The organism is Pseudomonas sp. HD6515 (assembly GCF_024971855.1).
Taxonomy (GTDB): domain Bacteria; phylum Pseudomonadota; class Gammaproteobacteria; order Pseudomonadales; family Pseudomonadaceae; genus Aquipseudomonas; species Aquipseudomonas alloputida.
Map to the genome: position 1 here is coordinate 182,672 of NZ_CP079827.1, position 455,216 is coordinate 637,887.

Below are 455,216 nucleotides of genomic sequence, written 5' to 3' on the forward strand. Positions count from 1 at the left end.
AACTTCGATGGGGTTGTGCTGAACGCCATCCGCGAGACCCAGACCCGCCTGGCGCAATACAGCGCCTTGCTCGATCGGCGCGATGCGCTGGCCGAGGCGGAGAAATCGGCCAAGGAAGCGGCGGACCAGACGCACCGGTATTACCAGGCGGGGCGTGAGTCGTTCCTGGCGGATTTGCAGGCGACGCGGACCTATACCGATATGCGTGCGCAGTTGGCTGCGGCCAATAGCCAAGTGGCGCTAGGGCAAATTGGCGTGTTCCTGGCGTTGGGTGGGGGTTGGAAGGGTACCGCCAAGCCCTGATGCGATCCTTGAGGGCTGTTCCTCTATGCCCTCCACTTCATCGGATTTGTAGCAAGATTTTTCATGAAATCCGCCCAGCACCCTTGAGTGAAGCAAAGTGGAAGTGAACAATGTTCTCTTTCGCATTTCCTTCGAGACTGGCCATGAAAACCCGTTCCCGCCTGCTTGCCTGGCTGCCGGCTGCATTGCTCGGCCCGGTGCTGGCGCTGTGCAGCTCCTTGGCGCTGGCCGAGTCCCCCGCCGAAGCTGCCAAAGCCCATAACTTGCTGGACTACATTGGTGCCGACTACCCGCCGACCGTGCAGGACGGCAAGGTGATCGACGAGGGCGAATACCGCGAGCAACAGGAGTTCAGCGCGGTATTGGCTGACCTGGTCAAAGGCCTGCCCGCAAATACTGAACAAGCGGCTTTGGAACAGGGCGTCCAGGCGCTGCGCCAGGCCATCGACCAGCGTCAGGAAGGTACCGCGGTCGCTAAACAGGCCCGGCAGCTGGGTGCGCGACTGGCGGTGGCTTACGAGGTCAGCCAGGCTCCGGTGATTACCCCGGACCCCGCCCGCGGCGCTGCGCTGTACGCACAGAACTGCTCGATCTGCCACGGCGACACCGGCGCCGGCGATGGCCCGGCTGGCGTGGGCCTGGAGCCTGCACCCGCCAACCTGCGTGATGCCTCACGCCTGGACCAGTTGAGCCTGTTCGACCTCTACAACACGCTGGCCCTGGGTATCGACGGCACCGAAATGCCGTCGTTTGCCGACCAGCTGGACGACCGCCAGCGCTGGGACGTGGCCGCGTACATCGCCAGCTTCACCGCCAAGCCGGAAGCGGGCAAGGGTGACAAGACCTGGAACCTCGCCGACCTGGCTCGCCAGACGCCGGCCGAAGTCGCCGCCAACGAAGGCACTGCGGCCGTCGAGGCATTCCGTGCCCAGCGTGCCCAACCGCCGCAGGTAAAGCGCGGCCCGGCGCAATTGCTCGAATACACGGCCAGCACACTGGACAAGAGCCTGGCGGCCTACCGCGCAGGCGACCACGATCAGGCTTATGACCTGTCGGTGGCGGCCTACCTGGAGGGTTTCGAGCTGGTGGAAAGCTCGCTGGACAACATCGACACCCAGGCGCGCAAGGACACCGAAAAAACGTTGATGGCCTACCGCCAGTCCTTGCAGGACGGCTTGCCCGTGGCCCAGGCCGAACAGCGTCTGGCCGACGCCAAAACCAAGCTCGAGCAGGCGGCCAAGCTGCTGGGCAGCGATGGCCTGAGCTGGACGCTGAGCTATATCTCCGGTTTGCTGATCCTGCTGCGTGAAGGCCTCGAGGCGATTCTGGTGCTGGCGGCGATCCTGGCCTTCCTGCGCAATACCGGGCAGCAGTCGGCAGTGCGTAGCGTCAACACTGGTTGGGGCCTGGCGCTGGTTGCCGGCTTCGCCACCTGGGCGCTGGCGGCCTATGTGATCGATGTGGGGGGCGCTCAGCGCGAGCTCCTGGAAGGCTGCACAGCACTGTTCGCTGCTGTGATGGTGCTATGGCTGGGTGTGTGGATGCATGACCGCCGCCACGCCGCCGCCTGGAAGGACTACATCAAGAGCAGCCTGGTCAGCGGTGGCGGGCGCTTCGGCTTTGCTGTGCTGGCATTCTTCTCGGTATACCGCGAATTGTTCGAAGTGATCCTGTTCTACGAGACCCTGTGGCTGCAGGCAGGTCCTGCCGGGCATCAGGCGGTGCTGGCGGGTGGCGCGACGGCATTGTTGCTGCTGGTGGGCCTGGCCTGGGTGATTCTGCGGGGTTCGGCCAAGTTGCCGCTATCGCTGTTCTTCAGCATCAACGCCGCACTGCTGTGCGCGCTGTCGGTAGTATTCGCCGGGCATGGCGTGAAGGCGCTGCAAGAGGCCGGTGTGCTGGGCACACGGCCAGTGGCGTTCTTTGAGTTCGACTGGCTGGGGATTCATGCCGATGCCTACTCGCTGTCGGCGCAAGCGGTGGCCTTGCTGGCCATCGTGTTCCTTTACGGCCGCTCGTGGCTGGCGGAAAAGCGCAGTACTGCGGCCAACTGACTGGAGCCTGCGCGGTCCTGCAGGGACCGCGCAAGGTCTCAGATCTTGCGCAAGCCTGATGCTCAGGCCGGCTGTGGCGCCTTGAGAATGTTCTGTAGCAGTTGGACACTTTCAACGGCGTCATGACCCAGGCTGGTCAGGTAGCCGCCATCCGGTTGATCGGTCAGCCCCTTCTCATGCAGGCGTTGCGCAGCCGCGATCAGGGCAGGGGATGCGGTGCTGGTTATCTTGATGCCTTCCTGGCTGCTGTCGTGTTTGAACAGCGCGAGTACTTCCATTTCGTCGATCAAATCGGGGGTAAAAGGCATGGCGACTCCTGACTTCCAGACAAGGATTGCGGCACTTTCTACGGTGCCTGATCTTCGAGTGTAGCCGGGTTATTCGTCGTCGCCTTGATCCATCTCAGGCGGCAGCTCCGGCAGTGCCCGCAGAGCGTTCTCATACCACTCGCCGTTGAACGCACGGTCCTCTACCAGCATGTTGTCGATTTCGAAGGCCAGCACATGGGCCATCAGGTTCAGAATGTCTTCACGCTCATAGCCGACCAGCGTCAGCTTGTTGAAAGTGGCCTTTGCTGCAGGCGGCTCGCCGCTCTCGATCTGGTTTTCGATGGCTTGGGTCAGCGTTTCCTCGGCGAAGGCTTCGTCGTCGTCATTGCCGATGTCGGTGGGCTCGCTCATGGCGGTACTCCTAGGATGGGATGCAACAGTGTGCCATGCCTATGGCGGCAATGCCCGGGCATTGACGCGGTGCATGACGCTGGTCAGCGGCAGGCGTTCAGTCTATAAAAGCCAGGCCAACCCCTTACGGCCTGGAGGCTGTTACCTCATGCTCAAGCTTCATGGATTCTCGGTCAGCAACTACTACAACATGGTAAAGCTGGCCCTGCTCGAAAAAGGCCTGCCTTTCGAGGAAGTCACCTTCTATGGCGGCCAGGCGCCACAGGCGCTGGAAGTGAGCCCGCGGGGCAAGGTGCCGGTGCTTGAAACCGAACATGGCTTCCTCAGCGAAACCAGTGTGATCCTCGACTATATCGAGCAGACCCAGGGCGGCAAGGCGCTGCTGCCAGCTGACCCGTTCGGCCAAGCCAAGGTGCGGGAGCTGCTCAAGGAAATCGAGTTGTACATCGAGCTGCCTGCGCGTACCTGTTATGCCGAGTCGTTCTTTGGCATGTCGGTCGACTCGCTGATCAAAGAGAAAGCGCGTGCGGACCTGCTGGCCGGGTTTGCCACGCTCAAGCGCAACGGGCGCTTTGCCCCCTATGTTGCGGGCGAGCAACTGACGCTGGCAGACCTGATGTTCTGCTTCTCGGTCGACCTGGCCAACGCGGTGGGCAAGAAGGTGCTGAGCATCGACTTCCTGGCGGACTTCCCGCAGGCCAAGGCGTTGCTGCAACTGATGGGGGAAAACCCGCACATGGCGCGGATCTTGGCGGACAAGGAAGCGTCGATGCCAGCCTTCATGGAGATGATCCGCAGCGGCAAGCGCTGAGATTTGTGTTGGGTCATTCGCGGGTAAACCCGCCCCTACAGGTAAAGCACAACCGTTGTAGGAGCGGGTTTACCCGCGAACGAGGGCGAAGCCCTCGCCCCGGGAGTTAGCGAGACGCCAACAGGGCCTTGCCACGAACCACGGCAGCACGCACCTGCGCCGGCGCCGTACCACCAATGTGGTCACGCGCATTCACCGAGCCTTCCAGCGTCAGCACGGCAAACACGTCCTGCTCGATCTGATCGCTGAACTGGCGCAGTTCGTCCAGGCTCATCTCGGCCAGGTCCTTGCCAGTGTCCACACCATACTTCACCGCGTGGCCAACGATCTCGTGACAGTCACGGAATGGCAGGCCACGGCGAACCAGGTAGTCGGCCAGGTCGGTCGCGGTGGAGAAGCCACGCAGGGCCGCTTCACGCATGATGGCGTGCTTGGGCTTGATCGCCGGGATCATGTCAGCAAAGGCCCGCAGCGAGTCGCGCAGGGTATCGGCGGCGTCGAACAGCGGTTCCTTGTCTTCCTGGTTGTCCTTGTTGTAGGCCAGTGGTTGGCCTTTCATCAGGGTCAGCAGGCCGGTCAGGGCGCCGAACACGCGGCCGCTCTTGCCGCGTACCAGCTCTGGCACGTCCGGGTTCTTTTTCTGCGGCATGATCGAGCTGCCGGTGCAGAAGCGGTCCGGAAGGTCGATGAACTGGAACTGCGCGCTGGTCCACAGCACCAGCTCTTCGGAGAAGCGCGAAAGGTGCATCATCGCCACGCTGGCAGCGGCGCAGAATTCGATGGCGAAATCACGGTCCGACACGCCATCCAGCGAGTTGCCGGCTACGGCTTCAAAGCCCAGCAGCTTGCAGGTCAGTTCACGGTCGATCGGGTAGGTGGTGCCGGCCAGCGCGGCGCTGCCCAGTGGCATGCGGTTGGTGCGCTTGCGGCAGTCGACCAGGCGCTCATAGTCGCGGCTGAGCATTTCGAACCACGCCAGCAGGTGGTGGCCAAAGGTGACCGGCTGCGCCGTCTGCAGGTGGGTGAAACCAGGCATGATGGTTTCGGCTTCACGCTCTGCCTGCTCCAGCAGGCCCTGCTGCAGGCGGGTGATTTCGCCCAGGATCAGGTCGATTTCGTCGCGCAGCCAAAGGCGGATGTCGGTGGCCACCTGGTCGTTGCGGCTACGGCCGGTGTGCAGCTTCTTGCCGGTGATGCCGATGCGGTCGGTCAAGCGTGCTTCGATGTTCATGTGCACGTCTTCAAGGTCGACACGCCAGTCGAAGTTGCCGGCTTCAATCTCGCCCTGGATGGTTTTCAGGCCATCGATGATGGTGTCGCGCTCGGCATCACTGAGCACGCCGACCTGCGCCAGCATGGTGGCATGGGCAATCGAACCCATGATGTCGTGACGGTACAGGCGCTTGTCGAAATCTACCGAGGCGGTGAAACGGGCGACGAAGGCGTCGACGGGCTCACTGAAGCGGCCGCCCCAGGACTGATTGGTCTTGTCGGTGCTCATGGATTCACTCATTGCAGGCGTGAACGAAAAAGTGGCGTCGATGATAGCAGGGTTGGGCTGGCTGCCGCAGGGCGCCGGTCGAGAGAAATGCCCGGAAAATCGCATAGAAGGATTTCAAGGAATGAACGGCAGTGTTCCACGGACCGTCTACAGTTGGACAAAGGACTGGCAGTGAATCTGCCGGGCCGAGTGAATCTTTGGCCATCGCACCGGTCTAGAGCGTGACCGCAGTGTCGCTCGAACCACACCTGTCTACGCTATACCTGTGCGAGACTCATTCAGGAATCCAGCGCAATTATGAATGTCCTGATCGTTGATGACGAACCCCAAGGCCGTGAACGCCTCAGCCGGCTGCTCGGCGAACTGGAGGGTTACACTGTGCTGGAGCCCAGCGCCACCAACGGCGATGAGGCCTTGGCGCTGATTGAAAGCCTCAAGCCCGATGTGGTCCTGCTGGACATCGGCATGCCAGGCCTGGATGGCCTGCAGGTTGCCGCTCGCCTGTGCGAACGCGAGGCGCCGCCGGCGGTGGTGTTTTGCTCCGGGGATGATGAATACGGTGCAGAGGCATTCAAGGACAGTACCCTCAGCCATGTGACCAAGCCCTTCCAGGCCCAGGCCTTGCGCGATGCCTTGCGCAAGGCCGAAAAACCCAACCGCGCCCAATTGGCGGCGCTTACCCGGCCGGCCAATGAAGGCGGCGGCCCTCGCAGCCATATAAGTGCCCGCACGCGTAAAGGCATCGAACTGATCCCTTTATCCCAGGTGATCTATTTCATTGCCGACCACAAGTATGTGACCTTGCGTCACGAAACCGGGGAGGTGCTGCTTGACGAGCCACTCAAAGCCCTGGAAGACGAATTCGGCGAACGCTTCGTGCGCATCCATCGCAATGCGTTGGTCGCCCGCGAGCGCATCGAACGCTTGCAGCGCACCCCGCTGGGGCACTTTCAGCTGTATCTGAAAGGCCTGGACGGCGATGCCTTGACCGTCAGCCGTCGCCATGTGGCCGGTGTGCGCAAGATGATGCAGACCCTCTGAGGCCCTTGGACTCGGGCCGCTCCTGCACCTGACTGCGTGTGGCCTGTTGATCCGTATCTGCAAGCGATACCGGCGATGCTGTTATGATCGGCGGTATTTCTCTGGATCGGGGCGTTTCATGTCCACTCGCGAAATCCGCATTGCCACCCGTAAAAGTGCTTTGGCCCTGTGGCAGGCCGAATACGTCAAGGCCCGCCTCGAGCAGGCCCACACCGGTCTGCAGGTGACCTTGGTGCCCATGGTCAGCCGCGGTGACAAGTTGCTCGACGCGCCGCTGGCAAAAATCGGCGGCAAGGGGCTGTTCGTCAAGGAACTGGAAACCGCGCTGTTGGACAACGAAGCCGACATCGCCGTGCACTCGATGAAAGACGTGCCCATGGACTTCCCCGAGGGCCTGGGCCTGTACTGCATCTGCGAGCGTGAAGACCCGCGTGATGCCTTCGTTTCCAATACCTTTGACAGCCTCGAAGCGCTGCCCGCCGGCAGTATCGTCGGTACCTCAAGCCTGCGCCGTCAGGCCCAGTTACTGGCGCGCCGCCCAGACCTGCAAATCCGTTTTCTGCGCGGCAACGTCAACACCCGCCTGGCGAAGCTGGATGCCGGCGAGTACGACGCCATCATTCTCGCCGCGGCGGGCCTGATCCGTCTGGGCTTCGAGGACCGCATCACCTCCACCATCAGCGTCGATGACAGCCTGCCGGCAGGTGGTCAGGGCGCGGTGGGCATCGAGTGCCGCAGTGCCGACGTTGAGATCCATGCACTGCTGGCGCCACTGCACCATGTCGACACCGCTGACCGGGTGATCGCCGAGCGCGCCCTGAACAAACGCCTGAATGGTGGCTGCCAAGTCCCGATCGCCTGCTACGCGGTCCTTGAAGGTGACCAGCTGTGGCTGCGTGGCCTGGTCGGCCAGCCTAGCGGCGGGACCTTGCTGGTGGCCGATGCCCGTGCACCCCGTGCCGCTGCCGAGGCCCTGGGCGTACAGGTGGCCGAAGACCTGCTGGGGCAGGGCGCCGAGGCCATTCTGAAGGAAGTCTACGGCGAGGCCGGTCACCCGTGAGCCAATGGCGCCTGTTGCTGACCCGGCCTGCCGAGGACTGCGCGGCGCTGGCGCAAAGCCTGGCGGCAGCGGGCGTGGGTAGCAGTTGCCTGCCACTGCTGGAAATTGAACCTATTACCGTGCAAGCCCCACAGCGACTGTCGCTGGAGGGCTTGCATGACTTCCAGGCGATCATTGTGGTCAGCAAGCCGGCCGCCCGGCTGTTGCTCGAGCATCTGGCCGAGACCAGCATCCAGCCTCCGCAGCGAGGCTGGTTCACCGTAGGTGAGGCAACCGCTGGGGTGCTGCAGGGTGCAGGGCTGGAGGTAAGCTTTCCGCCGCGTGGCGATGACAGCGAAGCCTTGCTGGCATTGCCGGCCCTGCGCCAGGCACTTACCGAGCCGGCACCGCGTGTCTTGATCGTTCGCGGCGTCGGAGGTCGCGAACTGCTGGCAGAGCGTCTTGCAGAGCAAGGTGCTAGTGTCGAATATCTGGAACTGTATCGTCGCTGCCTGCCGGCCTACCCGGCGGGTACGCTGATGCGCCGCATTGAAGCGGAACGCCTCAATGGCCTGGTGGTCAGCAGTGGGCAGGGTTTTGAACATTTGCAGCAGATGGCCGGTGCCGATTGGCTGCGGCTGGCCCAGTTGCCGCTGTTCGTGCCCAGCCCGCGGGTCGCCGAGCAGGCCAAGGCCGCCGGGGCCCAACAGGTTGTGGATTGCCGTGGCGCCAGTGCCACGGCCTTGCTGGCAGCCGTGCAGCGTAGCGCTGCACCTGCCTCTTAAGGCGCTAAGCTGAATGCGGTGCGCCCCCATGCAAAGGATGGATACGTGAGCGAGACTGTCTTGTCCAATAACGATCAACCGTCGGCACAGGCGCCTGCGGAACCCGTTACCACCCCACCTGCCAAGCGCTCCGGCAGTGGCCTGGCAGCGTTGGCCTTGCTGCTGGGTGCGGCCGGGGTGGCGGTAGGTGGCTGGGGTGTCTGGCAGGTGCGTCAACTGCAGGGCAGTGAGTTCAACCAGGGCCAGCACATCGAGGCGCTGACCCAGCGCGCCGAGGCGTTGCAGCAACGTGAACAGCAGATCAGTGCGCAACTCGCCAGTCTGCCAGCCGCCAGCGAGCTGGAAGACCGCCGGCGTTTGGTAGCCCAACTGCAGGGCGACCAGCAGCGGCTCAGTCAGCGCCTGGAAACCGTGCTGGGAGAAAGCCGCAAAGAGTGGCGCCTGGCCGAAGCCGAGCACCTCCTGCGCTTGGCTACCCTGCGCCTTTCCGCGTTGCAGGACATCACCAGTGCCAAAGCCCTGGTCGAAGGCGCCGACGAGATCCTGCGCGAGCAGAGCGACCCGGGTGCCTTCGCCGCCCGCGAGCAACTGGCACGCAGCCTGGCCACGCTCAACAGCACTCAGCAACCGGACCGTACTGGCCTGTTCTTGAAACTGGCTGCGCAGCGTGAGCTGGTACAGCAGTTGAGCGCCCAGTCCCCCGAGTTTGACAGTAACGCCGATGCGCTTGGCGCCCTGACCGCCGACGGTGATGGTGCCAGCAGGCTGTCGCAGTGGTGGGCAGAAATATCCAAGTACTTCCAGATCGACTTCAACGCTGATGAAAACGTGCGTCCGTTGCTGGCCGGGCAGCAACTGAACCAGCTGCGCCTGGCCCTGAGCCTGACTATCGAGCAGGCCCAGTGGGCGGCGCTCAATGGTGAGGCCAAGGTTTACACGCAGGCGCTGGACGACGCCCGCAGCGTACTGCTGGCCAACTTCAATGCAGACAACCCGCAAAGCAAGGCCATGCTCGACAGCCTCAATGCGTTGGCCGATCAGCCGGTGTCGGTGGTTACCCCTGACCTTAGTGAAAGCCTGGCGGCAGTGCAGGCCTATATTCAGCGCCGTCACCTGCCGGCCGAGGCTGAAGGGGGCAAGCCATGAAGCGTGTCTACCTGTTGGCCGTGCTTGCGATCGTGGTTGCTGCGGCACTGGGCATCGCGGTCGCCAAGCACAGCGGCTATGTACTGATTTCCTATGGTGGCTTCCGTTATCAGTCGGGGCTGTGGGCTGCCTTGGCGGGTATTTTGGCGGTCGTCCTGCTGCTGTGGTTGCTGCGCTATCTGGTCGGCCTGGTGCTGACTTCCAGTGGTGTGGTCAACCCGTGGTCACGGCGTAACCGCAGCCGACGTATCCGCCTGGCGATCGAACAGGGCCAGCTCGATCTTGCCGAGGGCCGCTGGGCCAGTGCCCAACGGCACTTGCACCGTGCCGCCGAGGCTGAGCGCCAGCCGTTGCTGTACTACCTCGGTGCCGCGCGTGCCGCCAACGAGCAAGGCCGCACCGAAGACAGCGACAACCTGCTGGAGCGTGCCCTGGAGCGCCAGCCGCAAGCCGAGCTGGCCATTGCCCTGACCCATGCCCAGTTGCAAATGGACCGTGGCGAAAACGATGGAGCCCTGGAAACCCTGCTGGCCATGCAGGAACGCCACCCGCACAACGGCCAGGTGCTGCGCTTGCTGCAACGCCTTTACGTGGAGCGCGGCGACTGGTCTGCACTGATCCGCCTGATGCCCGACCTGCGCAAGGGCAAGGTGCTGCCGGCCGCAGAGCTGGCTGCTCTGGAACAACGCGCCTGGGGCCAGAACCTGAGCCTGGCGACCACCCGTGGCGAAGATGCGCACAGTGCACGCCAATCCTTGGAGCGTGCCTGGCAGCAGTTGACCGCAGCCCAGCGCCAGGAGCCGCAACTGGTGCTGGCGTACGCCGAGCAATTGCGCCAGGTAGGTGCCCAGAACGAGGCCGAACAGGTGCTGCGCACAGCCCTCAAGCGCGACTACGAAAGCCATCTGGCCCGCCTTTACGGGCTGGTGCGTGGTGATGACCCGGTACGTCAGTTGCAAACCGCTGAAGGTTGGCTCAAGGCTCACCCGCAAGACGCCAGCCTGCTGCTGACCCTGGGCCGTCTGAGCCTGCAAAACCGCTTGTGGGGCAAGGCGCGTGACTACCTTGAAAGCAGCCTGCGCATGGAGCGCAACCCCGAGGCCTGTGCAGAGCTGGCTCGCCTGCTCGCGGGGCTGGGCGAGACGGAGCGCAGCAACCAGCTGTTCCAGGAGGGCCTTGGCCTGCTGGACGAGCGCCTGCTGGCGCTGCCTTTGCCAGAAGGCGTGCGCGCCTGACCTACCCCAAGGCCCGCGCAAAGGTGCGGGCTTTGGGGGCAGGTAATTTATCTTTCGCTGTCAGTTTGATCTGAAGTCTATTTCTTCAGTCGCCTCCTACGGCATATCTGGAAATTTCCTACGCGATTCAGTGACTTGTCGTTGCTGTCGTGCCTTGAAACAAAGCGTGTCTTTCCTCTACCGTTTCAAGCCACTACTTTTTCCCCGGGACCTTCACCGCCCATGCTGCCGGCCCGTTTGCGCACCTTTTTTCTTCCTGCCTGCCTGGTTGCACTGGCGGTACTGGTTGCGTCTTTCCGTCTGGAAAACACAGTGGGGCTGATGCCGTGCCCGTTGTGCCTCAGCCAACGGTTGCTGCTTGGCGTGTACGCGCTGCTGTGCTTCGCAGCCGTGCTGCAGGCGCCGGGCACGCGGGGCATCCTTCGTTATGCTCGCCTGGTGCTGGGCTGCTCGTTGGCCGGCGCATTGCTGGCAGCACGGCATGTCTGGTTGCAGGGGGCTGAGGGGGTCAATGAGGTATGCCCGGTGCCGATCGGGCGAGTGTTCGAGCAATCCTGGGGTGAGGCGGCACGGCAACTGTTGCTGGGTGGCCCGGATTGTCGTTCGCTTGCCTGGAGCTTTCTCGATCTGACACTGCCGGAATGGAGCCTGTTAGCCTTCCTGCTGCTGGCGGTGGTGCCCTTGAGTTGCCTGCTGGCGTATCGTTTCCGCACCCTGGCAAGAACATGACCTGGCGCAAGGTTGTGCCATTAGCGCGACCAATGGTGATGTAACAGGGTATTAAACACTTGTATGAACTTTGTGTGCTGCGTACCTTGAAGGGCAGCACGCGCGGGAATAATCTCCCAGCACGCATACCGGAAAAACAACTGCTCGATGCCGTCCTGCTGATGTCACCTTTGTGCTGCGCGGTCGTGGTGCGAGGTGCAGCGGCATCTACCCAGAAGGGAAGAGATCGCCATGCTCGATAGTTGTCAGAACGCCCAGGAACGCTGGGGTGGGGTTCACAAGCTGATCGACCGTTGGCTGGAGGAGCGCCAGGAACTGGTGCAGGCTTTTCGCGCCCTGCGCGATGTGAGGCCAGCCTTCGCCGACAAGGACACCAACGGGGACTTTTGCGCCCTTCTGGTCGACTACGTTTCGGCGTGGCACTTCGAAGTCTGCGAGCAACTGGTCAGCGAGGCCAAGGCGTTCGGAGACAAGAAGGCGCTGAAGCTGGCCGAAGAGATCAACCCACGGATCAACGACAGTACTCAGATCGCACTGGCCTTCAATGACCATTGCACCAAGGGGGAGTGCAAGGACACCGAACGCTTTGCCGAGAAGCTGGCCAAATTGGGCGGGTTGTTGCATGAGCGCTTCGAGCTTGAAGACTGCCTGATCGAAGTGCTGCACAACGCACACAAAGAAGAGGGTGCAGTGCAGGCCTGAGGTTGGCGTCAGTCGCCAACCGCCAGCAGTTCGATCTCGAATACCAAGGGGGTGTAGGGTGCAATCAGGTCTCCCGCCCCCTCGGCGCCATAGGCTTGCGCTGAAGGAATTACCAAGCGCCACTTGGCGCCAGTGTGCATGTTCGGCAAGGCGACCTGCCAGCCTTCGATAACCGAATCCAGGTTGAACCATTGGGGGGTCTGGTTCTGGTCGAAGACTGAGCCATCCGGCAATCTGCCCACATAGCGCACCTGCACTTTGCCGCCCGCTTTCGGCTGCACACCTGTGCCTGGTTGCAATTCGCTGTACAGCACACCTTCCGTTAGTTCGTGCACCCCATAACGCCCACGTTCATTAGCCATGAAACGCGTTTCGGCGGCCTGCAGCTTTTGCACAGCGGCGTCGCCTTCCTGGGCCTCATGCTGCTGCAGCACCGCCTGCATGCGTGCCTTGTCGAGTTTCAGGGGTTGCCCCTGATAGGACTGCTTCAGGCCTTCGACCAGTGCATCCAGCTGCAAGCCCGGCATCTCCTGGCGCAGGCGCTCACCCAGGCTGGCACCCAGGCTGTAGGCCAAATCGTGGTCGTCGTTGGCGGCCAAGGCGAGGGGTGCCATCAGGCATAAACCCAAAACAAGATATCGAGGCAACGCCTGACTCCCAAATACCAGCAATGATTAATTCAGCAACTACACTTTCACGCAGCTGCAAGATAACAACTTTGCCCAGGCATGCAACGCGGCGTAAACATTACGGTCAACATGCCCTAGCGGCGGTAGCAGCAGAAGCATAGTATGAGCCGCAATCTCGTCAGCCAGGAGGTAAACCATGTCGGCCAAAAAGAAGCCAGTAAGTACGCCGTTACACCTGCTCCAGCAACTTTCGGGCAGCTTGCTCGAACACTTGGAAGAGGCCTGCTCGCAAGCGCTGGCTGATGCGGAAAAACTGCTGGCGAAGTTGGAAAAGCAGCGTGGCAAGGCGCAGGAAAAACTGCACAACGGTCGCCTGAAACTGCAAGACGCGGCCAAAGCAGGTAAAGCCAAGGCGCAAAGCAAGGCGCAAAAAGCCATCGGTGAACTTGAAGAACTGCTCGAGTCTCTCAAGGAACGTCAAACCCAGACGCGCTCTTACATTCAGCAACTCAAACGCGATGCTCAGGACAGCCTCAAGCTGGCTCAGGGTGTAGGCAAGGTACGCGAAGCTGCAGCCAAGGCCCTTGATCTGCGTGCGGCTAAACCCACCAAGCCCGCTACTGCCAAGCCTGCGGCCAAACCAGCTGCCAAGGCGACCACTGCCGCCAAGCCTGCGGCCAAGGCGACCACTGCCGCCAAGCCTGCGGCCAAACCAGCCGCCAGGGCGACCGCTGCCGCCAAGCCTGCGGCCAAACCAGCTGCCAAGGCGACCGCTGCCGCCAAGCCTGCGGCCAAACCGGCTGCCAAGGCGACCGCTGCCGCCAAACCTGCGGCCAAACCGGCTGCCAAGGCCACCGCTGCTGCCAAACCTGCGGCCAAACCGGCTGCCAAGGCGACCGCTGCCGCCAAGCCTGCAGCCAAACCGGCTACCAAGGCGACCGCTGCTGCCAAGCCTGCAGCCAAACCGGCTACCAAGGCGACCGCTGCCGCCAAACCTGCGGCCAAGCGAGCTGCCAAAGCCCCTGCTGCCAAGCCGGCCGCAAAACCAGCTGCCGCCAAGGCACCTGCACGCACGGCCGCCAAACCCGCCGCCAAGCCTGCTGAAGCCAAGCCTGCTACACCACCGGCGGCCACAACCAACTCGGTGAGCCCGGCTGCTGCTGCACCGTCGGCACCTGTGAGTACTCCGGCTCAGGCACCTTCGGCGTCCTGAAGCGTAGCCGCTGCGACGCGCAACTGAACTAGCGCGTCATGATGCAGAGCCTGGTCCGGTGCCAGCCGGGCCAGCCAGTCGTCCGCGGGCTCATGGGAGCCCACGGGCCACTGTTGTGAGCGTTCCTGCAAGCGCTCCAGCAAGGCTTTTTCAGCCCGCAACTCCAACCCCTTCACCTGCTCACGTAATGCCGCCAGTTGTGTATCACCCGATGCTGTGGCTCGCCATTGCTGGCGCAGGCTGCGTAGCGGAGTGACCACGTCACGCTGCCAGGGCTCGGCAAGTTCTTGCAGTGCTTGCGCGCGTTCGCCCAGTACGGCCACACCACGTGCTTGCAGCCAGGTCGCGCACAGCAGCAGGCAGACATCGCCACCCAGTGCCTGCAATTCAAGGCAGGCGGCTTCCACGCCGGGCCTGGCATACAGGGTCAGTGCGTAATTCCACAGGTCGGTGTGCATGGTTCCACTCGCGCTATGGGCCGAGGAAGCTGGTAGACTCCGCGACCATCATGATCAGACTATCCAACCTCACTTTACAGCGTGGTCCGCAGCGCTTGCTAGAAGGCGCCGAGATGACCCTGCACGCCGGTCACAAGGCCGGCCTGATCGGCGCCAACGGCGCCGGAAAATCCAGCCTGTTCGCCTTGCTGCGCGGTGAGCTGTCGCCCGATGCCGGTGACTGCCAACTGCCCGGCGACTGGCGCATCGCCCACATGCGCCAAGAGGTCGACACCCTCGACCGCCTGGCTGTGGACTATGTGCTTGACGGCGACGTGCGCCTGCGCAAGGTCCAGGCCGAACTGGCCGCGGCCGAGCACGCCCACGACGGCACCGCCCTGGCGCGCCTGCACAGTGAGCTGGAAAGCGCCGACGGCTATACCGCCGATGCCCGTGCGCGCAAGTTGCTGGCTGGGCTGGGCTTCACCAACGAACAGATGGACCGCCGTGTCGGCGATTTCTCTGGTGGCTGGCGGATGCGCCTGAACCTGGCCCAGGCACTGATGTGCCCGTCCGACCTGTTGCTGCTCGACGAGCCCACCAACCACCTCGACCTCGACGCGATCCTGTGGCTGGAAGACTGGCTCAAGGGCTACCCCGGCACGTTGTTGCTGATCTCCCACGACCGTGACTTCCTCGATGCCGTGGTAGACCATGTGCTGCACGTCGAGCAACGCAAGCTCAACTTGTACAAAGGCGGCTACACCGCCTTTGAGCGCACCCGTGCCGAGCGCTTGGCGCAGCAGCAGCAGGCCTACGAGAAGCAGCAGGCGCAGCGCGCGCACATGGAGAAGTACATTGCCCGCTTCAAGGCGCAAGCCACCAAGGCCCGCCAGGCGCAAAGCCGAATCAAGGCCCTGGAGCGCATGGAAGAGCTGTCGGCGGCGCATGTCGATTCACCGTTCGACTTTGTCTTCCGTGAATCGCAGAAAATTTCCAGCCCGTTGCTGAGCCTTTCCGAAGGTCGCCTGGGTTATGGCGACAAGGCCATCCTCGACAAGGTCAAACTGCAGCTCACCCCAGGCGCTCGTATTGGTCTGCTCGGGCCCAACGGCGCCGGCAAGTCGACCCTGATCAAGAACCTTGCAGGTGAACTGGAGCCGTTGTCGGGCCGTCTGGTTCGTGGCGAGAACCTGGCTGTAGGCTACTTTGCCCAGCACCAGTTGGACTCGCTGGACGACAAGGCCAGCCCGCTGCTGCACCTGCAGCGCATCGCCCCTGCCGAGCGTGAGCAGACGCTGCGCGACTTCCTCGGCGGCTTCGATTTCCATGGTGCCCGCTGCGACGAGCCGGTGGTTAACTTCTCCGGTGGCGAAAAGGCTCGTCTGGCACTCGCGCTGATTGCCTGGGAGCGGCCAAACCTGCTGCTGCTTGACGAACCGACCAACCACCTGGACCTGGAAATGCGTCTGGCACTGACCATGGCCTTGCAGGAGTTTGCCGGTGCAGTGGTGGTGGTGTCCCACGACCGTCATTTGCTCAAGAGCACCACGGACGACTTCCTGCTGGTGGCCGACGGTAAGGTCGACACCTTCGACGGTGACCTGGAGGACTACAGCCGCTGGCTGGTCGAGTACCGCCAGCGCAGTGCGCCGGCCAGTACTGCACCGGCCAACCCGGACAAGACCGACAAGAAAGCCCAGCGCCAGGCTGCCGCAGCCTTGCGTCAGCAGTTGGCACCGCACAAGAAGGCTGCCGACAAGCTGGAAACCGAGCTCAACCAGGTGCACACGCAATTGGCCGAGATCGAGACCGCGCTGGGTGATGGTGGCCTTTACGAGGCGGCGCGCAAGGACGAGTTGCGCGACCTGCTGGCGCGCCAGACCAAGCTCAAGCAACGCGAAGGCGAGCTGGAAGAGGCCTGGATGGAAGCGCTGGAAACCCTTGAAAGCATGCAGGCCGAACTCGAGGCGTTGTCCTGATGGAGGAACTGCGTTCGCTGCTGCCAGGGCAATGGATGGACACCTTCTGGCTGGGTTTGCAGATCCTCTTGATCCTGGCCGCGGCGTTCGTCCTGCAGCGCATCATTGCTCGCGGGCTGAGCCGCCTGGGCCAGCGTTACCCGTTACCGCCGGAGCTGCTGGTGCCCGTGCGCGGTGGCCTGCGCTGGCTGATCATGGGCAGCGCGCTGCTGTTCGTGCTGGAGCGCATGGGCGTTTCGGCAACCGTGTTGTGGACAGCACTTTCCGGCTTCGTAGCGGTAGCGGCGGTGGCCTTCTTCGCCATGTGGAGCGTGCTGTCCAACCTGTTGTGCGCGGTGTTGATTTTCACGGTCGGGCCGTTTCGCATCGGCGATGTGGTCGAGCTGGTCGACACCCTCGACAAGCCAGGCGTGAAAGGCCGGGTGATTGCTATCAACCTGCTGTTCACCACCCTGCTGGAAGTGCCCGAAGCGGGCGGGGCGCTGGTGCAGGTGCCCAATAGTCAGTTCTTCCAGAAGTCGGTGCGGCGCTGGCGCGGTGCCGAGGTACAGGCCCTGCACAAAGAAACAGCTGCCGAAGCGGACTGAGCCTGCACTGGCCCCACAAATCCATCAGAAATCACTGGTTATTTTTTCGCCAAAACCTTAGCTTAACGTTTTGCAACAAATGTTCGAGCGAGGTGTGTGATGTCGATGGAAGTATGGTTAGGCTTTTTTGCCGCCTGCTGGGTGATCAGCCTTTCACCCGGTGCCGGGGCGATTGCCTCGATGTCCAGCGGCCTGCAATACGGCTTCTGGCGTGGTTACTGGAACGCCCTGGGCCTGCAGCTGGGCCTGATCATGCAGATCGCCATCATCGCCGCCGGCGTCGGTGCCGTCCTGGCCGCCTCGGCCACGGCGTTCCAGGTCATCAAGTGGTTTGGCGTCGCCTACCTTGTGTACCTGGCCTACAAGCAGTGGCGTGCCCTGCCGATGGACATGAGCGATGAATCAGGCGTGCGCCCGATCGGCAAGCCGTTGAGCCTGGTGTTCCGTGGTTTCCTGGTCAACATCAGCAACCCCAAGGCGCTGGTGTTCATGCTGGCGGTGCTGCCGCAGTTTCTCAATCCCCATGCGCCGCTGCTGCCGCAATATGTGGCGATCACCGTGACCATGGTCACGGTCGACCTGCTGGTGATGGCGGGGTACACCGGGTTGGCTTCGCATGTGTTGCGCATGTTGCGCACACCCAAACAGCAGAAGCGTTTGAACCGCACCTTTGCCGGGTTGTTCATTGGTGCAGCCACCTTCCTTGCGACCTTGCGCCGCGCGCCGGTCTGACAGGCCGCATACAGGCCATTCGCGGGCAAGCCCGCGATTGGCCCATCACTCTTTCTCCTTGCCCACCAAACCCTTCAGCAGATCTATCGGCAGCGGAAAGACGATGGTCGAGCTCTTGTCCCCGGCAATCGTCCCCAGCGTCTGCATATAGCGCAACTGCATCGCCCCCGGCTCCTTGCTCAGCATTTGTGCGGCTTGCATCAGTTTCTCCGACGCCTGCAGTTCACCCTCGGCATGAATCACCTTGGCCCGACGTTCGCGCTCGGCCTCGGCCTGGCGGGCGATGGCGCGTACCATCGACTCGTTCAGGTCAACGTGCTTGATCTCGACGTTGGCCACCTTGATGCCCCAGGCATCCGTCTGCGCATCCAGCACCTGGCGGATGTCCAGGTTCAGTTGCTCGCGTTCTGCCAGCAGCTCATCCAGCTCGTGTTTGCCCAGCACCGCACGCAGGGTCGTCTGGGCCAGCTGGCTGGTTGCCACCAGAAAATCCTCAACCTGAATGATCGCTTTCTGCGGGTCGAGTACGCGAAAGTACAACACTGCGTTGACCTTGACCGAAACGTTGTCGCGGGTGATCACATCCTGCGGCGGCACATCCAGTACCACTGTGCGCAGGTCGACCCGCACCATTTGCTGGATCACCGGGATCAACAGGATCAGCCCCGGCCCTTTGACCTGCCAGAAGCGCCCCAGCTGGAACACCACGCCGCGCTCGTATTCGCGCAGGATGCGAAATGCCGACAGCACCAGCATGGCCAGCACAATCAGCACAGCGCCGAAACCGACTTGCATGAACATGGTCATTCTCCTTGCGTCGCTGGGGCGGCGGCGCTCACTTCCAGCATCACGCCATGGCGCGCGGTCACCCGTACGTTCTGGCCAGTTTGCAGCGGCGTTGCGCACTGCACTTGCCATTGCTCGCCCTGAGCCAGCACAACACCACAGAAGGGGTCGCTTGCCATCACCTGGGTGACGGTGACCAGGCTGCCGACCAGGCCGGCGTCGCCGCTGACCAGTGCCCGTCGGCGGGCCTTGAGGGCCATGCCCAGCACGCCACCGATCAGGAGTGCCGAGAGCAGCGCCAAGGTGCCGATCAAGGCCAGCGGGATGCCGAAACCGGGGGCGTCGGTGTCGATCAGGATCAACGCGCCGACCACAAAGGCAACGATGCCGCCGAAGCCGACCACGCCGAAACTGGGCAAGAAGGCTTCGGCGATCATGAAGGTGATGCCAAGCAGGATCAGCGCCACCCCGGCAAAACTCACCGGCAATAGCTGCAGCGCATACAGCGCCAGCAGCAGGCAGATACCACCGACCACACCGCCCACCGCAGAGCCGGGGTTCATGAATTCGAACAACAGGCCGTAAACGCCGATCATGATCAGAACCAGCGCTACGCTGGGGTTGGTGATTACCGCCAGAACCCGTGTGCGCCAGTCCGGCAGGTGCTCGACCACGCTGGCGCCTGCGGTCTGCAACTGGCGTGGCTGGCCGGCCACCTGGAGCGTTTTGCCGTCGAGCTCGCGCAGCAGGTCAGGCAGGTCATCGGCCACCTGATCGATCACGTTCAGCCGCAAGGCCTCGTTGGCGGACAGGCTGACCGCCTCGCGCACGGCCTTCTCCGCCCAGTCGGCGTTGCGGCCGCGCATCTGCGCCAGGCCACGGATGTAGGCGGCGGCGTCGTTGACCTGTTTGCGTGCGAGGGTTTCATCGTCGCCGCCTTTGGCTTTGTCGTCACTGGGCGTGCCAGGCGCGCCGCCGATCCGCACCGGCGTGGCGGCGCCCAGGTTGGTCCCGGGCGCCATCGCTGCAATATGGCTGGCGTAGAGAATATAGGTGCCGGCGCTGGCGGCGCGGGCGCCGCTGGGGGCAACGTAGCTGGCGACGGGTACGGAGCTGGCGAGAATCGCCTTGATCATCTGGCGCATGGCACTGTCCAGCCCGCCCGGGGTATCCATGCGGATAACCACCAGTTGCGCGCCTTGCGCCTGGGCCTGGCCGAGGCTGCGCACCAGGTAGTCGGCGCTGGCCGGGCCGATGGCGTCGTCAATGCCCAGCACCCACACCGCGCCGGGCGCTGCCTGGCCACCTGGCGTGATGCCAAGCAACAACAGCAGCAACAGCCAGCGCCAGCAGCGGGCGATCACCTGTCGTCACCTCATTTGCGCGTATTACACAAGTTTAGCCCCGACCACCCGTACCCGGCCTAAAATTGAGAATTGGGGGGCGAAACCGGAGGTGCATCATGCGTATGGCAAAGACCCTGCAGGCCCGCCTGGACAAGGCCAACTGCGACTACGACATCATTCCCCACCCACATTCGGCCACCAGCCTGGAGTCGGCCCGAACGGCCGGCGTGCCCGCCGAGCGGGTCGCCAAGTCGGTGATGCTCGATGACCGTCATGGCAACTACATCATGGCCGTGCTACCGGCCAACCGGCACCTGGACATGACCAAGGTGCGTATGTCCGGGGCCTGGCATCTGACCCGTGAAAGTGGTCTGCCGAGCCTGTTCAATGACTGCGAACGCGGTGCCGTGCCGGCCCTTGGCGATGCTTACCAGATAAAAATGCTGCTCGACCCGAGTCTTACCCGCCAAGGCGATGTCTACCTGGAGGCGGGTGACCACGATCACCTGATTCACATGAGCATGGAGCAGTACATGAAACTGGTGCCGCACGCCGAAGTGCGCGAGCTGTGCTGATGTTTTCAAACCAATGCCAGGCGGGCGTCGTGGACGGCTTGCCTGGCGCTAAGGAGGAACCATGGAAGCGCCGATCCATCCCTTTGCCGAACTGTTCAAGCAGTTGGGCTTGCCCGACGATCCCAAGAGTATCGATCAGTTCATCACCAGCCATTCCCCGCTGAAGAACGAAATAAAGCTGGTGGATGCGCCGTTCTGGACCGACTCACAGCGTGCATTTCTCCAGGACATCATCATTGAAGATTCCGATTGGGCCGTGCCCTTCGATCAACTCAACGAAGCCTTGCGCCGCCCCCGAAAATAAAGCGCCGAGCGGCACCTGACGAGTGATCGGCCGTTGCTATGCTCAGGAAAACAATAAGGGGATAGCGCGATGAAAGATCCCTACGCACCAGGTTTCTGGTGTTCCGTGACGATCCTGGGCACCCTGACGGCCAGTTACTTCTATGGCATCAGGCAGACGCAACAGATGAACCAGGCCGTGCATTTCCTGTATGCCGCTGCCGCAGTCACTGTAGCGGTTGCACTGGTGGCGCTGACATGGATCGCCTGGCAGCAGTTGCGCCTGAACAAGCGCGAAGTGGTGCAGGGGCGAACGTTGCTGACCATCTGGAACACCAAGGTTGCGCTACGCCGCGTCGAGACGGTTTTCGACCGTTATTTCTGGGGCAGCTACTGGCATTCGGGGCGTACCTTCGAAGAGGTCATGGGCGAGCTCAGGGGCACTCCGCTGGAGCAGAGCCTGGATGCGCTGAAGCGCCAGTGCCGGGTGCTCGACCGCGAAATCCATGACCGCCATCACCACTGGCTGGCCAATGCTCGCGACCTGTCCAGCGTGGCACAGGCGATGGCCCGTGAACGCTACCAGCTGGACCTCGGCGAGCCCACGCACAGCGGCCACGGCAATACGGCAGTGCTCAACCGTGACCTGGAAGTGCTGGTGTACACCTGGTCGGCGCGCTTGCGTAGCTTCGACCATCAGCTGGACGAACTGGAGCGCGCCTACCATTGAGGCGCTTCATTCGCCGCGGATGTACTGCTCCATTTGCTTGATCAGGCTCGCCTGTTCGTCAATGGTTTCCTTGACCAGGTCGCCGATCGACAGAAGGCCGAGCAACCTGCCGTTGTCGACCACCGGCAGGTGACGCAGGTGCCGATCGGTCATCAGGTTCATGCAGAAATCGAGCTTTTGCTTGGGATCCACAGTGACTACCGGTGCGCTCATGATTTCGCGTACCGGCGTAGCGGCGGAAGAGCGGCCCTTGAGGACCAGTTTGCGCGCGTAGTCCCGCTCACTGACGATGCCCACTACCTGGCCACCCTCGACCACGGGCAGCGCACCGATGTTTTTCTCCGCCAGCAGTTTCAGGGCGTCGAGCACCGAGTCATCCGGGCCGATGGTGTACACGGTCTGGTGCTGGGACTTGGTCTTGAGGATTTGTTCGACGGTCTTCATACGGGCCTCTGCGGGTGAAAAAAGCACTGTCTCGGTGTAACTAAAGCATCCGGTACGGCGCTCTGCACGGCAATGCAGGAAACGGCATGGAGGCGATTGAAAAACGTCATGGCTGTTCGGTTGTAGCGGCCTTTTCGCGGCTAAAGCCGCGAAAAGGCCGGTACTGCCGATCAAAGCTTCGGCATCTGCCCGATCCGCGCCACCATTTCGCTCACCACCTGCAAGTCCAGCATGAACTGCTCCACGGTCTTGAACTCGTTGTCGTTGTGCCCGGTGTACTTCACGTCCGGCATGGCCAGGCCGAACTGGACGCCGTTGGGCAGGTCGTGGACCGAAGTCGCACCGGCGGACGTGCCGAACTCATGCTTCATCCCCAGGTTCTCGGTGGCCACAGCGAGCAGGGCCTTTACCCATTCGCCTTCAGGGTTGCGGTACATCGGCTCGTCCAGGCTGAAGTCGAACGCCACCGAGGTGTTGCTTTGCCGGGTCCATTTGCCCAGTTTGTCGGCCAGTTCGTCCTTGATCGTGGCGATCGGCTTCCCCTTGGGAATGCGCAGATTCACCGCCAGTTTCAAGCCTTTGTCATCCACCCCGACAAAAGTCAGCGAGGTGGTCAGCGGGCCCATGAACGGGTCCTTGAAGGCCACGCCTAGCGTGTTGCCCAGGTAGTCCAGGCCCCAGTTTTCGGCGGCGTAGCGGGCCGCGTCGGTAAAGTGGTTGTGCTTGAGCGACACCTGCTGGCCGAGGCCATTGATGAAGTCGAGCATACGCGCCACCGGGTTGATGCCGGATTCCGGCTCCGAAGAGTGTGCGGAAACACCGGTCACGGTGAGCAAGACTTGCTTGCCGTCGGCCTTGGCGTCGATGCTGAAGTCGCTTCCATGCTGCTTCACATATCTGGCGCCGGCTTGCTGCAGGTGCTTGGCCAGCTGTGCCGGGTTGTCAGAAATCAGGGTCGCAACCGAAGTTGTCGGGATCTGGTTGGTGGCCAGGCCGCCGGTCAGGTTGACGATCTCGGCACCCTTGCCGCTGGCCGGGCGCTTGGTGAAGCTGGCCATGACCGTGCCGTAGCCTTTCTCGGCAATCACTACGGGGTAGCCGCCGTCGAGGGCCAGGTTGTAATCGGGCGTAGGGTTGCGCTCAAAGTAGTAGGGGATGGCATCACCGCTGGTTTCTTCGGTGGTGTCGATCAGCAGCTTGAACTGCCGGGCGAGCGGCAGGTTTTCGTCCTTGGCCACTTTCAGCGCGTACATCGCCACCACGATGCCGTTCTTGTCGTCTTCGGTGCCGCGGCCGTACATGCGGTCACCCACCAGGGTGACCTTGAACGGGTCCAGGCGCGTACCGTCGGCCAGCTTCCAGTTGTCCGGGTTGACCGGCACGACGTCAGCGTGGGCATGGATACCGATCACTTCCTTCCCGCTGCCCAGCGAGATCTCGTACACCCGGTTGTCGATGTTGCGGAAGGCCAGGCCGAAGCGCTCGGCCAAGGCCTTGATCTTGTCGGCGATCTTGAGGAATTCAGGGTTTTCGTACTGCGGTGTACCCTCGACATTGAAGGTGGGGATGGCTACCAGTTCACGCAGGGTTTCGGTAGCGGCTTTGCCATACTTGATGCGGGTATACAGGCCGAGCAGGCGGTTGATCTCGTCTTGTTGCTCGGCGGCCAATGGCTTGTTGGCCAGGTAGGCGTCGACGGTTGCCTCGAGGTTGTCGGCCTTGCCCTGGTCGCTGCCTTTGAGCTTGCCGAGAAAATGCCTGAAGTCGCTTGGGTCGCTGCCGTCGAAGGCTTTGATGATGGCTGCGGACTGCTGCTGGGTGAGGTTGGCTTGGGCAGGCTGGGTGAACAGGCCAATGCCGGCCAGCAGCAGGGTGGTGGCGGTGAGTTTTTTCAACTGCATGGTTGTGCGCATTCCTTTGCCAATCATTGTTATGGGTTACCCGTTCGGAGAACGGGAAGACGCCCACGCTAACATCAATGACCCGTGGCACGGGAGTACCAGAAAGGTGACATGGCGCACAAACGAAAAAGCCCCGGGCTCAGGCCCAGGGCTTTCTTGATATGGCGCACTCGGCGGGATTCGAACCCACGACCCCTGCCTTCGGAGGGCAGTACTCTATCCAGCTGAGCTACGAGTGCAACGCGCACGCATGATACCCATCTGTATCGTTGACGTCCATCGCCTTGATCTGTAGCTGTTTTTACCGTGTTGGCTGTGCAGATCCCCGGGGCCGGATACACGACAATACCGATCAAACTGTCGGCCAGGGTGGAACCGGCCGTAACTGGACCCGCGTCAATGCCGTCGACTACGCTGCCGATGGCGACAGCATCATCGTTTCAGCCCACCATCAGGGTGTGTTGAACATTGGCTTTGACAAGCAGTAAAACGATTTTTGGCGTCGCCCCGAGTCCGGTCGCCGCATCGTCTACCCTTCAGCGGCCATTCTGCGGGCGATTTCAGATGGGCTGTTCAACCATTCGTTCTTTTTTTCGAACAGCCTATTGTCCAACACCCCAGCAGCCGCTTAGCATTCGTTTGAGATTTCAAACGCTCGATGCCCTGCCTTGGGCGCTTTTCAACAATCAACAATTCGGGAAGCCGACATGCAGCTCAAAGACGCTCAGTTGTTCCGCCAGCAAGCCTATATCAATGGTGAGTGGCTGGATGCGGACAACGGCCAGACCATCAAGGTGACCAACCCGGCCACCGGCGAAGTCATCGGTACCGTGCCGAAGATGGGCACCGCGGAAACTCGCCGTGCCATCGAAGCCGCCGACAAGGCCCTGCCGGCCTGGCGTGCCCTGACTGCGAAAGAGCGCTCGGCCAAGCTGCGTCGCTGGTTCGAACTGATGATCGAGAACCAGGACGACCTGGCTCGCTTGATGACCACCGAACAGGGCAAGCCGCTGGCCGAAGCCAAGGGCGAAATCGCCTACGCGGCCTCGTTCATCGAGTGGTTCGCCGAAGAAGCCAAGCGCATCTACGGTGACACCATCCCAGGCCACCAGCCAGACAAGCGCCTGATTGTCATCAAGCAGCCAATCGGCGTTACCGCGGCCATCACCCCGTGGAACTTCCCGGCCGCCATGATCACCCGTAAAGCCGGCCCGGCCCTGGCCGCTGGCTGCACCATGGTCCTCAAGCCGGCTTCGCAAACCCCATACTCCGCTCTGGCCCTGGTCGAGCTGGCCCACCGTGCCGGCATCCCGGCTGGCGTGCTGAGTGTGGTGACCGGCAGCGCCGGCGAAGTTGGCGGCGAACTGACCGGCAACTCCCTGGTACGCAAGCTGTCCTTCACCGGCTCGACCGAAATCGGTCGCCAGCTGATGGAAGAATGCGCCAAGGACATCAAGAAGGTTTCCCTGGAGCTGGGTGGCAACGCCCCGTTCATCGTGTTCGACGACGCCGACCTGGACAAGGCGGTCGAGGGCGCGATCATCTCCAAGTACCGTAACAACGGCCAGACCTGCGTCTGCGCCAACCGTATCTACGTGCAGGACGGCGTCTACGACGCGTTCGCCCAGAAGCTGGCCGCTGCAGTTGCCAAGCTGAAGATCGGTAACGGCCTGGAAGAAGGCACCACCACTGGCCCGCTGATCGATGGCAAGGCTGTCGCCAAGGTCCAGGAGCATATCGAGGACGCCGTCAGCAAAGGCGCCAAAGTGCTGTCCGGTGGCAAGCTGATCGAAGGCAACTTCTTCGAGCCGACCATCCTGGTTGACGTACCGAAGACCGCTGCTGTCGCCAAGGAAGAGACGTTCGGCCCACTGGCGCCGCTGTTCCGCTTCAAAGACGAAGCCGAAGTCATCGCCATGTCCAACGACACCGAGTTCGGCTTGGCCTCGTACTTCTACGCCCGTGACATGAGCCGTGTGTTCCGTGTCGCCGAAGCCCTGGAGTACGGCATGGTGGGTATCAACACCGGCCTGATCTCCAACGAAGTGGCGCCGTTCGGTGGTATCAAGGCTTCGGGCCTGGGCCGCGAAGGTTCCAAGTACGGTATCGAGGACTACCTCGAAATCAAATACCTGTGCATCAGCGTCTGATAGCACGGTAAAGGCTTTACCTCTGCCAGCGGGGCGCGAGAGCGACGTCTCGCTGGCCTTTTTTACATTGCAGTACCTGGTGGCCAGGGCGTTCACGACAGTCGATCAACGAATACTGTTCGCGAGCACTCCCAGCCGCCCCCGAATAAAAGCGCCATTCCTGTCGGCGCAATGAGGGCATTATGAGCAAAACCAACGAATCCTTGATGCAACGTCGTGTAGCTGCCGTCCCACGTGGCGTCGGCCAGATCCACCCGATCTTCGTCGACACCGCGAAGAACTCGACCGTGATCGACGTTGAAGGCCGCGAACTGATCGACTTCGCCGGCGGCATCGCAGTACTGAACACCGGCCACCTGCACCCGAAAGTGGTTGCAGCCGTGCAAGAGCAGCTGACCAAGGTCAGCCACACCTGCTTCCAGGTGCTGGCTTACGAGCCCTACGTAGAGCTGTGCGAAAAGATCAACAAGCTGGTCCCAGGCGACTTCGACAAGAAGACCCTGCTGGTCACCACCGGCTCCGAAGCCGTTGAAAACGCCGTCAAGATCGCCCGTGCTGCCACTGGCCGCGCTGGCGTCATCGCCTTCACCGGCGGTTATCACGGCCGTACCATGATGACCCTGGGCCTGACCGGCAAGGTCGTGCCGTACTCCGCTGGCATGGGCCTGATGCCAGGCGGCATCTTCCGCGCCCTGTTCCCGAGCGAACTGCACGGTATCAGCGTTGACGACGCCATCGCCTCGGTCGAGCGCATCTTCAAGAACGACGCCGAGCCGCGCGACATCGCCGCGATCATCCTCGAGCCAGTACAAGGCGAAGGCGGCTTCCTGCCAGCGCCGAAAGAGCTGATGAAACGCCTGCGCGCCCTGTGCGACCAGCACGGCATCCTGCTGATCGCCGACGAAGTACAAACTGGCGCTGGCCGTACCGGCACCTTCTTCGCCATGGAACAGATGGGCGTTGCGCCTGACCTGACCACCTTCGCCAAATCCATCGCTGGCGGCTTCCCGCTGGCCGGTGTGTGCGGCAAGGCCGAATACATGGACGCCATCGCGCCTGGCGGCCTGGGCGGTACCTACGCGGGTTCGCCGATCGCTTGCGCCGCAGCCCTGGCCGTGATCGAAGTGTTCGAAGAAGAAAAACTGCTGGACCGCAGCAAGGCTGTGGGTGAGCGCCTGACCGCCGGCCTGCGCGAAATCCAGAAGAAGTACCCGATCATCGGCGACGTCCGTGGTCTGGGCTCGATGATTGCCGTCGAAGTCTTCGAGAAAGGCACTCACACCCCGAACGCTGCTGCTGTTGGCCAGGTTGTCGCCAAGGCTCGTGAAAAGGGTCTGATCCTGCTGTCTTGCGGCACCTACGGCAACGTCCTGCGTATTCTGGTTCCGCTGACCGCCGAAGACGCGCTGCTGGACAAAGGCCTGGCCATCATCGAAGAGTGCTTCGCTGAAATCGCCTGATGTGACGCGCTTCAGAAAAAACCCGCCTCGGCGGGTTTTTTTATGCCCAGATAAGCCATGTGGCGCTATGGTTATCGGAGGATTGGCTTTGGAAGCTGCGACGGACTGTGTGTCAGGGTATTCAGGAGTAGTTGGTGATGAGCGCTGCAGCCCCCACCCCACCAAGCGTACTGATTGTCGAAGGCGATCCTTGGGTACGGGACATGCTCAGCGAGATGCTGCTCAGCGTGCGCTGTGATGCCCGCCTGCAGGTATGCGCTGACGGCGCGCAGGCGCTCAGTGCCCTGTCCAGCAAGCCGGACCTGATCATCGCTGCCCGCGAGCTGGCCGGTGTCGACGGCCTCGACCTGCTGCGCAAGGTGCGCGCCAAAGGGCCAGGGGTGCCGTTCATTCTCATGAGTAACCGCAATGACAGCGCCAGTGTGCGCGAAGCGCTGCCCCTGCACCCCACGGCTTACCTGAGCAAGCCACTGAACCTGGATAACCTGCGCAAGCGCCTGCAAGAGTTGCTGCTGGCCGTTGGCGAGGAGATTGCCTGCCCGGTACCGGCGTTGCAGGCGGGAGCCAGCCTGCCAGCCTACCTTGAGCAGCGCCGCGCTACCGCCGATGGCGGGCCGCTCCTGGCCGATGTGCAGGTAGCGATCAATCGAGCGCTAAACCCCCAGGGCCTGAACCTCAGGGTGCTCGAAGAGGAGGTGCGTAACGACCCGCAGGTGACGGCGGTGCTGATCGCTGCCGCCAATAGTGCGGCTTTGCACCGTGAAGCCCCGGTGCAGACGTTGCTGCAGGCCCTGAACAAGCTTGGCAGTACCCAAAGCATGAACCTGATCCTGGGCATGACCCTCAAGCGCAGCGCACGCCTCAGCGACCCACTGTTGGCAGAGCACGCCGCCCGTTACTGGGACCTGTCACTGCACACTGCCGAATATGGCCGCACCTTGGCGCGCATGCTCGAGCTGGACGAGGGCCGTTGTTATTGCGCGGGCTTGCTGCATTGCCTGGGCGACCTGGCGGTGTTGCGCTGCCTGCAAGAGTGGCGGTTGGCCGGGGGAGACCTGGACGAGCGCAATGTGCAGCAATCGCTGGAAGAGTTTGGTGCGGCGTTCGGCTCGGCGCTGCGTACTCGCTGGCGTTTGCCGCTGGCACTGCGCGAGTTGATCGCTGCGATCTACCAGTTGGGCGGTGGCGTTTACTCGCGGGAGATCCTGGCCATGAACCTGGCTGGGCAGTTGTCGCGGCTGCCGGCTGGGCAGGGGCTGGAGAAGGTGGCCAGCGGCAAGACGGCGCGCCTGCTCAAGCTTGGCCTGCCGGAGCTGAGGCGGTTGCGCAAAGAGGAGAACCCGGAAGTAAAACCGCAGGAAGAACCGCCGGTGGCTGGGGCCGAGGTTTCCAGCTGAGATTCGGGGGCCGCATTGCGGCCCTTCGCGGGCTTGCCCGCTCCCACAGGTGTGGCGCCGGGCCCGCGAATACCGGCCAAAGCCGGTGCCCTTGCCGCCTGATCAGCCGCGGACTATCTGGTTCTTGCCCTGCCGCTTGGCCTGGTACATTGCCGCATCGGCCCGCGCATACAGGCTGTCCAGCGCCACATCCTCATCGGTCAGCTCGGTCAGCCCCTGGCTCACCGTCACCCCGTACGTCTGCTGGCCATGGCTGAAGCTCAAGTGCTGAATCTGCCGTTGCAAGCGCTCGGCAATCTGCTCCGCGACCTGGGCGTTGCAGCCCGGAAACACCGCCGCAAATTCTTCGCCGCCAATGCGTCCGAACAGGTCGCCCCGGCGTAGCACGGCCTTGCCGCTGTCGGCGATGTGTTGTAGCACCTGGTCGCCTTCCTGGTGGCCATAGCTGTCATTGATGCGTTTGAAGTCGTCGATATCCAACAGCAGGAAAGCCAGCGGTGTACCATCCTCGCGTGCACTGTCGAAGGCTTGCTGAGCACATTCGAAAAAGTGCCTGCGGTTACTGCTCTGGGTCAGCACGTCGGTGGTGGCCAGGCGCTGCAGTTCGCCTTCAAGCTGCTTCTTCTCGGTGATGTCTTCGGCGATACCGACAATGATTACCCGGTCGCCATCGTGCTGCTGGTTGATGTAGCACTTGTCGCTCAGCCAGCGCAGTTGCCCATCGGCATTGAGGATGCGGTACTCGCGGTCTTCCACCGCCCCCTTGAGCAGTACCTGGGCCAGGCTACGTTCGGCGAACTCGAGGTCGTCGGGGTAGATGCTGTCACGCCATTCGTTGTAGTCAGCCAGCACCAGGCTGACCGGGCGGCCGAAGATGCGCTCGTAGGCTGGGCTCACGTACAGCACCTGGCGGGTTTCCCAGTCGAAGGCCCAAAGCACTGCGTTGACGCTGTCGAGCAACGAGCTGAACAGCTGATCACGCTCACTCAGGCGGGCAACCTCACCTTGGGCGTGGAGCAACGCCAGTAAAGTCTGGGCAGCTTCGGGAGGAGGGGTGCCGGGGAAAATCGTTGGAATGTTCTTGGCCATGTGCACGGAGCAGGTCTCAACGTGAAAGCGTGCGGCCAACATCCGGCCCGCCACGCAGGCGATATTCCGGATTCGAGTGGAGAGGCGGGGGCGAAGTTCCGAACGGCACGCCCCGTTGCGGGGCGTGCCGATCAACGGCGGTCAGGCGCCGGTCGGGCGCAGCGAGTAAGTCTTGAGTTGTGCTGCGAAGTCGCGCAGTGCCTGGATGCCGCTGGTTTCGGCCTCGTGTACCCAGTCTTTCATGGCAGCCAGCATGTCGTGGCCGTTGGCACTGGTGCGCGCCCAGATCTGCTGCAGGGCCAGGCGTTTTTCGTAGATGGTTTTCAGTGCCTGGCTGTGCGCGAGCATGGACTCGATGCGCACGTGGTGGCGGTCTTCCAGCAGGCTGGTTTCGCGCGAGAGCAGCCGTTTGGCACGGCGGAAGCGGTAACGCACCGAGGCGTCGACACGGGCCAGTTCCTGTTTCACCAGCGGGCCGATCACCAGCTTGCGGTACTGGGCCATGATCTGGAAGCGGTTGTTGAGGATGGCCATGGCGGTGTCCATGTCCAGGCTGGCCTTGCCGGCCACCCGGTGGGCGATGGGCGCCACGCGCTGCACCTTGGCCAGACGCAGCAGGCAGAACAAGCGGATCCACGCCCAGCCCATGTCGAACTCCCAGCGTTTGACCGAGAGCTTGGCCGAGTTGGGGTAGGTGTGGTGGTTATTGTGCAGTTCTTCACCGCCGATGATGATGCCCCAGGGCACCAGGTTGGTGGCGGCGTCGCGGCATTCGAAGTTGCGATAGCCCAGGGCATGGCCTAGGCCGTTGACCACACCGGCGGCCCAGAACGGAATCCACATCATCTGCACCGCCCAGATGGTGATGCCCAGGGTGCCGAACAGCAGCAGATCGATCACCGCCATCAGTGCGATGCCGCCCAGTTTGTAACGCGAGTACAGGTTGCGCTCAATCCAGTCATCCGGGCAGTTCTTGCCATAGATGCGCAGGGTTTCGGGGTTGCGTGCCTCTTCACGGTACAGCTCGGCACCTTTGCGCAGCACCGTGCCCAGGCCCTTGTACACCGGGCTGTGCGGGTCGTCGGGGGTTTCGCACTTGGCGTGGTGCTTGCGGTGGACGGCGGTCCACTCACGGGTGTTCTGCGCCGTGGTCAGCCACAGCCAGAAGCGGAAGAAGTGCTTGAGCGCGCCGTTGAGCTCCAGGGCCCGGTGCGCGGAGTAGCGATGCAGGTAGACCGTGACGCTGACAATGGTCACGTGGGTCATCAACAGAGTGATGCCGACCAGTTGCCAGGCCGACAGGTCGAGCAGGCCGTTATACCACATAGGTGCAAATACCCTCGAAATGCAGGGGGAAGGGCTGATTATCCCTTGGCGGGGAAATAAAACCAGTCAACCGTTGAGATAGGAGGTCACGACATGTTTCAGCCTTTATAATGCCCGCTCCTTTTTGATGGCCTTTCCCACCCGACATGTCTGTTTCCGTTCGCGACGCCTTGCGCATGGCTGCGCTGTATGTGGTGCTCTCGATCCTCTGGCTTGCGCTGGCAGAGGTGATGCTGCACAGCATGACTGACGACCCCTTGGCATTGACTGTGGGGCGGCAGATCAACGTGGTGGTCTGGGTGCTGCTCAGTGCCGTGCTGATCTACGTGTCGCGTGTGCGCCTGCTCAATTTCATCGGCCATGGCGCGCGTTTGCGTTGCGAAGACCGTGAACGGCTGCGCATGGCTGCCGCGGTGTTCGACAGTACCCTCGAGGGTGTGCTGGTGACCGACCGCCAAGGCCTGATCGTGCACGTCAATCGTGCCTTCATGCGCATCACCGGCTACCAGCAGGATGAGGTCATCGGCCATCGCCCGAGCAAGTTCAAGTCGGGCCGCCATGGCCTGGCCTTCTACCAGGAAATTTTTGCCACCCTGGCCGAGAAGGGCGAGTGGAGTGGTGAAATCTGGAACCGGCGCAAAAGCGGGGAAATCTACCCGCAGTGGCAGACCATTTGCGCCATTCGTGATGACGAAGGTGAGCTCAGCCATTACGTGGCGGTGTTCAGTGACATCAGCGCCATCAAGCATTCGGAACAAGAGCTTGCCTACCTCGCCCACCACGACCCGCTGACCGGCCTGCCCAACCGCCTGCTGTTTACCGACCGGGTGGAGCAGGCATTGGCGGCGGCGCAGGCCAACAAGCGCGGTTGCGCCCTGTTGCTGCTGGACCTGGATCATTTCCAGAGCATAAACGACGGCCTGGGCCATACCATTGGCGACCAGTTGCTGAAGCTGGTAGGTGAGCGTCTGGGAGAGGTGTTGGGTAACGGCATGACCCTGGCGCGTCTGGGCGGCGACGAGTTCGGCGTGCTGGCCGAAAACTGCCAGCAGGTTGGCCAGGCGGGCAAGCTGGCGCAATGCATCATCGAGCGCATGCGTGAGCCGTTTCAGTTCGAGGGCAATCGTCTGTTCATCAGCGCCAGCGTCGGAATCAGCCTGTTCCCCAGCGATGCCTTGAGTGCCGAGCAGTTGCTGCGCAATGCCGACTCGGCGTTGTACAAGGCCAAAAGCAACGGTCGGGCCTGTTATGCGCTGTACACCGAAGAGCTGACCGCCCACGCCCAGCATCGGGTCGAGACCGCCGCCGAATTGCGTCGGGCCCTGGAGCAGGATGAACTGCGGGTGTACTTTCAGCCGGTACACGACTTGGCGACGGGCCGGCAGGTCGGGGTCGAGGCGTTGGTGCGCTGGCAGCACCCCGGGCGCGGCCTGGTACCGCCGAGTGAGTTCATCCCGATTGCCGAACGCACCGGCCTGATTGCCGAGATCGATACCTGGGTGCTGCAACAGGCCTGTCGGCAAATGGTGCAGTGGCAGGCTGAAGGCCGGCAGCTGGCATTTGTTGGGGTGAACATCTCCAGTCGCCTGTTTGGCCAGCATGAGCTGTATCGGCAGGTAGCCGAAGTGCTGCACGACACCGGCCTGGCCCCGGCCTTGCTGGAGCTGGAAGTGACCGAAAGCGCGGTGATGGAAGACCCTGAGGTGGCGCTGGAGCAACTGCACCGCTTGCGCGAACTGGGGGTGACCCTGGCCATCGACGACTTTGGCACGGGGTATTCGTCACTGCTGCGGCTCAAGCGTTTGCCGGTGCAGAAGCTGAAAATCGACCAAGGGTTTGTGGCTGGGTTGCCAGTGGATGAAGACGACATCGCCATTGTGCGGGTGATCATCGCCTTGGCCCGTAGCATGGGTATGCAGGTGCATGCCGAGGGCATCGAGCAGGCGGAACAGGCCAGCTTCCTGTTGCAGGAGGAGTGCCAGTTGGGGCAAGGGTACTGGTTCGGGCGGCCAGTGCCGGCTGCGGATCTTCGCTGGGATTGAGAGCGGGCTGCAAAGCAGCCCTCAGATTTCAACGCTTGTTCAAACCCTTCGCCAGGCGGTCCCCGCCCAGCTGGATCAACGCCACTAACGCTACCAGCATGGCGATCACGGTCAGCATGATCTGGCTGTCGAAACGCTGGTAGCCATACCGATAGGCGATATCCCCCAGCCCGCCGGCACCAATCGCCCCGGCCATCGCCGACGAGTTGATCAAGGTCACCAAGGTAATGGTGAAGCCCCCGACGATCCCCGGCAGCGCCTCGGGCAACAGTACATGCCAGACGATGTGCCAGCGCCGGCAGCCCATGGCCTGTGCGGCTTCCACCAGACCATGGTCGACCTCACGCAGGCTGACCTCGGCAATCCGCGCAAAGAACGGTGTGGCGGCAATGGTCAGCGGCACCACTGCCGCCCACACACCATAAGTGGTACCCACCACCAGGCGGGTGAAAGGAATCAGCGCAACCATCAGGATCAGAAACGGAATCGAGCGGAACAGGTTGACGAAGGCGCCCAGCACCCGGTTCAGCAGCCGCGCCTCGAAGATCCCACCCTTGTCGCTGGTGACCAGCAGCACCGCCATGGGTACACCCACCAGCAGGGCGATCAGTGACGAAACCCCAACCATCAGCAGCGTATCAAGCAAGCCTTCCAGCAGGCGATCAAACCACATGGCCCAATACCTCCACGTCCTCGGCCCAACGGCGGGCACGTTCCAGCAATTGATGGGTGTCGTGCGGCGAGTGTTGCACCGAGAGGATGAGTTGCCCCAAGGCATGTTCGCCGATGGTTTCCACGCCGCCCTGCAGCAGACGCACACGCCCGCCCAGGTCGTTGAACAGGGCAGACAGCTCTGGCTCGCCAAGCACCGTCAGTTTCAGCACTACGGCGCTGTTGCCGCTCGCCGGGTGGGCCTGGAGGCTGGCTTGCAGTGCGGCGGGTAGCTTGGCCTGCAAAGGGGCGAGCAGGGTGCGGGTAACCTCGTGACGAGGTGAACCAAACACCCGCCAGACCTCGCCCTGCTCGACCACTGCGCCGCGTTCCAGCACCACAACCCGGTGGCAGATGTCGCGAATCACCGCCATTTCGTGGGTGATCAGCACGATGGTCAGCCCCAGGCGCTGGTTGATATCGCGCAGCAGCTCCAGGATCGAGGCGGTGGTTTCCGGGTCCAGCGCCGAGGTGGCCTCGTCGCACAGCAGGATCTCGGGGGTGTGCACCAGTGCCCGGGCAATGCCCACGCGCTGTTTCTGCCCGCCGGACAGTTGCGCCGGGTACACGTGATGTTTTTCCTGCAGGCCGACCAGTTCCAGCAACTCGCGCACCTTGCGCTGGCGTTCGGCTTTTGCCACGCCGGCGACTTTCAACGGCAACTCGACGTTCTGCCACACGGTCTTGGCCGACATCAGGTTGAAGTGCTGGAAGATCATGCCGATGCGCCGGCGCAGGGCCACAAGCTGGTCCTCATTGAAAGGCGCGATATCCACCTGGTCGATCAATACGCGGCCCTGGCTGGGTTGCTCCAGGCGGTTGATGGTGCGCAGCAGTGATGACTTACCGGCGCCGCTGCGGCCGATGATGCCGAAGATCTCGCCATGGCGGATGTTCAAGTCAATGCCTTGCAAGGCCGGTTGCGCCTGGCCCGGGTAGGTCTTGCCCAGGCCGATGAAGCGCACGTGGGCTTCATTGACCTCGGGGCGCAGGGCCTGTTCCCTCGCCATAGGCGGCAGTGCTTGGGGTGTAGGCGCCCTGAGCGCGCTGGCCTGGCTCATGTCAGCCTTCCCAGCCGGCTTGGTAGAGCTTGCCGTGAGCTTTGTTCAACGCAGCGCGCACTACTGGCGAATGCTGGTAGATGTCGACGAACTGGGCCAGGCGTGGGTCGTCCTTGCTTTGCGGGCGAATGACGAACTGGATCACGTATTCCTTGTTTTCCAGCCCATCGAACAGCAACGCCGAGGTGGCATCGAAGGTGTTGGCCAGGCGGATGTAGGCCGGGTAACCCTGCACCAGGTCGGCGTCGTCGTAGGCGCGTACCAGTTGCACCGCCTCGACCTGAAGGATCTTCAGCTTTTTAGGGTTGGCGACGATGTCATCCTCGGTGGCCTTGTAGCCCACGCCGGGCTTCAGGGTGATCAACCCGGCCTTGGCCAGCAGCAGCAGGCCACGGCCGCTGTTGATCGGGTCGTTGGCGATGGCCACGCTGGCGCCTTCAGGCAGCTCGGCAAAGCTTTTGTACTTTTTCGAGTACAGGCCAACGTTGTTGATGATGCCCGGGGCGTAAGGCACTAGGTTGAAGCCTGCAGCAGCCTTGGCGTTTTCCAGGAACGGGATGTGCTGGAAGTAGTTCACGTCGATGTCGCCGCTGTTGAGGCTGACATTGGGCGCAATCCAGTCGCTGAACTCGATCAGCTTCACTTCCAGGCCTTGCTTGTGGGCTTCTTCCACCGCGGCTTCCAGCGGAATGGCAAAGGCCGAGGTGGTACCGATCTTCAACGGCTCGGCAGCAAGGGCACCGGCGCACAGGCCGAGGGTGATGGCAATGGCCGCGACGGGCCGGAACAGTTTCTCAAGCATGGTGCAGGGCTCCAGTCGGGGCAGGGGTAAAGCGGTAAGCCGAGCCAGGATGGTCGGCGGGTAAGTGCGGGTGGTCGGCCTGGAACAGTTTTTCGCGCAGGGTGCCTTCGGTGTAGGCCGTCTTGTAGCGGCCACGCAGCTGAAGTTGCGGGATGACCAGCTCGACGAAGTCCTCGAAGCTCTCCGGGGTGACGGTGCGGGTCAGGTTGAAACCGTCCAGGCCGGTTTCATCGATCCACGCGATCAACTGCTCGGCCACCTGTTCAGGCGCGCCGACCAGGGTTACGTAGCGACCGCCCAGGGCGTGCTGTTGCAATAGGCGCCGGCGGGTCCAGGCGTTGTCTTGCAACTGGCGCGTGGCTGACTGGATGGCGTTGCCCTGGTTGAAAGCAATGGGTTCGTCCAATTCATAGGCGGCGAAGTCGATGCCAGTGGACGCGGCGAAGTGCGCGACGCCCGCTTCGGCGCTGGCGTGGCGCAGGTACTCGGCGTGTTTGGCCTGGGCCAGTTGCTCGGTGGCCGCAACGATCACCGTGATGCCCATGAACACTTTGACTGCCTGCGGGTCGCGGCCGGCGGCCTGGGCGGCCGCGCGAACCTTGTCGACCTGGGCACGGGTGGCTGCCTTGTCTTGGCCACTGATGAACACGCATTCGGCATGGTTGCCGGCGAAGGCCAAGCCACGCGCAGAGCTGCCAGCCTGGAACAGCACCGGGGTGCGCTGCGGTGAGGGCTCGCACAGGTGGTAGCCTTCGACCTTGTAGAACTCGCCTTGGTGCTGAACCTTGCGCACCTTGTCGGGCGTGGCATAGACGCGATGCTCGCGGTCGGCGACCACTGCGTCATCGGCCCAACTGCCTTCCAGCAGCTTGTACAACACCTGCAGGTATTCATCGGCCTGATCGTAGCGGCGATCATGCGCCGGTTGCTGCGCCAGGCCCATGGCCCGGGCAGCGCTGTCGAGGTAGCCGGTGACAATGTTCCAGCCCACCCGGCCATTGCTCAGGTGGTCGAGTGTGGAAAGTCGCCGGGCGAACAGGTACGGCGCCTCGTAGGTGAGGTTGGCGGTAAGGCCAAAACCCAGGTGACGAGTGACTGCAGCCATGGCGGAGACCAGCAGCAGCGGGTCGTTGACAGGCAGCTGGATCGACTCCTTGAGGGTGACGTCCAGAGACTTGCCGTAGATGTCGTAGGTGCCGACGATGTCGGCAATGAAAAGCCCGTCGAACAGACCCCGCTCCAGCAGGCGTGCCAGGTTGGTCCAGTAGTCCAGGGTCTTGTACTGGGTTGAAGTGTCCCGTGGGTGGGTCCACAGACCGTGGTTGATGTGCCCGATGCAGTTCATGTTGAAGGCATTGAGCAGAATCTGCTTGGCCATCAGATGGTCCCCCGGCGTGGCGGGTTGGCATCGTTGAGGTAGTAGTTGCCGATGGCGTGGTACTTCCAGCGCACCGGATCGTGCAGGGTGTGCACGCGAGCGTTGCGCCAGTGGCGGTCGAGGTTGTGTTCGGCCAATGTTGCCTGGCTGCCGCCCAGTTCGAACAGGGTGGTACCGGCGGAGAGGGAAATTTCGGTGCTGATGGCGCGTGCTTCGGCCACGGCAATGGAGGCGGCGGCAACATTGTCGGCAGTGCTGTCGTCGCGTGCGCGGTCGAGGTATTCGCCTGCGCGCTCCAGCAGGGCTTCGGCCGCGTGCAAGCGGATCGCCAGATGGCCGAAACTTTTCAGCGTCAGCGGGTCATCCGTGGCCTTGTCCAGGCCGGAGTCGACCCACGGACGGCTGCGGGTGCGCACGAAGTGCAGGGCGTCTTCATAGGCGGCGCGGGCAATGCCGGTGTCGATGGCGGCATGGAGGATCTGCGCCAGCGGGCCAACCGGGGTGGGGCGCTCGAAGGCGCTCTGGAACGGCACCACGTCCGCTGCGCTGACGTACACGTTATCGAACACCACCGAACCGCTGCCGGTGGTGCGCTGGCCGAAGCCGCTCCAGTCGTCGATCACCTGCAGCCCCTGGCTGTCGGCCGGGACGAAGGCCAACTGTTGTATGCCTTGTTCATCCACGACCGAGGTTGGAATGCGTTGGGCATAGATGGCGCCTGTGGAATAGAACTTGCGCCCGTTGATGCGGAAACCGTCGCCGTCACGGCTCAGGCGGGTGGTGCGCTCGTGGGCGGTCTTGGTGCCCAGCTCGGCCAGGGCATTGCCGAAACGGCGGCCGGCCAGTACCTCGGTGTACAGGCGCTGTTGCTGTTCGGGGCTGCCGTTTACCCGCAGCACTTCCAGACCGTAGAAATGATTCTGCGGAATCTGCCCGAGCGAACCGTCGGCCTGCGCGATACGGGCGATGACCTTGGCCAGGGTGACGTTGGATACGCCGGCACCGCCGAAGGCTTTGGGCACGCTGATGGCCCACAGGCCGGAGCGGGTGAACAGCTCGAGTTCGGCCAGCGGCAGGCGGCGCTCGCGGTCGCGCAAGGCGCTGTCGCGGCGCAGTTGCTGGGCGATGTCTTCGGCGACGGCCAGGGCTTGGGCGTCGTTGGTGATGATAGCGATTGTCATGGAGTTCTCCGGGGGCCGCTTTGTGGCCCTTCGCGGGCTTACCCGCTCCCACAGGTTGGACTGCCCCCCAAAAGTTGGACAGTTTTAAGCTGCAGCCTGAGCCCTGTACTCCACAGGGCTCAGGCCATTGAGCCTCAGCTTGATGCGATCATGGTTGTAGTAGTGAATGTACTCATCCAGACCCGCTCTCAGCTCATCAATGCTCTCGAAACGCTTCAGGTAGAAAAACTCAGACTTGAGCGTGCCGAAGAAGCTTTCCATGGCCGCGTTGTCCAGGCAATTGCCTTTTCGAGACATGCTCTGCTTTACCCCACATTCGCTTAGCTTACGGCGGTATTGCGCCTGCTGGTAATGCCATCCCTGATCCGAATGCAGCACGAGCTTCGGTTTCTCTCCCAGGCAATCGAGCGCTTTGCCAAGCATGTTCCCAACCAGGCTATAGCACGGGCGGCTGGCCATTTCGTAGGCCACGATTTCGCCGTTGTACAAATCCATCACGGGCGACAGATAGAGCTTCTGTTGAGCTACTTTGAACTCGGTTACGTCAGTCACCCACTTTTGGTTTGGGCGTTGAGCGATAAAATTTCGCTCCAGTACATTCGCTGCCACTTTACCGACGGTACCTCGATAGGAGCGATATTTCTTGGGGCGCACTACTGATTTCAATCCCTGCTCAGCCATCAGCCGTTCAATGACCTTCTTGTTCACCCGCTTTTCCTTCCTGATTACGAGTGCGATACGGCGATAACCATAAAGCCCTTTCTGCTCGTGGTAGACGCGATGCACCAATGCCTTGAGCTCAGCATGCCGATCTGGCTTCTGCTGAGCTTTGAGCTGGTAGTAGAAGGTGCTGCGCGCCAGCTCGACCAGTTGAAGGAGGTCAGGCAAAGGAAACCTGCGCTTGAGTTTGGAAACGATCAGGACTTTTTCCCGCGTGTTCGTTCCTTTTCCTCGCGCAGAGCCTTGAGCTCCTTTAGGACAGCATTCTCCATGCGCAGGTACTCAAGTTCAGCCATCAGCTGATCTCGAGACTTCTGATCATCATTGGTATCGGTGGGTTTGGCAGGCTTGATCTTCTTCGACACGTCGATTGGCTTTCTTGGCTTGATGGCAGTAGAGGGTGCAGGACTGCCACTGTAGTACTGCCGCTGCCAAATGCCTATCTGAGAAGACTGCCCAAGACCAAAGTGGGCAGCGGTCTGGCGCAGCGAAAGCCGATGCTCGTGCATATAGCTAAGCACCTGCTGTTTGAAATCACTGGTATAGCGCCGCCCATGCGAGCCTGGACCAATGCCATTATTGGCCTGATAACTGGCCACCCAGCGTCGAAGCAGGCTGAAATCGATACCTAAGTGTTGAGCCACCTTTCGGAAACCGTTGCTGCCATCCAGGTAGGCTGTGATCGCTGTGAGCTTGAATTGCTCGGTGTACTTACCCATAGATCCCCCAAGGGTTGGATTGGTGTCCAACTTCTTGGGGGCAGTCCAGGTGAAGTGATGCCCGTTCAGGCGGTGGCAATCCTGTGGGAGCGGGCAAGCCCGCGAAGGGCTGCGCAGCAGCCCCAAAGGCAGCAAATCAGATCCAGGAATGCCGTGCAGGCAGGGTGCCGTTAAGGTGGTAAGCGCCCACCGCGTGGTACTTCCAGCGCACCGGGTCGTGCAGGGTGTGCACCCGAGCGTTTCGCCAGTGGCGGTCGAGGTTGAACTCGGCAAGGGTGGCGCGGCTGCCGGCCAGCTCGAACAGCTTTTCGCTGGCCTGCAGGGCAATTTCGGTAGTCAGCACCTTGGCCTCGGCCACCGCAATCGAGGCACGTGCCGCACTGGCTGCGTCGATAGGCGCAGCATTGACCTCGTCGAGTACCCGAGCGGCTTTGCGCAGCAGCGCTTCGGCGGCGTGCAGCTCGAGTTTCAGGCGGCCGAAGTCGGCAATTACATAAGGGTCGTCACTGGCACGGTCGACGTTGGCTTCAATCCACGGCCGGGACTTTTCGCGCACGAACGTGATCGCATCATCGATAGCTGCTTCGGCGATGCCGGCGTCGATCGCCGCCTGGATCAGCTGCGAAGCGGCGCCCTGAATGTTGGGGATATCGCGCTGGCGCCAGTTGTCGATTACCAGTTCCGCGTCCACCGGCACCTGGTCCAGCAGCACGGTACCGCTGGCGGTGGTGCGCTGGCCGAACCCGGACCAGTCATCGACAATGCGCAACCCCGGGCTGCCCCGGCGCACGAATGCCAGGCGCTGGCGGCCTTCGTCGTCGAGGGCTTTTACCGCCACCCAATGGGCGAACAAGGCACCGGTGGAGTAGAACTTCTCGCCACTTATGCGGTAGCTGTCGCCGGCGCGCGTGATTCGGGCCTTGAGGGTGAGGGTATCCCTGGTGCCACGCTCAGGCCCGGCATTGCCGATGCGCCAGCCGTCGAGCACGCTGCGGAAGATCAGCGCTTGCTGCGCCTCGCTGGCCGTCAGGCGCAGCAGTTGCAGCATGCCGAACTGGTTCTGCGGGATCTGCCCCAGGGCGGGGTCGGCGGCGCTGATCAGGCGGAACACTTCGGCGACGGTTGCGAACGATACGTCGGGGCCACCGTAGGCCTTGGGTACGCTGATGCTGCCCAGACCGCTGCGGGTAAACAGCTCGATTTCGGCCCAGGGCAGTTTGCGTTGCTGGTCGCGCCGGGCAGCTTGCTCACGGGCGACCTCGGCCAGTTCGCGGGCCGCTTGCAGGGCTTCGGCGTCGTTGCGCAGTACCTTGGCCGGCAGCAGCGGGGGCGAGCTGTCCAGATCGCTATGGAATTGGGTGTTGGCTTGGCTGGGCATCAGTGCCGCTCCTTGGCTGCACTCAATGCCCTGGCGTTACGCACTGGGGTGATTGTGATCCTGACCATTCCTGACCTCACAAAATAGTTATGTCGCTACAGCTGATCGCGACAGATGTGTGCTGGTCCGGTGGTCCGGTTTATATACCCTAATGATTTATAAAAATTTTATGAACTAACTTTTTGGAATATTTATAGAAGGGGGGGATTTGTTAAGGGCGTGCTGGCCTCTTCGCGGGTAAACCCGCTCCTACACATGCCTCAAGATCTGTGCATTCACTGTAGGAGCGGGTTTACCCGCGAAAGGGCCGGAACAGGTTTACTCGGAGGCCGCAGTCCCGAGGAACTTGCGCAAGAACTGCCGGGTACGTTCTTCCTTCGGCGCCGCGAACAGCGCCTTGGCCTCGCCCTGCTCCACGATCACGCCCTTGTCGAAGAAGATCACCCGGTTCGCCACGTCCCGGGCAAAGCTCATCTCGTGGGTGACGATGATCATGGTGCGCTTTTCCTCGGCCAGGCCGCGGATGGTCGCCAACACTTCACCGACCAGCTCCGGGTCCAGCGCCGAGGTCGGTTCGTCGAACAGGATTACCTCTGGTTCCATGGCCAGGGCACGGGCGATGGCCACGCGTTGCTGCTGGCCGCCGGACAGGCGCCGTGGGTAGGCGTCTTCCTTGCCCGCCAGGCCGACTTTGGCCAGCAGGCGCCGGCCAAGCTCGATGGCCTGTTCGCGAGGCGTCTTCTTGACGATCACCGGCCCCTCGATCACGTTCTCCAGGGCAGTGCGATGGGGGAACAGGTTGAAGTTCTGGAACACGAACCCGGCTTGCTGGCGCAAACGGCGAATCGCACCCTGCTGCCCGCCCAAAGGGCGGTTGGCATCGATGCTGATGGCGCCGATCTGGATCTGCCCGGCATCGGGGGTTTCCAGCAGGTTAAGGCAGCGCAGGAAGGTGGTTTTGCCCGAGCCACTGGGGCCGATGATGGCCACCACTTCACCGGGCTGCACGGTCAGGTCGATACCGTTGAGCACGGTCTGGCCCTTGAACCGCTTGGTCAGGCCTTTGACTTCAATCATGCTCAATGCTCCTGGTCATGCTGGTTGACCCGCGCTTCCATGCGGTTCTGGAAGTGCGCAAGGATGCTGCACAGCACCCAGTAGATGACCGCGACCGCCACGTACATGGTGAACACTTCGAACGTGCGCGCGGTAATCAGCTGGGCTTGGCGGAACAGCTCGGGCACCTGGATGGTTGCCGCCAGGGCGGTGTCCTTTACCAGCGAGATGAAGCTGTTGCCCAGCGGTGGCAACGCGGTGCGCAATGCCTGTGGCAGGATCGCCCGGCGCATGGCTTGCACGCGGGTCATGCCGATGCTGGCGGCTGCTTCCCACTGGCCCCGGTCGATCGAGGAAATGGCTGCGCGCAGGATCTCGCAGATGTAGGCCGCCATGTTCAGCGACAAGCCGATCAGCGAAGCGGGGATTGGGTCGAGCTCGATGCCGATTTGCGGCATGCCGAAATAGATGACGAACAGCTGCACCAGCAGCGGCGTGCCGCGGAAGAACGACACGTAGACCCGCGCCAGCCAGTTCAGCGGCAGAATCTTCGACAGCCGCATCAGCGCCAGGGCAAAGCCCAGCACCAGACCGAAGAACATGCCGCCGACACTGAGCAGCACCGTATAACCCGCGCCCTTCAGCAGGAAGGGCGCGGAATCGACAACGAGTTGCAGGCTTTCAGCGATCATTTGGTGACATCGGCACCGAAGTACTTCTCGGACAGCTTGGCCAGCGTGCCGTCAGCTTTTAGCTTGTCGATGGCCTTGTTGATAGCTGCCAACAGTTCCGGCTCACCTTTGCGCAGGGCCACGCCGCTTTCCAGGCGCGAGAAGGCATCGCCAGCAAGTTGGGTGTCCTTGGCTTTTTGCGCGTATTCCAGCGCCGCCAGGCGGTCGATCAGGATGGCGTCGATACGGCCGTTGCGCAGGTCAGCGAACTTGCTTGGGTCGTCTTCATAGGTGCGCACATCGGCTTGCGGCACGTCCTTTTTCACCCACTGTTCGTAGTTGGTGCCAAGGCCTACGCCGACCTTTTTGCCGGCCAGGTCCTGTGCGCCCTTGATGTTCAGCTGCTCGGCTTTCTTCTTCAGGATCAGTGCCTGGATGCCGGAGACAGTGTAGGGCTCGGAGAAGTCGTACTTTTTCTTGCGCTCCTCGGAAATGGTCACCTGATTGACCACTACATCCAGGCGTTTGGATTCCAGCGCGGCGAGGATACCGTCCCACTTGGTCGGCTGGATCTTGGCCTTGACCCCCAGCTCCTTGGCGAGCAGCTCAGACAGCTCCACTTCGAAGCCGGTCAGTTTGCCGTTTTCGTCCTGGAAGCTGAATGGCGGGTAGGTGCCCTCGAGGCCGACGTTGATGACGCCTTTTTCCTGAATGGTCTTCAATTGCTCGCCGGCGAAAGCCTGGCTGAGCAGGCCGGCACCCAGCAGGAGGGCCAGGCTGGCGTTGAGTAGCGGTTTGGCGAATTTCGACATGTCAGAGCCCCGCGCTTGTTGTCTAGGTAGTGAGGTGGCGACTATAGGGTTGGCTGATTAGGCCGGGAAATACTAAAAAATAACTTTAATATTCCTTTTTTGATTTGCGCCAGGTGCTGGCTGCTTTGAGGGTAGGCGACGATACCCACTCCGTCATCGCGGCTTATGCCTGACTTAGTGCAGGATGGAATAAAGCGTTGTTTTTTCCAAGCCTCAGATTTGCCGTAAAGTGGATTGCAGCAGGCAGGTTCGGCCTTTTCGCGGGCCTGGCAACAAAATCAGATGGCCTATACGGCAGGAGAACACCGTGAGCGAACAACCTTCATCCGCGCATTGGCAGTTGCAGAGCATTGTCACTGGCCTGCGCGGGGCCCGTGAGCAATGGCGCACCCGTAATGGCCGCAGTATTGGCGAGCAGGGCGGGCGCGAGCTGCCGTCGCGTGAAGCGATGCGACAGATTCTGGAGCAACTGTGCGGGGCGCTGTTCCCCATGCGCCTGGGGCCAGTCGACCTGCGCGAAGAAAGTGAAGACTTCTACGTCGGCCATACCCTGGATGCCGCGCTGACCGCCTTGCTGGCCCAGGCTCGTCTTGAACTTCGTTACGCGGCACGGCAAAGCAAGGCTGAGCTGGCGGGCGTCGACGCCCGTGCGCTGAGCCTGATCCAGGGCTTTGCAGCTGCGCTACCGGAACTGCGCGTTCTGCTCGACACCGATGTGCTGGCCGCCTACCACGGCGACCCGGCAGCGCGCAGCGTCGATGAAGTGCTGCTGTGCTACCCGGGCATCCTGGCGATCATCCATCACCGGCTGGCACACCACCTGTACAAGGCTGGGCTGCCGCTGCTGGCGCGGATCAGTTCGGAGCTGGCGCATTCGGCCACCGGTATCGACATTCACCCGGGGGCGCAGATCGGCCCGAGCTTCTTCATCGATCATGGTACGGGTGTGGTCATTGGTGAAACCGCGATCATCGGCGAGCGCGTGCGCATCTACCAGGCGGTGACCCTGGGCGCCAAGCGTTTCCCCAGCGATGAGTCGGGTACGCTGCATAAAGGCCTGCCACGCCACCCGATCGTCGAGGACGATGTGGTGATCTATGCCGGGGCCACGGTGCTGGGGCGTATTACCATCGGTAAGGGTTCGACCATTGGCGGTAATGTGTGGCTGACGCGCAGTGTGCCGGCTGAAAGCAACATTACTCAGGCCAACCTGCAGCTGGATTGCCAGGACAAGAACTGATCCCCCATTGCGATTGCCTTGCTGGCCTCTTCGCGGGCAAGCCCGCGCCTACCACGGACGTACCAGATGTAGGTGCGGGTTTACCCGCAAGAGGCCGGAACAGGACGACACCAATCGGCGCCCCAATTCGCATTGAAATCCGATCCATGTTTAACTTGAACGCTTGTTCAATGAAAAACGCTGGTCCGCTGCCGGTGTTCAACAGGAGGATTCCTTTGCTGAACCCGTTCATTCCGAACCTCACGTCATTCGACGAGGTGCACGCCCTATGAGTGCACCGAACCCTTCCGCTGCCAACGGCAAAATCCGCATGAACCCCCCGGTGTTCTACTTTGCGGCGAGTTTCATCCTCATCTTTGGCCTGGTAGTCATCTCCAACCCGCAAGCCGCAGGTGACTGGTTGCTGGCGGCGCAGAACTGGGCGGCCAACACGGTCGGCTGGTACTACATGCTGGCGATGACGCTGTACCTGGTCTTCGTGGTGGTCACCGCCTTGTCTGGCTACGGCAAGATCAAACTCGGTGCCGACCACGACGAACCCGAGTTCAGCTACCTGTCGTGGGCCGGCATGCTGTTCGCCGCCGGCATCAGCATCACGCTGTTCTTCTTCTGTGTCTCCGAACCGCTGACCCACATGCTGCAACCGCCCCAAGGCGAAGCCGGCACGGTCGAGGCCGGGCGCCAGGCGATGCAGATCCTGTTCCTGCACTGGGGCCTGCATGGCTGGGGGGTGTTCGCCTTCGTCGGCATGGCATTGGCCTATTTCGCCTACCGGCATAACCTGCCGCTGGCCCTGCGTTCGGCGCTGTACCCGCTGATTGGCAAGCGCATCAACGGCCCGATCGGTTATGCGGTGGATGGCTTCGGCATCATCGCCACGGTGTTCGGCCTGGGCGCCGACATGGGCTTTGGGGTGCTGCATCTGAACGCCGGTCTGGACTACCTGTTCGGCATCAGCCACAGCCAGTGGGTGCAGGTGATCCTCATCACCCTGATGATGGGCGCGGCTGTGGCCGTAGCCGTGGCCGGGGTGGAGAAGGGGGTGCGGGTGATGAGCGACATCAACCTGTTCCTGGCCTGTGCGCTGCTGCTGTTCGTGCTGTTCGCCGGGCCTACCCAGCACCTGTTCAACACGCTGATCCAGAACCTGGGCGACTACCTGGGTGCGTTGCCGCGCAAGAGCTTCGACGTGTATGCCTATGGTGAAAACCGCGGCTGGCTGGGCGGCTGGACCGTGTTCTACTGGGCCTGGTGGATTGCCTGGGCGCCGTTCGTGGGCCTGTTCATCGCCCGCATCTCCCGTGGCCGTACCATCCGCGAGTTCGTCTTTGGCGTGCTGCTGATTCCGCTGGGCTTCACCCTGGCGTGGATGTCGATCTTCGGCAATAGCGCCCTGGACCAGGTGATCAACCACGGCATGACCGCACTGGGCCAGTCGGCGCTGGACAACCCGTCGATGAGCCTGTACCTGCTGCTGGAAACCTACCCCTGGAGCAAGGCAGTCATCGCCACCACGGTGTTCATCAGCTTCGTGTTCTTCGTCACCTCGGCCGACTCGGGCACCGTGGTGCTGTCGACCTTGTCGGCCAAGGGCGGTGACGCTGATGAAGATGGGCCGAACTGGCTGCGTATCTTTTGGGGGGCGATGACTGCACTGATCACCAGTGCGCTGTTGTTCGCTGGCAGCATTGATTCGCTGAAGTCGGCAGTGGTGCTGACGTCGCTGCCGTTCTCGCTCATTCTGCTGTGCATGATGTGGGGGCTGCACAAGGCGTTCTACCTGGAGTCGCAGCGGCAGATCGCGCAGATGCACTCGCTGGCCCCGTTCGCCCAGTCACGTCGCGGCCGTGGCGGCTGGCGCCAGCGCCTGAGCCAGGCGGTGCACTTCCCGTCACGTGATGAGGTGTACCGTTTCATGGATGATGTGGTGCGCCCGGCGATTGCCGATGTGCGTGAAGTGTTCGAGCAGAAAGGCCTGGTACTGATTACCCAGGACGACCCTAGCCATGACAACGTCAGCCTGAAGATTGGCCATGGCGAGGAACAGCCGTTCATTTACCAAGTGCAGATGCGTGGCTATTTCACACCATCGTTCGCCTTGGGGGGGCTGGGTACGCAGGAGTTGAAGAACCGCCGCTATTACCGGGCGGAGGTGCACCTGAGCGAAGGCAGCCAGAACTATGACCTGGTGGGCTACAGCAAGGAGCAGATCATCAACGACATCCTCGACCAGTACGAGCGGCACATGCAGTACCTGCACCTGGTGCGCTGACCAAGCTCTCCTGTCCTGGGCTCTTCGCAGGCAAGCCCGCGAAGAGCCCAGGACAGGCAACCGCTAGTAGGGTGCATCCCCAAGGATGGTCGCCCGGTGCATCACCCGCCGGTTCGGCCGGTAATCATCCACCGCAAAATGCTGGGTCACGCGGTTGTCCCAGAACGCGACGTCATTCTCCTGCCAACGCCAGCGAATGCTGAACTCCGGTCGCGTCGCATGGGCGAACAGCAGCCTCAGCAGCGCATCGCTTTCCAGTTCGCTCAGTTCATTGATGCGTGTAGTGAACCCTTCATTGACGAACAACGCCTTGCGCCCGCTCACCGGATGCGTGCGCACCACCGGGTGCGACAGCGGTGGGTTGTTGCGCCGGGTGGCCTCCCAGCGCGCCAGGTCTTGCGGCGTGGTGCCAAAGCGCTCCAGCGGGAACGACTTGGTGAAGTCGTGGGTAGCGGTCAGCCCGTCCAGCATTGCACGCAGCGGCGCCGACAAAGCCTCGAAGGCCGCAATGCCGCTGGCCCAAAGGGTATCGCCACCGTAAGCAGGCAATTGCTTGGCGCTGAGTACCGCGCCCAGTGCCGGGGTCGGCAAAAAGGTCACGTCGGTGTGCCACACGGCGTTGTCGCGCACATCGGTAACCGCCGTGTCGAGCACCAGCACCTGCGGGGTGTCCGGCACGTTGGGGTAAATCGGGTGGATGTGCAGGTCGCCGAAGCGGGCGGCAAAGCGCGCCTGCTGTTCCGGGTTGATCGGCTGGTCACGGAGGAACAGCACCTGGTGCTGGAGCAGTGCCTGTTCGATGGCATCGCGCTCTTCTGCGCTGATATCGCGGCTGATGTCCACGCCGCTGATCTGGGCGCCGAGTGCTGGGCTTAGGGGAGTGATGGTCAGGCTCATGTCGGTCTCTTCAATCGGGCGCCAGTGTGCTGGCGTGGACAATGGAATTCAGTGAATCTGCCCATGCCAGGGCACCAGCTTGCGTTGCAGGGCACGCAGGCTCATTTCCAGAGCGAAGGCGATCAGGGCGATCAGCAGGATGCCCAGCACCACCACGTCGGTGACCAGAAACTGCGCCGCCGATTGCACCATGAAGCCCAGGCCGCTGGTGGCGGCGATCAGTTCAGCGGCCACCAGGGTCGACCAGCCGACCCCCAGGCCAATGCGGATGCCGGTAAGGATGTCAGGCAATGCACTGGGCAAAATGACGTGGCGGATCAGTTGGGCCTTGGTTGCGCCCAGCGACTGCGCCGCGCGCAGCTTGGCCGGATCTACCGTGCGCACACCGGTGGCTGTGGCAATGGCAATGGGGGCGAAGATTGCCAGGTAGATCAGCAGCACTTTCGACAACTCGCCGATACCGCACCAGATGACGATCAGCGGCAGGTAGGCCAGCGGCGGGATGGGCCGGTAGAACTCGATCAGCGGGTCGAGAATGCCGCGGGCTACGCGGTTGTAGCCGATAGCGATGCCGACTGGTATTGCGGTCAGGGTCGCAGCCACCAGCGCCAGGCCGATGCGGCCCAGGCTTGCGCCCAGGTGCTGCCACAGGCTGGCATCCATGTAGCCTTGGGTCAGCAAGGTCCATGCCTTGGCCAGGATGTCACCGGGCGAGGGCAGGAACAGGGGCTCTACCCAACCGGCAGCCGTCACCAGCCACCAGACCAGTAGCAGGCTGGCCAAGGTCAGGGTGCTGATCCAGCGGGTGGACAGTGGGCGGCGTAGCATGGCGGCTGGCCGGGTTTGGGTGTTGTGTTTGCCGGCGACCGGCAGGTCCAGGCTGCTCATGCGCGCTCCTGCAGGCTTTGGCGTTGGGAAAACACCCGCGCCAGCACATGCTCGCGGGTTTCGATGAAGGCTGGATCGGACTTGATGGCCCGGGCCGATTCGCCAGCGGCATAGCGCTGGCCGAAGTTCAGCTGCAGGCGTTCCACTACGCGTCCCGGGTTGGGCGCCAGCAGTACCAGTTCGCTGGCGAGGAACACCGCTTCTTCGATGTCGTGGGTAATCAGGAACACCGGCTTGGCGGTGCGTTGCCAAACTTGCAATAGCAGCTCTTGCATCTGCTCCCGGGTGAAGGCATCGAGGGCACCGAACGGTTCATCCATCAGCAGTACCCGAGGGTCAGCCGCCAGCGCCCGGGCAAGGCCCACGCGCTGCTTCTGGCCACCGGACAATTGCCAGATACGCCGTTCGCCGAAGCCATCGAGGTCGACCAGGGTGAGCATTTCGCGGGCCTTGGCCTCACGCTGGGCGCGGGGTACGCCGGCCAGTTCAAGGCCGAAGGCGACGTTGCCCAGCACGTTCTGCCATGGCAGCAGGGCATCGTCCTGGAACACCACGCCGCGTTCTGCACCGGGGCCCTGCACCGGCACACCATCGAGGGTGATGTGACCGCCACTGGGGGCGACGAAGCCGGCGATCAGGTTGAGCAGTGAGGTCTTGCCACTGCCGGAAGGCCCCAGGGCCACCAGCAGTTGGCGTGGTCCCAGGCTCAGGTTGATGTCGGCCAGCACCGGGGTGCTGGCGCCTGGGTACTGTGCGCTGATGCGCTCCAGCTCGAGCAAGGCCATGACGGGCTCCGGATCAGTTTGGAAGGAACTTGGCGCTGACGTACGGCGAGTAGTCCGGCAGCACTGCTTCGACTTTGCCTTGCTGCTTGAGGAAGTTGGCGGTGTCCGTCAGCGCTTGGGTGGTCGGCGCGCCCAGGGCGTTGGCCTGGTCAGCGGCCAGCGGGTAGACGTTGCCCTCCAGCAGCACCGGGATGTCGCTGGCCTTGGCACCGGACAGCTTCACCAGCTTGTCTACGTTGCCCTTGTCGGCCAGCCAGGCTTTCGGGTCCTTGCGGTAGTCGGCGTAGGCATCGAGGGTGACTTTGGCAAAGGCCTTGACCACATCAGGGTGTTTCTCGGCGAAGTCCTTGCGCACGATCCAGGCATCGAAGGTAGGCGCGCCTTTCTGTGCCAGCTCACCGGAGGTGATCAGGACCTTGCCGTTTTCCTTGGCCACGCCCAGGGCCGGGTCCCACACGTAGGTCGCATCGATGTCGCCGCGCTTCCAGGCGGCAATGATGGCTGGCGGCGCCAGGTTGAGAATCTGTACCTTGGAAGGGTCGATATTCCAGCTTTTCAGTGCGGCAAGCAGGCTGTAATGCCCGGTGGACACGAACGGGACGGCGACCTTCTTGCCGATCAGGTCTTGCGGCGACTTGATGCTGTCACGGGCCACCAACGCTTCACCCGCGCCAATCTGGGTGGCGATGAGGAAGGTTTCAACCGGCAGCTTGCGGGTGGCGGCAGCGGCCAGCGGGCTGGAGCCCAGGTAGCCGATCTGCACGTCGCCGCTGGCCACGGCAGTGATCACGTCTGCGCCGTTATCAAATTTGCGCCAGTCGATGCTGGCCTTGCTGGCTTTTTCGTAGTCGCCATCGACCTGTGCCACTTTGGCCGGGTCGACAGTGGTCTGGTAGGCCACTGTCAGGTCGGCTGCCTGGGCCAACCAGCTGGTGCTGGCGAGGGTCAGGGCGGCGAACAGGCGCAGCGGAGCGTGCGGGATCATGGTTGAACCTCTCGTCAGGCAAGTCGGGTTGGATGACGAGAAGGCTAAATGATCTAAGAAAATTAAAATAAATAACTTTTTTGCATTAGCTTAGGAGCCAAACGCTTTAAAGCCAGGCGTTTCGCAGGCGAACAAGGGGTGAGTGCGCCATGACCCGTGGCGAAATCAGAGAGGCGTGCGAGGCGTTCTAGGCCCGATAGAACGATTTGGCATTAGGTTATGAGCAAACGTTTGCAAATAACCAAAGGTTATTAAACGAGTCGTAGCTACAACGAATTGCAGTAAAGGTTCCTAATATATTCCTTAAAAGTCTTACAAATTCATAAAACAGTCATTTTGGATTTATAGGATTGTCATTATCCTGTAGCGCAGGTGGCGTCTTAGACCAAAGTCGCGAAACGTTTAGAAACGATTGACTTAATAGTCACGCTTTGGGACTAAATCGCCCATCCCGGTGAGCGGGGCATCAGACCCCTCCGCCAGAGATACACAAAAATTAGAACGTAGAGGAGCAAAACATGTACAAGTCCAGCCTGGCTCTGGCCGTGGCACTGGGGGTTCTCGCCCAACAAGCAGGCGCTGCCGGTTTCGTTGAGGACAGCAAACTGTCGCTCAGCTCGCGCACCATGTACTACAACGGCGACAACCGTGAAGATCACGCAAAACCGGGTGCGGAGCGCCCGGATCAGCGTGAGTCGGGCCAGGGCTTCAAGCTCGACTACATCTCGGGCTTTACCCAAGGCACCGTAGGCTTTGGTGTTGATGCCCAAGCGCTGTGGGGTATTCACCTGGATGGTGGCGAGGGTTACCACAAGTCCGGCTTCTTCCCGGATGACGGCAAAGGTTCTGCAGCCCAGTGGGCTCGTTTCGGTGCCAATGCCAAGGCGCGCTTCTCCAAGACCGAAGCGCATTTCGGTAGCGCGCTCGCACCGAACCTGCCGATCCTGGTTTCCAACGATGGTCGTCTGCTGCCACAAACCTTCGAGGGTGGCACCATCCAGTCGAAGGAAATCGACAACCTGACCATCAACGCGGGTCAGCTGACCCACGCCATGGGCCGTGCTTCGAGCAACCGTACCGGTCTGTCTGTCGCCGGTTCCAATGCCGAGAGCAACAAGTTCCGCTATGGTGGCCTGGACTACAAGCTCACTCCAGACCTGACCCTGCAGTACTACTACTCGAACCTGGAAGACTTCTACAAGCAGCACTTCCTGGGCGCGACCCACGTGTTCAAGATCGCTGACGACCAGTCGTTCAAGACCGACCTGCGCTACTTCGACAGCAGCAGCGACGGCAAGAATGGCAACGACAGCGCTTACAACTTCAACAACAACGGTGGCTACGCCAAAAACACCGGCGAGATCGACAACAAGACCTGGTCCGCCATGTTCACCTATACCTTGGGTGGCCACGCGCTGATGCTCGGTCACCAGCAAGTGGGTGACGACGGTGGCTTCGTATGGTTGAACCAGGGCAGCCTGAGCAACGACAGCGGCACCTCGGAAGGTGCTGGCGGCTCCAGCTTCTACCTGTTCACCGACAGCATGATCAACCAGTTCGCCCGTGCTGGTGAAAACACCACCTTCGGTCAGTACTCCTATGACTTCGCGGCGCTGGGTGTGCCAGGCCTGAAGGCATCGGTTGCTTACCTGCGTGGTGACGATATCCGCAACAAGTCGGGCAGCGGTACCTACAATGAATGGGAACGCGATGCGCGCATCGACTACACCCTCCAGGAAGGTGCCCTAAAAGGCTTGGGCTTCAGCCTGCGCCAAGGCGTGTACCGTGGTGCCGGCGAGAGCAGTGCCGACCAGGATCAGGCTCGCTTCATCGTGAACTACACTTACAGCTTCCTGTAAGTCGTAGCCACAAAGAAAGCCTCGCCTAGTGCGAGGCTTTTTTGTGCCTGCTAATTCGTATGCGTTATGGTTATAAATAAATCGTTATTTATTCTTTTTATTTTTAACTGAATGCAGGCACATTGAGCCCATACGGTACAGAACCCAGCCCAGGAGCCGCAGCCCATGAGCCTCAAACTCGGCGATATCGCCCCCGATTTCGAACAGGATTCCAGCGAAGGCAAGATCCGCTTCCACGAGTGGCTGGGCAACAGCTGGGGGGTGTTGTTCTCCCACCCGGCCGACTTCACCCCGGTGTGCACCACCGAGTTGGGCCTGACCGCCAAGCTGAAGGACGAGTTTGCCAAGCGCGGGGTCAAGGCCATCGCCCTGTCGGTGGACCCGGTCGACTCGCATCACAAGTGGATCGATGACATCAACGAAACACAGAATACCGTGGTCAACTTCCCGATCATTGCTGACGCTGACCGCAAAGTGTCCGACCTTTACGACCTGATCCACCCGAACGCCAGCGACACCCTGACCGTGCGCTCGCTGTTCATCATCGACCCGAATAAAAAGGTGCGCCTGACCATTACCTACCCGGCCAGTACCGGGCGCAACTTCAACGAAATTCTGCGGGTGATCGACTCGCTGCAGCTGACCGACAACCACAAGGTCGCCACACCGGGTAACTGGCAGGACGGCGATGAAGTGGTGATCGTGCCTTCGCTCAAAGACGAGGAGGAGATCAAGCAGCGCTTCCCCAAAGGTTACCGGGCGGTCAAACCCTATCTGCGCCTGACCCCTCAACCCAATCGTTAATGGATTCCTCGTTGCATTGCTCTTAGCCAAGCAGGGATTTTCGGGCCGTTTCGACGGCCCTTTTTTATGCCTGTAAAAAACTGTGGGAGCGGGCGCGCCCGCGAGGAGGGCTTTATGGGTAAAGACAATAATGGAATAAACAAATGAAAAAATATGATTTCTAGATATATGTAGCAGCTGTTAATGTCTCCTCCAACAGAACACAAGGAAGCGCAGCAATGCTGGTCGTCTCAATCGGTGGTAGCCCAAGTCTCCGTTCACGCTCCGGCGTGCTGCTCGAGCGTTCGCGCCAGTGGCTGCAGGATCGCGGCGTTGAAGTGGTGACATTCCAAGTGCGTGACTTTCCCGCCGAAGACCTGCTGCATGCCCGTTTCGACAGCCCGCATGTGCAACACTTTCAGCAGCTGGTGGCCCAGGCTGATGGCCTGATCGTCTCCACCCCGGTGTACAAGGCTTCGTTTTCCGGTGCCCTGAAAACCTTGCTTGACCTGCTGCCCGAGCGCGCCCTGGCCCACAAGATCGTGTTGCCCATCGCCACTGGCGGCAGCATCGCCCACATGCTGGCGGTGGATTACGCATTGAAGCCGGTGCTGTCGGCACTCAAGGCACAAGAGACCCTGCAAGGGATCTTTGCCGACGACAGCCAGGTGGCTTACGCAGAAGGTACAAAGCCCGCGCAGTTGGTACAGGCGCTGGAAGAACGCCTGCACGACTCGCTGGAAACCTTCCACGTCGCCCTGGCCCGTCGGCCGCGCCCCGTGGCCCCTGGCGTACTGAACGAACGTCTGATCAGCGCTCGCTGGAGCATCTGAACGGCATTACCCGCTTCACCACCTTACTCGCCCGTTAACGAGGCAAGCAGGTGCAACCCGAACCCCATTCGCACAGGAGAGCGCCATGCGCACAGTCTTCTTGCGTCGTGGTCTGGTCGCCCTGTTTGCGGCGGCTGTGTCCTTCGGCGCCATTACCCAAGCCCAGGCCGAGAGCCTGCGTATCGGTTACCAGAAATACGGCACCTTGGTGCTGCTCAAGGCCAAGGGCACGCTGGAGAAGCGCCTGGCCGAGCAGGGAGTACAGGTGCAATGGACCGAATTCCCCGGCGGCCCGCAGCTGCTTGAAGGGCTGAACGTCGGCTCCATCGATTTCGGCGTAACCGGCGAGACGCCTCCTGTGTTCGCTCAGGCCGCTGGCGCCGACCTGCTCTACGTGGCCTACGAGCCGCCAGCGCCGCACAGCGAAGCGATCCTGGTGCCCAAGGGCTCGCCGATCCAGTCGGTGAAGGACCTCAAGGGTAAAAAGGTCGTCCTCAACAAAGGCTCCAACGTGCACTACCTGCTGGTCCGCGCCCTGGAAGACGCCGGCCTCAAGTACAGCGACATCCAGCCTGTCTACCTGCCGCCAGCCGACGCCCGCGCCGCCTTCGAGCGCGGCAGCGTGGATGCCTGGGTGATCTGGGACCCTTACCAGGCCGCCGCCGAGCAGCAGCTGCAAGCGCGCACCCTGCGTGACGGCAAGGGCCTGGTCGACAACCACCAGTTCTACCTCGCCACCCGCAACTATGCGACACAGCACCCAGCGGTGATCAACACCGTGATCGAGGAAGTGCGCGCCGTGGGTGAATGGTCCCAGGCCAACCCGCAAGAGGTGACCGACCAGGTTGCCCCGCTGCTCGGCCTGCCTGCCGGCATCACCCTGACCTCTGTCAAACGCCAAGGCTACGGCGCTGCGCCGCTGACCCCGGACGTGGTGGCCGCGCAGCAGAAGATCGCCGACACGTTCCAGGCGCTGAAGCTTATTCCCAAGCCGCTGAGCATCAAGGACGTGATCTGGACACCCCCTGCCAAAGTCGCTAGCGCGCCTTGATTGACTGCCAGTGCCGGGGCGCCGCTCCGGCTAGAGCCACCCTTGAGGAGACGACTCCAATGAGCCTTAACATTTTCTGGTTCCTCCCAACCCACGGTGACGGCAAGTACCTGGGCACTTCCGAAGGCGCACGTGCGGTCGACCACGGTTACCTGCAGCAGATCGCGCAGGCCGCCGACCGCCTTGGTTTTGGTGGGGTGCTGATCCCGACCGGGCGTTCCTGCGAGGACTCCTGGCTGGTGGCCGCGTCGCTGATCCCCGTGACCCAGCGCCTGAAGTTCCTTGTAGCCCTGCGTCCGGGCATCATTTCACCGACCGTGGCAGCACGCCAGGCGGCCACCCTCGATCGCTTGTCCAATGGCCGTGCGCTATTCAACCTGGTGACCGGTGGTGATCCGGACGAGCTGGCGGGTGATGGCCTGCACCTGAACCACCAGGAGCGCTACGAAGCTTCGGTCGAGTTCACCCGTATCTGGCGCAAGGTGCTGGAAGGCGAAAACGTCGATTACGACGGTAAGCACATCCAGGTAAAGGGCGCCAAGCTGCTCTACCCGCCGATTCAGCAACCACGCCCACCGCTGTATTTCGGCGGCTCCTCCGAGGCCGCTCAGGACCTGGCGGCCGAACAGGTCGAGCTGTACCTGACCTGGGGCGAGCCACCGGCAGCCGTTGCCGAGAAGATCGCACAGGTGCGCGAAAAAGCGGCTGCTCAAGGGCGCGAAGTACGCTTCGGTATCCGCCTGCACGTGATCGTGCGGGAAACCAACGAAGAGGCTTGGGCCGCTGCCGAGCGCCTGATCTCGCACCTGGACGATGACACCATCTCCCGCGCCCAGGCCTCGCTGGCGCGTTTCGATTCGGTGGGCCAGCAACGCATGGCTGCCCTGCACGGCGGCAACCGCGACAACCTGGAGGTCAGCCCCAACCTGTGGGCAGGTGTTGGCCTGGTACGTGGCGGGGCGGGCACCGCACTGGTGGGCGATGGCCCCACCGTGGCAGCACGGGTTAAGGAATATGCCGACTTGGGTATCGATACCTTCATCTTCTCGGGTTATCCACACCTGGAAGAGTCTTACCGCGTGGCGGAGCTGCTGTTCCCGCACCTTGATGTGCAGCGCCCAGAGCAGCCGAAAACCGGTGGTTATGTAAGCCCGTTCGGCGAAATGGTGGCCAACGACATCCTGCCCAAATCTGTGTCGCAGAGCTGAGGGCCTGGCCATGAGTCGTGCAACTTCTTCGAACCTGACCCAGCGCCTGGCGCCGTGGGCGCTGCCGGTGCTGCTGTTGGCCATATGGCAACTGGCCGTCAGCGCTGGCTGGCTGTCGACGCGTATCCTGCCGGCACCTAGCGCAGTGGTAAGCGCGGGCGTCGAACTGGTGCGCAGCGGCGAAATCTGGACCCACCTGGCCATCAGCGGCTGGCGTGCAGGCCTGGGCTTTGTCATCGGCGGCAGCATCGGCCTGGTACTGGGCTTCATCACCGGCTTGTCGAATTGGGGTGAACGCCTGCTCGACAGCTCGGTACAGATGATCCGCAACGTGCCGCACCTTGCGCTCATACCGCTGGTGATTCTGTGGTTCGGTATCGACGAGTCGGCAAAGATCTTTCTGGTCGCGCTGGGCACGTTGTTCCCGATCTACCTGAACACCTACCACGGCATTCGCAACGTTGACCCAGCGTTGGTGGAAATGGCGCGCAGTTACGGCTTGTCCGGCTTCGGCCTGTTCCGCCAGGTGATCCTGCCGGGGGCGCTGCCTTCGATCCTGGTGGGTGTGCGTTTCGCCCTGGGCTTCATGTGGCTGACGCTGATTGTTGCCGAAACCATTTCGGCCAACGCTGGCATCGGTTACCTGGCAATGAATGCTCGCGAATTTCTTCAAACCGACGTGGTAGTGCTGGCCATCGTCCTGTATGCCGTACTCGGCAAGCTTGCCGACCTTGCGGCCCGGGGCCTGGAGCGCGTGTGGTTGCGCTGGCACCCGGCCTATCAAGTTGCCAGGAAGGAGGGCGCATGACCGTGCTCAAGGAACAGCCGCCACGCCTGCTGCGTGGCACCCCGCTGGCCTCCAAGGGCCTGCGCAAGACTTTTGGTCAACGCGAAGTTCTGAAGGGTATCGACCTGCACATTCCGGCCGGCCAGTTCGTGGCCATCGTCGGCCGCAGCGGCTGCGGCAAGAGCACTTTGCTGCGGCTGCTGGCCGGGCTGGACCAGCCCACCGCCGGGCAACTACTGGCTGGTGCCGCGCCGCTGGAAGAGGCCCGTGAAGAAACCCGCCTGATGTTCCAGGACGCGCGGCTGCTGCCGTGGAAAAAGGTGATCGACAACGTTGGCCTTGGGCTGTCTGGTGACTGGCGACAGCGTGCACTGGAGGCCTTGGATGCGGTTGGCCTGGCCGACCGCGCCAACGAATGGCCGGCAGCGCTCTCGGGAGGCCAGAAGCAGCGCGTGGCTTTGGCCCGAGCCTTGATTCACCAGCCCCGCCTGCTGCTGCTGGACGAGCCACTGGGGGCGCTGGATGCATTGACCCGCATCGAGATGCAGCAACTGATCGAACGCCTGTGGCGTCAGCACGGCTTCACTGTGCTGCTGGTGACCCACGACGTCAGCGAGGCGGTTGCCGTGGCTGACCGGGTGATCCTGATTGAGGACGGCGAGGTCGGGCTCGACCTCACTGTTGACCTGGCACGGCCCCGGGCGCGTGGTTCGCACCGTCTGGCCGCGCTGGAAAGCGAAGTGCTCAACCGTGTTCTGTCCACCCCGGGCACTGCGCCCGAGCCGGATCCTGTAGCCCCTCTGCCCACGCAACTGCGCTGGGCGCACTGAATCCCAAAAGCCAAAAGGAAGCAAACCATGACTATCAAAGCCATCAATGTTCGCAACCAGTTCAAAGGTACTGTGAAAGAAATCCTCGAAGGCCCGGTACTGTCGGAAATCGACGTGCAGACGGCTTCGGGTATCGTCACTTCGGTGATTACCACCCGTTCCGTGCGTGAGCTGGAGTTGCAGGTGGGCAGTGAAGTGATTGCCTTTGTGAAGTCGACTGAAGTGTCTATCGCCAAGCTGTGATGCGGCGGGTCGATATTGGGGCTGCTTTGCAGCCCTTCGCGGGTGAACCCGCTCCTACGTCGACCGCGCACCAGCAAACCTCAGGGTTAACGCGGGGAGTGTAGGAGCGGGTTCACCCGCGAAGGGCGCGCAACGCGGCCCCATGATTCAGCGGGAACGCTTGGCCAGAAACGGCGGCAGGTACAACCCCAGATACGCTTCGAACACCCGCTTGCCTTCCTCGGCCATGCGCAGGGTGATCGCCTCGTGCAACTGCACCGACCGCGCATACACCCGGTCGCTCAATTCCATGGCCAAGGCAAACACGTCCACATCCAGTGGCATCACCGGCAGGTGAAAATGCTGGTCGAACAACGTGTGCATCAAGTCGCCCAGTTCCATGTCGTGCTGCCGGTCGGCCTGCACCACCTCGCTCAGGCCATGCTGCGCCAGGATCAACTGCCGCGCTGCTGCATCCTCGTTATAGATATCAAGCATGCGTTGTTCGATCAGCCGTGACAGTTCGTGCCAGGTGCTGAGCGCGCTGCTGTCGATCGGTGCGCTCAGGGCTTCGCGAAACGCCCGGTGCACATCTGCAGTAAGTGCCTCCAGCAAGGCCGGCACGCTGGCGAAAAAGTGATACACCGACGAAGGCGGAATCTGCGCCCGCTCGGCCACGCTGTAGATAGACAGTGCTGCCACCCCTTGCTCGGCCAACAGCTCACGCGCAGCCGCCAGGATCGCCTCGATCCTGGCCTGGCTGCTGGCGCGCGGTTTGCGCGGGGTGGTGGTGCGGTTCATCAGCTGCTGATTGCCAGGATGCTGGCCTGGTAGGCGCCGACGAACAGGTCGAAATCACCGACTTCGTCTCGCTCCAGCTCGGACTGCCTGGCGAGCGACTCTCGGGCCAGCGTCTCGAATGCTTGCTGCTTTTCGTTGCTCAGCGGTTGCTCGCGGAAAGTCTTGGCGTGCACACGGCTCTGGCGCAGCGAGAACTGGACGAAACTCTCGTCATGCTCGGTCATGCGTGCCAGCACCTGGGCCGACGGGGTCAGCGAGGTGTCGTCGACCTTGGCCTGCTGCGCATCCAGGGCCTTGGCGTGCTCATCAGAACCTTGCGCCTGGTCGAGCAGATTGGCCAATTTGCGGATACGCTCGATCAGCTCGCTGGCCCAGTCTTTCAGGCTGATCGGCTGGCCATTGCGGTGCAACTCCAGGCCCGGACGACGACCTTCCTTGACCACGGTCAGGAAGTTGCTGGTGCACTGGCCGCACTCACCGTTGTCCAGTTGCGGGCTGTCTTCCAAGGCGCAGAACAGCAGGAATGCGTCGAGGAAGCGCGCCTCGGTCAGGTCGATACCGACCGGCAGGAACGGGTTGATGTCCAGGCAACGTACTTCCACATACTGCACGCCCCGCGAGGTCAGGGCCTGGATCGGCCGCTCGCCGGTGTAGGTGACGCGCTTGGGGCGGATGTTCGAGTAGTACTCGTTTTCGATCTGCAGAATGTTGGTGTTCAGCTGAACCCACTCGCCATCCACATGCGTGCCGATTTCAACGTAAGGCGGGTAGGGCGTGCCAACGGCCTTGCGCAGGCTGTCGGTGTAGCTGGCCAGGTTGTTGTAGCAGGGCGTCAGGCCGGCCTGGGCGTTGCTCTGGTAACCCAGGTCGCTCATGCGCAGGCTGGTGGCATAAGGCAGGAACAGGGTTTCGGCATCCAGCTCTTCGAGCTGGTGCGGGCGGCCACGCAGGAAGCCTTTGTCCAGGGCCGGCGAGGCGCCGAACAGGTACATCAGCAGCCAGCTGTAGCGGCGGAAGTTACGAATCAGCGCGATGTAGGCCGACGACTGGTAGTCGCGGTCATTTTCCGTACTGCCTTCGGCTTCGCGCAGCAGTGGCCAAAGCGCTTCGGGCAGCGAGAAGTTGTAATGAATACCGGCGATGCACTGCATGGTGCGGCCGTAACGCAGGGCCAGGCCCTTGCGGTAGACGTGTTTGAGCTTGCCGATATTCGAGCTGCCGTACTCGGCGATCGGGATGTCCTCCTCGGCCGGCAGCGTGCACGGCATCGACGGGCTCCACAGGTATTCGTCGCCCAGCTTGCTGTAGACGAAACGGTGGGTCTCTTCGAGGCTTTCGAGCACCTTGGCCGGATCGGCCAGGGCCGGGGTGATGAACTCCAGCAGCGACTCGGAATAGTCGGTGGTGATCTGCTCGTTGGTCAGCGCCGATCCCAGTGCTTCCGGGTGCGGGGTCTGGGCCAGGCGACCTTCATCGGTCACGCGCAGGCATTCGCGCTCAATACCGTGCAGGCACTGCTTGAGCAGGGGGAGATTGGCGCCGAGCAGGCTCAGGCGGCGGTTGAGGAGTTCGCTCAAGATGTATTCCTTCACGCGTCAGTCGCCCCAATATGGGGGTAGAGATAACGGTCTACAAGGGTAGGAAGAAAGGAACTGGCGTTGTCGCCTGGTTTACGCGGTTCCAGCAGTGCCAGCGCACTGCTGAAAATACCGCAGATACTGCTTGGTGAGCTAGAGAACCGCGAAGGTTCCTTGCGCTTTGGCCACCAGCTTGTCGCCCTGAACTACGTCGGCGTCGACCACCAGGGTGCGCCGCCCGGCGTGCAGCACGCGGGCGGTGCACAGCACTTCGCCGTCGCTGACGGCACGCATGTAGTTGATCTTGCACTCGATGGTGACGCTTTGCTGGTCAAAGCCATGGCTGGCCGAGCAGGCCAGGCCCATGGCGATATCCACCAGGCTGAAGATCGCCCCGCCGTGCAGCTTCTGGCCACGGTTGCGCAACTGGGGCTCCAGCGCCAGGGCTACCTCGGCAACACCTGTGTCCAGGTGTTGCAGGCGGCAGCCCAGCAGTTGGCTGAAGGCGCTTTCGACGTATTCGCGTGGTACGTCCATTACTTCTTCTTCAATTGCTTGGCGTTGGCGAACAGCGAGGCCATGGCGTTGTTGGCCGGCGCAGCCGTGGCGGTTTCACGCTGGCGCGGTGCCTGCTGCTGGCGGCTGCCACCATTGCCGCGGTTACCACCGCGGTTGCCTTCGACCTTCTCGCCCGGGGTGTCGCTCATGCGCATGGACAGGCCGACGCGTTTGCGCGGGATGTCCACTTCCATGACCTTGACCTTGACCACATCGCCGGCCTTGACCGCTTCACGCGGGTCTTTGACGAACTTCTCCGACAGCGCCGAGATATGCACCAGGCCATCCTGGTGCACGCCGATGTCGACGAAGGCACCGAAGTTGGTAACGTTTGTCACCACGCCTTCGAGGATCATGCCCGGTTCCAGGTCCTTGAGGTCTTCGACGCCGTCCTGGAAGGTGGCGGTCTTGAACTCCGGACGCGGGTCGCGGCCGGGCTTGTCCAGCTCTTGCAGGATGTCGGTGACAGTTGGCAGGCCGAAGGTTTCGTCGGTGAACTTTTTCGGGTCCAGGCGCTTGAGGAAGCTGCTGTCACCAATCAGCGAGCGGATGTCGCGGTCGGTATCGGCAGCAATGCGCTGCACCAGCGGGTAAGCCTCAGGGTGCACCGCAGAGGCGTCCAGTGGGTTGTCGCCGTTCATCACACGCAGGAAGCCGGCGGCCTGCTCGAAGGTTTTCTCACCCAGGCGGCTGACCTTTTTCAGCGCTGCACGGGTGGCAAACGGACCATTGGCATCGCGGTGGGCGACGATGTTCTGTGCCAGCGTGGCATTGAGGCCGGAGATGCGCGTCAGCAGCGCCACCGAAGCGGTGTTCACGTCCACGCCCACGGCGTTCACACAGTCCTCGACCACCGCGTCCAGGCCACGTGCCAGTTTCAGCTGGGACACGTCGTGCTGGTACTGGCCGACACCGATGGATTTCGGATCGATCTTCACCAGTTCGGCAAGCGGATCCTGCAGGCGACGGGCGATCGACACGGCGCCGCGGATCGACACGTCCAGGTCCGGGAACTCGCGGGCGGCCAGTTCCGATGCCGAGTACACCGAAGCACCGGCTTCGGAGACCATGATCTTGGTGATTTTGAGGGCTGGATATTTCTTGACCAGCTCGGCCACCAGCTTGTCGCTTTCGCGGCTGGCGGTGCCGTTGCCGATGGCGATCAGCTCCACCGAGTGTTTGGCGCACAGTGCGGCCATGATGGAAATGGTGCGGTCCCAGTCGTTCTTCGGCGCGTGCGGGTAGACCGTGGTGTGGTCCAGCAGTTTGCCGGTTGCGTCGACCACGGCGATCTTGCAGCCGGTGCGCAGGCCTGGGTCGAAGCCCAGGGTGGCGCGCGGACCGGCCGGGGCGGCCAGCAGCAGATCGTGCAGGTTGTGGGCGAACACGTTGATCGCCTCGCCTTCGGCATTGTCACGCAGCTCGCCGAACAGGTCGGTCTCCAGGTGGGTGTACAGCTTGACCTTCCAGGTCCAGCGCACCACTTCTCCCAGCCACTTGTCGGCGGGTCGGCTGCGGTTTTCGATGCCGACGTGGTTGCCGATCATCAGTTCGCATGGGTGCAGGGTGCCGGGCAGTTCTTCGCCGACCTTCAGCGAGACGCTCAACACGCCTTCGTTGCGCCCGCGGAAGATCGCCAGGGCACGGTGCGATGGCGCAGTACGCAGCAGCTCGTCATGAGCGAAGTAGTCGCGGAACTTGGCGCCTTCCTCTTCCTTGCCAGCCACGACGCGGGCGCTGAGCACGGCTTCCTGCTTGAGATAGCTGCGCAGCTTGTCGAGCAGGGCGGCGTCTTCGGCAAAGCGCTCCATCAGGATGTATTTGGCGCCTTCCAGCGCGGCCTTGACGTCGGCTACGCCCTTTTCGACGTTGACGAAGCGTGCGGCTTCGCTTTCCGGGGCCAGGGTCGGGTCGTTGAACAGGCCATCGGCCAGTTCGCCGAGGCCGGCTTCCAGGGCGATCTGGCCCTTGGTGCGGCGTTTCTGCTTGTAGGGCAGGTAAAGGTCTTCGAGGCGGGTCTTGGTGTCGGCCAGCTTGATCTCGCGGGCCAGTTCCGGGGTCAGCTTGCCCTGTTCCTCGATGCTGGAAAGGATGCTGGCGCGGCGCTCGTCGAGTTCGCGCAGGTAGCGCAGGCGCTCTTCCAGGTGGCGCAACTGAGTGTCGTCAAGGCTACCGGTCACTTCCTTGCGGTAGCGGGCGATGAAGGGCACGGTCGAGCCTTCGTCCAACAGGCTCACGGCCGCCTCGACCTGCTGCGGGCGTACGCCCAGTTCCTCGGCGATACGGCTGTTGATGCTGTCCATGTAAACCACCTGACATTTGTGAATACGGGGGTCGCCTGTGGGCTTTTTGCCCGGCGGCGCTGGATGAAAGCCGCGCATTATACCCATCGCAAACGGCTTGCGGTGATGGCGCCCGGCCAGCCGGAACTGGCGCCGGGGGAAAAATCTGCTAACAATGCTCACGCAACGTGCAGCAATGGCTACGCCATAATGCGCGGCGATATCAGAGGAGTTATTCATGACCGGCACGCCAAACACCGCTGAAGGTGACAAGATTCTCATCGTCGACGACGATCCGGGGCTTAGCAGCCTGCTGGAACGTTTCTTCACCAGCAAGGGCTACCGTGCCCGTGCAGTGCCCAACACCGAGCAGATGGATCGCCTGCTGCAGCGCGAGGTGTTCAACCTGGTGGTGCTCGACCTGATGCTGCCAGGCGAGGATGGTCTGTCCGCCTGCAAGCGCCTGCGCCAGCAGAACAACCAGATCCCGATCATCATGCTGACCGCCAAGGGCGACGAGCTCAGCCGCATCAAGGGCCTGGAGCTGGGCGCCGACGACTACCTGGGCAAACCGTTCAACCCGGACGAACTGATGGCCCGGGTCAAGGCGGTGCTGCGTCGCCAGGCGCCGAGCGTGCCGGGAGCGCCGGGCAGCGAAGACGAGTCGGTCACCTTCGGCGACTATGAACTGTCGCTGGCCACCCGCGAGCTCAAGCGCGGCAACGAAGTGCACATGCTCACCACCGGCGAGTTCGCCGTGCTCAAGGCCCTGGTGATGCACGCCCGTGAGCCGTTGACCCGCGACAAGCTGATGAACCTGGCGCGCGGCCGCGAATGGGATGCGCTGGAGCGCTCCATCGATGTGCAGATCTCACGCCTGCGTCGCATGATCGAGCCGGACCCGTCCAAGCCGCGTTACATCCAGACCGTCTGGGGCGTCGGCTACGTGTTCGTACCGGACGGAAACGCCGGAAAATGATGCCTGAACGTCGATGAAAACACCGCTCTGGTTTCCGCAAAGTTTCTTCGCCCGCACCCTGTGGCTGGTGTTGATCGTCGTTCTGTTCTCCAAGGCGCTGACCCTGGTCTACCTGCTGATGAACGAGGACGTGCTGGTCGACCGTCAGTACAGCCATGGTGTAGCGCTGACCTTGCGCGCCTATTGGGCCGCCGACGAAGAAAACCGCGACAAGATCGCCGAGGCGGCAGGCCTTATCCGGGTGACCGGCTCGGGTGTGCCCGAAGGCGAGCAGCATTGGCCCTACAGTGAAATCTACCAACGGCAGATGCAGGCCGAGCTGGGTGACGACACCGAAGTGCGGCTGCGCATTCATGCACCGCCCGCGTTGTGGGTCAATGCGCCAAGCCTGGGGCCGGGTTGGCTGAAAGTGCCGCTGTACCCGCACCCATTGCGTGGGCAGAAGATCTGGAACGTGCTGGGCTGGTTCCTGGCCATTGGCTTGTTGTCCACAGCATCGGCGTGGATTTTTGTGCGTCAGCTCAACCAGCCGCTCAAACGCTTGGTGTTCGCCGCCCGCCAGCTTGGCCAGGGGCGCAGTGTGCGCCTGCCGATCAGCGATACCCCCAGCGAGATGACCGAGGTGTACAAGGCGTTCAACCAGATGGCCGAGGATGTCGAGCAGGCCGGGCGCGAGCGCGAGTTGATGCTGGCCGGGGTTTCCCACGACTTGCGCACGCCACTGACGCGCCTGCGTCTGTCGCTGTCCTTGCTGAACAGCGACAACGAGCTGAGCGATGACATGGTTCGCGATATCGAGGACATGGACGCGATTCTCGATCAGTTCCTGGCCTTCATCCGCGATGGCCGTGACGAGCCGGTGGAAGAGGTCGACCTTGCTGACTTGGTGCGTGAGGTGGTGGCTCCGTACAACCAGCCGGAAGAGCGTGTGCGCCTGTGCCTGGAGCCGATTCCACCGTTCCCGCTGCGCCGGGTTTCGCTCAAGCGCATGCTGGGCAACCTGATCGGCAACGCCCTGCACCATGCTGGCAAGGGGGTCGAGGTGGCTGCCTATGTGTCAGGCGATGAGAGTGCGCCGTATGTGGTGCTCAGTGTGCTGGACCGGGGCACCGGTATTGACGAGTCGGAGCTGGAAACCATTTTCAACCCGTTCATTCGCGGTGACCGGGCGCGGGGCGGCAAGGGCACCGGGTTGGGGCTGGCGATCGTGAAGCGGATTGCTGCGCAACATGGCGGGAACGTGGAGTTGCGTAACCGGTCTGGCGGCGGGATCGAGGCGCGGGTCAGGTTGCCGCTGGGGCTGCTGCTGCCGCGTAATGCTGTGTGAGGCTCACTGGCCTCTTCGCGGTTAAAGCCGCTCCTACAGGGACTCTGCAATACCTGTGGCAGCGGCTTAGCCGCGAAGAGGCGGGCACAGGCTTGAATCAGCCTTTGCCCTTGGTCCGGGTCTGATTGGGCCCGCCATTCTTCTCCAGGTGCTCGATGATCATCCCGGCGACGTTCTTGCCGGTGGTGACTTCAATGCCCTCCAGCCCTGGCGACGAGTTTACCTCCATCACCAACGGCCCGTGGTTGGAACGCAGGATATCCACACCCGCCACGCTCAACCCCATCACCTTGGCCGCCCGGATGGCGGTGATGCGCTCTTCTGGGGTGATTTTTATCAGGCTGGCGACGCCACCCCGGTGCAGGTTGGAGCGGAACTCGCCCGGTTTGGCCTGACGCTTCATCGAGGCAATTACTTTGTCGCCTACCACGAAGCATCGGATATCTGCGCCACCGGCCTCCTTGATGTACTCCTGAACCATGATGTTTTGCTTGAGGCCCATGAACGCTTCGATTACCGACTCGGCCGCCTGGGGGGTTTCGCACAGCACCACGCCAATGCCCTGGGTGCCTTCCAGTACCTTGATCACCAGCGGGGCACCGTTGACCATCTGGATCAAGTCGGGGATGTCATCCGGCGAGTGGGCGAAACCGGTGATCGGCAAGCCGATGCCGCGCCGCGACAACAGCTGCAACGAGCGCAGCTTGTCGCGCGAGCGGGCAATGGCTACCGACTCGTTGAGCGGGTAGACGCCCATCATTTCGAACTGGCGCAGCACCGCGCAGCCATAGAACGTAACCGAAGCACCTATGCGCGGGATCACGGCATCGAAGCCTTCCAGCGGCTTGCCGCGGTAGTGGATCTGCGGCTTGTGGCTGGCAATGTTCATGTATGCCCGCAGGGTATCGATCACCACCATTTCGTGGCCACGCTGGGTACCGGCTTCGACCAGGCGGCGGGTGGAATACAGACGCGGATTGCGCGACAGCACAGCGATCTTCATGCAGCACCTGTGACAGGGGAAAGGGTGGCCGGGAAGGCCGGTTTGTCTTGTACGTATTTCAGGCCTGGGTTCACTACCAGCTGGCCGTGTATCAGGGCCTTGGAGCCAAGCAACAGGCGGTAGCGCATGTTCTTGCGGCAGGCCAGGGTGAACTCCACCTCCCACACACCATCACCCAGCGCCAGTGACGTGCGGATGACGTAGCGGGTCTGGGCGTGGCCGTTGGAGCTCTTGATGGTCTTCATCGTCACCAACGGTGCCTCGCAGCGGCGGTGGCGCAACTGCACCACCGAGCCCAGGTGCGCAGTGAAGCGAACCCAGGGCTGGCCGTCGCGCTCGAAGGGTTCCACTTCGGTGGCATGCAGGCTCGACGTGCTGGCACCGGTGTCGATCTTGGCGCGCAGCCCGGCCACGCCGAGGTCAGGCAGGGCGACCCACTCGCGCAGGCCGATCACAGTCAAATGGTCAAATGTCTTCACGAAGCGCACCCTGCGAATGAGGTGGAGAACTTTAAGCACGGCGGGGACTTTTTGCATCCGTATGTGAAGGTAGTACAGTTCGATGAAAGACAGAATCCGAGGTAACGGGATGGCACAAAAAGCCGAAGACGACGACAAGGTTCGCCTGGACAAATGGTTGTGGGCGGCGCGTTTCTACAAGACGCGAGCGCTGGCCAAGGCGGCGATCGAGAGTGGCAAGGTGCATTGCCGGGGCGAGCGTTGCAAGCCGGGCAAAGAGCCGCGAGTGGGCGACGCGTTCGTGCTGCGTACCGGCTTCGATGAGCGCACGGTGGTGGTGAAGGCGCTGTCGGTGGTGCGTCGTGGTGCCCCAGAGGCGCAGGCGTTGTACGAGGAAACCGAAGAAAGTGTGCGTCGCCGTGAACAGGCGGCTGAGATGCGTAAGGCCGGGGCCATGGGCGTGACCACCGATGGCCGGCCGACCAAGAAGCAGCGGCGGCAGATTCACCAGCTGCATGGAAGGTACGATTGAATGGGGCTGCTGCGCAGCCCCAGGAATCTAGCGCAACACCGCCATTCGTCCGACCAGCGGTAACGTGGACAGCAGCTTGAACAACGGCGCTGTCCAGCGCATCAACGCCTCGCTGCCTTTGGCCGCCAGGGGCGTGTAGTAGCTCCAGCCCAACGCCAGTACGGCCATCAGCAAGCCGCCGATGTAGTCGTCCTGCCCCCAGTGGGCACCGGCCACCAGGCGCGGCAGCATGAACAGCGCTGCGAGCCCCCAGACCACTAGGTATTGCACAAGGCGGCGGCTGAACACGCTCATGAACAGCGCCCAGATCAGCAGCACCGAGGCGTGATCACCCGGGAAACTTTTGCTTGAGCGGTCCTTGAGTTCCCAGGCCGCCTCCAGGTTCGGGTAATAGTCACTCAGGTGCACGACGTCGTCGAAGATCATCGATGGGCTCTTGTGTTGCCACCCGGCTGCATCCACCCACTTGGAAAACAGCGCGCGAATCACCACTAAGAGGAGTAGCGTGACCAGAAAGCCGAAAAATGCCTGGCGAACCTGAGCGGCCTTGAACACCCAGTCACCACGAATGAGCACAGCGAGCAGGATCAGGCCGACGACGATGTCGAACGGGCGTAGGCTGCCGATGGTCCAGATGTAGCGCCAGGTGGTGCTATCGGCCAGCGGCGCGTTCAGGCTGCGGAACAGCCACTCGTCGAAAGTCAGGCACAGGATCTGGCCAAAAGGCCATAACCAGAAACACAGTAGAGCGATGGGAAGCAGCGTACAGGCTGCCAATGGTCCCCAGGACCACCTTGCTTGGAACAGTGGTCGATTGTCCATAAAATACCTCTATTGCAAACAGGAATCGGAGCGCCTTGTGAGCGCTCTGTCACGGGTTCTCGCCGATTCTCGACAACCCTTGTAACCATTTTGTCATCATTTTTTAGATAGCCGAAACCTATGAGCGATTTGCCTGATACAGATTTCACCCAACGTTTCCTCTTCGACGAGCGCGATGTGCGCGGCGAGTGGGTGTCTCTCGATGACAGCTACGCCGCAGTGTTGGCGCGTCACGAGTACCCTCAGCCGGTCAAGGTGCTGCTCGGTGAGTTGATGGCCGCCACCGCCTTGCTGGTGGGTGCGATGAAGTTCGATGGCTTGCTGATTCTGCAGGCGCGTTCGGCTGGGCCGATTCCGCTGCTGATGGTGGAATGCTCCAGCGACCGCGAGATCCGCGGCATGGCCCGCTACGAAGCGGACCAGATTTCGGCTGATGCCACCCTGTCGCAGCTGATGCCCGACGGCCACCTGACCCTGACCATCGACCCGGTCAAGGGCCAGCGCTATCAGGGGACCGTCGACCTCGATGGCGCCAACCTGTCGGAATGTTTCACCAGCTACTTCGTCCAGTCGCAGCAGCTCAATACCCGTTTCTGGCTCAATGCCGCAGGCGGCAAGGCCCGTGGGCTGTTGCTGCAGCAACTGCCGCGTGATCGCCAGCCGGATGATGAAGAGCGCGAAGACAGCTGGCAGCACGTGGTGGCCCTGGCCAAGACGCTCAAGCCTGAAGAGTGGACAGAGGGCAACGAAACCCTGCTGCACCGCCTGTACCACGAAGACGCCGTGCGCCTGTTCGATATCCAGCCACTGCGCTTCAATTGCAGCTGTTCGCGGGAACGCTCCGGCAATGCGCTGGTCAGTCTGGGCGAACACGACGCCAAGGCGCTGGTGGACGAATGTGGCGGGACGGTAGAGATCGATTGCCAGTTCTGCAACGAGCGCTACTTCTTCGATGCCAGCGATGTGGCGCAACTGTTTGCGGGTGGCGGTACTGACGTGGCCTCAGAAACTCGTCACTGAAACGTTAAATCACAGGATAATCTCCTGTCGAATTGCGCAAAAGCGCAGTTCTGACAGGAGGGGCCTACTTTTTTTGGGCGTTTCTGGCATAATCCGGCCACTTTTTTCGCTGTAGTAGTTTTTTCAAGACAACTACAAAACGTTTGGAGCACTCGGCCTCGGGCCGGATGGGGTATCTCATGACGCAAGCCAACAACACCGTGTACACCGACCTGAGCGTCGATGAGCTGGTAAAAGAAGCGCTGCAACGCGGTGAAGGCGTACTAGCCGATACTGGCGCACTGGTCGTGGAGACTGGTCACCGTACTGGCCGCTCGCCGGCTGACCGTTTCATCGTCGAAGAACCTTCCACCCAGGACGCCATTTCCTGGGGCCCGATCAACCGCAAGTTCCCGGCTGACAAGTTCGATGCCCTGTGGGCTCGCGTCGAGGCGTTCAACAACGCCCAGGATCACTTCGTTTCCTATGTTCACGTAGGGGCCGCAGCCGAGCACTACCTGCCGGTGAAGATGACCACCCAGACTGCCTGGCAGAACCTGTTCGGTCGTTGCCTGTTCATCAACCCGGAGCAGTTCAACCCGGCTGGCCGCGACCAGTGGCAGATCCTCAACGTCGCCAACTTCGTGTGCGAGCCTGAGCGTGACGGCACCAACTCCGACGGTTGCGTGATCATCAACTTCGCCCAGAAGAAAGTGCTGATCGCTGGCATGCGCTACGCCGGCGAAATGAAGAAAGCCATGTTCTCGGTGCAGAACTTCCTGCTGCCGGCTGCCGACGTACTGCCAATGCACTGCGCAGCCAACATCGGCGAAGAAGGCGATGTGACCTTGTTCTTCGGCCTGTCCGGTACTGGCAAGACCACCCTTTCGGCTGACGAAAGCCGTTACCTGATCGGTGACGACGAGCACGGTTGGGGCGAAGGCGTTGTCTTCAACATGGAAGGCGGCTGCTACGCCAAGTGCATCGACTTGTCCGAAAAGAACGAGCCGGTCATCTGGAAAGCCATCAAGCACGGCGCAGTACTGGAAAACGTCGTTCTCGACGCCAACAAGCACGCCGATTACACCGACGTCAGCCTGACTCAGAACAGCCGTGCGGCCTACCCGCTGGAGCACGTTGCCAAGCGTTCGGAAGCGAACCTGGGCGGCGAGCCTAACGCAGTGATCTTCCTCACCTGCGACCTGACAGGTGTTCTGCCTCCGGTTTCGATCCTGAACAACGAGCAGGCGGCCTACCACTTCCTGTCCGGCTACACCGCGCTGGTCGGTTCCACTGAAATGGGCTCGGGCGGCGGCATCAAGTCGACCTTCTCCACCTGCTTCGGCGCACCGTTCTTCCCGCGTCCGGCTGGCGAGTACGCTGAGCTGCTGATCAAGCGTATCAATGGTTTCAACTCCAAGGTCTACCTGGTCAACACCGGCTGGACTGGTGGTGGCTACGGCGTTGGCAAGCGCTTCAGCATCCCCACCACCCGTGCCGTGATCGCTGCCATCCAGAGCGGCGCATTGGTCGGTGCCGAAACCGAGCACCTGGACATCATCAACCTGGACGTGCCGAAGGCCGTTCCGGGCGTTGAAACCGAACTGCTCAACCCGCGCACCAACTGGGCTGACAAAGCGGCCTACGACGAGGCTGCCAAAGGTCTGGCCAAGCTGTTCATCGAAAACTTCAAGAAGTTCGAAGTTTCCGACGCCATCAAAGCCGCTGGCCCGCAGCTGTAAGCCGAGCCCAGCCGCAACGAGAAAGCCGCCCCCAGGGGCGGCTTTTTTGTGGATGCGGGATTACCCGCGAAAAGGCTGGACGTGCTGGCCAATTTCCACCCGTGGTTCACCGTCGCAGCCGCCATCGTATTCGCGGGTAAACCCGCTCCTACACACTGATCGGTGGTGGGCGCAGGCCGTCGTGTAGGAGCGGGTTTACCCGCGAAAGGGCCGGGCCTGCTGGCCAATTTCCACCCGTGGTTCACCGTCGCGGCCGCCATCGTATTCGCGGGTAAACCCGCTCCTACACACTGATCGGTGGTGAGCGCAGGCCGTTGTAGGAGCGGGCTTGCCCGCGAAGGGGCCCGCATAGGCAGCGAAAGTCTGTTTTTTCTGTTTCACTGTCGGCATCCATAGCGAAGACAAGAGCCAGCCAGATGACCGAAGCCCCTCAGCGCACTGCCTTCTCCCACTTCCACCCGATCCTCACCCGCCCCCAGGACAACGACCTGAACGGCCACATCGCCGGTGCAACGGTGCACGGTTTTTTTGAAACCGCGATCCAGGCGTTTCTCGTCGAGCAGGCCGAACTGGACCTGCGGCACGGTGAACTGGCCGCCTTCGTGGTCAGTTCGGCTGCGGATTTCTACGCGCTACCGGGCTTCCCGGATTTGTTGGAGGTGGGGTTGGGAGTGACGCGACTGGCGGGCAGCACGGTAGAGTACCGGCTGGCGCTGTATCGCCCGGGCGAACCGGAGGCGTGCGCAGCAGGCACGGTAGTGCAGGTGTTCATCGAGCGCGACAGTGGCCGGCCTGTGGCGTTGCCAGAGGCGCTGCAGGTGATTCTGTCCGGCCTCGTGCTGGAGCGGCAGGCATAAAAAAGCCCCGCTGGCAGGGGCGGGGCTTTTGTTGCCGGGGGCAGGGCCCTCAGGCGTTAGTCGCGCCAGTGGCGCTTGTGCTTGCGGTGGCCATAGTGGTGACCACGGTCCCAGTGACGACGGTCGTCGTCGTAGCCGCGACGATAGCGGCGGCCATCGCGGTAATCGTCTTCGTCGGCCTCTTTGCCCAGGTAGTTACCCAGCGCACCACCGGCACCACCGCCGGCTGCCGCGCCAATGTAGCTACCCGTGGTGCCGCCCACGGAGCGACCGACCACGTTACCACCTGCAGCGCCCAGCGCGCCGCCGATAGCGGCCTCACCACGCTGGCGTTTGTCTGCGCCCAGGGCGCCACCTGCCGCACCGCCCAGACCGGCACCAATGGCGCCGCCGGTGCTGCCACCGATGGAGTTGCCCACGACAGAGCCCAGTACCCCACCCAATGCGCCGCCAATGCCGGCCTCGGTGGTGCCGCCTGCCATGGCAACGCCGCTGAGCAAGCTGAAAGACAACAACAGAATCGAGGAGTACTTCTTCATCAAGAGAGCCTCATAGGGATGACGAGGCGAATTTGAGGCTAAGAGACGTGGCTGGCAACGGAAATCCGACGAGTAACACGAGTTGTACACAATTCTCTAACTTGCTGTATTTACTATGAAACTTTATCGTTTTTAGGCTGTCTGAGACCTTTATGACAAAGCCCTGAGCCGCCACGGAACAGGGCTTTTTTCATTTTTACAGGATACGCCCGTCCTCGCGCGCACGCTCCAGCTTGATGGCAATGAACTTCGATGTTGGCGTATGGCTACCAACACCAATGCTCTCCAGTGGCACCAGCGGGTTCACCTCCGGGTAATACGCCGCCGCCTGCCCGGCAGGTATGTCGAAGGCCAGCAGGGTAAAGCCTTGCACCCGGCGCACATGTTCATCCCCCCACAGCGAAACGATGTCGACCTTCTGCCCCGGCTGGAAGCCCAGGCGGATGATGTCGGCTTCGTTGGCGAACAGCACCTCGCGTTGGCCGCGCACACCGCGGTAGCGGTCGTCCAGGCCGTAGATAGTGGTGTTGTACTGATCGTGCGAGCGCATCGATTGCATGATCAAGTCTGGCAACTGGCCGCTGGCCCGTACGCGTTCGTCAAGCAGCGTGTCGGGCAGCAGGTTGGCCTTGAAGTTGGCGCGGCCGGTGCTGGTCGCCCATTCGCGGCTGGCCGCGCTGTTGCCCAGATAGAAGCCACCCGGATTACGCAGGCGCTGGTTAAAGCCGCTGAAACCGGCAATGGTGTCGCCGATCAGATCGCGAATGCGGTCGTAGTCAGCCACCAGCCAGTGCCAGTCCACCGGTTGCTTGCCCAGCGTGGCGGCGGCGATGCCAGCGATCACTGCAGGTTCCGAGCGCATTTGCGTCGACAGCGGCTTCAGCTGGCCGTTGGAAGCGTGGACCATGCTGAACGAGTCTTCCACCGTGACTGCCTGCGGCCCGTCGGCCTGCAGGTCGATGTCGGTGCGGCCCAGGCACGGCAGGATCAGTGCCTGCTTGCCATGGACCAGGTGGCTACGGTTGAGCTTGGTGCTGATGTGCACGGTCAGCTCGCAGTTGCGCAGCGCCTGGGCGGTACGCTCAGTGTCGGGTGTGGCTTGGGCGAAGTTGCCGCCCAAGCCGATGAAAACCTTGGCCCGGCCATCGAGCATCGCGTGAATGGCTTCGACGGTGTTATGGCCATTGCGCCGCGGCACGGGGAAGCCATAGCGCTTTTCGATGGCATCCAGCAGCGCCTCTGGCGGGCGCTCGTTGATGCCCATGGTGCGGTCACCCTGCACGTTGCTGTGGCCACGCACCGGGCACAGGCCGGCGCCGGGCACGCCGATGTTGCCACGCAGCATCTGCAGGTTGACGATTTCCTGAATGGTCGGCACCGAATGACGGTGTTGGGTGATGCCCATCGCCCAGCACATGATCACCCGCTTGCCGCGGCAGTACATGCGCGCGGCCAGTTCTATATCCGCCAAGGTCAGGCCGGATTGTGCCTGGATGTGCGACCACGGCGTGGCGTCCACCACGGCCAGGTACTCATCGACGCCATGGCCATGTTCGGCGATGAAGGCGTGGTCGAACACGGCCGGTTCGCCGTTGGCCTGGGCTTCGCGTTCCCATTGCAGGGCGAACTTGGCCATGCCACGCAGCATCGCCATGTCGCCACCCAGGGCCGGGCGGAAGAAGGCGGTGTTGGTCGGACGGTCACTGTTGGTCAGCATTTCCAGTGGGTTCTGGGGGTGCTGGAAGCGCTCCAGACCACGCTCCTTGAGCGGGTTGATGCACACCACCTGGGCGCCACGTTTTACCGCATCGCGCAGTGGGTCGAGCATGCGCGGGTGATTGGTGCCGGGGTTCTGGCCCCAGACAAAAATAGAGTCGGCGTGCTCGAAGTCGTCGAAGGTGACTGTACCCTTGCCGACCCCGACGCTTTGCCCCAATGCCACGCCGCTGGCCTCATGGCACATGTTCGAGCAGTCAGGGAAGTTGTTGGTGCCGTAGGCGCGCACGAACAGTTGGTACAGGTACGCCGCTTCGTTGCTGGCACGTCCCGAGGTATAGAATTCGGCCTGGTCAGGGTTGGCCAGCTTGTTCAGTTCGCGGGCGATCAGGGCGAAGGCGGCATCCCAGCTGATCGGCAGGTAACGGTCGCTGGGTGCGTCGTAGACCATCGGTTCGGTCAGGCGCCCTTGGTACTCCAACCAGTAGTCGCTCTGCTGCAGCAGCGAGGTGACGCTGTAACGGGCGAAGAAGGCTGCATCGACACGGCGCTTGGTAGCTTCCCAGTTCACCGCCTTGGCGCCGTTCTCGCAGAACTTGACCATGCCGCTTTCCGGCGAATCCCCCCAGGCGCAGCCGGGGCAGTCGAAACCGCCGTTCTGGTTGGTCTTGAGCAGGGCGCGAATGTTCTTCAGCGCGTTATCGCTGCCGACCCATGCCTTGGCCACGCTACGCAGTGCGCCCCAACCGCCGGCGGGGCCGTGGTAGGGCTTGTAGCGAGGAGGGGAGGCTGGGGCGTTGTCCGGAAGATGTTGGTACGAGGTCACGACTGTTACGACTCCGCCGCTGGGCTGTAGACCCGCGGTGCGCTGTGCTTGGGCAAATGGATAAGGTTGAGGTTGTGCTTGCGTGCCCATTGCAGGGCAAGGCCGGTGGGCGCTGACAGGCTGACCAGGGTCTGGATGCCGGCACGCAGTACTTTCTGGATCAGCTCCAGGCTGCAGCGGCTGGTGACGATGGCCAAGCCACCCTGGCTGTCGATGCGTTGCCGCAGCAGGGCACCAATCAGTTTGTCGAGGGCGTTGTGCCGGCCGATGTCTTCGCGGCCGAGCAGCAGTTCGCCTTGGCGGTCCATGAACAGTGCTGCATGTACGGCGCCGCAATGCTGGCCCAGTGGCTGGAAGGCGTCGATGCGCTCGCGCAGGCCGACCAGCCACTGGGCCGGGGGCAGGGGCGCACCCGGCAACACGGCCAGATCCGGCAGCGCCTGCTCCAGGGCCTCGACCCCACACAGGCCGCAACCGCTGGTGCCGGCCAGTTGGCGGCGCTGGTTTTTCAGGTTCCAGAACGCCCGGCTGGAGATTTCCAGGTCGGCGTACATTGCCGAGCCGCTGCCGGAAAGCTTGAGGTCGTAGATTTCTGCGGTGCCTTCGACAATGCCGCTGCCGACGCTGAAACCGACCGCGAAGTCTTCCAGATCGGTAGGACTGACCAGCATCACCGCCTGGTTGAGGCCGTTATAGACAATGGCCAGGGCCACTTCCTCGGCCAGCGGGGTGCTGTCGCGTTTGGCGTCGCTGAGCAGGACGTAATCGTAGGTGTTGCTGGCGGCGGGCATGGACAAGGGCGATGAGGCCGCGCAGACCGGAGGCTTGCTGTTCATCGGGGCGCTGAATACCGGCGGCTTTCTGATAGCACAAGCCTAGGCGTGCGGGCCGGCGGCGTCTAATCGCTAGGGTCTATGCCTTGATAGACCGCGTCGATTGGTCGCGCAGGGCGGGAGTGGTAAAGCTGGCCTAGACTCCTGTGTCCAAGGTTTCGTCAACAAGGAGAGCGCAATGAGCCTGTTCAGTTTCGTGAAGGAAGCCGGCGAGAAGTTGATCGACCTGCTGACCCCTGGCAACGCCAATGCCGAAGAGCAGCTTAAGAAACACGTGGAAGCTGTCGGCCTGGGCAACCCCAACATCACGGCCACTGTAGAAGGAGACAAGATCATCCTCAAGGGTGAAGTGGCCAGCCAGGAAGAGAAGGAGAAGATCATCCTGGCGGCGGGCAACATCAGCGGCGTGGCCAGTGTCGAGGACCAGATCACCGTGACCGGGCCGGTAGTCCAGGCGGCAAGGTTCGTCACTGTGAAATCGGGCGACACACTTTCAGCCATTGCCGTGGTCGTGTATGGCAGTGCCAACCAGTACAACAAGATTTTCGAGGCCAACAAGCCGATGCTCAAGCACCCGGACAAGATCTATCCGGGGCAGGTGCTGCGTATTCCTGACTGATCGCTGAAGTCTGTGCCGGCCTCTTCGCGGGCATGCTCGCTCCCACAGGTTGAGCGCCCTCTCACGGCTGGCGCAGTATCTGTAGGAGCGGGTTCACCCGCGAAGAGGGCCTCATAGGCCTACCAGTAACTCCCGGTAATCCTCGACCGCCGCAAACTCTTCAGTATCCCGCGGCCCTGCTTTGCTATCTGGCTGGCGCACCGCCAGCAAGTGCCCCACACCAAACCGCCGTGCACTGCGCAGAATCGCCAGCGTGTCATCAATGAACAGGCTGCGTTCTGGTTCGAAGCCGATATCCGCCTGCAGGGCATCCCAGAACTGCGGGCTTTCCTTCGGGTAGCCATAGTCGTGCGAGCTGATCAGCCGCTCGAAGTACGGTGCCAGCTCCACCCGTTCCAGCTTCAGCGACAGCGAGTCACGGTGGGCATTGGTGATCATCACGACACGCTTGCCGGCCTGGCGAATCGCCGCCAGGAAGGTATCGGCATCCGGGCGCAGGGCAATCAGGTCGGCAATTTCCCGCTTCAGCTCGCGAATGGGCAGGCGTAGCTCGCGGCTCCAGAAGTCCAGGCAGTACCAGTTCAATGTGCCGGCATTGCGTTCGAACAGCGGTTGCAGCTCCATTTCGGCCATGGCCCGGCTAACACCGTGCAGCTCGGCATAGCGCTGGGGCAGGTGGTCCAGCCAGAAGCGGTTGTCGTAATGCAGGTCGAGCAGGGTGCCATCCATGTCCAGCAGGACGGTATCGATGGCAGACCAGGGAAGAACAGGCATGGGAAACTCTCGATCAGTCGGCAAGCCACGGTATAGTAACCCGTTCACGCCAAGGAGCCGCCCCATGCGCCAGAAACCCACCGTACTCAGCCGCGAAATTGTCGCCAGTAGCCGCCTGTTCCGCGTCGAAGCCGTACAGCTGCGCTTCAGCAATGGCGCCGAGCGCACCTATGAGCGCCTGGTGGGCCGGGGTAACGGCTACGGCGCGGTGATGATCGTGGCCATGCTCGATGCCGAGCACGCCGTGCTGGTGGAGGAATACTGCGGTGGCACCGATGAATACGAGCTGTCGTTGCCCAAGGGCCTGATCGAGCCGGGCGAAGACGTGCTGGCGGCAGCCGACCGGGAGCTCAAGGAAGAAGCCGGTTTTGGCGCACGCCAGCTGGAGCACCTGACGGAACTGTCGCTGTCGCCGGGCTACATGAGCCAGAAGATTCAGGTGGTGCTGGCCAGCGACCTGTACGAAGAGCGCCTGGAAGGCGACGAGCCCGAGCCGATGCGGGTCGACAAGGTCAACCTGCGTGAGTTGTCGGCCTTGGCCATGCATCCGCAGTTCACCGAGGGTCGCGCCCTGGCGGCGCTGTACCTGGCCCGTGACCTGCTGATTCAGCGGGGGCTGCTGGAGCTATGAACGACCTGCAACTGATGCACGAAGTGGTCAAGCTGGCGCTGACGGCAGGCGAGGCGATCCTGCCATTCTGGCGCGCCGATGTCGCGGTAACCAACAAGGCCGACGATTCGCCGGTTACCGCCGCCGACCTGGCCGCGCACCGGGTAATTGCCGATGGTCTGCTGGCGCTGGCGCCGCAGATTCCGGTGCTGTCCGAAGAGGACTGCAATATTGCGCTGGCCGAGCGGCAAAGCTGGAGCCGCTGGTGGCTGGTCGATCCGCTGGATGGCACCAAGGAATTCATTGCCGGCAGTGAAGAGTTCACGGTCAACATCGCCCTGATCGAGAACGGCGAGGTGGTGTTTGGCGTGGTGTCGATGCCCACCAATGGGCGCTGCTATTTTGGTGGGCGCGGCATGGGGGCCTGGCGTGCAGATGCCGGTGAGGCAGCCCAGCTGATCCAAGTACGCAACGCACCCGCGCAGGGCGAGCGTTTTACCGTGGTGGCCAGCCGTCGGCATTCCAGCCCGGAGCAGGAAGCGCTGTTGGCCGGCCTTGGGGCTGCGGTGGGCGAGCTGGAGCTGGCCAATATCGGCAGCTCGTTGAAGTTCTGCCTGCTGGCCGAGGGCAGCGCCGATTGTTATCCGCGCCTGGCGCCGACTTCGCAGTGGGACACTGCTGCGGCGCAGGGTGTGGTGGAGGGGGCCGGTGGTGAAGTGATCGGGCTGGATGGCTTGCCGTTCCGGTATCCGCCACGCGAGTCGCTGCTCAATCCGCATTTCCTGGCATTGCCTGCCAATGCTGCATGGCGCCAGGCCTTCCTGAACCTCATCTAACTGCCTGGCACGATCCTGTGGGAGCGGCCTTGCGTCGCGAAAGGGCCGCAAAGCGGCCCCGGCAATTCTGGCGGCGAAGCTGAAATCCTGGGGCCGCTTTGCGGCCCTTTCGCGACGCAAGGCCGCTCCCACAAAGGCCGCGTTAGTCGTACTAGCGGTGCAGAACGTACTGGCCGCTGAATTTCACTGCAGGCTCGTCACTTCCGGCATTGCTCACGGTGGTTTCCAACGTCAACCGCGCCCGCCCACGGCGCTGGTACAGGGTCAGGAACCGCTCCCAGGTTTTCTCGTCTGGCGCGGCACAACGCGCCACTGCCGTGCCGGTCACTGGCAACGGGTAGCTGATCTGCCCTTCCTGGATGACGATATGCCCGTCATCGATCCCCAGTTCACGCAGGCGCAGGTGCAGCCAGCCCCAACCCACCAGCACTGCTGCGCAGTACAGGCTGCCGCCGAACATGGTGCTTTTGTGGTTGACGTTGGCCGCCAGCGGCAGTTGCAGGCGCAGGGTGTGCTGCTGCCAATCGATCACTTCCAGGCCCATCTCGCGGGTCAGGGGGATGTCGCTGTGCAGTACGGACTGCAGGTACTGGCTATTGGTGCTCATTAACGGTTGTCCTCTTGATCGTCATGCCCGCCGCTGCCGCCGTCGAAGTTCAAGCCATGCTTGCGCAGCTTGTCATGCAGGGTTTTGCGGGGGATACCCAGTGCTTCGGCCAGGCTCCGCATGGAGCCGTGTGGCTGGGCCAGTTCGGCGGCGATCAGCGAACGTTCGAACTGCTCGACCTGTTCGCTGAGGTTGCCGCTGAGCATGGGCGCTGCCGGCGCTGCTGCCGAGGGTGCCTGGCCATCGAGTGCCAGTTCCAGGCCAAGGGCGAAACGCTCGGCGGCGTTCTGTAGCTCGCGGACGTTGCCTGGCCAGTCATGACGCAGCAGCAGGGCGCGTTGCGCGGGTTGCAGCGCATGCGGCGACAGGCCATGACGTTGGCTGGCAGCATCGGCGAAATGCTGGAACAACACCAATATGTCGTCGCCGCGTTCACGCAGTGGCGGAATACGCAGCGGCGCCACGTTCAGGCGGTAATACAGGTCCGCGCGGAAACGCCCTTGGTCGGCAGCCTGACGCAGGTCTTCCTTGGTGGCGGCTATGATGCGGATGTCCAGCGGGATCAACTGGTTGCCGCCCAGGCGTTCGACCACCCGCTCCTGCAGCATGCGCAGTAGCTTCACCTGTACATCCAGGCTCATGCTCTCGATTTCGTCGAGGAACAGCGTGCCGCCGTTGGCAAATTCGAACTTGCCGATACGGCGTTTCTGCGCGCCGGTGAACGCACCGGGCTCGTGGCCGAACAGTTCGCTTTCGACCACCGACTCGGCCAGCGCGCCGGCGTTGATCGCCACGAACGGCCCTTCGCTGCGGCTGGACAGGTCGTGCAGCGCGCGGGCCACCACCTCTTTGCCAGCGCCCGTCTCACCCAGAATCAACACGTCGGCGCGGGTGCCGGCCAAGGCGCCGATCTGCTCGCGCAGGCGCAGCATGGCCGGTGAATGGCCGACCAGGCGGGTTGCCAGTTGCTGGCGGTCGCTCAGTGCCAGGCGCAGGCTACGGTTGTCCAGCACCAGTCGGCGCAAGGCCAGGGCGCGGCGTACGCTGTCGAGCAGGGCGTCTGTGGCAAAGGGTTTTTCCAGGAAGTCATAAGCCCCGGCACGCATCGCCTGCACCGCCAGCGGCACATCGCCATGGCCGGTTATCAGCAGCACCGGCAGTTCGCTGTCGCGGCCGTGCAGTTGTTCCAGCAACTGCAGGCCATCGATGCCCGGCATGCGGATGTCGCTGACCACCACGCCTGGCCAGTCGGCCTCGATACGTTCGGCCAGGCCTTGGGCTTCGGGCAGGGCGACTACCTTGAGCCCGGCCAGGTCCAGGGTCTGGCTCAAGGCTTGGCGCAGGTGGGGGTCATCGTCGACCAGGATGACCTGGGCTCGGCTGTCGATCAGTGTCTCGGTGGTCATGCCGAGGGGTCCTCCGAATTGGGCAAAGTAGCGCCAGATGCGGCCACACGCAGCTGGAGGGTCAGCATTGCACCACCTTCCGGGTGGTTGGCCAGCAGCAGTTCACCGCCCAGGGCGCGCATCAGGCTTTCACAGATGGCCAGCCCCAGGCCCAAGCCCTGGGTACGGGTCTTGGTGGTGAAAAACGGCTCCTTGGCGTGCTCCAGGGCCTGGCGGCTGAAGCCGGGTCCGTTGTCACGGATGTACAGGTAGACGCAGTCATCACGCTGCTCGGCACTTAGCCACAGGCGGCGCGGGTTGGCTTTTTCGGTCAGGGCGTCGAGGGCATTGGCCAGCAGGTTGCCTAGCACCTGGCGCAGGCGCGTTTCGCCGGCCTGTACCCACAAGGTGGCTTCCGGCAGGTCGCGGATCAGCTCTACGGCCATCGCCCGGCGGCGCTTGGCTAGCAGCGCCAGGGCATCGTCCAGGGCCGGCTGCAGGGCCACGCTCTCCGGGGCATGGCGGTCACGACGGGCGAAGGCACGCAGGTGGGCAATGATTGAGGCCATGCGCCCGGTCAGCTCGCCGATCAGCTTGAGGTTGCCGCGGGCGTCTTCGGTACGTTGGTGGTCGAGCAGGATCTCGGCGTTTTCTGCGTAGCTGCGGATGGCGGCCAGGGGCTGGTTCAACTCATGGCTGATACTGGCCGACATGGTGCCGAGCACCGACAGCTTGCCGGCCTGCACCAGTTCGTCCTGTGCGCGCACTGCCTCTTGCTGAGCGTTTTCGCGCTCCAGCACGGCATTTTTCAGGCGGGTATTCAGGCCTTCAAGGTCGGCGGTGCGTTCGGCCACGCGCTTTTCCAGTTCCTGGCGGCCACGGGCTTCGAAGTCGATGCGGTCGATGTAATGGCGCCGCCGTTGCATCACCAGGCCTGCCAGCAACATCAGTACCAGCAGCGTGCCGGCACCGATGGCCATTACCGTCTGCACCGAGCGATCAACCAGCGTGCGCGGGGCAAGGATGCTGACTTGCCAGCCAGTTTCCTTGATGTCGCGGGTCTGGGTGATCCAGGCCTGCGGGTTGAGAACCAGCGGCTGTGGGGCTTGGGTCGGATAGGGCTGGATGGCGATGATGGCCTGGCGCTCGGCGTCGGTCAGCGTGCGGGTAGCACGGAAGCGCCAGTCGGGCCGTGAAGTCAGGATGACCACGCCATTGTGATCGGTCAGCAGCAGCTGCTCGGGCGTACGGCCCCACAGGGTTTCGGTGTGGTCGAGATCGACCTTGACCACCAGCACCCCGACGATCCGCTCGCGGTCCCGCACGGCCGCGGCAAAGAAGTAGCCGCGCTTGGCCGAGGTGGTGCCCTGGCCGAAGAAGCGGCCCAGGTGGCCAGCCATGGCTTCGTTGAAGTAGGGGCGGAAGGCGAAGTTTCGGCCGACGAAGCTGTCGTGCTTGTCCCAATTCGAGGCGGCCAAGGTGTTGCCGCTGACGTCCATCAGGTACATCACCTCGGCACCGGTCTGCTGCACGATGTCCTTGAGCAGGCGGTTGGCGTTGGTCACCGCTTCCAGGCGGAAAGGGTCGGCCAGCACGCCACGCAGCGCCGGCAAGTCGCCGAGAATTTGCGGCAAGGTCTCGTAGCGGTGCAGGGTGCCGAGCAGGTTGGCCACATACAGGTCGAGGGTCTGGCGGTTCTGCGAGGCCAGTTCTTCCTGGTAATAGCGTTCGGCCAAGTGATGCAGGGGCCACAGTAATGGGGCCAAGATCAGCGCCAGCAGGGCCAGGCTGCGCCAGCGGGGACGGCGTGGGGGCGTGGGCTTTGCAATCATCAGGTAAATGCGCCAGAAAAGTCTGACGCAATTATGCGCTAGTTAAGGCAGCAGTTCCGCCTCTGCCAATGGCAGGCCTACCTTGTCCTTGTCCGACAACAGCGGAGGCTGCTGCAGCCCCCAGTCGATGGCCAGTTGCGGGTCGTCCCAGCGGATGCAGCGGTCGGCGCCCGGGTTGTAGTAGTCGGTGGTCTTGTAGAGGAACTCGGCCGATTCACTCATCACCGCAAAACCGTGGGCGAAGCCAGGCGGAATCCACAGCTGGCGATGGTTGTCGGCTGACAGGTGCACCGCGACCCATTTGCCGAATGTTGGCGAGCTTTTGCGCACGTCCACGGCGATATCGCGGATCTCCCCGTGCACCACGCGCACCAGCTTGCCCTGGGTGTTTGCCACCTGGTAGTGCAGCCCACGCAGCACGCCCTTGATGGAGCGCGAGTGGTTGTCCTGAACGAACTCCACGTTCACGCCGGTTTGCTGTGAGAACTCACGGGCGTTGAATGCCTCGAAGAAAAAACCACGGCTGTCAGCGAACACCTTCGGCTCGATGATCAGTACTTCAGGGATTGCTGTAGGGATGATGTTCATAGCGGCTCGCTGGCCCGTCGTTCAAGTATTGACCCTAGTCGGCCTTGCCGGAAATTTCCGCGCGTAGCTGTAACAGGATGCATAAGGTGTGGCTATGGTAGACAGCAGGCCGCTCCTTTCACCAGACCAGCGCTGACTGGTATCGATTGTTATCGATTTAAATTCGCCGAATGGCGCGGCATTCTTCGATTATCAGGCTTCAAATATCGATATATATCGGTTATAAATTGGCAAACGCCCCAGCACACCCGGCTCAGGGCCATCACAGAGGTCACCCATGAAAACCCTCAATTCCACGCCCCGTGCCGATGGTTTCCACATGCCCGCCGAGTGGGCCCCGCAGACTCAGGTGTGGATGGTCTGGCCGGAGCGCCCGGACAACTGGCGCCTGGGCGGCAAGCCGGCGCAGGCTGCCCACGTAACCCTGGCCAAAGCCATTGCCCGTTTCGAACCTGTGACCGTCGCGGCCTCCGCCGGCCAGTACGAAAACGCCCGGCGCCAACTCGACCAGCCGAACATTCGTGTGGTTGAAATCAGCAACGACGATGCCTGGGTGCGTGATACCGGCCCGACCTTTGTCATCGACGGCCATGGCGAAGTGCGCGGTGTCGATTGGGGCTTCAATGCCTGGGGCGGCTTCGACGGCGGCCTGTACGCACCCTGGAACCGCGACGAGGAACTGGCCGCCAAGGTGCTGGAAATGGAGCGCTGCCAGCGCTACCAGACCGAAGGTTTTGTGCTTGAAGGTGGTTCGATCCACGTAGACGGTGAAGGCACCGTGATCACCACTGAGGAATGCCTGCTCAACCGCAACCGCAACCCGCACCTGAGCCGCGAGCAGATCGAAGCGGTGCTGCGCGATCACTTGGCGGTCGACACCGTGGTATGGCTGCCTGATGGCTTGTACAACGACGAGACCGACGGTCACGTCGACAACTTCTGCTGTTACGTGCGCCCGGGCGAAGTGTTACTGGCCTGGACCGATGATTCCAACGACCCCAACTATGCGCGCTGCCACGCGGCCATGGATGTGCTGAAGAACACCCGCGACGCCAAGGGCCGCGAGTTCATCGTGCACAAGATGCCGATCCCGGGCCCGCTGTTCGCCACCGCCGAAGAGTGCGCCGGTGTCGACCAGGTCGCCGGCAGCCAGGAGCGTGACCCGTCGGTGCGCCTGGCGGGTTCGTACGTGAACTTCCTGATTGTTAACGGTGGCATCATTGCCCCAAGCTTCGACGACCCGGCAGATGCCGAAGCCAGAGCGATCCTGGCAAGGATCTTCCCCGACCATGATGTGGTGATGATCCCGGGCCGCGAGCTGCTCTTGGGGGGCGGCAACATCCACTGCCTGACCCAACAGCAGCCGGCGCCGGTCAAGCGCTGAGCGCGTGATGAATAAAGAGGCCCGTCATGTGACGGGCCTCTTTTTTGCGCGGGCGACGCCCGGAGGCCCGAGCTGGCATACGTTTTGTATTGTTTTTCAAGCAGATAGCGAGATGGCACGGCCAGGCCGCGCCTCTGATCTGTAACAATACCTACGTAAATTAGCCGCTCACGGGCCAGGGAGTACGTGTGGACATGAACGCAGCAAGTGAGTCGGCTTTGCGCCCATCGGCAGTTGATCGCCAATCGCTCAGGCTTTTGGCGAAGCGGTTGAAACACCATGGAAGCATCAGGGTCAGGACGACCGACTCGACCGACCCACGACGTCTGCTTGCCGGGCGATACCCCCAAGGGTTGATCAGCGAAGCAGAGATGCAGGCGCTGATGGCGGTGTGGCACTGATTGATTGCACCTGTACCTGCCTCTTCGCAGGCATGCTCGCGAAGAGGCAGGTACAGGCAACTAAGATCAGAAACTGTAGCTACCCGTCACCACAAGGCTACGCGGATCGCCCACCTGGATCTGCGCCGCACTGGTCGCCGAGCTGTAGTAGGTCTTGTCAGCAATGTTGCTCAATGCCGCCCGCACATCCCAGTCATGGGTCCGATACCCCGCCAGTGCATCCCAACGGCCATACCCTGGCAATACCGTGGTGTTCTGGTTGTCCGCATAACGTTCGCCCACCAGTGTCAGCCCGGTTTCGGCGTACCACCCCAGTTCTGGCTTCCAGGTCACGAACAGGCTGCCATTGCGCTTGGCCACGTCATTGATGCGGTTGCCTTCCTGGCCGTTATTGTCCTTGACGATGATCGCATCCTGCAGGCCAATGCCGCCGCGTACATACCAGTTGCCGACGATGTTGCCGGTGGCAGTCAGCTCGATGCCGCGCGAACGCTGCATGCCGCTGAGCAAGATGATGTTCGGGTCGTTCGGGTCGCGGGTGCGGCGGTTGTAAAGTTCCAGCTCGTAGATGGCCAGGGTGGTGGTCAGGCGCTGGTCGAGCCAGTCACTTTTCACCCCGATTTCCTTCTGCCGGGTCTGCTCCGGACGGGTGTCGTTGGTATTGCCCGGCGCCCCCGGGGTGATGCCGATCAAGCCTCCGCCCACCGGCGAGAAAGTCTTGCTCCACGAGGCGTAGAACGAATGGTCGCGCCATGGCGTGTAGACCACGCCCAGGCGTGGGCTGGTGCTGTTGCTGTCCTGCGGTTCGCGCAAGCCATCCTTGTTGGTGGTTTCCACTTCGAACTGGTCAAAGCGTACGCCGCCGAGAACCTGCCACTGATCGTTCAGGCGAATCTGGTCCTGCAGATAAACCCCGCGGCTGTCGACCACGGTGTGGTTGTTGCTCGATACCGCCAACGTACCATTGTGCGGCTGGCTGGGTTTGCCCAGGCCTGGCAGGTTCTGGCTGCCGGCGCTGTATAGCAGCGGGTCGCGCCGCTGGTTGCCGAACTCCAGGCCCAGCAGCAGCTTGTGTTCAAGGCCCAAGGTGTCGAAGTCGCCCTCGGCCTCCAGGTTATTGAACAGGTTGCGGGTGTTCAGGTCCTGCTGCCAGCGTTGGCGGGTCAAGGTATTGGTGCCGGCGTTGTAGCCCGTGACATAGGTATTGTCGAACTCGCTGTCGAGTTTGAACAGGCCCAGGGTGTGGCGCAGCTGCCAGGTTTCGTTCAACTGGTAGTTCAGGCGCGAGCGCAGCGATTGGGCGCGGTCGTCAATGTAGTCGCGATGGTCGCCGTAGGTGGCGCTGCGGCTGACGTCTGCCGGGCGGCCGTTGACACTCGGGATGCCCCGGTCTGGTGTGCGGTTGTAGCGGCTGTATTCGTACTGCACCAGCCAGTTCAGGTCGGGGGTGATCTGCCAGCTGATCGACGGGGCGAACAGTTGGCGGCTGCCGTCGACACCCTCGCGAAAGCTGTTGTTGTCCTGGTTGCCCATGTTCAGGCGTAGGCTGACCGTGTCGCTGGGGTCGGCGCTGAGGTCGGCATACAGGCTGCGCAGGTCTTCGCTGCCGGCCTGCGCTTCGATGGTCGAGCGGCGACCCGGCTCTGGTGCCTTGCTGACCCTGTTGACGATGCCGCCCTGGCTGCCACGGCCATACAGCACCGCCGCAGGCCCCTTCAGCACTTCGACCCGCTCGATGTTGTGCAGGTCGCGGATGTATTGGCTGTCGTCGCGGATACCGTCCAGATAAAAGTCGTTGCTGGCCTCGAAGCCGCGGATGCGTACGCTGTCAAAACGGGTGTCGGCGCCGCTGCTGACGTTGGGAATACCCTCCAGCGCCTTGCCCAGCGTGTTGCTGCCGTAATCCAGCACATTGGCGGTTTTCACCGTATCGATGGCCTGCGGCACATAACGCACGGGCGTCGAGGTGCGGGTTGCAGTGCTTACCTCCTTGACCCGCGGGTTGTCCTTCTCGCGCTCGCTGTCGGCGGTTACCGACGACTCCGGCAGTGTGGTGGTGGCGGCGCTGGCCAGGCTAGCGCTGAACAGCAGCGACAGGCCGAGCGTCAGGGGTGAAAGGCGGCAGGGTACAAGCATGGGCACATCCGGGCGAGCAGTTGAAAATAAAGTGCGGATGGTAATGCTTGTTATTTGCTCTTGCTCGGGTATTTGTAAAGGGTTGTCTTTACATATGTATCTGTTTGTAACTACCTCTACGGCCACGCTTTGCCTGCTTTCAGGAAATTGTTCGCCCGATCAAAAGGCAATTTCCTACACAAGATAAATTGCCCGCTGATAGCGCAAACCTGCATGGAAATGCACCAGACAGGTCGGTGATTTTGGTTATATCAACCTGCATTTCACGACTTTTTGACATTTGTAATCGCACACGGCTAGGATTCGGCCAACGCCTGCTGGCCATGGTATTGGCCAAGCTGCTGCCAAGGGCCGCCGTAAACTTACCGGTCGGCCCGCCCGGCTGGATCCGCATAGCGTCGAACCTACGAAGGGGCGTTGGTTCCTGGCGTCATATTGCAGAGCGTTTTTGATTAAGAAATAAGGAAAACAACATGTTGAAAACCAGGATCAGCCTGGTCGCCCTGGCGATGATCGCCGCGACCCAGGCTCAGGCCAATGACCAGGCTGACAGCAAGGGCTTCATCGAGGACAGTCACGCCAACGTCCTTCTGCGCAACGCCTACATCAACCGTGACAAGAAGCATGGCACCGACGACCAGATCGAATGGGGCCAGGCGTTCATCGCCAACTTCTCCTCCGGTTTCACCCAGGGTACCGTTGGCGTCGGTGTTGACGCATTCGGCCTGTACGCCGTGCGCCTGGATGGCGGCAAAGGCCACAACGGTGGTGGCGGCGTCGACTTCTTCAAACCGCACGAAACCACCAATGCCGAAGGCAACGCCAGCTCGCCGCACAACCTGGCGCGTGGTGGTGCTGCTGTGAAGTTCCGCATTTCCAACACCGTGCTGAAGTACGGTGACCAGATGCCAGCACTGCCAGTGCTGCAGTACGACGATGCACGCCTGCTGCCAGAAAGCTTCACCGGCACCCTGATCACCTCCAAAGAGATTCAGGGCCTGGAACTGAACGCCGGCCGCTTCACCCAGGAAGCGCGCAAGAGCGCCGAGCGCCGTGATGGTGGTGGCCTGAAGTCGATCAACGTCTTAGGTGGCAGCTACAAGTTCACCGACAACTTCACCGCTTCGCTGTACACCGCCGACAACGAAGATGTGATGAAGAAGCACTACCTGGGCTTGAACTACGTCTTCCCGATCGCCAGCGACCAGTCCCTGACCCTGGACTTCAACGGCTACAAGTCGGACATCAACAACAAGCATGTCAAGGCTGCCGAGCTGACCGGTGACTCCAACACAATTTGGAGCCTGGCGGCCACTTACGCCTATGGCCCGCACTCGTTCACAATTGCCCACCAGCGCAGCACCGGTAGCACTGGCTATAACTACGGCGGGTATCAGAACGCAGGCCGTCAGGGTGACGGTGGTTCCACCATCTACCTGGCCAACTCGTACTGGTCCGACTTCAACGCCGAAGACGAGCGCTCCTGGCAGCTTGGCTACGGCCTGGACTTCGGTGCCTATGGCATTCCGGGCCTGACCTACAAGCTGGCCTACGTGGTGGGTGACAACATCAACACCCGTAACGTCGCCAACCCGCAAGGCTTCGGCGAAGGTAAAGAGCGCGAGATCTTCAACCAGATCCGTTACGTGGTGCAGGACGGCCCGGCCAAGGACCTGTCGATCAAACTGCGTAGCTCGTTCTTGCGTACCAACAACGCCGTGCAGCAGAACGGTTACAACGACGACGGCAACGAAGTCCGCGTATTCGTCGAGTACCCGATCAGCATCTTCTGATTCTGATCTGATGTATCGAACAGCCCCGGCCTATGCCGGGGCTGTCTCTTTTCGGCGAACGGTTACTGGTTGAGCCGGCGCTGGGCTTACGGTCTCCGGCGCAAAACTGTCGCTACGCGCCATCCGCCACATCCGCGCATAAAACTCGCTTTCGATCGAGCCACTGAGTAATTCGCCCGGCTTGAGGAATGTGTGCAAGTCCGAAAACAACCCGATTTCGCTGGGGCTGATGCGCCGTGCCAGGTGCTTGGGCTTGAGCTCCGAAGGGTGCTCCAGGCCTGCGGCAGCCAACATCTCGGCCAGCGCGTGCAGTGTGTTGCGGTGGAAGCTGGCTACCCGCTCGGCCTTGTCTGGCACCACCAGGGCGCGCTGGCGCAGAGGGTCTTGGGTCGCCACGCCGGTCGGGCACTTGTTGGTGTGGCAGCTCTGCGACTGAATACAACCAATGGCAAACATGAAACCGCGTGCCGAATTGACCCAGTCAGCGCCGATGGCCAATACGCTGGCAATGTCGAAGGCGCTGACGATCTTGCCCGCCGCACCAATGCGGATGCTGGAGCGTAGGTTCAGGCCGACCAACGTGTTGTGCACGAACATCAGGCCTTCGCGCATTGGCACGCCCATGTTGTCGCTGAACTCGCGAGGTGCCGCGCCGGTGCCACCTTCCTTGCCATCGACAACGATGAAGTCAGGGGTGATGCCGGTGGCGAGCATGGCCTTGGCAATGCCCATGAATTCCCAAGGGTGGCCCAGGCAGAACTTGAAGCCCACGGGTTTGCCGCCCGAAAGCTCGCGCAGGCCGGCTACGAACTGCAGCAGCTCGACCGGTGTGCGGAAGGCGCTGTGCGCCGCCGGCGAGATGCAGTCCTCGCCTACACGTACGCCACGGGTCTCGGCAATTTCGGGGCTGACCTTGTGCCCCGGTAAAATGCCGCCGTGGCCAGGCTTGGCGCCCTGGCTGAGCTTGATCTCAATCATCTTCACCTGTGCCGAGCGGGCTTGTTCGGCGAAGCGCTGTGGGTCGAAACGACCGTCCTCGGTGCGGCAGCCGAAGTAGCCGCTGCCGATTTCCCAGATCAGGTCGCCGCCGTGTTCACGGTGGTATGGGCTGATACTGCCCTCGCCAGTGTCATGGGCAAACCGGCCCATGCGCGCGCCGCGGTTGAGCGCAGCGATGGCGTTGGCGCTGAGGGCGCCGAAACTCATCGCCGAGATGTTGAAGATCGAGGCCGAGTAGGGCACTCGGCATTGCGGCCCGCCGATGGCAATGCGGAACGACGCAGGGTCTGGCGTGGCCACCGGTAGCATGGAATGGCTGATGAATTCGAAACCAGGTTTGTAGGCGTCGTTGAGTGTGCCGAACGCTTTCTCGGCGCTTTCGTTCTTGGCGCGGGCGTAGACCAGCGAGCGTTGCGAGCGGGAGAACGGCAGCTTGTCGTCGTCACCTTCGATCAGGTACTGGCGGATTTCCGGGCGGATGGTTTCGATCAGGTAACGGATATTGCCCAGGATCGGGTAGTTGCGTCGCACCGCATGGTGGCTTTGACGCAGGTCATTCAGGCCGACCAGGCTGAGCAGCGCGGTGATCAGCGTTACCGGCCACAGCCAGGCATGTTGGGCCAGCAGGGGCAGGCTGGCGAAAGTGAAGACAAGGCAGAGTACGAGGCAGGCGTAGCGGCTGGGAAGAGAGTGTTTCATGGGTCCATCGCAGGCAGGATGACCGGGCATAGGATAGGCAAACGCAGGGGACGGAAAACCTGGGTAATCGGTAAAAGACTGTTACCTGATTGCGAATTCCCAGGTCTGCGCAGCCCTATTTTGTGGGAGCGGCCTTGTGTCGCGATGGGCTGCGTAGCAGCCCCAGATATTGGTGTCACGGCACTAATCGTCGGGGCTGCTGCGCAGCCCATCGCGACACAAGGCCGCTTCCACAGAAGATCGCGTTAGCCTGGCAGCAGTATGCTGACCCGCAACCCACCGCTCTCACGGTTCGACAGCATCAGCTCACCCCCATGGCTGGTGGCGATCCGCTGGGCAATGCTCAACCCCAACCCATATCCGCCGGACGCCTGGTTACGCGACCCGTCACCGCGCACGAAGGGGTCGGTAATGGTCGCCAGCAGGCCCGGGGCAATCCCTGGCCCGCAGTCGTCGATATGGATCAATACACCTGTGGTGGCCCGTTCCAACGTGACTGAAATCTTCTTGGCGTAGCGCAACGCGTTGACCAACAAGTTTTGCAGGCAGCGCTGCAACAGCAAGGCATCTACCCGCAAGCTGCCCGCCTTGCCGTGCACCGGAAGTGGTTCTACGGCAGTGGCCAGGTCCGCACACTGGCGCGCAACCAATCGGTCCAGGTCCACCTGCTGCAGATTCCGCTGCTCCCCCGCACGCAGGTAGTCCAGAACCTGACCAATCATATCGTCCATCTGCGTGATGTTCTGCCGCAGGCGCTGGCGGTGTTCGTCATCGGGTAATCGCTCCAGACGCAGGCGCATGCGGGTCAGTGGGGTGCGCAGGTCATGAGACACGGCGGCCAGGAAGTAGGCCTTGTCGTTGACCATGGCAATCAGCCGCTGCTGCATCGCGTTGAATGCCTGCGCCGCCTGGCGCACTTCCTCTGGGCCATCCAGTGCCAGGGGAGGCTGCTCGAGGTTGCTGCCCAGGCCGCGTGCGGCATCGGCCAGGCGCCGCAACGGGCGCAGGCACAGGCGCACGGCAACCAGGCACACCAGCAACACCGCGACGATGCGCAGCGCATACACCCGCAGCAGGTAATCGCTGATCAGCACCCAGGCCGACTCGCCGCTCCAGCCCTGCAGTTCCTGGCCCGCAACGGTCAGCCAGTGGCCATCGGGTAACGGCACCGCGAACTGGATATGCGCCTGGGCTGTGCGCAGGCCGAACAGGCTGCGCCAGACGATCGGCTGGCCCAACTCGTCGGTGAGTTGCACGTGCATCAGGCGTACGTCCTGGGCATGCCCCAGCTCGTACTTCAGGGCCTGCTGCAACAACAGCTCGACCCGCCTGTGCCCGCGGCGCTCGTCATGCTCTTGCGCAGGCGGGCTTTCGACGCAGTGAAGCTGGTAGTGGGCTGGCGCCTGCAGCGTACCGCCGTGGCAGTCGGCCTGGGCAATCAGGGGGGCGCTGCGTGCAGCAACCAGTCGTACGGGCACCTCTAGCGCCTGAGCGAAACGCACGTCGAACCAGATGCTGCTCGACATCAACTGGATCACCAGCGTGCCACTGACCATGATCAGCAGCAGTTGACCAAACAAGGTGCGGGGCCATAGCCGGTGAAACCAGCGCATGTCAGACACCAGCCGCGAGGGGGGCGAGACTCAGCAGGTAGCCTTCGTTACGGATGGTCAGGATTTGCGCGGTCCCCGCCGGCGCCCGGCGCAGCTGCTGGCGCAGGCGGCTGACACACATGTCCACGGAACGGTCGTCGGGCAGGTGGTCGCGGCCGAACGCGCTGCGGGTCAGTTGGTCACGGGAGACCACTCGGTTGTTGGCTTCCAGCAGTTCGCGCAGCACGCGGTAGTCGGAGCGCGGCAGGGTCAGGGTCTCGCCATCCGGGCGGGTGAGCAGGCGCTTGACGTGTTCCAGGCGAAAGCCTGCGAACAGCTGGGCGTCCACCACGGGTTCTTCGGCAGAGGTGCCCAGGCGTTGCGGACGACGCAGTACGGCTTTGATCCGGGCGATCAGTTCGCGTGGTTCGAAGGGCTTGGCCAGATAGTCGTCGGCGCCTACTTCCAGGCCGATGATGCGGTCCAGCGTGCTGCCCTTGGCTGACAGCATGATCACTGCCAACCCAGGTGTGGCCTGCAACTGCCTGCACAGGCTAAGGCCGTCCTCACCCGGCAGCATCAGGTCGAGCACCACCAGCTCCACTTTGTGCCGGGCCAGCTGGTCACGCATCTGTTGACCGTCGGCTGCCGCCAGCACGCTGTAGCCGGCATCGGTCAGGTAATCACAAAGAAGTTCGCGGATCTCGTCGTCATCATCGACAACCAGCAGGGTCGTGCTCATGCAGAAAAACACCTGTTAGGTGAGGGCCGGCGGCGCTCGTTACGTTCAATTACATCCCCGTACATGTCGGGTCTGGAGCCCGGAGGGCTGATCCCTAGAATCCTAACAAAAAATCATCTGCAAATACGAAGCCTTCCCAAATGAATCTCCAAAGCATCACGCCAGTGTTCACCCCCTTCAGTCAAAGCGGCAATTGCCTCAAGCCGCTGGCCTTCTGCGTCGCCGTCGCCATCAGCGGTGGTGCAGTGGCTGCCGACGGCAAACCCCTTGAACTCGACGCCACACAGATCGAAGACAGCGCAGTACTGCCTGCCGACGATGCCGGCCAGTTGGGCTACACGGTCGAGAGCACCCGCAGCTCCACTGGCCTGGCACTGACGCCACGGCAGACACCGCAATCGGTTACCACCATCACCCGCCAGCAGATGGATGACCGCGACATCCATACCATCGAGCAGGCATTGGAAACCGCCCCAGGCGTAACGGCCAACAAGTCCGAGGTGGGTGGGCGCACCGACTACCGCGCGCGTGGTTACTCGATCAGCAACTGGAAGGTCGATGGCCTGCAGACCCAGGGCGGCTCCGATTTCAGTGGCAGCGGCAATGCGCTGAACATGGACCTGTACGAACGCATCGACATCGTGCGCGGCGCCAACGGCCTGCTGGGCGGCACCGGCGACCCCTCGGCCACCGTCAACCTGATCCGCAAGGCACCGACCAAAACCTTCGGCGGCAGCGCTTATGCCACTTATGGCAGCTGGGACAAGCGTCGTCTGGGGGCGGACTTGAACCTGCCGCTGTCCGAAGATGGCCGCCTGCGTTCGCGCTTCGTGATGACCCAGCAGGATGCCAACTCCTTCCGCGACAACCAGTCCGAACGTTCCCGCGCCGCGTTGGCCAATTTCGAGTTCGACCTGGACGACGCCACTACCTTGGGCGCCGGTTACCAGTATGAATACAACAAGGTCGTGGGTGGCGGCTGGGGCGCGAACATCCCGATCTGGTACCGCGACGGCAGCAAGACCGACTTGCCGCGCAGCACCAACGTGGTGCCCAGCTGGAGCTTTGGCGAGTACACCACCCGCACTGCGTTCGGCTCGCTGGAGCACCGCTTCGACAACGACTGGACCCTGGACCTGAAAGCCGCCCAAGCCACCACCGAAGCCCTGAACCATCGCGGCCTTGCCAAGGTGAACTCAGCTGGGCGCGGCAGCTACGGTGGCTATTGGGACCAGGACGGCAGCGGCGCCGTGCTGAATGGTTTGCACAGCTCCAGCGACACCACCCAGCAGTCGGCGCAGATCGACCTGTCCGGCCCGTTCCAGCTGTTTGGCCGCACCCACCAGGCCATGGTCGGCTACAACGACAGCCGCACCGTCGGCTGGTCGCCTCAGTACACCTGCACCATGGTCGGCGACGGCATGACCAGCGCGCCTGCACTGGGTTGCCAGTTCCGCGCCAACAACGGCTTCCCGGTCACCGACTGGCACAATGGCGTGGATGACGACTACGACCTCATCGCCTCGCGCACCGGCCTTCACAGCAAGACCACCACTCGCCTGCAGGGCATGTACGCCGCCACCCGCCTGAGCATCACCGACCCGCTATCGGTAATCGTGGGCGTGCGCACCAGCAACTATTCCTCGGTCACCCGCAGCGTGGCTGGCGAGCGCAGCAGCCAGGAAGAAAACGGCATCGTCACCCCTTACCTGGGCGCGGTGTATGACCTCAATGACAACTACTCGGTATACGCCAGCTACACCGACATCTTCACCCCGCAAACCTCTGAAACCAGCAGTGGCAGCAAGGTCGAGCCGATTCGTGGGCAAAGCTACGAGACCGGTATCAAGGGTGAGTGGTTCGATGGCCGCCTGAACGCCTCGGCGGCCTACTTCCGCACCAAGCAGGAAAACAAGGCCGTGCTGGACGGCGACCTGACCACCCCGACCGGCGGCAGCGCCTACAAGGCCGGCTCCGGGCAGGAAACCGACGGTATCGACCTGGAAGTCGCAGGCGCCCTGACCCCCAACTGGAACGTCTACGCCGGCTACACCTATCTGCACTTCCGCCGCGTCGACAGCGACGGCCGCAGCGACCCGTCGCACCTGTTCAAGGCCTCCACCACCTACCGCCTGAGCGGCCCGCTCGACCGCCTGACCCTGGGCGCCGGCGTGACTGCGCAGACCAACATCCGCGCCATCTCCAGCCCGGCTGGCCAGCCTACGAACGGTGTGAGCAATGGTGCCACTGACGTGAACTGGTCCGGTTATGCCATCTGGAATGCCATGGCCAAGTATCAGCTCACCGACAACACCAGTGTCAGCCTCAACGCCAACAACATGTTCGACAAGCACTACTACAGCCAGTACGGGTTCTATGCCGGGGCGATCTACGGCGACCCGCGTAACCTGTCGTTGACGGTAAGCACCGCGTTCTGATCAAGCCCTTCCACAAGGCCTGGCGCTGTACCTGTAGGAGCGGGTTCACCCGCGAACACCGGCGAAGCCGGTGCCTGCACGCGCATCGCCAGCTTCGCGGGCAAGCCCGGTCCCATAGAGCCAGCGCTGGGTTCAAGGCCTGCGCAGGGCCGCCAAGCGGCCCTTTCTTACCTGGGCTTTACCGCTTGCCCTGGATCAACCGGCTTCTCCAGCTGGCCCTCGAAGCTATCCCAATCCTCGCCAAACAGCTCCACCGGATGCATGGTCCGGTCTGCGCCATTGCCACAGGCTAGCGCCTTGGCAGGGCAGTACAGGTCGCAACCCCAGCAGATACGCTCGGGGTGGCGAGGGTTTGTGGGGAATCTCTTGGCCATGCTCAACCTCCCTCAGGGCTGCCTGATCTGAAGGTAAACCTCTCGACCAGCCCTTCGTTTGACGGGCATCAATCCATTGGCGATCGCCAGGTCACCGTACATCGCGCATCCAGATATCTGGTTGACAGATATCTGGATCAGAGATATTTTCCACCCTATGTTGGTGCGCCGGGACAACACAATGCGGGTCATAACGAAAGCGGCGGTAACCAAGGCGATTGAAGCCCACGGCCAGTGGAAAGCGCCCCTAAGCTTGTGGCTGACGACCTTCGACAGGGCGACGCTGCGGTTTGAATCTTTTGAACAGTTGAGGCAGACGTGGGTCACTGTGTCTGGCTGGAGTGTTGATCGCATCCCCCACTCAGAACTTAGGCCCGCCAGCCGCAAAGGGCCGCTTGATATCTACGTGTTCGATATCAAGAAAAACGAATGCCGCCTGATCGCGTGGCTCAATGCGCGAACGGGCACTCTCTACATCAAGGCCATTCTGTCGCACGCCGAGTACGACAAATGGTGCAGAAGCGATATCAGGTAGCAACCTGGGCCGCGCGATATTTCAATTCGACAGGTGACAACATGAAGCGGGATAAAATTGAAGCCAATGGACTAGATGCCTTCATCGCTAATATTTCACCCATGCTCGATGGCCTGAACACTCAGATGGCAACCATGGCCCAGCTTCTAGCCGCCTGCCATGACCCCATCAAGGACGATGCCGAGCTTGAGGCACGCATGGCATTGATCGACGAGCTCTACTCCCATGCGGACAGCGAAGGCCACGCTGCGGCACGCTTTGCCGAGATGGTAGCGGACCGCGTCTACGAGTATGAGAGTGAGTCTGTATTGGTGCCGTTCGCGAGCCAGGCCGAAGCGTTGGCCTTTCTGCTGTCGGACAGGGGCGTGAAGCAGAAGGACCTGTCGGCGATAGCGACCCAGAGCGCGGTATCCGAGATTCTGAACAACAAGCGGAAGATGACGGTTGCCCAGATAAAGGGCTTTGCTGAGTTTTTCAGCGTACCGGTTGAGTTCTTCATGCATGGGGTGGTTTGACAGGCTCGATAGCCGTCTCCGACCACAACCCAGGCTCGACCAGCGCACTGCATGCCATGGCTCGGAACCCGTGGCCGCAGATGTCCGCCTTGGTGTCGTAGCCATCGTCCTGAGTGCGGCAACCCCCGCGAACACCAAGTCGAATTTGCCAGTGATCGCGTAGATCTGCCCAAGCAAGGCCACTGCATGCGGCGGGGTACAACATGAATGTAGCCGGCCCCAAATGAGGTCGAACTGATTTCAGCGGGCGAGAGAAACACGATATTTCAGGGTAGACCGCGAAATATTTCTAATTCCGCCAACTGCAAGCCACTGCGCTAGATTCGCTCCTCTTGGCATCCATGCCGTCCCCAATACTGCATCTCGCCGTGGCTGCGACGCATCCAGTATGGCCAGGACCCAGAGCGGCCGATCAAGTCGTTGACCGAGTCGGTCGGGGCGGGTGCGATTGAGCTCATCATCAACGGCAGCCCTGCATTCCGATGCGTGTATGTGGCCAAATTTGCAGACATGGTCGTCGTGTTGCATTCGTTCGTAAAAACGACCAACAGGCCCGACCGGCACGCGATGCAGGTCGCCGAAGAGCGTGAAGCAAGAACTGAGAAAAATGGGATACAGGGTTTAGCTGCCAGGCGTTTGAGTGATCACGATCTGGGGCGGTGAACCGGCATCGTTCGAGGGCAGGGTCAGGCTGGTGCGAAAGCCGAGCTTGTCCAGCATGTCCATCATGGCGTCCAAGGTGAATTTCTCGATCTTGCCATTTGCAAGCTCGGATAGGCGTTGTACTAGGGCCGAAGTAAATTTGCGCACTGAGAGATCGCCCAGCGGTTTCTTCAGCTTTGTTGGAGTGGCCAGCAGCACACCCCTGCTGTACTCGTAATCATCACGGGTTTTCTTAGCCAGTTTCTTGAACTGGGAACTTTCGTGAAACGCCCCGCATAGGTGCTTGAGGCTTTCCCTATCGGTGTCGCTCCGCTCTGCGGACGGCAATGAAGAGCAGCAAGGGCCCGGGCAACTTACGCAACCTGTTCATGTACGCGCCCAATGGTAAGAAGGACGGCATTCAGCTGATCCCGATCAGCGAGGTGGCGGCGAAGGATGACTTTGGCGCGATCAAGAACATCAGCCGTGACGACCAGCTGGCCATGCTCCGGATTCCTCCGCAGTTGATGGGGGTGGTGCCACAGAACGCTGGGGGATTCGGCTCGGTGAGGGATGCTACTGAGGTATGGGCTCTAAACGAGCTAGAGCCCGAGCAGGCCCGGCTCCTGCAGATCAACGAGTGGCTTGGCGATGAGGTAGTCCGGTTCCACCCTTATGTGCCAATGGGCGCATAAGGGCGGGGCGGGCTCACTTACCTCGCATCGTCTTTATGAGCTTACCGATTTCCTGAACTAGCACAGCGATGGCCCCGTAATCTTCAGGGGTCTCCTTCTCTGTGCTTTCCTTCCCGATTCGTACGAAGTTCGTGACAAATCGCGCGATTGTGATGAACAGGATGATCGCTAGAGCGGATGAGAACGATGCCGGGATAAGCGGCGCTAGCATAGTGAAATACAGCTTCTCATTGCTGGCATTGTCAGGTTTGACAGGTGGTTCAACTGATTGACTCGAAGCCGTTTTGGACGGTTTTACATCCTTGGCAGGAGCTTTCAATGCGGGTTGAGCTGCTACGGCGACAACCTGCTGGGGAGACTTGGTCATGAATTCCTGATGTTTGTCGTACGCCCCTAGGAAGTGGCACCCGACATACATAGCAAATCCCAAGCACCCAATAGCTGACGCGGACATCACAAAAAGTGCACCAAATGCGAACCAACGGCTCCATGCCATTCGCTTGATAGATTCGTTTGTAAGTCCCGCATCAGGAGAAGACGCCTGACTTGGAGAGGCATGTCGAGGCCCCCCCAAGTCGCTCGCGCCAAATCCTGCGCTTTCGTCAGTCCCGTCGCTCATCGAACAAGGCCAAGATTCTGCAACCGATATGACATCGCAGCGTTGGACACGCCGAAAGCTTCCGCCAACTGCTGAACGGTGGGCGAACCGATGAACATCTCACGGACCTTTTGCTCTGGCATGATCAGCTCAGCCGCAAAAGTGTTGGCCGCTCGCTCTACCGGGTCGGAGTTGCCAAACGTGGAGTCACGTAGGCGATTCTTGCCTTCGTGCACGTGGCGAAGCAACACATGCCCCAGTTCATGCGCGACCGTGAATCGGTTTCGGTAACTGATCTCGTCGCCGTTGTAGTCGCAAAAATACGCCCAGCCTTCGCTGGTGTTCTCCAAGGATGCCTGGCCGCTGGCAGTGCCGAGCGAAAAAGAGTTCTGCCGGCGTACCCGAATAGGCACGTTCTCCACTGCGCCAGTTGCGTCGTCCTTTTTAAACACGACAAGTGCCTGGGCAATCACCTCAGGCTTGACAGGGAGATTGCCATCCCAGGCGAGCTGCAGTGCCTGCTTCGCAAATTCAACCGCTTTCTGCGTAGAAACAATCATTTAGCCCTCCTGTATCTGCTATCTCATCCGAGCCGTGGCCATTGCGGACGGCGCGAGATTATAGCGGTTATGACAACTATTACTACACCGTTATCACAACGTTTTACATCATTCAACCAAAATGGTCGCTGTACGTTCATACAGTATACGTGTTTTTGATTGTGTTGGCATTAGGTGAGCGCAGTGTAGTCGCTGACTACTGATGCGCGAGCCTCCTGCAGCTAAAGCTGACCCCGGCGCGCGCCCTGATCGTGTCCCGGGAAGTGGTGTAACTCATCATGGTTCTGGCCGCTGAGTTCGCCGTTTAGTTGATCACGGCCGACAGCTTGGCCTGTGGATTATCGCTGACTGCCTCAAAGGCCTCCAACTGCATGTAACGCCGTTGCAGGCACCACTCGTCGTTCTGCTCCAGCAGCATCGCGCCTACCAGCCGTGTGATTGCAGGATCGTTGGGAAAGATGCCTACGACGTCGGTGCGGCGTTTGATCTCCGCGTTAAGCCGCTCCAGTGGATTGGTGCTGTGTAATTGCTGTCGGTGCGCTTTTGGAAACGCCATGTGAGCCAGCACTTCATCCTCGCAGCCGTCCATGAGTGTCGCGATCTTGGGGTATTTTTCGCGTAGCTGATCAGCGACCAAACGCCATTGCTGATGGCATTCGGCACGGCTGTCCTGGGCGAAGACTGTGCGCAGTAGGGCCGCCACCATGGTGCGCTGACCTTTGCCGACGTGGGCCATGGCATTACGCATGAAATGCACACGGCAGCGCTGCCAGGTCGCGTTGAAGACCTTGGAAACAGCCGCCTTGAGCCCTTCGTGGGCGTCGGAGATGACCAGTTTCACGCCCCGCAAGCCACGTCGCGTGAGGCTGCGCAGGAAGTCTGTCCAGAACGGCTCAGCCTCTGACGGCCCAACCCGCATGCCCAGGACTTCGCGGCCACCGTCGGTGTTCACGGCCACGGCGATTATTACGGCGACCGAGACGATGCGTCCGGCCTCCCGCACTTTGACGTAGGTGGCATCGATCCAGAGATAGGGCCAGTCGCCCTCAAGCGGGCGGTCAAGGAAGGCGTGAACGCGCTCATCGATCTCACCAGCTAGCCGTGAGACCTGGCTTTTGGAGATGCCGGTCATGCCCATGGCTTTGACCAGCTCGTCCACTGAGCGTGTTGAAACGCCTTGGATGTAGGCCTCCTGGATGACTGCCGCCATGGCTTTCTCAGCGGTGCGTCGAGGTTCAAGGAAACCAGGGAAATAGCTGCCTTGGCGCAGCTTGGGAATCTTAAGGTCGACGTCGCCTGCGCGGGTTTGCCAAAGACGATCGCGGTAGCCATTACGGCTATTTGTCCGGTCTGGGCTTTTGACATCGAAGCCCGCGCCGCACAGGCCTTCGACGTCGAACTCCATCATGCGCTGGGCAACGAACTGGATCATTTGCTTGAGCAGATCAGCGTCTGCCCCTTTCTCAACCAACTCGGTCAATGCGATAGTGGGCTTGGTCATCGTGGTTTCTCTGGTGAGTGTTTGGTCTTCGCAAACTCAACGTTAGCCAAGAACCACGATGACCATCCTCTTTCGCCCGCAGGGCGCCTTCGGCTGGTTCAGTTACACCACTTCCCGGGACACGATCCGCGCCCTCGTCCCCCCGCCACGCCTGCGGGCTAAACGTGTCGGAATTTCTGCGCCTCTGCGCACCTGGGCAGCCGGCCTGGCTATTGGGCTGCTGGGGAGAACTGGTGCGTCTGGTCTTCTGCGAAACCCTGCACCCAAGCGGTACTTGGCCGGCGCAGAGCTGATCCTGAACGGTTAATTGGCAGAGATAGGGGGTGGTCTCGAAAAAAGAGTAACAAGCGTAACTGTGGAGGATGGGTAGTGCTGGAGGCCCCGTATTTACTGGCCTTCGCTGGTTACAAATAGAGGTAATAGAAAGGTAATGGGAAAGGTAATTTTTCGCTAAGCCCTTGATTTTCAAGGGTTTGCTAGAGGGAAAATATGGGCCTGCCCCGTGATAGCGGACGCCAAGAAGCTGGCTACAGAGCCAACTGCCTTAAGCCTTTTGCGTATTCGTTCGGTGAACGGTAACCCAGTGCTGAATGCAGTCGACAGCTGTTGTAAAACCCATGGATGTAGCTGGCAATTGCCAGGTGAGCCTGTTTCTTTGTGGGGTAGACCGCGCAGGCTTCCTCTCTTCAATGTAGCGAAGAAACTTTCAGCTACGGCGTTATCCCAGCAGTTTCCTCTCCGACTCATGCTTTGCGCGAAGCCCTTCTTGGCCAAAGCGAGACGAAACCTGCTGCTCGCGTACTGGCGCCCTTGATCGGAATGGAAAATCACTCCGTAGACGCCCAAACATGCGTTCCAGGCGTTCATAAAAGCGCGCTCGACCAAGTCGTCAGGCATCCTGTCCGCCAGGCTGTAACCTAGCACCTGGCGGGTTTGGATGCTCAGTACCACTGCCAGATAAAGCCAGCCCTCTTTCGTAGCGATGTAAGTGATATCACTGACCCAGGCTGGGGTGGAGCTTTGAACGGAGAACTGACGACCCAATAAATTGCTCGCCACTGGCAGCGCATGGTGACTGTCGGTGGTGCACGGCCTGAAACCGCCCTTGGATCGGCCTTGTATGTGCTCTTCATGCATCAGCCGGTCAACGCGCTTATGACCTACCGCATAGGCCTGCTGCCTTAGCGCCTCGACTAGCCGTGGTCGGCCATAGGTCTTGCGGCTAGCCGCGTAAACCTTGTGTAGATCGATGCGTATTTGTGCATCCGGATCTGGACGGCCTTGGCGATGCTGATAGTCGTAAAACCCTGAAACCGAGACACCCATTACCCGGCACAACAGACGCACCGGGAACTGAGCCCGTTCTTCAGCGACGAAGGCGTATCTCACCTGGACTCTTTGGCAAAGAATACCGCCGCCTTTTTTAGGATTTCACGCTCCAGTTTCAGCTCGGCGTTCTCGGTTCGCAATCGTGCTAACTCGCTGTCCTCTCTGGTGATTGCGCGACGGTCAGGAGAGCTCAACGGCTGGCCGTTGCGGGAAGCGTTGACCCAGTTGTCCAACGTCTTCACAGACATCTCCAGCTGGCGAGCAGCTTCCGTCCTGCCAAGCGTTTCAGCCAGCGCAACGGCCTGAATCTTGAACTCATCGGTGTAATTGCGGCGAGTGGTTGGGTACATGACAACCTCCAAGATAGCGATGTAAGTATCGCTTCTTGGCGTCCGTTGTCACGGGGCAGGCCCAATATCACCCAAAGTAAGAGTAATCTGATTACTTATAGGTTACTTAAAAATTACTTTCTGGATCTGCGCTGAGCCCGCGAAAATCAACGGCTGCGAGAGATAAAACGGTCAAGATTACTGAGATTACTCTTTTTTTTAGGCGTGCCAGTACCATGACGTTCGAGGGGTTAAGCGCGAGCGCGCATGCGCGTAAGGAGCCTTACTTTCGTCGTCCCCTTTCCACTCGGCTGGGGAGCACGTACAGGAACTGGGCTAAGGCAAGTACGAATTCGATGACGCGCTCTGCATCATCGGTGCTTGGCAGATCCGCCTCTTCGTCAGCGTGCCGCTCGTCGTTTGCATCCAGTCGGACCTCGTGCGCCCAGGCTGCCATCTCTTCCGTAATGAGGTGCTGCTTGGCAGCATCATTGATTCGGCCATGCAAAGTGCCTTGTTTGAAGCCCTTGTCCTTAAGCATCGCGTCGACAGCTGACGCCGCCAGCATGACTGCCCCGGACGGTGCATGGATGCTGGAGATTGCTTGCTCCAAGTAATGCCTGGCTCGTCCTGGTACAGCTGCATCGACAGAAGCCTGCGTCGGCCACAGGTCATGAATTTCGGGGTATTGACTTCCGTCAGGATATGCAGCGGTCATTAAAGCTCCGCCACAGGTTTTGCAGTAGTAACAAGCCCAGCTGCGACGCACCCTGCCGCTGGCATTTTGCGTCTGGAAGCGACCGGCGCTTAACAGGTTGGGCTTGGCAACGCTGCAGTGTGGGCAGCGCTCGAGGTGAATAGACTCTTCCTGTCTCACTCAAAACCCCCCAACCGGCTGGCCTTCTAGGCCGATCAAAAAGATAGCGCTTGGTACGTGCATTGGTACGTGCAAGGCGTAAAAAAAGGGCCTGCATTGCTGCAAGCCCTTGATTTATATGGTGCCGGCACCAGGAATCGAACCCGGGACCTACTGATTACAAGTCAGTTGCTCTACCATCTGAGCTATACCGGCAATGGGGCGTCATTATAGCGATCGTTTGGCGCCTGTAAACCACTTCCTTGCGAATGTTCGCAAAAGACCTAAGTCACCGGCCCAAAAGAAGAATTTTCCTACCAGCCGCGGTGCATGGTGGTGACGCTAGGCTCGTTTTTACCCGGGTTGAAAAACAGCTTGTCGTTGTCGCAGCCGCGCTTGCGACATGGGGCTTCTGTGCGCAGGGGCAGGCCTTTGTCGCCGCCCAGCTGCATGCCGGGGTGGTTCCAGCCCAGGTTGCTGTTGGGTTGGGGCGGGGTGCCGCCGGCACAGCCGGTCAGGGCCAGGGCGAAGGTCAACAGGGCGAGGGGGTTGGCTCGGGTCACGATGCTCAGGTCCGGTGGTCCATTGTCGGTTCTGGCGCAACGCCAGAAGGTCGCGGGGCTGGCGGGCAGCGCGCGACGTCACTTTTTAATGATTTGGGGGGCGGATGATACACCGTTGCGGGCGTGGAGCATTAGCCTTGTGTTGTCTGGTATGGCCTCTTCGCGGGTGAACCCGCTCCTACAGGGGGGCGGGTAAGCCGGGTTATCTGTGTAAGGGAATTCTGAACCATGGGGTCAAAAGCTTCAGGGTTTGGATGCTTCGGAAGTATCCTACGCGCGCCGCCGAAGTAACGCTGTTGTCGGGGAAGTGGCTCACGGATACCGTTTTCGGGTCGCTCTGGCGACTGGGTGTGAGAACCCGACTTGAATAAGCGTTACCCGCCATGGTGGTCGTACGTGGGCAGACCTCGGTCTGGCCGGGCTTCCTTATTCACTCGGTTTCTCACCCTGCGTACGGCTGCCGCCCCAAATCCGTGAGAAAGATTTTTGGCAGTCTCCTTCCGTGAATAAGGATTTGCCATGAAAAAAGATATTTCTGAGCCAATCACAACCGCAGGCGTGGAAACCTTCCTCGCAGCCGGTAACCCATCCCTCAATCTCCTGCGCGTAGAGCCCGGCGTCCCCGTCGACGCGGCCTACGAGCATGTCTCGATCCTGATGGGCTACATCAAGCACCTGGTGCGCGAGGGGGATATGGAGGACGACCATAAATTCCTGGGTGCAGCCGATTACCTGTGCGACATGGCCAAGGCGCTGATGAACGATATCGAGATTGCCAAGGGCAAGGCGCATTAGGCATTAACGCGGTCATTTGTGGGAGCGGCCTTGCGTCGCGAAAGGGCCGCAAAGCGGCCCCCGTTTTCGGCACAATCTCTGAAATCGCCGGGGCTGCTTTGCAGCCCTTTCGCGACGCAAGGCCGCTCCTACAAAAGCCGCTTGCGCTAACCACAAGAAATGTTTATGCACAAGTGGCATCGGCGACCTGAGCGAAAGGCATGCCGGATCGCTACGCCGCTGGTCTTTGCGCAAACGCCTGTTTTTACTGGGCTGCAGCCGCAAGCAGGAATAAGCCAAGCGCTTGAAATAGCGCTTGGATCCAACAGGTAATCACAAGCTTGTTCACAGACTTATCCACAGGTTGTGCTGCGGCTAACCGTCGCGTTCCGCGAGAATGAGCAGGTTGCGCGGGGTCAGTGGGTAATCGCAAAACAGGCCCAGGCGCACGTCATAGCCTTGTTCTTCGAGGAACAGAGCGCGATCGAGTACCAGCCACAGCTCCAGTGGCCGACGGAACAGGTTGCGTACGCGCTCCAGGTTCCGAACCTCGGCCAGGCGTTGCCAGCCCGCAGCTTCCAGCATTGCCCAGTCCGGGTTGCCGCTCACTGGCAATTGCTTCAGTTCAGCCAGGTCACGGCAGTATTGCTCGAAGGGCTTCTCCAGCCAGGCCACCGGCAGGGAAGGCGTCGGCAGGTATTCATCGCTCTGGCGCTGCTGGCGTTGCAGCAGGTCGAAGCCCAGGCGCCGGGCCATCGAGGTGTCGCGCTGGCGCCGCACGCGGGCGCCGGCAGTGACGGTTTCGCTCAAGGGCAGGCCCAGGTCGTCCAGCGACAGCTGCAGGCTCGACGCCTGCGCGGCTGTGGACAACGCCTGGTACTGCTGCGCGGCGATGCGGTTGTAGCAGCAGGGTGCTATGGCCAGTTGCCGGCAACCTTGCTGGCTGGCCAGTTGCATCAGGCGTACATGCAGATCGCCACAGGCATGCAGGGCAACCACGCTTTTATCGTCAGCCAGGTGGCGAGCGCTGTCGCTGGCCATCACATCCTGATGTACGTGCTGTGCTTGCAAGTGGTGGTGTGCACTCAGGGCCTGACCGGCAGCGACCAGGTCGGCGTCGTACTCCAGGCAGGTCAGGTGTTGCCCAGGTTGCAGCAGGCGACGGCCGAGGTGGCCTTTGCCAGAACACCAGTCCAGCCAGTGCCGGGGCTGCTCGCGGAAGGCCAGGTGGCTGGCGAAGGCTTCGATCTGCTGCCATTTGCGGCCGGGGACGGCGACGTCCAGGCGGTGGGCGGCCGGCGGTAGATTGGTTTGCGCAAGGCTGCCGAGCGTGGCGAGCTGTCGGGCTTGTTCGGCCAGTTGCGGGAATGGGGCAGGCAAGCGGTCAGCGGCGCTGTCGGCTTCGGCGTCTGCCAGGGAACATTGGCGCAGGTGGGCGGCAAGCTCTGGGTGGGTGGTTTCCCAAGGCAGTTGCAGGGTGGTGAAGGGGCGGGGTTTCCACAGCTGTTGGTGCTCGATCAGGAACTGGTCGAGGGCCTGGAAGCGGGTGCTTAGGTGGTGGCTGTGGAGGGGGCTGGGCATGGGGATGTGTGTTGGGGTTGAGGGCCTGTTCGCGGGTAAACCCGCTCCTACGAAGGTTCAGCATAGGCCTGTTGTAGGAGCGGGCGTGCCCGCGAAGAAGGCTAGGAGATGTCAGCGGCCTTGGCAGGCATCCACGCGCAACCAGCGCTCCAGCAGCTTGAAGCCTTGCACCAGCACGAACGAGATCACCAGGTAGAACACGCCTGCGGCGAAGAAGATCTCCACCGGCAGGTAGGTGCGGGCGATGATGGTGCGAGCCATGCCGGTCAGCTCCAGCAGGGTCACGGTACTGGCCAGGGCACTGGCCTTGAGCATCAGGATCACTTCGTTGCTGTACGCCGGCAGGCCGATGCGCGCAGCGCGTGGCAGCATGATGTAGAACAGCGTTTTGCCACGCGACATGCCCAGCGCCCGTGCCGCTTCAATCTCACCTTTAGGGATCGCCTGCAGCGCGCCACGCAGGATCTCGGCGATGTACGCAGCGGTGTGCAGGGTCATGGTCAGCACCGTGCACCAGAACGGATCGCGCAGGTACGGCCACAGCGAACTGGAGCGCACCGCATCGAACTGCGCCAGGCCGTAATAGACCAGGAACAACTGCACCAGCAGGGGTGTGCCACGGAAGAAGAAAATGTAGCTGAACGGCACCGCGCGCACGTACCAGTGGCGCGAGGAGCGGGCGATGCCCAGCGGGATGGCCAGGATCAACCCGGCAACCACGGCGATGGCCACCAGCTCAAGGGTCAGGGTCGCGCCTTCGGCCAGGCGTGGCAGCCATTTGAAGATGACTTCCCAATTCATTATTCAGCCCTCGCAAAGCCGCGAGCGGCGCGTTTTTCCATGAAATGCATACCGGTCATGGCAAGGACGGTCAGGCCCAGGTAGATGCAGGCCGCGACCATGTAGAAGGTGAACGGCTCTTTGGTCACGGTCACGCCAATTTGCGAGTGACGCATGATTTCTTCAAGGCCGATTACCGATACCAGGGCGGTGTCCTTCATCAGGATCATGAACAGGTTGCCAAGGCCGGGCAGGGCGATGCGCCACATCTGCGGCAGGATGATCCGCGAGAGGATGCGGCCCTTTGACAAGCCCAGCGCCAGGCCAGCTTCGCGGTGGCCTTTGGGGATCGCCAGGATAGCGCCACGGAACACTTCGGTGGCGTAGGCGCCAAAGCACAGGCCCAGGGCGATCACGCCCGCGGCGAAGGCGCTTAGCTCAAGGCCCGGCATGTTCAGGGCTTCGCCGAGGCTGTTCATGAGCCCGACGGTGCCGAAATAGATAAGCAGTACCCACAGCAGTTCGGGCACGCCGCGAACCAGGGTCGAGTAGAAGCCGCCAAGCCATTGCAGGGGCTTGAGCGGTGAGGTTTTGGCCAGGGCGCCGAGCAGGCCCAGGACCAGCCCCAGCAGCAAGGCGCAAAGCGCCAGTTTTACGGTCATCAGGGTGCCGGCCATCATGGCCGGACCGAATCCGTGCAGGTCGATATTCATGGGCAGGTCATTTTAGGGACTGGCGCGCCGCAAGGGCGCGCCGGTCAGGGCGGATCATTCGATGCTGAACGGGAAGTACTTGTCGTTGATTTTCTTGTACGTACCGTCGGCTTTGATTTCTGCCAGGGCTTTGTTCAGGTCGTCGCGCAGCTTGGTGTCACCTTTGCGCACGGCAATGCCGATCTTGTCGCTGTCCATCACCGGCTCGCCCTTGAACTCGAAGTTCGAGCCGTCTTTGCTTTTCAGCCACTCGTACTGCACGTACTTGTCGGCCAGGATGCCGTCGATACGACCGGAGACCAGGTCGAGGTAGGCGTTTTCCTGGGTGTCGTACAGCTTGACGTCGACGCCCTTGAAGTTGTCTTCAAGGTAGGTGCCGGCCAGGGTGGCGCGCTGGGTGCCGATGACCTTGCCTTTCAGCGACTCTTTGTCAGTCTTGAAGTCGACGTTTTTCGGCGCGATGAACTGCAGCTTGTTGGAGTAGTACGGCTCGGTGAAGTCCACAGCCTGCTTGCGTTCGTCGGTGATCGACAGCGAAGACACCAGGAAGTCGAACTTCTTGGCGTTCAGGGCCGGGATGATGCCGTCCCAGTCGGAGGTAACGACCGAGCACTCGACTTTCATCTTTGCGCACAGGGCGTCGCCGATGTCTTTGTCGAAGCCAACCACGTTACCGCTGGCATCCTTGTTGTTGAACGGTGGGTAGGCGGCTTCGATGCCCATGCGCAGTTTTTCTGCGGCCATGGCGTTTGCCGACATCACCAGCGTGGCAGCAGCTGCCAGGAGAAACTTCTTGTAGGTGTGCATGTATTGCTCCGTTAGCGGTGGCTGGACATGAATTGCTTGCAACGCGCCGAGGTCGGGTTTTCGAAGACCTGCTGCGGCGATCCCTGCTCTTCGACCAGGCCCTGGTGCAGGAAGACGACTTCACTGGACACATGGCGGGCAAAGCTCATCTCGTGCGTCACCAGCAGCATGGTACGGCCTTCTTCGGCCAATGCGCGGATAACGTTAAGCACTTCCTGGACCATTTCCGGATCGAGTGCCGATGTAGGCTCGTCGAACAGGATGACCTTGGGCTTCATGGCCAGGGTACGGGCAATGGCGGCGCGCTGTTGCTGGCCACCGGAAAGCTGGGCGGGGTAGCTGTGGCGTTTGTCGTAGATGCCGACCTTGTTCAGCAGCGCTTCGGCGGCTTCGATGGCCTCGGCCTTGCTTTGGCCGAGCACGCGGCGTGGCGCCTCGATGATGTTGTCGAGGATCGACATGTGCGGCCACAGGTTGAAATTCTGGAAGACAAAGCCGATTTCGCTGCGCAGGCGATTGATCTGGCGGTTGTCGGCTGCGATCAGGTCGCCATTCTTGGCGGCCTTGAGCTTGAGGGCTTCGCCGGCGACCAGGATTTCGCCCTGGTGCGGGTTCTCGAGCAGGTTGATGCAGCGCAGCAGGGTGGACTTGCCGGAGCCGGACGACCCCAGGATGGAGATCACGTCACCGTCGCGAGCGGTCAGCGAAATGCCCTTGAGAATTTCCTGCTCGCCGTAGCGTTTGTGCAAATTGCGGATTTCCAGCGCGGGCGTGGCCTGAGCCATGTGCGGTCCTCATGTGTTCGGGTGCGTTCCCAGCTGTTGGCGGCCTTCCTGGCGTGCGCCAAGCTAGCATAGCGGCATTATGACGGCCAACAGGGTCGCCGGGGACTGGGGGCGCTGGTGGGGCAGTTTGTCGCATCGCTACAGCGTAACGTCGCGCAGATGTCCGCGAAGGTGTCGCCCAGCACCAGAGCCTTGATGAAAAAAGGCGCGATGGTGCCAGCTTTGGCCGGCGCATGGAAGCTGTTTTGACCCATCGGAGGGGTAAACCCGACCTTTTGCCAGTGCAAACGGGTTCACCCACGAATGCCATGTTGATGTCACAAGGTTGTACCTATGGGTTGCACTTTTTGGCATTGCGGTGGTGCACAGGTGTTACCGAGGAGCACCTTTGGTGCATTTGTAAGTGGGTATTTCAGTAATCCGATGATTTGATGCCCTTTCGGTCATGCAATGGCCGAAAGCCCTCCAAGCCGCATCCTAAAAGGCCTGCAGAATTTTCTGACGGGTGTATTCGGCATGTGGCGCGCTTATTGCCAGTTGGAAACCGCCGATTGCAGCGACGCCTGGGTCATCCCCTGGCGCGCTCTGTACCCGCAGTCGGCGTGGTCCACTCCTTACAAAGGTAGTTTCAATGAGCGGTAACAATTCCAATGACCTCGCTCAGGGGCTCAAACAACGGCATGTGACCATGCTGTCCATTGCTGGCGTCATCGGTGCCGGCCTGTTCGTAGGCTCCGGCCACGCCATCGCAGCTGCCGGCCCTGCCGTGCTGCTGGCATACGCTGCCGCCGGTACGCTGGTCGTGCTGGTCATGCGTATGCTGGGTGAAATGGCAGTCGCCTCGCCTGACACCGGTTCGTTCTCTACGTATGCCGACCGTGCCATCGGGCGCTGGGCCGGTTTCACCATTGGCTGGCTGTACTGGTGGTTCTGGGTGTTGGTAATTCCGCTGGAGGCCAACGCCGCCGCGGCCATTCTGCATGCCTGGTTCCCGGCGGTTGACCTGTGGGCGTTCTCCCTCATCATTACCCTGGCACTGACACTTACCAACCTGTGCAGCGTGAAGAACTACGGTGAGTTCGAGTTCTGGTTTGCCCTGCTCAAAGTGCTGGCGATCATCGGCTTCATCGCCGTGGGCTGTGCTGCCTTGTTCGGCTTTGTACCGAGCAGCCAAGTGAGCGGTGCCAGCCACCTGTTCGATACCCAAGGCTTCATGCCCAACGGCCTGGGCGCAGTGCTGGCAGCCATGCTGACCACCATGTTCTCGTTCATGGGTACCGAAATCGTCACCATCGCTGCTGCCGAGTCGAAGGACCCTGGCAAGCAGATCAGCCGCGCCACCAACTCGGTGATCTGGCGTATCTGCCTGTTCTATCTGGTGTCGATCTTCCTGGTCGTGGCCCTGGTGCCGTGGAACGATCCGGCTCTGGCCGAAACCGGTTCCTACCAGACGGTGCTTAGCCGTATCGGCGTGCCGAATGCCAAGCTGATCGTCGACATCGTCGTGCTGATTGCCGTGACCAGCTGCTTGAACTCGGCGCTGTACACGTCGTCGCGCATGCTGTTCTCGCTGAGCAAGCGTGGCGACGCGCCGGCCATCGCCCAGCGCACCACCAAGGCGGCGACCCCGCATGTGGCGGTACTGCTGTCCACCGCGGCTGCGTTTCTCTGCGTGTTCGCCAACTTTGTGGCACCGGCCCAGGTGTTCGAGTTCCTGCTAGCCAGCTCTGGCGCCATCGCGCTGTTGGTGTACCTGGTGATTGCCGTGTCGCAGTTGCGCATGCGCGCCCAGCGTGAAGCCCGCGGCGAGAAGATCACCTTCAAGATGTGGCTGTTCCCGGGCCTGACCTGGGCGACCATTGCCTTCATCGTTGCCATTCTGGTGGTCATGGCGCTGCGTGAGGATCACCGTGCGGAGATCATTGCGACTGCGTTGCTGAGTATTGGCGTAGTGGCGGCTGGCTTGCTGGTGCACCGCAAGCGCGAGGCTGCCGGGCGGGCGGCGCTGAACAGCTGATCCGCGCTGGCTGAAATGAAAAGGCCGCGCCCTGTGAAGGGTGCGGCCTTTTTTTGTTGCCTGTGATGGCCCTTTCGTGGGCAAGCCCGCAGGTTCACTACAGGCCCGTAGGAGCGGGTTTACCCGCGAAAGGGCCGGGGCTGCTGGCCAATTTCCTTGGCTAATCACCGTTGCAGCCGCCATCGTATTCGCGGGTAAACCCGCTCCTACAGGGGCCGCGCGGAGGCCACAACGGGTTACATGGCCCTGTCAGCCAAACTGCTTCTGCTGTTGCTTGGCCACGAGTTCGGAAGCGGCGATATAGGCGTCCTGGAACTCATCACTCTCCAGCCAGGCCATGGTGGTCTCTTCGTCAGCGCCGTCCAGCCATTTGCGGTAGGCGTTGAACACCAGCACGATGTAGTCGGTGGCGTGTTCTTCCTTGTGCCCCTTGAGCACCAGGGCGAGCAGCGGATCCACCAGGAACACCGAGATCATTGGCACCAGGCCGCCTTCCTGGGCTTCCTTCATCTTGTTGAACATCGCGTCGTAGCTGCCCGACTCCATGGCCTTGTTGTACACCTGCTCGACGCTGGCGCTGTCGCCGGCGCTGGCCTTGACCGCTTGGCCGCTGCGTACCATGCGGTTCTGCTTGGCCTTGCTGGCGGCGCGCTTGGCGCGTTTCTGTTGCTTGGTAGGGGTGGCCATGGGGAAATCCTTGGGTGTGTCTGAAAGTGCGCGTATTGAAGCGCAATTGCCCGATAAACCCAAGCCGTGCGCCTGGGCGCTGCAGCTTGAGATGTCTGTGGGATACATATCCAGATTATGCGAACCGTGGGCCCTGCGTAGCTTCTCTCCTGCTGCCAGCCATGCTGGCTGGCAGCCTGTCACTGCGCCAATTCGGCGTCTGTGAGTGATGCGCACGTTTGCGCTACAAAGGAGGAGTCATGAAGCACTTTTATCTGGTCACCCTGTACGGCTACACGGACGATGGCAGGGTTTACTATCCAACCGGTTTCGCCGATTGCGACGAGCAAAGGATTACAAAGGCTGACATCGCCGCCATTATCGAAAAAGGCAAGCAACACGGCCACCTTCAGTTGCACAGCATCTCCTACATGGGGCACATGACCGAGGACGCATTCAATCATCTTCGTTCCATGTCGGACGAGTAAGGTTTGGCCCGCAGTCTGCTTATGGCTGCGGGTTTCTCGATTGCATGGTGAGCCTTCAGGTTGCGTTGTGAAATCTGGTGTTCTTCGAAGCCGCTGAAGTTAAAAATCACAGGCAACAAAAAACCCGCACTAGGCGGGTTTCTTGTTGTCGCTTCGGGTAACTTTGCAACCACCAGAAGCTTGAAGGTGGTGCCCAGAGACGGAGTCGAACCGCCGACACGAGGATTTTCAATCCTCTGCTCTACCGACTGAGCTATCTGGGCGACGAGGTGAATTAAATAGATTTCCGGACCGCTCGTCAACGACTTTTTGAAAAAATTTTAAATTAATTCCGTCGCTTACGTTTTTTGGGGTCATTCGGCCGGTGGAACGTAGCCTTCGGCCTGGGCGTATTCTTCGCCGGCGAAAAACTTGTCCATCTCAGCCTGGAGGAATTTGCGGTCCTCGGCGTTCATCATGTTCAGGCGCTTCTCGTTGATCAGCATGGTCTGGTGCTTCTGCCAGTCGGCCCAGGCTTTCTGCGAGATGTGTTCGAAGATGTCCTGGCCCTTGGCACCGGGATAGGGCGGGCGTTCCAGGCCTGGCAGTTCTTCTTGGTATTTGCGGCACATCACGGTGCGGGTCATCGGGCGTCTCCTGCAATCAGTTCGTCGGTCGCGCGTTCAAGCAGCTTTTTCACCGGAGCGGCGAGGCCCAGGCGCGGCGGGGTGGCGAGGTTATACCAGAGCCAGTCGGCCTCGACCACGTGCTCGCCGACCGGGTCGACGCGCACGAGCCAAGGCTCGATCGCCAGCTGGAAGTGGCTGAAGGTATGGGTCAGGCCGTCCATGGCGTGGCGGCCAGCCAGGCGCAGGCCGTGCTGGTAGGCCAGGTCTTCGAGCTGGGCGATGTCGTCCAGCTCCGGGAGGCTCCATAAACCACCCCACAGGCCGCTGGAGGGGCGGCGGTAAAGCAGGATGGCGCCTTCGTGGTTGGCCAGCAGTGGCATCAGTGTGCGCCGTTGCGGCAGCGCCTTGCGCGGTTTGGGCTCTGGGTAGCGGGTTTCTTCGCCGTGCAGGTGCGCTTCGCAGCCGCGCTGCAACGGGCAGATCAGGCAACTGGGCTTACTGCGCGTGCACAGCGTGGCGCCCATGTCCATCATCGCCTGGGTGTAGTGGTTGGCGCGTTGTTGCGGGGTAAAGCGCTCGGCAGTGGCCCATAGCTGGTTGGCAACCTTGGGTTCGCCGGGGTAGCCAGCCTGGGCGGTGTAGCGTGCCAGCACGCGCTTGACGTTGCCGTCGAGGATCGGTGCGCGGATGCCCATGCTGATGCTGGCGATGGCGCCGGCAGTGGAGCGGCCAATGCCGGGCAGCTCGGTAAGCTGCTCGACGCTGCGCGGGAATTCGCCGCCATGTTGCTCGACGACGACCTTGGCGGCCTTTTGCAGGTTGCGTGCGCGGGTGTAGTAACCCAGGCCCGTCCACAGGTGCAGCACTTCGTCCTCCGGTGCCTCGGCCAGGGCTTGCACGGTTGGCAGGGCCTGCATGAAGCGGTCGAAGTAGTTGAGTACGGTGCTGACCTGGGTCTGCTGCAACATGATTTCCGACACCCACACCCGGTACGGCGTGATGCCCTGTTGCCAGGGCAGGTCGTGCCGGCCGTGCTCGTCATACCAGTCCAGCACTGCGCTGGAGAACTGCTCGGGGCTCATCGCTTGAACAGCCCCTTGAGCGCGTCTTTCAGTTCCGGGCTCACTTTGTCTCCAAGTTTTTCATCAAGCTTTTCATCGATCTTGTCCTTCAGGCGGTTGCCGGCCAGTTTGGCGGCAACCTTGCCCAGGCCGTTCTGGTCCAGGCGGCAGGCCTTTGCGCCGAGTTCCAGCGGACCACGGCAGCGCAGGGGTACTTCAACACCTACATAACGTTCGTTGACCTGGCAGGCCGGGTCCGGCATGGCACGCTGGTCGCCTTCGACGACTACACCGACGTTGTAGTCCATGCCCAGCACGCGCAGGTCGAGGTCACCATGGCCATTGACGGTGAGGCCCGGGATGCGCGCCTTGAGGTCCGGGTTGCTGGCGACGCCATTGCGTACTACCAGGCTGCCGCGCAGTTCCTGGAACGGGGTGTCCTTGCCGCGTGGTTCGCTGCTCAGCGTCTTGCGATTGAGCGTGGCGATGGCCTGGCACAGCTGCTGTTCCAGGTTGGCATTGACCAGCACGCCATCGTTGATGGCGAAGTTTGCGCTGCCGTTCAGGGTGTCGACCAGTGCTTTCTGGCTGTTACCGGTGGCTGTCAGATCACTGGTCAGGGTCAGCAGGCCCTTGACCGGCGGCGTCTGTTCCTTGCCTTCGGCCTTGATGAAGTGTTCCACCGGCACCCGCTGGATATTGGTGTTCACACCCAGCTGTGGCACGGCAGGGCGAACGTCGACCGTGCCCTTGGCTTCGAAGGTGCCGTTGTACAGCGCTCCGCGCAAGGTTTGCAGGGTCAGCAGGCCGCCTTGGCCAATGGCCTTGAGCTGGGCGTCCTCGATCGGCAGCTTGTCCAGGGTCAACGAGCCGAAGGCCAGGTCGGCCTGCAGGTCGAGGGCACGCAGACGGTCGACCGGCAGCAGCTTGTCGTCGCTCCACGCCACGTGTGTTGGGGCGTTGGGCAGTGGTGTGGTGCCGGCACCGGCTACGGCGCTGGCCTCTTGTTGCTTGACCTCGGCCTGGCGCGCAGCGGTGGCGCCCTTGGCTTCTTCGCTCTTGGCCGGCAGGTAGCGGTCGGCGTCGAAGGTGTCGCCCTTAAGTTGCAGGCGCAGGGCTTGTTTGGCGAAATCTTCGACGGCCACGCTGCCACTGAAGGTGCTGTCGTCCAGCTTCACCGCCAGGTCTTCCAGGGCCAGGCTGCTGGGCGTGCCCTGCAGGCGAGTCACCAGCTCCAGCTTGGCGAAGGCGGCCGGGTCGTTGGTGGCCGGCAGCGGGTGGCCAATGCTTTCAAGGAAGGCGCGCAGGTTGAACTGGGCGATGGACAGGCCGCCGCTCAGCTGGGGTGCTTTGTCCAGATCACGCAGGTTCAGCTCACCGAGGGCGCGCAGTTGGTTGGCCGAGACTTTCAGGCCGTTCCACGAGGCGACATTGGCGGCCAGGTCGACCAGCAGTTGTCCTTGGGCGGCGAAGGTCACGGTCTTGCCGCCGGTAGGCTCACCCGAGGTCTCGCCCGACAGGCGCATGTCTTCGAAGTTGTAGCGCTTGAGCTTGCGGTCGAAGCGCAATTCGCCGGCCAGCTCGGTACGGGCTTTGATGCTCGGCTGGCTGGCGCTGACGAAGGCGCTGGCCTTGAGCGGGATGTTTGCGCCTTCATGGACCGGGCCGGTGCTCAGCTGGATGCTCTCGGCGCTGTAATTTTGGCCGGTCTTGGCATCGGTGTACTGCACGCGGGCGTTGTTCACGGTCAGGCTGTCGATGTCCAGCTTGATGGCGCGGTCGTTGCTGTCGGTGGTCGCAGGCGCCTGCTCGGCAGGTGCCTGTGCCTGTGCATCGGTGCCTGCGCCATTCTGCGCGGGTAGCGGCTTGCCGATGTCCTCCCAGTTGCCATGGCCCTGTTCGTCACGCGCCAGGGTCAGGTTCAGGCCCTCGACACGTACGTCGCTCATTTGCACTTCGCGGCGCAGCAGCGGCAGCACACGGACTGAAAGGCCAAGCATCTGCAGGTCGGCGAACGGTTCCTTGGGTTTGTTCAAGGTAGCGATGCTGGCTTCGTGCAGCTCCAGACCCAGCCACGGGAACAGGCTCCAGCCGATGTCACCATTGAGGGTCAGTTCGACGTGGGCCTTGTCGCGTGCCAGCTGGCGAATCTCGTCTTTGTAGTCGTTGGGATCAAAGAGGTGGGTCAGGGCGAAGCCCAGCGCCACGATGATCAGCAGTAACCCGAGAAGCCCCAGTCCCAGGATTTTGCCGAACGCTTTCATGGGCGAGTCCTTTTAGTCCGTTAGTGAGTTCAGGCGGCAGAGTATAACGCTGTAGCGGTTACCCCTGCTTGTACGACTAGAGATGTAGAAAATTCCTACGCCTGCATCAGAGGGTACGGCTTTCGACAGCTTAATACTGAGCTTTTGCCGGGGACATGACCGATTCAGTTAGGCAAAAATGGACGATGGCAGATTGCTTTCATGCTGCTTGATGCTGCTACCCTTGCGCCGCTTCGCGAGCACCCTCCCTATAACAAGGATCAGATTCATGACCAGTACCGTCGCGACGGGAAGCTCGGCCAGTGAGCCAGGCTTCCTGTCGAAGGAACGCATAATCGCCCGCCCGGGCTTCAACCGCTGGCTGGTCCCGCCAGCTGCCTTGGCCATTCACCTGTGCATCGGTATGGCCTACGGCTTCTCGGTATTCTGGCTGCCCTTGTCGCAAGCCCTGGGGATCACCGCCCCCGTCGCCTGTGCGGCAGACATGGGCTTCATGGCCCGGATGTTCAGCGCCGAATGCGACTGGCCAATCTCGATGCTGAGCTGGATCTACACCCTGTTCTTCGTCTTCCTCGGTTGCTCGGCGGCGGTGCTGGGCGGCTGGCTGGAGCACGCCGGCCCGCGCAAGGCTGGCCTGGTGTCGGCCTTGTGCTGGTGCGGTGGCATGCTGCTTTCGGCGATAGGTGTGAAAACCCATCAATTGTGGCTGATGTGGCTTGGCTCCGGCGTGATTGGCGGTATCGGCCTGGGCCTGGGCTACATCTCACCCGTGTCGACCTTGATCAAGTGGTTCCCGGACAAACGTGGCATGGCCACCGGTATGGCGATCATGGGCTTCGGCGGCGGGGCCATGGTCGGGGCGCCGCTGGCCACCGCGCTTATGGGGCATTTTGGCAATGAGCACGAAGTTGGCGTATGGCAGAGCTTTGTCGCCATGGCGGCGATCTACTTTGTGTTCATGACCGCTGGCGCCCTGGCGTATCGCGTACCACCGACCGGCTGGAAGCCTGAAGGCTGGGCTGCGCCGTTGAAGAATGCCAGTAACGCCATGGTCACCGACCGCCACGTGCACGTCAGTGTGGCCTGGAAGACCCCGCAGTTCGCGCTGATCTGGCTGGTGCTGTGCCTGAACGTGTCGGCGGGCATCGGCATTTTGGGCATGGCGTCACCGCTGCTGCAGGAAGTGTTCGCCGGTAAGTTACTGGGCAACGAACTGACCTTCAGCCAGCTGAGCACTGCGCAGTTGGCGCAGATTGCCGCGATCGCCGCCGGCTTTACCGGCCTGCTGAGCCTGTTCAACATTGGCGGCCGGTTCTTCTGGGCATCGTTCTCCGACTACATCGGCCGCAAGAACACCTACTTTGCCTTCTTCGCCTTGGGCGTGGGCTTGTACAGCCTGGTGCCGAACATGGGGCACCTGGGCAACGTGGCACTTTTCGTGGCAGCGTTCTGCATCATTCTGTCGATGTATGGCGGTGGTTTTGCAACGGTGCCGGCCTACCTGGCCGACCTGTTCGGCACGCAGATGGTGGGTGCCATCCATGGCCGCCTGCTGACCGCCTGGGCGGCAGCGGGGGTGCTGGGGCCGGTGCTGATCACCTACCTGCGCGAGTATCAACTGGCAGCGGGCGTGGAGCGGGCGGCGGCTTATGACATGACCTTGTACATTCTCGCGGGTCTGCTGGTGCTGGGCTTTATCTGCAACATGCTGGTGCGCCCGGTGGCCGACAAACATTTCATGAGTGATGCCGAACTGGCGGCCGAGCGCGCGTTGAGCCATGACAAGGGCGCCGATGGGGCGCGGTCGCTGGAGTGGAAGGCGGCGCCAGGCAGCCTGCCACTGGTGCTGCTGGCCTGGGCGGTGGTGGTTGTGCCGTTGGCCTGGGGTGTTTGGGTGACCTTGCAAAAGACCGCTGTGCTGTTCTATTGATCAGGGGGGGGCGCGTGTTGCGCCCCTTTCGCCGCTGCAGGAGCGGACTGCTGTGGTTGTATAGACCTGTAGCAGCATCCAGCCCGCGTAAAACCTGGCTTTGCCATATGTCATCCGCGTTTCAAGCTGGCGCGTTCTGGGCCTATAATGAAACCCTTTTCGCCCAATGATTTTGCGGAGCTGGTGATGGTCGAACGTAAGGCTTCCGTCGAGCGCAATACCCTGGAAACCCAGGTCAAGTGCTCGATCAACCTCGATGGCAGTGGCAAGGCCCGATTCGATATCGGTGTGCCTTTCCTTGAACACATGCTGGACCAGATCGCCCGCCATGGGCTGATCGATCTGGATATCGAGTGCAAGGGTGACACGCATATCGACGATCACCATACCGTCGAAGACGTCGGCATCACCCTGGGCATGGCATTCGCCCAAGCTATCGGTGACAAGAAAGGTATCTTCCGCTACGGCCACGCCTACGTGCCGCTGGACGAAGCGCTGTCACGCGTGGTCATCGACTTCTCTGGCCGCCCAGGCCTGCAGATGCACGTGCCGTATACCCGTGCAAGCGTTGGCGGCTTCGATGTCGACCTGTTCCAGGAGTTTTTCCAGGGCTTCGTCAACCACGCCCTGGTAACCCTGCACATCGACAACCTGCGTGGCCACAACACCCACCACCAGATCGAAACCGTATTCAAGGCTTTCGGCCGTGCCCTGCGCATGGCCATCACCCTCGACGAGCGTATGGCCGGGCAGATGCCTTCCACCAAAGGGTGCCTGTAAATGCAAACGGTAGCCGTAATCGACTATGGCATGGGTAACCTGCACTCGGTGGCCAAGGCGCTTGAGCACGTAGGTGCCGGTAAAGTGCTGGTGACCAGCGATGCCTCAGTGATCCGCGAGGCCGACCGTGTGGTGTTCCCGGGCGTGGGCGCGATTCGCGACTGCATGGCCGAAATCCGCCGCCTGGGCTTCGACAGCCTGGTGCGCGAAGTCAGCCAGGACCGCCCGTTCCTCGGCATCTGCGTCGGAATGCAGGCGCTGCTCGAGCACAGTGAGGAAAACAACGGCGTCGACTGCATTGGCCTGTTCCCTGGCCAGGTGCGCTTTTTCGGCAAAGACCTGCAAGAAGAGGGCGAGCACCTGAAGGTGCCGCACATGGGCTGGAACGAAGTCAGCCAGACCATCGACCACCCGCTGTGGCACGACATCCCTGACCGCGCACGTTTCTACTTCGTGCACAGCTACTACATCAATGCCGGCAAGCCGGGCCAAGTGGTGGGACGCGGTCACTATGGCGTCGACTTCGCCGCAGCGCTGGCCGACGGTTCGCGTTTTGCCGTGCAGTTCCACCCGGAGAAGAGCCATACCCATGGCCTGCAGCTGCTGCAGAACTTCATCGCCTGGGACGGGCGCTGGTAAATGAGCAGGTCGAAGACCAAGGCCCCGACCATCACCCTGGCCCCCGAGCAGGAGCGCGAAGCGCTCGACACCTTGAAGCGTTTTCTCGAAGACCGCTTCGAGCTGCAGTTGGGGTCGTTCGAGGTGGCCGAGGTCCTCGAGCTGTTCAGCAAAGAGATTGCACCCCATTACTACAACAGGGCGATTGCCGATGTTCAGCTGCACCTCAAGGAGCGGTTCGAGAGCATCGAAAGCGACCTGTGGGCACTCGAGAAGCCCTGAAACCCAACAAATAGACAGGTTCCCAAGATGCTGATTATCCCCGCTATCGATCTGAAGGACGGTGCTTGCGTGCGCCTGCGCCAGGGCCGCATGGAAGACTCTACGGTATTTTCCGACGACCCGGTGAGCATGGCCGCCAAGTGGGTCGAGGGTGGCTGCCGCCGCCTGCACCTGGTCGACCTCAACGGCGCCTTCGAAGGCCAGCCGGTCAATGGTGAAGTGGTTACCGCCATCGCCAAGCGCTACCCGAACCTGCCGATCCAGATCGGCGGCGGTATCCGTTCGCTGGAAACCATCGAACACTACGTCAAGGCTGGCGTCAGCTACGTGATCATCGGCACCAAGGCCGTCAAGCAGCCCGAGTTCGTCGCTGAAGCGTGCAAAGCCTTCCCGGGCAAGGTCATCGTCGGCCTGGACGCCAAGGACGGTTTCGTCGCCACCGACGGTTGGGCCGAAGTGAGCTCGGTGCAGGTCATCGACCTGGCCAAGCGTTTCGAGGCCGATGGCGTCTCGGCGATCGTCTACACCGACATCGCAAAGGACGGCATGATGCAGGGCTGCAACGTGCCCTTCACCAAGGCACTGGCTGAAGCCACCCGTATCCCGGTGATCGCCTCGGGCGGCATTCACAACCTGGGCGACATCAAGGCGCTGCTGGACGCCAAGGCCCCGGGCATCATCGGCGCCATCACCGGCCGTGCCATCTACGAAGGCACCCTGGATGTTGCTGAGGCCCAGGCCTTCTGTGACAACTACCAAGGCTGAGGACTGAACCATGGCACTGGCCAAGCGCATTATCCCTTGCCTGGACGTGGACAACGGCCGGGTGGTCAAGGGCGTCAAGTTCGAGAACATCCGTGATGCCGGCGACCCGGTGGAAATCGCCCGTCGCTACGACGAGCAAGGTGCTGACGAAATCACCTTTCTCGACATCACCGCCAGCGTCGATGGCCGCGACACCACTTTGCATACCGTCGAGCGCATGGCCAGCCAGGTGTTCATCCCGCTGACGGTAGGGGGTGGCGTGCGGACCGTGCAGGACATCCGCAACCTGCTCAACGCCGGTGCCGACAAGGTCTCGATCAACACCGCCGCGGTGTTCAACCCAGAGTTTGTTGGCGAGGCGGCGGACCGTTTCGGTTCGCAGTGCATCGTTGTCGCCATCGATGCCAAGAAAGTGTCCGGGCCAGGTGAAGCGCCGCGCTGGGAGATTTTCACTCACGGCGGGCGCAAACCGACGGGGCTGGATGCAGTCGAGTGGGCGAAGAAGATGGAAGGCCTGGGCGCTGGCGAGATCCTGCTGACCAGCATGGACCAGGACGGCATGAAGAACGGCTTCGACCTGGGCGTTACCCGCGCTATCAGTGATGCGCTGGGGATTCCGGTGATTGCCTCGGGGGGTGTGGGTAACCTGCAGCACTTGGCTGACGGCATTCTGGAAGGGCATGCCAGCGCGGTGCTGGCGGCCAGCATCTTCCACTTTGGCGAGTACACAGTGCCTGAAGCCAAGGCTTACATGGCTTCGCGCGGGATCGTCGTTCGCTGACAGATGGCCGGGAGGGCTTTGCCCTCCGTTCGCGACACAAGGCCGTTCCCACCCGTACAGCGCTGAGCCTGAGGCTGATGCAGTACGTGTGGGAGCGGCCTTGAGTCGCGAAAGGGCCGCGAAGCGGCCCTAATTGCCTCAACCGTGGTTCTTGCCGAGCAGCGCGTGGTAAAGCTCGGTATCCCCGAGTATCCCCACCACCCTGTCGTTATCCTGCAGCACCAGCTTGTTGCCGGTTTGATAACGAATCTGCAGTGCCTCACGCATGCCGATGTCAGCATGCACCACGGTCGGCCTGCGCTCCAGCAGCTCCACATCTTGCCCCGGTGCCCATCTCTGCATGTCCAGCCCGTTCTGGCCCTGGCGTGCACGCTTGAGCGCGCCGCCTTCGCCAAGGTCCAGCCACGAATCGATACCTGGGTCCAGGCACACCGAGCCATTGACCCGTTTGCAATTGTCCAGGCTGCGCATCAGGCTGCGCCCGCACAGCACGTTCAGCGGGTTGGTATGGGCGACGAAAGTGCGCACGTATTCGTCGGCCGGGTTCAGCACGATCTCCTCCGGCTTGCTGTACTGGATGATCCGACCGTCTTTCATGATCGCAATGCGGGTACCCAGTTTCAGCGCCTCGTCCAGGTCGTGGCTGACGAACACGATGGTTTTGCTCAACTTGGCCTGCAGGCCAAGCAGCTCATCTTGCAGGCCCTGGCGGATCAGTGGATCCAGTGCCGAGAACGGTTCGTCCATCAGCAAGATGTCGGCATCCATCGCCAGCGCCCGGGCCAGGCCCACGCGCTGCTGCATGCCGCCAGACAGCTCATCCGGCTTCTTGTTGCGCCACTGGGTCAGGCCCACCAGCTCAAGCTTCTCGTCGACCAGCTTGCGCCGTTCCTTTTCCGGGCGACCCTGCATTTCCAGGCCAAAGCTGATGTTCTCGCGCACCGTCAGCCAAGGCATCAGGGCAAACTTCTGGAACACCATGGCAATGCGCTTGGTGCGCATCATCTTCAGCTCGGCCGCGGAGCAGTTGGCAATGTCGATGTGCTTGCCTTCGTGCTCGACGAACAACTTGCCACGGCTGACGGTGTTGAGGCCGTTGATGCAGCGCAGCAGGCTCGACTTGCCCGAGCCAGACAAGCCCATCAGTACGCAGATCTCGCCTTTGTTGATATCGAGGTTGGCCTTTTCGACACCCACCACCAGGCCGGTCTGCTTGAGGATCTGCTCGCGGGTCTGGCCTTGGTCCAGCAGCGCCAGTGCCTCGCGCGGCTTGTTGGAGAAGATGACGTCGACGTCTTCGAAACGAATGATGCTCATGCCTCACCCCTTACCGGCAGTTCCGGTTGCTTGCAGATACGGTCGAGCATGATTGCCAGCAGCACGATCGCCAGGCCCGCTTCGAAGCCCAGGGAGATATCGGCGGTGTTCAGTGCGTTGACCACAGGTTTGCCCAGGCCGTCAGCGCCAACCAGGGCGGCAATGACCACCATCGACAGCGACAGCATGATGCATTGAGTGACACCGGCGGCGATGCTTGGCATCGCGTGCGGCAGTTCGATACGGGTAAGCAGTTGACGACGCGAGCAGCCAAAGGCCTTGCCGGCGTCCATCAACTCTTGTGGCACGTCGCAGATGCCCAGGTAGGTCAGGCGAATGGGCGCGGCGATGGCGAACACCACGGTGGAAATCAGCCCCGGCACCACGCCCAGGCCGAACAGGGTCAGGGTAGGGATCAGGTAGACGAAGGTGGGCACCGTCTGCATCAGGTCGAGCACCGGGCGCATGGCGGTATAGAACATCGGCTTGTGCGCGGCGAGGATGCCCAGTGGCACGCCGATCACCACACATACCACCGTGGCGAAGGTGACCTGCGCCAGGGTTTCCATGGTTTCCTGCCAGTATCCCAGGTTGAGGATCAGCAGGAACGACAGGGCGACAAATGCGGTCAGGGCCCACTTGCGCTGGATGAAGTGCGCCAGGGCGGCGAACAGGGCGATAAGTACGAACGGGTTGAAGAAAGTCAGGGCGCTGGTGACGCCATGGATCATGAACTCCAGGCCTTGCGCGATGGCGTCGAAGTAATTCGCGCCGTTCTGGGTCAGCCATTCGACGAACGACGCGATGTACTGGCCCAGAGGTATTTTCTGATCGATAAGCATGATAGCGAGCTTCCACCTGCATAGATTGAAATCAACCCGGGGCAGGCACGGTCCTGCCCCGAGGTAGCGCTACTGCGTAGTTCGTTATTGCGTAAGCTTGGCCTTGACCGCCTCCAGGCCAGGCTTGCCATCAACGGTGGTAACGCCGGCCAGCCAGGCATCCAGCTTGCCTGGGTTGTCCTTGATCCATTTCTTGGCGGCGGCCTCGGGTTTCATCTTGTCGTCCAGGACATAGCCCATCATGGTGCTTTCATCCTTGAGCTCGAACGACAGGTTCTTAAGCAGTTGGCCAACGTTGCTGCATTCCTGCGTGTATCCTTTGCGGGTGTTTGTCAGCACGGTCGCCTTGCCGAAGTCGGGGCCGAAGAAGTCGTCCCCGCCGGTCAGGTACTGCATCTTGAAGCGGGTGTTCATCGGGTGTGGCTCCCAGCCCAGGAACACCAATGCCTCGCCGCGTTTCTGCGCGCGGTCAACTTGCGACAGCATGCCCGCCTCGCTGGACTGCACGATCTTGAAACCGGCGTCCTTCAAGCCAAAGGCGTTTTTGTCGATCATGCTCTGGATGGTGCGGTTACCGTCGTTACCCGGTTCGATGCCGTAGATCTTGCCGTCCAGTTCCTTCTCGAACTTGGGTATGTCGCTGAAATCCTTCAGGCCCTTGTCGTACAGCGCCTGGGGGACTGCCAGGGTGTACTTGGCGTTCTCCAGGTTGGCGCGCACGGTTTCTACCGTGCCGGCGTCGCGGTACTGCTTGATGTCGTTCTCCATGGTCGGCATCCAGTTGCCGAGAAACACGTCCAGGTCCTTGCCGGTGGCCAGCGACTTGTAGGTCACCGGTACCGAGATCATGGTGGTGTGGGTCTTGTAACCCAGTGCTTCGAGCACAACGCTGGTGGTCGCGGTCGTGACTGTGATGTCGGTCCAGCCGACATCGGAGAAGCGTACAGTCTGACATTGCTCGGGTTCGGCTGCTTGGGCCAGCAATGGCGCGGACAGCAACGCAACCAGTAACAGCGAGGGTGAACCTTTCATGGATGGACTCCTGAGATATTGTCTTCGGGTTCGCGTGGGTCGCCGGGCTTTCTGAGGGTCCGGTCGACCAGGCCTGCAGAGGGCAGGATGCGTGGCCGTGCTTTACGAGTCGCTTTCGATAATCCTCCAGCTCCGGGCAATCGCCTACTGGTTGGGTCGTATCCAGTACGGAACGGGTCGTATCCAGTATGGGCGATGTCGCTTATGGATTTTTCCACCCCCTCGCGCGCATTTTTGCGTCACCAGGCCGCTGGAAAACGGCGCGGTGGGCGCAGTTTCTGGTTGAGAACAGCGCGGCGCTGCTGGACAAAAGTACGTCGGTTGCAGACGGCGAGGTGGGCGGTAAAAGCCCGATGATGCTGGCATTCAAGGCGGCCCGCTGTTTGAGCCTAGCAGCTACCCCGCCCTGCGCATGGCGCGCAGAGACAAGCCCAGCAAGAGGTGATTCGACAATGGCCATCAGCGTGTTCGACCTGTTCAAGATCGGTGTCGGGCCCTCCAGCTCCCACACCGTCGGCCCCATGCGTGCTGGCGCCCTGTTCGTTCAGGGCCTGCGCGAACGCGGTGAGCTGGAGCGTGTAAAACGGATCGAAGTGCGCCTGTATGGCTCGCTGTCGGCCACCGGTATTGGTCATGGCACCGACAACGCCACCATCATGGGCCTGATGGGCGAGTGGCCGGACGCCATTGACCCGACCCAGATCGTGCCGCGTATCGCTGACCTGCGCGAAACCAACACCCTGCAGCTGGATAGCCGCTTGCCTGTCGAGTTCGTCTGGGCCCGCGACATGCTGCTGCTGGACGAGAACTTGCCGTATCACCCCAACGCCATGACCCTGATTGCCGAAGGCGAGCAGGGTGAGTTGCACCGCGACACCTATTACTCGGTGGGCGGCGGCTTTGTGGTCGATGCAGCCCAAGCCGCCAGCGGTGTGCTGGATGCTGACCAGACAGTGTTGCCGTACGACTTCAACAGCGCCGCCGAACTGCTGCGCCTGTGCAAGCAAAACGACCTCAGCGTGTCGCAATTGATGATGGCCAACGAGAAGGTCTGGCGCAGCGAGGAAGACATCCGCGCTGGCCTGCACAAGCTCTGGGAAGCCATGCAGGAATGCGTCAACAACGGCCTCAAGTACGAGGGCACGCTACCCGGCGGGCTGAACGTGCGCCGCCGTGCCGCCAAGCTGCACCGCAGCCTGCAGGAAATCGGCAAGCCCAACGTGATCGGCTCGACCATGAGTGCCATGGAATGGGTCAACCTGTTCGCCTTGGCGGTCAATGAAGAAAACGCCGCCGGCGGGCGCATGGTGACCGCGCCTACCAACGGCGCGGCAGGCATCATCCCGGCGGTGCTGCATTACTACATGCGATTCAGCGATGCGGTGGATGAGTCCAGCGTTGTCGATTACTTCCTGGCTGCCGCCGCTGTGGGCATCCTGTGCAAGAAGAACGCTTCGATCTCCGGTGCCGAAGTGGGTTGCCAGGGGGAAGTCGGCTCGGCCTGCGCGATGGCCGCAGCGGGGCTTGCCGAAGTGCTCGGCGCCACCCCGCCACAGGTTGAGAACGCCGCTGAAATTGCCCTGGAACACAACCTTGGCCTGACCTGCGACCCGGTTGGCGGGTTGGTGCAAGTGCCCTGCATCGAGCGCAACGCGATTGCTGCGGTGAAGGCCATCAACGCGGTGCAGATGGCGTTGCGCGGCGATGGTGAGCACTTCATTTCCCTCGACCAGGTAATCCGCACCATGCGCGATACCGGGGCCGATATGCACGACAAGTACAAAGAGACCTCGCGCGGCGGCCTGGCGGTCAGCGCTATCGAGTGCTGATTTCCTGAACTGACCTTCTGGGCCTCTTCGCGGGCAAGCCCGCTCCTACAGGAACTGTGCAATCCCTGTAGGAGCGGGCTTGCCCGCGAAGAGGCCCTTGAGGCTGATGCAGGTGCAACACAACCGCCAATGCCTCTTTATGGTGCGGCGCCACGCTACCGATCGTCGGATGTCGCGATCAGTGTGAGGGTTGTCGGTGACACTTAAAGGTGTCGCTTCTGGGAAACCCACGCGGCGCGTGTCACTAAACTGCTCAACCGTTACAGGCAACGCGCTAGCTCGCCTGTTCTGGACGACTGGCCAACACGATGCAAGCACTTGAATTGCCCCATAAAGGCGTCGTTTTCAGGTTTTTTTGGATGGCCGTTCAAGTTTAGGCACGGCGTTTGCGTTGAGATTGGCAAGCCTACCCCCGGAAAATGACCGAGGGGTCATAACAAGAAGTAAGTGCCCGCCTGAGGCACACCCTGCATTTGTGTGAGGAGAAATCGCGATGACGTCGTACACCTCCGGGAATCCAACCCAGAACCGCACAGCACCCCAGTCCATCGGGTTTCTTCTATTGGACAATTTCACCCTGATTTCCCTGGCATCGGCGGTCGAGCCGCTGCGCATGGCCAACCAGCTGTCTGGTCGTGAGCTGTATCGCTGGCACACGCTGACCATCGATGGCGGCCAGGTGTGGGCCAGCGATGGTCTGCAAATCACACCGGATGCTGCCATCAGCAATGCTCCGCCTATCGACACCGTGATTGTCTGTGGTGGTGTTGGCATCCAGCGTTCCGTCACCCGTGAACACGTCACCTGGCTGCAAGCCCAGGCCCGTCAGTCGCGCAGGCTGGGCGCCGTGTGCACCGGCAGTTGGGCACTGGCCTGCGCTGGCCTGCTCGACGGCTTCGATTGCAGCGTGCACTGGGAATGCCTGGCCGCGATGCAGGAAGCCTTCCCGCGGGTGAACATGAGTACCCGCCTGTTCACCCTTGACCGCAACCGCTTCACCAGCTCCGGTGGCACCGCGCCGCTGGACATGATGCTGCACCTGATCAGCCGTGATCACGGCCGCGAGTTGTCGGCGGCGATCTCCGAGATGTTCGTCTACGAGCGTATTCGCAACGAGCAGGACCACCAGCGTGTGCCGCTCAAACATATGCTTGGCACCAACCAGCCGAAGTTGCAGGAAATCGTCGCGTTGATGGAGGCCAATCTGGAGGAACCGATCGACCTGGACGAACTGGCGGTCTATGTGGCGGTTTCGCGGCGTCAGCTGGAGCGCCTGTTCCAGAAGTACCTGCACTGCTCACCTTCGCGCTACTACCTGAAGTTGCGCCTGATCCGTGCGCGGCAGTTGCTGAAGCAGACGCCGATGTCGATCATCGAAGTGGCATCGGTGTGCGGCTTCGTGTCGACCCCGCACTTCTCCAAGTGCTATCGCGAGTACTTTGGCATTCCGCCGCGTGACGAGCGCGTGGGCTCCAACACCGCGCAGCAGGTGGCCATGATGCCGATTCCTCAGGCCATGACCCTGTCGCCGCACAGCGGGCCGATGGCGGCCCTGAGCCAGGCACGCAACGAGTCGACATTTGCCAGTGTAAGGCTCTGATACCGAGTCGACTTTTTCGCGGGACAAGCCCACTCCCACAGGTCACCCGCTGAACTGAGTCAGCGGTGACCTGTGGGAGTGGGCTTGTCCCGCGAAGGGGTCGGTCCTGGGTAAGAGAATTACGCGCGTTTGTTGAACTGCGCCAATGCCGGCAACAGTTGCTTGTCGATGGCCTGGCGCACTGCCGGCAGGATCGTCGCACTGCCGGTGTACATCTGCTCCACCATCCCCTTCAGCGCCCGCGCATTGGGCTCGGTCAGCCCACGAACCACCGCTTCACACGCCTGTTCGGCGCTGGCCCCGGCCGGAATATCGAAACCGCGCGCGCGCAAATGGCCGGCGAGGTCGTCCTGATCAATCAAATCCGCATGCATCATGGCTGTTGTCCCTTTTATCGCTAAGAGAGTGCTGCTGTGATTTACGACCGATTCTGTGACGTGTGCGACAGCCTCGCAAGGACAGAATGCCGCCATGGCTGCTTTGGCTAAGAACAGGTCGTTTACGACTAAATCCCCTGCCAGGCAAGCACGCACACTGAAGCCATTCACGGTACAGAGGGTTTGGTCACCCTCGCTCACGCACAGTGGATGTTGCTCGCTCTTGGCCCCGGTAGCTCACGGCTTTCCGGGGTTATTTTTATTCCGCCAGACTCCCCTATACATACATACACCTAGCATTTATGTCAGGTGACGCACTGCAGAAGTCTGTGCTCTTTTGTGGAAGATGGATTCCACAGGAGCGGGAAATGTGAAAAAGAATATCTGCATGATCATTGTCCTAGGCGCGACCTTGATAATGGCTTCATGTTCGTCATCTACCCCGTCAATGAGCACTGTTGGCAGTGTTGTTCCGCAGCTGTTTACACTGCAGCCTACTCAAAACCGCCAGATGCTTCAGAAAACAGCAAAAGGCTATCTGAAAACGTTGTTGGCCGACCCCGCTAATGAAGAATTCACGCTAGTGAAGGTTGAGGCGTCATTGATTGGGGGGGATGCTGAAAACATCGCTATAACACTACCGGATCGAAAGGCTGAAAAGTTTAATCGGAGAAACTTCAATGCCTTGGCTGATGGGTATGAAGGATGGGTTGGCTATCAGCCTTCACAGTGGAAAGCAGGCCACTCAGGGTCGGAAGGAGAAATTGATTTCGATCCTAAATACTATATGTCAATCGTCCGTCATGATAATCAGCTGGCAGGCAATTTTTTGGTGGGTGGCCAGCGGTACCGATTGGTTTATATCGGTTCAGGTATGCACGTGCTGATCAAGGTTGACGAGTCAAAGCTGCCCTCTGAAGATGCACGGGGCGTAGAAGTTGAGAATACGGTATATCCTGCTCTAGAAGAACCGCAGCAGGTCTCGTCTGCCTACAGTATAATAAGACTGCTATTTGTAAGTACCGTTCAGTCTCGCGCGAAAAATCCAAACTATCGTGCTGATCTGATGTTAGGGTTGCAGGATGTAAATCAAATTGCAAAAAACAGCGAGGTGAATATTACTTACGAGTTTGCGGGATTTATAGATTCTGCTATTGACGAAGAGGGGAAAGACTTTGGAACGCTGCTCAATGAAGTTCAATATAACAATCCCGCTGTCAATGCCAAAAGGGTGGAGCTCAGGGCAGATCTAGTTTCGATGTACGTTGCCAATAATGAGCTCTGCGGCGCGGGTAAGCCGTCGAGTAATAAGACGCAAGGCTTTTCGGCGATTAGTTGCATTACCTCGTTAGGCCACGAGATTGGCCACAACTTTGGCATGGTTCATAACTGGGATGGGCAAACGGATACTTATATTCATGGGTATCGCTACGGTCCGGATGGGGGGAACCTCAGGTTCCGAACTCAGATGTCTTATGACTGTAGCCCGACATGTCCGAGAGTACCGTTTTACTCCAATCCTCGGCTGAGTTATCAAGGACAACCTCTGGGTACTGTCGCACATCATGATGTCGCCCGCGCGATCAACGAGCGCAGGGCAAGTATAGAGAGTTTCTACCCTCCCATGCCGGGCGTGCTTAAAAATAAAGGTCGGCTGGAGCAAGGTTCCCCTCACCCCTGCTTGCAGGATTTTGCCGGGTCAAATATCCAGTTCGTCGCGTGCTCTCCTGGCCCGCAGCAGAAGTGGACTTTAGAGCCGTGGGGCGATGCGGGTACGTTCAGGATTGTGGCGCCGGGCGGTAATTGTATGGTCGCGCGCGCTGACAATTATGTTTTGGCTGAACCATGCCCCGCAACAGTCAAAGATGGTCTTCTCTGGATGGTATCAGCGCAGCCCGATCACACCTTGAAAATACAGAGTTATAACCGCAACCTTTGCCTAGGCTCTCAGCCCAGCTTGAGGCCGGGGCCTGAGTTACTGGCATGTGATAACGGTAGGTACCAAAGTTGGATAAATCTCGATATCCCACAATAACCGAGGCCTAGTGTGGTGTTTCACAAATAACGACCATAACGCGCGGCGCTTTTTGCGCTCATGCGGCTTTGTCGCTCCTCGCCGTAGCTGGGCTACGACTCGTCGCGACGCCTTGCCTGAGCGCAAAAATCGCTCGCGAGTTATTGGCCGTATTTGCAAAACACCACACTAGCGAGCAGCCATGGTCTGACTGCTCTCGTTAGCGTCAAATGGGGAGCTTTATCACACGGCCTGTAAAGGCTGGCGTTGGTAAATCCCGTTGGCTATCGACCACGCTTTGTAGTTGATTGGTGCTGAATTCTCCAAAAGGCTTGGCCTTTGGCCCCGCCAGGTCCACATGTAAAAGCAATTGCTCACTGGCGGCTAACGCCTCGTCAAAACCTGATCGATGCAAGCTGTGATACAAGTGCAGTCGCTTTTTATCGAAGCCGATGATCTGCGTCTGCACCCACACCTCGGTGCCCAGCTTCACCTCGTGCAGATAATTGATGTGCGCCTCCAGCGTGAACAGCGAATTACCGCTTTGCCCGCGGCTGTCGGCGTCCAGGCCAATGCGCTCCATCAGGGCATCGGTCGCGTAGCTGAAGATCAGCAGGTAGAAGGCATCGCGAAGGTGCCCGTTGTAATCGACCCAGTCCTCCTGGACCGTGGTGCGGTAGGTGATCAGAGCAGGCATCTTGGTCTCCTTAATCGCTGAACGACATGCCGTGGCTGGCCTTGCTGGACTTCACCGCTTCCAGTACCGCCAGCAGGGTGTCGTCACGATAGCGCTCCAGTGCAGCGATGCTGCGCTCGCCCTGTTGCTCGGAAGTGCCGCTCACCACATCGTCGATCAGCTTGTCGGTCAGTTCCGGTGCTGGCAGGTAAGTCCAGGGCAGCTTCAGGGCAGGGCCGAACTGTGACATGAAGTGGCGCATGCCGGCATCGCCACCGGCCAGGGTATAGGTAAGGAATGTGCCCATGAACGACCAGCGCAAGCCTGCGCCGAAGCGGATCGCGTCGTCGATTTCGCCCGTGGTGGCAACGCCGTCGTTGACCAGGTGCAAGGCCTCGCGCCAGAGCGCTTCTAGCAGGCGGTCGGCGATGAAGCCTGGCACTTCCTTGCGCACATGCAGTGGGCGCATGCCGAGTGTGGTGTAGATGGTTTTGGCAGCTTCAATGGCCTCGGGTGAGGTGCGGCTGCCGCCGACGATCTCGACCAGCGGCAGCAGGTACACCGGGTTGAACGGGTGGCCGACGACGCAGCGCTCAGGGTGAGTGGACGACTCGTAGAACTCGCTGGGCAGCAGGCCCGAAGTGCTTGAGCCGATGATTGCGTCAGGCTTGGCTGCGGCGCTGATTTTGGCGTGCAGGCCGAGCTTGAGGTCCAGGCGCTCTGGTGCGCTTTCCTGGATGAAATCGGCGTTGCGCACGCATTCCTCGATGGTTCTCACGAACTTCAGGCGGTCTTGCGATGCGCCAGGGGCCAGGCCTTGTTTTTCCAGTGCCGGCCAGGCGTTGGCGACACGTTTGCGCAGTGCCTGTTCGGCGCCGGGCGCGGGATCCCAGGCCACCACGTCCAGGCCATGGGCCAGGGCGCGGGCGACCCAGCCGCTGCCGATCACGCCGCTACCCAGGGCGGCGAAGGTCTTGATCTCGGTAATGAAGGGCATATCGGTCTCCTGAAAGGATCAGCGGCGCTTGAGGTTCATTTTTTCCCGGCCTTCTGCCGGGCTGAGCACGCGGCCACCCATGCGGGTGATGATCTCGCTTGCGCGTTCCACCAGTTGGCCATTGCTGGCCAGCACGCCACGGTCCAGATACAAGTTGTCTTCCAGGCCCACCCGCACATTCCCGCCGAGCAAAACGGCCTGCGCGGCCATGGGCATCTGCATGCGGCCGATGCCGAAGCCGGCCCAGGTGACGTTGGCAGGCAGGTTGTCGACCATGGCCTTCATGGTGGTGGTGTCGGCCGGTGCGCCCCACGGGATGCCCAGGCACAGCTGGAACAACGGGTCTTCAAGCAGGCCTTCCTTCATCATTTGCTTGGCGAACCACAGGTGGCCGGTGTCGAAGATTTCCAGCTCGGCCTTCACCCCCAGTTCGGTAATGCGTTTGGCACCGGCGCGCAGTTGGGCCGGGGTGGACACGTAGATCGAGTTGCCATCGCCGAAGTTGAGGGTGCCGCAGTCGAGGGTGCAGATTTCCGGCAACAGTGCTTCGACATGGGCCAGGCGCTCCAGCGGGCCGATCAGGTCGGTGCCCGGGCCGAACGCCAGCGGCGTTTCACCCGGGCCGATTTCCAGGTCGCCGCCCATGCCGGCGGTGAGGTTGACGATGATGTCCACGTCAGCTTCGCGGATACGCTCCATGACTTCGCGATAGAGGTTTACATCACGGCTGAAACGGCCGGTCTGCGGGTCGCGGACGTGGCAGTGGACCACGGTGGCGCCTGCTTTGGCAGCTTCCACGGCGGATTCGGCGATCTGTTTGGGGGTGACCGGGACCAAGTGGCTTTTCGAGGCGGTGTCGCCGGCGCCGGTGAGGGCGCAGGTGATGATGACGTCGTGGTTCATGGCGGGTTCCTTGTTTGGTCAATGCTGGCCTCTTCGCGGGCAAGCCCGCTCCTACAGGGAGCCGTGATGGCCCTGGCGAGCGCGTTACCTGTGGGAGCGGGCGTGCCCGCGAAAGGGCCCTGTCAGTTGGCGGTAAGCTTGAGGTTGTCCGCAGCCGGCTTGCCATCGAAGGTGGTCACACCCTCAAGCCAGCGCGCCTTGTCCTCGGGGTGGTCCTTGAGCCACTGGCGGGCCGATTCCAGCGCGTCTTTGTGGTCAAGCAGTGGCTGCATCATGCGGCTCTCGTCCTCGGCGCTGAACTTCAGGTTGGCCAGCAGGCGGTGGGCATTGGGGCAGCGTTCGGCGTAGTCCGGCGCCGTCACCGTCCACACCGTCGCACGGCCTTCGTCAGGGCCGAGTGCATCCTGGCTGTCACCCAGGTAGGCCATGTCGATGTTCACGTTCATCGGGTGTGGCGCCCAGCCGAAGAACACCACGGCCTCCTTGCGCCGCACCGCGCGGTCGACGGCGGCGAGCATGCCGGCCTCGCTGGACTCGACCAGCTGGAATTTGCCCAGGTCGAACTGGTTCTTGGTGATCATCGCTTTGATCTGCGTATTGGCGCCGGAACCCGGTTCGATGCCATAGATCTTGCCGCCCAGCTCTTTCTCGAACTTGTGGATGTCGGCGAACGTCTTCAGGCCCTTGTCGTAGAGGTATTTCGGCACGGCCAAGGTGGCGCGCGCGTCCTCCAGGCTTGGCTTGTCCAGCACCTTGACCTGGTTGGCATCGACGAACGGGGTAATGGTCTGGGTCATGATCGGGTTCCAGTAACCCAGGAACATGTCCAGGCGTTTGTCGCGTATGCCGGCGAAGATGATCTGTTGCGAGGCACTGGTCTGTTTGGTCTGGTACCCCAGGCCGTCGAGCAGTACCTGGGCCATGGCGCTGGTGGCAATGACGTCGGTCCAGTTGACCACGCCAAGGCGCACGTTTTTGCAGGCGGCGGGCTCGGCGGCGAAAAGCGGGGTGGCAACGATGCTGCTCAGGGCAAGGGACAACAGGCTGCGGCGGATCAAGCTGTGCATGGTGGCTCTCCATCGGCAGTGCATATTGTTATTGAGGGCGGCCTCTGCGGACCGTGTGAATACGCTACGCTGGCGCTACCTTGCCCAAGCGCACGCTAGCGACAGGAATTAGCACCTGGGCGACCAGTTTCTGTGGAGGAGGGGATGATGGAGACGATTGCCTTTCTGTTGGTGCCCGGCTTTTCCGCCATGGGGTTCATTTCGGCGGTGGAGCCGCTGCGGGTGGCCAATCGTTTTGGCGGGCTGTTGTACCGGTGGCAGGTGCTTAGCCTGGACGGTGAGGCGGTGCTGGCGAGCAATGGCATGTCGATCAATGCCGATGCCGCCCTGGGGGAAGGAGAGCCGGCCAACATCCTGCTGGTGGTTGCGGGCTTTGAGCCACTGGCCAATGTCGCACCCAAACTGCTGCATGCGCTGCGCCGGCTCAACCACGAAGCTGTCATGCTCGGTGGCATCGACACGGGCGCAATGGTGCTGGCCGAGGCAGGGCTGCTCGAGGGCTACCGGGCGACATTGCATTGGGAGGCGCTTGAGGCATTCAAGGAACGCTATCCAGGCCTTCAAGCCACCCAGGAGCTGTTCGAGATTGACCGCAGCCGTATCACCTGTGCCGGCGGAACCGCCTCGATCGATTTGATGCTGCACCTGATTGCCCAGTCTCACGGCAGCGAACTGGCGGTCAAGGTGTCGGAGCAGTTCGTGCTGGGTCGTATCCGTCAGCGCCAGGACCACCAGCGCATGCAGATCGGTGCGCGTTATGGCATCAGCAACAAGAAGCTGGTCCATGCCATTGGCGAAATGGAAAAACACATCGAGCCACCGTTGAGTACGCTGGAACTGGCTGCCGCGATCAAGGTGACACGGCGTCAACTGGAGCGTTTGTTTCGCATGCACCTTGATGCAACCCCGAGCGGTTTCTATCTCGGGTTACGGCTGGACAAGGCGCGCCAGCTGTTGGCCCAGACCGACATGTCGGTGACTGAAGTCAGCCTTGCGTGCGGGTTTGAACTGCCATCCTATTTCACGCGGCGCTACAAGCTGAGGTTTGGACGGTGCCCGCGGGAGGAGCGACGGCCCAGCGGTACAAAGTGAGCTTCAATCCAGTTCACGCTCGAGAATGGCCCTTAGCTTTTCGCGATTCCTAGCTTGCAGATCTTTGCGAAGCGGGGCGAAATCCGCTGCATTGAAGCGTGCACCCAGATGGTCAAATATCAGGTTCAACTTTCTGGTGGGCTCGACCGGGTCGGTAACGCAGTAGGCATAAAACAGGATCGCAACCGGGACCTGGTCCCCTTCATGGTCCATTTCGATACTGAGATGTGAAGAGGCGTTCATGACGGTGAAGGTACGCGTACCGGCCGACTGCAGAGCGGCTTGAACATTTTCTTCGAGGCTCTTGAACCAAGGTCCTTTCTCGCGGGGCGGGGGTAGATAGCCACTGTAAACATCGCTTAATGCAAGCAAGTGCGGCTCATACACGATGGTTTTATGAGTGTGTTCGAACAGGGTGAATTTCAATGATTGCAAGGTGGCGAGAGCGACAGTGAACCATTGCTGAGGCTGGGTCTCCATCGAGAATTTTTCATTGGCCACTGCTTGTGAATAACGCAGGCTTAGCTGCAAGTCTTCCCATGTCTCAAGTGTCAGCCAGGGCGCAGGCTTGATGCTTAGCCGCTCCTCGAATACACGGGTATCCAGGTTCGTATCGCCCATGTGGCATTGCTCCTTGATGGATGCAGATGACCAGAACCGGGTACCAGAGAGCTGGTACCCGGTCTCGCTAATCAGATAGCGAGAAACGCGGCGATGTCGCCTTTTATCTTCTCATTCACAAGATCACGTGCAGCGTCGAAGTGACGAACGCTGAACGTGCCTTGTTGCGAAGCGCGATAAACGCGGGTAGAGGTTTTGTCGACCTTGCGGGTCAGGGCGCCTTCACGCTCGACTTTCGAGTCGTAGCTGGCCTGGAAGCTGGTCATGTGCATCGCCGGCAGGCCTTGTGGCGTCATTTCGCACTGGGCGACCACGAAGTTGCTCGATTTGCCGGATTCGCTATGGCTGTGCTTTTCCAGGTGCGCCTTGACTTCCGGCTTCTGCACGACAATTTGCAGAACACGCCTGGCGCAGGCGGCGCGACGAGGGTCCGCGGAGACGCTGATGGTGACGGACTTGGTAATCAGCTCTGCCAGGGTCAGGTTGTCCTCATCAATGGCATCTTCGGCATGTGCTGCGCCCGTCATGGTCCAGCCAAACTTGATCAGGCCATCGTTGTAGAAGTTGTACCACTCGCGCTGCTGGGTCTCCTTGTCGAACTTCTTGTTGGCCAGTTCGGTCATCAAACGCATGCCGGCCAGGATGTCTTCTGCAATGTTGGCAGGGACATTGTCAGCGAAGACGCAGATGGTCTGGCCGGTAGCGGCTACGCGCTCTTGACCCTCTTTGCGGATTTTTTCCATTTCAACTTTGATGTCAGCCACTTTGTAATTCCTTGATAGTTGTGAGTTCCAAGACACACATGGTGAGCACGTGGTCTGGGGGCACTATCGAGCAATTACGCAGGGGGCATCAGCGGCACGTTGTTCCTCTGGAGTTGATCCTTCACTCGCACGTGCTGATCAATCTTCGGGTGCTGGCTCGTCACTGTTTTGCGCGCCCAGGCTGCGCAAATACTCGGCTCGCTCATCGCTGCGCTGTGCAATGCAGCTGTTCCAGGCGATCTGGTAGGCCCTGCTGCCGGGTTGTTCAGCATGGGTTTCGACCTTGCAGTCTGCATCGCGCAGTTGGCTCCAGACTTTCTCGGCTGCCTCTATTCGCGACATCAGGCCTGCCTCGTCGCCGAACTGATCACGCATGCGCGCGACCAGGTCGTCGTAGGCCGACTGCAGCTCACGCTCGGCGACCTGCTTGTTGAATGCTGCACAGGCGAAGGTTTGCTGGTCGGTCTCCACATTGTCGCAAGGTGTGCTTTCGTCCTCACTGGCCTGGGCCCCGCTCACGATGGCCAGCAGCACCAGCCATGCCATTGATTTCATCCGTTTTCTCCTCACAGGCTGTCGAATCGCAAGGATTCTCGCTCAGCCAGAGGCCAGGTGGTAGCTCCCTGACCAAATGTTCATGTACCGGCCGCAAATGTCGTTATCGAGACTGTCTCGCATCCCCGGAACACGCGCCAGACGCGCTCTTGTCGCGCATTGACGCTTTCGGCAAACCCCCTGTCGTTTTTGCACCGGGGCGCCTCGGGGCACAGGCATATGCTGGCCTCAAAGCGCCGGCAGAAGGTTTGGCGCGACCCAACTCTATAAAAGGGGACAGCCTGATGAGCCCAGCCGAACTACACGCCGACAGCATCGTCATCGATGGCCTGATCATCGCCAAATGGAACCGCGAGCTGTTCGAAGACATGCGCAAAGGCGGTCTCACTGCGGCCAACTGCACGGTGTCGGTCTGGGAAGGGTTCAAGGCTACCGTCGACAACATCGCGTCCAGCCAGAAGCTGATCCGCGACAACAGCGACCTGGTGATGCCGGTGCGCACCACCGCCGACATCCGCAAGGCCAAGGAACTGGGCAAGACCGGCATCCTCTTCGGCTTCCAGAACGCCCATGCGTTCGAGGACCAGATCGCTTATGTGGACGTGTTCAAGCAGCTGGGCGTGGGCATCGTGCAGATGTGCTACAACACCCAGAACCTGGTGGGCACCGGCTGCTACGAGCGTGACGGCGGGCTGTCCGGCTTCGGTCGCGAGATCGTTGCCGAGATGAACCGTGTCGGCATCATGTGCGACCTGTCCCACGTTGGCTCCAAGACTTCCGAAGAAGTCATCCTCGAATCGAAAAAGCCGGTGTGCTACTCGCACTGCCTGCCCTCGGGCCTGAAAGAGCACCCGCGCAACAAGTCGGACGAAGAGCTGAAGTTCATCGCTGATCACGGCGGTTTCGTTGGCGTCACCATGTTCGCGCCGTTCCTGGCCAAAGGCATTGACTCGACCATCGATGACTACGCCGAGGCCATCGAGTACACCATGAATATCGTCGGTGAAGACGCCATCGGTATCGGTACCGACTTCACCCAGGGGCACGGCCAGGACTTCTTCGAATACCTGACCCATGACAAGGGCTACGCCCGCCGCCTGACCAACTTCGGCAAGATCATCAACCCGCTGGGCATTCGCACTGTCGGCGAATTCCCCAACCTCACCGAGACCTTGCTGAAACGCGGCCACTCCGAGCGTGTGGTGCGCAAGATCATGGGCGAGAACTGGGTCAACGTCCTCAAGGATGTCTGGGGCGAGTAAGCCGCTCTCCAAGCCTGATAGCCCCTGCCAGCAACGCCGGGGCACCCACAAAAAAATTTTATGGAGTTGAGTTTCCATGGCCAAAATCGCCCCGCAATTGCCAATCGAAGTCGACAGCGAGACCGGTGTCTGGACCAGCGACGCCTTGCCGATGCTGTATGTGCCTCGTCATTTCTTCGTCAATAACCATATGGGCATCGAGGAAGTGCTGGGCGCCGACGCCTATGCCGAAATCCTCTACAAGGCTGGCTACAAGTCTGCCTGGCACTGGTGTGAAAAAGAGGCCGAGTGCCATGGCCTGGAAGGCGTGGCGGTGTTCGAGCACTACATGAAGCGCCTGAGCCAGCGTGGCTGGGGCCTGTTCGAGATCCAGGATATCGACCTGGATAAAGGTACCTGCAGCGTCAAGCTCAAGCACTCTGCGTTCGTGTACGTCTATGGCAAGTGCGGCCGCAAGGTCGACTACATGTTCACCGGCTGGTTCGCTGGCGCGATGGACCAGATTCTCGCTGCCCGCGGCAGCAAGATCCGCACCGTGGCCGAACAGGTCTATGGCGGGTCGGAAGAAGGCCACGAAGATGGCCTGTTCGTTACAAAGCCGTTGTAAGCCGGAGATAGCGTCATGGCATTCGAAGCAATGTTCCAGCCGATCCAGATCGGCAAACTGACCATCCGCAACCGTGTGCTCAGCACCGCGCACGCCGAGGTCTACGCCACTGACGGCGGCATGACGACCGACCGCTATGTGAAGTACTACGAAGAGAAGGCCAAGGGCGGCATCGGCCTGGCCATCTGTGGCGGCTCGTCGGTGGTTGCCATCGACAGCCCGCAGGAATGGTGGGCATCGGTCAACTTGTCGACCGACCGCATCATCCCGCACTTCCAGAACCTTGCCGACGCCATGCACAAGCATGGCGCCAAGATCATGATCCAGATTACCCACATGGGCCGCCGCTCGCGCTGGGACGGCTTCAACTGGCCGACGCTGATGTCGCCATCGGGCATTCGCGAACCTGTGCACCGCGCCACCTGCAAAACCATCGAGGTGGAAGAGATCTGGCGGGTAATCGGCAACTACGCGCAGGCTGCGCGTCGCGCCAAAGAGGGCGGCCTGGACGGCGTGGAATTGTCGGCGGTGCACCAGCACATGATCGACCAGTTCTGGAGCCCACGGGTCAACAAACGTACCGACGAATGGGGCGGTACCTTTGAAGGCCGCATGAAATTCGGCCTGGAAGTACTGAAAGCTGTGCGCGCTGAAGTGGGTGACGACTTCTGCGTGGGCATGCGTATCTGTGGTGACGAGTTCCACCCTGATGGCCTCAGCCACGAGGACATGAAGCAGATCGCTGCCTACTACGACGCCACCGGCATGCTCGACTTCATCGGCGTGGTCGGCTCGGGTTGCGATACCCACAACACCCTGGCCAACGTCATCCCCAACATGAGCTACCCGCCGGAGCCGTTCCTGCACCTGGCAGCCGGTATCAAGGAAGTGGTCAAGGTCCCGGTGCTGCACGCGCAGAACATCAAAGACCCGAACCAGGCCACGCGCATCCTTGAAGGCGGCTACGTGGACATGGTCGGCATGACCCGTGCGCACATGGCCGACCCGCACCTGATCGCCAAGATCAAGATGGGCCAGATCGACCAGATCAAGCAGTGCGTCGGTGCCAACTACTGCATCGACCGCCAGTACCAAGGCCTGGATGTGCTGTGCATCCAGAACGCCGCGACCTCCCGTGAGTACATGGGTGTGCCGCACATCATCGAGAAGACCACCGGCGTCAAGCGCAAGGTGGTGGTGGTTGGCGCAGGCCCTGCCGGCATGGAAGCGGCCCGCGTGGCTGCTGAACGCGGCCACGACGTGACCCTGTTCGAGAAGAGGGACCAGATTGGCGGGCAGATCACCATTGCCGCCAAGGCCCCGCAGCGTGACCAGATTGCCGGTATCACCCGCTGGTACCAGCTTGAGCTGGCTCGCCTGAAAGTCGACTTGCGCCTGGGCACTGCCGCTGATGTGGCCGCCATTCAGGACCTGCGCCCGGACGTCATCGTGCTGGCCGTAGGTGGGCACTCGTTCCTGGAGCAGAACGAGCACTGGGGCGCCGCTGAAGGGCTGGTGGTCAGCAGCTGGGATGTGCTCGATGGCAAGGTAGCGCCGGGCAAGAACGTGCTGGTGTACGACACCATCTGCGAATTCACCGGTATGTCGGTCGCCGACTTCATCGCTGACAAGGGCAGCCAGGTCGAGATCGTCACCGACGACATCAAGCCAGGCGTGGCCATGGGGGGGACCACCTTCCCCACCTACTACCGCAGCATGTACCCCAAAGAAGTGATCATGACCGGCGACATGATGCTGGAAAAGGTCTACCGCGAAGGCGACAAGCTGGTGGCGGTACTGGAGAACGAATACACCGGCGCCAAGGAAGAGCGCGTGGTCGATCAAGTCGTGGTTGAAAACGGCGTGCGCCCTGACGAAGAGCTGTACTACGCGCTCAAGGAAGGTTCGCGCAACAAGGGCCAGATCGACGTGGAGGCGCTGTTCGCCATCAAGCCACAGCCGATCCTCAGCCAGCCGGGCGAAGGCTACCTGCTGTACCGCATCGGTGACTGCGTGGCCCAGCGCAACGTGCATGCGGCGATCTACGACGCCTTGCGCCTGTGCAAGGACTTCTGATCGTTAACAGTCGCCGCCATCGGGCGCGATCCCTGTAGGAGCGGGTTTACCCGCGAATGCGTCAGCACTGACAACACTGTTGCCTGACCGAACGCATTCGCGGGTAAACCCGCTCCTACATGGGGCCAGTCTCGCCCTCTGGTCGGCGCAAGAATCCAGCTGTTTGTGGGAGTCTCCCATGTTGAACACCCTTCTACCCATCCTGCTGTTCGCTGCCCTTGGCCTGGCAGTGCTCGGTGCTTTGCGCCGGGTGCGCATGTGGCGCCGTGGCCGGCCGTCCAAGGTCAACCTGATCGGCGGCCTGCTGGCCATGCCGCGGCGCTACCTGGTGGACCTGCACCACGTGGTTGAGCGCGACAAATACATGTCCAAGACCCACGTGGCCACTGCGGGCGGCTTTGTGCTGTCTGCTGTGCTGGCCATTCTGGTGCATGGTTTTGGCCTGCAGAGCAAGATCCTCGGCTATGCACTGCTGGTAGCCACGGTGATCATGTTCACCGGTGCCATCTTTGTCTTCAAACGCCGCCTGAACCCGCCCTCTCGTCTGTCCAAAGGCCCGTGGATGCGCCTGCCGAAGAGTTTGCTGGCGTTCGCCGTGAGCTTCTTCATTGCCACCCTGCCGGTCGCCGGTATCCTGCCGGCCAACACGGGTGGTTGGGTGATGGTCGCCGTTCTGGGCCTGGGCGTGCTGTGGGGTGTGTCGGAGCTGTTCTTTGGCATGACCTGGGGCGGCCCGATGAAGCACGCCTTCGCCGGTGCCTTGCACCTGGCCTGGCACCGCCGTGCCGATCGCTTCGGCGGCGGCCGCTCCACCGGCCTCAAGCCGTTGGACCTGGAAGACCCGAACGCACCCCTTGGCGTGGAAAAGCCGGTCGACTTCACCTGGAACCAGCTGCTGGGCTTCGATGCCTGCGTGCAGTGCGGTAAATGTGAAGCCATGTGCCCGGCCTTTGCCGCTGGCCAGCCGCTGAACCCGAAAAAACTCATCCAGGACATGGTCATCGGCCTTGCCGGTGGCACTGACGCGCAATTTGCCGGTAGCCCATACCCTGGCAAACCAATCGGCGAACACGGTGGCAATCCACACCAGCCGATCGTCAATGGCCTGGTCGACGCCGAAACGCTGTGGTCCTGCACCACCTGCCGTGCCTGCGTCGAGGAGTGCCCGATGATGATCGAGCACGTCGATGCCATCGTCGACATGCGCCGCCACCTTACCCTGGAAAAGGGCGCAACCCCGAACAAGGGCGCCGAGGTGCTGGACAACCTGATCGCCACCGACAACCCCGGCGGCTTCGCCCCCGGCGGGCGCATGAACTGGGCTGCCGACCTTAACCTGCGGCTGCTGTCTGAAGTGAAGGCGACCGAAGTGTTGTTCTGGGTCGGTGATGGTGCCTTCGACATGCGTAACCAACGCACTTTGCGTTCGTTTGTCAAAGTATTGAAAGCCTCGGGTGTGGATTTTGCCGTACTCGGCCTGGAAGAGCGCGACAGCGGCGACGTGGCGCGCCGCCTGGGCGATGAGGCGACCTTCCAGCAACTGGCCAAGCGCAACATCCAGACCCTGGCCAAGTACAAGTTCCAGCGCATCGTCACCTGCGACCCGCACAGCTTCCATGTGCTGAAGAACGAATACGGCGCTCTGGGTGGTGACTACCAGGTGCAGCACCATAGCACCTACATCGCCGAACTGATCGCGGCCAAGAAGCTCAACCTGGGCCAACACAAGGGCGGCAGCGTCACCTACCACGATCCGTGCTACCTGGGCCGCTACAACGGCGAGTACGAAGCCCCGCGCGAAGTGCTCAAGGCGCTGGGTATTGAGGTGCGCGAGATGCAACGCTCGGGCTTCCGTTCCCGTTGCTGCGGTGGTGGTGGCGGTGCGCCGATCACTGACATCCCTGGCAAGCAGCGTATTCCCGATATGCGCATGGACGACATTCGTGAGACCGAGGCCGAGCTGGTAGCCGTGGGTTGCCCGCAGTGCACCGCCATGCTTGAAGGCGTGGTCGAGCCGCGCCCACAGATCAAGGACTTGGCCGAACTGGTGGCCGACGTGCTGATCGAGGAGGACGCATCCACTGTCCCAAAGCCGCAAACGGCTAAACGTGAACCTGCGGAGGTGCACTGATGAGCGACATAATCCGCCGCGACCCACGCGCCGAGTGGATCGCCCGTAACCGTCTGCACCCGCTGCATGCCGCGATGCAGACGCAACAGACCAGCTGGATGGGGCCTAACGGCATCATCCGCAAGAACCCACATGCGATTGCCGCGGGCTTTGTCGGCCCGGCCGGCATCAAGCGTATCGACCGCAGCGGCGCCCAGCAGGGCACCGGCGCGGGCGGGCGGCGCACGGCAGCAGTCGAGGTCAAGTTGCCACTGCACCAGGTGGCGGCGCCGGCGTTCTACATTGCCGTTGTGCCGGACATGGTTGGCGGCCGCCTGAGCAGCCACGACCGCGACCTGCTTGGCCTGGCCCACAGCCTGGCCGGCAGCGACGGGGCGGTGCTGGCCGTGGTGTTCAACGAGCACAAGGAAAGCAACTTTTCCACAGCCGGTGTCGACCGCCTGCTGGTTATCGAAGGCGAGGCCTTTGAAGGTTATGCACCGGAGCAACTGGTGCAGGGCCTGCGGGCTGTGGATAACCAGTTCGCGCCGCGCCACTGGCTGCTGCCCGACAGCCGCACCGGTGGCGGTGAACTGGGTCGGCGCCTGGGCGCCGCGCTGGGCGAGCGCCCGGCAACGCGGGTATGGCAGATCAAGGACGGCCAGTGCATTGGTCGCGCCGGTGCCGGCCAGCAAGACCTGCAACGCACTGTGCCGCGCCTGATCCTGGCGGCGGCCGAGTGCGCCGAGCCGGTCAGCGAAACCCGTCACGAAGCGCTGCCGGTGGAGTTGTCCACAAGCGTGGTGCGCAGCCTGCCGCGCATCGAAGACCTTGGCTCGGTGGCCGTCGACCCGGCCACCATTGCCATGGCCGAAGCCGAGTTCATCGTCTCGGGCGGCAACGGTGTCAAGGACTGGGACCTGTACCACAAAGCCACCGCAGCCCTCGGCGCTACCGAAGGTGCCTCGCGGGTGGCGGTGGACGACGGCTTCATGCCGCGCAATCGCCAGGTGGGGGCTACCGGCACCTGGGTTACCGCGCGTGTCTACGTGGCTGTGGGTATCTCGGGCGCGATCCAGCACCTGCAGGGTATCGGTGCCTGCGACAAGGTGGTGGCGATCAATATGGATCCAGGCTGCGACATGATCAAACGGGCTGACCTGTCGGTGATTGGCGACAGCTCGGCGATTCTCAAGGCGCTGATCGAGGCTGTGGACAACTTCCGCAGCGGCGGCCAGCGCGACGCGGCATAAGGGCACGAGCATGAGTACGAAAGTGATCAGCCTGGTTTCCATTGGTGCCCACCCCAGCTCTGGCCGCGCCCGCCGCGCCGAGCAGGATGCCCGTGCCGTGGAGTTGGGTTTGCAGCTGGCTGGGGATAACTTGCAGGTGGTGCATGCTGGCGATCCACAGGAAGAGGCGTTGCGCGCTTACCTGGGCATGGGCCTGGACCACCTGGACGTGCTGGAGCAACCGGCCGGTGCCGATGTGCTGGGCGTGCTGGGCGATTATCTGCGCGACGCCGGGGCCCAACTGGTGCTGACCGGCAGCCAGGCCGAGACTGGCGAGGGTTCGGGCATGTTGCCGTTCCTGCTGGCCGAAAAGCTCGGTTGGCCGCTGATTGTCGGGTTGGCTGAGGTGGAGTCGATCGACAACGGCACCGCGCAGGTGTTGCAGGCTTTGCCGCGTGGTCAGCGGCGTCGCTTGAAGGTGCGTTTGCCATTGCTGGCGACTGTGGATAACGCGGCGCCCAAGCCGCGCCAGAGCGCTTTTGGGCCTGCGCGCCGGGGGGTATTGGCGGCGCGTAATGTGGCCATTGTCGAAGATGAGCTGTTGGCTGAAGCCGAGTTGCAACCGGCCCGTCCAAGGCCCAAGCGCTTGAAGGTGATCAAGGCCAAGAGTGGCGCCGACCGCATGAAGGCCGCGACGGCCAAGGCCAGTGGCGGTGGTGGCAAGGTGCTGAAGGACGTTTCGCCACAGGAAGGCGCCGAAGCCATCCTCAAGCTGTTGGTGGAAGAGGGCGTGCTGCGCTAAAGGCTCATGCACTCCCCGGCAAGGCGTTCTCCTGGAGCAACGCTAAATTACTGATTTTCCAGTGACCGAGTGCGGGCGGGCATGCCCCGCCAACACCGGCGCAGCCGGTGCCAGGCACTGGGTCTCCTGCTCCACGGGACAAGCCCGCTTCCACAAGGGCGCCCCGATCATCTGCCAGACGCACATTCTACCTGTGCATAAGTCCCTGCCGGACCCATCACACTGCTCGTCAGGCACGGATATGCATGCCTCCAGCTCGTATTGCCCACAATCGCTGTTAGCTGCTCTGTGGATAATCTGTTGGGCACTAGCTGGAGTACGCGTAGGGCGTGGCTTGCGAAGAAATGATTAAAAAACGATCAAGGTGGGTCAGAAGTCTCGAATTCTTGATTATCAGAGCTTTGAACCGCTTATCCACAGAACTACAGTTGTCGGCTCCGTGTTTTGCTCACAAAGTCTGTTAGTGTCTCTGTGGACAAGTTGTACGGAGTGCACTGTAGCCCTTTAAAAACAAGGGCTCCGTTGTTTCGATCAAAAATTGATCATCTGCTTTAATCCGATTGATACCTGCGGGCACTGACAAAATTGCCAGTGTTTGAGCACGCGGCGGCTAGATATCCTCCATGGACCCCACTCCAGGAGTTATCCACATGACTGTGATGCCTGAAGTTGTCAACGGATACTCACCCTATGGCTATCGAACGCATCGTGGAGCTTGTGTACTTGCGTTCAACGGCGAGCGGCGAGACCCGTTCACGGGTTGCTATCACTTGGGTAACGGTTATCGTGCCTACAACCCGGCATTGATGCGGTTTCAAGCCCCAGACTCCTTCAGTCCTTTTGGGGCAGGGGGGGGTGAACGGTTATGCGTATTGCGCTGGTGATCCGGTTAACCGAGTCGATCCCAGTGGCCATAGTATTGATCTTGGGAGCTTTATGCTGCGTGGTTTAGGTATGCTGTCGAACGGAGCGACGATTGCTTATAACTTTCTCGGACCTACCCCTGAAACTTGGATAGGCCTTAATGCCACTCGAGTGAGCACCTTCGGTTCCATACTGAGCTTAGGAAGCTCCGCGGCATTGTACGCAGGGGTGCCGAGCGCTATTTTTGGCGCGAACGTGGGCACTGCAGTCAGTGCTGCAGCAACGCTCACGCGAGCGATCAACGCAGCGATTGGGCCGGGGAGCCACCCATTGAATCAGATCAAGACGAATTGGAATTTGATGACGGGAGGCTTAGCCGCGGCGCCAATGCCGCACGAGTTCATGCTGGATGTTGTCACTCCAACGGGTGGGCCACCCGTGACCCCTTCGAATCAGACTATCAAGTATGACCTCAATGTAAGATTACGAATGCGGGGAAATGCTGGTGCTTCGCCGCCTCCACAATCGCTGGCTATACGGCGACAGCGTAGCCAGTCACAGTGAGCCATCTGCTATGGGGTTACGCCCTGCCGCAAAGTGCATCTTTTGCGGCAGGGCGTTTTTGTTTACTGAGCCTGCACTTCTTTCAGGTAGGCCGCCGGCTCTGCTCCCAGGTTGTTCAGCATCCGCCCGCTGTACCAGTCAATGAAGTTCACCACACCAAACTCGTAAGTCTTCGAATACGGGCCAGGCTGGTACGCGGTGGAGTTGATCCCACGCTGGTTCTCTTCCGCCAGACGGCGGTCCTGGTCGTTGGTGGCGTCCCACACCTTGCGCATGTTCTCGGGGTTGTAGTCCACACCTTCGACGGCATCCTTGTGCACCAGCCACTTGGTGGTGACCATGGTCTCCTGGGCGCTGATCGGCCACACGGTGAACACGATCATGTGGTCGCCCATGCAGTGGTTCCACGAGTGCGGCAGGTGCAGGATGCGCATCGAGCCCAGGTCCGGGTTCTTGATGCGACCCATCAGCTTCTGGCAGGCCTGCTTGCCGTCCATGGTCATCGACACGGTGCCCTTGAGCAGCGGCATGCGCACGATGCGGTTACGCAGGCCGTGGCTCTTGTGCAGGTACGGGATCTTCTCGGCTTCCCAGGCAGCGGCGGAGGCGGCCACGTGGTCCTTGAATTCCTGGCTGGCACGCGGGTCGTTGGTATCGTCCCATTCCAGCAGGGTTTGCAGCAGTTCCGGGTGCGAACCGGAGCAGTGGTAGCACTCGCGGTTGTTTTCCAGCACCAGTTTCCAGTTGGCCTTTTCCATCAAGGTGGTTTGCACCGCCACCTTGGTGTTCTCCATGTCGTACGGTTCCATGTAGTGCTCGAGCGTGGCCAGGAACTCGTCGATGGCAGGCGGGTTTTCCGCCAGGCTGATGAAGATGTAGCCGCCGGCCACCTTCACGTTCACTGGCTTCAGGCCATATTCCTTCATGTCGAAGTCGGCGCCCATCTCGGTACCGGCGAACAGCAGGCGACCGTCCAGTTCGTAGGTCCACTGGTGGTAGTGGCAGACCAGCTTGGCCACCTTGCCTTTGTCGCTGACGCACAGGCGTGAACCGCGGTGACGGCAGACGTTGTGGAAGGCGTGCACCTTACCTTCGGCACCACGGATAACGATGATCGGGTTCTTGCCGATCTGCAGGGTGATGTAGTTGCCTTTCGCCGGGATCTCGCAGGTCATGCCGGCGATCAGCCATTCTTTGTGGAAGATCTCCTGCATGTCGATCTGGAACAGACGCTCGTCGGTGTAGAAAGGCTGGGGCAGCGAGTAGGTTCGCTCGCGGGTCTGCAGCATCTCGGCGGTGGCCTTGCGTGCAGGTTCCAGTGGATCGCCCAGGCTCAGGGTTGCGGTGACGTCCATCGTGTATTCCTCGGGGCCGTATGCGGCCGGCAAAAGGTGGCTAATCGTTGTTGTGGTGCCGCAAGGCTGCTTGTCAGAAAACAGCATGTTGTTTTGCCGTGGAGTGTGCGTCCGAAGACGCCGCGAACCGTATCCATGGGCGACATGGCCGATTTGAATAACGACGCGCCAGCCCTTGTATCGCGGGGCTGGTCGCGATAAGCACGCCGATGTCGCTGGCAGGAATGTACGTCGCTCTCAGCTTGCGCATTATCCAAGCCATATAAAGCCCGATAGTCGGCCGCTGGAGATGAACATGTCCGATACCTTCCTCAATCCGGTCACTACCCAGACCTGGGCCAACGGCCGCCACATCGTGCGCTGCGTCAAGGTCATCCAGGAGACCTGGGACGTGCGCACCTTCTGCTTCATGGCCGACCAGCCGATCATGTTCTTCTTCAAGCCAGGGCAGTTCGTCACCCTGGAGCTGGAGATCGAAGGCAAGCCCGTGATGCGCTCCTACACCATCTCCAGTTCGCCGTCAGTGCCCTACAGCTTCTCGATCACCGTCAAGCGTGTGCCGGGTGGCCTGGTGTCGAACTTCCTGCACGACACCATGCACGAAGGCGCCGAGCTGCCGGTGCACGGCCCGGTGGGGCTGTTCAACGCCATCGACTTCCCTGCTGGCAAGGTGCTGTACCTGTCGGGCGGCGTCGGTATTACCCCAGTGATGTCGATGGCGCGCTGGTTCTACGACACCAATGCCAACGTCGACATGGTGTTCGTCCACAGCGCCCGTTCGCCGAAAGACATCATTTACCACCGCGAGCTGGAACAGATGGCGTCGCGCATCCCCAACTTCAGCCTGCACATCATTTGCGAAAAGCATGGCCTGGGCGAGCCGTGGGCGGGTTACCGCGGTTACCTGAACCAGCGGCTGATGGAACTGATTGCGCCGGACTACATGGAGCGCGTTGTGTTCTGCTGCGGCCCGACGCCGTACATGACGGCGGTCAAGCGCATGCTTGAAGCGGTCGGCTTCGACATGAAGAATTATCACGAGGAGTCGTTCGGCGCGACGCCGGCGGAAGCCAAAGCCGACGCCGTGGAGCACGCCGAGCAGGCGGCCGATGCACCTGAGCTGGACGTTTCCGACCTCAATCTGGTGGAGTTCATCGGCAGCGAGAAGAGCATCCGCATCGCCCCGGGCGAGACCGTGCATGCGGCCGCGGCCAAGGTCGGCCTGATGATCCCGAAAGCCTGTGGCATGGGCATTTGCGGGACGTGCAAAGTGCTCAAGCTGGGCGGCGAAGTAGAGATGGAGCACAACGGCGGCATCACCGAAGATGACGAGGCCGAGGGCTACATCCTGTCGTGCTGCAGTGTGCCGAAAGGGGATGTGCGGATCGATTACTGATCCAGTGGCCAGTCTGGATTCGTCGCGGGCACGCCCGCTCCCACAGGGCCATCGCTATCTTCAGGACTGCGGTGAACCTTGTGGGAGCGGGCGTGCCCGCGAATGCTTCTAGGTGCGGAACCGGGCTACCAGGCCATTGAGGTCTACCGCCAGACGCGACAGCTCGGCACTCGCCGCACTGGTCTGATGCGCACCGGTAGCACTCTGCACCGACAGGTCATTGATGTTCACCAGGTTGCGGTCCACTTCCCGCGCCACCTGGGCCTGCTCTTCCGCCGCACTGGCAATCACCAGGTTGCGCTCGTTGATCTGCGCCACCGCACCGGCGATGGTGTCCAGTGCCATGCCCGCGCCACGGGCGATGTTCAGTGTCGACTCCGCGCGCTCGGTGCTGGTGCGCATCGATTCTACCGCCTCTTCCGTACCGCCCTGGATGCTGCCGATCATGCGCTCGATTTCGCTGGTCGACTGTTGTGTGCGATGGGCCAATGCCCGCACTTCATCGGCGACCACGGCAAAACCACGGCCTGCTTCACCGGCCCGCGCGGCTTCGATGGCTGCGTTGAGCGCCAGCAGGTTGGTCTGGTCGGCCAGGCCACGGATCACGTCGAGCACCTTGCCAATGTCGCGCGACTGTTCGGCCAGGTGAGTAATCAGCTTGGCGGTGGCCTGCACATCACCGCTCATGCGCTCGATTGCACCCACGGTTTCCATCACCAGGTCACGACCATCGCCGGTGGAGCGGCTGGCTTCACTGGACGCTTCTGATGTGCTTACGGCATTGCGCGCCACTTCTTCCACTGCGCTGGTCATTTCGGTGACAGCAGTGGCGGCCTGTTCAATCTCATTGTTCTGCTGCTGCAGGCCACGGGCACTTTCGTCGGTGACGGCATTCAACTCTTCTGCCGCCGAGGCCAGCTGGGTGGCGGAGCCGGCGATCTGCTGCAAGGTATCGCGCAACTTGTCCTGCATGCGCGCCATGGCGCGCAACAGCCGGGCGGCTTCGTCGGTGCCCTCTGCGCGGATGACGTGGGTCAGGTCGCCGTCGGCGACTTGCTCGGCGCATTTGAGTGCTTCTTCGATCGGCTTGACGATACTGCGGGTCAGCAGGAAAGCACAGGCGAAGGTCAGTACGGTGGCGGCAACCAGCAGGCCGATCACCAGGGCGAAAGCGCCGGCATACTGGTTGGCGGCTTTTTCGTTGGTGGCGCGAGTCTGGTCAGTGTTGATGCGTACCAAGGTGTCCATGACCTTGTTGATCTGCTCGGAGTTGGCCAGCAGGTCGCGGTTGAGCAGGTCACGCAATTCGTCCAGGCGATCGGCCTGGCTCAGTGTGCGCATGCGCGATTCCAGCTGGCGGTACTGGTTGAGCAACTGACCGTACTGGTCGAATGCTGCCTGTTCGTCGGCGGCGACGATCATTGGCAGGTAGGCCTGGCGTGCGCGGTCGATCTGGCTGTTGCGCTGGTCCAGCAGATCGAGGGTATCGCGTTGGGTTGCCGGCTCGCGGTTGAGCAGCAGGCGGTAGGAAAGCGTGCGCATGCGCAGGTTCAGCGCGGTGAGTTCGTCGAGGATCTTGATGCTGGGCACGCTGACTTGCTCGATGGCAACGCCCGCCTGGCGGATGTTGCCCATTTGTACCAGGGAGAAGATACCAAGGCCGAGCATCAGCAGGCCGATGAGCGCGAAGCCGAGAAGCGCGCGCGGTGCGATATTCATGTTGCGTAGGGACATGGAGAGCAGGATCCAGGCAAGTGGGGAAAGAGCGACAAAACATGACTTGCCGGGCTATCGGTCGTGACTGGTTAGTCTTGAATGGGACCGGGGAAAATTGTGCAACCGCGAACCTTTTCCTGACCGGCGGTTGATCCAGGTCGGAACAAGGGGTCGATTACCCTGTCAATCTGCGGGTCAGACACCTTATGAATCCGATATTTAATGGCGATGGGCCGCACTTTTCTTTATCGTGTGCGCCCCTCGCAACAACCTGAGATAGACCCATGCTGGAAGCTTCCCTGAATCAAATCGAGCAACTGGTCAGCGACCTGATGCAGAAAAACGCTCAACTCATCGAGCAGAACACCGCCCTTGGCCAGGAACTGGCCCAGGCCAAGGAAGAGAACGAAACCCTGCAGCTGTCGCTGATGGAACAGGAAGAGAAGAACGGCGCTACCGCAGCACGCATCCAGGCCCTGGTCGAGCGCGCCAGCGCGGGCGTTGTTGGCGCATGAGACTGCAAGAGCAGCCGATCAATGTCGTGTCGATTCTCGGCATCGACTATTCGATCAAGGCGCCCGAAGGCCAGGAAGAAACCCTGGCCCAGGCGGTACGGATGCTCAACAAAGCCCTTAACGAGACCAAGCGTCAGTACCCGACCTTGATCGGTGACAAACTGCTGGTGCTGGCTGCCCTTAACCTGTGCTCCAAACAGGTTGAACTGCAGAAAGAGCATCAGCAGACCCTTGCGCGAACTCAAGCGCAGATCGACGCCACGGTGGATGCCATCGTGCGGACCATTGCAGAGCAATAAGACCGCACACCTTCCCCTGTAGGAGCGGGTTCACCCGCGAATGCGTCAGTGGCTTCAACACCGCATTCGCGGGTAAACCCGCTCCTACAGGCATCATCAGACCCTTGCGCGAACTCAAGCGCAGATCGACGCCACGGTGGATGCCATCGTGCGGACCATCGCTGAGCAATAAGGCCGTATACCGTCCCCCCCGTAGGAGCGGGTTCACCCGCGAATGCGTCAGTGGCTTCAACACCGCATTCGCGGGTAAACCCGCTCCTACAGGGTGCATCTGATTGCTTCAGATCACTGGATTAACTGGATACGCAAGTGTATACACTTTCCGCAAAACAATAATGTGCGGGGGAGTAGGGGCATGCGTATCTGGCGTAAGAGCATCCAGTTGCAATTGATCACCAGCATGGGCGCTGCCTTGCTGGCGAGCATCCTGGTGGTGGTCATTATCTTCACCGTGGCGCTCAACCGCCTCACCGACCGCTACCTGGTCGACACTGCCCTGCCAGCCAGCATCGAAGCCATCCGCAACGACATCGAGCGCATGCTGGGCCAACCGTTGGTCGCTGCCGCGGACATTGCCGGTAACACCCTGCTGCGCGACTGGCTTGCTGCCGGTGAAGATCCCGCGCAGGCGCCCCAATTCATCGAATACCTGACCGCCGCCAAACAGCGCAACCACGCCTTTACTACGCTGTTCGCCTCGACTGAAACCGGCCACTACTACAACGAGAACGGCCTGGACCGCACCCTCAGCCGCAGCAACCCCAAGGACAAGTGGTTTTACGGTTACATCGACAGCGGCGCCGAGCGTTTCATCAACATCGACATCGATGGTGCCACCGGCGAACTGGCTCTGTTCATCGACTATCGCGTGGAAAAGGAAGGCAAGCTGGTGGGTGTGGCCGGCATGGGCTTGCGCATGACCGAATTATCGAAGCTGATCCACGACTTCAGCTTTGGCGAGCACGGCAAGGTGTTCCTGGTGCGCAACGATGGCCTGATCCAGGTGCATCCCGATGCTGCCTTCAGTGGCAAGCGCCAGCTTGCCGAACAGCTTGGCGCGGACGCAGCCAAAGGCGTCATGACCGGAGGCGAGAGCCTGCGTAGCAGCCGCTTCAGCCGTGACGGTGAGCGGTACCTGGCGCTGGGCCTGCCGCTGCGCGACCTCAACTGGACCCTTGTGGCCGAAGTGCCAGAGTCGGAAATTTACGCGCAAATGCATCAGGCCGTCTGGCTGACCAGCCTGATCGGTGGCGCCGTCGCGTTGGTGTCGCTGCTGTTGGTGGTACTGCTGGCGCGTGGCCTGGTGCGGCCGATCCGCCGCGTTACCGCCGCATTGGTTCAGATTGGCGGGGGAGCGGGTGATCTCAGCCATCGGCTGGACGATTCGCGTCAGGATGAGCTGGGTGACCTGGCCCGTGGTTTCAACCGCTTCCTGGACAGCCAACGCAGCCTGATCGGCGAGGTGTTGAGTACCTCCGAGCGGCTGCGGCGGGCCGTGGAGCAGGTAACCCAGGTGGTGGACAATACCGCTGAGCGCTCCGGGCGCCAGCAGGAGATGACCGAGATGGTCGCCACTGCTGTACACGAGATGGGCCTGACCGTGCAGGACATCGCCCGCAATGCCGGCGATGCGGCCCAGGCGTCGCAGTCGGCACGAGACGAGGCGTTGCAGGCCCGCGAGGTGGTGCAACGATCCATTCGTGGCATCGAGGGCATGTCGGGCGACATCGGCAAGGCGGCCGATGCGGTCAGCCAGCTGGCCGACGAAGTCGCCTCGGTCGATGAAGTGCTCGCGGTAATCCGCAGCATTTCAGAGCAGACCAACCTGCTCGCGTTGAACGCTGCCATCGAGGCCGCGCGGGCAGGGGAGATGGGGCGCGGGTTCGCTGTGGTGGCCGATGAAGTACGTACGCTGGCCCGGCGCACACAGCTGTCCACCGATGAAGTGCAGCAGATGATCCAGCGCCTGAAGCTGGGTGCAGGTTCGGCGGTGAGTTCAATGCAGGCAGGGCAGCAGGCGACCGGCAGTGGCGTGGAATCGAGCCAGCGCACCGGGGCATCGCTGAGCGCGATTACCGACCAGGTAGAGCACATCAGTGACATGAACCACCAGGTGGCCACGGCTACCGAGGAGCAGTCGGCGGTGACCGAGGAAATCAACCGGACGGTGCAGGGGATTTCCGATTTGGCGCGTGAGACGGCGGCGGAGGTGCAAGGGTGCCGCGAGGAGTGTCAGGCGTTGCGTGGGTTGGCTGATGACCTGGCGCGGCAGATGGGTGGGTTCAGGCTCTAGATTGCGGGGGCCGCAAGGCGGCCCCGGCTCTCGCTCAGCCACCAATGATCGCGCGGATATCCGCCGCCAGCTCACGCACCCGCGCTTCTTCGGTATCCCACGAGCACATGAAGCGCGCGCCACCGCTGCCGATAAAGGTATAGAAGCGCCAGCCCTTGCCCCGCAGCGCCTCGATGGCGTGCTCCGGCATCTGCAGGAACACCCCGTTGGCCTCCACCGGGAACATCAGCTCTACCCCCGGCAGGTCACTGACCAACGATGCCAGCAGCTGCGCGCAATGATTGGCGTGGTTGCCATGGCGTAACCAGGCGCCACCTTCCAGCAGCCCGACCCATGGCGCCGACAAGAAGCGCATTTTCGACGCCAGTTGCCCGGCCTGCTTGCAGCGATAATCGAAGTCTTCGGCCAGCTGGCGGTTGAAGAACAGAATCGCCTCGCCCACCGCCATGCCGTTTTTGGTGCCGCCAAAGCACAGCACATCCACACCGGCCTTCCAGGTCAGTTCGGCCGGGCTGCAGCCCAGGAACGCACAGGCATTGGTAAAGCGTGCGCCGTCCATGTGCAGGTTCAGGCCCAGCTCCTTGCAGGTGGCGCTGATCGCCTTCAGCTCGTCGGGGCGGTACACCGTGCCGACTTCGGTGGCCTGGGTAATGGTCACCACGCGCGGCTTGGGGTAGTGGATATCCTGGCGTTTGAGCGCCACTTCACGAATAGACTGTGGCGTCAGCTTGCCGTTGACGCTGGCCGCTGTCAGCAGCTTGGAGCCGTTGGAGAAAAACTCCGGCGCACCGCATTCGTCGGTTTCGACGTGGGCGGTCTCGGAGCAGATCACGCTGTGATAGCTCTGGCACAGCGACGCCAGCGCCAGGGAGTTGGCAGCGGTGCCGTTGAAAGCGAAGAACACTTCGCAGTCGGTTTCGAACAGCTTGCGGAAGTACTCCGATGCACGCTCGGTCCACTGGTCGTCGCCGTAGGCGCGGTCGTGGCCGTGGTTGGCTTTTTCCATCGCCGCCCAGGCTTCGGGGCAGATGCCGGAATAGTTGTCGCTGGCGAATTGTTGGCTCTTGTCTGTCATGGCACGGTCCTGTGAACGACGCAGATCAGCACTCTAAACCATCGATTCAGCACTTGCCTATACAACCCGTGCATCGGCTGATTTCTGTGTTGTCCGGGCTGGCCCTTTCGCGGGTGAACCCGCTCCCACAGGGCGTCGTAAGCCTTCAGAGCGCCGCCGTACCTGTAGGAGCGGGTTCACCCGCGAAAGGGCCAGCACAAACAGCACAACAGCGAATGTCGTAAACGCGCCATTGCAAGGCGTGCGCAGGCATCTGACCCGGCCCCGCCAGTCATAACATCGCCACAAAGGGCCACAGTGCCCCACGACAAAAAACGATCGCTGCCGGGAGATACACAATGTTCAGCAAGCAAGACCAGATCCAGGGTTACGACGATGCACTGCTGGCGGCGATGAATGCCGAAGAACAGCGCCAGGAAGATCACATCGAGCTGATCGCCTCGGAGAACTACACCAGCAAGCGCGTCATGCAGGCCCAAGGCAGCGGCCTGACCAACAAGTACGCCGAAGGCTACCCTGGCAAGCGTTACTACGGTGGCTGCGAGCACGTAGACAAGGTAGAAGCCTTGGCCATCGAGCGCGCCAAGCAGCTGTTCGGTGCCGATTACGCAAACGTCCAGCCACACTCCGGCTCGTCGGCCAACGGCGCCGTCTACCTGGCCCTGCTGCAAGCCGGTGACACCATCCTGGGCATGAGCCTGGCCCACGGTGGCCACCTGACCCACGGCGCCAAAGTGTCGTCCTCGGGCAAGCTGTACAACGCTGTCCAGTACGGCATCGACACCAACACCGGCCTGATCGACTATGACGAAGTCGAGCGCCTGGCGGTCGAGCACAAGCCGAAAATGATCGTTGCCGGTTTCTCGGCCTACTCCAAGACCCTCGACTTCCCACGCTTCCGCGCCATCGCCGACAAAGTGGGCGCACTGCTGTTCGTCGACATGGCCCACGTTGCCGGCCTGGTTGCCGCTGGCCTGTACCCGAACCCGATCCCGTTCGCCGATGTGGTCACCACCACCACCCACAAGACCCTGCGCGGTCCGCGTGGCGGCCTGATCCTGGCCAAGTCGAACGAAGAGATCGAGAAAAAGCTGAACGCCGCTGTATTCCCGGGTGCCCAGGGTGGCCCGCTGATGCACGTGATCGCTGCCAAGGCGGTGTGCTTCAAGGAAGCGCTGGAGCCTGGATTCAAGGCCTACCAGCAGCAAGTGATCGAAAACGCCCAGGCCATGGCCCAGGTGTTCATCGACCGTGGCTACGATGTGGTTTCCGGTGGCACCGACAACCACCTGTTCCTGGTCAGCCTGATCCGTCAGGGCCTGACTGGCAAAGACGCCGACGCCGCCCTGGGTCGTGCGCATATCACCGTCAACAAGAACGCCGTGCCGAACGACCCGCAGTCGCCGTTCGTCACGTCGGGCCTGCGTATCGGCACCCCGGCCGTCACCACCCGCGGCTTCAAGGTCGCCCAGTGCGTGGCCCTGGCTGGCTGGATTTGCGACATCCTCGACAACCTCGGTGACGCAGACGTCGAAGCCGATGTGGCGAAGAACGTCGCGGCCCTGTGCGCAGATTTCCCTGTCTACCGCTGAGTGGAGTCACACACCATGCAACGTTACTCGGGCTTCGGCCTTTTCAAGCACTCCCTCAGCCACCACGAAAACTGGCAGCGCATGTGGCGCACGCCAACCCCTAAAAAGGTTTACGACGTGGTCATTGTCGGCGGTGGCGGTCATGGCCTGGCCACGGCCTACTACCTGGCCAAAGAGCACGGCATCACCAACGTTGCCGTGATCGAGAAGGGCTACCTGGGCGGCGGCAACACCGCCCGTAACACCACCATCGTGCGTTCCAACTACCTGTGGGACGAGTCGGCGCACCTGTACGAGCACGCCATGAAGCTGTGGGAGGGCCTGTCCCAGGACCTGAACTACAACGTGATGTTCTCCCAGCGCGGCGTTTACAACCTGTGCCACACCCTGCAGGACATGCGTGACTCCGAGCGTCGGGTCAGCGCCAACCGCCTCAACGGCGTGGATGGCGAGCTGCTGAACACCGCCCAGGTTGCGGCCGAAATCCCGTACCTGGACTGCTCGAAGAACACCCGCTACCCGATCCTCGGCGCCACCGTACAGCGCCGTGGCGGCGTTGCCCGTCACGATGCCGTGGCCTGGGGCTTCGCCCGCGCTGCCGACGCCCTGGGCGTCGACCTGATCCAGCAAACCGAAGTGATCGGCTTCCGCAAGGAAAACGGCGCGGTCATCGGTGTTGAAACCAACAAAGGCTTCATCGGCGCCAAGCGCGTCGGCGTGGTCACCGCCGGTAACTCCGGGCACATGGCCAAGCTGGCCGGCTTCCGCCTGCCGCTGGAATCGCACCCGCTGCAAGCGCTGGTATCCGAGCCGATCAAGCCGATCATCGACAGCGTGATCATGTCCAACGCCGTACACGGCTACATCAGCCAGTCCGACAAGGGCGACCTGGTGATCGGTGCCGGTATCGACGGCTGGGTCGGCTACGGCCAGCGCGGTTCGTACCCGGTGATCGAGCACACCCTGCAGGCCATCGTCGAGATGTTCCCCAACCTTTCGCGTGTTCGCATGAACCGCCAGTGGGGCGGCATCGTAGACACCTCGCCGGACGCCTGCCCGATCATCACCAAAACCCCGGTCAAGAACATGTTCTTCAACTGCGGTTGGGGTACTGGCGGCTTCAAGGCGACCCCCGGTTCGGGCAACGTCTTCGCCGCGAGCCTGGCCAAGGGCGAAATGCACCCACTGGCCGCGCCGTTCTCCATGGACCGTTTCTACAACGGCGCACTGATCGACGAACACGGCGCCGCCGCCGTCGCCCACTAACCGGAGACACCGTCATGTTGCATATTTTCTGTCCCCACTGCGGCGAGCTGCGCTCCGAAGAAGAGTTCCACGCCTCTGGCCAGGCACACATCGCCCGCCCGCTGGACCCTAACGCCTGCTCCGACGAGGAGTGGGGTACCTACATGTTCTACCGTGACAACCCACGCGGTATTCACCATGAACTGTGGGACCACGTTGCCGGCTGCCGCCAGTACTTCAACGTCACCCGTGACACCGTGACCTACGAAATTCTGGAAACCTACAAGATTGGCGAGAAGCCGCAAGTGACCGCCAATGGCAAAGCCGCCAGCGCCACGTCGACCGTCAAAGGCCAAGGGGAAAAAGTATGAGCCAGACCTATCGCCTCGCCAGCGGCGGCCGTATCGACCGCAGCAAGGTCCTGAACTTCACCTTCAACGGCAAGACCTACCAGGGTTATGCCGGTGACAGCCTGGCCGCCGCGTTGCTGGCCAACGGCGTCGACATTGTCGGCCGTAGCTTCAAGTACTCGCGCCCGCGCGGCATCATCGCCGCCGGTACCGAAGAGCCGAACGCCATCCTGCAGATCGGCTCCAGCGAAGCTACCCAGATCCCCAACGTGCGCGCCACCCAGCAGGCACTGTACGCGGGCCTTGTCGCCACCAGCACCAACGGCTGGCCGAACGTCAACAACGACGTCATGGGCATCCTCGGCAAGGTAGGCGGCAGCATGATGCCGCCGGGCTTCTACTACAAAACCTTCATGTACCCCAAATCGTTCTGGATGACTTACGAGAAGTACATCCGTAAAGCCGCCGGCCTGGGCCGTGCACCGCTGCAGAACGATCCAGACAGCTACGACTACATGAACCGGCACTGCGACGTGCTGATCGTCGGCGCCGGCCCTGCTGGCCTGGCTGCTGCACTGGCCGCTGCGCGCAGCGGTGCCCGCGTGATCCTGGCTGACGAGCAGGAAGAGTTCGGCGGCAGCCTGCTCGACACCCGCGAAACCCTCGACGGCAAGCCTGCTGCCGAGTGGGTCAACGCCGTGGTCAAAGAGCTGGAAGGCCTGCCGGAAGTGACCCTGCTGCCACGTGCCACGGTCAACGGCTACCACGACCATAACTTCCTGACCATTCACGAGCGCCTCACCGACCACCTCGGCGACCGCGCCCCGATCGGCCAGGTTCGCCACCGCGTGCACCGCGTTCGCGCCAAGCGCGTGGTACTGGCTGCCGGCGCCCATGAGCGCCCGCTGGTGTACGGCAACAACGACGTGCCGGGCAACATGCTGGCCGGTGCTGTTTCCACCTATGTTCGCCGCTATGGCGTGGCGCCGGGTCGCAAGTTGGTACTGTCGACCAACAACGACCACGCTTATCGCGCCGCGCTGGACTGGCACGACGCAGGCCTGCAAGTGGTCGCCATCGCCGACGCCCGCCACAACCCACGTGGCTCGCTGGTTGAAGAAGCGCGTGCCAAAGGCATTCGCATCCTCACCTCCAGCGCCGTGGTCGAGGCCAAAGGCAGCAAGCACGTCACCGGCGCCCGTGTGGCGGCGATTGATGTGCAGGCACACAAAGTCACCAGCCCAGGCGAAGTCCTCGAGTGCGACCTGATCGCGTCCTCGGGCGGTTACAGCCCGATCGTGCACCTGGCTTCGCACTTGGGCGGTCGCCCGGTATGGCGTGACGATATCCTTGGCTTCGTGCCGGGCGATGCGCCGCAGAAGCGTGAGTGCGTCGGTGGTATCAACGGCGTGTATGCCTTGGGCGATGTGATTGCCGATGGCTTCGAAGGCGGCGTCCGCGCAGCCACCGAGGCCGGTTTCAAGGCCACTGTCGGCACCCTGCCAAAAACCGTGGCGCGCAAGGAAGAGGCCACCGTGGCACTGTTCCTGGTACCGCACGACAAAGGCACCAAGGGGCCGAAGCAGTTCGTCGACCAGCAGAACGACGTGACCGCAGCCGGTATCGAGTTGGCCACCCGTGAAGGCTTCGAGTCGGTCGAGCACGTCAAGCGCTACACCGCGCTGGGCTTCGGTACCGACCAGGGCAAACTGGGCAACATCAACGGCCTGGCCATCGCCGCCCGTTCGATCGGCATCACCATCCCGGAAATGGGTACCACCATGTTCCGCCCCAACTACACGCCGGTGACGTTCGGCGCGGTAGCGGGCCGTCACTGTGGTCACCTGTTCGAGCCTGTGCGCTTCACTGCCCTGCATGCCTGGCACGTGAAGAACGGCGCCGAGTTCGAAGACGTCGGCCAGTGGAAGCGCCCGTGGTACTTCCCGAAAGCCGGCGAAGACATCCATGCTGCCGTCACGCGTGAATGCAAGGCCGTGCGCGACAGCGTGGGCCTGCTGGACGCCTCGACCCTGGGCAAGATCGACATCCAGGGCCCGGACGCGCGCGAATTCCTCAACCGCATCTACACCAACGCCTGGACCAAGCTCGACGTGGGCAAGGCCCGCTACGGCCTGATGTGCAAGGAAGACGGCATGGTCTTCGACGACGGCGTAACCGCCTGCGTCGGCGACAACCACTTCATCATGACCACCACCACCGGCGGCGCTGCCCGCGTGCTGCAGTGGATGGAGCTGTATCACCAGACCGAATGGCCAGAACTGAAGGTGTACTTCACTTCGGTCACCGACCACTGGGCCACCATGACCCTGTCCGGCCCTAACAGCCGCAAGCTGCTGAGCGAGCTGACCGACATCGACATGGACAAGGAAGCCTTCCCGTTCATGACCTGGAAGGAAGGCAACGTCGGTGGCGTGCCGGCCCGCGTGTTCCGTATCTCGTTCACCGGCGAGCTGTCGTACGAAGTGAACGTGCAGGCCAACTACGCCATGGGCGTGCTGGAACAGATCATCGAGGCCGGCAAGAAGTACAACCTGACCCCGTACGGCACCGAGACCATGCACGTACTGCGTGCAGAGAAGGGCTTCATCATCGTGGGCCAGGACACCGATGGTTCGATGAACCCGGACGACCTGAACATGAGCTGGTGCGTTGGCCGCAACAAGCCGTTCTCGTGGATCGGCCTGCGTGGCATGAACCGCGAAGACTGCGTACGTGAGAACCGCAAGCAGCTGGTGGGCCTGAAACCGGTCGACCCGACCAAGTGGCTGCCGGAAGGCGCCCAACTGGTGTTCGACCCGAAACAGCCGATCCCGATGGACATGGTCGGCCACGTCACCTCCAGCTACGCGTCCAACTCCCTGGGCTACTCGTTCGCCATGGGTGTGGTCAAAGGCGGCCTCAAGCGCATGGGCGAGCGTGTCTACTCGCCGCAGGCGGATGGCAGCGTGATCGAGGCGGAAATCGTGTCTTCGGTGTTCTTCGATCCGAAGGGTGAGCGGCAGAACGTCTAAGGCCCCGGATGGCGGCGCAGCCTGATTGCACGGCTGCGCTGCCCTGACGAACAAGAATTCAAGGCAGGTAAGAAATGAGCGCTATCAACGTCTTCCAGCAAAACCCCGGCGCCGAGGCCAAAGCCCAGTCGCCACTGCACCATGCCGACCTGGCCAGCCTGGTAGGCAAAGGCCGCAAGAACGCAGGCGTGACCCTGCGTGAACGCAAGTTCCTCGGTCACATCACCCTGCGTGGTGATGGCCACAACCCGGAATTCGCCGCTGGCGTGCACAAGGCCCTTGGCCTGGAGCTGCCCGTGGCGCTGACCGTGGTCGCCAACAAGGACATGTCGCTGCAATGGGTCGGCCCAGATGAGTGGCTGCTGATCGTACCCGGCGGCCAGGAGCTGGCAGCGGAGCAAAAGCTGCGCGCGGCCCTTGAAGGCCAGCACATTCAGGTCGTCAATGTCAGTGGCGGGCAAAGCCTGCTGGAACTGCGCGGCCCGAACGTGCGCGACGTGCTGATGAAGTCCACCAGCTATGATGTTCACCCGAACAACTTCCCGGTGGGCAAGGCCGTGGGCACCGTGTTCGCCAAGTCGCAACTGGTGATCCGCCGCACTGCAGAAGACACCTGGGAGCTGGTAATTCGCCGCAGCTTCGCCGATTACTGGTGGCTGTGGCTGCAGGACGCTTCTGCCGAATACGGCCTGAGCATCGAAGCCTAAGGAGCAAGAACATGAGTCGGGCACCGGATACCTGGATTCTCACCGCCGACTGCCCGAGCATGCTCGGCACCGTCGACGTGGTGACGCGTTACCTCTTCGAGCAGCGCTGCTACGTGACGGAGCACCACTCCTTCGATGACCGGCAGTCGGGACGCTTCTTCATTCGCGTCGAGTTCCGTCAGCCGGACGATTTCGACGAGGCGGGCTTCCGGGCCGGCCTCGCAGAGCGCAGCGAAGCGTTCGGCATGGCTTTCGAGCTGACCGCACCCAACCACCGCCCCAAGGTGGTGATCATGGTGTCCAAGGCTGACCATTGCCTGAATGACCTGCTGTATCGCCAGCGCATTGGCCAACTGGGTATGGATGTGGTGGCCGTGGTGTCGAACCATCCTGACCTAGAACCCTTGGCGCATTGGCACAAGATTCCTTATTACCACTTCGCCCTCGACCCCAAGGACAAGCCTGGGCAAGAGCGCAAGGTGCTGCAGGTGATCGAGGAGACCGGTGCCGAGCTGGTTATCCTTGCCCGCTATATGCAGGTACTGTCGCCCGAGCTTTGTCGCCGTCTGGATGGTTGGGCGATCAATATTCACCACTCGCTGTTGCCGGGTTTCAAAGGCGCCAAGCCTTATCACCAGGCCTACAACAAGGGCGTGAAAATGGTCGGTGCCACGGCGCACTACATCAACAACGACCTGGATGAAGGGCCGATCATTGCCCAGGGTGTCGAGGTGGTGGATCACAGCCACTATCCCGAAGACCTGATTGCCAAAGGGCGGGATATCGAATGCCTGACACTGGCGCGGGCGGTGGGGTATCACATCGAGCGGCGGGTGTTCCTGAACGCCAACCGGACTGTCGTTCTGTAATAACCGGTACCGGCCTCTTCGCGGCTAAAGCCGCGCCTACAGGTACTGGCCCTTGGATGGGTGCGGTCCCTGTAGGCGCGGCGTTAGCCGCGAAGAGGCCCGCACAAGCCGCCGCTCTGTTTGCCCACATTCCCCAACGACACTCCTGCCGCTAAAAGGCATCTCTCTGTCGCTCCCAGTCAGCGCAGATCTCCCCATCCGGCCCACAATTCCCTCATTCCAGAAACACATGCCGCCCACGGATGGCGGCGCGTTCAACCACCGCTGCATAAATAAAAATCAAGCGAGGTAAGAGCATGTCTGGCAATCGTGGAGTGGTGTATCTCGGCGCTGGCAAGGTCGAAGTACAGAAGATCGACTACCCGAAAATGCAGGACCCGCGCGGCAAGAAAATCGAACACGGCGTCATCCTGAAGGTGGTCTCCACCAACATCTGCGGTTCTGACCAGCACATGGTCCGTGGCCGCACCACTGCCCAGGTCGGCCTGGTCCTGGGTCACGAAATCACCGGTGAAATCGTCGAGAAGGGCCGCGATGTCGAGCGCATGCAGATCGGCGACCTGGTATCGGTCCCGTTCAACGTCGCCTGCGGCCGCTGCCGCTCCTGCAAAGAGATGCACACCGGTGTCTGCCTCACCGTCAACCCGGCCCGCGCCGGCGGTGCCTACGGCTACGTCGACATGGGCGACTGGACCGGTGGCCAGGCCGAATACGTGCTGGTGCCGTACGCCGACTTCAACCTGCTGAAGCTGCCTGAGCGCGATAAGGCCATGGAAAAGATCCGTGACCTGACCTGCCTGTCCGACATCCTGCCCACCGGCTACCACGGTGCCGTAACCGCTGGCGTCGGCCCAGGCAGCACTGTCTATGTTGCTGGTGCCGGCCCGGTCGGCCTGGCCGCCGCTGCCTCGGCGCGCCTTCTGGGCGCCGCCTGCGTGATCGTCGGTGACCTGAACCCGGCTCGCCTGGCCCACGCCAAGTCGCAGGGCTTCGAAGTGGTCGACCTGTCCAAGGACACCCCGCTGCACGAGCAGATCGTCGACATCCTCGGCGAGCCGGAAGTGGACTGCGCTGTCGACGCCGTCGGCTTCGAGGCCCGTGGTCACGGGCACGAAGGTGCCAAACACGAGGCCCCGGCCACCGTGTTGAACTCGCTGATGCAAGTGACCCGCGTGGCCGGCAACATCGGTATCCCGGGCCTGTATGTAACCGAAGACCCAGGCGCAGTGGATGCCGCTGCCAAGATCGGCGCGCTGAGCATCCGCTTCGGCCTGGGCTGGGCGAAATCGCACAGCTTCCACACCGGCCAGACCCCGACCATGAAGTACAACCGCCAGCTGATGCAGGCGATCATGTGGGACCGCATCAACATTGCTGAAGTGGTGGGTGTGCAGGTGATCAACCTGGATCAGGCGCCGGAAGGGTATGGCGAGTTTGATGCGGGTGTGCCTAAGAAGTTTGTGATTGACCCGCACAAGATGTGGGGCGCGGCATAACCGCTTGGAGTCAGATGAAACCCCTCTTTCGAGGGGTTTTTTCATCTCGTCTTACGGTAGAACGGCCATCGAAGGCTAAAGCCACGAGATTCTCTGGTCGACCTGTCAAGGCCGGTCGCTGACTTCGATGCAACCGGCCGAGACTAGTAGGCAGCCCTGATGATCGCAGTGGCTTAAGAGGCTTGGGATTACATTTCAGAAACCGCTTCCAAGGAACATGAAATCGCGGGGGGTTGGAGTCTGATTGGTTCGCCGAACTCTCGCCAGTTCATCAGTTGGCGGCGAGGAATCTGCTTGGTATCCGGGTAGGCTGTTGTCTGTGGCGGGGACTGAGGCTGAGACTGCATTTTGAGCCTGCATGAACTTATCCATGTTGGTTTGGCGCTTAGCAGTCAGATCATCCCACTTGGTTATCTCAGCGCTACGCTTCAATTCGTTGTTCGTTATCTTGGCTTTTAGGGATTCTACGTAATGTGATGGCTGGTTCCCGTATTCATCAGGTTGGTTATTGCTCCTTCTTTCAATCTTCCAATGTCTCAAATCGACATTTAGCTGGCTGAGCTTCTCGTCATAATGGTAAATTCTTTTTTCGACCTTGATTATTTTGTTGTTCAGTAGCTCAAGTTTCTTGGCGTAGTGTTTGAAAGCTGAAATCGGACTGCGTTTAAAAATTGATACTAAGAAATGCCCACTAGGGTCAGTGTTGTTAACAGGGTCGGCCATGCAATAAGCATAAGGATTTAATCCGCCCCTGCCGAACGGGCTCATTGTGTCCTGACTGCAGAAGCGCATCAGGGAGGGGCTAAACAACCTATATCCATTTCCCAGAGGGTACAGCATAGATACCGGGTCACACCGATGCCCGTTGAAGGCGAGCAACGACTTCATGACATGTTCATCAGAATAGCCGTAAGGCGAATAAGCTATGGTGTCTCGAGATAAACCTATAATTGAATTAGAGCGGTCGGTCTGTACTATTTTAGTCGGTTGTGTCTGCTCCATTTGGGCAATTGGTAATCCCAGAGCCCGCAGGGCCTTGTAGTTGCCTTGGGCGGAAACCTCATTAGATAATTGACCGGTTTGGTAAAAATACATGGAGGTTCGATTAGCCGCCTTTTCCGGCGGCATTGTGGTTGATCGATTTTTTTTACTATTCCTGTCTACGTTTTCAGCCATGATTTGATCCCGCCTCAGACTTTGCACTGAGTGTTTACGTTGCACTCCGCTGCCGGATGGTACAACTAGCATTTTTGCTAGGTAGTAAGCGGTCGGAACAAAACCCCAAACCACGAGTCAAACCCCTCGTTTCCCGGCCATCCCGGCCAACGAGGTCCCTCCCGATGAAAGCATTCACCCTGGCAACCCTGATGACCCTGGCTGCAAGCCCGGTGTTCGCCTTCAACCTCAGCGACGCTGCCAACGCCGTGTCCGCCATGCAGAACCAGCAACAGCAAGGCCAGGTACAGGCACCCGAAGCGCAGGCCAATCTGCTCAATACCCTGGGCAGCCAGTTGAACATCACCCCCGAACAGGCGGTAGGCGGGGCAGGGGCCATGCTGGGGCTGGCGCGCAACAACCTTAGCAGCGATGACTATGGGCAACTGACCAAGGCGGTGCCAGGGCTGGACCTGCTGGCCGGTGCAAATGCGCTGGGCGGGTTAAGTGGGTTGAGTGATTTGCTGGGCAAGAACAGCGAAAGCCAGTCGGCCTTGAGCAATGCGCTGGGCAACAACGTGGAAAACCGCAGCGACCTGGACAGTGCGTTCAAGGCGCTGGGCATGGACACCGGGATGATCGGGCAGTTTGCGCCGTTGCTGCTGCAGTACCTGGGGCAACAGGGGATTGCCGGGGCGTTGTTGCAGAATCTGGGGAGTTTGTGGGCCACACCGGCGCCATTGGCTCAGCCCTCGGTCTGAAGGTCGGGTGAGGATTCTTGCGCAGTCTGCCCGGGCCTCTTCGCAGGGTACCCGCGAAGAGGCCCGGGCAGACACTTAAAAAACATCAGCTCATTTCCTGCCGTAGCTGCTCGATCCGCTGGTCCTTGGCCACCCACAACTGGTTGACCCAGGCCTGCACCGTTTGCCGAAACTCGGGATCATTCTCGTAATCCCCCGCCCACAACGCCGGGTCCAGCTCACGCACCTGAATGTCGATAATCACCCGGCTGATGCTGCCATTGAGCAAGTCCCAAAACCCCGGCGCCTTGTTGCCGGGGTACACGATGGTCACGTCCAGCAGGGCATCCAGCTGCTCGCCCAATGCGGCGAGCACAAACGCCACACCGCCCGCCTTGGGCTTGAGCAGGTAGCGATACGGCGACTGCTGCTCCTGGCGCTTGGCTTCGGTAAACCGGGTGCCTTCCAGGTAGTTGACCACGGTCACTGGCTGGCGCTTGAACAGCTCGCAGGCCGCCTTGGTGATTTCCAGGTCCTTGCCCTTGAGCTCCGGGTGCTTTTCCAGAAACGCCTTGCTGTAGCGCTTCATGAACGGGTAATCCAGCCCCCACCAGGCCAGGCCAAGCAACGGCACCCAGATCAGCTCCTTTTTCAGGAAGAACTTGAAGAACGGTGTCCGGCGGTTGAGGCTTTCGATCAGCGCCGGGATGTCGACCCAGGTCTGGTGGTTGCTCACGGCCAGGTACGAGGTGTCCTTGCGCAGGTTTTCCACACCGCGGATGTCCCACTGAGTAGGGATGCACAGGGCGAAGATGGCTTTGTCGATTTCCGACCAGGTTTCGGCCACCCACATCACTGCCCACGAGGCATAGTCACGCCCACGGCCTGGCAGCACCAGCTTGAGCAGGGCGAAGACCAGCAGCGGGCAGATCAACACCACGGTGTTGAGCAGCAGCAGGGTGGTAGTGAGAATGCCGGTCAGCAGGCGACGCATAAAGAGACTCTTGTTGTGGGAGATAAACGGTTGGCAATGATAAGCAGGGCGGTGGCCTACGCCAAATGTCCAATGCCCGACGGCGGGGACAAATGTTTCACATTATGTTGGTTAGGCTCGTGACAGCGAACCTATCTGCCCAGTGCAGTCTAAGCATTGACCCTCTCAAGGAAGCCTGCTTGTGAAATCTCTTTTAGCCATGTTGTCGCTGTTGGCGCTGCCGGTGATGGCCGCCGAACCCACTATCTACGGCCGTTACGAGAATATTGCCCTGCCTGAACTGGGCGAAACCCTGAAAGCCAAGATGGACACTGGCGCCTTCACCGCGTCGCTGTCGGCCAAGGATATCGAGCTGTTCACCCGCGATGGGGACGAGTGGGTGCGCTTCCGCCTGGCGACCAAGGAATCGGACGGCAAGGTGTACGAGCACAAGGTCTCGCGCATCAGCAAGATCAAGGGCCGTGCCGATGAAGAGGACGAAGGGGATGCGCCAGAGATCTCCAAGCGCCCGGTGGTCGACCTGGAGTTGTGCCTGGGGGATGTGAAGCGCACCGTCGAGGTGAATCTGGTGGACCGCAGCAACTTCAACTACCCGCTGCTGGTGGGTTCCAAGGCGCTGCGCGAGTTCAAGGCGGCGGTCAACCCGGCGAAGAAGTTCACTGCTGGCAAGCCAGGCTGCTGATCTGAAGCGTGCGCCATACAATGTAGGAGCGGGCTTGCCCGCGAACACACATAATGGGGTGTCAGGCACCGGCTTCGCCGGTGTTCGCGGGCAAGCCCGCTCCTACACTGAAATGTGCCAACCTTCAAAACCGCAAGGCCGGACGCCATGCCTCATATCCTCATCGTCGAAGACGAAGCCGCCATCGCCGACACCCTGGTCTACGCCCTGCAGGCCGACGGTCACAGCACTGAGTGGGTAACCCTGGGCAGTGCCGCCCTCGACCAGCAGCGCCAGCGCCCGGCCGACCTGGTCATCCTCGACATCGGCCTGCCCGACATCAGTGGCTTCGAAACCTGTCGCCAGCTGCGCCGGTTCACCGAGGTGCCGGTGATGTTTCTCAGCGCCCGGGACGGTGAAATCGACCGCGTCGTGGGCCTGGAAATCGGTGCCGACGACTACGTGGTAAAGCCATTCAGCCCTCGTGAAGTGGCAGCGCGCGTTCGGGCGATCCTCAAACGCATGGCACCGAGGGCCGAGGTTGTCGGCGAAACCACCTTGTTCCAGCTCGACACCTTGCGCATGCAGATCACCTACCGCAGCCAGCCGCTCACGCTGACCCGGCATGAGTTCCGCTTGCTGCAATGCCTGCTCGAACAACCGCAGCGGGTGTTCAGCCGCGAACAGCTGCTCGACGCTTTGGGCGTGGCCTCCGACGTGGGCTATGAGCGCACCATCGACAGCCATATCAAGAGCCTGCGCGCCAAACTGCGCCAGGTAGCGGGTGATGCCGAGCCGATCCAGACCCATCGCGGCCTCGGTTACAGCTATAGCCCGGAGCACGCCTGATGCGCTTGGGCATTCGCATCTTTCTGGTGTACTTCCTGTTCGTCGGCTTGGCCGGTTACTTCTTGCTCAATACCGTACGCGAACAGATTCGCCCGGTAGTGCGCCAATCCTCCGAAGAAACCTTGGTAGACACTGCCAACCTGCTGGCAGAAATCCTGCGGGATGACGTCAAGGCCGGCACCCTGAACCAGGGCCGCCTGCCTGAGGTGCTCGAGGCCTACGGCTCGCGCAGCCCAGGCGCACAGATCTGGGGGCTGGCCAAGAACCAGGTCAGCCACCGCATCTACGTCACTGACGCCAAGGGCATCGTGTTGCTGGACTCCAGTGGCGAGGCCCTGGGCAAGGATTACTCGCAGTGGAATGACGTGCTGCTGACCCTGCGAGGCCAGTATGGCGCCCGCTCCACCCGCAGCGACCCCAACGACGAAAGCACCTCGGTGATGCACGTTGGCGCGCCGATCATCGACAACGGCAAGATCATCGGCGTTGTCACCGTCGCCAAGCCCAATAGCTCATTGCAACCCTACATCGACCGCTCCGAGCGGCGCCTGCTCACCCTGGGGCTAGGGCTGATCGGCCTGGGCTTGCTGATCGGCGCGGCTCTGTCGTGGTGGCTTGCGCGCTCGCTGCGCAAGTTGGCAGGTTATGCGCAGGCGGTCAGCGAAGGGGAACGTGCGGAGCTTCCGCATTACAAGGGCGGCGAGCTGGCGAACCTGGCACAGGCAGTGGAACGCATGCGCACCCAGCTGGAAGGCAAGGCCTATGTCGAGCGCTACGTGCACACCCTGACTCACGAGCTGAAAAGCCCGCTGGCGGCCATCCGTGGTGCTTCCGAGCTGTTGCAGGGCGAGGATATGCCCGCTGATCAGCGGGCACGCTTTGCCGGCAATATCGAGCGCGAGAGCGAGCGGTTGCAACAGATGATCGAGCGGCTGCTCAACCTGGCCAGGGTCGAGCAGATGCAGGCGCTGGAGGACGAGCAGCAGGTGGCGCTGGCGGCGTTGGTCGATGAGTTGCTGCTGGCCCATGCGGCGCGTATCGAAGGCGCCCGTTTGCAGGTACGTCAGCGGGTGCCTGCCACTTTGCGCTTGCTCTGCGATCCTTTTCTGATGCGCCAGGCGTTGGCCAATCTGCTCGACAACGCACTGGACTTCACTCCGGAAGGTGGCACGCTGCTGTTCGACCTGGAGCGCGATGGCGAACGGGTGGCGTTGAGCTTGTTCAACCAGGGGCAAGCGATACCGGCCTACGCCATCGGGCGGGTCAGCGAGCGGTTCTACTCGCTGCCGCGGCCCGGGAGCGGGCGCAAGAGTACCGGGCTGGGGCTGAACTTCGTGGCCGAGGTGATGCAGCTGCATGGCGGAGCCTTGGCGGTGGACAACGTCGATGGCGGGGTGCGGGTGCGGTTGTGGCTGCCGGTGCGGCGCATCAGCTGAGACAGCCGGGGCTGCACAGCAGCCCCAAATACACGTAAATCACACACGCGCTCCACAAAGCCTCCATGCAAGGCGCAGACACTGCGCCCAATGCCACAGGAGGCCACATGAACAAGACCCTCGGTTTCAAACTCGGCATGATCGCCATGCTGATGTTGCTGCTGCTCATCCCGCTACTGCTGATCAACGGCCTGATCGACGAACGCCAGGCCATGCGCGACGGCGTGTTGCGCGATATTGCCCAGAGCACCAGCTTCGACCAGCAACTCAGCGGCCCGCTGCTGGTGGTGCCGTACCGCAAGTACCAGCGCCGCTGGATCGAAAAGGACGGTGAGCGTACCCAGGAAACCAGCACCATCGCCGGCCACCTGTACTTCCTGCCGGAAACCTTCGACGCCGACCTGGGTGTGGACACCGAACTGCGCGCCCGAGGCATCTACCAGGCGCGGTTGTTTCACACCAAAGGCCGTATCAGCGGCCGCTTCAAGCTCCCGGCGCATTGGGGCATCGACAAGGACTTTGACGACTACCGCTTCGACACGCCGTTCCTGGTGGTGGGCATCAGTGATATCCGCGGTATCGAAAGTGCTCTGGAGCTGAGCATGGACGAGCAAAAAGTGCCGTTCGAGCCCGGCACCCAGCTCGACTGGATGCGCGGCGGCGTACACGCCAGCCTGCCGGGGCTGGACGGGCTACAGGCGCGAGCGTTCAGTTATGGCTTTGACCTGGCGCTGCAAGGTACCGGCCAGTTGCACGTGGTCCCCGTGGGCCGTACCAGCAGCGTGGACATGCGCGCCAACTGGCCGCACCCGAGCTTCGTCGGCAACTACTTGCCCAACCGCCGCGAAATCGATGCTCAAGGCTTCAGTGCCCATTGGCAAACCTCGTTCTTTGCCACCAACCTTGAGGATGCCATCCGCCAGTGCGCTAACGCCGGGCAGTGTACGGATTTCAGTGAGCGCAGCTTTGGCGTGAGTTTTATAGACCCAGTGGACCAGTACCTGAAAAGCGAGCGGGCAATCAAATACGCGTTGTTGTTCATTGCCCTGACCTTTGCCGGCTTCTTCCTGTTCGAGGTAATGAAGAACCTGAGCGTGCACCCCGTGCAGTACATCCTGGTGGGCGTGGCGCTGGCGTTCTTCTATCTGCTGCTGCTTTCGTTGTCCGAGCACATTGGCTTTGGTCTGGCGTATGGGCTGTCGGCTTCAGCCTGTGTGATGCTGATCGGCTTCTACCTGAGCCATGTGTTGCGCAGCCTGGTGCGAGGGGTGGGTTTTGCAGCGGGTTTGGCGGCGTTGTACGCGCTGCTCTTCGGGCTGCTGAGTGCCGAAGACTATGCGCTGCTGATGGGGTCGCTGTTGTGTTTCGGCTTGCTTGGGGTGTTCATGGTGCTGACCCGGCGGCTGGACTGGGCGCGTGTGGGGAGGGCGGCATGAGGGAGGATAGAGAGATCGGGCGCTGGTTGGCGCTCAGGATCGGGCTGTTGTTTCCTGTGATACCGAGGTGAGGCCTTCGCGGGCACGCCCGCTCCCACAAGCCCACCACAGATAGCGCACACTGTGGAAAACCTGTAGGAGCGGGTTTACCCGCGAAGGGGCCCTCAGGCCACTGGCGCTGTAGCGACCATCGATGGCCGCTTGACCACCTCGGCATACCACGCCGCCAACCCAGGCTGGCGCTCACGCCAGCCAAATCCGGGCTGACGCAAATCCAGATAGCCCAGCGCACAGGCCACACCAATCGCCGCCAGGTCGAAGCCGGAGATCAGCTCCGGCAAGTGCTCCTGCTCCAGGTTGGCCAGGCTACGGCGGATCTTGTCACCCTGCGCTTGCAGCCAGCCATCCCAGCGCTTGTCTTCTGGCCGCAGGAAGCTCTCATACCGGCTCGACACCGCCGCATCCATGATCGCATCGGCCTGTGATACCAAGGTCATGCGCCGCCAGCGCGCCGAACCTTCACGCGGCAGCAGCGGCAGGCCAACGTGCTGCAGGTCGAGGTACTCGCAGATCACCCGGCTGTCGTGCAGCACGGTGCCGTCTTCCAGGCGCAGGGCCGGGATTTTGCCGATCGGGTTGTCCTGGTTGAGCTGCGGGTCGCCGCTCACCGGGCTGATGTTCACCGGCTGCAGCTGCACACGCTCAAGCTGGCCGGTCTCGTGCAACACCACCATGACCTTGCGCACGAAAGGCGACAACGGCGAGTGGAACAGGGTCATCGTGCTCATGCTTCAGTTACCTTGCAGGCTGGGTGGCAGGCACACGCCGGTGCCGCCGATGCCGCAGTAGCCGTCCGGGTTCTTGGCCAGGTACTGCTGGTGGTAGGCCTCGGCGAAATAGACGGTCGGTGCCTGGTCGATTTCGGTGGTGATCTCACCGAAGCCGGCCTTGCTCAGCTCGGCCTGGAAGGCGTCGCGGCTGGCCTTGGCCTGTTCCAGCTGTTCCGGGCTGGTGCAGTAGATGGCCGAGCGGTACTGGGTGCCGATGTCGTTGCCTTGGCGCATGCCTTGGGTCGGGTTGTGCAGCTCCCAGAACATTGCCAGCAGTTCGCGGTAGCTGACCTTGTCCTTGTCGAACACCACCAGCACCACTTCGGTGTGGCCGGTCAGGCCCGAGCAGACTTCTTCGTAGGTAGGGTGCGGGGTGAAGCCGCCGGCGTAGCCGACCACGGTGCTGACCACACCTTCACGCTGCCAGAAGCGGCGCTCCGCGCCCCAGAAGCAACCCAGGCCGAAGATGGCGAAGTCGATGGCGCCTTCGAAGAACGGGCCGAGCAGCGGGGTGTCTTTGAAGACGTAGTGGAACTCGGGCAGGCTCATTGGCGTTTCGCGGCCAGGCAGGGCCTGTTCCGCAGTTGGCATGACGTTTTTGTTCACCAGGATTTCCGAACGCAGGACCATGGCCGTTCCTCTGTATGTCATTGAGATGGGGGCTGGGGCCTTCGCGGGTAAACCCGCGAAAGGGCCCGAATGGCTTCTATAGTGCCCGAGGATTACGCAGCTGTCAGGCCACCGGGCCACGCGGATAGCGCTTCAGCCGTTCGGCCAGCTCGCGCCCGGGAATCGGCCGGTCGAACAGGTAGCCCTGGCCCACATCGCAGCGGTGACGGCGCAGGAATGCCAGTTGCTCCGGCGTCTCGATCCCTTCGGCCACCACCTTCAGCTTCAGGTTGTGGGCCATGGCCACCACCGCCGAGGTGATTTCCATGTCGTCCTGGTTGTCGGGGATTTCGTTGATGAAGCTGCGATCGATCTTGAGGATGTCGATCGGAAACTTCTTCAGGTAGCTCAGCGACGAATAACCGGTGCCAAAGTCGTCCATGGCCAAGGTCAGGCCCAGGGCCTTCAGCTCGTCCAGCTGGCGGTGGGTGTCTTCGCTGGCTTCCAGCAGCAGGCCTTCGGTCAACTCCAGCTCCAGCAGGTGCGGGGGCAGGGCTTCTTCCTTGAGGATGGTGCTGATCGACGCCACCAGGTCCGGGTCGGAGAACTGTTTGGGCGACAGGTTGATGGCTACATGCAGGTTGCCCAGGCCGGCCTTGCGCAGTTGCTGGCTCATGCAGCACGCCTGGCGCACTACCCATTTGCCGATAGGGATGATCAGGCCGGTTTCCTCGGCCACGCTGATGAACTGGTCCGGGCGGATCATGCCGCGTTCGGGGTGGTTCCAGCGCAGCAGCGCTTCCAGGCCCAGCAGGCGACCGCTGCGCAGGCACAGCTTGGGCTGGTAGAACACGTCCAGCTCATTCTGGGTCAGGGCACGGCGCAGGTTGTTCTCGACGAACAGCTTGTAGCTGGCTTCGGCGTTGAGCACTTCGGTAAACACCTGTACCTGGTGTTTACCGTTGGCCTTGGCCTTGTGCAATGCAAGGCCGGCATTCTTCATCAGGCTGGCCGGGTCGACGCCGTGCAACGGTGCACAGGCCAGGCCTACCGAGGCGGTGACGTTGATCAGCTGGTTGTCGACGAACATCGGCTTGTCGAGGGTGCACAGCAACTGCTGGGCGACGCCTTGGCCATCTTCAAGGCTGGTGTGGTCGAGCAGCACGGCGAACTCGTTACTGGCAAAGCGCGCCAGGATGCCGCCGCTGTGCAGGCTGTTGCGCAAACGCCTGGCCAGGCTGATCAGCAGCTTGTCGCCGGTCTGGTGGCCTAGGCTGTCGTTGATGCGCTTGAAGTTGTCGATGTCCACCAGCAGCAGGCACATCGAGCTTTCGCCATCGCGGGCGAAGCGCTCGTCCAGGCTGCGGATGAACGCCGGGCGGTTGCCCAGGTTGGTGAGGTTGTCGGTGTAAGCCAGGCGTTCGATGCGTTGTTGGGCCAGCTTGGTCTGGGTGACGTCTTCGTAGATGCCGATGTAGTGGGTCAGCTCACGGTTGTCACCGTACACCTTGGAAATCGACAACTGGCCCCAGTACGGCTCCAGGTTTTTGCGCCGGCTCTTAAACTCGCCCTGCCAACTGTTGCCCATGGCCAGGCTCGACGGCGAGTCGAACAGCAGTTCGCTGAGGTTCTCCAGGGCCGGTAGCTCGCCCAGCTGGCGGCCCTGCACTTCGTCGGTACTGTACTGGGTGATGGCGGTGAAGCTGGGGTTGACGTACTCCACCCGGCCGTCGCGGTTCACCAGCAGAAAGGCGCTGGCGCTCTGCTCGACCGCACGCTGGAACAGGTGCAGGGCGCTGGCCGCGGCCCGTCGTTTGTGGTTTGTGATCACTTGGGCGAACTGGTCGGCCAGCTCGCCGGCAAAGGCAATCTCGTCCGACTGCCAGGCCCGTGGCTGGCCGGTTTGCTCCAGGCACAACACGCCGATCACCTGGCCATCGACACGGATGCTGGCGTCGAGCATGGCCTTGTTTTCCGGGCGCATGCTTTGCGCCAGGGCGCGGGTGCGCGGGTCGTGGCCGGCGTTGTGAGCGTCGATGGCGCGGCTTGCGTGCAGTGCATCCAGGTAGTCGGGGAAGCGGCTGGCATCGATGGCTTCGGGCTGGCGGTGCTCCTGTGCGTCGCGGTACCAGGCGATGATCGGTTCCAGGCGTTGGTCTTCCAGGTGCCAGATGCTGGCGCTGTCGACCTTGTAGATTTCGCAGGCGCTCTGGGTGATCAGCTGGGCCGCTTCGAGCAGCGAGTTGCCCGCGCTGTAGCGATGGCGGGCGAGGCGCAGGATAAGGTCCTGCTGGCCGCGCACCCGCTCCAGGTGCTCCAGTTGTTCTTGCTGCGTGCGCTGGTTCAGCTGCAGGGCCAGTTGCAGGCGGTTGTTGCGTGACTCCAGGTCGCTGGCGCCGGGTTCGCCGGCCTCTTCCTGCTGGTCGTCGAGCACGCTCAGGTAGCCGCGCAACAGCTGGCGGTTGTGTTGCTTGTAGGCTTCACCCGCTTCCAGCAGGCGCAGCGAGGTGCTCGGCGTGTGCAGGGTGTAGCGCACGCGATAGTAGCCGCGCTGGGCCAGTTGCAACTGGATTTCGTCGTGCAGCCGGTAGCGTGCTTCGGGTTCCATCAGGCTGGCGTAGGGCGCGTCAATCAGGGCACACAACTCGCCGGTTTTCAGGCCGAACTGGCGCTCACAGGCTGGGTCAAGGTAGAGCATGGCCCAGGTGGCTTCGTTGAGCCTTTCGAAACGCAGCATGCCGAGCCGCGAGGGCACGGGTAACTGTGTCACGACCTCGGCCGCCACACGGCTGGCGGCATCGGGTTGGCTTTTCATCGAAGACTCGCTTGAAGAGGGAACGCTGCCTTGTGGCTGCGGCGGATTTGGCAAGGTTGCATCATGTCCCGAGGGCTGGCAAGCGGCCATGCTTGATGCTGTGGACAGGTTATCGGCTGACGTGGCCGATTCTGCAGTTTGGCTGGAGATTTTGGGGCCGCTTTGCGGCCCATCGCGACACAAGGTCGCTCCCACAGGGATCGCGCCAGCTTTTAGAAATTGAGCAAGACAGTTACTCCCACAATGTGGACTGCGATTGCCTGTGGGAGCGGCCTTGTGTCGCGAAAGGAGGGCGAAGCCCTCCCAGCTTTTTCCAGGCAAAAAAAAGCCCCGCCAATCGACGGGGTTGAGGTACGAGCGTGGCAGCTCGAAAAGGGTACTGCCCCTCGCAAGGAGGGGCAGTGTGCTGGCTTACAGCAGCATGGTGCGGATATCGCCCAGCACGTCGCCCAGGCGCTTGGTGAAGCGCGCGGCGGCAGCGCCGTTGATCACACGGTGATCGTAGGACAGCGACAGCGGCAGCATCAGCTTTGGCTGGAAGGCCTTGCCATCCCAGACTGGCTGCATGGTCGCCTTGGAGACGCCCAGGATAGCCACTTCCGGCGCGTTGACGATCGGCGTGAAGCCGGTGCCGCCAATGTGGCCGAGGCTGGAGATGGTGAAGCAAGCGCCTTGCATCTCGTCGGCCGACAGCTTCTTGGTGCGCGCCTTCTCGGCCAGTGCAGCGGCTTCGGCAGCCAGTTGCAGCAGGCTCTTCTGGTCGACGTTCTTGATCACAGGGACCAGCAGGCCGTCCGGGGTGTCCACGGCGAAGCCGATGTGCACGTACTTCTTGCGGATGATGGCCTTGCCGCTTGGCGCCAGCGAGCTGTTGAAGTCCGGCAGTTCCTTGAGCAGGAAGGCGCAGGCCTTGAGCAGCAGAGGCAGCACGGTCAGCTTCACGCCAGCTTTCTCGGCCACGGCCTTCTGCGCAACGCGGAAGGCTTCCAGCTCGGTGATGTCGGCAGAGTCGAACTGGGTCACGTGCGGCACGTTGAGCCAGCTGCGGTGCAGGTTGGCAGCACCGACCTGCATCAGGCGGGTCAGGGCCACTTCTTCCACTTCACCGAACTTGCTGAAGTCCACGGCAGGGATCGGCGGGATGCCAGCACCACCGGTCGCACCGGCGGCTGCCGGCGCTTCCTTGGCCTTCTGCATCATGGCCTTGACGTAGACCTGCACGTCTTCTTTCAGGATGCGACCGTGCGGGCCGGTGGCAGCAACTGCACCCAGCTCGACACCGAATTCACGGGCCAGCTGACGAACAGCAGGGCCTGCGTGAACCTTGGCATTGCTGCCAGCGGCCGGTGCGGTAGCAGCCGGTGCAGGGGCAGCAGCCGGGGCTGCAGCGGCAGGTGCGGCAGCCGGAGCAGCCTCAGCCTTGGCTGGTGCAGGAGCAGCAGCCGGTGCCGGCGCGGCAGCCGGGGCGGCACCCGCCACTTTCAGCTTGAAGATCAGGTCGCCAGTGCCGACTTCGTCTTCCAGCTTGCACAGCACTTCTTCGACCACGCCGGCAGCCGGCGACGGGATTTCCATGGAAGCCTTGTCGGACTCCAGGGTAATCAGCGACTGGTCGGCTTCGACGGTGTCGCCGACCTTGACCAGCACTTCGATGATCTTGGCCTTGCCCGACGAACCGATGTCCGGCACGTGGATGTCCTGCACGCTGGCAGCAGCCGGGGCTGCGGCTGGAGCAGCAGGAGCGGCTTCAGCGGCTGGCGCTGGCGCCGCAGCCGGAGCAGCGGCAGCGGCCGGTGCCTCAGGGGCCGCAGCAGCGGCGCCCTCGGCTTCCAGGACCAGCAGCTCGTCGCCTTCTTTCAGGCGGTCGCCCAGCTTGACCTTCAGTTCCTTGATGACGCCGGCCTTGGGCGCCGGAATTTCCATGGAGGCCTTGTCGGACTCCAGGGTCAGCAGGCTCTGGTCAGCCTCGATACGATCACCGACCTTGACGAACAGCTCGATGATTTCACCTTCACCGCTGCCGATGTCAGGTACGCGAATGAGTTCGCTCACTTAAAAATACTCCTCAGCAGTCCAGTGGGTTGCGCTTGTCCGGGTCGATACCGAACTTGACGATAGCGTCTGCAACAACCTTGGGTTCGATCTCGCCACGGTCAGCCAGGGCTTCCAGGGCAGCCAGCACCACGAAGTGGCGGTCGACTTCGAAGAAGTGACGCAGCTTCTTGCGGCTGTCGCTGCGACCGTAACCGTCGGTACCCAGGACTTTGAACTCTTTGCTCGGTACCCACTGGCGAATCTGCTCGGCGAACAGCTTCATGTAGTCGGTAGAGGCGATAACCGGGCCTTTGCGACCGTTCAGGCACTGCTCGACGTAGGTCTGCTGTGGCTTCTGGCCAGGCTTCAGGCGGTTGGCGCGTTCCACGGCCAGGCCGTCGCGGCGCAGTTCGTTGAAGCTGGTGACGCTCCACACGTCGGCACCGACGTTGAACTCTTCACGCAGGATCTTCGCGGCTTCGCGGACTTCGCGCAGGATGGTGCCGGAGCCCATCAGCTGTACGTGGTGTGCGGCTTCGCGGGTGTCCTCTTCCAGCAGGTACATGCCCTTGATGATGCCTTCCTCGACACCGGCCGGCATGGCTGGCTGCTGGTAGGATTCGTTCATCACGGTGATGTAGTAGAAGATGTCCTGTTGCTCTTCGGTCATCTTCTTCATGCCGTCCTGGATGATCACCGCCAGCTCGTAGCCGTAGGTCGGATCGTAGGTGCGGCAGTTCGGGATGGTGCCCGCCATCATGTGGCTGTGACCGTCTTCGTGCTGCAGGCCTTCACCGTTGAGGGTGGTACGGCCGGCGGTACCGCCGATCAGGAAGCCACGGGTGCGGCTGTCGCCAGCGGCCCAGGCCAGGTCGCCAATACGCTGGAAACCGAACATCGAGTAGAAGATGTAGAACGGCAGCATCGGCTGGTTGTGGCAGCTGTACGAGGTACCGGCAGCGATGAACGACGACATGGCGCCGGCTTCGTTGATGCCTTCCTCGAGGATCTGGCCCTTCTTGTCTTCGCGGTAGAACATCACCTGGTCTTTATCGACTGGCTCGTAGAGCTGGCCGACCGACGAGTAGATACCCAACTGGCGGAACATGCCTTCCATACCGAAGGTACGGGCTTCGTCCGGGATGATCGGGACGATGCGCTGGCCGATGTCCTTGTCCTTGACCAGCTGCGCCAGAATACGCACGAAGGCCATGGTGGTGGAGATTTCGCGGTCGCCCGAGCCGTCCAGGATCGCTTTCAGCGTTTCCAGTGGCGGGGTCGGCACGCTGAAGCTCTTGGCACGGCGCTGCGGTACGAAGCCACCCAGGGCTGCGCGGCGCTCGGCCAGGTACTTGGCTTCGGCAGAACCTTCTTCCGGCTTGAAGAACGGCAGGTTCTCCAGGTCGGCATCCTTGACCGGGATGTCGAAGCGGTCACGGAAGTGACGCAGGCTGTCGACGTCGACCTTCTTGGTGTTGTGCGCGGTGTTCTTGGCTTCGCCAGCACCGGTGCCGTAACCCTTGATGGTCTTGGCCAGGATGACGGTCGGCTGCTCTTTGTGGTTCACAGCCTGGTGATACGCCGCGTAGACCTTGTACGGGTCGTGACCGCCACGGTTGAGCTTCCAGATCTCTTCGTCGGACAGGTCTTCGACCATGGCCTTGAGTTCCGGGGTGTTGAAGAAGTGCTCGCGAACGTACGCGCCGTCTTTGGCTTTGTAGTTCTGGTATTCGCCGTCGATGACTTCGTCCATGCGGCGCTGCAGGGCACCGTTGGTGTCCTTGGCCAGCAGTGGGTCCCAGAAACGGCCCCAGACGACTTTGTTGACGTTCCAGCCACCGCCACGGAACACGCCTTCGAGTTCCTGGATGATCTTGCCGTTGCCGCGAACCGGGCCGTCGAGGCGCTGCAGGTTGCAGTTGATGACGAAGATCAGGTTGTCCAGCTTCTCGCGGCCGGCCAGGGCGATTGCACCCAGGGATTCCGGCTCGTCGCACTCACCGTCGCCCATGAAGCACCAGACCTTCTGCTTGCCGGCCGGGATGAAGCCACGGGCTTCCAGGTACTTCATGAAGCGTGCCTGGTAGATCGCCTGGATTGGGCCCAGACCCATCGAAACGGTCGGGAACTGCCAGAAGTCAGGCATCAACCATGGGTGCGGGTACGAAGACAGGCCGTTGCCGTCCACTTCCTGACGGAAGTTGTTCATCTGGTCTTCGCTGATACGGCCTTCCATGAAGGCACGGGCGTAGACGCCAGGCGAAGCGTGGCCCTGGAAGAAGACCAGGTCGCCGCCGTGTTCTTCAGTAGGGGCCTGGAAGAAGTAGTTGAAGCCGATGTCGTACAGGGTGGCACTGGAGGCGAAGCTAGAGATGTGTCCGCCCAGGTCCGAGTCTTTCAGGTTGGTACGCATGACCATGGCCAGCGCGTTCCAACGCACCATCGAGCGAATGCGGCGTTCCATGAACAGGTCGCCAGGCATGCGTGCTTCGTGGGTGACAGGGATGGTGTTGCGGTATGGCGTGGTGATCGCATACGGCAGCTGGGAGCCACTACGGGTGGCCAGCTCGCCCATACGGGTCATCAGGTAATGAGCGCGGTCTTCGCCTTCTTTGTCGAGGACCGACTCCAGGGCATCCAGCCATTCCTGGGTTTCGATTGGATCGAGGTCTTGCATGGCTTGCTCCAGGGCGGAAAGGCAACCAGAATCGATTGCCTGAGATTGCGACTGGCCTTATGGGCAGACGTCGTGAATTCTTGGATTACCGGGGTGTCTTCCGGCGCGTTGTAGTTTTACTACATTTGCTTTCGCATTTCATGCTTTTACACGACACGAGTAGTAGTAAAACTACATTTGTGCGACGTTTGGTCGCACCTTGGCTTGTGAGGAAAAACGTTCATGTTGGTTGGCATTGTGTCGCGAACGGGTGGTTCTTGATGTTTGTTGCCAAGTTTTCGTTTTTTTCAGCTATTTCCAACTTTTGTACGACAGTCCAACCGTGGTCCGGCTTCCCCTTGGCCGCTTTTTCCCCTCTATTTCACGCCGATCAAGGATAGACCATGCGCCTACCTTTGCCCTCCGATCTGCCTGCCACCTTGCAGCCGCTGGTCACTCGCAACCAGCAGTTCATCAGCGATGCCGTGGCCGGCCACCCCGAACTCGACCTGCAGGCCTGGAGCCCGCTGCACCGGCAGCAGTTCGACCAGGTGGCTGCTGCCAGCGAGTTCGTGCTCAGCCTGGCCCAGCGCGAGCCCGCCATGCTGTTCGCCCTGCTGGCCAGTGGCGAGCTGGAGCGGCGATACGCCCCGGGTGAGCTGCGCGGGCAAATCGCCGCAACAGCCCAGGCGGCACAGAGCGAGGACGAGCTGGCGCGCAATCTGCGCCGCGCGCGCAACCGCCAGCAGTTGCGCATTATCTGGCGCGACATTACCCGTCAGGCGGAACTTGGCGAAACCTGCCGCGACCTGTCGGACCTTGCCGATGCGGCCATCGACGAAGCCTACCAATGGCTGTACCCGCGCCATTGCCAGCAATTCGGGACGCCCATCGGCAACCGCAGCGGCCAGCCGCAGCACATGGTGGTGCTGGGCATGGGCAAGCTGGGAGCGGTAGAGCTTAACCTGTCGTCGGACATCGACCTGATCTTCGGTTTCCCCGAGGGCGGTGAAACCGAAGGGGTGAAGCGCTCGCTGGATAACCAGGAGTTCTTCACGCGCCTGGGCCAAAGGCTGATCAAGGCGCTGGACCCGGTTACCGTCGACGGCTTTGTATTCCGCGTTGACATGCGCCTGCGTCCCTATGGTTCGGCGGGTGCCCTGGTGCTCAGCTTCAATGCACTGGAGCAGTACTACCAGGACCAGGGCCGTGACTGGGAACGTTACGCGATGATCAAGGCGCGGGTGGTGGCCGGCGACCAGGCGGCCGGCGCGCAGCTGCAGGAGATGCTGCGCCCGTTCGTGTACCGCCGCTACCTGGACTTTTCCGCAATCGAAGCGCTGCGCACCATGAAGCAGCTGATCCAGCAGGAAGTGCGGCGCAAGGGCATGGCCGAGAACATCAAGCTGGGTGCCGGTGGTATTCGCGAAGTGGAGTTCATTGCCCAGGCTTTCCAGCTGATCCACGGCGGGCGTGACCTCAGCCTGCAGCAGCGGCCGTTGCTCAAGGTGCTGGCCACCCTGGAAGGCCAAGGCTACCTGCCGCCAGCAGTGGTGGCCGAGTTGCGCGAGGGCTATGAGTTCCTGCGCTACACCGAGCACGCCATCCAGGCCATCGCCGACCGCCAGACGCAAATGTTGCCGGAAGGTGAGACCGATCAGGCTCGCGTGGCCTATGTGCTCGGTTTTGCCGATTGGCAGAGCTTCCACGACCAGCTGATGTACTGGCGAGGCCGTATCGACTGGCATTTCCGCCAGGTCATTGCCGACCCGGATGATGAAGACGGCGAAGGCGAACTGGTGGTGGGTGGTGAGTGGTCGCCGTTGTGGGAGCAGGCGCAGGATGAAGAAGCCGCTGGCCGGCAATTGCAAGAGGCTGGCTTCAAGCAACCCGCCGAAGCCTTGAGGCGCCTGGCCGGGCTGCGTTCCAGCCCGCAGTTGCGCTCGATGCAGCGCATCGGCCGTGAGCGACTTGACGCATTCATCCCACGGCTGCTTGCCCAGGCGGTGGAGCATGACAACCCCGACCTGGTACTTGAGCGGGTGTTGCCATTGGTCGAGGCTGTGGCAAGGCGTTCTGCCTACCTGGTACTGCTGACCGAAAACCCCGGTGCCTTGCGCCGTTTGCTGACGCTGTGCGCCGCCAGCCCGTGGATTGCCGAGCAGATTGCCCTTTACCCGCTGCTGCTCGACGAACTGCTCAATGAGGGCCGCTTGTTCAGCCCGCCCTTGGCGCCAGAACTGGCCAGCGAGCTGCGCGAGCGCCTGACGCGCATCCCCGAGGACGACCTGGAGCAGCAGATGGAGGCGCTGCGCCATTTCAAGCTGGCCCACAGCCTGCGCGTGGCCGCCTCGGAAATCAGCGGCAACCTGCCGTTGATGAAAGTCAGCGACTACCTGACCTGGCTGGCGGAAGCCATCCTCGACCAGGTGCTGGCCTTGGCCTGGCGCCAGACCGTGGCCCGCCACGGCCAACCCAAGCGCAGCGACGGCAGCCTGTGCGACCCGGGTTTCATCATCATCGGTTACGGCAAGATGGGCGGCCTGGAGCTCGGCCACGGTTCGGACCTGGACCTGGTCTTCATCCATGATGGCGATCCGCAGGCGGAAACCGACGGTGCGAAGCCTATCGACAGCGCGCAGTTCTTCACGCGTCTGGGGCAGCGCATCATCCACTTGCTGACCACCCAGACCAACTCGGGCCAACTGTACGACGTGGATATGCGCCTGCGCCCGTCCGGCGCCTCGGGCCTGCTGGTCAGCTCGCTGGGCGCCTTCGAGCGCTACCAGCAGAACGAAGCCTGGACCTGGGAGCACCAGGCGCTGGTGCGGGCCCGCGTGCTGGTGGGTTGCAAGCAGGTGGGTGCGGCGTTCGAAGGTGTGCGCGCCAAGGTACTGGGCCAGGCCCGCGACCTGGAAAAGCTGCGCGGTGAGGTGAGTGAAATGCGCGCCAAGATGCGTGACAACCTCGGTACCAAGGCTACGGCTGCCGGTACCGCGGCGAACGCCTTCGACGCCGGTGTACCCTTCGATATCAAGCAGGATGCCGGCGGTATCGTCGATATCGAATTTATGGTGCAATACGCCGCTTTGGCCTGGTCCCATGACCATCCGGCCATACTTCGATGGACCGATAACATCCGCATTCTGGAAGAGCTGGAGCAGGCGAACCTGATGCCGGCCAGTGACGCGGTGCTGTTGCGTGAAGTGTACAAGGCGTTCCGCTCGGCCTCCCACCGCCAGGCCCTGCAGAAGCAGGCCGGGGTGATCGATGCGGCACAGTTTGCCGATGAACGCCGTGAAGTGCGGCGGATCTGGGGTGAACTGGGGCTGACTTGAGATTGTTGGGGCCGCTGTGCGGCCCTTTCGCGACACAAGGCCGCTCCCACCATTGGCCGGCGTATGCAGTACCTTTTGTGGGAGCGGCCTTGTGTCGCGAAAGGGCTGCAAAGCAGCCCCAAAGGCTCATGCCTCACCACCGGTGTTACACTGTCGGCCACATAGCCTGAATATAAAGAGGGGAGGCCAGGCTGTACCGCAGTCTGTAGCCTCCCCGAGCGTTTCTGGACTAAGCATGAGAATACTGATCATTGGCCCCAGCTGGGTCGGCGACATGGTGATGGCGCAGACCCTGTTCCAGTGCCTGAAACAGCAGCACCCCGACTGCGTGATCGACGTGCTGGCCCCTGAATGGAGCCGGCCGATCCTCGAACGCATGCCTGAAGTGCGTCAGGCCTTGAGCTTCCCGCTCGGTCACGGCGCGCTGGAGCTGGCCACACGTCGGCGCATCGGCAAGTCCCTGGCCGGCCAGTACGACCAGGCTATCCTGCTGCCCAACTCGCTCAAGTCGGCGCTGGTGCCCTTTTTTGCCGGCATTCCCAAACGCACCGGCTGGCGCGGTGAAATGCGCTTCGGCCTGCTGAACGATGTGCGCAAGCTGGACAAGGCCCGCTATCCGCTGATGATCGAGCGCTTCATGGCCCTGGCTTACGCACCCGGCGCTGAGCTGCCGCAGCCATACCCGCGCCCCAACCTGCAGATCGAAGCGCAAAGCCGTGACGCCGCCCTGGCCAAGTTCGGCCTGGAACTGGACCGTCCGGTACTGGCGCTGTGCCCTGGCGCCGAGTTTGGCGAAGCCAAGCGCTGGCCGGCAGAGCACTATGCCGCTGTGGCCGATGCGATGATTCGCCAAGGCTGGCAAGTGTGGCTGTTCGGCTCGAAGAACGATCACCCGGTCGGTGAGCAGATCCGCGACCGGCTGATTCCGGGGTTCCGTGAAGAGTCGTCCAACCTGGCCGGTGAGACCTCGCTGGCCGAGGCCATCGACCTGATGTCCTGCGCCCATGCCGTGGTGTCCAACGATTCCGGCCTGATGCACGTGGCCGCTGCGCTGAACCGTCCGTTGGTGGCGGTGTACGGCTCGACTTCACCCGGCTTCACCCCACCGCTGGCCGAACAGGTGGAAGTGGTGCGCACCGGTATCGAGTGCAGCCCGTGCTTTGACCGCACCTGTCGCTTCGGCCATTACAATTGCCTGCGTCTGCTGGAACCGGGCAAAGTGATTGCCGCCCTGCACAGCCTCAGCGGACCGGACCTGATCGATACCGTGGCCGAGGTCGACTAAGTGCGGGTACTGATCATCAAGACCTCGTCGCTGGGGGATGTCATCCACACCCTGCCGGCGCTTACCGATGCCGCCCATGCCATTCCCGGCATCCGTTTCGATTGGGTGGTGGAAGAAGGCTTCGCCGAAATCCCCAGTTGGCACCCCGCGGTCGACCAGGTCATCCCGGTGGCGATCCGTCGCTGGCGCAAGAACCTTTGGCAAACCATCAAGAGTGGCGAGTGGAAGGCGTTCAAGCAGCGCGTGCGCGAGCGCAAGTACGACCTTGTGATCGACGCCCAGGGCCTGGTCAAGTCGGCCTGGTTGACCCGTTACGTGAAGGCACCCGTAGCCGGCCTGGACCGCTACTCGGCGCGCGAAGGCTGGGCCAGCCGCTTCTACGACCGGCCTCTGTCGGTCGCTACCGGCCAGCACGCGGTGGAGCGGGTACGCCAACTGTTTGCCATGGCCCTGGCCTATGACCTGCCAGAAGGCATCGGCAACTACGGCCTGGACCTCGACCGCCTGCAACTGCCCCCGGCTGCGCCCTATGTGGTGTTCCTGCATGGCACCACCTGGGCGACCAAGCATTGGCCCGAAGCCTACTGGCGCGAACTGGCCGAGCGCATGGGCCGGCGCAAGCTGGAAGTGCGCCTGCCTTGGGGTAATCCGGCTGAGAAGGCGCGGGCCGAGCGAATTGCCCAAGGCTTGAACAACTGCCAGGTGCTCCCCAAATTGAACCTTGCCGGCGTCGCTCGTGTTCTGGCGGCGGCAAAGGCCTGCGTGGCGGTCGATACCGGCCTTGGCCACCTGGCGGCGGCACTCGATGTGCCCACCCTTTCGCTGTTTGGCCCAACCAACCCGGGCCTGACTGGCGCCTACGGACGGACCCAGATTCACCAGGCCAGTGACTGGCCTTGCGCTCCCTGCCTGCAGAAGAAGTGCACCTACAAACCGAGCGCCGATGACCTGGCCCGGTTCGATCTGAAACGCGAGTGGCCACTGTGCTTCACTCGCCTGAATCCCGAGCATGTGGCGAGCCGCTTGAGCGCGTTGCTGCTGGCTGAGGATGTCCGTTGATGCAACTGGCTTTCGTGCTTTACAAATATTTCCCCTTCGGCGGGCTGCAGCGCGATTTCATGCGCATTGCCCTGGAATGCCAGAAGCGGGGCCACCAGATCCGTGTGTATACGCTGATCTGGGAGGGTGACATTCCGCCGGGCTTCGAAGTGCTGGTGGCGCCGGTGAAGGCGATCTTCAACCACCGCCGCAACGAGAAGCTCAGCGCCTGGATGGCCGCCGACCTGGCCAAGCGCCCGGTCGACCGCCTGATCGGCTTCAACAAGATGCCGGGGCTGGACGTGTACTACGCCGCCGACGGCTGCTTCGAGGACAAGGCGCAGACCCTGCGCGGTGGCCTGTACCGCCGCTGGGGCCGCTACCGGCACTTTGCCGAGTACGAGCGTGCGGTGTTTGCCAAGGACGCCCATACCGAAGTGCTGATGATTTCCGAAGTGCAGCAGCCGCTGTTCATCAAGCATTACGGCACCCCGGTAGAACGCTTCCACCTGCTGCCGCCAGGTATTTCCCAGGATCGCCGTGCGCCGGCCAATGCCGCCGAGATCCGCGCCGAGTTCCGCAAGGAATTCAATCTTGGGGATGACGACCTGCTGCTGGTGCAGATTGGCTCAGGCTTCAAGACCAAAGGCGTGGACCGCAGCCTCAAGGCACTGGCCGCGCTGCCGTCGGCCCTGCGCAAACGCACCAGGCTGATGGTGATCGGCCAGGACGACCCCAAGGTATTCCAGCTGCAAAGCGCTACCCTGGGCCTGGGCGACCAGGTGCAGTTCCTCAAGGGCCGCAGCGATATCCCGCGCTTCCTGCTGGGCGCCGACCTGCTGATTCACCCGGCGTACAACGAGAATACCGGTACGGTGCTGCTCGAAGCGTTGGTCGCCGGCTTGCCGGTGCTGGTGTCCAAGGTGTGCGGTTATGCCCACTACATTGCCGAGGCCGACAGCGGCCTGGTGCTGGACGAGCCGTTCGAACAAGATCAGCTCAACGGCTATCTGCAGCGCATGCTCGAAGACCCGCAGGCGCGTGCCAGCTGGTCGCGCAATGGCCTGGCATTTGCTGATAGCGCCGATCTGTACAGCATGCCGCAGCATGCTGCCGACGTGATCCTGGGGCAAAAAACCGCATGAAGCTGATATTGGCCGAACCCTTCAAACGCCTGTGGGCCGGGCGTGATGCCTTCGACGCCGTGGAGGCGCTGCAAGGCGAGGTCTATCGCGAGCTGGAAGGGCGCCGCACGCTGCGCACCGAAGTGGCTGGCGAGGGCTTTTTCGTCAAGATCCACCGTGGCATCGGCTGGGGCGAGATCTTCAAGAACCTGTTCACCGCCAAGCTGCCGGTGCTCGGTGCCGGCCAGGAGTGGAAGGCCATCCAGCGCCTGCATGAGGTGGGTGTGCCTACCATGACCGCAGTCGCCTATGGCGAGCGTGGCAGCAACCCGGCCGCGCAGCACTCGTTCATCATCACTGAAGAGCTGGCGCCGACCATCAGCCTGGAAGACTTCAGCATCGACTGGGTCAAGCAGCCGCCTGAGCCGCGCCTGAAGCGTGCACTGATCGCCGAGGTGGCGAAGATGACCGGCGGGATGCACCGCGCCGGGGTCAACCACCGTGATTGCTACATCTGCCATTTTCTGCTGCACACCGACCGACCGGTGACGGCAGATGACTTCAAACTGTCGGTGATCGACCTGCACCGCGCGCAAACCCGTGCCAGAATCAGCCGCCGCTGGCGCGACAAAGACCTGGCTGCGCTGTACTTTTCGGCCCTGGACATTGGCCTGACCCAACGCGACAAGCTGCGCTTCCTGCGCGGTTACTTCCAGCGTCCGCTGCGGCAGGTGCTGAAGGACGAAGCCGCGCTGCTCGCCTGGTTGGAGCGCAAGGCCCAGAAACTCTACGATCGCAAGCAACGCTATGGGGACGCACTCTGATGGCGAGTTGGACACTGGCGCCGGGGTACGAACACCTGGCGGCGGACTTCGGCAGCCTCGACGCGGTGTTCGCCCTCCAGGGCGAACGGCTGACCCGCGACCCGCTCAGTGAGGTGGTACGCATCGAGCGTGACGGGATCAACTACTACGTCAAGCGCTACACCGGGGCCGGCAAGCACATGCGCCGGTACCTGGGGCGGCCACGCATCAAGGCCGAATGGCAAAACCTCAAGCAGTTCGCCAAATGGGGTATTCCCACTGCCGAAGTCGTGGCCTGGGGCCTGGAGCGCAACGGCCTGGCCTTTGGCCGTGGCGCTATGATCACCCGTGAGCTGCCGCACACCGAAGACCTGTCGGCCCTGGCCGATAACAACGATGCGCGCTTGGCCGACCGCAGCTGGGTCGACCATGTCAGCCGTCAACTGGCGCGCCATACCCGGGTCATGCACCAACACCGCTTTGCCCATAACGACCTGAAGTGGCGCAACCTGCTGGTCGATGACCAAGGCACGCTATTCTTCATCGACTGCCCCACCGGCGACTTCTGGCGCGGTTTCATGTGGCGCCACCGGATGATCAAGGACCTGGCATGCCTGGACAAAGTGGCCAAATACCACCTGTCAGCTACCCAGCGCCTGCGCTTCTACCTTCAATACCGTGGCCGCGACCGGCTGAATGTGCGTGACAAGAAGCGCATTCATCGGGTACTGGGCTTTTTCGAGGGAAGGGAATGACCGATTACCTGGCCAGCGCGGACCTCGCGCTGCTCAAGCGCCATGGCCTGGACAACTTCGAGGCACTGTGGGCGCTGCAACTTGATGCTGTGGACGAACCCAACACCGGCCGTGGTGGCTGGAGCAGCGTCTTCCGTCTGGAACTCGAAGGCAAGGGCTACTACCTCAAGCGCCAGAGCGACTACCTGACCCGTACCTTGCACCGGCCGTTCGGCGAGCCCACCTTCGCCCGCGAATTCCGCAACATCAGTCGCTACCAGAAGCTGCGCATTCCGGCATTGCAGGCGGTGTTCTACGGCGAGCGCAAGCAGGGCGGCAAGCACCGGGCTATCCTGATGACCCGCGCTCTGGACGAATGGGCCGACCTCGACAGCCTGCTGGCGCAGTGGCCGCGGTTGGGTGAAGCCGAGCGCACTGGCATCCTGCAGGCCTGCGGTCAGCTGGCGCGCACCCTGCACAGCGCCGGCCAGGTGCATGGTTGCTTCTACCCCAAGCACATTTTCCTGCGTCAACGCCGTGAGGGTTGGGACGCGCAATTGATCGACCTGGAAAAGACCCGGCCGCTGCTGTTCGGCATGCGTGACCGCCTCAAGGACCTGGAGCCGCTGCTGCGCCGCGCGCAGGCCTGGCGCGTGCAGGATGTACGTACTTTGCTGGCGACCTACCTGGGGCAGCCGGCTGACGGCGCGCTGGTCGACACCTGGCTGCAACGGCTGACGCAACGCCGTCGTGAAAAAGAGGCTCGCTGATGCGTTTGTCTGAACTGAAGGATGCCGGGCGCAGCCCGACGCTGCCCCTGAGTATCACGTTGGTTGATGCCGCCGGCAGTGCCGACTTGCAACTGCTCACCCTGCTGCGTGTGCTGCCGGGCCAGCGTTATGTGGGCGCTGGTGTCTGGCGTGGCACACCGGTGCTGGCGAAGCTGCTGGTCGGTGGTAACGCCGCGCGGCATTTCCAGCGCGAACTGCAGGGTGTGAAGTTGCTGGCCGAACAAGGCCTGACCACACCGACGCTACTGGCCGACGGCCTCAAGGAAGGCGAGGGCGGCTGGCTGCTGTTCGAGTTCCTTGACGGTGCCCAAAGCCTGGCCGATGCCTGGGCCGCAGTGGAAAACCTGCCAGTGCTGGCGGACGAGCAGCACCTGGTACTGGGCGAAGCGCTCACGGCTGTGGCGCACATGCACGCTCAAGGCCTTTGGCAGGAAGACCTGCACCTGGACAACCTGCTGCGCCATGCCGGCAAGCTGTACCTGATCGACGGTGCGGGCATCAGGGCGGAAACACCCGGTCAGCAGTTGTCGCGTCCACGCGTGCTGGAAAACCTCGGGGTGTTCTTCGCCCAGTTGCCCAAGCGCCTGGAGCCGTTCATCGAAGAGCTGCTGGTGCATTACCTGCTGGCCAATGCCGAGCATGCGTTGCCGCTGGAAGCCCTGCAGAAACAGGTGGACAAGGTGCGCCACTGGCGGCAGAAGGACTATCTGGACAAGGCTGGCCGCGAGTGCAGCCTGTTCAGCGTCCAGCGCACCCTCTCGGGTTTGCAGGCGATCCGCCGCAGTGAGGTCCAGGCCATGCAGCCAGTACTGGAGCAGGCCGATGCGCTGATCGACAAGGGCCATTTGTACAAGACCGGTGGCGCTGCCAGCGTGGCGCGCATCGAGGTCAATGGTCGCCCGTTGGTGATCAAGCGCTACAACATCAAGAACACCGCACATTGGTTCAAGCGCTTCTGGCGCCCGAGCCGGGCCTGGCATTCCTGGATTGAAGGTCACCGCCTGGAATTCCTCGACATCGCCACGCCACGCCCCCTCGCGGTGCTGGAGCAGCGGGTGCTGGGCCTGCGCAGCCGTGCTTACCTGGTCACCGAGTATGTCGACGGCCCGGACCTGACGGCATGCTTCGCGCCCTACGTCGAAAGCGGCGATGCGCCCGAGGAGCAGGTGGATGCCTTGGTGCACGTGATGCAGCAGCTGATTCGCGAGCGCATCAGCCACGGCGACTTCAAAGGCCATAACCTGTTCTGGCAAAACGGCCAGTGGTCGTTGATCGACCTCGATGCCATGTGCCAGCACGCCACCCAGCTCAGCTTCGCACCGGCCTATGCCCGTGACCGGGCGCGGCTGCTGCGCAACTGGCCCAATGGCAGTGCCTTGCATCAGCGGCTGGACCGGCTGTTGCCAAAACTGGTCGACTGAGGCCGCCGGTTCCGGCTGTCAGTGGGCCGGCGGTGGTTGATCTGGCAGTGTCAGCCAGTCACTGCTGCGCCCTGCCTGGCGAACGCGTATCAGCCACTGGCCGTTTTCGTGGCGCAGCACCGCCCACGGCACCACGCCGGCGTCGCTGGCGATGGCAAGCTGCAAGTGGTAATGATCCGGCAGCAGGTGGCGGCGCACAAGCAACTGCCCGTCCTCGAGCGCCAGGTACAGCTGATCGTCAGCTTGAAAAAGCCCTTGTTCGATGTTTACCGGCAGGCCGTCCACAGGCGTTTGCAGATAGCAGTCCTGCAGTAATTGTGTCAGGTCGGGCAGCCCGTCGTACCAGAGCACCGGTGAGTCGATGACCCACTGCCCGTCGGCTTTGCGCTTGAGCGGTTGCTGCAGATAGGCATCTGGCTGGTCAGGGTCGATGGCTCGCCAGCGGTAGCCGTCGAAGCTGACCCGGTAATAGCGGTTGTCGTTGTCCTTGACGAAGTACAGCGATTGCCCACCAAACGCCGAGCTTTGCTCGTAGACACCTTCACCGTAGATACCGTCTATGCGATAGCGCAGGCTGCTGCTGCCCGGTTGTACCTGGAGGCGTGCGGGCAGCGGCAGTGGCGGTTGTTTGGGGATCCCGCGCAGGGATCGGCGCAGCACTCTGGAACCCAGAAAACTGGTTCCCGCATCGTTGATGTGGCTAAGCGCCTGATAGGCATGCCGTATCACCCCTTCGACATCCTCTTGCTTGAAGGCCTCGGCGCCGTCCCAGATATCGATTGCCATGCGGCCGATCGACAGCACCAGCAGCGCACGGTTCGGCAGCAGCAGGCTGATGAAGTCCAGTAAGCGCCAGCTCAGCGCCATGACCGACTCCACATTCACTTCCCTGGTCGTCATGCTTTCGGCATCGGCCTGAGCGATCAGCGCCCGGGCTTCGGCCATGTAGTAGACGAAGAACAGGTCGTCCTTGATCTCGGGTGTCGTCAAATGTGTGCTCATGCGACCCTTCTCCAGCAGCCGCTCCACCGTGGCGGCAGGCAGCAATGGCAGGCGCTGGGCTACGTATGCTCTCAACGTGGGCTGTTGGCGCAATGTGCGAAGCAGTTCGCGGGTCGTGCGAAAACGGCGCCAGGCCCTGCGGTCCGGGGCATCCGGGGTGTACAGCACGCATGCCGGAGACTTGTAGGGGAGGCTGTTGAGCAGAAGCACGCCCTGCAGGGTATGGCCCATGATGTTCAACTGCCGAACAGTGACCGGGTAGCCTGCTACTGGCGCACGCAAGGCATTGTGTGGTTGGTCCAGCACTGCGCGCACCCAGTTGTAGCCATGTTCGAAAGGGTCTTCGCCAAAGTGTCCGGCGTAGCGCGCCTTCACGGCTTCAGCGTGCATGCGTGCATGGTTGACCTTGCTGTGCGCAGTCAGGCGCCATTTGCCTGCTCTGGAACTGATCAGTTGGGTGTGCAGGTACTTTGCGTAGCTGTCACCCACGTTCAGTTCCCGGACCATGTGCTTGACATACTGCGGCGTGAGCCCGGCGGGCATGGCTTTGCCGTGGGCATGGATCACCCGGGCAGTCAGCCAGTAGTCGGTATCGAACCACGGCAAGTTCTTGAGGGCGATCTCTTCGAGGGTGTTGATTTCCTCGACCATCTCCACCATCTCGTGGCCCACGCGTCGCATGCCTACATAGGTGACATAGGATGAGAGGGCGAAGGGATGCATGATGGCGCCCGTGCGGCGGGCGCGTACGACCACGATCTTGATCTCGCGAGGATCTGTGTCGTACCCCAGGTCATGGCTCAGGTGCTCGCGAAGGCGTGCGTTGGCCCAGGCCAGCAGGCTATTGCGTTGTTTGAAGTCGTTAAGGCTCAGCACTCCCGGGGCAGCAGCCTGCTCGGCGATTGCCACCAGCGTTTGCATGGCCTGCATCATATGGCTCAGGCCTTGCGCAGATGTATTGCGCAGCCAGTTGGGCAGATTCTTCTCAAGCAATTGAGAGTAGCGTGTTTGCAGGATGGGTTTGGCGCCGACTTCGGGCCATAGCGCCAGGGCTTTATGTATTCGGGTGTGCTGGTCGGGTGAGCCGTTGCTCCACAAGCCGGTGTCACTCAGGCGTTGGCGTTGGGCTTCTATCACACTGTCGATCTGGGCCTCCAGCAGGCTGTCGGCGTACCAGTCATAGCGCAGGCGCTGTGACCGGCGAGCGCGGTCCGCCTGCGTGTCAGTGTACAGATGCAGCAGCGGTCTGCTCTGGAGTGGGTCTTCCAGGCGTTCGCAAAGCTCCTGGTGCAGTGCGCCCAGGGAGTCGAAAGCCTCGATGCCTTGTGACAGGCTGCACAGCAAAGCAGCGCCTGCGGCATCCTGAGGCGTGAGCATAGGGCCTTCGGCGGTACCGGCAGCGATGATCAGTGTGCCTGGCAGGTAGCTTCGCCAGTTGGGCCGTAGGCCTTCCAGCAGAACGCGGTAGACCTGTGGCCTTTTGGCCAGGGGCATATGCCTGCGCTGGGAGGGTAGTGGCTGTTGCAGGCAGGCCCATAGTTGATCGGCTGAGCGGTAGCCCAAGGTCTCGTCGCCCAGGCGCAGTTCAACCTCGGCCAGCATCAGCGCCTTGCGCAGTGCCAGCAGCTTTTGTCTGGGGGTTTCGCCTTGCTCATCGGCCGTGGTCCAGAAGCTGGCCAGTTCGCCGTGCAGCCAGGTGCGCGTGTCGGGGTTGATGGGGTGTTGAAGGTCGAGGGTCGGAAGGCCGTCGAGCAAGCCACCGATTTGTCGGTCGATCTGTTCCAGTTGTTCGAGGGGGCGCATGGGGCGGTTCCTTGGTTGAGGAAAACCCCATGCTTGGCAATACCTGCGGTTGCGGGGTGGTAGCGGGCTAGCGCCCCCGACGCCAGAGCAGCCCGCGCAGGCTCAGCAGGGCCGGCAGGCCCAGGCCGGCCCATGCCAGAACGTCCCAGCCACCGTCGCCGAGCAGTGCGGCGAACAGGCCCAGGAAGCCAAGCAGGGCAATCAACGCTGGCCAGGCGAAGAGGCGTGCAGTGGCGTGAGACCTGTGGCTCATGCGCGTGCCTCCCTGGGTTTGCGCTGCTTGCCCCACCACAGGTAGAGGCCGCTGCCGAGCACGATGATTGTCAGCACGTCCAGTAACGCCCAGAGGATCTGCATCGGTCGCCCGCCGTAATCGCCGAAATGCAGTGGCTGCGACAGGCCCATGGCATCCATGTACCAGGGACGGTTGCCGACGGCAGTCACTTCAAGGGTGCGAGCATCGATCAGTACCGGCGTGAACAGGTGCGAACTCAGGTGGGTGGCACCGTTCATGAACACCGCATAGTGGTGCTCGCTGGAGAAACGCGTGCCAGGAAACGCGATGAAGTCCGGGCGCATGCCCGGCGCGGCCTGTTCGGCAATGTCCAGCAGGCGAGTGGCTGGGGCGCGCTCGACGAGCGGCGGGGCGTCGCGGTAGGGGGCAACCATCGCAGCCAGGCTGTCGTTGCGCCAGGCCGCGATGACCAGGTCGGACAGGGCACTGATTACCCCGGTCACGCTCACTGTCAATGCCCAGGCCAGGGTGACCACGCCGATCAGGTTGTGCAGGTCGAGCCAGCGCAGGCGGCGGGACTTCTTGTGGCGTACGGTGCCGAATTCCAGGCGGCGCATGAACGGCGCATAGAGCACGGTGCCGGAGACAATCGCGACAATGAACAATACGCCCATGAAGGCCAGCAGCAGCTTGCCCGGCAGGCCTGCGAACATGTCCACATGCAGGCGCAGCATCACCATCATGAAACCGCCGTTGGCGGCCGGCATGGCCACCGCCTCGCCGGTGCGTGCATCGAGCATGAAGGTGTGCGACAGGTTGGGGTCGGTGCCGGCGGTGGCGGCGGTAATGGCGACCACGCCGTTGGGCTCATCTTCATCGTAGCCGAAGTACTGCATGACCTCGCCGGGGCGATGTTGTTCGGCCTTGAGCACCAGTTGCTGCAGGTCGAGGTGCGGGGTGCCTGCCGGCATTTCACGCAGTTCAGGGGCGTCGCCTAGCAGGTGTTCGAGTTCGTGGTGGAAGATCAGCGGCAGGCCGGTGACTGCCAGCAACAGCAGAAACAGGGTACAGACCAGGCTGCTCCAGGTGTGGATCAAGGACCAGCGGCGGATGGTGGGGCTCTTCATCACGGTACCGATTGTTGTCGGTTGGAACCCGGGGCCGCAAGGCGGCCCCAGCTCACTCAGAACTTGTAAGTGGCGCTGGCGACAACGCTGCGCTCATCGCCGTAGTAGCAGTAGTACGCGTCACAAGTAGAGAGGTAGTCCTTGTTCAGCAGGTTGGTGGCGGTGACCGCGACCGACGCGCCCTTCAGGCTGCCGTTCAGGCGACCCAGGTCGTAATGCACCGACCCGTCGAAGACGGTGTAGGCCTTGGCCTTGCCCAGGTAGGTATTGCCTTGGTCGCCGTAGGTATTACCGGTATAACGCGCGCCCAGGCCGATGCCGAAGCCGTCGAGCACGCCCGAGTGCCAGGTATAGTCGCCCCAGATGGACGCTTGCTGGTTAGGCATCAGTTGCAGGCGGTTACCTTTGAAATCGCCATCCTGCACCTCGGACTTGGCCAGGGTGTAGGCGGCAATCACTTTCAGGTTGTCGGTCACATCGGAAACCGCTTCCAGCTCAAGGCCGCGGACTTTCACTTCACCGGTCTGGCTGGTGATGGTCACACCACCGACCGTGTTGGTGACCGAGACGTTTTTCTGAGTCAGGTCGTACACGGCTGCCGACAACAGGGTGTTGGACCCCGGCGGCTGATACTTCACGCCCAGCTCCCACTGTTTGCCTTCGGTGGGCTTGAACGAGTCCGAGGCCGACACACTGGCATTGCTGGACGGCTGGAACGACTCGGCATAGGACAGGTACGGCACGAAGCCCGAGTCGAACACGTAGCTGATGGCTGCGTTGCCGCTGAACTTCTTGTCCCGCTGGGTATTGGTGGCATCGCCCTGGTTGAAGAACTTGGTGCCGGTGTGCACCCAGTCTTCACGACCGCCCAAGGTCAGGCGCCAGTTACCAAGCGCCATCTGGTCCTGCACATACAGGCCGGTCTGACGGGTTTTCTGGTTGTAGTCGTAAAACGCGGTCGAGCGATCCGGGCGAGTGATCGGCAGCCCGTAGACCGGGTTGTTGACGTTGCTGTCCGGCACGGTGAAGTCGAAGATCGACAGGTAGTTGGTGTTGATGCGCTGGTGGTCCAGGCCGATCAACAGCGTGTGGTTGATGTCCCCGGTAGCGAAGTCCGCCTGGAAGTTGTTGTCCACCGCGAACTGGCTGATGTCTTCATCGGTGTTGGTGGACATGCGGCTGACAGTGCCATCGTCTTTGACCGGGCCGCCGGGCTCGTAGTAACTGCCAGGGGTGATGGTCTGGAACGACAGGTCTGACTTGGTGTAGCGCAGGTTCTGGCGGAACTGCCAGACGTCGTTGATGCGGTGTTCGAAGGCGTAACCCAGCGCGTAGTAAGTACGGTCGTAGAACTCGTAATCCGGGTCACCCAGGTTCTTGTGGTGCGAGATCTTGCCGAACGGCATGTCGATCTTGGTGCCCTGGATGGGCCGGAATTGGCTGGTGGCACCGGTATCGTCACGGGTGAACTGGGTCAGGAAGGTCAGCGTCGTGTCTTCGTCAATGTTCCAGGTCAGGCTTGGGGCAATGTTGTAGCGCTTGTTGTCGATGTGGTCGATCTGGGTGCCACTGTCACGGATAACGCCACTGACGCCATAGAGAAAGCGACCTTCATCGTCGATCTTGCCGGTGCTGGCGAAGTTGATCTGGCGATGGTTGTCGCTGCCGTATTGAAGCTCGATTTCGTGAGCGCTTTCCGCTTGCGGACGGCGGCTGACCATGTCCAGCAGGCCGCCAGGTGGGGTCTGGCCGTAGATCGAAGAGGCCGGGCCGCGCAGCAGGGCGAGGCGGTCGAGGTTCCAGGTTTCGGCTTTCGGGTTGGCATACACGCCGCGTGGCAGCGGTAGCCCATCTAGAAATTGTGTTGGCTCGAAGCCGCGCACGCGCATCCAGTCATACCGCGTATCGCTGCCGAAGCTGGCAGAGACGATGCCTGGCATGTAGCGCACTGCATCATCCAGGCTGTGTACACCGCGGTCTTTCATTTGCTCGCGGGTGGCGACAGAGATGGAGCGGGGGACTTCCACAAGTGCCGTGTCAGTCTTGGTGCCAGCAGCGGTGCGCTTGGCCACGTAGCCTTCAACCGGGCCCCAGGCGCTTTCGCTGGCGCTGGTGGCATTCACGGTGGTTTCCGGCAAGGCCAGTGTGCCATCCGGCACGGCCACCAGGCTGTAGCTGCCCGCACTGCTCTGCTGCAACTGCAGGCCGGTACCGCTCAGGGCGGCTTGCAGGGCGCCCAGGCCGTCGTATTGGCCGCTTACCGGGGCCGAGGTGCGTCCGCTGACCAGTGCCGGGTCGATGGCCAAGGCAATGCCGGCCTGGCTGGCGATCTGGTTGAGGGTGGTGGCCAGTGGCGCGCTGGGCAGGTTGTAGGCGCGCGACATGGATTGCTCGGCGGCGAACAAGGCAGGGCTGGTCAGCGGGGCAGCCAGGCCGATGGCCAGGGCCATCAGGCTGGGGCGCAGAATATGATCAACGGCACGGGACATGCGGCGGTTCCTCGACGGGTAAGTGCTTGCTGCTTCCTTGCCGAGCGAGATCTGAAAAGTGACAGGGTGAATCTGAAAAATATTGAGAATTATTTAAAAGGGGGTTTGCCAGCACCGGCCTCTTCGCGGGTGAACCCGCTCCTACGACGACCGTGATGTGTGTCCACCACCGTGGTAGGAGCGGGTTTACCCGCGAATACGGTGGTGGCGGCAACAGTGAACGGCGGGTGGAAATTGGCCAGCAGGCCCGGCCTCTTCGCGGGTGAACCCGCTCCTACGCCGACCGTGATGTGTGCCCACCACCGTGGTAGGAGCGGGTTTACCCGCGAATACGGTGGTGGCGGCAACGGTGAGCGGCGGGTGGAATTTGGTCAGCAGGCCCGGCCTATTTGGAAGTGACGTTCACCCACCACTGCGTATGCCGCTCGATCTTCACCGGCAACGCCGGCACCAGCGAGGCCAGCGCCAGGTCGGTGTTGGTCAGCGGGAAGCTGCCGGTCACACGCAGGTCGGCGACCTTGGCATCCACCCCGAGGTAGCCGCTGCGGTACTGGCCCAGTGTGGCGAGCAGGTCGCCCAGGCGTACGTTGTCGACCACCAGCATGCCGCGGGTCCAGGCATCGGCACCGGCAGGCACCGTGCCAACCTCGCCGAGGCCGTTGGCGTTCATCAACACCTGCTGGCCTTCGCGCAGCACCTGTTCGTCGCCGCTGTTATGCGGCATGGCGGCGACCGAGGCTTGCAGCACTTCCAGGCGCGTACCGCCGGCTTCGCGGCGCACCAGGAAGCGTGTGCCCAGTGGCCGCAAACGACCGTCCTCAGTGCGTACCAGCAGCGGGCGCGAGTCCTGGTGGCCGGTTTCGACCGAGATTTCGCCTTGGTGCAGCACGATCACCCGTTGCGCGCCGGCGTAGTCGATGTCCACGGCGGTGTGGGTGTTCAGGCTCAGCAGTGTGCCGTCTTCCAGGCGCAAGGTACGCAACTCTCCCGTGGCGGTGCGCTGGTCAGCCAGCCAGTAGCTGGGTGCCAGCGACGGGGCGCCGCCCCATGCCAGCAGCGCGCCGAGCAGAAACGTGCCAGCCAGCCCGCCGCCAACCTTGCCAATGCGTCGCCGCAGGCTGGCGCGTGATTGCAGCAGCGCCTGGCGTGCCGGGCCAGCCGCCGCGCTAACGCGTTGGTCCATGGCGCCGAGCTGGCGCCAGGCACGTGCGTGCTCTTCGCTGGCGGCATGCCAGCGCATGAATTCATTGCGCTCATCAGGCGTGCTGCTGCTGTCGCCGAGGCTGAGTTTCCAGGCAATCGCGGCTTCCAGGACCCGGGACGAAACCGGGACGTTGCTCACGTCGGCTCCCCATACAGGGCTACATAGCACTGGCGCATCCCTTGGGCGATGTACTGGCGCACCCGCGACACCGAAACGCCAAGGCGCTCGGCAATCTCGGCATGGCCCATGCCGTCCAGGCGGCTGTGCAGAAACGCCGCGCGAGCCTTGCTCGACAGCTTGCCGAGCAGGCGGTCGATGGCTTTGAGGTCTTCAAGGATCAGGTGCTGCATTTCTGGCGAGGGCTGTTCGGCTTCAGGGATCAATGCCAGTTCGGCCAGGTAGGCTTGTTCCAGCGCGGTGCGACGGAAGTGGTCGAACATCAGCCCCTTGGCCACGGCGGCCAGAAACGCGCGGGGTTCGCGGGGTGTCTCCAGTTGCTCACGACCAAGCAGGCGCACGAAGGTGTCCTGGCTCAGGTCTTCGGCACGTTGGCGGCAGGCCATGCTGCGTTGCAGCCAGGCGAGCAGCCAGCCGCGGTGGTCGCGGTACAGCGCACCGACCAGATCGGCGTGTGGGCTTTGTGCAGAAGACAAGCAGCGTCCCCCCGGAACGAATGCATTAACTAACGATAATTATTCTCGATTGTTGCAGAGGGGAGGGGGTGGGTGCAATGGACGCTTATCGGATTGCCATCATGGGGCTTGGTTTGAGTTATGTGGCGCCGGTGGGATCGAGCTTGCTCGCGATGCGCCGCACGGGCGGCGCTCGATCTCACCGGCGCTGCAAATCCCACGCCCTACAAACCATGACTCTGCATCTTGCGCCGTCGCCACCCGCGCAACCGTTGCTCTAGCTGCAGCGGGCTGTCCAGCTGCTGGCGCCGGGCCTGGCTGAACAGGATCAGCGCAAGCTCTGCGGTCACCTGGGCATCGGCACTGGCATGATGGCGTTCTTCAACCTGCAAGCCAAACCGTGCCACCCAGTCATCCAGCCCGGCCTCGCGCAGTACCGTGTCTGGGTTGAGCATCGGTGCCAGTTCGGCAACGTCGAGGAACATTGACTGCAAGCGATGCCCAAGGGTCTCTTTCAGCGCACGGGCCAGCATGCGCTGATCGAATGACGCGTGAAACGCCAGCACCGGGCTGTTGCCAATGAAATCGAGTAGATCCAGCAAGGCCTCGGCCGGGTCGCAACCGGCAGCCAATGCGCTGGGGCCCAAGCCGTGGATCAGTACGCTGGCGTTGGTCTTCTGCAAAGGCCGGTGCAATGTGCGTTCGAACTGCTGGGCAAAGTCGATGGCACCGTCCTCGATGGCCACCGCCCCAATCGACAGTACCTGATCACGGTTGGGGTTGAGCCCGCTGGTTTCCAGGTCCAGCACCACCCAGCGCTGCTCACGCAGGGTACATACCCCCAGCGGCACGGGCTTGGGCAACCGGGCCAGGCGCTGGCGCTTGGCGTGGTCCAGCTCGGGCGCGCTGGGGCGCAGCCAGGCGAACAGGCTCACAACTGGTACCTCAAGGCCAGGCTGCTTTGCAGGCGCTGGGCCTGGCGCAGCGACTCGCGCAGGATGCGCCGGTCCAGGTGGTTGAGGCTGTCCGGGTCGACCCGGTTGGAGTAAGGCAGGTTGTCGCGTATCTGGCGCTGGTGCTGCTGCATGCGGGTTTGCTGGATGAAGTGGTAGGCCTCTTCATAGGCGGCGCCGTCCAACGGCTCGATCACGCCCTTGGCCACCAGTTGGCGTAGGCGCTCCAGGGTATTGCAGGCTGCTATGCCATTGGCCAGGGCCAGCAAACGGGCACCATCCACGAAGGGCGTCAGGCCCTGGACCTTGAGGTCGAGGGTCGCCGCCTTGTCGTTGCCCTGGCGTGTCAGCACGAACTCGCGCAACCGGCCCACCGGCGGGCGTTGGCGCAGGGCGTTGTCAGCCATCATGCGCTGGAAGATGCGGTTGTCGGCTACCTGTGCCAGCAGGCCTTGGCGCAGCTGCTCGCAGCCTTGCTCGTCGCCCCACACCACCCGCAGGTCGAAGTAGATGCTCGAGCCCAACAGGTTCTCCGGGCTGGCTTCGCGAACAAACCCGGCAAAGCGTCGCGCCCACTCGCTGCGCGACAGGCACAGTTCGGGGTTGCCGGCCATGACGTTACCCATGCACAGGGTGAAACCGCACTGGGCCAGGCATTGGTTGATGTATTGCGCCAGCGGCAGCAGGCGAGCGCGGATGGCGTCGGCCTCGGCGCTGTCGACTGCTTCGAAGAGGATGCCGTTGTCCTGGTCGGTGTGCAGGGTCTGCTCACGTCGCCCTTCGCTGCCAAAGCACAGCCAGCTGAACGGCACGCCCGGGTCGCCACGTTCGGCCAGGGCCAGTTCGATGACCCGGCACACGGTATGGTCGTTGAGCAAGGTAATGATCTGGGTGATCTGCGTCGACGATGCGCCATGGGCCAGCATGCGTTCTACAAGCTGGCTGATTTCGCCGCGCAGCGAAACCAGCGTATCCAGGCGTGGTGCATGGCGTATGGTGCGCGCCAGGTGAACCAGATCGACCCGTTGCAGGGAGAACAGGTCGCGCTCGGAAACCACGCCGCACAGGCGTCCGTTTTCCACCAGGCAGACATGGGCAATATGCCGCTCGGTCATGGCCATGGCGGCATCGAAGGCGCTGGCCTGGGGTGGGAGGTAGAACGGTTTGGCGGTCATGTGCCGGTCGATGGCGGCGCCCAGGTCGGCATCTACTGTCGCCACCACCTGGCGCAGGTCGCGCAAGGTGAAGATACCGATGGGGTAGCGCTGCGGGTCGACCACCACGATGCTGCCCACCTGTTGCTCGTGCATCAGCCGCACGGCTTCGCGCAGGGGCGTATGGGCGCTGCACACCACCGGGTGACGCATGGCCAGTTCACCCAGGGGGGTGTTCAGCGAGTATTGGGTGCCGAGGGTTTCCACCGCGCGCTGGCGTACTTGCTGATTGACCTGATCAAGCAGGCTGCTGACACCGCGCAGGGCAAAATCCCGAAACACTTCAGACATCGAGAACACGCGGATGAATGCGGCCTTGTTCAGTTGCAGGCAGAAGGTGTCTTCCCCGGCCAGGTGCTCGGTGCGGGTTGCCCGCTCACCCAGCAGGGCTGCCAGCGGGAAGCACTCCCCGCTGGTGATCTCGAACGTGGTTTCGACACCCGGCTTGGCCAGGTGCTGGCGCTCGCCAACCACGCGGCCCTGCTTGACGATGTAGAAGTGCTCGACCGGCCCGTCGGCAGGTTTGACGATGCTTTCACCGCAGGCGTAGAAGCGCAGCTGGCACTGCTCGACCAAGAAGGCCAGGTGGCTGTGCTCCATCTGATTGAACGGCGGAAAGCGCTGCAGGAACTGCAATGTGCCTTGGATGTTTTGCAGTACCGCTGTCTTGCCCGCCTGGCTGTAGGCGTCCTTTTTGCTCATGAAACTGACCGTATCGCTATGCCGAACTATATATATCTATATATAGGTACCGGCCATGTTGTTCTCTGCCTCCATGGTCGGCTTGCGGCGGGGTGGTGCCCATTGGACGTAAGTCTATGAGCGCCCTTGTCAAAGACCCGACGAAAGGCGAAACGGGTTACGCAAGTAATGCGGTCCTAATGCTGAAGCGGAATTATTTTGACGAGACAAGCATGCCCGAGCACACCGACATCCTGAGCGACGCCGAGCGCGAGGCCTTGGCCGTGATAAACCAAAGTGCGCCTGTGGCAGCCAGACCGTTGGTGCTGGTGGTGGATGACAACGCGGTTAACCGTGAGGCGCTGATCCTGTACCTGAAAAGCCGGGGCATTGATGCGGTGGGGGCGGATGGGGCCGAGGAAGCCAGGTTGTACCTGCACTACCAGAAGCGTATCGGGTTGATGATTACCGATTTGCGCATGCAGCCTGAAAGTGGACTGGACTTGATCAGGACAATTCGCGCGTCGGAGCGGGCGGCGTTGTCGATCATTGTGGTGTCGGGTGACACCGATGTGGAAGAGGCAGTGGATGTGATGCACCTGGGGGTGGTGGACTTCCTGCTCAAGCCGGTGGATTTGGGCAAGCTGTTGGAGCTGGTGAGGAAAGAACTGAAAATGGGTTGATGCGCCGAGGGGGCCGCAAAACGGCCCCTGGCGCAGATGTTACTTACAACCCGTTACGCGCCTTGAACTCGCGGCGACGGCGGTGCAGTACCGGTTCGGTATAACCGTTCGGTTGCTTGCCACCTTCCACCACCAGTTCCACAGCCGCCTGGAACGCCACGTTGTCGTCGAAGTTCGGCGCCATCGGGCGGTACAGGGCGTCGCCAGCGTTCTGCTGATCGACCACCACGGCCATGCGCTTGAGGCTTTCCAGCACCTGCTCCTGGCTGACCACGCCGTGGCGCAGCCAGTTGGCCAGCAGCTGGGCAGAGATGCGCAGGGTGGCACGGTCTTCCATCAGGCCGACGTTGTTGATGTCCGGCACCTTCGAGCAACCCACGCCCTGGTCGATCCAACGCACCACGTAGCCGAGAATGCCCTGGGCGTTGTTGTCCAGCTCGTTGCGGATCTCTTCGGCCGACCAGTTGGTGTCGGCAGCCAGCGGAATGGCCAGAATGTCGTCCACCGACGCCGGGGTACGTGAAGCCAGTTCACGCTGGCGCGCCTGTACGTCCACCTTGTGGTAGTGCAGGGCGTGCAGGGTGGCGGCAGTTGGCGACGGTACCCAAGCGGTGTTGGCACCGGCCAGCGGGTGGGCGATCTTCTGCTCGAGCATGGCGGCCATCAGGTCAGGCATGGCCCACATGCCTTTGCCAATCTGCGCACGGCCTTGCAGGCCGGTGGCCAGGCCAACGTCGACGTTGTTGTTTTCGTAGGCGCCGATCCACTTCTCGTTCTTCATGGCACCTTTGCGCACCACGGCGCCGGCTTCCATCGAGGTGTGGATTTCATCGCCAGTGCGGTCAAGGAAGCCGGTGTTGATGAACGCCACGCGCTCGGCGGCTGCCTTGATGCAGGATTTGAGGTTGACCGTGGTACGGCGTTCCTCGTCCATGATGCCGACCTTGACGGTGTTGCGCGGCATGCCCAGCAGGTCTTCGACCTGGCTGAAGATCTCGGCGGCGAAGGCCACTTCCTCAGGGCCGTGCATCTTCGGCTTGACGATGTACACGCTGCCGCTGCGGGTATTCTTGCGGCTGGTGTTGCCGTTGAGGTTGTGCAGGGCGATCAGGTTGGTGAACAGCCCGTCCTGGATACCTTCGGGGATTTCGTTGCCTTGGGCATCGAGGATCGCCGGGTTGGTCATCAGGTGGCCAACGTTGCGCACGAACAGCAACGAACGACCGTGCAGGGTCACGCTGCCGCCGTTGGGCGCCGCGTACTCGCGGTCCGGGTTCATGGTGCGGGTGAAGGTTTTGCCACCCTTGCTCACGCTTTCGGCCAGGTCGCCTTTCATCAAGCCCAGCCAGTTGCGGTAGACGATGACTTTGTCGTCAGCGTCTACGGCTGCAACCGAGTCTTCGCAGTCCATGATGGTGGTCAGTGCCGACTCCATCAGGATGTCTTTGACGCCAGCGGCGTCGGTGCTGCCGACGGGGGTGCTGGCATCGACCTGGATTTCGAAGTGCAGGCCGTTGTGCTTGAGCAACACGGCAGTCGGCGCGGCGGCGTCGCCGTGGAAGCCGATCAGTTGCGCATCGTCGCGCAGGCCGCTGTTGCTGCCGCCTTTCAAGGCAACAACCAGCTTGCCGCCTTCGATGCGGTAGCCCGTGGAGTCAACGTGCGAGCCGGCGGCCAGTGGCGCGGCTTCGTCGAGGAAGGCGCGGGCGAATGCGATGACCTTGTCGCCGCGTACCTTGTTGTAACCCTGGCCTTTTTCGGCGCCGCCTTCATCGCTGATGGCGTCGGTGCCGTAAAGGGCGTCGTACAGCGAACCCCAGCGGGCGTTGGCGGCGTTCAGGGCGAAGCGGGCGTTCATCACCGGAACGACCAGTTGTGGGCCGGCCATGTGGGCGATTTCTTCGTCCACGTTCTGGGTGGTGGCCTGGAAATCGTCGGCTTGTGGCAGCAGGTAGCCGATTTCCTGGAGGAATGCTTTGTAGGCTGCGGCGTCGTGGGCCTGGCCTTTGCGTGCCTGGTGCCAGGCGTCGATCTTGGCTTGCAGCTCGTCGCGCTTGGCGAGCAGGGCTTTGTTCTTTGGAGCGAGGTCATTGATGATCTTCTCTGCACCCGCCCAGAACTGCTCGGCGACGATGCCGGTCCCGGGGATGGCTTCGTTGTTCACGAAGTCGTACAGGACCTTGGCGACCTGAAGGCCACCGACTTGAACGTATCCAGTCATTGCTTGCCTCACTCTGCTCAGCTATTTCGCTCTTCTGTATTAAGCCTGTAGCGCTTCTCTAAACACGGCACCAGTGCATGCTCCCGGTTTTGCTCGGGGGCGGCTGGGTGCGGCCTGCCAGACAGGCTGGCGGGCAGTGTGCGTATTTTCACAGGCGCCTTGGCAGACATCCAAACGACGTTTTGTAGTCCGCGCCACGGGATACTACATGAAGCAGTAGGCGGGGCAAAATCAGACTAAAAGCGCCGTTATGCGACCCGTTGGTCGCGTATGGTCACGCTGGGAGAGGGTATGTTCGCAAAAAACAGGTGGATTGTTCCAGATAAATCTTGAAACAGTACACGATTGGCTGTGCAGATTGCCCTGCGGCAGGTTGCCGCGCCTTGCCTATACTGACTCGATCCCCCGATTTTCTGCCGCCCGGCGCGGTCCGACACGAGGAAGGGCTTGTGGATCATCTTGTACTGACTGTAATTGCCCCTGACAAGGCCGGCCAGGTCGAACGTATTGCCCAGTGCATCGCCGACCACAGTGGTAACTGGCTGGAAAGCCGCATGTCGCGTATGGCCGGGCAGTTTGCTGGCATTCTGCGGGTGGCGGTGCCGGCAGAGAATTACGCCGAGCTTGTGGCCTCGCTGCAGGGGCTGGCCAGGTATGACATTCGCGTGCTGATTGCCGAGAGCGGGATCGAGCCGTCGTGCACCTGGAAGCCAATTGCCATGGAGCTGGTGGGTAACGACCGGCCGGGGATCGTGCGGGACATTACCCGCTTGCTGGCCGAGTTGCAGGTAAACGTCGAGCGGTTTTCCACAGACGTGCAGCCGGCGCCGATGAGCAGTGAGCCGTTGTTCCACGCCGACGCATTGCTGGCGTTGCCGTTGACCTTGCCGCTGGAAGAACTGCAGCAGCGGCTGGAGAGCCTGGCGGATGACTTGATGGTGGAGTTGAAGCTGCGGGCAGAGGATTGATCAGCGATTGCCGGGGCCGCTTTGCGGCCCTATCGCGACACAAGGCCATCTGCGGTTATCCCGATATCACGGGGAAGGCCCTGTGGATAACCTGGGGGTGTACCTCTCCAGCCCAGGTATCACGTGCCTTGTACTGTTTTGCTCAAAAAATGCTCAATTATCAGCAGCTTGTGCACAAAGCGCGGGGACGAGGGTGTGGATAACCTATGGAGATGTCTCTGCAGGCCAGGCGCTACATGGCCTGCAGAGTTTTGATCGTTTTCTGATCAGCTACGTTTGCGCAAGTTCAGCCATGCATCGACGCTGTAAATCGCCAAACCTGCCCAGATGAACATGAAGGCCGCCAGGGTGCTCGACGACAAATGCTCATCGAACAGCACTACAGCCTGCAACAGCACCAAGGTCGGTGCCAGGTACTGCAGGAAGCCCAGCGTGGTGTACGGCAGGTGCCGTGCGGCGGCGTTGAAGCATACCAGCGGCACCAGCGTCACCGGCCCGGCCGCCATCAGCCACAGCGCCTCGCTGCTGGTATAGAACGCGCCCTGGGCACTCATCGCGGCCGGGTGCAGCAGCAGCCAGCCAAGGGCCAGCGGCACCAGCATCCAGGTTTCCACCACCAGGCCGGGCAGTGCCGCCACCGGCGCCTGCTTACGGATCAGCCCATAGAAGCCGAAGCTCAACGCCAGCACCAGTGACACCCACGGCAGGCTGCCCACTTGCCACACCTGCTGCGCCACACCCACGGCAGCCATGCCCACCGCCAGCCATTGCAGGCGGCGCAGGCGCTCGCCAAGAATCAGCATGCCCAGCAGTACGTTGATCAGCGGGTTGATGTAATAGCCCAGGCTGGCCTCGAGCATACGGCCGTTGTTCACCGACCACACGTAGGTCAGCCAGTTACCGGCGATCAGTGCCCCGCTCAGTGCCAGGATGCCCAGCCGGCGCGGGTTGTTGCGCAGTTCCCGCCACCAGCCGGGGTGTTTCCACACCAGTAGCAGCAGCGAGCCGAACAGTGCTGACCAGAGCACCCGGTGGACAATGATTTCCACCGCCGGGACGCTCTGGATTGCCTTGAAGTAGAGGGGGAAAAGGCCCCAGATGATGTAGGCGCTCAAGCCCAGTATGTATCCGCGACGCGGGTTTGCGGCGTGCATGCAGAATCCTTGCTTAGGTTGCTAAATAAAGCGACGCCTATTGTAGACAGAGGCGGGCGTGCTTCTAGAACAATTTCAGCGGAGCTTCATCCAGCGCAGCCATCTGTTCGCGCAAGGCGAGAATCTGGTCGCCCCAGTAGCGTGGCTGGCCAAACCAAGGGAAGCTGGGCGGGAACGCGGGGTCGTCCCAGCGCCTTGCCAGCCAGGCGCTATAGTGCAGTTGCCGCAGGGCGCGCAGGGGCTCGATCAGGGCCAGTTCGCGCGGGTCGAAGTCGTGGAACTCGTTGTAGCCGTCGATCAGCTCGGCCAGTTGCCCCAGGCGCTCCTCGCGGTTGCCGGCCAGCATCATCCACAGGTCTTGCACCGCTGGGCCCATGCGGCAATCGTCGAGGTCGACCACGTGGTACACCTCGTCACGGTGCATCAGGTTGCCGGGGTGCAGGTCGCCGTGCAGGCGAATGAGCTGGTGTGGTGTGCGAGCGTAGATGTCCTCCACCCGCTTGAGCAGATCGCGGGCCACGGACTCGAACGCCGGCAGCAGTTCACGCGGGACAAAATTACCCTCCAGCAAGGTGTTCAGCGAGGCGTGGCCAAAGTTGTCCACAGCCAGTGCCTCGCGGTGCTTGAACGGTTTGCTGGCGCCCACGGCATGCAGGCGGCCAAGTAACTGGCCCAGGCGATACAACTGGTCGAGGTTGCCAGGCTCGGGGGCGTGGCCGCCGCGACGGGGGAACAGCGTGAAGCGGAAGCCCTTGTGTTCGAACAAGGTGCGGTCATCGTGCTGCAGGGGCGCAACCACCGGGACTTCACAGTCGGCGAGTTCGGCCGTGAAGGCGTGTTCTTCGAGGATGGCTGCATCGCTCCAGCGGCCTGGGCGGTAGAACTTGGCAATCAGCGGCTGCGCGTCTTCGATGCCCACCTGGTACACGCGGTTCTCGTAGCTGTTCAGCGCCAGCACCCGCGCATCGCTGAGAAAGCCCAGGCTTTCCACTGCGTCCAGGACCAGGTCGGGGGTGAGGGTGTCGAAGGGGTGGGACATGGTGGCTCCGGAGGGTAAGCGGCGTGGGGCCATGGTAGCGCGTTATGCCTGTGCCGGCTTCTTCACAGGCAGGCCCACAATCTGCTCACCGGGTGGCCAGGCTATGCCGGTATCCCGATCAGCACATAGGACGGATGGAACTGCACCCGTACCGAACTGCCGGCCGCCACCTGCAGCCCAGCCAACCACTGCGCCTCTGCAATGGCACACAACGTCTGACCATTACCCAGCGCCAGCCTGACCTCGCTGGGGCCGTCCTCCTCGGCCAGCACTTCCTCCACCGTTGCGCTCAAACAGTTGCTGCCTCCCTCGGCTTCTTCCTCTTGCGCCAGCAACCGCACCCACCCGGCCTTTAGCAGCGCCACCACCATCGTTCCCAGGGTCAGCTCCAGGCGCGCAGTGCTGTCGTGGGTGATCAGCGCATCGATCTCCAGCCCGCCGCTCAATGCCAGGCTGACGCGGTCATACCGGCCTTCACGGCGCAGGCCGCTGACCTGGCCCTGCAACTGGTTGCGCGCACTGGTGCGCAGCATCAGGCGCCCGAGCAGGTCGAGGTCGCTGGATTCTTCGGCGGCTTCAAGGATTTGTGCCTGCAGGGCCTGCAGCCTTTGGTACAGGCGCAACACCCGCTCGCCTTCCGGCGACAAGTGCGCACCGCCACCGCCGCGGCCACCGGTGCTGCGCTTGACCAAGGGCTGGCTGGCCAGGTTGTTGAGCTCGTCGATGGCATCCCAGGCCGCCTTGTAGCTGATACCTGCGGCCTTGGCGGCGCGGGTGATTGAGCCTTGTTCGGCAATGTGCTGCAGCAGCGCGATGCGCTGTGGGCGGCGGGCGATGTGCTGGGTGAGAACGGGGGGTAGGGACATGGGTATTCCGTATACAAGGGTGCTTTACAAAGGGGCAGGTCGCGCCTGGTCATACATACCCCGGTTTGGGCGTACGTGCCAGGCAATACACATCCACCCGCCGCGCACCTGCCTTGCGCAGTGCCTGGGCGATAGCCTGCGCAGTGGCACCGGTGGTCAACACATCATCGACGATGGCGACATGCTTGCCTTCCAGTTTGCCCATGACCGCGAACGCCTGGCGCAAATTGCGCTGCCGTGCCTTGGCGCCCAGATGTTGCTGTGCCGGTGTCTCGCGTGTGCGGACCAGCAAACGCTCGTTGCAGGTTACCCCGACGTGCGACGACAACCACCGCCCAAGCATCCCCGCCTGATTGAACCCCCGCTCGCGTAGTCGACGCCTGGCCAAAGGCACAGGCAACAGCAGGTCAGGGCGAGGCAACCCTTCGGCATAGCGATACAGCAGCCCCTGCCCCAGCAGCTCAGCCATCAGGCGCCCCAAAGGCCATTGGCGATTGTGCTTGAAACGGCTGATCAACGTGTCCACCGGAAAACCGAAATGCCACAGGGCAATGACCTGATCGAAGGCCGGCAAGCATCGGCTACACGGGGCGCAGGTCAAGCCGGCCATGGGCAAGGGCAGGGCGCAATGCCGGCACTGATCACCCAGCCAGGGCAGCGCCTGTTCGCAGGTGACGCACAACGGGTAAGGCTGCTCGGCAGGCTCATCGCATAACAAGCACTTCTGATTAATAAGTGAGCACTTGTAAACCAGTCGCTTCCAGTACAGTTGACAGTTCATAGGCCTTCCATGACTATGCGAGCTATCCGTGATGCGCTGGCGGGCTTTCCTGTCCCGGCGCCAGCTACAGCCTAAACAAGGAAACGCCGATGAGCGCCAGCACAACTGCAACAACACGTCACGATTGGGCCCTGGCCGAGGTCAAGGCGCTGTTCCAGCAACCGTTCAATGATTTGCTGTTCCAGGCGCAGACCGTGCACCGCGCGCATTTCGACCCCAACCGCGTGCAGGTTTCGACCTTGCTGTCGATCAAGACCGGCGCCTGCCCGGAAGATTGCAAATATTGTCCGCAGTCCGGCCACTACAACACCGGGCTGGAGAAACAGAAGCTGATGGAAGTGCAGAAGGTGCTGGAAGAAGCTGCCCGCGCCAAAGCCATCGGTTCTACCCGTTTCTGCATGGGGGCGGCGTGGAAGCACCCGTCGGCCAAAGACATGCCCTACGTGCTGGAGATGGTCAAAGGCGTCAAGGCCATGGGCCTGGAAACCTGCATGACCCTCGGCAAACTCGATCAGGAGCAAACCAAGGCCCTGGCCCACGCGGGTCTGGACTACTACAACCACAACCTCGACACCTCACCGGAGTTCTACGGCAGCATCATCACCACACGTACCTACAGCGAGCGCCTGCAGACCCTGGCCTACGTGCGCGATGCCGGGATGAAAATCTGCTCTGGTGGCATTCTGGGCATGGGTGAATCGCTGGATGACCGCGCCGGCCTGCTGATCCAGCTGGCCAACCTGCCGGAACACCCGGAGTCGGTGCCGATCAACATGCTGGTCAAGGTGGCCGGCACGCCGCTGGCTGAGGAAGAGGACGTCGACCCGTTCGACTTTATCCGTATGCTGGCCGTGGCCCGTATCCTCATGCCCAAGTCTCACGTGCGCCTGTCCGCCGGCCGCGAGCAGATGAACGAGCAGATGCAGGCCCTGGCCTTCATGGCGGGCGCCAACTCGATCTTCTACGGCGAAAAGCTGCTGACCACTGCCAACCCCCAGGCCGACAAGGACATGCAGCTGTTCGCACGCCTGGGCATCAAGCCCGAAGCGCGTGAAGAGCACGCCGACGAAGTGCACCAGGCAGCCATCGAGCAAGCGCTGGTCGAGCAGCGCAGCAGCGAGATGTTCTACGACGCCGCGACAGCCTGATATGGCTTTCGACCTGGCAGCGCGCCTGGCCGAACGGCGCGCCGCAGACCTGTATCGGCAGCGGCCATTGCTGGAAAGCCCGCAAGGGCCGGAAGTCGTGGTCGACGGCCAGCGGTTGCTGGCCTTCTGCAGCAATGACTACCTGGGCCTGGCCAACCACCCCGAGGTGATCGCCGCCTGGCAGGCCGGCGCCGAGCGCTGGGGTGTGGGGGGTGGTGCCTCGCACCTGGTGGTTGGCCACAGCACTCCGCACCATCAGGTTGAAGAGGCACTGGCTGAACTTACCGGCCGCCCGCGCGCACTGTTGTTCTCCACCGGTTATATGGCCAATCTGGGCGCCATCACCGCGCTGGTGGGGCAGGGCGACACGGTACTGCAAGACCGCCTCAACCATGCCTCGCTGCTGGATGGCGGGCTGCTCAGTGGTGCCCGCTTCAACCGCTACCTGCATAACGACCCGGCCAGCCTGGCCAGCCGCCTGGACAAGGCAGTCGGCAATACCCTGGTGGTGACCGATGGCGTGTTCAGCATGGACGGTGACCTGGCCGATCTGCCGGCGCTGGCTGATGTCGCCCGTGCCCGCGGAGCCTGGCTGATGGTTGACGATGCCCATGGCCTGGGTACCTTGGGCGCACAGGGCGGCGGCATCGTCGAGCACTTTGGCCTGGGCGTGGATGACGTACCGGTGCTGATCGGCACGCTGGGCAAGGCTTGCGGCACTGCGGGCGCCTTTGTTGCTGGCAGCGAAGCGCTGATCGAGGCGCTGGTACAGTTCGCCCGCCCCTATATCTACACCACCAGCCAGCCACCGGCGCTGGCCTGCGCCACACTCAAGAGCCTGGAGCTGCTGCGCCGCGAAACCTGGCGTCGTGAGCACCTGGCAGCCTTGATTCGCCAGTTCCGAGAAGGCGCGCAGCAGCTGGGGCTGCAGTTGATGGACAGCCCGACGCCGATCCAGCCCATCGTGATCGGTGACAGTGCGCAGGCGTTGCGCCTGTCACGCCTGCTGCGTGAGCGTGGCTTGCTGGTGACGGCCATCCGCCCACCCACCGTGCCGGCTGGCAGCGCACGCCTGCGGGTAACCCTGAGCGCCGCACACAGCGAGGCGCAGGTGCAGCTATTGTTGAATGCATTGGCCGAGTGTTATCCACAGTTGGAGAACGCCGATGCGTAATCGACTTGTTCTATTGCCCGGCTGGGGCTTGGGAACTGCTGCACTGGAGCCGCTGGCCGCTAGCCTGCGTGCTCAGGACGCCCGCCTGCAGGTAGAGCTGATGCCCCTGCCAGAACTGGCCCACAGCGATGTGCAGGCCTGGATCGACCATCTGGACCGCAAGCTGCCCAACAATGTCTGGCTGGGTGGCTGGTCACTGGGTGGCATGTTGGCCAGCGCGCTGGCGCACAAGCGTGGCGACCACTGCTGCGGACTGCTGACCTTGGCCAGCAACCCCAGCTTCCTGGCCCGGCCAGATTGGCCCCATGGCATGGCCGAAGACACCTTCGGCACCTTCCTCGACGGCTGCCGCAACCATACCCAGGTCACCCTCAAGCGCTTCCGTACCTTGTGCAGCGACGGCGCCTTGCAGCCGCGCACCTTGTTGCGTCAGCTGGGTGTCGGCGTGCCGGATACCGACCCGTTGTACCTGGCCACTGGCCTTGAAGTGCTGGCCAAGCTGGACACCCGTGAAGCCTTGCAGGCCTATGGTGGCCCGCAACTGCACCTGTTCGCCGGCAGCGATGCGCTAGTGCCGGCAGAGGCGGCAAAGGCGTTGAGCGAGCTGTTGCCCGATGTAGAAGTGGGCCTGGTCGAAGACAGTTCCCACGCGTTCCTGCTGGAGTATCCGCAGGAGCTGGCGGCGGGCATCAAGAGTTTTCTGCATGAGAGTGGCGATGACTGACCTTTCCCGTCCGACCCTGCCCGGCGTATTGCCCGACAAGCGCCAGGTGGCGGCCTCGTTCTCCCGCGCCGCGGCCAGTTACGACAGCGTGGCGGCCCTTCAGCGCGCTGTAGGCCTGAGCCTGCTGGAGCTGTTGCCGGCAGGCCTGCAGCCGTCACACTGGCTGGACCTGGGCAGTGGCACCGGCCATTTCAGCCGCATGCTGGCCGAGCGTTTCGTCCAGGCCAGCGGCGTGGCGGTGGATATTGCCGAAGGCATGTTGCTTCATGCCCGTCATGTAAAGGGTGGGGCGCAGTATCACGTGGTTGGCGACGCCGAGCGTCTGCCGCTGCGCGATGGCAGCGTCGACCTGGTGTTTTCCAGCCTGGCGGTGCAGTGGTGCGATCAGTTCACCAGTGTGCTGGACGAGGCGCAGCGGGTGCTGCGCCCAGGCGGTGTACTGGCCTTCAGCAGCCTGTGCGTGGGCACCCTCGACGAACTGCGCGCCAGCTGGCAGGCGGTGGATGGCCTGGTGCATGTAAACCGCTTCCGCCGTTTCGAAGACTATCAGCGCCTGTGCGCAGCCAGCGGTTTTGAGCAGCTTGAGCTGGAGCGGTGCCCGCATGTGCTGCACTACCCGGATGTGCGCAGCCTGACCCACGAACTGAAGGCGTTGGGGGCGCACAATCTGAACCCTGGGCGACCTTCCGGCCTCACCGGCCGGGCGCGAATGCAGGGCCTGTTGCAGGCCTATGAGGCATTTCGCCAGCCTGCGGGGCTGCCAGCCACCTATCAAGTGGTCTATGGTGTGTTGCGCAAGCCACAGGCGTAAGGGGAGCACGATGAGCCAGGCCTTTTTCATTGCGGGTACCGATACCGATGTCGGCAAGACCACCATCGCTGCCGGCCTGCTGCATGCGGCGCGTTTGCAGGGCATGAGCACACTGGGTGCCAAGCCGGTTGCTTCGGGCTGCACCATGACGCCGAAAGGTTTGCGCAATAGCGATGCCCTGGCGCTGATCGACGAAAGCACGGTCAAGCTGCCCTATGAGCAGGTCAATCCGTTTGCCTTCGAGCCTGCTATTGCCCCGCATGTGGCGGCGCGCGAGGCAGGGGTGACGCTGGCTGTGCCAGAACTGCTCGCGGCGATGCGCAATGTGCTGCAACAAAATGCCGACTTCACCCTGATAGAGGGGGCCGGTGGCTGGCGCGTACCGCTGTCGGGCCTGGAGAACCTGTCCGACCTTGCCGTTGCCCTGCGGTTGCCGGTGATTCTGGTGGTAGGTGTGCGGTTGGGTTGCATCAGCCATGCCTTGCTCAGCGCCGAAGCGATCGAGCGTGATGGGCTGCAGTTGGCGGGTTGGGTGGCAAACATCATCGAGCCGCGCACCTCACGGCTGGAAGAGAACCTGGCCAGCCTTGCAGAGCGCTTGCCGGCGCCTTGCCTGGGGCGGGTGCCCAAGCTCAAGCAGGCCAGTGCCGACATGGTGGCTGAGCATCTGCAGTTGGATCTGCTGGATTAGTGTGATGCAGGCCCGGCCTCTTCGCGGGTAAACCCGCTCCTACGAGGGGGCGCATACCGTTGTGGGCGCGGGTTTACCCGCGAGGCGGCCAGTGCAGGAATACCCAAGGCCTATCAACTGGCATTGAGCCATTAGGGATTTAAACGGGCCTTTTCGCCCCTAGCCTGTTTTAATTGGGGCTGTTCGTCATCCAGCGTCAATGGAGTCCTGACATGGAAATCACCGGTAGCTCCGCCTACTACGCGGGCCTGAGCGCAATCCAGACCGGCCAGAACCGCGTCGATCAGGCCGCCAGCCAGATCGCCAACACCACTGCCGAACGTACCGCCACTAGCCAGTCCAGCGATTTTCAGGCCGAACGCCTGCGCGCGGTCGACCGCAGCCAGCAGATGGACCTGGCCACCAGTGTCGTGCAACAGGCGGTGGGCAAGACCGAAGTCGAGCTTGGCGCGAAGGTCGCCAAGGCATCCGACGAAATGCTTGGCCGGATCATCGACACCTACGCCTGAACACTTGCGTCATCCCCTATTTCAGCGCCTGCCCTTGTAGGAGCGGGCTTGCCCGCGAATGCGTCCGATCAGACAACAATTTTGTCTGGTCGGGCCTCTTCGCGGGCAAGCCCGCTCCTACAAGGGTTTGTGCCATGGCATGACTGATTTGCCATTTTTCGTGGCGTAAATGGCACCATAGTCCATCCTTGACAGAAAGCTGAGCTAAACGTAAGTTTCAAACAACTGTTTGATCGGCTTCCGCCAAGCGCGGGTCACCCCACAGAACTCACCTAGAGGTTCATCGCAATGCCTGACTACAAAGCCCCCTTGCGTGATATCCGCTTCGTTCGCGACGAGCTGCTTGGCTATGAGGCGCACTATCAGAGCCTGCCGGGCTGCCAGGACGCCACGCCCGACATGGTCGACGCGATCCTTGAAGAAGGCGCGAAGTTCTGTGAGCAGGTGTTGTCGCCGTTGAACCGTGTGGGTGACCAGGAAGGCTGCACCTGGAGCGAATCGGGGGTGAAAACCCCAACCGGCTTCAAGGAAGCCTACCAGCAGTTCGTCGAAGGCGGCTGGCCGAGCCTGGCACATGACGTCGAGCATGGCGGCCAAGGCCTGCCAGAGTCGCTGGGCCTGGCCCTGAGCGAAATGGTCGGTGGCTCGAACTGGTCGTGGGGTATGTACCCAGGCCTGTCGCATGGCGCGATGAACACTATTTCTGCGCATGGCACTGCCGAGCAGCAGCACACCTACCTGACCAAGCTGGTGTCCGGCGAGTGGACCGGCACCATGTGCCTGACCGAACCGCACTGCGGCACCGACCTGGGCATGCTGCGCACCAAGGCCGAGCCACAGGCCGACGGCAGCTACAAAGTGTCGGGCACCAAGATCTTCATTTCGGCCGGTGAGCACGACATGGCCGACAACATTGTCCATATCGTCCTGGCCCGCCTGCCGGACGCACCGGCCGGCACCAAGGGTATTTCACTGTTCATCGTGCCGAAGTTCCTGCCCAACGCCGATGGCGGTGTGGGCGAGCGCAACGGCGTGAGCTGCGGCTCGATCGAACACAAGATGGGCATCCACGGTAACGCCACCTGCGTCATGAACTTCGATGCGGCCACCGGCTACCTGATCGGCCCAGCCAACAAAGGCCTGAACTGCATGTTCACCTTCATGAACACTGCTCGCCTGGGTACCGCGCTGCAAGGCCTGGCCCACGCCGAGGTGGCGTTCCAGGGTGGCCTGAAGTACGCCCGTGAGCGCCTGCAGATGCGTTCCCTGACCGGCCCGAAAGCACCGGACAAGGCCGCTGACCCGATCATCGTCCACCCGGACGTACGGCGCATGCTGCTGACCATGAAGGCCTTCGCCGAAGGCAATCGCGCGATGGTGTACTTCACTGCCAAGCAGGTGGACATCGTCAAGTACAGCCAGGACGAAGAAGAGCGCAAGAAGGCTGACGCCCTGCTGGCGTTCCTGACCCCGATCGCCAAGGCTTTCATGACCGAAGTCGGTTTCGAAGCCGCCAACCACGGCGTACAGATCTACGGTGGCCATGGCTTCATCGCCGAATGGGGCATGGAGCAGAACGTGCGCGACAGCCGTATCTCCATGCTGTACGAAGGCACTACCGGTATTCAGGCCCTCGACCTGCTCGGTCGCAAAGTGCTGATGACTCAGGGCGAAGCACTGAAGGGCTTCACCAAGATCGTGCACAAGTTCTGCCAGGCGCAGGAAGGTAACGAAGCGGTCAAGGAGTTCGTCGAACCGCTGGCGGCCATCAACAAGGAGTGGGGCGAGCTGACCATGAAAGTGGGCATGGCTGCCATGAAGGACCGTGAAGAAGTGGGTGCGGCTTCGGTCGATTACCTGATGTACTCCGGCTATGCCTGCCTGGCTTACTTCTGGGCCGACATCGCCCGCCTGGCCGCCGAGAAACTGGCAGCCGGTACCAGCGAGGAGGCGTTCTACACCGCCAAGCTGCAGACTGCCCGCTTCTACTTCCAGCGCATCCTGCCACGTACCCGTACCCATGTGGCGACCATGCTGTCGGGCGCCAACAACCTGATGGCGATGGACGAAGAGCACTTCGGCCTGTCGTACTGATACTGGCGCTGTAGCCAAAACCCGCCTGCCCTGACCGGCAGGCGGGTTTTTTTGTCTTCAGGTTCAGCGTGGTCCCTCGTAGGAGCGGGTTTACCCGCGAAGAGGCCGGGCCTGCTGGCCAATCTCCATCAGCCGTTCACCGTTGCCGGCGCTACCGTATTCGCGGGTAAACCCGCTCCTACCACGGTGGAGGACACACATCAGGGGTTGGACACAGGCCGTCGTGTAGGAGCGGGTTCACCCGCGAAAGGGCCGGCCCTGCTGGCCAATCTCGATCAGCCGTTCACCGTTGCCGGCGCTACCGTATTCGCGGGTAAACCCGCTCCTACAAGGCTCGCGTGGCGGCCGGAAGTTCGGTCATCCAACCGCAAATTCAACTGTTCCAGTGCACTGCCGATGAAGTGAGGGCACAATGCCATTATTGATCTGCCGGGTTGGAGATTACCCTTGTTTCGTTTTAACGCTGTTCGCGCAAGCCACTTCCTGCCGTCGCTGTTCTTGTTGCTGGCAGGGCTCGCCGCAGCCTATGTGAGAGACCTCAGCGTCTTTTTCACATCGCTGTTCAATGTCCTGCCTACCTTGGTTCTACTGCTGGGCGGCGCCTACTGCGCGGTTTACCGCCGCCAGCGTGAGCTGTTCCTGATGCTGACGGTGTACATCGCCTACTTCCTGCTCGATACCCAGACCGACTTCTACCGTGACCATGGCCGCGTGCGTGAGGACGCCGCGGTGATCTTCCACCTGGTCTGCCTGTTGCTGCCGGCGCTGTTCGGGCTGTACGGCGCCTGGCAGGAGCGCACGCACCTGCTGCAGGACCTGGTCGCCCGCGGTGCCGTACTGTTTGCCGTGGGCAGTGTGGCGGTGGCCCTCCAGCAAAGCTACCCCGAGGCGTTGCTGACCTGGTTGGCGGAGATCCGCTGGCCGGCTTTGCATGGCCACTGGATGAGCCTGATCCAGATGGTCTACCCACTGTTCCTGGGTGTGTTCATTCTGCTGGTGGTGCAGTACCTGCGTGCACCCCGGCCGCTGCACGCTGCGCAGTTGATCGGCCTGCTGGGCATTTTCTGGATGCTGCCGCAAACCTTCATCCTGCCGTTTACCTTGAACATCATGTGCAGCCAGGTAATGTTGATGATCGCCGCAGCCGTGGCGCACGAGGCTTATCAGATGGCCTTCCGTGACGAGCTGACTGGCCTGCCGGGGCGTCGTGCGCTGAACGAGCGCATGCAGCGCCTGGGGCGTAACTATGTGATCGCCATGACCGATGTCGACCACTTCAAGAAATTCAACGACACCCACGGCCACGATGTCGGTGACCAGGTGCTGCGGTTGGTCGCCAGCCGCTTGTCCAAGGTCACCGGCGGTGGCCGCGCCTACCGTTATGGCGGGGAGGAGTTCGCCCTGGTGTTCGCCGGCAAGACTGCCGCGGAATGCGTGCCGCATGTGGAAGCCGTGCGTGAAGTGATCGCCAATTACGTGATGCACCTGCGCGATCAGCACAACCGCCCGCAGGACGATACCGCCGGGCGCCAGCGCCGGGCGGGCAGCGCCGGCGGCACGGTCTCGGTCACCATCAGTATCGGCGTGGCCGAGCGCCAGGCCGATCATCGAAACCCCGAGGCGGTGCTGAAATCCGCCGACCAGGCGCTTTACAGTGCCAAAGGCGCGGGGCGAAATTGTGTCATGGTGCATGGGCGACAATCACAGCGTGGGGCAGTGCGCACGGCGTGACCAGGCGAGACTATACAGTCGATTGATGACCCTATGTCTCGCAAAAGTTGTTCGGTTACACTGCCAGTAACCCCAGTGTCGCGGTTCCCCGAGACCGCCCCGACCCGACTAGCGAGAGGTTGTCATGGCTGACTATAAAGCGCCCCTGCGCGACATGCGCTTCGTACTGAATGAAGTCTTCAACGTGGCCGAGCAGTGGACGCAGTTGCCCGGGCTGGCCGAGGTTGTCGATGCCGACACGGCCATGGCCGTGCTGGAAGAAGCCGGCAAGGTCACCGCCAAGACCATTGCGCCGCTCAGCCGCGCCGCCGACGAAGAGGGCTGCCACTGGGACAACGGCGCGGTGCGGACCCCGGCCGGTTTCATTGAAGCCTACAACACCTACGCCGAAGGCGGCTGGGTGGGCGTGGGCGGCGACCCGCTGTTCGGCGGTATGGGCATGCCCAAGGCCATCTCGGCCCAGGTCGAGGAAATGGTCAACGCGTCCAGCCTGGCTTTCGGCCTGTACCCGATGCTGACGGCCGGCGCCTGTCTGTCGATCAACGCCCACGCCAGCGAGGCCTTGAAGGAAAAATACCTTCCGAACATGTATGCCGGCGTTTGGGCCGGCTCCATGTGCCTGACCGAGCCGCATGCCGGTACTGACCTGGGCATCATCCGCACCAAGGCCGAGCCCCAGGCGGATGGCAGCTACAAGGTCAGCGGTACCAAGATTTTCATCACGGGTGGCGAACACGACCTGACCGAGAACATCATCCATCTGGTGCTGGCCAAGTTGCCGGATGCACCGGCGGGGCCGAAAGGTATTTCGCTGTTCCTGGTGCCGAAATTCCTGGTCAATGAAGACGGTAGCCTCGGCGCGCGGAACCCGGCCACTTGCGGCTCGATCGAGCACAAAATGGGCATCCAGGCCTCGGCTACCTGTGTGATGAACTTCGACGAAGCTGTCGGCTACATCGTCGGTGAGCCGAACAAAGGCCTGGCGGCCATGTTCACCATGATGAATTACGAGCGCCTGGGCGTTGGCATTCAAGGCCTGGCGTCGGCCGAGCGCTCCTACCAGAACGCCGTGGAGTACGCCCGCGATCGCCTGCAAAGCCGTGCCCCGGCCGGCCCACAAGCCAAGGACAAGGCTGCCGACCCGATCATCGTCCACCCGGACGTGCGTCGCATGCTGTTGACCATGAAGGCGCTGATCGAAGGTGGCCGCGCATTCTCCACTTATGTGGCCATGCAGCTGGACAGTGCCAAGTACAGCGAAGACGCCAGCGTGCGCAAACGCAGCGAAGAGCTGGTGGCACTGCTGACGCCGGTGGCGAAGGCCTTCCTCACCGACCTGGGCCTGGAGTGCGCAGTGCACGGCCAGCAGGTATTTGGCGGGCATGGTTACATTCGTGAGTGGGGGCAGGAGCAGTTGGTGCGCGACGTGCGCATTACCCAGATCTACGAAGGTACCAATGGCATCCAGGCCCTCGACCTGATGGGGCGTAAAGTGGTGGCCAGCGGCGGGGCATACTACAAGCTGTTCTCTGACGAGATTCGTCAGTTCATTACCGGTGCAGGCAGCGAACTGGACGAATTCGCCAAGCCACTGGGCGCTTCGCTCGATCAGCTCGACGGGTTGACCGAGTGGGTACTGCAGCAGGCCAAGGGCAACCCGAATGAAATTGGCGCGGCTTCGGTCGAGTACCTGCATGCCTTTGGCTATGTTGCCTATGGCTACATGTGGGCACTGATGGCGCGGGCGGCACAGGCGGGCGAGGGGGATGCGCCGTTCTATTCGGGCAAGCTGGGTACGGCGCGGTTCTACTTCGCGCGGTTGCTGCCACGGGTGGATTCGCTGGTGGCTTCGGTGAAGGCGGGAAGTGAGTCGCTGTACCTGCTGGATGCCGAGCAGTTCTGATCGATTTCTGGGGCTGCTGTGCAGCCCAATCGCGACGCAAGGCCGCTCCCACAGGTATCGCCTAAGTTTGGATATGTGGGGCCTTGCGTCGCGATTGGGCCGCGAAGCGGCCCCAGCCATCGCATATCTGTGAATGCCCCTTGTGTAAGCTTTTTCCTACGCGACGCGGTGACTTTTCACCACTGTTCTAAGATTGGATCCACTGTTAATCTTTACCACATGGACGTTGCGCAGGAAGCGCATAGGACAGATCAAGGATGACGACGAAGGACCACCTGCCAGGATGGCGGGGCGATACGGATGTCACAGGGAAACAGTCTGGAAAACCCCGCTTCGGCGGGGTTTTCTTTATGTGCGTGTTTTAGGCCAGCACATCCAGCGGTGATGCCCCCAGCAGGCGGGCGTCCGTCTCTTCCTCAAGCAATGTGCGCAGCAGCTCTACAGAGGCCTGCTGGCGCTGGGCATCGCGAAATACCAAGCCAACCTTCAATGGCACGCGCGGCTCGCTCAACGGCTTCCACAGCAGCCCCTGATCATCTTCGGCGGCCTCCTTGGCGCGCCCCGGCAGAATGGTAGCCAGCGCCGTGTGCGCGAGGCTATCGAGAATCCCTGCCATATTGTTCATCTCTGCCTGCACCTGCGGCCGTCGGCCTTGGCTGGCCAGCTGCGCCTGCCAGATCTGGCGGATCTGGAACTCTTCGCCCAGCATCAGCATGGGCAACTCGGCGGCCTGACGGATGGACACCTTCTTGAAGTCCTTCAGCGGGTGGGTATCGGGTATGACCAGTTGCAGCTCATCTTCGTACAACAGCAGGCCATGCAGCCCTGGCTGGCGCGGCGGCAAGTAGCTGATGCCGATGTCCAGGTTGCCATTGAGCAGGCGCCGTTCGATTTCTAACCCCGACAACTCGTAAATCTGCACGACCAGGTGAGGTTGAGCCTTGCGCAGCCGTTCAAGCAGCTGCGGTATCAGGCTTGGCCGCACGGTCTGCAATACACCGATAGCCAAGGTGCGCAGCGACTGGCCCTTGAAGTTGCGCATAGCCTCGTGGGCGCGCTGCAGGCCGTCGAGCAACGGCAGGGCATGGTTGTACAAGGTGTGGGCGGCCAGGGTCGGCAGCAAGCGTTTGTTGCTGCGCTCGAACAGGCTCAGGTCGAGGCTGTGCTCCAATTGGCGAATCTGCTGGGAAAGCGCCGGCTGTGACAGCGACAGGCGTTCGGCGGCACGGCCTACGTGGCCTTCTTCGTACACCGCGACGAAATAACGCAGTTGGCGGAAATCCATAAGCAATACTTATCGAAAATGCTGGAAAAACGAAATGGTCGAAAACCCTGCTGAAGCCTAGTCTATCGCCGTATTCCAAAGGGTTACAGCGATGATTCGGTCGATTGTTACCCCGGATGAAAAACACTTTTGATAGGAAAGGCAAAATATCGAGTGCCGGCACCAAGACCGCACCGTGGCTGCCCTTTACCGTGATTGGTTGGAGCCCTTGATGAACCTGTTCAACCTGCGCCGCTCGGCTCCTGCCGCCGCCGCCGAGCCCAAGCGTGCGCCGGTGATCGTGCCGCACGCGTCTGAGCTGTCGCCTGAGCGCCTGATGCCCGGCGCCGAACGTGCAGCGCAGGTATTCGTGCGTGGCCAGGGCTCATGGTTGTGGGACAACGAAGGGCATGCCTACCTGGACTTCACTCAGGGCGGTGCGGTCAACAGTTTGGGCCACAGCCCCAGCGTGCTGGTCAAAGCGTTGGGCAACCAGGCTCAGGCGTTGATCAACCCGGGCTCGGGCTTCCACAACCGTGGCCTGCTGGGGCTGGTCAACCGGCTGTGTCAGAGTACCGGCAGTGACCAGGCCTACCTGCTTAACAGCGGTGCCGAGGCCTGTGAAGGGGCGATCAAGCTGGCGCGTAAGTGGGGCCAACTGCACCGCAACGGCGCCTATCACATCATTACTGCCAGCCAAGCCTGCCATGGCCGTAGCCTCGGCGCGCTGTCCGCGTCCGACCCGTTGCCGTGCAATCGCTGCGAACCTGGCCTGCCGGGTTTCAGCAAGGTGCCATTCAATGACCTCGCGGCGCTGCACGCCGAGGTGGATTCACGCACCGTGGCAATCATGCTCGAGCCGATACAGGGGGAGGCGGGCGTTATTCCCGCTACTCAGGAATACCTCAAGGGCGTGGAAACGCTCTGCCGCGAACTGGGCATCCTGCTGATCCTTGATGAGGTGCAGACCGGTATTGGTCGCTGTGGTGCGCTGCTGGCCGAGGAGCTCTATGGCGTGCGCGCCGACACCATCACCTTGGGCAAGGGCCTGGGGGGCGGCGTGCCGCTGGCCGCCTTGTTGGCAAGGGGCAAGGCATGCTGCGCCGAGCCTGGTGAGCTGGAAGGCAGCCATCACGGCAACGCGCTGATGTGCGCCGCCGGCCTGGCGGTGCTGGACAGCGTGCTGGAACCTGGCTTTTTAGCCCAGGTACAGGACAACGGTCGTCACCTGCGTGAAGGCCTGAGCCGCCTGACCGGGCGCTATGGTCAGGGTGAAGTGCGCGGTCACGGGCTGCTATGGGCCCTGCAACTGAAAGAAAACCTGGCCCGCGAACTGGTGGCTGCGGCCCTGCACGAAGGCCTGCTGCTCAACGCGCCGCAAGTGGATGTAGTGCGCTTTTCACCGGCGCTGACTGTGAGCAAAGGCAACATCGACGAAATGCTGCTGCGCCTGGCGCGCGCTTTCGCCCGCCTGCATGCCCAGCAGCAGGCCCGTCGCGAAATGCCGGCGTAGCGGCCTGGCAAAGAATTCAACGAACCGTCTGGCGTTCCTGCGCATCGCCCCTGGCCTGTTTCATTCGGCCCGGGGCGTTTTTTTTTGCCTGTGGAACCTCTACGGCTGGGAGCTAGTCTTTGATGTAACCCTTCAGGAGAGACTCGCATGGACTTTATTCGCATCATCATCGCCATTCTTCTGCCGCCGCTGGGGGTGTTCCTGCAGGTCGGGTTTGGTGGGGCGTTCTGGCTTAATATCCTGCTGACCCTGCTGGGGTACATTCCGGGGATCGTGCATGCGGTGTATATCATCGCCAAGCGTTGATACAGGCAGAGATTGGCCCCTGCAGGAGCAGCACAAGGTTGCTCCTGCGGGGGCGCCTGGAACTATTGCACCAACACCCGGCAATAAAATTTCCACTCTTCTTCCAAGGCATGCGCCAGGTTCTCCGCCTTGCGGAACCCATGCCGCTCTCCCGCATAAAAGTGCCCTTCAGCGTCGATCCCGTTGGCCTGCAACGCTGCCAGCATGGACCGCGTCTGTTCCGGCACCACCACTGCATCCAGCTCACCCTGGAAGAAAATCACTGGCACCTTGATACGCTCTGCATGCAGCAGCGGCGTGCGCTGGCGATAGCGGTCAGCGTCCCGCTGCGGGTCGCCGATCAACCAGTCCAGATAATCACCCTCGAACTTGTGGGTGGCACGGCCCAGGGCTATCGGGTCGCTGACCCCGTACAGGCTGGCGCCGGCGCGAAACACGTCTTGGAACGCCAAAGCGCACAGGGTGGTGTAGCCCCCGGCGCTGCCGCCGCGGATGAACGCCTTGCGTTTGTCGACCACGCCCTGAGCTGCCAGGTATTCGACTACCGCGCAGGCATCGGCCACATCGCTCTCGCCCCAGCGCTGGTGCAGTGCCTGGCGGTATTCCCGACCATAGCCGGTGCTGCCCCGGTAGTTGAGGTCGGCCACGGCAAAGCCGCGCTGGGTCCAATACTGGATACGCGGGTCGAGCACGGGATAACAGGCTGAGGTTGGCCCGCCGTGGATGAACACCACCAGCGGTGCGGCGCCTTGCGGCTGCGCTGGCGGGTAGAAGAAACCATGGGCCTGCTCGCCGCCACTGTCGTAATGGATCGGCTGCGGCAGGCTGATTTGCCCTGCCGGCAGCATTTCGGCACCACCGGCCAGCACGCGTACTTCATGGTTGCTGCGGTCAATGGCAATGACTGCCGGGGGGCTGATGGGCGACGCGGCGATGGCATACAGGTGTTCGCTGTCCATGGCCAGGCTGCGAAAGCGTGTGTAGGCACTGGCGAAACGCTCCATACGGCCATCTTCACCACGCAGCCCCAATTGCCCGAAGCCGTCTTCGAACCAGCTGGCCAGGTAGCTTTGCGGGCCCAGTGCCAACCAGGTACAGGTGCCCAATTGCCAAGGCGCAGCAGCATGGTCTGCCGGTGCGGCAGGCAACGCCTGCCATTGGCCATCGACCTCACCCCAGGGTTGCCAGAAACCATTGCGGTCGGACAGGCAGTAGAGCCGACCTTCGGCATCGAAGCGTGGTTGTTGCAGCGATTCTTCTGCGGCGGCTACACATTGCGCCGGCCCCCAGTGGCCGCTGGCATCGCGCGCGCGATACATCAGCCGGGTGACGGTCCAGGGCTGCGCCGGGCGGTCCCATTCGATCCACGCCAGGCGCTGGCCATCGGCACTGACAGCAGGCGAGGCATAGAAGTCGGCGCCCTCGGCGAGCACCTCGCGGCTGCTGTCACCCAAAGCGACCAGGCGGTGCTCTACCTGCTCGGCATGGCGCTCTTCGACGGCCAGCACCTGGCCGTCGTGCCACTGCACATCGCCGTAGCGGCAGCTGGCATCCTGGGTCAGCGCACGCGGTAGCGAATCGTCCAGCGGCTGGGTGTAGACCTGCTGGTCCTTTTCGTTGACGAACACCAGCCCGTCGCCACCCAGGCAGAAGCTGCCGCCGCCGTACTCATAAACCCGGCTGCGTACGCTGAAGCCGTCCGGGGTCAGGCAGCGGGCCTGGTAGTGCAGCCAGTGCCAGATACGGCACGCTCCATCGGCTGGGCGGAATTCGTTCCAGAACAGCCCGTCGGCACTGACCTTGAGTTCGGCGAAGTCGGTGCCGGCGGCAACCGCCTGGGCCGCGCTGAACTCAGCCGCGGGCGATGACACGGGAGTTTCGATCATTGCGGAAGGTCATCTGTTCGATCGCGAGCTGGGCGGTTTCTGCCTCCTCGCGGGCCTTGAGGATGATGCCGTGCTCGGTCGATTTGGCGCAGACCGGGTCTGCGTTGCTGGCATCGCCGGTCAGCATGAAGGCCTGGCAGCGACAGCCGCCGAAGTCCTTTTCTTTCTCGTCGCAGGAGCGGCAAGGTTCGCGCATCCACTCATAGCCACGGAAGCGGTTGAAACCGAACGACTCATACCAGATATGGTGCAAGTCGTGGTCGCGTACATTCGGAAACTGCACGGGCAGCTGGCGGGCGCCGTGGCAGGGCAAGGCGGTACCGTCCGGGGTGATGGTGAGGAACAGGTTGCCCCAGCCGTTCATGCAGGCCTTGGGGCGCTCTTCGTAGTAGTCAGGGGTAACGAAAATCAGCTTGCACGGGTTGCCCTCGGCCTTGAGCTTGTCCCGGTATTCGTTGGTGATACGTTCTGCCCGCTCGAGCTGCGCGCGGGTTGGCAGCAGCCCAAGGCGGTTGAGGTGCGCCCAGCCATAGAACTGGCACGTGGCGAGTTCGACAAAGTCGGCCTCAAGGGCAATGCACAACTCGATGATGCGGTCGATCTTGTCGATGTTGTGCCGATGGGTGACGAAGTTGAGCACCATCGGGTAGCCATGGGCTTTTACCGCGCGGGCCATTTCCAGCTTCTGTGCAAAAGCCTTTTTCGAGCCGGCCAGCAGGTTGTTCACCTGCTCGTCGCTGGCCTGGAAGCTGATCTGGATATGGTCCAGGCCAGCCTTTTTGAAGTCGGCGATGCGCGCCTCGGTCAGGCCAATGCCCGAGGTGATCAGGTTGGTGTAGTAACCCAGGCGGCGGGCCTCTGCGATCAGCTGGGCAAGGTCCTGGCGTACCAGCGGTTCACCGCCGGAAAAGCCGATTTGTGCGGCACCCATTTCCCGCGCTTCAGCCATGACCTTGAACCACTGTTCGGTGCTCAGCTCTTGGCCCTGGGCGGCGAAGTCCAGCGGGTTGGAGCAATACGGGCACTGCAGCGGGCAGCGGTAGGTCAGCTCGGCCAGCAGCCACAGCGGCAGGCCGACCTCGGGCGTAGGTGGCAACTCAGGCGAGGACGATCCAGTGTTCGGCACGGGCCACCTCCATGAACTGCTCGATGTCATCGGCCACTTCCGGGACATCGGGGAATTGCTGTTCGAGTTCGCTGATAATCGCTGCCACATCACGCTGGCCGTCGATCAGGCCACCGATCAGGCTCGCGCTGTCGTTGAGCTTGATCATGCCTTCGGGGTACAGCAACACATGGCCCTTTTGCGCCGGCTCGTACTGGAAGCGGTAGCCGGGGCGCCAGTTCGGCACTTGGTTACGGTCGAAACTCATAGGGTGATTCCCTTGTGCCACACCCGTTCCTGGGTGACGGAGTGATAGGGTGGGCGGTTCAGTTCGTAGGCCATGCTCATGGCGTCGAGCATACTCCAGAGGATATCCAGCTTGAACTGCAGTATCTCCAGCATACGCTCCTGGCCCGCACGGGTGGTGTAGTGCTGCAGGGTAATCGCCAGGCCGTGTTCCACATCGCGTCGAGCCTGGCCCAGGCGGGTACGGAAATACTCATAGCCGGCGGGGTCGATCCACGGGTAGTGCTGCGGCCAGCTGTCCAGGCGTGACTGGTGGATTTGTGGGGCGAACAGCTCGGTCAGCGAGCTGCTGGCGGCTTCCTGCCAGCTGGCGCGGCGGGCAAAGTTGACGTAGGCGTCCACGGCAAAGCGCACGCCAGGCAATACCAGCTCTTGCGAGCGCAATTGGTCCGGGTCCAGCCCGACAGCCTGGCCCAGGCGCAGCCAGGCTTCGATGCCGCCATCCTCGCCGGGCGCACCATCGTGGTCGAGCAGGCGCTGGATCCACTCGCGGCGCACTTCGCGGTCCGGGCAGTTGGCCAGGATCGCGGCATCCTTCATCGGGATGTTGACCTGGTAGTAGAAGCGGTTGGCTACCCAGCCCTGGATCTGCTCGCGGGTGGCGCGCCCCTGATACATCGCCACGTGGTACGGGTGATGGATGTGGTAATAGGCGCCCTTGGCGCGCAGGGCCTGCTCGAATTCGGCAGGGGACATTGGCAGTGCGTCGCTCATTCGGCTGGCTCCTGTAGAACGATTATCTGGCCGGGCACATCCCTCTCCCTTGTGGGAGCGGGCGTGCCCGCGAACACCGGCGAAGCCGGTGCCATGGACCGTGTTGGCTTTTTCGCGGGCATGCCCGCTCCCACAGGGTCTGGTGTCGCCTCACAGACTGTTTTACAACGCGATGCTCATGCCATCGAAGGCAACTTCGACGCCCCGGCGCAGGACTTCGGCGCGCTCGGGTGAGTCTTCGTCGAGAATCGGGTTGGTGTTGTTGATGTGGATAAGTACCTTGCGCTGGCGCGGGAAGCCGTCGAGCACTTCCAGCATGCCGCCAGGGCCGTTCTGGGCCAGGTGACCCATCTCGCGGCCGGTGCGGGTGCCCACGCCACGGCGCTGCATTTCGTCGTCTTCCCACAGGGTGCCGTCGACCAGCAGGCAGTCGGCACCGTGCATCATCGCCAGCAGCTTTTCGTCTACCTGGCCCAGGCCCGGGGCGTAGAACAGCTTGCCGCCGGTGCGGGTGTCTTCGACCATCAAACCCAGGTTATCGCCCGGGTGCGGGTCGAAGCGGTGTGGCGAATAAGGCGGCGCGGCGCTGCGCAGGGGGAAGGGGGTGAACTTGAGGTTGGGGCAGGCGTCGATCACGAAGCTGCCTTCCAGCTCGATACGGTTCCACTGCAAGCCACCGTTCCAGTGGCTGAGCATGTTGAACAGCGGGAAACCGGTGGTCAGGTCCTGGTGGACCATGTCCGTGCACCACACCTGATGCGGGCAGCCTTCGCGCAGGCTGAGCAGGCCGGTGGTGTGGTCGATCTGGCTGTCCAGCAGGACGATGGCGTTGATACCAGTGTCGCGCAGTGCCCGGGCCGGCTGCATCGGCGCAAAGGCCTGCAGTTGGGCGCGGATGTCGGGCGAGGCATTGCACAATATCCAGTGCACACCGTCGTCGGACAGGGCGATGGATGACTGGGTGCGCGCCGTGGCTTTCAGGGTGCCATCACGGTAGCCCTTGCAGTTGACGCAGTTGCAGTTCCACTGCGGGAACCCGCCACCGGCGGCGGAGCCGAGAACCTGGATGTACATGGCCACTCTCTATGCAGAAACCGGATCTGAAAAACGAAAACGCCCCGGCAGGCCGAGGCGTGAAACCCTAAGCCCGGCTTAGCGGTTAGCGAAGTACATGGTGACTTCGAAGCCGATACGCAGGTCAGTGTATGCAGGTTTGGTCCACATGGAATTACTCCTTCCGAATGAGGGTTGGGTTGTTCAGCTACTACTTGGGTACCGCCATGCGTTGGCAGTTCCGTGAAAACGGGATTGCGCTATCTTACAAGAAAAATTTGAACCGGAAGGTTAATTATTCGAGAAGCGCCGTTGCAGTTCGCGTAATAATCATCGATTTTCGCCCTGCCAGGAAGTGTCTGGCGCGGCAGCGTTGGCCAAACATAGCCAAGCGGAACCTGGGTCGAGCAGGTCGCTCAGCAGGTGGTCCAGATCCGTCTGCCGCGTAGTCAGGATAGACCTGCGCAGCACATCCAGCCTATCGGCTTGTGTGCCCAAGTGTGTCTGCCACGCCCATTCGGCGACATCGGCATTGGCCATGGCGGGTTCGTCGAATTGCCCGGCCAACGCCTGGCGAGCGGCCGGGTCAAGGGTGACGCCATGGCGCAGCAGGCTGAGCAGGTGGTCGAGCACCTGTGCCTGACCGGTGTGGGGGGATTGCACGCCGAACAACAGCCCACCGACCCCCTCGACCTGACGAAAGGCGCTGAACACCGCGTAGCCGAGTTGCAAGTCTACCCGCAGGCGCTGGTAAACCGGCCCTTGCAGCAATTGGGCTAACAGGCGGCCCGCGGCCTCTTTTGCCGCCGGCAACGGGCAGAACAGCAGCAGGGCATGTTCGCTGCCTGGCACTTGGGCATGCTGCCAGCGGTGGTTTGCCCAGGTTGGCAGGGGGCCAGGCCGCGAGCCCTGGCCAGGGCACTGCTGCAGCGCAGTGCCCAAAGCCTTTAGCGCGCTATCCTCGAAGCCTGCAGCCATGCCATGCCACTCGGTGTTCAGCCACAGGCTGTCAAGTTGCTGCTGGGTAAGCGTGCAGGCAGGCACCACTGCGGGCAGGCTACCCCGTACCGCGTCTGGCAGTTGCTTGAGCAGGGCCCTGATGGGGATCAGGGCCGGGGGCTGCGCCATGCAGGGCAGCCAGCAACTGGCAGGTGGCTTGAGCATCAAGGCCAAGGCTTGTTCCACTGCCCGCAGCACTGCTGCTGGCAGGCCGGCGCAGCGCAACTGCCAGTATTCTCCGGCGCTGCTGTACTGCAGTTGCACGGAGGCGCGGTCACAGCGTTCCTGCAGTGGTGCCAGGGCCAGTTCCAGCACACGCTGTAGCTGCTGGCGCAAAGGCGAAGGTACATACCAGCGCAGGTACAGCGCAGCGTATTGGCGCGCGGGCGGGAGCTGGTCACTGATCTTCAGCGCTGCCGGCAGCGGCTGCGCCTTGGCATGGGGCAGGTCAGCCTTCAGCAATGGATCGACTGGCAAAAGCTGCCAATCGCCATGGTCGCCACCTGGCAGGCTTTCCAGCAGGGCGCCAAGCGCCTGCAACCCTTGGGCATCCAGCCTGGCGAACGGCTGGCCTGTGCTGTCCCGGCGGGCCAGCTCGAGCGCGCTGGCACTGTGCGCACGGCTGTGCTGCAACAGGCCGAATTGGTGGTTAAACTGTTCGCGGTCGGCCTGGCGGATGAACCTGAACCAACCTTGCAGCAGGGCGCTGGCTTCGTCCGGGCAAGCGTCGGCACTGAGCTTCAGGTCAAGGTGCCACAGCAGCTGACCGGCGAACGCATACAGCCTTTCGGCCGTGAAACGTTGTAGCCAGCCACGCTCGCGAAGCGCGCCCAGCCAGGTACCTGGGCGGCTGTCCTCCAGGTAAGCGATCAGCAGTTCCAGGGCGTGCTCGGCACCGCTGGGGAGGCTTTGGTGCGTGAAGGTCAAAGCGCTAGCCATTGCTGGCAGTGGCGGCGGCAGCATTTGCGGCACGCGCTCACCTGCAGCGAACAGTTCGGCCTGCTGCCGGGCAAGGCATTCAAGTTCATCCAGCGGCTGCGGACCGCAAAGGCTCAGGCAGATCTGGCCGCCTTGGTAGAAGCGTTGATGAAAGCCCGCAAGCGCTTGCTGGAAGGCCGCATCGTGCAAGGCCAGGGTGTATCGATTGCCAGCATGAAAAGCGCCCAGTGGATGCTTGGCTGACACTGACTGCAGCAAGGCGAACTGCTGTTGGGCCGATGGATTGCGCGACCAGGCGATGAATTCGGCATGGATCACTTCGCGTTCACGGCGTTGGCGTTCGATGCCCAGATCCGGTTCTGCCAGCATTTGGCACAGGCGCTCGAGACCGCCACCGAGCGTGTTGGGGGGCACCTCGAAGAAAAAGTCGGTGGCGCGTTCCCGGGTGCTGGCGTTGACCTGGCCGCCCAGGGCTTGCACGTAGCGCATCAGTCCGTCTTCCAGCGGGAAGCGCGGGGTACCGAGGAAGAACAGGTGTTCGAGGAAGTGCGCCAGACCGGGCCATTTGGCAGGCGCGTCGTGGCTGCCCGCGTGCACCCGCAGTGCGGCGGCCGAGCGCTTGAGGCGCGGGGCGTGGCGCAAGGTCAGTTGCAAGCCGTTGGCGAGGGTGAGGTGGCGGATGGCGTCAGGCATGGGGGCTCCGGTGGCTGCTTTCCATGCTAACCGATTTGTTCGCAGGCCCGGCCTTTTCGCGGGTAGGGCGCCGGTATGAAAGGCAGCGCAGACCCCGTGGGAGCGGGCGTGCCCGCGAATGGGCCGCATAGCGGCCCTTGTCAGCCTTTACGCAGGTGCAGCTCCTGGCGCAAATCGGTCAGGTAGGGAAACGCCGTGCGCCCCTGCACCACCCGCTCATGTTCAAGCTCTGCCAACAACTGGCACTCATCCCGCCCGGCCATGGCCAGCAAGCTGCCATCCGGGCCGATGATGCTGCTCTGCCCGCAATACTCAATCTCGTCTTCCGCACCGCAGTAGTTGGCATATACCAGGTAGCACTGGTTTTCCTGTGCCCTCGCTCTCACGGTCACCTGGCAGGTAAAGTCGTACGGCGTCATGTTCGCCGTCGGCACCAGGATCAGCTCGGCGCCGTCCAGCGCTAGGCGTCGGGCGTTCTCCGGGAACTCGATGTCGTAGCAGATCAGCAGGCCAACCTTCCAGCCTTCCAGTTCCACCACCGGGAAGTGGTCCGCACCAGGGCTGAACATCGAGCGGTCCAGTTCACCGAACAGGTGCGTCTTGCGGTAATTGCTCAGGCTGCGGCCATGCGCATCGATCAACTGCACGCTGTTGTAGATCGCCCCGTCGTCACCGCGCTCCGGGTAGCCATAGACAATGGCGATGCGGTGCGCCTGGGCGATCTCTACCACGGTCATGGCTGCCGGGCCATCGGCGGCCTCGGCCAGGCGCTCGACCTGGGCCAGGCCGATGTTGTAGCCGGTCAGGAACATCTCCGGGCACACCAGCAACTGTGCGCCGCGTTCGGCTGCCAGCTGCGCCTGGTGGCGCAGCCGTTGCAGGTTGCCGGGCACATCCAGTGGCTTGGGTGCGCCCTGGTACAGAGCGATGCGCATGGTGCCTCCTTGTCTCAATCCGCTAGGGCGATCGGGCCGATTTCGTTGAACACATCGCCCGGGCCCGGGTTGTCGGGGTGGGTGTGGCCACCAAAGTGGTTCATGATACCCCACACTGCATTCAGCGACGTCTGCACCGCGCCTTCAACCCAGGCGGGGGTCCATGACACGTCGTCACCAGCAATGAAGATACCGCGCTGCTCTGCCGGCATGTCCTGCTGCATGAAGTGCGCGTACATGCGCTGGTTGTAGCGGTAATGGCCCGGAAGCGCGCCTTTGAAGGCGCCGAGGAAGTACGGGTCGGCCTCCCAGGAAACCGTGATCGGGTCGCCGATGATGTGGCCGGCGATATCGGTCTTCGGGTAGATCTTCTTCAGCGCATCCAGGGCCAGTTGTACGCGCTTCTCCACCGGGTGCGGCAGCATCTTCAGCGCGTCGCTCATCCACGAGTATGACAGGCAGATCACCCCGGGCTTGTCGTTGCCGTTGTCGAACAGGTAAGTGCCGCGGGTGAGGCGATCGGTGAGGGTCATGCTCAGCAGGTCACGGCCGGTTTCCGGGTCCTTGTCCTTCCAGAACGGGCGGTCGACCATGACGAAGGTTTTCGACGACTGCATGTAGCGGGTACGGTCCAGGGCCATCCACATCTTTTGCGAGAACAGCGATTCTTCGCAGTCGATCTGGGTGGTCAGCAACCAGGTCTGGCAGGTGGCGAGTACTGCGCTGTAGTGGCGGGTATCGCCCCAGTTGTCGGTGACCGCCAGGCGGCCATCGGTGGCGCGGGCAATGCGCTTGACACCGGTACGCGGTGCGCCGCCATGCAGCGTGCTCAGGCTGGTGCCCTCTGGCCAATGCACGCAGCGTTCCGGTACGTGGCGCCAGATGCCTTGTGGCACTTGTTCCACGCCCCCGACCACCAGGTGCTGGTGGTCGTCGCAGTTGGTCATCACCACGCGGAAGATTTCCAGCATCGAGTTGGGGAAGTCCGAGTCCCAACCGCCGGTGCCGAAACCGACCTGGCCGAACACTTCGCGGTGCTGGAAGCTCAGCTTGGCAAAAGAGCGCGAGGTGGCGACGAAGTCGTAGAAGGTGCGGTCGTCCCACAGCGGCACCAGCTTGTTCCAAAGTTCCTTCAGGCGCGGTACATCACGGTCGCGGATGGCCTGCTGGATATCGGCGAACTGCGCACCGCTCTCCAGCGCATCGGCCCAGGCGTCGGCTACCTCATGAAACAGTTGTGGCAGGTCGGTGGGCTTCTCGGCGTAGTAGGTCTGGCCTTCCAGGTCGATCACCGTGCTGCCCGAAGCCGGGGTCAGCGGGTTGGGGAAGGGCTTGGTTTCCAGGCCCAGCTTGTCGACGTAGTGGTAGAAGGCGGTGGACGACACCGGGAAGCGCATGCCACCCAGTTCGGCAACGATCCCGTCAGTGCCATTGAAGGCTTGCGAGCGCAGCCGGCCGCCCAGCTTGGAAGCCTCGTACACCACCGGCTTGAGGCCCAGCTTCATCAGCTCGTAGGCCGCTACCAGGCCGGCGATACCGGCACCGACAATGGCCACCTCTTCCCCATGGCGCTCAGCCGGAATGCTGCCCAGGCCTGCCGGGTGTTCCAGCCAGTCGTCGAAAGCAAAAGGGAAGTCCGGGCCGAAAATGGTGATCGGCTTCTTGCCGTCGGCGGGGTGGCGGTTCTTCTTGTTCATGAAATGACCTTGCCAGAGAGGCTGCGCGAGGAGCGGAGCCTGAGTATAGGAGATGCCTGGGGGTCATTTTAGGGAGTGAGGTGTTCGTTATTAAGGTGCAGAGTGTTGTCTGAATGTAGTTAGTTTCGTCGTAATGATTAAGCTTATGTTCATTAAGACGAGGCAGGCGGTCGAGGTAGTTCACAAACCGCCCTGGCCCTTTGTAGGAGCGGGTTCACCCGCGAATGCGTCGGTAGATTCTCTGCCCTATTCGCGGGTAAACCCGCTCCTACAACCGGCTCCTGCCGCGAAATCTAGAACTGACCCACGCCCGCTAACCTCACCCGAGCGCCAGTCCGTTCAAAGCGGCTGTCCACGGTCCACCTTGCTGCTGAGAATGATCGACGTGGTGGTTTTCTCCACCCCGTCGACACTGCCAATCTGGTCGAGCAACTGATCCAGCTGCTCGGGCGAGTCCGTACGCAGCCAGGCCACATAGTCGAATTCGCCGCTTACCGCACACAGCTGCTGCACCTGGCCCATGGCACTCAGGCGCCGCACCACGTCCTTGCCGGAGCGTGGCTGCACCTTGATCCCGACATACGCCTGCAACCCGCCGCCTATCACACTCTGGCCCAGGCGTACGCCATAGCCGGAGATAACCTTGTTTTTCTCCAGCCGCTCCAGGCGCGAATTGACGGTGGTGCGGGCGATTCCCAACTGGCGGGCGAGGGTGGCGACGCTTTCGCGGGCGTTGATCTGCAGCAGGGCGATCAGCTGGCGATCGATTTCATCCAGCGTGATGGAGCGGGAATCCGACATGGCGAGTCTCTACGGTTGGCCCGCTAGCCTAGCCAGCCTGTGCCAATCAGGGCAAGGCCAGGTACAGTCGATCACCGTTGACGGCGTCGGCTTGGCACTTTGGGTTAGAACGGCCGCGCATGTCCGAAGGCTGCGTCTTCGACACTAATTCGGCATGATGAAGTGCTAGTTCAACGGGAACCTCAGCGTGAACCTCGACCACCTGCTCGAATGCTGGCGACTGGAAGTCTCCAACAAGAAAAGGCCCGGACGCCCTATCAGCCTGCTGTTCAACGTGCTGCGCCGCGCACGCAAGGACAACAAACTGCGTTTCCTCTTCGCCTATCGCCTGGCCCAGTACCTCGACGCCCGCGGCGGCCTTGCCCGGCGTCACGCCCGGCGCATGCAACAGCGGCTCAACCTCAAGTATGGGGTGGACATCGACATCGGCGCCCAGATTGCCCCCGGCCTGCGCATCGCGCACCTGCCGGGGGTGGTGATTACCCGGTATGTGAGCATCGGGCGCAACTTCTTCATCCGGCAGAACTGCTCGATCGGCATCAAGACCCTGGGGTTGCAGGAGTACGCACTGCGCATTGGTGACAACGTGAGCATGGGCGCCAACAGTTGCATCGTTGCTGATCGCATCGACATTGGCGATGACGTGGTGATTGGCGCGATGTCGTTGGTTACGCGGGATATTCCGCCTGGCATGACCTTCTTCAACCCACGGCAGGTCGAGATGCGTCCGGGAGGGGATTAACCAACAGCGGTACATTTGCGGACGTTGGCAGAGGGGGCGGTGGAGCAGGCTGGGAGGGTTCTGATGGGGTTGCCCATGGTTGATGGCCTCGCCCGATGGACTGGATCATGCAGTGGTGCGGCCTTCTTCGTTTATCCCCAGGCGCCGCGCCAGTGATGAGCGCACCGAACGAATACGCAAAAGGCTTGAGGCAGTTGGCTCTGTAGCCAGCTTCTTGGCGTCCGTTGTCACGGGGCAGGCCCAGGTTCATTCATAGGCTTGCTCATCTGTGAGCCGATTAGCGAGCATATTCGGCTCATTTTGTGAGCTGATAATGGCGGCTATTCGGCTCATTGTCTGATCCTCAAGCTAGGGTGTTTGGCTTGAAGTATCGATAGGGCACCTTTCCGCGATTATCGGCGTGCTGGGTGATCGGCTTCTTGGTGGGGCTGATTTCGCTGAGATGGTGTTTCAGCGCCACTTCCAAGGTCATGCGCTCGGCGCCGCTGCGCTGGATGTACACGCCCCGAACATTTATTTCTTGCGGGCATGAAAAAGCCGCGCAGTGCGCGGCTTGTAAGCTGGTGGGCCCACACGGACTCGAACCGTGGACCAAAGGATTATGAGTCCTCTGCTCTAACCGACTGAGCTATAGGCCCTCAGTAAGTGGGCGGATTATAACGAGGGTTTCGCACCTGTGCCATCTGAAAGATCCGATAGTGCTATGCGAAGAAACGCGGCCGCGAATTCCTCTGGCGGTAGCGGGAGGCTGACGATGTAGCCCTGGATCTGCTCGCAGCCCTCGGCCGCCAGAAAACGTTGCTGGGCCTGGTTCTCCACGCCTTCGGCAATGATGGTCAACTGCATGCTGCGGCCCAGGGCAATGATTGCCCGGGCAATGGCGGCGTCGTGTGGATCGTCGGGCAGGCCGCGGATGAACGACTTGTCGATCTTGAGGATGTCCAGCGGCAGGCGCTTCAGGTAGCTCAGTGAGGAATAGCCGGTGCCAAAGTCGTCGATGGCTAGCTGTACACCCAGTTTTTTCAGTTGGTACAGCACGGCCAAGGCCTCCTCTGCCTGGCTCATGATGAAGTTCTCGGTGATTTCCAGCTGCAGGTCACCGGCCCTCAGCTGGTAGTGCTTGAGCAGTTGTTCGATGCGCCGTGCCAGGTGTGGGTGGCGCAGCTGGGCGCCGGCAAGGTTGATCGACAGCGGGCCGAAGGGTTCGTAGTGCTGCTTCCAGGCCTGCATCTGCCGGCAGGCTTGCTCCAGTACCCAGTCGCCGAGCTGCAGGATGGTGCCATTTTCTTCCGCCAAGTGGATGAAGTGTTCCGGCGGTACCTCACCAAAGGTCGGGTGGCTCCAGCGGATCAGCGCTTCGGCACCCACCAGGCTCTGGGTCTTCAGGCTGAGCTTGGGCTGGAAGCACAGGCTCATTTCGTTGCGTTCGACGGCCCGGCGCAGCTCATGCTCCAGGGCGATGCGCTCGCTGGCCTGGGCGGTGAGGTCGCGGGTGTAGGCTTCGACGCGGTTGCGGCCTTTGGCCTTGGAGCGGTACATGGCGGCGTCGGCGTTGCGGATCAGTGTGGAGACGTCAGTGCCATCCTGTGGGTAAAGACTGATGCCGATGCTGGCGCTGGTGAAAAACTCATGCTCGCCGGCCTGGAACGGGGCGTTGAAGCAGGCCAGTAGTTTGTTGGCGATAGTGCTGGCGTCACTGGGCCTGTGCAAGCCGGGCAGCAAAATGATGAATTCGTCGCCACCCAGGCGGGCTACGGTGTCAACATCGCGTACCTGCTCTTTCAGGCGCTGGGCGATGCCCTTGAGCAGCAGGTCGCCGACCGGGTGGCCAAGGCTGTCGTTGATGTGCTTGAAGCGGTCGAGGTCCAGGAACAGCACTGCGCCTTGGCGGTTGGACACCTGCGCGCAGGTGAGTACGCCCTGCAGCCGGTTTTCGAACAAGGTGCGATTGGGCAGGCCGGTCAGCGGATCGTGGTGGGCCTGATAGTCGAGTTTGGCCTGGGCGTGCTTGATGCTGGAGATGTCTGCAAAAACCGCCACGAAGTGGGTGATCTCGCGGTCGCTGTTGCGCACGGCGCTGATGGTCAGCCAGCTTGGGTAAAGTTCGCCGTTCTTGCGCTTGTTGTAGATTTCGCCCTGCCAGTGGCCCTCGGCGGTAAGCTGGTGCCACATGGCCAGATAGAAAGCGCTGTCGTGCTGGCCAGAGGCGAGCAGGCGCGGGGTCTGGCCGAGGGCCTCGATCTCGCTGTAGCCGGTGATTTCGCTGAAGGCGCGGTTGACGGCACTGATGCGCTGGTCAATGTCGGTAATCAGCACCCCTTCGGCAGTGTTCTCGAACACAGTGGCGGCCAGCTGCAGTTTTTCTTGCATCAGGTGACGCTCGGTGATGTCGCGGGCGATGGTCAGCATGCAGTCGACGCCGGTAATCGGCAGGGGCCGGGCGGACAGCTCGCACAGTCGGATCTGCCCGTCGCTGCGGCGGATATGGCAGGTGAAGTCGCGCACGAAGCCGTCACGGTTGAGCTGGTCGACCAGGCGTTTGCGCTCGTTGAGGTCGACCCAGATACCCAGGTCCAGCGAGGTCTGGTCAATGGTTGGGTTGAGGTCGTAGCCGGTGAGGCGGCAGAAGCCTTCGTTCACCTCCAGCAGCAAACCGTCGCTCTGGCGCGACAGCAGCAGGCCGTCGGGCGAAGCGTGGAAGGCCTTTGCGAACTTTTCTTCAGAAGTTTGCAGCTGCTGCTGGGTCTCCTTGAGCTGGCTGATGTCGCGTACCGCCACTACCAGCGCGGGTGTGCCGTCCAGTTCGAAGGTTTCAGCCGAAGTCAGGCCGGTGAACAGTTGGCCGTTGCTGCGGCGGAAGCTCATTTCCAGGTTACGGATACCCCCTTGGTGCAACCTTTGAAGCAGGAGCGGGCCACTGCCCTCTACGCCCCACAGGTCAAGGTCGGTGGCAGTGCGGCCTATGACCTGGTCTGGGGGCAGTCCGATCTGCTCTTCGAAAGCCTCGTTCACCTCCAGCAGGCAGCCATCGCTGTGGCGGGCGATGAGCAAGATATCGGGGCACTGCTGGAATACCGAGGCGAACTTCTGTTCGGACAGACGCAGGGCATCCTCCGTGCGCTTGGTTTCGCTGATGTCGATCATCAGCCCGCGCATCACTGGCTGGTGGCCGTGCTCGATCATACTGACGATGTTGCGTATCCAAAGGGGCTGACCGTCAGCCCGGATCACCCGGTAGTCCAGGCTGTGGTCGCGCCCCGCTGCGGTCTCGCTGTCGCAGTAGGCCTGGACCCAGAGCGCGTCCTCCGGGTGCAGGATACTGCGCCAGAAACCGGGCCTGAGCCAGTCACTCAATGGGTAGCCGAGCAGATCTTCGGCATGGGGTGAAACGTAGCTGTAGGTGAAGTCGTTGGCATCGGCTTCCCAGGCGATGGCTGACAGGCTCTCGACCAGGCCGCGGTAGTGGTACTCGCTGCTGCGCAGTTCTTGCTCAAGGGCGATGCGCCGGGAAATTTCCGAGCTGAGCCGGCGGTTGATGCGAATGACCACTGCCAGCACAGCCATCAGCAACAGCACCGTTGGCAGGCCATACACCAGCAGGTCGGACCAGAACATCCGCTGGTCGACCACATTGCCCACCCAGTGCTGCTGGATCTGGCTGATTTCGCTGCTGCTCATGTCGGCCATCACTTTGTCGAGGATGCCGACCAGCACGCTCTTGTCGCGGGGAACGGCCATCGCCAACTGGTAGCGGTAGGGTGTTTCGCCGCTGACGTAGAGGCCGTCGAGCTTGAGTTGGCGCAGGCTCCAGATACTGGAAGCGAGGTCGCCGACCACGGCATCCACTTGGTCGGTGGCCAGGGCTTGCAGCGTGGAGCTGACGTTTGGCAGGGCAACCAGGTTGAGGTCCGGGTGGTGGGTACGCAGCAACTCGTGCGGGGCGTAGTTCTCGACCACGGCAATTTTCAGGCCGTACAGGTCAGCCAGCTTGCGCGGTTGTGCGCCGCCTTTGTGCGCGAGGATGACAATGGGGAAGTCGAGGTACGGGCGAGTGAAAGCCAGGAAGCCCTGGCGTTCGGGGGTGGACATGATGCCGGGCAGCAGGTCGATACGGCTTTCCCGCGCTTGCGCCAGCACCTCGGTCCAGCTGCTGGGTTCGACCGGTTTGAACGTCACGCCCAGGCGCTGCTGGATCATGGCGATGTAGTCGGCGGCCAATCCCTGGTACCGGCCCTCCTGGTCGCGAAACTCGAACGGTGGCCAAGAGGCGTCTACACCCAGTTTCAGCTGCGGGTGGGCAGCCAGCCAGGCGTTCTCCTCATCTGTCAGGGTCAGGGCGCCGGCCGTTGTGTTCCACAAAATCAGGATCAGCAACAGAATGGCCGGCTTCAAGGACATGGCAGCCTCGCACTCAGGTGGTCTGCAGTCGAGTGTAGACGGGCATTGCTGCAGGTGTGCAACGGAAGGCGGGCTTTATGTCTCGGGCCACTAAAGAAAAACCCCGGCCTGGGCCGGGGTTTTGTCATCACTCGTCGAGGAAGGAGCGCAGGTGCTCGCTGCGAGTCGGGTGGCGCAGCTTGCGCAACGCCTTCGCTTCGATCTGACGGATCCGCTCACGCGTTACGTCAAACTGCTTGCCCACCTCTTCGAGGGTGTGGTCGGTGTTCATGTCGATACCGAAACGCATGCGCAGCACCTTGGCTTCACGTGCGGTCAGGCCCGAGAGCACGTCACGGGTGGCTTCCTTGAGGCTTTCGACCGTGGCTACGTCGATCGGGGACTGCATGGTCGAGTCCTCGATGAAGTCGCCCAGGTGCGAATCTTCGTCGTCACCGATCGGGGTTTCCATGGAGATCGGCTCTTTGGCGATCTTCAGTACCTTGCGGATTTTGTCCTCAGGCATTTCCATGCGCTCGCCCAGCTCTTCCGGAGTCGGTTCGCGACCCATTTCCTGCAGCATTTGGCGGGAAATACGGTTGAGCTTGTTGATCGTCTCGATCATGTGCACCGGAATCCGGATGGTGCGTGCCTGGTCGGCGATCGAACGGGTGATCGCCTGACGGATCCACCAGGTGGCATAGGTCGAGAACTTGTAGCCGCGACGGTATTCGAACTTGTCCACCGCTTTCATCAGACCGATGTTGCCTTCCTGGATCAGGTCGAGGAACTGCAGGCCACGGTTGGTGTACTTCTTGGCGATGGAAATCACCAGACGCAGGTTCGCCTCGACCATTTCTTTCTTGGCGCGGCGGGCCTTGGCTTCACCGATCGACATGCGACGGTTGATTTCCTTGATCTCGGCAACGGTCAGGCCGGTTTCGGTCTCAAGGTCGATCAGCTTCTGTTGGCAAGCGACGATGGCAGCGTTCTTTTCACCCAGGGCGGCAGCCCACTTGGTGTTGCGCTTGGCCAGGTCACCGCTCCAGGTCTGGTCGGTTTCGTTGCTTGGGAACATGCGCAGGAAGTCGGCTCGCGGCATGCGGGCGTCACGTACGCAGAGCTGCATGATGGCGCGTTCTTGCTGCCGCAGACGGTTCAGGGCATCACGTACACGCTCGACCAGTACCTCGAACTGCTTCGGTACCAGTTTGATCGGCATGAACAGGTCAGCCAGGGCCTGCAGGGCCTCGATGCTTTCCTTGTGGTTACGACCATTTTTCTTCAGGACCTTGGAGGTCGCCTGAAGCTGATCGGATACCGCACCGAAGCGTTGGGCTGCGACTACCGGGTCCGGGCCGCTCTCGGCCTCTTCCTCGTCGTCACCGCTTTCGGATTCTTCTTCGTCGTCGTCGGACTCTTCCTTCGCCGCAGCGGCCTTGGCGCCTGGGATCGGCACTTCTTCGGTTGGCGCGGCAATGTTGTCGTCAGGGTCGATGTAACCGCTGAGAACGTCCGACAGGCGGCCACCCTCGGTGGTGACGCGATCATATTCGCCGAGAATGTAGTCGACAGTGCCCGGGAAGTGGGCGATAGCGCCCATGACTTCACGAATGCCTTCCTCGATACGCTTGGCGATTTCGATCTCGCCTTCGCGGGTCAGCAGCTCGACAGTACCCATTTCGCGCATGTACATGCGCACCGGGTCGGTCGTGCGGCCGATATCGGTTTCAACTGCCGCCAATGCAGCAGCGGCTTCTTCGGCCGCGGCTTCATCGGTGTCGGCTTCCGCCAACAGAAGGGCATCCGCATCCGGAGCACTCTCGAATACGTTGATCCCCATGTCGTTGATCATGCGGATGATGTCTTCCACCTGTTCCGGATCTGAAATATCCTCAGGCAGGTGGTCGTTGACCTCCGCGTAAGTCAGGTAGCCCTGCTCACGACCGCGGGTGATCAACTCTTTGATACGAGACTGCTGTTGCGCTTTTCCGGACATAACACCCTATCCACTGAAGGTCTTGGCGGGCAAAAAACAAGCCGAGGATTATACCCGAGCATGGGCCTCACGCGCCAGATGAGGTCGGCGTTTGTGCGGGAACATTTCGGCTCAGCAGGGCGAGGAGCTGGGTTTTTTCCTCGCTGGTCAATTCGCTTTGACGTGATTTCCTGAGCAGTTGTTCCAGGCTGCGCTCGCGTTGGCGGGCGGACAAGCTAGTTATAGTGTCGAAAAACTGTTGTTCAAGGTTGTCGGCCACGATAAGCCATTCCTTTTCCGCCAGGGCCCGCAGCAGGCGGCCCTGTTCGGTGCCATGCCAACGTGCGATCAACTGCATTGAGCTTAGCCCAGGATTTTTCTGCGCGGCTTCGATCAACGCCACCAGCAGCTGGCTGTACAGGTGTTCTTCGTCGGCGAAGTGGCTGGCATCTTCCACCTTGCCTGCCAGCAGTGGGTGGTGCAGCAGGGTGCGCAGCGCGGCCAGGGTGGGCGGCTCGACCGGTGCTGGCACGCGGGGAGGTGCTTCGTCGCGTTGCTGCCAGGGCTTGCCGCCCTTGCGGTTCTTGTCCCAGGGTTTGTCACTCCACGGCTTCTTGCTACCACCCTTGTTGGGTTTCCATGCCTGCTCCTGATGAACGGGGGCATAGTCGTGCTGCGGCATGTCGCCGTAGTCGGGGGTGTAGCTGGCCATGGCGTCGTAATCGTAGCCAGGGTCGTAGTCCGGCATGCTGCTGGTCGCCGGCGCTTGCTGCGCCAGCTGCTCGACCTGCTGCGGGTCGAGGCCGGTGATTTCCTTCAGGCGGTTGCGCATCAGCTGACGCAGGTTGGCGCCGGGGATCTTTTCGATCAACGGTGCGGCCAAGGTCGCCATATGCGCCTTGCCTTCCAGTGAGCGCGGGTCGGCTTCGACGCCAAGTTGCTCGAAGAAGTAGTCGGCCAGCGGTTGGGCGTGCTGGTTGATACGGGCCATGAAGGCGTCGGTACCTTCGGCACGCACCAGGCTGTCCGGGTCTTCGCCTTCGGGCAGGAACAGGAAGCGCGCGCGACGGCCGTCCTGCAGGTTCGACAATGTCGATTCCAGTGCGCGCCAGGCCGCCTTGCGCCCAGCCTGGTCACCGTCAAAACAGAACAGCACGCTGGGCACCACGCGGAACAGGCGCTTGAGGTGCTCTTCGCTGGTGGCGGTGCCAAGGGTGGCCACGGCATTGCGCAGGCCTTGCTGGGCCAGGGCAATGACGTCCATGTAGCCCTCGACGACGATGATCTCGTCGAGGTTGCGGTTGTGCTTGCGCGCCTCGTACAGCCCGTACAGCTCCTGTCCCTTGTGGAACACCGGGGTTTCCGGGGAGTTCAGGTACTTGGGCTTGTCGTCGCCGAGCACCCGGCCACCGAAGGCGATGATGCGCCCGCGGCTGTCACGTATCGGGAACATCACCCGGTCGCGGAAGCGGTCGTAGCGCTTGCCGCTCTCGGCGTTCTCGATCAGCAGGCCGGCATCGATCATCACCTTCTGCTGCAGGGTGTCGGCACCCAGGTGCTTGAGCAGGTTGTCCCAGCCGGGCGGGGCAAAGCCCAGGCCGAAGTCGCGGGCAATTTCCCCGGACAGGCCGCGGCCCTTGAGGTAGTCCACCGCTGCCTTGCGTGACGGGTGGCTGCGCAGGGCCTGGCGGTAAAACTCCGAGGCGGCGTCCAGTAGCGGGTACAGTGGCGAGTCAGTGGGCTGGCGCGGCTTCTGGTCGCGGCGGCCTTGCTCGCGGGGGACTTCCATGCCAGCGGCGCGTGCCAGTTCCTCGACGGCCTGGGGGAAGTCCAGGTTGTCGTGGTCCATGACAAAGCCCAAGGCGTTGCCACCGGCGCCACAGCCGAAGCAGTAGTAGAACTGCTTGTCGGGGCTGACCGTGAAGGACGGGGTTTTTTCTTTGTGGAACGGGCAGCAGGCCGAGTAGTTCTTGCCGGTTTTTTTCAGCTGGACGCGCGAACTCACCACGTCGACGATGTCGAGGCGGTTGATCAGGTCGTCAATGAAACTCTGGGGAATCAGCCCGGCCATGGCAGTCTCGTTATCTGGCAACTGGCAAGTCTAATCGCTCACGCGCCGAAGGGGGCGAGTGCTGCTTGGGGAAGTGCGAGGGAATGTGTGCTCGTCGCCAGCCCCTAAGGGCTCGTCAGTCGGACGTGCACGTCTGGTCATACAGCAAGGAGGACCAGCTCTGACGTTTCAGGCAGGTTGCCCATGATGCAGTTCGCATGAAGCTTGTGCAGGGCCTTGAGCTAGCTGCTCAAGTTTGAAACGACCACTGCCATCGCCCGGGGGTTAGCCGGGCAGGGCAGAAGCTTTGCGTTGAACGTCTGTATTAGTACAGACGAACGGCGCGGCGCTGTTCGCGCTGAACTTTCTTGGCGTGACGCTTAACAGCAGCAGCTGCTTTGCGCTTACGCTCTGCGGTCGGCTTCTCGTAAAACTCGCGGCTACGAACTTCAGCCAGTACACCGGCTTTTTCGCAGGAGCGCTTGAAACGACGCAGAGCTACGTCGAAGGGTTCGTTCTCTTTAACTTTGACGGCTGGCATCCAGGGCTACCTTAATTCATTACCGGGGTAGACGTGCTCCTGGCAAAACAAAGGTGTGCTGGAGAACGTCGGTTTTCAAGGGTTGCGGATGTTAACCCTTAGCAAGCCGGAATGCAAAGCCTCTGATCGAAAACCGCTGGTCGGCACCCGACACGGGGACTATCATGCGCGGCTTCGAATTCAGCCCCCACAAGGGACGAGCCCATGCTAGTACTGGGATTGGAAACATCCTGCGACGAAACCGGCGTCGCATTATACGACAGTGAACGCGGTTTGTTGGCCGACGCACTGTTCAGCCAGATCGACCTGCACCGCGTCTTCGGCGGCGTGGTGCCCGAGCTTGCCTCGCGTGATCACGTCAAGCGAATGCTGCCGCTCATCCGCCAGGTGCTGGACGAGGCAGGCTGCGTTGCCACCGAAATCGACGCCATCGCCTACACCGCGGGTCCCGGCCTGGTCGGTGCCTTGCTGGTGGGCGCTTCCTGCGCCCAGGCGCTGGCCTTTGCCTGGGACATCCCGGCGATCGGTGTGCACCACATGGAGGGTCACCTGCTGGCACCCATGCTGGAAGAAAACCCGCCAGCGTTTCCGTTCGTCGCTTTGTTGGTTTCCGGTGGCCATACCCAGCTGGTTCGGGTCGATGGCATCGGTCAGTACGAACTGTTGGGCGAGAGCCTGGACGATGCTGCCGGTGAAGCGTTCGACAAGACCGCCAAGCTGATCGGCCTCAATTACCCGGGTGGTCCGGAAATCGCGCGTCTGGCCGAGCAAGGTGTGCCTGGGCGCTTCGTGTTCCCGCGGCCAATGACCGATCGGCCAGGCCTGGAATTCAGCTTCAGTGGCCTCAAGACCTTCGCCCTGAACACCTGGCAGCAATGCAAGAATGCTGGCGACGACAGTGAGCAAACCCGTTGCGACCTGTCCCTGGCATTCCAGCAGGCGGTGGTGGAGACTTTGACCATCAAGTGCAAGCGGGCGCTCAAGCAGACCGGCCTCAAGCGGCTGGTCATCGCGGGTGGCGTGAGTGCCAACAAGGCCCTGCGCGCGTCCCTGGAGGACATGCTCGGTAGCATCAAGGGCAACGTGTACTACGCGCGCCCGCAATTCTGTACCGACAATGGTGCGATGATCGCCTACGCCGGTTGCCAGCGCCTGCTGGCCGGGCAGCAGCAAGACCTGGCGATCAGCGTGCAGGCACGCTGGCCGATGGAACAGTTGCCGCCGCTGTAAGGCAGCGCGTCGAAGGTTCAGAAGTGCCGTTCGCGCCCTGCAAACAAGTCGCGCAGGTTGTTGCGGTGGCGCCACACGATCATCACAGTCAGTACGCTGATCGGCAGCAGGGCTTCGGGCTCGCGCCAGGCCAGCAATGGCAAGGTGAGTGGCGTGGCAATCAGTGCGGCCAGTGAGCTGGTACGCGTGAGGTAGAAGGTCAGCAGCCAGGCGCCGATGGCCAGCAGCGCGGCCGGGAAATACAGGCCCATGAGCATGCCGGCAGCCGTCGCCACGCCCTTGCCGCCCTTGAAACGGAAGTACAGGGGGAACAGGTGGCCCAGCACCGCGCATATGCCCACCCAGGCCTGCGCGTGCAGGTCCAGCCCGGCAACGCGGGCGAGCAATACCGGCAAAAGGCCCTTGCACAGGTCGCCAAGCAGGGTCAGGATCGCCAGTTTACGGCCTGCCAGGCGTAGCATGTTGGTGGCGCCGGCATTGCCTGAGCCGCTGGAACGCGGGTCCGGGCTGCCCGAGAGGCGGCTGAGAACAATGGCGAAGGACAGCGAGCCGAGCAGGTAGGCGAGCAACGCCAGTAACCAAAACATGCTAACTATTCCGGGCGAGGACGCCCTGATTCTAACGGCGCCAGTCGCCCTTGTCGTGCTGTGGAGAGAAGTGCTTGGACAGAGTGTTCATCGAAGGCCTGGAAGTCGATACCGTTATCGGTGCCTATGACTGGGAGCGGGATATTCGCCAGTGCTTGCGCCTGGACCTGAGCTTTGCCTGGGACAACCGCCCGGCCGCCGCCGGAGACGACCTGAACCTGGCGCTGGATTACGCCAGTGTGTCGGCGCGCATCCAGGCGTTTGCCGAACAGGCCCGTTTCGAGCTGGTTGAAACATTTGCCGAGCGCCTGGTGGCAACCTTGATGGACGAGTTCCACATCCCTTGGGTGCGCTTGAAGCTGACCAAGCCGGGCGCGGTGCCGGCGGCCCGTGGTGGTGTAGGCGTGGAGATCGAGCGCGGATGTCTTTGAGCACGGTTTACCTGGGCTTGGGCAGCAATATCGACCGTGAGGCGCATTTGTGCGCCGGGCTCGATGCGTTGGCTGGCATCCTGACCGACATGCGCTGTTCGCCGGCATTCGAAAGCCAGGCGGTGGGCATCAAGAGCGGGCCGTTCATCAACTTCGTGGTGACCGGGCAAACCGCGTTGCCGTTGATCGAGCTGGACCGCCGGCTGAAGTTCATCGAGGCCGACAATGGCCGCTATGCCCCGGACCGCAAAGGGTTGCCGCTGGATATCGACGTGCTGATGTATGACGATTTGCACGGTGCCTTCGATGGGCTGGTATTGCCCCGGGCCGAGATCCTGAAGAACGCTTTTGTGCTGTGGCCGCTGTCGTTGCTGGCACCCGACCTGGTGCATCCAGGGGTGGGCAAGCGCATGGCGCAGCTGTGGCAGGAAGCGCAGATCGATCAGGTACTGGCCCCGGTCGCCTTTGAGTGGCGCGGGTTGCAGTTGACGCCCGCTTAAGCCTGTAACGGCCTCTTCGCGGGTTTACCCGCGGATACGGTGGCGGCTGCGACGGTGAACCGCGGGTGAAATTGGCCAGCAGGTCCGGCCCTTTCGCGGGTAAACCCGCTCCTACAACGGGCTGTGCCCAACCCTCGATGTGTGCCCCTGTAGGAGCGGGTTTACCCGCGAAGAGGCCGGTAGGTCTAACCGCGCTGGTAAGCCTCGAGCGCTTTCAGCCGTTCACCTTTGAGTGCTTCGCCCAGTGCCTGCCCCGTGAGCCCGGCTTGCACCAACGGCTTCACATCCACCGCTCGCGCCGCCGCTGCTGCGCCTCGCAGGTAATCGGCCTGTGGGTAACCCTGCTCGCCATCGCCCCGCGCTGCCATCTCGCAAACGATCAAAAAATCCTCAAATCGCTGCGGCCGTCGGTACACATCGAACTTCTGCAACAGCTCCAGCAGTGCCGTGGCAGGCAGTTCGAGCGCCTGATTGCCCTGCGCCAGGCATTCCCCTGTCAGCATGGCCAGTTCCTGGCACTCACGCGGTGCCTTCAGGCGCTGGTTGACGGCTTTGATCGATGTCGGTGCCAACCCCCGCAACAGGCAGGCCCAGCGCACGTGCAGCGGTTGTTCGTGCGCCGCTGCCTGCTCCAGCGCCGCCAATGTCCGGGAGCTGTCATCGAGCTCTGGCAGCAGCTCCTGCAGGGCCCCGCACGCGCTCAGCACCTTGAAGAACACCTGCGGTTGCACTTCCATCAGCGCGCGCTCGATTTCCTTCCAGCTGCGCTCGGCAGTGAGTGCCTGCAGTTCGCCCGAGGCACTGATCTGGCGCATCAGCGCCAAGGTTTCATCGGCAACCCGGAACCCCAGTGGTGCGTAACGGGCAGCAAAGCGTGCAACACGCAGCACGCGCAAAGGATCTTCGGCGAATGCCGGGGAAACATGGCGTAGCAGGCGTTGATCCAGATCGTTCCTGCCTTGGTAGGGGTCGTAGACCGTGCCCGCCTCATCCTCGGCCATCGCATTGATGGTGAGGTCGCGACGGATCAGGTCCTCTTCCAGGGTTACGTCGGGGCTGGCGTGAAAAGTGAACCCGCCGTAGCCTCGCCCACTCTTGCGCTCGGTGCGCGCCAGGGCGTATTCCTCGCCGGTTTTCGGGTGCAGGAACACCGGGAAATCGGCACCCACCGGCCGGTAGCCCTTGGCGAGCATTTCTTCGACGGTGGCGCCCACCACCAGCCAGTCGATATCGCTGACAGGGCGGCCGAGCAGGCGGTCGCGCACGGCGCCGCCAACTTTGTAGATGTGCATGTGCAGCTCTCCATAACTGCCGACAGGATAACCCGTCGGCGGTCATGGGGTTGCATCAGAGGTGGTGGATAACAGCCAGGTCCATGCGGCCGTAGTCGGCGCTTTCGCTATGCTCGCCGCGCGGCGGCATGTGGTGAGTACTCATCACTTGCTCGCCTTGCACGGTCTCCAGGTGGATATCGAAGCCCCACAGGCGATGCAGGTGCTTGAGCACTTCGTCGGTCGAGTCGCCCAGCGGTTTGCGGTTGTGTTGCTGGTGTCGCAGGGTCAGCGAGCGGTCTCCGCGGCGGTCGACGCTCCAGATCTGTACGTTCGGTTCACGGTTGCCGAGGTTGTACTGCGCTGCCAGCTGCTCCCGAATCACCCGGTAGCCGGCCTCATCATGGATGGCGGGCACCAGCAGGTCGTCGCGTTGGTCGTCATCGAGGATGCTGAACAGCTTGAGGTCGCGCATCACCTTGGGCGACAGATACTGCAGGATGAAGCTCTCGTCCTTGAAGCTGCTCATGGCGAACTTGATGGTAGAAAGCCAGTCACTGCCGGCAATGTCGGGGAACCAGTGGCGATCTTCTTCGGTGGGGTTTTCGCACATGCGGCGGATGTCGGTGTACATCGCAAAGCCCAGCGCGTAGGGGTTGATGCCGCTGTAGTACGGGCTGTCGAAGCCGGGCTGGAACACCACGCTGGTGTGCGACTGCAAGAACTCCATCATGAAGCCTTCGGTAATCAGCCCCTCGTCGTACAGGTCGTTCATCAGGGTGTAGTGCCAGAAGGTTGCCCAGCCTTCGTTCATCACCTGGGTCTGGCGCTGCGGGTAGAAGTACTGGGCGATCTTGCGCACGATGCGCACTACTTCACGCTGCCAGGGTTCAAGCAGCGGGGCGTTCTTCTCGATGAAATACAGGATGTTTTCCTGCGGTTCGGCGGGGAAGCGCCCCTCATCGCGGTCGTTGCCCTTTTCGGCGTTTTTCGGAATTGTCCGCCAAAGGTCGTTGATCTGACGCTGAAGGTGCTCTTCGCGCTCCTGTTGCCGGCGCCGCTCTTCTTCGGCAGAAATAGGGTAAGGCCGCTTGTAGCGGTCGACACCGTAGTTCATCAGGGCATGGCAGGAGTCGATCAAGTCCTCCACAGCATCGATACCGTGGCGCTCTTCGCACTGTGCGATGTACTGCTTGGCGAACACCAGATAGTCGATGATCGAACTGGCGTCAGTCCAGGTACGGAACAGGTAATTGCCTTTGAAAAAACTGTTATGGCCGTAGCACGCGTGCGCAATCACCAGTGCCTGCATGCACATGGTGTTTTCTTCCATCAGGTAGGCGATACAAGGGTCGGAGTTGATCACGATCTCGTAGGCCAGGCCCATCTGGCCGCGGCTGTAGGACTTTTCCGTACTGAGGAACTGCTTGCCGTAGGACCAGTGGTGGTAGCCCAGCGGCATGCCGACCGAGGCGTAGGCGTCCATCATCTGTTCGGCAGTGATGACCTCGATCTGGTTGGGGTAGGTGTCCAGGGCGTAACGCTCGGCCAAGCGGCTGATTTCCCGGTCGTAGGTCTGGATCAGCTCGAACGTCCACTCGGACCCAGTGGAAATGGGTTGGCGTCTCTGTGCTCTGGCGGTCATGTGGCTAACCTGCGCTGGAAGAGTTCACGGAAGACCGGGTAGATATCGCCGGCCGATACCAACTGCTGCTGGGCGAACGTGTCGGGGAAAGCATCTCCGATACGCTCGTATTCATACCACAGCGCCTGGTGTTCACGGGGGGTGATCTCAACGTAAGTGTAGTACTGCACATGCGGCATGATCTGTTTGGAGAGGATGTCGCGGCAGATGGGCGAGTCGTCGTTCCAGTTGTCGCCATCAGAAGCCTGCGCGGCATAGATGTTCCAGTCGCTGGCCGGGTAGCGCTCGGCCATGATCTCCTGCATCAGCTTGAGGGCACTGGAGACGATGGTGCCGCCGGTTTCCCGCGAGTAGAAGAACTCTTCTTCATCGACTTCCCGGGCACTGGTGTGGTGGCGAATGAACACGACTTCGATGCGCTCGTAGTTACGCTTGAGGAACAGGTACAGCAGGATGAAGAAGCGCTTTGCGATGTCCTTGGTGGCCTGGGTCATGGAGCCGGATACGTCCATCAGGCAGAACATCACTGCCTTCGAGCTGGGGTTGGGTTGCTTGACCAGCAGGTTGTACTTGAGGTCGAAGGTGTCGAGGAAGGGCAGGCGGTTGATACGTGCCTTCAGGCGCTCGATTTCCTGTTCGACTTCCTGGATATCGGTGAAATTGTCTGGCTCTTCGACCCGCAGGCGATCGAGTTCCTTTTGTGCTTCGCGCAGCAGGGCGCGGCTGCTGCCGGTCAGGGCGATACGCCGGGCATGGGCCGAGCGCAGGGTGCGCACGATGTTGATGCGTGACGGGTTGCCTTCGTTGGCGATGCCGGCGCGAACAGTCTTGAAGGTATCGGCGCCAGTCAGGTGACGCTTGACCAGGTTGGGTAACTCGAGGTCTTCGAACATGAATTCGAGAAATTCTTCCTGGGTGATCTGGAAGACGAACTCGTCCATGCCCTCGCCGGAATTGCCGGCCTTGCCGCGACCGCCACCGCCTCCACCGCCTTGCGGCCGTGGGATGTGTTCACCGGCAGTGAACTCTTTGTTGCCAGGATGCACGATGGTCTGTTTGCCCCCGCGACCATGATGCAAGACGGGTTCGTCGATGTCGCGCCCGGGAATACTGATCTGCTCGCCGTGTTCCATATCCATGATGGAACGGCGGCTCACCGCCTCTTCGACGGCCTTCTTGATGTGTTCGCGGTACCGCCGCAGGAAGCGCTGGCGGTTGACCGTGCTCTTGTTCTTGCCGTTCAGGCGTCGGTCTATAACGTAGCTCATGGTCCCTCCGGTGACTGGATGCAGCTGCAACCCACAAGCTGCAAGCCACAAGCTTCAAGCTGCAAGAAAGAGCAGCCACCGCCGCTGCAAGCTGTGACGCGGGCAGCAATGCCAACGCCAGGCAGCTTGCAGCTTGCGGCTCGTAGCTTGCCGCTTTATTGCGATTTCCTGACCCGCAGGTACCATTCCGACAGCAGGCGCACCTGTTTGTCGGTATAGCCACGCTCCACCATCCGGGTGACGAAGTCGTTGTGTTTCTTCTGGTCCTCTTTGCTGGCCTTGGCGTTGAAGCTGATGACCGGCAGCAGGTCTTCGGTGTTGGAGAACATTTTCTTCTCGATCACGACCCGCAGCTTTTCATAACTCAGCCAGCTTGGATTCTTGCCGTTGTTGTTAGCGCGTGCGCGCAGTACGAAGTTGACGATCTCGTTGCGGAAGTCTTTCGGGTTGCTGATGCCAGCCGGTTTCTCGATCTTTTCCAGTTCCTCGTTGAGCGCAATGCGGTTGAGAATTTCGCCGGTTTCCGGGTCGCGGTATTCCTGATCCTGGATCCAGAAGTCTGCATACAACACGTAGCGGTCGAAGATGTTCTGGCCGTATTCGCTGTAGGACTCCAGGTAGGCGGTCTGGATTTCCTTGCCGATAAACTCGATGTAGCGCGGTGCCAGGTATTCCTTCAGGTAGCGCAGATAGCGTTCGCGCACTTCAGCCGGGAATTGTTCCTGTTCGATCTGCTGTTCGAGGACATACAGCAGGTGCACCGGGTTGGCGGCAATTTCGTGTGGGTCGAAGTTGAACACCTTGGACAGGATCTTGAAGGCGAAGCGCGTCGACAGGCCGTTCATGCCTTCGTCGACACCCGCAGAGTCCCGGTATTCCTGGATCGACTTGGCCTTTGGATCGGTGTCCTTGAGGTTTTCCCCGTCGTAAACACGCATCTTGGAATAGATATTGGAGTTCTCTGGCTCTTTCAGGCGGGAAAGCACCGTGAACTGAGCCAGCATCTTGAGCGTATCTGGGGCACAGTGGGCCTTGGACAGCGAGCTGTTGACCAGCAGTTTGTCGTAGATCTTTATTTCATCGCTGACCCGCAGGCAGTACGGCACCTTGACGATATAGATCCTGTCGATGAACGCTTCGTTGTTCTTGTTGTTACGGAAGGTGTGCCACTCCGATTCGTTGGAGTGCGCCAGCAGAATCCCGGTATAGGGAATCGCCCCAAGGCCTTCAGTACTGTTGTAGTTGCCTTCCTGGGTGGCGGTGAGCAAGGGGTGCAGGACCTTGATCGGCGCCTTGAACATTTCGACGAATTCCATCAGGCCCTGGTTGGCCCGGCACAGCGCGCCCGAGTAGCTATAAGCATCGGCGTCGTTCTGTGGGTATTCCTCAAGTTTGCGGATATCGACCTTGCCGACCAGGGCCGAGATGTCCTGGTTGTTTTCATCGCCGGGTTCGGTCTTGGCAATGGCGATCTGGTTAAGAATCGACGGGTACAGCTTCACCACCTTGAACTTGGAGATGTCCCCGCCAAACTCCTGCAGGCGCTTGGTGGCCCAAGGCGACATGATGGTATTGAGGTAGCGCCGTGGGATGCCGAACTCTTCCTCGAGAATGGCCCCATCTTCGGTGGCATTGAACAAGCCCAGAGGTGACTCGAATACCGGCGAGCCCTTGATCGCGTAGAACGGCACCTTTTCCATCAGCTGCTTGAGTTTTTCCGCCAGCGAGGACTTGCCGCCGCCTACCGGGCCCAGCAGATAGAGGATCTGTTTCTTCTCTTCCAGGCCTTGGGCGGCGTGGCGGAAGTACGACACGATCTGGTCGATGCACTCTTCCATGCCATGGAAGTCGGCAAAGGCCGGATAGCGGCGGATAACCTTGTTGGAGAAGATGCGCGACAGCCTGGAGTTGGTAGAGGTGTCGATCAGTTCTGGCTCACCGATGGCCAGCAACAGCCGTTCGGCCGCCGATGCGTAGGCACTGCGATCCTCTTTGCACAGCTCGAGGTACTCCTGCAGCGAGAGTTCTTCCTGGCGCGTAGACTCGAAACGTTGTTGGAAGTGGCTAAAAATACTCATGACGTCACCTCGCTCGATACGTGGAGACGACGCCGGATCAGTCAGCTGATGCTGGCATGCAACCGGGTTGGCCGATTGCTGTATACCCCCCAGAACACCCTGTAACGCTACCGATGACCCGCACGCCGGTGTACCGGCTCTCCCCTTTTTTGGATGGCCTGAGCTTAAGCGTAGTTGGTTATCTGCAAGGTCAAGGGGCGAGGAGGGCAGAAGTTACGAATGACCGTTCGTCAGATAAGCCGCAAGCCCGCACGGGGCGCGGGCTGCAGGAAAAATTAAAAAAATTATTCAGTGCTGCCTTGGGCGGTCTCGGCCGGGTAGGTCGCACGCCACAGTTCGAAGCCGCCGTCCACGCTGTACACGTCGGAGAAACCCTGGCCTACCAGGTAGGCGGCAGCGCTTTGGCTGGAATTGCCGTGATAGCAGACCACCAGGGTTGGCGCGTCGAGGTCGGCGTTGCGGATGAAATCGGCGACCGAGTGGTTATCCAGGTGCCGGGCGCCGGTGATGTGGCCGGCGGCGAAGGCCTGTGGGTCGCGAATGTCGACGACGACCGCACCTTCTTTCTTGCGAAGCTCCAAGGCCTGCTCAGGAGGGATGCGCTTGAATTCGCTCATGGGTACTACTTCCTTCAGGTGTGGTCGTTGAGTGTAGTGGGTTGTGCCGGCTGGCGCAGGGTGCCGTCGTCGGCGCAGTCGCAGCGGTGGTATTCGCCGCTGTCGACGTTGTACAGGGTCATGGCGCCGCCCCATACGCAGCCAGTGTCCAGGGCGATGACGTCGGGCTCGGTGACCTCACCCTGCAGAGCGGCCCAATGGCCAAAGATGATCTTCACGTGGCGTGAGCGGCGGTCCTTGTGCGCGTACCAGGCTTTGTAGCCTTTGGGCGCGCTACCCAGGCCTTCCTTGCTCTTGAGGTCGAGTTTGCCATCGGCCGTGCAGAAGCGCATGCGGGTGAAGTAGTTGGTGATGACCCGCAGGCGTTCGACGCCGGCGAGGTTCTTGCTCCACTTGTTCGGCTCGTTGCCATACATGCCGTCGAGGTACAGCTGCAGGCGGGTGTCGTCACGCAGCACTTCCTCGACCTCGGCAGCGAGCTCCAGGGCTTTGCCAAGGGTCCATTGTGGCGGTATGCCGGCATGAACCAGGGCGATGCCGCGGGGCTCGTCGTAATGCAGCAGCTTCTGCTGGCGCAGCCAGTCGAACAGCTGGTCGGCGTCCGGCGCTTCGATGATCTCGCGCAGTGTGTCGCTTTTCTTGAGGCGCTCGACGTTGTGCCAGGCGGCCAGCAGGTGCAGGTCATGGTTGCCCAGCACGCAGACCAGTGAATGACGGATCGAGTACAGGAAGCGCAGGGTTTCCAGTGACTCGGGGCCGCGGTTGACCAGGTCGCCGACCAGCCACAGGCGGTCGACGGCGGGGTTGAAACTGACGCGATCGAGCAGGCATTTGAGTGGCTGCAGGCAGCCCTGCAGGTCACCGACGGCGTAGGTGGCCATCAGTGCAGCGCTCCGGGCACTGCCAGCCGAAAGGGGGCAATCTCGGCGTCGAAGCGCTTACCGTCTTCGGCGAACATCTGGTAGCTGCCCTGCATGGTGCCAACGCGGGTGCTGATGACGGCACCACTGCTGTAAGTGTGGCTCTGGCCTGGGTCGATGTTGGGTTGCTGACCGACCACACCGGCGCCGCGGACTTCCTCTACCTCGCCGTCACCGTTGGTGATCAGCCAGTGGCGCGACAGCAACTTGGCGCTGAGCGAGCCGTTGTTCTGCACGGTAATGGTGTAGGCGAAAGCGAAGCGACTGTTTTCGGGGTCGGATTGTTCTTTCAGGTAGCGGGTCACGACGCTGACGTCGATTTGATAGCGGGGGTCGGACATGCAAGGGCCTTGGGCGAACTGACGCAATAATGCAGTCTAGGCCATTGGGAGGGGGGAGGGCCAGCGGTGATCGGGCTTGGGGGGGGTGTTGTCTGTGCCGGCCGCTTCGCGGGTAAACCCGCTCCTACAAGGGGTCGCACAGGATTTGAGGGTTGTGCGATCCCTTGTGGCCCGCGAAGCGGCCGGTACAGGCTAAATCAGGCTTGTTGCTGATCCGCCAGCTGGTCAGCCAGGCGCACGAAGGCTGCCAGGTCGAGCTGTTCAGGGCGCAGGCTGCCATCAACGCCGGCAGCCTCGATGGCGGCGCTGTCCAGCAGGCCTTTCATGGTGTTGCGCAGCGTCTTGCGGCGCTGGTTGAACGCTTCGCGAACGACACGCTCCAGCAGCAGGTGGTCCTTGGCCGGGAACGGCAGCACTTCGTGCGGCACCAGGCGGACGATTGCCGAATCCACTTTCGGGGGTGGGTTGAAGGCACCAGGGCCGACATTGAACAGGTGCTCCACGCGGCAGTGGTACTGCACCATGATCGACAAGCGCCCCCAGTCACCGCCGCCAGGACCGGCGGCCATGCGCTCGACCACTTCCTTCTGCAGCATGAAATGCATGTCGCGGATCAGCCCGGCGTGGCTGAGCAGGTGGAAGATCAGCGGGGTGGAGATGTTGTAGGGCAGGTTGCCAACCACCTTGAGGCTGCGCGGCGGCACGCCCAGCTGGTTGAAGTCGAACTTCAGGGCGTCACCCTGGTGCAGGCGGAAGTTGCTGCGATCAGCGAACTTGTGCTGCAGGATCGGCACCAGGTCTTTGTCCAGCTCCACCACGTCCAGCTGTGCGCCACTGCCCAGCAGGCCTTCGGTCAGGGCGCCTTGGCCCGGGCCGATTTCCAGCAGGTGTTCGCCGGCCTTGGCGTTGATGGCACGCAGGATGCGGTCGATGATACCGGCGTCGTGCAGGAAGTTCTGGCCGAAGCGCTTGCGCGCCCGGTGTTGGTATTGCTCGTTCATGGTCGGTTCTCGGCCATCTGGTAGGCGGTTTCCAGTGCGACGCGCAGGCTGCCGGTGTCGACTTTGCCAGTGCCGGCCAGGTCCAGGGCGGTGCCGTGGTCAACCGACGTGCGGATGATTGGCAGGCCCAAGGTCACGTTCACTGCTGCGCCGAAGCCTTTGTACTTGAGTACGGGAAGGCCCTGGTCGTGGTACATCGCCAGCACCGCATCGCAGTGCTCCAGATATTTGGGGGTAAACAGGGTATCGGCCGGCAGCGGCCCGCGCAGGTCCATGCCTTCGGTGCGCAGGCGGGCCAGGGTCGGCTCGATGATGTCGATTTCTTCGCGGCCCAGGTGGCCGCCCTCGCCCGCGTGCGGGTTGAGGCCACACACCAGGATACGCGGGTTGGCAATGCCGAACTTGTCGCGCATGTCGGCATCCAGGATACGGGTTACACGTTCGACGCGCTCTGCAGTGATAGCGTCGGCAACATCACGCAGTGGCAGGTGCGTGGTCACCAGGGCCACGCGCAGGCCGCGGGTGGCCAGCATCATTACCACTTGTGCGGTGCGGGTCAGTTCGGCAAGGAATTCGGTATGCCCGGAAAAGGCGATACCGCTTTCGTTGATCACTCCCTTGTGAACCGGGGCCGTGATCATCCCGGCGAAGTGCCCGTCCAGGCAGCCTTGCCCAGCGCGGGTCAGGGTTTCCAGCACGAACGCTGCGTTGGCCTTGTCCAGCTGGCCTGGCACCACCGGAGCCGCCAAGGGGGTATCCCAGACGTACAGGCTACCTGCGGGTGCCGGGAGGTCAGGCCATTGGCCCGGGGCTACCGGCAGCAGGCTGACGGCCAGCCCCAGCTGCGTGGCCCGCTCGGCGAGCAGGTCACGGCTGGTGATGGCGATCAGGGGGTGGGGCTGGGCGTCTGCGGCGAGCAGCAGGCACAGGTCGGGGCCTATGCCGGCCGGCTCGCCGGGGGTGACGGCGAAGCGCAGGGGCTTCACTGGGCGGCCTGGTCAGCGCCAGGCAGCTTGATTTCAACGTAGGCTTCGTCGCGGATCTGGCGCAGCCAGGTTTGCAGCTCTTCGTCGTACTTGCGGTTGCGCAGTACGCTCAGGGCCTGCTGTTCGCGAGCCTGCTCGGTGCTGTCGGTGGCGCGGCGGCCCAGCACTTCCAGAACGTGCCAGCCGTACTGGGTCTTGAACGGTTTGGTCACCACGCCTTGCTGGGCATTGGCCATCTGTTCACGGAACTCCGGTACCAGGCTGTTCGGATCGACCCAGTTGAGGTCGCCCCCGTTGAGTGCCGAACCCGGGTCTTCCGAGAAGCTCTTGGCCAGTTCGCCGAAGTCTTCGCCGTTCTTGATCCGATCGTACAGGCGCTCGGCCAGCTGCTGGGTGGCCGCCTCGCTGCGGATCTCGCTTGGCTTGATCAGGATGTGGCGTACATGCACTTCGTCGCGCAGCACGTTCTCGCTGCCACCGCGCTTCTCCTCGAGCTTGAGGATGATGAAGCCGTTGGGGATGCGAATAGGCTGGGTAATTTCGCCCACTGGCATGCTGCTGAGCATCTTGGCGAAGTCAGGTGGCAGCTGACCGGCTTTACGCCAGCCCATCTCGCCGCCTTCCAGGGCGTTTTCGCTGGCCGAGTTGGCAATCGCCATCTGGCCGAAGTCGGCACCCTGGCGCAGTTGCTGGTACACGTCACCGACCTTGCGCGCAGCCTTCTGGATATCGTCCGAGTTGGCGGCTTCCGGGGTCGGGATGAGGATGTTGGCCAGGCGGTACTCTTCCGACATCTGCATCTTGCCCAGGTCCGAGGCCAGGAAGTTCTTCACTTCCTGCTCGGACACCTGGATGCGTTCGGCAACGCGGCGTTGGCGCACGCGGCTGATGATCATCTCGCGCTTGACCTGTTCGCGAGCGTCGTCGAACGACAGGCCGTCATGGGCCAGCGCCGCGCGGAACTGGTCCAGCGACATACCATTGCGCTGGGCAATGGTGCCAATGGCCTGGTTCAGCTCTTCGTCGGTGATGCGGATGCCAGAGCGCTCGCCGATCTGCAGCTGCAGGTTCTCGACGATCAGGCGTTCCAGTACCTGCTGTTCCAGAGCGCTGGTCGGCGGCACGCCGCCGCCGCGCTTGGCGATGGTTTGCTGGACCTCATGGACACGCTGGTCCAGCTGGCTTTGCATGACCACGTCGTTGTCGACGATAGCCACCACGCGATCAAGAGGTTGCACCGCGGCATGCACCGCGCCACTCAGCAAAGCGACGCCCAGCAACACTGGGCGCAGACGATCAATAAGCTTGGTCTTCACGTTCACGGTAACCTTGAATGCCTTGGTCGAGGAAAGACTCGACCTTGTTGCCAACTACGCCGCCGAGGCCTTTCAGGACGATCTGAAGGAAGACACCGTGGTCGCCTTTTTCGTTCTGTGGAAGGGCCTGGCTGAAATCGTCGTAGTCGATCCAGTAACGGTTGATCAGGCGCAGCTTCCAGCAGCAGTTGTCGTATTCGAAACCACCCATGGCTTCCAGGGTACGGTTGCGGTTGTAGTCATGCTGCCAGCGAGCGATTACGTTCCACTGCGGCACGATCGGCCAGATGACCGAGAAGTCGTGCTGCTGGATCTTGTAGTAATCCTTGATGTAGTTCGGATCGCCCGGGGTGCCATAGTCACCACCGCCCACTTTCCAGGTACCCGTGGTCGAGTCGTAGGCAATGGTGTCGTTACGGTAGCGATAACCGAGGTTGACGATTTTGTTCGGGTTGTCTTCAGGCTGGTAGTGGAACATCGCGCTGCCCGAGCGGGTGCTGCGGCTGTCCGGGTCCCAGTTGAAGTCCGAATTGAGGCGCCAGTCGCGGTTGAAGTAGTAGTTGTACACCAGGGCGTATGGCGATACATCGGACTGCGCGTCCTTGCGGGTGCGGTAGTCGATGCCTGGCAGCTGGACCTTGCGGTCTTTGAAGTAGTAGGCCTGGCCGATGCTGAAGTTCTGGCGCTCGAAGCCGTTGTCTTCGATCCAGCGTGTGGTCACGCCCAGCGACAGTTTGTTTTCGTCGCCGATACGGTCAGTGCCGCTGAAGCGGTTGTCGCGGAACAGCGAATCGTAGCTGAACAGGGTTTCGCCGGTATCGAACAGCGGGATGTCCTTCTGGTCCTTGTACGGAACATAGAGGTAGAACATGCGCGGTTCGAGGGTTTGACGGTAATTGTTGCCAAACAGCGAGGTGTTGCGGTCGAAGTACAGGCCGCTGTCGACGCTGAAGATTGGCACGTCGCGGCTAACAGAGCTGTCGTAGCTTCCGTACGCGCCTGGATCGGCGGCTTGCAAGGCGATTGCATCGGCTTTGCCTTTGCTGTCCAGATCAAGATCGTACTGGGTGTAGGCGTATTTCAGTTTGGGTGTGAGGAACCCATAGCTGGCTGTCATTGGATAGCTGACTGACGGCGCGACGTTCAGGCGCGTGCCGTTGGCCCGCTCGATACCTCGAATATTTTCGTCAAGCCGACGACCATCGGGCCCCGCTGTGAGGTCCAGGTTGCCGTCCTTGTCGAACACAGTGTCGTTCTTCAAGTCACGTTCGAAGCGCGCAGCCTCGGTTTCGTAAGCGAAGTTCAACCCCCCTGGCTGAGAAGGCAGTACGCCATTGAGGGTAATCTGCGGCAGTCGATCATAAGGCGTGATCTGCGAAATGGTCGCCGCCTCATAGGCATGTACGTTCAGCCGCGCGGTGTAGCTATCGCCCCGGTAGGTCAATGCACCCTGCTGATTCAGGAAGTCGCGGCTTTCCACGCCAATCTGGTCAGATTCCAGGTCCTGGAAGTAGAACGGGTCGCTGATGTCGGTGTAGTCCACCTCGGTCATCAGGCGTTCGTCCAGGCCACCCTTGTGCTGCCAGTTGACCATCCAGCGCTGATCTTTGTAATCCGTCTGATCTTTGCGGTCGTCGTTCTTGTCGTTCAGGTAGGCGCCGCCGAACTGGCCTTCGCTGGAAGGTGTCAGGTAGCGGAACTCGCCTTCCATCAGCAGGCCGCGCTTGGCCATGTAACGCGGGTACAACGTGGCGTCGTAGTTAGGCGCCAGGTTGAAGTAGTACGGCGTGACCAGCATGAAGCCGGTGTCGCTGCTGGTGCTGAACGACGGCGGCAGGAAACCGGACTGGCGACGGTCGTCAATCGGGAAGTAGATGTACGGTGTATAGAACACCGGGAAATCCTTGACCCGTAGCGTAACGTTGGTCGCAGTACCGAAACCGGTGGCCGGGTTCAGGGTGATGTTGTTGCCCTTCAGCTGCCAGGCGTTGCTGCCCGGTTCGCAGGTGGTGTACGTACCGTCTTTGAGGCGGATGATGGCGTTTTCGCCACGCTTGGCGTACAGGGCACTGCCGCGGATGTGCGACTTGTGCATCACGTATTCGGCGTTGTCGACCTGGGCTTCGCCAGTGTCGAGCTGGATCTGGGCCTCGTCACCGACCACCAGCGAACCGTTGTCACGGATCTTGACGTTGCCCTTGAGCTCGCCACGGTTTTCGGCCTGGTAGAGGTTGGCCTCGTCGGCTTCGGCCTGCATGCTGCCCTGGCGCATTACCACGTCACCGGCGAGGGTAGCGACCTGCTGCTCCTGCTGGTACTTGGATACCTTGGCATTGATGTAGGTTGGCGACTCGTCCTTCGGCGTGGTGTCGGCCATGCCCGGGCGGGTTGGCTCGATATACGCGCCACCGCAGTACGGGCCGGTTTCAGCCAGCTGCGCGGCGGTGAGCTTTTCACGCGGAACCCAGTCCAGGTGGCTGTAGTCTTCGCTGCGCGACTTCAGACCACGGCCCTTGGCCTCGGTAACCAGCACGGGCCGGTCCGCAGTTTCGGCTTCGCCCGCCGCTTCGGTACCGGAGCTGACGGCTGCACCTTCGTGCACCGGGCGCGGTGGCAAGGTGTTGACTGGGGTTTTGGGCTTGCAGTCCCAACCACCGGCGGCGGACACTTGGCAGTCGAACTGTTCGGCTGCCACTACGTATGAGGTGGCCAGAGGTTGCAGGGCCAGCAGACCGCCGGTTACCAGCAACGGAAACTTTCTACGAAACGCGGGGGATTTCAATGCCATCTTATTAGTCCGGGCTTCCTGCGTGCCATCTGCCCGCGTGTGGGGCCGCACGCCTCTCGATGGTCTGAAAAAGATGCTGGATAATAAAGCATGACCCGCTTGACGGCTAGGGCCGTCGGAGACCCTTGCAATGCCTGAACACGATGTACGCCTGCAACAACTGACGGTCTGGCTCGATGAACAGCTCAATGATCTTTTCCGTGACAACGCCTGGGGCGAGGTGCCTGCAGGCAGCTTGACCGCTGCCAGCAGCGACGCCAGCTTCCGCCGCTATTTCCGCTGGCAGGGCGCTGGCCACAGTTTCGTGATCATGGATGCGCCCCCCCCGCAGGAGAACTGCCGACCGTTCGTCGCCATCGACCACCTGCTGGCCAGCGCTGACGTCCATGTGCCGCTGATCCATGCCCAGGACCTGGAACGCGGCTTTTTGTTGCTTGGGGATCTGGGCACTCAGACATACCTTGACATCATCAATGCCGACAACGCCGATGGCCTGTTCGCCGACGCCATCGATGCCCTTCTGAAGTTCCAGCGTTTGCCGATGGACGCGCCGCTGCCCAGCTACGATGACGCCCTGCTGCGCCGTGAAGTGGAACTGTTCCCCGAATGGTACGTGGGGCGTGAGCTGGGCCTGACCTTCACCGATGCACAGAAGGCCACCTGGCAGCGCGTCAGCCAGTTGCTGATCGACAGCGCCCTGGCGCAACCCAAGGTGCTGGTACACCGTGACTACATGCCGCGCAACCTGATGCAGAGCACCCCCAACCCTGGTGTGCTGGACTTTCAGGATGCGGTATACGGCCCGGTCACCTACGACATTACCTGCCTGTTCAAGGACGCCTTTGTCAGCTGGCCGCAGGCGCGGGTCGAAGGCTGGCTGAGCGACTACTGGCAGCGGGCGCAGGCGGCTGGCATCCCGGTGCAGGCCGAGTTCGAAGCCTTCCACCGCGCCAGTGACCTGATGGGCGTGCAGCGGCACTTGAAGGTGATCGGCATCTTCGCCCGTATCTGCCACCGCGACGGTAAGCCGCGTTACCTGGGCGACGTGCCGCGTTTCTTCGCCTATATAAATGAAGTGATCGGTCGCCGGCCCGAATTGGCGGAGCTGGGTGAGCTGATTGCCGAGTTGCAGGCCGGAGCGCGTGCATGAAGGCCATGATCCTGGCTGCGGGGAAGGGCGAGCGCATGCGCCCGCTGACCCTGCACACCCCAAAACCGTTGGTCCCGGTCGCCGGCCAGCCGCTGATCGAGTACCACCTGCGCGCCCTGGCGGCAGCGGGCGTGACCGAAGTGGTGATCAACCATGCCTGGCTTGGCCAGCAGATCGAGGACCATCTGGGCGACGGTAGCCGCTTCGGCCTGAGCATCCGCTATTCACCTGAAGGTGAACCGCTGGAAACCGGCGGCGGCATCTTCAAGGCCCTGCCTTTGTTGGGTGAGGCGCCGTTCCTGCTGGTGAATGGCGATGTGTGGACCGACTACGACTTCGCGCGTCTGCAGGCTCCCCTGCAAGGCCTGGCTCACCTGGTGCTGGTCGACAACCCTGGCCATCACGGCCGCGGTGACTTCCGCCTGATGGGCGAGCAGGTCGTTGACGGCGATGACGCGCCAGGCACGCTGACCTTCAGCGGCATTTCGGTGCTGCACCCGGCGCTGTTCGAAGGTTGCCAGGCGGGAGCCTTCAAGCTGGCACCGTTGCTGCGCCAGGCGATGGCGGCCGGCAAGGTATCTGGCGAACACTACCGTGGGCACTGGGTGGATGTTGGCACGCTTGAACGCCTGGCCGAGGCTGAGTCTCTGATTGGCGAGCGCGCCTGACATGTGGTGGCCAGGCACGGTGATTGGTGTGAGTGCCGGTTTTGCCGTTGCGAGCATACCGGGTGCCTTGCTCGGTGCGTTGCTTGGGCAGGCCATTGACCGCCGGCTGCGCTTGCAAGGCTGGGAAGACATGCGCGAACGCCTGGGTGGGCGCCCCGCATTACGCGATGACGAGTTGTTGTTCGTGATGCTCGGGCGTCTGGCCAAGTGCGATGGCCGGGTAGCCGAGCAGCATATCCAGCAGGCGCGTCAGGAGATGGTGCGCCTGGACCTGGCCGAGGCAGCCCGGCTGCGCGCCATCAATGCGTTCAACCGTGGCAAGGCGGGCAAGGACCGGCTTGGCGGGCACCTGCGGCGCATCAGTCAGCAGCCCCACGCGGCGGAAGGTACCTTGCGGGCGTGTTGGCGCATGGTGTGGGCGGACGGCAAGATGGGCAACAAGGAGCGTGAGTTGCTGCTGGACTGGGGGCAGAAGCTGGGCATGAGCCGACGCCAGGTGCAGGCCATGTCGCTGGAGTACGAGCCGCGCAAGGCCACGGGCGCAGAAAGCGTGCCCATGACCTACGCGGCAGCGTTGCGCTTGCTGGCGGTGGACGCAGACACCGACACCGATAAGGTCAAGCAGGCGTATCGTCGGCTTGTCAGTCGGCATCACCCGGACAAGCTGGCGGGTACTGGTGCCAGCGAGGCGCAGGTGCGTGAAGCGACCGCACGCACCCGTGAGTTGCACCAGGCCTATGCCATGATCCGCAAGCGGCGCGGCCTTTGACGCCCCGCCACAAGGATCAAGCCGAACTCAGCCCTGAGGGCTCATCCACCCCCGCACCCGGCGGAACAATTGCTCTTGTTCCGCCGCTTTGTTTGCTGGCATGGCAATCAATGACAATTGTCGGTACTGGCTATCCTTCTGCCGCTTGCTGGCCTGCAGCCGTTGCTGGGCTGCGTTGCGGTCAGCGCTGCGGGTGGCGTAGTAGATATCGGCCGTGGGTACCTTCAAGGTTGGGGCCAGGCTTTCCAGGTCCTGCTCCACCCGTGCAGGGGTCTGTGCAGCGACCATCACCAGTTTTTGTACCTGCGGTGGCTGCTTCTCGCTCAGGTAGCGCGCCGCCCAATATGCACCGCTACCATGGCCGATCAGTACGATGCTGCGGGCATTGTGTTGTTGGGCGAACGCCACGGCGGCATCCAGGCGGGCGAAGATGCGTTCGGCATCTGCCGGGTCGGCCTGCTCGCTGGCTTGTTCGGCATCGGTGCTTTCTGCTGTATCGGCATCGGCCGCGGTGGCTTGGGCCACGTTGGCGTTGGCGTCGGCCGGCACGTCTTTGACCGGTGCGCTTTCGCCTTTGTCTGGCGCAGGCGCTGCCGGTGGTGTGGCTTCGACCCGTGCTTGCGGGCTGTCTGCGAGCAGGTCGGGCAGGCTTACGCTGAGGCTGTGCCAGCCGATATCCGGGAATTTTTGCCGCAGTGGGCCGACTGCATTTGGCCAGTCGGCCGTTTCGCCTGCACCGGGGACAATGATCACCGCCCCTTGCGGATCGTTGTCGTTGGCCGGCTTCCACAGGGCCAGGAAGCTGTCGGCACCGGCCTGCAGGGTCTGCTGCTCAGCCTTGGGCAGCCGCCGCTCCAGCGCCAGTGCATCCTCCTGGCTGCGTTCCAGCAAGGGTGGGCGTGGGGCCTCGGCAGCCGGTGCCATGGTATTTGCAGGTGGTTTTTCGGCATCGGCGGCCAGGGCGCCGAGTGGAAGGACCGAGGCCAGGCAGCACATTGCCAGCGTCGTGCGATAAAGTGTGGACATGAGTCAACCCAAGGCCAGAATGAAACCGGCAGCCTAATAGTATTTGCCCGTGACGGCCATGCTGCATGGCCGTCTTTGCCAAGTCGAGCGTATAGATGAAGCGAGTGCGTCGCCTGTTGGTTATCGGCTGCTTGTGGCTGCCCTTGATTGCCTGGGCCAAGCCCGAGGCGCTGCCCTCTGTGGTGCTGGAGCCTGACCAGCAGCAGTGGCTGGACACCCACCGCAGCCTGCGTGTCGGCCTGGTGTTGCAGGCGCCCTACGCCCAGTTCGACCGGCGTCTGCAGCAACTGTATGGGGCCAATGTGGAGCTGGTGAACAGCTTGGCGCAGGCGCTGCGGCTGGACCTCACCTGGCGTAACTTCAGTGACCAGGCCAGTTTGGAACATGCCCTGCAAAGCGGCGAAATCGACTTCGCCCCTGGCCTTACCCAGACGCCAGCCAGCCTGCGCCTGTGGCTATTTAGCGACCCGTACATGCGCGTGCCACAGCTGGTGGTGGGGCCGCGCACCGGGGCCATGGCCGTGGAGCTGGAAAAGCTTGAAGCCGAGCAACGCGTCGCGGTGCGCATGCCCAGCCCGCTGGCGGATTACCTGCGCGGCAACTACGGCAACCTCAACCTGCAGGGGGTGCCCGACGATCGTGAGGCCTTGCAACTGGTGGTAGGTGGCCAGGCCAGTTTCGCCGTGCTGGATGAAGCGCAGCTCAGCCGCCTGTCGCGCGAGAGCGAGTTCGGTGAGCTGGCGGTGGTCGGCGATATTGGCCTGCCGCAGCTGTTGCGTATCGGTTCGCGGCGCGACTGGCCGCTGCTGGCCGATGTACTTGAACGTGGCTTGCAGGCAGTGCCGGCCAAGGAGCTGGAACAACTGCATCAGCGCTGGTTGCAGCCGAAGTACCCGCGCCTGAGCGAGTCGCCGGGCTTCTGGCAGAACATGGCCTTGCTGTTCGGTCTGTTGCTGTTGTGTGCCTTGGCCACGCTGGTGTGGCAACGCCGTCAGCAGCGCCAGCTGGAGCGCAGCCTGTTGGCCGCGCGGGAGAGCCTTGTTGAACGCCAGGTGCGCGAAGAGGCGTTGCGCCTGAGCCAGTTCGCCATCGATCAGAGCACCGTGGGTATCCTCTGGGTCAACTGGGACAGCCATGTGCGTTACGCCAACCATGCCGCCGAGCGCATGTTGGGCTACAGCGAAGGGGCGTTGCTGGAGCGGCCGCTGAGCGACTTCGAGCCGAGCCTGAACATGGACCGTTGGCTGGAGCTGTGGAAAGGGGCGCGGACAGGGGCGGGGGGTGTCGGTCAGTTTGAGACGCAATGCCGGCGGGCTGATCAAAGCTTGCTACCCGTGGAGCTGTCACTGAGCTTTCTGCGCTTTCGTGATTCCGAATATCTGGTGGTCTACCTCGCCGATGTCACTGAGCGCCACCGTGCCTTGGCGGCCCTTCGCGAAAGTGAGGCGCGGCTCAAGGGCATTGCTGGCAACGTACCAGGGTTGGTGTTTCGCCTGGAACGTGACCCAGCCGAGGGCGATCTGGAGTTCCCCTATATCAGTGAGGGTAGCGAGGCATTGGTGGGTTATGCACCTAGCGAGATCCAGCACCCGCAGATGGGCCTGCGCAACCTGGTGCACCCCGAGGACCGTGCTGATTATCACAGGGTGCAGGACCTGGCCCTGGCCAGCGACCAGGACTGGTCCTGGCAGGGGCGCATCCTCACCCGGCAGGGCGAACAGCGCTGGGCCGATATCAAGGCCAGCGCCCGGCATCTGGGCAACGGCCAGGTGGTGTGGGACGGTGTAGTCTGGGACATCACACAGGGCAAGCGGGCCGAGCTGGCGCTGGCAAAGTCCCAGGAGCAGCTGCGCGAACTCTCGGCCCACCTGGAGAGCGTGCGTGAAGAAGAAAAAGCCCGTATCGCCCGGGAAGTGCATGATGAGCTGGGGCAGATGCTGACTGTGCTCAAGCTGGAAGTGTCGATGTGCGAGCTGGCCTATGCCGAGCTGGACCCTGGCCTGAATGATCGCCTGGCGAGCATGAAACGCCTGATTGCCCAGTTGTTCCAGTTGGTCCGCGATGTCGCCACTGCCTTGCGTCCGCCGATCCTCGATGCCGGCATTGCCTCGGCCATCGAATGGCAGGCGCGGCGTTTCGAGGCTCGCACGCAAATCCCCTGTCTGGTGCAAGTGCCCGATAATCTGCCAGCATTGAGTGATGCCAAGGCCACCGGGCTGTTTCGTATCCTCCAGGAGGCGCTGACCAATGTGATGCGTCACGCCCAGGCGCACAGCGTAGAGATTGAGCTGGTACGTGAGGGCGGACAGTTGCGCATGACGGTCAGTGATGATGGCCAAGGCTTTTGCCGCGAGCAGACCCGGCCTACCTCGTTTGGCCTGGTGGGTGTGCGCGAGCGGGTGCTGATGCTGGGGGGGAGCATGACGCTGGAAAGCGAGCCGGGCGAAGGCACCAGCCTGAGCGTGGCCATTCCGTTGGAGTAGGAGAGCAATCGTGATTCGAGTACTGGTGGCCGAAGACCACACCATTGTCCGTGAAGGCATCAAGCAGTTGATTGGCCTGGCCAAGGACATGCAAGTGGCGGGGGAGGCCGGTAATGGCGAGCAGTTGCTCGAAACCCTGCGCCACACACCGTGCGAGGTGGTACTGCTGGATATCTCGATGCCGGGTGTGAACGGCCTGGAGGCGATCCCGCGTATCCGTGCGCTGCACGATGCTCCAGCGATCCTGATGTTGTCGATGCACGATGAGGCACAGATGGCGGCGCGGGCGCTGAAGGCCGGTGCGGCGGGCTATGCCACCAAAGACAGTGATCCGGCGTTGTTGTTGACAGCGATTCGTCGGGTGGCCGGTGGCGGGCGTTATATTGACCCGTCGCTGGCCGACCGCATGGTGTTCGAAGTAGGCCTCACCGAATCCCGGCCGTTGCACACATTGCTCTCGGAGCGGGAGTTTTCGGTGTTCGAGCGCCTGGCCCAAGGCGCCAACGTCAACGACATCGCCCAGCAGTTGGCGCTGTCGAGCAAGACCATCAGCACCCACAAGGCACGCCTGATGCAGAAGTTGAAAGTGAACTCGCTGGCGGAGCTGGTGAAGTACGCCATGGAGCACAAGCTGGTCTGATTGCGACATGCCGTTTTGATGACTACGCCGCTCTTTATTTGTAGGGTCGGGTTTACCCGCGAGGAAGTCTGGCCTGCCATCTGCGGTGCCTGAACCGGCCTATTCGAGGGTGAACCCGCTCCTGCAAGGGGGCGATGCAGCGCTGAGGTGAGTGTTCAAAACCCGCCATCCTTGTAGGGCGATCCCTACAACAAATCTTCCATCCGGATGATGGCATTCTCTCAGTACCCCCGATTTTCGGGCGCTTGCGTCTCTTCTACTCTTTTGCCTACGCAGTCATCCAACAAGAAGGTGCAGGCATGAGCGAGGCGAAGTCGAACGCTGCAACCGGCGAAACGCTGGTCAGCTTCCGTGGTGTGCAGAAGAGCTACGACGGCGAGTCGCTGATCGTCAAAGACCTCAACCTGGATATCCGCAAGGGCGAGTTCCTCACCCTGCTTGGCCCGTCCGGCTCGGGCAAGACCACCAGCCTGATGATGCTGGCGGGCTTCGAAACGCCCACCGCCGGTGAAATCCAGCTTGGCGGCCGCTCGATCAACAACGTGCCGCCGCACAAGCGTGATATCGGCATGGTGTTCCAGAACTACGCGCTGTTTCCGCACATGACCGTGGCCGAGAACCTGGCCTTTCCGCTGACCGTGCGCAACCTGAGCAAGACCGACATCAGCGAGCGGGTCAAACGAGTGCTGAACATGGTCCAGCTCGACGCTTTCGCCAAACGCTACCCCGGCCAGCTGTCTGGCGGCCAGCAGCAGCGTGTGGCGCTGGCCCGGGCATTGGTGTTCGAGCCGCAACTGGTGCTGATGGACGAGCCACTTGGCGCGCTGGACAAGCAGCTGCGCGAACACATGCAGATGGAGATCAAGCACATTCACCAGCGCCTGGGTGTGACCGTGGTGTACGTGACCCACGACCAGGGCGAAGCGCTGACCATGTCTGACCGCGTGGCGGTGTTCCACCAGGGCGAAATCCAGCAGATCGCCGACCCGCGCACGCTGTACGAAGAGCCTTGCAACACCTTCGTCGCCAACTTCATCGGCGAGAACAACCGCATCAGCGGCACCCTGCTGGCCAGCGATGGCAAACGTTGCCAGGTGCAGTTGCCTCGCGGTGAGCGGGTCGAGGCGCTGGCGGTGAATGTCGGCCAGGCCGGCGAGCCGGTGACCCTGTCGATACGCCCGGAGCGCGTGCGTCTGAACGGCCACAGTGAAAGCTGCGTGAACCGGTTCTCTGGCCGGGTGGCCGAATTCATTTACCTGGGCGACCACGTGCGGGTGCGTCTGGAGGTTTGCGGCAAAGGCGACTTCTTCGTGAAGCAGCCCATTGCCGAGCTCGACCCGGCGTTGGCCGTGGGCGATGTGGTACCGCTGGGCTGGGAGGTGGAGCACGCCCGCGCGCTCGATCCGATTGCCGAAGCCCATTGATGGATTGCTTCACCAACCCTGTACTGTGGAGAGAATAATAATGCGCAAGCAGTTGAAACTGACCGCCCTGGCTTTGGGGCTGTTCACCGCTGGCCAGGCCATGGCCGCAGACCTCACCGTGATCTCGTTCGGGGGCGCCAACAAGGCTGCCCAGGTCAAAGCGTTCTACGAACCCTGGGAAAAAGCGGGTAATGGCAAGATTGTCGCGGGTGAGTACAACGGCGAAATGGCCAAGGTCAAGGCGATGGTCGACACCAAGAGTGTGTCGTGGAACCTGGTAGAGGTTGAGTCGCCAGAGCTGGCGCGCGGCTGCGACGAGGGCATGTTCGAAGAGCTCGACCCAGCCCTGTTCGGCAATGAGGCCGACTACGTGCCTGGTGCCATTCAGCCTTGCGGCGTGGGCTTCTTCGTCTGGTCCACGGTCATGGCCTACAACGCCGACAAGCTCAAGACCGCCCCCACCAGCTGGGCCGATTTCTGGGACACCAAGCAGTTCCCGGGCAAGCGCGGCCTGCGCAAGGGCGCCAAGTACACAATGGAATTTGCACTGATGGCCGACGGCGTTGCGCCCAAGGACGTCTACAAAGTGCTGGCAACCAAGGAAGGCCAGGACCGCGCCTTCAAGAAACTCGACGAGCTCAAGCCCAGCATCCAGTGGTGGGAAGCGGGTGCACAGCCACCGCAGTTCCTGGCCTCTGGCGACGTGGTCATGAGCTCTGCCTACAACGGCCGTATTGCCGCTGTGCAGAAAGAAAGCAACCTCAAGGTGGTGTGGAACGGCGGCATCTACGACTTCGATGCATGGGCAATTCCTAAAGGCGCCAAAAACGTCGAAGAGGCGAAGAAGTTCATCGCCTACAGCGTCAAGCCCGAGCAGCAGAAGATCTACTCCGAAAACATCGCCTATGGCCCGGCCAACTCCAAGGCCGTGAGCCTGCTGTCGGACGACGTGAAGAAAGACATGCCGACCACGCCTGAGAACATTGCCAACCAGGTGCAGATCGACGTGGCGTTCTGGGCCGACAACAGCGAGCAGCTGGAGCAACGCTTCAACGCCTGGGCGGCGAAGAAGTAAACGTCCAGTGTGTGGGGCCGCAAAGCGGCCCCCAATTCAGCCTGTATTGCGGAGTTCGCCATGGCCATTGCAGTGCCCCTCAACGAAGGCGCAGGTTCAAGTCTCAAGCAGCGCCTCAAACACGCCGAGCGGGTCAACCGCTGGAAGGCGCAGGCGTTGATCGCGCCGCTGGCGCTGTTTCTTCTGCTGGTGTTCCTGGTGCCGATTGCGGCGCTGCTGTACAAGAGCGTCGGCAACCCTGAAGTGGTCGGCGGCCTGCCGCGCACGGTGGAAGTCATCAGCCAGTGGGATGGCAAAAGCCTGCCAGGCGAGGACGTTTACAAGGCGCTGAGCCAGGATTTGGCCGAGTCGCGCAAGAACCAGACCCTTGGTGACCTTTCCAAACGCTTGAACATGGAGCTGGCCGGTTACCGCAGCTTGTTGACCAAGACTGCCCGTGCACTGCCCTTCAAGGCTGAGCCTGCCTCTTATAAGGATGCGTTGCAGGCTGTCGACGAGCGTTGGGGTGACCCGGCTTATTGGCAGGCGATCCGCCGCAATACCAGTTCGGTGACTTCTTTCTACCTGTTGGCCTCGGTGGACCATCGCATCGATGACCTTGGTGAGCTGGCCAAGGCCACCCCGGACCAGGCCATTTACCTGGACATTTTTATCCGTACCCTGTGGATGGGTGTGGTGATTACCACTATCTGCCTGGTACTGGCCTACCCACTGGCCTACTTGTTGGCCAACCTGCCGACCCGGCAGAGCAACCTGCTGATGATTCTGGTGCTGTTGCCTTTCTGGACATCGATCCTGGTGCGGGTGGCGGCCTGGATCGTGCTGCTGCAGTCGGGCGGGCTGATCAACAGCGCGCTGATGGCCATGGGCATCATCGACCAGCCGCTGGAGCTGGTGTTCAACCGCACAGGTGTCTACATCTCGATGGTGCACATCCTGCTGCCGTTCATGATCCTGCCGCTGTACAGCGTGATGAAGGGTATTTCCCCGAGCTACATGCGTGCGGCGATCTCGCTGGGCTGCCACCCGTTCGCCAGTTTCTGGCGGGTGTACTTCCCGCAGACTTACGCCGGTGTTGGCGCCGGTTGCCTGCTGGTGTTCATCCTTGCCATCGGTTACTACATCACCCCGGCGCTGCTGGGTAGCCCCAACGACCAGATGGTCAGCTACTTCGTCGCCTTCTACACCAACACCAGCATCAACTGGGGCATGGCCACCGCACTGGGCGGGCTGTTGCTGCTGGCGACCGTGCTGTTGTACCTGATCTATAGCTGGCTGGTCGGCGCCAGCCGTCTGCGCCTGAGCTGAGGAGCCTGTCATGCTGAGCCCATACATGTCGCCCGTGGAGCGGGTCTGGTTCTACAGCCTGCGTATTCTCTGCGGCTTGATCCTGCTGTTCCTGATCTTGCCAGTGCTGGTGATCGTGCCGCTGTCGTTCAACAGTGGCAGCTTCCTGGTGTACCCGCTGCAGGGCTTCTCGCTGCAGTGGTATCAGGACTTCTTCGGCTCGGCCGAATGGATGCGGGCGTTGAAAAACAGCATCATCGTTGCCCCAGCGGCCACGGTGCTGGCCATGGTGTTCGGCACTTTGGCGGCCATCGGCCTGACCCGTGGCGATTTCCCCGGCAAGTCGCTGGTGATGGCGCTGGTGATCTCGCCCATGGTGGTGCCGGTAGTGATCATCGGGGTGGCCAGTTACCTGTTCTTCGCCCCTCTGGGCATGGGCAACAGTTTCACCTCGCTGATTCTGGTGCATGCGGTACTGGGTGTGCCGTTCGTCATCATTACCGTGTCGGCGACGCTACAGGGGTTCAACTACAATCTGGTGCGTGCGGCGGCCAGCCTGGGAGCCTCGCCTCTGCTGGCTTTCCGTCGGGTGACCCTGCCGCTGATCGCGCCCGGTGTCATCTCGGGCGCCCTGTTTGCCTTTGCCACCTCGTTTGACGAGGTGGTGGTGACGCTGTTCCTCGCCGGGCCGGAACAGGCAACTCTGCCGCGGCAGATGTTCAGTGGTATTCGCGAGAACCTGAGCCCGACCATTGCCGCGGCGGCGACCTTGCTGATTGCGTTCTCGGTGTTGTTGCTGCTGACCCTGGAATGGTTGCGTGGGCGTAGTGAGAAGCTGAGGACTCAACAGCCAGCTTGATGATGGGTTGCCTGTGCCGGCCTCTTCGCGGCTAAAGTCGCGGAGGCCGGCACAGGTTGCGCTGGTCGACACCAATTGATACCAATCAGCCTTCATCGCTTTCCCTGAGTTACAATGCGCGCCACCGTGACTCTGCCAACAGGTGCGCCATGCAGCCCTACGCTATTGCCCCCTCCATTCTCTCTGCCGATTTTGCCCGCCTGGGTGAGGACGTCGACAAGGTATTGGCTGCGGGTGCAGACATCGTCCACTTCGATGTCATGGACAATCACTATGTCCCCAACCTGACCATCGGTCCGATGGTTTGCACCGCTCTGCGCAAGTACGGCGTTACTGCGCCGATCGACGTGCACCTGATGGTCAGCCCGGTTGACCGCATCATTGGCGACTTTATCGAAGCGGGTGCCACCTACATCACCTTCCACCCTGAAGCCACGCAGCACATCGACCGTTCGCTTCAGCTGATCAAGGATGGTGGTTGCAAGGCCGGCCTGGTGTTCAACCCGGCCACCAGCCTGGACGCCCTGAAGTATGTGATGGACAAGATCGACATGGTGCTGCTGATGAGCGTCAACCCAGGCTTCGGCGGGCAGAAGTTCATCCCCGGCACCCTCGACAAGCTGCGCGAAGCGCGTGCGCTGATCGACGCCAGTGGCCGTGATATCCGTCTGGAGATCGATGGTGGCGTGAACGTCAACAACATCCGCGAGATCGCTGCCGCTGGCGCCGACACTTTCGTGGCCGGCTCGGCGATCTTCAACGCCCCGGACTACCAGGAAGTGATCGCCAAGATGCGCGCCGAACTGGCCCTGGCCCGCCCATGAGTGGCTTCGAGCAGCTGTTCCCGGGGACGCTGCCAAGGCTGGTAATGTTCGATCTGGACGGTACCCTGATCGATTCCGTGCCTGACCTGGCCGCCGCCGTGGACCGCATGCTGCTCGAACTGGGGCGCCCGCCTGCTGGCCTTGAGGCAGTGCGCCAATGGGTTGGCAACGGCGCCCAGGTACTGGTGCGCCGCGCGTTGGCGGGCGGCATCGACCATGCCGACGTGGACGATGCGCTGGCAGAACAGGCGCTGGCGCTGTTCATGGACGCTTATGCCGAAAGCCATGAACTTACCGTGGTTTATCCTGGCGTGCGCGACACCCTGCGCTGGCTGCGCAAGCAGGGCGTGGAGATGGCGCTGATTACCAACAAGCCTGAGCGCTTTGTTGGCCCACTGTTGGACCAGATGAAGATCGGTAATTTCTTCCGCTGGATCATTGGTGGCGACACCCTGCCGCAGAAAAAGCCCGACCCGGCGGCGTTGTTGTTTGTCATGCAGATGGCCGGTGTCACCCCGCAGCAGTCCCTGTTTGTCGGTGATTCGCGCAGTGACGTGCAGGCGGCCAAGGCGGCTGGCGTGCAATGCGTGGGCCTGACCTACGGCTATAACCATGGCCGGCCGATCGACGACGAATCCCCCAGCCTGGTAATCGACGACCTGCGCGCATTGCTGCCCGGTTGCGCAGACCCGGCCACTGGGATAACGTTGGCGGACCTTCAAGCCTCACAAGACAGAGAGTCCACCGTGGCGGTTACTGGCAAATTCTGGATGAAAGTCATCAAGGCCTTGGCCCGTTGGCGTTGGCGCGCCTGACTTCAGCCTGCCGGCGTGTGCCGGCCCGTCCGTTTGCCTGACCTATTGCTGCTTGCCACGAGACCACTCATGAACCGCGAAGAATTCCTGCGCCTGGCCGCTGCCGGCTACAACCGTATTCCCTTGGCCTGTGAAACCTTGGCCGACTTCGACACGCCGCTGTCGATCTACCTGAAACTGGCTGACCAGCCCAACTCGTACCTGCTCGAATCGGTGCAGGGCGGCGAGAAGTGGGGCCGTTACTCGATGATCGGCTTGCCATCGCGCACCGTGATGCGTGTGCATGGCTACCATGTCAGCATCCTGCACGATGGCGTCGAGGTGGAAAGCTGCGAGGTCGAAGACCCGCTGGCATTCGTTGAAACCTTCAAGGACCGCTACAAAGTTGCCGATATCCCCGGCCTGCCGCGTTTCAATGGCGGCCTGGTTGGCTACTTTGGCTACGACTGCGTTCGTTATGTAGAAAAGCGTCTGGGCGCCAGCCCCAACCCGGACCCGCTGGGCGTACCGGATATCCTGCTGATGGTGTCCGACGCGGTGGTGGTGTTCGACAACCTGGCGGGCAAGATGCACGCCATCGTGTTGGTCGACCCCGCTGAAGATCAGGCCTTCGAACAGGGCCAGGCACGTCTGCAAGGTTTGCTGGAAACCTTGCGCCAGCCAATCACCCCACGCCGCGGCCTGGACCTGAGCGGCCCGCCGGCGGCCGAGCCGGCGTTCCGCTCCAGCTACACCCGCGAGGATTACGAAAACGCCGTCGGTCGTATCAAGGAATACATCCTGGCCGGGGACTGTATGCAGGTGGTGCCGTCGCAGCGCATGTCGATCGACTTCAAGGCTGCGCCTATCGACCTGTATCGCGCGCTACGCTGCTTCAACCCGACGCCATATATGTACTTCTTCAACTTCGGTGACTTCCATGTGGTCGGCAGCTCGCCCGAAGTGCTGGTACGTGTCGAGGACAACCTGGTCACCGTGCGCCCGATTGCCGGTACCCGCCCGCGTGGTGCGACCGAAGAGGCCGATCGTGCGCTGGAAGACGACCTGCTGTCGGACGACAAGGAAATTGCCGAGCACCTGATGCTGATCGATCTGGGCCGCAACGATGTCGGCCGTGTGTCTTCGACCGGCAGTGTGCGCCTGACCGAGAAGATGGTGATCGAGCGTTACTCCAACGTGATGCACATTGTTTCCAACGTTACCGGCCAGCTGCGTGAAGGCCTGACGGCGATGGATGCACTGCGGGCGATTCTGCCGGCTGGCACCTTGTCGGGTGCGCCCAAGATCCGTGCGATGGAGATCATCGACGAGCTGGAACCGGTCAAGCGTGGGGTTTACGGCGGTGCTGTCGGCTATTTTGCCTGGAACGGCAACATGGATACCGCCATTGCTATTCGTACTGCGGTGATCAAGGATGGCGAGCTGCATGTGCAGGCCGGTGGCGGCATCGTTGCCGACTCGGTGCCGGCGCTGGAATGGGAAGAAACCATCAACAAGCGCCGGGCGATGTTCCGTGCGGTGGCGTTGGCCGAGCAGACTTCCGCCAGATAAATTGATTGGGGCTGCTGCGCAGCCCATTCGCGGGTAAACCCGCTCCTACAAGGTTGTGTAGGCGCGGGTTCACCCGCGAAAGGGCCGGGCCTGCTGGCCAATTTCTACCTGCCGTTCACCGTTGCCGCCGCTATCGTATTCGCGGGTAAACCCGCTCCTACAAGGGATGCGCAAGCCTCAGGTATACGAGGCCGTCGTAGGAGCGGGTTCACCCGCGAATGGGCCGGGCCTGCTGGCCAATCTCCACCCGCGGTTCACCGTTGCCGCCGCCACCGTATTCGCGGGTAAACCCGCTCCTACAAGGGTTGCGCAAGCCTCAGGTATACGGGGCCGTCGTAGGAGCGGGTTTACCCGCGAATGGGCCGCAAAGCGGCCCCCAGCAATTCAGAAGTCCACACTAACCCCCACGCTAACGCCCTGCTGCGTCAACTCATCACTCTTGCGCCAATTGTAGTTCCCGCGCAAATGCACCCCTGCCACCAGTTCATGGCTCACACCCAGGCTCGCCCGGGTCAGGTCGCTGTGCGGCGTATACCCGGTCAGGGTGAAATCATTCGCCGGCAAGCTGGTCAGGTGCATCGTCACATCCTGCTCGTCGTCCTCAAACTCATGCTCCTGCGCCACCTCGGCAAAAAGCCGGGTATTTGGCTGTACCTGCACACTGCCCAACAGCCCCACGCCCAGGCGACGTGACGTGCGCTCCTGGTCATCGAAGCCAAGCGCCGTCGAGCGCCCGCTCTTCTCGTCGTAGCCATCCACCTTCACCCGCGCATAGTCGGCACTGATGAAAGGTGCTAACTGCCAGTTGCTGGTGTCGGCCGCCAGGTTGTAGCCCAGCCGCCCGGACATTGCCCAGGCCTCGCCGTTGGTGTCGCCTTTTTCACTGCGGTCATTCACGCCCAGGGCGAAGGTACGCTTGAGGTCGCTGTAGTCCAAGTGCCCGGCGGTCAGCGCCGCGTCGGCCCACCAGCGATCCTGACGGTATTGGGCAAAGGCGCTGGCCATATAGCTGTTCAGCTTGTAGTCCGAATCCTGTTCGCCAGCTTCCAGCTTCTGCCGGTACGCACCGCCGGCCAGGCCCAGGCGCCAGGCGTCGTTCAGGCGATAGCTGCCGCCCACGGTCAGGTTGTAGCCGCGGCCGTCACCGCTGGCCGCGCTGCGCTGGCCGTCGAAGTCCAGGTCCTGAGCGCCACTGGCGACAAAGGCTTGCCATTGGCCAACGGCTTGCCAAGGCGTCTGCCACTGATTGCGCAACTCATCCTGATGAGCCCGCAGGCTGGCGTGGGCCATTTCCGGTAGCAGGGTCAGTTCCCAGGGGGCTGCGAGGATCGAGTAGGCGTAATCGGCAATCAGCTGCTGACCCGCGATGGTCGGGTGGACCGAGTCGTTGAACAGCAGTTTGGTCGGGTCTGGCGTTGTGCCGTTGATACCGTACACCGGGTTTTCCACGCAGCTATCACCGCTGTAGCAGGTACCGACCAGGTTCTGGTCGCTGGCCAGGCCGAACTGACTGGGGCTGGACAGCGCCTCGCTCAACAGCACAGGGATGTTCAGTGGAATGATCTGGGCATCGATCTGCCCTAGCTGGCTGATCAGTGACTGGTTGAACGCAGCGGAGAGCAGTGACAGTGGGTTTTGCTGTGGCGTGCCGCTGAAATTGGGCGTTTGGCCGAGGTCAGGTAGCAGCCAGACCATGATGTAGCGCGCGCCTCCTTGCTGAAGGGCTTGGGCGCTGGCAGCCAGGCGGGCGCCGGCGGCTACGGCGTCGGCCGGGCTATTCACCAGGCCCTGCAGGAAGTCGTTACCGCCACCTGTCAGGTAATACAAGGCATTTGGGTCGGCGCGCAGGCCGTTGGCCAGGTAGCCGGGGCGCTCGCGCAGCACCAACCCGGCATTGGGGTTTCCTGGTGGGATGACGGTCTCGGACGTTGTCGTGATCGAGTCCAGGATCTGTTGGGTGGTGTACCCGCCAACTGCCCAGTTATTACCATCGGGCTGGATGCCTATGGATGTCGACGGGTTCAGGTCGCCAGGCGCGACGCCCAGGCGGCCACCGAGGATCATCGGTGACACCGGAGCGAAGTTGCCGTCGGCATCGCGGTTGGTGAAACGCGCGCCTGGGGTACCGCCGCTCAGGTCGGGAAACTGCCCTGCATCGGCGAGGCTGTCGCCAAACACGATGAGGGTTGAATAGGGCGAAGGGCCGGCCAACGCCTGGCTACAGGCCAAGGCCAGTGAAGCGAGGGTAAAGCGCAATAACGGGGCTTTTCGCATCAGGGAACATCCTTTTCTTTGTTTTTATCAGGACAACCCCATCGACCTTAGCAAATCGTAGTGCTTCGCTCCCAAGTCCATTCGTTTCCCCGTGTTTACAGGCATATTGCGCCCGTCGCCCCGGTAGGCTACTGTGCCGGGACGTATGAGCGAGACCTATCCTGTGTTGATCGTCAGCAAACTCTTGATGCGCGTAATCAAGGCCCACGCCCGTTGGCGTTGGCGCGCCTGACTTTATCTCCTGCCGGCCCGCCCGGCCCGCCCCCGTTTGCCTTCTCGTTTACCGCCTGTTGTGGCAAAGCCGCGCCTGTGGCTGGTGCAGGAAGGTTCGAATCATGAAGTCAGTAGATTCAAGAGGTTTAACACCATGTTACTGATGATCGACAATTACGACTCATTCACTTACAACGTCGTTCAGTACCTTGGCGAGCTGGGTGCCGAGGTCAAGGTCATTCGCAATGACGAATTGACCATCGCTCAGATCGAGGCCCTCAACCCTGAGCGCATCGTCGTATCCCCGGGCCCATGCACCCCAAGCGAGGCGGGCGTGTCCATCGAGGCCATCCTGCATTTCGCCGGGAAGTTGCCAATCCTCGGCGTATGCCTGGGCCACCAGTCAATCGGGCAGGCCTTTGGCGGCGACGTTGTACGTGCACGCCAGGTCATGCACGGCAAGACCAGCCCGGTATATCACCGCGACCTGGGCGTGTTCGCCAGCCTTAACAACCCGCTGACCGTGACCCGTTACCACTCGCTGGTGGTAAAGCGTGAAACCTTGCCCGACTGCCTGGAAGTTACCGCCTGGACCTCCCATGCTGACGGCTCGGTCGATGAGATCATGGGCCTGCGCCACAAGACGCTGAATATCGAAGGGGTGCAATTCCACCCTGAGTCGATCCTGACCGAGCAGGGCCACGAACTGTTCGCCAACTTCCTCAAGCAGACCGGCGGCCGCCGTTAAGGATCGAACATGGATATCAAGAGTGCGTTGAGCCGTATCGTCGGCCAGTTGGACCTTACTACCGAAGAAATGCGCGAGGTCATGCGCCAGATCATGACCGGTCAGTGCAGCGAAGCGCAGATAGGCGCTTTCCTGATGGGCATGCGCATGAAAAGCGAAAGCATCGACGAGATCGTCGGTGCGGTGTCGGTGATGCGCGAGCTGGCCGAAAAGGTCGAGCTGCAAAGCCTCGATGGTGTCGTCGATATTGTCGGGACCGGCGGTGATGGCGCCAACATCTTCAACGTGTCCACCGCTTCGTCTTTCGTCCTGGCGGCGGCGGGTTGCCCCGTGGCCAAGCATGGTAACCGCGCAGTATCGGGCAAGAGCGGCAGTGCCGACCTGCTGGAAGCTGCCGGCATCTACCTGAACCTGACGCCGACTCAAGTGGCACGCTGCATCGACAGCCTGGGCATCGGCTTCATGTTCGCGCAAAGTCACCACTCGGCCATGAAACATGCCGCTGGCCCACGTCGAGAACTGGGGTTGCGCACCCTGTTCAATATGCTCGGCCCGCTTACGAATCCGGCCGGAGTGAAGCACCAGGTGGTCGGTGTGTTCGCACAAACCCTTTGCCGCCCGCTGGCTGAGGTGCTGCAGCGCCTGGGGAGCAAGCATGTGCTGGTCGTGCACTCGAAGGATGGTCTGGACGAGTTCAGCCTGGCTGCGCCCACCTTCGTTGCCGAACTGAAAAACGGCGAAATCACTGAATATTGGGTAGAGCCGGAAGACCTCGGCATGAAGAGCCAGAGCCTTCATGGCCTGGCTGTCGAGAGCCCTCAGGCTTCGCTGGAGTTGATCCGCGATGCGCTGGGCCGGCGCAAGACCGAGGACGGTCAGAAGGCCGCCGAGATGATCGTGCTTAATGCCGGCGCGGCGCTGTATGCCGCTGACCATGCCATGAGCCTGAAAGCCGGTGTAGAACTGGCCCATGATGTACTGCACACCGGCTTGGCCTGGGAAAAGCTGCAGGAATTGGGTGCCTTTACTGCAGTATTCAAGGTGGAGAACGAAGCATGAGTGTGCCGACGGTGCTGGAAAGGATCATTGCCCGCAAGTTTCAGGAAGTGGCCGAGCGCAGTGCGCGCGTCAGCCTCGCCGAACTGGAGGGCCTGGCCAAGGCCGCTGACGCCCCGCGAGGCTTCGCCAACGCGCTGATCGAGCAGGCCAAGCGCAAGCAGCCAGCGGTGATTGCCGAAATCAAGAAAGCGTCGCCAAGCAAGGGCGTGATCCGCGAGCACTTCGTGCCAGCGGAAATCGCGGTCAGCTACGAGAAGGGCGGGGCCACCTGCCTGTCGGTGTTGACCGATGTCGATTATTTCCAGGGTGCCGATGGGTACTTGCAGCAGGCCCGCGCGGCGGTTTCGCTGCCGGTGATCCGCAAGGACTTCATGGTCGACCCTTACCAGATCGTCGAAGCCCGGGCCCTGGGCGCAGATTGCGTACTGCTGATCGTGTCGGCGCTGGATGACGTGAAGATGGCTGAACTGGCGGCCACCGCCAAGGACGTCGGCCTCGACGTGCTGGTAGAAGTGCACGATGGTGATGAACTGGAGCGCGCGCTGAAAACCCTGGATACACCGCTGGTTGGGGTGAACAACCGCAACCTGCACACCTTCGAAGTCAGCCTGGAAACCACCCTTGACCTGCTGCCGCGCATTCCGCGTGACCGTCTGGCGATTACCGAAAGCGGTATTCTCAACCGGGCCGATGTGGAGCTGATGGCAATCAACGAGGTTTACTCGTTCCTGGTGGGAGAGGCGTTCATGCGCGCCGAGCAGCCTGGCCTGGAATTACAGCGGCTGTTCTTCCCCGAGCAGGTGAAGAAGACTGTTCAGCAACTGGACTGATCAAATGAAGCCGGCGTTTTTGCCGGCTTTTTTGTACCTGTAATGGCCGTGTCGCGGGCAAGCCCGCCCCCACACAGGTACGCGCCCTGTTGTAGGAGCGGGTTAACCCGCGAAGAGGCCCTTGAAATCAACATCATAGGTGGATCAATGACCGATCAACCCCTGGCCCTGAGCGTCGAACAAGGCCTGCACGCCGAGCAGGAACTGCTGGCCGCCGTCTGCCTCGGCGAACGCGAGAATGGTGTGCTGTTCTGGCGCCCCACCGACCACGCGCTGGTCATGCCTCGACGCATGAGCCGGCTGGGCAACTTCGAGGTCGCCTGCGCGGAATTGGCTATTGCTGGCTGGCCGGTGCTGCTGCGAGAAACTGGCGGTGAGCCGGTGCCTCAGTCGCATTCGACGGTGAACGTTGCACTGGTCTACGCCGCGCCGCGCAGTGAAGGCGACCACGGCCGTATCGAAAATGCCTACGAGCGCCTGTGTCTGCCGCTGTGCGATGTGCTGCGCGAGTGGGGCGGGGTGGCGTCAGTCGGGGAAATCGACGGGGCCTTCTGCGATGGCCGCTACAACGTCAACCTCAATGGCCGCAAATTGGTGGGTACCGCCCAGCGCTGGCGTCAGGGCCTGGGTGGCAAGCGCCCTGTGGTGCTGGTGCACGGTGCGCTGCTGCTGGACAACGAGCGTGAGTCGATGGTGGCGGCGGTCAACCGCTTCAACGAGTGCTGTGAGCTGGAGCAACGCTGTCGCGCCGATGCGCACATCGCCTTGCACGAAGTGGCGCCGGCAGCGCCCTGGTTCGAGCGCCTTTCGCAGGCCTACGCCAAGGTGCTGGCCGAGTTGCCCAAGGACTAGCGGGTACCGTGGACCACCATGGTCTTGCCCTTGACCTGCACCAGGCTGCGTTCCTCGAGGTCTTTGAGAACGCGGCCGACCATTTCCCGAGAGCAACCGACGATTCGGCCGATTTCCTGACGGGTAATCTTGATTTGCATGCCATCGGGGTGGGTCATGGCGTCGGGCTGCTTGCACAGTTCCAGCAGGCAACGGGCAACTCGCCCGGTCACGTCGAAAAATGCCAAATCGCCAACCTTGCGCGTAGTGTTGCGCAGGCGCTGGGCCATTTGACTGCCCAGGGCGTAGAGGATTTCAGGGTCCTGGCGCGCCAGTTCGCGAAACTTTTCGTAGCTGATTTCGGCCACTTCGCATTCGGTCTTGGCGCGTACCCAGGCACTGCGCTGCTGCTCGCCATCAACGGGCTCGAACAGGCCTAGCTCGCCAAAGAAATCGCCATTGTTGAGGTAGGCGATGATCATTTCATGGCCGTCGTCGTCCTCGATGAGGATGGTCACCGAACCCTTGATGATAAAAGACAGTGTCTCGGCCCGGTCGCCGGCGCAGATGATGTTGCTTTTGGCGGTGTAGCGGCGGCGCTGGCAGTGTACCAGCAGCTTGTCGATGTTCTTTATCTTGGCGGGTAGGGCGGAGGCAACCATCACGAAATCCTGTTCGATACGACGCATAGGCTTTTTATAGAGGTTGGCTGACGGAGAGCGCCAGTCATTTGGCGCCAGCTTATCAGACACTACGAGATGTTTCGGTACTAAACCGACACATCTCGTGCTTTTCCCACAGCCGCACAAGGTCTAAGCTGACACCCTTTTCCGAAAATCAGGAGTCCGGGTAGATGAAGGCACGTATCCAGTGGGCCGGTGAGGCAATGTTCCTCGGCGAATCGGGGAGCGGCCATGTCGTCGTAATGGACGGCCCGCCCGAGGCCGGCGGCCGCAACCTGGGCGTGCGACCGATGGAAATGCTGTTGCTGGGCCTGGGTGGCTGCAGCAGCTTTGACGTGGTGAGCATTCTGAAGAAGTCGCGCCAGGCAGTGGAAAGCTGTGAGGCATTTCTGGAGGCAGAGCGCGCCAGCGAAGACCCGAAGGTGTTCACCAAGATTCACATGAACTTCGTGGTGAAGGGGCGGGGGCTGAAAGAAGCGCAGGTCAAGCGGGCAGTGGAACTGTCGGCGGAAAAGTATTGCTCGGCTTCGATCATGCTCGAGCGTGCCGGGGTTGAGATTACCCATGGGTATGAAATCGTAGAGCTGGGTTAAGGCTTAGATTCCGGGGCCGCTTTGCAGCCCTTGTGGAAGCGGGTGAGCCCGCTCCCACCTGCGGCCCGGGCGAGCTTCAGTCGCGCAGGGCCGGAAGGGCCATCCGCAACCATTGCGGAAGACTGCTTCTTAGCGCCTGGCTCAACCGCTCCCGGCGCTTTTGGTAAACCAGGCCAAGCCAGATAACCCCCAGCCCGATCATGGTCAGCACCAACGGGAACAGCAACGACTGGGCAAACACCTCGTACGACAGATATCCCAGATAAGCCGCCACCCCCAGCGCACCGAACACCATGAACACCGGCCGACGCAGCAGCACCGCCATGCCCATCAGCGCAATGTTGGTCAGGCAGTACATGGCCTTGCCCAACTCACTGCCGCTGTCCAGTAGCGTCAACCCGCCCCAGAACGCTGCCAGCCCGGCGAGGTAACCCCAACGGGCGTAGTCCTCACGTGTGCGGCCGTCTATCACGAGGGAAACCACCAGCAAGCCCAGCCCAAACCACAGTGAGACGTGGCGACGCTGCTCCCAACTGAACGGTGAGCCGAAGAACCACTCGCTAAGGTCCATCGACATGAACCACAAGGCCACGGCCATTGGCATGACGACGAACGGGTAGTGGATCAGTCGCAGCATTAGCAGCCCGGCAAGCACCGTGGCTGCTTCCATCGCCAGCCAGCCGCCTTGCACGTAGGTGTAGTACTGGTGGTAGTCAGCCTGCGCATCGTCCAGTGGCCACCAGCCGAGCATGCGTTCGATAGCGAATACCGCCAGCGGCACGATGCTGACGGCTACTGCTGCCAGCACGCCAGCAGCGACGGGCTGGGCGCGGCGTTGCAGATTGAGGGCGAACAAGGTGATCAGCAGGATATAGAGGCTGGCGATGATCAACAGCGCGCCGTCACCGAGGCTCATCCAGGCCTCGGTGAGCAACCAGCCCATTGCCGCCATGATCAGCATGGCGCCAAAGTAGAAGGCAACATGGGCCAGCTGAAAGCTGCCACGTGGTGCGGGTTGCTGGCGCAGGAATGCCAACAGGCTTTGGTCCTGGCCTGGTTGGAGAATGCCTGCTTGCACGGCGCGCGCCAGGTCCTTGGCGTCGAATCGATCCGTCATGGTGATGCCTTCAGATGCGGTATGTGCTCTTGGTCATGACCTTGGCCAGCAAGCTCATGCCAAAGCGGACGGGGGCCGGGAAGCGATAACCACCGGCTTCCAGCGCAGACTCGGCGTGCTGCTCTTCGTCTATGCGCATCTGCTCGAGAATGGCCCGGGATTTTTCATCTTCGTGCGGGAGTTGCTCCAGGTGCTCGTCGAGGTGTTTGCACACCTGATGTTCGGTAGCGGCGACGAAGCCCAGGCTGACCTTGTCGCTGACCAGCCCGGCCAGTGCGCCAATACCGAACGACATGCCGTAGAACAGAGGGTTGAGCACGCTCGGGTGGCTGTTCAGCTGGCGAATGCGCTGCTCGCACCAGGCCAGGTGGTCGATTTCTTCCTCAGCGGCATGCTCCATGGCCTTGCGCACTTCGGGCAGCTTGGCGGTCAGGGCCTGGCCTTGGTACAACGCCTGGGCGCAGACTTCACCGGTATGGTTGATGCGCATCAGCCCGGCAATATGGCGGGCCTGTTGCTCGTCCAGGTCAACGTCTGGCTGGACGATGGCCGGCGATGGCCGGGCAGGTTGGCCGCTGAAAGGCAGCAAGGTGCGCATGGCGGTATCGGCCTGCAGCAACAAGCGGTCGAGCGGCGAGTAGTGACGTTCGGTAGCCATCGGGCACCTCCGCAAGAATGTGCCCGACAGTTTACCGCAATAGCGGCGGGGTCGCTTGCCGTGGGTCAGCCCGGTGGCCAGTTCATCTGGCGCTGGCCAAGCACGTGCATATGGATGTGGTAGACAGTCTGGCCGCCTTTGGGGTTGCAGTTCATGACCACGCGGAAACCTTCCTCGCAGCCTTGTTCGACAGCCAGGCGCTGGGCGGTGAACAGGATGTGGCCAGCCAGGGCCTTGTCTTCTTCGGTCAGGTCATTGAGGGTGCGAATGTGCTTTTTCGGGATGACCAGAAAATGTACCGGTGCCGCGGGTGCAATGTCCTTGAAGGCCAGGATCTGGTCGTCTTCATAGATGATATCTGCCGGGATTTCCCGGTTGATGATTTTGAGGAATAGATCGTCCACAGCACTTGCTCCATGGTGAGGGTCGGGCCGAGTGTACTCAGCCGGGCGCCGCTCGCCCAGTGGCTATTCCATGCCTAAGGGGCAATAGCGGCGGTGGATGGCCCCGGCCAGCTTGCGCACCAGCCAGCGCGGCAACAGCCGCGGTGCGAACGCCAGCCAGCGGTTGCGCCGGCCAGGCATGATCAGTGCGCGGTTCTTGTCCAGTGCCCGCACGGTGTACAGCGCCACTTCCTCGGGGCTGAGACAGCGCGGCTTGCCATCGAGCCGCGCAATGCGCCGGCGTGCGGAACGTACCGGGCCAGGGCACAGTACAGAGACCTTGATGCCGGTGCGCTTGAGTTCTTCGCGCAGGGCCTGTGAAAAGCTCAGCACATAGGCCTTGCTGGCGGCATAGGCGGCCATCCATGGGCCAGGCGCCACCCCGGCCAGGCCGGCGACGTTGAGAATCTGCCCGCCACCCTGCACAGCCATCAGGTTACCGATGGCGTGACACAGGCGGCTCAGGGCCAGCACGTTGACTTCCAGCAGATCCTGTTCGTCGGCCCACTCATGGGCCAGGAACGGCCCATAGGTGCGCAAGCCCGCGCAGTTGACCAGCAAATCGATACGCCGCTCACCTTCTTCCAGCTCGAGCACGAAGCCTGAAAGGCGCAACGGCTGACTGAGGTCGCAGGCGCGGAACAGCACCTCGACACCGAAACGCTGGGTCAGTTCGATGGCGACAGGCTCCAGCGTTTCTCGTTGGCGTGCCACCAGGATCAGATTGCGCCCGCGCCGTGCCAGCGCTTCCGCCAAGGCCAGGCCCAGGCCGCTGGAAGCACCAGTGATCATGGCGTAACGGGTCATGCAAGGCTCCTGGGGGCGGAAGAGGGCGCCTAGTGTACAACTTGCCCGTGCAAGGTGTTGCCTTTTGCTACAAGGCGCGGGCGCGCAAAACCTGGCAGCGTTCCAGGGCTTGTCGGTACTCGCCATGCAGGCGCTCGATCAATGCGCTGGCGCTGGGCAGGTCATGGATGGCTCCGACGCCCTGGCCCGCTGACCATACGGTCTTCCAGGCCTTCGCTTCGTCATCGATCGGCTTGAGCTTGCCTTGCACCTGCCCCCCCTTGAGGGTGTTCATGTCGTAGCCGGCCTGCTCCAGGCTCTGGCGCAGGAAGCTGGCGGGGATGCCGGACACCACGGGTGTGTGGATGATGTCGGCGGCATGGGCGTTCAGCAGCATCTGTTTGTAGGCGCCCTGAGCCTGGCTTTCTGTGGTGGCGATGAAGCGCGTGCCCATGTACGCCAGGTCCGCCCCCAGCAGTTGTGCGGCCAGGATTTCGTGGCCGTGGTTAATGCAACCAGCCAGCAGCAGGGTCTTGTCGAAGAACTGGCGAATTTCTGCGGCCAGGGCGAACGGGCTCCAGGTGCCGGCATGGCCGCCTGCGCCTGCGGCGACGGCGATAAGGCCATCGACACCCGCTTCGGCGGCTTTTTCGGCATGCCGGCGGGTGGTGACATCGTGGAGCACCAGGCCGCCGTAGCCGTGTACGGCATCGACCACTTCCTTTACTGCCCCCAGGCTGGTGATAACGATTGGTACACGGTGTGCGACGCACAAGGCCAAGTCGGCCTGCAGGCGCGGGTTGGTCGGGTGGACGATCAGGTTGACGGCGTAGGGCGCTGGCGCCTGCAGTTGAGCCAGGCCTGCCTCGATCTCTTCCAGCCAAGCCTTGAAGCCAGCGCTGTCGCGTTGGTTCAGGGCCGGGAAACTGCCAACCACGCCGCTGGCGCAGCAGGCCAGCACCAGTTGGGGGTTGGAGATGAGGAACATCGGCGCGGCAACCACGGGCAGCCGCAGGCGTTGTTCGAGCGAGGCAGGTAGCGACATGGCGAGGCTCCTTGAGCGGGTGGCTATGTCAGAACGGTTTCACCACCACCAGAATGACGATACCCAGCAGGATCAGCACGGGCACTTCGTTGAACCAGCGATAGTAGACGTGGCTGCGGGTGTTGGTGCCATTGGCGAAGCGTTTGCGCTGGGCACCGCACACGTGATGGTAGCCGGTCAGCAGGATCACCAGGGTGAGCTTGGCATGCAGCCACCCCTGGCTCAGCCAGCCGGGATTGAGGTACAGCATCCAGGCGCCAAAAACGTAGGTGGCGATCATCGCCGGATTCATGATGCCGCGGTACAGCTTGCGCTCCATGGTCGCAAAGCGTTCCTGGCTGATGCTGTCCTGGCTCTGGGCGTGGTAGACGAACAGCCTGGGCAGGTAGAACAGGCCGGCGAACCAGCAGACCACGCTGACGATATGCAGCGCTTTGATCCATAGGTAAAGCATGGAGGGAGTTCCTTCAGGTAATCACGGTCGTCAGATAGTAGTGGTCAAGCGCCCGAAGGGTCACCCGAAGAGTTGTTACAGGCGCCCTGCGCCCCTATTATCGTGCGCTTTCCAGACGGCTCGTTGATAAGGGGCAAGCGTTATGATCAAGGTCGGTATCGTCGGCGGCACGGGTTACACCGGCGTCGAACTGTTGCGTCTGCTGGCACAGCATCCACAGGCCGAAGTGGCGGTCATTACTTCGCGCTCCGAGGCGGGCGTGGCGGTGGCGGACATGTACCCGAACCTGCGCGGCCACTATGACGGGTTGGCGTTCAGCGTGCCGGACAGCAAGGCTCTGGGGGCCTGCGACGTGGTGTTCTTCGCCACCCCGCATGGTGTTGCCCACGCCCTGGCCGGTGAGCTGCTGGCGGCCGGCACCAAGGTGATCGACCTGTCTGCCGACTTCCGCCTGCAGGATGCCGCCGAGTGGGGCAAATGGTATGGCCAGCCGCATGGCGCGCCAGAGCTGCTCAAGGACGCGGTATACGGCCTGCCAGAAGTGAACCGCGAGAAGATCCGCCAGGCGCGTCTGATCGCTGTGCCGGGTTGCTACCCGACTGCCACCCAGCTGGGCTTCCTGCCGCTGCTGGAAGCGGGCCTGGCCGACGCGTCGCGCCTGATCGCCGACTGCAAGTCGGGTGTCAGCGGTGCTGGCCGTGGCGCCGCGGTCGGTTCGCTGTTCTGCGAAGCCGGCGAGAGCATGAAGGCCTATGCAGTCAAGGGGCATCGTCACTTGCCAGAAATCAGCCAGGGCTTGCGCCTGGCCGCAGGCAAGGATATCGGCCTGACGTTCGTGCCGCACCTGACGCCGATGATCCGTGGTATCCACGCCACCCTGTACGCAAACGTGGTCGATACCTCGGTCGACCTGCAGGCGCTGTTCGAGAAACGCTATGCCGATGAACCGTTCGTCGACGTGATGCCAGCAGGCAGCCATCCGGAAACCCGTAGCGTGCGTGGTGCCAACGTCTGCCGCATTGCCGTTCATCGCCCGCAGGGTGGTGACCTGGTGGTGGTGCTGTCGGTGATCGACAACCTGGTCAAGGGCGCCTCCGGCCAGGCGGTGCAGAACCTCAACATCCTGTTCGGGCTGGATGAACGCATGGGCCTGTCCCATGCCGGCTTGCTGCCGTAAGGCCACCAGCATTGGAAAAGGCCCGCGTCGTGCGGGCCTTTTTGCAGGTCGCGACTAAAGCCGCACAATTCTTGACCGATTTTCTCGGGAAAGCGGATAATGCGCGTCATCGAGTTTTATGGCGGCTACCGCGCCGGGAGAATCAACATGAGCGTCGAAACCTTCACCCCTACCGGTCTGGAATTTACCCACGGGGCAGCCCAGAAGGTGAAGAACCTGGTCAATGAGGAAGGCAATGAGCGTCTGAAGCTGCGAGTGTTCGTTACCGGTGGCGGTTGCTCCGGCTTCCAGTACGGCTTCACCTTCGATGAAGACGTGGCCGAAGATGACACCATTGTCGAGCGCGAGGGCGTTTCCCTGGTGGTCGACCCGATGAGCTTCCAGTACCTGGCGGGTGCCGAAGTGGACTACCAGGAAGGCCTGGAAGGTTCGCGGTTCGTGATCAAGAACCCGAATGCCGCGACCACCTGCGGTTGCGGGTCGTCGTTCTCGATCTAAGGGCTGGGCATACGAAAACGCCGCGCAATTGCGCGGCGTTTTGCTTTCTGGCGTAGCGGCTATGCCGGGTAGATTGCGCCCAGTACGCGCAGGCCCTTGGCGGCAGTGACGCTGGGGCGGTTGGCGGCGATACCCTCCAGGCAGCAGTGAGCCAGCCAGGCGAAGGCCATGGCTTCGACCCAGTCCGGGTCTACGCCATAGGCGCCAGTGCTTGCAACACGGGCCGCCGGTAGCAGTTGGCCAAGGCGGGCCATCAGCGCGCCGTTGCGGGCGCCCCCACCACAGACCAACAGCGCCTCGGTGCCTTGCTGGGCTTTGCCAAGCGAATCGATGATGCTGCGTGCGGTCAGCTCCAGCAGTGTCGCCTGCACGTCCTGGGCCCGGTATGCCGGCAGGTTGGCCAGGTGGCGATCCAGCCAAGGCAGGTTGAAAACCTCGCGGCCGGTACTCTTCGGGCCGCTGCCGGCAAAGAACGGGTCAGCCATCAGTGCGCTGAGCAACCCGGGCTGAACCACACCTGAGGCAGCCCAGGCGCCATCTGCATCGTAGGCGTGGCCGTGCTCGCGCTCGATCCAGGCATCCAGCAGCACGTTCCCCGGGCCGCAATCGAACCCATGAACCGGCTTGTCCTGCTCGATCAGGCTGAGGTTGCTGAAACCGCCTACGTTGAGGATTGCCAGGCGTCGGCCAAGCTGGCTGAACAGGGTTTCGTGGAAGGCCGGTACCAGTGGCGCGCCCTGGCCACCGGCAGCCACATCGCGACGGCGGAAGTCGGCGACCACGCTGATGCCGGTCAGCTCGGCGAGCAGTGCGGGGTTACCGATCTGCACAGTAAAGCCGCGGGACGGTTCATGGCGAATGGTCTGGCCGTGGCTGCCGATGGCGCGAATGGCTTCGGGCTTCAGTCCCTGGCGAGCCAGCAGTTGGTGGATACCTTCGCCGGCCAGGCTGGCCCAGCGGTTTTCCGCCAGTGCGGCACGGGCAATCTCGTCAGTGCCGCTGCTGCACAGGGCCAGCAGGTCCTTGCGCAGGTCCGGGGGCATGGGCAGGTAGTGGGTGGCGAGCAGTTCAAGCTGCTCGCCTTGTTCGATCAGGGCGATATCCAGGCCATCGAGGCTAGTACCGGACATCACCCCCAGGTAGAGCGCCATGGGTTAGCGCTTGTTCGCTGCGAGCAGGGTGGCCTTTTCCTGATCCATGCGGGCAATCAGCGGCTGGCTCTGCTGCAGGAACCGCTGACGCTCGTTCTTGGCAATCGGGTCAGCCATTGGCACCTTCTGGCTCAGCGGGTCGACGTGCACGCCGTTGACCTGGAACTCGTAGTGCAGGTGTGGGCCGGTGGACAGGCCGGTAGTGCCGATGTAGCCAATGATCTGGCCCTGTTTGACCGTACTGCCGGTCTTGATGCCTTTGGCAAAGCCCTGCATGTGGCCATACAGCGTCTTGTAGCGGTTGCCATGCTGAATGATCACGGTATTGCCGTAGCCACCACGGCGCCCGGCCAGTTCGATGCGACCGTCACCGGCTGCCTTGATCGGCGTACCTCGTGGGGCCGCGTAGTCGACGCCTTTGTGGGCGCGGATCTTGTTCAGGATGGGGTGCTTGCGACCGGCGGAAAAGCGCGAGCTGATGCGGGCGAAGTCCACCGGGGTGCGGATGAATGCCTTGCGCAGGCTGTTGCCGTCGGCGGTGTAGTAGGTAGTGTTGCCCTGCTTGTTGGTGTAGCGCACGGCAGTGTAGGTTTTGCCGCGGTTGGTGAAGCGCGCAGAGAGGATGTTACCGGTGCCGACGACCTTGCCGTCCATCACCTTCTGTTCGTAGACCACGTCGAACTCGTCCCCTGGGCGAATATCCTGGGCGAAGTCGATGTCGTAACCCAGCACGCGGGCCATGTCCATGGTCATGCTGTGGGACAGGCCGGCGCGCTGGGCGGAAGCTGACAGCGAGCTCTTGATCACGCCGTGGGCATAGGCGGTGCGTATCACCGGCTTGCTGATTTCACGGTTGAATGTGTAGCCCTTGGCGGTTTTGGTCAGGCGAATGGTTTCGAGGTTGCTGACTTTGCTGTGCAGACTGGCCAGCTGGCCATCCTTGTCGAGCTCGAACTGCAAGACCTGGCCGTGCTTGAGCTGGCTGAATTGCTTGGCCTGCTTGTTGCTGGCCAGCAAGTCATGCACAGCATTGGCGGGCAGGCCGACCTTGGCGAACAGGGTGGACAGGGTATCGCCGCGGGCCACGGTGACTTCGCGGTGGCCAGGCTCCTTGGCGGCCTCGGCAACCGGTTCGGCAGCCGGGGCCTGTTGATCGGCCTTCTGGGTTTCGGGGGTAGCCTCTTCGATCTGGGCGAAAGGCGAGCCTTGCTCACCTTCGCTTTGCACCAGGGGCGCAGCGCGGGATTCGTCTTTCAGCTGCTCGGCAGGGCTTTCGAGCTCGAGGTTGAGGGTAGTTTTCTTGGCTTCCACTTCGCTGGAAGGAAATACCAGCAAAGCCAGGCTGAGCAGGGCGGCGATGCCGCTGGCGGCCAACAGATGGCTCTTCGGATAAAGCGGGGGCGCTTTAGGCGGTTCGTTGGTCATGGGCAAGGTGACTTTGAAAAAGGTGAAATGGAAAAGATGAATGACATGATGAAGATGAAATAACTGTATAAAATATAACCAAATCCATTTTCACGCAAGGGCGCGTAGACGCCGCAAGCCTGTGTTCGGGTCACATTCCTTTGCGAAACTTGTATTTGACGGCCGATCTTGTATGGTTGGCTCCCCCTGAATCTGAGCCTTGCGGGTTTGTCTATGAAGTCGGTTGAAGAGCAGCTGGCGCTTATCAAGCGCGGTGCGGAAGAAGTACTGGTCGAGTCGGAACTGGTGGAGAAGCTCAAGCGCGGCCAACCTCTGCGCATCAAGGCCGGCTTCGACCCGACCGCTCCGGACCTGCACCTGGGTCACACGGTACTGATCAACAAGCTGCGCCAGTTCCAGGATCTGGGTCACCAGGTCATCTTCCTGATCGGTGACTTCACCGGCATGATCGGTGACCCGAGTGGCAAGAGCGCCACGCGCCCGCCGCTGACCCGCGAACAGGTGCTGGAGAACGCCGAGACGTACAAGCAGCAGGTGTTCAAGATTCTTGACCCGGCCAAGACTGAAGTCGCGTTCAACTCCACGTGGATGGACAAGCTGACCCCTGCCGACTTCATTCGCCTGGCTTCGCAGTACACCGTCGCGCGCATGCTGGAGCGTGATGACTTCGACAAGCGTTACACCACCAATCAGCCGATTGCCATCCACGAGTTCCTCTACCCGCTGGTGCAAGGCTATGACTCGGTGGCGCTGAAGGCGGATGTTGAGCTGGGTGGTACCGACCAGAAGTTCAACCTGCTGATGGGGCGTGAACTGCAGCGGTCTTATGGGCAGGAAGCGCAGAACATCGTGACCATGCCACTGCTCGAAGGGCTCGACGGTGTGAAGAAGATGTCGAAGTCGCTGGGCAACTATGTCGGCATCCAGGAAGCGCCAGGGGTGATGTACAGCAAGTTGGTGTCGATCCCGGATACCCTGATGTGGCGTTACTTCGAGCTGCTGAGCTTCCGTTCGATGGAAGAAATCGAGCAGTTCCGGGCCGATGTTGCCAATGGCGCCAACCCACGTGACATCAAGATCAAGCTGGCGGAAGAAATTGTGGCGCGCTTCCACGGTGAGGAGGCTGCAGCCAATGCTCACCGTGCTGCCGGTAACCGTATGAAGGAAGGCGAGCTGCCGGAGGACTTGCCGGAGATCGAAGTGGCTGCGGCGGAAGACCTGCCAATTGCTGCGGTGTTGAATCGGGCTGGTCTGGTCAAGAACTCGGCTCAGGCGCGAGATTTGCTGAGTGGCGGCGCGGTGAAGGTTGATGGTGCAGTGGTCGACAAGGACTTCATGTTTGTCCTTGGTGCTACGCATGTGTGCCAGGCGGGCAAGAAGTCGTTTGGCCGGGTCACCCTCAAGGCTGAGTAATTGCCTGGATGGTTTAGCTATATAGAAGCGGGGAGGCCGATAGGCCTCCCCGCTTCGTTTTCAGCAATATTAAGGTTTCTTGAAATAAAAGGTTGACGCCCTCTCGAATCCCCTTATAATGCGCCCCACTTCCAGCGACATCGGAACGAAAAGCTCCTTGAGATTCAATGAGTTAAGTAGTGAAGGCAAAAGCTGGAAGGGCTACGATCGAATGATCGAAAGCGGTTGAAATGGCGGTTGACAGCGCTTCCAAGTGCTGTATGATTCGCCTCCCGCTACGAGAGATCGCAGCGAGCCAAGTGTTTGAAGCTAAACGAGTTTCTCGCAAAAAACTTCAAAATAAACGCTTGACAGGCTCTGAGGAAAGCGTAGAATGCGCGCCTCGGTTGAGACGAAAAGCTCTTAACCAAACGCTCTTTAACAAATTGAATCAAGCAATTCGTGTGGGTGCTTGTGAGTACGGACTGATAGTCAAAAAGATTATCAGCATCACAAGTGACCATGCGAGAAATCACATAGTCATTTGAGATTGCTGAGCCAAGTTTAGGGTTTCTTAAAAACCCAAGCAGTATTGAACTGAAGAGTTTGATCATGGCTCAGATTGAACGCTGGCGGCAGGCCTAACACATGCAAGTCGAGCGGATGACGGGAGCTTGCTCCTTGATTCAGCGGCGGACGGGTGAGTAATGCCTAGGAATCTGCCTGGTAGTGGGGGACAACGTTTCGAAAGGAACGCTAATACCGCATACGTCCTACGGGAGAAAGCAGGGGACCTTCGGGCCTTGCGCTATCAGATGAGCCTAGGTCGGATTAGCTAGTTGGTGGGGTAATGGCTCACCAAGGCGACGATCCGTAACTGGTCTGAGAGGATGATCAGTCACACTGGAACTGAGACACGGTCCAGACTCCTACGGGAGGCAGCAGTGGGGAATATTGGACAATGGGCGAAAGCCTGATCCAGCCATGCCGCGTGTGTGAAGAAGGTCTTCGGATTGTAAAGCACTTTAAGTTGGGAGGAAGGGCAGTAAGTTAATACCTTGCTGTTTTGACGTTACCGACAGAATAAGCACCGGCTAACTCTGTGCCAGCAGCCGCGGTAATACAGAGGGTGCAAGCGTTAATCGGAATTACTGGGCGTAAAGCGCGCGTAGGTGGTTTGTTAAGTTGGATGTGAAAGCCCCGGGCTCAACCTGGGAACTGCATCCAAAACTGGCAAGCTAGAGTACGGTAGAGGGTGGTGGAATTTCCTGTGTAGCGGTGAAATGCGTAGATATAGGAAGGAACACCAGTGGCGAAGGCGACCACCTGGACTGATACTGACACTGAGGTGCGAAAGCGTGGGGAGCAAACAGGATTAGATACCCTGGTAGTCCACGCCGTAAACGATGTCAACTAGCCGTTGGAATCCTTGAGATTTTAGTGGCGCAGCTAACGCATTAAGTTGACCGCCTGGGGAGTACGGCCGCAAGGTTAAAACTCAAATGAATTGACGGGGGCCCGCACAAGCGGTGGAGCATGTGGTTTAATTCGAAGCAACGCGAAGAACCTTACCAGGCCTTGACATGCAGAGAACTTTCCAGAGATGGATTGGTGCCTTCGGGAACTCTGACACAGGTGCTGCATGGCTGTCGTCAGCTCGTGTCGTGAGATGTTGGGTTAAGTCCCGTAACGAGCGCAACCCTTGTCCTTAGTTACCAGCACGTTATGGTGGGCACTCTAAGGAGACTGCCGGTGACAAACCGGAGGAAGGTGGGGATGACGTCAAGTCATCATGGCCCTTACGGCCTGGGCTACACACGTGCTACAATGGTCGGTACAGAGGGTTGCCAAGCCGCGAGGTGGAGCTAATCTCACAAAACCGATCGTAGTCCGGATCGCAGTCTGCAACTCGACTGCGTGAAGTCGGAATCGCTAGTAATCGCGAATCAGAATGTCGCGGTGAATACGTTCCCGGGCCTTGTACACACCGCCCGTCACACCATGGGAGTGGGTTGCACCAGAAGTAGCTAGTCTAACCTTCGGGAGGACGGTTACCACGGTGTGATTCATGACTGGGGTGAAGTCGTAACAAGGTAGCCGTAGGGGAACCTGCGGCTGGATCACCTCCTTAATCGACGACATCAGCCTGCTGATGAGCTCCCACACGAATTGCTTGATTCATTGTCGAAGACGATCAAGACCCTATATAGGTCTGTAGCTCAGTTGGTTAGAGCGCACCCCTGATAAGGGTGAGGTCGGCAGTTCAAATCTGCCCAGACCTACCAATATGCGGGGCCATAGCTCAGCTGGGAGAGCGCCTGCCTTGCACGCAGGAGGTCAGCGGTTCGATCCCGCTTGGCTCCACCACTTGCTGTACCTTGATCAAACTCAGAAATGAGCATTCGCATCGAATGTTGATTTCTGGCTTTTGTCAGATCGTTCTTTAAAAATTCGGATATGTGATAGATATAGACTGAACACCAGTTTCACTGCTGGTGGATCAGGCTAAGGTAAAATTTGTGAGTTCTGCTCGAAAGAGCAACGTACGAATTTTCGGCGAATGTCGTCTTCACAGTATAACCAGATTGCTTGGGGTTATATGGTCAAGTGAAGAAGCGCATACGGTGGATGCCTTGGCAGTCAGAGGCGATGAAAGACGTGGTAGCCTGCGATAAGCTTTGGGGAGTCGGCAAACAGACTGTGATCCAGAGATCTCTGAATGGGGGAACCCAGCCAGCATAAGCTGGTTATCTTGTACTGAATACATAGGTGCAAGAGGCGAACCAGGGGAACTGAAACATCTAAGTACCCTGAGGAAAAGAAATCAACCGAGATTCCCTTAGTAGTGGCGAGCGAACGGGGACCAGCCCTTAAGTTGGTTTGAGATTAGTGGAACGCTCTGGAAAGTGCGGCCATAGTGGGTGATAGCCCCGTACACGAAAATCTCTTGTCAATGAAATCGAGTAGGACGGAGCACGAGAAACTTTGTCTGAATATGGGGGGACCATCCTCCAAGGCTAAATACTACTGACTGACCGATAGTGAACCAGTACCGTGAGGGAAAGGCGAAAAGAACCCCGGAGAGGGGAGTGAAATAGAACCTGAAACCGTATGCGTACAAGCAGTGGGAGCCTACTTTGTTAGGTGACTGCGTACCTTTTGTATAATGGGTCAGCGACTTATATTCAGTGGCGAGCTTAACCGAATAGGGGAGGCGTAGCGAAAGCGAGTCTTAATAGGGCGTTTAGTCGCTGGGTATAGACCCGAAACCGGGCGATCTATCCATGGGCAGGTTGAAGGTTAGGTAACACTGACTGGAGGACCGAACCGACTACCGTTGAAAAGTTAGCGGATGACCTGTGGATCGGAGTGAAAGGCTAATCAAGCTCGGAGATAGCTGGTTCTCCTCGAAAGCTATTTAGGTAGCGCCTCATGTATCACTGTAGGGGGTAGAGCACTGTTTCGGCTAGGGGGTCATCCCGACTTACCAAACCGATGCAAACTCCGAATACCTACAAGTGCCGAGCATGGGAGACACACGGCGGGTGCTAACGTCCGTCGTGAAAAGGGAAACAACCCAGACCGTCAGCTAAGGTCCCAAAGTCATGGTTAAGTGGGAAACGATGTGGGAAGGCTTAGACAGCTAGGAGGTTGGCTTAGAAGCAGCCACCCTTTAAAGAAAGCGTAATAGCTCACTAGTCGAGTCGGCCTGCGCGGAAGATGTAACGGGGCTCAAACCATGCACCGAAGCTACGGGTATCATCTTACGATGATGCGGTAGAGGAGCGTTCTGTAAGCCTGTGAAGGTGAGTTGAGAAGCTTGCTGGAGGTATCAGAAGTGCGAATGCTGACATGAGTAACGACAATGCGAGTGAAAAACTCGCACGCCGAAAGACCAAGGTTTCCTGCGCAACGTTAATCGACGCAGGGTTAGTCGGTCCCTAAGGCGAGGCTGAAAAGCGTAGTCGATGGAAAACAGGTTAATATTCCTGTACTTCCAGTTATTGCGATGGAGGGACGGAGAAGGTTAGGCCAGCCTGGCGTTGGTTGTCCAGGTTTAAGGTGGTAGGCTGAAATCTTAGGCAAATCCGGGATTTCAAGGCCGAGAGCTGATGACGAGTTGCCTTTAGGCGACGAAGTGGTTGATACCATGCTTCCAAGAAAAGCTCCTAAGCTTCAGATAACTGGGAACCGTACCCCAAACCGACACAGGTGGTTAGGTAGAGAATACCAAGGCGCTTGAGAGAACTCGGGTGAAGGAACTAGGCAAAATGGCACCGTAACTTCGGGAGAAGGTGCGCCGGCGAGGGTGAAGGACTTGCTCCGTAAGCCCATGCCGGTCGAAGATACCAGGCCGCTGCGACTGTTTATTAAAAACACAGCACTCTGCAAACACGAAAGTGGACGTATAGGGTGTGACGCCTGCCCGGTGCCGGAAGGTTAATTGATGGGGTTAGCGCAAGCGAAGCTCTTGATCGAAGCCCCGGTAAACGGCGGCCGTAACTATAACGGTCCTAAGGTAGCGAAATTCCTTGTCGGGTAAGTTCCGACCTGCACGAATGGCGTAACGATGGCGGCGCTGTCTCCACCCGAGACTCAGTGAAATTGAAATCGCTGTGAAGATGCAGTGTATCCGCGGCTAGACGGAAAGACCCCGTGAACCTTTACTATAGCTTTGCACTGGACTTTGAATTTGCTTGTGTAGGATAGGTGGGAGGCTTTGAAGTGGGGACGCCAGTTCTCATGGAGCCATCCTTGAAATACCACCCTGGCAACTTTGAGGTTCTAACTCAGGTCCGTTATCCGGATCGAGGACAGTGTATGGTGGGTAGTTTGACTGGGGCGGTCTCCTCCCAAAGAGTAACGGAGGAGTACGAAGGTGCGCTCAGACCGGTCGGAAATCGGTCGTAGAGTATAAAGGCAAAAGCGCGCTTGACTGCGAGACAAACACGTCGAGCAGGTACGAAAGTAGGTCTTAGTGATCCGGTGGTTCTGTATGGAAGGGCCATCGCTCAACGGATAAAAGGTACTCCGGGGATAACAGGCTGATACCGCCCAAGAGTTCATATCGACGGCGGTGTTTGGCACCTCGATGTCGGCTCATCACATCCTGGGGCTGAAGCCGGTCCCAAGGGTATGGCTGTTCGCCATTTAAAGTGGTACGCGAGCTGGGTTTAGAACGTCGTGAGACAGTTCGGTCCCTATCTGCCGTGGACGTTTGAGATTTGAGAGGGGCTGCTCCTAGTACGAGAGGACCGGAGTGGACGAACCTCTGGTGTTCCGGTTGTCACGCCAGTGGCATTGCCGGGTAGCTATGTTCGGAAGAGATAACCGCTGAAAGCATCTAAGCGGGAAACTTGCCTCAAGATGAGATCTCACTGGGATCTTGAATCCCCTAAAGGGCCGTCGAAGACTACGACGTTGATAGGTTGGGTGTGTAAGCGCTGTGAGGCGTTGAGCTAACCAATACTAATTGCCCGTGAGGCTTGACCATATAACACCCAAGCAATTTGCTGACGCAGATTGCGGTGGTGAAGACGAAAGACCCGAAAATTCGTAAGACCACAAATATCGCATATCCGGATTCGCTGGGCTGTCCATCTGGACATTCTGGCAACAGAATTTCTTGACGACCATAGAGCATTGGAACCACCTGATCCCATCCCGAACTCAGTAGTGAAACGATGCATCGCCGATGGTAGTGTGGGGTTTCCCCATGTGAGAGTAGGTCATCGTCAAGATTCATTTCGCAAAACCCCTATCTGCGCATGCAGGTAGGGGTTTTGTCTTTGTGGGCAAAAAAGCCTGGCCTGCCACTGCTTCTCTCTGTGATTGCGATACAAGGCTTCTCCTGCAGGCCCTTTTCCTATGCAAGCCAACAGCCCATGGCTATCATGCCTCCCTTATTCCAAGTCGAGACTGGCATGCTGAAGTTGTTGAATCTCCTCAAGGACGGTCGGTTCCATTCCGGAGAAGCTCTGGGGGCAGCCCTAGGGGTGAGTCGCAGCGCAGTTTGGAAGCAGCTGCAGCATCTGGAAAGTGAGCTGAACCTCACCATTCACAAGGTTCGTGGGCGCGGTTACCAGTTGGCCGCGCCACTGGCTTTGCTTGAGGCCCAGGCAATCGCCGAGTTCGCCGTGGGCGAACAGTGGCCGGTATTCATCCACGAAACCATCGATTCGACCAATGCCGAAGGCTTGCGCCTTGCCAGTGAAGGGCAGGCGGCTCCATTCCTGGTTCTGGCTGAGCGCCAGAGCGCCGGACGCGGTCGGCGCGGCCGGCAGTGGGTCAGTCCATTTGCTGAAAATCTCTATTACAGCCTGGTGCTGCGCGTCGATGGAGGCATGCGTCAGCTCGAGGGGTTGAGCTTGGTAGTGGGGTTGGCGGTAATGCGCACCTTGCAGGCGTTCGGTGTAAAGGATGTCGGGCTCAAATGGCCTAACGATGTGCTGGTACGTGGGCAGAAGATCACCGGGATTCTCCTGGAGTTGGTGGGCGATCCTGCAGATGTCTGTCATGTAGTGCTAGGCATTGGTGTCAATGTAAACATGCAGGTAAACGAACAGGTCGATCAGCAGTGGACCTCTATGCGGCGTGAGGTTGGAGCAGCCATAGATCGCAATCACTTGGTAGCGCTGCTCAGTCAGCACCTACAGCACGAATTGGCGCGCCATCGCCGCTACGGCTTTGCTGCATTCCAGGAGGAGTGGGAGCAGGCACACTTGTGGCAGGGGCGCAATGTATCGCTTGTTGCTGGTAGTACACGTATTGATGGTGTGGTTCTTGGCGTCGACGGGCAGGGTGGTTTGCGCCTTGAGGTGGACGGGATGGAAAAGAGCTTCAGTGGTGGTGAGCTCAGTTTGAGGTTGCGTGATGATTCTTGAGCTCGATTGCGGTAACAGCTTCATCAAGTGGCGGGTGATCCATGTCGCCGATGCTGTGATTGAAGGTGGCGGGATCGTCGATTCCGACCAGGCGCTGGTGGCCGAAGTGGCTGCGCTCGCTTCAGTACGCCTCACGGGATGCCGTATTGTCAGTGTGCGCAGCGAAGAAGAAACCGATGCGCTTTGCGCGTTGATTGCTCAGGCATTTGCCGTGCAGGCAAGAGTTGCCCACCCTGTCCGTGAAATGGCAGGTGTGCGCAATGGCTATGACGACTATCAGCGTCTGGGTATGGATCGTTGGCTGGCGGCGCTGGGGGCATTTCACCTGGCCAAGGGCGCGTGCCTGGTGATTGACCTGGGTACCGCGGCCAAAGCGGACTTCGTGTCTGCAGATGGCGAGCATCTGGGGGGCTACATCTGCCCGGGTATGCCATTGATGCGTAGCCAGTTGCGCACTCACACCCGTCGTATCCGCTATGACGATGCCTCTGCGGAGCGCGCATTGAACAGCTTGTCACCAGGTCGCTCGACTGTCGAAGCGGTGGAGCGCGGTTGCGTATTGATGCTCCAGGGCTTTGCCTACACCCAGCTTGAGCAGGCTCGTGTGCTATGGGGTGAGGAGTTCACCGTGTTCCTCACTGGCGGTGATGCGCCGCTGGTGAGGGCGGCCCTGCCACAGGCGCGGGTCGTGCCTGACCTGGTTTTCGTTGGCCTGGCAATGGCCTGCCCATTGGATTGAGGTGCCTATGCGCTGGTTGTTTCTGCTGTTACTGGTGCTCAACGTCTTTTACTACGTATGGCATCAGCAGGAAGCCCCGCTGAAGGTCAAGGAAGTCGCCCCATTGTCGCTGTACAAGGGGAATCAGCAAGAAATCCGTCTGTTGCGTGAGACAGGTGTGTCGGCACCGCCCAAGCGTCGTGATGAATGCCTGGTAGTCGGAGGCGTGAAGGGGCAGGAGCAGTTGGATGCGCTGCGTCAACGCCTGCTGAGTCTGGATATTGCCACCTCGCCGGTTGCAGGACAGCTGCCTGGGGCGGATGGTCGCTGGCTCAAGGTTGCTCCAGAAAGCGAGCGTTTGTTGGACCAAACAGTGCTCTTGGCTCTTTCCAATGATTTCAAAGACTTAAAACATAAAATTATTTTCTGCCAGGGTATTGCAACTGGCGAATAGCTTGATAGAATGGCGCCCGCTTCACAGGGAACACCACTCAGGTGGTAGAGCTGGAAGCGGTGTCAAAGCAGCTAAGTTTCAGATTTGATTGAAAAAATTTGAAAAAACGCTTGACACTAGGACGGCAGACAAATAGAATGCCGGCCACATCTGGAGGGATTCCCGAGCGGTCAAAGGGGACGGACTGTAAATCCGTTGCGAGAGCTTCGAAGGTTCGAATCCTTCTCCCTCCACCAGTTTTAGCGAGAGCCGCAAGCTCCGCGGGTATAGTTTAGTGGTAGAACCTCAGCCTTCCAAGCTGATGATGCGGGTTCGATTCCCGCTACCCGCTCCAAGTTTGCTGGATTTTGCACAAAGTGTTTCGCTCTTGTAGCTCAGTTGGTAGAGCACACCCTTGGTAAGGGTGAGGTCAGCGGTTCAAGTCCGCTCAAGAGCTCCATATAAACAAGGCAGATATGAAAATATCTGCCTTTGTTTTATCAGCGCAAGACTATTTCTTCTGCGGAGGATTGTATCGATGGCTAAGGAAAAGTTTGATCGTTCCCTTCCCCACGTTAACGTCGGCACTATCGGCCACGTTGACCACGGTAAGACCACTCTGACCGCAGCTCTGACTCGCGTTTGCTCCGAAGTTTTCGGTTCGGCAATCGTTGAGTTCGACAAGATCGACTCGGCTCCGGAAGAAAAAGCGCGCGGTATCACCATCAACACCGCTCACGTTGAGTACAACTCGACCATTCGTCACTACGCTCACGTTGACTGCCCAGGTCACGCTGACTACGTGAAGAACATGATCACCGGTGCTGCCCAGATGGACGGCGCGATCCTGGTTTGCTCGGCCGCCGATGGTCCGATGCCACAAACCCGTGAGCACATCCTGCTGTCCCGTCAGGTAGGCGTTCCGTACATCGTGGTCTTCCTGAACAAGGCTGACCTGGTAGACGACGCTGAGCTGCTGGAACTGGTCGAGATGGAAGTTCGCGACCTGCTGTCCACCTATGACTTCCCAGGCGACGACACCCCGATCATCATCGGTTCGGCTCGTATGGCGCTGGAAGGCAAAGACGACAACGAAATGGGCACTACCGCTGTTAAGAAGCTGGTAGAAACTCTGGACAGCTACATTCCTGAGCCAGTTCGTGCTATCGACCAGCCGTTCCTGATGCCGATCGAAGACGTGTTCTCGATTTCGGGTCGTGGTACCGTTGTTACCGGTCGTATCGAGCGTGGTATCGTCCGCGTTCAGGATCCGCTGGAAATCGTTGGTCTGCGTGACACCACCACCACCACCTGCACCGGTGTTGAGATGTTCCGCAAGCTGCTGGACGAAGGTCGTGCTGGCGAGAACTGCGGCGTTCTGCTGCGTGGCACCAAGCGTGACGACGTTGAGCGTGGTCAGGTTCTGGTCAAGCCAGGTTCGGTCAAGCCGCACACCAAGTTCACCGCAGAAGTCTACGTCCTGTCGAAGGAAGAAGGCGGCCGTCACACTCCGTTCTTCAAAGGCTACCGTCCACAGTTCTACTTCCGTACCACTGACGTGACCGGTAACTGCGAACTGCCGGAAGGCGTTGAAATGGTAATGCCAGGTGACAACATTCAGATGACTGTTACCCTGATCAAGACCATCGCAATGGAAGACGGTCTGCGCTTCGCTATCCGTGAAGGCGGTCGTACCGTCGGCGCCGGTGTCGTAGCAAAAATTATTGAATAAGTAGTTGATTTACTTGATCAGGCCGGTATAATGGCCGGCCTGATACAGCGTTACAGGTCAGTAGCTCAATTGGCAGAGCGACGGTCTCCAAAACCGTAGGTTGGGGGTTCGATTCCCTCCTGACCTGCCATTTCACCTCGGTGTGATGGCTTTCTTCTTACAGGATCCTCCTCGATGACCCCCAAAACTGAAGCCCAAGAATCGCGTTTTGATCTGTTCAAGTGGCTGGCTGTAGTGGCTTTGGTGGTTGTTGGTGTCGTGGGTAATCAATATTACTCCGCCTCTCCAATCCTGTATCGCGTTCTTGTGCTTCTCGTCCTTGCTGCTGTCGCGGGCTTTGTAGCTCTGCAGACTGCGAAGGGCAAGTCGTTCTTTGCGTTGGCGAAGGAAGCTCGTACCGAGATTCGTAAAGTCGTGTGGCCGACCCGCCAGGAAACCACCCAGACCACGCTGATTGTCGTGGCTGTCGTGCTGGTTATGGCACTGCTGCTGTGGGGGCTCGACTCCCTGCTCGGCTGGGCGGTCTCCTTGATCGTTGGCTAAAGGTGTCCCGTGGCTAAGCGTTGGTATGTTGTGCATGCTTACTCGGGTTACGAGAAGCATGTAATGCGCTCCCTCATCGAGCGCGTCAAGCTGGCTGGCATGGAAGACGGTTTCGGCGAGATCTTGGTCCCGACCGAAGAAGTCGTCGAAATGCGCAATGGCCAGAAGCGCAAGAGTGAGCGTAAATTCTTCCCTGGCTATGTACTGGTCCAGATGGAGATGAATGAAGGGACTTGGCACTTGGTCAAGGACACCCCTCGCGTGATGGGCTTTATCGGCGGTACTGCTGACAAGCCTGCGCCGATTACCGATAAAGAAGCTGAGGCCATCCTGCGTCGCGTTGCCGACGGTAGCGATAAGCCGAAGCCCAAGACGCTGTTCGAGCCAGGTGAAGTGGTTCGAGTCATTGATGGTCCGTTCGCTGACTTCAATGGTAGTGTCGAAGAAGTTAACTACGAAAAGAGTCGCCTGCAGGTTGCGGTGCTCATTTTCGGTCGCTCTACTCCGGTGGAGCTCGAGTTCAGCCAGGTCGAAAAGGTCTAGGCGGACGAAGCATCCCATACCCCGCAGCCCTGTGTGCTGCGGGGTTTTGTCGTCACTGGGATAAAACGCAAGTCATCCGGGGAGCCATCAGGCGTTCGTACCCGATTTTGGAGTAGCTCATGGCTAAGAAGATTCAGGCTTACATCAAGCTGCAAGTTAAGGCCGGCCAGGCCAACCCAAGCCCACCCGTTGGTCCAGCTCTGGGTCAACATGGTGTGAACATCATGGAATTCTGCAAGGCCTTCAACGCCCGTACCCAGGGTCAAGAAGCCGGCCTGCCGACTCCAGTGATCATCACTGTCTACAGCGACCGTAGCTTCACCTTCGAGACCAAGAGCACCCCTGCCTCGGTTCTGCTGAAGAAAGCTGCTGGCCTGACCAGTGGTTCGGCTCGCCCGAACACCGTTAAAGTCGGTACCGTTACCCGTGCTCAGCTGGAAGACATCGCGAAAGCCAAACAGGCTGACCTGACTGCCGCTGACCTGGACGCTGCTGTACGCACCATCGCTGGCTCTGCCCGCAGCATGGGCCTGAACGTGGAGGGTGTGTAATGGCTAAGCTGACCAAACGCCAAAAGGCAATCGCCGAGAAAATCGAAGCAGGCAAGGCCTACAACTTCGAAGAAGCGGCAACTCTGCTGGCCTCGCTGCCTGCTGCCAAGTTCGTCGAGTCCTACGACATCGCTGTTAACCTCGGTGTTGACCCGCGTAAATCCGACCAGGTCGTACGTAGCGCTACCGTGCTGCCACACGGCACTGGCAAGACCGTTCGCGTTGCTGTCTTCACCCAGGGTCCAGCTGCTGAAGCTGCTCTGGCTGCCGGCGCTGATCGCGTAGGTATGGACGATCTGGCTGCCGAAATGAAAGGCGGCGACCTGAACTATGACGTCGTTATCGCATCGCCTGATGCCATGCGCGTTGTAGGTCAGCTGGGTCAGGTTCTGGGTCCTCGCGGCCTGATGCCTAACCCGAAAGTTGGTACCGTGACCCCAGACGTAGCCACTGCCGTGAAAAACGCCAAGGCTGGTCAGGTTCGCTACCGTACCGACAAAAACGGTATCATCCACACCTCCGTTGGCAAGATCGGCTTTGAAGCTGACAAGCTGAAGGAAAACGTTGAAGCCCTGATCGCTGACCTGAAGCGTATCAAGCCAGCTTCCTCGAAAGGTATCTACGTTAAGCGCGTTACCCTGAGCACCACCATGGGCCCAGGTCTGGTCATCGATCAGAGCTCGCTGAACGTGTAAGAACATGGCGGCGCGACCAGTCGCGCCGCCAGCAAAAATTGGGGTCCCTGCCTGGCGGGGGCTATCCAAGACCGTAGGCGGCGCAAGCCTTAAAATATCAGCCCACGCAGATGGTGCTCCCGATTCGTTACCGAATCAGACACCAAAACGACATCCGGCCTCGGCCAGATGAAACGGTAAAAACCAGGAGTAAACCCGTGGCAATTAAACTCGAAGACAAGAAGGCCATCGTCGCTGAAGTCAACGAGGCTGCCAAAGTCGCTCTGTCCGCTGTCGTGGCTGATGCCCGTGGTGTGACTGTAAGCGCAATGACCGGACTCCGTAAAGAGGCCCGCGAAGCTGGCGTATACGTACGTGTAGTGCGTAATACCCTGCTCAAGCGCGCTGTTGAAGGCACCGAATTCTCGATCCTCAACGACGCGTTCAAAGGCCCGACCCTGATTGCTTTCTCCAACGAACACCCGGGCGCTGCTGCTCGTCTGTTCAAAGAGTTCGCCAAGGGTCAGGACAAGTTCGAGATCAAGGCAGCTGCGTTTGACGGCAATTTCATTGCAGCGAACCAGATCGACGTGTTGGCTACCCTGCCGACCCGCGACGAAGCTATTGCACGACTGATGAGCGTTATTCAAGGCGCCACCAGCAAGCTGGCTCGTACTCTGGCAGCCATTCGCGACCAGAAAGAAGCTACCGCCGCCTAAGGCGTGCGAACTCTTTCAAAATCATACGTTTAATTTGATGGCTGCGTAGGCTGTCACCCCAATACAGGATTGAGTCATGTCTCTGACTAACGAACAAATCATCGAAGCAATCGGCCAGAAAACCGTTCTGGAAGTTGTTGAGCTGATCAAAGCAATGGAAGAAACCTTCGGCGTTACCGCTGCTGTTGCCGCTGCTGGCCCAGCTGCTGCTGCTGCCGTTGTTGAAGAGCAGACCGAGTTCAACGTTGTTCTGGTTGAAGCCGGCGACAAGAAAGTGAACGTGATCAAAGCCGTTCGCGAACTGACCGGTCTGGGCCTGAAAGAAGCCAAAGAGAAAGTCGATGGCGCTCCTCAGGTTGTAGCTGAAGGCGTTTCGAAAGAAGCCGCTGAAGACGCTAAGAAGAAGCTGGAAGAAGCAGGCGCTAAAGTCGAGCTGAAGTAATCTCGACCTTGCGATGCCAGCCTGAGCGTTGAGCGAAAGGCTGATGGCTGGTGGCTTATGCCACCGGCCTTTTTCCGTTATTGGTGGCCGGTCAGGCCGGTCCCGATAACGAGCTGCAAGACACCCATGTGGGTGGCGCAAACCAAGGGGTTTGCACGATTTTCTGGCTGCTCCCGCCGGGAGAAGCCAAACAAGCAGGTGACCAAGCTGGGGAACGCTGATGGCTTACTCATACACTGAGAAAAAACGTATCCGCAAGGACTTTAGCAAGTTGCCGGACGTCATGGATGTGCCTTACCTCCTGGCCATCCAGCTGGATTCGTATCGCGAATTCCTGCAAGCGGGAGCATCCAAGGATCACTTCCGCGACGTCGGCCTGCACGCGGCCTTCAAATCGGTATTCCCGATCATCAGCTACTCCGGCAATGCTGCCCTGGAGTACGTAGGCTATCGCCTGGGCGAACCCGCCTTCGATGTGAAGGAATGTGTCCTGCGTGGCGTGACCTTCGCGGTCCCACTGCGGGTCAAGGTGCGCCTGATCATCTTCGACAAGGAATCGTCGAACAAAGCGATCAAGGACATCAAAGAGCAAGAAGTCTACATGGGTGAAATCCCCCTGATGACTGAGAACGGTACCTTCGTTATCAACGGTACCGAGCGTGTGATCGTTTCCCAGCTGCACCGTTCGCCTGGTGTGTTCTTCGACCACGACCGTGGCAAGACCCACAGCTCGGGCAAGCTGCTGTACTCCGCTCGCATCATCCCTTACCGCGGTTCCTGGCTGGACTTCGAGTTCGACCCGAAGGACTGCGTGTTCGTGCGTATCGACCGTCGCCGCAAACTGCCGGCCTCGGTGCTGCTGCGCGCCCTGGGTTACAGCACTGAAGAAGTGCTGAATACCTTCTACACCACCAACGTGTTCCACATTTCCGGCGAAAAACTCAGCCTGGAACTGGTGCCACAGCGTCTGCGTGGTGAAGTTGCAGTCATGGACATCCATGACGAAACCGGCAAAGTCATCGTCGAGCAAGGCCGCCGTATTACCGCGCGCCACATCAACCAGCTCGAGAAGGCCGGCGTCAAGCAACTGGACGTTCCAATGGAATACGTCCTGGGCCGCACTACCGCCAAGGCTATCGTGCATCCGGCTACCGGCGAAATCCTCGCCGAATGCAACACCGAGATGACCACCGAGCTGCTGATCAAGGTCGCCAAGGCGCAGGTTGTCCGTATCGAGACCCTGTACACCAACGACATCGATTGCGGTCCGTTCATCTCTGACACGCTGAAGATCGATACCACCAGCAACCAGCTGGAAGCTCTGGTCGAGATCTACCGCATGATGCGTCCAGGCGAGCCGCCAACCAAGGATGCAGCCGAGACCCTGTTCAACAACCTGTTCTTCAGTGCCGAGCGTTACGATCTGTCCGCCGTAGGCCGCATGAAGTTCAACCGTCGTATCGGTCGTACCGAGATCGAGGGTTCGGGCGTGCTGAGCAAGGAAGACATCGTCGAGGTTCTGAAGACCCTGGTCGATATCCGTAACGGCAAAGGTATCGTCGACGACATCGACCACCTGGGTAACCGCCGCGTACGTTGCGTCGGCGAGATGGCCGAGAACCAGTTCCGTGTTGGCCTGGTGCGTGTCGAGCGCGCGGTCAAGGAACGCCTGTCGATGGCGGAAAGCGAAGGCCTGATGCCGCAAGACCTGATCAACGCCAAGCCGGTAGCGGCGGCGGTGAAAGAGTTCTTTGGTTCCAGCCAGCTGTCCCAGTTCATGGACCAGAACAACCCTCTCTCGGAGATTACCCACAAGCGTCGCGTCTCTGCACTCGGCCCTGGCGGTCTGACTCGTGAGCGTGCCGGCTTCGAAGTCCGTGACGTACACCCGACCCACTATGGCCGTGTGTGCCCGATCGAGACCCCTGAAGGTCCGAACATCGGTCTGATCAACTCCTTGGCGGCCTACGCCCGCACCAACCAGTACGGCTTCCTGGAAAGCCCGTACCGCGTGGTGAAGGAAGGCGTTGTCAGTGACGACATCGTGTTCCTGTCGGCAATCGAAGAGGCGGATCACGTCATCGCACAGGCTTCGGCCGCGATGAACGACAAGAAGCAACTGATCGATGAGCTGGTAGCAGTTCGTCACCTGAACGAATTCACCGTCAAGGCGCCGGAAGACGTCACCCTGATGGACGTTTCGCCGAAGCAGGTTGTTTCCGTTGCAGCGTCGCTGATTCCGTTCCTCGAGCACGACGACGCCAACCGTGCGTTGATGGGTTCGAACATGCAGCGTCAGGCTGTACCAACCCTGCGTGCCGACAAGCCGCTGGTAGGTACCGGCATGGAGCGCAACGTTGCCCGTGACTCCGGTGTCTGCGTGGTTGCTCGCCGCGGTGGTGTGATCGACTCGGTCGACGCTAGCCGTATCGTTGTTCGCGTTGCCGACGACGAAGTGGAAACCGGCGAAGCAGGTGTGGATATCTACAACCTGACCAAGTACACCCGTTCGAACCAGAACACCTGCATCAACCAGCGTCCGCTGGTGAGCAAAGGTGACAAGGTTCAGCGTGGTGACATCATGGCCGACGGCCCGTCCACCGATATGGGTGAGCTGGCTCTGGGTCAGAACATGCGCATCGCGTTCATGGCGTGGAACGGCTTCAACTTCGAAGACTCCATCTGCCTGTCCGAGCGTGTGGTTCAGGAAGATCGCTTCACCACCATCCACATTCAGGAACTGACCTGTGTGGCGCGTGACACCAAGCTCGGCCCAGAGGAAATCACTGCGGACATCCCGAACGTGGGTGAAGCCGCACTGAACAAGCTGGACGAAGCCGGTATCGTTTACGTAGGTGCTGAAGTTGGCGCTGGCGACATCCTGGTTGGCAAGGTCACGCCAAAAGGCGAAACCCAGCTGACTCCGGAAGAAAAACTGCTGCGCGCAATCTTCGGTGAGAAGGCCAGCGACGTTAAGGACACCTCCCTGCGTGTGCCAACTGGCACCAAGGGTACTGTCATCGACGTACAGGTCTTCACCCGTGATGGCGTGGAGCGCGATAGCCGCGCGCTGGCCATCGAGAAGATGCAGCTCGACGAGATCCGCAAGGACCTCAACGAAGAGTTCCGCATTGTTGAAGGTGCAACCTTCGAGCGTCTGCGTTCTGCCCTGAACGGCCAGGTGGTTGATGGTGGTGCGGGCCTGAAGAAAGGCACCGTGATCACTGACGAGGTGCTGGACGGTCTGGAGCACGGCCAGTGGTTCAAACTGCGCATGGCTGAAGATGCACTGAACGAGCAGCTGGAAAAGGCTCAGCAGTACATCGTCGACCGTCGCCGTCTGCTGGACGACAAGTTCGAAGACAAGAAGCGCAAGCTGCAGCAGGGCGATGACCTGGCACCGGGCGTACTGAAGATCGTCAAGGTTTACCTGGCAATCCGCCGTCGCATCCAGCCGGGTGACAAGATGGCCGGTCGTCACGGTAACAAGGGTGTTGTCTCGGTCATCATGCCGGTTGAAGACATGCCGCACGATGCCAACGGTACTCCGGTTGACGTCGTACTGAACCCGCTGGGTGTACCTTCGCGTATGAACGTTGGTCAGATCCTTGAAACCCACCTGGGCCTCGCGGCCAAGGGTCTGGGCGAGAAGATCGACCGCATGCTCGAAGAGCAGCGTAAAGCTGCTGAGCTGCGCGTGTTCCTGACCGAGGTCTACAACGAGATCGGCGGTCGTCAGGAAAACCTCGACGAGTTCACCGACGAAGAGATCCTGGCCCTGGCTAACAACCTGAAGAAAGGCGTGCCGATGGCTACCCCGGTCTTCGATGGTGCCAAGGAGCGCGAGATCAAGGCCATGCTGAAGCTGGCCGACCTGCCAGAGAGCGGCCAGATGGTGCTGTTCGACGGCCGTACCGGCAACAAGTTCGAGCGTCCTGTGACCGTTGGTTACATGTACATGCTCAAGCTGAACCACTTGGTGGACGACAAGATGCACGCGCGTTCCACTGGTTCCTACAGCCTGGTTACCCAGCAGCCGCTGGGTGGTAAGGCGCAGTTCGGTGGTCAGCGTTTCGGGGAGATGGAAGTGTGGGCGCTGGAAGCATACGGCGCGGCATACACCCTGCAAGAAATGCTCACAGTGAAGTCGGACGACGTGAACGGCCGTACCAAGATGTACAAGAACATCGTGGATGGCGATCACCGTATGGAGCCGGGCATGCCCGAGTCCTTCAACGTGTTGATCAAAGAGATCCGTTCGCTCGGTATCGATATCGATCTGGAAACCGAATAACACGTGACGCGAAGGGGAGTGGGGCAGGTAATGCCCGCTCCCTGCTCCGCCAGGAGGAAAGGCCTTGAAAGACCTACTGAATTTGCTGAAAAACCAGGGTCAAGTCGAAGAGTTCGACGCCATCCGCATCGGTCTGGCGTCGCCTGAAATGATCCGTTCGTGGTCGTTCGGTGAAGTTAAGAAGCCGGAAACCATCAACTACCGTACGTTCAAGCCTGAGCGTGACGGCCTGTTCTGCGCCAAGATCTTTGGCCCAGTCAAGGACTACGAGTGCCTGTGCGGCAAGTACAAGCGCCTCAAGCACCGCGGCGTAATCTGCGAGAAGTGCGGCGTTGAAGTTGCCCTGGCGAAGGTTCGTCGTGAGCGCATGGCGCACATCGAGCTGGCCTCGCCGGTTGCCCACATCTGGTTCCTGAAGTCGCTGCCGTCCCGTATCGGCCTGCTGATGGACATGACCCTGCGTGATATCGAACGCGTGCTCTACTTCGAGAGCTATGTCGTTATCGACCCGGGCATGACTACCCTGGAAAAGGGCCAGCTGCTGAACGACGAGCAGTACTTCGAAGCGCTGGAAGAGTTCGGTGACGACTTTGACGCCCGCATGGGTGCCGAGGCTGTCCGCGAGCTGCTGCACGCTATCGACCTGGAGCACGAGATCGGCCGCCTGCGCGAAGAAATTCCGCAGACCAACTCGGAAACCAAGATCAAGAAGCTTTCCAAGCGTCTGAAGCTGATGGAAGCTTTCCAGGGCTCGGGCAACCTGCCTGAGTGGATGGTCCTGACCGTCCTGCCAGTGCTGCCGCCGGACCTGCGTCCGCTGGTTCCGCTGGATGGTGGCCGTTTCGCGACTTCCGACCTGAACGACCTGTATCGTCGGGTGATCAACCGTAACAACCGTCTGAAGCGCCTGCTGGATCTGTCGGCGCCGGACATCATCGTGCGCAACGAAAAGCGCATGCTGCAGGAAGCGGTCGACGCCCTGCTGGACAACGGCCGCCGTGGTCGCGCCATCACTGGCTCGAACAAGCGTCCGCTGAAGTCCCTGGCCGACATGATCAAAGGTAAGCAAGGTCGCTTCCGTCAGAACTTGCTCGGTAAGCGTGTTGACTACTCCGGCCGTTCGGTAATTACCGTAGGTCCGACCCTGCGTCTGCACCAGTGCGGTCTGCCGAAGAAGATGGCCCTCGAGCTGTTCAAGCCGTTCATTTTCGGCAAGCTGGAAATGCGTGGTCTGGCGACCACCATCAAGGCTGCCAAGAAGATGGTCGAGCGCGAGCTGCCAGAGGTGTGGGACGTTCTCGCCGAAGTGATTCGCGAACACCCCGTACTGCTCAACCGTGCACCGACTCTTCACCGTCTGGGTATCCAGGCGTTTGAACCCGTACTGATCGAAGGTAAGGCTATCCAGCTGCACCCGCTGGTCTGTGCTGCGTACAACGCCGACTTCGACGGCGACCAGATGGCCGTTCACGTGCCGCTGACCCTGGAAGCCCAGCTCGAAGCGCGTGCGCTGATGATGTCGACCAACAACATCCTGTCGCCAGCCAACGGTGAGCCAATCATCGTTCCGTCGCAGGACGTTGTACTGGGTCTGTATTACATGACCCGTGAAGCGATCAATGCCAAGGGCGAGGGTCGCGTGTTCGCCGACCTGCAGGAAGTCGACCGCGTATTCCGCGCCGGCGAAGCCGCCCTGCACGCGAAAATCAAGGTTCGTATCAACGAAACCGTGAAAGAGCGTGATGGCTCGGTGGTCAAGAACACCCGCATCGTCGACACCACCGTTGGCCGTGCGCTGCTGTTCCAGGTTGTGCCAGCAGGTCTGCCTTACGACGTGGTCAACCAGCCGATGAAGAAAAAGGCGATCTCCAAGCTGATCAACCAGTGCTATCGCGTGGTTGGTCTGAAAGAGACCGTTATCTTCGCCGACCAGCTGATGTACACCGGTTTCGCTTACTCGACCATTTCCGGCGTTTCCATCGGTGTTAACGACTTCGTTATCCCGGACGAGAAAGCCCGCATCATCGGTAACGCTACCGACGAAGTGAAGGAAATCGAGAGCCAGTACGCCTCCGGTCTGGTAACCCAGGGCGAGAAGTACAACAAAGTCATCGACTTGTGGTCGAAGGCGAACGACGAAGTGTCCAAGGCGATGATGGCCAACCTCTCGAAAGAGAAGGTCATCGACCGCGAAGGCAAGGAAGTCGAGCAAGAGTCCTTCAACTCGATGTACATGATGGCTGACTCGGGTGCGCGGGGTTCCGCAGCCCAGATCCGTCAGCTGGCCGGTATGCGTGGTCTGATGGCCAAGCCGGACGGCTCCATCATCGAGACGCCGATCACTGCGAACTTCCGTGAAGGTCTGAGCGTACTTCAGTACTTCATCTCGACTCACGGTGCTCGTAAGGGTCTGGCGGATACCGCACTGAAAACCGCTAACTCCGGTTACCTGACTCGTCGTCTGGTGGACGTTGCCCAGGATCTGGTTGTGACCGAGATCGACTGCGGTACCGATCAGGGCCTGGTGATGACGCCACACATCGAAGGCGGCGACGTTGTAGAGCCGCTGGGTGAGCGTGTATTGGGTCGTGTCATCGCCCGTGACGTGTTCAAGCCAGGCACCGAGGACGTTATCGTTCCGGCCGGTACCTTGGTCGACGAGCAGTGGGTTGAGTTCATCGAGCTGAACAGCATCGACGAAGTGATCGTGCGTTCGCCGATCAACTGCGAAACCCGCTACGGCATCTGCGCCAAGTGCTACGGTCGTGACCTGGCTCGCGGTCACCAGGTGAACATCGGTGAAGCTGTCGGCGTTATCGCTGCCCAGTCGATCGGTGAGCCGGGTACCCAGCTGACCATGCGTACGTTCCACATCGGTGGTGCCGCAAGCCGTACTTCGGCTGCCGACAGCGTCCAGGTGAAGAATGGCGGTATGGTGCGTCTGCACAACCTGAAGCAGGTTGAGCGTGCCGACGGTAACCTGGTTGCCGTATCGCGTTCGGGTGAGTTGGCGATTGCCGACGAGTTCGGTCGTGAGCGTGAGCGCTACAAGCTGCCTTACGGTGCGGTGATTTCGGTCAAGGAAGGTGAAAAGGTCGAAGCTGGCGCCATCGTCGCCAAGTGGGACCCGCACACTCACCCGATCGTTACCGAGCTGAAAGGTACCGTGACCTTCGTGGGCATGGAAGAAAACATCACCATCAAGCGTCAGACCGATGAACTGACTGGCTTGACCAACATTGAAGTACTGGACGTCAAGGATCGCCCTGCCGCGGGCAAGGAAATCCGTCCAGCAATCAAGATGGTCGATGCCTCAGGCAAGGACCTGTACCTGCCAGGTACCGACGTACCTGCCCAGTACTTCCTGCCAGCCAACGCCCTTGTCGGTGTGGCTGACGGTGCGCAGATCGGTGTTGGTGACGTTATCGCGCGTATCCCGCAAGAAACGTCGAAGACCCGTGACATTACCGGTGGTCTGCCGCGTGTTGCCGACCTGTTCGAAGCGCGTCGTCCGAAAGAAGCCTCGATTCTGGCTGAAGTCAGCGGCACCATCGCATTCGGTAAAGAGACCAAGGGCAAGCGTCGCCTGGTAATCACTCCGACCGACGGTAGCGATCCGTACGAAGAGCTGATTCCGAAGTGGCGCCACCTGAACGTCTTCGAAGGTGAACAGGTAAACCGCGGCGAAGTTATCTCCGACGGCCCGAGCGATCCGCATGACATCCTGCGTCTGCTGGGTGTGAGCGCGCTGGCGAAGTACATCGTCAACGAGATCCAGGATGTTTACCGTCTGCAAGGCGTGAAGATCAACGACAAGCACATCGAGACCATCCTGCGTCAGATGCTTCGCAAGGTCGAGATCTCCGAGTCGGGCGATTCCAGCTTCATCAAGGGCGACCAGATGGAACTGACCCAGGTGCTGGTAGAGAACGAGCGTCTCGCTGGCGAGGACAAGTTCATCTCCAAGTTCACCCGTGTGCTGCTGGGTATCACCAAGGCCTCGCTGTCCACCGAGTCGTTCATCTCCGCGGCTTCCTTCCAGGAAACCACCCGCGTACTGACCGAAGCGGCTGTAACCGGCAAGCGCGACTACCTGCGCGGCCTGAAAGAGAACGTGGTCGTGGGTCGTCTGATCCCGGCTGGTACTGGTCTGGCCTACCACAGCGAGCGTAAGCGTCGCCGTGATGCCGACAAACCGCTGCGTGTAAGCGCCAGTGAAGTGGAAGCTGCACTGACTGAAGCGCTGAATTCCAGCGGTAACTAAGTACAGGGCAAGGCCCCGGCAAGCCTCGGGCGAGCATCGGCGACATGAAATGTTGCCGATGATCGGGCGGGGAGGGCCGGGGCCTCGTCTTGACTGGGTGCAAGATCCTCTTTAGACTTTTGTACCCTTAAATTTGGTGAGGCTCCGTCTCGCCAATTTTTGGCTTTCTTGCAAGACAATAGAGTCGCAAGACAATCAGTGGAGCTAGTAGATGGCAACTATCAACCAGCTGGTACGTCAGCCGCGTAAGCGTTCGGTCGAGAAGTCCGACGTTCCTGCGCTGCAGAACTGCCCGCAGCGTCGTGGCGTGTGCACCCGTGTGTACACCACCACGCCGAAAAAACCTAACTCGGCACTGCGTAAAGTATGCCGTGTGCGTCTGACCAACGGTTTCGAGGTTTCCTCGTACATCGGTGGTGAAGGCCACAACCTGCAAGAGCACAGCGTCGTCCTGATTCGTGGCGGCCGTGTAAAAGACTTGCCAGGTGTTCGTTACCACACCGTTCGCGGCTCTCTGGATACTTCGGGCGTTAAAGGCCGTAACCAGGGTCGTTCGAAGTACGGTACCAAGCGTCCGAAGTAATCGGTCGTTTGCAGACATCCATTTTTTTGAGTCGATAAGAGTAAGGTCGGGCGTGGGTCGAATGACCTGGTCCCGGGCTAACCTGAAGACCGTTTGAGGGCTTATCATGCCAAGACGTCGTGTAGCAGCAAAACGTGAGATCCTTGACGATCCGAAGTACGGATCCCAGATCCTCGCGAAGTTCATGAACCACGTGATGGAAAGCGGCAAGAAGGCCGTAGCCGAGCGCATCGTTTACGGTGCCCTGGATACCGTCAAAGCACGCAAGAACAGCGACCCCCTGGAAATCTTCGAGAAAGCTCTCGACGCCATCGCTCCGCTGGTCGAAGTAAAGTCCCGTCGTGTCGGCGGTGCCACTTACCAGGTTCCGGTTGAAGTTCGTCCATCCCGTCGTAACGCTCTGGCAATGCGCTGGCTCGTAGACTACGCCCGCAAGCGCGGCGAGAAGTCGATGGCTCTGCGTCTGGCCGGCGAGCTGCTGGATGCTGCCGAAGGCAAGGGTGCTGCAGTCAAGAAGCGTGAAGACGTTCACCGTATGGCTGAAGCCAACAAAGCGTTCTCGCACTACCGCTTCTAATTCAAGCATCAATCTTTTTGCGAGGGCTTTATGGCTCGTACTACAGCAATTAACCGCTACCGTAACATTGGTATCTGTGCCCACGTTGACGCGGGCAAGACCACCACTACCGAGCGGATCCTGTTCTACACAGGTCTGAGCCACAAAATGGGCGAGGTGCATGACGGCGCCGCGACCACCGACTGGATGGTGCAGGAGCAGGAGCGGGGTATCACCATTACCTCCGCTGCCGTTACCACCTTCTGGAAAGGTTCCCGTGGTCAGTATGACAACTACCGCGTAAACGTCATCGATACCCCTGGCCACGTTGACTTCACCATTGAAGTAGAGCGTTCGCTGCGTGTACTCGACGGCGCGGTCGTTGTGTTCTGTGGCACCTCCGGCGTTGAGCCGCAGTCCGAAACCGTATGGCGTCAGGCCAACAAGTACGGCGTTCCGCGTGTTGTTTACGTGAACAAGATGGACCGTGCTGGTGCAAACTTCCTGCGCGTCGTAGGTCAGATCAAGAACCGTCTGGGTCACACTCCGGTTCCTGTTCAGCTGGCCATCGGTTCGGAAGATAACTTCCAGGGTCAGGTTGACCTGATCAAGATGAAGGCTATCTACTGGAACGACGACGACAAGGGTACTACCTACCGCGAGGAAGAAATTCCTGCGGATATGGTCGAGCTGGCTAACGAATGGCGCAACAACATGGTTGAAGCCGCCGCCGAAGCCACCGAAGAGCTGATGAACAAGTACCTTGAAGAAGGTGAGCTGTCCGTCGAAGAGATCAAGGCAGGCCTGCGCGCGCGCACGCTGGCCAGCGAGATCGTTCCGGCTGTCTGCGGTTCGTCGTTCAAGAACAAGGGTGTTCCCCTGGTTCTCGACGCCGTTATCGACTTCCTGCCAGCTCCGACCGAGATCCCTGCGATCAAGGGTATCCACCCTGACCTGATCGATGTGCCTAAGGACGAAGTCAAGCCAGAGCAATTCGACGAGCGTCATGCTGACGACGACGAGCCGTTCTCGGCCCTGGCCTTCAAGATTGCCACCGACCCGTTCGTTGGTACTCTGACCTTCGTTCGCGTTTACTCGGGCTTCCTGACCTCCGGTGACTCCGTCATCAACTCGGTCAAGGGCAAGAAAGAGCGCGTTGGTCGTATGGTCCAGATGCACGCCAACCAGCGTGAAGAGATCAAAGAAGTACGTGCAGGCGACATCGCTGCTCTGATCGGCATGAAGGACGTCACCACTGGTGATACCCTGTGCAACGCCGACAAGCCGATCATCCTTGAGCGTATGGACTTCCCTGAGCCTGTGATTTCGCTCTCTGTAGAGCCGAAAACCAAGCAGGACCAGGAGAAGATGGGTATCGCACTGGGCAAGCTGGCTCAGGAAGACCCATCGTTCCGCGTCAAGACCGATGAAGAAACCGGTCAGACCATCATCTCCGGTATGGGTGAGCTGCACCTGGATATCCTCGTTGACCGCATGAAGCGCGAATTCAACGTCGAAGCCAACATCGGCAAGCCGCAGGTTTCGTACCGCGAGAAGATCACCAAATCCAACGTCGAGATCGAAGGCAAGTTCGTTCGTCAGTCGGGTGGTCGTGGTCAGTTCGGTCACTGCTGGGTTCGCTTCTCCGAGCCGGACGTGGACGACAAGGGCAACATCACTGAAGGTCTGGTGTTCTCCAACGAAGTCGTTGGTGGTGTGATTCCTAAGGAATACATCCCTGCGATCCAGAAGGGTATCGAAGAGCAGATGAAAAACGGCGTTGTTGCCGGTTATCCTCTGATCGGCCTGAAGGCCGCGGTATTCGACGGTTCGTACCACGACGTCGACTCCAACGAAATGGCGTTCAAAATCGCTGCTTCGATGGCGACCAAGCAACTGGCCCAGAAGGGCGGTGGCGTGGTTCTCGAGCCGATCATGAAAGTCGAAGTTGTAACCCCGGAAGACTACCTGGGTGACGTGATGGGTGACCTGAACCGTCGTCGTGGTCTGGTCCAGGGTATGGATGAGTCGGTCTCTGGCCGTGTCGTCCGTGCTGAAGTACCGCTCGGAGAGATGTTCGGTTACGCAACCGACGTTCGTTCCATGTCTCAGGGTCGCGCAAGCTACTCCATGGAATTCTCCAAATACGCCGAAGCTCCGTCGAACATCGTCGAAGCACTCGTTAAAAAACAAGGCTAATCCCCTTTAGGCAAGAGGTTCACTGTCGTGGCTAAAGAAAAATTTGATCGTTCCCTTCCCCACGTTAACGTCGGCACCATCGGCCACGTTGACCACGGTAAGACCACTCTGACCGCAGCTCTGACTCGCGTTTGCTCCGAAGTTTTCGGTTCGGCAATCGTTGAGTTCGACAAGATCGACTCGGCTCCGGAAGAAAAAGCGCGCGGTATCACCATCAACACCGCTCACGTTGAGTACAACTCGACCATTCGTCACTACGCTCACGTTGACTGCCCAGGTCACGCTGACTACGTGAAGAACATGATCACCGGTGCTGCCCAGATGGACGGCGCGATCCTGGTTTGCTCGGCCGCCGATGGTCCGATGCCACAAACCCGTGAGCACATCCTGCTGTCCCGTCAGGTAGGCGTTCCGTACATCGTGGTCTTCCTGAACAAGGCTGACCTGGTAGACGACGCTGAGCTGCTGGAACTGGTCGAGATGGAAGTTCGCGACCTGCTGTCCACCTATGACTTCCCAGGCGACGACACCCCGATCATCATCGGTTCGGCTCGTATGGCGCTGGAAGGCAAAGACGACAACGAAATGGGCACTACCGCTGTTAAGAAGCTGGTAGAAACTCTGGACAGCTACATTCCTGAGCCAGTTCGTGCTATCGACCAGCCGTTCCTGATGCCGATCGAAGACGTGTTCTCGATTTCGGGTCGTGGTACCGTTGTTACCGGTCGTATCGAGCGTGGTATCGTCCGCGTTCAGGATCCGCTGGAAATCGTTGGTCTGCGTGACACCACCACCACCACCTGCACCGGTGTTGAGATGTTCCGCAAGCTGCTGGACGAAGGTCGTGCTGGCGAGAACTGCGGCGTTCTGCTGCGTGGCACCAAGCGTGACGACGTTGAGCGTGGTCAGGTTCTGGTCAAGCCAGGTTCGGTCAAGCCGCACACCAAGTTCACCGCAGAAGTCTACGTCCTGTCGAAGGAAGAAGGCGGCCGTCACACTCCGTTCTTCAAAGGCTACCGTCCACAGTTCTACTTCCGTACCACTGACGTGACCGGTAACTGCGAACTGCCGGAAGGCGTTGAAATGGTAATGCCAGGTGACAACATTCAGATGACTGTTACCCTGATCAAGACCATCGCAATGGAAGACGGTCTGCGCTTCGCTATCCGTGAAGGCGGTCGTACCGTCGGCGCCGGCGTTGTGGCCAAAATCATCGAGTAATCACTCGACCGATTGAAAAAAACCCCCGCTCAGCGGGGGTTTTTTTATTGGGTTGACACTAATTGGGGGCGTCTATAGAATCACGCCTCCTTTTAGCGGGCGTAGTGCGTCCGTTGGGAACAGCCTGGAGTCTGAAATCCAATGCAAAATCAGCAAATCCGTATCAGGTTGAAGGCTTTCGACCATCGCCTGATCGACCAATCCACCCAGGAAATCGTGGAAACCGCGAAACGTACTGGTGCACAAGTGCGTGGTCCAATTCCACTGCCTACCCGCAAAGAGCGTTTCACCGTTCTGGTTTCCCCGCACGTCAACAAAGACGCGCGTGACCAGTACGAGATTCGCACTCATAAGCGTGTTCTGGACATCGTCCAGCCAACGGATAAAACCGTTGACGCGCTGATGAAGCTTGATCTGGCGGCAGGTGTGGAAGTACAGATCAGCCTCGGCTAAGACTTCGGTCTAGTCGTGTAACGCTCTGAAATGGGCGGCCATAGCGGGTGAAAGCCCCGTACACTCATGAGGTTTACAACATGACTATTGGTGTAATCGGTCGCAAGTGCGGTATGACCCGCATTTTCACCGAAGAAGGTGTCTCCATTCCGGTCACGGTCATTGAGATCGAGCCGAATCGCGTCACCCAGTTCAAAACTGAAGAAACCGATGGCTACCGTGCAGTGCAAGTCACTGTCGGCGAGCGTCGTGCTTCGCGTGTGACTGCCGCTCAGGCAGGCCACTTCGCCAAGGCCAACGTTGCCGCTGGTCGCGGTGTTTGGGAGTTCCGTCTTGAAGAAGGCGATTTCCAGGCTGGCGATCTGATCAAAGCTGAACTCTTCACTGCAGGCCAGCTGGTTGACGTTACTGGTCAGTCCAAAGGTAAAGGCTTCGCCGGTACCATCAAGCGCTGGAACTTCCGTGGTCAGGACAACACCCACGGTAACTCCGTGTCGCACCGTGTTCCTGGTTCCATCGGCCAGTGCCAGACTCCTGGTCGTGTGTTCAAGGGCAAGAAAATGTCCGGTCACATGGGCGCCGAGCGCGTGACTGTTCAGTCCCTGGAAGTAGTTCGCGTAGACGCTGAACGCAACCTGCTGCTGATCAAGGGTGCCGTACCTGGCGCTACTGGCGGCGACGTGGTTGTACGTCCAGCTGTCAAGGCTCGCGGTTAAGGGGAAACTGACATGCAACTTAATGTAAATGACGCTCAGGCGATCGAAGTTTCCGAACTGACTTTCGGTGGCGAATTCAACGAGACGCTGGTTCACCAAGCAGTCGTGGCCTACATGGCTGGCGGCCGTCAGGGTACCAAGCAGCAGAAGACCCGTTCCGACGTGGCTGGTGGCGGTAAGCGCCCATGGCGTCAGAAGGGTACTGGTCGTGCTCGTGCTGGTACCACTCGTGGTCCGATCTGGCGTGGCGGTGGTGTAACCTTCGCAGCTCGCCCTCAAGATCACTCGCAAAAGCTCAACAAGAAGATGTATCGCGCAGCTCTGCGCTCCATCCTCGCTGAGCTGGTGCGTAGCGACCGTCTGGTCGTGGTTCAGGACTTCGCTGTTGAAGCACCGAAAACCAAAGATCTGCTGAACAAGCTGAACGGCATGGGTCTGAGCGACGTATTGATCGTTTCCGACGCTGTTGATCAGAACCTGTACCTGGCTGCTCGTAACCTGCCGCACGTCGATGTACGTGACGTACAAGGTTCCGACCCGGTCAGTCTGATCGCATACGAGAAAGTGTTGATCACTGTCTCGGCCGTGAAGAAATTCGAGGAGCTGCTGGGATGAACCAGGAACGCGTATTCAAAGTCCTCCTTGGCCCGCACGTTTCCGAGAAGGCTACCGTTCTGGCTGAGAAAAAAGGCCAGTTCGTATTCAAGGTTGCTACTGATGCAACCAAGCTGGAAATCAAGAAAGCTGTCGAAGGCCTGTTCAACGTAAAAGTTGAAAACGTGTCGACTGTTAACGTTCTGGGTAAAACCAAGCGTACCGCACGTGGTCTGGGCAAGCGTAATGACTGGAAGAAGGCGATCGTCTCCCTTCAGCCAGGCCAAGATCTCGATTTCAGCAGCAGTGCTGAGTAAGGAAGGGGTGCATCATGGCAATCGTTAAATGCAAACCGACTTCCCCTGGCCGCCGTTTCGTGGTCAAGGTGGTCAACAAGGAGCTGCACAAAGGCGCTCCTCACGCACCGCTGATCGAGAAAAAATCGAAGTCTGGTGGTCGTAACAACAATGGCCGCATTACCACTCGTCACGTTGGTGGTGGTCACAAGCAGCATTACCGTCTGGTCGACTTCCGTCGCAATGACAAAGATGGCATTCCAGCCACTGTCGAGCGTATCGAATACGATCCAAACCGTACTGCTCACATCGCCCTGCTGTGCTACGCAGACGGTGAGCGTCGCTACATCATCGCGCCTAAAGGCGTGAGCGCTGGCGACCAGCTGATCGCAGGTGCCCTGGCCCCAATCAAGGCCGGTAACTCCCTGCAGCTGCGCAACATTCCAGTAGGTAGCACCATTCACGGCATCGAACTGAAGCCGGGTAAAGGTGCTCAGATCGCTCGTTCCGCTGGTGCTTCGGCTCAGCTGATCGCTCGCGAAGGTGTCTACGTGACCCTGCGTCTGCGCTCTGGTGAAATGCGTAAAGTCCTGGCTGAGTGCCGTGCGACCCTGGGCGAAGTCTCGAACTCCGAGCACAGCCTGCGTTCGCTGGGTAAAGCTGGTGCCAAACGCTGGCGCGGCGTTCGCCCAACCGTTCGTGGTGTTGCCATGAACCCGGTTGACCACCCACACGGTGGTGGTGAAGGTCGTACCTCCGGTGGTCGTCATCCGGTATCGCCATGGGGCTTCCCAACCAAGGGTGCTAAAACCCGTGGTAATAAGCGTACCGACAACATGATCGTCCGTCGTCGCAAGTAACTAGAGGGATACGACAGTGCCACGTTCTCTGAAAAAAGGTCCTTTTATCGATCTTCACCTGTTGAAGAAGGTCGAAGTGGCGGTGGAGAAGAACGATCGCAAGCCAGTTAAAACCTGGTCGCGCCGTTCGATGATCCTGCCACAAATGGTCGGTCTGACCATCGCGGTTCACAACGGTCGCCAGCATGTTCCAGTTCTCGTGAACGAAGACATGGTCGGCCACAAACTGGGCGAGTTCGCCGGTACCCGCACCTATCGCGGGCACGTGGCTGACAAGAAAGCCAAGCGTTAAGGGGTAAGGAAATGGAAGTAGCCGCTAAGTTGTCGGGCGCTCGCATCTCCGCCCAGAAAGCCCGCTTGGTCGCCGACCAGATCCGCGGGAAGAAGGTGGGCGAAGCGCTCAACCTGTTGGCCTTCAGCAGCAAAAAAGCCGCTGAAATCATGAAGAAAGTCCTCGAGTCGGCCGTAGCCAACGCCGAACACAACGAAGGCGCAGACGTTGATGACCTGAAGGTCTCCACCGTCTTCGTCAACGAAGGGCGTTCGCTGAAGCGCATCATGCCACGTGCCAAAGGCCGTGCTGATCGCATCGTCAAGCGGTCTTGCCATATCACTGTCAAGGTTGCGGACAAGTAACGGAGTCGATCAGATGGGTCAGAAAGTACATCCCACTGGCATTCGCCTGGGAATCGTCAAGGAGCACACCTCCGTCTGGTACGCAGACGGTGCTACTTACGCAGATTACCTGTTGAAGGATCTGAAAACGCGTGAGTACCTCCAAGACAAACTAAAAAGCGCGTCCGTAAGCCGTATCGATATTCATCGTCCGGCTCAAACTGCACGCATCACCATCCACACCGCTCGTCCCGGTATCGTTATCGGTAAGAAAGGTGAAGATGTCGAGAAGCTGCGTCAGGACCTGACCAAGCAGATGGGTGTGCCTGTGCACATCAACATCGAAGAGATCCGCAAGCCGGAACTCGACGCTATGCTGGTTGCGCAGAGCGTAGCTCAGCAGCTGGAACGCCGTGTAATGTTCCGTCGCGCCATGAAGCGCGCGGTACAGAACGCCATGCGTATTGGTGCCAAGGGCATCAAGATCCAGGTGAGCGGTCGTCTCGGCGGTGCTGAGATTGCTCGTACCGAGTGGTATCGCGAAGGTCGTGTGCCTCTGCACACCCTGCGTGCCGATATCGACTACAACACCTACGAAGCTCACACCACTTATGGTGTGATCGGTGTGAAGGTTTGGATCTTCAAAGGCGAAGTTATTGGTGGTCGCCAAGAAGAACTGAAACCACAAGCACCAGCGCCTCGTAAAAAAGCTGCTAAGTAAGGGGTACGCCAAATGTTGCAACCAAAGCGTACAAAATTCCGCAAGCAGATGACTGGCCACAACCGTGGTCTGGCACTGCGCGGTAGCAAAGTCAGCTTCGGCGAATTCGCCCTGAAAGCTGTTGCTCGCGGTCGCCTCACCGCTCGCCAGATCGAGTCCGCACGTCGTGCGCTGACCCGTCACGTTAAGCGTGGCGGTAAGATCTGGATCCGTGTGTTCCCGGACAAGCCGATCTCCAAAAAACCTCTTGAGGTTCGTATGGGTAAAGGTAAGGGCTCCGTGGAATACTGGGTTGCCCAGATCCAGCCAGGCAAAGTCCTGTACGAGATCGAGGGTGTTTCTGAAGAGCTGGCGCGCGAAGCTTTCGCCCTGGCTGCTGCAAAGCTGCCTCTCGCCACCTCCTTTGTTAAGCGGACGGTGATGTGATGAAAGCGAATGAACTTCGTGAAAAATCGGCACAGCAACTGAACGAGCAACTGCTCGGCTTGCTGCGCGACCAGTTCAATCTGCGTATGCAGAAAGCAACTGGCCAGTTGGGGCAGTCGCACCTGCTCTCGCAAGTTAAGCGTGACATCGCTCGCGTGAAAACTGTGCTCAACCAGCAGGCAGGTAAGTGATCATGGCTGAAGCTGAAAAAACCGTCCGTACGCTGACTGGCCGTGTCGTCAGCGACAAAATGGACAAGACCATCACCGTTCTGATCGAGCGTCGCGTAAAGCACCCGATCTACGGTAAATACGTTAAGCGTTCGACTAAGCTGCACGCGCACGACGAAGCCAACCAGTGCAAGATCGGCGACAAGGTTTCCATCCGTGAAACCCGTCCGCTGGCCAAGACCAAGTCCTGGGCACTGGTTGAAGTCCTCGAACGCGCTGTTGAAGTCTAAGGGCTAGGGGTCGGAGAAATTTTATGATTCAGACTCAATCCATGCTCGATGTGGCCGATAACAGCGGCGCTCGTCGCGTCATGTGCATCAAGGTACTCGGCGGTTCGCACCGCCGTTACGCCGGTATCGGTGACATCATCAAAGTAACCGTCAAGGAAGCAATTCCGCGCGGTAAGGTCAAAAAAGGCCAGGTGATGACCGCTGTCGTCGTACGTACCCGTCATGGTGTTCGTCGCGCTGACGGTTCCATCATTCGTTTCGACGGCAACGCTGCTGTTCTGCTGAACAACAAGCAAGAGCCGATCGGCACTCGCATCTTCGGGCCAGTGACCCGTGAACTTCGTACTGAGAAGTTCATGAAGATCGTCTCGCTCGCCCCTGAAGTGCTGTAAGGAGATCCGACATGCAAAAGATTCGTCGTGACGACGAGATCATCGTGATCGCCGGCAAAGACAAAGGTAAGCGCGGTAAGGTGCTGAAGGTTCTGGCTGATGACCGTCTGGTTATCGGTGGCGTGAACCTGGTCAAGCGTCATACCAAGCCTAACCCGATGGCGGGCGTACAGGGCGGTATCGTCGAGAAAGAAGCGCCTCTGCACGCTTCCAACGTTGCCATCTTCAACGGTGAAACCAACAAGGCTGACCGCGTTGGTTTCAAAGTAGAAGACGGTAAAAAAATTCGTGTCTTCAAGTCGACCCAAAAAGCGGTTGATGCTTGAACACTGCTAGGTAGAAGACCATGGCACGACTGAAAGAGATTTACCGGAACGAAATCGCTCCTAAGCTTAAGGAAGAACTTAAGCTGTCGAACGTGATGGAAGTTCCGCGCGTTACCAAGATCACCCTGAACATGGGTCTGGGCGAAGCGATCGGCGACAAGAAAGTCATCGAGCACGCTGTTGCCGACCTGGAAAAGATCACCGGTCAAAAGCCGGTCGTGACTTTCGCTCGCAAATCCATCGCTGGCTTCAAAGTCCGCGAAGGCTGGCCGATCGGCGTCAAGGTGACCCTGCGTAGCGACAAGATGTACGAATTCCTGGACCGCCTGCTGGCGATCTCCCTGCCTCGGGTTCGCGACTTCCGCGGCCTGAATGCCAAGTCCTTCGATGGTCGTGGCAACTACAGCATGGGCGTGAAAGAGCAGATCATCTTCCCGGAAATCGACTACGACAAGATCGATGCTCTGCGCGGTTTGGACATCACCCTGACCACCACTGCTCGTTCGGACGACGAAGGCCGCGCTCTGCTGCGTGCTTTCAAGTTCCCGTTCCGCAACTGATTGGAGTAGGAAAATGGCCAAGAAGAGCATGAAAAACCGCGAGCTGAAGCGTCAGCTCACGGTAGCAAAGTTCGCCAAGAAGCGTGCTGAGCTGAAAGCGACCATCGTCAACCTGAACGCCTCTCCAGAAGAGCGTTTCGCTGCCGTTGTCGCTCTGCAGAAGCAGCCACGCGACGCTAGCGCCTCGCGCCTGCGCAACCGTTGCCGCCTGACCGGTCGTCCTCACGGTGTATACCGTAAGTTCGGCCTGGGCCGTAACATGCTGCGTCAAGCTGCAATGCGCGGTGACGTACCAGGCCTGGTCAAGGCCTCCTGGTAATCGCTGCAGGCAAGGCACGGGTGGAAGGGGAGCAATCTTCCGACCGCCGGTGACCTTGCCAACAAACAAGCCCCTATATGGGGCTTGTTTCGTTTCTGCCTTGTGTCTAGAATGACCGGCTCACCTGAGCCTGGGTTTTTGCCCAAATCGTTCAGGTGGTTGTCATAGCCGCAAGGCTAATAATTCTTGTATCAGGAGCATCTAGCCCATGAGTATGCAGGACCCGTTAGCGGACATGCTAACTCGCATCCGTAATGCCCAGATGGCTGAAAAGTCCGTCGTAAGCATGCCTTCCTCTACCCTGAAGGTCGCGGTTGCCAAAGTTCTGAAGGACGAAGGTTACATCGCTGGCTACCAGGTAACTGGTGAGGCCAAGCCTTCCCTGTCGATCGAACTGAAGTACTTCGAAGGCCGTCCGGTCATCGAGGAACTGAAGCGCTCCAGCCGTCCAGGCCTGCGCCAGTACAAGGCCGTCACCGATCTGCCGAAAGTACGTGGCGGTCTGGGCGTGTCTATCGTCTCCACCAACAAAGGTGTGATGACTGATCGCGCTGCGCGCGCTGCCGGTGTCGGCGGCGAAGTTCTGTGCACAGTGTTCTAAGGGGGGATAGACATGTCTCGCGTCGCTAAGAACCCCGTTAAGCTGCCATCCGGTGTCGAAGTCAAATTCGCCGGTCAGCAGCTTTCGGTGAAGGGTGCCAAAGGTACTCTCGAACTGAACGTTCACTCGTCTGTTGAAGTTACCGAAGAGTCTGGTGAGCTGCGTTTCGTCGCTCGCAATGGTGACCAGCAAGCTCGTGCCATGGCCGGTACCACCCGCGCTCTGGTCAACAACATGGTCCAAGGCGTAAGCCAAGGCTTCGAGCGCAAGCTCCAGCTGGTCGGTGTTGGTTACAAGGCACAGGCTAAAGGCACCGTCCTGAACCTGGCCCTGGGCTTCTCTCACCCAGTGGACTACGAACTGCCAGCCGGTATCACCGCTGAAACACCTAGCCAGACCGACATCCTGATCAAGGGTATCGACAAGCAGCTGGTAGGTCAGGTGGCCGCTGAAATCCGCGACTTCCGTCCGCCAGAGCCTTACAAAGGTAAAGGTGTGCGTTACGCGGACGAAGTAGTCCGTCGTAAAGAAGCCAAGAAGAAGTAGGGCCTAGTAAATGACCGACAAAAAAGTTATTCGACTGCGTCGCGCTCGCAAAGCACGTCTCAAGATGCACGAACTCGAAGTCGTGCGCCTGTGCGTGTTCCGCTCCTCGCAGCACATCTACGCCCAGGTCATTTCGGCCGACGGCAGCAAGGTTCTGGCAAGCGCCTCGACCTTGGACAAAGACCTGCGTGATGGCGCCACTGGCAACATCGACGCGGCCACTAAGGTTGGCAAGCTGGTAGCTGAGCGTGCGAAAGCCGCCGGTGTATCTCAAGTTGCCTTTGACCGTTCCGGCTTCAAGTACCATGGCCGCGTCAAAGCGCTGGCTGATGCTGCTCGTGAAGGCGGGCTGGAGTTCTAAGTTATGGCAAATAACGATCAAAAGCGCGACGAAGGCTACATCGAGAAGCTGGTTCAAGTTAACCGCGTTGCCAAAACCGTAAAAGGCGGCCGTATCTTCACCTTCACCGCGCTGACCGTGGTTGGTGATGGTAAAGGTCGTGTTGGCTTCGGCCGTGGCAAGTCGCGCGAAGTACCAGCCGCGATCCAGAAGGCCATGGAAGCTGCTCGCCGCAACATGATCCAGGTTGACCTGAAGGGCACCACCCTGCAGTACGCCACCAAGGCTGCCCACGGCGCCTCGAAGGTTTACATGCAGCCTGCCTCGGAAGGTACCGGTATCATCGCCGGTGGCGCAATGCGTGCTGTCCTGGAAGTTGCTGGTGTTCAGAACGTTCTGGCCAAGTGCTACGGTTCGACCAACCCAGTGAACGTGGTTTACGCCACCTTCAAGGGTCTGAAAGCCATGCAATCTCCTGAATCCATTGCCGCCAAGCGTGGCAAGAGCGTCGAGGAGATCTTCTGATCATGGCAACCGTAAAAGTAACGCTGATCAAGAGCGTCTCGGGCCGTCTGCCTAACCACAAGCTGTGTGTTAAAGGCCTGGGTCTGCGTCGCATCGGTCACACTGTAGAAGTCCAGGATACTCCCGAGAACCGCGGGATGATCAACAAGGCTTACTACATGCTGAAGGTCGAGGGCTAATCGATGAAACTCAATGATCTGAGTCCAGCGCCGGGTTCCCGTCGCGAGAAGCATCGTCCAGGTCGTGGTATCGGTAGCGGTCTGGGTAAGACCGGCGGCCGTGGCCACAAAGGTCAGACTTCCCGTTCGGGTGGTTCGATCGCTCCTGGCTTCGAAGGCGGTCAACAGCCGCTGCACCGTCGCCTGCCGAAGTTCGGCTTCGTTTCCCTGAAAGCCATGGACCGCGCTGAAGTGCGTCTGTCCGAGCTGGCCAAAGTGGAAGGCGACGTGATCTCCGTGCAATCCCTGAAGGATGCCAACGTGATCAACCAGCACATTCAGCGTGTGAAAATCATGCTGTCTGGCGAAGTTACTCGCGCAGTCACCATCAAGGGTATCGCAGCCACCAAGGGTGCGCGTGCGGCTATCGAAGCAGCTGGCGGCAAATTCGAGGAATAAATGGCTAAGCAAGGTGCTCTCTCTTCGCTCGGTAAGGGCGGGATGTCGGAACTCTGGGCTCGTCTGCGCTTTCTGTTCATGGCGATCATCGTCTATCGGATAGGTGCGCATATCCCGGTTCCCGGCATCAATCCGGACCGTCTGGCGGATCTGTTTCGGCAGAATGAGGGGACCATTCTTAGCTTGTTCAACATGTTTTCCGGTGGCGCGCTCGAGCGCATGAGCATCTTTGCACTGGGGATCATGCCGTACATTTCGGCATCGATCATCATGCAGTTGATGACGGCGGTCAGCCCGCAACTGGAGCAGTTGAAGAAGGAAGGTGAAGCTGGCCGTCGCAAGATCAGCCAGTACACCCGCTACGGCACCGTTATCCTGGCACTGGTCCAAGCCATTGGCATGTCCATTGGCCTGGCCAACCAGGGCGTGGCGTTTTCTGCAGGCCTGGGCTTCCACGTCGTCGCTGTTTCCACTTTCGTGGCAGGCGCGATGTTCATGATGTGGCTGGGCGAGCAGATCACCGAGCGCGGTGTGGGCAACGGTATCTCGATGTTGATCTTCGCAGGTATCGTTGCCGGTCTTCCGAGAGCAATCGGGCAGTCTTTCGAGTCTGCACGCACAGGCGATATCAACATTTTCGCCTTGGTCGCCATCGGTTTGCTGGCAGTAGCGATTATCGGTTTTGTGGTGTTCATTGAGCGTGGTCAGCGTCGTATCGCCGTTCATTACGCCAAGCGTCAGCAGGGCCGCAAGGTCTTCGCTGCGCAGACTAGCCACTTGCCGCTGAAGGTGAACATGGCGGGGGTTATCCCGGCCATTTTCGCGAGCAGCATTTTGCTGTTCCCGGCTTCGCTGGGTGCCTGGTTTGGTCAGTCCGAAGGTATGGGCTGGCTGCAGGACATCTCGCAGTCGATCGCTCCTGGTCAGCCGTTGAACATTCTGCTGTTTAGTGCAGGGATCATTTTCTTCTGCTTCTTCTACACAGCGTTGATGTTCAACCCGAAAGACGTAGCGGAAAACCTGAAGAAGTCCGGTGCCTTTATTCCGGGTATCCGTCCTGGTGAGCAGTCGGCGCGCTACATTGATGGCGTTCTGACCCGTTTGACCATGTTCGGTGCTCTTTACATGATGGCCGTCTGCCTTCTGCCCCAGTTCCTGGTGGTGGCAGCAAATGTGCCGTTCTACCTTGGCGGGACCTCGTTGCTGATTGTGGTAGTGGTTGTGATGGACTTCATGTCCCAAGTACAATCGCACCTCGTTTCGCACCAGTACGAATCCCTGATGAAGAAAGCCAACCTGAAAGGCTACGGTGGCAGCGGTTTGCTGCGCTGATACGCCCCTAAGGTTCGAGGAGTCGGTAATGAAAGTTCGTGCATCGGTGAAAAAGCTGTGCCGTAACTGCAAGATCATCCGTCGCGAAGGCGTCGTACGAGTGATCTGCAGCGCGGAACCGCGTCACAAACAGCGCCAAGGCTGAGTGTGATCTGCGCTTCAAACCCAGCAGCTAGTGTGCTGCTGGGTTGATTATTCGTTTCTACAGCGATATTATCTCGCGCCCTATTTCTTGGCTTCCGGGGCGTAGGTAGCTGTCAATTGGAGTCCCACTGAATGGCCCGTATTGCAGGCGTCAACATTCCAGATAACAAGCATACTGTTATCTCGCTGACCTACATCTATGGTGTCGGTCGCACAACTGCACAGAAGATTTGTGCAGACGCTGGTGTAAACCCAGCCGCTAAGATCAAGGATCTGAGCGACGAGCAAATCGAAACCCTGCGTGGCGAAGTCGCGAAGTTCACCACCGAAGGTGACCTGCGTCGTGACATCAACATGAAGATCAAGCGCTTGATGGACCTGGGTTGCTACCGCGGCCTGCGTCATCGTAAAGGTCTGCCGGTTCGCGGTCAGCGCACCAAGACCAACGCACGCACCCGTAAGGGCCCGCGTAAGCCGATCCGCAAGTAATCGCCCAGGAATATAGACATGGCAAAACCTGCTGCTCGTCCTCGTAAGAAAGTCAAAAAGACAGTGGTTGATGGCATCGCCCACATCCATGCTTCTTTCAACAACACCATCGTGACCATCACCGACCGTCAGGGCAATGCTTTGTCCTGGGCGACCTCCGGTGGTTCGGGTTTCCGTGGTTCGCGCAAATCCACCCCGTTCGCAGCTCAGATCGCTGCTGAGCGTGCTGGTCAAGCTGCGCTGGAATACGGTCTGAAGAACCTCGACGTTAACGTCAAGGGTCCAGGTCCAGGTCGTGAGTCCGCCGTTCGTGCATTGAACAGCTGCGGCTACAAGATCGCCAGCATCACCGACGTGACGCCAATCCCGCACAACGGGTGCCGTCCGCCGAAGAAGCGTCGCGTGTAATCAGGAGACAGAAGAATGGCACGTTACATTGGTCCAAAATGCAAACTGTCTCGTCGTGAAGGCACCGATCTGTTCCTGAAGAGCGGCGTTCGCGCTCTGGAATCGAAGTGCAATATCGAAGCAGCCCCAGGTATCCACGGCCAGCGCCGTGGCCGTCAGTCCGACTACGGCACCCAGCTGCGTGAGAAACAAAAAGTCCGTCGTATCTACGGTGTTCTGGAGCGTCAGTTCCGCGGTTATTACCAAGCTGCTGCCTCGAAAAAAGGCGCAACCGGTGAGAACCTGCTGCAACTGCTCGAGTGCCGTCTGGATAACGTCGTTTACCGTATGGGCTTCGGCTCGACTCGTTCCGAGTCCCGTCAGCTGGTTTCGCACAAAGCGATCAGCGTCAACGGTAAGACTGTAAACATTCCATCCTACCAAGTTCGTCCGGGTGACGTGGTCGCAGTCCGCGAGAAATCGCTGGGCCAGTTGCGCATTGTTCAAGCCCTTGAACTGTGCGCCCAGCGTGGCCGCGTTGAGTGGGTTGACGTGGATGCTGCTAAAAAGTCGGGCGTTTTCAAGAACGTTCCTGCTCGCAGCGACCTGTCTGCCGACATCAACGAAAACCTGATTGTCGAGCTCTACTCCAAGTAAGGGCTAGAAAATAGGTGCATCCATGCAGATTTCGGTAAATGAGTTCCTGACTCCCCGCCACATTGATGTGCAGGTAGTCAGTCCGACCCGCGCCAAGATTACGCTCGAGCCTCTCGAGCGTGGTTTCGGCCATACCCTGGGCAACGCGCTGCGCCGCATCCTGTTGTCCTCCATGCCTGGCTGTGCAGTAGTCGAGGCCGAGATCGATGGCGTACTCCATGAGTACTCCGCGATCGAAGGTGTTCAGGAAGACGTAATTGAAATCCTGTTGAACCTGAAAGGTCTCGCTATCAAACTGCATGGTCGTGACGAAGTTACGCTGACCTTGTCGAAAAAGGGTTCGGGGGTGGTTACCGCTGCCGATATTCAGCTGGATCACGATGTCGAGATCGTCAACCCCGATCACGTAATCGCGAACCTGGCGTCGAACGGCGCTCTGAACATGAAGCTCACTGTAGCTCGTGGTCGTGGTTACGAGCCGGCCGACTCCCGTCAAACCGACGAAGACGAAAGCCGTAGCATTGGCCGTCTGCAGTTGGACGCCTCCTTCAGCCCGGTGCGTCGTATCGCCTATGTGGTCGAGAACGCCCGTGTTGAACAGCGTACCAACCTGGACAAACTGGTCATTGATCTGGAAACCAACGGCACCCTGGATCCTGAAGAGGCTATCCGCCGCGCTGCGACCATTCTGCAACAGCAGCTGGCCGCGTTCGTCGACCTCAAAGGTGACAGCGAGCCTGTCGTAGTCGAGCAGGAAGACGAGATCGATCCGATCCTGCTGCGTCCGGTTGACGACCTGGAACTGACTGTACGTTCGGCCAACTGCCTCAAGGCGGAGAACATCTACTACATCGGCGACCTGATTCAGCGTACCGAAGTAGAGCTGTTGAAGACTCCTAACCTGGGTAAGAAGTCCCTGACTGAAATCAAGGACGTTCTGGCCTCTCGTGGTCTGTCTCTCGGCATGCGCCTCGACAACTGGCCGCCTGCAAGTCTTAAGAAAGACGACAAGGCGACCGCCTGATCGTCGTAATCACCGAACGTAGTGTTTGGTAAGGAATGAATCATGCGTCATCGTAAAAGTGGACGTCACCTGAGCCGTACCAGCTCTCACCGCAAGGCTATGTTCCAGAACATGGCAGTGTCGCTGATCGAGCACGAGCTGATCAAAACCACCCTGCCGAAAGCCAAGGAACTGCGCCGCGTTGCCGAGCCGCTGATCACCCTGGCCAAGGAAGACAGCGTTGCTAACCGTCGTCTGGCCTTCGACCGTACCCGTTCGAAGTCCGCTGTTGGCAAACTGTTCAACGACCTGGGCAAGCGTTACGCCACCCGTCAGGGCGGCTACCTGCGCATCCTGAAGTGCGGTTTCCGCGCTGGCGACAACGCGCCTATGGCGTACGTCGAGCTGGTTGATCGTCCGGTCGGCGGTGCTGTAGAAGCTGCTGAGTAAGACGTTCTGTCTGCTACAGAAAACCGGGCCTAGTGCCCGGTTTTTTGTTTTTACATCTATTGTTTATTTCTATTGATGTAAGTCATGTAATGAATTTGTTCCTGTAATCTTGCTCGTCAATACTCTCTCTACAGCCGATTAGCCGGCCCTTGAAGACCGAAAAGGAGAGCCCATGAGCAAGATTCTCACCACCGCCAGCGGTGCACCTGTAGCCGACAACCAGAACTCCCGCTCCGCCGGCCCGCGCGGTCCGCTGTTGCTCGACGACTTCCACCTGATCGAGAAGCTCGCCCATTTCAATCGCGAGAACATTCCTGAGCGCCGCGTCCATGCCAAAGGCTCGGGCGCCTACGGTACCTTTACCGTTACTCACGATATCACCGGCTATACCAGCGCCAAGCTGTTCGAAGAGGTCGGTAAACAAACCGAGACTTTCTTACGCTTCTCCACCGTTGGTGGCGAGCGCGGCTCTGCAGATACCGAGCGTGACCCGCGTGGCTTCGCGGTGAAGTTCTACACCGAGGAAGGCAACTGGGACATCGTCGGTAACAACACGCCAGTGTTCTTCATTCGCGACCCATTGAAGTTCCCGGACTTTATCCACACCCAGAAGCGCCACCCGCAGTCCAACCTGAAGAACGCTCAGATGATGTGGGACTTCTGGTCGCATTCCCCAGAAGCGCTGCACCAGGTCACCATCCTGTTTTCCGATCGTGGCATTCCGGACGGCTATCGCCACATGCATGGCTTTGGCAGCCACACCTACAGCCTGATCAATGCAAAGGGTGAGCGCACTTGGGTCAAGTGGCACTTCAAGACCCAGCAAGGCATCAAGAACCTCACCCCGACAGACGCTGCACGCCTGGCAGGTACCGACCCGGATTACGCTCAGCGCGACCTCTTCGAGGCCATTGAGCGTGGCGACTACCCGCGCTGGACTGTCTGCATTCAGGTGATGAGCGAAGCCGAGGCTGCCAGCCGCGACGAGAACCCATTCGACGTGACCAAGACCTGGTCGCAGAAGGATTATCCGCTCATCGAGGTGGGTGTGCTGGAGCTCAACCGCAACCCGCTCAACTATTTTGCAGAGGTCGAGCAGGCCGCGTTCGGCCCGAGCAATATGGTGCCCGGCGTCGGTCTTTCACCGGACCGCATGCTGCAAGGCCGTGTATTCGCCTACGCCGACGCGCACCGCTATCGCGTTGGCACCAACCACCAGCAATTGCCAGTCAACGCGCCACGTTGCCCGGTCAACAGCTATCAGCGCGACGGCTCGATGGCCACCGGCAGTTACGGTAGTGCACCGAACTACGAGCCAAACAGCTACAGCGATGCCCCGAAACAGTCGCCACGTCATGCTGAGCCAGCATTGGCCCTGAATGGTTCGGCTGATCGCTACGATCACCGTGAGGACACTGACTACTTCAGTCATGCCGGCGCGTTGTTCCGTTTGATGAGCGATGAGCAGAAAGCCCTGCTGATCAGCAACATCGCCGCTACCATGGCGGGTGTCAGCGAAGACGTGATTCAGCGTCAGCTACAGTACTTCTTCAAGGCGGATCCGGCCTATGGCGAAGGGATTGCGAAGGCTTTGGGCATCAATCTCGCCTAAGTCGAAGTGATAAGAAGAACCGCCCTCATTTGGGCGGTTTTTCAATGAATATCACTACTGTTTAACCGATTTTTTGCGTCTGATTGCGCGTTTTTCAGTGACCATAGGCAAAAGCTGGTTCACACTATGTGGCATAGACGTTTTCACATGGAGAATCAGGGCGATGCAAGGCCACCCGGATGTAATCAACTATCTCGTCACGCTGCTGAAGGGCGAACTGGCGGCACGCGACCAGTACTTCATTCATTCGCGCATGTACGAAGACTGGGGCCTGTCCAAGCTCTACGAGCGCATCAACCACGAGATGGAGGAAGAGACGCAGCACGCCGATGCCCTGATGCGTCGTATCCTCATGCTCGAAGGGACCCCTGACATGCGTGCGGATGACCTGGAGGTCGGTAGCACCGTGCCGGAAATGATCGAGGCAGACCTCAAGCTCGAATACAAGGTGCGCGGTGCGCTTTGTAAAGGCATCGAGCTATGCGAACTGCACAAGGACTACGTCAGTCGTGACATCCTGCGTGCGCAGCTGGCCGACACCGAAGAAGATCACACCTACTGGCTTGAGAAGCAGCAGGGCCTGATCAAGGCCATCGGGCTGGAAAACTACCTGCAGTCGCAGATGTAAGTTACCCACAGGCTCAAGTAAAAGCCCCTGGCACCCTCGGTACCAGGGGCTTTTTCATTGCGCTGGCAACACTTAGGCCCGGTCCCGCTCCAGCAATGGTTTCAGGTAATGGCCGGTATATGACTGCTTCATCTCGCTCAGCTCTTCTGGCGTACCGCAGGCAATGATCTGCCCACCCTTGGAGCCGCCCTCAGGCCCCAGGTCAACCAGCCAGTCGGCAGTCTTGATCACATCCAGGTTATGCTCGATCACCACCACGGTATTGCCGTGGTCGCGCAGGCGATGCAACACATCCAGCAGCTGCTGGATATCGGCAAAGTGCAGACCGGTAGTAGGTTCGTCGAGGATGTACAAGGTCTTGCCGGTATCGCGCTTGGACAGCTCGCGCGACAGCTTCACCCGCTGCGCCTCACCGCCGGACAACGTGGTCGCTGATTGCCCCAGTTTGATGTACGACAGGCCCACATCCATCAACGTTTGCAGCTTGCGCGCCAGCGCCGGCACCGCATCGAAGAACTCTCGGGCATCCTCGATGGTCATTTCCAGCACCTCGTGGATGTTCTTGCCCTTGTACTTGATCTCCAGGGTTTCGCGGTTGTAGCGCTTGCTCTTGCACACGTCACACGGCACGTAGATGTCCGGCAGGAAGTGCATTTCCACCTTGATCAGGCCATCGCCCTGGCAGGCCTCGCAACGGCCCCCCTTGACGTTGAATGAGAAACGCCCCGGACCATAACCACGCGAGCGTGACTCCGGTACACCGGAGAACAGCTCGCGGATCGGGGTGAAGATGCCGGTGTAGGTCGCCGGGTTGGAGCGTGGTGTGCGGCCGATCGGGCTCTGGTCGATATCCACCACCTTGTCCAGGTGCTGCAGGCCGTCCATGCTGCTGTGCGGTGCGGCTTCCAGACTGCTTGCGCCATTGAGTGCCGTGGCGGCCAAGGGGAAAAGGGTGTTGTTGATCAGCGTCGATTTGCCCGAGCCGGATACACCAGTCACGCAGGTCAGCAGGCCGATTGGTACTTCCAGGTCGACGTTCTGCAGGTTGTTGCCACGCGCGCCTTTGAGCTTGAGCTGCAGCTTCTTGTTGCGCGGCGTGCGCTTGGCCGGCACGACGATCTTCTTGCGCCCGGACAGGTACTTGCCAGTCAGCGAATCGGGATGGTCCATGACCTCCTGAGGCGAGCCCTCGGCGACGATCTGCCCACCGTGAACACCGGCGCCCGGGCCGATATCCACCACGTAGTCGGCCAGCCGAATGGCGTCCTCGTCGTGTTCCACCACGATCACCGTGTTGCCCAGGTCGCGCAAATGGTTGAGGGTGGCCAACAGGCGGTCGTTGTCGCGTTGATGAAGGCCGATGGACGGTTCATCGAGGATGTACATCACCCCCACAAGACCGGCGCCGATCTGGCTGGCGAGTCGGATACGTTGCGCTTCACCGCCGGACAGGGTGTCGGCGCTACGATCCAGGGTCAGGTAGTCGAGGCCGACATTGACCAGGAACTGAAGTCGTTCGCAGATTTCCTTGAGGATTTTTGCCGCGATTTCGCCACGCCGGCCAGTAAGGGTCAGTTGACCAAAGTAGTTGCTGGCTTCACCGATCGGCAAATTGGTTACCGCCGGCAGGGTTTTCTCGCCCACCCACACATGGCGCGCCTCGCGGCGCAGGCGCGTACCCCGGCAATCCGGGCACGGTTGCGTACCAAGGAACTTGGCCAGTTCTTCACGCACTGTGGCCGATTCGGTTTCGCGGTAGCGGCGCTCAAGGTTCGGCACAATGCCTTCGAACGGGTGCGATCGCTTGACGATATCGCCTCGGTCGTTGAGGTATTTGAAGTCGACACTCTGCTTGCCGCTGCCCTGCAGGATCACCTTCTGGTGTTCGGCCAACAGCTCACCGAATGGCTCCTCCAGGCTGAAGCCGTAGTGCGCTGCCAACGAACCGAGCATCTGGAAGTAGTACACGTTACGCCGGTCCCAGCCGCGGATCGCGCCTTCGGCCAAGGTCAGTTCGGTGTTGACCAGGCGTTTGGTGTCGAAGAACTGCTTGACCCCCAGGCCGTCGCAAGTCGGGCAAGCGCCAGCCGGGTTGTTGAAGGAGAACAGCTTCGGTTCCAGCTCGCTGATCGCGTGGCCGCACACCGGACAGGCGAAGCGCGCGGAGAAGATCGTCTCTTCGCCTTGTTCGTCGTCCATCGGTGCCACCAGGGCAATACCGTCGGCCAGCTTCAACGCGGTCTCGAACGATTCGGCCAGGCGCTGTTGCAGGTCGGCGCGGACTTTGAAGCGGTCCACCACCACATCGATGCTGTGCTTCTTCTGCTTGTCCAGCTTGGGCAACTCATCGAGTTCGTAGAGCTTGCCGTTGACCCTGGCCCGCACGAAGCCTTGGGCCCGAAGCTCGTCAAACACTGCCAGGTGCTCGCCCTTGCGCTCGCGCACCACCGGCGCGAGCAGCATCAGCTTGCTGCCTTCCGGGCGCTCCAGCACCAGGTCGACCATCTGGCTGATCGTTTGCGCCTCCAGCGGGATATCGTGGTCCGGGCAGCGTGGAGTACCGACGCGGGCGTACAGCAGGCGCAGATAGTCGTAGATTTCGGTGATGGTGCCGACCGTGGAGCGCGGGTTGTGCGAGGTCGACTTCTGCTCGATGGAAATCGCCGGTGACAGGCCTTCGATGGTGTCGACGTCGGGCTTTTCCATCATCGACAGGAACTGCCGGGCGTAGGCCGACAGCGATTCCACGTAGCGGCGCTGGCCTTCGGCGTACAAGGTATCGAACGCCAGGGACGACTTGCCGGAACCGGACAGGCCGGTGATCACGATCAACTTGTCCCGGGGCAGGGTCAGGTCGATGTTCTTCAGGTTGTGGGTACGTGCCCCACGAATCAGGATCTTGTCCACTGCGGCCTCGCTTGGCGGGCATAAACAAGGAAGTATACGGCGCGCCAGTATGACGCGGCAAAGCGTCGCGTTGATGCCGTCAAGCTGTCGGACTGATAGAATCGCCGCCGGTTCACACGAGGTTAATCCATGCACGACACCCACAACGAGCGTATGAGTGGCGGCGAAACCCGCGCCGCTGGCGGCCTTGCCCTGGTCTTTGCCTTTCGTATGCTGGGCATGTTCATGGTCTTGCCGGTACTGGCCACCTACGGCATGGACCTGGCTGGTGCCACGCCTGCCCTGATCGGCCTGGCCATTGGTGCCTATGGCCTGACTCAGGCGGTATTGCAGATCCCGTTCGGGATGGTTTCTGACCGCATCGGTCGCCGACCGGTGATTTATCTGGGGCTGGTGATCTTTGCCCTGGGCAGTGTGCTGGCGGCCCAGGCTGACTCTATCTGGGGCGTGATTGCCGGGCGCATCCTGCAGGGCGCGGGGGCAATTTCTGCCGCGGTGATGGCACTGCTGTCGGACCTCACCCGCGAACAACACCGGACCAAGGCCATGGCCATGATCGGCATGAGCATCGGGCTGTCGTTTGCTGTCGCCATGGTCGTTGGTCCATTGCTGACAAGTGCCTTTGGTTTGTCAGGTTTGTTCCTGGTTACGGCCGGGCTTGCCTTGGTCGGCATCCTGTTGATCGCGTTTGTCGTACCCAACACCCACAGCATTTTGCAGCACCGCGAGTCGGGGGTGGCGCGCCAGGCCATCGGCCCGACACTGCGTCATCCGGACCTTCTGCGCCTGGACATAAGCATTTTCATCCTGCACGCCGTCCTCATGGCCAGCTTCGTTGCGCTGCCACTGGCGTTCGTCGAGCGTGGCGGCCTGCCCAAGGAGCAGCACTGGTGGGTGTACCTGACTGCGCTGTTCATCTCATTTTTTGCAATGGTCCCGTTCATCATCTACGGCGAAAAAAAGCGCAAGATGAAACGAGTGTTGGCCGGCGCAGTCAGTGTCCTGCTGCTGACAGAGATATACTTCTGGGAGTGGGCTGACGGTTTGCGCGGACTGGTGATTGGCACCGTGGTATTCTTTACCGCATTCAACCTGCTGGAGGCTTCGCTGCCTTCTCTGGTGAGCAAGGTATCGCCTGCCGGTGGCAAGGGGACGGCAATGGGGGTGTATTCCACCAGCCAGTTCCTCGGTGCAGCGTTAGGCGGGATCCTTGGCGGCTGGTTGTTCCAGCACGGTGGGCTGAACACGGTGTTCCTCGGTAGCGCGGTGCTGTGTGCTATCTGGCTGATCGTCGCCTTGCGCATGAACGAGCCGCCATATGTGACCAGCCTGCGCATGCCCCTGACGCCTGAGGCGGTCCGGGAAGCCGGCCTGACCGAGCGCCTGATGGCCGTGCCGGGTGTGACCGACGTTGTGGTGGTGGCAGAAGAAGCCGCCATCTATATCAAACTGGATACGAAAATTTTGGACCGTGCGACCCTCGAGCGACTGGTGAATCCAGCCTCTTCGGCGTGCGAAGCCTAGGAGAACGTTATGGCCCGTGGGGTTAACAAAGTCATTCTGGTCGGTACCTGTGGCCAGGATCCCGAAGTCCGCTACCTGCCCAACGGTAACGCCGTGACCAACCTGAGCCTGGCCACCAGCGAGCAGTGGACTGACAAGCAGTCGGGCCAGAAGGTCGAGCGTACCGAGTGGCACCGTGTGTCGCTGTTCGGCAAGGTTGCCGAAATCGCTGGCGAGTACCTGCGCAAGGGTTCGCAGTGCTACATCGAAGGCAAGCTGCAGACCCGCGAGTGGGAAAAAGACGGCATCAAGCGCTACACCACCGAGATCATCGTCGACATCAACGGCACCATGCAACTGCTCGGCGGTCGTCCGCAAGGCCAGCAGCAGGGCGGCGACCCATACAACCAGGGTGGCGGCAATTACGGTGGCGGCCAGCAGCAACAGTACAACCAGGCACCGCCACGCCAGCAGGCCCAGCGCCCGCAGCAGGCCCCTCAGCGCCCAGCGCCGCAACAGCCTGCGCCGCAGCCGGCGGCTGACTTCGACAGCTTCGATGACGATATTCCGTTCTGATCAGAGCGGTAAGGCGTTCAGCAAGACCAGAAACCCAGGGCAGTTGCCCTGGGTTTTTTTATGGGCAGCACCGCGTATCTGGCATCGCTTTCAGTAGAACAACCGCGGCTCCGCCGAATCCAGCAGGCTTGCCAGCTTGGTCAGGGCAAAGCCCAGTGCCTGGCGGCTGGGTGCCATCAGGGCGATGCGCACACCGCTGGTGGGGTGGCTGCGTTCTGGCAGGAACTGGCTGCCGCTGACCACCGTTACGCCGTTATCACGCGCCAGGTTGGCAAACTCGTCGCTGGTCCACGGTTCTGGCAGCTCCAGCCAGATATGGAAGCTGTGAGGCTGGGTGCGGATCTTGTATTGGCCAAGAATCTCCCGGGCCATGTGCTGGCGCGCGGCCGCCTCCTGTTGCTGCATACGCACCAGCTGGTCGGCTTTGCCGCTGTTGATCAGGTTACTGGCCAGTTGCGCCATCAGTGGCGATGGCATCCACACGCTGCTGCGTACCATCGATGATAACCGCGACAGGGTTTGCGGCGGGGCGTACAGGTAGCCGATGCGCAGTGCCGGCAGCACGCTTTTGGACAGGCTGGTGAGGTACACCGAGCGTTCAGGCGCATACGCTGCAAGCGGCTTGTAGCCCGGGTCGGGCTCGAGAAAACCGTAGATATCGTCATCCACGATGAACAGGTCGAACTCACGGGCGATCTCGGCGATAGCCTGACGCCTTGCTGGGGGCATGATCGAGTTGGTCGGGTTCTGGTGCGTGGTGACGCACACCAGCAGGGAAGGGCGGTGTTCCAGGCAGGCCGCGCGCAATGCCTCCGGGATGAGCCCGTGTTCGTCCATGGCGACGCTGCGCAGGCGCCGGCCCAGGCTGTGGGCCAGGGATATGATGCCCGGGTAGCAGAGCGACTCGCACAGCACCACATCGTCACTCTTCGACAGGCTGCTGATGGCCACCAGCAGCCCATGCTGGGCGCCAGCAGTCAGTACCACCTGCTGCCAGCGAGCATCAGGCAGCCAGCGCTGTATCCAGGTCGCACCGGCTTGTTTGTGGGACGTGTGGCCACCTTCTGTCACATAGTCGAGTACCTGCCCCAAGTCAGAGGAGGCGGCCAGTTCGCGGATAGCCGTGCCTAGCCACTCGCTCATGTGAGCGTCGTTGGGCTTGATGATCGAGAGGTCGATCTGGCTACTCTCGCCGGCAATGGGTGTGGGCACCGACGGGGCGGGTAATGGCTGCCGCAGTTGCCTGACAAATGTGCCTCGGCCTACCTCGCCAGCCACCAAACCACGCTTGGCTGCTTCGTCGTAGGCCCTGCCAACCGTGCCGGGGGTTACATTCAGCGCCTCGGCGAGGTCCTTGAGCGTGGGTAAGCGATCGCCTTCTGCAAGCCGACCACGTTCGATGTCCTGTTCAAGGGCATCAGCGATCATCAGGTAAACCGGCTGTGTTTGATGGCTGTATTGGGGGACCCACATGGAGATGGCACCAGGCTCTGCAAGAGCGCGAAAGCCTAGCATGAAAGCTCGGATGCAGGTAATGATGGTAATTGGTTAAATTGAGTTGAATTTATTTTAGATTGAATCGATTCAATTTTTGAAATTACAATCATCGCACCGATCAGGCCAGCCGCTCTCAGGCTGCGCCTGGCATAACGCTCCACTGGATGGACTTTGCTATGGACATGTTGGGTTCTTACTGGGCGGAGCACGGGTTGCTGGCAATCCTCATGCTTGGCGCGATCGCTTTTGTTGCGGGCTTCGTTGACAGCATTGCCGGGGGTGGAGGTTTGTTCCTGGTGCCGGGTTTTCTGCTGGTTGGCATGCCGCCCCAGGTGGCACTGGGCCAGGAAAAACTGGTCAGTACCCTCGGCACGCTGGCGGCTATCCGCAACTTCCTGGCCAACAGCAAGATGGTCTGGCAGGTAGCGTTGGTCGGGGTGCCGTTTTCGCTATTAGGCGCCTACCTGGGGGCTCACCTGATCGTATCGATCTCGCAGGAAACGGTGGGCAAGATCATCCTGGCACTGATCCCCCTCGGCATTCTCATTTTCCTTACCCCCAAGGATCGTCCGGTCGAGGAGCGCGAGCTGTCTTCGCGAATGCTGTACACCGTAGTGCCGTTGACTTGCCTGGTCATCGGCTTCTATGACGGCTTCTTCGGCCCCGGTACCGGCAGCATGTTCATCATCGCTTTCCATTACCTGCTGCGCATGGACCTGGTCTCCAGTTCAGCCAACTCCAAAACCTTCAACTTCGCTTCCAACATCGGTGCTTTGGTGGCGTTCGTCAGCGCAGGCAAGGTCGTCTACCTGCTGGCATTGCCACTTGTGGCCTGCAACATCCTCGGTAACCACCTGGGCAGTTCCCTGGCCTTGCGTAAAGGCAACGACGTGGTGCGCAAGGCGTTGGTGTTCTCGATGCTCTGTCTGTTCATCAGCCTGGGCGTGAAGTACCTGACCTGACCCATTGATAGGAGATAACCAATGAAAACCGCATTTGTAACCGGTGCTTCCTCAGGCTTTGGCCGCGCCATCTGCTGCACCCTGATCGGCAAAGGCTACCGTGTGGTCGGTGGCGCCAGGCGCATGGACAAACTGAAAGCACTTGAGGACGAACTGGGCGTCAATTTCATTCCGCTGGCGCTGGATGTCACTGACCCCGAATCGCTCGAGAAGGCGGTCGAGCAGCTGCGTGAGGCGTCGCTGCAGATCGATCTGCTGGTCAACAATGCGGGGCTGGCGCTGGGCGTGGACCGTGCCCAAACCAGCAGTGCCGCAAACTGGCAGCAGATGATCGACACCAACATCACCGGCCTGGCCATGGTCACCCACAAGATCCTGCCGCAAATGGTGGAAGCCGATAGCGGCATGATCATCAACATCGGCTCGATCGCCGGCACTTACCCCTACCCGGGCGGTAACGTGTATGGCGCCAGCAAGGCGTTCGTCCGCCAGTTCAGCCTCAACCTGCGTGCCGACCTGGCTGGCACCCGCGTGCGGGTGAGCAATATCGAGCCGGGGCTGTGCTCAGGCACTGACTTCTCGGTGGTGCGCCTCAATGGCGACCTGGACGCCGTGCAGGCCTTGTATCGGGATGTAGAGGCCCTCCTGCCGGAGGACATCGCAGCAACGGTAGCCTGGGTTGCCGAGCAGCCGGCGCATGTGAATATCAATACCATCGAGATCATGCCTGTGGCGCAGAGCAGTGCGGCGCTGAATGTGGTGCGCAACTTGCCACGTGCCTGATCGGGGCCGCACCACTGACCCAGGTCATCGCACCTTCTGGATTCTTGACTAGTCTTATCCTTTGGCGGCCATCAATTGGCCGCCACCGTGACTACCAAGAGGCGCCGGCAATGTTCCGCGCGTCCACCACCTGATCAGGAGTGCACGATGGACCTGAACCGTCGGCAGTTCTTCAAGGTCGCCGCCGTCGGCCTTGGAGGCTCGAGCCTTGCGGCGTTGGGCATGGCCCCAACGCCGGCATTCGCCGAGCAGGTGCGTCACTTCAAGCTGGCGCATACCAAAGAAACCCGTAACACCTGCCCCTACTGTTCGGTCGGCTGCGGCCTGATCCTGTACAGCCAGGGTGATGCGGGGAAGAACGTCAAACAGAACATCATCCATATCGAAGGGGACGCCGACCACCCGGTCAACCGCGGCACACTTTGCCCGAAAGGCGCCGGCTTGCTGGACTTTATCCACAGCCCGAGCCGCCTGCAGTACCCCGAGGTTCGCAAGCCGGGCAGCAAAGAGTGGGTGCGGGTCAGCTGGGACGAGGCGCTGGACCGCGTCGCCGACCTGATGAAGCAGGACCGCGATGCCAACTTCATCGAGAAGAATGCCCAAGGCCAAACGGTCAACCGCTGGCTCACCACCGGTTTTCTTGCCGCTTCCGCTGCTTCCAGCGAGGCTGGCTACCTGACCCACAAGGTCATCCGCGCAACAGGCATGCTGGGGTTCGATAACCAGGCACGTGTCTGACATGGCCCGACGGTGGCAAGTCTTGCCCCGACGTACGGCCGTGGCGCCATGACCAACCACTGGTCCGATATCGCCAACGCGAATCTGGTCCTGGTGATGGGTGGCAACGCAGCAGAAGCGCATCCGTGCGGCTTCAAGTGGGTGACCGAGGCCAAAGCGCACAACAAGGCGCGGCTGATTGTGGTCGACCCGCGGTTTACCCGTACCGCTTCGGTGGCGGACTACTACGCGCCGATCCGTACCGGCACCGATATCGCCTTCATGGGCGGGCTGATCAACTACCTGCTCAGCAACGACAAGATCCAGCACGAGTACGTGCGCAACTACACTGACGTGTCGTTCATCGTCAAAGAGAACTATGGCTTCGAGGATGGCCTGTTCAGCGGTTACGACGAGGCCAAACGTGTGTATGCCGACAAGTCCGGCTGGGGTTACGAGCTGGGTGAGGACGGCTATGCCAAGGTCGACCCGACATTGCAGCACCCTCGCTGCGTGTTCCAGCTGATGAAGCAGCATTACAGCCGCTATACCCCGGAACTGGCGAGCATGACCTGTGGCATGCCACAGGACGCCATGATGAAGGTTTGGGAAGAGATCGCCTCCTGCTCGGTTCCGGGCAAGACCATGACGATCCTTTATGCGCTAGGTTGGACGCAGCATTCGATCGGTGCGCAGATTATCCGCAGTGCGGCCATGGTCCAGTTGCTGCTCGGCAACGTCGGCATGCCCGGAGGCGGGGTCAACGCCCTGCGCGGGCACTCCAACATCCAGGGCCTGACCGACCTCGGCCTGCTGTCCAACTCGCTGCCGGGCTACCTGACCCTGGCCGGTGACGCCGAGCAGGACTACGCCGCCTACATCGACAAGCGCGCTTCCAAGCCGCTGCGGCCTGGGCAGTTGTCGTACTGGCAGAACTACGGCAAGTTCCACGTCAGCCTGATGAAGGCCTGGTACGGCGCCAACGCCACGGCGGAAAACAACTGGGGTTATGACTGGCTGCCCAAACTCGATGTACCGGCCTACGACGTGCTGCGCATGTTCGAGATGATGGGCCAGGGCAAAGTCAATGGTTATATGTGCCAGGGCTTCAACCCGATCGCCGCGCTGCCGGACAAAAACCGCGTCACTGCGGCACTGGGCAAGCTCAAGTGGCTGGTGATCATGGACCCCTTGGCCACCGAGACCTCGGAATTCTGGCGTAACGTCGGGCCGTTCAACGATGTCGACACGGCCTCTATCCAGACCGAAGTAATCCGCTTGCCCACGACCTGCTTTGCCGAGGAAGACGGCTCGCTGGTCAACAGCAGCCGCTGGCTGCAATGGCACTGGAAGGGCGCAGACGGCCCCGGCGAGACGCGCACCGACGTGCAGATCATGAGCGAGCTGTTCCTGCGCCTGCGCCAACGTTACCAGGCCGAAGGGGGGGCCTATCCTGACGCGATAATGAATATCAGCTGGCCGTACAAGATCCCTGAAGAGCCCTCCCCGGAGGAGCTGGCCAAGGAGATGAACGGCTGGGCGGTGGCCGATGTCACCGACCCGACTGGCGCGGTGATCAAGGCGGGCCAGCAACTGGCGGGCTTCGGTCAGCTCAAGGACGACGGTAGCACCGCGTCTGGCTGCTGGATCTTTGCCGGTAGCTGGACCGAACAGGGCAACCAGATGGCTCGCCGCGACAACAGCGACCCGTATGGCATGCATCAGGTGCAGAACTGGGCCTGGGCCTGGCCGGCCAACCGCCGCATCCTTTACAACCGTGCCTCCAGCGACCCGCAAGGCAAGCCGTGGGATCCGGAGAAAAAGCGCCTGGTATGGTGGAACGGCAAGGCCTGGACCGGCACCGACGTGCCGGACTTCAAGGTCGACTCGCCGCCCGAAGCGGGGATGAACCCCTTCATCATGAACCCCGAAGGCGTGGCGCGTTTCTTCGCCATCGACAAGATGGCCGAAGGCCCGTTCCCTGAGCACTATGAGCCCTTCGAAACGCCGATCGGCATCAACCCGCTGCACCCGCAGAACAAGAAGGCCACCAGCAACCCGGCGGGGCGCATCTTCGATTCTGTGTGGGACACCCTCGGCACGCACGATGAGTTCCCTTATGCGGCGACCACCTACCGGCTGACCGAGCATTTCCACTTCTGGAGCAAGCATTGCCGGCTCAACGCCATTGCCCAGCCCGAGCAGTTCGTCGAGATAGGCGAGGTGCTGGCCAACGAGAAAGGCATCAAGGCCGGCGACCGGGTACGGGTGTCGAGCAAGCGTGGGCATATCGATGCGGTGGCGGTGGTGACCAAGCGGATTCGCCCGCTGCAGGTCAACAATCAGACCGTGCACCAAATCGGCATTCCGCTGCACTGGGGCTTCACCGGCGCTACCCGGCATGGCTACCTGACCAATACCTTGGTGCCGTTCCTCGGTGACGGCAATACGCAGACGCCAGAGTCCAAGTCGTTCCTCGTGAAAGTGGAGAAACTCTGATGGCCAGCCAAGACATCATCGCCCGCTCGGCCACCACTACCGTGCCGCCCTCGGTGCGTCAGCAGGAGGAGGTCGCCAAGCTGATCGACACTACCAAGTGCATCGGCTGCAAGGCCTGCCAGGTGGCGTGCTCGGAGTGGAATGAACTGCGTGACGAGGTTGGCCACAACCACGGCACCTACGACAACCCCCAGGACCTCACTGCCGAGACCTGGACACTGATGCGCTTTACCGAGCACGAGCGCGACGACGGCAACCTGGAGTGGCTGATCCGCAAGGACGGCTGCATGCACTGTGCCGACCCAGGTTGCCTGAAGGCCTGCCCGAGCCCGGGTGCGATCATCAAGCACGCCAACGGTATCGTCGACTTCAACCAGGACCACTGCATCGGCTGCGGCTACTGCATCACCGGCTGCCCGTTCAACATCCCGCGTATCTCGCAGAAAGACCACAAGGCGTACAAGTGCACCCTGTGTTCCGATCGCGTCAGCGTGGGGCTGGAGCCGGCGTGCGTGAAAACCTGCCCGACCGGGGCGATCGTGTTCGGCAGCAAGGACGAGATGAAAGTGCATGCGGCCGAGCGCATCGTCGATCTGAAGTCGCGGGGCTACGACAAGGCCGGGTTGTACGACCCGGATGGCGTCGGTGGTACCCACGTGATGTACGTGCTGCACCATGCCGACACACCGAAGCTGTATGCCGGCCTGCCGGACCAGCCAGTGATCAGTCCGTTGGTGGGGTTGTGGAAGGGCTTCACCAAGCCGCTGGCGCTGTTGGCCATGGGCGCGGCGGTGCTGGCGGGGTTCTTCCACTATGTGCGGATCGGCCCACAGCGTGTCGAGGAGGATGAACACCCGACACCGCCGGACGAAAGCGTGCATCAAGTGGACCCGTCGGTCCATGTCTATGATCCGAAGCAGCCCGGTGGGCAAGGGGAGCAGCGGCCATGAACGACAACAAACCCATCCTGCGCTACAACGCCAACGAGCGTAGCAACCACTGGGTGGTGGCGATCCTGTTCATCCTGGCTGGGCTGTCGGGGCTTGCGCTGTTCCATCCGGCGCTATTCTGGCTCAGCAACCTGTTCGGCGGCGGGCCGTGGACGCGCATTCTGCATCCCTTCATCGGGGTGGCGATGTTCGTGTTTTTCCTCGGCCTGGTATTGCGCTTCTGGCGGGCCAACTTCATCACCGCCAATGACCGCCTGTGGCTGCGCCGGGTGGACCGGGTAATGCGCAACGAGGAGGAGGGCGTACCGCCGATCGGCAAGTACAATGCCGGGCAGAAGCTGCTGTTCTGGACCCTGCTGGTGTGCATGCTGGTGCTGCTGGTCAGTGGCGTGGTGATCTGGCGCGCATACTTCAGCCATTGGTTTGGCATCGATGTCATTCGCTTGTCTGCGCTGCTGCATGCGCTGGCGGCCTTCGTGCTGATTCTCAGCATCATCGTGCACATCTACGCCGGTATCTGGATCAAGGGCTCGATCGGCGCCATGCTGCATGGTTGGGTCAGCCGCGCCTGGGCCCGCAAGCATCATGAGTTGTGGTACCGCGAAGTGACCGGCGACAAGACGCCGGGTGATCACGGACGAAAAGAAGGATGAGCGCTTGAGCATCATACTTGAACCCGGGCAGATCGAAGCGTCGGCAGTCACGCCGCCATTTCTGCACCTGCCTGCCGCCAACCTGTTTGAACTGCGTGCCGCGCGCCTGGAGCAACTGGCTGAGGGCAACGCGCTTGGCGACTACCTGAGGTTGATTGCGCGGTTATGCCGCATCCAGCAGCAGCTTGTGGATAATCCGCCCGGCGGCATACCGGTGGCCGAGGCGCGTCAGCGCCTGTGCATGGACCATGGTTTGCCGCCGCTGGCGGCTGACAGCCTGGTGCGTGAAGGGCCATGGCTGGTCTGGTTGCAGGCACTGCTAGAGCACCTCAGCGGCGAAACCCGTGGCCCGATGGGTGAGGCCCTGCAGGTGCTACGAGGCAGTGATGACAATCAGCGCAAGGGCTGGGGCATTGCTTTGCTGGCAGGCCAGTACGATGGTGTGCCTGCAGCACTGGTGCCGTTTCTCGGTGCCGCGTTGCAGGCGGCCTGGTCCAGCTGGTTGCTGGCGCTGCCCGCACACCAGCTCAAGCCTGCCGGCAGCCTGGCCCAATGCCCGGCTTGTGGTTCGCCGGCGATGGCCGGGGTGGTGCGCAACCGTGGAAAGCACAACGGCTTGCGTTACCTGGCCTGTTCGTTGTGTGCCTGTGAGTGGCATGTGGTGCGGGTCAAGTGTGTGTACTGCGAGTCGAGCAAGGATTTGCGTTACACCAGCCTTGAGGATGATCGCCATGCGCCAGGCAAAGCGCCGCTGCGCGCGGAATGCTGCCCCGGGTGCTACAGCTACCTGAAGCAGAACTACCTGGAGAACGATGCGGCGGCCGAGCCGCTGGCCGATGATCTGGCCAGCCTGGCCCTGGATATACGTCTGGACGGGGAGGGCTTCCATCGCCTGGCGCCCAACCTGATGCTCGCCCCGGGTAGTGGCTGAGGGTCTACACTGAAACACCGACTTGCCTTCGTACCTACAGGTAATTGCGCCAACCTTCCGGATCACGCTGTACTTGTAGGAGCGGGTTCACCCGCGAATGGGCCAGCACAGACAACGGATCAGTCCAAGGTAGTACCGCATGTCCAACAGCCTAGCCAGCGACACCCCACGCCTGCCGTCCATCGATACCCTCCTTCGCCACCCGGCTTGCCTCCCTCTGATCGATCGCCACGGCCGTGACGCCGTGCTGAATACCCTGCGCCAGTTGCTCGACGACCTGCGCGAGCCCGCCCGTCATGGCGAACTCGGCAGCGCCGAACTGGCTCCGGAAATCCTCCTTGGCCGCAGCGGCGAACGCCTCGTCCTCCAGCAACGCAGCCAGGTTCGCCGCGTGTTCAATCTCACCGGGACCGTGCTGCACACCAACCTGGGCCGCGCCTTGCTACCGGAAGAAGCCATCGAGGCCATGCAGACCGCGGCTCGTTACCCGCTCAACCTGGAATTTGACCTGGCCACCGGCAAACGTGGCGACCGTGATGACCTGATCGAAGGCCTGATCCGCGAGCTGACCGGCGCCGAAGCCGTCACCGTAGTCAACAACAATGCCGCCGCCGTGCTGCTAGCGCTCAACAGCCTGGGCGCGCGCAAGGAAGGCATCATCTCTCGCGGTGAACTGATCGAGATCGGTGGTGCCTTCCGCATTCCCGACATCATGGCCCGTGCCGGTGTGAAGCTGCACGAGGTTGGCACCACCAACCGTACTCACGCCCGCGACTACGAGGCCGCCATCGGCCCGCGCACCGGTCTGCTGATGCGGGTGCATTGCAGCAATTACAGCATCCAGGGCTTCACTACCCAGGTGCCTACTGCCGAGCTGGCACGTATCGCCCACCAACATCAACTGCCACTGCTTGAAGACCTGGGCAGCGGCAGCCTGCTCGACCTTACCCGCTGGGGCCTGCCCGCCGAACCCACGGTACGCCAGGCCCTGGCCGATGGTGCCGATATCGTCACCTTCAGTGGCGACAAGCTGCTGGGGGGGCCGCAAGCCGGGATCATCGTCGGCCGCAAGGACTTGATCACCAGGATCAAGAAAAATCCGCTCAAGCGTGCCTTGCGCGTCGACAAGATCACCCTCGCTGCACTCGAAGCTGTGCTGGCGCTGTACCGTAACCCCGATCGCCTGGCCGAGCGCCTGCCCAGCCTGCGCCTGCTGACTCGCAGCCAGGCCGAGATCCAGGCCCAGGCCGAGCGCCTGGCGCCTGAGCTCCAGGCGCGCCTCGGCGAGCAATGGGCCATCCGTGTAGAGCCCGCGTTGGGCATGATCGGCAGTGGTAGCCAGCCGGTTGCACGCTTGCCCAGTGCCGCGCTGTGCCTGCGCCCGCAAGTGTCCAAGAAGTTGCGCGGGCGCAGCTTGCATGTGCTGGAGCGCGCCCTGCGTGACCTACCGGTGCCGGTGCTGGGCCGCATTGATGACGATGCCCTGTGGCTGGACCTGCGCCAGCTGGATGACGAAGCCCAGTGGCTGGCCCAGTTGCCAGCCCTGCAGCTGGGGCCGGTGCAGTGATCGTTGGTACCGCTGGCCACATCGACCACGGCAAGACCGCACTGCTGCTGGCGCTGACCGGCCAGGCCGGCGACCAGCGGCAAGAAGAGCGCGCCCGCGGCATGACCATCGACCTTGGCTACCGCTATGCGGCGCTGAGCGAAGGCGCGCCGCTGACCGGCTTCATCGATGTGCCGGGCCACGAGCGTTTTATCCACAACATGCTGGCCGGCGCCCATGGCATCGACCTGGTGTTGTTGGTAGTGGCGGCCGACGACGGTGTCATGCCACAGACCCGTGAACACCTGGCGATCATCGAGCTGCTGGGCATTCCCCAAGCGTTGGTGGCGATCAGCAAATGCGACCGGGTCGAGCCGTCGCGTCTGGCCGAGGTGCAGATGCAAGTCAGTGAATTGCTGGCGCCTGGGCCATATGCCGGTGCGCGGCAGTTTCCGCTGTCGAGCATCAGCGGGGAGGGCGTGGACGCGTTGCGTCAGGCCCTGCTGGAGGCCGAAGCAGGAACACGGCAGCGTAGTGTCTTCGGTGGTTTTCGCCTGGCCGTCGACCGTGCCTTTGCGGTTACCGGCGCCGGTGTGGTGGTCACCGGCACGGCACTGGCCGGGCGGGTCAGTGCGGGTGATACGTTGTTGCTGGGCAAGGCCGGCAAGGTGGTACGCGTGCGTGGCCTGCATGCACAGAACCAGGCCGCGTTGGTGGCAGAAGCAGGCCAACGGGTGGCGCTGAACATCGCTGCCGAGCGCCTGGCCGTGGAGCAGGTGCACCGGGGCGACTGGCTGGTGCCCGAATGGTTGCATGCGCCCAGTGTTCGGGTGGATATCGAGCTAAACCTGTTACCTGGCGAGAAGCGTGCTTTCGAACATTTCAGTGCTGTGCATGTGCACCTCGGCACCCAGGATGTAACGGCCCGTGTCGCCTTGCTCGAAGGCGAAAGCCTGGCTGCCGGCCAACGCATGTTTGCCCAGTTGTTGCTCAACGCGCCGTTGCAGGCCGTGCACGGCGACCGCCTGGTGCTGCGCGATCAGCGCGCCCAACGCACACTGGGCGGCGGCAAGGTGCTCGACCCGTTCGCCCCAAGCCGCCAACGCCGCAGCGATGCCCGTCTGCAGCAGTTGCAGGTGCTGCGCGATGCAGCGGATCTGGAGCAGGCACTGCCAGCACTGCTTGCCAGTGCACCGGGCGGCATTAGCCCGCAGCGACTCGAGCGGCAGTTCAACCGCCTGCGGGAAACCTGGCAGTTACCGGATGATGTGCGGGTGGTGGCCACCCGGCAGGGCCAACTGCTGTTCGCCAACGCCCAATGGCAGGCGCTCAAGCAGCAGGTTCTGGAACAGCTGGCGCGCTTTCACGAGCAAGAGCCCGACCAGCTCGGCCCGGACCGCGATCGCCTGCGGCGCTTTGTAGCCTTGCCCCTGGAACGGCCGGCTTTCGTCAGCCTGCTGGATGAACTGCTCGACGACAGCGCCATCGCCAGCAGCGGGCCATGGCTGCATCTGCCCGACCACAAGGTGCAGTTGAGCGAAGCCGACAGTGCATTGTGGGCACGTCTGCAGCCGAAGTTGATCGCAGGGCAATACGACCCACCTTGGGTCAGGACGCTGGCGGGTGAGGAGAACCGTGCCGAAGCCGATGTGCGCCTGTTACTGCGCAAGTTGGCCCGGCTGGGCCTGGTGCATCAGGTGGTGCGCGACCTGTTCTATCCAGAGGCTACGCTGCAGCGCATGGCAGCGTTGATGCTGGGGCAGGCCAGCGAAACGCAGATAGTGCAGGTTGCCGCGTTTCGCGATATGTTGGGCATCGGTCGCAAGCGCAGTGTGCAGATTCTGGAATACTTCGACCGCATCGGTCTGACCCGGAGGGTGGCCGACCAGCGTCACATCCGCGCCGACAGCGCCCTGGCCCAACAGCAGGCCAGGCACTGAGTTCAAGGAAGGCAATCGCGCCCGGTGGCGCGGCCGGGCTTCAAACCCGGTTGGGGACGGCAGCCGTTCCCGGGCAGGTTCGACTCCCGCTGCCTTCCGCCATTTTTTCACCCTTTAGGGCCTCTTCGCGGGTGAACCCGCTTCTACACAGGAAACGCAATCGTCGTAGGCGCGGGTTTACCCGCGAAGAGGCCCTCAAAGGCGCTGATCAAGCCCGTTCGCCACACAGGTCCAGGACAAACCAGCGGTCTGCTGCGTCAGCATCCAACCCTGCGCCCAGTAGCGCCACCATCTTGCCCAGCGCTGCTTCACGGGTCATGCCACCGCCACTGACCAGGCCGGCCCCGCGCAAGCGGTTGCCCGCTGCATAGGTGTCGAACACCACCGAGCCTTCCGGGCACTGGCTGATAGCCGCCAGCATCACGCCGCGCTGGCGCGCTGCGCTCAGCACATTCAGCAGCGCCTGGTCATCCGATGGCCCGGTCCCGCTGCCGTAGCACTCCAGCAGCAAACCCTGCACACCACTGTCGATCAAGGCCTGCAAATGCCCGGCCTGAAGCCCCGGGAACACCGGCACAACCGCCAGGTTGACCGGTTTGCGCGGTTGCTTGTAGCCCAGCTCGGCAGGGATCGTATCGGCCCGCTCAGCGTCACGGTGGCGTGGCAGCGCAGCAAAGGCATCGAACGCTTCGCTGCGTAGCTTCGACGCCCGACAGCCATGCAGCAGCTGACCGTGGAAGTACAGCTGCACGCCATCTTCCAGGCCGTGTTCGAACTGGCGCAATGCGCCGCACAGGTTGTCCCAGGCATCGCTGTCCGGGGCACCTGCCGGCAGCATCGAGCCGGTCAGCACTACTGGTGCTGGCAGGCCCAGCAACAGGAACGACAACGCAGCAGCGCTGTAGGCCATGCTGTCGGTACCGTGCAGCACCAACACGCCATCGTGGCCCGCGACATCCACCGCCGCGACGATGGCATCGCGCATCGCCAGCCAGTTGTGCTGTTGCATATTGGCGCTGTCGAGCAGCGGGTTCAGCTCGTGCAGTGTCCATTGCACCTGGGGTGCATTGGCCATCTGGGCAAAGTGTTCACGCATCCGCGCGTCAAAACCACCGGCCGGTGCCAGGCCTTCGGGGGTTTCGAGCATGCCGATGGTGCCACCGGTATAGAGAACGAGAAGATTCTTTACTGCGCGCATGGAAAGCATCCGTAGCGGTGAGCGGACAAAGAAAAGCCGCCCGCGGAAGGGGCGGCTGGGCAGGGGAGGATATCAGCGCTGGGTCTGAACTTGGCCGACTGCGTTGTCAGTGGCTGTTTCCACCTGCGGATTGGCAGGCCAGGCATTGCGGTCCAGGTCCAGGTCGGCAAACTTGGACGAGTCGAACACAGGCTGCTTTACACCGGCCTTGCGCTGGTCGTCGTAGTCGCGCATGACCCGCAGGCCGACCTTGAACAGCAGGGCCAGGGCCACCAGGTTGACGAAGGCCAGGCAGGTCATGGTGATGTCGGCGAAGGCGAACACGGTCGACAGGTCTTGCATCGAACCCCACACGACCAGTGCCAGCACCAGGCCACGGAACACCATCAACACTGCGCGGTTACGGCTGAGGAATTGCAGGCTGTTCTCGCCGAGGTAGTAGTTGTAGAGGATGCAGGTGAAGACGAACAGCGACAGCGCCACGCTGACGAACACGCGCCCCCAGTCACCGACTACGGCGGCCAGCGAGTTCTGGGTCAGGACGATGCCGTCACCTTCGAAGCCCGGGGTGTAGAAGCCCGACAGCAAGATCAGCAAGGCGGTGCAGGTGCAGATCACGAAGGTGTCGAGGAACACGCTGAAGGCCTGGACCACGCCCTGTGCGCCCGGGTGTTTCACCGCGGCCACGGCGGCGACGTTCGGCGCGCTGCCCAGGCCTGCTTCGTTGGCGAACACGCCACGTTTCACGCCCATGACGATGGCGCTGCCGAGCAGGCCGGCAAACGCCGGGTCGAGGCCGAAGGCGCTCTTGAAGATGGTTTCCAGCATGGCTGGCACGTGTTCGATCTGGGTGCCGATCACGTACAGGGTCACGCCGATGTAGGCCAGGGTCTTGACGGGTACCAGCAGGTCCGACACCGCCGCGATGCGCTTGATGCCGCCGATGAAGGTGATGGCCAGCAGTACGGCCAGGACAATACCGGTGTGGCTTGGGTCGAAGGCAAAGGCATTCTGCAGCGAGTGGGTGACGGTGTACGACTGCAGGCCGATGAAGGCGAAGCCGTAGGTGACCAGCAGCAAGATCGAGAACACGATGGCCATGCTCTTGCGCTTCAGCCCGTGCTGGATGTAGTAGGCCGGGCCGCCACGGTACAGGCCGTCGCCATCAGCGCGCTTGTACACCTGGGCCAGGGTGCATTCGAAGAAGCTGCTGGACATGCCCACCAGTGCGGTAACCCACATCCAGAACACGGCACCAGGGCCACCCAGGGTCACTGCGATACCGACACCGGCGATGTTGCCGGCGCCCACGCGGCCGGCCAGGCTCAGCATCAGGGCCTGGAAGGAGCTCAGCTGGCCTGCCTGGCCACGCAGCGATTCCTTGAACACGCTGAACATATGGGTGAAGTGGCGGAACTGGACGAACCGGGAGCGGATGGTGAAGTAGCTACCCAGCCCGACGATCAGCACGATGAGGAGTTTCCCCGAAAGGAAATCGTTGATTACTTCGAGCATTGGAAAATGACCTCGATTCTTATTCTTCGTGTGGAAAGACCAGCGGACGGCAGGCGCACCGCTATTCGTTGGGGCGCATGGTTGGCTATGACAAGAGTGGTTACAATTTCGCGGATTGCTCTGACTTGATGCGACTTGATGCTACAATGGCGTCATTCGCGTCACCTGGATTCCGCATATGAGCGATCACTTCGCTACAAACCTCAAACTTGCCTGCAGTCACTACCGCTCTATTTCCGAAGTTTGCCGCCAGCTGTCGATCAACCGCGCGCAGTTCAACAAGTACCTGAGCGGGCAAAGCCGTCCGACGGCTTTCAACCTGAAGCGTATCGGCGACTTCTTCGGTGTCGAGGATTACGAACTGAACCTGCCCGCCGAGCAGTTCGCCCGTCTGATCGGTGCGCGGGTATCGCCCCAGGCCCAGCAACCCAGTGACCCGATCAGCGAGTTGTTCCGCCCGTTGCACGAACATGGCGGCAACCTTTCGCGCTATTGCGGTTACTACTTCGAGTACTCCAACTGCATGTCGGTGCCGGGCACGACCCTCGTGTCGCTGGTGCACCTGTGGGAAGAACGCGGCCGTTTTCTGTTCGAGCGTCAGGAACGGCAGGAGCGCTCCAGCGCCACCGATCAGCATGCCGAGGTACGCTGCCGCTACCTGGGGGCGGCGTTCCAGCTGCAGGACCGGATGTTCCTCATCGACTACGAGTCGCTGACATTCAACGAAATGAGCCAGACCATCCTCATCCCCAGCTTCAAAAGCCGCATTACCCGGCTGAATGGCCTGAAGGCCGGCGTATCCAGCGGTGACCGGCGCAACCCGGCCTGTACCCGGGTGGTGTGGGAATACCTGGGCGAGGAGATCAATCGCATCAATGCGTATCGGCAGGTGAAACTGTACCGGCCGGATGATCCGCGCATAGATGACGATGTGCGCGAGCGATTGAGCGTGGCGCCATTGCGCAATGGTCTGTTCGAGATCGAGTAATGCTCAACGCCTCAAGCATTGTCGAGGATGAACGTTGCTACTGCGTCCGCAACCTGGTCCGCTATTGTTGGAGTACTGCGCAAATGAGCCGCGATGCCATGGTCGCAGTCGGTAAGAAACAGGCATTGCAAACGTGACGCTGAAACTGCTCGCATCAAGGCGAGGGTAACTTCTTCAGGAATCGGGCTATAGCGTTCAGTGCCAGCAAGCCACAGGTTGCCAGCGCTGGTGCCGGGGCCTTTGCCGAATCGCTGAGAGTTGAGCCCGTCGTACTCGCCGATCACCATCAATACTCTTCCTCGAAACTGGTTGAGGAAGGTGTAGCTATCGCTCTCCAGAAAACCGAAAGGCTTGTTGATGGCGGCAGTGAATGCCGGGCCGAACGGCGCCTGGTGGGCATCGTCTGGATAAACAGCAGGGCAGATCAATACGATGCTGTCCACTTGTGGCAACTGTGCTGCAAGCTTAAGCGTAATGGCCGCGCCAAGGCTGTGGCCAATGAGCGTTCGGCATCGAGGCGCGATATGCGCGTGGAAACGCTTTGCTTCATCAAGGTTCGTCGCCAGTGACGGCGCCGTTGCGCCTGGCTCGCTGGCGAGGCTATGACCTGACAGATTGCCAGTGAGTGAACCAATGCCTGCGGTTTGCAGGCGATAAAGCAGAGGGTTGAGCCGGGTAAAGTCGGAACGCGCGCCCCCCAATACGAATGCGGGGGCTGCGCGCTCGATATCAGGTACCAGCAATCGCGCCTGTTGCTGGTAGTTTTCAAAGACTTCATTGATGAACAGCTCTTTGCCCGGGGCGGGCTCGTCAAACTGCCACTTCACGCGCTGCGGGGAAGCCTTTTGAATGTGCATGGTGCTCTCTAGAATAACTGGTTGAGCCAATCGCCGAGCGGGTTGCCGGTATCGAGCAGCAGTTTGAGTGCCATGATGCAGCAGACGCTGACCAGCAGCGGTTTTATGAGGCGTGAGCCGAAGCGAACTGCGCAGCGAGCCCCCAATTGTGCGCCCAGAAAGGCGGCGAGCGCCATTGCCAGCGCCAGCGGCCAGATGATCGCCCCGCTGAGAGAAAAAACTGACAATGCGCCCAGGTTACAGGCCGCGTTCAAAAGCTTGCTGGTGCATACGGCTTGAATGAGGTGCTGGCCCAAGAGGACCACGCAGGCCAGCATGAAGAACGAGCCGACTCCGGGGCCGAAGATGCCGTCATAAAAGCCAATGATGGGTGCAGCCGTCACGCAGAATAGGCTAGTCGATACCTTTGCCTTGCGCGCTTGTTCATTCGGCTTTGGACTGAAGGCAAAGTAGGCGGCGATCAGGATCAGCAGTGGTGGGACGCACGTCTGCAAAACGCTTTTGGGGACGTAAGTTATCGACAAGGCCCCCAACGCCCCACCGATGAACGACATGACAGCCATGGGACTGCCTCGTCTCCAGTCGATCATGCCTTTGCGGGCGAAGGCGCACGTAGCCGAAACCGTAGCCGAAGCTGCCTGGAACTTGTTAGTGGCAATAGCTGCCAAGGGTTCTACACCGGCAATAAACAGCACCGGGAGCGTGATAAGGCCACCGCCGCCGGCGATAGCATCAAAAAAGCCGGCCATCAGTGCGACCAGGGCGAGTAGCAGAACAAACGTCAAGTCGATTTCGATCATGGGGTATTTTCCTGTGCTCAACCACGGACCAGCAGCGGGTCTTCAGCGAGCACCAACGGTACGGCGAAGGGGGAGTATCCGAACTGACGGATAAGCAGGCGCCGGTTGCCCTCTGGGTAGAAATCCAGGTAGGCAGCTTCCGAATGAAGCATTGAACGTTCCTTGTCGTTTTTAGGTGAAACTCCCTGGCTGGCAAGTGGGGAGTCGACTATTCAATGCAGTTATGCCGAGACGTGGTAGTCAGCCCATTCCTCGTATGTCGTAGGAGATTTCTGTCTGTGGCGGTATTGAGCAGTGAAACGGTGGAATCACCCCCTGTGGCATCGAACGGGTCCGGTGTTGGACTTCCCGGGCAGGAAACCGCAAAATGACTCTTTTTTCTCATCAACCTCTCCGGATCTGCTGACTCTATGCGTATGCGCCTAATGCTGTTGGGTGGTGGCAATGCCCTCGGGCAAGCGCTGATTCGTCTTGGGGCCGAGGAGGACATCGCATTCCTGGCACCGCGCCCGCCCGAGAACGGCTGGGCGCCCTCAAGCCTTACTCAGTTGCTCGATGACCATCGCCCCGACGCGCTGGTGAACCTGGCCTATTACTTCGACTGGTTCCAGGCTGAGTCGGTCAGCGAGCAGCGCCTGGCTCAACAGGAGCGGGCGGTGGAGCGGTTGGCAGAGCTGTGCCAGCACCATCAGATCACCTTGGTGCAGCCCTCCAGCTACCGTGTGTTCGATGGTTCGCGGGCCACGGCCTATAGCGAAAAGGACGAGCCAGTGCCGCTGGGCTTGCGTGGCCAGGCCCTATGGCGCATAGAGCAGAGCGTGCGTGCGGCTTGCCCGCAGCATGTGTTGCTGCGCTTTGGCTGGTTGCTGGACGAGAGCATCGATGGCGCGTTGGGCCGCTTCCTGACCCGTGCCGAGCAACCACAGGAACTGCTGCTGGCCGATGATCGACGTGGCAACCCGACGCCGGTTGATGATGCCGCCCGAGTGATCCTGTCGGTGCTCAAGCAACTGGATTGCAATGCGCCGCTGTGGGGCACCTACCATTACGCCGGCAATGAGGCGACCACGCCGCTGGCGCTGGGCCAGGCGATCCTCGCCGAGGCCGGTCAATACCGCCAGCTGGCCGTTCAGGCCCCCACGCCGCAGGCCCATGCCGCGCGCCCGGATGCCAGCGAAGAGCCACAGCACGCGGTACTGGCCTGCAAGAAAATCCTTCATACCTTCGGTATCAAGCCGCGTGCCTGGCGCGCTGGTTTGCCACCTCTACTGGACCGGTTCTACCGCCATGGCTGACGCCCCCATCCTGATCACCGGCGGTGCCGGCTTCATTGGCTCCCACCTGTGCGATGCGTTGTTGGACAAAGGCTACGCCGTACGCATTCTCGACGACTTCTCCACCGGCCGGCGAAGCAATCTGCAGGTCGACCACCCACGGCTGGAACTGATCGAAGGTGATGTTGCCGATGCAGGGCTGGTCACTCAGGCTGCGGCTGGCTGCCGTGCTGTGGTGCATCTGGCGGCGGTAGCGTCGGTTCAGGCCTCGGTCGAAGACCCGGTGCGTACCCACCAGAGTAACTTCATCGGTACCCTCAACGTTTGCGAAGCCATGCGCGTGCATGGCGTGCGCCGGGTGCTCTTCGCCTCCAGCGCAGCGGTGTACGGCAACAATGGTGAAGGGGAGTCGATTTCCGAAGACACGCCCAAGGCGCCGTTGACCCCTTATGCCGTGGACAAGCTGGCCAGTGAGCAGTACCTGGACTTCTACCGTCGCCAGCATGGTCTGGAGCCGGTGGTGTTTCGCTTCTTCAATATCTTCGGGCCACGGCAGGACCCTTCCTCACCGTATTCCGGGGTGATCAGCATCTTCTGCGAGCGCGCTGTGCAGGGCTTGCCGATTACAGTGTTCGGTGACGGCGAGCAGACCCGTGACTTCCTTTACGTGGGCGACCTGGTGCAGGTGATGGTGCAGGCACTGGAGCAGCCGCAGGTCGAGGAGGGGGCGGTGAATATCGGGCTGAACCAGGCGACCTCACTGAACCAGTTGCTGGCTGCGCTGGAGAAGGTTGTAGGGAGCTTGCCAGCGATCAGCTATGCGGCGGCGCGATCGGGTGATATCCGCCATTCGCGAGCGGATAACCAGCGGTTGTTGGCGCGGTTCAAATTTGCGCAGGTAACGCCGATGGTTGAAGGCCTGACAAAGCTTCTCGGTAAAGGCTGAGCCCCGCGGGGCTGCTCAGCAGCCCTGACATCACCCATGCCGCACCCTTCTGCGCTGGCAATCTTCGGGATGTAAGACCCGCCCATCCTGGCCACGGACCTGCAATACTTCAAGCGCCTGCCCCGTCACGCCGTCCACCAGCTCCGAACGCGTTTCACCCGCCTCGAACAGAAACCGCTCCCCCCACTGCCTCAAACCAACCACCACTGGAAACACCGACCGCCCTTTGTCGGTCAGCACATACTCTTTGTAGGCACTGCCATCCGACGCCGGCTGTGTCATCAGCAACCCACTTTCCACCAACAGCTTTAGCCGCGAGGTGAGGATGTTCTTCGCCAGCCCCAGGTTCTTCTGAAATTCACTGAAACGCCGTAGGCCGTCAAAGGCATCGCGCAGGATCATCAGCGCCCAACGGTCACCCAGCACCTCCAGAGCCCGGGCCACGGGGCACTGCGCATTGTTTTCATCGAGCATGGGGCAAGCCTGTCTTGATTATCTGGTTGCAGATTAAAACCACATTTGCTAAATAGCCAGCATGTGGTTTCAAATTGAAACCAGATTCCAGAGGCTTTGCCGGATGACACCTTCGCTGACACGCTGGATAACCCTGTTGCTTGCCACCACCAGTGCGATGGCTGTGGCGACGGTGTACTTCGCTCAACCGCTGCTTGAGTCGATGGCTGCTGAGTTGGGGGTGGCGCAGCAGCAGATTGGCTGGGTCGTTGGCGCGACCCAGGGGGGTTACGCCCTGGGGCTGCTACTGATTGTGCCCCTCGGGGACTTGGTCGACCGTAAACGTCTGTTGCTTGGCCAGTTGCTGTTCTCGGCGCTTGCGCTGGTCGGCGTTGGCATGGCGCCGAACTGGGCAATATTGCTGCTGGCTCTGGCTATCGCCGGGTTGATGGCAGTCATGGTGCAGGTGATGGTGGCTCATGCCGCGAGCCTGGCCTCACCTGGCCAGCAAGGGCAGGCGGTAGGCACCGTCACCAGTGGTGTGGTGCTGGGTATTCTGCTGGCACGGCTGGCTTCGGGCGGGCTGGCCGACCTGGCCGGTTGGCGGAGAGTGTACCTGGTCGCCGCAGGGCTGTTGATGGTGCTGGCGCTGGTGCTGTGGCGCAGTCTGCCCGGCGGGCAGCCGATGAGGAGTCGGCCGGGTTACCGGGCGCTGATCATGGCTCAGTTCAGCCTGTATCGGCACGACCGGTTGCTGCGCCAGCGCGGCGTGTTCGGTGTGTTGATCTTCGCCGCATTCAGCGTGCTGTGGAGTGCCATGGTCATGCCGCTCAGTGCTGCGCCGCTGGCGCTGAGCCATACCGAGATCGGCCTGTTTGGCCTGGCAGGTGTCGCGGGTACGCTGGCGGCTTCGCATGCCGGTCGTCTGGCCGACCTTGGAAGGGGGGAGCGTACGACCGGGGTGTCGTTGGCCCTTCTGACGCTGTCGTGGCTGCCAACAGCGTTCGTCGAGCATTCATTGCTGGCCTTCGTGCTGGGTGTGCTGATGCTGGACTTTGCCGTGCAGGCAGTGCATGTCACCAACCAGAGCCTGTTGCTGGCCGGACGTGGTGCGATGGCTAGCCGATTGATCGGCGCTTACATGTGTTGCTATTCGCTGGGCAGCGGTTTGGGGGCGGTGTTGGCGAGCTGGGTGTTTGCACACTGGGGCTGGGTTGCCGTGTGTGGGCTTGGCGTGGGCATCAGTGCCGTCGCACTGTGCTACTGGCTATGGCTGCAACGCGCGAGGGCGGCCGAGGCCGCCCTGCGATGTTCAGGTCAGAACTTGTAGCCAAGGCCGACCATGTATACCCATGGGTCGACGTCGACGTTGACCTTGGTCTTGCTGTAGCCAAGGGCGGTCGGGCCGTTGACGCTGGCCTTGGTGTCGATGTCGACGTACCAGACCGAGGCGTTTACCAGCAGGTTGTCGGTCAGCAAGTAGTCCATGCCCAGTTGGCCGGCGATACCTACCGAATCCTGCAGCTTGAGGTTGCTGAAGCCTTGTTGCTTGCGTGCGCTGCTCAAGTCTTCGTCAAAGAACAGGGTGTAGTTGATACCGACGCCAGCGTACGGCTGGAAGCGCGAATTCGGTTCCATTGGGTAGTACTGCAGCGACAGCGTCGGTGGCAGTTGCTTGATGTCTGCCAGCTTGCCGTCCAGCCCGCCGCCCAGGCCTTTTACGGCGACGGTGTGCTTGAACGGGGTCGCTGCCAGCAGCTCCAGGCCGATGTGGTCGGTGAGCATGTAGGCAAAGGTCAGGCCCAACTGGGTATCGCTGTCCAGGGTCGCCTTGGTGCCCGACACCTTGTTGCCGTCGAACTTGAGGTCGCCGCTGCTCTCGTTCGGGGCGGTGGTGATGGCGCCTGCGCGCAGGATCATGTCCCCCGCCTGATAGGCGTGGGCGGCAGGGGCGGCGAGCGCAAGGGCCACAAGCGAGGCACCCAGCAAGGACTTGTTCATGGAAGCTCCCAAAGGACGTTATTAATCGAGTGGTCCAATGGTACGGAGCTGGTTAAACGGAAAGTTTGACCCAGCTCAAAGAAGCGTCTTCACGAATTCGAAACAGTTCTCATCTCAGCTCATAAGCGTAGATTTTCTCGGCTTCCATCTGGTAGCCGGCGTCGGCCAACTCGCTGCTGGAAGCTCTAACCTGCATCTTTCCCTCGATCCAGTAGGGCTGGTAGAGGTCTTCGACGCGCACGCCCATCTCGCTGAAAATGTGCACGATCTGGTTCGGCGGTGGCGGCGGCACGTGGATGCACGCGCCATAGTAAGGGACCAGCAGGAATTCGGTGGTGCGGCCTTCTTCGTTGACCTCCAGTGGCACGATGTAGCCGGGTAGTTTGACCTGTTGGCCGTCGAGGCTTTTTACCACTGGCGCGTCGGGCGCCTGTTGGCGCGCGGGTGGGGCGGATTCGGCAGACAGGGCGTTGCTGAGCTGTGACATGTCGTGCAGCGGGGTGAGTTGCGGCGGGATGACCGGGGCGCCTTCGGGGATCAGGGCGGGCCAGTCGAGTTCGCGGGGTTCCGAAGCCCACAAGGGCATCGCTACGGTAATCAGCAGGCTCAGTAGTATCTGCAGTGCTGGCCTCTTCGCGGGTGAACCCGCTCCTACAAGGGGAACACGACCCGGTGTAGGAGCGGGTTTACCCGCGAAGAAGTGCAGGAGGTAATGGATCATTCCGCGCTCTCAGAGGTGTAGGGTCAAACCATCGGCCAGCGACTGCCGATAGGCCCGCCATGCCGGCACGCTGCCCATCAGCAACGCTGCGCCAAGAATAATCGCTAGCAAGGTCCACTCATGAATGCTCGGCAGCGCCAGCGGCAGATACAAACCGTAGTTGGCCTGCACATACCCCTGCGCCAGGGCGATACCCGCATATAGCAAGCCAAGCCCGGCCACGATCCCGACCGAGGCCAGTGACAGTGCTTCCAGTACCAGCAACCCCGCAATATGCCAAGGCCGGGCCCCGACCGAACGCAGTATCGCCATCTCTCGGCGGCGTTCGTTGAGGCTGGTGAGAATCGCCGTGAGCATGCCGATCAAACCGGTCAGCACCACGAACAGTGACACCACGAACAATGCCTGTTCTGCAGTGCCCATCAGGCTCCACAGCTCCTGCAGGGCGACCCCTGGCAGGATCGCCAGCAGCGGCTCGCTGCGGTACTCGTTGATCTCTCGCTGCAAACTGAAGGTTGCGATCTTGCTGTTAAGGCCAAGCATGAACGCAGTGATGGCGGCAGGTTGCAGGTCCATGGTACGGGCCTGCTCGGCGCTGATGCGGCCGGCGCCACGGGCGGGTACGCCGTTGTGCCAGTCGATATGGATCGCTTCCATGCCGCCCAGGCTGATATGCAGGGTGCGGTCGACGGGTGTGCCGGTGCGCTTGAGTACGCCGACCACGGTAAACGGCTTGTCGTCGTGCTTGACCAGGCTGATTGCGGCCACACCGTGGGCCAGCACCAGCTTGTCACCCAGCTTGTAGTGCAATGCCTCGGCCACTTCGGCGCCGAGCACCACTTCGAACGGGTCGTTGGCGAACGTACGCCCCTGGCTCAGTTCCAGGTGCTGGCGGCGGCCGTACTGGTAATGGCTGAAGTAATCCGTGGTGGTACCCATCACTCTGTAACCGCGGTGCGAGTCGCCCAGCGAGATCGGGATTGCCCACTTCACCCGTGGGTCCTGTGCATAGTGCTGGAAGCTGTCCCAGCGGATGTTGTTGGTCGCGTTGCCAATGCGGAACACCGAGTACAGCAGCAGGTTCACCGAGCCGGAGCGTGCACCGACAATCAGGTCGGTGCCGCTGATGGTGCTGGCGAAGCTGGCACGGGCTTCGGTACGGACCCGCTCAACAGCCAGCAGCAGGCACACCGACAGGGCAATGGCAAAGGCGGTCAGAAACGCCGTGAAGCGGCGGTTGGCCAGGCTGGCCAAGGCAAGGCGGAGCAGGTACATCAGGCCTCCTGGGGCTTGGCGGCGCGGTTCAGTTCGGCAAGCGACAGGTGGCGGTCGAACAGCGGTGCCAGGCTCTGGTCGTGGCTGACGAACAACAAGCTGGCACCGGCGGCACGGCATTCATCGAACAGCAGGCGGATGAACGCTTCGCGGGTGTCTGCATCCAGTGCCGAGGTCGGTTCGTCGGCAATCACCAGCTCAGGCTGGCCGATCAGTGCGCGGGCGGCGGCGACCCGTTGCTGCTGGCCGATCGACAGGCTGTCGGCGCGGCGGGCGAGCATGGCAGGGTCGCCCAGGCCCAGGTGGGTCAGCAGCGTGCTGGCCGCCTGGTCAACACTGCCATGGCGCTGCTCGGCGCGGGCCTTGCGGCTGCGCGAGAAGCGGCAGGGCAGCTCGACGTTTTCACGTACCGAGAGGAACGGCAGCAGGTTGAACTGCTGGAAGATATACCCGGTGTGATCGACCCGAAAGCGGTCGCGGGCGCCCTGGCTCAGGCTGCCAAGGTCCTGACCGAGCAACTGGATGCGGCCCTGGACCGGCACGGTCACCCCACCCAGCAGGCCCAGCAAGGTCGTCTTGCCACTGCCGCTGGGGCCCTTGAGAAACAGCGCTTCACCAGCGTCCAGGCGTAATGCCGGAATATCCAGCAGCGGCGGGTGACCTGGCCAGGCGAACATCAGGTCATGCAGATCGATCAACGGCTGGTTCATTCAGAAGGCGACCGCTGCCTTGGCCGGCGTGGTTTCCACGCCTTTCTGGCCATTGGGGCCGATCAGTTGCACGTTGATTTTCTGGGTGGCGGGGAAGGCCTTGAACAGCGGCGCCAGGTCCAGCTCTGTCAGTTTGTCGGGGTTGGCGCAAGTCAGCTGATAATGGGCGCCGATGTCGCTGTGCTGATGGCCGTGCTCGTGCTCGTCACCCTCGTCGTCGGCCTTGGAGGCGTCACCGAAGAGAGGGCTTTCCAGTGCCTGCTGGTCTTCCTTGCAGCCTGCGGCGGCGGAAAGGCCGAACAGCTTCAGTGGTTGTTCAAGTTGCTGGCGCACGGCGGCGACTTTGGCCTTGTCGGCATCGCTGCTGGCGGCATGCTCGAAGCCGACCAGGTTCATTGCCGGGCTGTCCAGTTCCAGTTCCAAGGTATTGCCATCGAGCACCGCGTTGAGCTTGGCTACGCCATGCTCGTGGGCGCCGAGGGAGCCGTGGGTGTGGTCATGATCATGGTCATCGTGAGCATGGGCCACGGCCAGTGGCAGCAAAGCGAAGGGCAGGGCGAGCAGCAGGCGACGCATGGACGACTCCGGAGCGGGCTGAAAGATAGAGTTATGTTATAACAGCTTCTTGGCGTGCCGCCAGCCTGTGTGGCGCATGTTTCATGTTGCGGTAGCATGGCTGCATTGATTTGGGCTCAAGGAATGCATCATGAGAATTCGTGGACAGATTGGTGATTGGCCGGTGGACCTGACCATCGAGCTGACGCCTGAAGAGTGGGCGCAACTGGGGCGGCAGACCGAGGTGCCGATGGTAGCCCAGGCGGCCGCGACAGCTGCGGTGGTCGCGCCGCGCCAAGATGACGGTCAGTGGGCTGCGGCGCGTGATGTGTTGCGTCTGGCAGGACAGATGAGCGGGCCGGAATTGCTGGACCGGCTGGAAGGGTTGGCGGGGAGTACGGCGGCGGGTAAACGGTTGCTGGTGCGCTTGCGGCACAGCAGTGAGGTAAAGGTAGAAAGTGGCGTGGATGCGCCGATGTATCACTGGGTGGGGTGAGTGCTGTTTTCGCTGTTGGAGCCAAGCCTACGCGCTCGCCTGTAGGAGCGGGTTTACCCGCGAACACCGGCAGAGCCGGTGCCAGCCACTGCGTTGGCTTCTTCGCGGGCATGCCCGCTCTCAAATTCTGAAAAGCCTGCGCGCTCGCCTGTAGGAGCGGGTTTACCCGCGAACACCGGCAAAGCCGGTGCCTCCACTGCGCTGGTTCCTCGCAGGCATGCCCGCTCCCACTGGTCCAGCGCAGGCTTCAAGGTCACTCAGAACATCGCCGCCGACAGCTTGCGACGATAAACACCAACCAGCGGGTGATCGCCACCCAGCAATTCGAACACCTGCAACAGCGCCTTCTGCGGCAGCCCGTTCTCGTAGCCACGGTTACGCTGGAACAGCTTCAGCAGCCCGTCCAGCGCCGCCTCATACTGCTGGCGCGCCAGTTGCTGAATGCTCAGCTGATAAGCCGCCTCGTCGTCTTGCGGGTTCTGCGCCAGACGGCTTTTAAGGTCTGCCACTTCCGGCAGGCTGGCAGCCTGGCGCAGGAAGGTCAGCTGGGCCTTGGCACCGGCCAGTGCAGCTTTGTGTTCGTCAGTCTTGACCGCATCCAGCACCACTTGCGCTTCGCCCAGCTCGCCACGCTCGGCCAGGCAGCGGGCATACAGGATCAGCGCCTCGACATTGCTGTTGTCCTCACCCAGCAGCGCCTGCAACAGCGCCTCGGTTTCGGCAAAACGGCTTTCGGCAAACAGCGCCTTTGCCTGCTCCAGTGGCGAGGCGGTGGGCGCGGCTGGCATTTGTACATGCGGCTCGAGCATGGCGCGGATCGCCGACTCCGGTTGCGCCCCGGCAAAACCGTCCACCGGCTGACCGTCCTTGAACAGCACCACTGTCGGCAGGCTACGGATGCCGAACTGGGCAACCACCTGTTGCTCCACGTCGCAGTTGATCTTGGCCAGCAGCAGTTCGCCCTGGTAACCCTCGGCAATCTTTGCCAGCAATGGCATCAGCGCCTTGCACGGCGCGCACCACTCGGCCCAGAAGTCCACCAGCACTGGCTTGTGGAAGGAGTTCTCGATCACCAGTTGCTGGAAGTTGGTATCGGTGGCGTCGAAAATGTAAGGCGTGTCTTGGGTCATCGCGACTCTCGCAAACTCGTGTATGGCACCACTATAAGGTGTCGCGGCTGGCGTGGTACAGGCTGACCCGGCGGAATTCGTGTGGCTCGGCCAGGTCCGGCAGGGTCAGTGCTTCGAGCACGCCCAATTGCTGGTACAACGGGTGGTGAAAGTCACGTACCCGCGAGTCGGCCACCAAGGCCTGCCGACCGCGGCTCAGGAAGGCATCCAGCAGCGGCAGGTTGGCGCGGTCGTATAGCACATCGGCAACCAGGATCAGGTCGAAGCGGTCTTCCTCGGCAAAAAAATCGCTGCTGTAGCGTAATGTCACCCCGTTCAGTGCTGCATTCGCACGGCAGGCATCGAGGGCCAGCGGGTCGAGGTCGCAGGCCACCACTTCCCGTGCACCGGCGCGTGCAGCAGCAATGCCGGCGATACCAGAGCCGGCGCCAAAGTCCAGCACGCGCTTGCCCGCCACCCACTCCGGGCGTTCGGCCAGGTAGCGGGCCATTGCCAGCCCGCTGGCCCAGCAGAAGCTCCAATAGGGAGGTTCTTCAAGAATGCGCCGGGTTTCTTCGCTGCTGAAGGCGCGATCCATGTTCTGGTCGTCGATCAGCCATAGCTTCAGGTCACAGTCGGGCAGTTCGCTGACGATCAGGCGTGCTTCGCCGATCAGGCCGCTGAGGGCCTGTTGCAGAGCCAGCGGCATCACTTAAGGCGCCTTCTCGAAACGCAGCGGGCCGGTGGCCTGGGTTTGTGCTTGGGTAATGCGCACCGGGGGCAGGTGCATGATCAGCTGGCCGGAGTTGCTGGCGCGGCCACGCAGTTCGACCCGGGCACCGGGCGGGAAGGCTTCGGGGTTGAAGCGCAGGTGGTAGGGCAGTGCCTGGCCGGTACCGGTCAGATTACTGCTGGCCAGCAGGCGCTGCGGGCGGTCGCGTTCGTCGATCACCAGCAAGGCCAGTTCCACCTCGGCACCCGCCGGAATTTCCAGCAAGGTGCCGCTCAGCTCGCGCTGGTAGGCCGGCAGCGGGCCCAGTACTTCGGCCTTGGCCGAAGGGGCTGGCGCGGGCACTGGGTTGTCGGTCTTTGGCCTGTCGCTGCCGCAGGCGGCAAGCAGAGCGGCGCAGCACAGCACGACGAGCGCTCGGTAGTGCATGGGGGAGTCCTTCACGGGCATATTTCCCATGGATGTTAACCCCTTTGGCTTGTCTTGCCAGTGCAATGCGCTACCATGGCCCTCCCTTTTTTTGTTGCCTGCCACCATGCACTGTCCCTTTTGCGGTGCCAACGACACCAAGGTCATCGACTCTCGCCTCGTCGCCGAGGGCGAGCAGGTGCGCCGCCGCCGTGAATGCGTGGCCTGCGGCGAGCGCTTCACCACCTTCGAAACCGCCGAGCTGGTGCTGCCCCGGCTGATCAAGCAGGACGGCACGCGCCAGCCCTTCGACGAAGAAAAGCTGCGCGCTGGTATGCAACGGGCCCTGGAAAAGCGTCCGGTCAGCGTCGAGCGCCTGGAAGCTGCGCTGGCGCACATCAAGAGCCGGCTGCGTGCCACAGGCGAGCGCGAAGTCAAATCGCTGGTGGTCGGTGAAATGGTCATGGCCGAGTTGCGCAAACTCGATGAAGTGGCCTATATCCGCTTTGCTTCGGTGTACCGGCGCTTCCAGGACCTCGACGAGTTCCGCGAAGAAATCGACCGCCTGGCCCGTGAGCCAGCTAAAGAGTGAACATGCCCAGCCAAGCTGCCATTCTCGACGCTCACTACATGGCCCGCGCGCTGGAGCTGGCGCGTAAAGGCCTGTACACCACCCACCCGAACCCGCGCGTAGGCTGCGTGATCGTGCGCGATGGCGAAGTGGTCGGTGAAGGCTGGCACGTGCGCGCCGGCGAGCCCCATGCCGAAGTGCATGCTCTGCGCCAGGCCGGTGAACTTGCCCGCGGTGCTTCTGCCTACGTCACCCTGGAACCATGCAGCCACCATGGCCGTACGCCACCGTGTGCCGAAGCACTGGTCAAGGCCGGCGTGGCGCGTGTCGTAGCCGCCATGCAGGACCCTAACCCACAAGTGGCGGGGCAGGGCCTGCGGCGCCTGGCCGAAGCCGGAATCGAAGTGGCCAGCGGAGTGCTCGAAGCCGAGGCCCGCGCCCTCAACCCAGGCTTCCTCAAGCGCATGGAGCACGGCCTGCCGTTCGTTCGCGCCAAGCTGGCCATGAGCCTGGATGGCCGCACTGCCATGGCCAGTGGTGAAAGCCAGTGGATCACCGGGCCGGCCGCGCGCTCAGCCGTGCAGCGCTTGCGCGCCCGCTCCAGCGTGGTGCTGACCAGCGCCGCCAGCGTGCTGACAGACAACGCACGCATGACCGTGCGTGGCGCCGAGCTGGGCCTGGATGCCGAAACAACCGCCCTGGCACTCAGCCGCACACCCTTGCGGGTGCTGGTTGATGGCCGCCTGCGCCTGCCACTGGCGGCGCCGTTCTTCCAGGCGGGCCCAGCGCTGGTGGTGACTGCTGTCGCAGATGACCCGCGCTATGCCGCTGCCGGCCACGAATTGCTCAGCTTGCCGGGCGACAATGGCCAGGTCGACCTGGCGGCGCTGCTTCGCGCCCTGGCTGCCCGCGGCGTCAACGAAATCCTGCTGGAAGCCGGTGCCGGCCTGGTCGGTGCCTTCGCACGGCAAGGCCTGGTCGACGAGTACCAGCTGTTCGTCGCTGGCACCTTCCTCGGCTCTCAGGCCCGGCCACTGCTGGACTGGCCGATGGACAAGATGAGCGAAGCACCACGGCTGAAAATTACCGAAATGCGCGCAGTGGGCGATGACTGGCGGGTCACGGCCATCCCCCTGCTAGCGCCCGGCGTATAATGCCGGGCTTGCCCCGCGCAAACCGTTTTTGAGGAAGACCCCATGTTCACCGGCATCATCGAATCCATCGGCACCATCCGCAGCCTGACTCCCAAGGGTGGTGACGTGCGCGTCTACGTAGAAACCGGCAAGCTCGACCTAGGGGACGTCAAGCTCGGCGACAGCATCGCCGTCAACGGTGTATGCCTCACGGCCGTAGAGCTGCCGGGTGACGGCTTCTGGGCCGATGTCAGCGTCGAAACCCTCAAGCGCACCGCCTTCATCGACCTCAAGAGCGGCAGCAAGGTCAACCTGGAAAAAGCCCTGACTCCCACCACCCGCCTGGGCGGGCACCTGGTCAGCGGCCACGTCGACGGGGTTGGCGAAATCATTTCGCGCAGCGATAACGCCCGCGCCATCCAGTTCCGCGTGCGTGCACCGAAGGAACTGGCCAAGTACATCGCCCACAAGGGTTCGATCACCGTCGACGGCACCAGCCTGACGGTCAATGAGGTCAATGGCGCCGAGTTCGAGCTGACCATTGTCCCGCACACTCTGTCCGAAACCATCATGGCCGATTACCGTGCAGGGCGTCGGGTAAACCTTGAGGTCGACCTGCTGGCCCGTTACCTGGAGCGCTTGCTGCTGGGTGACAAGGCCGCCGAACCGAGCAAGGGCAGTGGCATTACCGAAAGCTTCCTGGCCGCCAATGGCTTCTTGAAATCCTGATTGAGAAGGGGGTGCCGCGTGGCGCTCAACAGCATCGAAGAACTGGTCGAAGACATCCGCCAGGGCAAAATGGTCATCCTGATGGATGACGAAGACCGCGAGAACGAAGGCGACATCATCATGGCGGCCGAATGCTGCCAGCCGGAGCACATCAACTTCATGGCCAAGCATGCCCGTGGCCTGATCTGCATGCCGATGACCCGCGAGCGTTGCGAAACGCTGAAGCTGCCGTTGATGGCACCGCGCAACGGCTCGGGCTTCGGCACCAAGTTCACCGTGTCGATCGAGGCCGCCGAGGGCGTCACCACCGGTATTTCCGCCGCCGACCGCGCCCGCACTGTGCAGGCTGCTGCTGCCAAGGACGCCAAGGCCGAAGACATTGTCAGCCCTGGTCACATCTTCCCGCTGATGGCCCAGCCAGGCGGTACGCTGGCGCGTGCCGGCCACACCGAAGCCGCCTGTGACCTGGCGCGCATGGCCGGTTTCGAGCCAAGTGGCGTGATCTGCGAAGTGATGAACGACGACGGCACCATGTCGCGCCGCGCCGAACTGGAAGTGTTCGCCGCCGAGCACGGCCTGAAGATCGGCACCATCGCCGACCTGATCCACTACCGCATGATCCACGAGCGCACCGTGCAGCGTGTTTCCGAGCAATCGGTGGAGAGCGAGCTGGGTGAGTTCAACCTGGTCACCTACCGTGACGCGGTCGAAGGCGACGTGCACATGGCCTTGACCTTGGGCAAGATCTGCGCCGAAGAGCCGACCTTGGTACGGGTACACAATATGGACCCACTGCGTGACCTGCTGCTGGTCAAGCAGCCAGGCCGCTGGAGCCTGCGCGCGGCCATGGCCGCAGTGGCCGAAGCCGGCAGTGGCGTGGTGCTGCTGCTGGGGCACCCGCTGGACGGCGACGTGCTGCTGGCGCACATCCGCGAAAGCGCGGGCGATGCACCGGCCAAGGCACCGACTACCTACAGCACCGTGGGGGCCGGTTCGCAGATCCTGCGCGACCTCGGTGTGCGCAAGATGCGCCTGATGAGTTCGCCGATGAAGTTCAACGCGATATCCGGATTCGATCTGGAAGTTGTAGAATACGTGCCCTCCGAGTGACTTGAGGCGGCATTGACGCCCTCTGCTCGAGTCCAGACCCCTGTCGAGGCCGCTTGTATGCGGCCTCGCTCTTGAAGATGAGAATATCGGAATGACCCTGAAGACCATCGAAGGTACCTTCATCGCCCCCAAAGGTCGCTATGCTTTGGTGGTTGGCCGCTTCAACAGCTTCGTTGTCGAAAGCCTGGTAAGCGGTGCCGTTGATGCCCTGGTACGCCACGGTGTCAGCGAAAGCGACATCACCATCATCCGTGCCCCGGGTGCATTCGAGATCCCGCTGGTGGCACAGAAGGTCGCCCAGCAAGGCGCCTACGACGCGATCATCGCCCTGGGCGCCGTGATCCGTGGCGGTACCCCGCACTTCGAATACGTGGCGGGCGAGTGCACCAAGGGCCTGGCCCAGGTGTCCATGGAGTTCGGTGTTCCGGTGGCCTTCGGCGTACTGACCGTCGACTCCATCGAGCAAGCCATCGAGCGTTCTGGCACCAAAGCCGGCAACAAAGGTGCTGAAGCTGCCCTGTCCGCACTGGAAATGGTCAGCCTGCTGGCGCAGTTGGAGGCCAAGTGATTAGCGACGAAAGCGATCGTTTCAACCCGCGCGATCCAAAACCTGCGGATGCCGGCAAGCCCTCGAAGAGCGCCAAGCGCCGCGAAGCCCGCAAGCTCGCGACCCAGGCCCTCTACCAGTGGCACATGGCCCAGCATTCGCTGAACGAGATCGAAGCGCAGTTCCGGGTGGATAACGATTTCACCGATGTCGACGGTGCCTATTTCCGCGAGATCCTGCATGGGGTCCCGGCAATCAAGGGCGAAATCGACAAAGCGCTGGTGCCTTGCATGACCATCGCACTGGAAGAGCTCGACCCGGTCGAGCTGGCCGTGCTGCGTCTGTCCACCTGGGAACTGATCAAACGCGTCGACGTGCCGTACCGCGTCGTGATCAACGAAGGCGTGGAGCTGGCCAAGGTCTTCGGTGCCACTGACGGCCACAAGTTCGTCAACGGCGTGCTCGACAAGCTAGCCTTGGCGCTGCGTGAAGCAGAAGTCAAGGCGAACAAGCGCTGATCCTGGCGCTGCCTGGTCATGGGTGAGTTCGAGCTGATCAACCATTACTTCGCCGCTGCGCCCTGTGCGCAGGGCGGCGAGGGCGTGGCGCTGGGTATCGGCGACGACTGTGCCCTGCTGGACCTTCCCCCCGGTGAGCAACTGGCGGTGTCGACCGACACCCTGGTCGCCGGGGTGCACTTTCCTGCTGTTTGCGATCCGTTGCTGCTTGGCCAGCGATCGTTGGCTGTGGCGGCCAGTGACTTGGCAGCCATGGGCGCGACTGCAATCGGCTTTACCCTCGCACTGACCCTCCCTGACGTTGGCCCTGACTGGCTGGCGGCCTATGCCAACGGCCTTGGTCGCATGGCCCACCGTTGCCGCATGAGCCTGATCGGTGGTGACACGACGCGCGGCCCCTTGAGTATCACCGTCACCGTGTTCGGCCGCGTGCCGGCTGGCCAGGCCTTGCGCCGCAGCGGTGCAAGGCCGGGTGACCTGTTGTGTGTCGGCGGTTCGCTGGGCAAGGCCGCCGGTGCCTTGCCCTTGGTGCTGGGCGAGCGCGAGGCGCCTGCCGCGCAGGCCGAGCCGCTGCTGGCCCATTACTGGTCACCGATGCCGCAGCTCACCCTCGGTGCCCTGCTGCGTGGCCGGGCCACGGCGGCGCTGGACATCTCCGACGGGCTGCTCGCCGACTGTGGGCATATTGCCAAGGCATCCGGTGTCGCGTTGGAGGTGAACCTGGCGCAAGTGCCAGTGTCTCCTGCTCTGGAGGCCTTCCTCGGCCGTGAAGCCGCCGTGCAGGCGGCGCTTACCGGTGGCGACGATTACGTACTGGCCTTCACCTTGCCACCCGAGGCGCTGGCGCCCTTGGCAGCCTTCGATTTTATCGAAGTGCATACCGTCGGTCGTGTGCTCGAAGGGCAAGGCGTGACCTTGCGCGACGCACAGGGCCAGGACATAACCCCCGTCCAGCGGGGCTATCAACACTTTAGGGAGAGACCGTGACCGATCACCCCAACCAGGTGCCTGCGGAGTTCGTTCCGCCTTCGGTCTGGCGCAACCCGTGGCACTTCATCGCTTTTGGCTTCGGTTCTGGCACCTTGCCCAAGGCGCCAGGTACCTGGGGCTCGCTGGTGGCCATACCGTTTATCCCGCTTTGGCAGATGTTGCCCGACTGGGGATACTGGCTGTTGCTCGGCGTGAGCATGCTGTTTGGCTTCTGGTTGTGCGGCAAAGTTGCCAATGACTTGCGTGTACACGACCATGAAGGCATTGTCTGGGACGAGATTGTCGGCATGTGGATCACCCTCTGGCTGGTGCCGGAGGGCTGGCAGTGGCTGTTGGCAGGGTTCCTGATGTTCCGCTTCTTCGACATCCTCAAGCCGTGGCCGATCCGCTGGATCGATCGTCATGTGCACGGGGGCGTCGGCATCATGCTCGACGATATCCTGGCCGGCGTGTTTGCCTGGCTGGGCATGCAGGTTCTGGTGTGGGCGGTTGCCTGAAACAGGGAGTGCGTGAATGGCCGTAAGGACTGTACTGCTGGCAATGCTGCTGAGTATTGCCCCGTGGGTAACAGCTGCCGAGGGCATCCCGAAACAGATCCATCTGGTTAGCGAGGAGTGGCTCGACTACACCAATGCCGACGGTACCGGGGTGGCCTGGGATGTGCTGCGCAAAGTGTTCGAGCCGGCCGGCGTCGAGGTGGTTACCCAGAGCGCGCCCTACAGCCGGGCGGTTGGCCTGGTCAAGCGCGGCGAGGCTGATGCCTGGGTTGGCTCGTACAAGGAAGAGAACGACGACAACCTGTACCCGCGCTGGCACTTCGACATGGACCACATCTATGCCCTGGGGCTGGCCAGCAAACCTGCGCCTACCCTGGATACCATCGGCAAGTACCGGTTGGCTTGGGTGCGTGGTTATGATTACGGCAGCTACTTGCCCAATGTGCACGAATTCCGCGAAATCCAGCGTCGCGAGGGCATTTTGCCGATGCTCGAGCACGACCGGGTGGACTACTACATCGACGCACTGACCGAGGTCGACTACGTGCTAGGGCAAGCCTCCCAGCCTGAGCGCTTCCGCCGTACCCACGTGGCCGAGTTGCCGTTGTACCTGGCTTTTGCCCGTAACGACCAGGCCAAGGCCCTGTGCGACCTGTTCGACAAGCGCATGAAGGAGCTGGTGCGTAGCGGCGAACTGAAACCGATTTTCGAGCACTGGAAACAGCCCTATCCGTTCAACGCGGGTAGTCACCCGCACTGAGGCTGAATACACCAAGGTACATCGCGGCCCCCTGTGGCAGCGGGCTTGTGATTGAGCGATGGCTTTTTAATAAGTATCGAACTTTTCGATCTTAAGCCACCGTATACAGCCAGCCCACATCCCCCAACCTGCTGATACAATCGGCCCACGAGAAATTTCCTACTTATTCCAGGAGCACAACGTGCCCGTCGTCTTTGTTGCCGCCTCTAAACTCCCGACGCCCTTCGCGACCTTCACCATGCATGGCTTTCTCGACGAAGCCACAGGCCGTGAGCATGTGGTGCTCAGCCTGGGTGATATCGCGGACGGCCAGCCGGTACTGGGGCGCCTGCATTCCGAGTGTCTGACCGGCGATGCACTGTTCAGCCAGCGCTGCGACTGCGGCTCGCAGCTGGAAGCCGCGCTGCAGGCCATCGCCCGCGAAGGCCGTGGGGTGCTGTTGTACCTGCGTCAGGAAGGCCGTGGCATCGGCCTGCTGAACAAGATCCGCGCCTACGAGCTGCAGGATGGTGGCGCCGACACCGTCGAAGCCAACGAACGCCTGGGCTTCGCTGCCGACCAGCGTGACTACGCCATATGCCTGCCGATGCTCGAGCACCTGGGCGTGAAGTCGCTGCGCCTGATGACCAACAATCCGCGCAAGGTCAAAGCCCTGACCGACATGAACATCGTGGTTGCCGAGCGTGTGCCGCTGCACACCGGGCATAACCCGCACAACCGCTACTACCTGGCGACCAAGGCCGGCAAGTTGGGCCACATGCTGGGCAACGAACACCAGGGCGAGGTGCCCCAGGCGTGACTCGCGCCGAGGTCAAGCGGCGCCTGGCGCTGGCCTGGTGGCAGTACCTGGCGGTGGGCCTGGTGCCGCTGCCAGTCATGGCTTGGGCCTTTGGGGGCGGTGATGCACTGATCCCGGTGTTGGCCATGCCACTGTTCATCGCCGGTGCGGCCACCATGTTCCTCAGCCTGCCGCGCTTCGGTGCCTACAAGCGCGCACTTATCGCCACCTCAAAGGTGCTCGGTACGGGCGAAGAAGCCGCTGCCTGGATCGAACTGGCGCGGGTGCGGCGCATGGCCATGCTGTATGCCTGCTTCCCGGCTTGGGTCGCCGCACTGTCGGTGCTGGTCGGTCTGGAGGCAGTGCCGCAGATCCTCCTCGCATTGTCTACCGTTGTAGTGCTGTACCTCTATCGCATTCCGCGCCAGCTGGGCTGATGCGACTGCTACCTGGCCTGCTGGCGTTGTTCGCCTGCACTGTACTGGCTGCAGAACCGCTGCGTGTCGTCAGTCTGGCCCCCTCGATGAGCGAGATCATGCTTGAGCTGCAGGCAGACGACCTGCTGGTGGGCGTGCTCGACGGTGGCGAACGGCCGGCTGCGCTGCGCCATTTGCCTTCGGTCGGGCGCCAAGGGCAACTGGACATGGAGCGCCTGCTCAGCCTGCGCCCCGACCTGTTGCTGCTGTGGCCAGGCAGTGTGCCACCGGCCCAGCGCGACCAACTCAAGCGCCTGGGTATGGCCACCTTCAGCGCCGAACCCCACGACATCAGCCAGCTGATCGAGCAGATCGAGGCCATTGCCGGGCGTATCGGGCGTGCCGAGCAAGGCCATTCCTACGCACGAGCCCTGCGTGAGCGGCTGCAGCAGCTGCGCCAGCAGTATCGGCGTGACGAACCCTTGCAGGTGTTTTATCAAGTCTGGGATCGGCCGTTGTACACGCTCGGTGGCCGACAGGTCGTGACCGACGCCCTGGCCGTGTGCGGGGCGCGCAATGTGTTCGCCGACCTTGGCCAGCCGGCGCCACAGGTGAATGTGGAGTCCGTGCTGCAGCGTAATCCGCAGGTCATCCTGGCAGCTGATGAGGCGCAACTGGCCAGCTGGAAGGCTTGGCCGCAGATTCGAGCGGTGGCTGATGGGCGCCTGCTGGTGGTGCCGGACAAAGGGCTGGAGCGCCCCAGCGGACAGATGATCGAAGCCACCGCCCGCTTGTGTGCGTTGCTGGACGCTAAAGCGCCGGTGTCCAGGTGATGCTGAAGAGCACAGTGCGGCCCTCTTCGCGGTAAGGGTGATACGCACCCTCGTAGCTATAAAGGGCGCGGCTGTAGCTGCGGTCCAGCAGGTTATCCAGCTTGGCTTCGAGTTTCAGTTCGTCGCTAGCCGCCCAACTGCCGCGCAAACCTAGCAGGCCATAGCCACCGATGCGGTTACGGTTGGCCTCATCGTCATAACTGCTGCTGACCGCCTGCCAGCTGGCACCCGCGCTGAAACGCCCGAACTCACGGTCTAGGTCCAGGCTCAAGGTGCGGCGGGCGCGGCGGGCGAGGGTGTGGCCAGTGTCGCGGTCGCGTGGGTCGATCAGCGCCAGGCCAAGCTGGCTGTGCCAGGCGCCCCATTGCTGCGCCAGCGCCATTTCCACGCCATTGATTCGTGCCGAGGCGACGTTACGGGGTATCGAGTCCTGGCCAAAGATGATCGCGTCGCGCAGGTCGGTGCGGTATAGCGAAGTCTCCAGCCGGCTCTCTGCAGTCAGCTGGCTGCGCCATTGCAGCTCGTAGCTTCTGGAGTGCTCTGGGTCCAGGTTCGGGTTGCTGAACTGTGGGTAATACAGGTCGTTGAACGTTGGCGCGCGGAAGCCTTCGCTGTAGGACAGCAGCACATCGTTGTGCGCGTTCAGCGGTACGGTCAGGCTGCCGCTCCAGGTGGTCTGGCCACCAAACTGTTGGTTGCGGTCATGGCGCACCCCCAGCTCAGTGGAAATCTGCTCGCCCTGGTAGCGGTGCTGGGCGAACACGGCACGGTTCCAGCGGCTGTCCTCAGTGAAGTCGGTACTGCCGTGTACGCGGTCTTCGTACCAGTCACCACCGATCAGTATGGTGTTCTGTTCGCCGAGGGCCAGGTCGTTCTGCCAGGTGGCTTGATCGCGGTAGGTGTTGAACACGAAACGCTCAGCGCTGAGCTTGTCGCGTTTGTCGTCTCGGTTCTCGCCATGGGCCAGTTCAAGGCGTGAATGCCAGGTTTCGGTGACCTGAACGTCAACGTAACTGCCCAGGCTGCTGACGCTGAAGTCGGTGTAGGGTTGTTGACCGAAACTCTCGAAGGTAACGGGGTCGAAGCCGCCGAACGGGTTGTCGTACTCGCTGCGCCCACGGCTGTCGAGCAGGTTCAGGCCGGCCTCGAAGCGCTCACCGAAGGTGTGGCTCAGGCTCAGGTTGAGGGCCTTGTTGCGGTAGGCGTCGTGGTCACCATCACTGTCGAAGGATGGCCCGGTCGAGTCGATGCCAGCAGTTTCGTCCAGGCTGGCGCCAAGGTTGAAGCGGGTCGTGTCGTTGCCGCCAGAAAGCCCTAGGCTGCGTTGGAATGTCTGGTTGCTGCCGGCGGCCATGCGCAGGCGTGGCTGCAGACCGGGGCCACTGCTGCGTCGGGTGAAGATCTGGATCACCCCGCCAATGGCATCGCTGCCGTACACCGCTGAGCGCGAGCCGCGCAGTACTTCGATGCGCTCGATCTGGTCGATGTCCAGAAACTGCAGGCCGCTGTCGCCCGAGGTGGCATTGGCGATGCGCACGCCATCGACCAGCACCAGGCTTTGCGCGGCCTTGGTGCCACGGATAAAGATGCCCGGCAGATACCACGGCCACCGGTAGGTGCCACTTGCACGCCCGGCACGCGGGAGAGCAGGTCGGTAACGCTGGTGGGTTGCAGGCGGTCGATGTCGGTGCGGGTGAAGACCGTGTTGGCAGCGCTGGTGGCGGTACGCGATTCGACCTGGCGGCTGGCGCTGATCAGCACGTCGGGGAGTTTGAGGGCGTCGTCGCGCTCAGCGGCCAGAAGGAATGTAGGGGTACAGAGAATCGTGGCACAGGCTAATTTTTTCATGGGCAGTTCCAAAGGATTTCCACAGCACTGTGCTGTCCCCCTAGGAGCGGGTTTACCCGCGAAAGGGCCGGCCCTGCTGGCCAATTTCCACCCGCCGTTCACCGTTGCCGGCGCTACCGTATTCGCGGGTAAACCCGCTCCTACAGTGAGCACACATCGGTGATCGGGCGCAGGCCGTCGTAGGAGCGGGTTCACCCGCGAAAGGGCCGGGCCTGCAGGCCAATTTTCACCAGTCGTTCACCGTTGTTGCCGCTACCGAATTCGCGGGTAAACCCGCTCCTACAGTGGGCACACATCGGTGATCGGTCGCAGGCCGTCGTAGGAGCGGGTTCACCCGCGAAAGGGCCGGGCCTGCAGGCCAATTTTCACCCGCCGTTCACCGTTGCCGCCGCTACCGTATTCGCGGGTAAACCCGCTCCTACAGTGGGCACACATCGGTGATTTGGCGCAGGCCGTCGTAGGCGCGGGTTCAGCCGCGAAAGCGCCCTAGAGCCCGAGCTTGACCATGCGGGCCTTCACCGAAGCCTCGATCCCGGCCGCATCCAGCCCGCACTCAGCCAGCATTTGCGCAGGCTTGGCATGCTCGACATAGATATCCGGCAGCCCCAGGTGCAGAAGCGGCTTGAGCACTGCCTGGCTGGCAAGGAACTCACCCACCGCAGCGCCCGCGCCACCCATGATGGCGTTTTCTTCAATGGTTACCAGCAGTTCATGGCTGCCTGCCAGCTCCAGCACCAGCGCCTCGTCCAGCGGCTTGACGAAGCGCATGTCGACCACCGTGGCGTTGATCTGTTCGGCCACTTGCATGGCCTCGGCCAGTTGTACGCCGAACACCAGCAAGGCCACTTTCTCGCCCTGGCGGCGGACCACACCCTTGCCGATCTCCAGGGGTTGCAGGTCACCGCTGATCGGCGCATTCGGGCCGGTACCACGCGGGTACCGTACAGCGGCCGGACCGTTGTACAGGTGGCCGGTGCTGAGCATCTTGCGCAGTTCGTTCTCGTCGCTGGGGGTCATCACCAGCATGCCCGGGATGCAGCGCAGGTACGACAGGTCGTAGCTGCCGGCGTGGGTCGGGCCGTCCTCGCCGACCAGGCCGGCGCGGTCGATGGCGAACAGCACGTCGAGGTTCTGCACCGCCACGTCGTGGATCAGCTGGTCGTAGGCGCGCTGCAGGAAGGTGGAGTAGATCGCCACCACCGGCTTGCTGCCCTCGCAGGCCATGCCGGCCGCCAGGGTCACGGCATGCTGCTCTGCGATCGCAACGTCGAAGTAGCGCTCAGGGTAGCGCTCGCTGAAGTCGACCAGGTCCGAGCCTTCCTTCATTGCCGGGGTAATGCCCACCAGGCGGTTGTCGGCGGCGGCCATGTCGCACAGCCACTGGCCGAACACTGCGGAGTATTTCGGACCGCTGGCTTTCTTCGGCGCAGCTGGCTTGTCGGCCGGCTCCAGCTTGGTAATGGCGTGATAGCCGATCGGGTCAATCTCGGCAGGGGCGAAGCCTTTGCCCTTCTTGGTCACCACATGCAGGAACTGCGGGCCTTTCAGGTCACGCATGTTGCGCAGGGTGGCGATCATGGTGGGCAGGTCGTGGCCGTCGATCGGGCCGATATAGTTCCAGCCCAGTTCTTCGAACAGTGTGCCTGGCACCAGCATGCCCTTGGCGTATTCCTCGGTGCGACGGGCAATTTCCCAGGCGCCTGGCAGTCGCGACAGCACTTTCTTGCTGCCTTCGCGCATGCTCGCGTAGGTGCGGCTGGAGAGGATCTTGGCCAGGTAGTTGGACAGGCCGCCGACGTTGCGCGAAATCGACATGTCGTTGTCGTTGAGGATCACCAGCATGTCGGCATTGACTTCCTGGGCGTGGTTCAACGCCTCGAACGCCATGCCGGCGGTCAGCGCGCCATCACCGATCACCGCGATCGACTTGCGTGCGCTGTTCTGCAGACGGGCAGCAATGGCCATGCCCAGCGCGGCGCTGATCGAGGTGCTGGAGTGGCCAACGCCAAAGGTGTCGTACTCGCTTTCGCTGCGGCGCGGGAAGGCCGCGATGCCGTCCTTCTGGCGCAGGCTGAGCATGCGGTTACGACGCCCGGTGAGGATCTTGTGCGGGTAGGCCTGGTGCCCTACGTCCCACACCAGCCGGTCGTCCGGGGTGTCGAACACGTAGTGCAGGGCGATGGTCAGCTCGATCACGCCCAGACCGGCACCAAAGTGCCCACCGGTCTGCCCGACGGTGTAGAGCAGTTCCTGGCGCAGTTCGTCGGCCAGCGTCTCCAGGTCGGCTTCGGCCAACCGGCGCAGGCCGGCAGGCGTGTCAGCGCGGTCGAGCAACGGCGTGACCGGGCGTTCGCGGGGGATCTCTTGAAACGTCGTGGGCATCAGGCGAGTCGTTATAGGTGTGTGAAGACGCGGCAGTTTACCCCATTGTGGGAAAAGTGCCCATTCGACCACAGGTTACGCGGTCCCCTGTGGGGGCGGGTTTACCCGCGAATGCGTCGGCAAATTCAAGATCGCATTCGCGGGTAACCCGCTCCTACAGGGATCGGTGAAGCTGTTTAGTTACGGCGTTCGACGATGTAACGCGCCAAGGCCCGCAGCGGTTCGGCCGTTTCGCCGAACCCTTGCAGTGCAGCCAGCGCCTGGTCGCGCAGTTCGATTGCATAGGCTTTGGCGGCTTCCAGGCCCAGCAGGGCCGGGTAGGTCGGTTTGTCACGCGCTATGTCTGCACCTTGGCGTTTGCCCAAGGTAGCAGTGTCGCTTTCCACGTCGAGGATGTCGTCCTGCACCTGGAATGCAAGGCCAATGGCCTGTGCATAAGTCTGCAGGGCATCCAGCTGCGCCGGTTCGGCACGGGCACTGGCCAGGGCGCCGAGGCGTACGCTGGCTTCGATCAGCGCGCCGGTCTTGTGCCGGTGCATGAACTCCAGCGCCTGCTGGTCCAGCTTCTGGCCCACCGAACCGAGATCGATCGCCTGGCCGCCAACCATGCCGGCCGGGCCGGCAGCTTTGGCCAGTACCTGAACCATGGCCAGGCGAATGCTGTCGATCTGAGGGCTCAGGCATGGGTCGAGCAGGGCACTGAAAGCCAGGCTCTGCAAACCGTCGCCCGCGAGGATTGCGCACGCTTCGTCAAACGCCTTGTGGGTGGTCGGCTGGCCGCGACGCAGGTCGTCGTCGTCCATGGCCGGGAGGTCGTCATGCACCAGCGAGTAAGCATGGATCAGCTCTACCGCGCAGGCTGCGCCGTTGGCCTGTTCGGCCGGGGCGCCCAAGGCTTCGCAGGCCGCATAGGCCAACAGCGGGCGCACGCGTTTGCCGCCGTTCATCACGCTGTAGCGCATGGCGGCGTAGAGGCGTTCCAGCTCTTTGCTCGGGGCGATGAACAGCGGTTCGAGGGCTGCGTCGACTCGGGCCTGGCAACTGGCCTGGTAGGTGCCAATCATGCTTCCGGCTCCGCGTCGAAGGGCTGGGCAGCCAGTTCACCGTCGCGCTCCAGCAGAATTTGCACCTTCTGTTCGGCCTGGGCCAGGGCGCCCTGGCAGTCACGGGTCAGGGCGATGCCTTGTTCAAAGGCGGCCAGCGACTCTTCCAGCGACAACTCGCCGTTCTCCAGGCGCTCGACCAGTGCTTGCAGGTCTGCGAGGGATTGCTCGAAATCGAGGGAGGCTTTTTTGCGGGCCATGGCGACTGTCTCGGTGGCATTCAGAACGGCGCGACACTAGCAGAGCGGGGCGGGGGGAGCAAACTTCCGGCAACTGCATCGGCTGATGCAGACCGATGGAGGAGCGGCCCTGTGTCGCGAAAGGGCCGCTCACACAAGGACCGCAAAGCGTCCCGGTTCGGTGGATCAGGCCGGCTCTGCTTCCCGTTCCAGCATCGCCTCACGGTACCGCGCCAGCTCCTCGATGGTCAGCACCGGCAAATTGTACTGCCGTGCATATACCGCCACCTGCTCGCCACGGGCCATGCTGCCATCGGGGTTCATCAGCTCGCACAAGACCGCTGCCGGGCGCAGGCCGGCCAGGCGCGCCAGGTCTACCGAACCTTCGGTGTGCCCACGGCGGGTCAGCACACCGCCATTGCGGGCGCGCAGCGGAAAAACATGCCCCGGGCTGACGATATGGCGCTGTTCGGCGCTGGAACGCAGTGCTGCGTCAATGGTGGTGATGCGGTCTTGGGCGCTAACCCCGGTGGTGATACCTTCGGCCGCCTCGATGGTGACGGTGAAACCGGTGCCGTGGCGGGCCTGGTTGTTCTGCACCATGGGTGCCAGTTGCAGTTCGTCGACGGTGGCTTCGTCCAGGCACAGGCAGACAATGCCGCTGCAATCGCGAATCATCATGGCCATGGTCTGCAGCGTAATGTTCTCGGCGGCGGCAATGATGTCCGCTTCGTCCTCGCGGTCGTCATCGTCGAGCAACAGTACAGGGCGCCCGGCCTGGAAGGCGGCGATGGCGGCGGAAACAGTGGGAAATTGCGTGTGGTGCTGGGTGAACATGAAACGCTCCTCGTGAATGATCGATGAACGTCTCGGGGCGAACAAAATGCGCGCGCAAGGGCGCCCGGATGGCCCCTGCATGACGCCTTCTTTCATCCGGACTATGACCGTCGGCTCTGGAGTTGCACCAGATCTGCTGACCCCCGACATGGTCGGGGCGCTCGCGGGCTCATCTTTCGATTTACCGCCGGTGGGGACTTACACCCCGCCCTGAAGACCGACCCAGCATACAGCACAGGGCCACCCCAGTGGCAACCCGCGGTTCTACTACCTTCGACGAGACTTGCAGCAGTAACCATCTACCCCTTTGCACTTGCCGCAGCGCTTACCTTCGTGACGGTCACATTGGCAAACCTAGGAAACGAACCGTCATGTCCTCTCTCTATCCTTTTACCGATACCGATCTCCATCTCGCATTCAGAAAGGTCGTCGACACTTTGTTCGACAAGAAGCGCGACTACGTCGACGGCGTGCTCAAGCCCAAAATGCTCATCATTGCCGGTACACAAGGCTCGGGTAAGACGTACTTGCTGGAAAACACGCTGCTGAAGAGCGGGCGCTACGACAATTATGTTCGCCTTTACGAAACCCATTTTCGTGAACTGCACCCTCATTATCGGGCGATGGAAGACAAAGGCGTGCTGCATGTCTATGAGCATACCGAGTCGTTCATCTGGCGACTGGGGGCCATGATTTGCACGTATGCGATGGAAAACAAATACAACATCATCATGGAGACCGCGCTCGACAGCCCTCATTTCGCTGATTTTCCACCTGAAGCCGCCCGGCAGGGCTATCAGAGCGAGGTCCATCTGATAGCGTGTCAGAAAGAGTTCAGCCACTGGTCGACCCTGGACCGTGTGGTCAACAGCGTTGGCAATCATGAGATCGAGCGTGTGGTCAGCCTGACGCAGATCGAAGAGGCGCAAATCAATGGCAGGTCCATCATCGATGCTTTCGAAAACGCCTGTATCGAGGTACCGGGTTCCGAAATCGTGATCTATCGACGTGGCCTGGAGACGGAAAAGAACAGCCTGCCGGTCTGTTACAGCACCTGTCCTGAAAAAGGGCTCCTCGTGCCCCAGCAGACCTACCAGGGCAGAGCATTCTTCCGCGGGGCAGACCTGAAGATCAACTTCAAGGTCCAGCGCAGTCCCCAGGCCGATTTCCCCTGTTCCTATATTCAGTATGCGCAGGTGGTGCATGCCGGCCTGCTGGGTTCGGAACACCGTCGGGCGATGGCCGAACTCAATTGCAAAACCCTCGGCCAGGCTCAGAGGCTGATGTCGCAGTTGCCTGTCGATGTCTACCGCGAGCTGTGCCTGTACGTGCTCAAGTACGCGCAACGTTGAGCCGGGCAGGCACAGGGCTGGTCACTGGCCAGACATGCCTTCGATCACCCTGCGCAGGGAGGCGCCCAGCATGGGCCCATGCCCCAGACCCTCGAAGCGCTCAAAGCGCACGTCGAGGCCTTTGATCGCGGCCAGATCTGCCGCCAGTTGGCGCGCAGGCAACTCGTCGTTCTCGTGCGGCGAACCATGCGGGCTGGCGGGCTCCTGCCCGCCGCGCATCAGCAACAGGTGCGGGCGCGCCTCGCCAAGGCGTGAGGGAAGCCCTTGCGCCTCCCGGACAATCACACCATCGCGCCACCACAGTGACGGGCTGGCAGCAGCGTAAAGGCTGAATTCGCCGGGGCAGGTAAACAGTGCGTGAAGCACAGCCAGGCCACCATAGGAGTGCCCCCACAGCGTCTGTCGTTGCGGATCGATCGGCGCCATAGCCGACACCATCGTGCGCATGCGCCCGGTCAGAAGCTTCAGGAACGCATCGACCCCGCCGCTGGGCTGGCCGGTCAGCGGATCACGCTGCTGCACCTGCTCCGGCAGCGCCGGGGTGTAGTCCAGCGTGCGGCCGGCCCTGTCGATGCGCAGTTCGGTCCGGTAACCCACCGCCACCAGCAGGGGCGCCTGGCCCGCGGCGAGCCTGTCCAGTTGCTGCTGATCCAGCGTCCCCAGTGCAGCATTCCCATCGAGCATCCACAGCACCGGGTACCCCGATGCTGGCGCTGGACGATTCGGCTTGCCAACCCACAGGCGGTAGTGACGCAGGCCATCGGCCGAGTCCAGATCAAGCTGGCTGAAGTGATAGGCCAGGTCCTGGCGCTGTAACACCGACGTGTCCATCTTCTGGTCATGCTCGGGCTGGGCCAGGACAAGAGGGGCCGCCAGGGCAAGTGCCAAGGCCAGCATCAGGGTCTTCTTGCTCATCGGGCGTCTCGTCAGGGCTTTGCAAGGAGCGCAAGGCTTGAGCGCCCAGATGATAACCAGTCCCGATCGAGCGTAAAGCGCATTAACTTTCTAAACAGTCTCAGGCCGCAGGCAAGGTCATGTGCAGGCACAGGCCCGGGTGCCCATTGCTGGCCCACAACCGCCCGCCTTGCAGTTCGATGGCGCGGCGGGCGATAGCCAGGCCCAGGCCGAAGCCTGCGCCACTGTCGGCCAGGCGCTGGTAGGGCTTGAAAATGCGCTCAAGGTCGGTATCCGGTACGCCTGGCCCTTGGTCGCTCAGGCGCAGGTGCCAGCATGCGCCCTCGCGCCAGCCATCAAGGCTGACCCGGCCTTCGGTCGGCGAGTGGCGAATGGCATTGCGCAACAGGTTTTCCAGGGCCTGGGCCAGACTGTCCAGATGGGCCTGCAGCAGGCAGTCAGTGCCAAGTGAACACGGCAGGCGCGCACGGTCCCAGCCGCTTTCGAAACAGACGTCCTCGCACAAGGCTTCCCACACGGAAAGCACCAATACCGGCTCGGTCGACAGGCTGGGTTGTTCGGTGTCCATCCACGCCAGGTCGAGGGTGTTTTCCAGCAACTTCTGCATGTCGGCCACCTCACGGTCCAGGCGCTCGCGCAACTGCGGCGGTGGCAAGTCGCTGTCATGGGCGATGCGCAGCCGCGCCAGCGGCGTGCGCAGTTCGTGAGACAGCGTGCGCAACAGCAGGCGCTGTTGCTCAAGGCTCTGGCGCAGGCGCCCGGCCATGTGCTCGAAGGCCTGAGCCAGTTCGCCCAGCTCATCACGGCGTTGCTGCAGGGGCAGGGCGGGGCTGTCAAGGTCATCGGCCCGCAGGGCGTCGGCGCGGTCGCGCAGGCGGTTCAGCGGCACGACAAGGTGCCGGTATAGCGCAAGGCCCAGCAGCAGGGCCAGCAGCGCGGGGGCAACGCCATGAGTCACCACATGGGTCCAGGGTGTCAGGCCTGTGGGTAGCAGCCGTTCGGGCAGTTGCAGCACCAGGCGGCCATGCTCGGGGTGTTGCGGAAATTCGATGCTGACGTATGGCAATTCATCCTGCAGGCGCCGGCTCATCGGCCAGTCGAGCTTGCGCATGAATGTCAGGTGGCTGGCTTCCTCGGCGCTCAGCGGGGTGATGCCAAGGCTCTGAAGGTGTGGACCTATCACGGCCACCCAGGTGTCCTCGGCCAGTGCCACCTGCTTGCGCCAGGCTTCGGTGCCGGCTGCGCCGTCCTGCTCCCACGCCTGTTCGGCCTGTTGAGCATAACGCGCCAGGTAGTCCTGGTCGGCCTGGGACAGAAAATAGGTACTGCGTTCCACCGAAAGGCCCCAGGTCCAGATGAGCCAGATCAGCAACAGGCAGAAGCTGACTTGCAGCAAGGCCAGTTTCCACAGCAACGGGTGGCGACGCATCAGGTCTGCTCCGTGTCGACCAGGATGTACCCTTGGCCACGCACGGCCTGGATCTGCAGGTGCTGGGCGTTGATGTCGGCCAGTTTGCGGCGCAGGTTGCACACATGCACATCCAGGCCTCGGTCCAGTCGGGTATAGGCCCTGTGCAGCACGGTCTGGTACAGGAAGGGCTTGCTCAACGCTTCGTCGGGGTGGGCCAGCAGCGTGACCAGCAAACGGAATTCGGAAGCGGTAAGGCCAGCGGCGTTGCCGTTGTGGATAACGTCCTGGCGGTCGTGGTCCAGCATCACCTCCCCCACGTCGGCACGCAGCGCCGTACCACGATCGAATGCCACGCGACGCAGCAAGGCATCTACCCGTGCGTCCAGCTCTGCCAGGCTGAAGGGCTTGGGCAGGTAGTCGTCTGCACCACGGGTGAAGCCGCTGATGCGATCCTGCTCGGCCCCTAGTGCCGACATCAGCATGACCGGCACGGCCTGCTGGCGGCGCAGGGCGTCGAGCAGGCTGAGGCCGTCGATGCCTGGCAGCATGATGTCCAGCAGCACCAGTTCGAACTGCGATTGCTGTATGGCATTCAGGGCCTGGGTGCCGCTGGCGCAGGCGTGCACCTGGAAGCCGCGGTTGCGGAAATGACGGTCCAGGTCCTGAAGCAGGCGTGGGTCGTCTTCGGCAAGGAGAAGTGAGGTGGGCACGGCGAGCCTTGATGAGAACTTTTATCAGTTGCGAATCATCCCACTGGCTGCAGGGAAAGGGCAACGGCTTGATGTGTTAAGAAGGTTAATCCTGCTGCACCCTGGTTTTCGCCCCGGTATCGTTCGCAAAAAGCAACTTGTTTCGTTTGCGATTCAATATCATTTTGGCGAAGGGTGTGTCATGACCGGTTTCAAAAGTGTGGGCAGCTTACAGCGGGTTCGGGGATGGCTGGCGCTGGGGTTGCTGGCGCCGTTTTCTTTATCGGCAGTGGCCGAAACGGTAGCGGCCCAGGTGGAGGCCGAAGACAACTCGCTTGATCTGCCTGCATTGACCATCGAAGGCAACCGCCTGTACGACATGCTGCCTTCGGAAGAAGCCGGCGGTTACAGCGTCGACGCCGCTACCGTGGGCACCAAGACGCCGGCAGCGCTCAAGGACATCCCGCAGTCGATCACCGTGTACACCCAGGACTACGTCAAGGATCGCCAGTTCGTGCACCTGGATGACCTGGCCAAGTACACCGCTGGCCTGCGCACCCTGACCAATGACAGCGGCCGCTCGTCGATCTACGCCCGTGGCTACGAGTACAGCGAGTTCAATATCGACGGCCTGCCGGCGCCCATGGCCAGCATCTTCGGTACTGTCCCGTCGTTGGCGGCGTTCGACCGCGTCGAAATCATGCGCGGGCCGGCCGGGCTGTTCAGCAGTACCAGCGAGCTGGGTGGCATCGTCAACATGGTGCGCAAGCGCCCGACCGCCGAGTTTCAGGGGCATATCGAAGGCAGCTACGGCACCTGGGACACCAATCATGAGGAAATCGACCTGAGCGGGCCGCTGGACGAGGCCGGTCGCGTGCGCGGGCGCTTCATCGCATCCCGTGACGACACCAATGGTGAAGTGGACTACAACGCCAACACCAGCAACACCTACTACGGTGCGCTGGACATCGACCTGGACGACGCCACCACCCTGTCGTTCGGCCTGATGCATGAAGTGAAGAACATCACCCCGCACAACGGCTACCCGGCCACGTTGTCCGGCGAGGTGCCCGACTTCAGCCATTCGCGTTTCCTGGGCGCCGACTGGAACTACTTCGACGGCAAGACCACTGACCTGGTCGCCGAGCTGACCCACCGCTTCGACAATGGCGGTTACGGCCGTGTCGCGGCCCGTGGCTCGCACCGCGACACCAACTATCTGTACGCCTTCACTGCAACCAATTCCACCACAGGCGCCAACTCCGAGCGCGCCAGCGCCCGTGATTTCACGCAAGACACTTATTCGCTGGACGCCAGCTACAGCCAGCCGTTCGAGACCTTCGGGCAGGTAAGCGAGTTTGTGGTCGGGAGTGACTACAAGAACTACGACACCGAGTACCTCAACGGCACCACCAATCTCGGCGCGATCAACGTGAATACTTACTCGCCGAAGCAGTTCGCCAAGCCGTCGCCCAACTACAGCACCGAGACCGGCATGCAGGAAGAAGAGTACGGCCTGTACTCCAAAGTGACCTTCCGCCCGGTGGAACGCCTGGCGCTGATTGCCGGTGGCCGCTTCAGCTGGTATCGCGGTGACTTCTACACCACCACCCTTAGCAGCGGCGCCACCACCAATGACAGCAAACGCGTCGACGGCCACTTCACCCCTTATGGTGGCCTGGTCTATGACCTGACCGACAACCACGCGCTGTACGCCAGCTATTCGCAGGTGTTCAAGCCGCAGTCCGACACCGACAGCAATGGTCGGGTGCTGAAACCGCGTGAAGGCGAGCAGTACGAGTTCGGCCTCAAGAGCAGCTACTTTGGCGGCGACTTGAATACGCGCTTCTCGGTATTCCGCCTGACCGACAAGAACCGCGCTACCACCGTGTACGATGCTGATGGTGTGGCCACCACCGACTCCGTTGCATCCGGCAAGACCCGCGTGAAGGGCGCGGAAGTGGAAGTGAGCGGCAAGCTGACGCCAAACTGGGAACTGCTGGCTGGCTACACGTGGATGGAGACCGAAACCGTCAAGGGGGACGCCGAAACCACGTTCTTCATCATGCCGCGCAACCAGGCTTCGCTTTGGAGCAAGTACACCATCAGCCAAGGGCCGCTGACTGGCTTGGCCGTGGGTGGCGGTATATCGGCGATGAGCAACTTCCATTCCGAGAGTGGCGGCGTGCGTATCGATGCACCGGGCTATGCCACGGTGGATGCGATGCTGTCTTACCCGGTGACTTCGAAGCTGACGGCCACCCTCAACGTCAATAACCTGTTCGACCGGGACTACCTGTCGCGGGTGGGGTCTACCTCGACGTTCAACTTCTACGGGCCGTCGCGCAGCATGATGGTTGGGGCGCGGTATGACTTCTGACGAAGTCTGTGGCTGCTAGGTGCGCCGTAAAACAAGGCCGCGCCGGCAAAGGGCGCGGCCTTCAGGCTGAATGATGAGAAGCGTGGGAGCGTATCTGCACCCTCGGGTATCAGGGCCATAAAATTGTGAGGCCGCGTGTTAATAAGTAGCGTGCTTTTAATTCAAGAAAATTAAATCTACGAGGCGTGCCATTGATGCTTTATTTCCTGCCATTGGGTGTCTGACAACCACTTTTCTGCCACCGGAAAGAAAATATTCTCCTCGGCATCCATATGGTCATAATATTTCTTGATGAAGTCTTCGATCGTGTCGGCGATTACTCCCGCTTCTTGCGTTGACTGCTCCAACATCTTGAGCTGTCCGGCAATTCGCTTGAAGGCTTTATGATCTTGCTCGATAGCCATGACCCGTTGGTGAATCGGTGCGTCGGTTGCCAGCAAGGCCAGCCGAATAAGCTCTTCATTTTCATGGTGGTGTCGCTCTGCATCACCATGCAAGGCTTCCAGCTGCTTAAACAACAGCTTGCAGTCATCGGCACCCGCGGATCCGTGCCTTATCCTCTCCAGTAACTCTTTGATCTGAGTAATTTTGGTAGCCACCTCATGATGATAGGCGTGCAGCTCTTTCAACATGGCGTTCATGCTAAGTCCTCATCACTACACCAAGCCGTTACAGATTAAATATTATTAAGCAATCTCCAAGGATAGCTGCACGTGTCGGCCTACATCTAATCCTTTAATTATAGTCTAGTGCGAAACGCTCACCTTCAAAAAAGCCGCCCCCTTGGAAGATTTCGAAATATCAATTTGATGTCTCTATGCATTGCAAGAAGACGCAGGCACACCAGGATCGCTTGCGTGCTGTCCTTAACAGCGGGGGGGCTGAGCACAACAGGAGGTGCAAGGGGCTGCGTGCTGTGCACGTAGGTCGGGGGTGGATACCCGCGGATTGTGACTGCTGTTTTTAAAGGCTTGTTAAATTTAAAAGCCGGCTTATGGTTGGTTTTTAAAGACTATCCATATGATTAGTATTGGTTTTTAACCTTTTTAAAGCGTTGAAATCCGCCACTTTGGGGTCGTTTTTGACCGGCTTTTTCTGCGACTTATGACGGCTGATTCATGGGAGGATCGTAATCAGCCTTCATGGGTATGCTCCGCACCATCACGGTGAATAGGCTTCTTCTGAGCCGGCTTTGAGTGGTGATCACTGCCGGTTTCGTCATGGCCGTGGTGTTCAGGTGCGGGCTCTGGTGATGGTGATTTGGGATGGTGTGCCTCTGCATGTCCCCTGTCATGATGATCTCTCCCCGAGACTGCCTCTGCAGGGTGATTGGGCACGTTGTCGCCGTGTTGGCCTTCATGGCTGTGCATTTCACTTTCACCTCCACCATGCTGGTGACCGCCACTGATCGCTACCATCGCGTTGTACTGTTGGGCGTTCATCTGGGGTAGTTGATCCAGAAATGCAACGAGTCCCCAGATGTACTCATCGCCCATGCTCTTGCCCCAGGCAGGCATGCCAGAGGCTTTGATGCCGTGCTTGATGGTCCAGAATGCTACGGCGGGTTTACCACCGACCCCAAGCTTGCCAAGGTTGGGAGGAGACGGATAAAGCGCCTGGCTGAGCTCTGTTTTCTCGACGCCAGGGGCAAGATGGCAACCGATGCACATGGCGTTGTAGTTGCCGGCGCCGACACGAATCAGGTTTTCATCCTTGAGGTTCGGTACCTCGATGTTTCTTGCGCGTACCTCAATGGAGCGATCCCGAGCCATGACCAGAAATGCATGCACTGCAGGGAAATGCGGATCGTCAGCGCCGACGTTGACCAGGCCAAGGTAAGCTGCACCCAATACCCCTGCACTGGCCGCGGCACCCGCTACTACGAGCGTTGTAATTGTTCTTTTCATGTAAGGCTCTCAAAACCACATGCGGATACCGGCAACGAAACGCGCTTCATCCACATCCCCACCCTCATCGCGGATGAAGTCTGCGGTCTTGCCGTAGGAGCGGCTCCAGGTGACGCCTATGTAGGGTGCGAACTGACGGACGATTTCATACCGTAGCCGCAGTCCGACTTCGGTATTCGCGAGGCCGGAACCTACGTCGCGCGCGGGATCGTTCTTGCCATAGAAATTGGCTTCAACTGTTGGCTGCAGGACGAGGCGATTAGTCAGGAGAATGTCGTAGTCGCCTTCCAGGCGAGCGGCGGTCTGACCGTTTTCACCGATGAATGCAGTGGCTTCGGCTTCGAAGTCGTAAATTGCCATACCCTGAATACCGAACGCCGCCCAGGTCTGGGGGGATTCGGGTTTGAAGTCCTGGCGCACCCCGGCAACCACATCCCACCAGGGGCTTATAGAACGGCCATAGAGGACTTGCAACTCGGCATCTTCAGTGACGCCGTTAGTGCGTTCACCTTCGGAGCGGAGCCAGAGCCGGTTGATATCGCCGCCTATCCAGCCAGAAGCGTCCCACGACAGCGCACTACCGTCGTCTGCGTCCTGATACTCCAGTTGATCCAGCAAGAAGAAGCTGTTGATCGCGCTGTCGTGCATCTGATGCCCGCCCAGTGGGGGGAAGGCCGCTTGGCGGTCCGCGTCCGTTAGTTCGGGAATCGGGGTACGGCTGCTGGTCGCAGGCTCGCCAGAGCCATGGTTCATCGTAGAGTGATCCATCGCCCCATGGTCCATGCCTGGCATCGAGTCATGCGACGGGGCCCTGCCCATTTTCATGGACCCGTGCCCCAATGCCGAATGGTCCATTTCGTCAGCGGCAAAGCTGGGCACAGCGCCTAGCATGCCGGCTGAAAGGGTCAAGGCCAGCAGCGATGGTCGCGCCAGGCTATTGGCCATCTTTCCCTGCCTTAGCTTTGTCGCTGCCATGTGATTCCATCATTTTTTTGTGGTCCATGCCCTTCATCGAGTCATGGTCCATACCCATCATGGATTCATGATCCATGCCCTTCATCGAGTCATGATCCATACCCATCATGGATCCATGATCCATGCCCTGGGAACCTTTGCCTTTCGCAGCATCGGCAGTTTTCTGGGCGTGCTGCTCATGGTCATCGCTGGACCACGACAACGGGGCATAAATAGCAAACAGGCCAGCCATCGCAGCGGAGAGGAAAAACGTGCTTCGTTTCATTGGTTTGCTCATCTCGGATCTCCCGTTCATTCGTCCACACGGACTTCTCGGAACATGCCCGTTTCCATATGGAACATGAGGTGACAGTGATAGGCCCAACGCCCCAAAGCATCCGCAGTTACGCGATAGCTTCGTTTTGAGCCTGGTGGCATGTCGATGGTGTGTTTTCGAACCATGAAGTTGCCGTTCTCATCCTCCAGGTCGCTCCACATGCCATGAAGGTGGATGGGGTGAGTCATCATGGTGTCGTTAATCAAGGTGATACGAAGGCGCTCTCCGTACTTGAGGCGCAGGGGGGCGGCATCGGAAAACTTGATGCCGTCGAAGGACCAGGCGAATTTCTCCATGTGACCCGTCAGGTGCAGCTCGATATTCCGGCTAGGCTCTCGTCCATCTGGGTCGATGAAGGTGCTCCGCAGGTCTGCATAGGTCAGGACGCGGCGGCCGTTGTTACGTAGCCCGATGCCCGGGTCATCCAATTTTGCCGTCGGGGTCATCGTCTGCATGTCGACCAATGGGTTGTTGAGCTCTGAGTCTGGATGACTCTGCATTTCCTTACTCATGCCGGCCATGCTGCCGTGGTCCGTGCCAGCCATCTTGCTGTGATCCATGCCGGCCATGCTGCCGTGGTCCATGCCAGCCATCTTGCTGTGATCCATGCCGGCCATGCTGCCGTGGTCCATGCCAGCCATCTTGCTGTGATCCATGCCGGCCATGCTGCCGTGGTCCGTGCCAGCCATCTTGCTGTGATCCATGCCGGCCATGCTGCCGTGGTCCGTGCCAGCCATTTTGCTGTGATCCATGCCGGCCATGCTGCTGTGGTCCATGCCCATATCATTCATGGAAATGAGGGGGCGTGGGTCAACGGTTGGAACAGCAGCTTGCAAGCCTTCACGGATGGCCAGGGTGCCCCTGGAAAAGCCCGTACGGTCCATGGATTGAGCGAAGATGGTGTATGCCTGTTCGTCTTCTGGCTCAACAATGACATCGTAGGTTTCGGCTACTGCGATACGGAACTCGTCGACCGAGACCGGATGGACATACTGCCCATCCGCTGCAACCACTGTCATTTTCAGGCCAGGAATGCGTACATCGAAATACGTCATGGCGGAGCCGTTGATGAACCGAAGCCGGATTTTCTCGCCAGGCTTGAAAACACCCGTCCAATTTCCATCCGGAGCCTGGCCGTTCATGAGGTAGGTGTAGGTATACCCGCTCACATCCGCGAGATCAGTGGGGCTCATCTTCATCTCGGCCCACATCTTGCGATCGGCCATCGCAGCAGACCAGCCCATTTCGCTTACGTCGTTGACGAAGTCACCCACGGTCCGCTTGTGGAAGTTGTAGTAGTCAGACTGCTTCTTAAGCTTGGATAGAACGTGGGCAGGGTCCTCATCCGTCCAGTCGCTTAGCATAACCACGTAATCCCGGTCATAGGCGAAAGGCTCGGGTTCTTTCGCGTCGATGACCAGTGCGCCATACACCCCGACTTGCTCCTGGAAGCCAGAGTGGCTGTGGTACCAGTAGGTGCCGTTTTGATGGAGTTTGAACTTGTACTCATACATGCCATCTGGTGCGATGCCATGGAAGCTCAGGCCTGGGACGCCGTCCATGTTCGCCGGCAGGATGATGCCGTGCCAGTGGATCGAGGTGTCCTGTTTCAAGCGGTTGCGCACACGAAGCGTAACGATATCGCCTTCACGCCACCGAAGCGTTGGGCCAGGTACAGAACCATTGATTGCCATGGCTGTCCGTTTTGCACCCGTGATATTCACCGGCAGTTCACCGATGTAGAGATCAAAGTCGGTGCCCGTCAGCACATTCGGCTGGCCAGGACTGGTCAACGCCCACACTGGCATGCGCCACATACCCAACCCGCCGAGTATTCCGGTAGCAGCCAGGCCTTTGACAAAGGAGCGTCTGGTGGTTTTGCTTTGCATGCCGTTGCGTCCACTCATATGGATTGCTGGTGTCCAGGCTGCTGGATGTAGCAACCTACGGTTTCAATAGCGCTCCCATCAGCCTCGACGACGTTCAAAAGAGCACAAGCTTTACGGGGGAAAGAAGCTCGACGCTGCAATCGTTTTGATGCTGGGGTAATTACATTTTTGGAAGCGCGTCTCAGCAACTCGTGTGCCGGTTTGCTTGCCTTCCTAATCAAGCGGACAGGCCTGATGGCGCTATGCTCAAGGACAATCTAGCTACCTGATGCTGTCAGATAACTGAGCCCGACATTACTTTTCTGTCAGCTTCCCGTGGGTTGCGTTACTTGCTGCAAACTGAAAGGGCCAAGAGCAGGGGGCAATTTCTTCATTGCGAGTAATGGGCAGGGCTTCTACTTGGCGCAACGGGTAAAGAAGACCGAGTAACCTCGTACCAAGGAACAGCACTTCGCTTGCGACTCAATACGCAATCACTCACAAACTACGATGAAATGCTGACGCGATTCCGTCGTGTATCACGCTGCTCGACAGTTCTGAGGTGATCAAGCTATTGAGCCGTCATTGGCTTCGACGATGCTATCCCGAGATTTTCAGGCCAAGTGAGAAATAACTTGCCTTCACTCTCATGCCGACTTGGCACAGATAGATGCGGGGGATGTGCTTTGACAGAGCATGGGCTGACCTTGGCCTAGCACAAATTCTCTTTTACTTCAGAGGGTTAGGAATTAAAAAGCCGGCTTGTGGCCGGCTTCTCGGGGACGCTTCCGACTAATTTATGGTAAGCCGCAATCGCCTTAACTGTGTGGCCATCAAGGGCCTGAAAGAGATGGCAGATGCCCGTGTGGGATATCGCCGAGCCCTCTGGAACGCGGCTCGCGCCGGTCGGGGCTTAATGTGCGGCGTAGCATACAAGGGCGGGCGCAGGATGCCCAGCAAAAAATTGCCCAGGGCGCTTCAACTGGGCCGCTGCTGGCGGAAATGTGACCAGTGGAACACCCAGCCAAGAATTTCCAGGCCCTGCGCCTGACGCTGGGCGGCGGTGTAGCGTTCGACTGTGTAGTTGCGCCGGTCATGGCTGTGCAGGTACAGGGTGTCGTGCGGGCCAAGACTGAGGTTGTTCACCCTGAGCATGCCGTTTTGCAGCAGGGCATAGGTTTCGCCCTCGACCACCTGGGTCATGCCCAGATCAATGGCCAGGGTAGCTTCCAGGGGAATCAGCGGGAGCATGTTGCTGGCCGGCATTGCCAGGCAGATTGCGTTGCCGGCTTGCACGCCCAAGCCCTTCAGGGCTTTTGCCGGCAAGCGCAGGTGCTTGCTGCTCACTGGCGACAGCAAGCCGTTGCTCACTTCGTAGTAGGGCACCTTCAATAACCGGCCACGATGGCCCGACAGCGGGGTAAGCGGGTTGGCGGGCACTGGTCGTGGAAGGCCGTTGCGCAGGAGTGGATTGGGGTGTTTGGGGCCTTCACCGGTGCGCAGCCAACGTCGGTGCACACAGAACAGATCGGCCAGTTCGTCCAGCCGGGCCAAAGGTACACCGCGTTTGAACCAGTTGTTGACGTGCTGTGCTGTGACGCTGCGCTGGGCGGCGAAATCGGAAGGGGTTAGGCCACATTCTTGGAGCAGGGCCCTGAGGCGGTCGCCGGAAGTGTTCATGGCGGCGAGTGTAGCGGCGAATTGCCAGACAGGATATGAACCGGATGTTGACGGGGTTTGTATGAAAAGTGGTTGTTTGTAAGGCTCTGGTGTAGGACAGCGTAGGATTTATTACCAGTAATGTGCGTATTGCCCATTCCTGCATAAAAAAACCCCGCCTAAGCGGGGTTTCTCCTGCAATCGGAATCAGCCCTTGTAGGCAGCGACCGATTTGGTGATCGCGGCACGGGCGGCGTCGGCGCCTTCCCAGCCTTCGATCTTGACCCACTTGCCCTTCTCGAGATCTTTGTAGTTGGCAAAGAAGTGCTCGATCTGCTGGATCAGCAGGGCTGGCAGGTCGGTGTATTCCTTCACGTCAACGTACAGCTGCGACAGCTTGTCGTGAGGAACAGCGATGACCTTGGCGTCGCCGCCACCGTCGTCGGTCATGTTCAGCACGCCAACCGGACGGGCGCGGATAACCGAGCCTGGGGCCACTGGGTAAGGGGTAACCACCAGCACGTCCAGCGGGTCACCGTCGTCAGCCAGGGTGTTCGGGATGAAGCCATAGTTGGCTGGGTAGAACATTGGGGTAGCCATGAAACGGTCGACGAACAGCGTGTCGCTGTCCTTGTCGATTTCGTATTTGATCGGCGCGTGGTTGGCCGGGATCTCGATGGCGACGTAGATGTCGTTCGGCAGGTCTTTGCCCGCCGGAATCTTGCTGTAGCTCATTGGGCAGTGCCCCCGTGTTTGACCAAAAAGTGGCGGCGATTATAGGCACATTCTGCCGGGGCACGCCACGCTTGGCCTGATGTGCGGGCCCGTCAGGCGTGGCTTTCGCGGTACTCGGGGTGTTCCGCCTGCAGCCGGCACAGGCGCGCCAGCGGGTCTTGCCGGTAGAACAGCGACAACTGGTGGTAGACCTGTGGATAAGCCTGATGAAGCAGGTCAGGGGCACTAAAGAAGTACTCGCTGGTAACGGCAAAGAACTCTGCCGGGTTTTCCGCAGCGTAGGGGTCGATGGCGGTTTCGGCGTCGGGGTTGGCGTCCAGTTGCTGGTTGAGGTCGTCGTACGCCTGCTGCATGGCGCTTGCCCACTCATCAACGGGCATGCCGCTGTGCAGCGGTGGCAGGCCGTTGGCATCGCCGTTGAGCATGTCGAGCTTGTGCGCCAGCTCATGGATGACCAGGTTGTAAGCCTCCCAGCCACCACTGGCCTGCACGCCGTTCCAGGCCAGGATGATCGGCCCCTGCTGCCAGGCCTCGCCGCTGTGTTCGCCGTCCCACACATGTTCCACGCCACTGGCATCGCGGTGGCGCTGGGGGCTCTTGAAGTCGTCGGGGTACAGGATGATTTCGTGGAAGCCTTGGTACCAGTTCAGCTCACCCAGGTGAAGCAGCGGTAACTGTGCCTGGGCAGCCAGCAACAGGCGCTGCTCGTCGTCCAGCTCGACACCGGGCAGGCAGGTGAGGTGCTTGTCGAGCAGGAACAGGATGCAGGCTTCGCGCAGCCAGCGGTCTTCAGCGTCGCTGATGCCGTCCAGCATCGGCAGCCGCTCGCGTACGGCCTGCCATTGCTGTGGCGTGATCGGGTAACGCGCCAGAGTACGCTTGCGCCGCCAGGCGCTGAATGACCACATGCCGTTTGTTCTTTACCTGTTCAGTGAGCCTTGGCCGTACGGCCCAGGCGCCCACGCAGCAAGCCGAGAATCATCGGCACCAGCGACAGGATGATGATGCCCACCACCATCAGCGACAGGTGCTGCTTGATGAACGGCACGTTGCCGAAGAAGTAGCCCAAGGTGACCAGGCCGCCGACCCAAAGCAGCGAACCGGCAACGCTGAAGCCGAGGAAGCGTGGATAGTGCATGTGAGCGATGCCCGCGACGAACGGTGCGAAGGTGCGCAAGATGGGCAGGAAGCGCGCCATGGTCACGGTCTTGCCGCCATGGCGTTCATAGAAATCGTGGGTACGCTGCAGGTAGTCGCGGCGGAAGATCTTGGAGTTAGGGTTGTTGAACAAACGCTCGCCGGCTGTTCGGCCGATCACGTAATTGGTGCTGTCGCCCAGGATTGCAGCGGCCATCAGCAGGCCGGCCAGCAGCACCGGGTCCATGCCGCCACCCGCCGCCACGGCGCCGGCGATGAACAGCAGCGAGTCGCCTGGCAGGAATGGCATCACTACCAGGCCGGTTTCGCAGAAGATCACGGTGAACAGGATGGCGTAGATCCAGGGACCGTAATTGGTGACCAGCAGATCGAGGTAGGCATCGAGATGCAGGATAAGGTCCAGCGGGTTGAAATCCATGTACAGCACCTGTGTTCTTGGGCGTAGGCTTGGTTACCGGGGGGAGGGTAAATTTTCACACATGACAGGTGAGCCATTATACGGCTAAGTCAGGAACATGCCCGGAGAGTTTGTAGCGGGGGGTTACGGTAGAGGGGTATTCCTTTGCCAACCGCTTCGCGGGCACGCCCGCTCCCACAAGGATCACTACCTTGCTTGTGGAAGCGGGCGGTGCCAGTCAATCCTGGCTGATTGGCAGAATGTAGCTCTTGAACTCGGTATCCTCACGAAACCCGATGGATTCGTAAGTCTTGTGCGCCACTTCATTGTTCGCGCTGGTTGACACGCGCATGCGCACGGCATTGGTCTCTTTGGCCATTTTCTTCGCTTCGCGAATCAGGTGGTCGGCGACCAGCATGCGCCGGGAGTCCTCGGCTACATAGATATCGTTGAGAATCCATACCCGCTTCAACGACAGCGACGAGTAGCTCGGGTACAGCTGGCAAAAGCCCAGCAGTTTGCCGTCGTCATCATCCGGAAGTGCCAGGTAAATCACCGATTCGTCCCGCTTCAGGCGCTTTTCCAAAAAACTGCGCGAGCTGTCGGGGTAGGGCAGTTGCCCGTAGAACTCACGGTATTTGACGAACAACGGGGTGAGCAGGTCGAGGTGTTCCAGGGTTGCTTTGATGATGCGCATGTGCGGCCCTCAGAGTCCATTTGGGAAACAGCGGAATGCCAGCAGCGTTCAAGGGCATGCTGCCCAATGCACGGCACAAGTGCAATCCGCCTTCCGTGACAGGTTTTTTACTCTTTGCCGAGCAGGAAGTTACCTTTCTGGCTGGCGCTGTCTTCATTCTCCAGGCTATGGACCTCGGCTTCGTCCTTCAGATTCACCCCGGAAAGCTGTCGCCGGCAGGCTTCGCGCATCAGGTACAACAGGCGGTGCGCCGCCATGCCATAGCTCAGTCCCTCCAGGCGGATATTGGAAATGCAGTTGCGGTAGGCATCGGTCAGGCCGACCTTGGGTGCGTAAGTGAAATACAGGCCAAGGCTGTCGGGCGAGCTCAGCCCCGGGCGCTCGCCGATCAGCATCACCGTCATCCGGGCGCCCAGCAGCTCGCCGACCTCGTCGGCCACTGCCACGCGGCCCTGCTGCACCAGTACCACCGGGGCGCTGGTCCAGCCGTCGGCGGCAGCCTGTTCGTCGAAGCGGGTCAGGAACGGTAGCGTGTGGCGATGCACGGCCAGTGCCGAGAGGCCGTCAGCCACCACGATGGCCAGATCGACGCCGCCGGGGTTGGCCTGGGCGTGCTGGCGAAGCGTCGTAATCGAGTCTTCGTTCAGCCGCCGTCCAAGGTCCGGGCGCTGCAGGTACTGGTGGCGGTCGCTGGCAGCGCTGTGCAACACCAGGCTTTCGCGCCCGCGGTCACTCAGCTGGCTGGCCAGGCCGGCGTGGTCGAAGGCCAGGTGCACGGCATCTCGTGCCTGGGCATGGGCGAACTGGAAGTCCAGCTGCGCCCCGGTCGGCAGGCTGGTGCCGGTGCGGCCCAGGGCGATGCGCGCCGGGGTCAGGTTGCGCAGGGCCAGCCAAGGGTTGTCGGGGGTAGGCGTGCGATGGTCCATGGTCGTCCCTATGCAAGCTGTGCCAAGGCCTGGCGGAAAGCCGGCGGCAGGTTGTCACCGAAGCGCACCCGGCCATCGGCCTGAGTGAAGATGCCGGTGCGGGCCAGCCATGCCTCGAATTCCGGGCCGGGCTTCAGGCCCAGGGTCTGGCGCGCGTACAACGCGTCGTGGAACGAGGTGGTCTGGTAGTTGAGCATGATGTCGTCGGAGCCGGGGATGCCCATGATGAAGTTGATGCCGGCCACACCCAGCAGCGTCAGCAAGGTGTCCATGTCGTCCTGATCGGCTTCGGCATGGTTGGTGTAGCAGATATCGCAACCCATCGGCACGCCCAGCAGCTTGCCGCAGAAATGGTCTTCGAGGCCGGCGCGGATGATCTGCTTGCCGTTGTACAGGTATTCCGGGCCAATGAAACCGACCACGGTGTTGACCAGGAACGGCTTGAAGTGGCGAGCCACGGCATAGGCGCGGGTTTCGCAGGTCTGCTGGTCGACGCCGTGGTGGGCGTTGGCCGAGAGCGCGCTGCCCTGGCCGGTTTCGAAATACATCAGGTTCTGCCCGAGGGTGCCACGTTTCAGCGACAGCCCTGCTTCGTAGCCTTCCTGCAACACGTTCAGGTTGATGCCGAAGCCGGCGTTGGCCGCCTCGGTTCCGGCGATGGACTGGAACACCAGGTCCAGTGGCACGCCGCGGTTGATCGCTTCGATCGAGGTGGTGACGTGGGTCAGCACGCAGGACTGGGTGGGGATGTCGTAGCGCTGGATGATGGCGTCGAGCATTTCCAGCAGGGCGCAGATCGAAGCGATGCTGTCGGTGGCCGGGTTGATGCCGATCATGGCGTCGCCGTTGCCGTACAGCAAGCCGTCGAGAATGCTGGCGGCAATACCGGCCGGTTCGTCTGTCGGGTGGTTGGGTTGCAGCCGGGTCGACAGGCGCCCGCGCAGGCCCATGGTGCCGCGGAACCGGGTGACCACGCGAATTTTCTGCGCCACCAGCACCAGGTCCTGCACGCGCATGATCTTCGAAACGGCAGCGGCCATTTCCGGCGTCAACCCGGGCGCCAGGGCGCGCAGGCTGTCTTCGTTGGCTTCCTCGCTCAGCAGCCAGTCGCGCAGGCCACCCACGGTCAGGTGGCTGACCGGGGCGAAGGCCTGGGCATCGTGGGTGTCGATGATCAGGCGGGTCACTTCATCTGCTTCGTAAGGGATCAGTGCTTCATTGAGAAAGTGCGTCAGCGGAATATTGGCCAACGCCATCTGCGCGGCGACGCGCTCACCGTCGTTGCTGGCCGCGACACCTGCCAGGCAGTCCCCGGAGCGTGCCGGGCTGGCCTTGGCCATCACGTCCTTGAGGCTGTCGAAGCGGTAGACCAGGTGGCCGACCGTGTGTACGAAACTTGCCATACAGAATCTCCAGAGCCGCGGGTTGCCCCGCGGCGGGTGGCGGCGATCAGTGCAGGGCCTCTTCGGCCTTCTGGATCGCGGCGAATTCCTCTTCCGGTGTGCCCGCAACCAGGTGGTGGCGGCTGTAGAAAGCAAAGTAGGCAATTAATACCGCATAGATGACTGCAGCGCCAATGACTACCCGCGGGTCAACCAGGAATCCGGCGACCACAGCGATGCACGCCAGCACCAGCGCCAGGCCGGATGTGAAGATGCCACCTGGGGTGCGGTAGGGGCGCTCCATCTTTGGCCGGCGGATGCGCAGGGTGATGTGCGCAGCCATCATCAGCACGTAAGACAGGGTAGCGCCAAACACTGCCACCAGGATCAGCAAGTCACCCTGGCCCGTCAGTGACAGGGCAAAACCGATGATGCCGGGGATGACCAAGGCCAGTACCGGGGCCTTGCTCTTGTTGGTTTCCGACAGTTTGCGCGGCAGGTAACCGGCGCGGGACAGGGCGAAGATCTGCCGGGAATAGGCATAGATGATCGAGAAGAAGCTGGCGATCAGCCCGGCCAGACCGACCAGGTTGACGAAGCCGCCCATCCAGGTGGAGCCGCCGTAGGCCTTCGACAGGGCTTCGACCAGCGGGTTACCGGAGGCCTTCAGCGCCTCGGAGCCTGCGCCGCCTGGGCCGACCACCAGGATCAGCAAGGCGAAGGCCAGCAGTACCAGCATGGCGCCGATCAGGCCGCGTGGCAGGTCACGCTTGGGGTTCTTGGTTTCTTCTGCGGCCAGCGGCACGCCTTCGACGGCAAGGAAGAACCAGATGGCGTAGGGGATGGCTGCCCACACGCCGACATAGCCAAACGGCAGGAAGCTGCTGGCGCCGACGGCGTCCGTTTTGGCGATGTCGAACAGGTTGGCTGCATCAAAATGGGGCACCATGCCTATCAGGAATACGGCCAGGGCAATGGCGGCGATGGCGGTGATGATGAACATCAGCTTCAGTGCCTCACCCACGCCGAAAATGTGGATGCTGATGAACACGATGTAGAACGCCAGGTAGATCATCCAGCCGCCGATACCGAACAGCGATTGACAGTAGGCGCCGATGAACACCGCGATGGCGGCAGGGGCGATGGCGTATTCGATCAGGATCGCCGTGCCGGTCAAAAAGCCGCCCCATGGGCCGAAGGCACTGCGGGCAAAGCCATAGCCACCGCCAGCGGTGGGGATCATCGACGACAGCTCGGCCAGCGAGAAGCACATGCACAGGTACATGGTTGCCATCAGCAAGGTGGCCAGGAACATGCCGCCCCAGCCGCCCTGCGCCAGGCCGAAGTTCCAGCCGGCGTAATCGCCGGAAATGACGTACGCCACGCCCAGGCCGACCAGCAGTACCCAACCGGCGGCGCCTTTTTTCAGTTCACGTTGCTGGAAATAGTCAGAGCCGACTTTCTCGAAGTCGACGGAAGAGCCTGCCGGCGATCCGGCGGAATGTTCGCTTGGCATAGATTCACCTGTTTTTTTTCTTGGTGGCCGGAAGGGTTCCGGGCCGATGGTGATGGGTGCTGCAGGAAGCGAGCCAGAGCGGTTGGTGCACGGTTACCGCCCTGGGTTTAAGGTATGCCGGCCTGGCCGCTTCGCGCGGTGAACCCGCTTCTACAGGGATTGCGCAACATTCAAGACCCGCGCAGGACCTGTAGGAGCGGGTTTACCCGCGAAGAAGGCGACGCGGTCTAGAAGAAGCCCAACGGATTGATGTCGTAGCTCACCAGCAGGTTCTTGGTCTGCTGATAGTGATCCAGCATCATCTTGTGCGTCTCACGCCCAACCCCCGACTTTTTGTAACCGCCGAACGCGGCATGCGCCGGGTACAGGTGGTAGCAGTTGGTCCACACACGGCCAGCCTTGATGCCGCGGCCCATGCGGTAGGCACGGTTGATGTCGCGGGTCCACACACCGGCGCCCAGGCCGAACTCGGTGTCGTTGGCAATCGCCAGTGCTTCGGCTTCGTCCTTGAAGGTGGTGACGCTGACCACCGGGCCGAAGATTTCTTCCTGGAACACGCGCATCTTGTTGTTGCCCTTGAGCAGGGTCGGCTGGATGTAGTAACCGGTAGCCAGCGAACCTTCCAGCTTCTCGACCTTGCCGCCGGTGAGCAACTCGGCGCCTTCGTCCTGGGCGATCTGCAGGTACGAGAGGATCTTTTCAAACTGCTGCTGCGAGGCCTGGGCGCCGACCATGGTGTCGGTGTCCAGCGGGTCGCCGCGCTTGATCTGCAGCACCTTCTTCATCACCACTTCCATGAACTGCGGATAGATCGACTCTTGCACCAGGGCACGCGACGGGCAGGTGCACACTTCGCCCTGGTTGAAGAACGCCAGCACCATGCCTTCTGCCGCCTTCTCGATGAAGCTTGGCTCGGCCTGCATGATGTCTTCGAAGTACACGTTCGGCGACTTTCCACCCAGTTCGACGGTGGACGGGATGATGTTCTCGGCGGCGCATTTCATGATGTGCGAGCCGACCGGGGTAGAGCCGGTGAAGGCGATCTTGGCGATGCGTTTGCTGGTGGCCAGGGCTTCACCGGCTTCGCGGCCATAGCCTTGCACTACGTTGAGCACGCCAGGTGGTAGCAGGTCGCCAATGACTTCGAGCAGCACGGTGATGCCCAGCGGCGTCTGTTCGGCAGGCTTGAGCACCACGCAGTTACCAGCGGCCAGTGCCGGGGCAAGCTTCCAGGCAGCCATCAGGATCGGGAAGTTCCAGGGGATGATCTGCCCGACCACGCCCAGTGGCTCGTGGATGTGGTAGGCCACGGTGCCTTCATTGATTTCGGCAGCGCCGCCTTCCTGGGCGCGGATGCAGCCAGCGAAATAGCGGAAGTGGTCGACCGCCAGCGGAATGTCGGCGTTGAGGGTTTCGCGGATCGGCTTGCCGTTGTCCCAGGTTTCGGTAATGGCCAGCAATTCGAGGTTCTGCTCGATACGGTCGGCGATCTTCAGCAGCACGTTGGAGCGATCCTGCACTGAAGTGCGGCCCCAGGCGTCGGCCGCAGCATGGGCGGCATCCAGGGCCTTCTCGATGTCTTCGGCAGTAGAGCGGGGGAATTCAGCGATCAGCTTGCCATTCACCGGGGAGGTATTTTCGAAGTACTGCCCCTTTACCGGAGTAACGAACTCACCACCGATGTAGTTGCCGTAGCGGCTCTTGAAGGAAACCTTCGCGCCTTCGGTACCGGGATGTGCATAACGCATGGTGTGTCTCCTTGGTATTGTGCTTTTTAGGGAGTTGGAAAGCATAGAGCAAGGGTTGGGCCAGTGTTGGCCACGCCAGGCAAATCAATGACTTGAGTCATTTTTACGGGACTGATCAAGGGCCGCTGTACCGGTGCCGGTACGCCTGGGGTGACATTTTGTGCCGTTTGCGACACATCACAGGCGTGTGCATTGCAAAGCCTACCCGGGTGGAGGATGCTGGGCTGACGCTCTATCTGCGGAGAATTACAACAATGCAGAGCAATCACTTCACGCGCCATGCCCGGCAGGTGCATAGCGTTGCCCATGGTGGGGCCGGGGAGGGCGGCAGTGACCCGTCCATCGCCCGCTCCTGGCTGCGCTGCCTGGAGGATTACCACCTCGACCCGGCGGTGGTCGAAGCGCCGGTGGTGCTTGAGCATGGGCGCCTGCTGGAAAGCCGCGAGCGCCTGCATCAGGTGCTGCAAATTGCCGACCATGAAATGAACAGCCTGCACCAGCAGCTTTCCGGCGCAGGCCACGCGGTGCTGCTGACCGACGCCCGTGGGGTGATCCTCAATTGCGTCAGTGCCCCCACCGAGCGGCGCAGCTTCGAGCGTGCGGGGCTGTGGTTGGGCGCTGACTGGAGCGAGGCGCGCGAGGGCACCAATGGCATCGGCACCTGCCTGGTCGAGCGCCAGGCGCTGACCATCCATCAGAACGAGCACTTCCGTGGCCGTCACACCGGGCTGACCTGCTCGGCCAGCCCGGTGTTCGACCCGCATGGCGACCTGCTGGCGGTACTCGACGTGTCCTCTGCGCGCCCCGACGTATCGCGGCAAAGCCAGTTCCACACCATGGCGTTGGTCAACCTGTCGGCAAAGATGATCGAAAGCTGCTATTTCCTGCGCCATTTCGAGCAGCAATGGTTATTGCGTTTTCACCTGCAAGCCGAGTCGGTCGGCCTGTTCAGCGAAGGCTTGCTGGCGTTCGACGGCGATGGGCGCATTTGCGCTGCCAACCAAAGCGCACTGAACCTGCTGGGCACGGTACGGGGCGGCGTGCTGGGCAAACCGTTGGCGTGCTTTTTCGCGTGCAGCCATGACGAAATGTTCAGCCGTGCCACGCCCGGCGGCAGTACTGCCTGGCCGCTGCGCACCCTGGACGGTCGCCAGGTGTTCGCCAGCCTGCGGGGGCAGGCCCGGGCGCCGGTGTGGTCGGTGCCGGCCGCCCAGCCGCGGCCCGCAGGTGAAGTGGAGCCGCTGGTCTGTCTGCTGGACCCTGCGTTGCAAAATGATTTCCGCCGCAGCGTGCGGGTGTTCGAGCGCGATGTGCCATTGCTGCTGCGCGGCGAGACCGGCTGTGGCAAGGAGGCCTTCGCCCAGGCTGTGCATCAGGCCAGTGAGCGGCGCGGCAAGCCGTTCGTCGCCATCAACTGCGCTTCTATTCCGGAAAGCCTGATCGAGAGTGAGCTGTTCGGGTACCGCGGCGGCAGTTTTACCGGCGCGCGCAAGGAGGGCATGCGCGGCAAGCTGTTGCAGGCCGACGGCGGCACCTTGCTGCTGGACGAGATCGGCGATATGCCGCTTGCCCTGCAAACCCGACTGCTGCGGGTACTGGAGGAGCGCCAGGTGGTGCCGATCGGGGGAGAGCCACAGGCGGTGGACGTGCGCATCGTCAGCGCTACGCACCGTGACCTGCTGGAACGGGTTGAACAGGGCAGTTTCCGCGAGGACCTGTATTACCGCCTCAATGGCCTGGAGGTCGCGCTGCCTGCGGTGCGCGAACGCAGTGACAAGGCGCAGTTGCTGGACTTTCTGCTACGCCAGGAGACGCAGGGGCAACGGATAGACATCGAGCCCAGGGCGCGGCAGGCGCTGCTCGCATTTAACTGGCCGGGGAACGTGCGGCAGATGCGCAATGTGCTGCGTACCCTGGTGGCGCTTTGCGAATATGCCCGCATCACCTTTACGGACCTCCCCGCAGTCATCCGCGCCAGCCCACCTCCCGTGGGGGCGGGCGAGCCCGCGAAGATGTCCGACCAGGCAATAGAGGGCGAGGGCGTTGCCCTCGTTCGCGGGCAAGCCCGGTCCTACAGGTCCGGCGGTGCCGCTGAGATTGTGGGTGAATCTGGAGGGACCGAGGTTCTGCTCGACGCGGAGCGGCAAGCGCTGAAGGAGGTACTGGAGGCAAAACACTGGCATCTCACCCGTGTCGCCGAGCACTTGGGCATCAGCCGCAATACCTTGTATCGAAAACTGCGCAAACACGGCATTACCAGGGGTGACTGAGCGAAACAGCGGGTGCGATTTGTCGCGCCCTGGGCTACCCTGCCTCGATGTTTTGCGAGGTCGACCATGCATATTCACATTCTCGGTATTTGCGGCACTTTCATGGGTTCGCTGGCGGTGCTGGCCAAGGAACTTGGCCACCGCGTCACCGGCTCCGACGCCAACGTGTATCCCCCGATGAGCACCCAGCTCGAAGCCCAGGGTATCGAACTGACCCAAGGCTATGACCCGGCCCAGCTGGATCCGGCGCCAGACCTGGTGGTTATCGGCAACGCCATGTCGCGCGGCAACCCAGCGGTTGAATACGTGCTGAACAAGGGCCTGCCCTACGTCTCCGGCCCGCAGTGGCTGGCCGACCACGTGCTGCAAGGCCGCTGGGTGCTGGCCGTTGCCGGTACTCACGGCAAAACCACCACCAGCAGCATGCTGGCCTGGGTGCTGGAGCACGCCGGCATGAGCCCGGGCTTCCTGATTGGTGGCGTGCCGCAGAACTTCTCGGTGTCGGCCCGCTTGGGCAACACGCCGTTCTTTGTGGTGGAAGCCGACGAGTACGACAGCGCCTTCTCCGACAAGCGCTCGAAGTTCGTCCACTATCACCCGCGTACCGCGATCCTCAACAACCTTGAGTTCGATCACGCGGACATCTTCCCGGACCTGGCCTCGATCGAGCGGCAGTTCCACCACCTGGTGCGGACTATCCCCAGCGAAGGCCTGGTCATCCACCCGACCACCGAGCAAGCGCTGGAGCGTGTGATCGGCATGGGCTGCTGGACCCCTGTGCAAACCACCGGGGAGGGCGGCCAGTGGCAAGCCCGTCTGCTCAGCCCAGATGGCTCGCGCTTTGAAGTCCTGTTCGAGGGCGAAGTGCAGGGTGTGGTGGACTGGGCGCTGACCGGCCAGCACAACGTCGCCAATGCCTTGGCCACCCTGGCAGCAGCGCGTCATGTAGGCGTGGTGCCGGCCATGGGCATCGACGGCCTGAGTGCGTTCAAGAGCGTCAAGCGGCGCATGGAGAAGGTTGCCGAAGTTCAAGGTGTGACCATCTACGATGACTTCGCCCACCATCCGACGGCCATTGCCACCACGCTCGACGGCCTGCGCAAGCGGGTGGGGGAGGCACCTGTGATCGCGGTGATCGAGCCACGCTCCAACTCGATGAAACTCGGTGCCCATCGTGACGGCCTGCCAGAAAGCGTCAACGACGCCGACCAGGTGATCTGGTATGCGCCGGCCAACCTCGGCTGGGACCTGGCCGCCACCGCTGCGCAGTGCAAGGTACCCAGCGTGGTGGCCGACAGCCTCGAAGCGATCATCGAGCGGATCAAAGGCCAGGCTCGCCCAGGCACCCATGTGGTGATCATGAGCAACGGCGGCTTCGGCGGCCTGCACGGCAAGCTGGCCGAGGCGCTGAAGTGAACGGGCCGGAACGCATCACCCTGGCCATGACGGGCGCCTCGGGTGCCCAGTATGGCCTTCGCCTGCTCGATTGCCTGGTACGCGAAGACCGCGAGGTGCACTTCCTGATCTCCAAGGCCGCACAGTTGGTGATGGCCACCGAGACGGATGTTGTGTTGCCGGCCAAGCCCCAGGCGATGCAGGCCTTCCTGACCGAATACACCGGCGCGGCCGATGGGCAGATCCGTGTGTATGGCAAGGAAGACTGGATGTCGCCGGTAGCCTCGGGTTCTGGCGCCCCGGCGGCAATGGTGGTGGTCCCCTGTTCCACTGGCACTTTGTCGGCCATCGCCACTGGCGCCTGCAACAACCTGATCGAGCGGGCTGCCGACGTTACCCTCAAGGAGCGTCGCCAGCTGATCCTGGTGCCACGCGAAGCGCCATTCTCCACCATCCACCTGGAAAACATGCTCAAGCTGTCGCAAATGGGCGCGGTGATCCTGCCAGCGGCACCGGGGTTCTATCACCAGCCGCAGACCATCGACGACCTGGTCGACTTTGTCGTGGCGCGTATCCTCAACCTGCTGAACATCCCCCAGGATATGTTGCCGCGTTGGGGCGAGCACCACTTCGGGGTGGATGATTGAAGCGAGCACTGGCGGGGTTGCTGGCGCTGGTGATGCTGGGTGGGTGCGCCACGGTGCGCACGCTGGATGCCAACAAGCCCGGCGCACCGGTGGTGTATGCCGGTACCCGGCTGGATTGGTATGTGATCAATGGCGGGTGTTGCCCGCGGGATCATTACGGGGCGGACGCTCCGGCGTATCCGCGCCTGGATCTGCCCGGCAGCATGCTGCTCGATACCCTGCTGCTGCCGTTGTCTTTGCTGACAGCGGCCGGCATAGGCTTCCAGGCTAGCGGCGGCCTGTGATGGCCCTTCGCGCGCACGCCCTCTCCCACAGGATCTCCGTAATCTTCCGGTGACTACTCACCAGTGGGAGCGGGCGTGCCCGCGAAGAGGCCAGCACAAGCGAAGCCTAGATCTTGCCCAACCTGCGCAACTCATCCGACTCCACAACCCGCACGCCGTCTTCTTCCTCCAGCGCCAGCCGCCACAGTGCTCGCGCCAGGGTACAAGCCTCGATTCCCCGATACTTCCCGGGTATCAACCTGGAAAATGGCGCAACAAGCTGTTCAGTGAGCCGTGGCTCCAGCCGCTCGCCCAGCAGGAACGAGGGCCGCACGATGGTCAACTGTGGCCAGTCCTGAGCCTTGAGCGCTTCTTCCATCTCGCCCTTGACCCGGTTATAGAAAATTGACGACTTAGGGTCGGCGCCCACTGCACTGACCACCAGCAGATGCCGTGCGCCCATTTCTCGGGCACGCTTGCTGAAGGCGACCACCATGTCCAGATCCACTGCGCGGAAAGCCGATTCGGAACCCGCCTGCTTCAGTGTGGTGCCCAGGCAGCAGTACGCGATGTCGACCCGCCCGGCCAGTTGCGGAAGGAATACCGCCGGGTCGCCCACCGGGTTTTCCAGGTGCGGGTGCTCGGCCAATGGCCGGCGTGTAGGCGCCAGGACACGGGTGATGGTGGGCTCGTTGAGCAGGCGGTCTAGCAGGTGTTCACCGGTCAGGCCGGTGGCTCCGGCAAGCAGGACATGCTGAGGCGTCAAGTACATGATGTCTCTCCCTTGTTACACACAAGTCTAGTGAGTGCCCGGCATTTTTGCCTGTTCCCTCACGTTGGCCTGTGTGGTGTTACGCAATGCTTCTTCGGCTTGTTGCTGGCGCAGGTGATGCCAGTGCTCAAGCACGGCCGGCGGTGCCCACAGCTGCGGCTCGGAGGCCTCGAAGCCTTCCCGTTGTTCTCTTTCGGCAACGCTGGCACGTGCCAGTTCAAACGCCTGTTTCAGGTCGTCGGTCTGGTTCAGCGCTTCAGCGAACAGGGCATCGCCAAAGTAGGTGAAGTCGGCTTCCTCCGAGCAACCGAAGGAGACGCGGTCGGCCCGGGCAGCGGTCATGATGAGCGTGCGCTCGTCTTTGAGCGGAGCGATATAGCCCCCTGAATAGCAGGCGGAGATGACGATTACCTTGTCGCGATCCTTCAGCGGCGCCAAGGCAGTGGCCAGCTCGTCAGCGGCCAGGTCGGCCAGTTGCAGACGGGGCTGGTCGAGCACCAGCTGGTGGTCCTGGCTGCCGTGGCTGGTGAGGTAGATGAACACCAGGTCTTCGGGGCCGCTGCGCTCTGCCAGGGTGGCGGCAGCGCGGGAGAGGTTTTCGCGGGTGGCCATGGGGCGTGTGGCCATGTGGTCGCGGTGGTTGACCAGGGTCACTTGGCCACGGGCGCCAAAGCGCACCTTTAGCAGGTTGCTGACGTAGTCGGCTTCGCGCAGGAATACGCTTTGCTGGCCATCGCCGGCCACTACCAGGCTATACAGCTGGATCGGTGGCGCCGAGCGAGGTACCCGAGCCAGCGCCTCGTCCAGCAGCCGGCCCTGGTTGAGCAACGCCAGGTCCAGTGGGTCTGGCAGCAGCTTGCCATTCTGGTCGCGCACGCGCACGCCGTTGGCCCATGTTCCGCTTTCGACCTTGCCACTGGGCAGAATCAGCCGCCCATGGCCATGGTAGGCATCGTTCAGGAAACCGCCGATGTACTTGCTGCCGTCGGCCAGTTGCAGGCTGCCCTGGCCCGACAGACGCCAGTCGGCGAACTCACCCTTGTAGTGGCTGCCATCGCTGCCCAGCAACTCGCCTTCGCCGATCAGCGAGCCGTCCTTGAATTCACCGATCCACACGTCGCCATCGGCATTTTCGTAGCGGCCTCGGCCCTCCAGGCGGTTGTCCTTGAACTCGCCGATGTACTGCTCGCCATCAACGCTGTCGTAGGTGCCGGCGCCTTGTAACTGGCCGTTGACGAAGTGGCCGCTGAACTGGTTGCCGCTGGCATCGCTGCGCACCCCGGCGCCGTTGGGCTTGCCCTTGGCGAACAGGCCTTGGTAGCGACTGCCGTCGGCCAGCTCCAGTTGGCCTGCGCCGTCGTACAGGTCGTCCTTGAACTGGCCGCGGTAGGTCTGGTCGGCTTGCTTGAGGGTGCCCTCGCCGTCGCGGCGGCCGTGGCGGAAGGTGCCGCTATAGTGGCTGCCCAGGGTGGTCAGCTCGCCCAGGCCCTGAAACAGCCCCTCGGCGAACTGGCCGCGGTAGACCTCGCCGTTCTGGCCATGCCATTCGCCCTGGCCGTGCCACTGGCCGTCCTTGAAGCTGCCGGCGTACCAGCTGCCATTGGGGTAGTCGATCCGGCCCTCACCCTGCAGCAGGCCATCGACCACCTGCCCCCGGTAACGCCCACCGTCAGGCAGCCGTGCGTCCGGCGGGAGCAGCGATTCGCCATCGCCACAGGCGGCGAGCAGCAGGACCAGGGTAATGGGGAGCAATGGACGCATGGCGATGACCGGGCAATAGGTCTGCCGAGTATGACGCAGAATGGGATCCTGAGACAGCGAGCCCCTGTGTCGGCGCACAGCCTTGGAACCTTGCGCGTGCCCTGTAGGAGCGGCTTCAGCCGCGAACACCGGCGAAGCCGGTGCCCTCGACCGTGTTGCTTCTTCGCGGGCCCGCCCGCTCCCACAGGTGCCACGTTGCCTTCAAGGTGCAATCAGCGCACACCTGGTGAAACGATGATCTTCACGTTCTCCTCTTTGTTGTTCACCAGTTCCTCGAAGCCCAGCTCGACAATCTGCTCCAATCCGATCCGGCCGGTTACCAGCGGGCGAATATCCAGCCGACCATCAGCAATGAAGGCAATCACGTCAGCAAACTCGCCGTTGTACGCCAACGCCCCCAGCACCTGTTTCTCGGTGGACACCAGCTCGAAGAAGTTGAACTCACTGGGCTCTTCGAAAATACCCACCAGCACGCACTTGCCTGCTTTGCGGATGGTGTCGATGGCCAGCTTGGCCGTATGTTTGTTGCCGATGCACTCAAAACTCACATCGGCGCCCAGCCCTGCAGTCAGTGCGCGGATTTCCGCCAGGGCATCGCACTGGCTGGGGTCCAGCACCACGTTGGCGCCAACCTCTTTGGCCTTGGCTTTGCGTGCTGAGGACATTTCCAGGGCGATAACCTGCGCTGCGCCCGCGGCTTTGGCGCACATGATGGTGCAAAGGCCGATGGTGCCGGCCCCCACCACTACAACGGTTTGCCCAAGCAGGCTGCCGGCCTTTTTCACCGCGTGCATACCCACCGCCAGCGGTTCGATCAGTGCCCCGGCTTCGGCAGGGAAGCCCTGCGGCAGCCGGTAGAGCAGGTTGGCGGGCACGTTGACCAGCTCGGCGAAGGCACCGTTGTTCATCAGGCCGGTGAACGCCAGGCGTTCGCAGATGTTGTACAGGCCATGGGTGCAGTAATAGCAGGTGCCGCAATGCTGGCACGCGTCTGCCGCCACCGGGTCGCCTACGGCATAGCCTTCCACGCCTTCGCCAAGCTTGGCGATGTGGCCGCAGAATTCGTGGCCGAGGATGCACTGGCCCTGAATGCCGGTCAGCGGGTGCGGGGCCTCTACCGGGATGAACACCGGGCCGGCAACATATTCGTGCAGGTCGGAGCCGCAGATGCCGCACCAGTCCACCTTGATCTGCACCCAGCCCGGCGCAGGGTCGGCCGGCAAAGGTACCTGTTCGACACGAATATCGTTGCGGCCATGCCAGACGGCCGCGCGCATGTGGGTGTGGCTCAGGTCATTCATTGTTGTTCTCCAGGCTCACGAAAAGGGCTTAGTGCTTGCGCAGGAATGCGAGCAGTTGCTGGTTGACCTGTTCGGCCGCCTCCATCTGCACCATGTGGCCGGCCTCTGGCAGCACCTGTACTTCGGCTTCCAGGCCCTCGGCGTGGCTGGCCGGGATGATCGCATCCTTGCCACCCCACACCACCAGTGCCGGGTGATTGCCAAGGACCCCGCGCAAGTCGTGGCGCTGCCGGTCGCCGTCGGCGAGCGCCCCTGCCAGCTGCTGCAGGGCCTGGTCCACACCTTCCAGGCGCTTGAACTTGAGCATGTCCTCCAGCATTTGCCGGGTGACCAGCGCCGGGTCGGCAAACAATTGCACCATCTGCGGTTTGAGTGCATTGCGGTTGGCCGCGGTGACGAAACCTTGCAAGTACTGCCCGTTGATCGCTTCGCCCAGACCGGCGCTGGCCACCAGGCTCAGGCTGGCCACCCGCTGCGGGGCCAGGCGCGCCACGTTGAGGCTGACGGCACCGCCCATGGAATGGCCGGCCAGGTGGGCCTTGGCGATGTCCAGGTGGTCGAGCAGGGCGAGCACGGTTTCGCTCAACTCATCCAGGTCGCCCCGCTGCAGGGCCTTGGCCGACTCGCCGTGGCCCAGCAGGTCGAGGGCGATGACCCGCCGCTCGGCAGCCAGTGCCGGGTGGTTGAACAGCCAGTTGTTGAGGTCACCGCCAAACCCGTGCACCAGCACCAGCGGTGTGCCGCCTTCACCCAGCTCGAACCAGCGCAGCAGGCGCCCGCCGACTTCCGCCTTCTGAGGGGCCGGCCCCTGGCTCTGGTCGGCGCCGCCTTCGGCGACGAACTCGGCCTGGAAGCGCTGTACCACGGCATCGATCTCGGCCTCTTCTGCTTCGCCTTCGACCACCACCGCCAGCAGTGCGCCGACGGGCAGGGTTTCATCCGGCTTGGCCACCTGGCGGCGCAGCACGCCGCTGAACGGCGCTTCGACGCTGCTGCTGATCTTGTCGGTCTCGACGTCCAGCACTTCGTCGCCCTTGCTGATTTCGTCACCTTCCTGCTTGAGCCAGGTGTCCACCCGGCCCTCGGTCATCGACAGGCCCCACTTGGGCATGGTCAGGGTATGGATCTGGCTCATGCGGCACTCCTTGCGGCTTCGATCACCTTGCGCACGGCGGCTTCGATCTTCGCCGCGTCAGGGATGTACAGGTCTTCCAGGGCGTCGGAGAACGGCACCGGGGTATGTGGCGCGGTGACCATTTCGATCGGCCCCTTGAGTGCGGCAAAAGCCTTCTGTGCCACCAGCGCGCTGATGTCGGTAGCCATCGAGCAGCGCGGGTTGGCTTCATCGATCACCACCAGGCGGCCAGTCTTCTCCACACTTTCCAGAATGCTGTCCTCGTCCAGCGGGCTGGTAGTGCGCAAGTCCAGTACCTCGCAGTCGATGCCCTGGCGGGCCAGGTTGTTGGCAGCCTCCAGCGCCACATGCACCATGCGCCCGTAGGTAACGAGGGTCACGTCGTCGCCATCGCGCAAGAAGTTGGCTTCGCCGAACGGTACGGTGTACACCTCTTCCGGCACCTCGCCCTGCATGCTGTACAGCAGTTTGTGTTCGCAGAAGATTACCGGGTCGTTGTCGCGGATCGCCTGGATCAACAGGCCCTTGGCATCGTAAGGCGAGGATGGGCACACCACCTTCAGGCCGGGGATGTGCGTCCATAGCGAAGTGAGCATCTGCGAGTGCTGGGCTGCCGCACGCAGGCCGGCGCCATACATGGTGCGCATCACCAGCGGGGTCACGGCCTTGCCGCCGAACATGTAGCGGAACTTGGCGGCCTGGTTGAGGATCTGGTCCAGGCAGCAGCCGGCGAAGTCGACGAACATCAGTTCGCACACCGGGCGCAGGCCCTGGGTGGCGGCACCGACGGCCGCGCCGACGTAGCCGATTTCCGACAGCGGCGCGTCAAGCACGCGGCCGGGGAATTGGTGATACAGGCCTTTGGTCACGCCCAACACGCCACCCCAGGCGTCATCCTCGCCGGGCGCACCGGCGCCGCCGGCGACGTCTTCGCCAATGATGAACACTGTGCTGTCGCGGCGCATTTCCTGGGCCAGGGCCTCGTTGATGGCCTGCTGGTAGCTGATCTTTCTTGCCATGGTGGTTCTCCTATTGTTCTTGTAATCCGCGGCTCAGGGGTAGGCGACGTAGACGTCGGTGAGCAGGTCGGCGGGCTGTGGCTTGGGATCGGATTTGGCGCGGCGTACGGCGTCTTCGATCAGGTCCTCGACGCGGGCGTCGATGGCGTCCAGTTGCTCGGCCGTGAGCAGGCCGGCGCGGGTGGTCTTGTTGCGAAATTGCATGAGGCAGTCGCGGGATTCGCGCAGGTTCTTCACTTCATCAGGGGCGCGGTAGGTTTGCGCATCGCCTTCGAAATGGCCGTAGTAACGGCTGAGCTTGACCTCGATCAGCGACGGCCCTTGCCCGGAGCGGGCGCGCTCGATGGCAGCGCCAGCGGCCTCGTAGACGGCAAAGAAGTCAAAGCCGTCGATGGTGACGCCTGGCATGCCGAAGCCGGCAGCGCGGTCGGCAATGTGGTCGCAGGCTACGGACCAGTTGGAGGCAGTGGCCTCGGCGTAGCCGTTGTTCTCGGCCACGAAGATGCAGGGCAGGTTCATGATCGACGCCATGTTCATGGCCTCGAACACGGCGCCCTCGTTGGATGCCCCATCGCCGAAGAAGGCTACCGACACGTCATCGCGGCCCTTGAGCTTGGCCGCCAGCGCCGCCCCGGCCACCAGTGGTGCGCCGGCGCCGACGATACCGTTGGCACCGAGCATGCCCTTTTCCAGGTCGGCAATGTGCATCGAGCCGCCTTTACCACCGCACACGCCGGTCTTCTTGCCGTAGATCTCGGCCATCATGCCGTACACGTCCACGCCTTTGGCGATGCAGTGGCCATGGCCGCGGTGGGTCGAGGCGATGCAGTCGCTGTCGCGCAGGTGGGCCATGACCCCGGCTGCAGAGGCTTCTTCGCCGGCATACAGGTGGACGAAGCCGGGAATTTCGCCGGTGGCGAACTCCACATGCAGGCGTTCTTCGAAGGCGCGGATGGTCCGCATGACTTCATAGGCATGCAGCAGTTGATCAGTACTGAGTTGATTGGACATCTTGTTGTTCTCCGGGGTTGTCTCAACACGGGTTTGCAGGGTGCAGCCGGTGGCCGCGCGGGACGGCCAGCAGGTGGTGGCGGGCGGCATGCGCCAGCACGGCCTCGACGTCCACACTGAGTGGGCCTTGGTGGTCGAGGGTGATGGTGGGGGTGTCATGCTCGGCAAATTCGATTTCGCGTTCGCCGTCCAGGGCCAGGGTGCCGCTGGCGAGGCTCAGGCGCTGGGCGACGCCGGGCGTCAGCTGACCGCAGGCGGAGATGCCGCAGGCTTGCAGCAGGCCGGGCGCCAACGGCGCCAACAGCGCCTGTTCGGCGTCGGGGGCCAGGCGTACCCAGGCGCCGTGCGGGTCTTGCCGTGACACCGGGCACCACAGACCGCACAGGGCCGACAGGCCGATGGCGTGGGGTTCGGCGAAGCAGGCGAAGACTTCGCAGAGGTCCTCGCTGCGGCTGAGCGCACGGGCACCGATGAAGCGCTGCGGCGACACGGCCACCTCGACCAAGGCCCATTCGGCCAGCTGTTGTTCAGGCACGTTCACCAGTAAGCGTTTGTTGCGGCGCAAGCCGATGCTGGCCGGTACCCGGCCACTGGCAAGCAGGCCACCGGCCAGGCCCGCGCTGGTGGCTTCACGAAGTTCGGGGAAGGCGTTGTTGGTGCCGGTGGACAGGGTCAGCAGCGGCACGTCAGCGGCCTCGGCGGCGACCGCCTTGTGGGTGCCATCACCGCCCAGCACGGCGATCATCGCCACGCCGCGCTCGACCATGCGCCGGGTTGCCAGGCGGGTATCGGCCACGGTCTGGGTCAGTGGCAGGTCGAGGATCTCGATGGCCGGCCAGTGCTGGTCACGGGCCCCTGGGCCCTGGCTGGCCTTGAGCACTGCGGCAGCGATGCCGGTCATGTCGCTGGGCAACAACACCTGGCCAATGCCGGTGGCGCCGAAAGCGGCCAGCAGGCGCTGGATAGCCGAGGCCTTGTCGGTGCTCGAATAGAGCCCGGCATTGGCGGTCAGGCGGCGCAGGTCGCGGCCAGAGGCAGGGTTGGCAATGATCCCGACAATCGGGGCGGGTAGCGGCATGGCGCACCTCATATTTTTGTTTGCAAGGGGAGGAGCAAGCGGGGTGCCAGCTTTCTTCGCGATGGCTGAAGTGGCCGGGCTAGAGGGTTCTGGTCGTGTTCGGGCAGGTCTTCACGGGTGTGGCGGCGAGACGCCGGGTGCCAGCGCCGGGCCGGCGTTGCCGAGACGCTGAGACGCTGCGTCTCAAGCCAGCCGGTAATCACACAGTGCTTGTCGGGGCATGCCCAGAGGCGCTTAATGGCCGGACAACGATAAAAACAGCAACGAGAACCGGAGGGCCTGAATGCTTGCCGCGAACTCCCGAGCCCATGTGGACTGCGTCAGCAGGGTGTTGAAGAATGCCGACCGCCTGCCGCAGGCGCCGGTACCACCGCTGATCCTCGATTCATGGCGCCGCTCCATGGATGTGTACCGCCTCGACCCCGGTTCCCAGCAGGGGCCGCGGATCCTTTCCCAAAGCCTGCTCAACGAATGCCGCGAACGCGCCGAGCTGTTCCTGCGCATCGCCAGCGATGCCGTGGCGCGCTTGCACGAACGGGTGCGCGGCGCTGACTACTGCGTGCTGCTTACCGATGCCCAGGGGCGCACCATCGATTACCGGGTCGAGTCGGCCATCCGCAACGACTGTCGCAAGGCCGGGCTGTATCTGGGGACCTGCTGGTCGGAGGGCGAGGAGGGCACATGCGGTGTGGCGGCGGTGCTGACCAGCAAGGCCCCGGTCACGGTGCACAAGCGCGATCACTTTCGCGCCGCCTTCATCGGCCTGACCTGCACAGCGGCGCCGGTGTTCGACCCATTGGGCGAGCTGCTGGGCGTGGTCGATGTGTCGGCCTTGCAGTCGCCGGACGATCGGCGCAGCCAGCACCTGATCCGCCAACTGGTCGAGCAGACCGCCCGCGAGATCGAAAACGCTTTCTTCATGCACAGCGCCCAGGGCCACTGGGTGATGCGCGCGCATGGCACGCCGGGCTATGTGGAGAGCCAACCCGATTACCTGCTGGCCTGGGATGCCGATGGCCGTTTGCAGGCAATCAACAGCCTGGCGCGGCAACGGCTGGTGGAGCGCCTGGGGCGCTTGCCTGAGCATATTGGCGAACTGTTCGACATCGACCAACTGCGCCGGGTGAGCGCGTCGTCCGCCCAGCGCCTGCCTGGTCTGGGCGGTTTGTATGGCCGGGTCAGCGCACCGCAGCAACGCCAGCGTGCGCAGCCTTTGCGCCAGGCCCAGGACACCCGTATCGAGCAACACCTGCGGTTGGCCACGCGGGTCAAGGACTGCAACCTGGCGGTGCTGGTACTGGGTGAGACCGGGGCCGGCAAGGAGGTATTCGCCCGCCAGCTGCACCAGCAAAGCCAGCGCTGTGATGGCCCGTTCGTTACCCTGAACTGCGCGGCCATTCCGGAAACCCTGATCGAGAGCGAGTTGTTCGGCTATGTGGCCGGGGCCTTCACCGGTGCTTCCAGCAAAGGCATGCAAGGGCTGTTGCAGCAGGCCGATGGCGGCACGCTGTTCCTCGACGAGATCGGGGACATGCCGCTGAACCTGCAAACCCGCCTGCTGCGGGTGCTGGCGGAGGGCGAGGTGGCGCCGCTGGGTGCGGCGCGGCGGGAGCGGGTGGATATTCAGGTGATCTGTGCGACCCATCGCGATCTGGCGGCGATGGTGGAGGACGGGCGATTTCGTGAAGACTTGTACTTCCGCCTGGCCAATGCCCGTTTCGAGCTACCCCCCTTGCGTGAGCGTGATGACCGGCTGGGGCTGATTCACCAGTTGCTGGCCGAAGAGGCGGCGGCCTGCGGGGTGGAGGTGGTGTTGGCGGATGACGCGCTGCAGGCGCTGTTGGTTTATCGCTGGCCGGGCAATTTGCGCCAACTGCGGCAGGTGTTGCGGTATGCCTGTGCGGTGAGTGAAGGCGGGCAGGTGCGGCTTCAGGATCTGCCGCAGGAGGTGCGCGGTGAAGCGGTTGGCTCGGCTGAAAGCGGGGTGTCGTGCCCGGCACGGCAGTTGTTGCTGGACGCGCTGATTCGCCATCGCTGGAAGCCGGCTGATGCGGCGCGGGCTTTGGGTATTTCGCGGGCGACGCTTTATCGGCGAGTGCATGAGCATCGCATCGACATGCCGCGGATGAAGGGGTAGAGCCCTGGGGGCGCGCTGCGCCCCTTTCGCGACGCAAGGCCGCTCCCACAAGGACGGCGTCAGTCCTGAGGCATGCGCGCAACCTGTGGGAGCAACTGTCTTGCTCAATTTCTAAAAGCGGGCGCGATCCCTGGACTGCCCCCAAGAAGTTGGACACCAATCCAACCCTTGGGGGATCTATGGGTAAGTACACCGAGCAATTCAAGCTCACAGCGATCACAGCCTACCTGGATGGCAGCAACGGTTTCCGAAAGGTGGCTCAACACTTAGGTATCGATTTCAGCCTGCTTCGACGCTGGGTGGCCAGTTATCAGGCCAATAATGGCATTGGTCCAGGCTCGCATGGGCGGCGCTATACCAGTGATTTCAAACAGCAGGTGCTTAGCTATATGCACGAGCATCGGCTTTCGCTGCGCCAGACCGCTGCCCACTTTGGTCTTGGGCAGTCTTCTCAGATAGGCATTTGGCAGCGGCAGTACTACAGTGGCAGTCCTGCACCCTCTACTGCCATCAAGCCAAGAAAGCCAATCGACGTGTCGAAGAAGATCAAGCCTGCCAAACCCACCGATACCAATGATGATCAGAAGTCTCGAGATCAGCTGATGGCTGAACTTGAGTACCTGCGCATGGAGAATGCTGTCCTAAAGGAGCTCAAGGCTCTGCGCGAGGAAAAGGAACGAACACGCGGGAAAAAGTCCTGATCGTTTCCAAACTCAAGCGCAGGTTTCCTTTGCCTGACCTCCTTCAACTGGTCGAGCTGGCGCGCAGCACCTTCTACTACCAGCTCAAAGCTCAGCAGAAGCCAGATCGGCATGCTGAGCTCAAGGCATTGGTGCATCGCGTCTACCACGAGCAGAAAGGGCTTTATGGTTATCGCCGTATCGCACTCGTAATCAGGAAGGAAAAGCGGGTGAACAAGAAGGTCATTGAACGGCTGATGGCTGAGCAGGGATTGAAATCAGTAGTGCGCCCCAAGAAATATCGCTCCTATCGAGGTACCGTCGGTAAAGTGGCAGCGAATGTACTGGAGCGAAATTTTATCGCTCAACGCCCAAACCAAAAGTGGGTGACTGACGTAACCGAGTTCAAAGTAGCTCAACAGAAGCTCTATCTGTCGCCCGTGATGGATTTGTACAACGGCGAAATCGTGGCCTACGAAATGGCCAGCCGCCCGTGCTATAGCCTGGTTGGGAACATGCTTGGCAAAGCGCTCGATTGCCTGGGAGAGAAACCGAAGCTCGTGCTGCATTCGGATCAGGGATGGCATTACCAGCAGGCGCAATACCGCCGTAAGCTAAGCGAATGTGGGGTAAAGCAGAGCATGTCTCGAAAAGGCAATTGCCTGGACAACGCGGCCATGGAAAGCTTCTTCGGCACGCTCAAGTCTGAGTTTTTCTACCTGAAGCGTTTCGAGAGCATTGATGAGCTGAGAGCGGGTCTGGATGAGTACATTCACTACTACAACCATGATCGCATCAAGCTGAGGCTCAATGGCCTGAGCCCTGTGGAGTACAGGGCTCAGGCTGCAGCTTAAAACTGTCCAACTTTTGGGGGGCAGTCCACCCTGTGGGAGCGGCCTTGTGTCGCGATAGGGCCGCAACGCGGCCCCAGCTTCAGGCAGGCAATAAAACAACCTGGCACAGAGCCGGGGTGCCCACAAGGACGGCGTCGGTCCTGAGGCACGCGCGCAACCTGTGGGAGCGGCCTTGTGTCGCGATAGGGCCGCAACGCGGCCCCAGCTTCAGGCAGGCAATAAAAACCCCGGCACAGGGCCGGGGTTCTGGTACATCACACTACACGATCACTCCTGGTTGGCCAGTTTGTGCTCGAGGTAGTGAATGTTGACGCCGCCTTTGCAGAAGCCTTCATCACGCACCAGGTCGCGGTGCAGCGGGATGTTGGTCTTGATGCCGTCGACGACGATCTCGTCCAGGGCATTGCGCATGCGCGCCATGGCTTCGTCGCGGTCCTTGCCGTAGGTGATCAGCTTGCCGATCAGCGAGTCGTAGTTCGGCGGAACCGAATAACCGCTGTACAGGTGCGAATCGACGCGTACGCCGTTGCCGCCCGGGGCGTGGAAGTGCTTCACCTTGCCTGGGCTCGGGATGAACTTCTTCGGGTCCTCGGCGTTGATCCGGCACTCCAGCGAGTGGCCGCGGATCACTACGTCTTCCTGGCGGAACGACAGCTTGTTGCCAGCGGCGATGCTCAGCATCTCCTTGACGATGTCGATGCCAGTGACCATCTCCGACACCGGGTGCTCAACCTGCACGCGGGTGTTCATCTCGATGAAGTAGAAGCGGCCGTTTTCGTACAGGAACTCGAAAGTACCCGCACCACGGTAGCCGATCTCGATGCACGCATCGACGCAGCGCTTGAACACTTCCTGGCGGGCTTTCTCATCGATGCCCGGGGCTGGTGCTTCTTCCAGGACCTTCTGGTGACGGCGCTGCAGCGAGCAGTCACGGTCGCCCAGGTGAATGGCGTTGCCCTGGCCGTCGGACAGTACCTGCACTTCCACGTGACGTGGGTTGGTCAGGAACTTCTCCAGGTAAACCATCGGGTTGCCGAAGGCAGCACCGGCTTCGGTACGGGTGAGCTTGGCCGAGGAAATCAGGTCCTCTTCCTTGTGCACCACGCGCATGCCGCGACCACCACCGCCACCGGCGGCCTTGATGATCACCGGGTAGCCGACGTCACGGGCAATCGCCAGGGCGACTTCTTCGTCTTCCGGCAGCGGGCCATCGGAGCCCGGTACGGTCGGTACGCCCGACTTGATCATCGCGTCCTTGGCCGAAACCTTGTCGCCCATCAGGCGAATGGTGTCGGCTTTCGGGCCGATGAAGGCGAAACCGGATTTTTCCACCTGCTCGGCGAAATCGGCGTTTTCAGCCAAGAAGCCGTAACCCGGGTGAATCGCGGTGGCGCCAGTCACTTCGGCGGCAGCGATGATCGCCGGGATGTGCAGGTAGGAATCCTTCGACGATGCAGGGCCGATGCAGACCGACTCGTCTGCCAGGCCCAGGTGCATCAGTTCACGGTCGGCAGTGGAGTGCACGGCGACGGTCTTGATGCCCAGCTCTTTGCAGGCACGCAGGATCCGCAGGGCAATTTCCCCGCGGTTGGCGATCAGGACTTTTTCGAGCTTCCCAGACATCGTTGGCTCTCCGCGATTCAAACGATGGTGAACAGCGGCTGGTCGAACTCAACCGGCTGGCCGTCTTCTACCAGGATGGCGTCGATGACACCGCCAACATCGGCTTCGATGTGGTTCATCATCTTCATGGCTTCGACGATGCACAGAGTGTCGCCTTTCTTCACGGACTGGCCAACTTCAGCGAAGTTAGGCGAGGTCGGCGAAGGCTTGCGGTAGAAGGTACCTACCATTGGCGAACGGATCACGGTGCCTTTCAGGGCCGGGGCGGCAGCAGTGGCTTCGGCGGCTGGCGCAGCAGCGGCAACCGGCGCAGCGGCAGGGGCGGCGGCCATAGGCGCCGGTGCGTAGAACTGCTGGGCAGCTGGGGTCTTGCTGTGACGGCTGATACGGACCGACTCTTCGCCTTCCTTGATCTCCAGTTCGTCGATGCCAGACTCTTCCAGCAGCTCGATCAGTTTCTTGACTTTACGGATATCCATTAATCATCAACTCCCAAAGGTTCGGTCAGGGGGCGAAATACAAAAAAACGTATCTGAAACGTTTCTCTCGAACCCCGGCCCACTTAGGCCAGGGTTTTCATCATTTGGGCTGTGCGTTGGCAGCCAGTTGTTCCAGCGCGGACTCCAGGGCCAGGCGATAACCGCTGGCGCCCAGACCGCAGATCACCCCTACGGCAACATCGGAAAAGTAGGAGTGGTGACGGAACGGTTCGCGTTTGTGCACGTTGGACAGGTGCACTTCGATGAATGGGATGCTCACCGCAAGCAATGCGTCACGTAATGCGACGCTTGTGTGGGTGAAAGCAGCCGGATTGATCAGGATGAAGTCCACACCCTCGTTGCGTGCGGCGTGAATGCGGTCGATCAGTTCGTATTCGGCATTGCTCTGCAGGTACTGCAGATGGTGGCCTGCGGCGCGGGCGCGTTGCTCCAGGTCCTGGTTGATCTGAGCCAGGGTCACGGCGCCGTAGTGGCCTGGCTCGCGAGTACCGAGCAGGTTGAGGTTGGGGCCGTGGAGCACCAGTAGCGTTGCCATCTGCGGATTCCTTGGATTTGTAGGGCAATTCGACACAGCGCGGCGAGTGTGCCGTAAAGCAACGGCAAGTGTCCAGTTCCCGGCAATAGCCAGCACGATGTCCGAGGTTCGCGCGAAGTATGTGACCGAATAATTAAATCCGGTCACTCATTTCAGGATTTTTCCCGGCTCGCGGGAAGTTATAGACCGACTTTGCCGCGCACGCGCGTCAGAATCTGCGCAAATTCACCGGCATTTATCTCGCCAATCACCCGATCAGCGGTAATTTCGCTGCCGTTCGCAGCAAAAAACAGCAGGGCGGGGGGGCCGAACAGCTGGTAGCGGTCGAGCAGCGTGCGTTGCTCGGCATTACTGTCGGTGATGTCGAAACGCAGCAGTTTGAAGCCGGCCAGCTGTGTTTGCACCTGCGGTGCATTGAGCACCTCATGCTCGATCACCTTGCAGCTGATGCACCAGTCGGCGTACCAGTCCAGCAGCACTGGCTGGCCGGCGGCCTGGGCCTGCGCCAGGGCTGCGTCCAGAGCATCAGGTGTGGTGATGGTCTGCCAGGCATCGGCTTTTGCCGTCGGGAGGCTGCCGCTGGCGGCCAGTGACGCCCCCGGCAGTGGGCGCAGTGGGTCGCCCTGGCCAGTGAGTGCGCCGTACCAGCAAGCCAGCGCGTACACCAGCAAGGCCAGGCCGAGCAGTTGCGCCAGGCGCTGGGCCGCCGTCTTGACGACGAATTCCAGCGCGCCGAGGAACAGTGCCACACCCGCGGCGAGGAAACCGACCAGCAGCAAGGTCACAGGGCCTGGCAGTACACGGCTGAGCAAACCGATGGCCAGCCCCAGCAGCAGTACGCCAATGGCGTTTTTCACCGTGTTCATCCATGGGCCGCTTTTGGGCAGCCAGGCCGCGCCACCGGTGGCCACCAGCAGCAGTGGCGCACCCATGCCCAAACCCAGGGTGAACAGCTTGAGCGCGCCACCCAGGGCATCGCCGCTGGCGCTGATATAGAGCAAGGCACCGGCCAGGGGGGCCGAGACACATGGAGAAACCAGCAAGCTGGAGAGTACACCGAGCACTGCTGCACCCAGCAGCGAGCCGCCGCGGGTGTGGTTGGCGACGTTGTTCAGGCGGTTGCTCAGGGCCTGGGGCAGCCTCAGTTCGAAGAGGCCGAACATGGCCAGGGCGAACACCACGAAAAACAGCGCGAAAGGTACCAGCACCCAGGCCGACTGCAGGCGCGCCTGCAGGTTCAGGCTTGCGCCGAACAGGCCCATCAGTGCGCCGAGCACCGCGAAGCTGGCGGCCATTGGCAGCACGTAGGCCAGCGAAAGCGCCAGGCCGCGCACGCCACCAACCTGGCCGCGCAGCACCACACCGGAAAGGATCGGTAACATTGGCAGGACGCAGGGGGTGAAGGTCAGGCCGACCCCAGCGAGGAAGAACAGCAGCAGCGACTTCCAGTTCCAGCCGTGTTCGCGGGTGGCTGGCGTGTTTGCAACGCCCTCGCCATCGATACTCAGGCGTGCGGTTTCCGGCGGGTAGCACAGGCCCTTGTCGGCGCAACCCTGGTAGCCCACCAGCAGGGTGAAGGCGCGTGGGTCTTTGCGTGGCAACTCGATATCGAGCACGCCGTGGTACACCTCGACGTCGCCGAAGAATTCATCGTGCTTGGCCTCACCCTTGGGGATGTTCGGCGTGCCCAGGGTGATGTCGGCCGGTTCCGTGTGGAACTGGAAGCGGTGGCGGTAGAGGTAGTAGCCATCGGTGGCGACGAAGCGCAGCTTGATGGTTTGCGCATCGGCCTGGACCAGGTTGAGCTTGAAGGCCTCGTGTACCGGCAGAAAGTCGGCGTTGTTGGCCAGCGAAGCGGCGCCAAGGGTGGCGCTTGGGCGGTTGTCGAGCAGGCCTGCGGCGAAGGCAGGGCTGGCCAGCAGCAGGAACAGCATGAAAAACAGGCGACGCATGGCGGACTCGCGAGGTGGAACGTGCTCGGCATGATAACGGATGCGCAGGAATAATTGGCCCGAAACAAACGTAGGAGCGGGTTTACCCGCGAAGCGCCGCGCGGGCGGCGCTCGATCTCCCAGGCGCAGCACATGTCCCGTCAAACACCACCCAACTGCTACACCTGTCCTGGCGACCACCCCGCTGACTCAGACCCTGAACGCTCGCACGGCCCGGTTCAGCTCACCGCCCAGGCTCAGCAGCTGTTCGCCCTGTTCACGCCCCTCGCCAATGCGCTGCAGGTTGTCTTCACCCAACGCGTGAATCCGCTCGCTGTGGTCACGAATCTCGCTCACCGCGCCACTCTGCTGCGCCGTGACATCGGCAATCCGCACCGCCGTATCGGCAATCGTACGAATGGCACAGACAATCTCATCCAGTGCCCCATCCGCCGCCTGGGCTTGGTTGGCCGTGGCCTCGGCATGTTCCAGTTGCGCGCGCATCCCCGCCACCGAACTTCTGGCGGCCTGCTGCAAGCGGTCGATCAACGCCTGGATTTCGCCGGTAGCCCCCGTGGTGCGCTGGGCCAGCGAGCGTACCTCATCGGCGACCACGGCAAAGCCACGGCCCATCTCGCCGGCACGGGCCGCTTCGATCGCGGCATTCAGTGCCAGCAGGTTGGTCTGCTCGGCAATCGCGCGGATCACCGTCAGTACCCCGCCAATGGTGGCCGACTCCTCCGCCAATTGTTCGATCATGCGGGCGTTGCCTTGCACTTCATCGACCAGCTCACGCAAGCCCGACAGGCTTTGGCCGATTACCGCCTGGCCTTGTTCCACCGCACGCCCGGCATCGCGGCTGGCCTCGGCGGCTGCGCTGGCATCACCAGCCACTTGTTGAATGGTCGCTTCCAGCTCGCCCAAGGCATCGCGGATCTGCCCGGTATCGCCGGCCTGGCGCTCGGCGCCGCCGTGCAGCGCAGCGCTCATGCCGGCCAGGGCGTGGCTGCTGCCGGCCACCTGCTCGGCGTTATGGCGGATGGTGCCGACCAGCTCCACCAGGTACTGACGCAGGCGGTTGAGCGACTCCTGGATGTCGTGCAGTTCGCGGTTGGTCTTGCCCAGGGCGATGGCTTGGGCGAAGTCGCCCTCGGCCCAGCACGACAGGGCCGGGGCCAGTCCGGTCAGGGTACGGGCCAGGCGCCGTTGCAGCGTGTCGATCAGTAGGGCGATCAGCAGGATCAGGCCGATCATGAGGCCTTGGATAATGCGCACCTCGGCAGCGATTTTCGCATGCTGGCCGCGCACTTCGGGTTCCAGCGCGGCGATGGCCTGTTGTACGGCTTCCAGGTGCTGGCCGGTGGTGGTGGCCAGCGCGACGCGGCGCTCGATCTGTTCGCGGGTGCGTTGCAGTTCGGCCGGGTAGCGGTTGAGCAGGCTTTGCAATTCACGCTTCAGGCCTACGGCAATGTCTTCCTGCTGGGCACTGGCCCGGGATTCCAGGCCCATCATTGCAGCGAAGTCGTCGGCACCGGATTCGGCAGTGCGGGTTACGCCGAGCAGTGGCAGGCCGTCGACCGTTTGGGCCTGGGCGCGGATCAGTTGCAGCTCGCGCTCCACCTCGTCGGCCAGCTCCGGGCGGCCGCTGCTGACCAGCTTGTCGCGAGCCAATGACAGCCGCCCCAGGTGCAGGGTGGCGTCGAGCAAGGGCAGCAAGTAGCGATTGGCCTCGGCGTTGCCACTGTCGCGGGCATAGCTGGCCATCTGCTCGAAGTTCGCCCCCAGCTCCCGCTCGGCTTGCAGCAGCAGGGCTTGTGGGTCACCGGCCAGCTTACCGGCGGCCAGCAGTTCGTTGGCGGTGAAGGCCTGCAGGCTATCCAGGCTGGGGCGCAACTTCTCGGCCAGCTCTACGGGCCAATCCGTCAGTGCGGCCTGCAACTGCTGGGTCGCCTCCATGGCTGCGGCCTGACGCAGGGCATCGCCACTGCCCAGGTAGGCCTGGATATTGCGCGCCGTCTGGTTCTGGAACTGCTGAGACAGGCCCAGATAGCGCTCCATCAGCTGGTAGGGGCGCTCGAGGGCGCGCTGCGACCACCACAGGGTGGCGCCCAAGGCGATACACACGGTCACCAGCAACAGGGTGTTGAAATTGGTCAGCCACTTCAGGCGCATAGCCGCGAATTTCCTGCGCAGGTGAGAGGTAGGCGCCTGAAGTTATTGCGATTTTGTGACGGGGTGATGACGCCGGGGGCTTGGTGTCAAAAAAAAAAGTGGCACAGTGCCTCTATTGGTGTGGCTGGCACAGTGAGTGCGAATCTCAGGGCTCTACACGAACGACGCAATTACGCCCCGCATGCTTGGCCCGGTACAGCGCCTCGTCCGCTGCACTGGCCATGGTCAGTGCATCCAGCCCCTCGTCCAGTTGCACCACCCCTGCACTGAAGGTGCATTGCAAATCCCGCGGCTGCGCCGGGTAGAGAATTTCGGCAAAGCGCCGGCGAATTTCGTCCAGCACCTTGTGTGCGGCGTCCAGCGCGGTATTGGGCATGACGATGGCAAACTCTTCGCCACCGTAGCGGCCAATGAAGTCGGTCTTGCGCAAGCGCTGCTTGAGGAATAGGGCAAGGCTCTTGATCACTCGGTCGCCCATGGGGTGGCCGTGGCGGTCGTTGATCTTTTTGAAGTGGTCGATGTCGAGCATGGCAAAGCTCAACGGCTGCTGCTCACGGCGGGCGCGGAAGCTGCAGTCTTCCAGCAGCTGCAGGATATGGGTGTGGTTGTACAGCCCGGTCAGGCTGTCGCGGACCATGCGTGCCTTCAAATGGCGGGCGCGGGCGGCGCGGTTGCGCACGGTAGTGATCAGGTGGCGTGAGCGAAACGGCTTGGTCAAAAAGTCATCACCGCCTTCGCTCATGGCATCCAGTTGCTTGTCCAGGTCGTCCTCGGCAGACAGGTAGATGATCGGCACGCTCACATAACGGTCACTGTGGCGGATTACCTTGGCCAGCTCCGGGCCGGTGCAGGCCGGCATGTACAGGTCGAGGATGATCAGGTCAGGCTGGAAGTCGGCAAGCTCGGCCATCGTGCGGATCGGGTCGGTCAGGCTGCGGGTGAGCATGCCGGCGCCGGCCAGTACACGCTCGGTGTACAGGGCCTGGGTGCGCGAGTCGTCGATGATCAGCACGCGCAACGGGTCGTGCGGGGCGGTGTTGGTCAGCAGTTCGACCTTTTCCAGCAAGCTGGAAGCTTCCAGGCTGCCGGTGAGAAAGTCCTGACCACCGGCGCGTACTGCGGCAAGGCGGGTCGGGGTGTCGGCTTCGTGATGGCTGAAGAACAGCAACGGAATGGCGCGTGCCAGGCCCTGCTGCACTTGGGCGGCCAGCAGCAAGCCCAGGCCGGCGCCGGTGAAGTCGACATCCATGATGATGGCCGAAGGCGGGTACTCGCTGATCGAGGCGAGAAACGCCGCTGTGCTGGGCAACGCTTGCACCACCAGGCCAAAGAATTCCAGTTGCTGGGCCAGGCGCTGGGCACGCTCGTGGTCCTGCAGCAGGATGTACACCGGTTTGCGCACGGGCAGCAGCAGCGGGTCGAGCGGGTCGTCCTTGCGCAGGCCGTTACGCGTCAGCTGTTGGACGGGGCACTGCGGGCTCGGCTCGACTGCTTGGCTCATGTCCTGGCTACTTATAGGTTGGGATGTGCAGGGGCAATGATGGCTCTATGCTAGCAGCTCTTTTCACGTGCGTGAGTGCCCTGCGTCAACAAAGCGGGCAGAACGAATATTCAGTTGCTGACTGAATGGTCGCTTATGCGTACGGTGGTGTCTGCTTTATAGTGCAGCCATTCGGGCTTCCCGTGGCACGCTAGCGCAGGCCTGTGGTCAAAGCCCCTGAACCGTCGTGACTGATTAAGGACAAAGCCATGCTGGACTGGAAAAACCGCGAGGCCAAAGCCGAGCCCCGTGAGCGTGTCGACGGGCGCGGCGCTGCCGCCCGTAGCTACCTTGGCGGCCTTTGGAGCCGTGCCCTGGGGACCCTGATCGGGTTGTACCTGCTGGTGTGTATCGGCCTGGGCTGGTACTGGAGCCAGGAGCCTGCTCTGTTCCCGGTGCAGCAAAATGCCCAGGCCGCAGCCGAACGTACTGGCCAGCAGATGGTGGTGGGCTATACCACCGTCGAAACCCTCAAGACCGTGGCCGGTACCTTGCTGAACAAGCCGGGCGGCTACATTTCCAACGACCGCTTCCCGCCAGGGCTGTGGATGGACAACATGCCAAGCTGGGAATATGGCGTGCTGGTCCAGGTCCGTGACCTGTCCCGTGCCTTGCGTAAAGACTTCGCCCGTTCGCAGTCGCAGTCCACCGAAGACGCCGACCTGGCCAAGGCCGAGCCGCGCTTCAACTTCGACAACAAGAGCTGGATTCTGCCATCGAGCGAGTCGGAGTTCGAAGAGGGCATCAAGTCGCTGACCCGCTACCAGACCCGTCTGGCTGCCGGCGACAAGGGCGCTATCTTCTATACCCGCGCCGACAACCTGAACAACTGGCTGGGTGACGTGGCCACCCGCCTGGGCTCGCTGTCGCAGCGCCTGTCGGCCAGCGTTGGCCGGGTCAAGCTCAACACCACGCTGAAGACCGAGTCGGTCGTTGCCGGCCAGGCGCCGCAGGTGGATGAGGAGCTGGTGGAAACCCCATGGCTGCAGATCGACAACGTGTTCTATGAAGCCCGTGGCCAAGCCTGGGCGCTGTCGCACCTGCTGCGAGCCATCGAGGTGGACTTCGCCGACGTGCTGGCGAAGAAGAATGCCACCGTCAGCGTGCGTCAGATCATCCGTGAGCTGGAGGCCTCGCAAGAGCCGCTGTGGAGCCCGATGGTGCTCAACGGCAGTGGCTTCGGCATGTGGGCCAACCACTCGTTGGTCATGGCCAACTACATTTCCCGGGCCAACGCTGCGGTTATCGATCTGCGTCAGCTGCTGTCGCAGGGTTGATGATGGCTATCAGCCCAACCGAGGCCGCCCATCGGGCGGCTTCCGACCGCGAGCTGGTCACCTGGGTGGACGAAACCGACCAGGTACTGGGCGCCTTGCCCCGTGCCGAGCTGCGCGAGCGTGGCCTGATCGGTCGCTGCACGTTCATTCTGCTGTTCAACAGTGCCGGTGAATTGTGTGTACACCGGCGTACCCTGAGCAAGGCGCTGTACCCCGGGTATTGGGATGTGGCGGCGGGCGGCATGGTCACGGCTGGGGAAGCGTATGCCGAGTCGGCCGCGCGCGAGCTGGCCGAAGAGCTGGGCATCGAGGGCGCCGAGCTGCGCTTTCACGAGCGGTTCTACTTCGACCAGCCGGATAACCGCTTGTGGTGTGCGGTGTATTCGGCGGTGTCGGATGCGCCGTTGCGGTTGCAGCCGGAAGAGGTGATCGAGGCGCGCTTCATCGGTCTGGAACAGGCTGAGCAGGAAAGCCTGAGCAAGCCTTATTGCCCGGACTCGTTGGCGGCGTTGCAGCGCTATAAGGCCACTTTGTAGGCTCGGGTTTGCCCGCGAAATACCGGCCCAGACACCCGTTTCGCAGGGCAAGGGCTTTGCCCTTGTTCGCGGGTAAACCCGCTCCTACACAACCGGCGTATTTATCGTTACACTGCGCGCCCTTTTCGGGCTGCCGCAATTCTTGCAGCAGTAGCGCCGCCCCTGCCAGAGTGGGGCTTCGCGGTCGGCCTCAACCCCAAGGCACGACCAGTTTTTGTCCTCAGCACCGAGGAACAAAAGTGGCCAAGAAAGCTTCTTCTTTTTCCGCCCTTGGCGGTCTCGTGTACTCCACCGACGCCGGTCGGCACTGCCCCGACTGTGGCCAGCCGGTGGACGCCTGCACCTGCAAGCAGCAAATCATCCCCGAAGGCGACGGCATTGCCCGCGTGCGCCGCGAAAGCAAAGGCCGTGGCGGCAAGACCGTGACCACTGTCACCGGCGTGCCGCTGCCGCCCGACCAGCTCAAGGAGCTGGCGACCACGCTCAAGCGCCGCTGCGGTACCGGCGGCGCCCTGAAGGACGGGGTTATCGAGATCCAGGGCGACCATGTCGAGCTGTTGATCGGCGAGCTGACCAAACAGGGTTTCAAGGCGAAAAAGTCCGGCGGCTGAGGCCATCGCACGATTTTTTGCCCAGCGCTTTCTAAACTCGTTCCCGTGGTCAGAGTCTATGCCTGAGCACGGATGAATCGTCATTTTCAGCTTTTACACTCGCCCCGCTGCCTGCGGGCAGTGTCTTCGACTTATTTATAGGGGACTTGAATGTCCGTACGACGCACACGCAAAGACGATGGTAGCCAATGGACCGTGGCTGACAGCCGCAGTGTTTATGGCATCCGCCATTGGGGCGCTGGCTATTTCGCGATCAATGAAGCCGGGCGCGTCGAAGTACGCCCCAACGGCCCTCAAAGTGCTCCGATCGACCTGTTCGAACAGGTCGACGAACTGCGCCAGAGCGGCTTGTCGCTGCCCTTGCTGGTGCGCTTCCCTGACATTCTGCAGGACCGTGTGCGCCAGCTGACCGGTGCCTTCGACGCCAACATCGCGCGCCTGGAATACCAGAGCCAGTACACCGCGCTGTACCCGATCAAGGTCAACCAGCAGGAAGCGGTGGTGGAAAACATCATCGCCACGCAAAACGTTTCCATCGGCCTGGAAGCCGGCTCCAAACCTGAGTTGCTGGCAGTGCTGGCGCTGGCGCCGAAGGGCGGCACCATCGTCTGCAATGGCTACAAGGACCGTGAGTTCATTCGCCTGGCGCTGATGGGTCAGAAGCTTGGCCACAATGTGTTCATCGTCATCGAGAAAGAGTCGGAAGTGGCCCTGGTGATCGAAGAGGCTGCCGAGCTCAAGGTGAAACCACAGGTTGGCCTGCGCGTTCGCCTGTCGTCGCTGGCCTCGAGCAAGTGGGCCGACACCGGTGGCGAGAAGTCCAAGTTCGGTTTGTCCGCCGCCCAGTTGCTTTCGGTGGTGCAGCGCTTCCGCGATGCGGGCCTGGATCAGGGCATCCGCCTGCTGCACTTCCACATGGGTTCGCAGATCGCCAACCTGGCTGACTACCAGCACGGTTTCAAGGAAGCCATCCGTTATTACGGCGAACTGCGTGCGCTGGGCCTGCCGGTCGACCACATCGACGTGGGTGGCGGCCTGGGTGTGGACTACGACGGCACTCACTCGCGCAATGCCAGCTCGATCAACTACGACATGGACGACTACGCCGGCGTGGTGGTGGGCATGCTCAAGGAGTTCTGCGACGCACAGGGCCTGCCGCACCCGCACATCTTCTCGGAGAGTGGCCGTTCGCTGACCGCGCACCACGCCATGCTGGTGATCCAGGTGACCGACGTCGAGAAACACAATGACGACGTACCGACCATCGAGAACAAGGAAGCCCTGCCCGAGACCGTGCAGTGGCTGGTCGACCTGCTTGGCCCGACCGACATCGAGATGGTCACCGAGACCTACTGGCGCGCCACCCACTACATGGGTGATGTGGCCGCGCAGTACGCTGATGGCAAGATCAGCCTGGGCGAGAAAGCTTTGGCCGAGCAGTGCTATTTCGCCGTGTGCCGCCGTCTGCACAACTCGCTGAAAGCCCGCCAGCGCTCGCACCGCCAGGTGTTGGACGAGCTGAACGACAAGCTGGCCGACAAGTACATCTGCAACTTCTCGGTGTTCCAGAGCCTGCCAGACACCTGGGCCATCGGCCAGGTCCTGCCGATCATCCCGCTGCACCGCCTGGACGAAGAGCCGATGCGGCGTGCGGTATTGCAGGACCTGACTTGCGATTCCGACGGCAAGATCAACCAGTACGTTGACGAGCAGAGTATCGAAACCAGCATGCCGGTGCATGCGGTGAAGGAAGGCGAAGATTACCTGCTGGGCGTGTTCCTGGTGGGTGCCTACCAGGAAATCCTGGGTGACATGCACAACCTGTTCGGTGACACCGACTCGGTGAACATCTACCAGAATGCCGACGGCAGCGTGTACCACGCCGGTATCGAAACCCACGACACCATCGAAGACATGCTGCGCTACGTGCACCTGTCGCCGGAAGAGTTGATGACGCATTACCGCGACAAGGTCGCCAGCGCCAAGATCACTGCGCGTGAGCGGACCCAGTATCTGGATGCCTTGCGCCTGGGGTTGACCCGGTCTTCGTACCTGTCCTCCTGAAATGCAAAGGGGCCGTTGCGCGGCCCCTTTGACTATCACTCTCGGTGAGCCGTCGCGGTGAGTTCGATTGTAATGGGCAATACTGCGCCACCCTCTTCGAGAAGAGTGGTACTCGAATAGCTGTAGACCTGCTCCTCAGTCCGCGCCGTTATTTTCAGGCCCTCCACGTGCAGCACGGCGCCCGATTGGCGAGTGACCAGGAAAGGCGTCAGCCTTTCAAGGCCCTTCAAGACCCGATCATCGTGCTGTTGTTTTTCAGCCACAAAGTACAAGTAGGTCAGCGGCACTGTCGCCCCACCAGCATCGCTGAGCACCTCATAAATGGCACTCTGCTTGCCAATTGGAGTTTCAGAAACAATCTTGGTCAACACAGGCCTTGCATCTCTGGAGAAGATCCATAGGGTTTGACCGAGGATAAGCAGAAGCAGGCAAGCAATCAGCCATCTAATACCCGTATGATTTGGCATATTCGATCCCTTTTTTGATCCATTCCTGATCCTCGGGGTCGTCGCCATAAGGGGAGCTGCCCCACCATGATCCAAATGCTGAATTACTGGTCCCCGCGCGGCTCTGTGCCCATCCCGCCCCCCTCAACAGGAATTCCTCCGAAAGGCCAGCAGCAGTTCCAGTTGCACCATAATTGAAATTACCTAAAGCCTCATATTGCCTTCCCTGTTGCTTGTAATCCCACTCGCCTCGATTACGAACCTTCGAATAGAACCACGACACTAGAAAAGCACTGCCGCCATTTTTAAAGTAGTTACGCTCTTTGCTTGCAGCGTGCATGTTGCTAAGTACTGAGACACCTGATGGCGCGGGTGGAGGGTACATGATGGCTCCTTGCTCATAGGCCGTTGGTGTGAGCCCCCTCCATGGGTTCTGCCTTTATCGGCCTGAGGCTTGGAAGCAGTCAATCGAGCATATTTTTCATATTGTGTTTCCGGGCCCTGTGACCCACTTGCCCTCCAGTTTCAGTTTCCATCCAACCCACCCCAACGTCACCGCCCGCAACCCCATGAACCCAAGAAACGCCATCCACAACCCATGGTTGCCCAACCCGCTCATGGCCAGTGCCACCGGCAGCGCAATCAACACCGAAACCAGCATTGCATTACGCATTTCCCGCGCCCGGGTCGCGCCGATGAACAAGCCATCCAGCAAGTAACTCCACACCGCGATCAACGGCAGCAACGCCAGGTAGGGCAAATACGGATAAGCCGCCGCCCGCACACTGTCGATATCAGTCTGTAAGTCGATGAACAGGTGCCCACCCAGCAGGAACAGCCCGGCAAACCCCACGCTGGTGATCAGTGACCAACCACAAGCGACCACCAGCGAGCGGCGCAAAGTGTCGCGGTCACGGGCACCAATGGCATGGCCGCACAAGGCCTCCACCGCATGGGCCAGCCCATCCAGCGCATAGGCCGTCAGTAGCAGGCCATTGAGCAACAGGGCGTTGGCCGCCACGGTCGCTTCACCCAGACGCGCGCCCTGCACGGTGATCAGCAGGAACACCAGTTGCAGTGCCAGGCTACGCAGGAAGATGTCGCGGTTCACCGCCAGCAGTGGCCTCCAGGCCTGCCAGCGCTTGAGCGCTGCCCACACGATCTGCCCCGGGTAAGCCCGCAGGGCCGGGCGGGTCAGGGCCAAACCGAGCAGGGCGGCACTCCATTCGGCAATTACCGACGCCCGCGCCGAGCCCAGTACACCCCAGTCCAGGCCCAGCACGAACCACAGGTTCAAGGCGATGTTCAGCAGGTTGGTGGTCAGCAGGATGGCCAGTGGCGCCCTGGCGTTCTGGGTGCCGAGGAACCAGCCGACCAGCGCGTAACTGGCCAGCGCCGCAGGCAGGCCAAGCAGGCGGGTATGGAAGAAGTCTTCGGTGGATTGCTGCAGGGCTGCGCTGGGTTGCATCGCATGGAGTGCCAGCTGGCTGAAGGGCAGGGCCAGCAGGCCGATCAACAGGGCGAAGCCGACCGCCAGCAGCAGCCCTTGCACCAGTACCTGGCGTAGCGCTGCACCGTCGCCACGGCCGGCGGCCTGGGCAGCGAAGCCGGTGGACCCCATGCGCAGGAAGCCCATCAGGCCGACCATGAAGGTGAACAAGGTGGCGCCCACGGCCACGGCGCCCAGTTGGTGGGCGTGCGGGAGATGACCGATGACCGTGCTGTCGACCAGCGCCACCAGCGGTACCGAGATGTTGGACAGGATCATCGGCGCGGCCAGCGCCCAGACCTTGCGGTGGGTGGGGCGGTGGCGCCAGTCGGCAGCGAGTTGGGGCATGTGCATTCCATGAGATTTTGGGGCCGCTGTGTGCCCCTTCGCGAGCTTGCTCGCTCCCACAGGAAAGTGTTGCTCTTGCGGCCGGCGCCAAACCTGTGGGAGCGGGCAAGCCCGCGAAGGGACGCCATGCGGCCCCTTTAACGAATGGCCACAGTGTAACGACCAGGCAACCATTTAGCGCGACCATGGTCTGACCTGGCGCGCAACGCCGGGTGCTGCACCTGACGTTGCGCTATAGTTGCTGCCCTCACGTACACGCTGCCCAAGAGTTCCTATCTCATGTTCAACAAAGGATTGTTGCTGGCCTGCGCGCTGGCGTTGCTCAGTGCCTGTGACTCTTCCACGCCGGGCAAACCGGCGCCGGTCGAGAAAACCGTGGCGCCCGCGCCCGCCGAAACCCCCGCCCCCAAGCGTGAGGACCCGGCCGTGCTCGCCAAGCGCTACGAGGGCCGCGAACTCACGGTGCTGGACGTATCGGAAGTGCAGCTCGATGGCGCGGCAACGCTGTCGATCAGCTTCTCAGCACCGCTGGATGCCAAGCAGGACTTCGCTACCAAGGTGCACCTGGTCGACACCGTCAAGGGTAAGCTAGATGGCGCCTGGGAACTCTCCGACAACCAGATGGAGCTGCGCCTGCGCCACCTGGAGCCGCAGCGCAAGCTGGTGCTGACCGTCGACAAGGGGCTGCTGGCAGTCAACGGCAAGCAGCTGGACAGCGAGTCGATCACCCGCCTGGAAACCCGCGACATGCAGCCGACCATCGGCTTTGCCAGCCGCGGCTCGCTGCTGCCTACCCGCCTGGCCGAAGGCCTGCCGGTGATTGCCCTGAACGTCGACAAAGTGGATGTCGAGTTCTTCCGCGTCAAGCCAGACATGCTCTCGACCTTCCTGGCCAACTGGGGACGCAACAGCAGCCTGTACTACTACCAGTCCAAGGAAACCCTGGACATGGCCGAGCTGGTCTACAGCGGCCGCTTCGATCTAAACCCGGCGCGCAACACGCGCGAGACCGTGTTGCTGCCGATTGCCGGCATCAAACCGTTGCAGGCGCCAGGGGTGTACCTGGCAGTGATGCGCGCCTCGGGTACCTACGATTATTCTCAGCCGGCAACCCTGTTCACCCTCAGCGACATCGGCGTGTCGGCCCACCGCTACCGCGACCGTATCGACGTGTTTGCGCAAGCCCTGGAAGGCGGCAAGGCGCTGAGCGGCGTCAACCTGGAAATCCATGACGAAAAGGGCAAGCTGCTGGCCCAGGCCACCACCGATGGCAAGGGGCATGCCCAGCTGCCGATCACGCCAAAGGCCGATACCCTGATTGCCACCCAGGGCGTGCATACCACGCTGCTGCGCCTGAACACCGCAGCCCTGGACCTGGCCGAATTCGACATCACCGGGCCTCAGGCCAACCCGCTGCAGTTCTTCATCTTCGGCCCGCGTGACCTGTACCGCCCGGGTGAGACGGTGCTGCTCAACGGCCTGCTGCGCGACCAGGACGGCAAGCCGGTCAAAGCCCAGCCGGTGAGCGTGGAAGTGCGTCGCCCGGATGAACAGGTGAGCCGCAAGTTCGTCTGGGAAGCCGACAGCAATGGCTTGTACCAATACCAGTTGCAACTGGCCACCGAGGCCCCGACTGGCCGTTGGCAACTGCTGCTCGACCTGGGTGGCGGGCGCAAGCAGGTCTATGAATTCCTCGTTGAAGACTTCCTGCCCGAGCGCCTGGCGCTGGAGCTCAAGGGCAGCAGCACACCGCTTTCGCCGGATGAAGATGCGCGTATCCAGGTCAATGGCCGTTACCTCTATGGTGCGCCGGCCGCCGGCAACCGCCTGAGCGGTCAGGCCTATGTACGCCCGCTGCGCGAGGCAGTACCGGCGTTGCCTGGCTACCAGTTCGGCTCGGTCACCGAAACCGATCTGAACCAGGACCTGGAACTGGACGAAGTCACCCTTGACCAGGCCGGCAAGGCGGTGGTCGATATCGAAAGCCGTTGGGCCGAAGCCCGCTCTCCGCTGCAACTGACCGTGCAGGCCAGCCTGCAGGAGTCGGGTGGCCGGCCGATCACCCGGCGCCTGGAGCAGCCTATCTGGCCGGCTGAGCGCCTGCCGGGCCTGCGAGGCCTGTTCGAAGGTGAGGAGACCGATAGCGACGGGCCCGTGGAATTCGAATTCCTGGTGGCCGACCGCGACGGTAACAAACTGGCGGCCGACGCGCTTAAGGTGCGCCTTGTTCGCGAACGCCGCGATTACTACTGGAATTACTCGCAAAGCGACGGCTGGAGCTACGCCTACAACGAGAAGTTCCTGACCCAGAACGAAGAGACGATCAGCGTCAAGGCAGGTTCCACCGCCAAACTCAGCTTCCAGGTTGAGTGGGGCCCGTACCGCGTCGAGGTCGAAGACCCGCAAACCGGTCTGGTGTCCAGTGAGCGCTTCTGGGCCGGCTACCGTGCCCAGGACAACGCTGAGGGCGGCGCGGTGCGGCCGGACCAGGTCAAGCTGGCGCTGGACAAACCCTCCTACACCGATGGCGCTACTGCCAAGGTCACCGTCACCCCGCCCGCTGCGGGTAGCGGCTACCTGATGATCGAGTCCAGCGATGGCCCGCTGTGGTGGCAGGAGATCGATGTGCCCGCCGAGGGCAAGACCTTTGACGTGCAACTGGACAAGGCCTGGGCCCGTCACGACCTGTACATCAGCGCGCTGGTTATCCGCCCTGGTGAGCGCAAGGCCAATGCCACGCCCAAGCGCGCCGTGGGCGTGCTGCACCTGCCGCTGGACCGCGCCGAGCGCAAGCTTGCGCTGAGCCTGCAGGCGCCGGAAAAAATGCGCCCGAAACAGCCTTTGACAGTGAAGGTAAAGGCCGCCAACGCCGATGGCAGTGTGCCCAAGCAGGTGCATGTGTTGTTGTCGGCGGTGGACGTGGGCATCCTCAACATCACCGATTTCAAAACCCCCGACCCGTTCGCCAGCCTGTTCGGGCGCAAGGCCTATGGTGCCGATCAACTGGACATCTACGGCCAGTTGATAGAGGCCGGCCAAGGCCGCCTGGCCAGCCTGGCGTTCGGTGGTGACGCAGCGATGGCCAAGGGGGGCAAGCGACCCAACACTACGGTAACCATCGTCGCCCAGCAGAGCCTGCCGGTGACGCTGGACGACAAGGGTGAGGGCCAGGCCACGGTTGACATCCCCGACTTCAACGGTGAACTGCGGCTGATGGCGCAGGCCTGGACCGAAGAGCACTTCGGCATGGCCGAAGGCAAGACCGTGGTCGCCGCGCCGTTGATTGCCGAGCTTTCGGCCCCGCGCTTCCTGGCCGGTGGCGACCGTACCAGCCTGGCACTGGACCTGGCCAACCTGTCCGGCCGCGCCCAGCAACTGAGCGTCGAAATCACCACGGATGGGCAACTGAGCCTGGCGGCCAATGCCGTGCAGAGCGTTAACCTGGCCGAAGGGCAGCGCTCGACGCTGATGATTCCGGTGCAGGCCCAGGGGGGGCTGGGGCAGGGCAAGGTGCATGTCCGGGTGACGGGCCTGCAACTGCCGAACGAGCCGGTCAATGCGTTCGAACGTGAGTGGACGCTGGGCGTGCGCCCGGCCTACCCGGCAATGCTCAAGCACTACCGTGTGGCCTTGAAGGACCAGCCGTGGACTCTGCCCGAAGCAGACCTGGCCGCCTTCGAACCCGCAGGCCTGGAAGCCAGCCTGGCCTTGTCGAGCCGGCCGCCGCTGAACCTTGCCGAGCAGATTCGCGCGCTGCAAGCCTACCCCTACGGCTGCCTCGAACAGACCACCAGCGGCCTGTACCCTTCGCTGTACGCCGATGCCGACAGCCTCAAGCGCCTTGGCATCAAGGGCGAGCCGGCGGATGTGCGCAAACGCAAGATCGAAATGGGCATCGAGCACCTGCTGGGGATGCAGCGCTACAACGGCAGCTTTGGCCTGTGGAGTTCGGACAGCGAGGAAGAGTACTGGCTGACCGCCTATGTGACTGACTTCCTGCTGCGTGCCCGTGACCAAGGGTATGGCGTACCCGCCGAGGCATTGAAGAAGGCCAGTGAGCGCCTGCTGCGTTACCTGCAGGAACGCAACCTGATCGAAGTGGACTACAGCGAAAATGCCGACCACACGCGCTTTGCGGTGCAGGCCTACGCGGCGCTGGTGCTGTCGCGCAGCCAGCAGGCGCCGTTGGGTGCCCTGCGCGGGCTGTTCGAACGTCGCGCTGATGCCCGCTCCGGTCTGCCGCTGGTACAACTGGCAGTGGCGCTGGACAAAATGGGCGACAAACCGCGTGCCGAGCAAGCCTTGCAGGCGGGCCTGGGCATCAGCCGTGGCAAAGGCTGGCTGGCCGATTATGGCAGCGCCCTGCGTGACCAGGCACTGATCCTGGCGCTGCTGCAGGAAAGCAACCTGGCCAGCAGCCAGGTCGATCAGCGCCTGTTCGCCTTGTCGGATGAACTGGCGGCCAACCGTTGGCTGTCGACCCAAGAGCGCAATGCACTGTTCCTCGCTGGCCGTGGCCTGCTGGGCAAGCCGGAAGGCCAGTGGCAGGCACGCCTGGACAGCGCGGGTGAAGTACGCGCGTTGAACAATGCCGAGGCCGGTATGAAGCTGGAAGGCCCGTTACTGGCCTCGCCTCTGAGCGTGCAGAATGAAGGCAACGAGACGCTGTACCAGCAACTGACCTTGTCCGGCTACCCACGACAGGCACCTGCTGCTGGCGGCAACGGCCTGCAGATTCACAGAGAGTACCTGGGCATGAATGGCCAGCCGCTGGACCTGCACAACCTGCGCAGTGGCGACCTTGTGCTGGTGCACCTGGCGCTCAAAGCTGAGGACCGCGTGCCGGATGCGTTGGTGGTGGACCTGCTGCCGGCCGGCCTGGAGCTGGAAAACCAGAACCTGGCTCAAAGCGCCGCCAGCCTGGACAACGCCAGCAGTGCAGTGAAGGCGTGGCGCGAGTCGATGCAGAATGCCAGCGTGGTGCATCAGGAGTACCGTGATGACCGTTATGTTGCCGCGCTCAAGCTTGACGGCTATGGCACCACCCACCTGCTGTACCTGGCGCGAGCAGTGACCCCGGGCACCTACCGCGTGCCGCCGCCGCAGGTCGAGTCGATGTATCGGCCGAACCTGCAGGCCGTGGGCGATGGGCAAGGGGAGATGACGGTGAAGGCCCGCTAGAGGCCCGCTCTACGCGGACAATGTGGGAGCGGCCTTGCGTCGCGATAGGGCCGCAAAGCGGCCCCGACAATTCAAACGGCGAAGCTGAAAGCCTGGGGCTGCTGTGCAGCCCTGTCGCGACGCAAGGCCGCTCCCACAAAGACCGCGCAGATCAGTGGATCACCCAGCTCATCACCCACAGCCCCAGCACCAGCCAGATGATTCCGAGGATGATCGAGGCGCGCATGAATGCGCGGATTGCCGAGTACAGCAGCATCAGGCCGATGATCAGGGCCAGGATGCTCAGCAGCGAAGTGTCCATGCCCAAGGTGCGCGACAGGCCATCGATGAAGTTGCCACCGGCATTGGCCAGCAGGTTGAACAACCCGCTCAATGCGTCGACGATGAAGCGGATCAACGACCCCAGTGCCTGGCCCAGCCACTCGAAAAAACCTTCTACATGCATAGTTGCTTCCTGATGAAAAAATCGGCGAGGTTGTCGTCCCAAAGCCTTTGGCCATTACCTGGCCAGGTCGGTTCCCGATGCCAAGCTTAGCGCGACCACGGTGCCGTGCGGGCAGGTTGTTGCGTGCCACGCTGATCAGTCTGCTGGTGCTCGGCAGCCTGTTCTGGCTGGCTGATCGTATCTGGCCGCTGCCGCTGCCGGGTGATGACCTGGCCCGGGTAGTGCTGGCCGAAGACGGCACACCCTTGTGGCGCTTTGCCGATGCTGATGGCGTGTGGCGCTACCCCGTGAGCCCTGAAGAGGTTTCGCCGCTTTACCTGCAGGCTTTGCTGACTTATGAGGACCGTTGGTTCTACAACCACCCAGGGGTCAACCCGCTGGCATTGGGCCGCGCGGCCTGGCTGAACCTGCGCGGCGGGCGTGTTGTGTCGGGCGGCAGCACATTGTCGATGCAGGTGGCACGCCTGCTCGACCCGCACGACCGTACCTTGGTCGGCAAACTGCGCCAGCTATGGCGCACCTTGCAGCTGGAATGGCACTTGTCCAAGCGCGACATCCTGCAGATCTACCTGAACCGCGCACCTTTCGGCGGCACGCTTCAGGGCGTGGCGGCAGCCAGCTGGGCGTACCTGGGCAAGTCGCCCCTGCACCTGACACCTGCCGAAGCGGCACTGCTGGCCGTGCTGCCCCAGGCACCCAGCCGGCTGCGCCCGCACCGCCACCCCGAGCGTGCCCAGCGTGCCCGGGACAAGGTGCTGCAGCGCCTGGCGGAATACCAGGTATGGCCGGCCCAGCAAATTCGCGAGGCGGCCGAGGAGCCGCTGGTGTTGGCGCCACGCCAGGAGCCGGCCCTGGCGCCATTGTTGGCCCGGCGCCTGAACAGCGCTGACAGCCCGCCTCTGATCCGTACCACGCTTGACGCTGCGCTTCAGCGGCGCCTCGAAGACTTGCTGCTGGGCTGGCGCGCACGGCTGCCGGAGCGTACCTCGGCCGCCATTCTGGTGGTCGAAGCGCAGAGCATGGCGGTGCGCGCGTACCTGGGCTCGATAGATTTGTCTGATGAGCGCCGCTTTGGCCATGTCGACATGGTGCGCTCGCTACGTTCGCCCGGCTCCACCCTCAAGCCGTTTCTTTACGGCATGGCGCTGGACGATGGCCTGATCCATTCCGAATCGCTGTTGCAGGATGTTCCACGACGCTATGGCGACTATCGCCCTGGCAACTTCTCCATGGGGTTCAGCGGGCCGGTGTCGGCCAGCTCGGCGCTGGCCCTGTCGCTCAACCTGCCCGCCGTGCAATTGCTGGAGGCCTACGGCCCGAAACGCTTTGCCGCACAACTGCGCATGGCGGGCATGCCGTTGATACTGCCACCCCTTGCCGAGCCCAACCTGTCGTTGATCCTGGGCGGTGCCGGCAGCCGGCTGGAGGACCTGGTCGGCGGCTACGCGGCGCTGGCGCGGGGTGGCAACAGTGCGCAGGTGCGCTTGCAGCCACAGGCCCCCTTGGTGGAGCACCGGTTGCTGTCACCGGGGGCGGCGTGGATCATCCGGCGTATCCTCAGTGGCCAGGCGCGCCCGGACCGCGACCCGCACGCCGAACTGGTGCAGCGCCCGCTACTGGCCTGGAAAACCGGCACCAGCTACGGCTTTCGCGATGCCTGGTCGATTGGCGTGGGGCCGCGTTACCTGATCGGCGTATGGATTGGCCGCCCCGACGGTACACCGGTGCCTGGGCAGTTCGGCCTGGCGTCGGCGGCGCCGCTGATGTTGCAGGTGCACGATCTGTTGAGCAATCGCGACAGCCAACGCGGCATCAGCGTCCCGGTAGCGCCGGTACCTGCGAATATCGGCGTTGCGGCGATCTGTTGGCCGCTGGGCCAGCCGATGAGCAAGCAGGACACCAACTGTCGGCGTCAGCGCTTTGCATGGACCCTGGACGGCACCACGCCACCCACCTTACAGGCAGCCGACCAGCCGCTGGGCCTGGGCTTGCGCGAAAAAGTGTGGGTCAACGAGCAGGGCTTGCGGGTGGATGGTAGCTGCCCGGGCGCCAAGGCGCGTGACATCGCCCTGTGGCCGGCGCCGCTGGAGCCTTGGCTCCCCCGTGTCGAGCGGCGCATGGCACGTTTGCCGGCCATCGACCCGGCCTGCCCGCCGCAGGCGCCGGCCAGTGCACCACCGCTGTCGATTGTCGGCGTGCGCCCAGGCGACAATCTGCGCCGCCCGGCCACCAGCACTGAGCCGTTGCAATTGCAGGTCTCTGCCTTGGGGGGTGGTGGACGGCGCTGGTGGTTCCTCAACGGCCAGCCGTTGGGTGAAACCCAGGGGCAGGACAGCCTGTTGCTGCGTTTGCCACAGGTGGGGCAGGCCGAACTCAGCGCGCTGGACGAAAGCGGTCAGACGGCGCGGGTGGCGTTCCAGGTCAGTGAGTAGGTGTTCGACGACAGCCGGGCCAGCACCTACGCTTGCAAGTGACGGGTGTGACCGGCTGGCGCCCCGCAACCCATGGGAACATGGAGTGCCCTATGCGTCCTCTGGTCGTGCCCCTGATGTTGCTGCTTTGGGCACTTGCTGCCCACGCCGACCCGTTGCCGGGGTTTCTCGACAGCCATGAGTACGAGCGGCGTCTGCCCAGCGCCAACCTGCCGATGACGGACTACTCCCCTGCGAGCCCCCGCATACGGCTGGCCGGGGCGGCTATCGACAACCCCGACTGGGCCCCGGCCAACACCCGGCTGGTACTGCATAAAGTGCGCTTCGAGGGCGGCACGGTGTTCCCCTTGGGCGACCTGCGCGAACACTATCAGCCGCTGATCGGGTGCGAAACCACGTTGGGTGAATTGCAGCAATACACCCAGCGCCTGACCCAACGCTACCGGCAGGAGGGCTACTTGCTGTCGTATGCCTACTTGCCTGCTCAGGATGTGGCCGATGGCAGGGTCAACGTGGTGCTGGTCGAAGGTTACGTACGTGATTACCGCGTGGACGGCGATATTGGGCCGGCCAGCGAGTATTTGCAGCAGCTGCTGGCGCGCATTGAGGCCGAGCGCCCACTGACCCGCGAAACGCTGGAGCGCTATCTGGGCCTGGCTACGCGCATGCCAGGGGTCGTGGTAGAGGCCGAACTGGCAATGGCGCGGGCTGCCGATGGTGTCGCCCAGCTGACCGTGCATGCACGGCGCAAGCCGCTCAGCGCCGCTGTGAGCGTGGCCGACTCCAGCCGTGATGCTGCACAGGCCCTGATCACCGTAGCCAGCAATGCCCAGACCCGCCATGGCGAACGCGTCACGGCCAGCTGGCTGCTGCCCCCAGGCAATGACCGGGTCTACTACCAGCGTCTCGATTACAGCCAGTACCTGGACGCCGCCGGTAGCCAACTGCTGCTGTCGGCGTCGCGCTACCGCAGCGAGCCCGGCACGCGCATACGTTTGGACGATGGCCGCGATATCACCCGCGAGCACGACAGTGAGCGCTATGCGATCGGCCTGCGTCAGCCGGTGGTTGTCAGGCCGAATGAGTGGCTGGCGGTGCAGGGCCACGTGTACTCGGTCAGTGAGCATGATGAAGACCGGATGGCCGAGCAGCCACCGTCTCGCAAGTACGACACCTATGTGCGGGCGCTGTCATTCGAAGGTGACTGGCGCAAGGTGGAGCAGGGGCGTTTGCGTATCGTCAGTGCCGGGGTCCATCAGGGGCTGGACTACCTGGGGGCACGCAGCGATGCTGACTACGATCTCGACTTCCTGCGCTTGCGGCTTTCCGGTTTGCAGAGCGACACCCTGTTGGAAAACGGGCAGGGGGTGGTGTCCGGGGCGTTGTACTGGAGTGATGATCGATTGCCCGACAGCGAGCGTGCGGGGTTTGGCGGGCAGCATTTCGGGCGCGGTTACCCGCGCGATCAGGCGGACGGTGACAAGGGCTGGGGTGTGGCTTACGAGGTCAACTACAGCGTGCGCAGTCGCTGGCTTGCGCGGGTTCAGCCCTATGCGGTGGTGGATACCGCTCAGGCCTGGCACAACCGGGGACCGGTGGAGGACGCCCATCTGGCGTCGGTGGCGCTGGGTGTGCGGTTAGGGGGTGGGCATATGTTCAATGTGGCGCTGGAAGTGGCCAAGCCGTTGGCGGATGTGGCGCTGGATAGCCTGGACCGTGGGCCTCGGCTGTCGTTGAACCTGGCGATCCAGTTGTAGCAGGCAATTGTGGGCTTGCAGGAGCAGCCTTTCGCAGCGCAAGGCCGCTCCAGAATGGTGTGCCGAGCCTTCACTCAATGGGTCGTGAACCGCTGGTGCACGGGCGACGAGCTGGGGGTCAGCGCCAGAGCCAGCTGGGTGCGGTTGTGCATATGCGTCAAACGCAATACCTGAGACACATACAGCTTCACGGTGTTTTCGGTAATGCCCAGTTCGCAGGCGATCTGGTAATTGGTCTTGCCCTTGCTAACCAGGCGCGCCACTTCCAGCTGGCGTGGTGACAGTTTCTCGAACGCTGCTGGCAGCTCGCTTTCGCTTTCTTCTGCATCACTGGCACGCCGGTGGGTGCCTTGGCCACGGGCTTTTTCCAGGTCCTGATACAGTTCGTCCACCGAATCGGCCAGTTCCTGCAAGCGCTGGTTCAATCCACCCAGATCGCGGATGTTGCGCTGGCGCTCCAGCAAGGCCTCTTCCTGCCGGCGGACGCCTGCCAGCAGTTCATCAAGGTCCATCGGCTTCTGGTAGTAATCGGCAAACCCTTCGCGTATCGCCCGGATCAAGTCCTGTTTCTCGGCACGCCCTGTCAACATGATGGCTTCGAACGTGCGCTGGCTGCCGTTGATTTCCTTCAAGGCGCGCACCAGCTCGATGCCATCCCGATCTGGCATGTGCAGGTCACAGATGAGCAAGCCGATGGTCGGGTCTGCCACATAGTGCTCGATGGCTTCGTCGGTTGAGAGGGCTGTAACGCAGGTATAGCCCTTGGTTTGGAGGAATTCACTCAGCTGTTCGACAATGACCGGTTGGTCATCAACCACCAACACCTTTACTTCACTCACTGATCTGGACACGATCAACTCCCTGTTCTTATACAGCCCTGCTCCCGTGCCAGACGCTCTGGCAGCTTAAAAGTAGTCGCACTCAGCGAATATGTACAAGGCGTGTACAGGTTATCGGACCACTGGAAGGCTTATTGGATCCATACGGCCGTTAGAAGAAAACCTGATAACACATAGGGGACGAACGCCTGCTTGTCGCCCATTTCCTCGGTCAGGGCCTGCAAACGCTTCTTTACCTTGGGGTTGAGCAGCGTCCACAGGCGCCGGCGGGTCAGTAGCCAGACCAGCACACTGACGCCCGCGCCAATGAAGGTGCCGAGCACATATTGCGGGCTGGTGGCCAGGGCCAGGGCCCCCATCAGCTTGACGTCGTCGGCGCCGAAGCGGCCGAGCATGTAGCCTGGCAGGGTCAGCAGCATGACGATGGCCAGCGCCCAACCGGCCTCGTTGGCTTCGGCGCCTATCCAGCTGTGGCCGGTGCTGAACAGCCAGGCCAGGGCGCAGCCAGCCACTCCCAGGGTCAGCACGTTGGAGATCTGGCGTTGACGCACATCCTGTTCGGAGCACAAGGCAAGCCACAGCAGGAGAACAATGCTTTGCATTGGCAGGTCGCCTTTCCCAAATGTTGAACACTTCTACCCGGTCAGTCAGGTTTCCTTAAATGAAGATAGACGGGAACGTGCGGGGGAGTGCGGTTGGCATCGGAAAAAAGGCGTGCGTGCAATGGATTTTGTCGCAGCTGACACAAGCCAGGTCGGTGATGCAGTCGTACTTCGAATCACGATCGCTGCAGGCGCGGGTTCAACCGCGAACACCCGCGAAGCCGGTGCCATGCACCGTGCCACTTTCTTCGCAGGTAAACCTGCTCCCGCAGGGGCACGGTGCATGCAAAGGCCGCGGTCCAACGCTATTTTTTGCTGCCCGGTGGGTAGTTGCCCAGCACCTTGGCCACGGTGTTGCGGATTGCGCTGTTACGTTCTTCCGGGCTTGGCGGGTAGTTGTTCATGATCTGCTCGGCACTGCCGCGCCATACCAGCTTGCCGTCACGCCCATCGAACATGTCGACCTGGATGGTGGCGACCTTGTAGTCGACACTGCGGGTTTCGTTGTACATCGGGCCACCCCAGTAGCCGCCCCAGTAGCCACCCCAGCCACCGCCGTAGTTGGTGGTGATCTGTTGTTGCCGCTGCTCCACGATCAGGTATGTGCGTACTGCCAGGTCGGGCCGCGCTCCGCCTTGTACCGGACGCAGGCCGCGTTGGTCGAGTTGGTCTGCCACCGCCTGGCGAATGCGCTGCTCGGTGAGGTCGCTCTTGATCCGCGGGTCATCCGGGCGGTACTGCAGGCCTGGCTCCTGCCATGCCCAGCTGCGGTAGGTGGCAAAATCGCGGCTGGCATCGAAATCCTGCTGGACGTTATTGCTCGAGCAGGCAGCGAGCAATAACGCGAATGACAGTAGAACGAGACGGCGCAACATGATGGTTCTCCGTTAGCTATTAACTGGGAGGATAGCCGCTGAGTGCCTTGTGCACAGAATCGCGCAAGGCACTTTCGCGTTCGCGGGGCGAGTCCTTGTTGCTGCTGCTTTCGGCGCTGGCGCTCCAGACCGGCTGGCCGCTGCGGGCGTCGTACAAGTCGATGCGCACCACCAGGACTTCGACCTCGTAGGTACGCACGATGGGCACGCTGGCATAGCCTCCATAACCGTGGCGGTAGCCGCCATAGCCGACCCCCCCATAGGGATACGGCCCGTAGTAGGGGTCGTAGGTGTCGTAGTCACGCACTTGGCGCAAGCGTTTTTCCAGGCGCATATCGGCGCTCACCAGCAAGTCGCCAGGGCCTGTGCGAGCGGGGCGCAGGCCATGCTGGTCGAGCGCACCGCTGACGGCATCGGCCAGTTGCGCCGGGTCGGCATCGACAGCGCCGCTGGGCAACTGGCCGTTGCGCCAGCTCCAGCTGCGGTAGTGCCCATAATCACGAGCGGGCGCAGGGTATGCACTGGCGTCGAAGGTGGTGGCCGCCTGGGCAGGGGCTGGTGGTAACGGGCGGCTGCTGGCCACATAAGGGTTGCTGCCCTGGCAGCCAGCCAGGGCAATGGGCAGCAGGGCCAGGCACAACAGACGGTACGGCATGTGTTCCTCCTGGCGCGGCGGATTAGCGGGGGCGGCAAACCCAGTGCAGGTAGCGGCCAAGCCCGGCGAAGGTGGGGTGGCGACGGTGGGCCAGTTCCATTTCCAACAGGTCGAGCAGCTCGGCCTTGCTCTGGAATTCCTTGGGCATATAGTCGTGAAACACCCGCACGCCGCTTTCGCTTTCAACCTGCCACATAGGCTCAAGTTGCGCCTTGAGTTCGCGTGGATCAAGCGGTTTCTGTGGGGTCAGGCTCTGCTTTTCACCTTCCAGCCGGTTGCTGCGCAACTTGCGGAAATGGCCCTTGAGCAGGTTGCGATAGACCAGTGCGTCGCGGTTGTAGAAGGCCAGCGATAACCAACCGCCGGGGGCCGTGAGCTGGTGCAGCACCGGCAGGATGCTCTCGGGTTCGGCCAGCCATTCGAGCACGGCGTGGCAGAGCACCAGGTCGTAGCGCTCGGTCAGCTGACCGAGCAGGTCTTGCCAGGGCGCCTGGATGAAGGTCGCGGTCTGGCCGGCTTCGGCAAAGCGCGCCCTGGCGCCGTCGAGCATGGGCGCCGCGGGTTCGGCCAGGGTCAGCTGGTGGCCGCGCTCGGCCAGCCACAAGGCCATGTGGCCCAGCCCGGCGCCGATGTCGAGGATGCGTAGCGGGCGGTCGGGTAGCGCTTCGGCCAGGTCGGCCTGCAGCACGGCCAGGCGGATCGCACCCTTGGCGCCGCCATAGATCTTTTCGGCAAAGCGGGTGGCCAGCTCATCGAAATGACGGTCGTTCATCGGGCGAAGCGCCTCTCGCTGTCGGCCAGCTTGGCACGCACCACCTGGTCCATGTCCAGACCCAGTTCGCTGCACAGCAGCAACAGGTAGAGCACCACGTCACCGATCTCCTGGCCGGCGTGGGCCAGTTTGTCGGCAGGCAGCTGGCGCGATTCGTCCTCGCTCAGCCACTGGAAGATTTCTACCAGTTCGGCCATTTCGACGCTGGCGGCCATGGCCAGGTTCTTCGGGCTGTGGAAGCCGCGCCAGTCATTGGTATCGCGGATCTGATGCAGGCGTTGGGTGAGTTCTTGCAGGTTCATCGGGGGTCTCCTATTGCTGCATAGCTTCTGCCCAGGCCCGATGCAAAGCAAGCGTATACCGCCAGGACAGGCCCGGCCCTACAGGCACTCCCAACGGCCGACCATATGCAGCACGTCCCCGTGCCCGTCCAGGCGCAGTTGGCCCGAAGGGCCCGCTTCACTGGCACTGAGCACCACCTCTGAAGGCAACCTGACCGGCTTGCGGAAGTCCACCTCAAAGGCAAAGCCACTGTGCGGCAAGTGCCCGCGCAGCGCGGCCAAGGCCATGGCCTTGGTCCACATGCCATGGGCAATGGCCGTTGGAAAGCCAAATAACCGCGCACTGACAGCACTGAGGTGGATAGGGTTGTAATCCCCGCACACCTTGGCATATCGCCGGCCGATATCACTGTCGGCATACCAGCGGGTGGCCTCGGGCAATGAATCAGGCGCCGTGTCGGCGGGCTCACTTGCCTCGCCTTCCAGGGTCAAGCCACGCACCAACATGCGGCTGGTCTCGCGCCAGAGCAGGCCGAGGCCATCTTCAGCCTCGGTGACCAGGTCGAAGGCGCCACCTTTGGCGTGGCGCTGCAGGTTGTGCGCGTACACCGCAAAACGCAGCCCTTCGACAGCACCCAGGGGGCGCAGCACTTCGATGCGGTTGTGCAGGTGTACCAGACCCAGCAGCGGGAAGGGGAAATCATCGGCTGTCATCAGCTGCAATTGCAGGGCAAACGCCATCACATGAGGATAGGTCCCCGGCAGGCGGCCATCATCGGGAAAGTGGCAAAGCCTTCGATAGGCACCCAGATTGCCCGGTTGGACCCGCATGAAACAGCGCAGGCCATCGTCCGGCAGCCGGTCGCCGCTGATGGAGCGTTTGCTGGCTGCGCGCAGGTACAGGCTGGCGCGGGCGGCCGGGTTGTGCAGGTCGTGCCATTGTCGGCTCATGTTCAAGCCCCCATCAGTGCCTGGCCGCACACCCGCAGCACCTGGCCGTTGACCGACCCGGAGCCTGGCTGGCTGAGCCACGCAATGGCTTCGGCGACATCCTGCGGGCGCCCACCCTGGCCCAGCGAACTCAAGCGCCGGCCCGCCTCGCGCAGGCCCATGGGCATGGCTGCAGTCATGTGGGTTTCGATGAAACCGGGGGCGATGGCGTTGATGCTGCCACCGCGCTCGGCGAGCCGTGGCGCCCAGGCCTGGGCCAGGCCGATCAGCCCGGCCTTGCTCGCGGCATAGTTGGCCTGCCCGCGGTTGCCGGCAATGCCGCTGACCGAGGCCAGCAGGGTGATGCGCGCGTTTTCCCCCAGCGCGCCGTTGTCATACAACGCCTGGGTGAGCACTTGCGGTGCCTTGAGGTTCACGGCCAGCACGGCGTCCCAGTATTCCGGCGTCATGTTGGCCAGTGTCTTGTCGCGGGTGATACCGGCGTTGTGCACCACGATATCGATGCCGTCGGGCAGGGCCGCGAGCAGTTGCGTTGCCGCATCGCTAGCGCATATATCCAGTGGCAGTGCCTTGCCGCCGAGGCGTGCAGCGAGGGCGTCGAGGTCCTGGCTGGCCTGCGGTACATCCAGCAGCAGTACATCGGCGCCGTCCCGTGCCAAGGTTTCCGCAATGGCGGCGCCGATACCGCGCGCAGCCCCCGTGACCAGCGCACGGCGGCCGCCGAGTGGGCGGGTCCAGTCCTCCACCTGGCCGGTGCAGGCTTGCAGGCGCAGTACCTGGCCAGAGATGAAGGCACTCTTTGGCGAGAGGAAGAAGCGCAGGGCGCCTTCCAGCTGATCTTCGGCACCGGGGGTGACATACAACAGCTGGGCAGTGGCGCCGTTGCGCAGTTCCTTGGCCAGTGAGCGGCTGAAGCCCTCAAGGGCACGCTGTGCAACGCTGGCCAGTGGGTCGTCGAGGCCTTCCGGTGCACGGCCCAGCACCAGTACATGGGCGCATGGGGCCAGGCTGCGTAGCAGCGGCTGGAAAAATTCACGCAACTGCTTCAGTGCATCGCTGTCGGACAAGTGACTGGCATCGAATACCACGGCCTTGATTTTCGGCCCCAGGCCGGCCACCCAGGCTTCAGCCTGCAGGTTGTCGGCATTGAAGCTGTATACCTCGTCAGTGAGGCGCGGGGCGATGGCTTCGACCTGCGTCGCCAGTGGCCCGCCACCCAGTACCAGGGCACCTTCCACCGGCCGCAGGCGGCCAGCCTGCCAGCGCTCCAGTGGCGCCGGGCGTGGCAGGCCAAGGGCATCCACGAGGCGGCGGCCGAGATTGGAGTTGGCAAAATCGAGGTAGCGATCGCTCATGAGGGGTCTCCCGAAAGGCAAGCTTGAAAGTGTGGACCAACTTTGCGGCAGGGTCGTTCGAATGCGGTAAAAACACCTAGGCTGTACCGAACAAATTGTTTCAGGAGGAACACGCGCATGCGTTCAACTCGCCGGGTCGCAATCCTGGGCGGCAACCGGATCCCTTTCGCCCGCTCCAATGGCGCCTA

Annotated in this window: 412 protein-coding genes, 11 tRNA genes, 3 rRNA genes, 9 pseudogenes and 1 riboswitch (2 of these 436 running past the window's edge); of the genes and pseudogenes, 230 read left to right on the forward strand and 205 right to left on the reverse strand. The window is 61.6% G+C overall.

Translation table 11 applies throughout. The features are described from left to right. Both KW568_RS00740 and KW568_RS00745 read left to right on the forward strand, forming a co-directional pair. A protein-coding gene (locus tag KW568_RS00740; RefSeq protein WP_004576403.1) for an efflux transporter outer membrane subunit crosses the window boundary here: on the forward strand, positions 1-303 show its final stretch. The gene continues 1,116 nt to the left of window position 1, outside the view; 303 of the gene's 1,419 nt are visible here — the last part of the coding sequence; its start codon lies beyond the left edge, outside the window; the stop codon is at positions 301-303. Between the two features lie 110 nt (positions 304-413). Continuing rightward, on the forward strand, positions 414-2,357 hold the full coding sequence (locus KW568_RS00745; RefSeq protein ID WP_004576402.1) for an FTR1 family protein: 1,944 nt from the start codon (positions 414-416) through the stop codon (positions 2,355-2,357). A 62-nt stretch (positions 2,358-2,419) separates the two neighbouring features. Here KW568_RS00745 and KW568_RS00750 read toward each other — a convergent pair whose 3' ends face one another. Next, positions 2,420-2,665, reverse strand: coding sequence for a TIGR02647 family protein (locus KW568_RS00750; protein WP_003255900.1), 246 nt, complete (start codon positions 2,663-2,665; stop codon positions 2,420-2,422). 69 nt (positions 2,666-2,734) lie between these two features. Beyond that, positions 2,735-3,037: a hypothetical protein gene (locus tag KW568_RS00755; protein ID WP_003255899.1), complete on the reverse strand. Its 303-nt coding sequence runs from the start codon at positions 3,035-3,037 to the stop codon at positions 2,735-2,737. Positions 3,038-3,185: 148 nt separating this feature from the next. Here KW568_RS00755 and KW568_RS00760 point away from each other — a divergent pair, with 148 nt between their 5' ends. Then, positions 3,186-3,848 carry a glutathione S-transferase gene (locus KW568_RS00760; protein ID WP_003255898.1) on the forward strand — a complete coding sequence of 221 codons (663 nt, stop codon included), beginning with the start codon at positions 3,186-3,188 and terminating at the stop codon, positions 3,846-3,848. 106 nt (positions 3,849-3,954) lie between these two features. Here the strand turns inward: KW568_RS00760 and argH are convergent, their stop codons facing one another. Further along, a complete protein-coding gene (gene argH / locus KW568_RS00765) occupies positions 3,955-5,349 on the reverse strand; it encodes an argininosuccinate lyase (RefSeq protein WP_003255897.1) in 1,395 nt (464 codons plus the stop codon). A 297-nt stretch (positions 5,350-5,646) separates the two neighbouring features. Between argH and KW568_RS00770 the strand changes: the two genes are divergently transcribed. The 7 genes from KW568_RS00770 (at position 5,647) to KW568_RS00800 (ending at position 12,026) form a co-directional block, all read left to right on the forward strand. Further along, the gene (locus KW568_RS00770) at positions 5,647-6,390 is read left to right on the forward strand and encodes a LytTR family DNA-binding domain-containing protein (RefSeq protein ID WP_003255896.1); all 744 of its coding nucleotides are present in this window, start codon (positions 5,647-5,649) and stop codon (positions 6,388-6,390) included. A gap of 118 nt (positions 6,391-6,508) precedes the next feature. Continuing rightward, positions 6,509-7,450 carry a hydroxymethylbilane synthase gene (hemC, locus tag KW568_RS00775; protein WP_003255895.1) on the forward strand — a complete coding sequence of 314 codons (942 nt, stop codon included), beginning with the start codon at positions 6,509-6,511 and terminating at the stop codon, positions 7,448-7,450. Beyond that, entirely contained in the window at positions 7,447-8,214 is a 768-nt protein-coding gene (locus KW568_RS00780) for a uroporphyrinogen-III synthase (RefSeq protein WP_003255894.1), read from the forward strand. Before hemC ends, KW568_RS00780 begins: the two co-directional genes overlap by 4 nt. A 45-nt stretch (positions 8,215-8,259) precedes the next feature. Beyond that, a complete protein-coding gene (locus KW568_RS00785; protein WP_004576401.1) occupies positions 8,260-9,360 on the forward strand; it encodes a uroporphyrinogen-III C-methyltransferase in 1,101 nt (366 codons plus the stop codon). After that, positions 9,357-10,595, forward strand: coding sequence for a heme biosynthesis protein HemY (locus tag KW568_RS00790; RefSeq protein ID WP_003255891.1), 1,239 nt, complete (start codon positions 9,357-9,359; stop codon positions 10,593-10,595). The genes KW568_RS00785 and KW568_RS00790 overlap by 4 nt, the downstream gene beginning before the upstream one ends. A gap of 222 nt (positions 10,596-10,817) precedes the next feature. After that, positions 10,818-11,324 carry a disulfide bond formation protein B gene (locus KW568_RS00795; RefSeq protein WP_004576400.1) on the forward strand — a complete coding sequence of 169 codons (507 nt, stop codon included), beginning with the start codon at positions 10,818-10,820 and terminating at the stop codon, positions 11,322-11,324. Positions 11,325-11,555: 231 nt separating this feature from the next. Continuing rightward, positions 11,556-12,026, forward strand: a complete 471-nt coding sequence (locus KW568_RS00800) for an Rsd/AlgQ family anti-sigma factor (RefSeq protein WP_003255887.1) — start codon at positions 11,556-11,558, stop codon at positions 12,024-12,026. Between the two features lie 8 nt (positions 12,027-12,034). Here KW568_RS00800 and KW568_RS00805 read toward each other — a convergent pair whose 3' ends face one another. Continuing rightward, positions 12,035-12,673, reverse strand: coding sequence for an FKBP-type peptidyl-prolyl cis-trans isomerase (locus tag KW568_RS00805; RefSeq protein WP_004576399.1), 639 nt, complete (start codon positions 12,671-12,673; stop codon positions 12,035-12,037). A gap of 178 nt (positions 12,674-12,851) precedes the next feature. On the opposite strand from KW568_RS00805, the gene KW568_RS00810 reads away from it, so the two are divergent. Continuing rightward, positions 12,852-13,868: an AlgP family protein gene (locus tag KW568_RS00810; RefSeq protein ID WP_004576398.1), complete on the forward strand. Its 1,017-nt coding sequence runs from the start codon at positions 12,852-12,854 to the stop codon at positions 13,866-13,868. Here KW568_RS00810 and KW568_RS00815 read toward each other — a convergent pair. After that, on the reverse strand, positions 13,847-14,326 hold the full coding sequence (locus KW568_RS00815) for a TIGR02444 family protein (RefSeq protein ID WP_004576397.1): 480 nt from the start codon (positions 14,324-14,326) through the stop codon (positions 13,847-13,849). The genes KW568_RS00810 and KW568_RS00815 overlap by 22 nt on opposite strands. A 50-nt stretch (positions 14,327-14,376) precedes the next feature. Here KW568_RS00815 and KW568_RS00820 point away from each other — a divergent pair, with 50 nt between their 5' ends. The 3 genes from KW568_RS00820 to KW568_RS00830 all read left to right on the forward strand — a co-directional run bounded on the left by KW568_RS00820 (position 14,377) and on the right by KW568_RS00830 (position 17,606). Continuing rightward, the gene (locus tag KW568_RS00820; RefSeq protein WP_003255882.1) at positions 14,377-16,287 is read left to right on the forward strand and encodes an ATP-binding cassette domain-containing protein; all 1,911 of its coding nucleotides are present in this window, start codon (positions 14,377-14,379) and stop codon (positions 16,285-16,287) included. Continuing rightward, positions 16,287-16,874, forward strand: coding sequence for a mechanosensitive ion channel family protein (locus KW568_RS00825; RefSeq protein WP_003255880.1), 588 nt, complete (start codon positions 16,287-16,289; stop codon positions 16,872-16,874). Before KW568_RS00820 ends, KW568_RS00825 begins: the two co-directional genes overlap by 1 nt. Positions 16,875-16,973: 99 nt before the next feature. Beyond that, on the forward strand, positions 16,974-17,606 hold the full coding sequence (locus KW568_RS00830) for a LysE family transporter (RefSeq protein WP_003255879.1): 633 nt from the start codon (positions 16,974-16,976) through the stop codon (positions 17,604-17,606). 45 nt (positions 17,607-17,651) lie between these two features. Here KW568_RS00830 and KW568_RS00835 read toward each other — a convergent pair whose 3' ends face one another. Both KW568_RS00835 and KW568_RS00840 read right to left on the reverse strand, forming a co-directional pair. Further along, entirely contained in the window at positions 17,652-18,407 is a 756-nt protein-coding gene (locus tag KW568_RS00835; RefSeq protein ID WP_003255877.1) for a slipin family protein, read from the reverse strand. Between the two features lie 2 nt (positions 18,408-18,409). After that, on the reverse strand, positions 18,410-19,756 hold the full coding sequence (locus KW568_RS00840) for a nodulation protein NfeD (RefSeq protein WP_004576396.1): 1,347 nt from the start codon (positions 19,754-19,756) through the stop codon (positions 18,410-18,412). Between the two features lie 98 nt (positions 19,757-19,854). Between KW568_RS00840 and KW568_RS00845 the strand changes: the two genes are divergently transcribed. The 3 genes from KW568_RS00845 to KW568_RS00855 all read left to right on the forward strand — a co-directional run bounded on the left by KW568_RS00845 (position 19,855) and on the right by KW568_RS00855 (position 21,325). Beyond that, entirely contained in the window at positions 19,855-20,313 is a 459-nt protein-coding gene (locus KW568_RS00845; RefSeq protein ID WP_003255874.1) for an aminoacyl-tRNA deacylase, read from the forward strand. Positions 20,314-20,374: 61 nt separating this feature from the next. Further along, positions 20,375-20,617, forward strand: a complete 243-nt coding sequence (locus KW568_RS00850; protein ID WP_003255873.1) for a DUF2789 domain-containing protein — start codon at positions 20,375-20,377, stop codon at positions 20,615-20,617. Positions 20,618-20,686: 69 nt separating this feature from the next. After that, entirely contained in the window at positions 20,687-21,325 is a 639-nt protein-coding gene (locus tag KW568_RS00855) for a hypothetical protein (RefSeq protein WP_003255871.1), read from the forward strand. Between the two features lie 6 nt (positions 21,326-21,331). On the opposite strand, the gene KW568_RS00860 is transcribed toward KW568_RS00855, so the two are convergent. From KW568_RS00860 to KW568_RS00870, 3 genes are all read right to left on the reverse strand, one after another. Beyond that, on the reverse strand, positions 21,332-21,769 hold the full coding sequence (locus tag KW568_RS00860) for a CBS domain-containing protein (RefSeq protein WP_003255870.1): 438 nt from the start codon (positions 21,767-21,769) through the stop codon (positions 21,332-21,334). 170 nt (positions 21,770-21,939) lie between these two features. Further along, positions 21,940-23,670, reverse strand: a complete 1,731-nt coding sequence (locus tag KW568_RS00865) for a dipeptidase (protein ID WP_004576395.1) — start codon at positions 23,668-23,670, stop codon at positions 21,940-21,942. Positions 23,671-23,832: 162 nt separating this feature from the next. Continuing rightward, positions 23,833-23,909: transfer RNA gene (locus KW568_RS00870), tRNA-Arg, on the reverse strand. A 45-nt stretch (positions 23,910-23,954) separates the two neighbouring features. Here KW568_RS00870 and KW568_RS00875 point away from each other — a divergent pair. From KW568_RS00875 to KW568_RS00890, 4 genes are all read left to right on the forward strand, one after another. Next, positions 23,955-24,158 (forward strand): aryl-sulfate sulfotransferase, encoded by a 204-nt coding sequence (locus KW568_RS00875; RefSeq protein ID WP_223817421.1) that lies wholly within the window; start codon positions 23,955-23,957, stop codon positions 24,156-24,158. 219 nt (positions 24,159-24,377) lie between these two features. Continuing rightward, positions 24,378-25,820, forward strand: a complete 1,443-nt coding sequence (gene gabD / locus KW568_RS00880) for an NADP-dependent succinate-semialdehyde dehydrogenase (RefSeq protein WP_003255867.1) — start codon at positions 24,378-24,380, stop codon at positions 25,818-25,820. Positions 25,821-26,002: 182 nt separating this feature from the next. Beyond that, entirely contained in the window at positions 26,003-27,280 is a 1,278-nt protein-coding gene (gene gabT / locus KW568_RS00885; protein WP_003255866.1) for a 4-aminobutyrate--2-oxoglutarate transaminase, read from the forward strand. 137 nt (positions 27,281-27,417) lie between these two features. Further along, the gene (locus KW568_RS00890) at positions 27,418-28,677 is read left to right on the forward strand and encodes a response regulator (RefSeq protein WP_003255865.1); all 1,260 of its coding nucleotides are present in this window, start codon (positions 27,418-27,420) and stop codon (positions 28,675-28,677) included. 102 nt (positions 28,678-28,779) lie between these two features. On the opposite strand, the gene KW568_RS00895 is transcribed toward KW568_RS00890, so the two are convergent. Together KW568_RS00895 and desA are read right to left on the reverse strand one after the other, a co-directional pair. Further along, positions 28,780-29,808, reverse strand: coding sequence for a sensor domain-containing diguanylate cyclase (locus KW568_RS00895; RefSeq protein ID WP_003255864.1), 1,029 nt, complete (start codon positions 29,806-29,808; stop codon positions 28,780-28,782). Positions 29,809-29,907: 99 nt separating this feature from the next. Then, positions 29,908-31,092 carry a delta-9 fatty acid desaturase DesA gene (gene desA / locus KW568_RS00900; protein ID WP_004576383.1) on the reverse strand — a complete coding sequence of 395 codons (1,185 nt, stop codon included), beginning with the start codon at positions 31,090-31,092 and terminating at the stop codon, positions 29,908-29,910. 146 nt (positions 31,093-31,238) lie between these two features. On the opposite strand from desA, the gene dibA reads away from it, so the two are divergent. After that, positions 31,239-33,134 carry a phosphodiesterase DibA gene (gene dibA / locus KW568_RS00905; RefSeq protein ID WP_033726065.1) on the forward strand — a complete coding sequence of 632 codons (1,896 nt, stop codon included), beginning with the start codon at positions 31,239-31,241 and terminating at the stop codon, positions 33,132-33,134. A 28-nt stretch (positions 33,135-33,162) separates the two neighbouring features. On the opposite strand, the gene KW568_RS00910 is transcribed toward dibA, so the two are convergent. The 10 genes from KW568_RS00910 to tcyJ all read right to left on the reverse strand — a co-directional run bounded on the left by KW568_RS00910 (position 33,163) and on the right by tcyJ (position 43,623). After that, positions 33,163-33,807, reverse strand: a complete 645-nt coding sequence (locus tag KW568_RS00910; RefSeq protein ID WP_003255861.1) for a methionine ABC transporter permease — start codon at positions 33,805-33,807, stop codon at positions 33,163-33,165. Continuing rightward, complete coding sequence (locus KW568_RS00915) at positions 33,797-34,906, reverse strand: methionine ABC transporter ATP-binding protein (RefSeq protein WP_033726693.1); 1,110 nt, start codon at positions 34,904-34,906, stop codon at positions 33,797-33,799. The genes KW568_RS00910 and KW568_RS00915 overlap by 11 nt, the downstream gene beginning before the upstream one ends. Before the next feature lies 1 nt (position 34,907). Next, positions 34,908-35,708 carry a MetQ/NlpA family ABC transporter substrate-binding protein gene (locus KW568_RS00920; RefSeq protein ID WP_004576381.1) on the reverse strand — a complete coding sequence of 267 codons (801 nt, stop codon included), beginning with the start codon at positions 35,706-35,708 and terminating at the stop codon, positions 34,908-34,910. Next, complete coding sequence (locus KW568_RS00925; protein WP_004576380.1) at positions 35,701-37,086, reverse strand: LLM class flavin-dependent oxidoreductase; 1,386 nt, start codon at positions 37,084-37,086, stop codon at positions 35,701-35,703. The genes KW568_RS00920 and KW568_RS00925 overlap by 8 nt, the downstream gene beginning before the upstream one ends. After that, entirely contained in the window at positions 37,086-38,267 is a 1,182-nt protein-coding gene (locus KW568_RS00930) for an SfnB family sulfur acquisition oxidoreductase (protein WP_004576379.1), read from the reverse strand. Before KW568_RS00930 ends, KW568_RS00925 begins: the two co-directional genes overlap by 1 nt. Before the next feature lie 84 nt (positions 38,268-38,351). Next, positions 38,352-39,706 (reverse strand): IS3 family transposase gene (locus KW568_RS00935; protein WP_085983016.1). Its coding sequence is split into 2 segments (ribosomal slippage): positions 38,352-39,230 and positions 39,233-39,706, totalling 1,353 coding nucleotides; the frame shifts between segments, so codons are not numbered across the junction. Between the two features lie 136 nt (positions 39,707-39,842). Then, positions 39,843-41,084, reverse strand: coding sequence for an SfnB family sulfur acquisition oxidoreductase (locus tag KW568_RS00940; protein ID WP_004576378.1), 1,242 nt, complete (start codon positions 41,082-41,084; stop codon positions 39,843-39,845). A gap of 318 nt (positions 41,085-41,402) precedes the next feature. Next, a complete protein-coding gene (tcyN, locus tag KW568_RS00945) occupies positions 41,403-42,161 on the reverse strand; it encodes an L-cystine ABC transporter ATP-binding protein TcyN (protein WP_003255850.1) in 759 nt (252 codons plus the stop codon). 2 nt (positions 42,162-42,163) lie between these two features. Beyond that, a complete protein-coding gene (gene tcyL / locus KW568_RS00950) occupies positions 42,164-42,832 on the reverse strand; it encodes a cystine ABC transporter permease (protein WP_003255849.1) in 669 nt (222 codons plus the stop codon). Next, positions 42,829-43,623 (reverse strand): cystine ABC transporter substrate-binding protein, encoded by a 795-nt coding sequence (gene tcyJ, locus KW568_RS00955; RefSeq protein WP_003255847.1) that lies wholly within the window; start codon positions 43,621-43,623, stop codon positions 42,829-42,831. The genes tcyL and tcyJ overlap by 4 nt, the downstream gene beginning before the upstream one ends. 307 nt (positions 43,624-43,930) lie before the next feature. Here tcyJ and epsC point away from each other — a divergent pair, with 307 nt between their 5' ends. Next, a complete protein-coding gene (gene epsC, locus KW568_RS00960; protein WP_003255846.1) occupies positions 43,931-44,863 on the forward strand; it encodes a serine O-acetyltransferase EpsC in 933 nt (310 codons plus the stop codon). A 268-nt stretch (positions 44,864-45,131) separates the two neighbouring features. Next, on the forward strand, positions 45,132-47,135 hold the full coding sequence (betT, locus tag KW568_RS00965) for a choline transporter BetT (RefSeq protein WP_003255844.1): 2,004 nt from the start codon (positions 45,132-45,134) through the stop codon (positions 47,133-47,135). Between the two features lie 63 nt (positions 47,136-47,198). Here the strand turns inward: betT and tauD are convergent, their stop codons facing one another. Genes tauD through tauA form a run of 4 tightly spaced genes read right to left on the reverse strand, consistent with a single transcriptional unit; the run spans position 47,199 to position 50,690 of the window. Further along, complete coding sequence (tauD, locus tag KW568_RS00970; protein WP_004576377.1) at positions 47,199-48,032, reverse strand: taurine dioxygenase; 834 nt, start codon at positions 48,030-48,032, stop codon at positions 47,199-47,201. A 48-nt stretch (positions 48,033-48,080) separates the two neighbouring features. Further along, a complete protein-coding gene (gene tauC / locus KW568_RS00975; RefSeq protein ID WP_004576376.1) occupies positions 48,081-48,920 on the reverse strand; it encodes a taurine ABC transporter permease TauC in 840 nt (279 codons plus the stop codon). Then, the gene (gene tauB, locus KW568_RS00980; RefSeq protein WP_010951613.1) at positions 48,917-49,705 is read right to left on the reverse strand and encodes a taurine ABC transporter ATP-binding subunit; all 789 of its coding nucleotides are present in this window, start codon (positions 49,703-49,705) and stop codon (positions 48,917-48,919) included. The genes tauC and tauB overlap by 4 nt, the downstream gene beginning before the upstream one ends. 13 nt (positions 49,706-49,718) lie before the next feature. Further along, on the reverse strand, positions 49,719-50,690 hold the full coding sequence (tauA, locus tag KW568_RS00985) for a taurine ABC transporter substrate-binding protein (RefSeq protein ID WP_003255840.1): 972 nt from the start codon (positions 50,688-50,690) through the stop codon (positions 49,719-49,721). 518 nt (positions 50,691-51,208) lie between these two features. Here tauA and KW568_RS00990 point away from each other — a divergent pair. From KW568_RS00990 to KW568_RS01025, 8 genes are all read left to right on the forward strand, one after another. After that, positions 51,209-52,549 (forward strand): OprD family porin, encoded by a 1,341-nt coding sequence (locus KW568_RS00990; RefSeq protein WP_003255838.1) that lies wholly within the window; start codon positions 51,209-51,211, stop codon positions 52,547-52,549. 165 nt (positions 52,550-52,714) lie between these two features. Then, positions 52,715-53,353 (forward strand): peroxiredoxin, encoded by a 639-nt coding sequence (locus KW568_RS00995; protein WP_003255836.1) that lies wholly within the window; start codon positions 52,715-52,717, stop codon positions 53,351-53,353. Between the two features lie 218 nt (positions 53,354-53,571). Next, positions 53,572-54,165, forward strand: coding sequence for an NADPH-dependent FMN reductase (gene ssuE / locus KW568_RS01000; protein WP_003255835.1), 594 nt, complete (start codon positions 53,572-53,574; stop codon positions 54,163-54,165). Between the two features lie 85 nt (positions 54,166-54,250). Beyond that, positions 54,251-55,216 (forward strand): sulfonate ABC transporter substrate-binding protein, encoded by a 966-nt coding sequence (locus KW568_RS01005; protein ID WP_004576375.1) that lies wholly within the window; start codon positions 54,251-54,253, stop codon positions 55,214-55,216. A gap of 59 nt (positions 55,217-55,275) precedes the next feature. After that, positions 55,276-56,424 carry an FMNH2-dependent alkanesulfonate monooxygenase gene (ssuD, locus tag KW568_RS01010; RefSeq protein WP_004576374.1) on the forward strand — a complete coding sequence of 383 codons (1,149 nt, stop codon included), beginning with the start codon at positions 55,276-55,278 and terminating at the stop codon, positions 56,422-56,424. 10 nt (positions 56,425-56,434) lie between these two features. Next, entirely contained in the window at positions 56,435-57,232 is a 798-nt protein-coding gene (ssuC, locus tag KW568_RS01015; RefSeq protein WP_003255831.1) for an aliphatic sulfonate ABC transporter permease SsuC, read from the forward strand. Next, positions 57,229-58,041, forward strand: a complete 813-nt coding sequence (gene ssuB / locus KW568_RS01020; RefSeq protein WP_003255830.1) for an aliphatic sulfonates ABC transporter ATP-binding protein — start codon at positions 57,229-57,231, stop codon at positions 58,039-58,041. Before ssuC ends, ssuB begins: the two co-directional genes overlap by 4 nt. 27 nt (positions 58,042-58,068) lie before the next feature. Beyond that, positions 58,069-58,284, forward strand: coding sequence for a molybdopterin-binding protein (locus KW568_RS01025; RefSeq protein WP_003255829.1), 216 nt, complete (start codon positions 58,069-58,071; stop codon positions 58,282-58,284). 147 nt (positions 58,285-58,431) lie between these two features. On the opposite strand, the gene KW568_RS01030 is transcribed toward KW568_RS01025, so the two are convergent. From KW568_RS01030 to KW568_RS01045, 4 genes are all read right to left on the reverse strand, one after another. Then, positions 58,432-59,064 carry a TetR/AcrR family transcriptional regulator gene (locus KW568_RS01030; RefSeq protein ID WP_004576373.1) on the reverse strand — a complete coding sequence of 211 codons (633 nt, stop codon included), beginning with the start codon at positions 59,062-59,064 and terminating at the stop codon, positions 58,432-58,434. After that, positions 59,064-60,641, reverse strand: coding sequence for a glutamate--cysteine ligase (gene gshA / locus KW568_RS01035; protein WP_004576372.1), 1,578 nt, complete (start codon positions 60,639-60,641; stop codon positions 59,064-59,066). The genes KW568_RS01030 and gshA overlap by 1 nt, the downstream gene beginning before the upstream one ends. Before the next feature lie 153 nt (positions 60,642-60,794). Next, positions 60,795-61,178 carry a PaaI family thioesterase gene (locus KW568_RS01040; protein WP_003255824.1) on the reverse strand — a complete coding sequence of 128 codons (384 nt, stop codon included), beginning with the start codon at positions 61,176-61,178 and terminating at the stop codon, positions 60,795-60,797. Beyond that, on the reverse strand, positions 61,178-63,502 hold the full coding sequence (locus tag KW568_RS01045; protein ID WP_004576371.1) for a Tex family protein: 2,325 nt from the start codon (positions 63,500-63,502) through the stop codon (positions 61,178-61,180). The genes KW568_RS01040 and KW568_RS01045 overlap by 1 nt, the downstream gene beginning before the upstream one ends. 217 nt (positions 63,503-63,719) lie before the next feature. Here KW568_RS01045 and ompR point away from each other — a divergent pair, with 217 nt between their 5' ends. Then, positions 63,720-64,460 (forward strand): two-component system response regulator OmpR, encoded by a 741-nt coding sequence (ompR, locus tag KW568_RS01050; protein ID WP_003255821.1) that lies wholly within the window; start codon positions 63,720-63,722, stop codon positions 64,458-64,460. 13 nt (positions 64,461-64,473) lie between these two features. Continuing rightward, positions 64,474-65,787 carry an ATP-binding protein gene (locus KW568_RS01055; protein WP_003255819.1) on the forward strand — a complete coding sequence of 438 codons (1,314 nt, stop codon included), beginning with the start codon at positions 64,474-64,476 and terminating at the stop codon, positions 65,785-65,787. Positions 65,788-65,884: 97 nt separating this feature from the next. Here the strand turns inward: KW568_RS01055 and rimK are convergent, their stop codons facing one another. Further along, positions 65,885-66,790 carry a 30S ribosomal protein S6--L-glutamate ligase gene (gene rimK / locus KW568_RS01060; protein ID WP_003255817.1) on the reverse strand — a complete coding sequence of 302 codons (906 nt, stop codon included), beginning with the start codon at positions 66,788-66,790 and terminating at the stop codon, positions 65,885-65,887. Continuing rightward, complete coding sequence (locus KW568_RS01065) at positions 66,787-67,269, reverse strand: ATP-dependent zinc protease (RefSeq protein ID WP_004576370.1); 483 nt, start codon at positions 67,267-67,269, stop codon at positions 66,787-66,789. Before KW568_RS01065 ends, rimK begins: the two co-directional genes overlap by 4 nt. A gap of 109 nt (positions 67,270-67,378) precedes the next feature. Here KW568_RS01065 and KW568_RS01070 point away from each other — a divergent pair, with 109 nt between their 5' ends. Beyond that, positions 67,379-67,780 carry an RNA-binding S4 domain-containing protein gene (locus tag KW568_RS01070; protein WP_004576369.1) on the forward strand — a complete coding sequence of 134 codons (402 nt, stop codon included), beginning with the start codon at positions 67,379-67,381 and terminating at the stop codon, positions 67,778-67,780. A gap of 27 nt (positions 67,781-67,807) precedes the next feature. Here KW568_RS01070 and KW568_RS01075 read toward each other — a convergent pair whose 3' ends face one another. Beyond that, complete coding sequence (locus tag KW568_RS01075; protein WP_004576368.1) at positions 67,808-68,602, reverse strand: phosphatase PAP2 family protein; 795 nt, start codon at positions 68,600-68,602, stop codon at positions 67,808-67,810. Positions 68,603-68,722: 120 nt separating this feature from the next. Here KW568_RS01075 and hslO point away from each other — a divergent pair, with 120 nt between their 5' ends. From hslO to KW568_RS01090, 3 genes are all read left to right on the forward strand, one after another. Next, positions 68,723-69,622 carry an Hsp33 family molecular chaperone HslO gene (hslO, locus tag KW568_RS01080; RefSeq protein WP_003255808.1) on the forward strand — a complete coding sequence of 300 codons (900 nt, stop codon included), beginning with the start codon at positions 68,723-68,725 and terminating at the stop codon, positions 69,620-69,622. 179 nt (positions 69,623-69,801) lie between these two features. Next, complete coding sequence (locus tag KW568_RS01085; protein WP_003255806.1) at positions 69,802-71,343, forward strand: phosphoenolpyruvate carboxykinase; 1,542 nt, start codon at positions 69,802-69,804, stop codon at positions 71,341-71,343. Between the two features lie 416 nt (positions 71,344-71,759). Continuing rightward, the gene (locus tag KW568_RS01090; RefSeq protein ID WP_003255804.1) at positions 71,760-72,200 is read left to right on the forward strand and encodes a thioesterase family protein; all 441 of its coding nucleotides are present in this window, start codon (positions 71,760-71,762) and stop codon (positions 72,198-72,200) included. Between the two features lie 56 nt (positions 72,201-72,256). Here KW568_RS01090 and KW568_RS01095 read toward each other — a convergent pair whose 3' ends face one another. From KW568_RS01095 to fdhD, 3 genes are all read right to left on the reverse strand, one after another. Then, positions 72,257-72,739 carry a glycine zipper domain-containing protein gene (locus tag KW568_RS01095; RefSeq protein WP_003255803.1) on the reverse strand — a complete coding sequence of 161 codons (483 nt, stop codon included), beginning with the start codon at positions 72,737-72,739 and terminating at the stop codon, positions 72,257-72,259. Positions 72,740-72,935: 196 nt separating this feature from the next. Next, entirely contained in the window at positions 72,936-75,281 is a 2,346-nt protein-coding gene (locus KW568_RS01100) for an FdhF/YdeP family oxidoreductase (protein ID WP_004575934.1), read from the reverse strand. Between the two features lie 5 nt (positions 75,282-75,286). After that, positions 75,287-76,117: a formate dehydrogenase accessory sulfurtransferase FdhD gene (gene fdhD / locus KW568_RS01105; RefSeq protein ID WP_259537426.1), complete on the reverse strand. Its 831-nt coding sequence runs from the start codon at positions 76,115-76,117 to the stop codon at positions 75,287-75,289. Between the two features lie 175 nt (positions 76,118-76,292). Between fdhD and lysM the strand changes: the two genes are divergently transcribed. Then, the gene (gene lysM / locus KW568_RS01110) at positions 76,293-76,733 is read left to right on the forward strand and encodes a peptidoglycan-binding protein LysM (protein WP_004575933.1); all 441 of its coding nucleotides are present in this window, start codon (positions 76,293-76,295) and stop codon (positions 76,731-76,733) included. 111 nt (positions 76,734-76,844) lie between these two features. On the opposite strand, the gene yrfG is transcribed toward lysM, so the two are convergent. Beyond that, on the reverse strand, positions 76,845-77,507 hold the full coding sequence (gene yrfG / locus KW568_RS01115) for a GMP/IMP nucleotidase (protein WP_003255795.1): 663 nt from the start codon (positions 77,505-77,507) through the stop codon (positions 76,845-76,847). Between the two features lie 64 nt (positions 77,508-77,571). On the opposite strand from yrfG, the gene nudE reads away from it, so the two are divergent. Both nudE and cysQ read left to right on the forward strand, forming a co-directional pair. Next, a complete protein-coding gene (nudE, locus tag KW568_RS01120) occupies positions 77,572-78,138 on the forward strand; it encodes an ADP compounds hydrolase NudE (protein WP_003255794.1) in 567 nt (188 codons plus the stop codon). Beyond that, complete coding sequence (gene cysQ, locus KW568_RS01125; RefSeq protein WP_003255792.1) at positions 78,135-78,953, forward strand: 3'(2'),5'-bisphosphate nucleotidase CysQ; 819 nt, start codon at positions 78,135-78,137, stop codon at positions 78,951-78,953. Before nudE ends, cysQ begins: the two co-directional genes overlap by 4 nt. A 151-nt stretch (positions 78,954-79,104) precedes the next feature. On the opposite strand, the gene KW568_RS01130 is transcribed toward cysQ, so the two are convergent. From KW568_RS01130 to rfbC, 4 genes are read right to left on the reverse strand one after another with little or no spacing between them, the layout of a single operon-like run. Next, positions 79,105-79,560, reverse strand: a complete 456-nt coding sequence (locus tag KW568_RS01130; protein WP_004575932.1) for a YiiD C-terminal domain-containing protein — start codon at positions 79,558-79,560, stop codon at positions 79,105-79,107. Beyond that, a complete protein-coding gene (locus KW568_RS01135) occupies positions 79,560-80,966 on the reverse strand; it encodes a sigma-54 dependent transcriptional regulator (RefSeq protein ID WP_003255789.1) in 1,407 nt (468 codons plus the stop codon). The genes KW568_RS01130 and KW568_RS01135 overlap by 1 nt, the downstream gene beginning before the upstream one ends. Further along, the gene (locus KW568_RS01140; RefSeq protein ID WP_004575931.1) at positions 80,963-82,777 is read right to left on the reverse strand and encodes an ATP-binding protein; all 1,815 of its coding nucleotides are present in this window, start codon (positions 82,775-82,777) and stop codon (positions 80,963-80,965) included. Before KW568_RS01140 ends, KW568_RS01135 begins: the two co-directional genes overlap by 4 nt. A gap of 42 nt (positions 82,778-82,819) precedes the next feature. Continuing rightward, complete coding sequence (rfbC, locus tag KW568_RS01145) at positions 82,820-83,365, reverse strand: dTDP-4-dehydrorhamnose 3,5-epimerase (RefSeq protein ID WP_003255787.1); 546 nt, start codon at positions 83,363-83,365, stop codon at positions 82,820-82,822. 277 nt (positions 83,366-83,642) lie between these two features. Between rfbC and aguA the strand changes: the two genes are divergently transcribed. Next, positions 83,643-84,749 carry an agmatine deiminase gene (gene aguA, locus KW568_RS01150; RefSeq protein WP_004575930.1) on the forward strand — a complete coding sequence of 369 codons (1,107 nt, stop codon included), beginning with the start codon at positions 83,643-83,645 and terminating at the stop codon, positions 84,747-84,749. Between the two features lie 194 nt (positions 84,750-84,943). Then, positions 84,944-85,150, forward strand: coding sequence for a hypothetical protein (locus tag KW568_RS01155; RefSeq protein ID WP_033726529.1), 207 nt, complete (start codon positions 84,944-84,946; stop codon positions 85,148-85,150). Positions 85,151-85,216: 66 nt separating this feature from the next. Here KW568_RS01155 and KW568_RS01160 read toward each other — a convergent pair whose 3' ends face one another. Then, the gene (locus KW568_RS01160) at positions 85,217-87,286 is read right to left on the reverse strand and encodes a TonB-dependent siderophore receptor (protein WP_004575929.1); all 2,070 of its coding nucleotides are present in this window, start codon (positions 87,284-87,286) and stop codon (positions 85,217-85,219) included. Positions 87,287-87,759: 473 nt separating this feature from the next. Here KW568_RS01160 and KW568_RS01165 point away from each other — a divergent pair, with 473 nt between their 5' ends. Further along, complete coding sequence (locus KW568_RS01165; RefSeq protein ID WP_004575928.1) at positions 87,760-89,079, forward strand: OprD family porin; 1,320 nt, start codon at positions 87,760-87,762, stop codon at positions 89,077-89,079. 30 nt (positions 89,080-89,109) lie between these two features. Here KW568_RS01165 and KW568_RS01170 read toward each other — a convergent pair whose 3' ends face one another. The 3 genes from KW568_RS01170 to KW568_RS01180 form a co-directional block, all read right to left on the reverse strand. Then, the gene (locus tag KW568_RS01170) at positions 89,110-90,777 is read right to left on the reverse strand and encodes an FMN-binding glutamate synthase family protein (protein ID WP_004575927.1); all 1,668 of its coding nucleotides are present in this window, start codon (positions 90,775-90,777) and stop codon (positions 89,110-89,112) included. 245 nt (positions 90,778-91,022) lie between these two features. Then, complete coding sequence (locus tag KW568_RS01175) at positions 91,023-92,390, reverse strand: ATP-binding protein (RefSeq protein ID WP_004575926.1); 1,368 nt, start codon at positions 92,388-92,390, stop codon at positions 91,023-91,025. Between the two features lies 1 nt (position 92,391). Beyond that, positions 92,392-93,111 (reverse strand): response regulator, encoded by a 720-nt coding sequence (locus KW568_RS01180; protein WP_004575925.1) that lies wholly within the window; start codon positions 93,109-93,111, stop codon positions 92,392-92,394. Between the two features lie 140 nt (positions 93,112-93,251). Here KW568_RS01180 and KW568_RS01185 point away from each other — a divergent pair, with 140 nt between their 5' ends. Beyond that, positions 93,252-95,549: a TonB-dependent siderophore receptor gene (locus tag KW568_RS01185; RefSeq protein ID WP_259537434.1), complete on the forward strand. Its 2,298-nt coding sequence runs from the start codon at positions 93,252-93,254 to the stop codon at positions 95,547-95,549. 167 nt (positions 95,550-95,716) lie between these two features. On the opposite strand, the gene KW568_RS01190 is transcribed toward KW568_RS01185, so the two are convergent. Then, positions 95,717-95,923, reverse strand: coding sequence for a DUF3079 domain-containing protein (locus tag KW568_RS01190; protein WP_003255778.1), 207 nt, complete (start codon positions 95,921-95,923; stop codon positions 95,717-95,719). Between the two features lie 58 nt (positions 95,924-95,981). Between KW568_RS01190 and KW568_RS01195 the strand changes: the two genes are divergently transcribed. After that, positions 95,982-96,458 (forward strand): type II toxin-antitoxin system HigB family toxin, encoded by a 477-nt coding sequence (locus KW568_RS01195; RefSeq protein ID WP_232435437.1) that lies wholly within the window; start codon positions 95,982-95,984, stop codon positions 96,456-96,458. A gap of 41 nt (positions 96,459-96,499) precedes the next feature. Continuing rightward, entirely contained in the window at positions 96,500-96,973 is a 474-nt protein-coding gene (locus KW568_RS01200; RefSeq protein ID WP_004575922.1) for a type II toxin-antitoxin system HigA family antitoxin, read from the forward strand. Between the two features lie 4 nt (positions 96,974-96,977). On the opposite strand, the pseudogene KW568_RS01205 reads toward KW568_RS01200, so the two are convergent. Further along, positions 96,978-97,192, reverse strand: a pseudogene (locus KW568_RS01205) (integrase); the annotation flags it as partial. Between the two features lie 201 nt (positions 97,193-97,393). Here KW568_RS01205 and KW568_RS01210 point away from each other — a divergent pair. Then, positions 97,394-97,636 carry a type II toxin-antitoxin system RelE/ParE family toxin gene (locus tag KW568_RS01210; protein ID WP_232435436.1) on the forward strand — a complete coding sequence of 81 codons (243 nt, stop codon included), beginning with the start codon at positions 97,394-97,396 and terminating at the stop codon, positions 97,634-97,636. On the opposite strand, the pseudogene KW568_RS01215 reads toward KW568_RS01210, so the two are convergent. After that, a pseudogene (locus tag KW568_RS01215) lies at positions 97,595-97,753 on the reverse strand (XRE family transcriptional regulator); the annotation flags it as partial. The gene KW568_RS01210 and the pseudogene KW568_RS01215 overlap by 42 nt on opposite strands. 197 nt (positions 97,754-97,950) lie before the next feature. On the opposite strand from KW568_RS01215, the pseudogene KW568_RS01225 reads away from it, so the two are divergent. Further along, a pseudogene (locus KW568_RS01225) lies at positions 97,951-98,310 on the forward strand (phage portal protein); the annotation flags it as partial. A gap of 13 nt (positions 98,311-98,323) precedes the next feature. Here KW568_RS01225 and KW568_RS01230 read toward each other — a convergent pair. The 9 genes and pseudogenes from KW568_RS01230 to KW568_RS01265 all read right to left on the reverse strand — a co-directional run bounded on the left by KW568_RS01230 (position 98,324) and on the right by KW568_RS01265 (position 104,046). Then, positions 98,324-98,677 (reverse strand): hypothetical protein, encoded by a 354-nt coding sequence (locus KW568_RS01230; protein ID WP_146051591.1) that lies wholly within the window; start codon positions 98,675-98,677, stop codon positions 98,324-98,326. A 248-nt stretch (positions 98,678-98,925) separates the two neighbouring features. Further along, entirely contained in the window at positions 98,926-99,468 is a 543-nt protein-coding gene (locus tag KW568_RS01235; RefSeq protein ID WP_004575918.1) for an ImmA/IrrE family metallo-endopeptidase, read from the reverse strand. 304 nt (positions 99,469-99,772) lie between these two features. Then, complete coding sequence (locus KW568_RS01240) at positions 99,773-100,969, reverse strand: IS256 family transposase (RefSeq protein ID WP_004575957.1); 1,197 nt, start codon at positions 100,967-100,969, stop codon at positions 99,773-99,775. Between the two features lie 527 nt (positions 100,970-101,496). After that, positions 101,497-101,610, reverse strand: coding sequence for a hypothetical protein (locus tag KW568_RS30985; protein ID WP_409077986.1), 114 nt, complete (start codon positions 101,608-101,610; stop codon positions 101,497-101,499). Positions 101,611-101,701: 91 nt separating this feature from the next. Continuing rightward, positions 101,702-102,358 (reverse strand): annotated as a pseudogene (locus KW568_RS01245) (IS3 family transposase); the annotation flags it as partial. After that, complete coding sequence (locus tag KW568_RS01250; RefSeq protein ID WP_060537279.1) at positions 102,355-102,648, reverse strand: transposase; 294 nt, start codon at positions 102,646-102,648, stop codon at positions 102,355-102,357. The pseudogene KW568_RS01245 and the gene KW568_RS01250, both read right to left, overlap by 4 nt. A gap of 262 nt (positions 102,649-102,910) precedes the next feature. Beyond that, positions 102,911-103,345 (reverse strand): DUF4145 domain-containing protein, encoded by a 435-nt coding sequence (locus tag KW568_RS01255; RefSeq protein WP_004577124.1) that lies wholly within the window; start codon positions 103,343-103,345, stop codon positions 102,911-102,913. Positions 103,346-103,623: 278 nt separating this feature from the next. Continuing rightward, positions 103,624-103,699: transfer RNA gene (locus tag KW568_RS01260), tRNA-Thr, on the reverse strand. A gap of 98 nt (positions 103,700-103,797) precedes the next feature. Further along, on the reverse strand, positions 103,798-104,046 hold the full coding sequence (locus tag KW568_RS01265) for a hypothetical protein (protein WP_004577125.1): 249 nt from the start codon (positions 104,044-104,046) through the stop codon (positions 103,798-103,800). A gap of 519 nt (positions 104,047-104,565) precedes the next feature. Here KW568_RS01265 and KW568_RS01270 point away from each other — a divergent pair. After that, the gene (locus KW568_RS01270; RefSeq protein ID WP_004577126.1) at positions 104,566-104,841 is read left to right on the forward strand and encodes a DUF3077 domain-containing protein; all 276 of its coding nucleotides are present in this window, start codon (positions 104,566-104,568) and stop codon (positions 104,839-104,841) included. Between the two features lie 354 nt (positions 104,842-105,195). On the opposite strand, the gene KW568_RS01275 is transcribed toward KW568_RS01270, so the two are convergent. From KW568_RS01275 to KW568_RS01295, 5 genes are all read right to left on the reverse strand, one after another. Continuing rightward, on the reverse strand, positions 105,196-106,401 hold the full coding sequence (locus KW568_RS01275) for a methyltransferase (RefSeq protein ID WP_004577127.1): 1,206 nt from the start codon (positions 106,399-106,401) through the stop codon (positions 105,196-105,198). Positions 106,402-106,512: 111 nt separating this feature from the next. Continuing rightward, a complete protein-coding gene (locus KW568_RS01280) occupies positions 106,513-107,202 on the reverse strand; it encodes an ABC transporter permease (RefSeq protein ID WP_004577128.1) in 690 nt (229 codons plus the stop codon). Further along, positions 107,202-107,894 carry an ABC transporter permease gene (locus KW568_RS01285; protein WP_003255749.1) on the reverse strand — a complete coding sequence of 231 codons (693 nt, stop codon included), beginning with the start codon at positions 107,892-107,894 and terminating at the stop codon, positions 107,202-107,204. The genes KW568_RS01280 and KW568_RS01285 overlap by 1 nt, the downstream gene beginning before the upstream one ends. Positions 107,895-107,948: 54 nt before the next feature. Then, positions 107,949-108,701 (reverse strand): ABC transporter substrate-binding protein, encoded by a 753-nt coding sequence (locus KW568_RS01290; protein WP_003255747.1) that lies wholly within the window; start codon positions 108,699-108,701, stop codon positions 107,949-107,951. 11 nt (positions 108,702-108,712) lie between these two features. Then, a complete protein-coding gene (locus KW568_RS01295) occupies positions 108,713-109,486 on the reverse strand; it encodes an ABC transporter ATP-binding protein (protein WP_003255746.1) in 774 nt (257 codons plus the stop codon). Positions 109,487-110,117: 631 nt separating this feature from the next. Here KW568_RS01295 and gabP point away from each other — a divergent pair. Then, positions 110,118-111,503 (forward strand): GABA permease, encoded by a 1,386-nt coding sequence (gene gabP, locus KW568_RS01300; RefSeq protein WP_004577129.1) that lies wholly within the window; start codon positions 110,118-110,120, stop codon positions 111,501-111,503. Positions 111,504-111,752: 249 nt separating this feature from the next. Here the strand turns inward: gabP and KW568_RS01305 are convergent, their stop codons facing one another. Then, a complete protein-coding gene (locus KW568_RS01305; RefSeq protein WP_003255744.1) occupies positions 111,753-112,190 on the reverse strand; it encodes a hypothetical protein in 438 nt (145 codons plus the stop codon). A gap of 239 nt (positions 112,191-112,429) precedes the next feature. On the opposite strand from KW568_RS01305, the gene KW568_RS01310 reads away from it, so the two are divergent. Beyond that, on the forward strand, positions 112,430-112,657 hold the full coding sequence (locus KW568_RS01310; RefSeq protein WP_003255743.1) for a hypothetical protein: 228 nt from the start codon (positions 112,430-112,432) through the stop codon (positions 112,655-112,657). Positions 112,658-112,844: 187 nt separating this feature from the next. Here KW568_RS01310 and KW568_RS01315 read toward each other — a convergent pair. The 4 genes from KW568_RS01315 to KW568_RS01330 all read right to left on the reverse strand — a co-directional run bounded on the left by KW568_RS01315 (position 112,845) and on the right by KW568_RS01330 (position 116,590). Continuing rightward, positions 112,845-112,920, reverse strand: a tRNA-Phe gene (locus KW568_RS01315). A 90-nt stretch (positions 112,921-113,010) separates the two neighbouring features. Next, positions 113,011-113,283 (reverse strand): oxidative damage protection protein, encoded by a 273-nt coding sequence (locus KW568_RS01320; protein ID WP_003255742.1) that lies wholly within the window; start codon positions 113,281-113,283, stop codon positions 113,011-113,013. Next, positions 113,280-114,347: an A/G-specific adenine glycosylase gene (gene mutY, locus KW568_RS01325; protein ID WP_004577040.1), complete on the reverse strand. Its 1,068-nt coding sequence runs from the start codon at positions 114,345-114,347 to the stop codon at positions 113,280-113,282. Before mutY ends, KW568_RS01320 begins: the two co-directional genes overlap by 4 nt. Beyond that, complete coding sequence (locus KW568_RS01330) at positions 114,344-116,590, reverse strand: AsmA family protein (protein WP_004577039.1); 2,247 nt, start codon at positions 116,588-116,590, stop codon at positions 114,344-114,346. The genes mutY and KW568_RS01330 overlap by 4 nt, the downstream gene beginning before the upstream one ends. 268 nt (positions 116,591-116,858) lie before the next feature. Between KW568_RS01330 and KW568_RS01335 the strand changes: the two genes are divergently transcribed. The 6 genes from KW568_RS01335 to hisF all read left to right on the forward strand — a co-directional run bounded on the left by KW568_RS01335 (position 116,859) and on the right by hisF (position 121,746). Further along, positions 116,859-118,520 (forward strand): OFA family MFS transporter, encoded by a 1,662-nt coding sequence (locus KW568_RS01335; RefSeq protein ID WP_003255739.1) that lies wholly within the window; start codon positions 116,859-116,861, stop codon positions 118,518-118,520. A gap of 186 nt (positions 118,521-118,706) precedes the next feature. Continuing rightward, a complete protein-coding gene (gene hisB / locus KW568_RS01340) occupies positions 118,707-119,300 on the forward strand; it encodes an imidazoleglycerol-phosphate dehydratase HisB (protein ID WP_003255736.1) in 594 nt (197 codons plus the stop codon). Beyond that, complete coding sequence (gene hisH / locus KW568_RS01345) at positions 119,301-119,939, forward strand: imidazole glycerol phosphate synthase subunit HisH (RefSeq protein WP_003255735.1); 639 nt, start codon at positions 119,301-119,303, stop codon at positions 119,937-119,939. It abuts the gene before it with no gap. Beyond that, positions 119,940-120,200, forward strand: coding sequence for a DUF2164 domain-containing protein (locus tag KW568_RS01350; protein ID WP_003255734.1), 261 nt, complete (start codon positions 119,940-119,942; stop codon positions 120,198-120,200). Positions 120,201-120,227: 27 nt separating this feature from the next. Further along, positions 120,228-120,965 carry a 1-(5-phosphoribosyl)-5-[(5-phosphoribosylamino)methylideneamino]imidazole-4-carboxamide isomerase gene (gene hisA, locus KW568_RS01355; RefSeq protein WP_003255731.1) on the forward strand — a complete coding sequence of 246 codons (738 nt, stop codon included), beginning with the start codon at positions 120,228-120,230 and terminating at the stop codon, positions 120,963-120,965. A gap of 10 nt (positions 120,966-120,975) precedes the next feature. After that, complete coding sequence (gene hisF, locus KW568_RS01360; protein ID WP_003255729.1) at positions 120,976-121,746, forward strand: imidazole glycerol phosphate synthase subunit HisF; 771 nt, start codon at positions 120,976-120,978, stop codon at positions 121,744-121,746. 138 nt (positions 121,747-121,884) lie between these two features. Here the strand turns inward: hisF and choV are convergent, their stop codons facing one another. From choV to KW568_RS01375, 3 genes are all read right to left on the reverse strand, one after another. Then, the gene (gene choV, locus KW568_RS01365) at positions 121,885-123,063 is read right to left on the reverse strand and encodes a choline ABC transporter ATP-binding protein (protein ID WP_003255727.1); all 1,179 of its coding nucleotides are present in this window, start codon (positions 123,061-123,063) and stop codon (positions 121,885-121,887) included. Then, positions 123,060-123,908: a choline ABC transporter permease subunit gene (choW, locus tag KW568_RS01370; protein ID WP_172830946.1), complete on the reverse strand. Its 849-nt coding sequence runs from the start codon at positions 123,906-123,908 to the stop codon at positions 123,060-123,062. The genes choV and choW overlap by 4 nt, the downstream gene beginning before the upstream one ends. 81 nt (positions 123,909-123,989) lie before the next feature. Further along, complete coding sequence (locus tag KW568_RS01375) at positions 123,990-124,937, reverse strand: choline ABC transporter substrate-binding protein (protein WP_003255724.1); 948 nt, start codon at positions 124,935-124,937, stop codon at positions 123,990-123,992. Between the two features lie 452 nt (positions 124,938-125,389). Between KW568_RS01375 and KW568_RS01380 the strand changes: the two genes are divergently transcribed. Together KW568_RS01380 and KW568_RS01385 are read left to right on the forward strand one after the other, a co-directional pair. Further along, a complete protein-coding gene (locus tag KW568_RS01380) occupies positions 125,390-126,766 on the forward strand; it encodes an L-serine ammonia-lyase (RefSeq protein ID WP_003255722.1) in 1,377 nt (458 codons plus the stop codon). 493 nt (positions 126,767-127,259) lie between these two features. Next, positions 127,260-128,366 (forward strand): GlxA family transcriptional regulator, encoded by a 1,107-nt coding sequence (locus KW568_RS01385; protein ID WP_003255719.1) that lies wholly within the window; start codon positions 127,260-127,262, stop codon positions 128,364-128,366. Positions 128,367-128,485: 119 nt separating this feature from the next. Here KW568_RS01385 and KW568_RS01390 read toward each other — a convergent pair whose 3' ends face one another. After that, positions 128,486-128,743, reverse strand: a complete 258-nt coding sequence (locus KW568_RS01390) for a hypothetical protein (RefSeq protein ID WP_003255717.1) — start codon at positions 128,741-128,743, stop codon at positions 128,486-128,488. A gap of 370 nt (positions 128,744-129,113) precedes the next feature. Here KW568_RS01390 and KW568_RS01395 point away from each other — a divergent pair, with 370 nt between their 5' ends. Continuing rightward, positions 129,114-130,778, forward strand: coding sequence for a reprolysin-like metallopeptidase (locus KW568_RS01395; RefSeq protein WP_004577038.1), 1,665 nt, complete (start codon positions 129,114-129,116; stop codon positions 130,776-130,778). Between the two features lie 205 nt (positions 130,779-130,983). On the opposite strand, the gene KW568_RS01400 is transcribed toward KW568_RS01395, so the two are convergent. From KW568_RS01400 to choX, 4 genes are all read right to left on the reverse strand, one after another. Beyond that, the gene (locus KW568_RS01400; protein ID WP_003255713.1) at positions 130,984-131,454 is read right to left on the reverse strand and encodes a thioesterase family protein; all 471 of its coding nucleotides are present in this window, start codon (positions 131,452-131,454) and stop codon (positions 130,984-130,986) included. 10 nt (positions 131,455-131,464) lie between these two features. Further along, entirely contained in the window at positions 131,465-132,430 is a 966-nt protein-coding gene (locus KW568_RS01405; RefSeq protein ID WP_004575955.1) for an L-carnitine dehydrogenase, read from the reverse strand. Between the two features lie 18 nt (positions 132,431-132,448). Next, positions 132,449-133,333, reverse strand: coding sequence for a 3-keto-5-aminohexanoate cleavage protein (locus KW568_RS01410; RefSeq protein WP_003255710.1), 885 nt, complete (start codon positions 133,331-133,333; stop codon positions 132,449-132,451). A 122-nt stretch (positions 133,334-133,455) separates the two neighbouring features. Beyond that, positions 133,456-134,400 (reverse strand): choline ABC transporter substrate-binding protein, encoded by a 945-nt coding sequence (gene choX, locus KW568_RS01415; RefSeq protein WP_003255708.1) that lies wholly within the window; start codon positions 134,398-134,400, stop codon positions 133,456-133,458. Between the two features lie 144 nt (positions 134,401-134,544). Here choX and KW568_RS01420 point away from each other — a divergent pair, with 144 nt between their 5' ends. Continuing rightward, complete coding sequence (locus KW568_RS01420; protein WP_033726540.1) at positions 134,545-135,492, forward strand: GlxA family transcriptional regulator; 948 nt, start codon at positions 134,545-134,547, stop codon at positions 135,490-135,492. A 3-nt stretch (positions 135,493-135,495) separates the two neighbouring features. Here KW568_RS01420 and KW568_RS01425 read toward each other — a convergent pair whose 3' ends face one another. The 3 genes from KW568_RS01425 to KW568_RS01435 form a co-directional block, all read right to left on the reverse strand. After that, entirely contained in the window at positions 135,496-136,113 is a 618-nt protein-coding gene (locus KW568_RS01425) for a hypothetical protein (RefSeq protein WP_004575953.1), read from the reverse strand. Positions 136,114-136,184: 71 nt separating this feature from the next. Next, the gene (locus KW568_RS01430) at positions 136,185-136,877 is read right to left on the reverse strand and encodes a hypothetical protein (protein WP_003255705.1); all 693 of its coding nucleotides are present in this window, start codon (positions 136,875-136,877) and stop codon (positions 136,185-136,187) included. Positions 136,878-137,015: 138 nt separating this feature from the next. Next, the gene (locus KW568_RS01435) at positions 137,016-137,432 is read right to left on the reverse strand and encodes a lysozyme inhibitor LprI family protein (protein ID WP_003255702.1); all 417 of its coding nucleotides are present in this window, start codon (positions 137,430-137,432) and stop codon (positions 137,016-137,018) included. A gap of 284 nt (positions 137,433-137,716) precedes the next feature. Here KW568_RS01435 and KW568_RS01440 point away from each other — a divergent pair, with 284 nt between their 5' ends. From KW568_RS01440 to KW568_RS01470, 7 genes and pseudogenes are all read left to right on the forward strand, one after another. Continuing rightward, positions 137,717-138,694, forward strand: a complete 978-nt coding sequence (locus tag KW568_RS01440) for a dipeptidase (protein ID WP_003255700.1) — start codon at positions 137,717-137,719, stop codon at positions 138,692-138,694. A 76-nt stretch (positions 138,695-138,770) separates the two neighbouring features. Beyond that, positions 138,771-139,301 carry a DUF5943 domain-containing protein gene (locus tag KW568_RS01445; RefSeq protein WP_003255698.1) on the forward strand — a complete coding sequence of 177 codons (531 nt, stop codon included), beginning with the start codon at positions 138,771-138,773 and terminating at the stop codon, positions 139,299-139,301. A 15-nt stretch (positions 139,302-139,316) separates the two neighbouring features. Next, positions 139,317-141,377 carry a dimethylglycine demethylation protein DgcA gene (gene dgcA, locus KW568_RS01450; RefSeq protein WP_003255697.1) on the forward strand — a complete coding sequence of 687 codons (2,061 nt, stop codon included), beginning with the start codon at positions 139,317-139,319 and terminating at the stop codon, positions 141,375-141,377. Positions 141,378-141,555: 178 nt separating this feature from the next. Further along, positions 141,556-143,508: a dimethylglycine demethylation protein DgcB gene (gene dgcB / locus KW568_RS01455; protein ID WP_004575952.1), complete on the forward strand. Its 1,953-nt coding sequence runs from the start codon at positions 141,556-141,558 to the stop codon at positions 143,506-143,508. Continuing rightward, a complete protein-coding gene (locus KW568_RS01460) occupies positions 143,508-144,740 on the forward strand; it encodes an electron transfer flavoprotein subunit alpha/FixB family protein (RefSeq protein WP_004575951.1) in 1,233 nt (410 codons plus the stop codon). Before dgcB ends, KW568_RS01460 begins: the two co-directional genes overlap by 1 nt. A 10-nt stretch (positions 144,741-144,750) precedes the next feature. Further along, positions 144,751-145,521 carry an electron transfer flavoprotein subunit beta gene (locus KW568_RS01465; protein ID WP_003255694.1) on the forward strand — a complete coding sequence of 257 codons (771 nt, stop codon included), beginning with the start codon at positions 144,751-144,753 and terminating at the stop codon, positions 145,519-145,521. 623 nt (positions 145,522-146,144) lie between these two features. After that, positions 146,145-146,478: pseudogene (locus KW568_RS01470) on the forward strand (RHS repeat-associated core domain-containing protein); the annotation flags it as partial. Between the two features lie 533 nt (positions 146,479-147,011). Here the strand turns inward: KW568_RS01470 and gbcA are convergent. Further along, positions 147,012-148,304 carry a glycine-betaine demethylase subunit GbcA gene (gbcA, locus tag KW568_RS01475; protein WP_003255692.1) on the reverse strand — a complete coding sequence of 431 codons (1,293 nt, stop codon included), beginning with the start codon at positions 148,302-148,304 and terminating at the stop codon, positions 147,012-147,014. Positions 148,305-148,599: 295 nt separating this feature from the next. On the opposite strand from gbcA, the gene gbcB reads away from it, so the two are divergent. Further along, the gene (gene gbcB, locus KW568_RS01480) at positions 148,600-149,700 is read left to right on the forward strand and encodes a glycine-betaine demethylase subunit GbcB (RefSeq protein ID WP_003255691.1); all 1,101 of its coding nucleotides are present in this window, start codon (positions 148,600-148,602) and stop codon (positions 149,698-149,700) included. A 108-nt stretch (positions 149,701-149,808) separates the two neighbouring features. Here the strand turns inward: gbcB and KW568_RS30990 are convergent, their stop codons facing one another. Next, positions 149,809-150,681: a methyl-accepting chemotaxis protein gene (locus KW568_RS30990; protein ID WP_404943662.1), complete on the reverse strand. Its 873-nt coding sequence runs from the start codon at positions 150,679-150,681 to the stop codon at positions 149,809-149,811. Continuing rightward, positions 150,664-151,434, reverse strand: a pseudogene (locus tag KW568_RS30995) (MCP four helix bundle domain-containing protein); the annotation flags it as partial. The pseudogene KW568_RS30995 and the gene KW568_RS30990, both read right to left, overlap by 18 nt. Before the next feature lie 266 nt (positions 151,435-151,700). On the opposite strand from KW568_RS30995, the gene KW568_RS01490 reads away from it, so the two are divergent. From KW568_RS01490 to KW568_RS31005, 4 genes and pseudogenes are all read left to right on the forward strand, one after another. Then, the gene (locus tag KW568_RS01490) at positions 151,701-151,931 is read left to right on the forward strand and encodes a hypothetical protein (protein ID WP_003255686.1); all 231 of its coding nucleotides are present in this window, start codon (positions 151,701-151,703) and stop codon (positions 151,929-151,931) included. Further along, the gene (locus KW568_RS01495) at positions 151,928-152,230 is read left to right on the forward strand and encodes a cell division protein ZapA (protein WP_003255684.1); all 303 of its coding nucleotides are present in this window, start codon (positions 151,928-151,930) and stop codon (positions 152,228-152,230) included. The genes KW568_RS01490 and KW568_RS01495 overlap by 4 nt, the downstream gene beginning before the upstream one ends. 400 nt (positions 152,231-152,630) lie before the next feature. Further along, positions 152,631-153,659 (forward strand): annotated as a pseudogene (gene mcpH / locus KW568_RS31000) (methyl-accepting chemotaxis protein McpH); the annotation flags it as partial. 135 nt (positions 153,660-153,794) lie between these two features. After that, positions 153,795-154,523, forward strand: coding sequence for a methyl-accepting chemotaxis protein (locus KW568_RS31005; protein WP_407473313.1), 729 nt, complete (start codon positions 153,795-153,797; stop codon positions 154,521-154,523). Between the two features lie 34 nt (positions 154,524-154,557). Here KW568_RS31005 and KW568_RS01510 read toward each other — a convergent pair whose 3' ends face one another. After that, the gene (locus KW568_RS01510; protein ID WP_003255682.1) at positions 154,558-155,598 is read right to left on the reverse strand and encodes a low specificity L-threonine aldolase; all 1,041 of its coding nucleotides are present in this window, start codon (positions 155,596-155,598) and stop codon (positions 154,558-154,560) included. Positions 155,599-155,936: 338 nt separating this feature from the next. On the opposite strand from KW568_RS01510, the gene KW568_RS01515 reads away from it, so the two are divergent. The 7 genes from KW568_RS01515 (at position 155,937) to fdhA (ending at position 164,889) form a co-directional block, all read left to right on the forward strand. Then, entirely contained in the window at positions 155,937-157,190 is a 1,254-nt protein-coding gene (locus KW568_RS01515; protein ID WP_003255681.1) for a serine hydroxymethyltransferase, read from the forward strand. 15 nt (positions 157,191-157,205) lie between these two features. After that, entirely contained in the window at positions 157,206-158,456 is a 1,251-nt protein-coding gene (locus tag KW568_RS01520; protein WP_003255680.1) for a sarcosine oxidase subunit beta family protein, read from the forward strand. Between the two features lie 14 nt (positions 158,457-158,470). Continuing rightward, positions 158,471-158,806 (forward strand): sarcosine oxidase subunit delta, encoded by a 336-nt coding sequence (locus KW568_RS01525; protein ID WP_003255679.1) that lies wholly within the window; start codon positions 158,471-158,473, stop codon positions 158,804-158,806. Next, complete coding sequence (locus tag KW568_RS01530; protein WP_003255678.1) at positions 158,803-161,817, forward strand: sarcosine oxidase subunit alpha; 3,015 nt, start codon at positions 158,803-158,805, stop codon at positions 161,815-161,817. Before KW568_RS01525 ends, KW568_RS01530 begins: the two co-directional genes overlap by 4 nt. Positions 161,818-161,891: 74 nt before the next feature. Then, the gene (locus tag KW568_RS01535) at positions 161,892-162,524 is read left to right on the forward strand and encodes a sarcosine oxidase subunit gamma (RefSeq protein WP_004576359.1); all 633 of its coding nucleotides are present in this window, start codon (positions 161,892-161,894) and stop codon (positions 162,522-162,524) included. A gap of 11 nt (positions 162,525-162,535) precedes the next feature. After that, positions 162,536-163,393 carry a formyltetrahydrofolate deformylase gene (gene purU / locus KW568_RS01540; RefSeq protein ID WP_003255675.1) on the forward strand — a complete coding sequence of 286 codons (858 nt, stop codon included), beginning with the start codon at positions 162,536-162,538 and terminating at the stop codon, positions 163,391-163,393. A gap of 296 nt (positions 163,394-163,689) precedes the next feature. Then, a complete protein-coding gene (gene fdhA / locus KW568_RS01545; RefSeq protein ID WP_003255673.1) occupies positions 163,690-164,889 on the forward strand; it encodes a formaldehyde dehydrogenase, glutathione-independent in 1,200 nt (399 codons plus the stop codon). Positions 164,890-165,084: 195 nt separating this feature from the next. On the opposite strand, the gene KW568_RS01550 is transcribed toward fdhA, so the two are convergent. Next, complete coding sequence (locus KW568_RS01550) at positions 165,085-166,065, reverse strand: RHS repeat-associated core domain-containing protein (protein WP_259537472.1); 981 nt, start codon at positions 166,063-166,065, stop codon at positions 165,085-165,087. Between the two features lie 164 nt (positions 166,066-166,229). Here KW568_RS01550 and KW568_RS01555 point away from each other — a divergent pair, with 164 nt between their 5' ends. Then, positions 166,230-166,805: a DUF2780 domain-containing protein gene (locus tag KW568_RS01555; protein ID WP_004576361.1), complete on the forward strand. Its 576-nt coding sequence runs from the start codon at positions 166,230-166,232 to the stop codon at positions 166,803-166,805. A gap of 85 nt (positions 166,806-166,890) precedes the next feature. Here KW568_RS01555 and KW568_RS01560 read toward each other — a convergent pair whose 3' ends face one another. Then, complete coding sequence (locus KW568_RS01560; protein WP_004576362.1) at positions 166,891-167,778, reverse strand: acyltransferase; 888 nt, start codon at positions 167,776-167,778, stop codon at positions 166,891-166,893. Positions 167,779-167,959: 181 nt separating this feature from the next. Here KW568_RS01560 and KW568_RS01565 point away from each other — a divergent pair, with 181 nt between their 5' ends. The 4 genes from KW568_RS01565 to creD all read left to right on the forward strand — a co-directional run bounded on the left by KW568_RS01565 (position 167,960) and on the right by creD (position 172,160). Beyond that, entirely contained in the window at positions 167,960-168,460 is a 501-nt protein-coding gene (locus KW568_RS01565) for an ATP-dependent zinc protease (protein ID WP_014860930.1), read from the forward strand. A gap of 147 nt (positions 168,461-168,607) precedes the next feature. Continuing rightward, positions 168,608-169,288: a two-component system response regulator CreB gene (gene creB / locus KW568_RS01570; RefSeq protein WP_003255664.1), complete on the forward strand. Its 681-nt coding sequence runs from the start codon at positions 168,608-168,610 to the stop codon at positions 169,286-169,288. Then, on the forward strand, positions 169,288-170,724 hold the full coding sequence (gene creC, locus KW568_RS01575; RefSeq protein WP_003255662.1) for a two-component system sensor histidine kinase CreC: 1,437 nt from the start codon (positions 169,288-169,290) through the stop codon (positions 170,722-170,724). Before creB ends, creC begins: the two co-directional genes overlap by 1 nt. A 107-nt stretch (positions 170,725-170,831) precedes the next feature. Next, positions 170,832-172,160, forward strand: a complete 1,329-nt coding sequence (gene creD, locus KW568_RS01580; protein WP_004576363.1) for a cell envelope integrity protein CreD — start codon at positions 170,832-170,834, stop codon at positions 172,158-172,160. A gap of 164 nt (positions 172,161-172,324) precedes the next feature. Here the strand turns inward: creD and KW568_RS01585 are convergent, their stop codons facing one another. The 5 genes from KW568_RS01585 to aceE all read right to left on the reverse strand — a co-directional run bounded on the left by KW568_RS01585 (position 172,325) and on the right by aceE (position 181,125). Then, positions 172,325-172,948 carry a glutathione S-transferase gene (locus KW568_RS01585; protein WP_003255655.1) on the reverse strand — a complete coding sequence of 208 codons (624 nt, stop codon included), beginning with the start codon at positions 172,946-172,948 and terminating at the stop codon, positions 172,325-172,327. A 3-nt stretch (positions 172,949-172,951) separates the two neighbouring features. Then, positions 172,952-173,620, reverse strand: coding sequence for a peptide-methionine (S)-S-oxide reductase MsrA (gene msrA, locus KW568_RS01590; protein ID WP_003255654.1), 669 nt, complete (start codon positions 173,618-173,620; stop codon positions 172,952-172,954). Between the two features lie 103 nt (positions 173,621-173,723). After that, positions 173,724-176,414, reverse strand: coding sequence for a bifunctional diguanylate cyclase/phosphodiesterase (locus KW568_RS01595; protein ID WP_004576364.1), 2,691 nt, complete (start codon positions 176,412-176,414; stop codon positions 173,724-173,726). Between the two features lie 411 nt (positions 176,415-176,825). Beyond that, entirely contained in the window at positions 176,826-178,466 is a 1,641-nt protein-coding gene (gene aceF, locus KW568_RS01600; RefSeq protein WP_003255652.1) for a dihydrolipoyllysine-residue acetyltransferase, read from the reverse strand. A gap of 13 nt (positions 178,467-178,479) precedes the next feature. Beyond that, a complete protein-coding gene (aceE, locus tag KW568_RS01605) occupies positions 178,480-181,125 on the reverse strand; it encodes a pyruvate dehydrogenase (acetyl-transferring), homodimeric type (RefSeq protein ID WP_003255651.1) in 2,646 nt (881 codons plus the stop codon). A gap of 383 nt (positions 181,126-181,508) precedes the next feature. On the opposite strand from aceE, the gene glnE reads away from it, so the two are divergent. The 8 genes from glnE (at position 181,509) to KW568_RS01645 (ending at position 191,638) form a co-directional block, all read left to right on the forward strand. Next, complete coding sequence (glnE, locus tag KW568_RS01610) at positions 181,509-184,442, forward strand: bifunctional [glutamate--ammonia ligase]-adenylyl-L-tyrosine phosphorylase/[glutamate--ammonia-ligase] adenylyltransferase (protein ID WP_003255650.1); 2,934 nt, start codon at positions 181,509-181,511, stop codon at positions 184,440-184,442. Positions 184,443-184,677: 235 nt separating this feature from the next. Next, positions 184,678-185,727, forward strand: a complete 1,050-nt coding sequence (waaF, locus tag KW568_RS01615) for a lipopolysaccharide heptosyltransferase II (protein WP_003255649.1) — start codon at positions 184,678-184,680, stop codon at positions 185,725-185,727. Next, the gene (waaC, locus tag KW568_RS01620; protein WP_003255648.1) at positions 185,728-186,786 is read left to right on the forward strand and encodes a lipopolysaccharide heptosyltransferase I; all 1,059 of its coding nucleotides are present in this window, start codon (positions 185,728-185,730) and stop codon (positions 186,784-186,786) included. Beyond that, positions 186,786-187,910, forward strand: coding sequence for a glycosyltransferase family 4 protein (locus KW568_RS01625; protein WP_003255647.1), 1,125 nt, complete (start codon positions 186,786-186,788; stop codon positions 187,908-187,910). The genes waaC and KW568_RS01625 overlap by 1 nt, the downstream gene beginning before the upstream one ends. Continuing rightward, positions 187,907-188,713, forward strand: a complete 807-nt coding sequence (rfaP, locus tag KW568_RS01630; protein ID WP_003255644.1) for a lipopolysaccharide core heptose(I) kinase RfaP — start codon at positions 187,907-187,909, stop codon at positions 188,711-188,713. The genes KW568_RS01625 and rfaP overlap by 4 nt, the downstream gene beginning before the upstream one ends. Then, positions 188,713-189,447: a lipopolysaccharide kinase InaA family protein gene (locus tag KW568_RS01635; protein WP_003255642.1), complete on the forward strand. Its 735-nt coding sequence runs from the start codon at positions 188,713-188,715 to the stop codon at positions 189,445-189,447. The genes rfaP and KW568_RS01635 overlap by 1 nt, the downstream gene beginning before the upstream one ends. Next, on the forward strand, positions 189,444-190,196 hold the full coding sequence (locus tag KW568_RS01640; RefSeq protein WP_003255640.1) for a lipopolysaccharide kinase InaA family protein: 753 nt from the start codon (positions 189,444-189,446) through the stop codon (positions 190,194-190,196). The genes KW568_RS01635 and KW568_RS01640 overlap by 4 nt, the downstream gene beginning before the upstream one ends. Then, on the forward strand, positions 190,196-191,638 hold the full coding sequence (locus tag KW568_RS01645) for a lipopolysaccharide kinase InaA family protein (protein ID WP_004576365.1): 1,443 nt from the start codon (positions 190,196-190,198) through the stop codon (positions 191,636-191,638). Before KW568_RS01640 ends, KW568_RS01645 begins: the two co-directional genes overlap by 1 nt. A gap of 18 nt (positions 191,639-191,656) precedes the next feature. Here KW568_RS01645 and KW568_RS01650 read toward each other — a convergent pair whose 3' ends face one another. From KW568_RS01650 to KW568_RS01685, 8 genes are all read right to left on the reverse strand, one after another. After that, positions 191,657-194,443, reverse strand: coding sequence for a dermonecrotic toxin domain-containing protein (locus KW568_RS01650; RefSeq protein ID WP_004576366.1), 2,787 nt, complete (start codon positions 194,441-194,443; stop codon positions 191,657-191,659). 67 nt (positions 194,444-194,510) lie between these two features. Continuing rightward, positions 194,511-194,696, reverse strand: coding sequence for a hypothetical protein (locus KW568_RS01655; RefSeq protein WP_003255635.1), 186 nt, complete (start codon positions 194,694-194,696; stop codon positions 194,511-194,513). Beyond that, positions 194,693-195,805: a PepSY domain-containing protein gene (locus KW568_RS01660; RefSeq protein WP_004576367.1), complete on the reverse strand. Its 1,113-nt coding sequence runs from the start codon at positions 195,803-195,805 to the stop codon at positions 194,693-194,695. The genes KW568_RS01655 and KW568_RS01660 overlap by 4 nt, the downstream gene beginning before the upstream one ends. A 56-nt stretch (positions 195,806-195,861) precedes the next feature. Beyond that, positions 195,862-198,294 carry a TonB-dependent siderophore receptor gene (locus KW568_RS01665; RefSeq protein ID WP_003255632.1) on the reverse strand — a complete coding sequence of 811 codons (2,433 nt, stop codon included), beginning with the start codon at positions 198,292-198,294 and terminating at the stop codon, positions 195,862-195,864. A 385-nt stretch (positions 198,295-198,679) separates the two neighbouring features. Then, on the reverse strand, positions 198,680-199,636 hold the full coding sequence (locus KW568_RS01670) for a FecR domain-containing protein (protein ID WP_003255630.1): 957 nt from the start codon (positions 199,634-199,636) through the stop codon (positions 198,680-198,682). Then, the gene (locus KW568_RS01675) at positions 199,633-200,151 is read right to left on the reverse strand and encodes an RNA polymerase sigma factor (RefSeq protein WP_003255629.1); all 519 of its coding nucleotides are present in this window, start codon (positions 200,149-200,151) and stop codon (positions 199,633-199,635) included. The genes KW568_RS01670 and KW568_RS01675 overlap by 4 nt, the downstream gene beginning before the upstream one ends. A gap of 203 nt (positions 200,152-200,354) precedes the next feature. Beyond that, on the reverse strand, positions 200,355-201,065 hold the full coding sequence (locus KW568_RS01680) for a PolC-type DNA polymerase III (RefSeq protein ID WP_004577114.1): 711 nt from the start codon (positions 201,063-201,065) through the stop codon (positions 200,355-200,357). Then, the gene (locus KW568_RS01685; RefSeq protein WP_004577115.1) at positions 201,062-202,999 is read right to left on the reverse strand and encodes a putative nucleotidyltransferase substrate binding domain-containing protein; all 1,938 of its coding nucleotides are present in this window, start codon (positions 202,997-202,999) and stop codon (positions 201,062-201,064) included. The genes KW568_RS01680 and KW568_RS01685 overlap by 4 nt, the downstream gene beginning before the upstream one ends. Positions 203,000-203,115: 116 nt before the next feature. Between KW568_RS01685 and KW568_RS01690 the strand changes: the two genes are divergently transcribed. Beyond that, positions 203,116-203,661 (forward strand): response regulator, encoded by a 546-nt coding sequence (locus KW568_RS01690; RefSeq protein ID WP_033726058.1) that lies wholly within the window; start codon positions 203,116-203,118, stop codon positions 203,659-203,661. 43 nt (positions 203,662-203,704) lie between these two features. Here the strand turns inward: KW568_RS01690 and KW568_RS01695 are convergent, their stop codons facing one another. Next, positions 203,705-205,882, reverse strand: coding sequence for a malate synthase G (locus KW568_RS01695; protein ID WP_003255621.1), 2,178 nt, complete (start codon positions 205,880-205,882; stop codon positions 203,705-203,707). A 449-nt stretch (positions 205,883-206,331) separates the two neighbouring features. Here KW568_RS01695 and KW568_RS01700 point away from each other — a divergent pair, with 449 nt between their 5' ends. Next, positions 206,332-206,850 (forward strand): glycine cleavage system protein R, encoded by a 519-nt coding sequence (locus tag KW568_RS01700; protein ID WP_003255620.1) that lies wholly within the window; start codon positions 206,332-206,334, stop codon positions 206,848-206,850. Between the two features lie 266 nt (positions 206,851-207,116). On the opposite strand, the gene rarD is transcribed toward KW568_RS01700, so the two are convergent. The 4 genes from rarD to KW568_RS01720 all read right to left on the reverse strand — a co-directional run bounded on the left by rarD (position 207,117) and on the right by KW568_RS01720 (position 210,690). After that, on the reverse strand, positions 207,117-208,004 hold the full coding sequence (gene rarD, locus KW568_RS01705) for an EamA family transporter RarD (RefSeq protein ID WP_003255619.1): 888 nt from the start codon (positions 208,002-208,004) through the stop codon (positions 207,117-207,119). 64 nt (positions 208,005-208,068) lie between these two features. Next, entirely contained in the window at positions 208,069-209,043 is a 975-nt protein-coding gene (locus KW568_RS01710; RefSeq protein WP_004577117.1) for a serine/threonine protein kinase, read from the reverse strand. Positions 209,044-209,144: 101 nt separating this feature from the next. Continuing rightward, positions 209,145-209,909 (reverse strand): TOBE domain-containing protein, encoded by a 765-nt coding sequence (locus KW568_RS01715; protein WP_004577118.1) that lies wholly within the window; start codon positions 209,907-209,909, stop codon positions 209,145-209,147. A 49-nt stretch (positions 209,910-209,958) separates the two neighbouring features. Beyond that, positions 209,959-210,690: a ComF family protein gene (locus tag KW568_RS01720; RefSeq protein WP_004577119.1), complete on the reverse strand. Its 732-nt coding sequence runs from the start codon at positions 210,688-210,690 to the stop codon at positions 209,959-209,961. An 89-nt stretch (positions 210,691-210,779) separates the two neighbouring features. On the opposite strand from KW568_RS01720, the gene bioB reads away from it, so the two are divergent. From bioB to KW568_RS01765, 9 genes are all read left to right on the forward strand, one after another. Further along, positions 210,780-211,838 (forward strand): biotin synthase BioB, encoded by a 1,059-nt coding sequence (gene bioB / locus KW568_RS01725; protein ID WP_003255611.1) that lies wholly within the window; start codon positions 210,780-210,782, stop codon positions 211,836-211,838. A gap of 1 nt (position 211,839) precedes the next feature. Then, positions 211,840-213,012 (forward strand): 8-amino-7-oxononanoate synthase, encoded by a 1,173-nt coding sequence (gene bioF, locus KW568_RS01730; protein ID WP_004577120.1) that lies wholly within the window; start codon positions 211,840-211,842, stop codon positions 213,010-213,012. After that, positions 213,005-213,736, forward strand: a complete 732-nt coding sequence (locus KW568_RS01735; protein ID WP_004577121.1) for an alpha/beta fold hydrolase — start codon at positions 213,005-213,007, stop codon at positions 213,734-213,736. The genes bioF and KW568_RS01735 overlap by 8 nt, the downstream gene beginning before the upstream one ends. Then, positions 213,729-214,547: a malonyl-ACP O-methyltransferase BioC gene (bioC, locus tag KW568_RS01740; protein ID WP_004577122.1), complete on the forward strand. Its 819-nt coding sequence runs from the start codon at positions 213,729-213,731 to the stop codon at positions 214,545-214,547. The genes KW568_RS01735 and bioC overlap by 8 nt, the downstream gene beginning before the upstream one ends. 10 nt (positions 214,548-214,557) lie before the next feature. Further along, positions 214,558-215,238, forward strand: a complete 681-nt coding sequence (gene bioD, locus KW568_RS01745; RefSeq protein ID WP_003255605.1) for a dethiobiotin synthase — start codon at positions 214,558-214,560, stop codon at positions 215,236-215,238. Between the two features lie 212 nt (positions 215,239-215,450). After that, the gene (locus KW568_RS01750) at positions 215,451-215,747 is read left to right on the forward strand and encodes a hypothetical protein (RefSeq protein ID WP_003255603.1); all 297 of its coding nucleotides are present in this window, start codon (positions 215,451-215,453) and stop codon (positions 215,745-215,747) included. A 288-nt stretch (positions 215,748-216,035) separates the two neighbouring features. Next, the gene (locus tag KW568_RS01755) at positions 216,036-217,841 is read left to right on the forward strand and encodes a phenylacyl-CoA dehydrogenase (RefSeq protein ID WP_004577123.1); all 1,806 of its coding nucleotides are present in this window, start codon (positions 216,036-216,038) and stop codon (positions 217,839-217,841) included. Positions 217,842-218,288: 447 nt separating this feature from the next. Then, positions 218,289-219,572 (forward strand): diguanylate cyclase, encoded by a 1,284-nt coding sequence (locus KW568_RS01760; RefSeq protein WP_003255601.1) that lies wholly within the window; start codon positions 218,289-218,291, stop codon positions 219,570-219,572. Between the two features lie 124 nt (positions 219,573-219,696). Next, entirely contained in the window at positions 219,697-221,475 is a 1,779-nt protein-coding gene (locus KW568_RS01765) for an acyl-CoA dehydrogenase C-terminal domain-containing protein (protein ID WP_003255600.1), read from the forward strand. A 361-nt stretch (positions 221,476-221,836) separates the two neighbouring features. On the opposite strand, the gene KW568_RS01770 is transcribed toward KW568_RS01765, so the two are convergent. After that, positions 221,837-222,760 (reverse strand): LysR family transcriptional regulator, encoded by a 924-nt coding sequence (locus KW568_RS01770; protein WP_003255599.1) that lies wholly within the window; start codon positions 222,758-222,760, stop codon positions 221,837-221,839. Between the two features lie 211 nt (positions 222,761-222,971). On the opposite strand from KW568_RS01770, the gene KW568_RS01775 reads away from it, so the two are divergent. Together KW568_RS01775 and KW568_RS01780 are read left to right on the forward strand one after the other, a co-directional pair. Beyond that, on the forward strand, positions 222,972-224,252 hold the full coding sequence (locus KW568_RS01775) for an aspartate aminotransferase family protein (RefSeq protein ID WP_004576180.1): 1,281 nt from the start codon (positions 222,972-222,974) through the stop codon (positions 224,250-224,252). 147 nt (positions 224,253-224,399) lie between these two features. Beyond that, on the forward strand, positions 224,400-224,558 hold the full coding sequence (locus KW568_RS01780) for a YqaE/Pmp3 family membrane protein (protein ID WP_003177654.1): 159 nt from the start codon (positions 224,400-224,402) through the stop codon (positions 224,556-224,558). 62 nt (positions 224,559-224,620) lie between these two features. On the opposite strand, the gene KW568_RS01785 is transcribed toward KW568_RS01780, so the two are convergent. From KW568_RS01785 to KW568_RS01830, 10 genes are all read right to left on the reverse strand, one after another. Next, positions 224,621-226,444: a S9 family peptidase gene (locus KW568_RS01785; RefSeq protein ID WP_004576181.1), complete on the reverse strand. Its 1,824-nt coding sequence runs from the start codon at positions 226,442-226,444 to the stop codon at positions 224,621-224,623. After that, a complete protein-coding gene (pqqE, locus tag KW568_RS01790) occupies positions 226,410-227,570 on the reverse strand; it encodes a pyrroloquinoline quinone biosynthesis protein PqqE (protein WP_014860209.1) in 1,161 nt (386 codons plus the stop codon). Before pqqE ends, KW568_RS01785 begins: the two co-directional genes overlap by 35 nt. Further along, the gene (pqqD, locus tag KW568_RS01795) at positions 227,542-227,817 is read right to left on the reverse strand and encodes a pyrroloquinoline quinone biosynthesis peptide chaperone PqqD (protein WP_003255595.1); all 276 of its coding nucleotides are present in this window, start codon (positions 227,815-227,817) and stop codon (positions 227,542-227,544) included. The genes pqqE and pqqD overlap by 29 nt, the downstream gene beginning before the upstream one ends. Beyond that, positions 227,814-228,569 carry a pyrroloquinoline-quinone synthase PqqC gene (gene pqqC, locus KW568_RS01800; protein WP_003255592.1) on the reverse strand — a complete coding sequence of 252 codons (756 nt, stop codon included), beginning with the start codon at positions 228,567-228,569 and terminating at the stop codon, positions 227,814-227,816. The genes pqqD and pqqC overlap by 4 nt, the downstream gene beginning before the upstream one ends. 162 nt (positions 228,570-228,731) lie before the next feature. Continuing rightward, complete coding sequence (gene pqqB / locus KW568_RS01805) at positions 228,732-229,643, reverse strand: pyrroloquinoline quinone biosynthesis protein PqqB (RefSeq protein ID WP_003255590.1); 912 nt, start codon at positions 229,641-229,643, stop codon at positions 228,732-228,734. A gap of 78 nt (positions 229,644-229,721) precedes the next feature. Then, positions 229,722-229,793 carry a pyrroloquinoline quinone precursor peptide PqqA gene (gene pqqA / locus KW568_RS01810; protein WP_003243383.1) on the reverse strand — a complete coding sequence of 24 codons (72 nt, stop codon included), beginning with the start codon at positions 229,791-229,793 and terminating at the stop codon, positions 229,722-229,724. Between the two features lie 159 nt (positions 229,794-229,952). Further along, the gene (gene pqqF / locus KW568_RS01815) at positions 229,953-232,253 is read right to left on the reverse strand and encodes a pyrroloquinoline quinone biosynthesis protein PqqF (protein WP_004576182.1); all 2,301 of its coding nucleotides are present in this window, start codon (positions 232,251-232,253) and stop codon (positions 229,953-229,955) included. 140 nt (positions 232,254-232,393) lie between these two features. Further along, positions 232,394-233,188, reverse strand: a complete 795-nt coding sequence (locus KW568_RS01820) for a carbon-nitrogen hydrolase family protein (RefSeq protein WP_003255587.1) — start codon at positions 233,186-233,188, stop codon at positions 232,394-232,396. 14 nt (positions 233,189-233,202) lie between these two features. Then, a complete protein-coding gene (locus tag KW568_RS01825; protein WP_004576183.1) occupies positions 233,203-234,885 on the reverse strand; it encodes an NAD(P)/FAD-dependent oxidoreductase in 1,683 nt (560 codons plus the stop codon). Between the two features lie 339 nt (positions 234,886-235,224). Beyond that, positions 235,225-235,686 (reverse strand): Lrp/AsnC family transcriptional regulator, encoded by a 462-nt coding sequence (locus KW568_RS01830; RefSeq protein ID WP_003255583.1) that lies wholly within the window; start codon positions 235,684-235,686, stop codon positions 235,225-235,227. A gap of 187 nt (positions 235,687-235,873) precedes the next feature. On the opposite strand from KW568_RS01830, the gene KW568_RS01835 reads away from it, so the two are divergent. Continuing rightward, positions 235,874-236,428, forward strand: coding sequence for a serine acetyltransferase (locus KW568_RS01835; RefSeq protein ID WP_004576184.1), 555 nt, complete (start codon positions 235,874-235,876; stop codon positions 236,426-236,428). A 394-nt stretch (positions 236,429-236,822) separates the two neighbouring features. On the opposite strand, the pseudogene KW568_RS01845 reads toward KW568_RS01835, so the two are convergent. The 6 genes and pseudogenes from KW568_RS01845 to rpsU all read right to left on the reverse strand — a co-directional run. Beyond that, positions 236,823-236,939 (reverse strand): annotated as a pseudogene (locus KW568_RS01845) (site-specific integrase); the annotation flags it as partial. A 50-nt stretch (positions 236,940-236,989) separates the two neighbouring features. Continuing rightward, positions 236,990-237,066, reverse strand: a tRNA-Ile gene (locus KW568_RS01850). A gap of 16 nt (positions 237,067-237,082) precedes the next feature. Further along, the gene (locus KW568_RS01855) at positions 237,083-240,826 is read right to left on the reverse strand and encodes a bifunctional diguanylate cyclase/phosphodiesterase (RefSeq protein ID WP_004576186.1); all 3,744 of its coding nucleotides are present in this window, start codon (positions 240,824-240,826) and stop codon (positions 237,083-237,085) included. Between the two features lie 127 nt (positions 240,827-240,953). Beyond that, positions 240,954-242,804, reverse strand: a complete 1,851-nt coding sequence (rpoD, locus tag KW568_RS01860) for an RNA polymerase sigma factor RpoD (protein ID WP_003255578.1) — start codon at positions 242,802-242,804, stop codon at positions 240,954-240,956. Positions 242,805-242,871: 67 nt separating this feature from the next. Further along, positions 242,872-244,854 (reverse strand): DNA primase, encoded by a 1,983-nt coding sequence (dnaG, locus tag KW568_RS01865; RefSeq protein WP_003255577.1) that lies wholly within the window; start codon positions 244,852-244,854, stop codon positions 242,872-242,874. 304 nt (positions 244,855-245,158) lie between these two features. Continuing rightward, positions 245,159-245,374, reverse strand: a complete 216-nt coding sequence (gene rpsU, locus KW568_RS01870) for a 30S ribosomal protein S21 (protein ID WP_003255575.1) — start codon at positions 245,372-245,374, stop codon at positions 245,159-245,161. A gap of 204 nt (positions 245,375-245,578) precedes the next feature. Here rpsU and tsaD point away from each other — a divergent pair, with 204 nt between their 5' ends. Next, complete coding sequence (gene tsaD / locus KW568_RS01875; RefSeq protein WP_003255574.1) at positions 245,579-246,604, forward strand: tRNA (adenosine(37)-N6)-threonylcarbamoyltransferase complex transferase subunit TsaD; 1,026 nt, start codon at positions 245,579-245,581, stop codon at positions 246,602-246,604. A 17-nt stretch (positions 246,605-246,621) separates the two neighbouring features. Here tsaD and plsY read toward each other — a convergent pair whose 3' ends face one another. Then, a complete protein-coding gene (gene plsY / locus KW568_RS01880; RefSeq protein WP_004576187.1) occupies positions 246,622-247,191 on the reverse strand; it encodes a glycerol-3-phosphate 1-O-acyltransferase PlsY in 570 nt (189 codons plus the stop codon). Between the two features lie 74 nt (positions 247,192-247,265). Here plsY and folB point away from each other — a divergent pair, with 74 nt between their 5' ends. Both folB and folK read left to right on the forward strand, forming a co-directional pair. Continuing rightward, complete coding sequence (gene folB, locus KW568_RS01885) at positions 247,266-247,622, forward strand: dihydroneopterin aldolase (RefSeq protein ID WP_004576188.1); 357 nt, start codon at positions 247,266-247,268, stop codon at positions 247,620-247,622. After that, on the forward strand, positions 247,613-248,122 hold the full coding sequence (gene folK, locus KW568_RS01890; RefSeq protein ID WP_004576189.1) for a 2-amino-4-hydroxy-6-hydroxymethyldihydropteridine diphosphokinase: 510 nt from the start codon (positions 247,613-247,615) through the stop codon (positions 248,120-248,122). The genes folB and folK overlap by 10 nt, the downstream gene beginning before the upstream one ends. A 185-nt stretch (positions 248,123-248,307) precedes the next feature. Here folK and KW568_RS01895 read toward each other — a convergent pair whose 3' ends face one another. The 11 genes from KW568_RS01895 to KW568_RS01945 form a co-directional block, all read right to left on the reverse strand. Continuing rightward, positions 248,308-249,414: a multifunctional CCA addition/repair protein gene (locus tag KW568_RS01895; protein WP_004576190.1), complete on the reverse strand. Its 1,107-nt coding sequence runs from the start codon at positions 249,412-249,414 to the stop codon at positions 248,308-248,310. 55 nt (positions 249,415-249,469) lie between these two features. Beyond that, positions 249,470-251,038 (reverse strand): SpoVR family protein, encoded by a 1,569-nt coding sequence (locus KW568_RS01900; RefSeq protein ID WP_003255566.1) that lies wholly within the window; start codon positions 251,036-251,038, stop codon positions 249,470-249,472. Then, on the reverse strand, positions 251,035-252,306 hold the full coding sequence (locus tag KW568_RS01905; protein ID WP_003255564.1) for a YeaH/YhbH family protein: 1,272 nt from the start codon (positions 252,304-252,306) through the stop codon (positions 251,035-251,037). The genes KW568_RS01900 and KW568_RS01905 overlap by 4 nt, the downstream gene beginning before the upstream one ends. Positions 252,307-252,461: 155 nt before the next feature. Further along, positions 252,462-254,384, reverse strand: coding sequence for a PrkA family serine protein kinase (locus KW568_RS01910; protein ID WP_003255563.1), 1,923 nt, complete (start codon positions 254,382-254,384; stop codon positions 252,462-252,464). Between the two features lie 284 nt (positions 254,385-254,668). Continuing rightward, positions 254,669-255,001: a thiosulfate sulfurtransferase GlpE gene (gene glpE / locus KW568_RS01915; RefSeq protein WP_003255562.1), complete on the reverse strand. Its 333-nt coding sequence runs from the start codon at positions 254,999-255,001 to the stop codon at positions 254,669-254,671. A gap of 14 nt (positions 255,002-255,015) precedes the next feature. Further along, entirely contained in the window at positions 255,016-255,882 is an 867-nt protein-coding gene (locus KW568_RS01920) for a symmetrical bis(5'-nucleosyl)-tetraphosphatase (RefSeq protein ID WP_004576191.1), read from the reverse strand. Then, positions 255,882-256,262 (reverse strand): Co2+/Mg2+ efflux protein ApaG, encoded by a 381-nt coding sequence (gene apaG / locus KW568_RS01925; protein ID WP_003255559.1) that lies wholly within the window; start codon positions 256,260-256,262, stop codon positions 255,882-255,884. Before apaG ends, KW568_RS01920 begins: the two co-directional genes overlap by 1 nt. A gap of 197 nt (positions 256,263-256,459) precedes the next feature. Then, positions 256,460-257,263 carry a 16S rRNA (adenine(1518)-N(6)/adenine(1519)-N(6))-dimethyltransferase RsmA gene (rsmA, locus tag KW568_RS01930; RefSeq protein ID WP_003255558.1) on the reverse strand — a complete coding sequence of 268 codons (804 nt, stop codon included), beginning with the start codon at positions 257,261-257,263 and terminating at the stop codon, positions 256,460-256,462. After that, positions 257,260-258,249, reverse strand: a complete 990-nt coding sequence (gene pdxA / locus KW568_RS01935) for a 4-hydroxythreonine-4-phosphate dehydrogenase PdxA (protein WP_259537506.1) — start codon at positions 258,247-258,249, stop codon at positions 257,260-257,262. The genes rsmA and pdxA overlap by 4 nt, the downstream gene beginning before the upstream one ends. Beyond that, on the reverse strand, positions 258,246-259,571 hold the full coding sequence (surA, locus tag KW568_RS01940) for a peptidylprolyl isomerase SurA (RefSeq protein ID WP_019750284.1): 1,326 nt from the start codon (positions 259,569-259,571) through the stop codon (positions 258,246-258,248). The genes pdxA and surA overlap by 4 nt, the downstream gene beginning before the upstream one ends. Further along, positions 259,546-262,353 (reverse strand): LPS-assembly protein LptD, encoded by a 2,808-nt coding sequence (locus KW568_RS01945; protein ID WP_004576192.1) that lies wholly within the window; start codon positions 262,351-262,353, stop codon positions 259,546-259,548. Before KW568_RS01945 ends, surA begins: the two co-directional genes overlap by 26 nt. Positions 262,354-262,483: 130 nt before the next feature. On the opposite strand from KW568_RS01945, the gene KW568_RS01950 reads away from it, so the two are divergent. The 3 genes from KW568_RS01950 to KW568_RS01960 are packed head-to-tail and all read left to right on the forward strand — an operon-like array spanning position 262,484 to position 264,940. Continuing rightward, on the forward strand, positions 262,484-263,503 hold the full coding sequence (locus tag KW568_RS01950; protein ID WP_003255554.1) for an aminoglycoside phosphotransferase family protein: 1,020 nt from the start codon (positions 262,484-262,486) through the stop codon (positions 263,501-263,503). Next, complete coding sequence (gene murU, locus KW568_RS01955; protein ID WP_003255553.1) at positions 263,500-264,171, forward strand: N-acetylmuramate alpha-1-phosphate uridylyltransferase MurU; 672 nt, start codon at positions 263,500-263,502, stop codon at positions 264,169-264,171. The genes KW568_RS01950 and murU overlap by 4 nt, the downstream gene beginning before the upstream one ends. 1 nt (position 264,172) lies before the next feature. Further along, on the forward strand, positions 264,173-264,940 hold the full coding sequence (locus KW568_RS01960; RefSeq protein WP_003255552.1) for a TerB family tellurite resistance protein: 768 nt from the start codon (positions 264,173-264,175) through the stop codon (positions 264,938-264,940). Positions 264,941-264,967: 27 nt separating this feature from the next. Here the strand turns inward: KW568_RS01960 and KW568_RS01965 are convergent, their stop codons facing one another. After that, positions 264,968-265,966, reverse strand: coding sequence for an alpha/beta hydrolase family protein (locus tag KW568_RS01965; RefSeq protein WP_004576193.1), 999 nt, complete (start codon positions 265,964-265,966; stop codon positions 264,968-264,970). A 95-nt stretch (positions 265,967-266,061) separates the two neighbouring features. On the opposite strand from KW568_RS01965, the gene KW568_RS01970 reads away from it, so the two are divergent. The 9 genes from KW568_RS01970 (at position 266,062) to trpE (ending at position 276,924) form a co-directional block, all read left to right on the forward strand. Beyond that, positions 266,062-268,449 (forward strand): PAS domain S-box protein, encoded by a 2,388-nt coding sequence (locus tag KW568_RS01970; RefSeq protein WP_004576194.1) that lies wholly within the window; start codon positions 266,062-266,064, stop codon positions 268,447-268,449. A gap of 7 nt (positions 268,450-268,456) precedes the next feature. After that, the gene (locus KW568_RS01975; RefSeq protein ID WP_173401663.1) at positions 268,457-269,089 is read left to right on the forward strand and encodes a response regulator transcription factor; all 633 of its coding nucleotides are present in this window, start codon (positions 268,457-268,459) and stop codon (positions 269,087-269,089) included. A gap of 299 nt (positions 269,090-269,388) precedes the next feature. Then, entirely contained in the window at positions 269,389-270,513 is a 1,125-nt protein-coding gene (locus tag KW568_RS01980) for an ABC transporter ATP-binding protein (RefSeq protein ID WP_003255547.1), read from the forward strand. A 40-nt stretch (positions 270,514-270,553) separates the two neighbouring features. Then, on the forward strand, positions 270,554-271,588 hold the full coding sequence (locus tag KW568_RS01985) for an ABC transporter substrate-binding protein (protein WP_004576195.1): 1,035 nt from the start codon (positions 270,554-270,556) through the stop codon (positions 271,586-271,588). Between the two features lie 60 nt (positions 271,589-271,648). Further along, positions 271,649-272,896 (forward strand): ABC transporter permease, encoded by a 1,248-nt coding sequence (locus KW568_RS01990; RefSeq protein WP_003255544.1) that lies wholly within the window; start codon positions 271,649-271,651, stop codon positions 272,894-272,896. 10 nt (positions 272,897-272,906) lie between these two features. After that, a complete protein-coding gene (locus KW568_RS01995; RefSeq protein WP_003255542.1) occupies positions 272,907-273,734 on the forward strand; it encodes an ABC transporter permease in 828 nt (275 codons plus the stop codon). A 149-nt stretch (positions 273,735-273,883) separates the two neighbouring features. After that, positions 273,884-274,558 carry a ribulose-phosphate 3-epimerase gene (rpe, locus tag KW568_RS02000; RefSeq protein WP_003255539.1) on the forward strand — a complete coding sequence of 225 codons (675 nt, stop codon included), beginning with the start codon at positions 273,884-273,886 and terminating at the stop codon, positions 274,556-274,558. Then, entirely contained in the window at positions 274,555-275,373 is an 819-nt protein-coding gene (locus KW568_RS02005) for a phosphoglycolate phosphatase (protein WP_004576196.1), read from the forward strand. Before rpe ends, KW568_RS02005 begins: the two co-directional genes overlap by 4 nt. 69 nt (positions 275,374-275,442) lie before the next feature. Beyond that, positions 275,443-276,924, forward strand: a complete 1,482-nt coding sequence (trpE, locus tag KW568_RS02010; RefSeq protein WP_003255536.1) for an anthranilate synthase component I — start codon at positions 275,443-275,445, stop codon at positions 276,922-276,924. Positions 276,925-277,308: 384 nt separating this feature from the next. Here the strand turns inward: trpE and estP are convergent, their stop codons facing one another. Further along, complete coding sequence (estP, locus tag KW568_RS02015; protein ID WP_004575019.1) at positions 277,309-279,198, reverse strand: esterase EstP; 1,890 nt, start codon at positions 279,196-279,198, stop codon at positions 277,309-277,311. 367 nt (positions 279,199-279,565) lie between these two features. Here estP and KW568_RS02020 point away from each other — a divergent pair, with 367 nt between their 5' ends. The 4 genes from KW568_RS02020 to KW568_RS02035 all read left to right on the forward strand — a co-directional run bounded on the left by KW568_RS02020 (position 279,566) and on the right by KW568_RS02035 (position 282,900). Continuing rightward, entirely contained in the window at positions 279,566-280,159 is a 594-nt protein-coding gene (locus KW568_RS02020; RefSeq protein WP_004574924.1) for an aminodeoxychorismate/anthranilate synthase component II, read from the forward strand. 9 nt (positions 280,160-280,168) lie between these two features. Beyond that, positions 280,169-281,218, forward strand: coding sequence for an anthranilate phosphoribosyltransferase (gene trpD, locus KW568_RS02025; RefSeq protein ID WP_003255529.1), 1,050 nt, complete (start codon positions 280,169-280,171; stop codon positions 281,216-281,218). Next, positions 281,215-282,048 (forward strand): indole-3-glycerol phosphate synthase TrpC, encoded by an 834-nt coding sequence (gene trpC, locus KW568_RS02030; RefSeq protein WP_004574927.1) that lies wholly within the window; start codon positions 281,215-281,217, stop codon positions 282,046-282,048. The genes trpD and trpC overlap by 4 nt, the downstream gene beginning before the upstream one ends. A 147-nt stretch (positions 282,049-282,195) precedes the next feature. Beyond that, positions 282,196-282,900, forward strand: coding sequence for a lipoyl protein ligase domain-containing protein (locus KW568_RS02035; protein ID WP_004574928.1), 705 nt, complete (start codon positions 282,196-282,198; stop codon positions 282,898-282,900). Here the strand turns inward: KW568_RS02035 and crp are convergent. Then, positions 282,897-283,541 (reverse strand): cAMP-activated global transcriptional regulator CRP, encoded by a 645-nt coding sequence (gene crp / locus KW568_RS02040; RefSeq protein ID WP_003255524.1) that lies wholly within the window; start codon positions 283,539-283,541, stop codon positions 282,897-282,899. The genes KW568_RS02035 and crp overlap by 4 nt on opposite strands. Positions 283,542-283,732: 191 nt before the next feature. Here crp and KW568_RS02045 point away from each other — a divergent pair, with 191 nt between their 5' ends. Then, entirely contained in the window at positions 283,733-284,155 is a 423-nt protein-coding gene (locus KW568_RS02045) for an OsmC family protein (protein WP_004376171.1), read from the forward strand. A gap of 76 nt (positions 284,156-284,231) precedes the next feature. Here the strand turns inward: KW568_RS02045 and KW568_RS02050 are convergent, their stop codons facing one another. From KW568_RS02050 to hemJ, 6 genes are all read right to left on the reverse strand, one after another. Continuing rightward, positions 284,232-285,272 (reverse strand): DUF2157 domain-containing protein, encoded by a 1,041-nt coding sequence (locus KW568_RS02050; RefSeq protein ID WP_259537521.1) that lies wholly within the window; start codon positions 285,270-285,272, stop codon positions 284,232-284,234. A 10-nt stretch (positions 285,273-285,282) separates the two neighbouring features. Further along, the gene (gene coq7, locus KW568_RS02055) at positions 285,283-285,930 is read right to left on the reverse strand and encodes a 2-polyprenyl-3-methyl-6-methoxy-1,4-benzoquinone monooxygenase (RefSeq protein ID WP_003255520.1); all 648 of its coding nucleotides are present in this window, start codon (positions 285,928-285,930) and stop codon (positions 285,283-285,285) included. 65 nt (positions 285,931-285,995) lie between these two features. Beyond that, complete coding sequence (locus KW568_RS02060; RefSeq protein WP_003255518.1) at positions 285,996-286,334, reverse strand: histidine triad nucleotide-binding protein; 339 nt, start codon at positions 286,332-286,334, stop codon at positions 285,996-285,998. A 63-nt stretch (positions 286,335-286,397) separates the two neighbouring features. Then, a complete protein-coding gene (locus tag KW568_RS02065; RefSeq protein ID WP_003255516.1) occupies positions 286,398-287,180 on the reverse strand; it encodes an SDR family oxidoreductase in 783 nt (260 codons plus the stop codon). 67 nt (positions 287,181-287,247) lie between these two features. After that, positions 287,248-288,204 carry a nitronate monooxygenase family protein gene (locus KW568_RS02070; protein ID WP_004574932.1) on the reverse strand — a complete coding sequence of 319 codons (957 nt, stop codon included), beginning with the start codon at positions 288,202-288,204 and terminating at the stop codon, positions 287,248-287,250. Between the two features lie 28 nt (positions 288,205-288,232). Continuing rightward, positions 288,233-288,658: a protoporphyrinogen oxidase HemJ gene (gene hemJ / locus KW568_RS02075; RefSeq protein WP_004574934.1), complete on the reverse strand. Its 426-nt coding sequence runs from the start codon at positions 288,656-288,658 to the stop codon at positions 288,233-288,235. Between the two features lie 142 nt (positions 288,659-288,800). Here hemJ and argC point away from each other — a divergent pair, with 142 nt between their 5' ends. Together argC and erpA are read left to right on the forward strand one after the other, a co-directional pair. Continuing rightward, on the forward strand, positions 288,801-289,835 hold the full coding sequence (gene argC / locus KW568_RS02080) for an N-acetyl-gamma-glutamyl-phosphate reductase (RefSeq protein ID WP_003255512.1): 1,035 nt from the start codon (positions 288,801-288,803) through the stop codon (positions 289,833-289,835). Between the two features lie 147 nt (positions 289,836-289,982). Further along, positions 289,983-290,333, forward strand: coding sequence for an iron-sulfur cluster insertion protein ErpA (gene erpA, locus KW568_RS02085; RefSeq protein ID WP_003255511.1), 351 nt, complete (start codon positions 289,983-289,985; stop codon positions 290,331-290,333). A 59-nt stretch (positions 290,334-290,392) separates the two neighbouring features. On the opposite strand, the gene KW568_RS02090 is transcribed toward erpA, so the two are convergent. Both KW568_RS02090 and KW568_RS02095 read right to left on the reverse strand, forming a co-directional pair. After that, the gene (locus KW568_RS02090; RefSeq protein ID WP_004574936.1) at positions 290,393-291,484 is read right to left on the reverse strand and encodes an anhydro-N-acetylmuramic acid kinase; all 1,092 of its coding nucleotides are present in this window, start codon (positions 291,482-291,484) and stop codon (positions 290,393-290,395) included. Positions 291,485-291,487: 3 nt separating this feature from the next. Then, entirely contained in the window at positions 291,488-292,909 is a 1,422-nt protein-coding gene (locus tag KW568_RS02095) for a peptidoglycan DD-metalloendopeptidase family protein (RefSeq protein WP_003255509.1), read from the reverse strand. 213 nt (positions 292,910-293,122) lie between these two features. Between KW568_RS02095 and tyrS the strand changes: the two genes are divergently transcribed. The 56 genes from tyrS (at position 293,123) to bfr (ending at position 336,726) form a co-directional block, all read left to right on the forward strand. Continuing rightward, the gene (gene tyrS, locus KW568_RS02100; RefSeq protein WP_004574941.1) at positions 293,123-294,322 is read left to right on the forward strand and encodes a tyrosine--tRNA ligase; all 1,200 of its coding nucleotides are present in this window, start codon (positions 293,123-293,125) and stop codon (positions 294,320-294,322) included. Positions 294,323-294,895: 573 nt separating this feature from the next. Next, a 16S ribosomal RNA gene (locus KW568_RS02105) occupies positions 294,896-296,432 on the forward strand. 77 nt (positions 296,433-296,509) lie between these two features. Continuing rightward, a tRNA-Ile gene (locus KW568_RS02110) sits at positions 296,510-296,586 on the forward strand. 6 nt (positions 296,587-296,592) lie between these two features. Beyond that, positions 296,593-296,668: transfer RNA gene (locus KW568_RS02115), tRNA-Ala, on the forward strand. Positions 296,669-296,902: 234 nt separating this feature from the next. Continuing rightward, positions 296,903-299,795: ribosomal RNA gene (locus tag KW568_RS02120) — 23S ribosomal RNA — on the forward strand. A 131-nt stretch (positions 299,796-299,926) separates the two neighbouring features. After that, positions 299,927-300,042, forward strand: a 5S ribosomal RNA gene (gene rrf / locus KW568_RS02125). The 16S, 23S and 5S rRNA genes sit together here with 2 tRNA genes alongside, the layout of an rRNA operon. Before the next feature lie 183 nt (positions 300,043-300,225). Then, positions 300,226-301,185 (forward strand): bifunctional biotin--[acetyl-CoA-carboxylase] ligase/biotin operon repressor BirA, encoded by a 960-nt coding sequence (gene birA, locus KW568_RS02130; protein ID WP_004575794.1) that lies wholly within the window; start codon positions 300,226-300,228, stop codon positions 301,183-301,185. Next, entirely contained in the window at positions 301,175-301,924 is a 750-nt protein-coding gene (locus KW568_RS02135; protein WP_004575793.1) for a pantothenate kinase, read from the forward strand. Before birA ends, KW568_RS02135 begins: the two co-directional genes overlap by 11 nt. 7 nt (positions 301,925-301,931) lie before the next feature. Then, a complete protein-coding gene (locus KW568_RS02140) occupies positions 301,932-302,357 on the forward strand; it encodes a hypothetical protein (protein WP_003255504.1) in 426 nt (141 codons plus the stop codon). A 152-nt stretch (positions 302,358-302,509) separates the two neighbouring features. Beyond that, a tRNA-Tyr gene (locus KW568_RS02145) sits at positions 302,510-302,593 on the forward strand. Between the two features lie 24 nt (positions 302,594-302,617). Further along, positions 302,618-302,691 (forward strand) — tRNA-Gly (locus KW568_RS02150). Positions 302,692-302,720: 29 nt separating this feature from the next. Next, positions 302,721-302,796, forward strand: a tRNA-Thr gene (locus KW568_RS02155). Positions 302,797-302,874: 78 nt separating this feature from the next. Continuing rightward, positions 302,875-304,068, forward strand: coding sequence for an elongation factor Tu (tuf, locus tag KW568_RS02160; protein WP_003255489.1), 1,194 nt, complete (start codon positions 302,875-302,877; stop codon positions 304,066-304,068). Positions 304,069-304,122: 54 nt separating this feature from the next. Continuing rightward, positions 304,123-304,198: transfer RNA gene (locus KW568_RS02165), tRNA-Trp, on the forward strand. Between the two features lie 44 nt (positions 304,199-304,242). Continuing rightward, on the forward strand, positions 304,243-304,611 hold the full coding sequence (secE, locus tag KW568_RS02170) for a preprotein translocase subunit SecE (protein ID WP_003255502.1): 369 nt from the start codon (positions 304,243-304,245) through the stop codon (positions 304,609-304,611). Positions 304,612-304,620: 9 nt separating this feature from the next. Beyond that, a complete protein-coding gene (gene nusG / locus KW568_RS02175) occupies positions 304,621-305,154 on the forward strand; it encodes a transcription termination/antitermination protein NusG (RefSeq protein ID WP_003255501.1) in 534 nt (177 codons plus the stop codon). Between the two features lie 119 nt (positions 305,155-305,273). After that, positions 305,274-305,705, forward strand: a complete 432-nt coding sequence (rplK, locus tag KW568_RS02180) for a 50S ribosomal protein L11 (RefSeq protein ID WP_003255500.1) — start codon at positions 305,274-305,276, stop codon at positions 305,703-305,705. Beyond that, positions 305,705-306,400, forward strand: a complete 696-nt coding sequence (gene rplA, locus KW568_RS02185) for a 50S ribosomal protein L1 (RefSeq protein ID WP_003255499.1) — start codon at positions 305,705-305,707, stop codon at positions 306,398-306,400. The genes rplK and rplA overlap by 1 nt, the downstream gene beginning before the upstream one ends. Positions 306,401-306,597: 197 nt before the next feature. Further along, positions 306,598-307,098 (forward strand): 50S ribosomal protein L10, encoded by a 501-nt coding sequence (rplJ, locus tag KW568_RS02190; RefSeq protein ID WP_003255497.1) that lies wholly within the window; start codon positions 306,598-306,600, stop codon positions 307,096-307,098. 76 nt (positions 307,099-307,174) lie between these two features. Beyond that, entirely contained in the window at positions 307,175-307,540 is a 366-nt protein-coding gene (gene rplL / locus KW568_RS02195; protein ID WP_003255496.1) for a 50S ribosomal protein L7/L12, read from the forward strand. 220 nt (positions 307,541-307,760) lie between these two features. Then, the gene (rpoB, locus tag KW568_RS02200) at positions 307,761-311,834 is read left to right on the forward strand and encodes a DNA-directed RNA polymerase subunit beta (protein ID WP_003255495.1); all 4,074 of its coding nucleotides are present in this window, start codon (positions 307,761-307,763) and stop codon (positions 311,832-311,834) included. Positions 311,835-311,898: 64 nt separating this feature from the next. After that, on the forward strand, positions 311,899-316,098 hold the full coding sequence (gene rpoC / locus KW568_RS02205) for a DNA-directed RNA polymerase subunit beta' (RefSeq protein WP_003255493.1): 4,200 nt from the start codon (positions 311,899-311,901) through the stop codon (positions 316,096-316,098). A gap of 211 nt (positions 316,099-316,309) precedes the next feature. Beyond that, positions 316,310-316,681: a 30S ribosomal protein S12 gene (rpsL, locus tag KW568_RS02210; protein ID WP_003255492.1), complete on the forward strand. Its 372-nt coding sequence runs from the start codon at positions 316,310-316,312 to the stop codon at positions 316,679-316,681. 106 nt (positions 316,682-316,787) lie between these two features. Then, the gene (rpsG, locus tag KW568_RS02215) at positions 316,788-317,258 is read left to right on the forward strand and encodes a 30S ribosomal protein S7 (RefSeq protein ID WP_003246741.1); all 471 of its coding nucleotides are present in this window, start codon (positions 316,788-316,790) and stop codon (positions 317,256-317,258) included. Positions 317,259-317,288: 30 nt separating this feature from the next. Then, a complete protein-coding gene (gene fusA / locus KW568_RS02220; RefSeq protein WP_003255490.1) occupies positions 317,289-319,436 on the forward strand; it encodes an elongation factor G in 2,148 nt (715 codons plus the stop codon). A 27-nt stretch (positions 319,437-319,463) separates the two neighbouring features. Further along, entirely contained in the window at positions 319,464-320,657 is a 1,194-nt protein-coding gene (gene tuf / locus KW568_RS02225; protein WP_003255489.1) for an elongation factor Tu, read from the forward strand. Positions 320,658-320,798: 141 nt separating this feature from the next. Then, positions 320,799-321,110, forward strand: coding sequence for a 30S ribosomal protein S10 (gene rpsJ / locus KW568_RS02230; RefSeq protein ID WP_003186070.1), 312 nt, complete (start codon positions 320,799-320,801; stop codon positions 321,108-321,110). 80 nt (positions 321,111-321,190) lie between these two features. After that, entirely contained in the window at positions 321,191-321,826 is a 636-nt protein-coding gene (gene rplC, locus KW568_RS02235) for a 50S ribosomal protein L3 (RefSeq protein ID WP_003255486.1), read from the forward strand. A gap of 12 nt (positions 321,827-321,838) precedes the next feature. Then, a complete protein-coding gene (rplD, locus tag KW568_RS02240; RefSeq protein WP_003255485.1) occupies positions 321,839-322,441 on the forward strand; it encodes a 50S ribosomal protein L4 in 603 nt (200 codons plus the stop codon). After that, positions 322,438-322,737: a 50S ribosomal protein L23 gene (gene rplW, locus KW568_RS02245; RefSeq protein ID WP_003255484.1), complete on the forward strand. Its 300-nt coding sequence runs from the start codon at positions 322,438-322,440 to the stop codon at positions 322,735-322,737. Before rplD ends, rplW begins: the two co-directional genes overlap by 4 nt. A 14-nt stretch (positions 322,738-322,751) precedes the next feature. After that, a complete protein-coding gene (gene rplB / locus KW568_RS02250; protein WP_003255483.1) occupies positions 322,752-323,576 on the forward strand; it encodes a 50S ribosomal protein L2 in 825 nt (274 codons plus the stop codon). Positions 323,577-323,592: 16 nt separating this feature from the next. After that, entirely contained in the window at positions 323,593-323,868 is a 276-nt protein-coding gene (gene rpsS / locus KW568_RS02255; RefSeq protein WP_003255482.1) for a 30S ribosomal protein S19, read from the forward strand. Between the two features lie 11 nt (positions 323,869-323,879). Further along, complete coding sequence (gene rplV, locus KW568_RS02260) at positions 323,880-324,212, forward strand: 50S ribosomal protein L22 (RefSeq protein ID WP_003103908.1); 333 nt, start codon at positions 323,880-323,882, stop codon at positions 324,210-324,212. Positions 324,213-324,225: 13 nt separating this feature from the next. Next, positions 324,226-324,912: a 30S ribosomal protein S3 gene (gene rpsC / locus KW568_RS02265; RefSeq protein WP_003255481.1), complete on the forward strand. Its 687-nt coding sequence runs from the start codon at positions 324,226-324,228 to the stop codon at positions 324,910-324,912. A 12-nt stretch (positions 324,913-324,924) separates the two neighbouring features. Then, positions 324,925-325,338 carry a 50S ribosomal protein L16 gene (gene rplP / locus KW568_RS02270; protein ID WP_003255479.1) on the forward strand — a complete coding sequence of 138 codons (414 nt, stop codon included), beginning with the start codon at positions 324,925-324,927 and terminating at the stop codon, positions 325,336-325,338. Next, positions 325,338-325,529: a 50S ribosomal protein L29 gene (gene rpmC / locus KW568_RS02275; protein WP_002555481.1), complete on the forward strand. Its 192-nt coding sequence runs from the start codon at positions 325,338-325,340 to the stop codon at positions 325,527-325,529. Before rplP ends, rpmC begins: the two co-directional genes overlap by 1 nt. Before the next feature lie 2 nt (positions 325,530-325,531). Beyond that, a complete protein-coding gene (gene rpsQ, locus KW568_RS02280; protein WP_003255478.1) occupies positions 325,532-325,798 on the forward strand; it encodes a 30S ribosomal protein S17 in 267 nt (88 codons plus the stop codon). Positions 325,799-325,821: 23 nt separating this feature from the next. Beyond that, entirely contained in the window at positions 325,822-326,190 is a 369-nt protein-coding gene (rplN, locus tag KW568_RS02285) for a 50S ribosomal protein L14 (protein ID WP_002555479.1), read from the forward strand. Between the two features lie 11 nt (positions 326,191-326,201). Beyond that, positions 326,202-326,516, forward strand: a complete 315-nt coding sequence (gene rplX, locus KW568_RS02290) for a 50S ribosomal protein L24 (protein ID WP_003255476.1) — start codon at positions 326,202-326,204, stop codon at positions 326,514-326,516. A 20-nt stretch (positions 326,517-326,536) separates the two neighbouring features. Next, entirely contained in the window at positions 326,537-327,076 is a 540-nt protein-coding gene (gene rplE / locus KW568_RS02295; RefSeq protein WP_003255474.1) for a 50S ribosomal protein L5, read from the forward strand. A gap of 13 nt (positions 327,077-327,089) precedes the next feature. Beyond that, positions 327,090-327,395: a 30S ribosomal protein S14 gene (gene rpsN, locus KW568_RS02300; protein WP_003255472.1), complete on the forward strand. Its 306-nt coding sequence runs from the start codon at positions 327,090-327,092 to the stop codon at positions 327,393-327,395. 208 nt (positions 327,396-327,603) lie between these two features. Continuing rightward, complete coding sequence (rpsH, locus tag KW568_RS02305) at positions 327,604-327,996, forward strand: 30S ribosomal protein S8 (RefSeq protein WP_003255471.1); 393 nt, start codon at positions 327,604-327,606, stop codon at positions 327,994-327,996. A 12-nt stretch (positions 327,997-328,008) separates the two neighbouring features. Beyond that, the gene (gene rplF / locus KW568_RS02310; protein WP_003255469.1) at positions 328,009-328,542 is read left to right on the forward strand and encodes a 50S ribosomal protein L6; all 534 of its coding nucleotides are present in this window, start codon (positions 328,009-328,011) and stop codon (positions 328,540-328,542) included. Between the two features lie 10 nt (positions 328,543-328,552). Next, positions 328,553-328,903, forward strand: a complete 351-nt coding sequence (gene rplR, locus KW568_RS02315; RefSeq protein WP_003255467.1) for a 50S ribosomal protein L18 — start codon at positions 328,553-328,555, stop codon at positions 328,901-328,903. 3 nt (positions 328,904-328,906) lie between these two features. Next, entirely contained in the window at positions 328,907-329,407 is a 501-nt protein-coding gene (rpsE, locus tag KW568_RS02320; RefSeq protein WP_003255465.1) for a 30S ribosomal protein S5, read from the forward strand. Between the two features lie 2 nt (positions 329,408-329,409). Next, on the forward strand, positions 329,410-329,586 hold the full coding sequence (gene rpmD, locus KW568_RS02325) for a 50S ribosomal protein L30 (RefSeq protein WP_003255463.1): 177 nt from the start codon (positions 329,410-329,412) through the stop codon (positions 329,584-329,586). A gap of 3 nt (positions 329,587-329,589) precedes the next feature. Beyond that, positions 329,590-330,024, forward strand: a complete 435-nt coding sequence (gene rplO, locus KW568_RS02330; RefSeq protein WP_003255461.1) for a 50S ribosomal protein L15 — start codon at positions 329,590-329,592, stop codon at positions 330,022-330,024. Continuing rightward, complete coding sequence (gene secY, locus KW568_RS02335; protein ID WP_003255459.1) at positions 330,025-331,356, forward strand: preprotein translocase subunit SecY; 1,332 nt, start codon at positions 330,025-330,027, stop codon at positions 331,354-331,356. Between the two features lie 28 nt (positions 331,357-331,384). Further along, a complete protein-coding gene (gene rpmJ / locus KW568_RS02340; protein WP_002555468.1) occupies positions 331,385-331,501 on the forward strand; it encodes a 50S ribosomal protein L36 in 117 nt (38 codons plus the stop codon). Between the two features lie 131 nt (positions 331,502-331,632). Then, positions 331,633-331,989: a 30S ribosomal protein S13 gene (rpsM, locus tag KW568_RS02345; RefSeq protein ID WP_003255457.1), complete on the forward strand. Its 357-nt coding sequence runs from the start codon at positions 331,633-331,635 to the stop codon at positions 331,987-331,989. 18 nt (positions 331,990-332,007) lie between these two features. After that, the gene (gene rpsK / locus KW568_RS02350) at positions 332,008-332,397 is read left to right on the forward strand and encodes a 30S ribosomal protein S11 (RefSeq protein WP_003255454.1); all 390 of its coding nucleotides are present in this window, start codon (positions 332,008-332,010) and stop codon (positions 332,395-332,397) included. 15 nt (positions 332,398-332,412) lie between these two features. Further along, a complete protein-coding gene (gene rpsD / locus KW568_RS02355; protein ID WP_003255453.1) occupies positions 332,413-333,033 on the forward strand; it encodes a 30S ribosomal protein S4 in 621 nt (206 codons plus the stop codon). A 22-nt stretch (positions 333,034-333,055) separates the two neighbouring features. Next, positions 333,056-334,057, forward strand: a complete 1,002-nt coding sequence (locus KW568_RS02360) for a DNA-directed RNA polymerase subunit alpha (RefSeq protein WP_003255452.1) — start codon at positions 333,056-333,058, stop codon at positions 334,055-334,057. A 42-nt stretch (positions 334,058-334,099) separates the two neighbouring features. After that, positions 334,100-334,486, forward strand: a complete 387-nt coding sequence (rplQ, locus tag KW568_RS02365) for a 50S ribosomal protein L17 (RefSeq protein WP_003255451.1) — start codon at positions 334,100-334,102, stop codon at positions 334,484-334,486. A 172-nt stretch (positions 334,487-334,658) separates the two neighbouring features. Continuing rightward, positions 334,659-336,098, forward strand: a complete 1,440-nt coding sequence (locus KW568_RS02370) for a catalase (RefSeq protein ID WP_004576881.1) — start codon at positions 334,659-334,661, stop codon at positions 336,096-336,098. 163 nt (positions 336,099-336,261) lie between these two features. Then, positions 336,262-336,726 (forward strand): bacterioferritin, encoded by a 465-nt coding sequence (bfr, locus tag KW568_RS02375; RefSeq protein WP_003255449.1) that lies wholly within the window; start codon positions 336,262-336,264, stop codon positions 336,724-336,726. Positions 336,727-336,798: 72 nt separating this feature from the next. Here bfr and uvrA read toward each other — a convergent pair whose 3' ends face one another. After that, positions 336,799-339,633 (reverse strand): excinuclease ABC subunit UvrA, encoded by a 2,835-nt coding sequence (uvrA, locus tag KW568_RS02380; RefSeq protein WP_004576882.1) that lies wholly within the window; start codon positions 339,631-339,633, stop codon positions 336,799-336,801. Positions 339,634-339,762: 129 nt separating this feature from the next. On the opposite strand from uvrA, the gene KW568_RS02385 reads away from it, so the two are divergent. Further along, on the forward strand, positions 339,763-341,157 hold the full coding sequence (locus KW568_RS02385; protein WP_004576883.1) for an MFS transporter: 1,395 nt from the start codon (positions 339,763-339,765) through the stop codon (positions 341,155-341,157). A 9-nt stretch (positions 341,158-341,166) separates the two neighbouring features. Next, positions 341,167-341,712 carry a single-stranded DNA-binding protein gene (locus KW568_RS02390; RefSeq protein WP_003255446.1) on the forward strand — a complete coding sequence of 182 codons (546 nt, stop codon included), beginning with the start codon at positions 341,167-341,169 and terminating at the stop codon, positions 341,710-341,712. 90 nt (positions 341,713-341,802) lie between these two features. Here the strand turns inward: KW568_RS02390 and KW568_RS02395 are convergent, their stop codons facing one another. Beyond that, positions 341,803-343,185, reverse strand: a complete 1,383-nt coding sequence (locus tag KW568_RS02395) for a PLP-dependent aminotransferase family protein (protein WP_259537533.1) — start codon at positions 343,183-343,185, stop codon at positions 341,803-341,805. A 200-nt stretch (positions 343,186-343,385) separates the two neighbouring features. Here KW568_RS02395 and KW568_RS02400 point away from each other — a divergent pair, with 200 nt between their 5' ends. The 9 genes from KW568_RS02400 (at position 343,386) to KW568_RS02440 (ending at position 354,292) form a co-directional block, all read left to right on the forward strand. Then, positions 343,386-344,171, forward strand: a complete 786-nt coding sequence (locus KW568_RS02400; RefSeq protein WP_003255443.1) for a TSUP family transporter — start codon at positions 343,386-343,388, stop codon at positions 344,169-344,171. A gap of 21 nt (positions 344,172-344,192) precedes the next feature. Continuing rightward, positions 344,193-344,954: an SDR family NAD(P)-dependent oxidoreductase gene (locus KW568_RS02405; RefSeq protein ID WP_004576896.1), complete on the forward strand. Its 762-nt coding sequence runs from the start codon at positions 344,193-344,195 to the stop codon at positions 344,952-344,954. Positions 344,955-345,101: 147 nt separating this feature from the next. Beyond that, complete coding sequence (gene fdnG / locus KW568_RS02410) at positions 345,102-348,170, forward strand: formate dehydrogenase-N subunit alpha (protein ID WP_143494999.1); 3,069 nt, start codon at positions 345,102-345,104, stop codon at positions 348,168-348,170. Further along, positions 348,170-349,120 carry a formate dehydrogenase subunit beta gene (gene fdxH / locus KW568_RS02415; RefSeq protein ID WP_003255436.1) on the forward strand — a complete coding sequence of 317 codons (951 nt, stop codon included), beginning with the start codon at positions 348,170-348,172 and terminating at the stop codon, positions 349,118-349,120. The genes fdnG and fdxH overlap by 1 nt, the downstream gene beginning before the upstream one ends. Next, the gene (locus tag KW568_RS02420; RefSeq protein WP_003255435.1) at positions 349,117-349,773 is read left to right on the forward strand and encodes a formate dehydrogenase subunit gamma; all 657 of its coding nucleotides are present in this window, start codon (positions 349,117-349,119) and stop codon (positions 349,771-349,773) included. Before fdxH ends, KW568_RS02420 begins: the two co-directional genes overlap by 4 nt. Positions 349,774-349,777: 4 nt before the next feature. Then, positions 349,778-350,704, forward strand: coding sequence for a formate dehydrogenase accessory protein FdhE (gene fdhE, locus KW568_RS02425; RefSeq protein WP_004576898.1), 927 nt, complete (start codon positions 349,778-349,780; stop codon positions 350,702-350,704). A 139-nt stretch (positions 350,705-350,843) separates the two neighbouring features. Further along, a complete protein-coding gene (selA, locus tag KW568_RS02430; RefSeq protein WP_004576899.1) occupies positions 350,844-352,271 on the forward strand; it encodes an L-seryl-tRNA(Sec) selenium transferase in 1,428 nt (475 codons plus the stop codon). Continuing rightward, a complete protein-coding gene (gene selB / locus KW568_RS02435; protein WP_003255430.1) occupies positions 352,268-354,190 on the forward strand; it encodes a selenocysteine-specific translation elongation factor in 1,923 nt (640 codons plus the stop codon). The genes selA and selB overlap by 4 nt, the downstream gene beginning before the upstream one ends. Before the next feature lie 6 nt (positions 354,191-354,196). Beyond that, a tRNA-Sec gene (locus tag KW568_RS02440) sits at positions 354,197-354,292 on the forward strand. Between the two features lie 106 nt (positions 354,293-354,398). On the opposite strand, the gene KW568_RS02445 is transcribed toward KW568_RS02440, so the two are convergent. Further along, the gene (locus KW568_RS02445; RefSeq protein WP_011953333.1) at positions 354,399-355,397 is read right to left on the reverse strand and encodes an asparaginase; all 999 of its coding nucleotides are present in this window, start codon (positions 355,395-355,397) and stop codon (positions 354,399-354,401) included. A gap of 63 nt (positions 355,398-355,460) precedes the next feature. Continuing rightward, on the reverse strand, positions 355,461-356,903 hold the full coding sequence (locus KW568_RS02450; protein ID WP_004576900.1) for a sodium:alanine symporter family protein: 1,443 nt from the start codon (positions 356,901-356,903) through the stop codon (positions 355,461-355,463). 178 nt (positions 356,904-357,081) lie between these two features. Between KW568_RS02450 and KW568_RS02455 the strand changes: the two genes are divergently transcribed. Then, complete coding sequence (locus tag KW568_RS02455; protein ID WP_003255426.1) at positions 357,082-357,891, forward strand: helix-turn-helix transcriptional regulator; 810 nt, start codon at positions 357,082-357,084, stop codon at positions 357,889-357,891. An 11-nt stretch (positions 357,892-357,902) separates the two neighbouring features. Here the strand turns inward: KW568_RS02455 and KW568_RS02460 are convergent, their stop codons facing one another. Genes KW568_RS02460 through KW568_RS02470 form a run of 3 tightly spaced genes read right to left on the reverse strand, consistent with a single transcriptional unit; the run spans position 357,903 to position 359,700 of the window. Continuing rightward, a complete protein-coding gene (locus KW568_RS02460; RefSeq protein ID WP_004576901.1) occupies positions 357,903-358,748 on the reverse strand; it encodes an alpha/beta hydrolase in 846 nt (281 codons plus the stop codon). Between the two features lie 8 nt (positions 358,749-358,756). Then, positions 358,757-359,548 carry a TSUP family transporter gene (locus tag KW568_RS02465; protein ID WP_004576902.1) on the reverse strand — a complete coding sequence of 264 codons (792 nt, stop codon included), beginning with the start codon at positions 359,546-359,548 and terminating at the stop codon, positions 358,757-358,759. Positions 359,549-359,565: 17 nt separating this feature from the next. Further along, positions 359,566-359,700, reverse strand: a complete 135-nt coding sequence (locus tag KW568_RS02470) for a hypothetical protein (RefSeq protein WP_003255421.1) — start codon at positions 359,698-359,700, stop codon at positions 359,566-359,568. A gap of 258 nt (positions 359,701-359,958) precedes the next feature. Between KW568_RS02470 and KW568_RS02475 the strand changes: the two genes are divergently transcribed. Then, positions 359,959-360,843 (forward strand): sugar nucleotide-binding protein, encoded by an 885-nt coding sequence (locus KW568_RS02475; RefSeq protein ID WP_003255419.1) that lies wholly within the window; start codon positions 359,959-359,961, stop codon positions 360,841-360,843. Next, complete coding sequence (locus tag KW568_RS02480; RefSeq protein WP_003255418.1) at positions 360,836-361,768, forward strand: NAD-dependent epimerase/dehydratase family protein; 933 nt, start codon at positions 360,836-360,838, stop codon at positions 361,766-361,768. The genes KW568_RS02475 and KW568_RS02480 overlap by 8 nt, the downstream gene beginning before the upstream one ends. Positions 361,769-361,798: 30 nt before the next feature. Here the strand turns inward: KW568_RS02480 and KW568_RS02485 are convergent, their stop codons facing one another. Next, positions 361,799-362,242 carry a helix-turn-helix domain-containing protein gene (locus KW568_RS02485; protein ID WP_003255415.1) on the reverse strand — a complete coding sequence of 148 codons (444 nt, stop codon included), beginning with the start codon at positions 362,240-362,242 and terminating at the stop codon, positions 361,799-361,801. 103 nt (positions 362,243-362,345) lie between these two features. On the opposite strand from KW568_RS02485, the gene KW568_RS02490 reads away from it, so the two are divergent. Beyond that, complete coding sequence (locus KW568_RS02490; protein ID WP_004576903.1) at positions 362,346-363,551, forward strand: MFS transporter; 1,206 nt, start codon at positions 362,346-362,348, stop codon at positions 363,549-363,551. Here KW568_RS02490 and KW568_RS02495 read toward each other — a convergent pair. The 5 genes from KW568_RS02495 to KW568_RS02515 form a co-directional block, all read right to left on the reverse strand. After that, on the reverse strand, positions 363,539-364,222 hold the full coding sequence (locus KW568_RS02495) for an OmpW family protein (RefSeq protein ID WP_003255412.1): 684 nt from the start codon (positions 364,220-364,222) through the stop codon (positions 363,539-363,541). The two genes, KW568_RS02490 and KW568_RS02495, sit on opposite strands and share 13 nt — an antisense overlap. Positions 364,223-364,331: 109 nt before the next feature. Then, entirely contained in the window at positions 364,332-364,844 is a 513-nt protein-coding gene (locus KW568_RS02500; RefSeq protein WP_033726850.1) for a DUF3299 domain-containing protein, read from the reverse strand. Between the two features lie 108 nt (positions 364,845-364,952). Then, entirely contained in the window at positions 364,953-366,218 is a 1,266-nt protein-coding gene (locus KW568_RS02505; protein ID WP_004576905.1) for an ABC transporter permease, read from the reverse strand. Next, entirely contained in the window at positions 366,218-366,928 is a 711-nt protein-coding gene (locus tag KW568_RS02510) for an ABC transporter ATP-binding protein (RefSeq protein ID WP_004576906.1), read from the reverse strand. Before KW568_RS02510 ends, KW568_RS02505 begins: the two co-directional genes overlap by 1 nt. Then, on the reverse strand, positions 366,929-367,504 hold the full coding sequence (locus KW568_RS02515; protein ID WP_004576907.1) for a DUF2796 domain-containing protein: 576 nt from the start codon (positions 367,502-367,504) through the stop codon (positions 366,929-366,931). It lies immediately after the preceding gene. Between the two features lie 130 nt (positions 367,505-367,634). On the opposite strand from KW568_RS02515, the gene KW568_RS02520 reads away from it, so the two are divergent. Continuing rightward, entirely contained in the window at positions 367,635-367,979 is a 345-nt protein-coding gene (locus tag KW568_RS02520; RefSeq protein ID WP_003255407.1) for a hypothetical protein, read from the forward strand. A gap of 257 nt (positions 367,980-368,236) precedes the next feature. On the opposite strand, the gene trxA is transcribed toward KW568_RS02520, so the two are convergent. From trxA to KW568_RS02535, 3 genes are read right to left on the reverse strand one after another with little or no spacing between them, the layout of a single operon-like run. Further along, positions 368,237-369,109, reverse strand: a complete 873-nt coding sequence (trxA, locus tag KW568_RS02525; protein WP_004576908.1) for a thioredoxin — start codon at positions 369,107-369,109, stop codon at positions 368,237-368,239. A gap of 31 nt (positions 369,110-369,140) precedes the next feature. Continuing rightward, complete coding sequence (locus tag KW568_RS02530) at positions 369,141-369,797, reverse strand: methyltransferase (RefSeq protein WP_003255405.1); 657 nt, start codon at positions 369,795-369,797, stop codon at positions 369,141-369,143. Between the two features lie 3 nt (positions 369,798-369,800). Beyond that, positions 369,801-370,247: a YbaY family lipoprotein gene (locus KW568_RS02535; protein ID WP_003255404.1), complete on the reverse strand. Its 447-nt coding sequence runs from the start codon at positions 370,245-370,247 to the stop codon at positions 369,801-369,803. 106 nt (positions 370,248-370,353) lie between these two features. Between KW568_RS02535 and nrdR the strand changes: the two genes are divergently transcribed. The 12 genes from nrdR to KW568_RS02595 all read left to right on the forward strand — a co-directional run bounded on the left by nrdR (position 370,354) and on the right by KW568_RS02595 (position 379,108). Then, positions 370,354-370,818 carry a transcriptional regulator NrdR gene (gene nrdR / locus KW568_RS02540; protein WP_003255402.1) on the forward strand — a complete coding sequence of 155 codons (465 nt, stop codon included), beginning with the start codon at positions 370,354-370,356 and terminating at the stop codon, positions 370,816-370,818. A gap of 2 nt (positions 370,819-370,820) precedes the next feature. After that, positions 370,821-371,951: a bifunctional diaminohydroxyphosphoribosylaminopyrimidine deaminase/5-amino-6-(5-phosphoribosylamino)uracil reductase RibD gene (gene ribD / locus KW568_RS02545; RefSeq protein ID WP_004576909.1), complete on the forward strand. Its 1,131-nt coding sequence runs from the start codon at positions 370,821-370,823 to the stop codon at positions 371,949-371,951. 42 nt (positions 371,952-371,993) lie between these two features. After that, on the forward strand, positions 371,994-372,659 hold the full coding sequence (locus tag KW568_RS02550; RefSeq protein WP_003255399.1) for a riboflavin synthase: 666 nt from the start codon (positions 371,994-371,996) through the stop codon (positions 372,657-372,659). 18 nt (positions 372,660-372,677) lie between these two features. After that, positions 372,678-373,769: a bifunctional 3,4-dihydroxy-2-butanone-4-phosphate synthase/GTP cyclohydrolase II gene (ribBA, locus tag KW568_RS02555; RefSeq protein WP_003255398.1), complete on the forward strand. Its 1,092-nt coding sequence runs from the start codon at positions 372,678-372,680 to the stop codon at positions 373,767-373,769. Between the two features lie 91 nt (positions 373,770-373,860). After that, a complete protein-coding gene (gene ribE, locus KW568_RS02560) occupies positions 373,861-374,337 on the forward strand; it encodes a 6,7-dimethyl-8-ribityllumazine synthase (protein ID WP_003255395.1) in 477 nt (158 codons plus the stop codon). Continuing rightward, positions 374,334-374,834 carry a transcription antitermination factor NusB gene (gene nusB / locus KW568_RS02565; RefSeq protein WP_259537543.1) on the forward strand — a complete coding sequence of 167 codons (501 nt, stop codon included), beginning with the start codon at positions 374,334-374,336 and terminating at the stop codon, positions 374,832-374,834. Before ribE ends, nusB begins: the two co-directional genes overlap by 4 nt. An 18-nt stretch (positions 374,835-374,852) precedes the next feature. After that, complete coding sequence (gene thiL, locus KW568_RS02570; RefSeq protein WP_003255392.1) at positions 374,853-375,821, forward strand: thiamine-phosphate kinase; 969 nt, start codon at positions 374,853-374,855, stop codon at positions 375,819-375,821. Further along, on the forward strand, positions 375,818-376,321 hold the full coding sequence (locus tag KW568_RS02575) for a phosphatidylglycerophosphatase A (RefSeq protein ID WP_003255391.1): 504 nt from the start codon (positions 375,818-375,820) through the stop codon (positions 376,319-376,321). Before thiL ends, KW568_RS02575 begins: the two co-directional genes overlap by 4 nt. 16 nt (positions 376,322-376,337) lie before the next feature. Further along, the gene (locus KW568_RS02580) at positions 376,338-377,081 is read left to right on the forward strand and encodes an ABC transporter substrate-binding protein (protein WP_003255390.1); all 744 of its coding nucleotides are present in this window, start codon (positions 376,338-376,340) and stop codon (positions 377,079-377,081) included. A gap of 181 nt (positions 377,082-377,262) precedes the next feature. Next, positions 377,263-377,880, forward strand: coding sequence for a GTP cyclohydrolase II (gene ribA / locus KW568_RS02585; protein ID WP_003255389.1), 618 nt, complete (start codon positions 377,263-377,265; stop codon positions 377,878-377,880). Then, on the forward strand, positions 377,877-378,296 hold the full coding sequence (locus tag KW568_RS02590) for a hypothetical protein (RefSeq protein ID WP_003255388.1): 420 nt from the start codon (positions 377,877-377,879) through the stop codon (positions 378,294-378,296). Before ribA ends, KW568_RS02590 begins: the two co-directional genes overlap by 4 nt. Next, on the forward strand, positions 378,296-379,108 hold the full coding sequence (locus tag KW568_RS02595) for a cobalamin-binding protein (protein ID WP_003255386.1): 813 nt from the start codon (positions 378,296-378,298) through the stop codon (positions 379,106-379,108). The genes KW568_RS02590 and KW568_RS02595 overlap by 1 nt, the downstream gene beginning before the upstream one ends. Here the strand turns inward: KW568_RS02595 and KW568_RS02600 are convergent. The 5 genes and pseudogenes from KW568_RS02600 to ribB all read right to left on the reverse strand — a co-directional run bounded on the left by KW568_RS02600 (position 379,086) and on the right by ribB (position 385,457). Beyond that, positions 379,086-380,956 (reverse strand): annotated as a pseudogene (locus tag KW568_RS02600) (TonB-dependent receptor domain-containing protein). The gene KW568_RS02595 and the pseudogene KW568_RS02600 overlap by 23 nt on opposite strands. A 486-nt stretch (positions 380,957-381,442) precedes the next feature. Continuing rightward, positions 381,443-383,338: a 1-deoxy-D-xylulose-5-phosphate synthase gene (gene dxs / locus KW568_RS02605; RefSeq protein WP_003255384.1), complete on the reverse strand. Its 1,896-nt coding sequence runs from the start codon at positions 383,336-383,338 to the stop codon at positions 381,443-381,445. 176 nt (positions 383,339-383,514) lie between these two features. Further along, positions 383,515-384,402, reverse strand: a complete 888-nt coding sequence (gene ispA / locus KW568_RS02610; protein ID WP_004577210.1) for a (2E,6E)-farnesyl diphosphate synthase — start codon at positions 384,400-384,402, stop codon at positions 383,515-383,517. After that, positions 384,399-384,641, reverse strand: a complete 243-nt coding sequence (locus tag KW568_RS02615; RefSeq protein ID WP_003255380.1) for an exodeoxyribonuclease VII small subunit — start codon at positions 384,639-384,641, stop codon at positions 384,399-384,401. The genes ispA and KW568_RS02615 overlap by 4 nt, the downstream gene beginning before the upstream one ends. Positions 384,642-384,806: 165 nt before the next feature. Beyond that, positions 384,807-385,457, reverse strand: a complete 651-nt coding sequence (gene ribB / locus KW568_RS02620; RefSeq protein WP_003255379.1) for a 3,4-dihydroxy-2-butanone-4-phosphate synthase — start codon at positions 385,455-385,457, stop codon at positions 384,807-384,809. Between the two features lie 80 nt (positions 385,458-385,537). After that, positions 385,538-385,679: riboswitch (FMN riboswitch) on the reverse strand. 149 nt (positions 385,680-385,828) lie between these two features. Between ribB and KW568_RS02625 the strand changes: the two genes are divergently transcribed. Then, positions 385,829-386,809: a zeta toxin family protein gene (locus tag KW568_RS02625; RefSeq protein ID WP_033726968.1), complete on the forward strand. Its 981-nt coding sequence runs from the start codon at positions 385,829-385,831 to the stop codon at positions 386,807-386,809. Positions 386,810-386,830: 21 nt separating this feature from the next. On the opposite strand, the gene KW568_RS02630 is transcribed toward KW568_RS02625, so the two are convergent. The 3 genes from KW568_RS02630 to KW568_RS02640 form a co-directional block, all read right to left on the reverse strand. Next, complete coding sequence (locus KW568_RS02630) at positions 386,831-387,724, reverse strand: alpha/beta hydrolase (RefSeq protein ID WP_003255375.1); 894 nt, start codon at positions 387,722-387,724, stop codon at positions 386,831-386,833. A 100-nt stretch (positions 387,725-387,824) separates the two neighbouring features. Next, complete coding sequence (locus KW568_RS02635) at positions 387,825-389,153, reverse strand: sensor histidine kinase (protein WP_003255374.1); 1,329 nt, start codon at positions 389,151-389,153, stop codon at positions 387,825-387,827. Then, positions 389,153-389,845: a response regulator transcription factor gene (locus tag KW568_RS02640; RefSeq protein ID WP_003255373.1), complete on the reverse strand. Its 693-nt coding sequence runs from the start codon at positions 389,843-389,845 to the stop codon at positions 389,153-389,155. The genes KW568_RS02635 and KW568_RS02640 overlap by 1 nt, the downstream gene beginning before the upstream one ends. A 181-nt stretch (positions 389,846-390,026) precedes the next feature. Here KW568_RS02640 and KW568_RS02645 point away from each other — a divergent pair, with 181 nt between their 5' ends. Continuing rightward, a complete protein-coding gene (locus KW568_RS02645; protein ID WP_004577207.1) occupies positions 390,027-392,204 on the forward strand; it encodes a TonB-dependent siderophore receptor in 2,178 nt (725 codons plus the stop codon). 176 nt (positions 392,205-392,380) lie between these two features. Here KW568_RS02645 and KW568_RS02650 read toward each other — a convergent pair whose 3' ends face one another. The 14 genes from KW568_RS02650 to KW568_RS02715 all read right to left on the reverse strand — a co-directional run bounded on the left by KW568_RS02650 (position 392,381) and on the right by KW568_RS02715 (position 407,488). Beyond that, on the reverse strand, positions 392,381-392,845 hold the full coding sequence (locus KW568_RS02650) for a hemerythrin domain-containing protein (protein WP_259537552.1): 465 nt from the start codon (positions 392,843-392,845) through the stop codon (positions 392,381-392,383). A 492-nt stretch (positions 392,846-393,337) separates the two neighbouring features. Beyond that, the gene (locus tag KW568_RS02655; protein WP_004577205.1) at positions 393,338-394,111 is read right to left on the reverse strand and encodes a cytochrome c; all 774 of its coding nucleotides are present in this window, start codon (positions 394,109-394,111) and stop codon (positions 393,338-393,340) included. A 9-nt stretch (positions 394,112-394,120) separates the two neighbouring features. Next, a complete protein-coding gene (locus KW568_RS02660) occupies positions 394,121-395,056 on the reverse strand; it encodes a copper resistance protein B (RefSeq protein ID WP_004577204.1) in 936 nt (311 codons plus the stop codon). Next, complete coding sequence (locus tag KW568_RS02665) at positions 395,046-395,381, reverse strand: hypothetical protein (RefSeq protein WP_003255368.1); 336 nt, start codon at positions 395,379-395,381, stop codon at positions 395,046-395,048. Before KW568_RS02665 ends, KW568_RS02660 begins: the two co-directional genes overlap by 11 nt. After that, the gene (locus KW568_RS02670; protein ID WP_259537557.1) at positions 395,378-397,291 is read right to left on the reverse strand and encodes a copper resistance system multicopper oxidase; all 1,914 of its coding nucleotides are present in this window, start codon (positions 397,289-397,291) and stop codon (positions 395,378-395,380) included. Before KW568_RS02670 ends, KW568_RS02665 begins: the two co-directional genes overlap by 4 nt. Before the next feature lie 957 nt (positions 397,292-398,248). Then, positions 398,249-398,950, reverse strand: a complete 702-nt coding sequence (locus tag KW568_RS02675; RefSeq protein WP_004577015.1) for an XRE family transcriptional regulator — start codon at positions 398,948-398,950, stop codon at positions 398,249-398,251. 186 nt (positions 398,951-399,136) lie between these two features. Further along, positions 399,137-399,664, reverse strand: a complete 528-nt coding sequence (gene ppa, locus KW568_RS02680) for an inorganic diphosphatase (protein ID WP_003255365.1) — start codon at positions 399,662-399,664, stop codon at positions 399,137-399,139. 92 nt (positions 399,665-399,756) lie between these two features. Continuing rightward, the gene (locus tag KW568_RS02685) at positions 399,757-400,572 is read right to left on the reverse strand and encodes a zinc-dependent peptidase (RefSeq protein ID WP_003255364.1); all 816 of its coding nucleotides are present in this window, start codon (positions 400,570-400,572) and stop codon (positions 399,757-399,759) included. Positions 400,573-400,592: 20 nt separating this feature from the next. Then, positions 400,593-401,240 (reverse strand): DedA family protein, encoded by a 648-nt coding sequence (locus tag KW568_RS02690; protein WP_003255361.1) that lies wholly within the window; start codon positions 401,238-401,240, stop codon positions 400,593-400,595. 217 nt (positions 401,241-401,457) lie between these two features. Continuing rightward, positions 401,458-401,916 (reverse strand): GNAT family N-acetyltransferase, encoded by a 459-nt coding sequence (locus tag KW568_RS02695; protein ID WP_003255360.1) that lies wholly within the window; start codon positions 401,914-401,916, stop codon positions 401,458-401,460. Between the two features lie 107 nt (positions 401,917-402,023). Further along, positions 402,024-402,842, reverse strand: coding sequence for an ethanolamine ammonia-lyase subunit EutC (gene eutC / locus KW568_RS02700; RefSeq protein ID WP_003255358.1), 819 nt, complete (start codon positions 402,840-402,842; stop codon positions 402,024-402,026). A gap of 8 nt (positions 402,843-402,850) precedes the next feature. Continuing rightward, positions 402,851-404,245: an ethanolamine ammonia-lyase subunit EutB gene (locus KW568_RS02705; RefSeq protein ID WP_003255356.1), complete on the reverse strand. Its 1,395-nt coding sequence runs from the start codon at positions 404,243-404,245 to the stop codon at positions 402,851-402,853. Positions 404,246-404,291: 46 nt separating this feature from the next. Continuing rightward, a complete protein-coding gene (gene eat / locus KW568_RS02710) occupies positions 404,292-405,740 on the reverse strand; it encodes an ethanolamine permease (protein WP_003255355.1) in 1,449 nt (482 codons plus the stop codon). Positions 405,741-405,967: 227 nt separating this feature from the next. Next, on the reverse strand, positions 405,968-407,488 hold the full coding sequence (locus KW568_RS02715) for an aldehyde dehydrogenase family protein (protein WP_004577014.1): 1,521 nt from the start codon (positions 407,486-407,488) through the stop codon (positions 405,968-405,970). A 254-nt stretch (positions 407,489-407,742) separates the two neighbouring features. Here KW568_RS02715 and KW568_RS02720 point away from each other — a divergent pair, with 254 nt between their 5' ends. The 4 genes from KW568_RS02720 (at position 407,743) to KW568_RS02735 (ending at position 412,084) form a co-directional block, all read left to right on the forward strand. Next, complete coding sequence (locus tag KW568_RS02720) at positions 407,743-409,758, forward strand: sigma-54-dependent Fis family transcriptional regulator (protein ID WP_004577013.1); 2,016 nt, start codon at positions 407,743-407,745, stop codon at positions 409,756-409,758. Between the two features lie 66 nt (positions 409,759-409,824). Continuing rightward, positions 409,825-411,174, forward strand: coding sequence for a UDP-N-acetylmuramate:L-alanyl-gamma-D-glutamyl-meso-diaminopimelate ligase (gene mpl / locus KW568_RS02725; RefSeq protein WP_004577012.1), 1,350 nt, complete (start codon positions 409,825-409,827; stop codon positions 411,172-411,174). Further along, complete coding sequence (gene ubiX / locus KW568_RS02730; RefSeq protein ID WP_003255348.1) at positions 411,171-411,800, forward strand: flavin prenyltransferase UbiX; 630 nt, start codon at positions 411,171-411,173, stop codon at positions 411,798-411,800. Before mpl ends, ubiX begins: the two co-directional genes overlap by 4 nt. Further along, on the forward strand, positions 411,797-412,084 hold the full coding sequence (locus KW568_RS02735) for a YceK/YidQ family lipoprotein (RefSeq protein ID WP_004577011.1): 288 nt from the start codon (positions 411,797-411,799) through the stop codon (positions 412,082-412,084). The genes ubiX and KW568_RS02735 overlap by 4 nt, the downstream gene beginning before the upstream one ends. Before the next feature lie 106 nt (positions 412,085-412,190). Here the strand turns inward: KW568_RS02735 and KW568_RS02740 are convergent, their stop codons facing one another. The 7 genes from KW568_RS02740 to KW568_RS02770 all read right to left on the reverse strand — a co-directional run bounded on the left by KW568_RS02740 (position 412,191) and on the right by KW568_RS02770 (position 420,140). Beyond that, positions 412,191-412,835, reverse strand: coding sequence for an oxidoreductase (locus KW568_RS02740; protein WP_003255346.1), 645 nt, complete (start codon positions 412,833-412,835; stop codon positions 412,191-412,193). A gap of 27 nt (positions 412,836-412,862) precedes the next feature. Beyond that, positions 412,863-414,596 (reverse strand): C13 family peptidase, encoded by a 1,734-nt coding sequence (locus tag KW568_RS02745; protein WP_004577010.1) that lies wholly within the window; start codon positions 414,594-414,596, stop codon positions 412,863-412,865. 212 nt (positions 414,597-414,808) lie between these two features. Further along, complete coding sequence (locus KW568_RS02750; protein ID WP_223279163.1) at positions 414,809-415,873, reverse strand: 2,3-butanediol dehydrogenase; 1,065 nt, start codon at positions 415,871-415,873, stop codon at positions 414,809-414,811. A gap of 52 nt (positions 415,874-415,925) precedes the next feature. Beyond that, complete coding sequence (locus tag KW568_RS02755; protein ID WP_004577009.1) at positions 415,926-417,032, reverse strand: acetoin dehydrogenase dihydrolipoyllysine-residue acetyltransferase subunit; 1,107 nt, start codon at positions 417,030-417,032, stop codon at positions 415,926-415,928. Beyond that, a complete protein-coding gene (locus tag KW568_RS02760) occupies positions 417,029-418,051 on the reverse strand; it encodes an alpha-ketoacid dehydrogenase subunit beta (RefSeq protein ID WP_003255340.1) in 1,023 nt (340 codons plus the stop codon). The genes KW568_RS02755 and KW568_RS02760 overlap by 4 nt, the downstream gene beginning before the upstream one ends. Positions 418,052-418,084: 33 nt before the next feature. After that, positions 418,085-419,062 carry a thiamine pyrophosphate-dependent dehydrogenase E1 component subunit alpha gene (locus KW568_RS02765; RefSeq protein ID WP_003255338.1) on the reverse strand — a complete coding sequence of 326 codons (978 nt, stop codon included), beginning with the start codon at positions 419,060-419,062 and terminating at the stop codon, positions 418,085-418,087. 22 nt (positions 419,063-419,084) lie between these two features. Beyond that, complete coding sequence (locus tag KW568_RS02770) at positions 419,085-420,140, reverse strand: ATP-NAD kinase family protein (RefSeq protein WP_003255336.1); 1,056 nt, start codon at positions 420,138-420,140, stop codon at positions 419,085-419,087. A gap of 283 nt (positions 420,141-420,423) precedes the next feature. On the opposite strand from KW568_RS02770, the gene KW568_RS02775 reads away from it, so the two are divergent. Then, positions 420,424-422,277, forward strand: a complete 1,854-nt coding sequence (locus tag KW568_RS02775) for a sigma-54-dependent Fis family transcriptional regulator (protein WP_003255335.1) — start codon at positions 420,424-420,426, stop codon at positions 422,275-422,277. Positions 422,278-422,456: 179 nt separating this feature from the next. Then, a protein-coding gene (locus tag KW568_RS02780) for an IS3 family transposase (protein ID WP_085983016.1) occupies positions 422,457-423,811 on the forward strand; the annotation gives its coding sequence in 2 pieces (ribosomal slippage) (positions 422,457-422,930 and positions 422,933-423,811; 1,353 coding nt in all). Positions 423,812-424,078: 267 nt separating this feature from the next. Here KW568_RS02780 and accC read toward each other — a convergent pair. The 6 genes from accC to KW568_RS02810 form a co-directional block, all read right to left on the reverse strand. After that, complete coding sequence (accC, locus tag KW568_RS02785) at positions 424,079-425,434, reverse strand: acetyl-CoA carboxylase biotin carboxylase subunit (protein WP_003255333.1); 1,356 nt, start codon at positions 425,432-425,434, stop codon at positions 424,079-424,081. Positions 425,435-425,451: 17 nt separating this feature from the next. Then, on the reverse strand, positions 425,452-425,913 hold the full coding sequence (accB, locus tag KW568_RS02790; RefSeq protein ID WP_003255332.1) for an acetyl-CoA carboxylase biotin carboxyl carrier protein: 462 nt from the start codon (positions 425,911-425,913) through the stop codon (positions 425,452-425,454). A gap of 100 nt (positions 425,914-426,013) precedes the next feature. Continuing rightward, entirely contained in the window at positions 426,014-426,469 is a 456-nt protein-coding gene (gene aroQ / locus KW568_RS02795; RefSeq protein WP_003255330.1) for a type II 3-dehydroquinate dehydratase, read from the reverse strand. Between the two features lie 179 nt (positions 426,470-426,648). After that, positions 426,649-428,421 carry a protein-disulfide reductase DsbD gene (locus KW568_RS02800; protein WP_004577008.1) on the reverse strand — a complete coding sequence of 591 codons (1,773 nt, stop codon included), beginning with the start codon at positions 428,419-428,421 and terminating at the stop codon, positions 426,649-426,651. A 189-nt stretch (positions 428,422-428,610) separates the two neighbouring features. After that, positions 428,611-430,572, reverse strand: a complete 1,962-nt coding sequence (locus tag KW568_RS02805; RefSeq protein WP_004577007.1) for a methyl-accepting chemotaxis protein — start codon at positions 430,570-430,572, stop codon at positions 428,611-428,613. Between the two features lie 145 nt (positions 430,573-430,717). Then, a complete protein-coding gene (locus tag KW568_RS02810) occupies positions 430,718-432,073 on the reverse strand; it encodes a diguanylate cyclase (protein ID WP_003255323.1) in 1,356 nt (451 codons plus the stop codon). 248 nt (positions 432,074-432,321) lie between these two features. Between KW568_RS02810 and KW568_RS02815 the strand changes: the two genes are divergently transcribed. The 4 genes from KW568_RS02815 to speA all read left to right on the forward strand — a co-directional run bounded on the left by KW568_RS02815 (position 432,322) and on the right by speA (position 436,600). After that, entirely contained in the window at positions 432,322-433,389 is a 1,068-nt protein-coding gene (locus tag KW568_RS02815) for a DUF2333 family protein (protein WP_003255321.1), read from the forward strand. Between the two features lie 2 nt (positions 433,390-433,391). Next, the gene (locus tag KW568_RS02820) at positions 433,392-433,925 is read left to right on the forward strand and encodes an NUDIX hydrolase (RefSeq protein WP_003255319.1); all 534 of its coding nucleotides are present in this window, start codon (positions 433,392-433,394) and stop codon (positions 433,923-433,925) included. 239 nt (positions 433,926-434,164) lie between these two features. Then, positions 434,165-434,536, forward strand: a complete 372-nt coding sequence (locus KW568_RS02825) for a translation initiation factor Sui1 (protein ID WP_003255318.1) — start codon at positions 434,165-434,167, stop codon at positions 434,534-434,536. A 150-nt stretch (positions 434,537-434,686) separates the two neighbouring features. Continuing rightward, the gene (speA, locus tag KW568_RS02830) at positions 434,687-436,600 is read left to right on the forward strand and encodes an arginine decarboxylase (RefSeq protein WP_003255317.1); all 1,914 of its coding nucleotides are present in this window, start codon (positions 434,687-434,689) and stop codon (positions 436,598-436,600) included. Between the two features lie 35 nt (positions 436,601-436,635). On the opposite strand, the gene KW568_RS02835 is transcribed toward speA, so the two are convergent. From KW568_RS02835 to KW568_RS02845, 3 genes are all read right to left on the reverse strand, one after another. Beyond that, positions 436,636-437,067: a hypothetical protein gene (locus KW568_RS02835; RefSeq protein WP_003255316.1), complete on the reverse strand. Its 432-nt coding sequence runs from the start codon at positions 437,065-437,067 to the stop codon at positions 436,636-436,638. Further along, positions 437,045-437,431 carry a polymorphic toxin type 44 domain-containing protein gene (locus KW568_RS02840; protein ID WP_172402827.1) on the reverse strand — a complete coding sequence of 129 codons (387 nt, stop codon included), beginning with the start codon at positions 437,429-437,431 and terminating at the stop codon, positions 437,045-437,047. The genes KW568_RS02835 and KW568_RS02840 overlap by 23 nt, the downstream gene beginning before the upstream one ends. A gap of 96 nt (positions 437,432-437,527) precedes the next feature. Continuing rightward, positions 437,528-438,883 carry an MATE family efflux transporter gene (locus KW568_RS02845; RefSeq protein WP_004577006.1) on the reverse strand — a complete coding sequence of 452 codons (1,356 nt, stop codon included), beginning with the start codon at positions 438,881-438,883 and terminating at the stop codon, positions 437,528-437,530. Between the two features lie 279 nt (positions 438,884-439,162). On the opposite strand from KW568_RS02845, the gene KW568_RS02850 reads away from it, so the two are divergent. Then, positions 439,163-444,064, forward strand: coding sequence for an alpha-2-macroglobulin (locus tag KW568_RS02850; RefSeq protein ID WP_004577005.1), 4,902 nt, complete (start codon positions 439,163-439,165; stop codon positions 444,062-444,064). A 151-nt stretch (positions 444,065-444,215) separates the two neighbouring features. Here KW568_RS02850 and KW568_RS02855 read toward each other — a convergent pair whose 3' ends face one another. Next, positions 444,216-444,509 carry a hypothetical protein gene (locus tag KW568_RS02855; RefSeq protein ID WP_004577004.1) on the reverse strand — a complete coding sequence of 98 codons (294 nt, stop codon included), beginning with the start codon at positions 444,507-444,509 and terminating at the stop codon, positions 444,216-444,218. A 77-nt stretch (positions 444,510-444,586) separates the two neighbouring features. Between KW568_RS02855 and pbpC the strand changes: the two genes are divergently transcribed. Together pbpC and KW568_RS02865 are read left to right on the forward strand one after the other, a co-directional pair. After that, positions 444,587-446,941, forward strand: a complete 2,355-nt coding sequence (gene pbpC, locus KW568_RS02860; protein WP_033726885.1) for a peptidoglycan glycosyltransferase PbpC — start codon at positions 444,587-444,589, stop codon at positions 446,939-446,941. Between the two features lie 92 nt (positions 446,942-447,033). Continuing rightward, a complete protein-coding gene (locus tag KW568_RS02865) occupies positions 447,034-448,698 on the forward strand; it encodes a ShlB/FhaC/HecB family hemolysin secretion/activation protein (protein ID WP_004577002.1) in 1,665 nt (554 codons plus the stop codon). A gap of 74 nt (positions 448,699-448,772) precedes the next feature. On the opposite strand, the gene KW568_RS02870 is transcribed toward KW568_RS02865, so the two are convergent. The 8 genes from KW568_RS02870 to KW568_RS02905 form a co-directional block, all read right to left on the reverse strand. Next, positions 448,773-449,549, reverse strand: coding sequence for a response regulator transcription factor (locus KW568_RS02870; protein ID WP_033726886.1), 777 nt, complete (start codon positions 449,547-449,549; stop codon positions 448,773-448,775). 119 nt (positions 449,550-449,668) lie between these two features. Next, a complete protein-coding gene (locus tag KW568_RS02875; RefSeq protein WP_004577000.1) occupies positions 449,669-450,139 on the reverse strand; it encodes a prepilin peptidase in 471 nt (156 codons plus the stop codon). Positions 450,140-450,444: 305 nt separating this feature from the next. Then, complete coding sequence (locus KW568_RS02880; RefSeq protein ID WP_003255304.1) at positions 450,445-451,014, reverse strand: DUF4136 domain-containing protein; 570 nt, start codon at positions 451,012-451,014, stop codon at positions 450,445-450,447. A 19-nt stretch (positions 451,015-451,033) separates the two neighbouring features. Continuing rightward, the gene (locus KW568_RS02885; protein ID WP_003255302.1) at positions 451,034-451,669 is read right to left on the reverse strand and encodes a DUF4136 domain-containing protein; all 636 of its coding nucleotides are present in this window, start codon (positions 451,667-451,669) and stop codon (positions 451,034-451,036) included. 22 nt (positions 451,670-451,691) lie between these two features. Then, positions 451,692-452,441, reverse strand: a complete 750-nt coding sequence (locus tag KW568_RS02890; RefSeq protein WP_004576999.1) for a methyltransferase domain-containing protein — start codon at positions 452,439-452,441, stop codon at positions 451,692-451,694. Next, a complete protein-coding gene (locus tag KW568_RS02895) occupies positions 452,438-452,743 on the reverse strand; it encodes a MazG-like family protein (RefSeq protein ID WP_003255298.1) in 306 nt (101 codons plus the stop codon). The genes KW568_RS02890 and KW568_RS02895 overlap by 4 nt, the downstream gene beginning before the upstream one ends. A gap of 78 nt (positions 452,744-452,821) precedes the next feature. Further along, positions 452,822-453,673 carry a MaoC/PaaZ C-terminal domain-containing protein gene (locus KW568_RS02900; protein WP_004576998.1) on the reverse strand — a complete coding sequence of 284 codons (852 nt, stop codon included), beginning with the start codon at positions 453,671-453,673 and terminating at the stop codon, positions 452,822-452,824. Between the two features lie 2 nt (positions 453,674-453,675). Then, positions 453,676-455,028, reverse strand: coding sequence for a 3-oxoacyl-ACP reductase (locus tag KW568_RS02905; RefSeq protein WP_004576997.1), 1,353 nt, complete (start codon positions 455,026-455,028; stop codon positions 453,676-453,678). A gap of 117 nt (positions 455,029-455,145) precedes the next feature. Here KW568_RS02905 and KW568_RS02910 point away from each other — a divergent pair, with 117 nt between their 5' ends. Then, a protein-coding gene (locus KW568_RS02910; protein ID WP_003255293.1) for an acetyl-CoA C-acetyltransferase crosses the window boundary here: on the forward strand, positions 455,146-455,216 show its 5' end (the start). It continues 1,207 nt past the right edge of the window; 71 of the gene's 1,278 nt are visible here — the first part of the coding sequence; its start codon is at positions 455,146-455,148; its stop codon lies off the right edge, out of view.

Bases quoted from the DNA above. Each gene is read 5' to 3' on its own strand.
- KW568_RS01380 (WP_003255722.1), top strand. From the start codon at position 125,390: ATGGCCATCAGCGTGTTCGACCTGTTCAAGATCGGTGTCGGGCCCTCC.
- KW568_RS02880 (WP_003255304.1), bottom strand. From the start codon at position 451,014: ATGTTGCGCCGTCTCGTTCTACTGTCATTCGCGTTATTGCTCGCTGCC.
- KW568_RS00845 (WP_003255874.1), top strand. From the start codon at position 19,855: ATGCGTATGGCAAAGACCCTGCAGGCCCGCCTGGACAAGGCCAACTGC.
- KW568_RS02070 (WP_004574932.1), bottom strand. From the start codon at position 288,204: ATGTCGCTACCTGCCTCGCTCGAACAACGCCTGCGGCTGCCCGTGGTT.
- KW568_RS02905 (WP_004576997.1), bottom strand. From the start codon at position 455,028: ATGAGCGATCGCTACCTCGATTTTGCCAACTCCAATCTCGGCCGCCGC.
- KW568_RS01710 (WP_004577117.1), bottom strand. From the start codon at position 209,043: ATGTCCCACCCCTTCGACACCCTCACCCCCGACCTGGTCCTGGACGCA.
- KW568_RS01905 (WP_003255564.1), bottom strand. From the start codon at position 252,306: ATGAGCTACGTTATAGACCGACGCCTGAACGGCAAGAACAAGAGCACG.
- argH (WP_003255897.1), bottom strand. From the start codon at position 5,349: ATGAGCACCGACAAGACCAATCAGTCCTGGGGCGGCCGCTTCAGTGAG.
- KW568_RS02520 (WP_003255407.1), top strand. From the start codon at position 367,635: ATGAGAATTCGTGGACAGATTGGTGATTGGCCGGTGGACCTGACCATC.
- KW568_RS02045 (WP_004376171.1), top strand. From the start codon at position 283,733: ATGAAGGCACGTATCCAGTGGGCCGGTGAGGCAATGTTCCTCGGCGAA.
- tcyJ (WP_003255847.1), bottom strand. From the start codon at position 43,623: ATGTCGAAATTCGCCAAACCGCTACTCAACGCCAGCCTGGCCCTCCTG.
- KW568_RS02800 (WP_004577008.1), bottom strand. From the start codon at position 428,421: ATGCGTCGCCTGTTTTTCATGCTGTTCCTGCTGCTGGCCAGCCCTGCC.
- KW568_RS01515 (WP_003255681.1), top strand. From the start codon at position 155,937: ATGTTCAGCAAGCAAGACCAGATCCAGGGTTACGACGATGCACTGCTG.
- hemJ (WP_004574934.1), bottom strand. From the start codon at position 288,658: ATGCTTTACCTATGGATCAAAGCGCTGCATATCGTCAGCGTGGTCTGC.
- KW568_RS00890 (WP_003255865.1), top strand. From the start codon at position 27,418: ATGAGCGCTGCAGCCCCCACCCCACCAAGCGTACTGATTGTCGAAGGC.
- KW568_RS01685 (WP_004577115.1), bottom strand. From the start codon at position 202,999: ATGAGCAAAAAGGACGCCTACAGCCAGGCGGGCAAGACAGCGGTACTG.
- KW568_RS01135 (WP_003255789.1), bottom strand. From the start codon at position 80,966: ATGACCACCGAGACACTGATCGACAGCCGAGCCCAGGTCATCCTGGTC.
- KW568_RS01085 (WP_003255806.1), top strand. From the start codon at position 69,802: ATGACGCAAGCCAACAACACCGTGTACACCGACCTGAGCGTCGATGAG.
- KW568_RS02455 (WP_003255426.1), top strand. From the start codon at position 357,082: ATGAGCGATCACTTCGCTACAAACCTCAAACTTGCCTGCAGTCACTAC.
- gabP (WP_004577129.1), top strand. From the start codon at position 110,118: ATGAGCGGTAACAATTCCAATGACCTCGCTCAGGGGCTCAAACAACGG.
- KW568_RS01640 (WP_003255640.1), top strand. From the start codon at position 189,444: ATGACCGATTACCTGGCCAGCGCGGACCTCGCGCTGCTCAAGCGCCAT.
- coq7 (WP_003255520.1), bottom strand. From the start codon at position 285,930: ATGGCTACCGAACGTCACTACTCGCCGCTCGACCGCTTGTTGCTGCAG.
- KW568_RS01465 (WP_003255694.1), top strand. From the start codon at position 144,751: ATGAGTACGAAAGTGATCAGCCTGGTTTCCATTGGTGCCCACCCCAGC.
- KW568_RS01495 (WP_003255684.1), top strand. From the start codon at position 151,928: ATGAGACTGCAAGAGCAGCCGATCAATGTCGTGTCGATTCTCGGCATC.
- birA (WP_004575794.1), top strand. From the start codon at position 300,226: ATGCTGAAGTTGTTGAATCTCCTCAAGGACGGTCGGTTCCATTCCGGA.
- apaG (WP_003255559.1), bottom strand. From the start codon at position 256,262: ATGTCCGACCCCCGCTATCAAATCGACGTCAGCGTCGTGACCCGCTAC.
- KW568_RS01045 (WP_004576371.1), bottom strand. From the start codon at position 63,502: ATGGACAGCATCAACAGCCGTATCGCCGAGGAACTGGGCGTACGCCCG.
- KW568_RS30990 (WP_404943662.1), bottom strand. From the start codon at position 150,681: ATGGCGCGCATGCAGGACAAGTTGCGCGATACCTTGCAGCAGATCGCC.
- KW568_RS01690 (WP_033726058.1), top strand. From the start codon at position 203,116: ATGAGCGCCCTTGTCAAAGACCCGACGAAAGGCGAAACGGGTTACGCA.
- KW568_RS02020 (WP_004574924.1), top strand. From the start codon at position 279,566: ATGTTACTGATGATCGACAATTACGACTCATTCACTTACAACGTCGTT.
- KW568_RS00835 (WP_003255877.1), bottom strand. From the start codon at position 18,407: ATGTTCATGCAAGTCGGTTTCGGCGCTGTGCTGATTGTGCTGGCCATG.
- rpmJ (WP_002555468.1), top strand. From the start codon at position 331,385: ATGAAAGTTCGTGCATCGGTGAAAAAGCTGTGCCGTAACTGCAAGATC.
- gabD (WP_003255867.1), top strand. From the start codon at position 24,378: ATGCAGCTCAAAGACGCTCAGTTGTTCCGCCAGCAAGCCTATATCAAT.
- KW568_RS02595 (WP_003255386.1), top strand. From the start codon at position 378,296: ATGCGACTGCTACCTGGCCTGCTGGCGTTGTTCGCCTGCACTGTACTG.
- KW568_RS02630 (WP_003255375.1), bottom strand. From the start codon at position 387,724: ATGAGCAAGAAGACCCTGATGCTGGCCTTGGCACTTGCCCTGGCGGCC.
- desA (WP_004576383.1), bottom strand. From the start codon at position 31,092: ATGTGGTATAACGGCCTGCTCGACCTGTCGGCCTGGCAACTGGTCGGC.
- KW568_RS02035 (WP_004574928.1), top strand. From the start codon at position 282,196: ATGACCGATCAACCCCTGGCCCTGAGCGTCGAACAAGGCCTGCACGCC.
- KW568_RS01980 (WP_003255547.1), top strand. From the start codon at position 269,389: ATGAGCGAGGCGAAGTCGAACGCTGCAACCGGCGAAACGCTGGTCAGC.
- KW568_RS01750 (WP_003255603.1), top strand. From the start codon at position 215,451: ATGGAAATCACCGGTAGCTCCGCCTACTACGCGGGCCTGAGCGCAATC.
- KW568_RS01820 (WP_003255587.1), bottom strand. From the start codon at position 233,188: ATGCGCATCGCTCTGTACCAGGGCGCACCCAAGCCACTGGATGTGCCC.
- KW568_RS00790 (WP_003255891.1), top strand. From the start codon at position 9,357: ATGAAGCGTGTCTACCTGTTGGCCGTGCTTGCGATCGTGGTTGCTGCG.
- secE (WP_003255502.1), top strand. From the start codon at position 304,243: ATGACCCCCAAAACTGAAGCCCAAGAATCGCGTTTTGATCTGTTCAAG.
- KW568_RS01895 (WP_004576190.1), bottom strand. From the start codon at position 249,414: ATGCACATCTACAAAGTTGGCGGCGCCGTGCGCGACCGCCTGCTCGGC.
- KW568_RS01995 (WP_003255542.1), top strand. From the start codon at position 272,907: ATGCTGAGCCCATACATGTCGCCCGTGGAGCGGGTCTGGTTCTACAGC.
- rplA (WP_003255499.1), top strand. From the start codon at position 305,705: ATGGCTAAGCTGACCAAACGCCAAAAGGCAATCGCCGAGAAAATCGAA.
- KW568_RS00760 (WP_003255898.1), top strand. From the start codon at position 3,186: ATGCTCAAGCTTCATGGATTCTCGGTCAGCAACTACTACAACATGGTA.
- bioC (WP_004577122.1), top strand. From the start codon at position 213,729: ATGACTGACCTTTCCCGTCCGACCCTGCCCGGCGTATTGCCCGACAAG.
- waaF (WP_003255649.1), top strand. From the start codon at position 184,678: ATGAGAATACTGATCATTGGCCCCAGCTGGGTCGGCGACATGGTGATG.
- pqqB (WP_003255590.1), bottom strand. From the start codon at position 229,643: ATGTACATCCAGGTTCTCGGCTCCGCCGCCGGTGGCGGGTTCCCGCAG.
- fusA (WP_003255490.1), top strand. From the start codon at position 317,289: ATGGCTCGTACTACAGCAATTAACCGCTACCGTAACATTGGTATCTGT.
- KW568_RS01425 (WP_004575953.1), bottom strand. From the start codon at position 136,113: ATGGGCGATACGAACCTGGATACCCGTGTATTCGAGGAGCGGCTAAGC.
- KW568_RS00915 (WP_033726693.1), bottom strand. From the start codon at position 34,906: ATGAGCCAGGCCAGCGCGCTCAGGGCGCCTACACCCCAAGCACTGCCG.
- KW568_RS02705 (WP_003255356.1), bottom strand. From the start codon at position 404,245: ATGGCAAGTTTCGTACACACGGTCGGCCACCTGGTCTACCGCTTCGAC.
- KW568_RS00920 (WP_004576381.1), bottom strand. From the start codon at position 35,708: ATGCTTGAGAAACTGTTCCGGCCCGTCGCGGCCATTGCCATCACCCTC.
- KW568_RS01040 (WP_003255824.1), bottom strand. From the start codon at position 61,178: ATGGACGTACCACGCGAATACGTCGAAAGCGCCTTCAGCCAACTGCTG.
- dgcA (WP_003255697.1), top strand. From the start codon at position 139,317: ATGGCATTCGAAGCAATGTTCCAGCCGATCCAGATCGGCAAACTGACC.
- KW568_RS02655 (WP_004577205.1), bottom strand. From the start codon at position 394,111: ATGAAAAGAACAATTACAACGCTCGTAGTAGCGGGTGCCGCGGCCAGT.
- KW568_RS00860 (WP_003255870.1), bottom strand. From the start codon at position 21,769: ATGAAGACCGTCGAACAAATCCTCAAGACCAAGTCCCAGCACCAGACC.
- KW568_RS02685 (WP_003255364.1), bottom strand. From the start codon at position 400,572: ATGTGGTCATTCAGCGCCTGGCGGCGCAAGCGTACTCTGGCGCGTTAC.
- KW568_RS02660 (WP_004577204.1), bottom strand. From the start codon at position 395,056: ATGGCCAATAGCCTGGCGCGACCATCGCTGCTGGCCTTGACCCTTTCA.
- KW568_RS02445 (WP_011953333.1), bottom strand. From the start codon at position 355,397: ATGCTTTCCATGCGCGCAGTAAAGAATCTTCTCGTTCTCTATACCGGT.
- ribB (WP_003255379.1), bottom strand. From the start codon at position 385,457: ATGTTCACCCAGCACCACACGCAATTTCCCACTGTTTCCGCCGCCATC.
- KW568_RS02865 (WP_004577002.1), top strand. From the start codon at position 447,034: ATGCGTCCTCTGGTCGTGCCCCTGATGTTGCTGCTTTGGGCACTTGCT.
- KW568_RS00745 (WP_004576402.1), top strand. From the start codon at position 414: ATGTTCTCTTTCGCATTTCCTTCGAGACTGGCCATGAAAACCCGTTCC.
- rpsU (WP_003255575.1), bottom strand. From the start codon at position 245,374: ATGCCAGCCGTCAAAGTTAAAGAGAACGAACCCTTCGACGTAGCTCTG.
- KW568_RS01375 (WP_003255724.1), bottom strand. From the start codon at position 124,937: ATGAAAGGTTCACCCTCGCTGTTACTGGTTGCGTTGCTGTCCGCGCCA.
- KW568_RS02495 (WP_003255412.1), bottom strand. From the start codon at position 364,222: ATGAACAAGTCCTTGCTGGGTGCCTCGCTTGTGGCCCTTGCGCTCGCC.
- KW568_RS01765 (WP_003255600.1), top strand. From the start codon at position 219,697: ATGGCTGACTATAAAGCGCCCCTGCGCGACATGCGCTTCGTACTGAAT.
- KW568_RS01960 (WP_003255552.1), top strand. From the start codon at position 264,173: ATGTGGTGGCCAGGCACGGTGATTGGTGTGAGTGCCGGTTTTGCCGTT.
- choX (WP_003255708.1), bottom strand. From the start codon at position 134,400: ATGCACAGCTTGATCCGCCGCAGCCTGTTGTCCCTTGCCCTGAGCAGC.
- KW568_RS01070 (WP_004576369.1), top strand. From the start codon at position 67,379: ATGGCACAAAAAGCCGAAGACGACGACAAGGTTCGCCTGGACAAATGG.
- KW568_RS02745 (WP_004577010.1), bottom strand. From the start codon at position 414,596: ATGCGTCCATTGCTCCCCATTACCCTGGTCCTGCTGCTCGCCGCCTGT.
- rpsJ (WP_003186070.1), top strand. From the start codon at position 320,799: ATGCAAAATCAGCAAATCCGTATCAGGTTGAAGGCTTTCGACCATCGC.
- KW568_RS01155 (WP_033726529.1), top strand. From the start codon at position 84,944: ATGAACGCAGCAAGTGAGTCGGCTTTGCGCCCATCGGCAGTTGATCGC.
- KW568_RS02470 (WP_003255421.1), bottom strand. From the start codon at position 359,700: ATGCTTCATTCGGAAGCTGCCTACCTGGATTTCTACCCAGAGGGCAAC.
- dgcB (WP_004575952.1), top strand. From the start codon at position 141,556: ATGTTGAACACCCTTCTACCCATCCTGCTGTTCGCTGCCCTTGGCCTG.
- KW568_RS01330 (WP_004577039.1), bottom strand. From the start codon at position 116,590: ATGAAAGCGTTCGGCAAAATCCTGGGACTGGGGCTTCTCGGGTTACTG.
- KW568_RS01965 (WP_004576193.1), bottom strand. From the start codon at position 265,966: ATGTCCACACTTTATCGCACGACGCTGGCAATGTGCTGCCTGGCCTCG.
- KW568_RS01510 (WP_003255682.1), bottom strand. From the start codon at position 155,598: ATGACAGACAAGAGCCAACAATTCGCCAGCGACAACTATTCCGGCATC.
- KW568_RS01535 (WP_004576359.1), top strand. From the start codon at position 161,892: ATGAGCGCTATCAACGTCTTCCAGCAAAACCCCGGCGCCGAGGCCAAA.
- KW568_RS02850 (WP_004577005.1), top strand. From the start codon at position 439,163: ATGTTCAACAAAGGATTGTTGCTGGCCTGCGCGCTGGCGTTGCTCAGT.
- KW568_RS02550 (WP_003255399.1), top strand. From the start codon at position 371,994: ATGTTCACCGGCATCATCGAATCCATCGGCACCATCCGCAGCCTGACT.
- rplL (WP_003255496.1), top strand. From the start codon at position 307,175: ATGTCTCTGACTAACGAACAAATCATCGAAGCAATCGGCCAGAAAACC.
- speA (WP_003255317.1), top strand. From the start codon at position 434,687: ATGTCCGTACGACGCACACGCAAAGACGATGGTAGCCAATGGACCGTG.
- lysM (WP_004575933.1), top strand. From the start codon at position 76,293: ATGAGCCTGTTCAGTTTCGTGAAGGAAGCCGGCGAGAAGTTGATCGAC.
- KW568_RS01555 (WP_004576361.1), top strand. From the start codon at position 166,230: ATGAAAGCATTCACCCTGGCAACCCTGATGACCCTGGCTGCAAGCCCG.
- betT (WP_003255844.1), top strand. From the start codon at position 45,132: ATGAGTGCACCGAACCCTTCCGCTGCCAACGGCAAAATCCGCATGAAC.
- KW568_RS01175 (WP_004575926.1), bottom strand. From the start codon at position 92,390: ATGCGCTGGTTTCACCGGCTATGGCCCCGCACCTTGTTTGGTCAACTG.
- cysQ (WP_003255792.1), top strand. From the start codon at position 78,135: ATGAACGACCTGCAACTGATGCACGAAGTGGTCAAGCTGGCGCTGACG.
- KW568_RS00795 (WP_004576400.1), top strand. From the start codon at position 10,818: ATGCTGCCGGCCCGTTTGCGCACCTTTTTTCTTCCTGCCTGCCTGGTT.
- KW568_RS01950 (WP_003255554.1), top strand. From the start codon at position 262,484: ATGCCTGAACACGATGTACGCCTGCAACAACTGACGGTCTGGCTCGAT.
- murU (WP_003255553.1), top strand. From the start codon at position 263,500: ATGAAGGCCATGATCCTGGCTGCGGGGAAGGGCGAGCGCATGCGCCCG.
- KW568_RS02820 (WP_003255319.1), top strand. From the start codon at position 433,392: ATGGCTATCAGCCCAACCGAGGCCGCCCATCGGGCGGCTTCCGACCGC.
- crp (WP_003255524.1), bottom strand. From the start codon at position 283,541: ATGGTTGCCTCCGCCCTACCCGCCAAGATAAAGAACATCGACAAGCTG.
- KW568_RS02405 (WP_004576896.1), top strand. From the start codon at position 344,193: ATGAAAACCGCATTTGTAACCGGTGCTTCCTCAGGCTTTGGCCGCGCC.
- KW568_RS01280 (WP_004577128.1), bottom strand. From the start codon at position 107,202: ATGAATTGGGAAGTCATCTTCAAATGGCTGCCACGCCTGGCCGAAGGC.
- yrfG (WP_003255795.1), bottom strand. From the start codon at position 77,507: ATGCCTGTTCTTCCCTGGTCTGCCATCGATACCGTCCTGCTGGACATG.
- KW568_RS02890 (WP_004576999.1), bottom strand. From the start codon at position 452,441: ATGAACGACCGTCATTTCGATGAGCTGGCCACCCGCTTTGCCGAAAAG.
- KW568_RS01320 (WP_003255742.1), bottom strand. From the start codon at position 113,283: ATGACCCGCACCGTGATGTGCCGCAAATACCAAGAAGAACTGCCAGGC.
- folK (WP_004576189.1), top strand. From the start codon at position 247,613: ATGTCTTTGAGCACGGTTTACCTGGGCTTGGGCAGCAATATCGACCGT.
- rsmA (WP_003255558.1), bottom strand. From the start codon at position 257,263: ATGAACGAGCAATACCAACACCGGGCGCGCAAGCGCTTCGGCCAGAAC.
- hisF (WP_003255729.1), top strand. From the start codon at position 120,976: ATGGCACTGGCCAAGCGCATTATCCCTTGCCTGGACGTGGACAACGGC.
- rpe (WP_003255539.1), top strand. From the start codon at position 273,884: ATGCAGCCCTACGCTATTGCCCCCTCCATTCTCTCTGCCGATTTTGCC.
- argC (WP_003255512.1), top strand. From the start codon at position 288,801: ATGATCAAGGTCGGTATCGTCGGCGGCACGGGTTACACCGGCGTCGAA.
- pbpC (WP_033726885.1), top strand. From the start codon at position 444,587: ATGCCAAGCTTAGCGCGACCACGGTGCCGTGCGGGCAGGTTGTTGCGT.
- KW568_RS01770 (WP_003255599.1), bottom strand. From the start codon at position 222,760: ATGGATTTCCGCCAACTGCGTTATTTCGTCGCGGTGTACGAAGAAGGC.
- KW568_RS02480 (WP_003255418.1), top strand. From the start codon at position 360,836: ATGGCTGACGCCCCCATCCTGATCACCGGCGGTGCCGGCTTCATTGGC.
- plsY (WP_004576187.1), bottom strand. From the start codon at position 247,191: ATGTTTTGGTTACTGGCGTTGCTCGCCTACCTGCTCGGCTCGCTGTCC.
- KW568_RS01440 (WP_003255700.1), top strand. From the start codon at position 137,717: ATGAGCCCAGCCGAACTACACGCCGACAGCATCGTCATCGATGGCCTG.
- KW568_RS01285 (WP_003255749.1), bottom strand. From the start codon at position 107,894: ATGAATATCGACCTGCACGGATTCGGTCCGGCCATGATGGCCGGCACC.
- KW568_RS02835 (WP_003255316.1), bottom strand. From the start codon at position 437,067: ATGCCAAATCATACGGGTATTAGATGGCTGATTGCTTGCCTGCTTCTG.
- KW568_RS02845 (WP_004577006.1), bottom strand. From the start codon at position 438,883: ATGCCCCAACTCGCTGCCGACTGGCGCCACCGCCCCACCCACCGCAAG.
- bfr (WP_003255449.1), top strand. From the start codon at position 336,262: ATGCAAGGCCACCCGGATGTAATCAACTATCTCGTCACGCTGCTGAAG.
- KW568_RS02615 (WP_003255380.1), bottom strand. From the start codon at position 384,641: ATGGCCCGCAAAAAAGCCTCCCTCGATTTCGAGCAATCCCTCGCAGAC.
- tcyL (WP_003255849.1), bottom strand. From the start codon at position 42,832: ATGATCGCTGAAAGCCTGCAACTCGTTGTCGATTCCGCGCCCTTCCTG.
- gbcB (WP_003255691.1), top strand. From the start codon at position 148,600: ATGTCCGATACCTTCCTCAATCCGGTCACTACCCAGACCTGGGCCAAC.
- ribD (WP_004576909.1), top strand. From the start codon at position 370,821: ATGCCCAGCCAAGCTGCCATTCTCGACGCTCACTACATGGCCCGCGCG.
- pqqF (WP_004576182.1), bottom strand. From the start codon at position 232,253: ATGCCTGACGCCATCCGCCACCTCACCCTCGCCAACGGCTTGCAACTG.
- KW568_RS01720 (WP_004577119.1), bottom strand. From the start codon at position 210,690: ATGAACTGTCAACTGTACTGGAAGCGACTGGTTTACAAGTGCTCACTT.
- KW568_RS02385 (WP_004576883.1), top strand. From the start codon at position 339,763: ATGCACGACACCCACAACGAGCGTATGAGTGGCGGCGAAACCCGCGCC.
- KW568_RS01755 (WP_004577123.1), top strand. From the start codon at position 216,036: ATGCCTGACTACAAAGCCCCCTTGCGTGATATCCGCTTCGTTCGCGAC.
- rpsN (WP_003255472.1), top strand. From the start codon at position 327,090: ATGGCCAAGAAGAGCATGAAAAACCGCGAGCTGAAGCGTCAGCTCACG.
- KW568_RS02740 (WP_003255346.1), bottom strand. From the start codon at position 412,835: ATGTACTTGACGCCTCAGCATGTCCTGCTTGCCGGAGCCACCGGCCTG.
- gbcA (WP_003255692.1), bottom strand. From the start codon at position 148,304: ATGGACGTCACCGCAACCCTGAGCCTGGGCGATCCACTGGAACCTGCA.
- eat (WP_003255355.1), bottom strand. From the start codon at position 405,740: ATGCCAAGCGAACATTCCGCCGGATCGCCGGCAGGCTCTTCCGTCGAC.
- KW568_RS00910 (WP_003255861.1), bottom strand. From the start codon at position 33,807: ATGTGGTTTGATCGCCTGCTGGAAGGCTTGCTTGATACGCTGCTGATG.
- KW568_RS01625 (WP_003255647.1), top strand. From the start codon at position 186,786: ATGCAACTGGCTTTCGTGCTTTACAAATATTTCCCCTTCGGCGGGCTG.
- KW568_RS01900 (WP_003255566.1), bottom strand. From the start codon at position 251,038: ATGACCGCCAGAGCACAGAGACGCCAACCCATTTCCACTGGGTCCGAG.
- KW568_RS01385 (WP_003255719.1), top strand. From the start codon at position 127,260: ATGACGTCGTACACCTCCGGGAATCCAACCCAGAACCGCACAGCACCC.
- KW568_RS02875 (WP_004577000.1), bottom strand. From the start codon at position 450,139: ATGCAAAGCATTGTTCTCCTGCTGTGGCTTGCCTTGTGCTCCGAACAG.
- fdxH (WP_003255436.1), top strand. From the start codon at position 348,170: ATGGCCAGCCAAGACATCATCGCCCGCTCGGCCACCACTACCGTGCCG.
- tauD (WP_004576377.1), bottom strand. From the start codon at position 48,032: ATGAGCCTGACCATCACTCCCCTAAGCCCAGCACTCGGCGCCCAGATC.
- KW568_RS02395 (WP_259537533.1), bottom strand. From the start codon at position 343,185: ATGTGGGTCCCCCAATACAGCCATCAAACACAGCCGGTTTACCTGATG.
- rplD (WP_003255485.1), top strand. From the start codon at position 321,839: ATGCAACTTAATGTAAATGACGCTCAGGCGATCGAAGTTTCCGAACTG.
- ribE (WP_003255395.1), top strand. From the start codon at position 373,861: ATGACCCTGAAGACCATCGAAGGTACCTTCATCGCCCCCAAAGGTCGC.
- KW568_RS01140 (WP_004575931.1), bottom strand. From the start codon at position 82,777: ATGATTGCAAAGCCCACGCCCCCACGCCGTCCCCGCTGGCGCAGCCTG.
- KW568_RS02515 (WP_004576907.1), bottom strand. From the start codon at position 367,504: ATGCGTCGCCTGCTGCTCGCCCTGCCCTTCGCTTTGCTGCCACTGGCC.
- KW568_RS01985 (WP_004576195.1), top strand. From the start codon at position 270,554: ATGCGCAAGCAGTTGAAACTGACCGCCCTGGCTTTGGGGCTGTTCACC.
- KW568_RS01445 (WP_003255698.1), top strand. From the start codon at position 138,771: ATGGCCAAAATCGCCCCGCAATTGCCAATCGAAGTCGACAGCGAGACC.
- KW568_RS02510 (WP_004576906.1), bottom strand. From the start codon at position 366,928: ATGAACCAGCCGTTGATCGATCTGCATGACCTGATGTTCGCCTGGCCA.
- ispA (WP_004577210.1), bottom strand. From the start codon at position 384,402: ATGATTGGCACCTACCAGGCCAGTTGCCAGGCCCGAGTCGACGCAGCC.
- estP (WP_004575019.1), bottom strand. From the start codon at position 279,198: ATGCGAAAAGCCCCGTTATTGCGCTTTACCCTCGCTTCACTGGCCTTG.
- rpmC (WP_002555481.1), top strand. From the start codon at position 325,338: ATGAAAGCGAATGAACTTCGTGAAAAATCGGCACAGCAACTGAACGAG.
- KW568_RS01785 (WP_004576181.1), bottom strand. From the start codon at position 226,444: ATGATCGAAACTCCCGTGTCATCGCCCGCGGCTGAGTTCAGCGCGGCC.
- KW568_RS00770 (WP_003255896.1), top strand. From the start codon at position 5,647: ATGAATGTCCTGATCGTTGATGACGAACCCCAAGGCCGTGAACGCCTC.
- rplQ (WP_003255451.1), top strand. From the start codon at position 334,100: ATGCGTCATCGTAAAAGTGGACGTCACCTGAGCCGTACCAGCTCTCAC.
- fdhD (WP_259537426.1), bottom strand. From the start codon at position 76,117: ATGAACAGCAAGCCTCCGGTCTGCGCGGCCTCATCGCCCTTGTCCATG.
- eutC (WP_003255358.1), bottom strand. From the start codon at position 402,842: ATGGACCATCGCACGCCTACCCCCGACAACCCTTGGCTGGCCCTGCGC.
- rplO (WP_003255461.1), top strand. From the start codon at position 329,590: ATGAAACTCAATGATCTGAGTCCAGCGCCGGGTTCCCGTCGCGAGAAG.
- rplC (WP_003255486.1), top strand. From the start codon at position 321,191: ATGACTATTGGTGTAATCGGTCGCAAGTGCGGTATGACCCGCATTTTC.
- KW568_RS00825 (WP_003255880.1), top strand. From the start codon at position 16,287: ATGGAGGAACTGCGTTCGCTGCTGCCAGGGCAATGGATGGACACCTTC.
- KW568_RS02670 (WP_259537557.1), bottom strand. From the start codon at position 397,291: ATGCAAAGCAAAACCACCAGACGCTCCTTTGTCAAAGGCCTGGCTGCT.
- accB (WP_003255332.1), bottom strand. From the start codon at position 425,913: ATGGATATCCGTAAAGTCAAGAAACTGATCGAGCTGCTGGAAGAGTCT.
- KW568_RS02485 (WP_003255415.1), bottom strand. From the start codon at position 362,242: ATGCTCGATGAAAACAATGCGCAGTGCCCCGTGGCCCGGGCTCTGGAG.
- KW568_RS02535 (WP_003255404.1), bottom strand. From the start codon at position 370,247: ATGCACTACCGAGCGCTCGTCGTGCTGTGCTGCGCCGCTCTGCTTGCC.
- KW568_RS01250 (WP_060537279.1), bottom strand. From the start codon at position 102,648: ATGTACCCAACCACTCGCCGCAATTACACCGATGAGTTCAAGATTCAG.
- KW568_RS02005 (WP_004576196.1), top strand. From the start codon at position 274,555: ATGAGTGGCTTCGAGCAGCTGTTCCCGGGGACGCTGCCAAGGCTGGTA.
- bioB (WP_003255611.1), top strand. From the start codon at position 210,780: ATGAGCGCCAGCACAACTGCAACAACACGTCACGATTGGGCCCTGGCC.
- rpsL (WP_003255492.1), top strand. From the start codon at position 316,310: ATGGCAACTATCAACCAGCTGGTACGTCAGCCGCGTAAGCGTTCGGTC.
- tuf (WP_003255489.1), top strand. From the start codon at position 302,875: ATGGCTAAGGAAAAGTTTGATCGTTCCCTTCCCCACGTTAACGTCGGC.
- rplE (WP_003255474.1), top strand. From the start codon at position 326,537: ATGGCACGACTGAAAGAGATTTACCGGAACGAAATCGCTCCTAAGCTT.
- KW568_RS01855 (WP_004576186.1), bottom strand. From the start codon at position 240,826: ATGTCCTTGAAGCCGGCCATTCTGTTGCTGATCCTGATTTTGTGGAAC.
- KW568_RS01990 (WP_003255544.1), top strand. From the start codon at position 271,649: ATGGCCATTGCAGTGCCCCTCAACGAAGGCGCAGGTTCAAGTCTCAAG.
- KW568_RS01920 (WP_004576191.1), bottom strand. From the start codon at position 255,882: ATGGCCACCTACGCCGTCGGTGACCTGCAGGGCTGCCTGCAGCCACTC.
- rpsG (WP_003246741.1), top strand. From the start codon at position 316,788: ATGCCAAGACGTCGTGTAGCAGCAAAACGTGAGATCCTTGACGATCCG.
- KW568_RS01825 (WP_004576183.1), bottom strand. From the start codon at position 234,885: ATGAACAAGAAGAACCGCCACCCCGCCGACGGCAAGAAGCCGATCACC.
- KW568_RS31005 (WP_407473313.1), top strand. From the start codon at position 153,795: ATGGTCGCCACTGCTGTACACGAGATGGGCCTGACCGTGCAGGACATC.
- rpsD (WP_003255453.1), top strand. From the start codon at position 332,413: ATGGCACGTTACATTGGTCCAAAATGCAAACTGTCTCGTCGTGAAGGC.
- KW568_RS01090 (WP_003255804.1), top strand. From the start codon at position 71,760: ATGACCGAAGCCCCTCAGCGCACTGCCTTCTCCCACTTCCACCCGATC.
- KW568_RS01410 (WP_003255710.1), bottom strand. From the start codon at position 133,333: ATGAACCACGACGTCATCATCACCTGCGCCCTCACCGGCGCCGGCGAC.
- KW568_RS00810 (WP_004576398.1), top strand. From the start codon at position 12,852: ATGTCGGCCAAAAAGAAGCCAGTAAGTACGCCGTTACACCTGCTCCAG.
- ssuD (WP_004576374.1), top strand. From the start codon at position 55,276: ATGAGCCTTAACATTTTCTGGTTCCTCCCAACCCACGGTGACGGCAAG.
- KW568_RS02715 (WP_004577014.1), bottom strand. From the start codon at position 407,488: ATGCGTTATGCACATCCCGGTACCGAAGGCGCGAAGGTTTCCTTCAAG.
- rplF (WP_003255469.1), top strand. From the start codon at position 328,009: ATGTCTCGCGTCGCTAAGAACCCCGTTAAGCTGCCATCCGGTGTCGAA.
- KW568_RS00800 (WP_003255887.1), top strand. From the start codon at position 11,556: ATGCTCGATAGTTGTCAGAACGCCCAGGAACGCTGGGGTGGGGTTCAC.
- KW568_RS02755 (WP_004577009.1), bottom strand. From the start codon at position 417,032: ATGAGCCAGATCCATACCCTGACCATGCCCAAGTGGGGCCTGTCGATG.
- tsaD (WP_003255574.1), top strand. From the start codon at position 245,579: ATGCTAGTACTGGGATTGGAAACATCCTGCGACGAAACCGGCGTCGCA.
- tauA (WP_003255840.1), bottom strand. From the start codon at position 50,690: ATGATCCCGCACGCTCCGCTGCGCCTGTTCGCCGCCCTGACCCTCGCC.
- KW568_RS01235 (WP_004575918.1), bottom strand. From the start codon at position 99,468: ATGATTGTTTCTACGCAGAAAGCGGTTGAATTTGCGAAGCAGGCACTG.
- glnE (WP_003255650.1), top strand. From the start codon at position 181,509: ATGCGCCTACCTTTGCCCTCCGATCTGCCTGCCACCTTGCAGCCGCTG.
- KW568_RS02855 (WP_004577004.1), bottom strand. From the start codon at position 444,509: ATGCATGTAGAAGGTTTTTTCGAGTGGCTGGGCCAGGCACTGGGGTCG.
- rfaP (WP_003255644.1), top strand. From the start codon at position 187,907: ATGAAGCTGATATTGGCCGAACCCTTCAAACGCCTGTGGGCCGGGCGT.
- KW568_RS00830 (WP_003255879.1), top strand. From the start codon at position 16,974: ATGTCGATGGAAGTATGGTTAGGCTTTTTTGCCGCCTGCTGGGTGATC.
- KW568_RS01435 (WP_003255702.1), bottom strand. From the start codon at position 137,432: ATGAAATCAATGGCATGGCTGGTGCTGCTGGCCATCGTGAGCGGGGCC.
- KW568_RS02690 (WP_003255361.1), bottom strand. From the start codon at position 401,240: ATGGATTTCAACCCGCTGGACCTTATCCTGCATCTCGATGCCTACCTC.
- KW568_RS01270 (WP_004577126.1), top strand. From the start codon at position 104,566: ATGAAAAAAGATATTTCTGAGCCAATCACAACCGCAGGCGTGGAAACC.
- KW568_RS02490 (WP_004576903.1), top strand. From the start codon at position 362,346: ATGACACCTTCGCTGACACGCTGGATAACCCTGTTGCTTGCCACCACC.
- KW568_RS01560 (WP_004576362.1), bottom strand. From the start codon at position 167,778: ATGCGTCGCCTGCTGACCGGCATTCTCACTACCACCCTGCTGCTGCTC.
- rarD (WP_003255619.1), bottom strand. From the start codon at position 208,004: ATGCACGCCGCAAACCCGCGTCGCGGATACATACTGGGCTTGAGCGCC.
- KW568_RS01005 (WP_004576375.1), top strand. From the start codon at position 54,251: ATGCGCACAGTCTTCTTGCGTCGTGGTCTGGTCGCCCTGTTTGCGGCG.
- KW568_RS01655 (WP_003255635.1), bottom strand. From the start codon at position 194,696: ATGAGCCACAGGTCTCACGCCACTGCACGCCTCTTCGCCTGGCCAGCG.
- hemC (WP_003255895.1), top strand. From the start codon at position 6,509: ATGTCCACTCGCGAAATCCGCATTGCCACCCGTAAAAGTGCTTTGGCC.
- tcyN (WP_003255850.1), bottom strand. From the start codon at position 42,161: ATGATTGAAGTCAAAGGCCTGACCAAGCGGTTCAAGGGCCAGACCGTG.
- KW568_RS01775 (WP_004576180.1), top strand. From the start codon at position 222,972: ATGAACCTGTTCAACCTGCGCCGCTCGGCTCCTGCCGCCGCCGCCGAG.
- ssuC (WP_003255831.1), top strand. From the start codon at position 56,435: ATGAGTCGTGCAACTTCTTCGAACCTGACCCAGCGCCTGGCGCCGTGG.
- bioD (WP_003255605.1), top strand. From the start codon at position 214,558: ATGAGCCAGGCCTTTTTCATTGCGGGTACCGATACCGATGTCGGCAAG.
- KW568_RS01295 (WP_003255746.1), bottom strand. From the start codon at position 109,486: ATGGCTCAGGCCACGCCCGCGCTGGAAATCCGCAATTTGCACAAACGC.
- KW568_RS00750 (WP_003255900.1), bottom strand. From the start codon at position 2,665: ATGCCTTTTACCCCCGATTTGATCGACGAAATGGAAGTACTCGCGCTG.
- rplK (WP_003255500.1), top strand. From the start codon at position 305,274: ATGGCTAAGAAGATTCAGGCTTACATCAAGCTGCAAGTTAAGGCCGGC.
- rpsQ (WP_003255478.1), top strand. From the start codon at position 325,532: ATGGCTGAAGCTGAAAAAACCGTCCGTACGCTGACTGGCCGTGTCGTC.
- KW568_RS01095 (WP_003255803.1), bottom strand. From the start codon at position 72,739: ATGAAGAAGTACTCCTCGATTCTGTTGTTGTCTTTCAGCTTGCTCAGC.
- tyrS (WP_004574941.1), top strand. From the start codon at position 293,123: ATGAAGTCGGTTGAAGAGCAGCTGGCGCTTATCAAGCGCGGTGCGGAA.
- hisH (WP_003255735.1), top strand. From the start codon at position 119,301: ATGCAAACGGTAGCCGTAATCGACTATGGCATGGGTAACCTGCACTCG.
- KW568_RS00930 (WP_004576379.1), bottom strand. From the start codon at position 38,267: ATGACAATCGCTATCATCACCAACGACGCCCAAGCCCTGGCCGTCGCC.
- KW568_RS02750 (WP_223279163.1), bottom strand. From the start codon at position 415,873: ATGCGCGCGGCCGTCTGGCATGGCCGCAACGATATTCGTGTCGAACAG.
- pqqC (WP_003255592.1), bottom strand. From the start codon at position 228,569: ATGAGCGACGCACTGCCAATGTCCCCTGCCGAATTCGAGCAGGCCCTG.
- KW568_RS01420 (WP_033726540.1), top strand. From the start codon at position 134,545: ATGATGGAGACGATTGCCTTTCTGTTGGTGCCCGGCTTTTCCGCCATG.
- KW568_RS01030 (WP_004576373.1), bottom strand. From the start codon at position 59,064: ATGAACCGCACCACCACCCCGCGCAAACCGCGCGCCAGCAGCCAGGCC.
- KW568_RS01910 (WP_003255563.1), bottom strand. From the start codon at position 254,384: ATGAGTATTTTTAGCCACTTCCAACAACGTTTCGAGTCTACGCGCCAG.
- KW568_RS01390 (WP_003255717.1), bottom strand. From the start codon at position 128,743: ATGATGCATGCGGATTTGATTGATCAGGACGACCTCGCCGGCCATTTG.
- KW568_RS01190 (WP_003255778.1), bottom strand. From the start codon at position 95,923: ATGGCCAAGAGATTCCCCACAAACCCTCGCCACCCCGAGCGTATCTGC.
- bioF (WP_004577120.1), top strand. From the start codon at position 211,840: ATGGCTTTCGACCTGGCAGCGCGCCTGGCCGAACGGCGCGCCGCAGAC.
- KW568_RS02140 (WP_003255504.1), top strand. From the start codon at position 301,932: ATGCGCTGGTTGTTTCTGCTGTTACTGGTGCTCAACGTCTTTTACTAC.
- KW568_RS02895 (WP_003255298.1), bottom strand. From the start codon at position 452,743: ATGAACCTGCAAGAACTCACCCAACGCCTGCATCAGATCCGCGATACC.
- aguA (WP_004575930.1), top strand. From the start codon at position 83,643: ATGAAAACCCTCAATTCCACGCCCCGTGCCGATGGTTTCCACATGCCC.
- KW568_RS00925 (WP_004576380.1), bottom strand. From the start codon at position 37,086: ATGGCCAAGCAGATTCTGCTCAATGCCTTCAACATGAACTGCATCGGG.
- KW568_RS01350 (WP_003255734.1), top strand. From the start codon at position 119,940: ATGAGCAGGTCGAAGACCAAGGCCCCGACCATCACCCTGGCCCCCGAG.
- KW568_RS00995 (WP_003255836.1), top strand. From the start codon at position 52,715: ATGAGCCTCAAACTCGGCGATATCGCCCCCGATTTCGAACAGGATTCC.
- KW568_RS01635 (WP_003255642.1), top strand. From the start codon at position 188,713: ATGGCGAGTTGGACACTGGCGCCGGGGTACGAACACCTGGCGGCGGAC.
- KW568_RS01460 (WP_004575951.1), top strand. From the start codon at position 143,508: ATGAGCGACATAATCCGCCGCGACCCACGCGCCGAGTGGATCGCCCGT.
- KW568_RS01945 (WP_004576192.1), bottom strand. From the start codon at position 262,353: ATGGCATTGAAATCCCCCGCGTTTCGTAGAAAGTTTCCGTTGCTGGTA.
- KW568_RS02885 (WP_003255302.1), bottom strand. From the start codon at position 451,669: ATGCCGTACCGTCTGTTGTGCCTGGCCCTGCTGCCCATTGCCCTGGCT.
- KW568_RS02650 (WP_259537552.1), bottom strand. From the start codon at position 392,845: ATGAACGCCATGTTGAAAGAGCTGCACGCCTATCATCATGAGGTGGCT.
- KW568_RS01660 (WP_004576367.1), bottom strand. From the start codon at position 195,805: ATGAAGAGCCCCACCATCCGCCGCTGGTCCTTGATCCACACCTGGAGC.
- KW568_RS01780 (WP_003177654.1), top strand. From the start codon at position 224,400: ATGGACTTTATTCGCATCATCATCGCCATTCTTCTGCCGCCGCTGGGG.
- KW568_RS01185 (WP_259537434.1), top strand. From the start codon at position 93,252: ATGAATCTCCAAAGCATCACGCCAGTGTTCACCCCCTTCAGTCAAAGC.
- nrdR (WP_003255402.1), top strand. From the start codon at position 370,354: ATGCACTGTCCCTTTTGCGGTGCCAACGACACCAAGGTCATCGACTCT.
- KW568_RS00855 (WP_003255871.1), top strand. From the start codon at position 20,687: ATGAAAGATCCCTACGCACCAGGTTTCTGGTGTTCCGTGACGATCCTG.
- ppa (WP_003255365.1), bottom strand. From the start codon at position 399,664: ATGAGCTACAGCAAGATTCCGGCGGGCAAAGACCTGCCGAACGACATC.
- secY (WP_003255459.1), top strand. From the start codon at position 330,025: ATGGCTAAGCAAGGTGCTCTCTCTTCGCTCGGTAAGGGCGGGATGTCG.
- mutY (WP_004577040.1), bottom strand. From the start codon at position 114,347: ATGAGCCCCGAGCAGTTCTCCAGCGCAGTGCTGGACTGGTATGACGAG.
- mpl (WP_004577012.1), top strand. From the start codon at position 409,825: ATGCATATTCACATTCTCGGTATTTGCGGCACTTTCATGGGTTCGCTG.
- ssuB (WP_003255830.1), top strand. From the start codon at position 57,229: ATGACCGTGCTCAAGGAACAGCCGCCACGCCTGCTGCGTGGCACCCCG.
- fdhA (WP_003255673.1), top strand. From the start codon at position 163,690: ATGTCTGGCAATCGTGGAGTGGTGTATCTCGGCGCTGGCAAGGTCGAA.
- KW568_RS02475 (WP_003255419.1), top strand. From the start codon at position 359,959: ATGCGTATGCGCCTAATGCTGTTGGGTGGTGGCAATGCCCTCGGGCAA.
- choV (WP_003255727.1), bottom strand. From the start codon at position 123,063: ATGAGCATCATTCGTTTCGAAGACGTCGACGTCATCTTCTCCAACAAG.
- KW568_RS01970 (WP_004576194.1), top strand. From the start codon at position 266,062: ATGAAGCGAGTGCGTCGCCTGTTGGTTATCGGCTGCTTGTGGCTGCCC.
- KW568_RS02135 (WP_004575793.1), top strand. From the start codon at position 301,175: ATGATTCTTGAGCTCGATTGCGGTAACAGCTTCATCAAGTGGCGGGTG.
- rpmD (WP_003255463.1), top strand. From the start codon at position 329,410: ATGGCAACCGTAAAAGTAACGCTGATCAAGAGCGTCTCGGGCCGTCTG.
- dibA (WP_033726065.1), top strand. From the start codon at position 31,239: ATGTCTGTTTCCGTTCGCGACGCCTTGCGCATGGCTGCGCTGTATGTG.
- KW568_RS00755 (WP_003255899.1), bottom strand. From the start codon at position 3,037: ATGAGCGAGCCCACCGACATCGGCAATGACGACGACGAAGCCTTCGCC.
- KW568_RS02370 (WP_004576881.1), top strand. From the start codon at position 334,659: ATGAGCAAGATTCTCACCACCGCCAGCGGTGCACCTGTAGCCGACAAC.
- rpoD (WP_003255578.1), bottom strand. From the start codon at position 242,804: ATGTCCGGAAAAGCGCAACAGCAGTCTCGTATCAAAGAGTTGATCACC.
- KW568_RS02390 (WP_003255446.1), top strand. From the start codon at position 341,167: ATGGCCCGTGGGGTTAACAAAGTCATTCTGGTCGGTACCTGTGGCCAG.
- KW568_RS01595 (WP_004576364.1), bottom strand. From the start codon at position 176,414: ATGAAAAGCCAACCCGATGCCGCCAGCCGTGTGGCGGCCGAGGTCGTG.
- KW568_RS01650 (WP_004576366.1), bottom strand. From the start codon at position 194,443: ATGCGCCCCCTCGAACAACTGGAACAGATCGACCGACAAATCGGTGGC.
- KW568_RS02090 (WP_004574936.1), bottom strand. From the start codon at position 291,484: ATGGCGCTCTACCTGGGGGTGATGTCCGGTACTAGCCTCGATGGCCTG.
- KW568_RS01230 (WP_146051591.1), bottom strand. From the start codon at position 98,677: ATGACCAAGTCTCCCCAGCAGGTTGTCGCCGTAGCAGCTCAACCCGCA.
- erpA (WP_003255511.1), top strand. From the start codon at position 289,983: ATGAGCGTCGAAACCTTCACCCCTACCGGTCTGGAATTTACCCACGGG.
- rplN (WP_002555479.1), top strand. From the start codon at position 325,822: ATGATTCAGACTCAATCCATGCTCGATGTGGCCGATAACAGCGGCGCT.
- KW568_RS01180 (WP_004575925.1), bottom strand. From the start codon at position 93,111: ATGAGCACGACCCTGCTGGTTGTCGATGATGACGACGAGATCCGCGAA.
- KW568_RS01735 (WP_004577121.1), top strand. From the start codon at position 213,005: ATGCGTAATCGACTTGTTCTATTGCCCGGCTGGGGCTTGGGAACTGCT.
- KW568_RS01715 (WP_004577118.1), bottom strand. From the start codon at position 209,909: ATGTCCCTACCCCCCGTTCTCACCCAGCACATCGCCCGCCGCCCACAG.
- rpsH (WP_003255471.1), top strand. From the start codon at position 327,604: ATGAGTATGCAGGACCCGTTAGCGGACATGCTAACTCGCATCCGTAAT.
- ssuE (WP_003255835.1), top strand. From the start codon at position 53,572: ATGCTGGTCGTCTCAATCGGTGGTAGCCCAAGTCTCCGTTCACGCTCC.
- KW568_RS01520 (WP_003255680.1), top strand. From the start codon at position 157,206: ATGCAACGTTACTCGGGCTTCGGCCTTTTCAAGCACTCCCTCAGCCAC.
- KW568_RS02580 (WP_003255390.1), top strand. From the start codon at position 376,338: ATGGCCGTAAGGACTGTACTGCTGGCAATGCTGCTGAGTATTGCCCCG.
- creD (WP_004576363.1), top strand. From the start codon at position 170,832: ATGAACAAGACCCTCGGTTTCAAACTCGGCATGATCGCCATGCTGATG.
- KW568_RS01335 (WP_003255739.1), top strand. From the start codon at position 116,859: ATGACCAGTACCGTCGCGACGGGAAGCTCGGCCAGTGAGCCAGGCTTC.
- nudE (WP_003255794.1), top strand. From the start codon at position 77,572: ATGCGCCAGAAACCCACCGTACTCAGCCGCGAAATTGTCGCCAGTAGC.
- KW568_RS01275 (WP_004577127.1), bottom strand. From the start codon at position 106,401: ATGCCCAGCCCCCTCCACAGCCACCACCTAAGCACCCGCTTCCAGGCC.
- KW568_RS01165 (WP_004575928.1), top strand. From the start codon at position 87,760: ATGTTGAAAACCAGGATCAGCCTGGTCGCCCTGGCGATGATCGCCGCG.
- KW568_RS01305 (WP_003255744.1), bottom strand. From the start codon at position 112,190: ATGGCCACCCCTACCAAGCAACAGAAACGCGCCAAGCGCGCCGCCAGC.
- rplV (WP_003103908.1), top strand. From the start codon at position 323,880: ATGGAAGTAGCCGCTAAGTTGTCGGGCGCTCGCATCTCCGCCCAGAAA.
- KW568_RS02625 (WP_033726968.1), top strand. From the start codon at position 385,829: ATGTCCTCTCTCTATCCTTTTACCGATACCGATCTCCATCTCGCATTC.
- selA (WP_004576899.1), top strand. From the start codon at position 350,844: ATGTCCAACAGCCTAGCCAGCGACACCCCACGCCTGCCGTCCATCGAT.
- thiL (WP_003255392.1), top strand. From the start codon at position 374,853: ATGGGTGAGTTCGAGCTGATCAACCATTACTTCGCCGCTGCGCCCTGT.
- KW568_RS01490 (WP_003255686.1), top strand. From the start codon at position 151,701: ATGCTGGAAGCTTCCCTGAATCAAATCGAGCAACTGGTCAGCGACCTG.
- KW568_RS00865 (WP_004576395.1), bottom strand. From the start codon at position 23,670: ATGCAGTTGAAAAAACTCACCGCCACCACCCTGCTGCTGGCCGGCATT.
- KW568_RS00990 (WP_003255838.1), top strand. From the start codon at position 51,209: ATGTACAAGTCCAGCCTGGCTCTGGCCGTGGCACTGGGGGTTCTCGCC.
- accC (WP_003255333.1), bottom strand. From the start codon at position 425,434: ATGTCTGGGAAGCTCGAAAAAGTCCTGATCGCCAACCGCGGGGAAATT.
- KW568_RS00820 (WP_003255882.1), top strand. From the start codon at position 14,377: ATGATCAGACTATCCAACCTCACTTTACAGCGTGGTCCGCAGCGCTTG.
- KW568_RS02530 (WP_003255405.1), bottom strand. From the start codon at position 369,797: ATGCCGCTGGCTCTGCAACAGGCCCTCAGCGGCCTGATCGGCGAAGCA.
- KW568_RS01310 (WP_003255743.1), top strand. From the start codon at position 112,430: ATGAAGCACTTTTATCTGGTCACCCTGTACGGCTACACGGACGATGGC.
- hslO (WP_003255808.1), top strand. From the start codon at position 68,723: ATGAGCGATTTGCCTGATACAGATTTCACCCAACGTTTCCTCTTCGAC.
- rfbC (WP_003255787.1), bottom strand. From the start codon at position 83,365: ATGAACATCATCCCTACAGCAATCCCTGAAGTACTGATCATCGAGCCG.
- rpsM (WP_003255457.1), top strand. From the start codon at position 331,633: ATGGCCCGTATTGCAGGCGTCAACATTCCAGATAACAAGCATACTGTT.
- hisA (WP_003255731.1), top strand. From the start codon at position 120,228: ATGCTGATTATCCCCGCTATCGATCTGAAGGACGGTGCTTGCGTGCGC.
- KW568_RS02770 (WP_003255336.1), bottom strand. From the start codon at position 420,140: ATGCCGCTACCCGCCCCGATTGTCGGGATCATTGCCAACCCTGCCTCT.
- KW568_RS01585 (WP_003255655.1), bottom strand. From the start codon at position 172,948: ATGAGCACGATGACCCTGTTCCACTCGCCGTTGTCGCCTTTCGTGCGC.
- KW568_RS02760 (WP_003255340.1), bottom strand. From the start codon at position 418,051: ATGGCAAGAAAGATCAGCTACCAGCAGGCCATCAACGAGGCCCTGGCC.
- KW568_RS01130 (WP_004575932.1), bottom strand. From the start codon at position 79,560: ATGAGCACCAATAGCCAGTACCTGCAGTCCGTACTGCACAGCGACATC.
- KW568_RS01240 (WP_004575957.1), bottom strand. From the start codon at position 100,969: ATGACCAAGCCCACTATCGCATTGACCGAGTTGGTTGAGAAAGGGGCA.
- KW568_RS02665 (WP_003255368.1), bottom strand. From the start codon at position 395,381: ATGAACGGGAGATCCGAGATGAGCAAACCAATGAAACGAAGCACGTTT.
- msrA (WP_003255654.1), bottom strand. From the start codon at position 173,620: ATGGTCCTGCGTTCGGAAATCCTGGTGAACAAAAACGTCATGCCAACT.
- glpE (WP_003255562.1), bottom strand. From the start codon at position 255,001: ATGAGCGAATTCAAGCGCATCCCTCCTGAGCAGGCCTTGGAGCTTCGC.
- KW568_RS01290 (WP_003255747.1), bottom strand. From the start codon at position 108,701: ATGCACACCTACAAGAAGTTTCTCCTGGCAGCTGCTGCCACGCTGGTG.
- rpsK (WP_003255454.1), top strand. From the start codon at position 332,008: ATGGCAAAACCTGCTGCTCGTCCTCGTAAGAAAGTCAAAAAGACAGTG.
- KW568_RS02065 (WP_003255516.1), bottom strand. From the start codon at position 287,180: ATGACCCGTTACGCCATGATCACTGGTGCTTCCAGCGGCCTGGGCCTG.
- KW568_RS01160 (WP_004575929.1), bottom strand. From the start codon at position 87,286: ATGCTTGTACCCTGCCGCCTTTCACCCCTGACGCTCGGCCTGTCGCTG.
- rimK (WP_003255817.1), bottom strand. From the start codon at position 66,790: ATGAAGATCGCTGTGCTGTCGCGCAATCCGCGTCTGTATTCCACCCGC.
- KW568_RS00815 (WP_004576397.1), bottom strand. From the start codon at position 14,326: ATGCACACCGACCTGTGGAATTACGCACTGACCCTGTATGCCAGGCCC.
- rpsC (WP_003255481.1), top strand. From the start codon at position 324,226: ATGGGTCAGAAAGTACATCCCACTGGCATTCGCCTGGGAATCGTCAAG.
- KW568_RS02810 (WP_003255323.1), bottom strand. From the start codon at position 432,073: ATGAGCCAAGCAGTCGAGCCGAGCCCGCAGTGCCCCGTCCAACAGCTG.
- KW568_RS00850 (WP_003255873.1), top strand. From the start codon at position 20,375: ATGGAAGCGCCGATCCATCCCTTTGCCGAACTGTTCAAGCAGTTGGGC.
- pqqD (WP_003255595.1), bottom strand. From the start codon at position 227,817: ATGAGTTTCGACCGTAACCAAGTGCCGAACTGGCGCCCCGGCTACCGC.
- KW568_RS02840 (WP_172402827.1), bottom strand. From the start codon at position 437,431: ATGTACCCTCCACCCGCGCCATCAGGTGTCTCAGTACTTAGCAACATG.
- dxs (WP_003255384.1), bottom strand. From the start codon at position 383,338: ATGCCCACGACGTTTCAAGAGATCCCCCGCGAACGCCCGGTCACGCCG.
- KW568_RS02900 (WP_004576998.1), bottom strand. From the start codon at position 453,673: ATGAGCCGACAATGGCACGACCTGCACAACCCGGCCGCCCGCGCCAGC.
- trpC (WP_004574927.1), top strand. From the start codon at position 281,215: ATGAGTGTGCCGACGGTGCTGGAAAGGATCATTGCCCGCAAGTTTCAG.
- ompR (WP_003255821.1), top strand. From the start codon at position 63,720: ATGACCGGCACGCCAAACACCGCTGAAGGTGACAAGATTCTCATCGTC.
- KW568_RS01405 (WP_004575955.1), bottom strand. From the start codon at position 132,430: ATGCCCTTCATTACCGAGATCAAGACCTTCGCCGCCCTGGGTAGCGGC.
- KW568_RS02815 (WP_003255321.1), top strand. From the start codon at position 432,322: ATGCTGGACTGGAAAAACCGCGAGGCCAAAGCCGAGCCCCGTGAGCGT.
- aceE (WP_003255651.1), bottom strand. From the start codon at position 181,125: ATGCAAGACCTCGATCCAATCGAAACCCAGGAATGGCTGGATGCCCTG.
- KW568_RS01530 (WP_003255678.1), top strand. From the start codon at position 158,803: ATGAGCCAGACCTATCGCCTCGCCAGCGGCGGCCGTATCGACCGCAGC.
- trpD (WP_003255529.1), top strand. From the start codon at position 280,169: ATGGATATCAAGAGTGCGTTGAGCCGTATCGTCGGCCAGTTGGACCTT.
- KW568_RS02695 (WP_003255360.1), bottom strand. From the start codon at position 401,916: ATGCGCATCATCAAAGCAACCCTGGAACACCTCGACCTGCTCACCCCG.
- KW568_RS01665 (WP_003255632.1), bottom strand. From the start codon at position 198,294: ATGTCCCGTGCCGTTGATCATATTCTGCGCCCCAGCCTGATGGCCCTG.
- KW568_RS02360 (WP_003255452.1), top strand. From the start codon at position 333,056: ATGCAGATTTCGGTAAATGAGTTCCTGACTCCCCGCCACATTGATGTG.
- KW568_RS02420 (WP_003255435.1), top strand. From the start codon at position 349,117: ATGAACGACAACAAACCCATCCTGCGCTACAACGCCAACGAGCGTAGC.
- KW568_RS01695 (WP_003255621.1), bottom strand. From the start codon at position 205,882: ATGACTGGATACGTTCAAGTCGGTGGCCTTCAGGTCGCCAAGGTCCTG.
- trpE (WP_003255536.1), top strand. From the start codon at position 275,443: ATGAACCGCGAAGAATTCCTGCGCCTGGCCGCTGCCGGCTACAACCGT.
- KW568_RS01830 (WP_003255583.1), bottom strand. From the start codon at position 235,686: ATGTCGGATTCCCGCTCCATCACGCTGGATGAAATCGATCGCCAGCTG.
- KW568_RS01255 (WP_004577124.1), bottom strand. From the start codon at position 103,345: ATGACCGCTGCATATCCTGACGGAAGTCAATACCCCGAAATTCATGAC.
- KW568_RS01645 (WP_004576365.1), top strand. From the start codon at position 190,196: ATGCGTTTGTCTGAACTGAAGGATGCCGGGCGCAGCCCGACGCTGCCC.
- rplB (WP_003255483.1), top strand. From the start codon at position 322,752: ATGGCAATCGTTAAATGCAAACCGACTTCCCCTGGCCGCCGTTTCGTG.
- rpsE (WP_003255465.1), top strand. From the start codon at position 328,907: ATGGCAAATAACGATCAAAAGCGCGACGAAGGCTACATCGAGAAGCTG.
- gabT (WP_003255866.1), top strand. From the start codon at position 26,003: ATGAGCAAAACCAACGAATCCTTGATGCAACGTCGTGTAGCTGCCGTC.
- KW568_RS01025 (WP_003255829.1), top strand. From the start codon at position 58,069: ATGACTATCAAAGCCATCAATGTTCGCAACCAGTTCAAAGGTACTGTG.
- KW568_RS02765 (WP_003255338.1), bottom strand. From the start codon at position 419,062: ATGTCCAATCAACTCAGTACTGATCAACTGCTGCATGCCTATGAAGTC.
- KW568_RS00895 (WP_003255864.1), bottom strand. From the start codon at position 29,808: ATGTTGGCCGCACGCTTTCACGTTGAGACCTGCTCCGTGCACATGGCC.
- KW568_RS01550 (WP_259537472.1), bottom strand. From the start codon at position 166,065: ATGGCTGAAAACGTAGACAGGAATAGTAAAAAAAATCGATCAACCACA.
- rpoB (WP_003255495.1), top strand. From the start codon at position 307,761: ATGGCTTACTCATACACTGAGAAAAAACGTATCCGCAAGGACTTTAGC.
- rplW (WP_003255484.1), top strand. From the start codon at position 322,438: ATGAACCAGGAACGCGTATTCAAAGTCCTCCTTGGCCCGCACGTTTCC.
- rplP (WP_003255479.1), top strand. From the start codon at position 324,925: ATGTTGCAACCAAAGCGTACAAAATTCCGCAAGCAGATGACTGGCCAC.
- KW568_RS01055 (WP_003255819.1), top strand. From the start codon at position 64,474: ATGAAAACACCGCTCTGGTTTCCGCAAAGTTTCTTCGCCCGCACCCTG.
- KW568_RS02050 (WP_259537521.1), bottom strand. From the start codon at position 285,272: ATGACGGATCGATTCGACGCCAAGGACCTGGCGCGCGCCGTGCAAGCA.
- KW568_RS02635 (WP_003255374.1), bottom strand. From the start codon at position 389,153: ATGCGTCGCCACCCGTTGCTGTGGAAACTGGCCTTGCTGCAAGTCAGC.
- KW568_RS02675 (WP_004577015.1), bottom strand. From the start codon at position 398,950: ATGAACACTTCCGGCGACCGCCTCAGGGCCCTGCTCCAAGAATGTGGC.
- tauC (WP_004576376.1), bottom strand. From the start codon at position 48,920: ATGAGCAGCCTGGACCTGCCGGTCGCCGGCAAACACAACACCCAAACC.
- KW568_RS00940 (WP_004576378.1), bottom strand. From the start codon at position 41,084: ATGCCCAGCCAAGCCAACACCCAATTCCATAGCGATCTGGACAGCTCG.
- KW568_RS02400 (WP_003255443.1), top strand. From the start codon at position 343,386: ATGGACATGTTGGGTTCTTACTGGGCGGAGCACGGGTTGCTGGCAATC.
- purU (WP_003255675.1), top strand. From the start codon at position 162,536: ATGAGTCGGGCACCGGATACCTGGATTCTCACCGCCGACTGCCCGAGC.
- KW568_RS01170 (WP_004575927.1), bottom strand. From the start codon at position 90,777: ATGAAACACTCTCTTCCCAGCCGCTACGCCTGCCTCGTACTCTGCCTT.
- KW568_RS02460 (WP_004576901.1), bottom strand. From the start codon at position 358,748: ATGCACATTCAAAAGGCTTCCCCGCAGCGCGTGAAGTGGCAGTTTGAC.
- tauB (WP_010951613.1), bottom strand. From the start codon at position 49,705: ATGGCCTTGCTCGAGCTGGAGCGCATCAGCGCACAGTACCCAGGCGCC.
- dnaG (WP_003255577.1), bottom strand. From the start codon at position 244,854: ATGGCCGGGCTGATTCCCCAGAGTTTCATTGACGACCTGATCAACCGC.
- KW568_RS01400 (WP_003255713.1), bottom strand. From the start codon at position 131,454: ATGCCTGCTCTGATCACCTACCGCACCACGGTCCAGGAGGACTGGGTC.
- rplX (WP_003255476.1), top strand. From the start codon at position 326,202: ATGCAAAAGATTCGTCGTGACGACGAGATCATCGTGATCGCCGGCAAA.
- creC (WP_003255662.1), top strand. From the start codon at position 169,288: ATGCGCTTGGGCATTCGCATCTTTCTGGTGTACTTCCTGTTCGTCGGC.
- KW568_RS01525 (WP_003255679.1), top strand. From the start codon at position 158,471: ATGTTGCATATTTTCTGTCCCCACTGCGGCGAGCTGCGCTCCGAAGAA.
- KW568_RS02450 (WP_004576900.1), bottom strand. From the start codon at position 356,903: ATGCTCGAAGTAATCAACGATTTCCTTTCGGGGAAACTCCTCATCGTG.
- KW568_RS02505 (WP_004576905.1), bottom strand. From the start codon at position 366,218: ATGTACCTGCTCCGCCTTGCCTTGGCCAGCCTGGCCAACCGCCGCTTC.
- KW568_RS02720 (WP_004577013.1), top strand. From the start codon at position 407,743: ATGCAGAGCAATCACTTCACGCGCCATGCCCGGCAGGTGCATAGCGTT.
- KW568_RS01200 (WP_004575922.1), top strand. From the start codon at position 96,500: ATGAAGCGGGATAAAATTGAAGCCAATGGACTAGATGCCTTCATCGCT.
- trxA (WP_004576908.1), bottom strand. From the start codon at position 369,109: ATGACCCAAGACACGCCTTACATTTTCGACGCCACCGATACCAACTTC.
- KW568_RS02465 (WP_004576902.1), bottom strand. From the start codon at position 359,548: ATGATCGAAATCGACTTGACGTTTGTTCTGCTACTCGCCCTGGTCGCA.
- rplR (WP_003255467.1), top strand. From the start codon at position 328,553: ATGACCGACAAAAAAGTTATTCGACTGCGTCGCGCTCGCAAAGCACGT.
- KW568_RS02645 (WP_004577207.1), top strand. From the start codon at position 390,027: ATGACCGGTTTCAAAAGTGTGGGCAGCTTACAGCGGGTTCGGGGATGG.
- hisB (WP_003255736.1), top strand. From the start codon at position 118,707: ATGGTCGAACGTAAGGCTTCCGTCGAGCGCAATACCCTGGAAACCCAG.
- KW568_RS02805 (WP_004577007.1), bottom strand. From the start codon at position 430,572: ATGCGCCTGAAGTGGCTGACCAATTTCAACACCCTGTTGCTGGTGACC.
- KW568_RS02775 (WP_003255335.1), top strand. From the start codon at position 420,424: ATGCTTGCCGCGAACTCCCGAGCCCATGTGGACTGCGTCAGCAGGGTG.
- KW568_RS01075 (WP_004576368.1), bottom strand. From the start codon at position 68,602: ATGGACAATCGACCACTGTTCCAAGCAAGGTGGTCCTGGGGACCATTG.
- KW568_RS02095 (WP_003255509.1), bottom strand. From the start codon at position 292,909: ATGACCAACGAACCGCCTAAAGCGCCCCCGCTTTATCCGAAGAGCCAT.
- creB (WP_003255664.1), top strand. From the start codon at position 168,608: ATGCCTCATATCCTCATCGTCGAAGACGAAGCCGCCATCGCCGACACC.
- aroQ (WP_003255330.1), bottom strand. From the start codon at position 426,469: ATGGCAACGCTACTGGTGCTCCACGGCCCCAACCTCAACCTGCTCGGT.